Genomic DNA, 461,373 nt, shown 5'->3' on the forward strand with positions numbered 1-461,373 from the left:
CAACTACTGGACTTGTTCCTGTTACCTCATATACTTCATCACTTCCTAAACTTGGAGCCGTAATATCAATTGTTCCTGTTGGTACTGTACAAGTAGGTTGTACTGTAACACTTGCCGTTGGGGCACTTGGATCGGATGGGACAGCATTGATCGTTAAACTAACTACTGTACTCTCACAACCCGTTACTGTATTAAGTACCGTTACCGCATAATCTCCTGGTGCTAAGCCTGTAAAATCACCAGTGGTATTGGTTACCGCCGCAACTACTGGACTTGTTCCTGTTACCTCATATACTTCATCACTTCCTAAACTTGGAGCCGTAATATCAATTGTTCCTGTTGGTACTGTACAAGTAGGTTGTACTGTAACACTTGCCGTTGGGGCACTTGGATCGGATGGGACAGCATTGATCGTTAAACTAACTACTGTACTCTCACAACCCGTTACTGTATTAAGTACCGTTACCGCATAATCTCCTGGTGCTAAGCCTGTAAAATCACCAGTGGTATTGGTTACCGCCGCAACTACTGGACTTGTTCCTGTTACCTCATATACTTCATCACTTCCTAAACTTGGAGCCGTAATATCAATTGTTCCTGTTGGTACTGTACAAGTAGGTTGTACTGTAACACTTGCCGTTGGGGCACTTGGATCGGATGGGACAGCATTGATCGTTAAACTAACTACTGTACTCTCACAACCCGTTACTGTATTAAGTACCGTTACCGCATAATCTCCTGGTGCTAAGCCTGTAAAATCACCAGTGGTATTGGTTACCGCCGCAACTACTGGACTTGTTCCTGTTACCTCATATACTTCATCACTTCCTAAACTTGGAGCCGTAATATCAATTGTTCCTGTTGGTACTGTACAAGTAGGTTGTACTGTAACACTTGCCGTTGGGGCACTTGGATCGGATGGGACAGCATTGATCGTTAAACTAACTACTGTACTCTCACAACCCGTTACTGTATTAAGTACCGTTACCGCATAATCTCCTGGTGCTAAGCCTGTAAAATCACCAGTGGTATTGGTTACCGCTGCAACTACTGGACTTGTTCCTGTTACCTCATATACTTCATCACTTCCTAAACTTGGAGCCGTAATATCAATTGTTCCTGTTGGTACTGTACAAGTAGGTTGTACTGTAACACTTGCCGTTGGGGCACTTGGATCGGATGGGACAGCATTGATCGTTAAACTAACTACTGTACTCTCACAACCCGTTACTGTATTAAGTACCGTTACCGCATAATCTCCTGGTGCTAAGCCTGTAAAATCACCAGTGGTATTGGTTACCGCTGCAACTACTGGACTTGTTCCTGTTACCTCATATACTTCATCACTTCCTAAACTTGGAGCCGTAATATCAATTGTTCCTGTTGGTACTGTACAAGTAGGTTGTACTGTAACACTTGCCGTTGGGGCACTTGGATCGGATGGGACAGCATTGATCGTTAAACTAACTACTGTACTCTCACAACCCGTTACTGTATTAAGTACCGTTACCGCATAATCTCCTGGTGCTAAGCCTGTAAAATCACCAGTGGTATTGGTTACCGCCGCAACTACTGGACTTGTTCCTGTTACCTCATATACTTCATCACTTCCTAAACTTGGAGCCGTAATATCAATTGTTCCTGTTGGTACTGTACAAGTAGGTTGTACTGTAACACTTGCCGTTGGGGCACTTGGATCGGATGGGACAGCATTGATCGTTAAACTAACTACTGTACTCTCACAACCCGTTACTGTATTAAGTACCGTTACCGCATAATCTCCTGGTGCTAAGCCTGTAAAATCACCAGTGGTATTGGTTACCGCCGCAACTACTGGACTTGTTCCTGTTACCTCATATACTTCATCACTTCCTAAACTTGGAGCCGTAATATCAATTGTTCCTGTTGGTACTGTACAAGTAGGTTGTACTGTAACACTTGCCGTTGGGGCACTTGGATCGGATGGGACAGCATTGATCGTTAAACTAACTACTGTACTCTCACAACCCGTTACTGTATTAAGTACCGTTACCGCATAATCTCCTGGTGCTAAGCCTGTAAAATCACCAGTGGTATTGGTTACCGCCGCAACTACTGGACTTGTTCCTGTTACCTCATATACTTCATCACTTCCTAAACTTGGAGCCGTAATATCAATTGTTCCTGTTGGTACTGTACAAGTAGGTTGTACTGTAACACTTGCCGTTGGGGCACTTGGATCGGATGGGACAGCATTGATCGTTAAACTAACTACTGTACTCTCACAACCCGTTACTGTATTAAGTACCGTTACCGCATAATCTCCTGGTGCTAAGCCTGTAAAATCACCAGTGGTATTGGTTACCGCTGCAACTACTGGACTTGTTCCTGTTACCTCATATACTTCATCACTTCCTAAACTTGGAGCCGTAATATCAATTGTTCCTGTTGGTACTGTACAAGTAGGTTGTACTGTAACACTTGCCGTTGGGGCACTTGGATCGGATGGGACAGCATTGATCGTTAAACTAACTACTGTACTCTCACAACCCGTTACTGTATTAAGTACCGTTACCGCATAATCTCCTGGTGCTAAGCCTGTAAAATCACCAGTGGTATTGGTTACCGCTGCAACTACTGGACTTGTTCCTGTTACCTCATATACTTCATCACTTCCTAAACTTGGAGCCGTAATATCAATTGTTCCTGTTGGTACTGTACAAGTAGGTTGTACTGTAACACTTGCCGTTGGGGCACTTGGATCGGATGGGACAGCATTGATCGTTAAACTAACTACTGTACTCTCACAACCCGTTACTGTATTAAGCACCGTTACCGCATAATCTCCTGGTGCTAAGCCTGTAAAATCACCAGTGGTATTGGTTACCGCTGCAACTACTGGACTTGTTCCTGTTACCTCATATACTTCATCACTTCCTAAACTTGGAGCCGTAATATCAATTGTTCCTGTTGGTACTGTACAAGTAGGTTGTACTGTAACACTTGCCGTTGGGGCACTTGGATCGGATGGGACAGCATTGATCGTTAAACTAACTACTGTACTCTCACAACCCGTTACTGTATTAAGCACCGTTACCGCATAATCTCCTGGTGCTAAGCCTGTAAAATCACCAGTGGTATTGGTTACCGCTGCAACTACTGGACTTGTTCCTGTTACCTCATATACTTCATCACTTCCTAAACTTGGAGCCGTAATATCAATTGTTCCTGTTGGTACTGTACAAGTAGGTTGTACTGTAACACTTGCCGTTGGGGCACTTGGATCGGATGGGACAGCATTGATCGTTAAACTAACTACTGTACTCTCACAACCCGTTACTGTATTAAGCACCGTTACCGCATAATCTCCTGGTGCTAAGCCTGTAAAATCACCAGTGGTATTGGTTACCGCTGCAACTACTGGACTTGTTCCTGTTACCTCATATACTTCATCACTTCCTAAACTTGGAGCCGTAATATCAATTGTTCCTGTTGGTACTGTACAAGTAGGTTGTACTGTAACACTTGCCGTTGGGGCACTTGGATCGGATGGGACAGCATTGATCGTTAAACTAACTACTGTACTCTCACAACCCGTTACTGTATTAAGCACCGTTACCGCATAATCTCCTGGTGCTAAGCCTGTAAAATCACCAGTGGTATTGGTTACCGCCGCAACTACTGGACTTGTTCCTGTTACCTCATATACTTCATCACTTCCTAAACTTGGAGCCGTAATATCAATTGTTCCTGTTGGTACTGTACAAGTAGGTTGTACTGTAACACTTGCCGTTGGGGCACTTGGATCGGATGGGACAGCATTGATCGTTAAACTAACTACTGTACTCTCACAACCCGTTACTGTATTAAGTACCGTTACCGCATAATCTCCTGGTGCTAAGCCTGTAAAATCACCAGTGGTATTGGTTACCGCCGCAACTACTGGACTTGTTCCTGTTACCTCATATACTTCATCACTTCCTAAACTTGGAGCCGTAATATCAATTGTTCCTGTTGGTACTGTACAAGTAGGTTGTACTGTAACACTTGCCGTTGGGGCACTTGGATCGGATGGGACAGCATTGATCGTTAAACTAACTACTGTACTCTCACAACCCGTTACTGTATTAAGTACCGTTACCGCATAATCTCCTGGTGCTAAGCCTGTAAAATCACCAGTGGTATTGGTTACCGCCGCAACTACTGGACTTGTTCCTGTTACCTCATATACTTCATCACTTCCTAAACTTGGAGCCGTAATATCAATTGTTCCTGTTGGTACTGTACAAGTAGGTTGTACTGTAACACTTGCCGTTGGGGCACTTGGATCGGATGGGACAGCATTGATCGTTAAACTAACTACTGTACTCTCACAACCCGTTACTGTATTAAGTACCGTTACCGCATAATCTCCTGGTGCTAAGCCTGTAAAATCACCAGTGGTATTGGTTACCGCTGCAACTACTGGACTTGTTCCTGTTACCTCATATACTTCATCACTTCCTAAACTTGGAGCCGTAATATCAATTGTTCCTGTTGGTACTGTACAAGTAGGTTGTACTGTAACACTTGCCGTTGGGGCACTTGGATCGGATGGGACAGCATTGATCGTTAAACTAACTACTGTACTCTCACAACCCGTTACTGTATTAAGTACCGTTACCGCATAATCTCCTGGTGCTAAGCCTGTAAAATCACCAGTGGTATTGGTTACCGCTGCAACTACTGGACTTGTTCCTGTTACCTCATATACTTCATCACTTCCTAAACTTGGAGCCGTAATATCAATTGTTCCTGTTGGTACTGTACAAGTAGGTTGTACTGTAACACTTGCCGTTGGGGCACTTGGATCGGATGGGACAGCATTGATCGTTAAACTAACTACTGTACTCTCACAACCCGTTACTGTATTAAGCACCGTTACCGCATAATCTCCTGGTGCTAAGCCTGTAAAATCACCAGTGGTATTGGTTACCGCTGCAACTACTGGACTTGTTCCTGTTACCTCATATACTTCATCACTTCCTAAACTTGGAGCCGTAATATCAATTGTTCCTGTTGGTACTGTACAAGTAGGTTGTACTGTAACACTTGCCGTTGGGGCACTTGGATCGGATGGGACAGCATTGATCGTTAAACTAACTACTGTACTCTCACAACCCGTTACTGTATTAAGCACCGTTACCGCATAATCTCCTGGTGCTAAGCCTGTAAAATCACCAGTGGTATTGGTTACCGCCGCAACTACTGGACTTGTTCCTGTTACCTCATATACTTCATCACTTCCTAAACTTGGAGCCGTAATATCAATTGTTCCTGTTGGTACTGTACAAGTAGGTTGTACTGTAACACTTGCCGTTGGGGCGGTTGCTGTCTCATTTACTGTAATATTAATTGTTGAACTATCATCTCCACAGCCTCCAGGCGAAGCGACAGTATAAGTTATTGTAACAGAACCAGCTAAAACACCAGTTACAACTCCTGATGAATTAACTGTAGCAATTGAAGTATTTGAACTACTCCAAACTCCACCACTATCACCTGTTGTTGATATAGTTACAGAAGAAGAAACGCAGACTAAAAGATCTCCACTTAATGTTCCTGCATCAGGAGCATCTGGAGTTATCACATTAATTGTTGTTCCTTGACCTTGATCTCCTCCAATATCAGCTGTACCTCCATTATTAACTAAAACTGGTACTCCATTAGCGTCAACACTTCCTGATATTCTATCATCACCTGTTAATTCAGATTGATTTACATTCTCATCACCTTCAACAGCATCAGGACACCCATCATTATCTGAATCTAAATCTAAGTGGTTTGGTATACCATCTCCATCCGTATCTAGATTACAAAATAAATTCGCAAAAGGTAAATCTTGTCTTGAGATAGTTCCTGGTAATTCATAATCAAGATCTAATGATTCAGCGCCACCATTCTCATAAAAAAGGACTTCTATTTCATGTAATCCTGTAGTCAAAAAGTAAGAATTTGAAACAGTTAACAGAGCATGATCTCCATCATTATCTATTACTTCTGTTCCATTTATATATAATTTAGATCCATCGTCAGAAGCTAAATAAAAATTATAATTACCTGCTGTTACAATATTCAAATAGCCTTTAAATCTTAAACCGTATGAATTATTATCAGCTGGTATTGAAGCAATGATAGCATCTACATCAAAAGAATTAAAAGTTCCTGAAGCATCAGGACTTGAAGTAGGAATATTATCTACAGTTAATCCAGTAGGTACTCCATCATAATATTCATAAGAAATACTTCCTGAACAAGATGCTAACTCTTCTGTATCTAAAATACCATCATTATCATCATCTAAATCTGTTACATCAGGAATTCCATCTCCATCTGAATCTTTTCTTACAAATAAAGTTGCGCTATTTGTAATATCTAGACACGTATTATCTGTATGTGAAACTACTAAGAAATATTCTGTATTATCTAACCCTGTTACATCAACAATATTTAACGTATTAGTATTTTCTCCACTATAATTTGGATCAGAAGCACTTATAATAGTCCCTCCTGAACTCGGATCTCCTATATACCATTGATAATTAATACCCGAATTAGCGTTACCAATAGTTCCATAAACTGGTGTTCCAGAAGTATAACTTGTTGCGCTTGATGCTGTTGCTGAAGTTATTGAAAAAGAAGTACTGGATCCTTCCACAATTGTTTGGTCTACAAAAGCTGTTGCATTTACAGATAATTCAACTGCTATATATTCTCCTCCTCCTGTAGATACCCCATCATAACCTCCTGTTCCTCCTGTAACTAAGCCTGATCCATTAAAACCGGTTCCATCTAATCTACCATCAGCTGGAGAAACATCTATCCCTCCAGACTCTATTGCGTCTGAACAACCATCTCCATCAGAATCTAAATCTAAGTGATTAGGAATTCCATCTCCATCTGTATCAATTGGACAAGTAGGTGCACCTCCTCCTATGTTGGCTGTTTTAACAAATCTTACGTCTAACGCGGTATTTATAATGTGTTCTTCAACTACTAAAACACTTAAAACATCACCTGCATTAAGTGTTAAACCAGTAATTTGAGTACTATAACTACCATCTTGTGCAAATGAAGAATAAGCATTTTGAGCTTGATATTGCTTAACCCCATTTATATAAAGGAAAATATGATCATCTCCATGATCTATATCAAAATTATATATACCTGCTTCTGTTTGATTAATTGTCTTAGAAAATAAAATTGCAGCATCATTATCTAAACCATCATTTGGTATAGTTCCTCCTGAATAATTAGAAACATCACCATCTGTTGAAGTTAATAGATTGTATGGATGCTCAGCAAAATCTATACTAAAACCATTCGGTGTTAAATCAAATTCATCATAATCAAAAGTAGCAAGTTGAGAAAAACCAGTTACTGGAAAAGTTGTTGTACTAGAAAGTACACTCCATGAATTTTGACCTGAAATTCCGTCATAAACCTTAACACTGTATCCTTCTATAATTGCAGTAGCACAAGAACCCGTTTCTTCTTCATCCAATATACCATCATTATCATCATCTAAATCACAACCATCAGGAATAGAATCTGAATCAGCATCAACTGTATCATCAAAACCATTACAAATATCACTTACGTTTGGCACTCCATCTCCATCATCATCACATTGATTATCAACAGTGGATATATCAGTTGAAGTACCTACCGTTTGTCCAGATCCAACAAGAGTTGGAACTCCATTTCCATCTACTCCACTTATAATTCGTCCAGAACCATCTACTTGAGTAAGTGTTAATGCCCCTCCTCCTTCAATTGCATCAAAACAACCATCGCCATCAGAATCTTCATCTAAATAATCTGGAGTACCATCGCCATCTGTATCTTTATCTATAGCTGCACAAAATGAAAAATCTCCAAATGCTAAACCTTGATTACCTGAAGGTGTAGCATTAACATTTCTATATCTTAATTCGAACTGAATTACCCAAGCTTGAATACCATTAAGAACAAAATCAACATCAGTTCCTCCTCCAGTAATTGTATTTCCTGAAACAGTTTGACTTACATCTGCTGTATATTCAGACGGATCTAAGGTATGAGTAGAACCATCTGCTAACGTAATAATAACATCTATTTGATCTGTAAAATTACCCCCTGTATCTACATCAAAAATTGTAAATGCTAAATCAAAAACAGGTTGATCAAATATAAATCTCTGTATAGACTCACCTGTCCCAGGGGTTAACGAACTTTGAAGTAAGGTATAAATACCATCTCCTGCTGGTCCATAAACATCATTAATTCTATATTGTTGGTTAGCAAATGCAGTTGTAACTTCTCTTTGCAAAGTTACCCCTACACCATTAGTACTTGTTAAATTAGGACTTGTTAAAGGATCTTGCCCATTTGTTAAAACAGTTCCTCCAGAACTATCACCAGAAGTATAATATGTACTCCAATCGATAACAACTGTACCTGAACACGTACCTAATTCAACAAAATCTAAGATACCATCATTATCATCATCTGCATCTACTGAGTTATCATAAGCATCTCCATCTGTATTAGGATAAACAGGGTCTGCAGGAGATGGATAAATAGAAGCAACCCACCCTGCCCTTGTTTCAATATTATCTGAAGTAAACACAAAATGTAATTGAGTTCCTATTGAACTTATAAAGCCTGTAGGAGGAGGGAAATCATCACAAAATTGCCCTAATAAAGTACCTGTATTATCACTACCATCGTAAATAGACAATAAATCATAACAGCTACCAAATCCTGTACTCTCAACAGAAAACGAACTAAAATCAACCACAAGTGGACCACCAGTTGTTGAAGTAAATGTGATTGAATGATTTTCGTTATTTGTGTAATTAGCACCAGCTCCACCTGTATCTGTAAATGTTATAGTACCAGACACATTTTGATCTGCATCCGCTATAGTTACTTGTGAAAAAACTTGTGAAAAAGACACAAAAAACAATAAAGCAAAGAACAACCTCACTTTTGGGGATTTAAAAGGGTAAAAGTTTCTCATTATGATAACTTCTGATTTGAAAACTTACTTAACTATACTCTTAATCAGCTATCAAATATTAAAAAAATGTAAAAAAATCTTATATATGAAAATATGTAGAGAAGTAAAAAATATTTCCCTCCGTATAATTATCTCAAAGTAAAGACCCTTATTACAAGTTATTAAACTTGAAAGCGGGGGGAACATATTTCGTATGCAAATATATAATTAAAAAATATATTACCTACTATTTTTTTTAGAAACTTTTATTTTAAAAAAGTCACTTTTTAAAACAAAAAAATAATTCATTTAAGGCATCAATCAAAAATCAATCAGAAAACTCAACAATAAGTTAAAGTATTTTTAAAGAAATAAAAATTCAATCATAGTGAAATAACTAAAAACTATTTAAAAAATAATTCGAATCATAAAAAACTATAAAAGAAAATTAAAATTAGACCTTTTAAGAGGTTTAAAAAAAACACCAACCCACTCGTAAAACATCTCTTAAAAAAACAGCAGAAATCTAAGATATTAACCTTTTTAGTTTTTCAACAATAAAATCCACCTCTTCTTTAGTAGAAAACTTACTAAAAGAAAAACGAACAGATGATTTTTGAATTTCCTCTTCATTTAGGATTTCAACAAGTACATGTGATTTTTTTGAGGCTCCACTTTGACACGCACTTCCCCCAGAAGCAAAAACACCGTTCAAATCTAAATTGAATAATAACATTTTATTTTCAACAGGAAATCTTACATTTAAAATTGTAGATGATGACTTTTCTAAATCTTGCGAAACCCCATTGAATAAAACGTTTGGAATTTCATTTCCCAATTCAGAAATAAAGTGTTGTTTTAACATTTTAATCTTTATCATATCACTATCTAAATCAGACAACGAAATCTCTAATGCCTTTTGCATACCTAAAATTGAATGTAAATTTTCTGTCCCAGATCGCTTTCCTTTTTCCTGACCTCCACCAAAAAACATCGATTTAAAAGAAAGATTCTTCCTTACATAAAGAAAACCAACACCTTTAGGTCCATGAAACTTATGTGCACTAGCCACTAAAAAATCAATATTCAACTTCTTTAAATCAATATGAAAATGACCGACAGCCTGAACAGCATCGGTATGAAAAAAAGCATTATTTTCTCTACACAGCTCGCCCACCTTTTCAACAGGTAAAATATTACCAAGCTCATTATTCACCCACATTAAACTAACTAAAGTTAATCTTTCACCTTTAGTTAATTTTGTTTTTAAATCTTCTAGATCAACTTCTCCTTTATCATTAAGTTCAACATACTCTATTTCAAAATCATACGTTTTATTCAACTCTAACAAAACATCCAAAACAGCATGATGCTCTATCTTTGAAGTAATAACACGTTTTACATTAAGGTTTTCTATAGCATTTCGTAACACCAAATTATTAGCTTCAGTTCCTCCTGAAGTAAACACAATTTCAGCAGAAGAAACATTTAAAAAACCTGCTATTTTTTTTCTAGCAGTTTCTAAAACAACCTTAGCCTTTCTTCCCATTTCATGAATAGAAGAAGGATTACCATAGTTATTATTCATTGACTCCATCATCACATCTACCACTTCTTTCAGCATTGGTGTAGTAGCAGCATTATCAAAATAGACTTTTTTCATACCTTATATATAATGTACAAAAATACAGATTTATTGATTCTGATACACATAAACCTCCGTTGCTCCTAATCCATATTTTTGATAAGACGCATCATAAAACTTAACAGGATACCTATTTAATAAATAATGTAGCTCAGATTTTAAAACACCTTCACCAACCCCATGAATAAAAATAATTTTAGAAATCTTCTTTTGAATACAATATTCTATTTTTCGTTTAGCCGTATCAATTTGAACAGAAAGTATATCATAATTATCCATTCCTTTCCTAGACTTTACTAATTTTTCTATATGCAAATCGACCTCCATTACAACTTCATTTTTATTTTTAATGAATGAAGTTTTCTTTTTATTACCAGCATCTACAGTTTCTTTTTGCCTTAAAAATCGATTATCATTTTTAGAATATCCAGATATTTTATTTTGCTCTACACCTATCTTCACTAAATCTGAAGAAACAAACCACATTTCCATTCCATCGTCTGTCCTAATAAGAACTTCATCTTTATTAATTTTAACCACAACACCTTTAATAACATCATCTAAAACAGCTACTTTATTACCAATTCCTAAACACATAGTTAACTTTAAATTAAAAAAAAGATACAGATCTCTTTATTACTTTTGTACTTAATAAATAATAGCAAAAATACACTTATAGTCCCCTTAAAACACTATTAAAATAATGATAAAAACTACTAATTTCGAAACTAAAGTTTTTTTTGAAGACTCCAAGAAAGATTTAATTGTTTCAGAAGAGAGGAAAGATTTATTGTATTCAATCGCAGACAAGATTGCAGAAGAATTAGAGGACAGAGACAAAATCAACCTAAATTTTATTTGCACACATAATTCTAGAAGGAGTCAAATGGCACAAGTTTGGTCTTTTTTCGCTATAGAATATTTTAAACTTAACAACATTTTTGCTTATTCAGGCGGAACTGAAACCACTGCTTTTCATAGAAACACAGTAAAATGCTTACAAAAAACAAGTTTTGATTTTAGCGTTGAAGATTTTTCTCATCAAAATCCTTTATATTTAATTTCATTTAAAGGATCTAAAAAATCTATTAAGGGCTTTTCTAAAACTTACGACAATCAAAATAATGATTACCCATATTTAGCTATAACTACCTGTGATGATGCCGATGAAAACTGCCCTTTTATTCCAGATGCAATTCATCGATTTCATTTACCATATACAGACCCTAAAATAGCTGACAATACAGATATTCAAAACGAAAAATATTTAGAAACTAGCAAAAAAATTGCTGGTGAATTATTTTTAGTTTTTGAAGAAGTAAAAAGATTACTTTCTTAAAAGTAATCTTTTTTATCATTTTTTAAATCTCAGTATTTTTATCATAAGGAATACTATCTAGGATATGTTCTATACATTCTATTCTAGCTTCTGTTTTCCTATTAGCTCTTATGATTTTCCATGGCGATAATTCTGTATTCGTTTTTTTAAACATTTTCTTTTTATACACCGTATAATTATCCCAAAGTTCTTGAGCTCTTTCATCTACACGAGTCATCTTCCATTGCTTAAGAGGATCATTTTTAATATCATCAAAACGTTTTTGTTGTTCCTTTTTAGAAATAGACATATAAATTTTCACTAAACGAATTCCTGATTGTAAAATCATTTTTTCAAATCCGTTTACCTGCTTCATAAAAACTTTATATTCCTGTTCTGAACAAAAACCGTTTACCGGTTCAACTACTGCCCTATTATACCAACTTCTATCAAACAACACCAACTCTCCAGCTTTTGGAAATTGTTCTACATAACGCTGAAAATACCATTGTGTTTTTTGCTCTTCGGTCGGCTTTGGTAAAGCCACAATTCTCATATGACGTGGATTTATCCTTTCTGTTATTCTTCTAATCGCACCGCCTTTTCCAGCTGCATCTCTACCTTCAAATAAAATTATAATCCTTTCGTTATGCTCAATTGCCCAAGTTTGCAACCTAATTAACTCAACCTGTAATTCTTCAAGTTTATGCAGATAATTAACATATCTTAATGCTTTATCTATATTATATGGTTCTCTTGAAAGTATAGCTTTAAGCCCATCTTTTGAACTTAAATTTTCCACATCCCTTTCTGATAGATTCATTTTAGAATTCCTTTTACTTTCCATAAAATTTTAATCGTTTTGAACAACAGACCTATAATACCTCATTACAATATTTGGATCTGGATTTAAATATGTCATCGCATCTTCTTTCCCATCATAATCGAACTTAGATAACACATGACGAATCGCTTCTAATCTGGCAGTTTTCTTACTATTTGTTTTAATAATAGTCCAAGGACAATAAGTAGTATGAGTATTGGTGAACATTTCTCCTTTATAATAAGTATATCTATCCCATAACTCTTGACCTTTTTTATCTACAGGACTAAATTTCCAATGCTTTAACGGATTATCCATTCTAGCTTCAAATCTTTTTAATTGTTCCTTTTTAGTAATCGACAACCAGAACTTAATTACCACAACTCCATCTTCATACAACATATGCTCAAACTCTGGAACCTGAACCAAGAATTTCCTATACTGAGCCTCAGTACAAAATCCCATAACAGGCTCTACCACTGCTCTATTATACCAACTTCTATCAAAAAAAACAATTTCTCCTGGATTTGGCAACTCTTTTATGTAACGCTGAAAATACCATTGCCCCATTTCTACTTCTGTAGGTTTATTCAAAGCAACCAATCGAGAAGACCTAGGATTTAAATGTTCCATAAACCTTCTTATGTTACCTCCTTTTCCTGCCGCATCTCTACCTTCAAAAATAACCGCAACCCTTTTATTATTCTTTGCTATCCATTGCTGGAGTTTCACTAATTCTATCTGTAATTTTTTAAGCTCTTTTTCATAAGCTAAATCTTTTTCTACAGATTTAAACGGAATATTATTCTCATCAATAAAAGCTAACAGCTCTTCATTTGTTTTAATCCTCAAAAAATCTTGTTCAGTAATTTTTACTTTATTATCCATACTCAATAAAACTTCAACTAAATTAAAAATTCTTCATTAGAAAACTATCATGTTTTTTTGTTATTTTCGTCTAGTGAAAAAAACATTTTTATTACTCTTTCTTGTTATTAGTTGCTATGGTCAGGAAAAATTTTCAAAACAATTCAGTTTTGTTAACGACAATGATTTATACATATCATTCTATCAGGACAGGTACTATACTAACGGTGCTTTTTTAAACTACTCTTACTTAAGCACAAAGAAATCAGATAAAATTCAAAAAAAGATTTATAATTTTCAGATTGGACAAAAACTATACTCTCCTTTTAAAGCAAATGTTCAATTTTTAAGCGAACATGATAGACCTTTTGCTGGTTATTTATTTGGTGGATTCGGCATTAGTTATTTCTTTAAAAAGAATTCTTTTCTAAGAATTAATAGCGAAGTTGGAGTGATTGGCCCTTCAGCTTTTGGTGAAGAATCTATGAATTTTGTTCATGATATTTATGGTTTTGAACCTGCTACAGGATGGAAATATCAAATACAAGATGCTTTTGCTTTAAATTTCAGTGTAGAATTCACAAAACAACTCGCAACATCAAAATATATTGACTTCAATTGGATGAATATAGCTAATGTAGGAACTGTATTTTCTGATATTTCTACTGGTTTTTTATCTAGAATTGGAATTAAACCACTACAAAATATTGCCAACAGTACAGCTTTTAACAGCAACCTAAATAATAAAATCACTGATTTCAACAACGAAATTGAAGTTCTTTTCTATGTGAATCCTATGCTTCGATATGCAATTTATGACGCCACAATACAAGGAAGCTTTTTAAATACAAACAATCCAATCACATACGAACTTAAACCTATTGTATTAACTACAGAATTAGGCTTTAAATTCACAGCCAACAGATTTAATTTTAAGTATGCTATTATTCATCATACCAAGAAATTAAAAAGCGTTAAAGTTCCTAGTGGAAACATATATGGAAGTATTGGTATTAATTATCTTTTCAACTAATCAACAATAAGAACAACAATGTTGATAAAATAATTTTTAAAATAAACGGAATAGAATATCTTTGTACATCAAATTCTTTAGAAAAAAACAATGAAATTTATTGTATCTAGTTCACATTTACTAAAACAACTACAAATTTTAGGTGGAGTAATCAACAGCAATAACACCTTGCCTATTTTAGACAACTTTTTATTTGAACTTTCAGAAAACCAACTAAAAGCCTCTGCTTCGGATCTTGAAACAACTATGAGCGCTGTTGTAAATGTAGAAAGTACAGATACAGGTTCAATTGCAATTAATGCTCGTTTACTTTTAGATACATTAAAAACTTTCCCTGATCAACCTTTAACATTCAAAACTGAAGGAGAAAATACAATTGAAATTAATTCAGAACAAGGAAAATATGACATGGCTTACTATGATGGAGAAGAATTCCCGAAAGCGATAGAATTACCTTCTCCAAGCAGCACAGATGTTCCTTCACATGTTTTATCTACAGCAATTTCTAAAACCATTTTTGCAGCAGGTAATGATGATTTAAGACCTGTAATGAGTGGCGTGTTTTTTCAGTTTAACTCTAAAGAATTAACTTTTGTAGCTACTGATGCTCACAAATTAGTAAAGTACACTAGAACTGATGTTTCTGCAGATAAGTCTGCTGAATTTATTATGCCTAAGAAACCTTTAAATATTTTAAAAGGTATACTTGGAGGTTCTGAAGAAAATGTAACTATTGAATACAATGACACTAACGCAAAATTTACTTTTGATAATGTAGTATTAGTTTGTCGTTTAATTGATGGTAAATACCCAAATTACGAAGCTGTAATTCCAAAGGAAAACCCAAATAAATTAACAGTAGACAGAGCTTCTTTCTTAAACTCTGTAAAACGTGTTTCTATTTTCTCTAGCAAAACAACTCATCAAATCCGTTTAAAAATGGCTGGTACTGAGTTAAATATTTCTGCAGAAGATTTAGACTACGCAAACAAAGCTGATGAGCGTTTAAATTGTGATTATCAGGGTGATGATATGCAAATTGGTTTTAACTCTCGTTTTTTAAGCGAAATGTTAAACAATTTGAATGCTAATGATGTTCAATTAGAAATGAGCTTACCAAATAGAGCTGGAATTTTAACTCCAATTGACGGTACTGAAGAAGGAGAACACGTTACTATGTTAGTTATGCCAGTAATGTTAAACGGATAATTATTTTCAATTTGATATAAAATAAAAAAGTCCTGGTGAAATTTCATCAGGACTTTTTTTTTTGCTAAACAATTATTACTAAAACTTAATAGAATAATGTTCTTGTTCTTGTTATTCCATTCCAAGTTGCTTGATGTCTAGTCATTCCATCTAAAGGAACGTAAACATTTGGAGCTGCTGGAAAACCAACAGACCAATTATAAATTCTTTGATGTTGGTTACAATTCGTACATCCACTACTTCCTGATGCATTTAAAAATACAGGTGGGAAACCAAATGTTGAATTTACTCTGTATGATAATTCAAACTGTAAACTATTATTTGCTCTGATATTTTTCCACCAAGACCACCATAAAAATCTTCTGCGCTGCTCTACTAAAGTTTTAGCCCCAATAGAACTGTAAAACACCCAATATCCATGAAATTGTCTTGACTTCATTCTATGGTTATTATTGAAATTATCAAAACCTGTTTGATTTCTAGCTACAAGATTCTCTCTACCATCTTTAATAGCATTATCATGTTTGTAAACAGTTAATCCTTTACTGAATTCAATTGTTTGACCATTTTCCATTTTAATACCTCCTCCATTATATTTTTCAAGAAAAGTATCAATTTCATCACCTCCACCTTCTACATAAGTATATACAAAATCTTCATCGATTCTAAAGATTTTATCTTCTATACCTATTTCTCCATCTTGGTTTAACATCAATAATAACATATCATCATCAGAAGCAACAGTAGGGATATTTTTTTCTTCAATTCCTAATTCTTTTGCTTCTTCAGCCTCTAAGTTATACACCATCAATAAAGGATTGTAAATTCCTTTATCAGAAAAGGCTCTTGCCTCATCTAATAAATCTGACTTAGATTCAACTCGTTCAGCTACAAAAGCTTCCAATTCTCTTACAGAACCAAACCTTAGCATTCCTACTTCTCTTCCTTTACTAGAAATAGCAGCTAACTTTTCTGTTTCATTTGACTCTTTAATAATTTCTTCATCTTTACATCCTATAACCATGATTGCCATCATGATTAAAAAAAACATTTTTTTCATTATAAATTTTATTTAATTAGTTTTTCACCTACTCATGCGCTTTTCGGCTTCCGCGATTTTAAGGTTGATCACTCCTTTAAAACAATTGTTTTTTTAAGTTGATTGATAAAAACAACACTGCAAACATAGTTTCAAGATGAATTTCACATAGCATGTTAAATCCTATTTTAAATAGTGAAAACCCCCTCAAAAAAAACAGTGAAGAAATCCTTAAACCACTATTATTTTTTTTGTTAATATTTTAGTATTTATTAAGTCATAAATAATTGTATTTTTACGTTCGGTAAATACATGAGAAGTATGAGTAAAATCATTGCAATAGCAAATCAAAAAGGAGGAGTTGGAAAAACTACAACTTCTGTAAACTTAGCCGCGGCTTTAGGCGTATTAGAAAAAAAAGTTTTACTTATTGATGCAGATCCCCAAGCAAACGCAACTTCTGGGTTAGGCATTGATGTAGATAGTGTTGATATTGGAACTTATCAAGTTTTAGAACATACTGCCACCGTAAAAGAAGCTATAGTAAAAACAGAATCTCCTAATGTTGATTTAGTGCCTGCTCATATTGACCTAGTTGCTATTGAGATTGAACTTGTTGACAAAATTGAGCGTGAATATATGCTTAAGAAATCATTAAAAGAATTAGAAAACGATTACGATTATATTTTAATCGATTGTGCTCCTTCATTAGGATTGATAACACTTAATTCTTTAGTAGCTTCTAATGCTGTAATTATACCTATTCAATGTGAATACTTTGCTTTAGAAGGATTAGGGAAATTATTAAACACGATTAAAAGTGTTCAAAAAATACATAATAAAGAACTAGAAATCGAAGGTTTACTATTAACTATGTATGATGCTAGATTACGTTTATCTAATCAGGTAGTAGATGAAGTAAGAAAGCATTTTAACTCTATGGTTTTTGAAACAATAGTTCACAGAAATATACGTTTAAGTGAAGCTCCGAGTTACGGAGAAAGTATAATTTCATATGATGCCACAAGTAAAGGTGCTGTAAATTATATTAACTTAGCAAATGAAATTATAAATAAGAACTCATAAAATGGCAAAAGCAACAAAGAAGCAAGCATTAGGAAGAGGATTATCAGCTTTGTTAAAAGAAACTGCAGAAGTTAATTCTGCTTCAGATAAAAACGCAGATAAAGTTGTTGGTAGTATTATTGAAATTGATTTAAATTTAATTGAAGTAAATCCTTTTCAACCAAGAACTTATTTTGATGAAGATGCACTTCAAGAATTAGCAAATTCTATCAGGGAACTTGGTGTCATTCAACCTATTACTGTTAGAAAATTAGCTGAAGACAAATTTCAATTAGTTTCTGGAGAAAGACGTTTTAGAGCTTCTAAATTAGTTGGTAACACTACTGTACCTGCTTATATTCGTATAGCTAACGACCAAGAAATGCTAGAAATGGCGTTAGTGGAAAACATTCAAAGGAAAAATTTAGATCCAATTGAAGTTGCTTTGTCTTACCAAAGGTTAATAGACGAAATCAAATTAACTCAAGAACAATTAAGTATTCGAGTTGGTAAAAAAAGATCTACAGTAACTAACTATTTACGTTTATTAAAGTTAGATCCTATTATCCAAACAGGAATGAGAGATGCATTCATTTCTATGGGACATGGTAGAGCTTTAATTAATGTTGAAAATCCGTCGGATCAACTTAAAATTTATGAAAAAATCTTGCGAGATAAATTATCTGTTAGACAAACAGAAGATTTAGTAAGAGCATTAAAATCAGGAAATTTAGCAAAAGCTAGTAAGAAAAAAACTTTACCATCTTCTATAACAAATAGTATTCAAGATTTTAATCAATTTTTTGATGCTAAAATTAACGTTACTGTAGGAAATAATGGAAAAGGAAAAATTTCTATTCCTTTTACATCCATAGAAGACTTTAATAGAATAAAAGATTTGCTAAAATAGAATTGAAAAAACTTTATTACATAATACTATTTTTAGTGTGTACTAATTTGTATGCACAAAAAGATTCTACTCAGGTACAAGAAGTTTCACAATTACAACTGAAGTCGCCTAAAGTACAATACAATCCTTTATCACCTTCAAAAGCGGCTTTTTACTCCGCTATAATTCCTGGAGCTGGCCAAATATATAATAATCGATATTGGTGGCAATTACCTCTTATTTATGGAGGAATGGCAACTAGTATTTATTTCTTTATAGATAATAGTAATGAATACGACCGATTTAGGACAGCTTTTAGACAAAGAAGTGCAGGATTACCAGATGAATTTACTTTAGCAGACGGAACTGAAATTATTTCAACAGCTGGGTTAGAAAGTGCACAACGCCAGTTAAGACAAAATAGAGATTTATCACTACTAACAACAGTACTTATTTATGTTTTGCAAATAGTTGAAGCCAGTGTTACAGCTCATTTAATTCAATTTGACGACAGTGATGATTTATCTTTAAGTCCAGCTGCAATACCTAGTAGAGATGCTTACGACACTACACCAAAACTAGGTTTAACTTTAAAATATACTTTTTAAGATGAAAATAGCCTTATTAGGTTACGGAAGAATGGGTAAAGAAATAGAAAAAATTGCCCAACAAAGAGGTCATGAAATCGTAATTAGAGATAATGGAGAAGAAAGTTACGATATTACAACAGCAGATGTAGCTATAGACTTCAGTATTCCTAGCGCAGCTTACAACAATATCACAAATTGTTTTAAAAATAATGTTCCTGTAGTTTCAGGAACTACTGGATGGTTAGACAAATATGATGATGCTTTAGCTGTATGTAAAGAAAATAATGGAGGATTTATTTATGCTTCAAACTTTAGCTTAGGCGTTAATATATTTTTTGAATTAAATAATCAATTAGCTAAAATGATGGCTTCTTTAGATCAATACAAAGTTGATATTGAAGAAATTCATCATACTAAAAAACTCGACGCACCAAGTGGTACTGCAATTACTTTAGCTGAAGGAATAATAGATCATACCAACAGAAAATCTTGGGAGTTAGATGGAGAAGCTTCTGAAGAAGTTATTCCAATTACAGCAGTGAGAACTCCTGATGTACCTGGTACACATACAATTAATTACAACTCTGTAGTTGATTCCATTGAAATAAAGCACACAGCTCATAACAGACAAGGTTTCGCTTTAGGAGCTGTTATTGCTGCAGAATGGTTAAAAAACAAACAAGGAGTATTCACCATGAAAGATGTGTTAAACATTGGTTAAAGTAGACTAGCTATTTTAACGAAAAAATGTAGATTGCGTCTTTATATTGATAAAAAACTAAACTAGAGAAATTATGTCATTTACAGGATGGTTTATTTTATTTTTAATTATCCAATTCATCCACTTTTTAGGAACTTGGAAATTATATGTTAAAGCAGGAAGAAAAGCTTGGGAAGCTGCCGTACCTGTATATAACGCTATAGTTTTATTAGGTATTTTAAAAAGACCTAAATGGTGGGTAATTTTATTATTTATACCAACAGTAAACCTTATTATGTTTCCTGTAATTTGGATAGAAACTTGCCGTAGCTTTGGATTTAAATCTACAAAAGATTCGATTTTAGCTATAATTACTTTAGGATTTTACATTTTCTACATTTCATATTTTAATGATTCACAATATGATCAAAAAAGAGCCTTAAAAGCTCCTACAACTGCGGGTGAATGGGTTAGTTCTATAGCTTTTGCTATTATCGCAGCAACCATAGTACACAACTATTTTATTAGACCTTATGTAATTCCTTCTTCTTCTCTTGAAAAAACTTTATTAATAGGTGATTACTTATTCGTTAGTAAATTTCATTATGGATCTAGAGTTCCTATGACTACAGTTTCATTACCTATGATTCACGATAGTATTCCTGGTTTAGGAACTAAATCTTATATGTTTAGCGATGATTATGAGAACCGAAATAACTCTTTAATAAATAAACTACAGTTGCCTTACATGAGGCTACCTGGTTTAAAGAAAATCAAACGAAATGATATTGTAGTTTTTGGTCAGCCTGCAGATACGTTAAGAAACATGAATATCCTTACTTCTGACAGAAATTATTACAAACCAATCGACAAAAAAACAAACTTAGTTAAGCGTTGTGTCGGTATTGCTGGTGATAGTTTAGAGATTAAGGATGGTTATATTTATATCAACGGTAAGAGAACTATACTTCCTAAAAGTGCTAAGCCACAGTGGAACTTTATTGTAGACACTAATGGAGAACAATTATCTGCTGGTGATTTTAAACGTTATAACATTAGGGAAGCTAAAATATTTAATGATGGAAGGTATTATTTAACGTTAACAGATGCTGAAGCAGCTGCTTTTAAGAAAAATCCTAAAGTTAAGAGTATTGAAAAAACAAATACTCCAAAAGGATATTATGATGATAGTATTTTTCCTCACAACCCTAAATATCCTTGGTCTGGAGACAATTTTGGACCTATTTACATTCCTAAAAAAGGGGCAACAGTAGCTTTAAATGCTGAAAGTATTCCTTTTTATAAAAGAATAATTCAAGAATACGAGAAAAATGAATTAACTTATTTCGGTGACGATATTTATATCAACGGAAAAAAAGCAGATTCATATACTTTTAAACAAGATTATTACTGGATGATGGGAGACAACAGGCAAAACTCTTTAGATGCAAGAGCTTGGGGCTATGTTCCTTTCGATCATGTTATTGGTACTCCTGTAATGGTTTGGTTTAGTTATGATAAAGACACTGGAAAAATTCGTTGGGATAGAATGTTTACAACAGTAACTAACGGAGAATCTAAATCATATTTTTGGTTTGGTATAGCTGCAGCTTTAGGAATTTTAGCTTTTGTATTTATGCCAAAAAAGAAAAAAGCATAAGAATTTTGAGTCTTTTTATACCTACATATTTTTCACCTATTAGCCAGTACGCGGCAATTTTAAAATCAGACAAAGTAGTTTTTGAACAGGAAGATAACTTTCAGAAACAAACTTATAGAAACAGATGTTACATTTATGGGGCCAACGGAAAACTTTCTTTAAATATTCCTGTAAAACACCTTAAAAATACTTCTGGCAGAAAAAAAACTAAGGATACTTTGATAGAAAATGACTTTCCATGGCAAAGTCAACACTTTAAATCTATTAAAACAGCATATCAATCATCTCCTTACTTTGAGTTTTTTGAACATGATATTTTTAGAATTTTCAACAAAAATTATGTATATTTAATTGATTTAAATATAGATACGTTTTTATTTATTACCGATGCCTTGCAAATTTCTCAAGAATTTTCGAAAACAAAAACGTATGAAATGACACCGTTACTAAACGATTATAGGGAATTAGCAATCGCAAAGAATGGTGTTTTTGTGGAAACTAAAGAATATGTCCAAATGTTTGATCACAAACATGGATATATATCTAATTTATCAATTTTGGATCTTCTTTTTATGGAAGGACCAAATGCTTTGACGTATTTAGAGGATACGAAGATTTAAACATTAACCCCAATATAACTTCAATTTTTAACACATGATGGAAATTGATTTGATTACATCTTTGTTAAGATCGTATGTAAATGATCTTTCTGATGAAGCTATTGCATTATTTTCTAGCTTTATATCTTTAAAAGAGTATCCTAAAGATTATGTTATCATTAAAAATAAAACTAGAGTAAAGAAATTTTACATTATAAAATCTGGCATCATAGGAAGTTTTGCCCAAGATAAATTAAGTGAAAAAGAATATATAAGAGCAATTCATGACGACAAAACAATTTTCACTAATATCTCATCTTTAAATAAAAATCAAGATAGAAATGTAAATTACTATAAATGCTTATCTAAATGCATTGTATATCAAGGTAGTTATTTAGAATTTATAAAACAAACACATTTAAATCATGAACTATCTATTCTATACAATAGAATTTTAGAACACGCGCTTTTAAAATCACAAAAAAGAATAGATGAACTATCGTTTATGGATGCTACTCAAAGGTACCTAGCTTTAAAAAATAACATCCCTAATATAGAAAATTTAATCGCTCAATATCAGATAGCAAGTTATTTAAGCGTTACTCCTGTACAATTAAGTAGAATTAGAAAAAAAATGTACTCTCAGTAAAATGAATGACAACTTTATTTTTGATTTCTGTAAGATTTATATGAAAGATATTTCTAACGAAACTATACAGGAATTTAACAATTTACTTCAAAAAGAAGAATTAAAAGCTGGTGATCTTATAAAAGCAGATGATACACCTTTTAAAAAATTCCATATTATATTTAATGGAATTGTAGCAAATTATTCTCAAGATCAAAATGCAAATAAAGAATATATTAGAGCTATTTTATTTGAAAAAAATGTTTTTGTTAATTTATCTGATTTAAAACTAACAGAACGTATTTCTATAGATTATTTTAAGTGCTTAACTAATACTATAATTTTTACAGGTAATTTAGATCAGCTTTTAAAAATAGCACAAAAGAATAATGAGTTATTCTTATTTATAGACAGACTGAATCAAGCTGCAATTTATTATTTACAAAATAGATTAGATAGGCTTTCTCTATTGGATGCTACAAACAGATATAAAATGCTGAAGAAAAGAATTCCTAATATTGAAAACTTAATTCCACAATATCAAATTGCGAGTTATTTAAATATTACACCAGTACAATTAAGTAGAATTAGAAAAAAACTATACTCTAGTTAAATTATAAACCTATGTTTATCAATAAAATGTGATTTTAGCCATACTTTTGTAATCAAATAATTCCCTATAATTAGTAACAAAGAAAAGACTTGCTTTCCCCCATGGATTCGATTGCAGGTCTTTCTTATTATTTAACTACTTTATCTTTAACTTTTCTTACTAAGAAATTAAGTTGATCTGAAATCTTAAGTTTTAATACTATAAACAAGTACAATCCTGTTATTAAAATACTCTTTATAATAATATTTATTAAATTATGTATTGGTAATTTACTAATATAAATTTCTGGCGTTGTAAAATTCCAGAAATAAAATAAACCAAAGAATCCGATAATAATAATAAATATTTTAGTTGTTTCTTTTGTATAGGGGTTCATATCAAACTTTGCTTTTACAAACCATAATTTCACGGAATTAAAAACTAGCAACGTGATTAATGTAGCCAAGGCTAAACCATTAGTTCCGAAATCCATTTCATAATAAAATAATTTATTTAAAAAATAAACCGACAATGCCATTCCTAACCCGATTGGAAGAATCATTCTATAAAATTTCGAGTTATTTATAATATCTCTATTATTCCCAAGAGACATTGTATACATTTTAGCAAAAGAAATCATTAAAACAACTAACTCACCTCCTGCATAACCCTCTGGCATCATTTTAAATAATTCAGAAATACTACAATTCACTAAAAGAAAAAATAATCCACTAATGACTAATAAATTTATAGAACTCTTTTTATATAAACTCTCTACTTCATTTACATTATTTTCGTTTAAAGATTTAGAAGTTAAAGGTTGTAAAATTTGTGCTAAAGCCCTTCCTGGAGCTTCTATAAATGACCCAATATATACTGCTACTGTATAATAACTTGCTACTTTAATTGCTTCTTTACCAGGTATCATCAATTTATCTATATCAATAATAACAGCTCCTGCACTTCCTGCTAAAAAAACATAAGCAGAATATTTTAAAATCTCTTTAATATTTACAGGGAGTTTAAAATTGAACTTTGGTGAATATGTTTTAAAGGCAAAGAACATCATTATTAATGTTCTAAAAATATAAAAACCAGTTAGTGTATATATAAACTCTGATTTATTAATAAAACCTAAGAAAACAGCTATTAATAAAACAAACACCACTGCCCTATTATAAAATTCTTTTAATATATTTCCTAAAACTGTTTGCAAGTGTACTTTCGACCAAGAATAGAAAACTTCAAAATAAGCGCAACTTACTGCTACAATATAAATAACTAAAGTATAATCTTCTACTTTACCATCGTTTTTAGGACTTAAACGTGAAATTATAAACTCATGAAAAGCATCCCAGAAAAACCCTATTGGCAACGCAATAAATAATGGAAAAATAATTATTGAAGATAAAAATCGATCTTTCTCTTCTTTAGTTTTATATGAAGTGAAGAACTTTACAATCGTATTATGAATACCAAAAGCAATTAATGGCATTATTAAATTAGATGCTGATAACAAAAAAGTTACTAAACCATGATATTCTTCTTTTAGGATATTAGGATAAAAAGCTATAGCGTTTACTGCCCCGATAATAAAACCAAAGTAAATGACTATGGTATTCCTGAAAGATTGTTTAAAAATTATTCCCAAAATTAGTTTTGAATTAAATCTTTAATAATAACAGATAGTTTTTCAGTTAATTTTCTTCTATGAAAACTATCTATTCCTTTTGATGTTGACTCTAAATTTCCTTTTTTAAAGTTTGAATATAAATTTAAAATTGATTTTTTAGCCAGCTCTTTATTTCTAAAATCAACAGCCACACCTGAATTTGTATTAGATAAAATTTCTGCTAAATCACCGCCTTCTGGTGCAAAGCCTAAAATTGGTCGATTTGCTTGTAAATATTCGAAAGTTTTACCTGGAATCATCTCTTTTGCACTCGGATAATCATTTACAACAATTAAAAGTACTTGAGATTTTCTTTGATATAATTTAGCTTCTAAATGTGGTACATAACTAACTCTTTTAACATCTTTAAATCCTCTTGATTCAATTTCATTTTCCCAAACTGAATCATCAACTTTACCTATAAATTTAAGTTCCAGATCATCAGTAAATTCAGAATTCTCTTCACTAATTTCAGATAAAGCTTCCCAAAAGGCTTTCGGATTTCTTTCTGAATTCATTGTTCCAATGTGAGTAATACTGAATTTTTTATCCAACTCAATCTTTACCTCTTCTAAACCCTTTTCGGTATCAAAACCATTAGTGATAACATCAATATTTTCATTAAAGTCTTCATACTTTTTTTTAGCATTACTACTTACCATAATCACACGATCAGCAGCTCTCACAACTTCTTCCTCTAATCTAAAATGTTTTTTTCTTGCTGAATTTGTTAAAGGTAATAAATGAAAATAATCAATACTTGTCCAAGGATCTCTAAAATCTGCAATCCACTTTATTCCTGTAACTTCTTTTAGTTTTTTTCCAATGAGATGTAAACTATGAGGTGGTCCAGTAGTAATTACTGCATCTACTGAATTTTCAGAAAGATATTTTATAAGCATTTTTACTGCTGGTTTTACCCAAAATTTTCTAGCATCTGGAATAAAATAATTCGCCCTTATATACAAAAGAAACTTTGATATTAAAGAAGGATTAGGGTCTAAAAAACCTGCACTTCTTTGAGTTTCATTCTTCTTGAATTTAGCTACAATATTATTCGGTTCGAAAATCGGACATTTAACAATCTTTATTCCATCTGGAACATCTTGTATTAAAGTTTCATCTACTGTTGGATAAAAAGGATTTTCTGCAGTAAAAACAACTGGTTCTATTCCGAAATCTCTCAAGTATTTTACAAACTTTAACCAACGTTGAACTCCTGGTCCGCCTCCTGGTGGCCAATAATATGTTATAACTAATACTTTCAATTTAAATTTTTGTATAAATCTATTAATTCTCCAGAAGTTTTATCCCATGTAAAATAATTTCTAACAAAACTTTGACCATTTTTCCCTAGTTTTTCTCTTAAACTAGAATCATAATACAATTTCAGTAACTGTTCTGTAAAATCATTAACATCTTTAGCTTTATGAATTAATCCTGCTTCTGTTTCTTTCATTAAAGCTTCTTGTGCTAAAACGTCACTAATTAATAGAGGTTTTCCAATACTCATATATTGAAATATCTTATTTGCATATGTAGTATCGTGATGGATATTTTTATGCAGAGGAGAAACACAAACATCAGATTCTCTAATCCAGTTTGGAAAAGTAGTATCATATTGCCAACCAAATAACTTAACTTGATCCGAAATGTTATGATCTGAAACCATTCTTTCTAAATACGGACTAGTTTTTCCTACTACTACAAACTTTATGTTTTTTATTCCTTTCTCATCTCTTAGTTTTACTAAAGATGATACTACTGTTCTTAAACCTCTACGTTCACCTGTATCTCCAAGGTAAAGTAATGTCAGATCTTCTTTTTGGTTCTTAAACGGAATTTCTAAATCATTTTTTTCTTTATAAAAAGATGATCTAATCGTATTAGGAACCACTGCAACTTTACTTTTTAGAATTTGAGTTCTATCGACCAATTCTTTTTTTGCATGTTTTGTTACAACAATAACTTTACTCGCTTTTTTTACAAATGCTTCCTCTTTTTTAATCCATTTTTTTATTGAGATTAATAATTTCCCATAAAGCTTTTGCATATGAGGATAAAACCTCATTATTTCTGGTCTGTTTTCGTGTAAATCTAAAACAGTTGGTAAGTTAAATTTTTTGTTAGCTAAAAAAGCAGCTCCTGCAATTCGTATGTCATGAATATGGATGACTTGAACTGAAGTGTTTTTAATAAAATCTTTTATTTTAGAACTCATTAAAATGTTGTAAAAAGGAAAAGTATATGCTAAAGCAGATAACTTATATTCTAAAGTATTACTAGTATACCTTCTGACTTTAATTTCATTAATTTCCTCTTTTACTTTTTCATTCTTATCGTAAGAAAGACAAAACAAGTAAACCTCATGTCCTTCTTTAATAAGTTCTATCGCTTCATTTTCAACTCTAGGATCTGGTGGATAAACATTATCCAATATCATACCTATTTTCATAACTACTTTTTTCGTTCTGCATAAACAGCATAATACCTAGGTGTAAATTTTCGTAACAAAGGTCTTATTCCTATTTTATTCGTTGGATTAGTCCATTTATCTCTTTCTTTAATCATCCAACCTGTTTTTTCTAATAACCAATCAAATTGCCAATCTTCAAATTCATGATAATGTCTATCCCACATATCTGTTTTACTTCTGTAAGCAGTAGAAAACCATAAACGTAAAGGAACTGTTGTTATTAATTTATCACACTCTATAGCTTTCAATACTGTAAAAGGAGACAATAAATGTTCAAAAATTTCAAAAGAAGTAACTGCATCTACTTTATAGTTTTTAACAAGGTCTGGGATTAAATCTAAATCTTCTCCATTAGTATTAAAAACAGTATACCCATTCTCTTCCATAATTTCACTGAATGGATTTCTTACTCCTAAATCTAAAACTGTAGCTGGTGCAGGTAGTACTTTTTTCAGTAAACTTAATGTTTTATTGTATCTGTTTTTGGGTAACTTTTTGTACATTTTAAAAACATAATCTTTAACAAAACAAATCTATTGATTATAAATAGAACTTTACCTAAAAGTTATAAAATAAAAAAAGGAGTTACATAACTCCTTAAGAAAATTCTCATATCGCCATTTTCCCTGTATCAAATTTCTTTTACTTTTCAGGCTTACGAAATTAATTCTATTAAGAATATTTAAAAAGTTTTATATTGCACTTTTTATAAAATGTATATAAACTTCTTAGCTAAAAGAAGAAAAAACAACTAAATAATCCGCTGTAAATTGAAAGAAAAAATACTCTTTTTATTCTTTTTCATCTATAGTTTTTGCTATGCTCAAATCGACTCAAAAGAAGATTTAAACGCAAAATTAGATCAATTTAAAAATTCAAATTTAGATAGTTTATATTACTATGCTAATATAAATGCAACATCAAAAAATTTATGCACTAATTTAAGTTCTAAAAATGCAATAATATATTATTACTACAAGCTTAAAAATTATAAAAAAGTAAAAAAATTAACTAAAAAATCACTTATATATTTAGATTCCCTATCTGTTAAAGAGCAGACAAATGTTTGTGCTATTAAAATGAAGATATCAATTTTTAACAGACTATTTTGGGTGTATAAAAACACAGAAGAATTTGAAAAAGCATATAATGAATTAATCAAGTTTTCAAATTATATGAAATCTATCGATGATGAAAAAATTGATAAATTTCATTATTTGACTACCATTGAAATGTCTAAAGCTTTAATTAAAAATGAATTGAAATTAGAGGATGATTCTAAAAATATTTTACTAAAGTTAATTAAAGTTGTTAATCAGAAAAACCAAGACAACTTAGACACAGTTAACTTTAATTATTTAATTTCAAAAAAAACTAACATTAATAATTTATTAGGAAAGACTTATCTTCTTTTAAGTAAAAATAAAAGAAAACCAGAACTCTTAGACTCTACAGTTCATTATTATAACAAAGCTTATAAATACGCGAAACTTTTTATCCCTCCACATTCTGACACTGAATTAATGTATGCTTTTAAAATGACCGAAATTTACATTACTAAAGGAAAATTTAAAAAAGCATTAGAACTAGTAAATTCATATTCTAAAATTAGTAATGGCCATGAATATCGTCAGGAAGCTTTTTTAAATAAAGCTATATGTTTTGAAAACTTAAAGAAGATAGATTCAGCTATTTTTTATGCTCATAAATTAATTAGAATTCCAAATATCAGAAAGAGTTCATTAATTACTGGCTATAATATTTTATCGGATCAATATTTTAAAAACAAAAAACTTGATAGTGCTTACAAATATTCTGAATTAACTATTAAAGAAATTGATGAAACTAGAGCACGTAAAGACAAAACTTATCAATTGTTATACGATAACGATATCGAAAAAGTTAAAGAGCTTAATAAATCCATAATAAAAAGTGAGAAGAATAAATACACGAATATCATTTTAGTCTGTATTTTCATTTTATTAATCACTTCTGGATTCTTTCTTTACAAAAGAAAAAAATACAAAAAAGAAATTGTTGGTATTCAGAATAAAGAAGAGGAAAAAGAAGATATTAAAATTGAAATTCCAAAAGAGAAAGAACCTCAAAAAGTTGAATATAATATAGACGAAGAACTTGAGAAGAAAATTTTAGCTAAAATTGACACTCTAGACAATGAGCTTAGCTTTTTGAAATCAGATTTCACAATAAACACTTTAGCTAAAGCACTAGAAACAAATTCTACTTACATTTCGTTTGTTTTCAATAAAAATAAAAACGAAACATTTAAACAATATTACAGTAAAAAAAAGATAGATTATATTGTAGAAAAGCTAAACAATGATAAAGTATATCGTAATTATTCTGTACAAGCATTAGCAGAAGAAGTTGGATATACAAACGCTTCTGCTTTTACTAGAGTTTTTAAAAAATATATGAATATTACTCCTTCAGTTTACATTAAGAATCTAAAGGAGTAGTTTTCTTTCTTTCTAAATAATACCATCCGATACAAACCAAAACAAATAAAGCTAAGAAGATTAAAGATATTTTACTTCCTGTTTGAATTACTTTTGGCTCAAATTTAAACTCGATTTTATGTTCTCCTTTAGGAAGGTTCATACCTCTTAGAACATAATTTACTTGATAGTGTGGTTCTAATTTACCATCAACATAAGCATTCCAACCGTCTTTATAATAGATTTCAGAAAAAACTGCAAACTGTTCATTCCTAGATTTACTTTTATATGTTAAATGATTGGGTTCATACTTTTCAAGACGAATAAACGATAAGGAGTCTTTAGCGTAAGTAGCTGTACCTGAATAATCACTTTTTCTAATAACAGCTTCTTCTTTAGTATTAATCGATTTTAAAGCTTTCATTTCATCATTCGCTGAATCTACTATATCTAATTTAGAAACAAACCATGCATTTCCATTAGCTTTATCATTTAGTTGAATGTCTGTTTCACTACCTATGAAGTATTTCGTATTTAACATATTCAACATTTCCAAATTATTCTGAGCGATTTGATATTCGAATAGCTCTTGATAACGCATCATTTTAGCTGCATGATACCCTCCAATTGAGTTATGAAAATAAGAAGTTCTACCTTCATTCATTAAGTTGGTAGAAAAGTTGGCTACTCTGAAACGAGTTTTGTCTTGTAATATTTTTTTATCAGCTTCATTTGCAATAAAAGGTCTTTCTACATTTCTAGCTGAAGTAAAATCGTCTTTGTTAACATATCTTAAATCTACACTTAGTAAATCAAAAAGTAATAAAACACTAACGGTAATAATTACTGGTGTTAACTTTACTTTGTCTTTTAAAAACAACCATAAAACTCCTCCTGAAAATATTACTAAGATTAAAGATCTTAACGTATCAGTAAATAACATGGATTTTCTATCAGCTATTAAAGATTCAATTAATGCTGGTAATTGTTTATACTGCTCATCTCTTATTCCTTCAAAGGTAGAAGACATGTGCGCAAAAATTAACCCTGCAATAATAACTCCACCTGTAGTTAACACTGCATTTATTAATCTTTTTGTTTTTTCTTCTGCAGTTTGTTTGCTATTAAAGAATTCTTTGAGACCTAAAACACCTAATAAAGGCACACATAATTCGGCAATTACTTGTATTGAAGAAACTGCTCTGAATTTATTGTAAAGTGGTACATAATCGATAAATAAATTAGTTAAGATCGAGAAGTTTTTACCCCAACTAAGTAATAAAGAAAAAATCGTAGCACTAACTAACCAATATTTCAGTTTTCCTCTTACAAAGAAAATCCCAAGGAAAAATAAAAACCAAACTACTGCTCCAATATATGCAGGCGCTTCTACTATTGGTTGTTCGCCCCAATAAGTTAATACTTGTTCTGAATAATCTTTAGCAACAGCTTTACCTGCGTTTTTTTCTAAAGTTTTATAAAATTCAGAATCTTCGCCTAATTTTTCAACTGTTCCTCCTCCCATATAACGAGGAATAATTAGATTGAAAGTTTCTAAAATACCATAACTATATTCTGTAATATAAGCTTTATCTAAACCTTTTGTTTTCTTTTTAGGAGATCCATCTGGATTTATAGTTAATTCAGATTTTCCTCTTGTACTATAGTTAGCATACTCTTTAGTTGATAATAAGCGAGTGGAATTCATTCCAACACCAATAATAAAAGCTATTAGTAAAACACCGACTTGTTTAGCAAAAGTTGGTAATTCTTTATTCTTAAAAGCATCTATCGCTTCTACAATTCCTAAAATCAGAATACAAAAACCTAAATAGTAAGTCATCTGTATATGATTAGCTACTATCTCTAAAGCCATGGCCAAAGAAGTAACTATAAAACCTAATAAGTATCTTTTCTGAAAAACATACAATACTCCCGCAATTACAGCTGGCATGTATGCTATTGTATGTGCTTTAGCATTATGTCCTGCACCAAAAATTATAATCAAATACGTTGAAAAACCAAAAGCCAAACTTCCTAAAACAGAAAGTTTCCAGTCTACTTTTAAAGCATTTAATAATAAAAAGAAACCTAAGAAATATAAAAATAAATAATCAGCTGGTCTCGGTAGAAAGCGTAAAAAATAATCTAACTCTTTAACAAAATCGTTTGGAAACTTTGCCCCTACTTGATATGAAGGCATTCCACTGAAAGCATTACCAATCCAATAAGGTTCTTTATTTTCTTCTGCTCTAAAATCATTCATCTCTTTAGCCATACCAATATACTGAGTGATATCGCTTTGTTTGATTTGTTTTCCTCCTAAAACAGGGTTAAAATATAATAAAGAAGCAACTACAAATAATATAATTGCTCCTACGTGAGGTAAATACTTCGTAAGTTTCATGGTTAATCTATTTCTTCAAAATCAATATATTCACCTACTGATTTATCGCTTTGTTTATTTGAATTTGGCTTTTTATCGATTATTGTTTCTCCAACTTTAATATCGTTTGCAGTACTCTGGCGATTCTGATTTCTCATTTTCTCTTCCATTTTACTCATAGCTTTTTTCATTAAATAAGGAGCAAATAATTTTGCTAAAAATTTGAATGAATAGTATATTATACCAATTATAAGAAGTGTTTTAATTAAACCCATATAATTTATATTATAGTATCTTGTTAATAGTTTTTCTAAAAATCATTCAAAAATAACAATTTGAGCCAAAACCTTGCGTTAATAGTTTGGTAAACTTAATGGATTGATATTTTTACTGTATGTTTGTAACTGTTGTAAATTGTACGTGTTGATTATGATGAAAAGACTTTTTTATTTACTCTCCCTATTTGTTGCATTTCCTTTATTTGCACAATATACCGATGTCATAAATTCAAATAGACCAGGATTTTCTGAAAGTCCATACAGTGTTGGTATTGGTGTTTATCAACTTGAAACTAGTATCTTTCATAGGCAATTTGAAGCTCAAAATCCTACTTTTAGTAATCCAAGAGCTACAGGTTTAGATTTACATTTTAGAATGGGAGCTATAGATGAAAAGTTAGAATTTAGTCTTACAACTGCTTTACAAAGCAATCAATTTGCTTTTACAAATGTATTTCAATCTACTAGATCACAATTTGGTCTAGGACGATTAACTATTGGAGCTAAGTATTTAGTTTTTAAACCTGAATACCAAGATAAATCTAAAGAAATAAGAAGTTGGAAAAAAAGACATTCTTTTGACTGGAAAAGATGGATTCCTCATGTTGCGGTATATGGCGGGCTTAACTTTGGTTCACTTTTAAATGATTTTCATGCAAGAGGTGGTATTACTCCTAAATTTGGGGTTTTACTACAAAACGAATTTTCTCATAAACTTAATGTAGTAACTAATATACACTACAATTATATAGGAGGATATTTACCTGAATTATCTTACGTTGTTACAGGCACATACAATTTCAATCAAAAATGGTCTGGGTTTGCAGAACATCAAGCTTTATTTAACAAACAAGAAAACCAAAGTAATTTAGGAGCTGGCGCAGCATATTTATTTAATAAAAATTTACAAATAAATTCATCTCTTAGAGCAACATTTCAAGAAGAAACTGTTGGTTTCTACGGAAGTATTGGAGTTTCTTATAGATTAGATAGACATGTTGATCAGTTTGAAGAACTTGATGAATTTGGAAATAAAATAGAAGACGATGAAGTTCAAACCTATAACAAAGGTTTCTTTGGAAGAATGTTTGATAAGATTAAAGGCATCTTTAAAAAGAAAGACAAAACAGAACCTCAACTAGAAGAAGGTAAAACTACAGAAGATATTAATGAAAAACCAAGAGGTAGAACTCGTCAAAAGTCAATTTTAGATGACTTAACTAAAAAAGACGAAAAGGCTAAAAAGAAAACTACCAAGGAAAAGAAAAAAGCAGCTAAAAAGAAGAAAAAATCCGAAGAAAAAGCACTTAGAAAAGCTCAAAGAGAAAAAGAGAAAGAAGAAAAACGAAAGAAAAAAGAACAAGAAAAACTAGAAAAAGAAATTAAAAAATTAGAAGAAGAGCTCAAAAAAGAAGAGGAAGAAGAAAAAAAGAAAGAGGAAAAGAAAAAGAAAAAAGAAAAAGACAAAGAAGAACAAAAAGAAGAACAATAGAAATCATACATTTGTTTTATGATTCAACTAAAGGAAATAAAAACAAGAAAGGAAATAAAACAATTTGTTTTATTTCCTTTTTCTTTATACAAAGACAATAAATACTGGGTCCCTCCTATTATTAATGATGAAATAAATAATTTCGATAGTAATATTAATCCTGTTTTCGAACATGCTGATGCTAGGCTTTTTGTCGCTATTAGAAATAAAAAAGTAGTTGGTCGTATTGCTGTTATAATTAATAACTACGAAGTTGAAAAACAAGGAATAAAAAAAATACGATTTGGTTGGTTTGAAGTTATTAATGATATTGAAGTAACCAAGGCTTTAATAAATAAAGCAAAGGAAATAGGAAAAGAAAAAAGATTAGAATATTTAGAAGGTCCTGTAGGTTTTAATAATTTAGATAAGACAGGGGTTTTAATCGAAGGATTTGATCATATTGGAACTATGATTACTTGGTACAATCTTCCTTATTACAAAGATCATTTAGAAAAGTTAGGCTTTGTTAAAGAAAAAGAATATTTAGAGAACAAATTTGAATTTAAAAATGTAAATGCAAAGAAATACGAGAAAGCAGGAAACTTAATTCAAAAGAGATATAACTTAAAAGAGGTTACGTTTACAAAAACCAAAGATATTATGCCTTATGTAGATGAAATGTTTGAGTTATTTAGTAAAACTTACTCAAAGCTATCTACTTATGTTCCAATTTCTAATGCCCAAATAGAGTTTTTCAAGAAAAAATACATTTCATTTATCAATCCTGAATACATTAAATTTGTTGTAGATAGTGAAAATAAAATGGTCGCATTTTCTATAGTTATGCCTTCTTTCTCTAAAGCTTTACAAAAGGCTAAAGGAAAATTATTTCCATTTGGTTTATTTCATTTATTAAAAGCAAGAAAATACGCTAAAGACATTACTTTCTATTTAATTGGTGTACATCCAGATTATCAAAACAAAGGAGTAACTGCAATCATTTTTAGAGAAAATATCAGAACATTTACAGCTAAAGGAATTCAAAATTGTATTAGAACTCCTGAATTAGAAGATAATACTGCCATTTTCAAAATTTGGAAAGATTTTCAACCAGTTACACATAAAAGAAGACGAACTTATCGATTAAACCTATAATGCAACTATTTTTTAATCCAGAAATAACAAAGGAAACTAAAGAAATCATCTTTAATAAAGAAGAAAGTCGTCACATTATTAAAGTACTTCGAAAAGACAGTGACGATAAACTCATTATAACCAATGGTAAAGGAACAGTTTTTACTGCTATTATAACAATACCTAGTGATAAAAAATGTATTGCTAAAATAGTAGGTTTTGAGCAAAGAACTAAAGAATGGAATTATCATCTTCATGTAGCTATAGCGCCAACTAAAAATATGGATCGTTTAGAATGGTTTATTGAAAAGGCTACTGAAATTGGTATCGATGAAATAACTCCAATCATTTGCCATAATTCTGAAAGAAAAATTGTAAAAACACAACGGTTACAAAAAATAATGTTAGCCGCTATGAAACAATCATTAAAATTCAATGCGGTTATTATTAATGAACCTATAAAATTTTCGGAATTTATTAAACAAGATAATTCTGGAGATAAATTTATCGCTCATTGTTATCCTTCAGAAAAAATAAGTTTGAATACAATTTCTAAATTCAACTCCAACATTACAATTTTAATTGGTCCTGAAGGAGATTTTTCTGAAGAAGAAGTAAACATAGCTTCAATAACAAATTTCAAACCTATATCTCTTGGAAAAAGTCGTTTAAGAACAGAAACTGCTGCATTAACAGCTGTACAGCATATTAGTTTTTTACATTTTTAGTATATAAACTACAAATTAGGAGGAAAGTACCCAGAATATAAATTTTATAAAAAGATTTATTTTATTAAATTTATATCCCCCTAACCCCAACCAAAGATCAATTTATGCTACCAGCATTTAACATAACGGATGTTTTCAATGTATTTTTATTAGGAAGTGCTTTACTAGGTTTTTGCCTAAGTTTTTTCATGTTTTTTTCTAAATACGGAAAGAATAAAAGCTTACTGTTCTTAAACTTAATGATATTAACTATTGCTCTTAACAATTTTCAATCTTGGGCTTTAGCTTTAAACTTATTTCAGCATAAATTCATGCTAAGTTACATTCAAATTCCTTGGCATTTTTTAAGTGGTCCTTTCTTTTATGCTTTTTTAGTTAATTATTTAGACATAGTAAATCATCAAAAAAAGATACTTAAATATTTTATTTTTGTTTTTCTACTAATGTGCATAGCGCAAATTAGCTTTGTTATATTTTCGTCTACTGGTGGAGCAACTGAGGAAGAACTAAATTATATTTACGAACGTTATACGTCTTTTGAGGAACTTATTAGTTTTATTAGTTCTATTAGTATTTTTGTTTATTCTTATTACGTTCTTCGAAATAAAGAACAGCTTTTTCAAAAAATACTTTCTTTTGATAACTTAAAATGGATTTATAACTTTTTTAAACTCACAGGTATTGTTTATTTACTATGGGTTTTTGCATTAGTTATTAAATTCAGTTTAAACTTCTCTGGTTTTATTTATTCTTACTATCCTTTACGAATATCTACAACTGTAATTATTTTCATTTTAGGATATCAGGGAATTAAATATTTGAGAATATTAAAAGAAAGAAAACATATTAGAGAGGAAAGTGAAAACGAAACTATAGCTGAAATTCAAGAGGAAAAAGAGCTCTCTACCAAATATGAAGAACACTTTTTAAATGTTGATTCTTATGTAAAGACAAATAAAAAATTTTTGCAACCAAAATACACTCTTCAAAATCTATCTAAGGATGTAAGCATAGGAACAAGTACTTTATCGGCTATAATAAATAATAATGCTAAAAAAAGTTTTGTTGATTATATTAATGAGATGAGAGTTGAACAAGCAAAAAAATTTTTACTTAATCCTAAATATGAAAGCTATACTATTGCTTCTATTGGCTTAGAATCTGGTTTCAACTCAAAATCTGCATTTTATGATGTTTTCAAGAAACACGCTGGATGTACTCCTTTAGCCTTTAAAAACTCAAATTGTTAATTTTTTTTATCCTTAATTAGTCCGAAAACATCCAAATCATAAGTTTTAGGACTTTGATTTGTCTTCTCAATTTTATATTTGAATGTATACTTAATAAAGTAAGAATTATGCAATAACTTATTTTATTAAGTTTTTACAACGAATTATAGAGAGGAAACTCTCTATGAAGAGGGAAAAGCCGAAACACTGTTTAACAACAGTGTTTTTTTATTTATAAAGTTGTCCTAAAACATCCAAAACATACGTTTTAGGAGTCTAATAACGAATAACTTAACTATATTTGAAATGAAAACTTACATAAACCAGTAAATATATTTAGGGATTAATATTTACTACTTTCTTCACAAAAAAAACACCATAAGAAGGGAATGGTGTTTTTTTTTATTTATATCTTGGTTATCGCTTATCAAGATCAAATGAAAAACATACTATATATTTTAATATTTATTATATCTTTTAATACGAGTGCACAACAAATTGGTATTCTAAAATACGGTGGTGGTGGAGATTGGTATGCAAATCCAACATCTTTACCTAACTTAATTAATTTTAGTAACAGGAATACCAAAACATCTATAGATTACAATATAGCAACTGTAACACCAGATAGTGAAGATATTTTTAGTTTACCAATTGTTTTTTTAACTGGACACGGAAACGTTTATTTTGATGATGCTTCTGTAGAGAACTTAAGAAAGTATCTTATATCTGGTGGTTTTATTCATATTTCAGATAATTATGGATTAGATAAATATATTCGTCGTGAAATGAAAAAAGTATTTCCTAAACTTAATTTTCAAGAAATACCTACATCTCATCCTATTTATCATCAGACATTTGATTTTCCAAAAGGACTACCAAAGATTCACGAACACGATAAAAAAGCTCCTCAAGGATTTGGTTTATTTTATGAAGGTAGATTAATTGCTTTTTACGATTATGAAAGTGATTTAAGTGACGGATGGGAAGATGAATCAATTCATAATAATCCTAAAGAAACCAGAGAAAAAGCATTACGAATGGGAGCTAATATTATTGAATTTGCCTTTAAGAACTAAAACTATAACTCCTTTCCGTAATAGTTCAAATCAATTAATTCTCCATTAGTAGTTCGATAGTCTTTCGTAATTATACCTTCTAAACGAAAACCACATCTTTCAGCTAACGCAATGCTCCTAACATTTTGTTGAGATATTCTACAGAAAAGTTTTTTAAAACCATGCGTTTTAACCACACTTTCCAATAACGTTGTAAAACTTTTAGTAATAATGCCTTTCCCTTCAAAATTAACATCTATAAAAGCTCCTAATTCTGCTTTTGGTATAGACCAATCTATATTTTTAAAATCAATAAAACCAATCAGTTTTTCATTATTAAAAATAAGATAGGGATAGTATGTCCTTAGTTTTATTTTATCTTCTATCGTTCTGCAATAATTTAAAGTACTTTCTTTAGTTTGGGTATATTTTATTGTTCCTGCAAAAAAATCTTCTAATCTACTTTTATTGTTTTGAATTAACTCAAAGAAAATCTCAGCATCTTTTATAGCTAATAATTGTATAGTAAAATTATCCATTCCATTAAATTTAATACCTCAAAGAAACGAACAAGAGAAAATATAAATATTGACTGAAGTCACGTTTTTTTAATTCTACTTAATGTTTCAGAAGCCATCCTTAAATAACTTGCAATATGTTTATGAGGAATTTCTTGAAAAAGTTCTGGATTTCGATGTAATACTTTCTGATACCTTTCTTCTGGAGAAGTTAGTAATAAATCTTTTTCTCTTTCAAATTGATGTAATATAATTTCTTGTAATATTTCATTCCACAATTTTAAATACTCGGTATTCGTATCTAAAAAATTGTAAAACTCTTGTTTGGAAAGATAAAAAACAACAGTTTTTTTTAGTGCTTTTATTTCAAGATCACTAATTGAATTAGATAAAAAGGAATCTATTGCAGTGATAATTGAGTTTTTATACCCGAAATACATTACATGCTCTTCTGTATTATTGGTAAAGAAAACTTTTAAACTACCAGATATTATAAAATAGATATTAGTATCCTTAGATCCTTTAACTTTTATGAACTCATCTCTTTTGAAGGTTTTCTGTTTTGTTAAAATACCTTCTTGTAGAATTTTGTTTTTTAATAGTTGATAATTCTTCAAAACAGTTGAATTACTATTTAATTCACAATAGCGTCTTGAATAACCTTCTGAATTTTAGTTCTTATATTACTTTTAACTAATTTTCTATTATCCATAGTCGGATAAACTCTATTCGATAAAAAGACATATAGAATTCCTGTGTCTGGATCTGCCCAAGTATAGGTTCCTGTAAAACCACTATGACCAAAACTATTTTCAGAAACACAACCACATGTTGGCTTTTCTCTAGGATTTATTTGTGGTTTATCGAAACCTAAACCTCTTCTATTTCTTACTTGAGGATAATACCTTGTATTAAACTTCTCAATAGTTTCTGGTCTAAAATATTTTACACCTCCATAAGTTCCTCCTTGCAAATACATTTGCATAATTTTTGCTACATCGTTTGCATTCGCAAATAAACCAGCATGACCTCCTACTCCACCTTGCATTGCAGCTCCCATATCATGAACATAACCTCTTAATAATTGTTCTCTATAATAATCATCTTTTTCTGTAGGAACAACTTCTTTCCAATTAAATTTTTCAAGAGGTAAATATGAAGTTCTATTTAAACCTAGAGATGCATAAAACTCATCTTCTACAACTTTATCTAAACGTTTTTTATACTTTTTCTCTACAACCTCTTTAAGTATATAATATCCTAAATCACTATACTTATATCCTACTCTTTCTCGTAAATCAGAGTCTTTAATTCTAGTGTAAATAGAATCCTTGTAATCTTTATTTAAATATAAATCTTTAGCTACTTTTATCGGAAACTGCTTCGATTTTTTAGTTCTATAATATTCTTTTGATACTTTACCAGTTATAGAATCAATTGTTCTTGTATAAAATGGAATCCACGATTTCAATCGAGCATAATGTGATAAGATTTGTTTGATATTTAAGTGCTCTTTATTACTGTCTTTATAAGCTGGAAGTAAATCAACTAAATCAGATTGAAGTGATAATTTTCTATCTTCTTCTAATTTCATTACAGCTGGTAAAGTAGATAAAATTTTAGTTAAAGACGCTAAATCGTAAACATCAGTTTTTTTTACTTTTCTTCGTTTAGCATCAGTTTGATAACCAAAAGTTTTATGATAAATTACTTTTCCGTGTCTCGCAATTAAAATCTGACCTCCCGGAGCCATTTTCTGCTGTAAAATAGTATCAATATAACGATCTACATATTTTAATGTATCTCTTGATAAATTTACAGCTTCTGGTATGGTATATTCAAAGCGATTTAATGGAGATATAATCATTCCATTTCCTGTTTGAAATTCATTTCTAATACTTATCGGAAGTCTTCCTGAAATCTCAAAAGCTCCAAAAATTGCTTGAGCAGAAAGTTCTTGTGCTAACTTACTATTTTGATAAGAAACAATAATATTATCAATATTCGTAAATGTTTTAACTTGTAATAAGCTATAAGGATTTGCAAAAACATCAAGTATAACACGTTTGTTTCTTGATATTTCTTGTAACCAAACTAAATCTTGATTAGAGAACTTATACGATTTCCAAGGATTTTTATTCGATTTATGAAAACCTATAATTACTAAATTATAGTCTTCTAATTTTTTAGTTAGTATATCTAAATGCTTTGCTGAAATTACATCTACTTTAGTATAATTCTGAAGCATTTTAACAAAATCATCTCCTTTATCGTCTCCTAAAGCAACATAAGCTATATTTTTTAACTCTAACTTTTTTATTGGTAATGTTTCTCTTGTATTTTTTAGAACAGTTAATGATTTTTTAATTAAATCTCGATGCAGTAATTCATCTTTAGCAGTATTTAAGTCTACAAGTAAACTATCCGTTTTAATCGTATCAAACTTTTGTAAACCGACTAAATATTTTGCTTTTAAAATTTTTCTTACCGACTTATTAATTCTTTCCTCATTTAATTCTCCTTTCTCTAAAGCTTTTTTAAAAGCTTTTACTGTATTCGGAATATCTTGAGGAATTAACAAAATGTCATTTCCTGCTAAGAAAGTAGCCAAATTAATTTCGGCAGCTGTAGCATAATTTGCTGCTCCTTTCATGTTTAATCCGTCAGTTAAAACTAAACCTTGAAAACCTAATTTATCCTGTAATAAATCGGTAACTACATTTTTAGATAATGAAGATGGTAAATTAATATTCGATTCTAAAGAAGGAATACTTAAATGTGCTGTCATTACACTTGCTACACCTGCATCAAATTGTCTTTTGAATGGATATAATTCGATTGAATCTAATCGTTGTAATGTAAAATTTATAGACGGTAATGTTAAATGTGAATCTGTAGCTGTATCTCCATGCCCTGGAAAATGTTTTGCATTTGCTAATACACCTGCATTTTGCATTCCTTTTGTAAAAGCTACTGATTTTTCTGCAACATTTTCTTTCTTTTCTCCAAAAGAACGATTTCCAATAATTGGATTGTCTGGATTTGTATTAATATCTACAACCGGAGCAAAATTAATATGAATTCCTACTCGTTTGCATTGTTCTCCAATTCTTTCCCCTAACTTTTCAATTAACTTATTATCTCGAATGGCTCCTAAAGTCATATTCCAAGGAAAACGATATGTATTTTTTAATCGCATATCTAATCCCCATTCTCCGTCGAAACCAATTAATAACGGAACTTTTTTAGTTAAGTTTTGATACTTATTAGTAAGTGCTACTTGTTTTTCTGGTGTTCCTTTCATAAAAATTAAATTTCCAACATGATGTTTTGTAATCAAATCAGAAATAAATTTTTCGTGTTTAGCATCTTTATTAGAATATGCTTGCACCATAAACAACTGTCCTATTTTTTCTTCAATAGACATTGAATCGATAATACTATCTACCCATTCTTGTTGTAAAATGTACTGTTTTGCTCGTAACGGATCTAACTGCTGAGCATTAATAACACTTGTAAAAATTACAGCTAATAATAGTATCTTTTTCTTCATATAAATCGTTCACACGTTAATTTAACGAGTTTTTAAATTTCCTTATAAAACATCGGGGATTACTTTACTTTAAACAATTCTTATACCAAAAATCGGCTATGCCAGCTTTTGTCTGCTGTAACTTCCCATTTGGTTTCAAAATCTTCTTTAGTGTTTACCATATTATTAAAAACAACTGTAGCAGCAGTTATTTTCTGTTGTTTAGCAAACTCTTGAAAATCTGAAAGTTTTACGACATTGATATTATCATTGTCTTTAAATGAAATGTTCATTTTATCCATTAAATCTACATTGAACTCTTCTTCTATAGATTTAACAAAACGTACTGAAGCATCAATAGAGCAACCAGAAGCTGAATTAAAGTTTTCATCTATTGCTAAAATTATAAACTGATTATATTTTATAGCAAAAGATCCTTTTAAATCTTCACCATGTCTGGTCCATTGATCAATAAATAACAAGGCTCTTGCAGAAATTACTTCTATTTCTTCTTGAGTAAATGTTCTATCAGCTTGATACACCCAAACTCTTGCAGAGTTCGGTAATTCGTTATAAGGTATGTACATTGTTATCTTAAATTAAATTTTTGTTGTAACGCTTTTAACTTTTCTTCATCTGTCATTTCAGGCGTTTCAGGCGAACTCATTCGTTCTTTTATTTGGCGCAATACTTTTTTAGTATATAATGGAAAGTCTGCTTGTTGAATCCATGAATTGTATCCAGGATTTTCTTTTAAAACATCTTCTACTTTTCTTCCTTTATATTTTCCAAAAGCAAATATCTCATCTTCATCTTCATCAAATAATATGAATCCTGCGAAATCAGCTCGTTTTGTATGTGAAGAAAATTCACTTAACGCTTCTACTGAATTCTCTATATCTTCATATTTATCTAATTGTGCTTTTAAGATTTCATAAGTTGCTAATGTATCTGCTTCAGCAGAGTGTGCATCTTCTAAATCTTTACCACAGTAAAACTTATAACCTGCACTTAAAGTTCGTTGTTCTTTTTTATGGAAAATTACTTGTACATCGATGGCTTTTCTTTCTTCCATATCAAAATCGATTCCAGCTCTTAGCAATTCTTCAGCTAAAAGCGGAATATCAAATCTATTTGAATTAAATCCAGCAAGATCTGAATCGAATATCATCTCGTTTATTTTAGATGCTAATTCTTTAAATGTTGGTTCTGTAACAACTTTTTCATTCGTAATTCCATGAACATCTATAGCTTGTTGCGGTATTTCTATTTCAGGGTTTACCAACCATGTTTTACTTTCTTGTGTTCCGTTAGGGAATATTTTAAGTATAGAAATTTCTACAATTCTGTCAGTGGCTATATTAATTCCAGTTGTTTCTAAATCGAAAAAAACGATAGGTTTTTTCAGGTTTAACTCCATATAGTTATTAAAAAATTTTTAATGGTAGTGTTTTACTTATTTAAAATGTACAAAGATGTCAATAATAACGCTATTATTCGTTATTTAATTCTTCTTTAAACTCGTTAATTTTATCTAAAAGTTTTTTATCTAAAGTAGGTTCTTTAAAATTATACTTTTCAAAAACTTCTAAAATAGTTTGTGCTACTATAAAACGAGCTGTTGGTTTATCATCTGCGGGTACTATATACCAAGGCGCATGATCTGTTGATGTTCTGTTTATAGCATCTTCATAACAAAACTGATATTCGTTCCAAAGTTTTCTTTCTTTTAAATCTCCAGCTGAAAACTTCCAATTCTTCTCAGGAATATCTAAACGACGTAATAACCTATTTTTTTGTTCTTCTTTAGATAGATGTAAGAAGAACTTTAAAATAATAGTTCCGTTCGCTGCTATATGTTTTTCAAATTGATTGATACGATCCATTCTATCATGATAGAATTCATCATTTAAGTCTTCCAAACTTTTCACTGTAGGAATATTTTCTGAAAACACATATTCTGGATGTACTCTCGTAACTAGTACATTTTCGTAATGCGTTCTATTGAAAACACCAACTTTACCTTTGGATGGTAGTGCAATGTAATGTCTCCATAAAAAATCATGTTTTAATTCTAATTCAGTAGGAACTTTAAAACTATGTACTTCTACTCCTCTAACATTAAATTGTTTAAACACTTCTCTTACTAAGCTGTCTTTACCTGCAGTATCCATACCTTGTAAACAAATTAAGGCACTATATTTACCTTCTGCATACATTGTATTTTGTAAGTCGGCTATTTTTTTTCTTACTTTTTTTAATTTCTTTTCAGCATCTTCAATATACTCTAAAGTTTTCTTCTTCTTTAATTTTACTTCTCCATTAACCTTATATTTCTCTATATTCATCTTCATTCTATTATTGATTTTATAAATGTAAAAAAAATATAGTAGGTCTTAAAGCGATAGTGTAAGTCTTTTGTTAAAAAAACTACTAATTTGAAAATTAAATTATTCTTTATGCATTATCGACTCATTTTTATCTTTTTTATTTCTTTTTTTAGTTTAAATGGACAAGAAAAACCTGTAGTTGTTTTAGAATTGTTTACGTCACAAGGATGCTCTAGTTGTCCACCTGCAGACAAACTTCTAGAAGAAATTAAAAACAACAATAATAGTGATAAAATAATTCCTTTAGCTTACCATGTTGATTATTGGGATTATATCGGTTGGAAAGATCCTTTTGCTTCTAAAGATTATACTAACAAACAACGAGACTATGCTGAAAAATTTTTAAGTAGTTCTATTTACACCCCTCAATTAGTTATAAATGGTGATGAACATTTTGTTGGTTCTGATAAAGTGAGAATAGAAAGAAGAATTAAACAAATTTTACACAGAGGATCTAATTCTAACACTATAGAAATAACAGACTTAAAAATTAAAAACAAAAAAGTAAATTTTTCTTATAAAGTGGATGGAAAAACAAAAAAGCATAACATTCACTTTCTTTTAACCATTGATAAACGTGTTACACCTGTAAAAAGAGGAGAAAACAGGAATAGAACTTTAACAAATACTAATATTGTTGTTCTTGAAAAAATAGTTTCTCTAATTGAAAAAGAAGGAAAAATAACACTTTTTATCCCCGATATTATTAAACCAAAAGACGAGCTAAAATTAATTGCAATAACTAAAGACAAAGACTTATTAGTTACTTTTGGTGTTCAAATAAAACTATAACACAAAGATTTTTAAACTCCTTTATTTTTCAATTGTTTTTTTCTTGAGTATCATCAGAATTAGCAATCAATCTAAAAAAACAAATACTTGTATTCTGAGTAAATTTCCTAAAAAATTATAACAATGAATACAACAGTAATTATTAAAGCTAGTTCCAAAAAAAATGGAAACACAAAAAAAATAATAGAGTTATTAAACCGAGATTCGAATTTTGATATTATTGATTTATTAGATTATAATATTGGGCATTTTGATTACGATTTCAAAAATGCAAATGATGATTTTCTTCCATTGCTACAAAAAATTACAGAAAAATATGACACTATCATTTTTGCTACTCCAGTATATTGGTACACAATGAGTGGAATTTTAAAAGTATTTTTCGATAGATTATCAGATCTATTGCATTATCAGAAAGAATTAGGAAGAAAACTAAGAGGCAAAAATATGGCCATGGTTAGCAATTCTGGAGAAAATGACAGAAGACAAGGTTTTGAAATGCCTTTTATAGAAAGTGCTAAATATTTAGGAATGAATTACCTTGGAGACATACATGTTTGGTTCTCTAAAGATGGAAGTAAAATTGATGATATAGCTGAAAACCAAATAAAAAAGTTTATAAAAACTTTATAAATCTATTTTTTTCTTTTTTACTAGTTTATTTTATCGTAATATTGCAATATACAATTAAAGTATGGGATTAACTAAATCTGAAATATTTTCCAAAAATCAAAATGATATAGCTCAAATAGCTAAAGTATTAGGGCATCCTGCAAGAATAGCTATTTTAGAACATATATCTAAAGTAAAAACCTGTATTTGTGGTGATTTAGTCAATGAAATTGGTTTAGCACAACCTACTATATCTCAACATTTAAAAGAATTAAAAAGTATTGGAATCTTAAAAGGAAATATCGAAGGAACAAGTATTTGTTACTGTATTAATAATGAAAAGTGGGAAGAAATCAGAACTATTTTAAATCAATTTTTAGAAATATTCTCTACATCCATCAACAAATGCTGCTAAAAAAATTTGAATATATTAATCGTAATATTACAATGAATACGGATTTAATTAAAACAATAGAAAAAATTTCTTCTCTGGAAATTACTAATGAAAGAAAAGAAAAATTAAAACCATTAATAACTTACATTAAAGAAAAAAGAACTAAAAAAGAAGATATACGCATTAACTTTATTTGCACTCACAACTCTAGAAGAAGTCATTTAGGCCAGATATGGATGCAAACTTTAGCGAATCATTTTAACATCAAAAATATCATAACCTATTCTGGTGGTACAGAAGCCACTGCTTTAGCACATCCAATTGCAGAAACATTGAAAAATCAAGGTTTTGAAATAAGCATTATTAGTGAAAATACAAATCCCGTTTACGCAATTAAATATGATGAAGTTTCTCATCCTATTATTGGTTTTTCTAAACGTTATGACGATTCCTTTAACCCAAGTTCAAAGTTTGCTGCAGTGATGACTTGCTCGCAAGCTGATGAAGGATGTCCGTTCGTGTCTGGTACAGATAAAAGAATTGCTATCACTTATGAAGACCCAAAAATTTCTGACAATACCGACAAACAAATTCAAACATATTTAGAAAGAAGCAATCAAATTGCGTCTGAAATGTATTTTGTTTTATCTCAATTAAATTAAACGATTATGAAACTTACCGAAATAAAAAAACACTTAAAAGAATTAAACACTATAGCTTTTCAATTGCCAGATGGCAATTTGGTTCCTGAACATTTTCATGTAACAGAAGTTGGAAAAATTACCAAGCATTTTATTGATTGTGGAGGAGTACTCCGTAAAGAAGAAAAAATAAATTTTCAATTATGGAATGCTAATGATTATAATCATAGGTTACATCCTGAAAAATTAATTCATATTATAGAACTTTCTGAAAAGACTTTAAACCTTAAGGATGTAGAAATAGAAGTTGAATACCAAGGAACAACTATCGGTAAATATGATTTAGATTTCGATGGAAAAAATTTCCTACTAGTGAATACAGCTACAGCTTGTTTAGCCGAAGACCAATGCGGTATTTCACCAAAACAAAAACCTAAATTAAAATTATCAGAAATTCAAAGTCAAGGTTTTAGTTGTGATCCAAATTCTGGTTGTTGTTAACAATCAAAAACTTCTTTTAATTTTAAAAATATTATATTCGCAAAATATAACCCCAAAATATACTGATTAATGAAATTATTAAAAAGATTTTATTCCTTTTTCTTAATTTTAATTTTAACTTTTAACTTCACTTCTTGCTCAGATTGTAAAAACGAAAACCCAAGAGCTCGCATTACAAACATGGGAACTGAAGAAGTAAGTGTTCAAATTAAAACTTCAGGAGGTAATACAGAAAATCTTAACAATGTAGAATCTGGTAAATCTTCAGAGTTCAGAAGTTACGATTCTGGAACAATAACTTTTACTATTGTAATAAAGAACGATATAGAAGTTGTAGAAACTGTTGAAATGGATTTTTGCTCCGAATACGAGATCATTGTTAATGAAGACAATTCTATTTCTACGATTTCAACAGGAGTCGAATAAATAAGTTTAAAACAAAACTAAAAATCCCAAGTTAATTACTTGGGATTTTTTTTATTTATCACTCTCAAATGAGTATTTATTTTTTTGCTTAAACGGACGGATAATTAGTCTTGTTTCTCTATCGAAACGTATGTAATTATACATCCAATTTAAAAACACTACTGCCTTATTTCGAAAACCGATTAGTGAAAATAAGTGAACTATCATCCAAACGAACCAAGCAAAAACTCCTTGGAATTTCCATTTAGGTAAATCTACTACAGCTTTATTTCTACCGATTGTAGCCATAGACCCTTTATCATTATAAACAAAAGGCTTCATGCTTTTTCCATTTTGAAGCGCTAATATATTCTTAGCTAATAATTTTCCTTGTTGAATTGCTGGTTGCGCCATCATTGGATGTCCATAAGGAAAAGCTTCTGTATTCATACACGCAACATCACCAATAGCAAAAATATTATCAACAGAAACTACCCTACTAAATTCATCTACTTTATATCTTGCTGCTCTTTCAACAACACATTCAGCATGCAACCCATCTATAGAAGCTCCTTTAACTCCTGCTGCCCAAATTACAGTACTTGCTTTAAAATGATCTTCTCCGTTGGTAGTTACTGTATCTCCATCATAATTCTGAACTCTTAGATTTTTCCATACATCAACACCTAACTTGATTAAAAAATCTTCTGCTTTCTCTGAAGCTTGTGAACTCATACCTTTCAAAAGACAATCTGCACCTTGAATCAAATTGATTTTCATCAAACGGATATCTAAATCTGGATAATCCTTTGGTAAAATTTCCTTTTTCATTTCCGCTAATGCCCCAGCCAATTCAACTCCTGTAGGTCCACCACCGACAATCACAAAATTCATTAACTTTTTTCGTTCTTCTAAATCAGAAGTCAATAAAGCTTCTTCAAAATTCTCTAGAATTAGACTTCTAATATTTAAAGACTGAGGAATCGTCTTCATTTCCATGGTATGTTTTTCAATATTTTTATTACCAAAGAAATTAGTTGTAGAACCAGTAGCAATAACTAAATAATCATAGCTTAAACTACCTATTGAAGTTTTTACTTTTTTATTTTCAGAATCAATCCTTGAAACTTCAGCCAATCGAAAATAAAAGTTCTCGATATCATTAAATCTTTTTCTTAAAGGGAAAGCAATACTATCTGGCTCTAAACCTCCCGTAGCAACTTGATATAATAAAGGTTGAAATGTGTGGTAATTATGTTTATCTAAAAGAACAACTTGTAACTCTTTATCTTCTAAACCTCTTGCAACGGCTAATCCTGCAAAACCTCCACCAATAATAACTACTCTGGGAAAGCTAGTTTGAGGTATATTCATACTTTAATGTTTAAAATCTGTGTAAATTCTAATAGCAAATTTAATTAAAAGTAACAGTATTAACTTACTATTAATAAACTAAAAAATATCTATTAAAAATTACTTCTTTTATACAGTTTATACTCTATTTATTTTATAGTTTTGTTCTAGTAGAAAAATCATAAATTAATTTTATGTTTACTATTTTTAAGAAGAAGAAACAAAAATACTTTATTATAAACTGTAATACAGACAGTATATTAGTTAATGGAACTCCACTTACTTTTCCTACTGAATTTAAAAATTTAGTCGAAATTTTTGGTGAACCTTCAAGAACAATCAACTCAAGCAATAAATATATTATCTGGGATGATTTTGGAATATCAAGTAGTTTAAAAGACGATAACAAAGTAGTCTCTATTAATGTTTACCAAAATATTAATACCAGTGAATATGTTCCAAAAAAACCATATAAAGGAACACTCTTTTTCGAAGAAGAAGATATTACCTTTAACGAATTTAGTAAAATAGGACTTGGTAAAATAGCTATTCACAGATTAGGAAGCGAAAATGAAACTAGGTTTGGTTTTAGTTTAGGAATTAATAATGATTATAAAGCTTAACCTCGATTTTTAAGCTTCAATAATTCTTTCTCTAAGAATAGTAGTTTATTTTCAACCTCATCACCTATTTCAGGCAAACGCTTTATAAAAGTATACTTTGCTTGCCATAACTCTTTTATATCTGTTTTCGAAAAAATTTTTTCTTCAATATTTTTGTGTTCTGCTTTAAAAACCACTTTGTCAGAAATAAAGTAAATTTTTCTTAGTATAATTTCTTTCTCTAAAACAGCAATAACTACCTCTCCATTTCCATAATTTTCAAAATCTTCTTCTGCAATTTTTTCTGCAATAACAATATCTTTAGGATACAAACCTTTGTCATGATCTGTCATTTCTAAATTTGTAACTGTAAATGCTCGTAAAATTTTATCAATTTCTATTGGTAAACTAATTATTGACAAGTCATTTAAAAAAGAAGGATTGTTATAATGCTTACAATAATTCTCAACATTTTTTTCAGAAACATAAGGTATATTAACAAAACTTTCCTTTTCGTGTACATTATTATCAAGAATTAAATCCTCTTTAAAACGCAATAATTCATTCACTGTTAAATCAGAAGTTAGCATACTATCAATTGAAATGCTAAAATAATTAGCAATCTTAATTATCGTTTCTATTTTAGGCTCACTTCTACCTTCTTCATACGCTCCTAATGTAGCTCGCTTTAAATCAAACAATTCCGCAAAAGATTTCTGACTCAATCCTTTTACTCCTCTAATTTTTTTTATGTTTCTTCCAAAAAAAGACATGTTTTGCTAATTTTATTTGCAAATATTAAAATATTTAGTATCTTTACACTAACAATATTAGCTAATAAAAACGAAAATTGCTAATTTTTCTAGAAAAAAAAGGTCACTTAACTATTAACTATTTTATTATGATTCTATTAACTTTACATTTTGCAGTATTTATGGTATCTATTATTTTACCTTAAAAGAAAATCAATATATAAACTATCTAATTATAACCAATTGCTAATGAACATTCACTTTAATAAAACGAAAAACTTTTTATTAGAATTAAACTTTACAATTAGTAAAGAGATCGAATCTGATGGGATTTTTGTTATTGAAAAAGAGAATTTTGGAATAAAAAACTTAATTATTGGTGTTGCTTATCCTATACTAGTCATGGAACAATTTATTTTTAAAGCAACACAACCAAACGAAGCTATGTTTAAAGCATTACTTCAAAAAAATAGAGATATAATTCATGGAGCTTTTGTGCTTGATGAAACAGGTGAACGTGTCATTTTTAGAGACACATTACAATTAGAAAACTTAGATATTAATGAATTAGAAGCCAGTTTAAATTCTTTAAGTTTGTTACTTAGTGAATACTCTGAGCAAATCATTAATTTCTCAAAATATTAGAAATTATGAATTTTTTTAAACGACTTTTTAAAATAGGACAAGCAGAAGCCAATGCTGCAATAGACAATATGGAAGATCCTATTAAAATGACGGAACAAGGTATTCGCGATTTGCGTGTTGATCTTGAAAAATCTCTCGAATCTTTAGCACAAGTTAAAGCTCTTGCTATTAGAGCTAAAAATGACATTGAAGAATTTACAGCTAAAGCCAATGATTACGAACAAAAAGCCATGTTAGTACTTACTAAGGCTAAAAATGGTGAATTAGAGTTCAATGAAGCAGATGATTTAGCTAAACAAGCCTTACTAAAGAAACAAGAAATACATTTGCAAATAGAAAATGCAAAAAATGAAGCCACTAGCTTTGACAATTCTGTTGCTCAATTAGAAGGAAATGTTCAAGAAATTAAAGGAACAATAAGTAAATGGGAAAATGAATTAAAAACTCTTAAAGCTCGTGTTAAAGTTTCTAAAGCAACAAAAAACTTGAATAAGCAAATGGCTGAAATGGATAGTTCTGGAACGGTTGCTATGCTAGAGCGCATGAAAGAAAAAGTACAACAAGAAGAAGCTTTAGCTGAGGCCTATGGAGATTTGTCTAAATCATCGAAAACTGTAGATCAAAAGTTAAACGAGCTTACTGATACTAAAAATAAAACCGCTGAAGATAATTTGGCTCAATTAAAAAAACAATTAGGTTTTGAAGATTAAATTCTTCTACCACAAACTAAAAACTATGAAAACGAAAATTATATTAATTACCATTCTTTCTTTATTAAATTTTACTTCTTATGGTCAAAATACTGAAGAGAAAAAATCTAAGTCTGCTACTACAAACTTTGAACTAAAGACATCTAGTATAGAAAAGTTACAAACTTTTAATTGGAACACTTTAAAAGAAATGTTTAAAGAGAATGACGATGATCAAGAAATTACAATTGCATTTATTTATGAAAATAAAGCTCAAATAGACGATTCAAAAGTTAAAATTGATAATTTTGAAATCAAATTATCAGGTAAAACTTCTGATTTAGATAAAATGACAAAAAGATTAAAGAAATCATTTGATAATTTAGAGGAATTGAAAAACAAAAACTAGAATTTATAGAATAAAAAACTAACACATATTACTAACTAGCTATGACATTAACCGATATTGTATTTTCTAATGTAAACATCACATTAACCATTCTTTTAATTCTACTTTTGACTTATTGGCTTATTACCATGATCTCAGGTGTAGACTTCGATTTAGATGTTGATGTAGACGTAGATATCGATGTCGATGTAGATGCTGATATTGATGTAGACTTAGATTCTAATATAGGTACTGGTATCGAAGGAAGCGATATCGACTTTCATGATGTAGCTAATACAGAAGTTAATCAAGAAGATATTGTAGGCAAAAGAAGAAAACCTTTAAAATGGTGGCAAGTACTATTAATCTACTTCAACTTTGTTGGTTTACCATTTATGTTCACATTTACATCTTGGATTTTCATATGGTGGCTTATAACTACTTTAGGTACAACAATTACTCATAGCTACAATAGTACTTTTGGCTTCATTATAATGTTAGGAAGTTTTTTCCCTTCACTATTTGTCACAAAAATCTTCACTACTCCTTTTAAAGCATTTTTTAAAAATCTTAATCAGGATGGAGATGCACCAGCAGAAATTATTGGACGAAAAGGAACAAGTTTATCTAAAATATCTGATAAAAAGTTAGGAAGGGCTGAAATTAAAGTAGATGGAAATACACTTAATATCAATATAAAATCTTTAGATGGAAAAGAAATAAGTTATAATTCTCAGATACTAATTATCAAACAAAGCAACGATAAACTATTCTATTATGCACAAGAATATAAATCAGGTAGCATAGATATAAACTTTTAAAAATTAAATTTAAAACAAATAAAAATCACTAAAACTAATTAATTACTATGACAGATTCAATTATTCAACTTTTAAGTGTTGGCCTTGGTATAATTCTATTCATTATTATAGTATACTTTGCAATTATTGCAATGTTTTACAAGAAAGTACCACAAGGAGAAGCCTTAGTTCGTACTGGATTTAAAGGAACAAAAGTCGCAACCGATAGAGGTATGTATGTAGTTCCTGTTTTTCACCGTGTTGAAATCATGGATATTTCTGTAAAGAAAATTCAAATTGAACGAATTGGAGACGACGGACTTGTTTGTAAAGACAATATGCGTGCAGATATTAAAGTAGCTTTCTTTGTTCGTGTTAACAATGAAGTAGATTTTATTAAAATGGTGGCTCAGACTATTGGTTGTGAAAGAGCTTCTGATATAGAAACTTTGGAAGAATTATTTGAAGCAAAATTCTCTGAAGCCTTAAAAACTGTAGGTAAAAAGTTTGATTTCACCGAATTATACGAAGCTAGACGTGAATTTAGAGATGAAATTGTTGATATTATTGGTACAGATTTAAACGGATATACTTTAGAAGATTGTGCTATTGATTATTTAGAACAAACTCCTGTTAGTTTTTTGAAACCTGATAATATTTTAGATGCAGAAGGTATTAAGAAAATTACTGAATTAACAGCAGCACAAAATATCCAAGCGAACTTAATTAAAAGAGACGAAGAAAAAGTAATTCGTAAACAAGATGTGGAAGCTCGCGAAGCAATCTTAGAATTAGACAAGCAATTAGCGGAAAAAGAAGAACAACAAAAACGTGAAATTGCAAATATTAAAGCTCGTGAAGAAGCAGAAACTTTAAAAGTAGCTGAGGAAGAGCGTTTAAAATCTGAAAGTGCAAGAATAGCAACTGAAGAAAAACTACAAGTAGCAGAAGAAAACAAACAACGTCAAGTTATCGTTGCTGAGAAAAACAAATTACGAACAGATGCAGTAGAAGCTGAAAGAGTAGAAAAAGACAGAATGTTAGAAGCTACAGAGAGAGAGCGTATTGTAACTTTAGCACAAATTGAAAAAGAGAAAGTCGTTGAAGTAGAAAAGAAAAACATTCAAGATGTGATACGTGATCGCGTAATGTTAGAGAAAGGTGTAGTTGAAGAGCAAGAAAACATGAAAGATATCGAAGCTTTCAAAACTGCAGATCGTGAGAAACAAGTTAAAATTACTATTGCTGAAGCTAATGCAGAAGAAGCATTAATTAAAACTATTAAAGAAGCTGAAGCACAAAAAGAAGCTGCTAAACAAAAAGCTGAGGAAATTAATATTGAAGCTCAAGCTCAAAAAGAAGCAAGTGAAAAAGAAGCAGAAGCTCGTAAAACATTAGCAGAAGCAAAAGCTAAAGAAGAAGCTACAATTGGTATGTCTGAAGCACAAGTGATGCATGCAAAAGCAGATGCTAATGAACGTCAAGGATTAGTAGAAGCTACAATTATTGAGAAAAAAGCGAAAGCTGAAGCTGCTGGAATTTTAGCTAAAGCTGAAGCTATTAAAGAAGAAGGTTTAGCTGAAGCGCAAGTAATTAAAGAAAAAGCAATTGCAGATGCTGCTGGTATCGAAGAGAAAGCTGAAGCAATGAAGAAATTAGACGGTGTTGGTAAAGAGCACGAAGAGTTCAAGTTACGCTTAGAGAAAGAATTGCAAGTAGACTTAGCTCAAATTCAAATCCAGAAAGATATCGCAGATGCACAAGCACAAGTTATTGGTGATGCTTTAAGAGCTGCCAATATTGATATCGTTGGTGGAGAAACAATGTTCTTCGATCAAATTATCGGACAAATTACTAAGGCTAAAGGAATCGATAGATTAGTTCAACATAGTGATAATATTCAAGATGTAAAAGATGCTATTTTAGGTAGTGATGATGTTAAAGGAAACTTATTAGAAAAAGTAAAAGATTTCGCCAACAAATACGGAATCTCTTCTGAAGACATCAAAAACTTAACTGTAGCAAATCTTTTAATGGACTTAAAAGATAGAGCTAACACTTCTGATGAAGAAGGATTATTCAGTAACCTTTTTAACCTTGCTAAAGGATTAGGATTATCTGACAAGAAGTTGTCTTAATATAAAAATATAAATGTCAGTTCGAGTGATTTTATAGAGTGATAACGAAATAAAATTGTATCGAGAACAATTCAACTAACGAAAACTTCTCGATAAAAAATTATTCTTCATTTCATTCCGAATAATTTCACTCGAAGTGACAATAAAAGTTCAAAAAAGTTATGACAGTTTACTATGTTTATATTTTGCAATGTTCTGATAAAACATATTACACTGGAGTAACTTCAAATCTTAATCAAAGACTTTTAGAACATAAAAAAGGATTACATAAAGGTAGTTATACTTATTTTAGAAGACCAATACAACTAGTTTACTATTGTGAATTCACGAATATTGAAATAGCAATAGAAAAAGAAAAACAAATTAAGAAATGGTCTAAAGCCAAAAAAGAAGCTTTAATAAATAATCAATATGAATTACTACCTAATTTAGCAAAAAAGAAATTTGATTAAAATACCAAATGTCAGTTCGAGTGATTTTTACGAAGTGATAACGAAGTAAAATCGTATCGAGAACAATTCAACTAACGAAAACTTCTCGATAAAAAATTATACTCCTTTTCATTACGAATAATTTCACTCGAAGCGACAATAAAGTTCAAAACAAAAATGTTGATTCAAGTGATTCTTACGAAGTGATAACGAAGTAAAATCGTATCGAGAACAATTCAACTAACGAAAACTTCTCGAAACTAAATTATTCTTCTTTTTCACTCAAATAATTTCACTCGAAGTGACAATAAAGTTCAAAACAAAAATGTTGATTCAAGTGATTCTTACGAAGTGATAACGAAGTAAAATCGTATCGAGAACAATTCAACTAACGAAAACTTCTCGATAAAAAATTATACTCCTTTTCATTACGAATAATTTCACTCGAAGTGACAATAAAGTTCAAAACAAAAATGTTGATTCAGGTGATTTTTACGAAGTGATAACGAAGTAAAATCGTATCGAGATTAATTCAACTAACGAAAACTTCTCGAAACTAAATTATTCTTCTTTTTCACTCAAATAATTTCACTCGAAGTGACATCAAAGAATTGACACAAAAAAATACATGGAAAACCAAAACAATCAACAATTAGACGGAGGAACATATGAAATCATTCAAGGTAGATTGCAAAAACAAAAGCAAGAACTACAAGATCGATTACATAAGCTAAATGATGCAAGAAAACATGTTTTTGGTAATATAGAAACCAAATTAATTGCTAACGATAGAATAAACACTGAAAATAACTGTATCGCAAGAGATATTGTTTCTTTTGGAAACACTTCAATTTTTGGATATAACGTACATTTTGGTTTACGTACAGATATTAAACTTTCAGATGTATTTAGTATTTATGAGTTTAAAGAAAATCATTTTCATTTACAGTCTTTAGACATGATTCATGATGAAACTTTCATCAGTGATTTTACCAACTTATATAAATACTATAGAAATACCATTTTCTCAAAATTTGCCATCATTGGAAACTATTTACACATGGTTTTTCAATTAAGCGAAAACACAAAGGATATTAAAACCTTTAAATGGTTAATTAACGATAATCAACTTCAGTATATAGATAATCGTAGTGAACATGAATACAAATTTCCTACGCAACATGAATTCAAATGGCAAGAAGTAACTCGTGATATGCATCGCTATGGAACGCATTCTCACATTTCTGTTCTTGACAAAGTTTTTGTGGAAACCATTGGTGGTGATTTAACCATAAAAATTGAAGACAATACAGACGACGGAAAAGGAATTCTTTCTGAGCCTGTTGAACATATAGATCAAACCTTAGATGACGGTCAGTTTCGCTATGGTGATTTAGGAAACTTAATCACTTTAGAAATCAAACCTTTCCAGGAAGATCCTCGTTACTTCGTGTACAATCATAAACTACAAGAAGTACAACGTATCGAAAGTATTAAAGATACAGCTGTTCAATTACCAGACGGACATGGTATTATTTTCCCTAACGGATATTATTTACAAACTGGAGAGTATAAAATTTTCGAAAGTGATGTAAAAGAAGTAAAATTTCAAAAGAAAGTAAGTTCACCAAACGGTGAAGATTTCTTGTATGTTTTTTACGCAACAATTCGTGGATTATACGTCTTAATGTCTTACAATATTATTGAGCAAGAAGTTAAAACTCCAATTATTTGTAACGGATTTACCTTACTTGAAAACGGTGAATTATGTTATTTTAAAACTGAAAACGAGCAAACCAAACATCATGTAGTTCAAATTTGGCAAACTCCATATTTAAAAGGAGATTTTATGCCTTCGCAACATACAGATAGTTTACTGTTTAAAATTGGAAATAAAGATATTGTTCGTGCCATGGCAGAATGTCACGAATTAATCAATCTTTTAAACAAAGAAGATAATTATACTGGTTTATATAATGATATTGCTAAAATATCCAAAGATATTAACGATACATATTATTGGTTACCAGAAGCAGATACACACCAATTAAATGAACCTATTCTTCAAATTAATGAAGCAGCAAATGCCGCAATTGAAGAGTTTGAAAAAGTAGTTCAATTAAAAAAACAAGCTTCAAAAGAAACCACAGCAATCAACAAGAAATCAGATGAACTTTTTAGTAAAATAAAAAGTACTTCATTTAAATCTATTGATGATTTTGTTGGATTATTAAGCCAATTAAGAACCTTACGTGGCGAAGTAATCAGTTTACACGATGTTCGCTATATTCAAAAAGAACATTTAGAAGCTTTAGAAGAACAAGTTGCTGAGCAAAACACATTAATTTCTAAACGTTGTGTACAGTTTTTATTGAACGATAAAGCATTAGCTCCGTATCATAAACGTGTCGCAGAAAAAGAAACTTCGTTACCAGAAATTAAGAAAGTAGTTGAAGCGAAAGCTTTAGAAAAAGAAGTCAACCAAATTACTGCTGATTTAGAAATGCTGATTGATATTGTTTCTAATCTTGAAATAGAAGACACTTCGCAATCAACGAAAATTATAGACAATATCTCTTTAATTTTTGCAACGTTAAATCAATTAAAAGCAGGAATTAAAAACAGTATAAAAAGCCTAGGAAGTTCCGAAGCTAAAGCAGATTTTGTTGCACAGTTAAAATTAATTGATCAAAGTATTATCAATTATATTGACATGGCTACTACGCCTGAAAAGTGTGATGAATTTTTAACAAAAACTGCCATTCAGCTTGAAGAATTAGAAGGGAAATTTGCCGATTTTGAAGAGTTTATTACGCAAATTATAGAAAAACGTGAAGAAATTCATGCCGCTTTCGATACACGTAAAAACAACCTTATTGAAAAACGTAACAAGAAAGCAGTGGCATTACAAACTGCTTCTGAACGTATTTTAAAAGGAGTTGAGAAAAAAGCGCAAAGTTTCGATACTATTGAAGATATCAATGGATATTTTGCTGCGGATTTAATGATTAATAAAGTTAGAGATATTATTAATCAGTTACGTGAGTTAGACGACGCCGGAAAAGCGGAAGCTATCGAAACGAAATTAAAAGTTGCTAAAGAAGATGCGCTTCGTAAACTTAAAGATAAGCAAGAGTTATACGAAGATGGTGAAAATATTATTAAACTTGGTAAACATAAATTCGGAGTTAACAAACAAGTTTTAGATTTAACGATTGTATATAAAAACGAAGAATTATATTATCACTTAACAGGTACCGATTTTTACGATACTATTGAAAATGATATTTTATTACAATCTAAAAAATATTGGAATCAAGAATTAGTTTCTGAGAATAACGAAATATATCGTGCTGCTTATTTGGCGTACAAGATTTTCAAAAATATTCCAGAAACTGAATTAATCAATAAAACACAAGAAGAATTATTAACTGTTGTTCAACAAGAAAGTAGTAATTTATATTCTGAAGGTTATGTAAAAGGAGTTCATGATAGTGATGCGAGTCAGATTTTACACACATTAGTTCATAAACATCATGAATTAGGACTACTCACCTATTCTCCTAACACCAGAGCCTACGCACAATACTTTTGGAATTCTCTTTCGGAAGAAGCTCAAACTTTATTAAACACCAATATTAAAGCTTCTGGTGAAGTATTAAGTGTTTTTCCAAATAGTGATTCATTTGCTTTTATTATTGAAAATTTAAGTACTAAAATCACTGAATTCGCTCAGCAAAGTAAATTGTTTTCTGAATCAGAAAGTGAGCAGATTGCAAATTATCTTTTCGAGGAATTGAAACAAAATAATTCATTCCAAATTAGTACAGATGCGTTTGGTTTGAAAGATGAGTTTGTAAAAACATTAAAGAAACAAGATGCTTATCATAAATTCAGAAACGGAGTTGATAAATCAAATGAATATACTGATAAAATTCATTTAACAAAACAATGGGTAAGTTCGTTCTTGTCTTCAGCAGAAAATTCAAAGCAAAATTATATAGATGAAATTGTTGCTATTTTATTATTTGAACACGAATCAACTTCTGAAGTTAAAGCAGTTCATCCGATAGAAGAAATAAAAGATTTAAGAGGAGATCACAGTACAATTACTGAAGGAACTTTTGTCTTTAACTATCATGATTTCATTTCGAATTTAGCACAATTCACTACTGTAGAAGTTCCGAATTTCATTAGATATAAAGAAGCTAAGCAAGAAGTAACTGAACAACTAAAAGAGGATTTAAAACTAGAAGAATTTAAACCGAGAGTTTTATCATCTTTTGTAAGAAATAAATTAATTGATCAGGTATATTTCCCATTAATTGGAGACAATTTAGCGAAACAATTGGGAACAGTTGGTGACAATAAACGTACTGATAGAATGGGTATGTTATTATTAATTTCTCCTCCTGGTTATGGTAAAACTACCTTAATGGAATACATATCGAATCGTTTAGGTTTGGTATTTATGAAAATTAACGGTCCGGCTATTGGACATGAAGTGACTTCTGTTGATCCTATGTCCGCTAACAATTCTGCATCTAGAGAAGAATTAAAAAAGCTGAATTTAGCTTTTGAAATGGGTGATAACGTGATGTTATATTTAGATGATATTCAGCACTGTAATCCAGAGTTTTTACAGAAGTTTATTTCACTTTCCGATGGAACTCGTAAGATCGAAGGGGTTTTTAACGGGAAATCAAAAACGTATGATTTACGTGGAAAGAAATTTTGTGTAATTATGGCTGGTAACCCATATACAGAAAGTGGAGATCGTTTTCAGATTCCTGACATGTTAGCTAACCGTGCTGATATTTACAATTTAGGAGATATTATTGGAGACACAGCGCATTTATTCAAGTTGAGTTTAATAGAAAACTCATTAACATCGAATCCTGTTTTACACCAATTGAGTAGTAAATATTTCGAAGATGTGTATGCTTTAATTGATAAAGTGGAAAATAATACCGCTGATGTTGATTTAAAAGGAAATCATACCAAACAAGAAATTCAGGATTACACTTCTGTTTTAGAAAAAGTAATTACAGTTAGAGACACCGTTTTAAAGGTAAATCAGGCTTATATTCAATCGGCTGCCATGGAAGATCAATACCGAACAGAACCTTCTTTTAAATTACAAGGATCGTATCGTGATATGAATAAACTGGTGGCAAAAGTGGTTCCTATTATGAATGATAGCGAATTACAACGCTTGTTATTATCGCATTATGAAAGTGAATCACAGACCTTGACTTCTGCTGCAGAAGGAAACCTTTTAAAGTATAAAGAGTTAATCGATCAACTTTCTGATGAAGAGTTAACAAGATGGACGAGCATTAAAGAAATCTTTTTGAAAAATAATAAACTGAAAGGTTTTGGAGATAAAAATGAAATGGCTCAAATTTTAAGTCAGATGATGGCGTTCTCTGAGAATTTAGAAGGAATTAAAGAAGCTTTACAAAAAGGATTGGAGAAGAGTTAAAACATATACAAACCTCATTTATACAGTTATTAAATGAGGTTTTTAATTTAAAAATGATGAAAAAAATTATACTCTTATTGGTCTTATTATCAGGAATCTCATGTCAGAAAAAAGAAAAAGATCAATTTGAATTTAAAATAGAAGGAGAAGTAGAAAATGGTAACAATCTAGAGTTAACCTTATTAATCCCAAACGACTCAACTCAAAACCAGATTAATACAAAAATTAAAAATGGAAAATTTTCATTTACTGGAAGTTCTAGAGTAATTCAATATGGAGAAATTAGGTTTAAACATGATTTAGACGCTAATAAAACTAATTACTTATTTATCCCTGTATTTTTAGAACCCGGAAAAACAAAAATATCTTTTGATATAATTAAATCAACATCAGATATTTTTAAAGATATTGTTAAAATTAAGGCTTCACAAGGAAATAATACCATGCTTTATTACAATGAGTTTTTTAAAAAACCAACACTCACTGATCATTTCTCCTTTATCAACGATTATGAAAAGAAAAAAGATAGTATGCATAAAAATGTATATCCAATAGAAAAAAAGATTTTCTTTGAAAAATTTGACAATGTTTATCAGACTACAAAATCTATTGCATATTTGAAATTTCTTAGTTTGTATTTACAAGGAAACTTCCCTCCTTTTGATCCAGATTATTTTTCAAGAGAAGATGAATTAAAACTGAAGAAAATCTTAGAAAAAACAGATAGTAAATTACTAAATTCTAATGTTTACAAGGAATTTAATTTTATATTAAAATCTTTATTTGATAATACAAAAAGCTTAAAATATTCAAATTTTACTCTAGTTGACCTTCAGAATAAACAAGTAGAATTAAAAAAAATTATCAAAAAAAATAAGTATACTGTACTCAATTTTTGGTGGACTGGTTGCTCTCCTTGTAGAAAATTTAATCAAGAAGGGAATACAATTTATAATACACTTAAAGAAAACAAGATAGAAATAATCGGAGTAAATGTTGATTTAGATCCTAGTGCTTGGAAAAAAAGTAGTTCAATGGATAAAATTAACTGGATTAACTTGTATGCTGGACCAAATTCCCAAGTTCAAATTAATTATCAAGTAAATAGTTTCCCTTCTAAAATTATCTTTAATGATAAATTTCAAATCATCGATTTTAAATTTGAAAAAGCAGAAGAATTAATAAGCCTGATAACTGATTAGGCATATTCGTTTTTTGAATAAATATGGTAAAGAAAATAAAGCAGTTAAAGATTATGTAAATAACTTTAATATTGCTTCAGATTTTGGACCAACAATGATTAGTCAAGTGATTATGAATTATGAAGCTTTTCAAATTGAAGATATCAAATCTAAATTATTAATTGCTATTCATTACTTAACATTGAATGATCAACATTGGAGGGAGGAAAAGTACTAGAAACCTCATTATTAATTCATTCCGAATTTAACTCAATATTTCAGAATCTAACTCTAATAATAAACAACATATGTAAGATGAGAATCTGAAACAAGTTCAGATTGACGCTATTATATGTTTATTCACAACCGGTAACTAAAAAAATTATATTTTAACATAAAGAAGTTTTCAACTCTAATAGAACTGACATAGAGTTAAAATGTTAACTACCAAAAACTGTTAACACCAATTTTCTACGTCCACCATAATTTCGATGTTCACCCAAATAAATTCCTTGCCAAGTTCCTAAATTTAATTTTCCATTTGTAATTGGAATCTGTACTTGACAACCTAACATCGAGCTTTTTATATGTGCTGGCATATCATCAGCTCCTTCGTAATCGTGCTTGTAATATGGCATATTTTCAGGAATCATTTTATTGATATGCGTTTCGAAATCCATACGAACTGTTGAATCTGCATTTTCATTAATCGTTAAACTGGCAGAAGTATGTTTTATAAATACTTGCAACTGTCCTATTTTGATTTCTTTTAACTCAGGTATTTCATTAATTACGATATCTGTAATTAAATGATAACCTCTTTCAAAAGCAGGTAAACTAATTTCTTGTTGATAAAATTTCATTGAATTTCAAGTTAGGATAATTCTAATTTAATTTCTCGAAGTGATTTATTAGATGTTAATATTTGTTTTATGATTTTCTCTTGTAAAACCTCAACTTCTTCTTCATGATATTGCATCCATTTGGTATTTTTAAACACCTCTTCTACTTCCTTTTTCTTTTTAAAAACAACAGTTAAATTAAATAACTGATCTTTTCTTTCAGGTTTGTATACTTCTACTTTTTTAGTTTCAAAATCAATTTTTAATCCAAATAGTTTTGCTTCTGAAGTTAAGCTATAAAAATCAGTCCATTTTGCATATCCCACATAATAATTCTGATTCTGATATTTAGTAATACCATTTAATTTCCATCGACAATTTGCTACTCTTCCCCAGTGATTTGAATATCTATATACACCATTCTCAGTGTATACATAAGAACTTCCCGATTTACTCTTAAAATGAATATTTTCTTCTTGTAAAACACTTAATTCTTTGTATTCAAATTGACAATATGTGTGCTTAAAAAAATTAGTTTTATCGTACTTACGCATAAATTACTACATCAATTTAAACACAAACCTAAAACATTTATCAGTATAAATAAAAAAGCCTGAAAAGTTTTGATTTTACTTTCCAGGCTTGAGCAATTAGAATATTGAAAATATGATAAAAAACACCAAGGAGTACATTAATAACAATAGTATTTCTAGTTTATATTTTTCGATTTTATTCATCATTACCTTTTAATAATCCTTCTAGAAGCTACACGTCCCTCTGAATTTGTCACTTTAAGTATATAAATTCCGTTCACTAAACTAGATAGATTCATCTTTCTCTCTTTTGTTTCTAACACCTTTTTCCCCACTATACTATATAAAACAACTTTCTTTATATCGTAACCTGTTGTTACTTCAATATTTAAAATATCTGAAGTTGGTACTGGATAAATTTTTACTTCTTTATCGAATTCTTCATCAACAACACTAGCTGTAACTGCACTAAACATTGCAGTAATTGTTTTATCTGCATTCATTGTAATTGTTAATGGATTTGTAGTTCCTGTTGCATCACCACTCCATCCATCAAATTGATAACCTGCAGCTGGTGTAGCTATCAAAGTAACCGAAGTACCATCATCATACTTTCCTCCAGTTGGATTTGGATTTGTACTCACAGAGCCATTTGTAGCATTTATAGTTAATGTTCGTTGAATTTTACTGAACATTGCTGTAACTGTTTTATCAGCATCCATGACAATAGTTAACGGATTTGTTGTTCCCGTTGCATCACCACTCCAACCATCAAATTGATAACCTGTAGCTGGTGTAGCTGTTAATTCAACGGAAGTTCCATCATCGTAAGTCCCTCCTGTTGAATTTGGGTTTGTACTTACCGAACCATTTGTAGCATTGATAGTTAAGGTATGTTGAATTTTACTAAACATTGCCGTAACTGTTTTATCAGCATCCATGACAATAGTTAACGGATTTGTTGTCCCTGTAGCATCGCCACTCCATCCATCGAATTGATAACCTGCAGCTGGTGTAGCTGTTAATACAACGGAAGTTCCATCATCGTAAGTTCCTCCTGTTGAATTTGGATTTGTACTAACCGAACCATTTGTAGCATTTATAGTTAATGTACGTTGAATAGGACTAAACATTGCTGTAACTGTTTTATCAGCATCCATTACAACTGTTAATGGATTTGTTGTCCCTGTAGCATCGCCGCTCCATCCATCAAATTGATATCCTGAATCAGGTATAGCTGTCAATACAACTGAAGTTCCATCATCGTAAGCTCCGCCTGGTGGATTTGGATTTTTACTAACCCAACCATTTGTAGCATTAATAGTTAAGGTACGTTGAATTTTACTAAACATTGCTGTAACTGTTTTATCAGCATCCATGACAATAGTTAATGGATTTGTAGTTCCTGTCGCATCTCCACTCCATCCATCGAATTGATAACCTGCAGCTGGTGTAGCTGTTAATTCAACTGATGTTCCATCTACATAAAGTCCATCTGCCGAACTAGGACTTATAGTTACCGAACCATTGGTAGCAGTTACATTTAATGCCTTTTTTATCACTGGAGCAGCTGGTCCGAATTCATACGCTCCCATATCAACAGTAGTATTAAATATTCGTTGATTACCAAATAAATCAGTTGATATGCCAGAAGGTATTCTACTATTGTCACCAGTATCTTTTGCTGGCGAATTGGTTTGTATTGTAAAATCTCCATTAGCCGCATCAGTAAACAAAGGGTCACTATTACTCGTATTTGAAGCTAAAAATGAAATGTTAGAAAAATTATCCTCATCTATACTGTTCAAGGCTGCTAAATTATTAGTAAAATTAGTCCCTCCTCCTTTTCCAACAGCTAAAGCCACATTTCCATTATTGTTTTTATTTCCCCAGAAAATATTATTTGCTACAAAACTATTTCCATAACTACCTGTATTTCTACTTAGAGCAACTGTTGCAAAATCTGAATTTGCATCTGTTCCTTCATTAAGATTATTAACAAATGTATTATTTATAATGTTCGTAGAAATTATAGTTCCCGTATAATATGCTCTAACCCAAACCATTCCTCCTTTAGCTTTTCTAGAACCATCATCTGTCGTTCTGTTATTTTTAAATAATGAATTTGTTAATATAAAATAGGTTGCATTAGTTCCTTCTCTTGGAATAACATACATTGCTGTGCCTGAATTAGAACTTAAATTATTATCAAAAACACAAGCATCTACTGATATAACTACCGATCCTGATTTATCTGCTGATAAATTTAATCCTGCCGCCCAATAAGCAACATTATCCTTAACTGTTGTGTTTTTAATTGTGAAGTTACTTATATTAGGACTCAGAGATAACCCTGCTCCAAATCTACCATCTCCAGAAGTTGCATCTGCATAACCACCAGAAATTGTAATTCCATCAATGACTATATTGTTTCCAGCAACATTAATAACTCTTAAGCTATTATCACTTCTTGTAGTATTATTAAAAGTGACATTGGCATCATCATTTCTCAACAAATCTCCACTTAAGATTGTTTTATTACTTAAATAATCTCTTTGATTTAAGTTTGTTTCATTTCCAGCAAAACCACCATAGATTAATAATCCATCAACATTAAATTCAAATCTTGCGTTTCTATTATTTGATGAAGGCGTATATGTTCCTCTTGCTATCCAAACTTCTGTTTTACCATTTAAATTATTTGCTAATGCAGTTTCTAAACTTGTGTAAGCATTTGCCCATGACCCTCCTGTATTACTTCCTGTAGCAAATTGACTTACATACACACGTGTAGTTTGAGTATAAGTTATTTTTTGGTATTCAGAAGGGGCACTAAATCTGTTATCACAGTTTGTTCTTACATAGACATCATATTCTTGACCATTTACTAATCCTGTTAAAGATGTAGTTGTTCCAGAAATATTTTGAATTGTTGTTCCTGAACTTATAGGTTGTCCAGCATCAACATATGTCAACTCATACGAATCAACAAATTCTGCAACTGGATCCCATGTTATGTCAGCTGTTGTTGCTCCAGTTAATATTCCTCTAAGATTATTAGGCTTATTACAAGATTTTGCAACATAAACCACTTTAACATTATCCGACGTTGCTGTTAATGCACCTGTACAATTTGTTTTAATATAAATATCATAGCTAGTTCCTGGAACAAAATTATTAATCTGTACCGAAGTTCCTGAGATATTTTGAATAGTTGTACCACTACTAATTGACTGTCCAGTTTCTACATATGTTAACTCGTATGAATCTACTGAATTCGCTGGAGCCGTCCAACTTACATCTGCAGTAGTTTCATCTACAAAACTTACCTGAGGAGCTGTTGGTGCTTTACATACAGGAACAATGTTGGGATCAGTATACTTATAAACTCCACCTCCGTTTGCTACAGAAGCAGGTGATAAAACATATATATCTTGATCAATAATATCTAATGTTCTTCCGTAAGGGATTGTTCCTCCTACGTTTTGAACACTTCCTCCATTTACTGAAATTCTTCTAATTCCACCATTTAAACCTGCATCAATAAAATAAAGATATCCTTGTGCATGTCTTATTCCCCAAGGTTCTGATAAACCAGATTTGAATACTTGCGCACTAGGAGAACTAGCAGATAAATCAACTCTATAAATTCTTCCTTCTGAATATGACGTATAATATAAATTATCCCCAACAACCACAGCATCATAAACGCTATTCCAAGCAGTAGGTAAAGTTGCAACTACAGTTGTATTTGTTCCTCCTGTGTATCTTTTAATTTCTATATTAGAAAACGAACCTCTTTTTGATAAAAAATAAAGACCTCCGTTGTAAACAAACAATACATTTGCGGTAAGCCCATTAATTGCAGTGATAGATTTTGAACCACTTGGATATGCATAAGCAAATTTTTGTACTCCACCTCCTGGTATAATGAAAGCATTTCCTTCCCTATATAGCATTGTTCCTTGAAACGCTATACTATTAGCTGGTCTATTATCATAACCACTAGACACAACTTGTTCCGTTGGATTTGCTTGGGTAAGTGATACACTTTTTAGCTCTGAGCCAACCATTGTGTACGCATTATCATTTATTACAGCAATTCCCCTACCTGCTGGGAAACCACTATAAACTCTTGTTTGCGCCCTCAGTCCGACACAAAGTAGCATGACTACTATTAAAAGTATTTTTTTAAGCATAACTTTTATGATTATATAATTTATGACACAAAAAAACACTCCTGTTTTTAAAGGATTAGCTTTTTATTTCCGAATGAACATTTTTTATTTCCAAAGTTAATTTACGAAGTAAAAGAAGCTTCAAAAGATTCTTTATAACCTTTACTTACTGGTATTAATTTCTCTAGGCTTAACTTTAATTGTCGTTCTCTTTTTGAATAAATAATTACATGATCTGTATTTACAATCCAAGATCGATGAACTCTTGTAAAAGAAACTTCATTTTCAAATAAATTCTCGTAGTAATTCAATTTTTTTGATGCTATATATTCTTTATTTTGAATTGTATAAATTATAGAATACATTCGATCTGCTTGAATACAAATAATATCTTTTGTATCGATAATTGCATAATCGTTTTTATAGGGAATTGCTATTTTCTTTAACTTTTTTTTGTTTTCTTTTAATACTGAAATTCTAGTATCAGATTTTTTTTGTTTTATAAATTTTTCCGCTTTTTTTACAGCATTTTGTAACAAGCTTACCTCAACAGGTTTCAATAAATAATCTATTGCAGCTACTTGAAAAGCTTTTATCGCGTATTGATCGTAAGCTGTTATGAAAATAACTTGAAAATTAATTTCCTCGAACTCATTAAAGATTTGAAAACCATTTTTCTCTGGCATTTCTATATCTAAAAACACTAAATCTGGAATTTCTTTTTCTATTAGAATAACTGCATCATCAATATTTGAAGCTTCTCCAACTATTTCAACTTCTCTACAAAAATCCCCTAATAAATATCTTAAATTTTCTCTAGCGTTTAATTCGTCGTCTACCAATATTGCTTTTAATTTATTCATTTTCATTTATAAAAGATATTTTAATAATTACTTTTGTTCCTTCTTTTACTTTTTCATAGTTAAAACCAATATTCAATTTATAATAATCTTTTAACAACATTAATCTTTCCTCTATCAATTTAGTAGATAATGAAGTAGATTTTTCTCCATTTCTTTGCTTTATTCTTTCTGACTCTGAAACACCAACACCATTATCAATAATAGTACAATGTAGAACTTCTTTTAATTCAAACTTTAAAATTATTTTTTTTACTCCTTCTGTTTTATGTAACAACCCGTGTTTTATTGCATTTTCTACAAATGGCTGAATTATCATAGAAGGAATTTTAATATTATATAAGTTTTCTCCCCCATTTATGCTGTATTCAAAGTTTGTACGAAATCTGAGCTTCTCTAATTCTAAATATTTCTCTAATAAAAGTAATTCTTCATCAAAGAAAATAAAACTTTTCTCACTCATGTTTAAGTTTTCTCTTATTAAAGCAGCAAACTTGGTTAAATAATCGTAAGCTTTATGTTTATCTCCTTTCAATACTAAATTTTGAATTGAATTCATCGCGTTAAACATAAAATGTGGATTCATCTGTGCTTTTAACGATTTCAATTGTAAATGAGCAAATTCATTTTTCCTTTTTTCTTCTAATTCAACATAAGCTTTTTTTAGTTTCTCCTCGTTTGAATCATTTAAATTTTTAAAAAAATTCACTACTAGAAATAAAATCACAAATAAGAATATCTTTTCTTCCGGAACGAAGTTCTCTATATTTCTTTTTTTTGTCACATAATAAGGTATAAAAAACAAACCAACTGATATTAGTAAAGTTACATAATGCACCCATTTTTTATCAAAAAAGAACAAAGCTAAAATTGGAAGTGCTAAGTAATTATATTCTGTATTTTCATATTCAAATAAAATATGAGTTAAACCTACAACTGCTATAATATAAGAACACAAAAACAATACTTTAGCTGTTATATAATATCTTGTTTTTTGTAATGTATAAACGATAATAAACAATATTAAAAAAGCAGTATAAAAATATGCTATCTCAGATGTTAGTGTTTTTTCAAAAAATCGTTTAATTGAAAAAAACAAAATATCAAACCCCATCATTAAGCAGCAAAAATTTAGAATTGTAATTCTTTTTGCTTCTAATCCTTGTAGCGCTAAATCTTGATTGTAAATATATCTTTCTAGAAATCTTTTCATTTAACTCTACAAATACTAACATAAATATGAGAGTTAGAAAATTTACTTTCTTAACAATATAAAAAAGCTTCCGAACAGCTAGAATTTGAAATAAATTAAGATAAATATGGAATTTTAATAACAACCATAGTACCTTCTTTAACTTCTGGATACTCTACTCCAATATCAGTTTTGTAGTAATCTCTGAGGAATAGTAATCGTTCTTGAATTGATTTTGTTGAAAATGATTTTCTTTTCACTCCATTTGCTTTTTGAATTTCTTTTGATCTTTTTATACCAATTCCGTTATCATAAATTTTACTGACCAAAACGCCTTCACTAATGTAAAACTCTATTTTTATTCTTTTAACCCCTTCTTTTTTATGAAGTAAACCATGCTTTATTGCATTTTCTACATAAGGTTGAATAATCATAGTAGGTATTTTAACCTCTTCAACATCTTCACCAAGTATAATTTGATATATAAAATTATCTTTAAATCTAAGTTTTTCTAATTCTAAATATCGATTAATTAGAGACAACTCTTGTTCAAAAACAACAAAATTTTGTGTACTTAAATGTAGGTTTTCACGAATTAAAGATGAAAACTTTGTTAAATAGTTATACGCCTCTTGTTTATCATTCTTTAAAATTAAATTTTGTATTGAATTTAACGCATTGAATGTAAAATGTGGATTCATTTGAGAACGTAGTGTTTCTAATTTTGTAGAAACCAATTCTTTCTGTAATCGTGCTTTCTCTAAAGCTACTTCTTGCCTGGTATTAACTCTTTTAAGACGAATATTAAAACGATACCAAATAAACAAAACACCTAATAAAAAAACAGAAATTACAAACCACCATTCTTTATAAAACGGCAAAGCAATAGTAAATTTAATTACTCTTTCAAACTCCTGATTATCATCATTTAAATCTGTAGCTTTAAGAGTAAAAACATAATCTCCTGCAGCTAAACTATTAAATGTAATTTGATTAATGTTTTTATCTAATTTATTCCAATTTTCTTTATTTTTTGATGTTGAAAGTTTATAAGAATATTTAACGTTTTCTTGAGCTAAAAAACCATTACAATGAAAGTTAAATTGTAACTTATTTTCGTCATAACGTAATTTATAAACTTTCTTTTTAGCAACTTTTTCATTATTAATAAGTATATCTGTAAAGTAAAAATTTAATATACTTTTTCTTTTGAAAATTTTTTCTTTATCTAATACAAAAACCCCTTTATTTGAACTAAAAATCAATTCATCATTCAAAGTAATAATATCTGAAATATTATATGAATTAATTCCATCTTTTCTAGTTAAATTTTTTATTTCATTTGTTTTTGTATTTAACACCTGTATCCCTTTATTAGTAGAAATCCATAAATTATCTCCATCTCCTTTTATCTCTCTTGTTAAATCAGACAACAATCCATTACCTGTATTATAATTAATTATTACACTGTCTTTATCTAATCCATAAATTCCATTTTTGAAAGTAGATAACCATACAATACCATTTGCTGTTTCATCAATATCTACAGCAAACACATTTCTTTCGTTATGTAAAATTTCGCTTTCAGTAAAATTTTCATCATACATTCTTACTCCATCAACATAACCTACATACTTATTATTATATTTTTCACTATAAAAAGTAGTGTATGATCTTATATTACCTAGAGTTCTAACAGTTTGTTTTTCTCCTTTAAAATTTAATTCTATTGCTCCATTATATAAAGCAATTAACAATTTATTATTTTCTATAAGTGAAAAATCTTTAACTCCAGCAAATAGGTTATTAGTTATATCTTGACTTGTGAAGTTTTCTATATCTAAAAGAACTGTATGTGCTTTGTAACTTACAATTACCTTTTTATCATTAAACATTACTAATCCAAAAATCTTTTCTTTAAATGGTGAATTAATCTTACTTTTTTTATTATTTTTTATATCTATTAAAAGAAGCTCTCCATCATAAGATCCTATAAGAATTTTGTTTTCATCTATTTTAATTATAGCTGTAATATTTTTCTCTTCAGTTTCTAAATCGAACTCTCTAAGAAAAATATTTGGTACTATAAAAATTCCATTATTTAATGTAGTATACCAATAATTATCATTACGATCTTTTATAATTTTTGATACTTCTTGTCCTTTTAAAAAATGCTGTTTTATAGTAATTTTTCTATCTTTATATTCGCAAGAAAAAACTCCATTTTCGGTAGCTAACCATAACAAATTCTGATATTTGTAATAATTTATAATAGGTGTATATTTAATAATATCAGGTAAGTTTACATTTATAAAGCGATCATTTTCTACAACTAATACTCTATTATTTGTCTTATCAACTTTACCTCCTAACTTTTCTACTCCTAGAAAAAATTTTTCTTCTTTAAAAGACAAGTAATACCAAGACATATATGGAAATTCGGAGTATAATTCATTTTCATATTCTTTAACTATTGAAAAGTTTTCTGCATCTTTAGAATAAAATTTATTTTTCCCTAAATGGTAAAATAAACTATCATGATCAACATAAACAGACCTTACCAAGTCATCATATGCTTTAATTTTCATTTTCATAGGATTATTAATATTAACAAATATTATCCCCCTATAATTATATACAATTAACTTATTTTTATAGAAAATAAAATTAGTAAGTTTCCCTTTTGTTTCTTCTTTTAAATCTTTAAATAGTATTAATTTATCTTTATTTACATAAAAAAATTGCCCAGATACATTATTACACCATACCTTCCCTTGAGAATCTAACTTTAGTCCAAATACCGATAACCCTCTTTTATCTGGGTGTGAATAATTTTTAAATTCTTTACCGTCATATCGAAACAAACCTTTATCAGCAGCTAACCATATAAAACCTTCTCTGTCTTCTACAACATCATAAAACTCTACATCTGGTAAACCACTCTTCTCTGTAAGCTGAGTAAATACTGGATATTGAGCAATAACAACAACAGAAAAAAGTAAGAGCAACAGATTTAATATCTTTTTTGAAGTATGCATTACATCATTTTGTGTTGACACAAAATAAATAAACTGAATTCAATAAAAAAATATTCTCCCTTATTCACTTCCAAATTGAATCAAAAAATTTCCATAACAAAAAAGCCAGATTTACTTTTGTAAACCTGGCTTTTAAATTTATTAAGGTATTGTGAATTACTTCACCTCTTCAAAATCTACATCTTCTACATTATCATTGCTGTCTGCTTGTGCATTTGCTCCAGCATCAGCTTGAGGTCCGCCTGCAGCCCCACCAGCTTGTTGCTGTGCAGCATACATTTCTTCAGATGCAACTTTCCATGCTTCATTAATTTTCTCCATAGCAGCATCAATTTGTGCTAAATCTTTACTCTCATGAGCTTTCTTCAACTCTTCTAAAGCTGACTCAATTGGAGCTTTTTTATCTGCTGATAACTTATCACCAAACTCTTTTAATTGCTTTTCTGTTTGGAAAATCATAGAGTCTGCTCCGTTAATTTTATCTGCAGTTTCTTTAGCTTTAGCATCTGCTTCTGCATTTGCTTCAGCATCAGCTTTCATTTTTTGGATTTCTTCATCAGTTAATCCAGAAGAAGCTTCAATACGAATATCTTGCTTTTTTCCAGTAGCTTTATCAGCAGCAGAAACATTAATAATTCCATTCGCATCAATATCAAATGTTACTTCGATTTGAGGAACTCCTCTTGGTGCTGGAGGAATATCAGCTAATTGGAAACGTCCAATTGTTTTATTATCAGCTGCCATTGCTCTCTCTCCTTGTAATACATGAATATCTACAGAAGGTTGATTATCTACAGCTGTAGAAAATACTTGTGATTTCTTAGTTGGAATAGTTGTATTCGCTTCAATTAACTTCGTGAATACATTACCCATTGTTTCAATTCCTAATGATAAAGGTGTAACGTCTAATAATAATACATCTTTTACATCTCCTGTTAAAACTCCTCCTTGAATTGCAGCTCCTAAAGAAACTACCTCATCTGGATTTACTCCCTTACTTGGAGCTTTTCCGAAGAATTTCTCAACAGCTTCTTGAATAGCAGGAATACGAGTAGAACCTCCTACTAAGATTACTTCATCAATATCAGAAGTACTTAAATCTGCATTTCTTAAAGCAGTTTGACATGGCTCTATAGTTCTCTTTACTAAATCGTCGATTAACTGCTCAAATTTTGCTCTACTTAATGTACGAACTAAGTGTTTAGGTCCACTTGCAGTAGCTGTGATATATGGTAAGTTGATCTCTGTAGATGTAGTACTAGATAATTCTATTTTTGCCTTTTCAGAAGCTTCTTTTAAACGCTGCAAAGCCATAGGATCCTTTCGTAAATCCATATTCTCTTCAGCTTTAAATTCCTCTGCTAACCAGTTAATGATTTTTTCATCAACATCATCACCTCCTAAGTGAGTATCACCATCAGTAGCTAACACTTCAAATACTCCATCTCCTAATTCTAAAATAGAAACATCATGTGTACCTCCACCAAAGTCAAAAACGACAATTTTTTTATCAGAGTCAGCTTTATCTAAACCATAAGCTAAAGCAGCAGCCGTAGGTTCGTTAATAATACGACGAACTTTTAATCCAGCAATTTCTCCTGCTTCTTTTGTTGCTTGACGCTGAGCATCGTTAAAGTAAGCTGGAACAGTAATTACAGCTTCGGCAACATCTTGACCTAAGTAATCTTCAGCTGTTTTCTTCATCTTTTGTAACACCATCGCCGAAATTTCTTGTGGTGTATATAAACGATCGTCAATTTTTACACGAGGTGTATCATTATCTCCTTTTACAACTTCGTAAGGCACTCTTTCTGCTTCTTGTAAACTTTCAGAATATTTATTTCCCATAAAACGTTTAATAGAATAAACCGTTTTAGTTGGGTTAGTTACTGCCTGACGTTTTGCTGGGTCACCAACCTTACGCTCTCCTCCTTCTACGAAAGCAACAACTGAAGGTGTAGTCCTTTTTCCTTCTGAATTAGGAATTACTACTGGCTCATTTCCTTCCATTACAGAAACGCATGAGTTGGTAGTACCTAAATCTATTCCTATAATTTTACTCATAACTTTATAATCGATTTTATTTTTAATCTAAATTTTACGAGTAGAAATAGTCAAAGGTTATGCCATTAGAAAAAATCTATTGTTTTGACAGTAATTAGCAAATTCAAATGACAGTATGACAGTATTTAGTTTTGAAGTTTGTAGTGTTTGTCTAGAACACTTCTAACATTGGCATATGTATTCTGCAAAGCCGCTTTTACTTGAGTAGAGTTTTTAAATTTAACTTTTTTGATTCCTTCTTCAAATAAAGGTGTTAGTTTACCTGAATAATTAGAATACATTAAATACCAATAAATTTTCTTTAACCTTAGTTTTCTTTCGTGATAATAAAAATGATAAGTGTTTAATAAAAATTTTTTAATCTCTACATCACTTATTCCACATTCTTCTTCTACTTCTCTTATAGCTGTTTCTTTTACATCTTCATTTCCATGAACTCGTCCTTTAGGTAAATCCCATTTTCTTGCCCGATAAATAAATAACAATTCATTATTATCGTTATATACGAGCCCCCCTCCTGCATTAATCATATTATAACTATCACAGAATTGTTCCCAATCTCTTTCTAAATTTTCAGAGTATAGGTATATTCCTTTTAACTTACCTGTTTTTACCTGTTTTATAATATTACTTATAACAATATCTTTGATTTTTAATAAAGAATAATTTTCTTCATTTTTTAGAGAAGAAGTAAATATTATAGGCCGATCATTCACAAAAACTTTATACATTTGCGCTATGATTTTAAACAAAGATACTGCAAAAAAAACTGCTGAACTTCTTTTGCAAATAAAAGCTATTAAACTAAGTCCAAACGAGCCTTTTACATGGGCTTCTGGTTGGAAATCTCCTATTTATTGTGATAATAGAGTAACGCTTTCTTTTCCATCTGTTAGAAATTTTTTAAAAGAAAAAATAGCCAAACTAGTTGAAGAAAAGTACGGTAAACCAGATGTAATTGCAGGTGTGGCAACTGGAGCAATTGCTATTGGAGTATTAGTTGCTCAAGAATTAGGTGTTCCTTTTGTTTATGTTAGACCAGAACCGAAAAAACACGGTCGTAAAAATCAAATTGAAGGTTTTTTAGAAAGCGGACAAAATGTTGTTGTTGTAGAAGATTTAATAAGCACAGGAAAAAGTAGTTTAAATGCAATAAAAGCTTTAAAAGAAGCTAATGCTACTGTTAAAGGTATGGTTGCTATATTTTCTTATGGATTTTCTATTGCTGAAGAGACCTTTAATAAACATAATTTAGATTTCTGTACACTTAGTAATTATGAAAGCTTATTAGAACAAGCTTTGGATAGCAACTACATTACTCAACAAGAATTACAAACCCTAGAAAATTGGAGATTAAATCCAAGTGAATGGGAACAATAATTATATATTGATCATTTAAATCTACCATAAAAAATGAATATTGAAGGAAATAACGTTAATGTAAATAAATCACAAAAAGATTTATACGAATTTTTAATTCAGTTAGAAAACTTTAAAGTTTTAATGCCAGAGAATACTGAAAAGTTTGAAGTAGACGGTGAATCTTTTATTTTTGGTTTAAAAGGAATGCCTGAGATTAGATTAGTAATGAAAGAAAAAACTGAATATTCAAATGTTACTTTAGGTGCTGCTAGTAGTAAATTACCTTTTACATTATCTGCCGACATACAAGAAGTATCTGATAATGAAAGTAACGTTCAGTTAAAATTTGAAAGTAGTTTTAACCCTATGATGGCTATGATGGTTAAAAAACCTTTAACCAACTTCATTAATACACTTACAGAAAATTTAGAAAAACTATAATTATTGTATTATTGAAACCTCTTTAAGATGGAAAGATCTTATAGTTTCATCTACAAGTTCAATTAAAAGTTTTCCATTAGAGGTATCAACTTCTAATATTTTACCCATAAAAACAACATCTTTATCATCTTTAAACATGCTAGGGATGTTTTTTTTATGTAAAACATTATGATACTCTTTCTTTAAAATACCGTACTGCTTCGTTATTAGTAAATGAATTTTATCTTCAATTTTTCTTACAACCCTATTTAAAACTTCATCTACTTTAATTGATTTTCCGATAATATTTTTTATTGAAGTAGCATTAGGGATTTCTTTAGGGTAATTTTCTTGATTGACATTTATACCAATCCCTACAATTGAAGCATCTATCATATTTCCTTTCAGAATATTTTCAATCAAAATACCGCAAACCTTCTTCTTCCCTGACAGAATGTCGTTTGGCCATTTAATATCTAAATTTGGCAGTTTAAAACTAGATAAAGCTTCATGTATTGCTATTGCAATAGCAAAATTAAGATATACTTGTTTATGAATTGGGAAGTCTGAAAATGTAATATACACACTACATAATAGATTTTTATATGGCTCAGAAATCCATTTGGTATTCATTTGCCCCCTACCTAAAGTTTGTTTATCTGTTATAACAACTGTATAGTTTGAAAGATTTGAATTTACTGACAATTCTTTCAAAAAAGAGTTGGTAGATTCAGTGGCATCAAGTTTGATTATATTCATACACAATTAATAATAGTGAACTCGTTTCAATAATACGTAAATTAGTCACAAAAAAGTAATAACTTTGCTAAAAATTAAAAATATTTAATGACAAAAACTCAAGCAAGTACAGACGATTTAATCGCTACAATAATCAAAGGGATAGACGATGTAAAAGGAGAAGATATACAGTTACTAGACTTAAGAGATATCGAGAATACAGTATGTGATTATTTTGTAATTTGCACAGGAAATTCTAATACTCAAGTAAATGCTATATCAGGTTCGGTACAAAAAGTAGTTAGTAAAGAACTCAAAGACAAACCTTTTAATGTTGAAGGTCAAGGAAACTCAGAATGGGTTTTAATGGATTATGTTAATGTTGTTGTTCATATTTTCCAGAAACACGTTAGAGATTATTACGACATAGAAAGTCTTTGGGGGGATGCTAAAATTACCGAGATTAACCCCGCATAATTCTATAATTTTTCACCTACACTTATGAGCGAAAAGAAAAAAAACACTTCAAACTTTAATCTGGGCTCGAACTGGATTTATATAATATTAATTTTATTCTTAGTAGGAATGACTCTTTTTGGTAGATCTAGTGGGTTTACCGAAGGAAAAGATTTATCTTCTATTGCTTTTAATGAAATATTAAATGACAATGATATTGATAAAGTTCTTATTTTAAACAATTCTAGAGCTGAAATTTATATCAAAGAAGAAGCTATAAAAACTAAAGAAAAATACAGTAAAATTGTAAAAAATCCATTTTACAGAAAAGGTAGTCCGCTTTACGAATATAACTTTGGTGATCTTCAAAATTTCGAAAATAAAATAGAACGAGCTAAAGAAAAAAATAATTTATCTTTAGATTATCAGTACAAAGAAAGAACAAGTATATTAGATACAATTCTTGGTTTTTTACCTTTCATTTTATTAATTGCTATCTGGTTATTCTTTATGAGAAGAATGTCTGGTGGTGGTAGTGGCGCTGGTGGAGGCGGACAGATTTTCAATATTGGAAAATCTAGAGCTAAATTATTTGATGAAAATACTAAAGTAAAAACTACATTTAAAAATGTTGCTGGTTTAGAAGGTGCTAAAGAAGAAGTACAAGAAATTGTAGATTTCTTAAAGAACCCTGATAAATACACTAAATTAGGAGGAAAAATCCCAAAAGGAGCTTTATTAGTAGGACCTCCAGGAACAGGTAAAACTTTATTAGCAAAAGCAGTAGCTGGTGAGGCTGGAGTACCTTTCTTCTCACTATCTGGATCAGATTTTGTTGAAATGTTTGTTGGTGTTGGTGCTTCACGTGTACGTGACTTATTTAAACAAGCTACTCAAAAATCTCCTTCTATAATTTTTATTGATGAGATTGACGCTATCGGGCGTGCTCGTGGAAAAAACAGCATGACAGGTAGTAACGATGAACGTGAAAACACATTAAACCAGTTATTAACCGAAATGGATGGTTTTGGAACTGACACTAATGTTATTGTATTAGCTGCTACAAACCGTGCCGAAATTCTTGATAAAGCTTTAATGCGTGCTGGTCGTTTCGATCGTCAGATATATGTTGATTTACCAGATCTTCACGAACGTAAAGAAATTTTTGATGTTCATATAAAGCCTTTAAAACTTGCTGATGATGTAAAATTAGATTTCTTGGCACAACAAACTCCTGGTTTTTCAGGTGCAGATATCGCTAACTTATGTAATGAAGCCGCTTTAATTGCTGCCAGAAATAATAAATCTGCAATTCATCATCAAGATTTCATGGATGCAGTAGATAGAATCGTTGGTGGTTTAGAAAAGAAAAACAAAGTAATAACTCCTAAAGAAAAGAAAGTTATTGCTTACCATGAGGCGGGGCATGCAACTGTAAGCTGGATGTTGAAATATGCTGCTCCATTAGTTAAGGTTACAATCGTTCCTAGAGGACAATCTTTAGGGGCTGCATGGTACTTACCTGAAGAACGTAAAATTGTACAAACAGAGCAAATGCTTGATGAAATGTGTGCTACAATGGGTGGTAGAGCTGCTGAAAAGTTAATTTTTGATAAAATATCTACTGGGGCTTTAAGTGATTTAGAAAAAGTTACAAAACAAGCACGTGCTATGGTAACTGTTTACGGTTTAAATGATGAAGTCGGAAATGTAACTTATTATGATTCTTCAGGAAATGATTCGTTTGTAAAACCATATAGTGAAGAAACTGCTAAAACTATTGATAAAGAGATTTCTAAAATTATTGAAGGACAATATCAAAGAGCAATAGAAATCTTAGATCAGCATAAAGACAAATTAGATATTTTAGCACAAAAACTTCTAGAGAAAGAAGTGATTTTTAAAGATGATTTATTAGAAATTTTCGGTAAGAGACCTTTTGAAAAAGATGAAAAAATATCTGATGAATTAAGCTCTTCTGAAGACATAGTATAACTAATAACTTTTAAATGAATTTTTTAAGAAAGTTATTTAATATAGATAAAGCTTCGTCTAATGATAAATTGATCAAAAAACAACCTGTCAATTTATCATTGGACGATTCTTTTGTACATTATTTTATTAATAAAGGCGGTAAATTTTTATATAGTACTAAAATTGAAGAAGTAATTCATAATTTAAAGCATATTATAGCTGAAAATAGATGGAGTGAAATTTCTTGCAATGATATAGACCTATTAAAACTAACTACCAATATTCCTGTAACTACAAACGAAAAGTTAACGAATACACTGCCTATTCTTACGAGTTGTGAGCATTTAATTGCTAATTCTGGAGAAATTTTATTCTCTTCGAATCAATTAGGTAGTCAAAAATTAGCACAACTCTCGAATGATTTCATTGTTTATGCTACTACTAGTCAATTAGTAAAAAACATTGGGGAAGGTCTTACAGGAATTAAGATGAATTTTAAAGGAAACATCCCTACAAATATAAGTTCAATAAAAAATTACTCTATAACAGATTCTAAAGATGATATCTTAGAATTCAATCGTAATTCAAAAAATTTATATTTATTATTATTTGAAGACTTGTAATTATGAGTAATTTCTTAACTAGAATTATTTCAGCAATTGTTTATGCTGTCCTTTTTATTTCCTGTATTATTTTTTCTAAAGAAAGTTATATACTATTAATAACAATCTTTGGTTCTATATGTATTTGGGAATTTTCTAAAATAATTAATACAAGAGAAATTTTAGGATTTATCCCTGTACTTTCTGGTATTGTATATTTAAAATACATAGATTATTTATCTGAAGATTTAAGTTTATATTTTTTAATTATTTCAGTAATTTATTTATTATACTTAACAGTAGATTTATATAATCAAAAAAACAAGACTAGAGGATTTTTAAACAGAATCTTTTTAACTCTTAACTATTTAATCATACCTTTTTTATTCTTGGCTTTTTTACCTTTTGAAGAAGATACTTATAAACCACAATTAATAGTTTTTGTTATTTTAATAATTTGGGCTAATGATAGTTTTGCTTATCTAATAGGAAAAAACTTCGGCAAAAGAAAACTATTTGAACGTATATCTCCAAAAAAAACAATTGAAGGTTTTTTCGGAGGTTTTCTTTTTTCTATTTTCACAGGTTTATTAATAGGTAAGTATACACAACTATTAAATTTAGCTAATTGGACTATAATAGCTGTTTTGGTTTCAATTTTTGGGACTTATGGTGATTTAGTAGAAAGTAAATTTAAAAGATTAGCAAACGTGAAAGACAGTGGTACAATTATGCCTGGACACGGTGGGCTTTTAGATCGTTTAGACAGCTTGTTTTTCCTTACTCCATTCGTATATTTGTATATACATTATTGTATATAATATGGCTTCTGATTTAGATAAACTTTTTGCTGATGCTTTTTCTAGAGCAAATAATACTCAAAAAAAATTTGCCCCAGATGTGCAATTGCGTCTATATGCCTATTATAAACAAGCTACAAAAGGTGATAATTTTTCTTTTAATAATGAAGAACACAATTTAAGAAATGCTTTTAAATTTAATGCTTGGATTCAATTAAAAGGAATGGATGAAAATGAAGCTAAGAGAAACTATATTAAATTAGTTAATTCAATTTTAAAATAAATTATAATTATTTTGAAATTAAATTTCATAAAATAAATAGTATTAATTTAACGCTTAATATAAAAATAAATCCAGAATGAATAAATTCCTAACCATTGTAAGTGTAGTTGCTCTTTCTTTACAACTTACATCTTGTAAATCTGAAACTAAAAAAGAAGAAAGTAAAGAAATTCCTGCTCCTATAGAAAAAACTGCTCCTTTTGCAATTAAAAACGCAGAAAACAGCATTAATTTCACAGCTTATAAAACTACAGACAAAGTTCCTGTAAAAGGGATGTTTAAGAAAATAGAAGTACTTAAAGGAGGAGAAGGTAATTCTGTTAAAGAAGCTATTAATGGAGCTGAATTTGAAATTCCAATTAGCAGTATAGAAACTAAAGATAACGGAAGAAATATTAAAATTAGAAAATTTTTCTTTGGAGTTATGGCTAACACTATTTCTTTAACTGGAAAATTATCTATTGAAAATGATAGTATCGGTAGTGCAGAATTCACAATGAATAATGTAACTGAAAAATTACCATTTACTTATACTATAAAAGATAAAGTTTTCTCAATGTCTGCAATTATGGATATTGAAAAATGGAATGCAAAGAACGCTGTAGATTCATTAAATATAGCCTGTAAAGATTTACACAAAGGAGCTGATGGAGTTTCTAAAACATGGAGCGAAGTAGCAATTAATGTAACATCTACATTCAAATAAGCTATTATAGCCACTACTGTACAATATAAAAGCCTCAAAAATCTGAGGCTTTTTTTATGCTAATATTTTATTTACTAACTCTTGTTTTTTAGTTTCATTATCTCCAAACAACCATTGTAAAACATTACATTGCCACATTTGATCTCTATCTTCTTCTGAAATAATTTCTCTATCTATTGCCAAATCTAAAATCTTACCTGGATAAGAAGATTGTTTATCACTTTCCATTTCTCCAAGTGGATAAGGATCATCTAAACCTATTAACACTTGATTAACACCCTGATTTTTAATTAATAACTCTAAAGAACCAGTATCATGAACTAAAGTGTCAAAGAAAATATTTTTATGCCCTACAGCCTTTCTTGGATGTTGTTTCCCTTCAAACAAATCTGGTCTACCATCAAAACCTTGTATTCTTCTTCCTAGATTCATTTGAGCTAACTGACCTCCATGAGCAAAACATATTCTCATATTGGGATATTTTTCATAATAACCATTTAAGGTTAAAAAGTGATATGCATCTGCACACTGAGCTAACATCCAAATTAAATGAAAGCGCCAACTCGTATTTTCTAACTTAATAAACTTTTCTCCATCATAAGGATGTATCTCTACAGCTAAATTATATTTATCAGCCAATTCGAATATTGGTTCATTTTCATCGTCAAAAATACAACGCCAAGTTCCAATCGTATCCATATAGTGAGTTGGCAAACATAATAGGTTCATTCCTAACTGTTCTACACAGCGTTCTATTTCCCAACAAGCTCCCCTTACGAAACCAGGATGAACAACAAATCCACAAGTAAACTTACTAGGATGATCTTGTTGTACTTTTGCATTAAAATCATTTTGAAAACGTAAAGCTTGTTTCATTTCTTCTAATCGTAAACCATTTCCATATAACTGAGATAGATTTAAAACTACAGCATGATCTATTTTAAAATGATCCATCCATGCTAATTTTTCGTTCAGAAAGAAACTAGAATCAGTTACTGGTCGCTTCCAGTTTTTTTGGAGCATGAATTTTTTATCTTTATCTACCCAAAAAATCCCTTTGTCTTTCATAAATTGAGGAATTTCTTCAGGGTAAGGAAGCAAATGAGAGTGTCCGTTAATTCTTAGTTTTCGTTTAGCTTGCATTAAATTCTTTTAAAGTTTCTATTTTTTCTCTTAGTAATTAACCTTTTTTCTTTGGTGCTTCCATTACAGTTCCACAATTAGAACAAGTACATTTTTCTTTATCTGAATAATACTTATCGAATATAATTGGCATATCTGTTTCAATATTATCTAAAGCAAATTCTTCTCTATATAGTGGTGTACTACAATTTTCACAATACCATTCTAAAGCATCTAACATCCCTTCAGATCTTGGATATTCAATAACTAAACCTACAGTGTTCTCTTTACGTTGAGGAGAATGTGGAACTTTAGCAGGTAATAAATAAATGTCTCCTTCTTTAATTTCAACATCTACCATTTCTCCTTTATCATCGATAATTTTTAGCACCATATCTCCTTCTACTTGATAGAAAAATTCTGGTGTTTCATTATAATGATAATCTTTTCTATTGTTTGGTCCTCCAACTACCATTACAATATACTCTCCATTATCCCAAACCTGCTTATTTCCTACAGGTGGTTTTAGCAAATGACGATGTTCATCAATCCATTTTTTAAAATTTAAGGGCTGTACTAAGTTCATTTTGTTTTGTATTGAGTTATAAATTTAAATAAAAAGTAATAAGAAATTAGATAAAGAAATAAAATCAACTTTTAGCTATAAAACAATAAAGTTCAATTTTAAACTTTACAGATTATAATGATTTTGTTCTTCCACCATCCACAGGAATGTTGACTCCATTAATATAACTAGCCCGATCACTTGCTAAAAAAACGATTGCATTTGCAACTTCTTCAGGTTGGGCAAAGCGTTTAGCAGGTGCTGCATTTTTCATTGTTTCTATAACCTCATCTATAGATTTACCAGTTTTCTTCGCTTTATTATTTATAATTTCGTTTAATCGTTCTGTTGCTGTAGCTCCAGGTAACACATTGTTTACTGTGATTCCAAACTGACCTAATTCATTAGCCATAGTTTTCGACCAATTTGCTACAGCTCCACGGATGGTATTAGAAACCCCCAAGCCATCTAAAGGTTGTTTTACAGAAGTAGAGATCACATTAATCACTCTTCCGTAACCTTGTTCTTTCATAAAAGGAACTACAGCTTGAACTAACACATGATTACACTTTAAATGCATTGTAAATGCGCGTTCAAACTCATCGATCTGTGCATTAAAAACTGGTCCGCCTGCAGGTCCACCTGTGTTGTTAATTAGAATATGAAAATTTAAAGATGAAGCTTCTATTTTCTCTTTTAATTCTTGTGGATTTGAAAAATCAGCTACAATATAATTATGCTGCAACTCTTGATTTGGTAGTTCTGCTAAAACTTTTTTTAGTTTCTCTTCATTACGTGCTACTAAAGTTACACTAACACCTTCTTCGGCTAAAGCAACCGCAGATGCTTTTCCAATTCCTTGAGTACTACCACAAACTAAGGCGTTTTTATTTTGAATTCTTAAATCCATTTTAGTTATTTAATATTTTATACATATGTTTTTGGGTTCGGTAAAAAAACGTAATGCTTCAAAACCTCCTTCTCTCCCTACTCCACTTGCTTTTGCACCTCCAAACGGAGTTCTTAGATCACGAAGTAACCAAGTATTTACCCAAACAATTCCTGCTTGTAATTCTTGAGTCATTCGCATCGTTCTATTTAAATTATTTGTCCATAATGTAGCAGATAAACCGTAACTTACGTCATTTGCATATTCTAATACTTCTTCCTCTGATTTGAAAGACATAATTGTAACTACGGGACCAAATATTTCTTCTTGATTTAATTTACATGAGTTATCCTGAATTTCAATTACAGTAGGTTGTAAATAATATCCATTTTCACTGCCTTTTACAGTTACTGTTTCTCCTCCAAATAAAATCTTTCCACCTTCTTCTTCGGTAATATCTATATACGATTTTACTTTTTCTAAATGTGGCTTAGAAACTAAAGCTCCGAGATTTGTATCAGCATCAAACGGATTACCAACTTTGAGTTTTGAAACTTTATCTATAAAATCCTTTTTAAACTTTTCATAGATCTTTTCTTCTACAAAAATTCTACTTCCACATAGACAAATCTGACCTTGATTGGCAAAAGATGACTTTACTGTTGTCGTTAACATTTCATCATAATCAGCATCTGCAAAAATGATATTTGGATTTTTCCCTCCTAACTCTAACGACAATTTCTTAAACATTGGTGCTGCTGTTCTTGCAATGTGAGCTCCTGTTGTAGTTCCTCCTGTAAAAGAAATTGCTTTAATATTCTTATGTTCAACAATAGCCTGACCAGTAGTTTGTCCTAATCCATGTACAATATTTAACACACCTTTTGGCAAACCTGCTTCATTACAAATTTCACCTAATAAATAAGCAGTCATTGGTGTAACTTCACTTGGTTTGGCAACCACACAATTTCCAGCAGCAATTGCAGGAGCAATTTTCCAGGTAAATAAGTACAAAGGTAAATTCCATGGAGAAATACAACCTACTACTCCGATTGGATGGCGTAACGTAAAATTCATTGCATTTAAACCAACACTTTCATGAGCTTCAGAAGGAAACTGTGTTATAGCATTAGCAAAAAAACGAAAATTAGATGATGCTCTTGGAATATCAATAGCCTTAGCCAAACTCAGTGGTTTCCCATTATCTTTAGCTTCTGCTTCTGCTAAAAAATCGAGCTTTTCAGTTATTAAATCTGCTATTTTAAGTAATACACAACTTCGTTCTTCTAAAGTAGTTTTAGACCAATTAGGAAAAGCTTCTTTAGCTGCTTTATAAGCTAATTCAATATCTTCTTTAGAAGAATTTGGTATTTGTCCATATACTTCTCCAACAGAAGGATTAAAATTATCAATATAATTTCCATCAACTGGATTTATAAATTCTCCGTTTATGTAGTTTTTTATATACATTATCTTATCAAACTTTCTTCTAAAGATTTTAAAGATCTACCTTTTATATCTTTCCAACTTTGAGGACCACTTCTACTAGTTCCTGCTACAAGAGCTGCTGCATAAGACGGTGAACTTAAAACTATATCTTTAGTTAAAATTAGTTTATCTTTCATTTCAACTAACAAACTATCATCGATATACTTCTTTCTAAGTTCTTTAATCTTACCAGGAATACTTTGGGTTGTTTTTAATGAAACTTCAGAATCTTTAATTAAAATAAAACCTTCATCACTTAATTTGCCAAATGCTTTCAATTCATTAACATTAAAATATAGTTTTTTACCTATTAAAGTATCTAAATCTTCTTTTACATCATACTTTAAGCTAGAATTATTTATTGGTTCCAAAAACTTATGCCCTAAAGTACCTAAGACAATTTTAGTATTGTAAATAAATTCTTCCATAGCATCTTTATCTGCTCGAGGCAATGATGATTCTACTGGATTATTTCCATTTTCTAAACTATATCTATCAGCTTCTTTAACTAAAATACTTATTCTAGATTCTAAATATTTGATATGAGATTTTGTGAGGTTTTCATCTTTACTTGTCAAAATAACAACTTCATTCCAGAACTCTTTTTTTCTATCATGATCGATAAGTCTTTTAAAAACATTCTCAGACTCACCAATATAAACTCTATTGCTTTCATCTGACGAATCTTTTTCAATTAACAAATAAACACCTGGTCTTTGTGATTCATTCCATTGTTTCAATTCAGAAAACCTACTTCTCGGACAAGCAATGGCTTGTCCAGACCAATTTGCTATTTCTACATGTCTTAAACCTGTAGGAGATCCATCTGATAAATATATTCTAATACTTTTCCCAAACATATTAATTAACTTCTCAAATATGCTGTTACTTTAATTTCTACTACTAAATCTGGATGTGGTAATTGATGAACAGCAACTGTAGTTCTTGTTGGTCCGGTTTGCTTATCGAAAAACTCTCCATAGGCTTTATTATAACCTGCAAAATCATTCATACTTACTAAGAAAGTAGTGACATCTACAACATCTTTTAAACTTGCTCCAACCGTTTGTAAGTTTCTATCAATATTTTTTAAAACTTCTCTAGTTTGAACTTCAATATCTATTTTTTTAGTATTCATTTCGTCAATAAGTTCAACTCCAGCAATTGTATTGTCTGGTCTTCTAGAACTTGTTCCTGAAACAAATATAAAATCTCCTACTACTTTTACATGTGGATATGCTCCTCTTGGCGTTACTTTTTTTTCCATTTTTTATTTCTTCATTATGAGATTCTGAAATACCGAAAATATATTCAACTCTGGTTAATTCAGAATAACATTTAATTAATCTCTTTTGCTAATGTTAATAGCTTTAAGGTTGTTTTTAAATTCCTTGTGGTTGCTATTACATTCAGTTTCTTTTCAAACAAATTATTCGTCAATTTTGTTTTTCCATAACCTCCGACTGCATTTACATATGTGACATCATCAATTACTTCATAAGTATCAGCTTTCGCATCAATAGCAAAACTTTTAATTTCAGGAATTGCCGATAAAAATGTAAAATATTGTTGTTTTTCTTCTACTTCTGAATACGGATTATTAGCTATTGCTTTTTCCCATTGAGAAACTGTTTTAGCTAACACCGGAACATCGTAACCGAATGTTTTTGCTATTCCTTCTTTGATTGTATTTTCGACTTCTAAAGTTTCTTTCGAAGATTTTAAAACAATATTTCCGCTTTGGATATACGTTTTTACTTCAGAAAATTCTAAACCTTCAAGCATAACTCGTAATTCTTGCATAGGAAGTTTATTTTTTCCTGAAACGTTTATTCCTCTGAGTATAATAATGTATGTTTTCATTTATTCTTTGTCAGGTCGAGCGCAGTCGAGACCTATTATTTCAAATTGTATTTTGAATGAGTTGCATTTCTACATTCTGATAAGATTTTTAACATATCAAAATCTCCATTAGCTAAAGCTAACTTTTTCTTTGAACTCCATTTCTTTATTTTCTTTTCAAAAAATATAGCCTGTTCAACATCATTAAAAACTTGGTTAAAAATTAATTCAACTGGTCTTTTTTTATAGGTAAAACAGTTTTTATTAATGCCGTTTTCATGTTCTTCAAATCTTCTTTGAATATTATTCTTTAAACCTACGTATAATAAGCTGTCTGAACATTTTAACATATAAACATAATATTTTTTCATAATAACCTCTCGACTTACTTCGTAAGCTATCTTCGTTTAAAAGATTTTAACTCAATAATGCTCGAGGTGACATTTAGTTTATTTTTACTATATATCTGGAACTACTATTTCAATCCAGCAATTTTATCTTCAGCAAGAATCTCTTTTGTTTCGTGATTTACTTTATTCAATACGATTTCTAATTCTTGTGTAGACATATTTTCTGAAGTTGAAACCTCAGCATCAGCAATTAAATTTAATAACGCTTTATCTTGTGCTCGTCCTTTTTTCATTGCTTCGTTGTAACCAATATCTTCATTAAAAGTTACCATAGAATATTTTGAATAATACGATTCTGGAAACTTTTCTTCTAAATCCATCTCTAATTTACGTTTTTGTTTGAATAATGGATTTGCAACATGATCTCGCATTTCGTAGTAATTGTCGACAGCCAAATCAGCAATTGCATCAGTATCTCTTTTACGTTCTTGTTGATACGTTTTAAACACTTGCTCCCAATCACCTTCGAATCGTTCTAAAACACCATCAAAAACAGCCACATCTTCAAAAGAAGCATTCATTCCTTGTCCGTAAAAAGGCACAATTGCATGAGCTGCATCACCGATTAATAATGTTTTGTTCTTATACATCCAAGGTGAACATTTTACTGTTCCTAGAGATCCTGTTGGATTATTGAAAAATTCGTCTTTTATGTTTGGAATTAAAGCTAATGCATCTGGGAATTGAGTTTCAAAGAAATGTGTAACTTCTTCTTCTGTAGTTAAGTTTTCGAAATTAAACTTTCCTTCTTCATAACTTAAAAACAAGGTTACTGTAAAACTTCCATCTAAATTTGGCAACGCAATTAGCATATATTCACCTCTTGGCCAAATATGTAAATGATCTTTACTGATTTGATGATTGCCTAATTTATCTGCTGGAATTTCTAACTCTTTATATCCATGTGTTAAATAATCTTGACTATAACTGAATAGAAATTTACGTTCTAAATAATAACTTTTTCGAAGTATTGATCCTGCTCCATCTGCTCCAAAAATAATATCTGGATTAACAGAAAATTCTTCATCAGTTTCATAACTTTTGAAATGAGCTACAGTATTTTCTATATCTATTCCTGTACACTTAGCATTGAAATGTATGTTTACATTTTCGTGTTTTTCTGCTTCATCAAGTAATAAAGCATTTAAATCTTGACGCGAAACTGAGTTTATATATTCTCCTGCTCTTCCTGAATAGTTAGAGGCAAAAGTATTTCCTTCAATATCATGAATTAAACGCCCATACATTGGAATACATAATGCTTTCGCCTGTTCTTCAACACCAGCTAATCGTAATGATTTTAATCCTCTATCAGATAAAGCTAAGTTAATTGATCGGCCTGCAGAAATATCTACTTTTCGTAAATCTGGTCTGCTTTCGTATACTTCTATTTTATATCCTCGTTGCGCTAAACGTAAAGCTAATAAACTTCCACATAAACCAGCTCCAACGATTAATATTTTGTCTTGTTTCGTCATGAGTAATTAATTTTTAACGAATCTGTATTTTTTTAAAAAACCTTTTCTTCAAGATATAATTGACTATTTAAAATTGATTCATAATACATATGAAAGGCTACATAAATACTTAATAACTCTTTATCTTCTTTTAACATTCTTGTAATTAAATCTTCATGTAATAAACTTTTAGCAACAATTGCACTTGAAATGTTTACCTCTTTATCATTTAACACTATAAAAAAGTCTTTAAATATTTCTGTTTTAGCTACACTTTCTAGACAAGAAAGATAATTTCCTTTTGCAATTTCATAATCTTCCTGTTTTAGTATTAATTGATCTGTTTTATTAATAGTCCAAAAGCTATCTATCTTATTTAATTTTCTCAATTTATCTATAAATTGCACCGCTTTAGCATTAGATTCTAACATTACTAAACTATCTGATGCAATTGTTAAATCTTCAAGATATACTTTATAGTTTTGCGCTAAATTCTTTTTTGAATAAAATTTCACTAAAGCTTCCTCAAAAATTATTTTCCCTTCATATAGAAGTTCTACTTCATTTTCATCTAAACATTGTTTCAAGTTTTCTTTACTTTTATTTGAACAACTAAATAGAAAAATTAAGATTGTAATACATATAAGACGCTCCATTTTACAATAAGCTTTTTAAAATCTCGACCATTCTAAATACATCTTCAAAACTGTTATACATTGGCACTGGTGCACAACGAATAACATCTGGCTCTCTCCAATCGGTGATAATATGATGATCTGTTAATTTTTGATGTAAACTTTTATCTGCATGTTGTACTTGAATTGATAATTGACAACCTCTTTCTTTTGGATTAGAAGGTGTTATGATTTTAATTCTATCAGTATCAATTTGATTAATCAAATACTCAAAATATCCGGTAAGCTTTTCTGACTTTTCTCGTAGTGCATCCATTCCTACAGTATCAAATAAATCTAAAGACGAACGAATTGCTGCCATTGATAAAATTGGCGGATTTGATAATTGCCAACCTTCTGCACCAGACATTACATCAAACGGTTGGCGCATATTGAAACGTGTATCCTTATTATGATTCCACCAACCTGCGAATCTTGGTAAATCTCTGTTATGCGCATGTTTTTCATGAACAAATAATCCTGATAAACTTCCTGGTCCAGAATTTAGATATTTATAAGTACACCAAGCGGCAAAATCTACTCCGCTATCATGTAAATTAGGTTGAACATTTCCTGCTCCATGAGCCAAATCGATTCCAACAATACAGTTCTTAGCATGACCAATTTCTGCAATACGTTTAATATCTAAATATTGACCTGTATAATAATTTACGCCGCCGATTAATAGTAACGCAATTTCATCTCCTTGTTCTTCAACTATAGTTTCTAAATCTTCTATTCTCAATAACTCTTCACCAGCTCTTGGTTTCCATTCTACCAATCCGTTTTCAATATCGAAACCATGAAATTTTAATTGTGATTGTACTGCATATCTATCAGAAGGAAAAGCATCACTTTCAATGACAATCTTATACTTTTGCTTGGTTGGTTGATAAAACGAAACCATTAACAAGTGTAAGTTTGTTGTTAACGTATTCATAACTACAACTTCCAATGGTTTAGCACCAACAATCTTTGCCATTTTTTCTGTTAGAAACTCATGATAAGGCAACCATGGCGTTTCTCCTTCAAAATGGCCCTCTACTCCATATTTTGCCCAATCATCTAATTCCTGCTGAATGTATTTTTGTGTTTGTTTTGGTTGTAATCCTAGTGAGTTTCCTGTAAAGTATAACCAGTCATTTCCTTTATCATCTTTAGGAATATGGAACTGGTTTCTTAAATATGAAAGTTCATCTTCTTTATCTTGTTGTATAGCGTATTCTAACGTGTTTTTATACATATTTAATTTCTTTTTACACTTATAAAAAAAGTTTTAAGAACATCTTTTTATTTGAATAATTAAAAAATAAGTGTTTCACTAAATAAAACGGTGTTTTATAAATTTAACACTTTTTTATTATTTTAGCAAATGAATAAAAATTACTTTCTTTTGAATAATCAGAATAATGATAAAAAATTAAATCAATCTATCATTAAAGCATTTGTTTTACTTGATGCATTCTCTCATGAAAAACACACATGGGGAGTTAGAGAATTAGCACAAAAAACTGGTTACAACAAGAGTACAGTTTATAGATTACTACATACTCTTAATTCTTTAAATATTGTTTATCAGAATTCTAATGAAAAATATAGTTTAGGAAGTAAACTATTTGAGCTAGGCAATCGTGTATCTTTATATAAAACATTAATTAAATTAACCAATACAGCTATTAAGAAAGTAGCATTAGATATTCAAGAAACTGTTTTATTAAGTATAATTAAAGAATATCAAGTTTTTCATATAAATAAAGCTGATAGTTTACATGGTTTAAAAATTAATACTTCTATTGGTTCTTATCAACCTATTCATGCTACAGCCTCCGGAAAACTTTTACTTGCATATTTACCTGTAAATGAACAAGAAGAAATATTAAGTAATATCGATTTAAAACCTCATAACGATAATACCATAACCAACATAAGTAATTTTAAAAAAGAATTAAAGCTTATTAAAAATCAAGGATATTCTTTAGACATGGAAGAACTTGAATTTGGACTTGTATGTATTGCTATTCCCATTAAAAATAAAACAGGAACTGTTATAGCTTCATTAAGTGCTTCAGGACCTTTAAGTAGATTTAAAGTTGAAAATATTACTCAATATATTAACATTTTACAAAAAGGAGTTCTTGAAATTGAAAACGAATTAAGTGACTTTAACGATTTATAGAATATAACTAAACTTTATATTTTTCAGTTTTATTTTGAATTTTACTATAAATTTAAAATATTAACTACTCCTATTTCATTAAAAACAAACATACTTCATAGCTTAAAACTACACTTTCATACCTTTCTTTTATATTCTTAAGCTTTTTATAATAGCTTCAAATTGCTTTTTCAATAACTTTAAAACCATTATAAACTAACTAATATTAAATAATTATGAAGCTTCTTAAATTAATTTTCACTTTTTTAATTGGTGTATTATCAATTATATCCTGTAAAAAAGAAAAAAAAGAAATAAAGAAAATTGAAAAAGAGATAGTAACGTACATTAAAAACGAAATTGAAGATTTATGTACAGCAAAATCATCGTGGTTTACTATTGATCCAACTACAGGAAAAAGAAAAACCAAAGCTCCAGAAGAAGGGCAATCTAGTGTTTTTGGTAACAATAAAACGGTTTCAAATTGTGATTTTCATCAATGGTCTTGGCAAAAATTTCTTTGGTTAACAAATGACATCAACGGAAAACCCTTGTTTATGAGAGAATTAACTCAAGTTGATAGTCATAATGTACCTGTAACTCAACCTGAAGGTCAGGATAAAATTATTCTTACAGCTCAAGAAAACCTTCAAGCAACAGGCGATATTCTTAAATCAAATAAGGCTTTTAGTACAGACAACACAAGTTATGATGTTTATTATTCTATTCATGTAAATGATACATTATACAAAAACATTGAACATTATGCTAAAATGGAAGCCAGTAAGTATGTTGATGCAACTTTCCCTGTAAGCTCATTAGAATTAAAGGTTGCTTGGGTTGATGCAAAAGCTATTAAAGATACAAGTTCTTATTTCTTAACAGATGCTGTAATTAATGGTAACGATACACAAATAGCTTTGTTAGGTATGCATGTAGTTGGTGTTGTATACAATCACCCAGAATTTATTTGGGCTACTTTTGAACATGATGATTTAGCACCTTATTATGATTGGAAAGCAACCACTACATCTGATGTACCAGTTACATCTGCCACGAATAAATTATTTTTCAACAAAGATGCAACAGGAACAATTGATAATCTTGCTAGTCATTTTAATGACCCTTCCAAAGATAATCCAAATGTTTTTGCAGTTAACAAATATGGAGTACCTCGTCAAGCAGGAAATACTTTTTTAGCTACAAGTCAAGATGGAAAACAAAACTTTGATAATATTGAAATTATTAATGAAAGCGTAAAACTTCAATTAAAAGATGTTTGGAATAATTATTTTTATAATGGTTCAATTTGGATTGATACCGAAGGATACAAATACCCTACTGAACAAGCTAAATTATTAAATACTTTAGGAAATAATTTAAGTAATTCTGCTCCTGGCAAATTAACTCGTGGATCGGTTGCAGCATATAATATTACAATGGAAACATATGAGCAATTAGGCTTTGTTCCACCAAAAGCTATACACGAACAATCTGTTAAGACAATGGGGAATTGTTTTTCTTGTCATAGTAGTAATGGATCTAGCGGTTCTCCTTTAAATATAAGTCATATTTTTAATGGTGCTGTTGATCGTAACAACAAGTTATCTAAAAAACAAACAAAACAAAAACACTTAAATGAAATACTAAATATTGTCAAGAAAATGAAATAATTTTCAATTAAAAAGTTTAACCAAACTTTATATTTACTACTACTAAAACCTTGTTGATAAATGCTTCAACAAGGTTTATTTTTTTTTAAAACTCTTATTATACAAAAACACTCTTTGATGAATCTTTTAACTACACTTGTGCATTTTTATATCAAAAGTAAATAAAGCATTTGTAATTTTAATGTAATAAATAACCAACAAAATCGAGTCATGAAATCAATAAAACTAATCACTTTAATTACTTGTATGATTGTATTTGTATCATGCAATAATGAAAAAAAGAAAGAAGAAAAGAAATACACAAAAGTTTCTAATAACTATGGATATCCAATGGACTCTATAACTATTAATAAATGGATTACTTCTAATGATCTTAAAGCTATGTATAAACATAGTTGGTATATTTGGAAACATTTAACTACGAGTGTAGAGGATAATAAATTAAGATATCAAACGTGGTCTAGTCCTTCTCAAATTGTTGACAAACTAAATAGTTCATCTAAAAAAAATAAAACTGAAACTCTCTTTGAAAAACCTCATCAATTTACACACCATAACCCTGAATTTGTTACCGATGATTTAAGCATTGTTGTTACCGTAGGTTATAACGAGGCTTCTGAAAAATTTGCTCTTGATAATAAAATATTTTATTTATCTAGTTTACAAAAAATGCAAAAAGATCCTTATAGTAAAATTCCAGATTTTCCTTCGGATGCAATAAACATTAAACCTGTATATAAAATTATAACGGAAGATAAAATATACGATGGTATGTATACAATGTCAGCATGGAATGGTCCAAAATCATATGATGATGGTTATCCTCAAAGTAAATGGAAATCTTGTATTCACATAAATTTAAACGAAAAGAAAAACAATCCAAATGGCCGTTTAGACTACAACTGTAACAATATTAATGAAAACAACACATTTTACTTAGATGATTTTATACATTTTAAAATTTCAAAAAAACAAGCAGAATCTTATAATCAACAAATAAACAATGCTGATATAAAAGCTAAAGAAGGAGATATTGCTCTTTTAGTGGCAATGCATGTTACTACAAAAGAAATTAAACGTTGGACATGGCAAACCTATTGGTGGTCACCTACACCTTTAAATCCAAGAAATCCTAGCTCTAATGCAATTGCTTCTTCTAAAAAAGGAATTAAACTTAAAGGTGCAGCTACGCATTACGCTATGGCTGTTGCTTATTCTATGATAACACCTAGCCAACCATACATTAATGGTAAAAATGAAGGAAACCCTTTAATTGCTTTCAATCCATACCTAGAATCTCATTTTGGGAGATTTGGATCTGACAGTTATGTTATAAATAATGGCAATAAAATAAACACGAATTTAGGTGTACATTCTAACTGTATGTCATGCCATATGGTTGCAGCTATCGACACCAAAAAAGGCTCAAGCTTTAACGGACCTAGTTACCAAGGAGACAAATACACAAGTTATAAAGATCCAGTATTAAAAAATAGATTAATGCTAGACTTTGCTTGGTCTATTCAAGGGAATTTACAAAAATCTAAATAACAATTATTCTATTACAATTAAAAAGCCTTGTTAAAAACAAGGCTTTCGTTTTTTAAATTTATTTCTATCCATTAATCTTGTGAATTAAAACTCCATATTAATTCCAATTTTCATATCGCTTATTCCATTTTTTTCATACCTCTTAAAGTAGAACAGTAAATTTAATACATAAGAAATACTTATCATTAAAGCTTTTATTATGAAAACTGACACCACAATTTCAAAGTACGCATTAGCGTATTCAAATTATCATGATTTATTAAATAATACATTATTAGCTGAGTCTCCAAACTATTGGCAAGCTGGTTGTATTTTTGATACTGTTTTAGATTTCCTTGCTCTTTCTATTGCCAATTCTTTAGATAACACTGAAGATATTAATATTACTAAAACAGAAGCTCAAAAAGCTGTATCTGATGTTTTAGCAAAATACAATTGTGATATTATTTTTAACCAAAATGGAACACAACAAGTACCTGCTAATGTTTACTACAACGGAACAAGTACAATTCCAGGAACTGCTCAGTGTGCAAATTGGTATGACGATGCTGGTTGGTGGGGTATTGCCTGTTCTAAAGCTTATGATCCTTTTTATGAAAAATTATTTACTCCTGAAACTAAGGTAAAGGCTCAAAATATAGCTAAAGCGTGCTGGATCGCAATGGAAACAGGTACATATACACAATATGGTGGGGCTCCAAATGTATACCTAACTGCTATAAACCAAAACAGCCCTTATATTAACAAAACTGCACCTAGATACGAAGGAGGAGTTTGGCAAGCTAATTTTGGTGATCCCTTAACTGCAAAACTCGGTCCTTTTCAAGATAGTGTAGTAAATGGGTTATGGTTCACTTTATCTACTCGATTATATAAAATATCTGAAGATTTTGAATTACAAAAACGTATTTCTCCATACATTGATTCTTTTGTATCTTTTTTTAAACAATGGATAACTGATTCTGAATACAGTATTTTATTCAAAACTGGAGAGCAATCAGGACTAATTAGAGAACGATATCCTGCCTATAACAATAGTGTTCAAAATTATGGAGGAAGTACTCTAGTAAATCCTAATTCTTGGTATGAAGCAAATACATGTTGGGCAGGAGATCAAGGATTATATCTAGGTGGATTTTATGAATATTCAACGATAATCTTATCTGAAGAAAGTTTTGCTAATGAAACGATGAATGTAATTTTAAGTGGAATCCCTAATATGACTACCACTAATCCAATTACTCCCATTCAAAATAATATTATAGCTCCTTGGTTCCCTTACACTCCTAATAACGGACTTAAAGTTACTGATTCTGGTGATTATGCTTCTGGATCAGGTATCTGTATGCGTTATTTATTATATGGGTATTTAAAAGGTAGTAACCCAATCTCTGAAAAACTTTCTAACACTTCCGACCCTTTATACTCACTTATTCAAACTTCAGCAGAAGCATGTTTAAATAAAACCTATCCTCAATTTGGAAATATATCATTTGATAAATTTAATAGCCTTTCTATTTTAACTCTCTCTTTAGCTTTACAAATGAAGAAGTAATAATCAATAAGTCGTCCTAAAATAGGTTGAAAGATTTATCTTAACCTATTTTAGGACGACTCAAAAAAGCTGTAAATAATGTATTAATACAATACTCTAAAACGTATTGTTCCTTCAACATTCTTTAATTCTTGAATTACATCTTGATTATAATCTTTATCTACATCTGTAATAACATATCCTACTTTAGGATCTGTAGATAAATATTGCCCAACAATATTTAATCCGTATTCCGCAACAACTTTATTAATTTTAGCCATTACACCAGATACATTTTTATGCATATGCAAAAAACGGTGTGAATTTTGTTGTTTTGGTAAACGAATATTTGGAAAATTTACAGCATCAACAGTATTTCCTGAATTAACATATGCCATAATTTTTCCGGGTACAAAATCTGCTATATCTCTTTGAGCTTCTTCTGTACTTCCACCAACGTGAGGTGTTAAAATAACATTTGGTAATCCCTTTAACTCTGTATAAAACTCTCCATTTTTCCTAGGTTCTTCAGGATAAACATCTACTGCAGCACCAGCTAACTTACCAGATTTTAATGCTTCTGTTAAAGCAGGAATATCTACAACAAAACCTCTTGATAAATTTACTAAATGAGCTCCGTCTTTCATTTGTGAAATTTCTTTAGCACCAATGTAATTTCTATTTAAAGAGTTATCATCTACATGTAAAGTTACTACATCAGAAACAGCTAGCAAATCTACTAAAGAGTTCATTTTAGTAGCATTACCTAAAGCTAACTTATCTTCAACATCATAATAATACACATCCATCCCTAGGGCTTCAGCTAAAACAGATAATTGTTTTCCGATATTCCCATATCCTACAATACCCAACTTCTTTCCTCTTACCTCTTTTGAGCCTTGTGCAGTTTTATTCCATTCACCGTTATGAATCTCTGTGCTACGCTGAAAAACACTACGCATTAACATAATTATTTCTCCTATGGCTAACTCTACAACTGATCTGGTATTACTATATGGTGCATTAAAAACAACTATTCCATTTTCTTTACACGCATCTAAGTCAATCTGTTTAGTTCCAATACAAAACGCTCCTACAGCTAATAACTTTGGAGCATTTTTAATTACTTTTTCAGTAATTTGTGTTTTAGATCGGATTCCTATTACGTGTACATCTTGTAGCTTCTCAATTAACTCTTCTTCTGAAAGACTTCTACTTACAGTTTCTACTGTAAAACCATCATTTGTAAATTTCTTATACGCATCTGCATGTATATTTTCTAATAATAGCATTTTGATACGATTTTTCGGATATGATATATTTCTTGGCAAATCGTTTATAAATAAAAATTCATCTAAATTTGGTGTAATATAATCTGCGTTTTTAATTGTTTTTTCACGCTGAACATTTTCTGTATAAGCAAAAAATTTATCGGCTACTCCTGCTTCTTTAGTTATATAATCACTATAACCATCGCCAATTACCTGAATTTCTCCATCTAATTGTAAGCCTTGTAAGCAAGCTATTTTTCCATTGTGCACAGAAAGAACATTGTCTCTGTCAAATCCTATAATTTCATCATTTTCACTAAACTCGAAAGTATTAGCAAATACTCTTTCTGCTGGAATGTTGTATTCTGCAACTATAGGAATGATAAATTCTTTGAATCCTGCTGAAATTACATAAATATTTTCTGAATACGATTCAAAAAATTCTTTATTTCTTTCAATAGAACTGGACACTCTTTTCTTTAATTCTTGAATTAACAGATTTAAATCGGATCGCTTTGCATTAAGTAATTTTATTCTACGTTCTAACGACTGGGTAAAGGAGATTTCCCCATCAATCCCTAGGTTTGTGATTTTGATAATTTCATTAATTACCTCTTCTTTTTTTGGATTGCTTGCTAATGTTATTTCAGCTAAAACATCCAACGCTTCTACTTTTGTAAGCGTACTGTCGAAATCGAAAATATAATATTTACTCATGGCTTTTAATTATCCATTCAAGTCTGAAAATTACAATCTATTTAGTAGACATAAAACACAAATTTTGAGAAATATAATATTTTTATCAGTCTGATAATAAATATCATATATTTTATGAATATGTTAAAACTCTAATCCATAAAAAAAGATAAATTAATAAAAATTCACCTTTTAAATTTATACTTAATTTTTTCATCTTATAATTCACAGAATTGTAAATTATAGTTATTATCTATTATTATTTAATTTGTTTAAATATTAGTTTACAAATAGATTTACAAAACTTAAAGAATAAATGTATTAATAAAGATATTTTAAACATTAAAAAAGCTCACCATTTAGGTGAGCTTCAGAGATTATCTAATTAATTTTTTATACTTAATACGTTTAGGCATAATATCTCCACCCAATCGTTTCTTTTTATTTTCTTCATATTCAGAGAAAGATCCTTCGAAGAAATACACTTGAGAATCTCCTTCAAAAGCAAGAATATGTGTACAAATTCTATCTAAGAACCAACGGTCGTGAGATATGACTACTGCACATCCTGCAAAGTTTTCTAATCCTTCTTCTAAAGCTCGAAGTGTATTTACATCTAAATCGTTGGTAGGCTCATCTAATAATAGTACGTTTCCTTCTTCTTTAAGCGTCATGGCTAAATGTAAACGGTTACGCTCACCACCAGATAAAGTATTTACCTTCTTATTTTGCTCACTACCAGAAAAATTAAATCGACTTAAATATGCACGAGAATTTACTTGCTTCCCTCCCATCATTACTAAATCTTGACCATCTGAAAAGTTCTCCCAAATAGATTTATTAGGATTGATATTAGCATGGTTTTGATCTACATATGCAATTTTAGCAGTTTCTCCAACTGAGAAAGTTCCAGCATCTGGATTCTCTTCTCCCATGATCATTCTAAAAATTGTTGTTTTACCGGCACCGTTTGGTCCAATAATACCAACAATTCCTGCTTGAGGTAAATTAAACTCTAAATTCTCATATAATAACTTTTCACCAAAAGCTTTAGAAACACCAGCAGCTTCGATTACATTAGTTCCTAAACGTGGACCATTAGGGATGTAAATCTCAAGCTTCTCTTCTGTTTGCTTTTGATCTTGATTCATTAACTTATCGTAGTTCTTTAAACGAGCTTTTGATTTTGCTTGACGCCCTTTTGGTGCCATACGAACCCATTCTAACTCTCGTTCTAAAGTTTTCTGACGCTTAGAAGCAGATTTACTTTCTTGTTCTAAACGTTTTGCTTTTTGATCTAACCAAGAAGAATAATTTCCTTTCCAAGGAATACCTTCACCTCTATCCAACTCTAAAATCCAACCTGCTACATTATCTAAGAAATAACGGTCGTGAGTTACGGCAATTACGGTTCCTTTATATTGTGCTAAATGATGCTCTAACCAATGTACAGATTCAGCATCTAAGTGGTTGGTAGGCTCATCTAATAATAATATTTCAGGTTCTTGAAGTAATAATCTACAAAGTGCAACTCTTCTTCTTTCTCCTCCTGATAAAACACCTATTTTTTTATCAGGATCTGGAGTACGAAGTGCATCCATTGCAATTTCTAATTTGGTATCTAATTCCCAAGCGTTAGTTGCATCGATTTTATCTTGCAATTCTGCTTGACGATCCATTAATTTTTGCATTTTATCAGCATCAGAATACACTTCTTCTAAACCAAACATATCGTTGATTTTATTGTATTCATCTAACACTTCTACAACTTCGGCAACTCCTTCTTTTACGATTTCAAGTACAGTTTTGTCTTCATCAAGTTGAGGTTCTTGCTCTAGATATCCTACTTTATACCCAGGAGAAAAAACAACATCTCCTTGATAATTTTTTTCTACTCCGGCTATAATTTTAAGTAAGGTAGATTTACCCGATCCATTTAAACCTAAAATTCCAATTTTTGCTCCGTAAAAAAAACTTAAATATATATCTTTTAAAACTTGTTTTCCAGTTGATTGATAGGTTTTAGAAACCCTGTTCATGGAAAATATGACTTTTTTATCGTCTGACATTTATGTAGCGGTTAATTTTGTTTATAAAATTTATTTGAGAAGTAATTATTTGTTTTATACACGGCCTTTTAAAGCATTAAAAACCCAAGCTATGGCAAAGAATCCTAAACCTATTGCCGCAAAACCCCAGCCTATGTCTTCGTATCTGTATGCTCCTAATCCTATTAATAAAAATCCAATAAAAATCATTAAAAGTGTGGCGTAAGCCAACACTGTGTTTTTGTTCATTGCCATATATCTATCTTTTAATGCGCTTCCACAAATCTGGTTTATACTAAGCCTATCATTCTCTTGAGATAAACATATAAATGCCTTAGTATTTTACGCAAAATGAAATACAAATATCGAGAAATATTTATATTATTCAAGAATAAATTAACGGTTCTATATAATTGAGTTATTTATTTTCGTGCAAGTTTTCTTAGTGCAACCCATTGTTTCATCATTTCTCTTGACTCACAAGCTGGATATCCTACAACAGTTTTTCCTGCAGCAACATCTGAAATAACACCTGATCCTGCACCTACGGTAGCACCAGAATGTATAGTCGTATGATCTTTTATAGATGCACTACCTCCAATTACAACTCCATCTCCTAAAGTAACAGAACCTGCTAAACCACTATTTCCGGCCATGATACAGAATCTTCCTAAAACAGAATTGTGACCTATTTGTACTAAATTATCTATTTTACAACCGTCTCCTAATATTGTTGAGCTAAATTTGCCTCTATCTACACATGAATTTGCCCCAATTTCTACGTTATTTCCTATGATAACATTTCCAATATGAGGAATTTTTGTTAATCCTTGTTCACTTGGTCTATACCCAAATCCATCGGCTCCAATACTCACATTAGTATGAAAGATACAATTATTACCTATTTCACTTCGCTCACGAATCACTGTTCCAGACCAAACGATTGTATTAGCTCCAATCGTTGTATCATCAAAGATTGATACATTCGGATATATTATTACATTATCTCCTAAAACAACATTTTCTCCTATAAAAGAATTTGCACCAACCTTACAATTGTCACCTAATTTTGCTGTCTCACTTATTACAGCTGTAGCATGAATATCTGTAGAAAAAAATGGTAATTCAGCTTGAAAAAGTTCTAATACTTTTGCCATTGCTAAATCTGCATTTTTAACTTTAACAAAAGCTCTACCTTCTCCTGGTTCTATTGTTATTTTCTCATCTACTATGGCTGTCTTAGCTTCTGATTTCTCCCATAAACGTGCATACTTACTATTTCCTATAAAAGTGATATGATTTTTAGTTGCTTTTTCTATTTGTTCTGGAGCATGTATTTTTTCAGTACAATTACCTATTAAATCTCCTTTTAGAAAAGTAGCGATTTCGTTTATTAGATATGATTTCATGAGCGTATTATAATTCTAGTTTTTCTTGATTTTCCTTTGAAGGAAGAGTGATTCTTTATAGTTTTTTATAATTGAGAAGCTAATCTACTTCCTTGATCTATAGCACGCTTAGCATCTAATTCAGCAGCTACATCTGCACCTCCAATTACATGAACTTTAACTCCTTTAGATTGTAATGGTTGTAGTAATTCTTTAAATGGTAATTGACCTGCACAAATAATTACATTATCTACCTCTAAAACTTTCTGTTCTTCATTTTGAGTGTAATGTAAACCTTGATCATCTATTTTATCATATTGTACTTCATTAATAAATTGTACATTCTTTTTCTTTAGGTTTGCTCTATGAATCCATCCTGTAGTTTTCCCTAAATTACCTCCAAACTTTCCTTTACTTCTCTTGAACATAAAGATTTCTCTTGGAGAAGGATGTACATGTTTTTCTACACCTTCAATACCACTTCTAGCTGCTAAACTTTTATCAATTCCCCATTCATTTAACCATGCATCTATATTTTGAGAAGTACTTTCTCCTTCATGTGATAAATATTCAGATAAATCGAATCCAATTCCTCCAGCTCCAATTACAGCGACTCTTTTACCAACTTCTTTTTTAAGTTTTAAAACATCTATGTAATTCAATACTTTTTCATGATCTACTCCCGGAATTCTTGGTGTTCTAGGTGTAATTCCTGTAGCTAAAATTACTTCATCAAAATCTCCTTGTGCTAAATCTTCAGCATTTACTCTAGTATTCAACTTCAAATTAACATTGTGAAGTTCTATTTGTTTACCGAAATATCGAATCGTTTCATAAAACTCTTCTTTACCTGGAATTTGTTTAGCTATATTAAACTGTCCTCCAATTTCACTTTCACTATCAAACAAAGTAACTTCGTGTCCTCTTTGCGCTGCAACTGTAGAAGCAGCCAAACCAGCCGGACCAGCACCTACAACTGCTATTTTCTTCTTTTTATCTGTTGGTAAATAGTTTAATTCTGTTTCGTGGCAAGCTCTTGGATTTACTAAACAACTTGCTACTTTTTGTTCAAAAACATGATCTAAACAAGCTTGATTACAGCCTATGCAGGTATTAATTTCGTCGTCTTTTTCTTGTTCTGCTTTATTCACCCATTCTGGATCAGCTAAAAATGGACGAGCCATAGAAATCATATCTGCATGACCTTCTGCTAGAACTTTTTCAGCAGTTTCTGGCATATTAATTCTATTCGAAGTAATTAAAGGAATAGAAACTTCACTTTTCATCTTTTTAGTCACCCAAGTAAAAGCTGCTCTTGGTACCGAAGTTGCTATTGTAGGAATTCTAGCTTCGTGCCAACCAATTCCTGTATTGATAATTGTTGCTCCTGCTTTTTCTATTTCCTTTCCTAACATTACGATTTCATCCCAAGAACTTCCGTTCTCTACTAAATCCAACATAGAAAGTCTGTAAATAATAATAAAATTTTCACCTACTTTCTCTCTAGTTTGTTTAACTAATTCAATAGGTAAACGCATACGGTTTTCGTAGCTTCCTCCCCAATCATCGTTTCTTTTATTAGTTCTTTTTGCAATAAACTGATTAATTAAATACCCTTCAGATCCCATAATTTCGACTCCATCATAACCTGCTTCTTTTGCTAAAACAGCAGACTTAACAAAATCTTTAATTGTCCTTTTAATACCAGATTCTCTAAGTTTAAATGGTTTAAAAGGTGTTATTGGCGATTTAATTGCAGATGGAGCTACATTAAGTGGATGATAACCATACCTACCTGCATGTAAAATTTGCATACATATTTTTCCTCCAGCCGCATGAACAGCTTCTGTAATTACTTTATGTTTTTCTGCATGTTTTTTTGTACTCATTCTAGCAGAAAAAGGACCTGTCCATCCTTGAATATTTGGAGCAATTCCTCCAGTAACGATTAATCCTACTCCTCCTTTTGCTCTTTCGGCATAAAATCTGGCTATTTTATCGTATCCATTTTTCTCTTCTTCTAAACCAGTATGCATAGATCCCATAAGGATTCTATTTTTAATTGTTGTAAAACCTAAATCTAACGGCTCAAAAATATTCTTGTACTTAGTCATTCAGTCTGATTTTAAATTTTATTATGCATGCATAATAACTGCAAGATACTTTTATTTTTCGAATTTGTAAACCTTAACTTTCTTTTAATCTTATTTTTTTATGTTATAAATTAATGAAAACATAAATTTGCTAACCTTTTTATAACTAAAAAATAAATGATAAAATTTTTATTAACTCTTTTAATTTTTACTTGTACTTGTAGTTATTCTCAATCTACTTCAATTCGTATTGATGGAAATTTTGATGATTGGACTTCTGAATTAACAACCTTTACTGATACAAATGAATCTCTTGATGGTATTGATTTATTAGAATTTCAAGTAACGAACGATGCTGAATATTTATATATTAAAGTTAAAGCAAATAAAGAATTCGATTTAACAGATGGAAATATAATTCCACATAATTTTTTCATGTACTTAGACACTGATAATAATTCTAGTACAGGATTTAGAGTACGAGATGACTATGGCGCTGAACTAGGTATTCAATTTGGAGAACGTGTATTATTCAATAATTTTGTGAACACTCCAAAAACACAAGTTAATTTTTCTGAAGTAGGTTTAAGAGCTGCACCAACAGTAACATCAAAAGAATTTGAAATTGCAATTCCTAGAGCAAGTATACCTGATGGAATTAATCCATTATTTCCTTCTTCTTCGGTAAAAATCCTAATTCGTAATAGAGCTAACTTTGATTGGTTACCTAATTTAAATAGTGTATTCACTTACACCTTTGATGAAACCCCTACAACTCCTTATCAACCTATTGATATTAATAAGTCTGATAATTCTTACATAAGAATTGTAGCGTATAACACAAAATTAAATTCGTTATTAGACACCAATAAATTAGATGAATACGAACGATTAATAAAAGTTATTCAACCAGATATTATTGGTTTTGTAGAAAGTGCAGACACGACTACAGAATACATTAAATCTTTATTTGATTCGTGGATTCCTTTAGAAACTTCTAATGGATGGTATGTTAAAAAACATGGTGGAGAAGTAACTGTTTCTCGTTGGAAAATTACTCAAGAATGGGATTTAGATCGTCAATTCCCAGTACTTATAAATTTACCTGAAAAATATGGAACAGATTTATTATACACCAATGCACACTTAAATTGTTGTGGAGCTGATGACAGAAGACAAAGGCAAGTTGATGAATATGCTGCTTTTGTTTTAGATGCAAAATCTCCAGGCGGACAAATTACTTTACCAAAAAATACTCCAATTGTATATTCTGGTGATTTAAACTTAGTTGGACTTTCAGATCAATTAGCAACTTTATTAACTGGACAAATTAAAAATGTAAGTACTTATGGTTCTGGTGCACCTTTAGATTGGGATGATACAGATTTTAAACACGATAATGCTTTACAAACAGATATTCCTATGGCTTACACATGGAGATCTGATGGTTCTAATTTTCCTCCAGGTAAACTAGATTTTATTATTTACTCTGATTATGTTTTAAAAGCGGAAAAGACCTTTGTAATTCAAACTGAAGAAATGCCTAGTGAACGATTAAATTTATTTGGGTTACAAGAATTTGATACTAGCACAGCTTCTGATCATTTTCCAGTAATAGCAGATTTTTCTATTAATAGAAATACATTGAATACTGATGAAAATTTTGCTTTCATAAATAAGATTTTTCCAAACCCGGCAACTAATAAAATTAATATTCAACTTAATGTTTTTGACACATATAATATTCGTTTATACAATGCCGTTGGAAATTTAATTTTAACTACTGAAGAAGAAACAAACTCGATAGAATTAGATATTAATACTATATCTGTAGGACTTTATCATTTAGCAATTACGAATTCAAAAGGAGAACGAAAGTTTATAAAAGTCCTTAAAAAATAAAAATTAAACTTTTAATTATAAAAAAGACTGTCTAAAATTACTTAGACAGTCTTTTTTGGTTTTACTAAAACTCTATAACGATTACATCTATTATCATTCCATTAGCACATCTAATGATAATAATAATAATTATCTTTTTCCCGTGAATCGTTTTTCCTTCAAGTTTATAAACAGGCTCTCTTTCGAATCTATGCGGTACGTTAATCACATTACCATCTTCCATTCTATGCTCTGCTAAACCAACTCCTGAGAATTCATCTTTTACAATTCTGTAATCCAGTAACTCTTCCTTTTTAATATCAGATTTTTCTAAAAAGTCTTCTAAAGTAGGCTCTGCTTGTATTCCTTTTGGATTCATTGGGTATTCATGAGCTTTAACAACTCCATACTTTTCATGATAATCCAATCGTAATTTCTCTTTAGTACCTTCTCTTTGTACTAAAATAGTTTCCGTTTCTTCATTCATATCGTTTATCTCGTTTTTTTCACAAGATGTCATCATTAACGATACAATAAAAATAATTGCGATGCTTTTAAAAATTTTCATATTATTAATTTTAATCGGTTAATACGTTACAAATCTAAAACACGATAACACACTAACTAACAATAATTTAACTATTTTTAAAATCATATATCCTCCTTTTTTATGAGGAAAAACACTTTATTAAAGACACAAATTATTCAACAAAAAATCTTAATAAAAAAGCTCTTGATAAATCAAGAGCTTTAATCACAAACAAATAATTAAATTTTTAAGCCATTACAGTACCATTATTATTAGATGGACCAGTGATTACTGGGATAAAAAATGCTTCTTCATATTCATATTTACAAGAAGTCTTATAATCTATCATATCTTGTACAGTTACATTGTTAAATGTTCCTGTAGGCTCTAATTTATCACTCGTATTACTTGGTTGAACTTTATTGTTAGTTATCGTTTGGAAATCTGCCCAATATTTATCAATAAACGCATGATGCATCCAGAAAATAGGATCATTAGGAGAACCACTTGTCGCCATATCTCCTCCAATATATACATGAATTCTATCATGAATTGGAGTTTCAAATGTTCTTTGAAAACCTGCCCAATCTGGGTTGTCTACATTAGATTTCCAATGTGTTTCGATTTCAGATTTATCATTAAATCTTCCAAAGAATCTACCATTTCCTTCAGGAGTTGTGTCTCCTCCAACATTTCTAGTTACATTCCAATTTGTTAAATCTGTTGCAACTGAAATCTCTGATGGTACGCTTTGATCATTATACCAATCCCAATATGGTAAAGGAATACCTCCTTCAGCAATTAACTCATCTTCAAAAAGACATAAATATGCTCTATGCCATGCTAAAAAATTACTTAATCCTTGGTGATTTAGCATTAATCCATGAGCTCTTACAATTGCCATATTAGCCATTGTCATTGCATCTTGATGAATTTTCACAAAGTCTTGATACCTATTTTCTGTAGCAGTCACAGGATCTCCATTCGCATTTTGTTTATTTTTTAATGCTGTAATTGCGTTTGTAAATTGAGTCCATTCAGCTGAAGTAAGATTTCTATGAGATTTTCTCAATTTAATTCCAGCACCTACAGTAGTGGTTCTGTGATTACTAGCGTTTTTAAATAACTCATCAAAATTATTAGGAGCTATTAAAGGAATTAATACTCCATTATTTCCATTACTAGCTAATAAAATTTCAGAGCTAGAACCATCAGGATTGGTTGTTTTTGCTTGTAATGAATTGAATGCTCCAGAGCCTAATAAACTAGAACTCTTTTCCATAATATCATTTACATTTTCATTAGAACCAGTTTCTTTACTCATTCCTTTTAAAATAGCATCTGTTACTTCCTTCGCTTTATCATCTGATATTGTTCCTGATTTTTTCATTTCATCAACCTTCTTCATTTGCTCTAAACCTTGTAGTACTTTACTTGATGATTTTCCAGAATTAAAAGATTTTATAGCTTCTTCTGTTAAAGATTTTGCTTTATCATGATCTAACATCTTATTCTCTTTCGCTTTCTTAATTGCTTCAAGTTGTGCTCCAAGCGCAGCCATATCACCTGCTTTAGTTCCAAATGCTTGTGCTGTAGATAAAGACGCTTTTAAAGCTTCTAATGCATTTTTCTGATTTTGCTCTAATCCTGTAATATCTTTAAACGATTGTTTACCTAATAAATCTTGAAGTGCAGCTATTCCTGTTGGATTTGGTGCATCTGGTGCATTTTGAATATTTACAATTGGATTAGGGAAACTAGTTGGTGTTGTATTTAACGGTTCACTACGTCTACTATCCGTATTAATAGTACCTATCGCTGTAGGTGAATCTGGTATTGGATGCTCTTCCCATTTCCAGAACCTATCTTCCTCTTTAATTTCACAACTATTACATTTACCCATAACGGCTTCTGCAAATACTCCTTTAGTTGGAATACTTACATTAATTGGTTCTAATGGTGTTAATGGCTGGTATAATGAAAGTAAATCGATATCTCTTCCTCTGGTATTTGGGTCTAATCTGAAACCTGGTGCTACTGGCATTACTAAATTATTTCCTACAATACCAATAACTCTGTTTTCTACCACAGAAGCTACACTTCTAATAATCCCTCCAGGATAATTAGTTGTATCAGAATAATCTGTAACTTGAATACCATCTAAGAACATAAATCTACGTTCATCACTCATTGTCATCCAAATTACTTTATGATATTGCTCTAAATTATCATTTAAATGATCTTGTAATGCGTTAGCTAATTCTAAATCTTCGTTACGAGGATTTCTCATTTCAGCTCTATTTAAAGGAGTAGCAATTCTTACTTTTTCTGAATCGTCATTATAACCATAACCTACCAAATCATCTAAAATTCTAGACTTTCTGAACAAAGTACCAGAGAAATGCTCTGTTCGGTAACGCATATTACCTGAAGTAATTGTTATTTTGGTATTTCCTGGCAAAGTATCTGCTAAACTTTGACCACCACTTAAAGTAACATTTGCTGCTTTAGTTATGTTTATTGCTTTAATACTTTCTCTAGAAATTCCGTCTAATTGATCGTTTTGACGTAATGTTACATAATGTGATCTTCCATTCTGGAAACGAGTAATTAAAGAAGTATCTACAGGTAATTGAACTGTTGTTTCATTACCATCATTTCCTGTTTGAATTACCGCTTCAATCTTAAGATTTTCTACAAAAGCAGCCGCTAATTCCGGAGCTATATAATTATAAAAAATTTCATTTCTTTTATTTGCTTCTGCTGCAAAAACCCTATCTATATGCGCATCAATATTTCCAAGTAAAGGTAAAATTGGTGCTAAAGCTTGTTTTATTTTATCTCTAGTTTCTAAGAGTGTTAAATCGGATGGACTAGGAATATCGAACTTTATATTTAAACCTCCTTCAATAAAATTTAAATTCTCTTCAGCAAAAGTTCCTTCTGGTAAATCACTTCCTTCATAATCATTATCAATTCTTTCAATAGCATCAAAACCTCTTCTTAACCTTCTACTAAATACAAATCGACTTAAAGCTTCTCGCCATCTTAAAATTTTCTGACTATCAAATGGCGTCATAATTAATGGAATAAATAAACACTCTTGAACAGAAGATAAACGCTGTTGGATTTTTAAGTGACGTAACACTTCAAAATATTGCATCGTCATAGAGTGACAATGATTATAATTTGCTACTACTTCTGACTCTACCGTGAAACGTTCTCCTTGAGCAGCTGTTTGAATTACAGTTCCTCTTTGACTTCTTACAGAATTTGCAGACTGTACAGTCTTATCTCTTAGTTGTTGTAAATCATTTAAAGCTGTTGTTCTTGAAGAATTTTGCCAAGCACTAGAACTTGCTTTACTTGAACCTCCGGCTACTCCTAATAAAGCTCCAATTCCTTTAAAAATTCCTCCTATACCTAAACCAGCTCCAAATGCAGAGTTTTTAGCTGTTGAACCGCCTCGTACATTTTCTTGTAAAGAACCTCTTACAATCTCATTAATATCTCTATCTCTACTTAATGAGTTATATAAACTTTCTTGGTAATCTAAAGCTTCTGTTCTTGATGCAGATTCTCTTCTTTCCCAATCGTAAACTACAATTTGTTTCTTTTGTCCTGGAGCTAATGGTAAACTATATAATAAATCTCCCATTCCATAACCATCATTTACCCATTCTTGTTTAAATTGTAGTAAATGTCCATGCGACAATGTTATTGCTTGATAAATTGTTGGTTCTTCATCCCAATCGATAGCTGTATTTATATCTAACACATGACGACCTACAGCTTTAATTTGTTTTTGAGGTAATATTTTTCCTCTAAGTTTTTTAGCATTACTTTCATTTAATGCTTTTGTTAGTGTTGTAAATGTTACTCCCTTTTTATCATTTAGATACTTTAAAAGAATATTTTTACTAATCTTTTGCTGTCTGAAATCTGCAGTTATACTTGAGTTTTTAGATGATTCTACTTCTAAAGAAGGAATTATATTAATTACATCTTGAACAGACATATCTCCATCTTCTTCTAAAGTATACCCTTTAATGTCTGGTTCAGTAGTTCTAACAACAGTATAGAATGAAAACTCATCTACTACTCGTTTGTATGAATGGAAATCTAAAGAACCACAATCGTTACAATCGCAATCTTCTTCATCTTCTTCTGGAGTATCTACAACTAAAATTACATTTGCAGGAAAAAATAATTTCTCAACAATCTCTACATCTCCATCATCAACAGTTACAACTTTATCTCGTTCTAATCTTATAGTTACATCTATAGATTGTGCTTCATTATGACCTTTTTTTGGAATACCAACTTTAGCAAAAGCTTCAGTATAATATCCTACTGGTGTATCTATTACAAAATAACCTTCAGCTTCTGTAGTGGCAATTACAATAGGTCTGAAATCTTCTTCTTCAGGATTTTCCTTTGTTGCAGCATAAATAATTACTTGAACATCATTAAATTTTTTATCTCCTTTTGCATCTATAACTCTTCCTGATGTTTTTTTAGGACGTTCTGGTAAAGTTTCAATTCCATCTACTCCTGCTAATTGCTTAGGTGGAACTTTTACTTCAACCTCATTATTAGCATCAATATCTTGAATAGTTATGGTACGTTTTCCTATTACTTCACCACTTGGAGCTTTTACTTGCAACTCCATTTTATCAATAATTCCGTAATAATCTAAATCTACTTTAGCCTGTCCTAAAGCATTTATTACAAATACTTTTTCAATTCTTTTTACAAAATCTAAGGTGTTAGAATCTTTTATATCATAACTTAGTACTAAACGATGATCTAAATATGGATTGTTTAATTCATCTGGATCTACAACTAATTGAATTGTATAAGCTAATTCACTAGGTTTTGGTAAATTAATAGTTAATGATTTAATTCCTCCAACTTCATTGATATCTGACCAATCATATTTTTCTTCTAAAATCTTAACTCCAGTAGCTGCAAAAGCTTCAAAAGTAAGTTCTTCTACTTCACCAAAATTATCGAAAGATATATCTAAACTACTTTGAGAATTTATGTCGAATGTTTGAGATTGAGTTTGAATTCCAGAGACTCCTCTATTCGTTTTTGAAGTAACTTTTAGTTTATAACCTTCATAGTTTACACCTTGTTCTTTTTTTAAATTGACTTTTAAATCTTGTTCCAAAAAAACAGGTAAACCTATTTCTACTTCTCCTGCTTCATCTATTTGAAAAGTAGAATCGTAGATTGCCTTTCCTTCATCATCTAAAATCAATAAATTAAAATTATCTTCTAAAAAACTCGCAGATAGAAAAGGTTTAACCAAGCTTACATTAACAATTGGAGTATTTCCAATATTAAATGTTTTGCTTTTTTCTACATAATTTGTTTTTCCTCCACCTATATAGTTTCCTACTCGATAACCTACAACCAGTTTATATCCTACTAAGCTAGGTAATTTTTCATCATTAATACCTTCTAGCTTCACCTTAAACTTATATGATTCAAATACTGGAAAAGGTAATGGTTGCAATGGTAGCGTTGGATTTGCTGGTAGAATTGGATCTGGTGCTATTACAATAGGAGGTGTTGTTGGTAAACCTGGAATTTTAGGATTACTGGGGACTGCAATATCATCAAAAACTAAAGCCTCTGCTAAAGCTTCATCATAATTTTTACGAACTGCTCCTACTTTTTTTACTTCTTCAAAAGAATTCAAAACTCCGCCTGAATCTCTGAATTTAACGATCTTTTCGGCTGCTGATTTTCCTATACCCGGAATTTTCACTAGCTCCTCTTTACTTGCTTTGTTAATGTTTATTTTCTTCATTTCGATTTGATTAAACGTTATCAAACCTAATTTTAAAAACACAAAAAAACCACATGTAAACAACTAATAAACAGACATGTAAAACACTAAAAAAGAAAAAATATTTCTCCCTAAAAACAGGAGAAAAATCCCCCCAATTAATTTTAACGAATAATTATTTTATAGAAAAAATCAACCTAAAAACTAGGTTGATTTTTATTTCTAAATTTTATTAAAAATTAAAATACCATAGGTACTTCTATAAATAATAATTCTGAAGTTGTTTTTGCTTTAGTTTTGAACGAAGAAGTTTCGGAAATTCCAACAGCATCTCTATCTGAAAATACTTCATCACTAATACTTATTTCTCCTGAAATATTCATAACATAAACTCCATTATTTTCTGAAGATAATTTATAAATAAACTCATTATTTTCATCTAAATCTATTCTTGATAGTTTAGCATTTTGATGCACTTTTAAACCATCGAAATTATCATCATCGATAGAACTGACCAAAACTTGAAGTTTATTCTTTCTATCTTCAACTTTAAAGTCCTTTTGATTATACCTTGGTGAAACTCCTTCTTGATTAGGAATAATCCAGATTTGAAATAAACTTAAATATTTATCAGTAGTACCGTTCATTTCAGAATGATAAATACCTGTTCCGGCAGACATAACTTGAACTTCATTAGGATGTACATACAACCATTCATTAGAAGTATTGTCTTTATGTTTTAGTACGCCACTTAATGGGATTGTAATAATCTCCATATTTTGATGTGGGTGCGTACTAAATCCCATACTTGGAGCAATTAAATCGTCGTTTAAAACGCGTAATGCTCCAAAATTTGTTCTTTTAGGATCATAAAAATTCGCAAAACTAAAAGAGTAATTCGCTTGCAACCAACCATGGTTTACAAAACCACGAGTTTTTGCTGGAAACTTTTCTACTCGCATAATTATTTATCTTATTTTGTCTAATAAATCACTTAATAATTCAGCCTCGTCTTCAGTAAGTCGATCTAAAGGATTTAATGTATCTATTTCCTTATCTATTTCGGTTAATAACAATAAACCTTCATCTGAAATAGCCACGTATACTTCTCTTCGATCTACTTCTCCTTTGGATCTATGAATTAAATTTTTATCGACCAACTTATCCATTAAACGTGTGGCATTAGGAGCTCTTTCTACCATTCGATCTTTTACAACTTGAACTTTAATTTTATCTGCTGCTCCTCTTAAAATTCTAAGAATATTATACTGCTGTGGCGAAATACCATACGATTTAAAAAACTCTACCTCTTTAGTATTAATCCAATTTGCTGTGTATTTAATATTGATAAAAGCTTTAACTCGATGGTTATCGAAGGTCGAATGAATATCCTTACTAATATCTCCCATTTCTTACAATGCTGACTCTAAATTTTTAACTGCTTCTGATAATTGATTTAATAAATCTGAATCTACAATTTTATCTTCTTTGAAATTATCATTGAAAGAAGGTAAACTAAAGCTTCCTTTAATATCTGCTCCAAAATGAGGAAAACTATTTAAAGCTGTATTTAATACAGTTGCGCCTCCTCTACCACCTGGAGAAGTTGCTAAAACTAAAACAGGCTTATTCTTAAAAACAGTTTTATCTTTTCTAGATACCCAATCTAAAAGATTTTTAAATGCCGCCGTATAACTTCCATTATGTTCTGCTAATGAAATTATAACTGCATCACTTTCTGCTAATTCATTATTAAATTTTATTGCTGCTTCAGGGAATTCATTTTCCACTTCTACATCAATACTGTATAATGGAAGTTCATAATCATTAAGATCTAAAACTTTAAACTCATTACTTTCTAATAAACTTGCTGCAAATGTTGCTAACTTCTTGTTTATTGAATTTTTACTATTACTTCCTGCAAAAGCTATTACTTTTCCCATCTTTTTTTATTAAAATTATATGAAATTAATACTAAAACGAAACCTATTGCTGCTGCCATTTGTTCTCCATCTTTAATCATTATATGTGCAAAAAACGCTAATAAAGTATTGAAGAAAAAACCGGCATAGGCCCATTCTTTTAACGATCTGTTATTAATGAACCAAATTGTAACTAAGCCTAAAAGTTTAGCTATTGCTAAAGGATAAATAATATAAGTAGGATATCCCATACTCTCAAATGCTTTTACAATATATTCATGATTAAAAAAATACATCCCAGCAGAAAACAACATTAACAATGTTAATAATCCTGTAGATGCATAAAAAATAATTTGATTTGTTTTCATTTTAAAAATTTTACACTACAAAGATACAAAATATTTTCCATGGAAAATAAATTTTGATATTTATTTCTTTTATATTGTAATATGAAAAATTTATATATTTGCATAAGTACTTATATATTTAAATATATTAATATGGATGCTTTACAAGGAATTGGTGAAATTGGTATAGGTTCTCGACTAAAGAGATTAAGTGAATACATGATGAAAGATACTCAAGTAGTTTACGATCATTTTGGTTTTGACTTTGATCCGTATTTGTTTCCTACATTTAAAATTATTCTTCATAAAGAAGAAGTGACAAACACAGAAATAAATCAGAGTTTAAAAACCTCTCAACCAGCAACTACACAAGTTATTAATAAACTTGATAAAAAAGGATTGATTGTCCTTAAAGAACATCCTAATGATAAACGTAAAAAGTTAATTGCTCTTTCTGAGAAAGGAAAAAAATTAGCAGAGCAAATTCAACCATTATGGAAAAGTATAGAGTACACTATTAAAGACTATACAAGAATTACATCAGACTCTTTAATTGAACATATTAATAAACTAGAAAAGAAATTTATTCAAAAAAAATTTAGTGATGCTATTATGGAACATTACATTGCAAACAACAAAAAGCAACTAGAAATTATAAACTTCTCTGAGGAGTTTGCCTCTAGTTTTTACGATTTAAATATTGAATGGTTGCAGACTTATTTTTATGTAGAACCTTTCGATGAAGAAGTTTTAGGAAAACCAAAACAATATATTATTGATAAAGGTGGACACATATTTTTTGCAAAATTAAACGGCGAAATTGTAGGAACCGTAGCATTAATGCCTCTTGATGAAAACGGAACTTTTGAACTTACTAAAATGGCTGTTTCTCCTGAACATAGAGGTCTTAAAATTGGGCAAAAATTAATTACTAAATGTATAGAATTTGCTAAGCAAGAACAATTCAATAAGCTCCTACTCTACTCAAATACTTTGTTAGAAAATGCTATATATATTTACAGAAAATATGGTTTTGTAGAAGTTCCTTTAGAGGCTAATTCACCTTACAAGCGTAGCGATATAAAAATGGTATATAAAGGACTTTAAATTACGATAACGCTTGTGTGATTTAATTTTAAAACTTTAAAAAATTAAGGTCTAAATCATACATTATAACTAGTTTTGCAGCCTGAAAAGCAAAATTTACAGGAATTATGTGGATGTATTTAGGCCTTTTAGCTGCCTTATTTTTAGGTTTACACAACTTATGCAAAAAACACGCAGTAAAAAATAATGAAGTCTATCCTGTATTACTGGGGACTTTAATTAGCGGACTTTTAATTTTACTACCTTTTTATATTGGAACTCATTTTTTTCCAGAAGCAACATTAAAAGCTGGTTTTCTAATCCAGGATATTCCTTTAGAAAAACATGGTTACATTTTTATAAAATCTATGATTATGTGTTCTTCATGGATTTTAGCTTATCAAGCACTTAAACATTTACCTTTAACAATTGTTGCTCCAATTCGCTCTGGTGGACCATTTTTTACTTTTTTAGGAGCTATATTTTTATATCAAGAACGCCCAAATTTATATCAATGGATTGGTTTTTTCTTAATTATTTTTTCTGTGTATTTATATTCTCAAGTAGGAAAAAAAGAAGGAATAATTTTTAAAAGTAACAAATGGATTTATGCTATAATCGGCGCCACTTTTTTAGGAGCTTCTAGTGGATTATACGATAAGTTTTTAATTCAAAAAATTCATTTGAATCCGCAAACTTTACAATTCTGGTTCTGTTTTTATTGTATACTTATTCTCTTCATTATTTTAAGTATTATTTGGTTTCCTAAAATTGAAAAACGTAAGGCTTTTAAATGGCGTTGGTCGATTCCTGCAGTTGGAATTTTATTGCAAACTGCCGATTATTTTTACTTTAAAGCATTACAAGATCCTGAAGCCTTAATTATGTTGTTATCGGCTATTAAAAGAAGTCAATTAATTATAGCTGTAGTTTTGGGTGGAATTTTATTTAAAGAAAAGAATAAACGTAAAAAATTACTACCATTGGCAGGAATTATGATTGGTGTTGCCTTAATTTTATATTCTAATTAGAACTTATAGACTTGTGGTAAAAATTTATTTTAAAGTTCTGCTCATTAAAATATTCTAAGGGTTTTCTTTTTACCATAGTTTTAAAATCTTTGATGAAATGACTTTGATCAAAATAACCGCTATCATATATCGTATTTAAATAATTCTTATCATTATTCAATAATCCTTTTTTTACAATGTTTTGCATTCTTGCTAGTTGTTGAAATTTCTTAGGAGTAACTCCAAATTGACTTTTAAAGTTTCTTTGAAATTGACGAACACTTAATTGTAGTTTATTAGAAAGATCTGCTAGGTTAATAGCATTAGATTGATAATACAATTCATCAATAATTGGATTCCATTTTTCATCATCTGAATTGTAATTTTCATTGAACATTTTCAATAAAAATATATTGATATATTTAATTTTATCTTCAACAGATTTGAGGTTTTTCAATTCTGTGACCAATTCACTTCCAGTATTTCCCCAGAGTTTTTCTACTGAAATAAACTGATTATTTAAATCTAAAAAACTCCATTTAGTAAAATGTCGAAACCTTCCACTTTTAAAACGAACTGATAAAAAAGAAGCTTTATCTGTTTTATCGAAAGAAAAACTTTCTCTTGGGCAGATCGTATGAGCTTGAGGTAATATAATATTGTTTATAGATAACGCTGTTTCTAAATGAAAAACCAACTCTAAACCTGTACCTGGTAAAATCTTTGGTAACTGAAATAAATCGTTATCCTCTTTTTCAAAAAGATAATAACGATCTATATATTTTTCTAATGGTTTTCCTGGTAAATAAGATGTATTAGAATACATTAATAAATATCTATTACAGGTTCTTTAGCTAAAATAGGCATAACAAAATTGATATACTTTTTATAATGGTCACTTTCTTTATGATCATCAAAAGCTTTATTATTTTCATAAACTTCATAAATCATAAATTTATTTTCTGAATAACAATTTTCTAAAATATTATATTCTAAACATCCTTTTTCTTCTCTACTTTTTGATGTTAATGAAAAAGTTTCTTTTATGAAGGTCTCTCTACTTTCTTGTTTAATTTCTAAATGAATTATAATTACTTTTTTCATTGTTTTTGTTTTTATATCACAAATATGAATCGAAAAAATAATGTTCAATAGTAAAAAAACGACATCAATATAGTATGCTCTCAAAATTACTTTAAGGTTTTATAAAACTCTTTCTTGTAATAATTCTCTTTTGCTTTTCTTTTATAAAAGAGCTTTAAAATTTCATCCTTTTCATCTTCTGAAAGTTTTATTTCTGGTGGATTATATCTTGGAGGAACTTCTTTATCGACATTAGCTATAAAATTAATCACATAATCTGAAAGCATAGCTCCAGAACCTTCACAGCCGTACTGAAAAAACACAAATGTTAGCGTGTCGTTTAATGATCGTTTAAATAAAGGATACTTTTTTACTTTTGGATTGTACATTAATCCTTCATAAGCAATGGCTTTTGCAGTTCCATCTGGATAATCTAATAAACTATACAACTCACTTGATGTAGCATTTTTTAATATCCATTTTTGTCTATAAAATTGTTGCGGTGTTCTTCCTGCATAACCTACTGCACTCCCTGTAATTGTTCCATAAGTATCTAAAGCGATAATTGAATCTTTGATTTCATTTCTAATTCCTTTCCATTTAAAATTCCATTTTGGAGTATAATAAATAGAAAAAGAAAACATGGAACAAACAAATACAAAAGTTATAATTGGCAAAAAATGATTCATTTTTTGCCTAGGGCACTTTCTTTTTTTCATGGCTAAATTTTAAAAATCTTCACCACAAAAAACATTCCAGAAATAAATACAGTTTATTTCTATTTATCTGTAAGAAAATGTGATAGAGAAATAATGCTACTAACGCTCGACTCTGTCGAATGACTAAACCTTGTTAGTTACAAAAATCCAATACTGTCTATTGCTAAAACAGTATGATCTTCTTGAAAATTTCTAGCACTAGAATATTTCCAATCTTCTGGATGTACTACCAAACCGCTTTCTACTGGATTATTATGAATATAATCTATTTTTTGCTGAATAACTTTTGCACTCCACAATTCTATAGGTTTATTATGATGTTGCCAAAATTGATATTTATTTACATTTCCTTGTTTATTTCCAGCTCTTTTAAACATCCACAATAACCACTCTTTTCTACTTTCTTGTGAATGATCTTGAATCGTTTCAATCATTTTTTTTGATGTGTACCGCTTAAAATCTCTTAATAATTCCATAGGTTGTTCGTTTGTAGATCTGAATATAAAATGTACATGATTTGGCATAAAACAATAGCAATAAAGCTCCAAACCTTTGTGTTCTCTACAATACTTTATACTATCTGCTAATACATCGAAATAAATTTGTCTTGTAAATACATCTATCCAATATACAGTAGCAAAAGACACAAAATAAATACCTGATCCGTTATGGAATTTATATTTTCTACTCATAGCTTTACTAAAATATAAAAATTGAACTAAACAAAAAACCATAACATTCACTGTTATGGTTTTATATATTTAGTTATTTTTCTTGCTTACTCTTGCTTGGCACCCGAAAGGATTCGAGCGCTAGCGGTTTTTTTTAAGCTAAATCAAGTATAACCTTTAGAACTTCTTATCTAACCTGATATTCCTATTATTAACTCCTTATATAAGTTTTTTACTTGTTTCGCTGTCGCTCGACTCTGTCGAGTGATTATAAACTTATCTAATAAATACAATAACAAAACCACAACACTTCTAAAAATGTTGTGGTTAGTATATTTAATTACTGTTCTTGCTTACCTTGTTTGGCACCCGAAAGGATTCGGGCGCTAGCGGGGCATACCGTGTTCAAATTCTTCAAAATTTAAAGCTTTTTTAAGCTAAATCAAATATAACTTTTGGAACTTCTTATCTAACCTGATATTCCTATTATTAACTCCTTATATAAGTTTTTTACTTGTTTCGCTGTCGCTCGACTCTGTCGAGTGATTATAAACTTATCTAATAAACACAATAACAAAACCACAACACTTCTAAAAATGTTGTGGTTAATATATTTAATTATAGTTCTTGCTTACTCTCATACTTGGCACCCGAAAGGATTCGGGCGCTAGCGGGGGACGTTATGAAAGCAAAGGCGCTAAACCTTCTAGTGAAGTATTATCGAAGATAGCTAGTACACTCGGTGTTACTTCTGACTTCTTAATAAGTGGCTCTAATGAAGAACAAGCAGAAGCTTTTTTAAATGATCGTGAGTTATTAAAACAATTTAAAAGAGTAGAACAGCTACCTGAAGACAAAAAAAATATAGTTAAAGAGCTATTAGATTCTTTTTTACTTAAATACGACCTTCAAAAACGTATAACATAAAAAAACCACAACACTCATTTAAAATGTTGTGGTTATTATATTTAATTACTGTTCTTGCTTACTCTTACTCGGCACGGATTGTAAATCCGCGCGATCGGGTGTAGAGATTGCCCGGCAGTTTGATACCCGCTCCTGTAAGCCGATATCGGTAGACCTACTACCATCTTATTTTTAGTTACGAGAATCTTTCGATTCTCTCATAGCACACCCCGCGCCAGCTGGGGGCCTCGCACCACATCAATTATCTAGTGGAAATATATTATCTAAATCTTCTAATTTAGGTTTTTTGTAGGCTCCTCCTATTTGGCAATTATTTTTTTCAACCCACTCTATAATATGACTCATCAATTCATTTGCTTTTTTTACATCAATAAATTCTCCCTTTTCATTTTCTAGGACAAATTGAAACAACCAAGTTTCTGATTTATTTTTGTTTTCTTCCATCTTTTTATTATTTAAAAACCTGCTTCTTCCATAATATCTTTGGCTATTTGCTTTATAGTATGTTTTGAATGTGGACTATGAGGTATCGTAGTTACCAATTTACCATTTTCATTATGAACTAATTTATGCTTACCACCGTTAGTTACTGTTAATTTTGCTTTTTTTGCCATCTTTTGCAATAATGCAGATGCTTGTTTTGCTTTTGATCCAGCAGCCTTATTGCCTAATTTTGCTAGTTCATTATATATCTTACTCCCTTTTGCTCCAATACTTCTAACTATAGGAAATAAAGTTTTTGAAGTCCCTATTCTTAAAGCACTTCTAGTAGCGACTTTAGAAATCCCTCTTATTAATAAGTTTGTTGCTAAACCTGAACCAGGAACTGGAGCTATAGCTAAAGCAACTTCTGTAATAACCATTGCAGCTTGACCTGTAGCTTGATGCATACTAAATATTAATTCATCAGTTTCTTGTTTATATACTTGACTAAAATCTATTTGATCTAATAATAATTTATCTCCAAACTGATTATACATTGCATCTTCTCCAGTAGCTCCTTCTGGTGCACTTGTTGTTCCAGCATCTAAATCAACATCATCTAATATAGTAGTATGGTTATCTTCACTATCTCTATAATCATTAAAAATATCATCATCAGGACATGCTATTTGATTTCCGTTTGCGTCTAAACAGTATCCTCCATCTGGATCAAACGATACTACTGGATTATTTCCCATAGCTACATAAGGGCTATCAAATTGTTCATAAGGATCTGTTGTCACAAATCTACCAAGAGCAGCATCATAATGTCTCAACTCAAATTCATGCATATTATAACCAAGACTTTGGTTATTCTCTTGTCCCTGATAATCGTATTTCTGTGCCGTACTATTTCCGTGGGCTGACACTACATTATTATACCCTTTGTGTTTGAGTCCAAATGGATAATAATTCGATTCTTCTATAATTTCACTATTGGCATTTACTTTAGAGATTCGTAAATCATCAAACCAACTTGTTACTTTAGCACCATTAGTATAGGTACCTATGCGTAAGTTTAACTTCTTGATATTTGCTGGTACACTAACCGTTTTTTCTACATACACCCATTTTCCTGATGTTCTTACTTTTCCAGCATCTGCTATTTGGGTAAAATAATTGGTTTCTCCATTTTTATGCATATAAAGAATGAGGCGTGCATAACCGCCTTCGGCTGGAGCATCCATATATACCCAACCTGAAAAATGATATTGTGTAGCAGAACTATTATTAATGGGAATCCATACATTACTATGCGCAAAAACATCTCCATTTCCTTCTAACCTTGCTGATTTTGTGCCAGAAATAGATTTACTTGTATCTATAGTAGCTGAACCACCATATAATGCTCCTTGGCTATCCCATCCTTGTGTATTTTCAAGATCATCGAAGAAAAGAGTGGTACTTGGTCTACTGATTACACCATCGTTATTATTGTCAGTGTATGATAGTCTTACATTTCCTAAGTGATCCTTATATTGGTATACATAATTCATCTCGACTCCGCTCGATGTGACATCAGCTTTTACATAACCCTCTGGGTGGTTAAAGAATTGTAATACTCCGTTTTCGTAAATGTGGTTGCCAGCATAATCTGTAGTAATATTTTCTACAACTTTTTTTAACTTCATACCTGCTGCATCATAAGTATAATCTATGTCTTTACCTCCAATAGTTACTTTAGTTGGTAAGTTTAAGTGATTATAGGTAATATTTGTAATACCTTTATGTCCATCAAAAATCATATTTCCATTAGCATCGTAACCATAATCGTCAGCATTCTCTACATACTTAAACCCATGATCTTTGTCTCCGTCATCTAAGATATTTATTAATTGGTTACCTTCATATTGATATATTAATTCATCCATAGTACTAAAAACTGTAGCACTATCATTTATATACCCTTCTCTTATTAAAAATGTAATATTTCCATTTTTATCATATTCAACTTCAGAAAGATTATATTTTTGATCTGGAGTGTAAACTGCTGCTGTAATTCTATTCAACGCGTCATAAGAGTAACCATAAGTTTTTGTGGTTTTATCTACATTCTCTGTTTGCCAACGAGTTTGGGCGATATTTCCATTATATAAACGTTTGCTTAGCTCCACATCTGAATCGTTATACTTTATGCTAAAGTTAAACAAATCATTGTCATTATGCACGTCTTCGTTAATATTTGTTAACCATCCGCGTACATTGTATTTATAATCAACCTTTTGTAATCCTTTGCTGTTATCAACTATTTTAAAATCTTTGATTTTTGCACCAGTATGAAACATAGAAATATCTCCTAATAAAGAACCTGATGATGTTTTTTCTGAAATATAAAATGTTACTCCATTTTTCTTATAGTGAATTCTATTACCTATACGTTCGATTCTGAAAATATCATTAACAGAGTAATTTCCAAAATATCCTCTATGGGCTTTAGATTCATAGACTGATATAACACTATTACTTCTTAAATAGATAGCATATTCAATAGACGAATAACTTGCATTAGGATTTGACGATGATAAACCTATCATCTGGTTTTTGTCTATGGTTAAAGATTGAAACTCAACATAACCATCTCCATTTATACTTCCTTGAGTTGCAAGTCCATGATACCATCCTCCTGAACCTGTTTTTGTAATTGTATTATCTACAATAGATAATCCACTTGTAACATCTTTATAACCAGTTTTAGTTCCGTTTCCTACAAGCTTACTTTCTAACTGTCCTAAATCATCGTAATTATTCTTTACAATACGTTCTGAAGTTTGATTGTTTATCTGTTGGTTTTGACTCACTAAACGATCCATATGATCGTATTCAAAACGATCGATAGTTACAATTGGATCTTTTCCTGTTTTGATATGTGTTGTTTTCGTTTCTAAAACTTTACCCGTAAAATCATCTAATTTACTTTCTACAATATCAATGGTGTTTAAATAATCATTCTTACTATACACATAAATCGGACGTGCTTTTTCATCATAATAACTTATTGTAGTAATCCAGATATTAACACCTAATACTCTTGTTTTGGTAATTGTAGCTAATCCTTTGACATTTACTGTTACACTTTGTTCATATACACTTGTTGGTACTGTAAATCCTGATGGTAAAGCAACATAGTCATCATAGTAGTTTACAGTATGTGTTTCAAGACCAACATTAGGATAATTTATATTATCATAATAAGACCCATAATAATCTGTTTCAGAAGAAACTCTACTTACATATTGTTCTTTTTTTGTGTCATTTATTGTATTTACTCTTGATTGCATTTGAATTCTTGACAAACTCTCTGTTGTATGAATACCTGTGAAAACAACTCTTCCTAACTTGTCATACTTTGTAAATAACCATTTATTTTGTGCCTTTAAATTCGCATCTTGAGTTAGTACAGGACGATCTAACTTATCATAAACAATATACTCCCAACCTTTACCTGGTATTTTCTTCTCTACTAAGCGGTTTCTATTATCATATTTGTATTGATAACATAATTCACTTAACTGTATTGCTGTTGGTTTTGCAACTGTTCCTTCTGCTTTTGGTGGAATTACATAAGTTAAATTTCCATAATCATCATATACATAATATGTGTCATGTGACTGATTATTATTGTAAGTACGCTTTAATACAACCTGACCTTGCTTGTTCTTAAACTCTTCGGTAGTATGATCTTTTGCGTGTACTTGACCTGATGTCCAATTCTCATCTTTAGTAATTGTTTTGTACAACTCTCCTGCATTATAATAACCACTGTTATTGGATGTGTTTAATTGAATTGTAGGCGTATAAGTATTATTGGCAAAAGTAGTGGTAACGTAATACAATCTTACATCTCTATTTCCATTAGTTTGGTAATCAAATCGTATTTCATGATTATTCCCTAATTTCCAATCCGTTCCCGGTGCCGCTTGTTTTATAACTCTGTTTAATGGAGAACCATCAAAACTCTTATTTGAATACGAATTGATTTCTCCCGGAACATTAACACCTGCAAAATCTTTAGCGTATTTCTGACCATAATATGTTTGTGTAGCTAATCCAACATCTCCTGTACGAATATTCGCATTATTCGAATCATTTGTAAAGGGTAAATATTCTTTTTTCTGTCTACCTAAACTATCATAAGTAACATGAGTAACAATATCCTTTATTTTCTCTTCGCCTACTAAGGTTGATGATCGGTTTACAATATCATTTAAAGAAGCTTCGCTTCCATCGATCTCTTGAAATAATGGACTCCAAAAGTATTGACGAACACTGGTATCTGTGCTGTAATATAAATAATTGCGTAAGCGTATACTTGTTTCTGTCTTACTCCACTTAAACTCAACTCCGTCTAAAACTTTATTTCCATTAGTATCATATAAACCACTTTCTCCTGTATCTCCTCCAGTATATGTATCTGGATGGATTACTCCAACCATTAAATACCATTTATTAGCTTCGGGTAAAAATCCATTCCAAAAGTAAGGATTAGTATTAGGCGTTCCACTTAAGTTATTTACATTGTTTGCTCCATGATAAGTTCTACCTGTTCCCGATCCTACTTTATTCTTCTTTACCCAAACACTGTAACGATAGGTTTTCGTATTATCTATCGTGAAATATCTTGTGTTCCAACCACCATCAAAGTTATATGCAGCATCTGGTATACACTCCCATAATAAATCTGTTCCGCCAAATGGCGTGGCTCCTGAAATAATTCTATTCTCTGAAGTAGTACCTGCTGTATAAAAATTAGTAGGACCTGTGTTTCCTGATGTCCAATCTAAAGGAATCGCATTACTAGAAATTGTATTCCCTCCCGCTTCTAATCCAATACTTTGTTTTAAACGACCTAAACCGTCAAAATACTGAATATTGGTCATTACTTTATTCTTATCATGTCCTTCTAATGGCGTTGTTCTTGCTTCCTTGTATGTTTTAGTAACAACATAGTTCTCATTTGCACTCTGGGAGAATACAAACATAGGCACTACCAAACCTAGTATATATAATAACTTTTTCATCTTCTTTTTAGTTTTTGTAGTTGTATTGGTGTTCTGTAACGATATGACCATCTGAATTTTTAATCAATTTTAAACGATTAAACTCATCATATTCGTAATAAACCGTTTCGCCTCTTGGATCAGTAATACTCGTAACCCCAACTAATGGATCGTAAGTAAATGTTGTTACTTGAGCTTTAGCCAATACTGATGATTCTCTTAATCTTTGTAACGCATTTCTTAAATACCCTTCTTTTCCATTAAACCCTAAAGTTCTATCATCATCTTGATTTGATAAATTTTGAATTTTTAATAAAGAATTAAAATTGATATCAGATAATGAAGTTATTGCTGTAGTCACTTCTGCTTCAGTAGCGCCTTCTATCTTAGCTATTGGCTTGGTTTGGTTATATCCCCAAATATAAACCACTGAAGTTCCCTCTGCTTTACTAACCTCTGTCGGATTTCCTTTGTTATCATAACTGTGATAAACTATTCGATCCTCTAAAGCTTGAGTTCCTTTACTTGTTTGTACTTTTTCTGGTAAATACAATCCGCTTCCAAAGTCTTTATAAATCGTATTTTGTTTGCTTAAAGGAATGATATTTCCTTCTATTGTCTTCTTTGTTTCTGTTTCTACAGGTTCATTAACTCGATTATCTAAAATTAAATCAGAGTTACCTACATCATTTGCATACTTTATATTAGTAGTTAAAATATCACCCTTACTATTAACCGTATAAGATTCTTTTAAATTACCTGTGTGAGTATCATAGTTGTAATTTGTAGTAGTAGTAACTCCTTGTGAAATATTTTTTGTTGATGCTAATTGGTAAAACTCTGGGTAGTTTTTATAGTCAGAAAATATAAACCATGAAGTTGTAGTGTCGTTACTTCCAAAAGAAAATTGTGATATTGCTAAACCTTGTGAATCTACATAAGGTGTTGTTGATGGTATGGGTACACTCCTATAATTATTTTCAATAGTTTTTATTGGTTCTAAAGAATCATTACTAACTTTAGAGTAAACTTCTTCTCTTTTTAATAATCCTTTCTTCCAGTCTTTTAAATTTTTCGGTGGAAAAGGATCTTTAATTTCTGGATTCTCTTCAAAAGTAAAATATTTAACTATTTTTCCATTATTTGTAGTTCCGTTTTGATAAATTTCTACACGTGGATAAAGGACAGGTGCACCTTCAAAACTAGCCAATGGTATTTTACTTTTAGAACCATGTACTCGATAAAAACATTTAGCACCACTACCTCCATTTATATGAATATCATTATAATAAACTGGTTTTGATAAAAGTTTACCACTAGAAAAACCAGTATCTTCTACATAATTATAATCCTTAGAAATACAATTCCCTTCTCCATCACAATCTTTTGTAGAAACTACTCTTATTCCCCCAACAGGGATACTCTGTCTAATTTTATTATACTTTAAGATCACATTTGCAGATCCGGAAGCATTTGATGTACAGATATCCAAAAATGCCTCAAGATGCAAAGGAGTATTAATTGGAACTTCTTTAAAGTAACCAAAATTATTTGGGTTTGGTGTAGTATTACTTTGTTGATCATATTCATTACTTGCTGCTACATTTAATCCAAAATTATAAGGTTCTTTAATTGGGTTATAATAACTAAAAGAAGCTCTTGCTTCGCAGATTCCTGATACTCCTGTTTGCGCACTTGCTATAACACTTACTGTTTGTTCAAAAGGTAAATATATATCTTTTGATGGAGGATTTGGATTTGATTTTGTAGCTAAAATTTCAACAGTAGTGTCAAAGGAATATTCAATACCAATATCTCCCCATTCTTTTGGAACTTCATATACTTTATTTTGTTCATAATTTATCTCGGAATAACCTCCTGTAGGATATGTAATACGTTTTAAAGCTCCTAATTGTGATGTATTAAAGTTTACAGCTTTTCTTTTTAATAATCTGTTTCCTAAATTACTATTTAAAGAAGCTGTACTGTAATACCCCCAAACATCCTGATTATCAGGGTCTATAATAATTGGAGGTGTACCATAATAATCTAATTTATATTCTTTATATTGTGAATCATTATTTCCATAAATCTCAATTTTTTTTAATAACTTGAGATTTGATTTTACATTATCATAAACAAATACATAAGATTTGATTTTCTTCTTATTATTATCATATAAACTAATACTATTCAAATAAGTATTCGTTGAATTCAGTGATCCTATAGGTGCTTGGGCATTACGAATATCAAAATGCAACTCTCCGTTTGGAAAAGTAATTTTAGAAATTTGATTTTTTGAAAAAACAGTTGTTTTTATGTAACTAGTTTTCACTGGCTGATTACTTGAACAAGTAGTAGAAACTCCTGAATTAGAGGCACTACCTACTAATAATTCACGATAAGATTTTGAACGTCCAAGTTTATGATAATCATTTCCTTTATCATACTCAAAATTTATACTTTTTTGATTTGTTGGAAAACTAATCTTTGATAAGCCCCAAGCTGATTTATATGTCATTATAGGAGCTACTTGCTCATTATTAGTAATTGGTTCAGAAATAGTTGTTTCTGGATAACCAAAGTCATAAATAATTCCATTGTCATCTATAATTTCATAACTATCAATATTAGGTTTATTAACTAAATAATTTTTATGAGGATTAAATACAACATCTCCTCTCTCATTGTGAAAAAAGTTACCTGAAAGGCTTCCTGCTTTAATTATGAATTTATCTGGCTGAGTATCCATCCTTTTGTCTGATACTTTTCTAAAGAAATTATTTAAATGCACCTCTCTTTCTTCTGTAGTCATATTACTAAAACCATGATTTACAAAAGGTACGACATAATCTTTTCCAATGTTTCCTGAAACATATCCCCAAAGATCTTCATCTGGTCTACCTCTCATTTGACGAATTAACATTCCACCTGCATTTAAAGTCCAACCAAACCCAACCATACTTGCCTCTTCTTCAGCCAATAACCCTCCGTTATTATAACTTAAAGATATAGGTAATTTATAGCCATCTACATTAATTGTAAATATCGGAATAGTGTAATTTATCCTACCTGAAGCTAAATTTACTGGTAAATCACCATATTTACCTAAACTCGCTGCTTCAGGTGAAACTGGAGCTACATCTGGTAACTCTAAACTACTCAATAAACTTGAACTTGGTTCTTGTCCATAACCAAATAAGGACAATAGCAGCATTATAATGCTGATTGAAATTTTTCTCATAAATAAATGATTTTTAGCAATTAATTAATCCTAACAATTTTTAAAATTAACTTTGCAAATTTATACATTTTTTTGTTTTTAACATGTTACATAATCAAAAAAATGTTACCCAAAAAATTGAATAAAGTTTTAAAAATTTAATCTGAAAGAACTCTCTTAAATAGAATTTCTAAATTTAGATACTCTTTTCTTCTCGAATAATCTTTTTTCTTTATAAAGCTGTAAGATTTAATTTCTCCTAATCCTTCTTTTTCGAAAAAGTTTAAAAATTGTAATAGAGAATTATAATCTCCTCGAATTGTAATCGGATAAATTTGACATTTGATACCATTATCTGATACTTGAACATAGTTATTAAATTCTACGATTTCAACTTTATTTTTTTGTTTATAAGAATTAATTTTTTTTAGGAGAATTTGCTGAAAAGAATTATTAAGTAAAATATTTTCACTTTTCAAGATAGAATCTATATATTTTTCTTCTTGTTTTAGCATCATTAAATTTGTACTAATATTATCTGCGGATTCTTTCTCTTTTATTAAGTTTTTATATTTTTCTTTTAATTCAAAAGTATTGCTAAAACTAATAAAATATAATAACGGCAGTGATAATACAAAACCAATTAATAATAGTAAATTTTTCTTTTTAAAATTCATTACTCAATTAAAATTAGAATATGAAAATTAGAGTTATTTTTTCTTTTATCTTTTTCCGTAGTTAACTCTAAAAGTTCTTTTACCCAAGCTTTCCTTTCAAGATTATCTATCCAACTTGTAAATTCTATATAATTATTAAAAGTCCCTTTAACCTCAATTTCTTTTAGATTAAAATTAGTTTCTTTATCTTTTTTAAGCACTTTATTTAAAGATTGATATGACAACACTTTTAAAACAACAGACTTTGGAATTCCATATACAATTTGATCTGGATACTTAGCAATAGAGAAAGAGGTGGAACTCTGTAATTCTGAAAGTAATTTTCTTTTCTTTTTTACCTTTTCTTTTAGGTTTAGTAATTTTCGTTTATCATTTTTTTTTAACTCTAATTGCTCAGTAAATTTATTTACTTCTGAACTATAGGAATTAAAATAAATAAAATTCATTAAAACCAATAAAAAAAGTATTCCTAGAACTAATTTATAACCTAAATTAAATTTCTTTTTCTCAATATATTCCTTGTATTGATCACTCTTATAATTAACAGTTTTATTCAAGTAACAATTTACAATAGCACTTAAACTTAACACATGTTGATTACTAATACGCAATCCATTAATTTCATAATCACAATCAACAAATCTTTTACTGTTAATAGAAACCATTTTTCCGCTATCTATTAGTAACTCAGTATTTGAAGTGAAAATATTTTCATAACTAATAATGGAAAGTAACGAAGAAATTGAAGTAGTTCCTAATAAAACATCTAAAACTGTTATTTTTTTGCTAGTAAATTCTTTTATTAATGATTTCACATAATTTTCTCTTACTACAGATAAAAATGTGCCTTCATTTAATGGTAAAGATTCTTGGTAAAAATCATTTATATTTAAAGAAGAAAAAGCTCTTTTAAAAACAACAGCATCGTTATCATTTTTAATATCTATTGATTTAGATAAAACATGTTTGTTATTTATAACTAGTACAACATGTTCTTGGCTTGTTTTATTTATAAAATCAAATAATTCATTTTTTTCAACGAATTTTTTAGATTCTTTTACCTCTAATTCTAGCTTTTTTCTTTCTAATTGCAAATAAAGAAAAACTTCATTACCCTCTTGATCAAAAGAATACTCAACAGCAGATAATGTATTTCCAAAAAATAAACGATCTTTCATCGTTATTTGATTATAGTTGGTTTAATTAATACAGATAGTTTTTTCTTGGAGTCAATTCTCGTTTTTTTACTAAAAAGCCATTTTATTACAGGAATTCTAGCTAAAAGAGGAACACCAGAACCAGAATCATTTTTTAAATTTTCTTCTAATCCTCCTAAAATAACAATATCTTGGTCTTTTACTCTAATGATAGAAGTGAATTCTCTTGAGTTAATTCCTGGAGGTGCTTCTGCATCAATTCTATTACTTTCGTTAAAACTAGATTGTAATACATTAATACTTAATGTAATTTGATTATCTCCTGCAACCATTGGTTTAATAGAAATTGATAAATCAGCATCAATTGGAACATAATTTCTAATTTCTGTAGTTTGTGGATTTTGAGTTCCAATGATATCTCTTCTTACAACTGCATAATAAGATCTTGCCCCATTAGACAAAACAGCTTCATGTCCATTTAAAGTTGCTAGTTTTGGTGTGGATCTTACTTTAATGTTACCATTACTTTCCATAGCTTGTATTTTAGCGTAAAAATTTGGCACTACTCTTCCTACATTTAAAGAACCAAAACCATTAAACCCTCCTATAATTTTATTTAAAGTCTTAGCTCCTAAAGTTACTTCAGAAGAAGGAAATAATTGACCACTATCATTTACAGGAGTATCTGCTAAACCAAGTTCTACACCTGCATTAACAGTAGATGATTTATTCACTTCTAAAATCATAACTTCAATAAGAATCACTGGAATAGGTTTATCTATCTTCTTTATAAAACGTCTAAACTTATCAATCTTTTGAGTATCACCAGCTACAATAAAACTATTTAACTCTTTATCAATTTTAACATCTAAATCTGTTAATAATCCTTTAGGTACGATATTTAATAACGCATCTACTTTATTATTATAATTACTAGAAGACTCTTGATTTCTTTGATTTATCTGTCTTCTATTTTGATTAAAACCTTGAGATCTAGTATTAGGGTTTCCAAACGAATTTGGAGAATTAAAAGAGTTATTTCCATTTATTATTCCTCCTTGATTCCCATAACTTCCTTGATTCCCCGAAAATGAATTATAGTTATTTCTACTAGTTAACAGAGTTGACATTATTTCTATGGAACGATGCATTAATGGAATCGTAACATAGCTTTTTACTGATTCTTTCTTACTTCCAGAAAAGTAATAAATATTATCATCTTTCTTAAAAGTCAAACTAGTATTATCTTCAAGAATTCTTGTTAATAACTGATCGTAAGTAATTTCTTTTGCTTTAAATGTAACTTTAGACAAACCTGTTAAAGTTGTATCTGTATACATATCTATATTTAATTGATGTCCGATATCTTTTATGATAGATCCGATATCAATATTTTCAAAATCAACTTCTAAAACTTGTTTAATAGAATCTTTTACTTGGAAATAAAAGTTAGAACTTCTATATTTTCTTGGTCTTTGAATTTGCTGTTGATTTTTTCCTCTCCCTCCACTTAAGTTTCCCGCTTGAGGAATATTTAAAGATTCAAATAAATAATAACCATCTTTTGTTTTTGTTACACTTAAATTATTTGTGTAAGCAATTTTATCTATGGCTCCTTCCAATGGTTTATTCTTAATATAAGCTGTAATTAAACTTGATTCAGAACCAATTCCATATAACATGTTTTTCCCAGTAACTTCTGTAATTCTTCTTAACGCAAGAGGTAAACTATCTTTTTTTAAGTCTATAGAAAATAAATCTTCATTAGCATTGTATTCAATAGGAATTATGCGTTCTGACACTACAATTTTTTTCTTATATTCTCTTATTGATATAATATTCCCAATTGTATCTATAGTGAGCGCATATTCTCTACATAAATGCAGCAAAACATTTTTTATTGTTACATTAACAAAATTGTTAGAAACACTATAATTATTTAAACTTGTACTAATACTAAAATTTATTTTCTTTTTCTCTGCAATTGTATTTAATAATGTTGGCAAATCAACATCATTTACATTGTACTCTACTGTTTCAGCTAATGCCGGTATAACTTTAGCTAAACTATCTAACTTATTTTCTAATATTTTAATTCTATCATTTTTAACCTGAGCAAAAAATGAAATACTAATTAAAGTTATTAGAATAAAAATTGTACTCTTTTTCAATTTCAATTATCTTATTGTTAAAAAATTAATTTTCTCTAAACTTTCATACTCTGAATTTCTTCCTATTACAGACCATTCATAGCTTCCTTGTATTAAATTTTCGGCAAATGATCTTTGGGTAATAATTGTATCTAACACTATTTGATTAGCATTTAAAAAATTAGGTTTTGCGATTTTTAAGTGATATTCATCGGCTCCTTCTAGTTCGTTCCAAGAAAATGTTATTGAACCTGTATCTATTGTTACTCCTGTTTTGGGAGCTAAAACTTCAACTGTTTTATTGCTAATATTTTCAACAAAAATTGCTTCGCAACTAAACAATATCGCTGAAATTATGATAATTACTAATATCTTTTTCATAAGTTTTTTTTATTAAAATCGGATGTAAAAGTATAAAATAATTTCTTTTTTATAATTTTGTCTTTATTAAAAAATAGTATTGATATGAAATTGATTTTTTTAAACAAAAAAACTGATGCTTTTAACTTGCAAGAGTTATTAGTTGTAATGGTAATTATTGGTATTTTAGTATTAATAGCTATGCCTAACTTAATGATACAAGTTAACAGAGCTAAAAGTACAGAAGCCAAAATGCAATTATCTCACTTATATGGTTTACAAAGAGATTATTACTATATAAACTCTAAATATTCTAATAATTTCAATGATATTGATTTTGAGCCACCTACAGCAAATAGTTCTGGAAATAATGTATACTATAACTATGAAATCATTGAAGCTTCTAAAAATTCATTTAAAGCAAGAGCTACTGCTATTGATGATTTTGACGGTGATGGTATTAAAAATGTTTGGGAAATAGATCAAGACAAAAACTTAAAAGAAGTTATTAAAGATTAACTTATAACAGTACTTAGATTAAACATTGGAATGTACATGGCTACTAATATCGTTGCTATTACTGCTCCTAAAAACAAGATAATTACCGGCTCTAAAACAGAACTTAACATTTTAGATCGGTATTCTATATCTTTTGTGTACTGCTCCGTAAGTCGTTGAAAAATCACATGATTCTGATTAGTTTCTTCTGCCACCTTTATTAGAGCTCCCATTTTACTATCGAATATACTATGTTTATTAATACTTTCAGACAAGGATTTACCCAATAGAATGTCTTTTTCAATTTTTTTTAAAGCCTCTTGTAATGGGTAAAAAACAATCATTTTTTGAGTTAATTGAATTCCATTTAACAAAGGTACTTTTGCTCCTATTAATAACGTTATTGCTTGTGTAAATTGAGCAATTTTCACTTTTCTGAAAAATTCTCCTACAAAAGGTGTTTTTAAAATAAAAAGTGCTGAAAATTTCCTGTACCATATTTTGCCAGAAAAGATTCTTCTAAAAATTAAAAGACCAATAAGGAGGACTAGTATCACCCAATAATAATCTCTAAAGAAATTTGATGCGTTTATAATTTGACTTGTAATCCAAGGTAATTCTACTTTATTCTGTTTAAAAATATCAGCAAACATAGGCACTACAAATTGCATCATAAATAGCACTGCAAAAAAAGCAGTTATTAATATAATTAAAGGGTATGAAAGAGCATTAATTACATTACGTCTTTGTTCATTTCTCTGTTTATAAAATATACTTAACTCTTCTATTACTCTATTTAAGGTTCCTGTTTTCTCACCTATCTGTACTGAATAATATTCATAATCTGAAAATACATTTCTTGCTCTTAATGCTTCAGAAAAATTCTTCCCTAAAATTAAATCATTAATAATATTTTGAAATAAATTGACATCAAATTCTTTCTTTTGTTCTTTTAAAATTAAATCTAACGCATCTTTTAGCTCTAAACCTGCTTGTAATAAAACATACAGTTCAGTATAAAATGCTTCTCTTTTTTTATTAGAAAACGCACTTCCAAATAAAGTAATCTCTTTTTTTAATAGGCTATCAATATCAAAACTTTTATCTTCTTTTTCTTGTTTAGCTTTTTTTATTTCAAATCCCATAATACTACTTATTTAAGTAAAAAGTTGCATCCTTTTGTAAAAAAACAAAAGTAGGTCTATTTTTTAACTCTTTTATTTCAAAACGCATTCCATCTACAGCACCTTGCTTTACTTTATTTCCGTCTAAAAACAACGTAGTGTTCTTTAAACTTAACTGAAATGAATCTTTATTTCTTAAAACAAAAGTTTGCTCTATTTCATAAGTCACAGAATCTAAAGCATTTTTAAATTTTAAATATGAGTTTTGTTTTTCTATATTTCTGAAAGTATTAAAATCTTTCATAAGCACTTTTTCTAGACGTGTTAATTCTTCTTTAATATAAATCCGTTTTTCTATATTTCTAATTTGCCTCTTCACCATTGACAAAGCCATAAAAGCTAGTGAAACCACAATAGTAGATATCACCATAACTACAATTAATTCAGTAAGTGTAAAAGCATTAATCTTCTTCATTTACTATAATTTTTTTTACTAAAATTTTATTATTTCTTTTCGATGTTATTTCAAAATTCATCCAGTTTACACCATCTTCTTCCTCTGAAAAAACAACGTAAGTAAATTTACTATCATTTATATTATAAGGAACAATAATTTTTTCATTCTGATACTGATAAATTAGTTCATTCAATAAAGCATTATGCTCATGAGTTTCTTTTGTTGCTAAGTTTTTCATTAAATTGGTTAGTATCATCATAGCAATACCAAAAACTAGAATTATAATTACTGTTGCAACAAGTACTTCATTTAACGATGATGCTTTTATTTTTTTTAGTATAACCATTTAGCAATCGATTTTTCCTTTGTTTGAACACCTAAACCAACATATTGATCTACTAAATTATTAGTATTTATATTACCATTATATATATGATTGATATACTTACTTCCTGATTGTAATGCTACGAAATTATCTGTATACACCTCTCCAGTTACATTTCCTAAGAGCTCAATATTTCCTTCACAATATATTTCTCCTATTATTTGAACTTTATCTTTAATCTTTATTTGAGGCCAAAAACTCTTTTCCTTCAAATCACTTTTTAAAAACACAATTACACCTTTTACATCACTTTTAGTATCAATAAAAATCCCATCTTCATTTTCTATTTTTTGATTTTTATATGTCATAATTAAAGCTGAAGGATATTTAAGCTTAACACTCTCTTCAATATGAATACGTTTTGTTGAAAAAGCCTGAACATTTCCTTTAAAACCAGACTGTATTTCTATTTCTGGAGCTATTAAAATAACATCTTCTAAAACTGCTGTTTTTTTTACAATAATTTTTGTATCTGAAGTAATTACTATATTTCCTTTTAATGAAATTTCTTCAAGTTGAATTGTTTGATAATCCCTATAATATAATGTTTCATTATAAAATGATTGCACTATTTTCAATTCACTATTCAACTCTAAATTTGGTTCTATTTCTTTATTGATAAAAAATCTTTCAGATATTTTTTTCAATCGTTCATTTTTGGGCAAGTTTGTGCTACTTCTTCTTGTTTCTCCTTGAATTAAACTTGTACCATAAAAAGAATGCCCTGCGATATTACCTGACTTAACTCCTCGATGAGATAAATAAGAGGTTCCTACTATTTTAGAATTCCCTACTAAAACCAAAGATGTATTATTATCAACCAGATAAATTGCTTTTCTGTTCTTCACTTCATTCCCTAATAAAGCTACTTTTTTAATTATCTCTTTGTTTACTTTAGAAGTAACAATAACTCTATCGAAAATCCCCCAATATTTTTGTTCTATAACAACCTCTTCTTGTTCATTTTCTGAAAACTTAACTTTTTCAACAGTATTTTCTTTTATATTTTTTATACTTAAATAACGAAATCCATTATCAGCCTGAAGTATAGCTTTTTGATACAAACTTTTTTTAACACTTAATTTCTGTTGTAAACTTACCAACTGTATAAAAGCAAATAAAATAATAAAAATAATAATTGCTATGACCAATACATACTGTAATGCTCCTGCCTTTACTTTTTTATTTAAATATTTAGTCATTATTTTTTGAATGTTTTATATTTTCCTTTATATAAAACTTTGATTTCTTTTTTAGTTCCTGAAATCAATTGTACATCTTCTTTTTTTGATCTTAAACGCATGATATATTGATTCCCATTTACAACAAGAATAAACGAAGTGTTTTCTTCACTAGCAATCATTCCTTTGTATTTTATAATTGGAAATACAAAAGGTTCATTTTTACTTATTTTTTTCTTTTTTACTATATTATTTTTAGAAGTTTTATGCAAAGTTCCTAAAAATGGGTCTCTTTCATGAACTGATACTTTATAAACCTCTCTTTTAGCAACAGTTTTAGTTTTAAATTTTTTATAACTAATTACTGGTATTTCTTCTTCTTGCTGTTGTGAATACTTAAAAAACTGAATACCTACAACACTCCATACAACAACAACTATAACTAATAATATATATGTTTTTTGTTTTTTTTTCATAAGCTAAGATATTAACAACGAATATACTTCATCTATAGATGTCACACCTTCTTTAACTAAATTTAAGGCATTCACTTTTAACGTGCTAATGTTATTATCTATCAAATAATCTTCTATTTCAGACTGTTCTTTTTTAATGGCTTTTTCAATAGGTTTTGTTACTGGAATAATTTCATAAATTGCTTTCCTACCTTTATATCCAGTTTGATAACAATGCTCACATCCAACCGCTTTAAAATGCGTTTTTAAAAGTTCGCTTTCTACTATTTCTTCTGGAACATCTTCTTCGTTTACATCAATTCTCTCTTTACAGTTATCACATAATTTCCTTACTAATCGTTGTGCTATACTTACATTCAATGTACTTGCTATTAGAAATGAAGGAACTCCCATATCTATTAATCTTGAAATTGTTCCCCATGCAGAATTCGTATGTATAGTAGACAATACTAAATGACCAGTTAAAGCTGCTCTAATTGCCATATTTGCTGTGGCTACATCTCTTATTTCTCCAACCATAATAACATCAGGATCTTGACGTAAAAAAGTTTTTAATGTACTTGCAAAATCTAAACCAATATCTTCTTTTAACTGTACTTGATTAACACCTTCTAATGTGTATTCTATAGGATCTTCAATTGTTAAAATATTAGTATCTTCCTTATTTAATTCTTTTAAAGTAGCGTACAGTGTAGTCGTTTTCCCCGAACCTGTTGGTCCAGATATTAATATAATTCCATTAGGTTTTTTTACTGCCTTTTTGTACGAGTGTAACTCTTCTTTTGTGAATCCTAATTTATCTAATTGAATTGCTACGTTATTCTTAGATAAAATACGAAGTACTAACTTTTCTCCATGTAAAGTTGGTAATGATGAAACACGAATATCAAAATCTTCATATGCAGTTGTAATGTTTATTCTACCGTCTTGTGGCAAACGTTTTTCAGAAATATCCATTCCTGACATAATCTTTAATCGGTTCACTATTTTTGGATATTCATCAAGCGAGATTAAATATTTCTCTATTAGTTTACCATCAATTCTAAAACGGACTTTATTTTGTTCTTCAAATGCCTCAAAATGAATATCGCTACTTCCTATTTCTTTAGCTTCATGAATTATATTTAATAAAAAATCATCTGTATAATTTAAAGTAGATGTTCCTTTATTTCTCTTTCTGTAATTGTTCAGTAAAAATTTATTAATTATTTCTTTTTCTTCTTTTTCTAAACTTACTACGCTACCTAATATAACTTCTAACTCGTTTTTAAGATCAACTAAATCTTCTTTATCTGTTAAAAAAGTTATTTTTAAATCTGTTTTTATTTTTGGTATAATTCTATACTCATAAGCCAATTCAGATGAGATTAACTGTACTAAATCGGTAGACAAATCGAATTTTTTCTCTTTCATTTAAATAGTATATAGGTTCACTATATTAAATGCCAAATTTAACAATAAAATTAAAAATAAAAATAAAGATTGAAATCCTGCTAAAGGCACAGTTTTGTATTTCATTTTAGATTTCATAATCAAAAACAAAAGCAAAGAAAATAATTGTGAACTCACGAACAAAATTAGAAAGTTAGAAGTAGGAAACGAAACTGCTAAACCAAGAAAAAATAATAAATCTCCTAAACCTATCGCTAAAAAGAAAGATGATTTTAATTTAAACTTTATGTAAATCCATAAACATAAATTTAAAAATAACAGGAATGAAAGGTTAATTACAATTGATAATAGGTAAATTTCTTTAAAAGTTTTTTGGTAGAATAATACACTTCCTAAAATTATAAACACAAACAACAATAGAACATGTACTTTTCTTTCTTTTACATCTTCAAAAAAAATAATAATTAAAATTAGTAAATACAAGTATAACAATATGACAAAGTTTTATAAGCCTGTAAACTTAATATTTATTTTTTGACTTCATAAATTTATAAAAAACAATATCTTATATATTGAATGAGATTACTTTTTCACAATAAAAAACTTATTACATAATATTATTGTATGTATTCTACACCTTTAACTCGCTATTTTATTTTTTTATAGGAGAAATTAAATACACTATAAACAAAAAGTTTATTACTCCGTTTTCGATTCTTTTCCTAAAGCTTTTATAGAATCAATTTGCTTTTGTAATTTTTGTATTTGTAGTTTATTTTCTAATTCATTTAGTTTTGTACTCATAGAGTCTAATACTACTGACTTTTCTTTTTCGAAAAGTGCTGAGTTAATCTTAAAATAATCGTTAGATGTTTCACTCTCTTTCCATGCTTCTCCTAATTGTTCGAAAACATTTTCGTCCCATTTACTTGGGTGTTTAGCATCAATCCAAACTACATCTCTGTATTCACTATCAATTAACGCTAAATCTGGAGTTGCTGAACCATCAAAATTACTAGATTTATCACGAATTGCAGAAATTGTTCCTAAGAAAAACATACGCTTTCTTCCTGCAATATTTTTAATATATGGTCTAAATTCCACAGGTTTATTTACAGACCAATCAAACTCTTTTCTCGACTCAATAACTTTTAAAGGCATTGCTGAAACTCCTGCATATCCTTGTTTTTTTGCTGCATGATCGTAGTAATATAATTTATCTGTTCCATCGGCAGGAATGAACACACTAAAACTTAAACTTGTTCGCTCATCACCAACAGGTTCTAATCCAAACCAATGATATAATCCACTATACGCATCTAAACTAGTATCAGAAAAATCAAAATCTGTTACAAATGGTTGTTGATTTTGATCATCTTCTAAATCTGGAATTTTAACTGCTGTTTTCATATTCCATGGTAAAGGATCGCTAAATCCGCCTAAAAATTTTAAAGATTCTGCTTGTAAACGAGAAACTTTTTCTGCTAAAGTGTTTTGACGTGTTAAAAATGGATATTTCTTCATGTCTTTTGGTGCTATAAAAGTTCCTTTTCCAAAGAAAATACGTTCTACATAATCATTAAAATCATGTGCTCCATTATCAATAATCATTACACCACCAAAAGTAGGATATGGAAAAAAGAAACCTTTCCATTTTATTAAACTTACTACTTGAACCCAAGCTCCTTTATCGTTTTTCATATAATAGGTATCACTTGGTTCCATCGTGAATAACTGAAAAATATTGAAACGTTGAACAACAGCATTGTATGTGTTTCTACTAAATTTTAAAGATTCACCAATTGAAAAAGTAACTGGAATTCTGTTTTCACTAGAAAACCTTGGAAAAGGTGTTGTACTAGATACTGCAAAAACTTCTTCAGTGTTATCCGTCATTCCTTGCCAAGCGTATTTCTCTGTAGGCTGAATTGCCATCGTCCATTTATTTACAGAATCTATACGAACTAAATGAGGTAATGATACATCTTTTGTTTCTCCTACAGACTCATTTGCCATAGAAAAAATATTCATTAAAGGCTGTATACGTTCATTCTGAGTTAAAGGTAATTCACTGATTTCATATTTATTTAAATCGTTGAATACATTATATGTTTTAATATAATCGTACATTTTGTATTGCCATCCAACGAAATATAATATTCCAAAAAACACAATCATTCCGAATAAAGAAACTATTCTACCTCCAGCTCCTGCTGTTCTTCGGAATTTTCTGATTCCTAAAAACAATACAGTAAATGATAATAGAATTATAAAAATATATTTCCTAAGAAAAAGTAAAGCTGGCTGAAAATCGTCTCTTAATATAAATAAAGCTAATAAAATAACTAAAGTCCAAAATATGACAACGAACTTTTGTTTGCTTCCTTTATTCCAATATCTTTTGATCATTTTGTTAGATGTATTTGATTTTGATTTCGATTGAAGTCGATCTCAAATTATATTATGTAGTACTAAATTTTAAACTTATTCTGTTTAAATTATAAATAACCTTTGTCTTTTAAACGCTCTCTAGCGCTTTTCTTTTCTTCTTTAGGTTCTTCTTCTTTTTTTACCTCTTCTTTAACTTCTTCTTTAGAGTCTGACTTTAAATCTTCGATAAAATCTTTTCCTTTTTCTATAGTATTTTGAACTAAATCTTCTAACGAATCTGAATGTTCATCTATCACTTCAGCTGATTTAAATACTCCACCTGCAACATAAGTTCCTATTAAAGTTCCAACAATCATAGAAGCAAAAGCAGATATTGTAGCAATGTCAATTGGTATTAAAAATCTTACTACTAGAATTCCTATTAGGAAAAGTACAGAAACAAACACTAAACGCAGTAAAAAAGGCTGTCTATAAACAAATCCTTTTGTTTCAGTTGCTTTCATTTGTAATTCTTTTGAATTCATTAATTTATTAAAAAATCGATAAATTCCATTTCCTTTTGATTCTTTCCAATACCATACAATTCCGAATAAAATTGCAGCTACAAAAAGTATAATTTCTAGTGTTAGCATATGCTGTTACAAGTTTAGTGTTTGAAATAAGTTATTATTTAAAAAACTCTTATCATCAAACTTAGTTAATTATTTGTTTTTATGATGCAATGCTTCCTTGTAATTGAAACATTCCTGTTAGTTTCATTCCTACATGTAATTCAGAGAATCGCATATTTTCTTTTGCCACGTACATATCAATAGTAAAAAAGTCTTTCACATCATGATTTGTAATTAACCTAACATTCAATAAATAGCCTTTACTACTTTTATCATTCAAGAGATAACTCTCTTTAAAACTCTCTAATTCTCCTATAAAATCGAAACACCCATAGTTTGGTAGATCATTACTAGGCATATACATCGTAAAATCTTTACTATATTTTACTTCACTGTTTGAAGTATCATTATTATGAATATCTAGGACGAACACAATTCCACTTAAATTAATATTGAGCTTCTTTTGAGTTAAATATATTGCTCTGTTTTCTGCATAATCTGTAGCGAAATACCATAGTCCAAAAGTATCTCTACCTCTTCCTGAAACAATAGCTTCAAGATTATCTATATTTTCCCATTCAACAATTTCTTTTGTTTCAAAATCTAATTGATATTCTGTTTTTACTACTGGTAAAATCGTTTTAGGTTCACCTTGATGAGTTATTGCTTTAAAATTAACATCATCAAATTCTACTTCAGATATTGATAAATTATCTCTTTTTAATTTAGGTTCTTTGGTTAATGCAAAAGCGAAATATTCATGTAATATTTTACTTCCTTCTTCTGTTCTATATGTTTCAAAACCAAAAACACCTCCCCATGTATTACTTAAACTTAATGTATTTGCTTTTTTAACAATTATTCCTGATTCATTTTCAAAACTTGGTGCTGTGATTTCTATTTTATCTTCAAAATAATTTTTACCTTCAAATAGATTCGCCTTTAAAATATCATTATTCTCATTTGAAGTAAATTCTACAAATTCTCCATAATTAATTTTATCCTTATCAAAAACATAAGGTAAGCCAATTGTTCCTTTATGATGATTACTAAAGTTGTATGTGATAGAAATTGCTTTTAACTCTTCGTCTATATTTGCTATTTTATGATTCTTATCGTTGTTAAATTGAGAATGATAAAAAATGGTATATGAAACAATTTTGTTTTGTTTTAACAACTGTTCAAAACGTTCTTCCATTTTTAGTATTGCCATATCAGCAGACAATACATAAGAGCTATCATCTCCAACAGTATATAAGAAACCTACAATTTCTCCATCATTATTTTCATAAGCAGATATGGGCGCGTAGTTTCCTTGAAGTTGCATATTCATAAATAACTTTATATACTCGCTATACTTTTGCATTGAAAGAAAAAAATCACTTTTCTCAACCTTATTTTCTTTTGATTCTTTTTTCGATGAATCGTTTTTTTTATTGTTTAAAAAATCAAATAATCCCATACCAATTTTGCTTTTTCTTTTCTTGAATTAAATATTATTTTTAATTGTATGTATAACCCAATCTTTCATTGAATCACTCCAGTTTTTATATCGTTTGTAAAATTCTTCTTTATCGTACCAGTATAAAAATAAAATATCTTTTGGAGAAATACTTACTAATAATTTCCAAATTAAATCCTGTTCATTAGGTTTTAATGAAGAATGTGGACTATGTAAAGCTATGTAAACTTCCTCATCTACAATATCTTTAATCTTCACAAAAGTTCCTGTATTTTTTTTCTCTAAATATCGATCCACACTCATTACTTTTTTTCGAGCACTAATATCTATCTTATTTAAGTAACTTTTAAATAACATTGGATCTTCTAAAATATCTTTTATTTCGTGAGTTGTATTTTCTAGATGTTTAGAAAGTAAAAACTTTTTCACTCGTTCGTGTCTTCTTTTGGTAATTTCAGAATTAAGATCGAATTCAATAATTAAATGTGATTGTAATTTTTCAATCAACTCATTGTGACCAATATGATACATTAATACGTCGTGACTTGTATCTTTAATTGCTTCTTTATAAGCATCAATATCTTGAAATACTAAAATTGGAGATAAAAAACTTTTAATTACGAAGATTCCTCCAAATGCTTCTGTAAAAAACGAATCTACATTAAATGTAATATCTTTAATATCAATAATTCTTTCTCTTAAATCGCCATAGGTATTTGCAGAGTTTAATAGTTTTTGATGAATTTCTTCATCTACAAAATTATTATCTTTATTAAACAACTCGATTAATTCTAATTGTTCTTTTTGTGCTTTATCTAAATTATCTACCAGATGAAAACGTATGATAATATCTTTATATTTCAATACGTCTAAAGGTTCATAAAACACATCTATTTTTTGGTCAAAATCAACACAAATTGCCGAATCTCTAGTTATGTTTTCTATATTCGCTTGATGTGTTTTAAAAACATATTTCATTAACTCTCTATCGAATGAATGAAATGGATTATACACTGGTAATCCTTTTTGAAGCGGTGTAATAATAATACAATGAGGGTTGGCTTCTCCATTGTTTAAGTAATGAATTTCTCCTTTTTCTTCAGCAACTTCAGGACTCCACCCTATTCCATCAATAAAAAAAGATTCTAGTTTAGTAGCTGTAAAACCTAATTTTATTAAACACTTATTATAACGTTCTACTAATTTACCACTAATAGGAATTAATTCTCCTTTATATAAATCTGCTTCTTTTAATTTCTGCATTATTAAATATTTAAACTTGAAACTTGATGATAATGTTTCTGAGTTTCTTCAATTAATTCATTCCATTTTTTAATAGTAATAGCCTCTATATTACTTTCAATTAGAAGTTGTACGGCACTATCAATCGCTGTTTTAATTTTCTCGTAATTTGGAAAGTGCAATCGTTTATACTTTTTAATTGTTAACATATTACTATTCCATGTATATTCTTTTCTATTTATTTGGTTCAATCTTTCAAAAACATAGCCTGGAATGAAGCTATTTTTTTGTTTAGGATTAAACACTATTTGTATTTCAACCCATTGCTGTGGATGATCTTTCACAGGGAAAATTATAATATGATAACCTTTATAATTCCCTTCTATAAAAGTTTGATTATTACTAAATTTGTTTTTAAATATAAATTCTTGAAAAACCTTTTTTTTTAATAAAATCTTAGAATTTTTATTTTTTAATCTATCTCCGTATTTGTAACTTATCAAGCCAATTATAAACGTAAAAAAAATTGTTACAAAAAATAACATTATTACAAAAGGTGCAACTTCATTAGGATTATAGTTATTAAATAAACTAATACTAGATGGAATTACTACTAAAGGTAAAACAAGAAAAAATGCTGGTAAATAATGTCTTTTTAAAACTTCCTTCATTTTTTATCTTTTACTTTCAATGTTCTATTATATAAATTAATTAAAAAAGCTTTAATTCTTTTTAGTATTTTATAAATCAATTTAAAAAAACCATAAATAATAATCTCAAAAACAACTTCAATAAAAACAGTTCTTACAAATCCTATAAATAGTTCTAATAATAATATCATCTAAAAAAATTAGCTTCTTTCAAACTGTTCTCTAGCTTCCAGTTCAATATTCATCTGACTAATACGAGCATCTACTTTTCTCTTGAAGTCAGTATCTGCAATAGTTGCCACATTGTCTAAATAACGTACCACTTCTTGACGTCTAATTTCAGAAAAATCTAAACCTTTCATATTCGTTTTCATTAACTCTTTTAACATATTGAATTTCGTTTCATAATCCTTTCTAAAATATACTTCTGGATTATCGAACCAATCTTGTTCTAAATCAAAATCTGTTAAACGTAATGAAATTGCTGATTGTATATTTCTTACATCTCTTGAAGAGAAAAATGGAAATACTTTTTGAATTTCTTTATATAAACTTGCAAAAAACATATGTTGATTTGTACCATACTGTTTTTCAACACGATCATAAACCTCATGAACACGCTCCTCTGTAGGTTTTTCTATACTATTTAAAACATCTCCCATAGTTTTTACAAATCCTTGATCTCTCAAATATTCATAACCAGAAGGATCAGTCATGTTTACAAACTCTGGCATTGTTTTCTCGAATTTTCTCCACCAAATATGATCTTGATCTAAAAAATCATTTTCTGTTCTTGCACCATCAATTTTAAATCGACCTTGTACACGAGAAATTACAGCTTTATCTAACATTTCTGGTAAATTCGTAAACAATCCGATTGAACTATTCCCGTAATTTACTGCATAAGCTCCTTCTGTGTAACGTAAGAAAACCCCGATAACTTCTTTTACACCAGCTGAAACACCTTGTGCAGTTCGCTCTTGTAAATTATTTTCAGCATCATCAATAGGTGCAAAAATTAATTTCGTTGGATCTTGCATTGGTTTCATCCATTCTACCATTTTCTCTGCTGACCCTCCTTGAAAAGTAGAAATCAGTGTATCTGGCATTGGATGGAATAGAAATGGAATTTCTAAATTATCTGAATGTTCTTTTAATCGAGTAGCAATTGCTGCAATTAACATACTTTTTCCGGTACCAGGAATTCCGTATCCCATAAATACAGGCATAAAACCACCCAACTCTTGAAATGGATTTTTCTGAGCATCAAAATCGTAACTTAACATACGTTCTGTTAAACGACGTGCAAAATGCTTTGCATCTTTATTTCCTACGATTTGCTCAAACTGAATTTTATTAAACTCAACACTCTTTGCTGTTTCGCTAAATGTATTTTCCCATCCTGAAACTGCAAAGTCTGAATTTTCTAATTTATAGGTTCTATCCGTAATCGTTTCTGTATATTCTAAACTACTTTTTCTTAAATTGATTTCATCAATTAAAGCTTCAAAATACACAACAGTGAAATCTATTACATCTTTATCTGACTTAATGATGTCTGGATGTGATAAATATTTTTCATAATAAAACAAACAACATGAAATTCCTTTTAATGGTGTTAAAAAAGACACCTCTGGAATTCCAGCAAACTTCTGCTTCATCACAGACAAATCATCTGAAGCGTGTTCTTTTAAGTCGTGCAGTATTTTATATGATGTAGCAAATAACTGAAAAGCTGTAGCGGTTTGCATTTTACTTTCAAACTCTCTTCTTCCATTTGCATCTAATGCAGATTTTCTTTCAGATAAACTTGATAAACCTGATGCATCTGTAAAACTATCTTTAATCCAAATTCCTAAAGTTAATCCTTCTTGAACTGCAAATAAAGTTTGATTTAAATACACAGGAATAGCAATTGAATCTGGCAATAATCTTTTCTTTAATGCTAATATAGTTTTAGAAACAGATGTAATTTCTGAACTTCCACTTCCTCCTTTTGCCTTAGATAAAAACAATAAAATTGATTCATCTTTAGCATCTTTATCTTTATTTTTTGCTCGTTGACTTTGTTCCCATTGAATACTTTTTAAATATCCACTTGCTTCATCGCGAAGCACATCTAATTCATTTTGTTTTATAGGGAAAGTTGAGTTGTGTTCCATTTTTCTTTAGTTGATTATTTTATTTTCTTTTTCTCTAGAATTTAATTCTTTCTTTATTTCCTTTATATTTTTGGAATCTTTGTAAATCATTGAAATGTATAGCATAGTAATTACAAACAAGGGTAAAAACACATTTCCTTTTAAATAGAAATAGACATAACCAAAACCTATATAAGAGATTATTAAAAGACCTAATTGAATTTTATAAGTCATTTTTCTATTTTTTAAAAGAGAACCTAATTCTTCAGTAGGTTTATCTGTAAGATCTTCTTTATTCATTTTTAAATCTTTTTCAAGTAGATTATAATTACATACTTATTTTTAAATCTGAAGTTTGAATCGGTTCTTTTGCCAACTTATTTAAGACCTCTGGTGTTTTACTATGTAATAATTGAATGATTCTGTGTGGTGCAAAGACGTATTTTCTACGATCAACTTCATTCCATTTTTGATAGGTTTGTTTTGAGAAAAAACCGCCTTCAGTAAATGTACTACCAGAAAAAACCTCATCAGTTTTAAATGATAAAGCGTACGATTCTAATGGAATCTGTTTTTTAGCAATTCCTTCTAATATTGCATGTGTTATCTTATTTTCATCTTTAGCAAACACATTATGAAGTGGACCTAAATCTAATCGCTTGATATATTTCGGATGAATATCACCAAGTTTTCTATCGATATTATGCGCCATCATATCTAACGCCATTTTTCTATCTGCAGTTTCTTTTAATACTTTATATAAAGGCTCTTTAAAGTCGTTAGATTTTCTTCCTCCATAATCAAAATACATAAAACAGATATAAGGTCTATTGTCAGAAACATCATAAAAACTCCAACTAGTAATATATTTAGCAGGACTATTTTCTGGTGCATTAATTACCTTTCCCTGTACAAACTTCTTAAAAATATACTTTGGATTAACAGAATTATAATACACTATAGATGCAGCTTGAAACAATCTTCTTCTTTTAATTGGCTCTTTTTTACGCAATAGTGTATCTAAAAATTCTTCTTTAATATCATCTACATTCTCAAGTTTACTAATGTATTCATTTCTTAAATCTAAATCATTGTAGAGATACCTAAATTCTAAATAATTAGGAAAACCAGATTCTGTAAGATCTATTTTCATATTCTCTTCTTCATCATACATATATTTAATACGCATGGCTTCAATGGAATACAAGAATAAATCTGAATATTGTTTAAATATGGTTAATTCTTGATGACTACATAAATTCTGCCTCTGAATATTCACCAATAATTCTTTTAGAATAAAGTCCAACATTTTATGGTAAAAAACATATTGTTCTTTCGAATCTAGTGTTGCAGAATCTAAAGGAGTTACAATCATATTTTATTATATATTTCTAAAAAATCTTATAAAAATTTTGATAAAAAAAGCGGTAAAAGATTACCGCTTATATATATGTTACGATAATAAATCGTCATCACTTGTTTCTGGTTCTGGATCATTTGAAGGCTCATCTCCTCCTCCAGTTGGAGCAGTTCCGTCAGCTTTATAATAATCTTCAAATAATTCTTTCATGTCAATTCCGTAACGATCTGCAAAGTTCTTTTGAATCTCAGAATCTTTCTCTCTAATTTCTTGTAATGCTTCTGCATAAGAACTATATACACCTTGCATTACTTTTTCATGTACCGGAATATTATCCATCATTTCTTGACGAGCTTTAGCACTTGCTGTATGCATAGCTGCTAAAGTTTCACCAATATGCTCATCTGTTTTTACACCTAAATGCTCTAAAATAGCAGCAAACTCTTGATCTGTTCTTGCCTTTAAAGCTACGATATAACCATCATAATATTTTAAACGCTCTTCAGTATCTGATTTTAATTTTGCTCTATGAGTTTGTAAATTACTGCGTAAAGATGTTAATACTTTAATTGTTAAGTTATGCTTGTGCACAAAACTATCTTTACTTGCTGCTAAAGTAGTATAAGCACTTTTTAACCCTTCTAATTCTTCTACTTTTTGCTCTAAAGATGTTACTTTACCAATAGCTTCAGAATATTCAGTTGATTGTTTATCTGCAATCTCTTCTAATTCTTGACGCGCTTGTTTTAATAAAGCATACTGCTCTTCTAACTGAGCTTCTACTTCTTTTTTCTTCTCTAAAGCTTTTGTATGGTTTTTAGAAGCTTCTACTATCGCTGTTTGTAATTTTTCTTCAACCTCTTTGATTTCAATTTCACGATTTTTCAAACGTGTAACTGCCGCTTGAGATTTATATGATAATTCACTTAATAATGTTTGAACATCTGCACTTTCAATACGTTCTTGAAACTTAGCTTTAGCTTTATTATCTGCGCTACTTCTAGTTTTCTCAGCCTGCTTCAAAGCTTCTTCAGCTTTTTGAATTTTACTCTTTCTTCCCCAAAGGTTATTCCACCAAGTATCTGGTTTATTTTGAGCATCTTCTAATTCAATTCTAGCTCTTTCTAATGCTTTTTGAGCATCATCTATAATTTTTTGTTCTTCTGCATTTAATGAAGAAAATTTTTCAAAAATAATACCTACTTCGTCTTGATAATCTGTTAAATCCTTAATCGCATCTAATAAAGTAGTTCTATCTTTTTCCGCCATATTCACAACATCATCTAATGTTGCATTTAATATTTTTTGACGTGTTTGTGGATCGTCTTCTTGAGCAAGCTTAGATTTCATAGTATCTATAGCCTTACCCCAGTTCACATCTACTTTTTCAGTTCTCTCATTAGAATTTGTTTCTAGTAAATCAAAATCATCAGACATTTCGTGTAAGTTTTTTAGTTGTACAATTTTTAAAGTTAGCAATTTCGTTAAAAAATATTATTTCAAAAAATAAATATTCAACAATTATAAGTATCCTTTTTACCTAAAATGTTACAATAAATTATTTAAAAAAGAAAAGCCACCTAGAAATCAGGCAGCTTTTCACTTCAAACTAGAAATTTATGTAAACAAACAACTCTCTAAAACTCACAAAAAGTTTCAGTATTAATTTTAAATATTTACTGAAGTTTCTTCCAAAACTGCTTCAGTACTTTTCACTTCAAATTGATTTGATGTATTCTTTTCTCCTCCTGCTTTAAGCGCATTATCTCCTGAGAAGAATGTTTTATGGTCGTCACCTAAATCAGAACCTGCCATTCTTTGGTGCTTCACACAAGAAACTCCTTTTCTAATTTCTTGTCTTTGTACTCCTTTTACATATGCTAACATTCCTTCTTCACCGAAGTAACCTTCAGTTAAATCATTCATATGTAAAGCGGTTGTATGATATGTTGGCAACGTAATTAAATGATGGAAGATTCCAGCTTCTCTAGAACTATCTTGTTGGAAAGTTCTAATTTTTTCATCTGCACGATTAGACAACTCTGTTCCATCATAAGCCACATCCATTAAATTAGCTCTATCGTAAGCAGAAACATCTTCTCCAGCTTCAACCATAGCATCGTAAACTTGCGTACGGAAGTTTAATGTCCAGTTAAATGAAGGTGAATTGTTATATACTAATTTTGCATTTGGAATTACTTCTCTAACTCTATTTACCATTGCAGCAATCTGACCTACATGTGGAGTTGGAGTTTCAATCCATAATAAATCTGCTCCATTTTGTAAACTTGTAATACAATCTAAAACAACTCTATCAATGTTAGTTCCTTCTCTGAACTTATATAATCCGTTCGCTAATCTTACAGGACGAACTAATTTTCCATCTCTTTTTAATAATACTTCGTTGTTAGAAACCTCATCGATAGAAACCTCTTCACATTCTACGAAATCTAAATATTGAGAAGCTAAATCTCCTGGCTCTTGACTTACTGGTAATTTTTGAGTTAAACCAGCTCCTTCAGAATCTGTTCTTGCTACGATAACTCCATCTTCAACTCCTAATTCTAAAAACGCATAACGAACAGCATTTAATTTCGCTACGAAATCTTCATGAGGTACAGTTACTTTTCCATCTTGGTGACCACATTGTTTTGCGTCAGAAACTTGGTTTTCGATCTGAATAGCACATGCACCAGCCTGAATCATTTTCTTAGCTAATAAGTAAGTAGCTTCTTCGTTTCCGAAACCAGCATCAATATCAGCAATAATTGGCACTACATGAGTTTCAAAATTATCGATTTGATTTTGTACATCTTCTCCAGCTTCTAATCTTCTGAATAAATCGTTTAATTCGATTGCATCTGCCTGACGTAAGAAATCATAAATCTCTTCGATTAATCCAGGTACAGCTGTTTTTTCGTGCATTGACTGATCAGGTAACGGTCCGAATTCAGAACGTAATGCAGCGACCATCCAACCAGATAAGTATAAATATCTTTTACTTGTAGTTTTGTAATGTTTCTTTACTGAAATCATTTTTTGCTGAGCTACAAATCCATGCCAGCACCCTAACGATTGTGTGTAATTAGCAGGATCAGCATCATAAGCTTCCATATCTTCTCTCATGATAGAAGCAGTGTACTTAGCAATATCTAAACCAGTTTTAAAACGATTTTGAGTTGCCATTCTTGCTGCATTTTCAGGACTAATAGCACTCCATGAATTCCCGAATTTTTCCTTTAAAGTTCTTACAGTTTCTAAAGCTGAACTATAACTTCCTTGTGCTAAATTTTTCATAATATTGTATCCGCTATTGAGTTATTTTATTTATTAATGACTCGCCCTTTAAATGTTGCCGCATTTTTAGGGCTTTTTTTATTTTTAATTATATGTATTGATACGCTGGTAAGGTTAAAAACTCTTCAAAGTCTTCAGATAACACTAAGTCATCAAACAATTGAATCGCTAATTCAAATCTTCTAGACTCAAAAGCTGCTTCACCAACTAATTCTTTAATTTTTTCTATCTCTTGAGCTTTAAACTCATTGTACATTTCTATATCAAAAATTCTTTCATCTTCTAATCGAACTCCTTTGTGTAGCCATTGCCAGATTTGTGTTCTAGAAATTTCTGCCGTTGCTGCATCTTCCATTAAGTTATATAATGCTGCTGCTCCATTTCCTGACAACCAACTTTCGATATATAAAATACCCACATTGATATTTTCACGAATTCCTTTTTCAGTTACAGTTCCTGTTGGCAATTCCACTAACTCCTCTTCTGTAACCACTAAATCTTCACGTTTGTTATCAACTTGATTTGGAGTTGGCATGTGCTCATTAAAAACATCCATTGCTACTTTAACTAAAGCTGGATGAGCAACCCAAGTTCCATCGTGACCATTTTTTACTTCTTGAAGTTTATCACGTTCTACTTTTGCATAAGCTGCTTTGTTTGCTTCCTCATTATTTTTAACAGGAATTTGCGCTGCCATTCCACCCATTGCATGAACTCTTCTTACATGACAACGTTGAACTACGCGTTGAGAATATGCTTTCATAAATGGCGAGCTCATTGTTACCTGAGCACGATCTGGAACTAAAAACCCTTCATGATTTCTAAACTTCTTTATATAAGAGAAGATGTAATCCCATCGACCACAATTAAGCCCAGCCATATGATCTTTTAATTCGTATATAATTTCATCTAATTGAAAACTTGCTGTAATTGTTTCAACAAGAACTGTAGCTTTAATAGTATCTTGAGCAATACCTAAATAATCTTGCGCAAAAACAAATACTTCATTCCACCAACGAGCTTCTAAGTAATGTTCTAATTTTGGTAAATAAAAATATGTTGCTGAACCTTGTTCTTGTAATACTTTAATATTATGAAAGAAGTACAATCCGAAATCTACTAAAGAACCCGACATTTCTTCTCCATCCACTACAAAATGTCTTTCATTTAAATGTAAACCTCTTGGTCTTACCAATAATAAAGCTGTTTCTTCATTCAACTGATACGTTTTATCTTTCTTTTCATTGTAAAACGAAATCGTTTTCGTATTTGCGTCAAATAAATTTTGTTGACCATTTAGTATATTAGAAATTGTTGGAGCATTACTATCTTCAAAATCTGCCATAAAAGTTTTAGCACCAGAATTTAAAGCATTAATCATCATTTTTCTATCAACCGGACCTGTAATCTCAACCCTTCTATCTAATAAATCTTGAGGCAAAGGTTTACAAACCCAATCTGAATTTCTTATTGAAACTGTTTCTTCTGGAAACGAAGGAAAATTCCCTTCATCAAAATACACTTGCATCTTGACTCTTTCCTTTAGCAACTCCAATCTTTTAGCATTAAACCTATTGTGTAACTCGACTAAAAAAACTTTAGCTTCTGGAGTTAAAATTGATTGATAAGACTGTTCTTCAAATCCCTTGAATTGAATCTCATTTAACATTGCTTTTGTTTCCATTTTTCTTCTTTTTAAAAAACTACACCACAATGATATAAAATATTTTCGGTCTCCACAAGCGAACGTTCGCTAAATTTTAAAAAAAATTAATTTTTATAAGTTCGCTTTATTCTTTACATTTGATTTTATGATCATAGAAGACGAATATATTCGCCTAATTTTTGGGCTAAAACTGAAGCAAATACGAACAGAGAAAAACCTTTCATTATTTGGCTTGGCTAAACTTACTGGTTTATCTAAATCGTATTTAAATGAAATAGAGAAAGGAAAAAAATATCCTAAAACAGATAAGATTGCAATTCTTTCGGATAGTTTAGAAGTTCCTTATGATCATTTGGTTTCTTTAAAGCTTGATAAAAACCTAGCTCCTATTGGAGAAATTTTACAATCTAAAATTCTAAAGGAAATTCCGTTAGACTTATTCGGTATTCAAGAAAATAACTTGATAGATATTGTTGCTAATGCTCCTGCTAAAGTGAATGCTTTTATTAGTACAATAATTAAAATATCACAGAATTATAATTTAACTCGAGAAAGTTTCTTCTTAGCATCTTTACGTTCTTACCAGGAAGCACACAACAATTATTTTGAAGACATTGAAGATAATGTTGAAAAGTTTGCAAAGTCGTATCATATAGATTTAACTAAAGAAATTACTTCTGCAGATTTAGAAGAAGTTTTAAAAGAAGAATTCAATTATAAAATAGATACCGAAGAATTATCTAAACATAAAAACTTAACAGATTTACGAAATATATATATCCCAAAAAAGAATACACTTTTATTAACTAATGAAATTTCTGAAGCTCAAAAAACTTTTATTCTTGCCAAAGAAATTGCCTACAACTTTTTAAAAATAGAAGATCGTTTGTATACTTTTCCTTGGATAAAGTTTGAAAGTTTCGATCAGGTTTTAAATAATTTTATTGCTTCTTATTTCGCTGGAGCATTAATTATTCCAAAGAAAAAATTAATCCAGCAGTTGAAAGAACTATTCGATAAAGAAGATTGGAATCCGCTACGACTACATAAAATCATTAAAAGTTATAATTGTTCAGACGAGACTTTTTATCAGCGTTTAACTAATATTTTACCAAAAGCTTTTAACATTAAAAACCTGTTCTTTTTACGATTCACTTATAAAAAAGATGCACCAAAATATCGATTAAGCAAAGAGTTACATATCACACAACAACAATCGCCACACGCAAATAGAAATCAAGAGCACTATTGTAGAAGATGGGTTTCATTAAAAACAATACAAAATTTTATTGCTTCTGATCAAAAAAAATCAGCATCAGGAATTCAAATTTCTTCATATCAAAATTCAAACAACGAATACTTAGTGCTATCATCAGCAAATAAAGACCCTTTCAAAAAAGATATATATAGAAGTATCAGTATAGGCATGCTTCTATCTCCACATTTAAAAAGAAAAGTAAACTTTTTAAAAGAAGACACTTTTGAGAAACAATTGGTAGGTGTCACCTGTGAATCTTGTTCTGTAAAAAACTGTGAAGAACGCGTATCTGAACCATGGATTTTAGAGAAAAGAGCACGATACAAAGAAATAGAGAATACAGTTAATAATATTATAAAATCCTATACTTAAGAGCTAAAAAAATCTGCATTGATTTTGTTATTTTAGCAATCACAAAACAAACAAACTACTTTATGGATATTAACTTCAATAAAAACGAAGATCATAATAAACTATTAGCATCGGATTTAAGACAACGATTAGCTAAAGTTAAATTAGGTGGTGGTGAAAAAAGAATTCAAAAACACCACGAAAAAGGAAAGTTAACTGCCCGTGAACGAATTGAATATTTATTAGACAACGATACAGACAGCATAGAAATCGGTGCTTTTGCTGGAGAAGGTATGTATACCGAACACGGTGGATGTCCTTCTGGAGGTGTAGTTATCAAAATTGGTTATGTAAAAGGTAAACAATGTATCGTTGTAGCAAACGATGCGACTGTAAAGGCAGGAGCTTGGTTCCCTATTACAGGGAAGAAAAATTTAAGAGCTCAAGAAATTGCAATAGAAAATAGATTACCAATTATTTACTTAGTGGATTCTGCTGGTGTGTATTTACCAATGCAAGATGAGATTTTTCCAGACAAAGAACATTTCGGAAGAATTTTTAGAAATAATGCCGTAATGAGTAGCATGGGAATTACTCAAATTGCTGCAGTTATGGGAAGCTGTGTTGCTGGTGGCGCTTATTTACCAATTATGAGTGATGAAGCTTTAATCGTAGATAAAACAGGAAGTATTTTCTTAGCAGGAAGTTATTTAGTGAAAGCCGCTATTGGTGAAGCTATTGATAACGAAACTTTAGGTGGAGCAACTACGCATTGTGAGATTTCTGGAGTTACTGATTATAAAGCTAAAGATGATAAAGATGCTTTAGATAGGATCAAAAATGTGATGGACAAAATCGGTGACTTTGACAAAGCTGGATACAATAGAATTGAAAGCAAAGCACCTGCAAAAGATGAAAATGAAATCTTCGGAATTTTACCAAAAGCTCGTCATGAACAATATGATATGATGGAAATTATTGAACGTTTAGTTGATGATTCTGAATTTGATGAATATAAAGCTGGTTACGGACAAACGATAATTACGGGTTACGCAAGAATTGATGGTTGGGCTGTTGGAATTGTAGCGAATCAACGAAAGATTGTAAAGTCAAAAGGCGCTAAAACTAAACCTAGTGAAATGCAATTTGGAGGAGTTATTTACTCTGATTCTGCGGATAAAGCTACTCGTTTTATAGCCAACTGTAATCAAAAGAAAATTCCTTTAGTTTTCTTACAAGATGTAACTGGATTTATGGTAGGAAGTAAATCTGAACATGGAGGAATTATTAAAGACGGAGCAAAAATGGTAAATGCTGTAAGTAATTCGGTAGTTCCTAAATTTACTATTGTAATAGGAAACTCTTATGGTGCTGGAAACTATGCCATGTGTGGAAAAGCTTACGATCCAAGATTAATTGCAGCTTGGCCAAGTGCTGAGTTAGCTGTGATGAGTGGAGCTTCAGCTGCAAAAGTTTTATTACAAATAGAAACAGCTGCTTTAAAGAAAAAAGGTGAAGAAATCACAAAAGAAAAAGAAGCAGAATTATTCAATAAAATAAAATCTAGATACGACGAGCAAATCTCTCCATATTATGCAGCAGCAAGAATTTGGACAGATGGAGTTATTAACCCATTAGACACAAGAAAATGGGTTTCAATGGGAATAGAAGCAGCTAATCATGCTCCAATTGAAAAACCTTTTAACTTAGGTGTAATTCAGGTGTAAGTTTACTTAAATTATAATCACCAAGACATAAAAATTTAATTAAACACCATTAATTGTTAATGGTGTTTATTTTTTATAAATACTTTGATTTTTTTACATTTGCTAACATTAAATTAATCATAGTAAAAAATGGGAAGAGCATTTGAATTTAGAAAAGCACGAAAAATGAAACGTTGGTCAGCAATGGCGAAAACTTTTACTAGAATTGGTAAAGATATCGTAATGGCTGTTAAAGAAGGTGGACCTAATCCAGAAACCAATTCTCGTTTACGTGTTGTTATTCAAAATGCAAAGGCAGCTAATATGCCTAAAGACAATGTAGCACGTGCTATAAAAAAAGCCTCAGACAAAGATACTGCAAACTATAAGGAGGTTTTATTTGAAGGGTATGCACCTCACGGTATTGCTATTATAGTTGAAACAGCTACAAACAACAATAACAGAACTGTTGCCAATGTAAGAGCTGCTTTTAATAAGTATAATGGTAACTTAGGAACTTCAGGATCAGTTGTTTTTATGTTTGATCATGTAGTAAACTTTAAAGTAAAAGAAGAATCTTTAGGTATGGATCTTGAAGAATTTGAAATGGAAATGATCGATTTTGAAGTTGAAGAAGTTTTTACTGACGAAGAAGATAATAGCGTAATGCTATATGCTCCATTTGGACAATTTGGTGCTATTCAAGGATATTTAGAAGAAAATAACATTGAAATTGTTTCTTCTGAGTTTGAAAGAATCCCAACTACAACTACTCAACTTACCACAGAACAACAAGAAGATGTAGAAAAATTATTAGAACGCTTGGAAGAAGATGATGATGTAAACCAAGTGTATCACAGCATGGAAATTCAATAATTATATATTACACACTATGAAAAAGTTTTTATACTTAGCCATTTGCCTTATAATTCTATCTGCTTGCGGGCCATCTGAAAATGGAAATATCGACAGAACCCCTCTAGTAAATAGAGTTATATCTACAAGTTATGACAGCAATGATGTATTAATCTCTAGAAAAGTTTCTGATTATTTTTACAACTCTAATAATATGGTTAGTAAAATAAACATTAAAGTAGATGATTTTCAAAATCCTGAAAGAAGTTCAGAATACACAATTCGTATCAATTTAAAAGATAATAATAGTGATTATGATACTTACAATTATGTTTTAAAAAGAGAAAATATTAATAATATTGAACAAATAGATTATAACTATGAAGGTAATCTAGTTACCTCAACAACTTCAACTTATGATAATAATGAACAAGTAGATCAGTTTTATACATATAATACAAGAGATTTAGTTGTTGAATCTAAAAGAAACAACGTCACTTACAGATTTGAGTATGATGATCAAGATCAATTAATTGAGCGAACTTTCACCATACATTATCCTGATGGAACAGTTAGATTGTCGAGAACAATGAAATACTTATATTCAGACATTAAAAATCCTTTTTACAACCACACAGCTATTGCATATAAAAGAATACAGAATTCTCCTCAATTCATAAGATATAGAGATGATGAAACACTGGTTCATGTTGAAAAAAATGATTTTAACCAACCCGTTAACATTACCTTTTTAAACAACAACAACAGTAGAAAAGAAGTAAATTATCAATATTAAAAAAACACCGCTTAATGCGGTGTTTTTCTTTGTTAATTGGCACTTATATGAGCTTTAACCAATCGAACAAATTCACCCCTAAAACCTTCTTCATCCTTACCTTTTCCTTTCTTAGCAAGTTGAATAACATCTTCTATTTTCGAATCTCCTTTATATTTAGAACCTCTTAAATGCATTCCGAATAAAGCAACTGCTGATGTAAAGTTCATATCATCTGTAGCTACAGTAGTTTTATCTTTTACCGTTTTTATTAACTCTATACTTTTTTCTCCTTTTGGTTTTTTATATCTAAACTTTACCGTTAACAACTCATCATTATAATCATTCACTATAGCTTTTGTATACTTTAAATCTGGAATTGTTTTTAAATATTCGCTATTTACATCAACAGGAATAACTTCATACAAAGCTGTTACACTATGATTACTTCCTAATTCACCTGCATCTTTAGTATCATCTACGAAGTCTTCGTCATTTAACAATCTATTTTCATAACCTATTAAACGATATGCTTGAACTTTTTTAGGATTAAATTCAACCTGAATCTTTACATCTTTAGCAATTGTATACAAAGTACCTCCAAATTCTTTTCCAAACACTTTTTGAGCTTCTTGCATCGTATCTATATAAGCATGATTTCCATTTCCTTTATCTGCTAAAGTTTCCAACTTACTGTCTTTATAATTTCCATAACCAAAACCTAAAACCGATAAAAATACTCCTGATTTTCTTTTCTCTTCTATTAATGTTTTCATTGCTTTATCTGATGATGCACCAACATTAAAATCTCCATCAGTTGCTAGAATCACTCTATTATTTCCATTTCTCTTAAAGTTTTTCTCTGCAAGTTTGTATGCTAAATTAATTCCCTCTCCTCCTGCTGTTGAACCTCCAGCTCTAAGGTTATTTAATGCTTTTAAAATCTTTTCTTTATTATTTCCTGATGTAGGCTCTAACACAACTCCAGCCGCTCCTGCATAAACAACTATGGAAACTTTATCTTTCGCTCGTAATTGATTTACTAATAATTTAAATGCTTTTTTTAATAATGGCAATTTATTAAATCCTCGCATAGAGCCAGAAACATCTATTAAAAAAGTAAGATTAGAAGCTGGTAATTCATCTTGCTCATATTTTTTCCCTTGCAAACCTATACGAACTAATTTTGTAACATCATTCCATGGTGTATTAGTAACCTCTGTAGTAATTGAAAATGGATGTTTATCTTTTGGTTGCGGATATTGATATTCGAAATAATTAATCATTTCTTCTATTTTAACAGCATCTGCAGGAATTGAATTTCCTTTATTAATCATTCTTCTAATATTACTATACGATGCTTTATCTACATCAATTGAAAATGTAGATAAAGGAGATAATGTTACCCTTTCAAAATGATTCTCGTTTATCTCTTTATAACTTTCTTCATTTTCTATTTGATAATCTCCTTTTTTGGTTGTTATAATTACACAACCATTTCTACCTGAAGTTCCATATATAGCTGTTGCATTTTTAGGTTTTATAACATTAACACTTTTTATTTTTTCTGGATCAATATTCTGAAGTGTCTTATTTAAATTCTTTTTAACAGGAATTCCATCAATTATGAAAAGAGGATCTTTTGTACCTTCTAAACTAGAAGTCCCTCTAATTTTTAACTCTTTAGTTGGTGAAGAAATAAAACCTCTGTAATATAAATTTGCAGACATGTTATTTCGCCTTACTCTTCCTCTTTTAGTTTTTTCTTTTTTAGGCGCTGGAATCACTTTATTATATTGAACTGACTCTTCTGCATCATCTTCTACAGCTTCAATTACTTCGTTTATTATAACAATTTCTTCTAATTCAACTTTTTCAGCTTTCATAGAAACAGAAATTACGGAAGAAGTTTTCACCTTTCTTTCTTCTTTTTTAAATCCTATTAGTGAAAAAACCAAAATATCTCCTTTAGATGCTTTTATAACATACTTTCCATTAATGTCTGTCGTAGTTCCTTTCTTCGTGTTTTTTATTAAAACATTTACAAAAGGCAGTACATTATTCTGTTCATCGGATACTACACCTGTGATTGTTTTCTCTTGCGCGAATGAACAAGGAATGTATAGTATTAAAACAAGTAATTGAATTATTTTTTTCATAACTACAAAATTTATAGCATCAAAGCTATTTATAGTTATGAGTTTTTAAAACATAGAATTAGCGAAATGCTTATTTGAATGAGTAAACAGATTTTTATTTTTTAGATTTTATAAAAAATAAAAAGGCCAGTAGCTATGTAATACTGACCTTTTCTTCAACTAACTAAACACTAAAATTAGAAAGTTATGTTTCCAATTTCAATTTCATCATCTTTATTACTTAAACGAATAACTTTCACTTCTTTTACCTCATTTACTTTTCCGTAGTTCTTATATATTGTTACTTTTAAAGTAGTGGGACCTGATATTTTTTGTTCAGAACTTGAATAATAATCAACTTCAAAAGTATACTTTCCTTTTATCACTTTTTTAAGCATAAAAGCTTCAGGACCGAAACCTTCTAACATATCATTGGTTATGTAACCTCCTATTTTAGTTTTCCTATGTTTATACGAACATTTTTCACCATTTGGATCTGTAACCCATAAATCGATATCTGTATCATTATGATTCCAATCTATAGTAACAACTAAATCTAAGGCTACATCTTTTACGAATCTTTTATCGAAATGATTGGTTTTAAGTTTCTCTTTATACTTTCTTCTAATTTTATTCAATTCAAATAACGCTACAGTTTCAATCCCTTCATATCTTCTATCTTCATCTTTATCAACAAACTCACCATTTACAATTTGATATAATAGATCTATAGCTTTTTGATATTCTCCTATATCTTCGTAAACTAAAGCTAAATCACGATATGACTGAATATCTTCTGGCCTTAACTCTACAATCTGTTTATACATATGAATAGCTGAACTATACATTTTATACTCTTCAAATTTATAAGCTAATGATCGTAGTAACTCATAATTATCTAATTCTATTTCTGCTACATTAGACAATACTTGAATCGCTTTTTCTTCTTGATTTCTTTCTTTGAAGAAGTCTGCTACATCTATATAAAAAGATGGAGCATTACTATAATTAATTTGTAACTCTAAATACTTACTATAAGCTTCATCATTATTCTGGATTTTTTTAAGCTCTTTTAAATATGGTGTATCAGGATTCCAACCTTTTAATTCTATTTTACCTTCTACCATAGCTTCAAAAGCTTCTATATTTTTTTCATCTTCACTTTTAGCCTCATGTGTTGTAATAACAATCACTCCATTAGCCGCTCTATTTCCATAAATTTTTTGTCCATCTTCATCTTTAATCACATACATCGAAGCAATTTCACTTGGACTTAATTTCGGGTTTCCAGCTACTAATTTTCCATTAACAACATACAATGGTTTTGTACTTGATGAAATTGAACTTACACCTCTGATTGATATATTTGAATTTTCATTTTCTTGTACATTTATTCCTGAGACTTCTCCTTTCAAAACAGCAGAAACACTTGCTGAATGCGTGTTTTGTCTTTCTATCCCATATGCAATAACCACTACTTCCTCTAATACGTTGTCTTCTTCTAACCTTATATTATGAACAGAACTATTTGCTATTACTCTTTCTTCTGTTTTCATTCCTACAAAACTATATACTAACACATCTCCTGTTTGAACTGAAATAGAAAAATTCCCATCAAAATCTGTTTCTGTTCCTGTTCTAGTTCCTTTTATATAAACTTGTACTCCTGGTAAAGGCGCTGTTTCATCACTTACTGTTCCTTTTACTAAAAATGTCTCACCTTCTCCTGTTCTTACATTAGCTTGATTTGTTTGAGAATTCTCTTCGTTTGAAGTATTATTTCGATCACTTTCAACAGTTGTGTTGTTTGTTTCAACTCTTTCTACCGTAGCATTCACAGTCATATCTGTTTGTGCTACAAATTTTAGAGCTACATCATTTCTTGGTATTTCTTTATAGTCTTTGCTATACCATTCTAAAATTTCATCATAATCATCGAATAAATCATTTTGTAAACGCGCAATTCTTTCTTTTTTATCATTTACTTTTATGCTTAATAACTTATTGTATTCTTCAAGTAATTCATTGGGTGGTGTAATTTCATGAGTTACATAATCCTCTATTCTGTCTAAAACTAGCAGAGAGGTAAATGGACTTATAATTTGATACTCTTTACTTAGTTTTACTATAGCTCTTCTATTTTCTTCTTTTTGCACACTTAAATAATCAAGTTTTTTTTGTGCCCAAATTTTAGAGATGTAATTATTTTTTCTCTTGCTTTTCTTTAGCTTAAAACGTAATATTTTTAAAGTGTCTTTTCCTTTTCCTAAATAGACATTTATAATATCTTTTTTTCTAAATCCTTTTCCTAATAAGGCGAAGTTTGTTCCTATTCTACTACCTATCTCTGGGTAAGTCTCTATATTTTCATTTAAATCAGTTCCTAAAAATTGTAATTTATTCTGTTGAAACTTTTGAAATGCTTTTTTTATAGATTCATTCTTTAAATTGATATAATCTCCACCTGATTTTACAGCTGAATACTTTAATACATTATGATCTGCACTTCGTAGACTATTGACTACAAATGTCTTTTTATTAAAATTTATTTTACTTTCATCTAACGTATTTAATCCGTTGGTAAAAAAGATATGTAAGTTATTACTGTCTTGGTATGACTTTAAAAAATCAAAAGACGTTCCTCCATCAAAAGCAGTTGCTTTTAATTCTTCTTTTAATGATTTCCAAACTCCATTCGAAACTGAATATGTTAATTCGGTATGTTTCTTCAGATTAAACTTGACTAATTTTACTGATACATTTTTTACTTTTTGAAAATACGTTTCTAATAATTCTAATTCAGCATCTAGCTTTTTGCTTTCTTGAGATAAAGATGTATCCCAAAAAATAGTAATGCTGTTTTCTAACTTATTATTTGTTGATACATTTTCTAAAACCTTAGCGCAGTAAAAATATTCATTTGTTACAATTACTTTTTCTTTTGAAGTATTCAAAGGAATTTTAACCAATACTGGTTCTTTCACTTTAATACTTTTTCCATGATATTTACTTTGAAACTCGTCTTTTTCAGTATTATATTTAAAACTTGATAATAATCCTTTTTTAACTTTAGGGTTTCCTTTTTGATTTAAAACCTTGATATCTAAAGTATATTCCTCCATTTTATTTTTAAACTGAAAAGGAAGTTCATAGTAATAATTCTTATTGTTTAAAATCAATTGTTGCTGAACGCCTATTACAATTCTTTTATAACCTTTAGCCGGAATTGGATAAATTCTACTTTTGTAGTTATTTCCTTTTGTTTTCTCTAATAAGGCTGGATCTATTTTTTGTCGTATCGTACTTTCAAAAGCAACTCTTGCTTTTTCTTTTTCTACAATAACTGCTTCTCTTAAACTCCCATTAATATCTAAAGCATATCGAATTACAGACTGATTTTCTCCTAAAGGGAACAATAACTCTCCTTCTAAAACTCTATCATTCGGGTTATAAAAAGACATATCATAAGTAGTAAACGCTATATCTCCAATAATTGAAGTTTCTATTTTCAATTTCTTTACAGAGATTTCTTTTTCATCTATTTTTATCACAGGAACTTCCTGAGCATTAAGCTGACTCATGAAAGTAAGTGCAAGTATAAAAAGGGTAAATTTTAATTTCATACAATTTGATTTTCGATAAATGTATGAGAATTTACACTATAAAAAAGTGATGAATGAGTTACAACCTATTTTTGGTTAGTGAAAATGTATTTTTAGAAAGTTAGCGGTAATTTCCTATTTTAAGCTCTCGAAAAGATTAATTTGAATTATAATTTGAGTTTTTCGAGCGTTTTTTTACGCTGAATTTTTTGAGTTTCTGTTTCTATAAAATTAGGTAAAAAATGTACTTCTTTTGGAATTTCATATTTTGATAAACCTTTTACACTAGATAGCGAAAGATCATATTTTTCTCCTTCTACAATAAGAATTAACTTTTCTCCTAAAGTTTCATCTGGAAGACCAATTACAAAGAATCTACCATGAATTATTTGTGATAATTTTTCTTCTATTTTTTCTGGGCTTAGCTTTACTCCTCCAGAATTAATAATATTATCAAACCTACCCAACCATTCAAATTGATTATCTGAAATTAACCGAACCACATCATTTGTCACCACCAATTCATCTGATACTTTTGGAGCCTTAATAACCAAACAATTTCGATGATCTATACCGATTTCTACATTAGGTAAACTTTGGTAAAAAACTGGTTTTTCATTAAAATCATTCAATTTTTTTACAGCAATATGTGTAATGGTTTCTGTCATTCCATAAGTTGCAAAAATCTGAGTTTGATTATCCTGAATTTTATTTATTAATGCATTAGAAACTACTCCACCACCAACAATTATTTTTTTTATACGATGTAAATGCTGTAAAGAATTTTGCAATTGCATTGGAACCATTGCTGAAAAATCATAATCTTCTTTTGTCTTTGAAAGTGGATTAGAATCTACACTTACAACATCAAGCGACCAACCTAATGTTAATGCTCTAACCAACATCATTTTGCCAGCAATATAATCTGCAGAAAGACATAATAATGCTTTTGTACCTTCTTTTACATTGAAAAAGTTTCCAGTAGCTATTGCAGAGTTTTTCATAAACTCTTTCTTCAAAGAAATTGGTTTAGGTTTTCCTGTAGAACCAGAAGTTGTTACTACTAAATAATCTTCTTGATTGAACCAATCTACAAAGAAAGAATATATACTCTTTGAAATTGTTTTTGAATATGCTATTAATTCCTCTTCAGACTGAAAAGAAATTCCATTCAATTTAAAATTAAGATGCATTTTCCTCTACACCTTTTATGTCAATAATATTTTCTTGTGCAACAGGAACAGTAATATTTCCGAATAGTTTATCTTTCATATTTGTCCAACCATATTTTTTCGACAAAAAGAAAATTACAGCTGGATATATTACAAATACTGGTAAAAACATTTCTATACCAACAGAAGGTTCTGAATGATCTACATACAAGGCTTCTGTTTGAAAAACAGTCCAATTCGCTGTTACAAATACTGCAGCTATAATATTATTCGCTGCATGAAATCCTAGAGCAAGCTCTGTTCCTTCATCTAAAAGTGTTAACATTCCAAAAAACAAACCTGTTCCGATATAAAAAACCATACTGATGTATCCTAGTTTTTCAACTTCTGGGTTAGCTCCATGTAATAATCCAAAAACCACAGATGTTATGATAAGCGGCACCCATCTATTTTTAAAAAGAACTCCAAATCCTTGTAATAAATATCCTCTAAACAGTAACTCTTCGAAACTAGTTTGAAAAGGTAAAAACAGAAAAGAAACTAATACTAATGTAAAAAAAGGTACTGGTTTAAAATTCCATGTATAATTTTCTGGAGAGATTAAAATTCCTACAGCGGTAATAACAATTGCTACAACTGCCCAAATTACAAATGCGAACCAAAAGCGTTTCCAATCTATTTTTTTTCTTGAAGTAACTAAGGTTGTGAACTTTCTTTTGTGTATATATTTTATACAAACAATTAATGCGAGTAATCCAAAAATAAACATTAAAATCATTAGGAAGAGGTATAAATTACTATCGATACCTATTCCTAAAAAATTATTTTCAGCAGCTTTAGCAAAATCTCCCATATCATCAGAGAAAATTGCGGCTGAAATTAATAATGGAATTCCACCTATAATTTGCCAACCGAATAAAACTAAGAAAATACTAATTAGGTATAAATACCATTCGTTTCTTCCTTTAAATGCTTGCTGAATGTAATTCATTGTATTTTATTTTAAATTAAAATTCCAATCCAAAGTTGTATTGTATTGTAATTTCCCATTTTTCACCTCTAATGGACTATCGAAATTATTTGTAAATAAGCTTCCAGTTCCTAAGCCTTGAGGCATTTTATTTTTTAAAGTATATGTCCACTGTGCAATGGCATTTAAACCAATATTACTTTCTAAAGCAGAAGTAATCCACCAGTCGATATTATTATGTTCTGCAATATCAATCCATTCTTGACTTCCTTTAAATCCACCAACTAAAGTAGGTTTTAAAATAATGTATTGCGGATTAATATTTTGAATAAGCTTTTTCTTTTCTTCAGTAGAAAAAACACCAATCAATTCTTCATCTAAGGCAATTGGTAAAGGAGTTTTCTCACACAGTTTTGCCATTTCTTCATATTGACCTTGTTTTATCGGTTGTTCTATAGAATGTAATTCTAACTCAGACAAACGCCTTAATTTCCCTAATGCTTCATTTGGTGCAAAAGCTCCATTCGCATCTACGCGCAATTCAATTTCTTTCGAAGAAAATTCTTTTCTAATACTTTTTAATAATGCTAATTCTTCTTCAAAATTAATTGCACCAATTTTCATTTTTATACAAGAAAAGCCTTCATTTAATTTGTCTTGAATTTGAGATTTCATAAAATCTGCATCACCCATCCAAATTAATCCATTAATTGAAATTGGATCTTTCTTTTGTGTGAAATCAGAAGGAAATAATTCAAACTTATCTTGAGAATTTAGTGATAAAAAAGCTTGTTCAACACCAATTTGAATGGAAGGAAATTCGATAAGTTCTTCTAATAATTTCTCTAAACCTAAATTAATATTATTACAAGTCCAAATTAACTTGTCTTCATAATCTGGTCTATCATCAGCACTTAAACCTTTAAACACTCCACATTCTCCAATTCCTTGCTTCTCACCTTCATTTAAAAGAAGTAAATACGTTTCTTTTACTCTTAAAACACCTCTTGAAGTACCACTCGGACGTTTAAACTCTAAAGTATATTTTTGAAATTTAGCTTGAATCAATCTCTTAGTTTTTTTCTATGAAAGCTTTAAAATTATTTAAGTATTCTTGATCGATACTTTGTAATTTTCCTTTAAAATAAGGAAACAGACAACTTAAAATATAAGAACCACCGATACATCTCGAACTATTTTGAATTGTAGTATTTCCATCAGTAAAACTAAAAACGTAATCATCCGTTTTTAACATTGTTGGCGATTTAAATCGTAAAGTCACTTTCTCGTTAGGTACAAAAGCAATTACTTTTTCTTCTAAAGCAATTTCTTCACCATTATTATTCTTTACAACCATTTTATAAGTACTTCCTGTTTTCTCAGGTTTTTCATCAATAGCTTCTATTGATTGTACATCTGGAATCCAGTTTTTTATTTTAGAAGTATCATTAAACAATGAAAAAACTTCATCTATTGGTTTATTTACTGTGATCTGAGTTGTGTAAGTTGTTTCTTTAAAGAAAAGTCCTGTTGCAAAAAATACAATGGTTAAAGCTACAATTACTCCTAAAATTATTTTAATTCTTTTCATATTAGATTGTTATTGAAGCTCCGATTTCTATAATACTTAATTCTTTTCCTGCATCTGAAAATTGTTGTTTAGCATTATCTACATCAATTTCAATTGGTGGAAAAGTATTGAAATGACATCCAATTACTGAATTACACTCAACTAAATCACTTGCTATAATCGCATCTGTAATTCCCATTGTAAAATTATCTCCGATTGGAAAAACTGAAGCTGTTAATTTAGTCGTCATCGGAATTAATTTCATGTCCATTGTTACCGCTGTATCACCAGCAATATATAACGATTTATCTCCTGCAGTAATTACAAAACCACCTGGCTGACCACCGTAAGAACCATCTGCAAATGAAGATGTATGAATAGCATTTACATATTTAGCTGAAAAATGCTCTGTTTTAAAAGTTCCTCCATGATTTACTGGATGTCCTTTTAACTCTTTTGCTCCATAATACATTACGATTTCGTAATTAGAAACAATAGTAGCTCCAGTTCTCTCTGCTAAAACCTCTACATCTAAAACATGATCTTGATGAGCATGTGTTACTAAAATATAATCTGCTTTAATTGAATTTATATCGATGTCTTTTGCTAAAGGATTTCCGGTAATAAACGGGTCAACTATAATGTTAGTCCCGTTAATTTCTATTCCGAAACAAGCATGACCGTAAAATGTAATCTTCATATTTTTTAAATTGTTGTTTGTTTTTGTAGCGTAAGTAAAATTACAAAACGTTACCTAGACCAAAAAGAATCGCAAATAAAAAAGTACTTAATGCTACTTTCTTTAACTCTCCGTCTAATAAAGGTTCATTCTCGTTCTTATACACAAATAGTAAATGCTTAGTTAAAGGAATGTAAGCTACTAAAAATAAGAACTGCCATGGTGTTCTATAGTGAATTCCTATATATAAGAAAGAGAATAAAAACGATGAAACTATAAGGTAGTAATGATAATATTTAGCGAACTCTGCTCCTATTTTTACTACAATAGTATTTTTCCCTGATTTTTCATCATTAATACGATCTCTCATATTATTTAAATTAAGTACAGCTGTACTTAATAACCCAACAGAAAACGCTGGGAGAAAAATGGTAAAATTGATTTCTTTGGTATATAAAAAATAGGTTCCAACAACCGCTAGCAAACCAAAGAAAAGAAAAACGAATATATCACCAAACCCACTGTAACCATACGCAGATTTACCTACTGTGTATTTAATAGCCGCTACAATTGATGTAATTCCTAAACCGAAAAACAGCAAAGAATACATAAAATTATCTTTTCCAAATGCTACATAAATTAAGGTAACAGCAACAATTAAAGTAATAATAGCAGTTACGATCATAGCTCTTTTCATTTGTTCTGGTGTTATTGCTCCAGATGCAACCATACGTGCTTCTCCTTCTCTATTTTTATCAGTTCCTTTTATTCCATCTCCATAATCGTTTGCAAAATTGGATAATACTTGAAAACCTATTGTGGTTAGAATAGCTAAAAGAAAAATACTTAAAGAAGAATAAATATCGATATGACGCACTACAAATGTAGTCTCATCTGAGCTACTCAACAGACTAACTTTAGTATGCAAAGGTTGCCAAATTCCTAAAAAACTTCCAACTATAATTCCTGAGATTGAAAGTGGTAATGTTCGTAATCTTGCTGCTTTTATATAACTTTTTACATCCATTCTTTTGTACTCGTTTCTACTTTATATAAAATATGATTATACAATTCATTTGCTCTTTCCATAGTAATGCTTGGAATCTTTATTTTTCCAGAAGCAGTTTGTAAAATTATATCGGTTATTTTTCTTCTTCTTTGAAAAATTGTTTGTTTCATTTTCACATTTTGAACCTTAAATAATTCTAAATATGTTTCGCTAGTTTCTATTATTCCTCCTCCTACTAAAATTAATTTGTCTGTTGCCTTGAAAAATGTCTTTTTTACTCTTTTAAATATCATTAATCCTAAAATTGGGATTAATAACAGATTCAAATATATTTGATTTATACCGTCGAAAATAAAGTAATGAAACGTATTAAAAAACGCTAAAAAAAGAAAGTTTCTTAATATAATTCGATATGTAAAATACCAATGTGGTTTCTCTTTAAGAACATCATTAAAATCAAAAGATGAAAAAAGAGTCGTTTTTATTTTGTCTAAATGTTCCTCTTTACAGCCAACAATCTTAATTTGCTTATCTGTTTTTTTTACTTTACCACTAATCGCTTGTTTAAAAACCACATAAGAAATACCCATCATTCTTTTTAATGGGTTTGTTGTAATTTTTATGTGTTGAACTTTATCTCTTTTTAGAATGATCGCTTTTTTATTAACCAATCCTTGTTTAATTTCAAAAGCCTGATTTTTTATAGAAAAACTCAAGTTAAAATGACGTAAAAACACACGAATAAAAGAAGTAATTACAGCAACTATAGATAAAAGAATTAAGACTATAATTAATAATAAGAAACTACCTAATAAAATATCTTTTCCTTTACTTAAATAGTTTTTTAAAATTTCTTCACCTATAAAGTTCTTGAAAACATCTTCGACTTGCTGATAAAAACCAAACAAAAAAGCAATGAGTAATAATAAACTTTGAAAATGATTTTCAGAGATACTAACTTTCAATAAACTTTTAACATCAATAGTTAATAATGGTTTTTCTTTCTCTGTTTCTTCTACAACAATTTCTTCGTTTCCTATACTTCTTCCTGAAGTAATCTTTTGTCGTAATGCTTTCGCATCAGACAATGATAACGCTTTAATTGAAATTTCAGTTTTATCTGATCCTGCTGTTTCTAAATCAACTTGATAAACATTAATTAACTGATGAATTAAGTTTTGAGAAAAATTTACATTCTGAATTCTATCAAAAGCAATAGCTGTATTCTTTTTTGCAATTATTCCGTTTTTTAAAACAAAATAATCTCCATCGATTTTAAATTTAAAATTTCTGTAAACTAAATAAGACCTTATTACAACAAAAAGTAACAGAAGAACTATCATTGCATAAAAATAAATAGCGTCGATAGATGATATTTTTGAGGCTTTTGTTATAAAAACAAGAAAAACAACCCAAGTTCCTTTTAGTAATTGAAAAAGAAATTTTCCTGAGATTATTAAAACTCCTTTAAGAGATTGTCTGCTGAATTCCGAAAAGTTTATTTCATTACTCATTAATCTTACTACTAATAAACTCTTTGATTTGAATTGCTTTTTCTTTTGTTAAACCTTTTATTTCAAGATCATCACTACTATCACCTGCAGTATAAACACTTAGTGTAGCTAACTTAAATAAACGAGAAAACATTCCTTCATCTATCTCTACATGTTGAATTCTTGAAAAAGGAACTGTAACCATTTTTCTAGTTAAAAAACCACTTTTATAAGTAAGATCTTTGTCTCTTACTACATATTGTCGTTTTGGGAAACCTAAAATTAGATTCAACATATAAACAACAATAATTAGCAAAATTAGCATGTATAAATAGAACGGAAAATCTGGCTCTTTTTTTCGTATTACTTTCTCTAAAAACAAGATTAGAACTGGAACTATTACTAAGAAATACGAAAAAACACTTAGTAATGCTACTTTAAAATACGATTTCTCGATTCTTGTAAAAGTTACACTTGAAATATCTGGAAAGTTATTGACTTCATTATTTTGAAATTGATCTTCCATACTTTAAGCTTTATAAAAACTCTACTTTAGATACTTTCTTTCTAACAATGTATTCTTGTAATTTTGGTGAAAAATACTCTATGTCTTCATAAAATATTTTTACTTTTTTCCCTTTTGATTTCTTTCCTAGCTCTATAAGCTCATCTGATCCTTCGAAATTATTTAACCATAAGAACTTCTGAGTTTTCCCTAAGGTATCCTTAATTTCTATGACATATAATTCTTCACCAGAAATTTTCTTTATCTCTCCTTCTAAAAAAGAAAGTTCAGAAAAATTATCTTCATCTTTTTCTTCTTTTCCATCTTCTTCATTTGCTAAAGCTATTAAGACATCAGGACAAAAGTTTACCATATTCATTCCTATTTTTTTTCCAAATTCAGCACCTCCTTCTTTTCCTCTAGAAAAATCAACTACAATTCCTTCTTCTTTTAAATCCTCTTTATATTTACTATAAAGTTTTACCATATACAATCCCAACTCGGTACTTTTTTGATTACCAGAAAGATTCATATTGTTGATTTTGGTAAGATACTCACAAGTCTCTTTGGATATTTTATCTAAAGCACTTTCTTGTGCATTTGTAATAAGTGTAAGGAATAAAACACCTAACAGTAAAATTTTCTTTTTCATAACGATTTTATAAATTTTATAGATTATTTGCTTCTGCAATAAGCTCAGCGATATCTTTTACAACAATTTGATCTTCTTTCAAATGAAACTTTACACCATCAGTCATCATTGTATTACAATACGGACAACCTGTTGCTATAATTTCAGGATTAGTTTCTAAAGCATCTTTTGTACGAAGAATATTAATATCCATATCACCTTTTTCTGGTTCTTTGAACATTTGTGCTCCTCCTGCTCCACAACATAAAGCTGTTGACTTGTGACGTTTCATTTCTGTAGATTTTACACCTAACTGACGAATTAAATCACGTGGAGTTTCATACACATCATTAGCACGACCTAAATAGCAAGGATCGTGGTATGTTAATCTTTTATTTTTTAAGTTTTCACTTCCAATAGATAACCTACCTTCTGCTACTAATTTATTAATGTATTGTGTATGATGATATACTTCGTATTTTCCTCCTAAACTAGGATATTCATTTTTTAATGTATTGAAAGAGTGAGGATCACAAGTTACTATTGTTTTTACTTCGTAAGCATTTAAAATTTCAATATTTGTCATTGCTTGCATTTGAAATAAAAACTCATTTCCTGCTCTTTTTGCTGCATCACCAGTAGAACTTTCTTCAGTACCTAATACCGCGAAATCAACATTAGCTTGCTGTAAAATTTTCACAAAAGATTTTGTGATTTTTTTAGCTCTATCATCATAACTTCCAGCTGCTCCAACCCAAAACAACACTTCTGGTTGTTTTCCTTGAGCCATCATATCTGCCATTGTTGGTACGTTCATAATATTGTATTGTTTAATAAAGTTGATGTGTAATTTTAATAATCTCGATAAACAGACATTTGTCTATTCATCTTTCCAGTTTAATCTATCCATTTGACTATACTGCCATGGCGCTCCGTTGTTTTCGATGTTTGTCATCATCATATTTAACTCTTGTGGAGCAGCAGATTCTTCCATTACCAAATATCTTCTCATATCCATGATAATTGATAAAGGATCGATATTTACTGGACATTCTTGTACACATGCATTACAACTTGTACAAGCCCAAAGCTCTTCTCTTGTGATATAATCATCTAATAACTGTTTTCCATCTGGTTTAAACTCACCATTATTAGCATCAATATTTTTTCCTACTTCCTCTAAACGATCACGAGTATCCATCATAATCTTACGAGGTGATAATTTTTTACCAGTTAAGTTTGCTGGACAAGATGATGTACAACGACCACATTCTGTACATGTATATGCATTCATTAATTGAACCCAGTTTAAATCTGCAACATCAGATGCGCCGAATTTCTCTGGCACTTCTTCCTCTGTTCCATCTTCTGGCATTGCGTAAGGATCTGCGCTAGGATCCATCATCATTTTAACTTCGTTAGTTACAGATTCTAAATTAGTAAACTCTCCTTTTGGTTTTAAGTTTGCAAAAAATGTATTTGGGAAAGCTAACAGAATATGTAAATGCTTAGAATAATACAAGTAGTTTAAGAAAATTAAAATACCTACGATGTGTAACCACCAAGCAGTTTTCTCAATTGTATGTAAAGTTTCGTGAGAAAAATCATGAAACCATGGTGCTATAAATTGAGAAATTATATTACCTGCTCCAGCTTCTTGAAAAGGAATATCTGTAGCATTCATTACTAAAAACAATGACATTAATACGATTTCAAAATATAAAATAATATTACCATCATTCTTTGGCCAACCTTGCATTTCTGCACTCCAAAAACGTTTAATTCTTTCTATATTTCTTCTGAACCAGAATACAATTACTGCAACTAATACTAGTACAGATAAAACTTCAAAAGTTCCGATTAAGAATCCATAAATCCCATTACCCAATAAAGGTTGAAATACACGATGTGTTCCAAATAAACCATCGATAACAATTTCGAGAACTTCAATATTAATGAGTATAAAACCTAAATAAACTACAATGTGAAGAATTCCTGATAATGGTCTGCGAACCATTTTATATTGTCCTAAGGCTATTTTAGCCATGTTTTTCCAACGTTCAGGTTTCCTATCCGTTCGATCTATATCCTTTCCTAATTTAATGTTACGAATTAACTTTCGAACATTCATCACAAAATACCCTATACCTGCGATTAAAATAAATGCAAAAAAAATGTTTGGTACGTATTTCTCCATTTCCTTATTTGTTAGTTATTGATGTTTCCAATTGTCTTCTTGAGAACTATTAGGTGATAAACCTAAAATATCTCCTTCAGTAGTTACTCCTAATCCTAAAACAGTTCTGTTTGCGTAATTAAAATAGCTTACTACTTGATTTATTTCTAAAATTTCTCCATCTGAAATTTTATTTTCTTTAAGTTTTTGAATATCTACTTTTTCAAGTGAAAAAGGTTTTAAGGTAAGCTTTTCTGCATATTTTAAACCTTCTGTATAAGCTGTAGTTAGTCCTTCAAAGGTGTTATTTATCAAACCCTTTTTGATTTGATTAGCCTTTTCATCATTTTGCATTAATTTTTTAAGTCCTTCAAAATGATGATCTATACAATAATTACAATGATTTAACATACTCACATAAACCCCTATAGTTTCTAAATACCATTTAGGCAATGTGTTTTCACTATGATGCAAAACTTTTTTGTAAATAGCCATATGCCCTTCCATAGTGTTAGGTCTTAAACTATGAACAAGCATTATATTATCTACATTGTTATTTGGGCCAGTTACACGTTCATATAAACGTTTAAGTTTTCCTTGTGCTTTATCAAAAGGAATAATATCAATCCAACTCATTAATTATTTATCGTTACTCACGTTATTGTTGTTATTCTCTTCATTATAAGGCTTTGCTTTTTTACCAAACAACGAAAAGTGAACAAAACGTTTAGGGTTTAATTTCATTTCCCTTAGCAACTCTTCCATTTCTTTTGTAGCATTAGTTAAATTAGTATATAATTTATCATCGGAAACTAATTTACCTAATGTTCCATTACCCTTTTTCATTCCAGTTAATAAACCATTAACATTATCAATAGTTCCTTCAAGTTTTTTTATAGTTTTTCCTAATTCAGCTTTAGCTAAATCTTCGGTAATTTTAGATACATCTTCTGTAATTTTCTTTGTATTATCAAGAGTTACATTAACTTTAACTTTATTATCTTCAAGAAGTTGATTTACAGAACGCATTGTCTTATTAAGATTATATACAGTTCCTTCAAAACCTATAATACTTCTGTTTAAGCTTTGTCTAGCTTTTTTATCTAAAGTTTGATTAATACCCATAACTAAAGAATCAACATGTACTAAAACATTTTCTAATTTAGATTGAATTGGATTAAATTTTTCTCCAACTGCAGAAAATAAATCTGACTTTATCTCTCCTTTTAAGAAATCTCCAGATAGTGCTTTAGAACCAGTATAATCTGGAATGATAGCTAAATTTTGCCCACCCATTAATCCAGCTGGATAAATTTTAGCAACACTATTTTTAGAAAACTCAAAACTATTTTCGAGAGAAAATCTCACTAATAAAGTTCCTTTTTTTTCTGGATCTGTATTAAATGTTATTTGATCTACTTTCCCTACTTGTAACCCATTAATTGTTACAACGCTTGCCTCGCTTAATCCGTTAATATTATCATATTCTACGAAAAAATGACGAGCGCCACTTTGAAAAACATCTTGTCTTTTTAAAAAATTATATCCCCAAATACCTAGAGCGATAATTGATAAGGCTATTATACCTGTTTTAAGTTCTTTTGACATAAGCAAAAATTACTATGGACGAAATTACTAATTATTTTTGGTAGAATAGAATAGATTTTTTCTAAATTACTGTTTCTTTAATGCTTCTTTCACAGAAATCTTCTTTCCGTTTTTAAAAGCTACGATAAAACAATCTTTATGACCTGCTTTTTTTGCTATTGTATAATTTTTCTTAACTTGTTTAAAACTCTCAGTACTACCAAAGTAATATTTGTAATATTCATCTATAACTAAAACTTCAACATCTTCAAGACCTCTGAAATTAAAATTATCGTCAGTTAAATATTCTCTTGACGCAGCAATTTGAACTTTAAACTCTATTATTGAAGGCTCCTCTTTCTTAGGTTGTTCTATTTCTTTTCGAGAAGTTTCTATTTTATTAGCAGTATTTTCTATTACTTTTTCCTGTTTCTCTATAATATTTTCTTTAGCTTTTTCAGGCTTTATTTTAACTAAAATTGTTTTCTCTTTAGAGTTAGTTGCTACAGTTATTGGTTCTTTCTCTCTTGCTTTTAAAGGGATTTCTTTTTTAGTTATTGTATTTCCTTTCGTATATATTTTTTTTCTTTCAACTGTATTAGTAACCTTATCTGTAGTTTTTTTGTTTTGAGTTATAACTTGAACTTCTTCACCAACTGTATTCATTTTAAGTTGCTGTATATATCTTTCTATTGCATCTGATATAGATTTTGCCATTCTGGCTTGCCCTACTTGAGAATTTAAAAAACGTCCTTCTGCTTTATTTGTTAAAAAACCTAATTCAATTAACACACTTGGCATTACTGTTTCTCTAAGTACCAAAAAGTTATTTTGCTTTACACTTCTATCAAAACGTTTTGCATTTAAAAAATTATTTTGAACCAATTGTGCAAAAGCCAAACTTTCATCTAAATTTTCTTCTTGTTGAATTGATAAATTTATAACCGCTTCAGGAGAATCTGGATTATAATCATAATTTTGCTTATAATTATCCTCTAATTTAATTACAGCATTCTCTCTTTTTGCTATCTCTAAATTTTGTCTATTCCCACTCAACCCTAAAACAAAAGTTCCTGCACCAAATGCTTTTGAACTTCGATAAGAATCACAATGAATAGATACAAATAAATCTGCTTTGTTTTCATTAGCTATTTTGGCTCTATTGTGTAATTCAACAAAAACATCTTTATTTCTAGTATATATAACATTAATGTCTTTATTTTTCTTTTCGAGAGCTTTACCCACTAATAAAACAACTTTTAATGCTATTTTAGATTCTTTATAACCATTTCCTAAATTCCCTGGATCTTTACCTCCATGTCCCGCATCTAAAACTACAGTATATTTTTTTTGTGAATAAGAAACCGTTATACTTCCTACAAAAAGCAGCAAAAAGAATATTATATTTATATTAATATGATATTTGGTGAATTTTAAGAATTGCATCAATAAAATTTAACTATTTTTGGCTCCTGTTATTTGGCACTCCAAATATTGAGCCATACTTTTATTAAACACAAAAATAGCATTTATCGGATTGAAAGCAAATTCATTGTACATACTTTTAATTTTATCTTTTTTTTGTTTTGAAAATAGCTTGGCTCAAGAACTAAGAAAAGACAATATACCCAACCGACCTATAGTTAAAAAAGATTCAGCTAAAATTCTAGTAAAAAAATCTAATCTTTTAAAAAAAGATACAGTTCCAAAGGTTAAATCGGATTCAATTAAAAAGGATTCAATAATTAAACCTAAAGAGGTTATTGATTATATCATTACACATGATGCTGAAGACTACACTATTCAAAATGCAAAAAACAAAACTGTAACTCTTTATAATAATGCACATTTAGTTTATGGAGACATTGACTTAAAAGCTGGGAAAATTATTATCAATTACAAAAACAATACAGTTTATGCTACTGGGATTAAAGACAGTACAGGTTATGCCCAACGACCAGTTTTTAAACAAGGTGGTCAAGAATCTGAGCAAGATTCTATTTTGTTTAACTTCAAAACAAAGAAAGCATTAGTATATGGTGTAAAAACCGTACAAGGTGAAATTATAACCTATGGTGAAAAAACTAAAAAGGTAAATGATTCTACCATTTATATGAGTAAACTCCGTTTTACTACTTCTAAAAAAGATAGACCAGATTACCATATCGCTACAAACAAAGCAAAATTAGTTCCTGGTAAAAAAATTATTGTTGGCGGTAGTAATTTAGTTATTGCTGATGTTCCTACACCTTTATACCTACCTTTTGCTTATTTCCCTTTAACTGATAAAAGATCTTCAGGTTTTATTATTCCATCTTGGGGAGAAAACAATCAACAAGGTTTCTTTTTACAAAATGGTGGATACTATTTTGCTATTAATGATTATTTCGATTTAGAACTTACTAGTGATATTTATTCCAATGGAAGTTGGGCTGTAAATGCCAGTTCTAATTATAATTTACGTTATAAATTTTCTGGAGGGTTAAGTATTCGTTTTCAAAACTTAACCAATAGTATTAGAGGTTTCAGCGATTTCTCTAAAGCTTCTAATTTTAACATTACTTGGAATCATCAACAAGATCCAAAATCGAGTCCGAACTCTAACTTAAGAGCTCGAGTAAATGTGAGTAGTAGTAGTCAATTTTTTAGACAATCGTTGAATCAAATTGATCAGAATCAAAACTTAAGAAACTCATTTGACTCCTCTATAAGTTACTACAAAAAATTTGTTGGAACTCCATTCAATATGAATGTGACATTAACTCATAGTCAAAATTCAAATAATAATATTGTAAATCTTACCTTACCTAGTTTACAAGTAAATATGGATCGTATTTACCCATTTGCAGCAAATGGAGTTAAGAAAAACGCACTTCAAAAAATAGGGGTAAATTACACTTTACAAGGTAGATATAGTATTAGTACACAAGAGGACAATTTCTTTACATCAAAAATGTTTGAAGATGCTAAAGCTGGAGTACAGCATGAAATTAGAGCAAACACGAATATAAAAGCATTTAAATATTTCACTTTATCTCCAAACTTTAATTATACAGATGTATGGAATTTTGCTACAATTAAAAAAAGATTTGATCCTGAGGTTGGTGCTGCAGTTAATGATACAATTAATGGATTTAAACGTTTTAACAGGTATAACTTTGGAGTTGGTTTAACAACTAACATTTATGGGGATTTTAAATTTAAAGGAAAAATAAAAGCAATTCGCCATACAATTCGCCCAACTATTTCATGGAGTTATGCTCCAAATTTCGCAGCTCCTTTTCAAGAACGAGTTAGAGATCGTTCAGGGATTAGAACTTATACTCCATTTGATGATGGTATTGGAATTTTTGGTGCACCAAGTAGTGGCGTTTCAAATCTTTTAAGTTTCGCTTTAAATAATGTCCTTGAAGCTAAAGTAAAACCTGGGGAAGATGATGATTCCGAAGAAGATAAAAAAATTACCATTTTAAATAACTTGAATTTTAATACAAGTTATAATATGGCTGCAGATAGTTTACGATGGAGTAATGTAAATTTCTCCGCTGGTACTCAACTTTTCAAAAATAAAATGTCTGTAAATTTAGCAGGTAGTTTAGATCCATACCAAGTTACTCCCGAAGGTGTTAAAATTGATAAATTTAATGCATCTTTATTCAGATTAAGTAATGCTACACTAACAGCAAACTATAGTTTTTCTAGTAGCGATTTTGACAAGAGTAAGAAAGACGATAAGAATAAAAACAATAATCCGAATAATCCACCAGATGTATTTGGTATTAATGATAATCAAGCTATAAACGGATTTGCAACTCAGCAACCTTCAAGACCAGGAGAAGTGAAAGAAAAAACAGCTGATCTTTATCGCTCTAAAATCCCTTGGAATTTAAGTTTTATTTATTCAGCTAGCTACTCTAACAATGGATTTAACAGAGCTGGTATTCAAAGCCATACTGTTGGATTTAATGGAAGTATTGACTTAACACCAAAATGGAAAGTAAACTTTAGATCTTCTTACGATATTTTTAATGGTGCTTTCTCTTACACTACTTTGAATTTCTCTAGAGATTTAGATAGCTGGCGTTTCAACTTTAACTGGGTTCCATTTGGAAACTTTACTTCGTATAACTTTTTTATTGGAGTTAAATCATCAATGTTAAGTGATTTAAAATGGGATAAGCGTCAACCACCAGATAGAAGATTATTTTAATAAATATAAATCAACTTTATTCTAATGAAAAAAATTATAAACACAAAAAATGCTCCTGCTCCGATAGGTCCATACAATCAAGCTGTTTTAACTGGAAATACACTATATACTTCTGGACAAATAGCAATTAATCCAGAAACCGGAGAATTAGTTTTAGATGATATTAAAACAGAGACTAAACAAGTTCTAGAAAATATGAAAGCTGTTTTAACTGAAGCAGAAATGACATTTGAAGACGTAGTTAAAACTTCAATTTTTATTTCTGATATGAATAACTTTTCTGCAATAAATGAAGTATATGGCTCTTACTTTAATGAGGATACAGCTCCGGCAAGAGAAACAGTTGAAGTAGCAAACCTTCCAAAGTTTGTTAACGTAGAAATTAGTATGATTGCAATTAAATCATAATTTTTTCTCCCCCGATGTTAACCTTTTAAGTTTATGTTACACTAACAAACAGGAACATATAATTTAACATAAAATGAAAACATCATTATTCAAGTTACTAATTGTGCCAGTTTTAATAATTTCGTGCTCAAACAATAGTGAATTAGAAACTTTACAAGCAGAAAACCTGGAATTTAGCGAAACAACAATCTTTAAAAGAAATGAAGAACCCAATCATGACAATACTTATTATGAAGAGGATTTGCATATTTTTTATTTAGAAAACAAAATCGCTAAACAACACAAAACTAAAGAAGAATTATTATTAAAAATCGAGGAAGGTGAAGAAGATCTTATTGAAGAATTGGAAAAACTTCAAAGGGATATTGAGACAAATGAAAAAGCTTTAAAATTTTTAGAAGTTAGCCCAAGAGTACCTAGTTTACCTCCACCGCCTGTACCTTGCCCAAAAAAAATAACAAGCTGTAGATTACCTTTAAATAGTTACAATTTTATCTTATTAAATAAAGATATTAAAGAGTTTTCTGTTCAAATTAAAACTGAAGAAGGAGAAATTATTAGTGATAACAAAGAGTTATTTCCTGCTGAAAATTTTGAAGGATTACCTGCTGCTCAACTAGATAAAAAAGATTTTTCAGGTAATGTTTTATTAAGCATTACTAAATTTTCTCCTTTACATGAAAGAGTAATTTCTTATGAAATTAATGCTATCATAGATTAATAAATTACTTTATTCTTTAAATAATTAGTAGTTTAGCTACATACCAAATTGGATTATGAGAGCTAAACTACTTTTTTTATTCCTCCTACTCTATTTTTTTTCTAACGCACAAAACGATTCTGTTAAGACTAAACAGTTTGAAAAACACACAGCAAATGCTTATAAACACATATATACAAATCAAGACAGTGCTTATTTATTTTTCAACAAGGCATTAAAATTAACAGAAGAACAAAATTGGCATGATAGTAAAGCTAGTATTTTGTCTTATATTATTTATGTAAGCGACTATCATTATAATTTACCTGTATTAAAACATAACTTAAATAATCTTGAACAATTATTAGTAAAAAACAAAGACTCTTTAACCCCAAATAGTTACAACAACTTACTTCCTCTTTTTCTTTTAAATAAAGCGAATTATTATTTTAAATTAGAAGATTACAAAAGAGCCAAACCTCTTTTTTTAGAATTATACAAATCCTTAAAAGCTAAAACAGATTCTAAAGAAAATATAACGAATCTTAGTAGTGTTTATTCTTTTTTAACCAATATATACACAAGTGAAGGGAAATATAATTCAGCTATTAATTTTCATGATAAAGCTGCTATACTTTTAAATAAACACCCTCATTTTTTTGAAGATATTGAATCTAGAAAAATGCTTTTGAAAAGCTACATGGCAAAAATTTATAATTCACAAAAACAATACAGAAAAGGCATCAGTTTACTTGAAGAAATTGTAGAATTTTATAAACAAAAAAACTACAAAAACTCATTAATAACCTCATATCAAGCATTAATAAACTCTTACATACTCTCTAACAACACAGAAAAAGCGCTTATACTTTTATCTAATTCAGAAAAGATATATAGAAAAAATGACCCTTTTTATAAAATTCTTCTTGAACTATATGGAGATGTTTACGCAAAAAAAGAAGATCATTTAAAAGCTATAAATTACTATCAAGAATCATTGACTTTATTCAAAAATTATCGTAATCATGAAAAGCATATTGATATTGCATTAATTGAGAAAAAAATAGCAGAAAGTTATTTCAACTCTAAACAAAACGAAAAATCTTTAACCCATATAAACCTATCAATCAACAACCTAACCTTACTAGAAAGCAAAATAAAAGACATTACTACAAACAATATACTTACAAATGATAAAACCATTGAAATTTTACATTTGAAGTCTAAAATACTGACCAAAATTTATACTTCAAATAATGATTTAGAATATTTAAAAGAAGCCTTACAAACGAGTTTACTTAGTATAGAAATTTTAGATGTAATTAAACCTACTTTAGAAAACAAAAACGATAAACAATTCTTAATAAATAATGTTTATCCTATTTTTGAAACAGCTCTTAATGAATGCTTCTTATTATTCAACCAAACACAAGATAATTCTCTTCTGAGTAAAGCTTTTTATATACTAGAAAAAAGTAAATCGACTCAATTATTAGAAGTTTTAAATCTTACCAAAGCTGTAAAATTTAATAACATACCACAACAATTAATAGACAAAGAACAACAATTGTTAGATGATATTTCGAAAATAGAAACTGACATTTACACTTCCGAGACTTCTTCCGAAAAACAAAAAGAATTAATCACAGCAAGGGAAATATATAACTCATTTCTTGACTCTATTAAGATTACACAACCCAAATACCACAATTTAAAATATAACTATGAAGTTATTTCTTTAGATAATGTAACACAAAAAATATCTGAAACTGAAGGAAACCTTTCTTTTCTTTATGGTAAAAATCATGTTTATCAATTAGCGATTACAAAAAACAAGATCGAATTACTTCGATTTGAAAGCACTAATAGTTTTAAGAAAAAACTGATAGATTTCTACCAAACAGTTTCTAACTTTAAAAGTAAATACGATAATAAAAAAGCTTATCAACTTTTTAACACACTAATACCTGAAGTATTAAAAAATAAAACAAATATTACCATTTTACCTGATGGTTTTTTACATTACATACCTTTTGAAGCATTATCTATTTCATCTTCTAAAACTAAATACGCAATAGAATCGTTCGCTATTAGTTATGGAAATTCTTTCACTTTATTGGATCAAATGAATCAAATTGAATATGATGATATACAAAAGAAAAAGATTCTAGCAGTTGCTCCTGAGTTTTACAATACAAAAAACACAAATGAAAGAGCAGATTTTAGTCCATTAATCTTCAACAAAAAAGAAGTCCAAAATATTGCTAATTATTTTAAAACGGATACTATTATTGGTAAAAAAGCTACATTAAAAAATATTGAAAAAGATCTAGCTCACTATCAGGTTTTACATTTTGCTACTCATGCTTCCGCTAATGATGAATACCCTGATTTTTCTTATTTAGCTTTCACTCCTACCAAAAATGAAAGTAATTTATGGTACATTAAAGATATTTACAACACCAAACTTAATGCTGATTTAGTTGCTTTAAGTGCTTGTCAAACAGGAATTGGAAAATTAGAAAATGGAGAAGGTAGTATCAGCTTAGCCAGAGCTTTCACATATGCAGGAGCGAAATCTCTAGTAAAAAGCTTATGGAAAGTGAACGACAAATCTTCTGCTGAGATTATGAGTTCTTTTTACAATAAATTAAATGATGGTAAAAATAAAAAACAAGCCTTACAATATGCTAAAAAAGATTATTTAGAAAAGAGTATTAAAGAATTAAAACATCCTTTCTTTTGGGCTGGTTTCGTTATTAATGGTAATACAGAACCTATTGCGAATTCTTATAATTTCTATTGGATTCTATATGTAGTTTTACCATTATTACTTCTTGTCTTAGCAAGGAAAAAGTTATTTTATTTTTTTAAGTAATAATTCTGCCTCTTGTTTCTTAAACTTATGAGGCCCAATTGCAATTTGTTGTAAATATTTTTTTGATTCAACTGTTTTATTCAATACTAAGTAAGATAATGCGATATACCATTGAGCCTGTACTTTGTATTTAGAATTTAATTGCAAATACTTCAACAGAATTGATTGCCCTTTTTCATATTGATCTGAAGCCAACAAAGAGATTCCTAAATAAAGTAATAAATCCGATTCTTGCGTTTCTTCAAAAGCATTTAATAACATAAAAGCCGCGACATTAAACTCTTTGTTTTCATAAGCTAAAAAAGCTTCTTTTTTTAAATTATTTTCATCTTCTCCTCTATTCATAGCATAAATCACATTATCAAAAGTTGTAAAATATGAAGCATATAATCTTTTATGATCTATTTTATTGAAATTAAAAAGTTCAGAGAAATTAACTATAGCAAATAGTAATGTTATAGAAGCTATAAGTTTTAGATAAAAAAAACTTGTTTTTTCTTTATAGAAATTTGTTTTCTCTATTTCTCGTAAGTATTTCTTTAAACTTCTTCTTTCTAAAATTTCTAAAGCTACTTTAACATCTTTTTGAAATCTAAATTCTATAGCAAATTCATTATCACTTATTAATAATTCATTAAAAATTATTTCTTCTTTTCTTGATAAGATATTTTGAAAATATTTATCAATCAGGGAGGACTTATTCATTTATACTAAATTTAAAAGACTCTAGATGAAACATGAACTCTTTCATCTAGAAACTTGACTTACTCTATATCAAATCATTATTCTAAATATTTAATGTTTTAAAAAAGAAAAAGTAAACAGATTCATCTAATTTCTTTTTAATTCATCTTTTTTTTTAAAAAAATTTCCAAAAATGTTTACCTCTAAAATTTTCATCCACTAAGTAATGTAAAACAACAAATAACAAGATGAAAAATTTAACATTTACTATTTTATTTATGATCGTTTCAACAGCAATGTTTTCACAAACAAAAGTTGGACTTCAAGCTGCTTATGGAACAAATTCAGAGATTGGAATCGGAGCTAAAGCTTCATTTAGAATTTCAGATAAATTTCGTGCTTCACCTTCTTTCAATTATTTCTTTGGAGAAAGTGTTCAGGGAGCAAGTTCTTCTGTTATTGGTATCAATGCAGATGCTCACTATATTTTATCTGATAAAGATGGACTTTCTTTTTATCCTTTAGCTGGTTTAAACTTAACTCGATCTAGTGCCACTGTTTTAGGTATTAGCGCTTCTGTAACTGAAATCGGGTTTAATGTTGGTGGTGGATTAAACTACGATTTATCTTCTTCTTTAACAGGTGTATTTGAAACTAAATACATTTTGAGTGCCTTTGACCAAGCTGTATTCAGTGTTGGGTTATTATATAACTTCTAAAAAAAATAGAAACATTTTAAAATATAAAAACATGAAAAATTTAAGAAATCTAATCGCAATTTTAGGGCTAATCATTTTATCTGCTTGTAGTGATAGTAATGAAAAAATCATAGACGAATTTGAAGACAAAGAATTATCTGAAGTAATGGAAGGTTTCCAAACTAAAATTTCAGAAATTAAAATTCCTACAGCATTAAGTGATAATTCAAACTCTAATGCACAAACCACAGCTACATACTTTAATGTTGTTAAAAGTTACGGACAAATTTTTTCTGCTTTCTTTAATGTTCCTGAAAACGCTACATCTCAAAGGTTAAATTTAGCAGGAAGAAATAGCGCTACTGGAAATACACAAACTTATACTTGGTCCGATGGAAATTCTACAATTAATTATAGCGTTACGGAGTTAGTAGATCGCTTCACATTTACCTATGAAATTCAGAGTCCTAATTATTCAGGTAAAGTAATGGACGGATACAGTTTAAAAGATGAAAGTAGAGCTGAGTTAAATATGTATGATAGTTCTACTGGCGGAAGTGTACTTTCTTTAAAATGGACTTTTATAAATAATACTGCAACATTAGATATTAAAAGTAATGATGGTAGCCAATTCATTTTAACTGCTAATCCAGACAATTCTGGAAATCTTGAAATTTACGAAAATAACAGTCTTAGTGTTAAATGTACTTGGACAGCAAGTGGTAATGGCACTTTGATCAATTATGAAACTGGAGAAACATTTACATGGTAAAAGCCCATTTATTTTCATATTAATTATTTAATTAAAAAAGACTCATTTGACATTAAAATGAGTCTTATTTTTTTGTAATCTTTATTAAACAAAAAAACACCTAAATTGGTGCTTTTTTTTCATTTCAAATTATCTATAAATTATAATGAAGCAGCATGCTCTAATAAGTCTACAATCTTAGTAGCATAACCATACTCATTATCATACCATGAAATTACTTTAAAGAAATTCTCATTTAATTCAATACTAGCACCTTCATCGATAATAGATGTTCTTGGATCAGACACAAAATCTTGAGAAACAACTTCATCATTTGTATATCCAATAACACCTTCTAATTCTCCTTTAGAGGCCTCTTCTAACTTAGCTAAAATTTCTTTTAAAGACGTTTTCTTTTTTGTTCTAAACGTTAAATCAACTAAAGAAACATCTGCTGTTGGAACACGAACAGCCATTCCTGTTAATTTTCCTTCTAAAGCTGGAATTACTTTAGTTACAGCTACAGCTGCTCCTGTAGAAGTTGGTATCATATTTCGTAATACAGAACGCCCTCTTCTCCATTTAGAATTTGGTCCATCCACTGCATCTTGGCCTGAAGTTGCAGAGTGAATTGTTGTCATTAAACCTTCTTCTAAACCAAAATTATCATCTATTACTTTAGCTAAAGGAGCCAAACAATTCGTTGTACAAGAAGCATTAGATATTATTGTTTCATCAGCAGTTAATGTATTATGATTTACTCCCATCACATACATTTTTGCATCTTTAGAAGGTGCAGATATAATTACTTTTTTTGCTCCTCCTTTAATATGCAAATTAGCTTTATCTTTTGTTAAGAAAAAACCTGTTGATTCTATAACATACTCAGCTCCAACCTCATCCCATTTTAGATTTTCTGGATTTCTATCAGCTGTAATTCTGATTGTTTGACCATTTACAACTAAATTTCCATCTTTTACTTCTACAGTTCCATTAAAACGACCATGTACAGAATCATATCTTAATAAATAAGCTAAGTAATCTACATCTAATAAATCGTTTATTGCTACTACTTGAATATTGTCTCTTTGGATTGCAGAACGGAAAGCTAATCTTCCAATTCTACCAAAACCATTAATTCCTATTTTAATCATTTTATTGTTTATTTTTACATGATTTATGTCGTCATAATATCCGACACTCTTAATAACTCTTTATCTATTGAATTTTGACCTTTAATAGCTTTTTCCAAATCAGTTGAAGCTACTTCATTATCCTTCAATCCTACCATTAAATTAGATTCTCCATCTATTAATAATTCAACTGCTCTTACACCTAACCTAGAAGCTAACACTCTATCAAAACATGTTGGAGAACCTCCTCTTTGCATATGACCTAAAACTGAAACTCTAACTTCATATTCTGGCATATTCTCTTCAACATAATCAGCTAATTGATATACATTTTTACCTGATTTATCACCTTCAGCTACAACTACTATACTAGATGATTTACCTGATCTTCTACTTTTCTTTAAAGATTCTAACATGCGTTCTAATCCTAAATCTTCTTCAGGAATTAAAATTTCTTCAGCTCCTGCTCCAACTCCAGTATTTAAAGCAATAAAACCAGCATCTCTCCCCATAACTTCTACGAAGAATAATCGATTATGAGAAGAAGCAGTATCTCTAATTTTATCTATAGCTTCCATTGCTGTATTCAATGCAGTATCATAACCTAAAGTATGTGAAGTACCATAAATATCATTATCTATAGTTCCTGGTATACCGATTACAGGAAAATTATACTCACTATTAAAAACAACTCCTCCTGTAAAAGAACCATCACCTCCAATAATTACCAAGCCTTCTATACCTTCTTCTTTAAGATTTTCGTAAGCTTTTGCTCTTCCTTCTTTAGTCATAAATTCTTTAGAACGAGCCGATTTTAAAATCGTTCCTCCTTTATGAATTATGTTATTTACACTTCGAGCAGACATTGGAGTGAAATCTCCTTCTATCATTCCTTGATATCCTCTATATATTCCGATACATTCTGTTCGATAATATGCTGCTGTCCTTACAACAGATCTTATTGCTGCATTCATACCTGGAGAATCTCCTCCAGAAGTCATAACTGCTATTTTTTTTACTTTTTGTCCCATAAATATTGATACCAAAGTTACTTATATTTTGCTGTTTTTTGAGATAAAAATGCGAAATCGTTTTCGATTTTCATTGTATTTTATCCCTTTTTAAAATAATTATTTACATTAGCATAAACTTACTGAAATGAAGCTAACCACACTAGATTATTCAATAATTATAATTTTCTTTTTATTATCACTTTACATCGGAGTAAGAGCATCAAAATCAGCCAAAAAGAGTAGTGCCGATTTTTTTCTTTCTGGCAGAAACATGCCTTGGTGGCTTTTAGGAATCTCTATGGTTGCTACTACATTTGCAGCAGATACACCTGGATTAGTAACTGAACTCGTAAGAACTCATGGCGTATCTGGAAATTGGGTTTGGTGGGCTTTATTACTAACAGGTATGCTAACCGTTTTTTTTTATGCTAAACTTTGGAGAAAATCAGGAATTACAACAGATTTAGAATTTTACGAATTAAGATATTCTGGTAAAACTGCTGGATTTTTAAGAGGATTTAGAGCAATCTATTTAGGAGTCGTTTTCAATGTAATAACTATGGCTGGAGTTTGTTTAGCAGGATCTAAAATAGCTAACATTTTATTAGGTTTATCACAAACTGAGACTCTATTGTATTCTTCTATAATAATTGTTATTTATTCATCTTTAGGTGGTTTAAAAGGTGTTTTATTAACAGATTTTGTTCAGTTTATAATTGCGATGATAGGTTCTATTTGGGCCACAATTTACATAGTGAACCTACCTGAAATAGGTGGAATTCAAGAACTACTAACACACTCCTCTGTTGAAAGTAAATTAAATTTACTACCAGATTTTTCAAATACTGAAACTTTAATCACTTTGTTTATTATTCCTTTTGCAGTGCAATGGTGGAGTACTTGGTACCCTGGAGCCGAACCTGGTGGCGGAGGATATATAGCACAAAGAATGCTAGCTGCTAAAGACGAAAAAAATGCAACTTGGGCTACTTTATTTTTTAACTTTGCTCATTATGCTATTAGACCCTGGCCTTGGATTTTAGTTGGTTTAGCATCATTAATTGTATTCCCAGACTTAGTTAGCATTAATAATACTTTTCCTAATTTAACTAAGGAAATGAGAGGTGATGATGTCGCTTATGCTGCAATGATGACATATTTACCAGCAGGTTTATTAGGCTTAGTACTCACATCGTTAATTGCGGCATTTATGAGTACAATTTCAACACAATTAAACTGGGGAAGTTCCTATATAGTAAATGATTTTTATAGTCGTTTTATAAATAATAAAGCTTCAGAAAATCAGAAAGTAATTGTTGGTAGAGTTTCTACAGTTGTATTAATGATCATGGCTGCCTCCTTTTCTTTCTTTCTACAATCTGCTAAGGATGTTTTTGATTTATTACTACAAATAGGAGCAGGTACTGGGTTATTATTCATTTTGAGATGGTTTTGGTATAGAGTTAACCCTTATAGTGAAATTGCAGCTATGATAGTTTCATTCTTAATTGCTATTTTCTTTTTTATAAATAATAAAATGGTTGAACCTATTTTAGATATTAAAGGTTATTGGCAATTAATAATTGGAGTTTTTGTAACCACAGTAGTATGGATAATTGTAACTTTAAATACTAAACCTACAGACAAAAACACTCTTGATCAATTTAATCAATTAATTTTTGGTAACGAAAGTAAATTTAAAAACATAGGGTCAAAAATAGTAGCTTTCTTTTGTAGTATTATAGGTATTTATGGGTTCTTATTCGCTACTGGAAATTGGATATATGGAAGAACAAGCACTGCATTAACTCTATCTATTTTAACAATAATTTCAGGTATAATCATTCAGCAACTTTGGAAGAAAAAACTATTAGAGTAAGCTAAACTTAGCTATAAAATTTTGAGTGTCTTGATCTTTATATATTGTAGGAAACAAATCCTTTATCAACTCATGGTGCTCAAAATCGATCTCTAATGCTTTCTTTAAATGGCTAAAAGCGTAATCATCTTCATGATTTATTTTAAACAGACCAAATAGGCGATATTCAATTTCAGCAAAATTGTTATAAACTTTTTTAGCTTTTAATAAAATACTTAATGCATTTTCAAATTCACCTATAAAAAGTAAAACATCTGCAAGAGCAATATAAATTTCAACATCAATATCTCCAAGGTTTACACACATTTGAAAAGCCTTTACAGCTTCTTCATAAAAATTAAGTTTAATATTTATTTCAGCATATTTCCTCCAATACATTGGATTAGAATCATCAATTTGTAGAGCTTTATTAATATAATAAACAGCCTTATTATAATTCTCAACATCATAATAAATGTCTGTCAATAACAACCAACCTCTATCAAGTAAAGGATCCTCATAAACAGCTTTTTTAAAATATTTTATTGCTGTCTCTTTTATATTTAATTTATTATAACATTCTCCGATTCTTATATAAACATAAGCTGTTGGATCATCCAATTCTAATGTAATTAAATAGTTTTCTATAGCTTCTTCATGGCGTTGTAAATTCTCTAATGTTTTTGCTTTTTCTAAATAACCTCCAATAAAAGCATCATCTACTAATACTGCGTATTCAAAAGCTTTTAAAGCATCTTCAAACATATTTAACTCATAGTATTGCTTTCCTAATTGATGCCAGGCTACCTCGCTATATGGATTCTTTTCTAAATATTTTTTTAAAAAATCGATTGATTCTTCATAGTTTTCTTCCATTTCAAAACAATAAATAATATTGTACAAGGAAGAATAATCTTCAAAATCTACATCTATACATTTTGCAAAATTAAATCTTGCATTTTCATAATCATCTAAATACAAATACTCCATTCCTATCATAGCCCAAACATCCACAGGGTCTTCAACGAACTCTAATGATTCTTTTAAAATTTCAATAGCTTCTTTATGTTTTTTATCTTTTGATAAAATTGTAGCTCTTTGTATAAAAACCTCATCGTTATGAGGCTCTATAGCTTCTATATCTGCTAATAAGCTAATTGCAGTCTCTATTTCATTATCAAATACAAGAACCTCTACTTTTAATAATTTTAAATTAATAGATTCTGGATGTTGCTCTAACCCCAATTGCAATGCTTTCTTTGCTAAAGAATGCTTTCCTACATTTAAATAATGCTCTACTATATTTTCAAACTCAGAAGTATCGAAAAAATATACTTCATTGGTTTTTAACATAGATTCAAATTTTGATAAAGACATTTACTGTAGAATTTGATTTATTATAAATCTACTACAAGAAGTCTTTTTTTCTAACAGCAACACTGTTTATTTTTCAACAAAATAATTAACAAATTAACAAGCATAAAACTTAATCAAAAAATGAAAGATTTTGATACTGAAAATCAATTTGATTTACCTAATTATTTTTCTATATTTGAAAAGATGTTGAAAAACAAAATAACTAATATTAAAAAATTATGAGCAAATTTGACGAAAAAGTGGAGCTGTACAAAAACTTTATGAATGACAAAAATTTAAGTTTTGATGCAGATTTATTAACCGCTGTTACTAAAGGTTTAGGACCTTCTATCTACAAAAGAGATGCTGAAACTGTTTCTGGTTCCGACCCTAAAGAACTTGAAACTGTGAAGAAAAATTTCTTAATCAAAAAATTAGGTTTAACTGATGGTTCTGAATTAGATGATGCAATCGCTGAGGTTGTTGAGCAAATTGGCAAGTCAGAAAGAAATAAATATCGTGCAGTAGTTTACTATCTTTTAGCTAAAAAATTTGGTAAAGAATCTGTATACGGAATGTAATTTTTTCCGTTTTTTAAACTTATAGAAGAACCTGTATTGAAATTCAATACAGGTTCTTTATTTTTGTTAATACAAACAACTGAAACTTATGTCACAATTCATTAGTGTTTTTGATATGCTAAAAGTAGGTGTTGGCCCTTCTAGCTCACACACTTTAGGCCCTTGGAGAGCAGCTCAACAATGGATTCAAAAAATCAAAGAACAAAATTTATTCGATAGTATTAACACTATAAAGGTAGATTTATATGGTTCTTTATCTTTAACAGGAAAAGGTCATGCAACCGATCTAGCTATTTTATTAGGATTAAGTGGAACCGATCCTGAGTTTATTCCTGTAGAATCAATAAACTCAATAATCAGTAAGATAAAAGATACTAATACTCTTTTTTTTAATCTTGAAAAAGAAATCGATTTCGTAAATGACGATATTGAATTTCACCGAGAATTTTTACCTTTTCACTCTAATGGATTAACGTTTAAAGCTTTTAATCTAAAAAAAGAACTAATTTCATTTGAAACTTATTATTCTATTGGAGGTGGATTTGTAATACAGGAAGAAAATAATGAAAACACTTCTAATAATACAGACATTACCTTTCCTTACCCTATCAACAAAGCAATAGATTTAGATAGTTATTGTAAAGAGCACGGAAAAAACATCTCTGAAATTGTTTTTGCTAACGAAAATATGTTACGTTCTGAAAACGAAATTTATGCAAAGTTGGATAATGTTTGGAACACAATGTTAGAGTGTATGTATATCGGATGTCATACAGAAGGTATTTTACCTGGCGGATTAAATGTTAAAAGAAGAGCATTTTCTACTCATCAAAAGTTAATTAAAGGTAGTAAATACAATAATAAGGAAGAGTGGGTTTCAGCTATTAGAAGCACAGAAGTAAAGTTTAGAGAAATATTAAAATGGGTAAGTTGTTTAGCTTTATCTGTAAATGAAGTTAATGCTTCTTTGGGGCGAGTAGTTACTGCGCCTACAAATGGAAGTGCTGGAGTAATTCCTGCTGTACTTATGTATTATATGGTTATTGAAAATCATAATGCTACTATAGAGCATGTTCGTAAATTTTTATTAGTAGCTGGAGAAATTGGTAGTATTTTTAAGAAAAATGCAACAATTTCAGCTGCAATGGGAGGTTGTCAAGCGGAGATTGGGGTTTCATCAGCTATGGCGGCGGCGGCATTAACAGAGCTACTTGGAGGAACACCTTCTCAATGTTTAGAAGCTTCTGAAATAGCAATGGAACATCATTTAGGGTTAACTTGTGACCCTATAGGTGGTTTAGTTCAGATCCCTTGTATCGAAAGAAATGCTATGGGAGCCATTAAAGCTATAAATGCTGCTGAATTAGCACTAGAAGGTAACCCAGAAGACGCTATAGTACCTTTAGATAAAGTTATAGAAACTATGTGGGAAACCGCAAAAGACATGAATAAAAATTATAAAGAAACTTCCGAAGGAGGATTGGCTATTACCGTAGGTTTAGCAGATTGTTAAAATATAAAAAGGTGTTATTTATATTATTAATAACACCTTTTTATTTAATTACTATCTTGTAAATACTAATTCATTTTCTTTAGACATTTCTTCTGAAAACCTATACCCTTCTACATCAAACCCCTTTAAACCATCTAAGTTTTCTATGTTATTATCTATTATATATCGCACCATTAGTCCTCTGGCTTTTTTGGCAAATGTCATAATGGTTTTATATTGCCCATTTTTAAAATCTTTAAAAACAGGTGTAATCATAGGTACTTTTAATAATTTTTTGGGTAATACTTTAAAATATTCTGCACTTGCTAGGTTTACTAACAACTCATCATCTTTAAGTTCTTGATTTAATGAATTTACTAAAATATCTCCCCAAAATTGATACAAATTTTCATTTCTCCCCACTTTTAATTTTGTTCCCATTTCTAATCTGTAAGGTTGAATTAAATCTAAAGGCTTTAATACTCCGTATAATCCCGATAAAATTCTGAGTTTTTCCTGTAATTTAGAAATTTTTTCTACCTCTAAAGAATATACATCTATACCTCTATACACTTCTCCAGTAAAACTAAACACTGCTTGTTTGGCATTATCTAAATTAAATGGTAAACTCCATTTTTGATTTCTATCATAATTTAAAGCACTTAAATCGTCAGAAATTTTCATTAACTCAGATAGTTTCTTTCTTGATAATGTTTTTAATTTTTTATTCAGTTTCTCAGAGTGGTTTAAAAAACTAGAAATAGAAAAATCTTCCGTAGTTGCCTTAGTATCAAAATCCAATGATTTTGCAGGAGAAATGATTATTTTCATGGTCACTTTTATTTATTGAAAAGTAAAAATACGACCCTTTTATCTATAAAACAATTGACTCTTATATATTAGGCTTTGTTTATTTTTTATTTACTTTCCTGCAAGTAATATAAAAATGTATATATTTGCCCATCAATTATTTAATTTTTTAAAAACTTAAATTATGAGGGGGATATTTTATGTTTTTACACCTACATTATTATCTATTATTAGATATAAAAAAATAGAGATATATCTTAACTTCACGAAAAAATTAGAAGTACTCAGCTTAGAGTGACATCAAATGTTTTTAATTAACTATAAATCTTAACCAAATTTCTTTTTATAAAGACACTATTCTACTTATAACTTTTTTATAAATGAATATGAATTTAAAATTCAAATAATTCCAAAAACAACAATTATGAGAAACTTATTATGCATTTTTATCTTGTCTTTATCTTTATTATACTCTTGTAATAAAAATGATGAAAGTATTAACAACATTGAAAACCAAGAATTAACTTATGGATATGATTTTTTAATGAACTTATTAAATCAAAATAATTTATCAAATAAGACTCCTATACTTGTAAAATCTCCTTTCACTTTGTGGTCTGCTGATTTAATTGCTGGACAGAACGAAATAATTGGTTCTGTAACTTTAAGTTTTGATAGAACCAATATGTATGTAACCTACACAGCAAATGATAATTGGACTATAAAAGCTACGCATTTATATTTAGGTGATTGTGATTTAATACCTACAACTCGTAAAGGAAATCCTAAAATAGGTAAATTCCCTTATAAAATGAATCATAATAATATTAACGAATTTACTTATACTATTCCAAATTCATCTTTAAGAGGTATTAATTGTTTATGTATTGCCACTCATGCTGAAGTAAGTAATGGATCTTCTAATGAAACTGCCTGGGGTAAAGGTGTTCGATTTGATGGTAAAAGCTGGGCTATGTACTCACCCCTTTGTAATAACGGAGGTGGAGAAGGTGGAGGACCTACCACTAATTAGAAAACTAAATAGTTTAATAAACACATTAAATTCTAAGAGTCATTAATGATTATAATAATGACTCTTATTTTATTATAAAAAATTATATTTATAAATATTATTAAATCAATACAATATGAGAAAAGTTAAAAATTTATGCTTTGTAATTTGTCTAACTTTACTTTTTTCTAACTACACTACTACTAATAATACCTATAATAAAAATATTTTCTCAAATTCAAATCCTTTGATTAAGAAAGAGAAAGTTTTTTTTAGTTCTAAACTCATAGGAGAAAATACTGAAGTTGGTACTTTAACAATAAGCTACAAAAACAAAACCAACCTCTACGTTACTTTTACAATTAAAAAAGGATGGAATTTAAACAAGACTAAACTATTTGTTGGTGATTATAACGACATTCCTTTAAAAAACAATGGTTGTCCTAATTTAAAAGAAGTAGAAAATCAAAAAAAACATGAAGCTGGTGTTCAAAAGCATTCATATAGTATATCTGTTCATAAATTTAAAAAAACAGATTGTACGACTATTATTTCAAAAGCTGTAGTAACCCAAGGAAATAAAACAATAAACGCATGGAGTCAAGGTGAAAGCTTTTCATGTGATAGTACAATTACATACTCTCAGTTTTGTCCATCAAAAATTAAGAAGAAAAACTTCAAATCAAGTAAAAAAGAAATATTAACAAATTAATAAAAAAAGGCTTTTTACAAAAGCCTTTTTTTATTTTACAGTTTCAATAGTAAACCACCATAAAATCGGTATTGCTTCTACCCAAAAAGAAGCGTAATATTTAGATTGTTTTACTTTTGACTTTTGTAAAAAAAGTAATAAAACAAAAAATACAATTGTATATATAAGTTTAAAGTTAAAATTTGGTGTTATAAAAAACTCTATTAGAATAGTTATTAATAATAAAATAACTCCGAATTTTTTTGCTCTTTCTACTCCTATCACTTGAGGTATAGTTTGTAAATATTTTCTATCATAATTCATATCCCTAATATCAAAAGGTAAAGTAAGTACAACTACAAATAGTAAACGTTGTATAATGTAATAGACTTCAATAATTCCTATTTCACTTTGATTTAATAATGGGATAAAAGATGTTACTCCAGCCCAAACTATGGCTATAATAAAAATCTTTATTGTACTTATATTCCTTAAGCTCGTTGTTAAACCTTTAAAAATAGGAATTGTATAAAAAAGTGTAAGCAAAACAAAAGGACAAAAATATAGAAGTACTTTAGAGTCTAATAGTGTTAGATAATAAGACATTAATACAAAAGACAAAAAAGAAAAAATTTGAATTAACCTTAAGTTTTTGGTTAAACTCATATGATGTAACTTAGCAATACTTGCATATTTAACAAAATTATATCCAGTAATAGTACCGTAAAAAATAAAATAACTTAACTCTTCATTATAAGATAAATTAAAATAATACTCTGTAACCCTTACTAATGCATAAACCGAAAATGCAACATGTAAACTCGAGTTAATATAAAATTCAAAAATTGCCTTCAAATATTTCACGGTATAAAAGTAATTATTTGTTTAGAACTATTATGGATAGTTAAAAACTTGTTAGCTAAGATTTAAAAGATTTTCAATATTTAGTTATTTTTGCTCATCAAAATAAACAACGCGACAACAATGAATACAAATTTATTTCAATTAAGACATATTGGGCCTAGAGATAATGAAAAGGATATTATGTTGAAAACAATTGGTGTAGATAGTATTGACCAATTAATTTACGAAACTATACCAGACGATATTCGTTTACAAAATGAATTAGATTTGCCTGAAGCATTAAGTGAGTATGAATACTTACAACATATTAATGAATTGGGGGCTAAAAATAAAATATTCAAAAGTTATATTGGTCTAGGATATCATGAAGCAATTACTCCTAGTGTAATTCAAAGAAATATTTTAGAAAATCCCGGATGGTATACTGCTTATACTCCTTACCAAGCAGAAATTGCTCAAGGTAGATTAGAAGCCTTGTTAAACTACCAAACTATGGTTTGTGATTTAACAGGAATGGAGTTAGCTAATGCCTCTTTATTAGATGAAGGAACAGCTGCAGCGGAAGCAATGGCTTTATTATTTGATGTTAGAGAAAGAGCTAAAAAGAAAGCTGGAGCTAACAAATTCTTTGTTTCTGAGGAAATTTTACCGCAAACGTTATCGGTATTAAAAACTCGTGCTATTCCTATTGGAATAGAGTTAGTAATAGGTAATCATGAAAAATTTGATTTTGCTGATGATTACTTTGGTGCTATTCTTCAGTACCCTGGAAAAAACGGTAATGTTATAGATTATTCTGAATTTGTATCAAAAGCAAACGACAACAATATAAAAGTTGCTGTAGCTGCTGATATTTTATCTCTTGCTGTTTTGAAAGCTCCAGGTGAATTTGGTGTTGATGTTGTAGTAGGAACTACACAAAGATTCGGAATTCCATTAGGTTACGGTGGGCCACATGCAGGGTATTTTGCAACTAAAGAAGCGTACAAACGAAGTATTCCAGGTCGTATTATTGGAGTTACTAAAGATAAAGATGGCGGACCTGCCTTAAGAATGGCTCTACAAACCAGAGAGCAACACATAAAACGTGAAAGAGCTACCTCTAATATTTGTACAGCTCAAGTTCTATTAGCTGTTATGGCTGGAATGTATGCTGTTTATCATGGTAAAGAAGGAATTCAATTTATTGCCAACAGAGTTCATAGTGCTTCACAAACATTAGCAGTAGCATTAAATCGTTTAGGGTTTAAACAAAAGAACACTGCATATTTCGACACTATTTTAGTTGAAGTTGAAGCTGAAAAATTAAGATCTACGGCAGAAGCTAACCAGATTAACTTTAATTATGTTGATAAAAATCATGTTGCTATTTCTTTAAATGAAACTGTAGGTTTAAAAGAAATTAATGCTATAGTTGATTGTTTTGAGCAAGCTTTTAATATTCAAGATATTACAATAACTGAATTTGTTTCAGAGGATATAATTCCAGAAAATATAAAAAGAAACACATCTTTCTTAGATCACGAAGTATTCAACACATATCATTCAGAAACTGATATGATGCGTTACATCAAGAAATTAGAAAGAAAAGATTTAGCTTTAAATCACTCAATGATTTCTTTAGGTTCATGTACAATGAAACTTAATGCAGCTTCTGAAATGTTACCTTTAAGTAACCCACAATGGGGAAATATTCACCCTTTTGTTCCTTTAAATCAAGCTGAAGGTTATCAAACTGTATTAAAAAATTTAGAACAACAATTAAATGTTGTTACTGGTTTTGCTGGAACTTCATTACAACCAAATTCTGGAGCACAAGGTGAATTTGCTGGACTAATGGTTATTAGAGCTTATCATGAAGCTAACGGAGATACACACAGAAACATCTGTTTAATACCATCTTCTGCACACGGTACAAATCCTGCTTCCGCTGTTATGGCAGGAATGAAAGTCGTTGTAACAAAAACAGATGAAAAAGGAAATATAGATGTAGAAGATTTAAGAGCTAAAGCTGAGTTACATAAAGACAACTTAGCGGCTTTAATGGTTACTTACCCTTCTACTCATGGAGTATTTGAAAAAGCAATTAAAGAAATTACTTCTATCATTCACGATAATGGTGGACAAGTATATATGGATGGTGCAAATATGAATGCACAGGTAGGATTAACAAACCCTGCAACTATTGGTGCTGATGTTTGTCACTTAAACTTACATAAAACATTTGCTATTCCACATGGTGGTGGTGGACCTGGAGTTGGACCAATTTGTGTTGCTCCACAATTAGTCCCTTTCTTACCTACTAACCCTGTAGTTACAACTGGAGGTGAAAATCCTATTACAGCGATTTCTGCTGCTCCATGGGGTTCTGCACTTGCTTGTTTAATTTCTTATGGATACATTACAATGTTAGGAGCAGATGGTTTAACTAACTCAACAAAAATAGCTATCCTAAACGCAAACTATATGAAAGAGCGTTTACAAGAACATTTCCAAACTTTGTATACTGGAGAAATGGGACGTGCTGCTCACGAAATGATTTTAGATTGTAGAGAGTTTAAACAAAACGGAATCGAAGTAGTTGATATCGCTAAACGTTTAATGGATTATGGATTCCATGCTCCTACTGTATCTTTCCCAGTAGCAGGTACTATTATGGTAGAGCCAACTGAAAGTGAAAGTTTAAGTGAGTTAGATCGTTTTTGTGATGCTTTAATTTCTATCAGAAAAGAAATTGATACTGTTACTAAAGAAGATCAAAACAATGTATTGAAGAATGCTCCCCATACTTTAGCAATGTTAACTAATGATAGTTGGGATTTTCCTTATTCTAGACAAGAAGCTGCTTATCCTTTAGAATATATCATGGATAATAAGTTCTGGCCATCAGTTAGAAGAGTTGATGATGCTTATGGAGACAGAAATTTAATTTGCTCTTGTAATCCTATAGAAGATTACATGGAAGCTGAAGCATAAAAAAAATGCCTTGCTATAACAAATAGCAAGGCTTTTTTTATTCTTTTATATAAACACTAATTAATATACTTTCTTTATTACAATGAATAATATCCTTATCGATATTCAACATTACTCCTTCAGAAATATATTCTTCACCTATTCTTATACTACCTTTAGCAACATATACTAAACTTTCTTTTTTTGATATATACAAATCGTCTTGTGATAAATAAATTACATCTATCTGTGTAGAATTTTTATCTCTTAGTCCGTATACATTTGTTATTAAACCTTTTTCTGCTCTATGAACTCTAAAACTTGATTTCTGTTCTATTTGTTCTGGTAGTAACCAAAGTTGTAACATTCTTGTTGTAGTAGTTCCTTTATTTATTTCATTATGTAAAAAACCTTCCTTACCGGATTTTTGCACTTGAAAATCTAATGCTTTTAAACTAATTCCATGCTTAAGAGAACCTTCATGATCTAACTTCCCTTCTACTACAAAAGTTAATACATCTATATACTGATGTGGGTGTAATCCAGTCTCAACTCCTTCTCCAAACCAACTATCAGCAAAATACACTAGGTTTCCAATACCCTCCCAAGTTCCTTTCTTTACTCCAGATTTAGGCCCAAATTTGGAATTAACAACCAATCTCTTCTGCACGATACCATGAAAACCTCCCGTTTCAATAGTATTCCTATCTAATAACTGTAATATATTTCCCATAAGTAAAACTAATCTTGTTTATATAGTCTAAACTATAAGCGATAAATTACATTCATACATGTTAAAATAAAAATAAGAAACCGCAACTCAGAAGCATAAGTTTATTGAGTTGCGGCAAAAATTGAATTAAAAAGTTATAACGCTTTGATTTACCCCAAAATGATTAGCGTTACAAGAAGTTTTCAATTTTTTAGCTAAGTAATTTAAAGATTCAAACAAACCCTTAACATTTAAATCTTAATAGCTTTATAATCGTTTATTGTAAATAAACACAAACTGTATAATAATAAAATGAAAGCTAATAGCAATTACATTCATAGCTAAAGTAAATATATGCATTAGAATTAAAACAACTTGTTAATACAATATTAAAATTTGTAAAAAAAGAAAATGATTCCTTAAAACCATTTTCTTTTCTCAAGTGTTAATAATCCTGTAATAATCCCCAACTAATATACTAAGAGAAAAACCTCTATCAACTTGTATACAGACGAATGAATATTAAAACACAGATGAAATTAACATATGTTAAGTCGAATGGTTTGTTATTTATAGTGTGTATCTAAAAAAATAATAAATAAAATATCAAGAATAGTTTAGTATATTTAAATTATAAATTGCTTCAATGAATAAATTAAGAAACACAATCACTAACGAAGATTTTCAAGAATTAAAAAATGCTAAACAGTTACTAGAAAATTCAGGAATAGCCATTAAATTAAGTAATATCATTGGTAACCCTATACAAAAAGGCATAGAAGCACTTCCTAAAAATTGGAATGAAAAACTAAATGATATTACTAAATCATCATTATTAAAAGCTGCTGATGCTGCTATTTTTACTATGAAAGAAGAAAAGTTTGAAAAGTCTAGTAATCTAATTCATAAAATAGCAGTTGGCGCCACTGGCACTATAGGTGGTATATTCGGCTTAACTGGTTTAGCGTTTGAACTACCTTTAACTACTACTATTATATTAAGATCTATTGCAGATATAGCTCGATCTCATGGTGAACCTATAAAAGAAATTGACACAAAACTTGCTTGTTTAGAAGTATTCGCTTTAGGTGGAAACAGTATTGAAGATGATAATTTAGAATCTAGTTACTATGCTACAAGAGCGTTTCTTTCAAATTCTATAGTACAAACGAATAAATTTGTTACAGAACATGGTGTTTTTCACGAGGGAACAACTTTATTCTTAAATGTAATTGGTAAAATAGCCGAACGGTTTGGAATTCAAGTAACTGAAAAAACAATTGCCCAATCTGTTCCTATAATAGGAGCAGCTGGAGGAGCACTAATAAACACACTCTTTATTAATCATTTTCAAGAAATGGCTAAGGGGCATTTTACTGTAAGAAAACTTGAACGTAAATACGGAAAAAAATATATAAAAGAACTTTACGAAGTTTCATTTTAGTTTTGTTAAATTTTTAATTCTTAATATAAATTAAGAAAAATATACAAGTCATTATTGTTTTTTATAATGGCAATAACTTTAAATTAACAGTTCTTTAATAGAAATACATTTGATACGAGAATAGTTTTGTTTCTATAAAAACCAATTAAATTTATTTATGATAAAACTATTATTCTTTGAATCCCTCTTTTGCATTTTTGCTATGAATGCATATAATAATGAGGGGAAATTTGTTATTAAAAAGATTTGAAAATTTCATCTTCTGCAAATCAAAAAACCCAATAAATGTATTTATTGGGTTTCTTTTTAATTCAAATAATTTTCTTCTTTTCAAGCTACACTAATAATTCTTTATAATGGCATTAAATTATTTTTTAGAGTTACAGATATGTTTGTAATTCACTATACTGTAGTTTCTACTCTCTTATATTCATTTTTATCTATGATGACAATTTTTACTTCGTGTTATTCAATACTTATAATTAGTAATAATATAATCAATTAAAAGCTTCTGTTAACTTAATCTTTTTTCCTTAAAACTTTCGTTTTTAGATAACTTAAAATACTTTATTTATCTCTTTTTATATTTTGCGTGTAATTCCTAACTTTATGTAGAAAGAAAATAAATTTAATTGATATGTATAATATTTTACTCGTTTTTGCAATATAAGATTAATATTTTATTTTTTCGCAACATAATAGTCTCAAAAAAACTCTATGCCTAACAAAATAAATTGTTTTTTTTCAATAAAAATTACATTTTACTATTAATACACCTAAATTTAATTTTTAATTATTTTCAGTAATAAAATAAGAAGGAAGTTTTTTAAAAACATAATATTATTTCAAATCTATTATTGCTATTAACAATAGTAACCTCAGTAAAAAGCTTTTTTAAATGTACTTTATAATTCAAATGTTTATTAGCCACCAAAACAAAATGACCATTGTCTTTTAAACAGTCTTTAACTTGAGAAAACAACTCTAAACTAACTTCTATATTATTCTCATATTCAAAATGAAAAGGAGGATTACTCACAGCCAAATCAAAGTTGTTTTTCTTTAATGTAAGTAAATTATTATCACAAATAAATGTTGACTTATTTTCAGGTAGATTTAATTTCGATGATGCTATGGCTAAATTAAAATCATCGACAAGTGTAGGCTCACAATTCTCATTTAACTTTAATAATTCACGGGCTATTATTCCATTACCTGAAGCTACATCTAAAACCTTAACTTCATCTTTTGTAATTTTTATATTCTCTAGCAAAAACTGTGTTCCTATATCAACACTTTTAGACGAAAAAACACCATAATATTGATGCAATACATCTTCTTTCCAAGAAATTTTATTGATAAACTTTTTTTCATTTATCAATTCTTTTTTAGGATTTTTTAAAATTAATAATCTAGCTTTTTTCCATGCTTTAGTTTGCTGAATGTCGCTAAAATAATTTTCAGCAATTTTAAGATAAGAAGTACTAAAATACTTAGTCATAAAACAACATACAACCTCTGTGTTTTCTTCAGATGCTTTATGAATCTTAGCTAAGAAAAGTTCAAACAGTTCCAGAGATTTAGGTATTTTTACCAAAGCACAATCTATAGTTCCATATTCATCTAATGGATGAATAAATGATGAGTCAACTATATCAATTTTATTTAACTTTAAATTCTTTTGAACAGCTTTTTTCTGACTAGCATAAGTCCAAACCGTTTTTACAGGTTTATCTTTCAATACACAATTCCAAACCCCGAAACGATCATTAAAAATATGATAATGACTAAATTTTTTATCCTCTAAATAATTTAAGGCTAAGATTTCTGCATTACTCCAAGCTTTTAAAGAATTATCTTTTGTTTCTGGATATCTTTCTAAATGATATACTGTATTTTTAAATTCTAAAGTTGTTTCCAAAAATATGTTTGTAATGACTAGTTTTCTGAAAAATAAATTTGTTCTAAAGAGCTTAAATCACCTGCTTTATTTCTTCTAAAAACATCTTTAGCCGAGATATCATTAATAGAAGATTTTCCCATAGCAGAAACTAACTCCTTTAATGCTAAAATGGTTTTAGCATGATAATTTCTGACTCTAACGTTTTTATCTTCTACTACTAAAGCTTCTACTAAATCTTCATCTTGAGTTGCTACACCAACAGGACAAGTATCTAAGTTACATTCACGAGCTTGAATACAACCTAAACTCAACATAAAACTTCTAGCCATTCCAATAGCATCGGCTCCTAAAGCTTTAAACTTTACAATATCGAAAGCATCAATAGCTTTTCCGCTAGCTATAATTTTAATTTGATCTTTCAGCTTATATTTAATCAGCATTTTGTTTACAAAAGCAAGTCCTTCTAACAGAGGTGTTCCAACATAATTAGAAAACTCTAATGGTGCAGAACCAGTACCTCCTTCTCCTCCATCAACAGCAATAAAATCTGGATAATTATTTGCATCAGCAAAGGCTTTTATCATTTGTTCTATTTCTTCATTGTTACCAACACAAAATTTAATTCCAATAGGTTTTCCATTGCTCAACTCACGTACTTTTTGTAAAAAAGCAATCATTTCATTAAAATTAGAAAATGAAGAATGTGAAGGTGGAGAATCTACTCTAGTAAAAGGTTTTACTGAACGTATTTTTGCAATTTCCTCTGTATTCTTTTTGGCTGGTAAAATTCCACCGTGACCAGGTTTTGCACCTTGAGATAATTTAATCTCAATCATTTTAACTTCTGGTCTTATTGCATTTTCTTTAAATATTTCATCATCAAAGTAGCGTTTACCATCTATTGTTTTTCCTGCTCCAAAATAACCTGTACCAACTTGAAAAATTAGATCTCCTCCTTGTAAATGATAAGGAGAAACTCCACCTTCTCCTGTATTATGTGCAAACGATCCCATTTTAGCTCCCTGATTTAAAGCTTTAATTGCATTCTTACTTAAAGAACCAAATGACATTGCAGAAATATTTATAATAGAGCTTTCATATTTTTGAGAACATTTATCTGAACCAAAAACAATATTTTCTCCTTTTACTTTGTGATGATCTGTAGGAAACAAAGAATGTTTTACAAATTCATATCCTTTTTCATAAACATTATGTTGAGTTCCGAACGGTACTGTTTCAACCTCCTTTTTTGCTCTTTGATAAACAATACTTCTTTTCTCTCTATTAATTGGTGTACCATTTAAATCATCCTCTATGAAATATTGTTGAATTTTTTCTCTTTCTTCTTCAAAAAACCAACGCAATCTCGCTATAATTGGAAATGCTCTCATTAATGAGTGATTTTTCTGAATAAAAGCATCGTAAAAAGCTAATAAAGTAAAGGCTGAAGCAATAGTTAATAAAATGTAATTACCTAAATCTGGAATAAAGTAAACCAATACTCCACATAAAAGATTAATTAAGATTACTACCGCTAAAATGGTGTCTCTCATTTTCTTGAATTTTTGTTAGTTTACAGGCTAAGATACAAGATTTATACAATAAAAAAGCACTAACAATGTTAGTGCTTTTTATATTTCTATATTTGAAAAGTTTATTTCTTAAACTTTGCGTATTTGTTCTTGAACTTGTCGATACGTCCTGCAGTATCTACTAATTTAGACTTACCTGTGTAGAATGGGTGAGATGTTCTAGAAATTTCTAATTTAACTAATGGATACTCTACTCCTTCTACTTCAAGAGTTTCTTTTGTGTTAGCAGTAGACCTTGTTATAAATACATCTCCGTTCGACATATCTTTGAAAGCCACCATTCTATAATTTTCTGGGTGTATACCTTTTTTCATCTTTAAAACTTTTAATTTAGTGTGAATTTGTTTAAAATTGGTAAGGTTTTAAACGCCTTCAAGTAAAATCAAAAACCTGCAATGGCTATTTGAGGGTGCAAATTTAACCCTTTTTTTTAAATTCCAAACAAATAAATTGTTTTATTTGTAGTATAATTAAAGAACTAATACATTCAACTCAACCTTATATGAAAATTTCATGTTTTTCTGGTATTTTAATCGCTTTAGCTTTTACCCTAACCTCTTGTAATGAAAACAACTACAAATTTAAATTACAAAATAAGAAAAAGGTAGCTTTAGGAGAAAAAGTTCAGATAGATTTAAATGAATTAAACGGTAAAAAAGCAGATAGTATTCAATTATATTTTGGGAAAAAACAGTTAACCATAAATGAAAATAAAACAACTATTAATATTTCTGATTTCGGAATAGGAAAACATGATATTACTGCACTTGCTTTTATTCCTGGCAAAGTAAAAAAGATTCGTTCTTCAATAGAAGTTTATTCTAATGTAACTCCTAAAATATATAGCTATAAAATTGTAAATACCTATCCGCATGATAAAAATGCATATACACAAGGATTAGAATATTACAATGGTTATTTATATGAAACTACTGGTAGAAGAGGTAAATCTTCATTAAGAAAAGTAGAAATTAAAACAGGGGAAGTTATACAAAAATATGATCTTAGTGACAAATATTTCGGAGAAGGTATGACTATTTTTAATAATGAAATCTTCTGGCTAACTTGGCAGGCAAGAAAAGGTTTTATATTTGATTTAGATACATTTGTCCTAAAAAAAGAATTCCCTTATGGAAATAGTGTTGAAGGATGGGGATTAACACATTCAGATTCTGAATTAATTAAAACTGACGGAACTAATAAAATCTGGTTTCTAGATCCAGCTACCCAAAAGGAAAAAAGAAATATTCAAGTTTATGCCTTAAAAAAGCCTATTGATAAACTTAATGAAATAGAATATGTTGATGGTAAAATTTACTCAAATTACTGGAAGACTGGTAAAGAAATAAAACCTACAATTGCAATAATTGATGCTAATAGTGGAATTGTTGAAGCTTTAATTGATATGAAAAGTTTAAGGCAAACCATTTTAAGAGAGCAAAAATTAGAAACAGATGATGTATTAAATGGTATAGCTTACGATACTAAAAACAACCGCTTATTCGTTACAGGTAAACACTGGAGTAAATTATTTGAAATTGAAATCATAAAAGAATAAAACTATGACCAAGCTAATACAGACTGTTTTAATAATCGCACTTATAACTATTGTTAGTTCTTGCAGAAAAGATTTCAGCACTGTTCCTAGCTTTGGTAATTTAGAATTCTCTAGAGATACAGTTTTTTTAGATACTATTTTCACAAATATAGGATCTGCTACCTATAACTTAAGAGTATATAACAGAAGCGATAAAGCTATCACTGTTCCTGAAATTCGATTAGAAAACGGAACCTCTTCTAATTATCGTTTAAATGTTGATGGAGTTCCTGGGAAAATGTTTCAGGATGTAGAAATATTAGCTAAAGACAGTATTTTTGTTTTTGTAGAAACTACAATCGATTTTAGTGCCATTCCAGATCCACTTTATACAGATAAAATTCTTTTTGATACAGGTACAAATCAACAAGATGTTGATTTAGTTACTTTAGTTCAAGATGCCACTTTTATTTTTCCTGATAGAGATCCTATATCTATGGAAATAGACAACCTTTCCTTAGATGGAGAATTAACATCTATTCAAGGGCGTTTTTTAGAAGATAGCGAACTTACTTTCACCAAAGACAAACCTTATGTTATATACGGTTACGCAGCTGTACCTGCAAACAAAACTTTAACTATTGAAGCTGGAGCAAGAATCCATTTTCATGATAATTCTGGTTTAATCATAGACAAAGATGCAACTTTAAAAGTTAATGGTACATTAGATGAAAAAGTTGTTTTTGAAGGAGATCGTTTAGAAAATTCTTTCAGTAGAGTTTCTGGTCAATGGGGTACAATCTGGATGCGATCTGGAAGTATAAACAATGAAATAAACCATGCACAGATTAAAAATGGTATTGTAGGAATATTAGTAGATAATCAAGGAACAAACTCCTCTCCTACTCTCCGCTTAACAAATACAGAAATTTATAATCAAACTAGTTTTGGCCTTTTAGGTAGACAAGCAAATATCTCTGGAGAAAATGTTGTTATAGGTAATGCAGGACAAGCTTCTTTTGCTGGTACTATTGGTGGAACTTATAACTTTACACATTCTACTTTTGCTAATTACTGGAATAAAAGCTTACGTTCTTTGCCAGCTGTTTTAATAAATAACTTTTTATCTTTTAAAGATGAGAACGGACAAGATGTTATAGAAACAAGAGATTTAAATGCTGCAAATTTCACCAATTGTATAATTACAGGAAATAATAATATAGAATTCGTTATAGATCGTGTACAAAATGGTGATAGTTTTAACTATATGGTTCAAAACTGTTTAATTCATTTTGATGATTTCAACAATAATTTTCAAAATAATAATGAATTAAATTTCAACGATACTTCTCATTATTTAAATGTTATACTAAATGGTAATGAAGATTTTAAAGATAACAGCAAAGAAGAATTTATTATTGGTAGCAACAGTGCTGCTGTGGGTAATGCATTACCCTCTTCAATTAGCATAGATATCTTAGGTGTTGCTAGAAATCCTAATCCTGATATAGGTGCTTATCAGCATATTACTTTTAACTAAAGTACTTTTCTTATTAAACTAAGGAAAGTCTACCATTCATCGAAATACAATCAAATCATTAAAGCTTTGTTCTATCTTTAATGTAAAGTTTGTTTCATTATAATTATTTATAGTAGTTAATTTGGTTTGTTAAAAAGAACTATTTATTACTGAAAAGAAAATGAATAGTTCTTTTTCTTTAAAAAAGAAGATTATAAAAAAATATAGTAGGTTTACAGTTTCGGGGGGAATATGTAAACAAAATAAAAGAAGCCTAAATGGCTTCTTTTATTTTTATATTAAGGCATTAACTCTTTTTATAAAATTATTTTTATCATCAATAATAAAAGCTAAATGATCTGTTTTTTTATCAGTTCCATAAAAGTAATTATAACTGATTTCTTCCTTAAATTCAATAATCATATTTGCTCCTGTTAAACTTCCTAAAAAAGAGATGTGATTTAACTTTTCACTATCATTAATACTTCTTATAGCTTTAATATTTTCTATATCTATTTCTGCTTTGCCTAAAAAACCAAATCTTAAATATATTTTTTGTTTATCATTATCAAAAAAAATTGGTCTACTTCTCATTGATTTTATTAAGGCAATAACCTGTACTAAGGTGTAAATACTTAATCCGCTAATTATCCATGCTAAAACCAAATTCCTTTCAGCTATCAACATGTGTAAAACGAAAGTTTCTATTAAAATAACTAACAGAATTCCTATACAAATACCTGTATAAGTACCTTCTTTATGATATGTAAATTCATTATTCTTTATATCTGTAGATTTCCATTTAAAAAAAGCGTAGTAAAAAACGGTAATCTCTGTCGCTAGAAAAGAAGCTATTTTACTGGGAAAAATTTCTAAACTAGCAGCTTGAATTGTCTCAAAAAAATCATAATTCTTTACATTATTCTTTTTATATCCTTGATATAATTTTCTAGTTTTTATTAATATAGTAGAAAAAATCACTAACTCAAGAATTGGAATTATGTATGATTTCACCAACTTTAATGTCCCTTGATTTTCAGTCGGAATTAAAAAACTAGAAAGTAAAACACCTAACACAAAGACAGAAACCACAGTAAACTTATGAATATCTTTTTTTCTAATTAGTAAAAAATATACTAGAGGAATAGTGAATAAGAAATCTATAATTAAATATGGAGCTAAATTAGAATTTGATTGAAAATTAAGGCTTAATAATGTTAGTGATACTAGAAGTAACAACGGTATTAAGATAAAATTATATCTACTTAAAAATGGAGTCATTTTAATCATAACTAAGTAATTTTTAATTTCAATTTATAAGTCTATTTCAACTAGAAAAAGTTACATAATTTTAGATGAATTTATTCTATAAAAAAAAGACTCTTACAAAAATGTAAAAGTCTTTTTTCAAATTAAATCATTTATCTATTACTTTTTATAAACTTCACCATTTTTCATTACAAAAACTACATTTTCAATTGTTTTCACATTCTTTAATGGATTATCAGTAACAGCTATAATATCTGCAAAAAAACCTTTTTTTACCTGACCTATTTCACTTTCCATTTTTAAAATTTTTGCATTTGTTATTGTAGCAGATTGAATTGCTTCAATTTCAGGCATTCCTGCCTCAACCATATAACCAAACTCCTTTGCATTTTTACCATGCTTAAATACGCCAGCATCGGTTCCAAAAGCTATTCCTACTCCTCTTTTATATGCTTTAGCAAAAGTTCCTTGAATTTGTGGTCCCACGGCTAATGCTTTAGGAACAACAATTGCAGGATAATATCCTTTAACCTTAGCTTTTTCTTCTACTTCTTTTCCAGCTGTTATTGTAGGTACTAAATATGCGTTATATTTTTTCATTAAATCCATAGTTGCTTCACTCATATAAGTTCCATGTTCAATAGTTTTTACACCTCCAATAATAGCTCGTTGCATTCCTTCGTCTCCATGGGCATGAGCTGCAACATGCATTCCATAATCTTTGGCAGTTTTGCAAATAGCTTTAACTTCTTCTATTGTAAACTGTGGATTATCTCCGCTTTTCGCAACACTTAATACACCACCTGTAGCTGTAATTTTTATACAATCTGCTCCATTTTTATAACGTTGTCGTACTGCTTTTTTTGCATCTTCTACACTATTTACCACACCTTCTTTCGGTCCTGGATTCCCCACTAAAATCCTTCTACTTCCATTCGTTGGGTCTGCATGTCCACCAGTAGAAGCTATCGATTTTCCTGCTGTAATTACTCTAGGACCAGGAATTTTCCCTTTATCAATAGCTTTACGAATAGAAATATTAACTCCAGTTCCTCCTAAATCTCTTACCGTTGTAAATCCTTTAAGTAAGGTTGTTTTAGCAAAACCAACAGAATTAAAAGCAATATCAGCTTCATCTAAAATATACCTATCTAAACGAGTAGTAGGTCCAAATTCATTCTCAATATGAACATGCATATCTATTAATCCAGGAAGCACGTATTTATCTTTTAAATCAATTGTTTTATCACTATTTTTTTTGGGGGTTACATAACCTGAAACAACATCAATAATCTTATTTTTTTCAATAATAATAGTTTGTTTCGACTGTATTTTACCAGATTCAGTATCTAAAAGATTTCCACAATAGATATAAGTGTTTTGGGCAAAAGCTACGCTTTGAATGAATATAAAAAGATATAACAATATATATTTTCTCATTAGTAAATAGTTTTTTTGGAGTTAAAGAATCAAATTTAAAGTAAATATTCAAAAGTTGTATACTTTAAAATAATATTGCATTTTTACGTTTATTATACAAGTTTCTATGGATTTTCTTAATCGTTTACAATCAGAAAAAAAGCGTTTTACATATTTTGGAAAAGGTGGTGAATTTGCCATTATTTTCTTTAAAAATCTATTCTTAACTATTATTAGTTTTGGTTTATACTATCCTTGGGCTAAAGTTGAGCGTTTAAAATATCACTATCAATCAACAGAATTAGATAAAGCTAGGTTCGCTTTTCATGGAACAGGAAAAGAAGTTTTTAAAGGTTTTATTAAAGTATATGTTTTCTTACTTCTACTTTATTTTTTCTTGATCTATGGAGTTGTAAGTAATAATCCTACAACATTTGGTATCTCTATTGGGGTATTTTATCTTTTTATTATTTTATTGATTCCTTTTGCAATTCATGGTGCAATGCGATATCGTACTTCTAGAAGTTCTTGGAAAGGTATTTATTTTAAATATTTAGGTGATCGAATGGAATTATTCTGGAAATGTTTAATTGGCATGTTATTAACCATTTTAACTTTAGGAATTTACTCACCTTGGTTTGCTGTAGATATTCGTAAATATATTTTTAGTCATTTACGATTTGGAAATTTATCATTTGACTTCAAAGGTGAAGGAAGTACTTTATTTTGGATAAACCTTAAATTCTTTTTCTTATTCTATTTAACATTAGGTATATACACTTTCTGGTATTACAAAGAATTATTAGCTTTTTACGCAAATAATACAGAGATTACTCAAAACGGCAGAAAAGTTAAGTTCTCTTTAGATATGAAAGCCGGTGATGTTTTTGAACTTGTAATTGTAAACTTTTTACTAATCACATTTACTTTTGGAATCGCTACACCATGGGTTATTGTTAGAACTCATAAATTTATGTTCCGTTTTTTACAAATAGAAGAAGGTTTAGATACCAATAGTATTAAACAAGTGCAATATGATGATTATAATAATGCTGCTGGTGATGATTTCTTAGATTTTTTAGATATTGATTTAATATAAAATGCAATTTTCTGCGACTTACTTTGATGGAATATCTTCTGCTTCTCATGAAGTAAATATTTGCCCTAATCCCCATGAATGGAAAATCAGTATTGCAGATCAAAATAAATTGAATGAATTTTCTAAAATTATTCTTTGGAAAACAAATTCTATCAAAAAATCAGAAGTTTACACAAAAGACATAGTTGCTTTCACCTATGGAAATAATTTTCCTTTTCAAAGAATTGAAAGTTCAGATAAAGAATTCATAAAATATATAAATAACAAAAAAGAATTCAGTAATCAACTTGATGTAAAACTACATAAGTCAATAGGAAAATCGATTGCGCTTTTACTTTCTGGAATCTTAAGTTTATCCTTAATCTTATACTTTTGGATTTTTCCTTTTGTAGCAGTAAACTTTGCTAAAAACTTAGCTAAAGAAAATGTAATAATCTTTGGCGATTATGTATATAACAATTTAGCTAACACATTACATATAAACGAAGAACAATCAGAAAAACTACAAGATTTTGTAAATACTTTACACATAAAATCTGAGTTCCCAATCCAAGTAAAAGTATCAACAAGTAATCAATTAAACGCATTCGCTATTTCTGGAGGCATCATTGTAATTTACTCTGGTTTATTAGAAAAAATAGAAAGTGAACATCAATTAACGGCCTTAATTGGTCATGAAGTTTCGCATATTGAAAAACGTCATATTTTAAAGAACCTAGCTCGTGATATTTCAGGTTCTATATTTTTCTCAATAATTTTTGGAGACGCAAATGGAGTTACTAATATTTTTAAAGATAACGCTCATCGCTTTTCTCAATTGTCGTTTTCAAGAAGTTTAGAAAAAGAAGCTGATCTTTTTGGACTAGAATTAATGAAAAACAACCACCTCAACTTAAACGGAATGCATGAATTATTCGAAATTTTGAAAGAAGAAACTTCTGCATACACACCGAAATACTTAAGTTCGCATCCAATATTAGATGATCGAATTAAATATTCGAAGGAAATAGCTGACAAAGAAAATAACATCGTAAATAACTCTTTGTTAAAAGAAAAGTGGGATATATTAAAGCATTAGTTTAGATTAAAATACAAAATACATGAGTAAACATATTGTTATAACAGGAACTAGTAGAGGAATTGGCTATGAATTAGCATTACAATTTGCTAATAACGGACATAAAGTTTTAGCCTTATCAAGAAATTCAAATTCTTTAGATAAAGTAAATCATGAAAATATAACTACAATTTCTACTGACCTTTCTAAAGAAAATGACATTATAAATGCGGCTAATTTTGTAGAAAAAGAATGGAACTCTGTTGATATTTTAATCAATAATGCCGGTATGCTAATTAATAAACCTTTTAGCGAATTAACTACCGATGATTTCATAAAAGTGTATCAAGTAAATGTTTTTGGGGTTGCATCTCTTACAAAAAATTTACTCCCTTTTATGAAATCTGGAAGTCATGTTGTAACAGTAAGTAGCATGGGAGGAATACAAGGCAGCATGAAATTCCCTGGTTTAGCAGCATATAGTTCTGCAAAAGGAGCTGTTATTACATTATCTGAATTACTAGCAGAAGAATACAAAGAACAACAAATCGCTTTTAATGTTTTAGCTCTTGGAGCTGTACAAACTGAAATGTTAGAAGAAGCCTTTCCTGGTTATCAAGCTCCCTTAAAAGCTATAGAAATGGCTGATTATATTTTTAATTTTGCTTTAACTGGAAATAAATTTTATAACGGAAAAGTACTTCAAGTTTCAAGTTCTACTCCATAACTTGTATTCAAAACATATTTAACATTTAATTACCAGCTTTTTCCAGTTTCAAAACATATTATTGTATTGAATTATTTACAATTCTATGAATTACACAGCTTTCTGGAAATATTATGTTGATGTAAACTTTTTAAACTTTGTATTTTCTTTAGTACTTTTTTTATCAAGTAGTTTATTTTGGGCTATTATCAACTTCTCTACTTTTGGAGTGTTAATTGGATACTGGGGATTTCATCTTTTTAAAGAAAATGAATACTACATGTATTACAATTTAGGATTTACAAAAAGAAAATTACTTTCCAATGTTTTCCTGTTCAATTGGATCTTTATTCTTCCTGTTTTATTAATACTTTTAGTTATTAAATAATGAAGTTAGACGTTTCAAAAATTAATCTCTCTTTTGGTAACAAAAAGATTTTGAATAATATTAGTTTTGAATGTAGTACAGGAGATATTATTGGTGTTTTTGGAAGAAATGGATCTGGTAAATCTTCATTACTAAAAACTATATTTGGCACTATTAAAGCCAACGAGATTTTAATTAAAATAGATTATAAAAGTATCCCAAAAGAAAAGGTTATATCAGATAAACTTATAGCTTACTTACCTCAAAATACATTTTTACCGAAAGAGAAAAAAGTAAGAGATATTATACCTTTATTTTTTTCCAAATCTAAAGATCAAGAAAAAATCTTTTATGATACCAAAATAGCTTCTTTTGAAAAACAAAAAATAGGAACTCTCTCTATAGGTGAATTAAGATATCTAGAAATTTTATTGATTGGAAATTTAAATCACCCCTTTTTACTATTAGATGAACCTTTTTCTATGGTAGAACCAAATTATATAAAGATTATTTCTGACTTACTTTTAAAACTCAAACAAGAAAAAGGGATTATCATTACAGATCACTACTATAACGACGTATTAAAAATTACTAACTTAAACTTCATATTAAAAGATGGAGAAAAATTCCCAATTCAAAGTAAATCTGATTTAATGAAGTACAATTACTTATCTAAAAAATAAAATTTAATTATAACTCATAGGAAAAACACCTTACTCATTTCAGTGAAAAGCATTTGAAAAAAAATCTGCTGTAATACTATTTTTGAGTGTCTATAATTTTTAAATGTAACTGTTTATTTAATTAAACACTACAGCAAAAATTTAAATAAGTTTTTTCATTTTAATAGCCTAAAACTAGTATAAAGTTAATTTTTATCATAGTTTTAGGTTTTTCTTTTACAAAAGAATCAAACTTATAACTTTTTCTTATTTAAGATTTTAACACAATTGAAAGCAACACTTTTAGCATACATTCCAGAACAATCTGTTCCTTTGACAGAATATCTAATTAAAAAATATGCTATAAATCTTAAAATTGTAAATGAACGACAAACCAAACATGGCGATTTTAGAACATTTGCAGATGGTAGAACTCAAATTACAGTTAATAACAATTTAAATAAATACCAATTCTTATTAACTTTAATTCATGAGATAGCACATCATGTTACCTATAAAAAATTTGGTAGAGTTCAACCACATGGTAAAGAATGGAAAACAGTCTTTCAACATTTAATGCTTCCGTTCTTACGACCAGATATTTATCCAAATCATATACTTCCTCTATTAGCTAACCACTTTAAAAACCCAAAAGCTAGCACAGATTCTGATCCTAAATTAGCCCTAGCTTTAAAAGGAAATATGGCAAAATCAGGAAAGAACTTTGTCTTTGAAATTCCAGAAGGTAGTATTTTTGTGTATAAAAAAAACACATATAAAAAAGGAAAAAAGAGAAGAACTCGATTTGAATGCTTAAATTTAAAGAACAATAAAGTTTATCTCTTTAATCAAAATATAGAAGTTTCAATTGTTGGATTGACATAAAACACACCCATTATGACTAAAAATTATTACGCTATAATTATGGCCGGAGGAGTTGGCTCTCGATTTTGGCCAGTAAGTACTCAAAAGTTTCCTAAACAATTTCATGACATGTTGGGAACTGGTCAATCTCTTATTCAAAGGACTTTTGAACGTATTAATGAACTTGTACCTACTAATAATATTTTAATTGCCACAAATACGAGTTATGAAAAACTAGTATTGCAACAGCTGCCTCAACTAAGTAATCGACAATTACTTTTAGAGCCTGTAATGCGTAATACAGCTCCATGTATTTTATATGCTGCTTTAAAAATCTATAGACAAAATCCAAACGCGGTTATGTTAGTAGCTCCTTCCGATCATTGGATTAAAGATGAAGGTGAATTTTTAAGGAATATTAAAACTTCTTTTGAAGCTTGTTCTAAAGAAGATATTTTAATGACTCTAGGTATTCAACCAGATCATCCAAATACTGGATACGGTTATATTCGATACGAACAAAATTCAACAGAAATAAAAAAAGTAACTCGATTTACTGAAAAACCAGATTTAGAAACGGCTCAACAATTTTTAAAAAGCGGTGATTATTTATGGAATGCTGGAATTTTTGTTTGGTCTGCGAAAAGTATCATAGAAGCATTTAAAGTCTACCTACCCGAAATGGTTGATGTTCTTGACGATGGAAGCAATGTATACAATACAGATTTTGAAGATGACTTTATAAAAAATAACTACGGAAAATGTGAGAATATTTCTATTGATTTTGCCATTATGGAAAGAGCAAATAACGTACATGTTTTACCTGTTGATTTTGGATGGAATGATTTAGGTACTTGGGGATCTCTTTATGGTAAGCTAAAGAAAGATGAACAAGAAAATGCTGTTGTTGGTGCTAGTGTTATTTTTAGAGACGCTAAAGGAAATATGATTCGTACACAAAACGGAAAGCGTGTTGTTATTCAAGGATTACAAGATTTCATCGTAGTTGAAAAGAAAGATGTAATTATGATTTGTCCAAGAAAAGATGATCAAGACATTAAACAAATCATGGCTGAAGCAAGAGAGTCTTTTGGCAAAAAACATGTATAATTAAACACTGAATTATATTAAAAAATGTCATTTTAAATTATATTAAAATGGCATTTTTTTATTTGTTTTGACTTACAATTTCTTCAAAGAAAGTATAATAATACTCAGGTAAATAAGCCCCATTTTTTCTCCCTAAAACCTCTCCTTTTGAATTAATTAAAATTATCGTTGGAAAAGAACTTTGATCGTATCTGTGACTTAGTTCTTTATTAATTTTTCTATTCTCTTTAGTAACTAAATCTCTATTCCTAGGAAAATCAGCTGTATACAACACTAAATTTTCAGCGGCAAATTTTTCGAACTTTTCTGTATGAAATAAAGTATTATCTAGATTGATACAAGGCCCACACCAATCAGAACCTGTAAAATAAATTAAAATGGGTTTATTTTCTGCAGTAGCTTTCTTTATAGCTTCTTTCATTGTAGGTAACCAAATGTTTTTCTCAACTTCCGTTTTCATTTGATTTTCTTGTTGAGCTTGTAAACCAATAGTTACAGAAAAAACTAATAATAAAGTGTAAACTATTCTTCCCATTATATTCTTTTTTACAGGTGAAGGGGAGCAAAAACAATGCCAATATACAAATTTAACTTTTTATAAAACCTGTAATATCAGATACAAAAAGCTTTTCATCTGCTAAGAACTTTGTTTCTATAGCAATATATATTAAGTTAGAAATTCTGCCATTCAACCTCATGAAATCTTTTTCTGTAGTTAGAATCATTTTTTTTTCAGAAGAAATAGCATTAAAAGTCTTTTCAATTTTAGAAATATCTGAATTAGAAAAATTATGGTGATCAGGAAAATTAATATGGGTAAAATTTAAATTATTTTCTTTTAAGTACGCTAATAAAGAATCTGGATTTGCTATACCTGTAACTAAAACTAAATCATAACCTTTTAATTCCTTTACTGATATTTTTTTACTTCCTTTCAAGTTTTCATTGTAATCAATAGTAGAAAAGTACAACTTTTGTTTTTTATTAATATTTAATTTCTTTCGAAGAATATTCATTTCACTTACAGAAAGATTTCCAGGACATTTCGTTACAATAATAACATCTGCTCTTTTACTTCCTCTCCTACTCTCTCTTAAATTACCAGTTGGTAAAATAAAATCATCACAATACAAATCATTAAATTTAGTAAGTAAAATATAATAACCTGCTTTTACTTTTCTATGCTGAAAAGCATCATCTAATAAAATTACATCTGGATTAACCTTCGATATTAACTGTTGTACTCCTTCTGTTCTGTTTGCATTAACAGCAACATGAATATCTTCATTAAACTTTGAGAAAAATTGTAAAGGTTCATCTCCAACATCTTCAGCAATATGATTCTCATTTAATATAATAAAACCTTTTGTCTTCCTTTTATAACCTCTACTTAAAACAGCAACTTTATAATCATTTTTTAATAAACGAATTAAATATTCAATTTGAGGTGACTTCCCTGTACCACCTGTACTTAAATTTCCAACAGCAATAACTGGTAATTGAAACTCTGTAGATGAAAATACTCCTTTATCATAAAAAAAGTTTCTAATCGTAGTTATTAAATCATAAATAATCGCAAAAGGAAATAATAAATATCTAATAGCTTTCATTGCAGCGAAAATACATTAAAAATATTAACTTTACCTTTAGCTAAATAGATACTATGATCGTAAAAGATATTACAAACTATATAGAAAAACTAGCTCCTTTATCTTATGCTGAAGACTTTGATAATGTAGGTTTGTTAGTTGGCAATTATAATACAAAAGTAACAGGAGTTCTTGTTACCTTAGATACATTAGAAAAAACCGTTGACGAAGCTATTGAGAAAAAATGCAATTTAATTGTAAGTTTCCATCCTATTATTTTTAGTGGCTTAAAGAAATTAAACGGAAATAATTATGTAGAACGTGTAGTTTTAAAAGCAATTAAAAACGATATTGCAATATATGCTACACATACCGCTTTAGATAATTCAAACAACGGTGTTTCTGCAAAAATGTGTAAAGTATTAGGTTTACAAAACACAAAGGTTTTAATCCCAAAAAAGAAACAAATCAAAAAACTAACCACCTATGTTCCTTACAGTGATGCTAATGATTTAAGAAAATCTTTATTTAATGCTGGAGCTGGAAACATAGGAAATTACGATCAATGTTCCTTTAATGTTGAAGGTAAAGGCAGTTATAGAGGAAAAGAAAACTCGAATCCAACTATTGGTAAAAAAGGAGAGTTACATTTTGAAGAGGAAACATGTATAACTGTAACTTTTGAAAACCATTTAGAAGGAAAAATTTTACAAGCATTACAAAAAAATCATCCGTATGAAGAAGTGGCTTATGAAATTATCACTTTAGATAATAAAAATCAATTAGTAGGAATGGGTATGATTGGGGAATTTAGTTCTCCTATGGAAGAAATAGATTTTTTACAATTTGTAAAATCAACTTTTAAAACTGGATGTGTTCGACATTCTGAATTAATAGGAAAACCTATACAAAAAGTAGCAGTTTTAGGAGGTTCTGGAAGTTTTGCGATTTCTAACGCAATACGAGGAAAAGCAGACGCATATATAAGTGCAGATTTTAAGTATCATGAATTTTATAAAGCAGAAAACAAGATTTTACTTACAGATATTGGACATTATGAAAGTGAACAGTATACAAAAAATCTTTTAGTTGATTATCTTACAAAAAAATTTACTAATTTTGCAATTATTTTAAGCGAAGAAAATACAAATCCAATACATTATATTTAAAGATGGCAAAAAAAGAAGTAACGGTAGAACAAAAGTTAAGAGCCTTATACGACTTACAATTAATCGATTCTCGAATTGATGAAATTAGAAATGTTCGCGGAGAATTACCTTTAGAAGTAGAAGATTTAGAAGATGATGTTGCCGGATTAAATACTAGACTTTCGAACTTAGCGCAAGATATTTCTAATTTAGATACTGATATTAGTAACAAAAAGTTAGTTATTGAAGAGGCTAAAGCTTTAATTAAAAAGTACCAAGAACAACAAAAGAATGTTCGTAACAATAGAGAGTTTGATTCTTTAAGTAAAGAAACTGAATATCAAGAATTAGAAATTCAATTAGCTGAAAAAAGAATTAAGGAATTTAAAGCTAAAATTGCACAAAAGAAACAAGTAGTTGAAAACACTAAAGAAAAATTAGCACAACAAGAAGGACACTTAAATGCTAAAAAATCTGAGTTAGACGCTATTTTACAAGAAACTGAAAAAGAAGAGAAGTTATTACAAGAGAAATCTATTGAGTTTTCTGAATCTATTGATAAGCACTTATTAACTGCTTACAAAAGAATTCGTAATAAAGTAAAAAACGGATTAGCTGTTGTATCTATTGAGCGTGGAGCTGCTGGAGGTTCTTTCTTTACTATTCCACCACAAGTACAGTTAGAAATAGCTAACAGAAAAAAGATTACAATTGATGAGCACAGTGGTAGAATCTTAGTTGATGCTGCCTTAGCTGCTGAAGAGAAACATAAAATTGATAATTTATTCTCTTAATCAATCATAAAAATATAAAACAAGAAACCTCGAAATAATTCGAGGTTTTTTTATTTCTAATTCCTATTAGTTTTTTTTAATCGAAAAAAAAACAACCATTTTAACAGTATATTTTAAGTGATAACTATACTAAAATAGTTATGAAACTTATTTAAACAACCAAACATGTTATCAGAGAATTGCAAGCTCAAGCACTTTTTGTTCTTCTGAATCTCAAAATTTCATTGCTACACCAGTTCCAGAACCAGCACCAAAAAATCAAGGGTCTAGTTTCCATAGATATACGGATTAAACACGAAAGCCCAGATATTTATCTGGGCTTTTGTAATTTCATAAAACTAGATTATTAGTAATCTAACTTTCTTAAATAATCTAACTTCATCTGCCAAATATCTAACTCGTCTTTAAATCCTTGAATTCCTTTTCTTACATTCTTCACTAATGGATTATCTTCTGTAGCATTAGATATAAAACTTAAGTTATTCTCTAGCTGTTGCATTTCTCTTACAGTTTCTGTAATCTTTTTACGGATAAAGAATTGCTCACTATCTAATTTTCTATAATCTTCTTGAGCTAAATAACCATCAACTACATTCTTAAACTTCATTAACTCTATCTCTTCTCTGCCTAAATTTAATTTTGCTAAACTTGCATCTACAGCTTTGTTAAATTTACCATCTAAATGACGCGCATTTCTTGGTAAAGAACCTAAAGCTCTCCATTTTTGAATGTACTCTTGTACTTGTTCTACAGTTAGGCCTTCTAATGCTTTAAAATCTTCTAAAAACTTCTTCTTTTCTACAACAATAGCTTCTTGTTCTTGACTTACACCGTCTCTATGAGCATTTAAACGGTCGAAAAAAGCATTACAAGCAGCTTTGAATCGATTCCATATTTCATCTGAATATTTACGAGGTACATGCCCAATCTTTTTCCAATCAGACTGTATACGCTTCATCGTATTAGTTGTAGTTTCCCAATCTTCACTATCTTTTAAACTTTCTGCTAATTCTACTAACTCCATTTTCTTCTTCAAATTATCTGTTTGAGAAGATTTTTCTTGTTTATAAAAAGTATTTTTTGCTGTATTAAAACGTTTAGTAGCTTCTTTTAATTTTTGCCAAACAGTTTCACTTTTATTATATGGCAATTTACCAGCATTAAAATATTCTTTGCGTAAAGCTTCTACCTCGCGAATACTTTTCTGCCAATCTTTATGTGTTTGGTTTTTAGAAAAATCGTAATTACTGATCTTTTCAACTATTATCAATTTAGCATCGATAATTTCTTGGTGTTTAGATCGTAAATCTTTGTAGTAATCGTGACGTTTATCATGTAATTTTTTAGTTATATCACTAAAACGATTCCAAACATCTTCACGAAGTTCTCTATTTACAGGTCCAACATCTTCTTTCCAAATTCTATGTAATTCCTGTAATTCTTTAAAAGCAACATTTACATCTTCAACTTCTAATAAAGATTCTGCTCTTGCGATTAACTTTTGTTTCTCTTCTAAATTATGTTTAAAATCTAACTCTCTAAAATCTTTATTTAAATGTAATAAATCATAAAAACGCTCTACATGATGATGGTAAATTTTCCATGTATCATTGTAACGATCTCTAGGAACTGCACCAACTCCTTTCCAACGCTCTTGAATTTTTTGAAATTCATTATACATTGTTCTAGGATCTGCATTTTCTATCAACGATTTTAATTCATCAATAATAATATTACGTTTCTCTAAATTATCTTTAAGTTGATTTTCTATTTGTGTATAGTAAGCATCTCTCTTTTCTTTATACTCTCGTAAAAGTCCGTTATATTCAACTTTTACAGGACTAGAAAACTGAAAATCGATAGAATTACCTCCTTCAGCTAAAAACTCTTCCTTCTTTTGAGATAAAAGTTTACCAAACTTTACATTAAACGCATTTTTAATTTCATCTGCATTATTCTTGATAAGCTGTACGGGATGATTTTTTAATAGTTTCTTTAATTCTACTACTAATTGTTCCAATTCCATTGCATTATAGTCTAGCATTGGAATTTCTTCTTTTTTCTCATCTTTTTCAGAATTCTCGGCTACCATATTCTCCACTTCATTAACTGCAGATTGTGTAGCTTCAGAAACCGTTTCTTTGTTTGTTATAGCTTCAGTAGAATTCTCGTTTGTACTTTTATCTTTATTTTCTAACATATTAAAAATGTTTATAGTTCCATTTGATTTCGAACATAAAGATAAGGAATATTGAATATATCTTGATTCTAAATAAGCGAATCCTTCTTTTTGTAGAAAAAAAAATATTAGTTCCAGATTTCCCAAGCCTTTTCAGCTTGTAATTCTAGCATTTGCAAACCATTTTTAATAGTTGCTCCATTTTCTTTTCCTGACTTTAAAAAAGCAGATTCTGCCGGATTATAAATTAAGTCGTAAAGAATATGATGTTCTCCAATGTATTGATAAGGAATATTTGGCTTTTGTGTAATATTTGGTGAAGTTCCTAAAGGTGTACAATTTATAATTACTAAATGATCTTCTACAACTGTTTTATTTAAATCATTATAACTAAACATAGCTTCATTTTTAGCTTTTCGAGAAACAAAAGCATATTCTATGTTTAACTTTTTTAATGCATAAGCAATCGCTTTAGAAGCACCACCTGTTCCTAAAATTAATGCTTTCTTATGTTTTTCTTTCAATAATGGTTTTAATGAATTTTTAAAACCATAATAATCGGTATTATACCCCTTAAGTTTTCCTTTCTTGCTTATTTTTATAGTATTTACTGCTCCTATTTTTTTAGCTTTTTTATCAACTTTATCTAAAAAAGGAATGATTTCTTCTTTATACGGTATTGTTACATTCATACCTTTTAAACTAGAATTATACTCTTTTAAAACATCGTCTAACTCGTTGATAACTGTAAGGTCGAAATTTACATATTCATGATCATGTAAATCTAACATTTCGAACTTTTCAGCAAAATATCCTCTAGAAAATGAATAGGAAATATTTTTACCTATTAATCCGAATAATTTCTTACTTCTTTTTTCTTCCATAAAAATCGATTATTAAAATAAGTGCTATTCCTGTTATTATAAAACCAATTGTAATCCAAGTTTCTGTTAATTGAAAATCTGGAATAAATCGTTCGTAATTTTCTACAATTTTGTTTCCTTTACTATCAAACAAAAACTGACTATTTTCTTGTTTGTAAATGGTTTTTTTCCAAGGCCAAACAATTCCTAAAGAACCACTAATAAAACCAATAATAACAGCTGTAACTATATTTTTATAATGTTTTAACACATATCCTAAAACATGAGAAATAGACACTAAACCAAAAGCTGAACCTAAGGTAAAAACAGATATAATTTTCAGATATCTAACTTTAACAGCATCTTTAAATCCTGAAAAATCACCAGAAAACATATTAGCAATTACTACTCCTAGTACATTGACACTATCTACTAGTAATAAAACGTAATTTCCTAAAAGAATAAGAATAAAAGAACCTGATAAACCTGGTAAAGTCATTCCTGAGACACCAATAATTCCACAAAGAAAAACAAACCATAAATTATCGTTCTCTTTTGCTGGTGTCATAAAACTGATTGCCAAACCTATACTCACACCTATAAGTAATGAAATTACACTTTTAAAATTCCAATTTCCAAAATCTTTAGAAATGTAATAAATGGAACCTATAATCATTCCAAAGAACCAAGCCCAAACATAAAGTTCATAATTCTTAAGGAAATAATCGAGTACTAGAGAAACACTAAAGTAACTAAATGTACTTCCTAACATTACCCAAACTAAAAATTGAAAATTGGTATATCTGGCGAAGCTTTTAAACTTTCCACTAAACAATAACTTAAAAGCTGTTTTATTTATGCGTTGAAAAGTAAAAATTAATTCTTCATAAAATCCCATAACAAAAGCAACCATTCCTCCAGAAACCCCAGGAACTTTATTAGCTCCTCCCATGGTTAAACCTTTTAAAAAAAGATTTAGTTTCTCTAAGAATGTTCGTTCCTTGTGCATAAGGCCTAATTTACCAATAATTACTTTTTAACGGCTAATTTTTCTAAAAGAATAATTAAACTAAAACCAACTATTGATAAAATTATTGCATAAAGTAATTGCGGATCTCCTTCGTATGAAAATGGAGAAATAGACAATTCATTAAAGGCTTCTTTTTCTCCGTGAGAGTTTATTCTGTAGGTTAATACTTTCTTCCAAGGCCAAATTTTATTTAAAGAACCTATTATGAAACCTGTTAATGCAGCTAATGTGTAATTTTTATAATTAGCAAATAACCATTTTAAAACTCTAGAGAACGATAATAATCCAACTATCGACCCTAAAGCCACAAAAAAAACAGTTACAAAATCTCTTGAACTTACTGCGTTTAATATTGGTTTATAAGCCCCTAATAAAACTAAGATGAAAGACCCCGAAATTCCAGGTAAAATCATAGCACAAATTGCTATTGCTCCAGATAAAAACAAAAATAAATTTGAAGAACTTTCTGATACTAGTGGCGGTAATGTTGTTATTATATATGCTGCAACTGCGGCAGAAACTAATAATACAAAAGACAAAACACTCCATTTCTTAATTTGTTTTCCTATATAAATAACACTCGCCAAAACTAAACCGAAGAAAAAAGACCAAACTAAAATTGGTTGTGTTTCTAGTAACCAAGAAATTATTTTAGCTAACGACAAAACACTTATAAAAATTCCTGTGAAAAGTGCTAATAGAAAATTCCCATTTAATTGCTTCCAAGCTGTTTTGAAACCTTCTTCTTTTAAAGTCTTAAATAAACTTAAGTTTATATTACTGATTGATTGTAATAACTCTTCATAAATTCCAGAAATAAATGCTATTGTTCCACCTGATACTCCAGGAACTACATCTGCTGCTCCCATCGCCATTCCTTTTAAAGCTAAAACTATGTAGTTTTTAGTTGTTCGGATCATTGTTTAATTTTTGTAGTGTCTTGTTTCTTTTTGAAGTTTATTAACTTACTTTTTTTTACAATAATACTATCTTTTTTTACTTCTTTTTTCTTTTTCTTCTTCTTTTTCTTTATACCTAATTTCTCACCTAATTCACCTAATGAATTGAAATTAACTTGATACGATAATCCTAAACCTTGAGTATAACCTTCATTATCTATATCAAACTGAATATCATTAGGCTTATTAAAAAACATTCCTCTTAAAGTTCCTTCTTCATTTAATAAAACCTCTACTTTAACATCTACAACACTAGTTTGAGCACTTGCTCCAATAGGTACACCTAAAGCTCCGTTCACTAAGACTCTGTCTGAAATTTGAGTTGAAAACGATAAATCAACTTGATCGTCTATATTATTTTGAAGTTGCTCTACATTTGTTCTATCTCCTTGTGTATACTGCACTCCAAATTTAAATTTACTATCTTCTTTATTTATAACACTTGATAATATATTAGACGCAACTTGAGCTGCTGTACCTGTTATACCATTAGATGCGCTATTTCCTATATTTTCTTCATTAAAAAAAGTACCAAATGCCATTAAAAATGTGAAATGTTGCATTTTGGTATTAATATCGTTTTCATTCAATTTAAATTCTAGTTCAGAAGCTACTGTTGAATTTGCATTTGGTATCTTTATATCAAACTCTTGTTTAGAATCAAATAAACCTCCTGTGATATGCGTATACAAATCGATAGGGATTTTTCTAGTTGAATTAATATTATCTAATAATTGAGCTGGATTGGCCTTAGTTCTATAAATTGCCGTAAGATTTAACTGTGCTTTTAAAGGGTCTCCTGACCAAGAAATCGTACCTCCTCTTTGTACTTGAAAAGGCTTACTTATAATACCTCCATATTTAAAATTATAAAACCCGTTATCGATAGTAATTGCACCATCCATAATAAACTTACCTCGTGTATCAATTTCTATATGTAAATTTCCGTTTCCGCTTCCTTTTAAATCACTTCCTGACACTTTATCAATTACTACTTGGGCTATTGCATCTTTAGTTACCTCTAAATCAAAATCAAGATTTACACCTTTAATTTTTTCAATATTAATTTCTTTTTCGTTTACCTCCTCATTAGTTTTAAAACGTATCAACTTATAATTATCGATAGTAGTTACATCATTTAAAGGAATAACAAATAAAGTTCCTTCTTCTGTTTTTCCATTTACTTTAATACTTAAATTACTGGTTAAACCTCTTATTCTAGCATTTCCTCTAATAAATCCTTTCCCATAATAAGGAATTTCTTCAGCTTCTTTAGTATCTAACACTAATAAATTAGGAGTATCTAAATCAAGTTTTAAATACCATTGTTCAAAATTACTATGTGTAATACTTCCATTTAAATACCCTTTAGTATCATATTTAGTGTCTTTTATTATAATATTATTGATAAAGAAAGTTTGATCAACTAGTTTAATTTTAGTGTTTTCAATAAGATCAAAGTCTATATTTAAATAAGGAAATGTTAAACCTCCTTCATCTAACTTTAACTCTCCTTTAAAAATAGGATTATACGCTAATCCTTTCGCTGTAAAGTCTCCAGATAAACGACCTCTAATATTGGAAAGTACTTCTCCTCCCAAATCAGTAAAACCATTTAATTCGTATTGATTAAAATTAACTTTAAGATCTACTTGAGGTTTTTTATTATTTGTAAAATCTAAACCTCCTATGATTTTAATATTATCGAAATTATAATCTCGTAAAGAGACATCAACTTTAAATTTATTTAAAGAGTTTTCTCCTTCTATTTTAGCTTTTAAAGTACCTTGCGAAAAATCATTTACGATAACATCATTAATAATAATATTTGCTTTGGGCTCAATTTTTCCTTCTTCTTCTTTAAGTGCCAGATTACCATTTAATAAACCTTCTAAAAACAACCCTTCTATTTCAGGCAAAAAGCTTTGCAATTGTACTTTCTTAAAACTTGCTTTAATATCTTTTTGATTATCACCTATTACACTTCCCTCAAAATCAATATTTTGCTCATCAGATATCAATTTAAAAGGACTGAATTTGTAACTTTTATCTTTAACGTTAAAAGCTAATTTATTTTTTTTATCTGATTTTGGATTGATAATCCAATCGAATCCATTATGATTAAAAGTTGATTTTTGTAATCCAAGTACAGATTCGTGTAACTCATTTATTGTATAGAAAAAATTTAAATCGAAGTTTTCTTTTTCCTTTTTCCCCCCTTTAAATGTAGATTTAAAAAACAAAGTATCATTTGCCGTTCTATTTACCAGATTTAACTTGCTTATATGATAATATTTATTGGCTATTTTTTGTGCTGTAAAGTGTGTGTTATAAAGTTTATTTTTATTATCAACTCTCAATATTACATCTTTAATATCATTTTCATACGCGTTAATATTAGGCGAAGAAAAAGTCAATTTCACTAAATTTTTATCAGAGTTAATTCGTCCTCTAATTCTTGTGTTTTTTCCTATAGAGATTTTAGGTAAAAAAACATCTACAATTTGATTATAAATTGTGAAATCAAAATTTAAAAATTGATGTTTTTCAATTGGCAAGGCTTCATAATTAGTATATACACTTCCTAAAGCATTTTGAAAAACTGGTATTATATCGTTAAAATAAAATTTACCTTCTAATTTACCTTTGACAATATCTGTAGAATTTACTTCGATAGTTTTAATACTATCTTTTACAGAAGATTTAATATTGAAGTTTTTAAATGAAAACGTTTTATTTTCATTTTTATAAATAAGGTTTTGAAAGGTTGCTTTACCAACAATATCATCAAACGTATTACCTACAACATCTAATTGGATTTTTCCTTTTAATTCTGAGATACTGTCTCTATTGAAAAAGTTAGTCTTTTTTAAATCCAACTTATCAATATCTGCTACAAAATCAAATTTATGTGTTTCAGAAGAAAAATCTGCTAGCCCTTTAAAATCTAGTTTAAAATTTTCATCCCTTGATTGTAGGTACCCATCAAATTTTCTGTTTTGAAATTGCCCGTTCACATTTAGATCTTTGTAAGAATATCCTCTAAAATCTAAACGAGTTACTTTACCTATAATAGAAGAGTTGATATTTTCAACATTAAAACCACTTCCATGAACGTCTGCTTTTAATGACACTTTATGCAAATCATTATTTTCTGCAAACTTTCCTAAATCAAAATCAATAAACTCTATAACACCATCATAAGTTGCATTATCTATCTCGTCGATATTTGTGAATAATAAATCAGAAACAGTGCTACCTAACTCAGAATCTAAATTTAATGTAGCATCCATTTGATCTGGTGTTAAACTTAATAAACCTGATAAAGAAAAATTGCCAATTCTTTTAAAATTACTAGGTAATGTTTTCCCTAAAACATTCGGTAGGATGTTTTTCAATTGATTGTAGTTAGAGGCTACATTTTCAATATCAGCATCAAATAAGAACCCTCTCTCAGAATTAAATGCATTAACAAATCCCATATCTCCACGGATAATCATTCCGTTTTTTGAATACATGTTTATATTATTTGCATTGAAATTATTTAATGTACCTGTAGCGGAACCCGTAAAGATTAATTTATCATTTCCTCTTAACTCTCCATAAAATTTATTCACATCTTTAACTGCGAGTGTGCTTTTTTTAAAGTCAGCTTTTATATTAACTTTATCTGTAAAACTTGCTAAATCTTTCCTCTTGTAATTAAATACAATATCAGTTTTTAAAAATGAACCATTGTCGGTTTTAATAGTAGTATTATTAAAATCCATTTTAGTTTTACTGTAGAAGAAATCAGTAGTTACATTCGTTACATTTATACCTCTATTATCTATTAAATATAACCCTCTAATATTTGCATAAACATCTGGGCCAACAACTTTAAAATCCTGTATATTTCCCCCAGCATTATAAGCTGCATATTGTGTTTGTTCTTTATTATTTTCATCTGAAACCTTAAAATTCAGGTTTTCTAAATAAATATTTTTTGCTTTTAGAGTAAATGGATTTTCACTCTTTACTTGATCATCATCTTCTTCAAAACTTTCAATAAAAACTGCTAAATTATCTTCTTCTTCTCCTTTATATTTTTTCATATAAAAATAAGCTCCAGACAAACTAACATCACTTAAATCCACCTTATTATCGACAATCTTTTTTGCATTTTGAAGTGAAGTTTTAAGGTTTTTTACAAAGATTAAAGTATCATTATGATGATCTCTAATTTCTATATCTTTTAGTTGAACATTACCTAAAAGAGATAAATCAATTCTTTTTATAACAATATTTGTTTTAAAATCATCATTAATTCGCTTTGTCGCAATTTTTGCCAACTTACTTTGAACAGCGGGAATAGACAAAACTATTACGAGAAGTAATAAAAGTATTGCTAAGATTCCTACAATTCTAACCGCTATTTTCCTAACTCTTCTAATGATATTGACCTCCTAATTTTTCAGAAAGAAACTACAAAAATTCTGCCTTATTGCAAAGAAACGCCAATTTTAACGAATATCTAACGTATTATGAATATTTTTGCACTGATAAATCCAAACAGTTTTGAGCGAAAAATCTATTTATATTTTAGGTATAGAAAGTTCTTGTGACGATACTAGTGCAGCTGTAATTCACAACGGTAAAGTTTTAAGTAATGTTGTAGCAAACCAAGAAGTTCATGCTAAATATGGTGGTGTAGTTCCTGAATTAGCTTCTAGAGCTCATCAACAACATATTGTTCCGGTGATTCAACAGGCAATAGCACAAGCTGGGATTACAAAATCTGATTTAAGTGGGATTGCTTTTACAAGAGGTCCTGGTTTAATGGGATCACTTCTTGTAGGAACATCTTTCGCCAAATCTTTAGCACTAGGTTTAAACATTCCTTTGTTAGATGTAAACCATATGCAAGGTCATGTTTTAGCACATTTTATAGAAGAAGAAGGTAGTAAAATCCCTCCTTTCCCTTTTATTTGTTTAACCATTAGTGGTGGACATACACAGATTGTAAAAATTTCGAATCATTTTGAAATGGAAGTGCTTGGTGAAACTATAGATGACGCTGTTGGAGAAGCCTTTGATAAATCTGCAAAAATTCTAGGTTTACCTTATCCTGGCGGACCTTTAATTGATAAATATGCAAAAGAAGGAAACCCTAAAGCATTCGCCTTTACACAACCAAAAGTTGGTGATTTAGAGTTTAGTTTTAGTGGTTTAAAAACTCAAATTTTATATTTTGTTCAGAAAAATGTAAAAGAGAATCCGAATTTTATAGACGAAAATTTAGTTGATATTTGTGCTTCTATACAACATACGATTGTAGAAATATTAATGAAGAAATTAAAAAACACTGTAAAACAAACGGGCATAAAACATATTGCTATTGCTGGAGGTGTTTCAGCAAATTCTGAAATTAGAAAACGACTACAATTAGCAGAGAAGCATTGGAGATGGACAACTTATATTCCAAAATTTCAATATACAACTGATAATGCTGCTATGATTGCTATAGTTGGCTATTTAAAATATTTAAACAATGATTTTACAGATTTTTCTGTTTCTGCAAAAGCTCGTTTAAAAGTAACAGAAAAGTAAAACTTAAAAATCACACAAAATGTGTGATTTTTAAGTTTATTCTTTATCCAAAAACTTATTTTTTTGTTTTAATAGAACATCCGATAGCTTTAGTCTGAACTTTAGTAGGCATAACTCCTTCAAGCAAATCATTAATTGCAATTTCTGCATATCGTTCAGATACATTATTAGCATCACGTGCATTATTATCAATTGCACCGATATAAGATAACACAAAATCTTTTTTATCATTCTTTAAAATGAAAACATGAGGAGTTTTTGTCGCTCCAAATTTTGGATAAACTTTCTGTCCTGCATCAAATAAATAAGGAAAAGTAAATCCTTTTTCTTTAGCTCTAACTTTCATTGACTCATAATCATCTCCTTGAGAAACTTCAGGGTCATTTGGATTAATAGCTACCACAGGAAAACCTAAACCTTTATACTTCTTATCTAGAGCTATAATTCTGTCTTCATACATTTTAGAATACGGACAATGGTTACAAGTAAAAACAACCACAACTCCTTTAGCATCTTTATAATCGCTTAAAGACACCATTTTTCCATCTATATTTTTTAGTGTAAAGTTATCCACTTTATCTCCTATTTTATAAGCTCCTTTATCTTTTGTTGTAAAGGCTACACTAGCTAAAAGTACTAATAAGGCAAATACTGTTTTAAAAGTTTTCATAATATTTAATTTAAAAATTGTTGTAATTCTTGTTGAAGTAAATTATAACTAAACGATTGCTCGTAAAAAGCTCTTTTATTATTTTTATAAATAATAGTAGCAGGAATTGCTCCAGACCATTCTGTAGAAATTCCGTTAATCCATTTATCTTGATCTGGATCGTCTAAAACCACAACTTCTGGTTTTAATTGGTGCTCTTTTATAAATGGTAATAACTCACTCTCAATTTGATTAGGAAAATCTAAGCTTACAAGCAAAAGCTCTACATTTTTATCTTTATATTCTTCATTCAACCTTTCAAAGGCTGGTAATTCTTCAACACAAGGTTTACACCATGTCGCCCAAAAATTGATAACATGAATTTTGTCATCTTTTTTTTCTAGCATTGGTTTTAGTTGATCGTAGTTTAAAACTTTTACAACTTCATTCGCAGCTTTTAATTTTGTTGAAACGGATTTTTTATTTTTGGTATTACAAGAGAATATAAAAAATGAACTAAATAATAATATTAATATTGATTTCATCACATTAAATTTAATTAAAGTATAACATATCATTGAATTATTAACGCTTTTTTAACTAAAAAAGCCTCTTAAAAAGAGACTTTTAATTATTTATAAATATTTTAAGAGAATATTTCATTTAACAGTTTAGCTAAACGTAAACCTCCTTTTTGTAATTGCTCTCTTACAACAGGAAAAAATTCATACGAATACTTATATCTTAACTTATCTCCAGACTCGGCAGAGTTATATATTCTTTTTGTTAATTTATGAGAATCTTTTACCCAATCTAAAACACTTCCTTTTTGAATATAATTAATTTGTTCTTTAGTTAAATCTTTAGCATTTTCAGCTAATTCAACGTAACTCATATCCCATTTAGCAATAATATCTTCATCCCAAACTCTATGCAAATTAGAACCTCTTCCATGCCATTGAACTTGTATAGAATTTCCTCCTTTATCTTCTTTTCTACCAATATGTAAAGGTTGATGTAAATCTCCTATTAAATGTACTAGCATTTTTAAACAAAAACGTTTATCTGCTAAACTAGAAGTTTTATCTTTTAAGATTTTAATACAGTGATTGATTCCAGTTACAAGATCTCCTTTAGGATTTTTCTTAGACGATTCATAATCTCCATCTAAGGGCATATTTACATAATGCCAAGCACTATATTTTCTGTAATTTCTATCCGATTTTATCTCATCTGCATAAGTAGAAACAAATGCCAGGCTTTCACCTTGCAAGAGTTTTTCTATTTTTCTTTTAGCTTTTTTAGTTAAATGTTTTTCTGCAATTTTTCCAGTCACTCTATGACCTGTAGGTCCCCAAGTATCGTCTGATCCAAAAGCAAACGACACGTTAAATAATAGTATAGTAACTACTAATAATCTTAGTTTCATTTTTTATGTTTTAAGCAAAAATACAATATAATTCATTCTCAATATTTGCGTAATTCAAAAAATATTTTATATCTTTATGATATCAAAATAATATCATTTCAAATTAAAACTTATGAAATCAGAAAAAATTATTAAACCAGCCAGTGGATACTTAATGTTAATCGTATTCTTTATTTTATTTATTGGAAGTATTCTTGCTATGATAAAATTAGAGAATCCAATTTTTGTTATTTCTCTAATAGCATCAATAATTATGTTATTCGGATTCATTCTAGTAAACCCTAACACATCAAAAGTTGTCTTGCTATTTGGAAAATACATGGGTACCATTAAACAAAATGGATTGTATTGGGCTAATCCTTTTTACACTAAAAAGAAAATCTCTTTACGAGCTAGTAACTTTGATAGTGAACGATTAAAAGTTAATGATAAATTAGGTAATCCTGTTATGATTAGTACCATTCTAGTTTGGAGAGTTACAGACACATACAAAGCTGCATTTGATGTAGATAATTATGAAAACTTTGTTCGTGTACAAACTGATGCAGCTGTACGAAAATTAGCCAGTATGTATCCTTACGATAATTTTGCTGATGAAGGCCATGAAGAAGATATTACATTACGTTCGAGCGTAAATGAAGTAAGTGAGACTTTAGAGAAAGAGCTTGAAGAACGTTTATCAATTGCTGGTATTGAAGTTTTAGAAGCTCGAATTGGATACTTAGCTTATGCACAAGAAATTGCCAATGCCATGTTGAAAAGACAACAAGCAACTGCCATTGTAGCTGCAAGACATAAAATTGTTGAAGGTGCTGTAAGTATGGTAGAAATGGCTCTTGAAGAATTAAATAAAAAAGAAATTGTTGAGCTAGATGAAGAACGTAAAGCTGCTATGGTTAGTAATTTAATGATCGTTCTTTGTGGGGATAAAGATGCTTCTCCAGTAGTAAATACGGGAACATTAAATCATTAAAAAGTAAAATCATGAAAGAATATAAAGTTGTTAGACCAAAACTAGGCTTAAATAATAGATATCAAAAAATGGAAGATTTATTGAATCAATATGCACGAGAAGGTTGGATTGTAAAACATATCGCTGAAAGTTGGATTCATATAATCTTAGAAAGAGATAAAAACAGATAGTTATGAGAATATTTAAAGAAGAGCAACGTTTTACACAACAATGGTTAATTGCACTTTTAGTAATTGGTCTTATTGTTCCTATCATCATACTTTCTAAAGCATATGCTGAAGAAAAAATGGGATTAAACGATTTCATTTTTGCCATGTGCTTAATCATCATACCTACAAGTGCAATACTCTTTTTTAAATTAAAAACTCGAATTGACGAACATGGAATTCATTATCGTTTTATTCCTTTTCATTTTAAAAATCAAACTATTCATTGGAGTGATATTGAAAATATTTACATCCGAAAATATGATGCAATTACTGAATATGGAGGATGGGGAATGAAAGGTGGTTTGTTTTGGAAGAAAAAAAACGGAACAGCTTATAATGTATCAGGTGATATTGGAATTCAAATCGAATTAAAAAACGGAAAACGTATTTTAATTGGCACACAATTACAAGAGCAAGTTAACACAACAATTAATCATTATAACAATCAAGAGATATGATACGCTTATTATTACTTTTACTATTGTATTTCATTACAATTTTTTGGTCTTTTGTACTTATATAAAAATTGTTGAAAAATTAATAATTTAAAATTCTTATGGCTAAAAAGAAAGCATTTGCGTTACGAATAAATGAAGACATGCTTAAGGCTGTTGAAAAGTGGGCTGCAGATGAGTTTCGTTCTACAAACGGACAAATAGAATGGATGCTTATGAAAGCCTTGAAAGAAGCAAAAAGAGAACCTAAAAAAAAAGAAGAGGAGTAAATTACTCCTCTTCTTCTATTTTTTTACTGGCACTATAATTTTACTAGGATACTTCTTGTTATGAAATAACTTAATTATTGCTGTTTTAGCTTTTTCTGCTATTTGTGACGCTGGATCTTCTTTGTAATTATAATTCTTTTGAACATTCGGGTTGTCAATAGTTGAAAAAATTAAACGTAACCTACTTCCTTTTTTCACAACTCTACTAAACATATTTTCTCCTTCAAAAAGGTATTTATTAATTGTATTTCTTTTTGGAAAATCAACTTTTTCTAGTCCATTTCTATAACGTGCTCTTAGTTGATCAGTTTGTAAAAAAATCGATTCATTATTTTTAGTAATTTCATATACTGAAACTTCAAAATCTGTATCATCTACATTTAATTCAATATAAGCTTCAAAAGCAATTTTTCCATTAATATTTAAATCTTCTTGTAATGGTGCAGAATGATATATTAAAACTTCTTTATCATTCACATAACTCTGATCTTTATAAAAATCTTTGTTATCACTAGTGTAACTCGTATTATTAATTCCGTTATTCGCTAAAGGATTATAAACAATTTCATCTGGGTTTTTATCTGAATCCTCAGGTGAATCTATCAATTTACCAGAATTAAATACACTTTTAGCATCTGTATTTTTAGAACTTAAATAGAATTCTTTCTTTGCGTTCGCAATATTTTTAAAATCAGAAGTGTAATTCCAAACGTTTTTACCCATGGTATAATACGCTACTCTATTTTTTAAAAACTCTGGTTTCTTTCCTTTCTTTAACGTCCAATCAAACCAATTTAAATGCAAAGTATTCATATTTAAAACTGCATTTTCTTTAAACTGTAAACCACCTAGTTCTTTTTTAGGTCTTCTAGTTCCTCCATGACTCCAAGGCCCAATAATTAAATAATGATTTAATCTTGCTTGATTATTTCCATATTTCATATGATCTGTATAATACTTCATTGCGCCAGGTTGATCAGAATCAAAATGACCAGTAATACTTAAAATCGGAATATTTATTTGCTTAGACTCCTCTGGTTTAAAATAATATTGTTGCCAAAATTCATCGTGACTTGGATGAGAAATCCAGTTTTGAAAAACTTCTTTCGGATATCCAACAATATCATCATAAGTATTGAACTTTGCATTTTTCTTATATAATTCCTCCTGTTTATGTGTCCAAAAATCAGCTCCAAATAATTTCTGATTGATAGTTTTCTCACTCGTTAACATTAACCAACGCATCACATATGGATAGAAAATATTATTGTATTTCGGAAAATCTAAACCTGGTCCAACTGAAGCGGTTGGAATAATAGTTTTTAAATACTTTGGAAATTCTTTTAACACAAACCATTGATTCATCCCTCTGTAAGAACCTCCCATCATTCCAACTTTTCCATTACTCCATGGTTGCTCACCAATCCAATTAACTACTTCTGCCCCATCTTTAGCATCATCTTGAAAAGGAATAAATTTCCCTTCAGAATTACCTCTACCTCTACAATCTACTGTAATAAATACATAACCATTACGAGAAAAAAACAAACCTCTTTCGTGATTTTCATCTGAAACATAAGGCGTAATTACAAGAATTGTTGGATACTTTTTTTGGTTGTTATAATCTTCAGGAAGATAAATGTTTGATGATAATTTAGTTCCATCTGAAAGTTTTATTTTTTGATAAAACTTAATTTTAATATTCAAAGAATCTGAGGAATTTTCAGCTCTCATATCTGTACCATAAAAAAGTACACATAGCAATAATAGATATTTAATATATTTCATAGTTTATCTGATTTAAATCAAAAGTAATTTTCCTTTTTTAGTGAAACAAAACTATACAAAGTCATTAACAGTTTTTTAAGAAATTACAAATCATTAAGCTGTATTTTTAGCTTTCTTAATCAACTAATTCATTTTTCGATGAAAAAAATTATTATACCTCTACTTTTATTCATCTCATGTTTTGTTACCGCACAGGAGCTTTCTATGGATGTTCTAAAGAATATGAAACCAAGAAATATTGGTCCTGGTGGAATGAGTGGAAGAGTTACATCTATTGATGTCGTACATAAAAACCCAGATGTTATGTATGTGGGAACTGCCTCTGGTGGTTTATGGAAATCTACTTCTGGTGGAATTAAATGGGAACCTATTTTTGAAAAAGAAGTTACTGCATCTATTGGTGCTGTTGCTATTCAACAATCAAACCCAAGTGTAATTTGGGTTGGAACTGGAGAAGGAAATCCAAGAAATAGTTTAAATGGTGGATATGGAATTTACAAATCTTTAGATGGTGGTAAAACATGGAAATCTATGGGATTAGAAAATACTCGTCACATTCACAGAGTAATTGTTGATCCTACAAATCCTAATATTGTTTATGCTGCCGCTATTGGATCTCCTTGGGGAGAACATCCAGAAAGAGGAGTTTTTAAAACTATAGATGGTGGTAAAACTTGGAAAAAAGTTTTATACAGTAATAACAAAACTGGTGCTGCTGATTTAGTTATGGATCCTTCGAATCCGAACAAATTAATTGCTGCGATGTGGGAACACAAACGTGATCCTTGGTTTTTTAAATCTGGAGGAAAAGGAAGTGGACTATACATTACCTATGATGGTGGTGAAAATTGGAAAAAAGTAACCGATAAAGAAGGGTTTCCAAAGGGAGATTTAGGAAGAATTGGAGTTGCTATTTCTAGAAGTAATCCGAATACAATTTATGCTTTAGTAGAATCTAAAAAGAATGCTTTATATAAAAGTGAAGATGGTGGATTTAAATGGAAAAAAATAAATCACAAACCAGGAATTGGTAACCGTCCTTTCTATTATTCAGAAATTTATGCTGATCCTCAGAACGAAAATAGATTATATTCAATTTTCACTTATGTAAATGTTTCTCAAGATGGAGGAAAAAGTTTCAAGCAATTAATGCCTGCATATGGAGCAAATAATGGTGTACACCCGGATCATCACGCTTGGTGGATTCATCCAGAGAATGGAAAATTCATGATCGATGGAAATGATGGTGGTTTAAATATTACCCGTGATGGTGGTAAAACTTGGCGTTTTATAGGAAACTTACCTGTAGCACAATTTTACCATATTAATGTAGATAATGAATATCCGTACAATGTTTATGGAGGAATGCAAGACAACGGTTCTTGGAGAGGACCAGCTTATGTATGGAAAGCTCAAGGAATTCGTAATTCATATTGGCAAGAAATTAGTTTTGGAGACGGTTTTGATGTTGTTCCAGATAGAGATGATTCTCGTTACGGATGGTCTATGAGTCAGCAAGGTTTTGTTTCTCGTTACGATTACAAAACTGGAAACAATTATACTGTAAAACCAACACATCCTGATCCAGAAGTAAAATTACGTTTCAACTGGAATTCAGCAATTAACATTGATCCTTTTGATAATTCAACAATTTACTTCGGAAGTCAATTTGTACATAAATCAACAGATAAAGGTTTAACTTGGGAAGTAATTTCTCCAGATTTAACTACTGATGATAAAAGTAAACAAAAACAACATGAAAGTGGTGGATTAACAATTGATGCTACTGGTGCAGAAAATCACTGTACTGTTTTAGTTATTGAGCCTTCTCCTGTTGAAAAAAATATGCTTTGGACTGCTACAGATGATGGACGAGTTCACGTAACTCAAAACGGTGGTTCAACGTGGACAGATGTTTCTAAAAACATTAAAGGTTTACCAGCAAATAGTTGGATTGTTCAAGTTAAGGCTTCTAACAAAAATAAAGGAGAGGCTTTATTAGTAGCTAACGATTATCGTCGTTTTAACTACACACCTTATGCATATAGAACTAAAAACTACGGAAAAACTTGGGAACGAATTGTAGATGAAAATGATGTAAAAAGTTATGCATTAAGTATTGTTGAAGACCCTTTAGAGTCTAACTTATTATTCTTAGGTACAGATGATGGGCTATATGTTTCTTTAGACGCTGGTAAAAAATGGACAAAATGGACAGCGGGATTCCCTACTGTTTCTGTAAAAGATTTAGTTATACATCCAAGAGAACACGATTTAGTGATTGGTACTTTTGGTAGAGCTGCTTGGGTATTAGATGATATTCGTCCTTTACGTGCTATTGCTTCGAATAAAAATATCTTAACTAAAAAATTCGATTTATTTACACCACCAACTGCATATCAAGCGAGTTACCAACAACCAACAGGAAGTCGTTTTGGTGCAGATGCATTATATAATGGTGAAAACAGACCTTTTGGAGCTCGAATCAAGTTTTATATGAACAAGCCTAAAATGACAAAAAAACCAGTAAAGAAATCTAAAGAAGACCTTAAGAAAAAAGACGAAGACAAGAAGAAAATTAAATGGGACTCTATTAAGTTTGAAATTTATGATGGAACTCGTTTAATAAGAACTTTAAAGAGAAAAGCACCAAAAGAAAATGGAATTCATACTCAAACTTGGTTTATGAATGAAAAAGGTGTAGCTCGTCCTTCAAGAAGAATTAGAAAATCTAAATCTGAACCAAGTGGAGTTCCTGTTAAACCTGGAACTTATAAAATTAAAGCAACGTTTGGTGATCAAACTGCAGAAACAAATATCACTGTAAAATACGATCCGAGATTAGAAATATCTCAAGCTGCTATTGATGAGAAATACAACACTTCTAAAACACTTCAAAAACATCAAAAAGTTATGGCAGATGCTGTGAAACAATTGGTAGAAAGTAAAAAAATAGCAGAAGGTTATCAAAAAGAATTATCTACTAAAGATAAAAAGAAGTACGAAGCTCAAATAAAATCTTCAAAAGAGATTATCAAAAAGATTGATACTTTATTAAATACATTCTTAGGAAAAGTTGATAAACGTCAAGGAATTATTAGAAGCCCAGAAGTAAATGTAGTTCAACGTTTAGGAACAGCTAACTGGTATTCTAGCAGCAGATTTGGTAAACAAACTGCAACTGAAAAAAGGTTAATAGAACAGTTTAAAACATCATTAAATAAAGTTTTAACTGAAACCAATACATTCTTTAATAATGAATGGCCAACTTACAAAAATGAAGTAGAGAAAATTACTATTTCTCCTTTTAAGGAAACAAAAGTATTTTCTTTAAACTAGAAACATCTTCTACATTAAAATCCGTTTATTCTTATTTGAATGAACGGATTTTTTTATTCAAAAAAACATGATAAGAATAAACAATATTAAAAACTGTATTTTTATCACTTTATTCAAAATAAACAACCTGTAAATTTAATATGAAAAAATATATTCTATTAGCCATTATAATTTGGAATTCAAATATAAGTGCCCAAACAACATTACCTAATCCAGTAGAAGAATTAGGAGTTTGGTATATGTATAATGGTTCACACCGAGTATCAGAAAAATTCAGTATTAAATCTATGGCACATTTCCGTTTTTTCGAATTTGGTGAAGATATGCAACAGTTTATCGGTCGTTTTGGAGCCAATTATAAAATAAATAAAACCTTTGGTGCTACTTTAGGATATGCGTATTTAAATACAGATACATCTTACGAAGTAGATGGAGGAACTTTTGGAGATCATAGAATTTATGAAGATTTATTAGCAAATCATAACATGGGTCCTTTAAAGTTTGCACATCGCTTACGTGCTGAGCAACGATTTTTCAGATCACAAACAGGACATTTTATTCGTTATCAATTAGGGTTAAGCTATCCTTTAAGTAATAAATGGTCTACATATTTATATGATGAAGTTTTCTTTGATTTTACAGGACAATCATACAACCAAAATTGGTTAGGTGCTGGAGTAAAATATCAATTATCTAAAGTTGTAAAATTACAATTAGGTTATATGAGTATTAACACAGATGTAGGTCAGAATTTCGATCGAATTCAAATGGGAATTTCTATTAGTACAGATCATAGAAAAAAGAGCGGTAAATAAAATTTACCTTTAAATTTTACTAAATTCAAATCAAATTCCATGGAAAGTCAACCTTTATTTACAAACGATGCTATAGTATTTGGAATTTTAATGATTTCTCTTGGTTTTGTTTTTTACACAGAAAGTATTAAACAAGGCTTTTGGAAGAAGTTTTATAAAATTGTACCCGGTGTATTAATGTGTTATTTAATTCCTGCTATTTTTAATTCATTTGGAATCATTTCAGCAGACACATCTAAAACTTATTATATAGCAAGTCGTTTTTTATTACCCGCTGCATTAGTTTTAATGACTTTGAGCATCGATTTAAAAGCTGTTTTTAATCTTGGTCCAAAAGCTTTAATTATTTTCTTTACTGGAACTATAGGTATAGTAATTGGCGGACCTTTAGCAATACTATTAATTTCTATTTTTTCTCCTGAAACAGTTGGAGGACTTGGTTTTGATGCCGTATGGAGAGGATTATCTACATTAGCTGGAAGTTGGATTGGTGGTAGTGCAAACCAAGCAGCTATGTTAGAAATTTACCAATATAATCCAGAAAAATATGGAGGAATGGTTTTAGTTGATATAGTTGTAGCAAACGTATGGATGGCCATACTTTTAATTGGTATTGGTAAAACTGAAAAAATTGACAAATGGTTAAAAGCAGATAATTCGGCCATAGAAAACTTAAAACAAAAAGTAAGTTCATTTTCTGAAAGTGTAACAAAAAATCCAACTTTAACAGATTTAATGATAATTCTAGCTTTAGCTTTTGGTACTGTTGGGATTGCTCATTTTGGCGCTGAAAATATTTCTTCATTTTTAAAAAATAATTTTGAAATAGTAGCAGATAAAACTTCAGCACTATCTTCATTCTCTTCTAAATTCTTTTGGATGGTAACTATAGCAACTGTAGTTGGGATTATTCTTTCTTTTACTAAAGCAAAAAATTACGAAGGTGCTGGTGCTAGTAAGATTGGTAGTGTTTTTATATACATATTAGTAGCAACAATAGGAATGAAAATGGATTTATCTGGAATTTTAGAAAAGCCTGGACTAATTGCTATTGGTTTTGTTTGGATGGCTATTCATGCAGGGCTTTTAATTTTAGTTGCTAAATTGATTAGAGCTCCATATTTCTTCTTAGCTGTAGGAAGCCAAGCCAATGTTGGAGGTGCTGCAAGTGCACCTGTTGTTGCCGCTGCTTTTCATCCATCTTTAGCCTCAGTTGGTGTTTTATTAGCTGTGTTTGGTTATGTTGTAGGAACCTACGGAGCTATATTATGTACAATTTTAATGGAAATAGCCTCTAAAGTTTCATAGAATTCTGCATATTTGCAATCGAAAATAAAGATCCAATGAAAAAAATTATCATAGTTTGTATTGTTTCTCTAATCGCTTTTTCTTGTAATGGTAAGAAAAAAGGAAACATGGTAGTGAAAGGTGAAATAAAAGGTTTAAAAAAAGGAACCTTATACTTACAGAAAATGGCTGATACAATTTTAGTTACTTCTGACTCTATTCAATTATTTGGAGATAATAAGTTTGAACTTTCTGATAATGTTGATTCTCCAGTAATGTATTATTTAACTTTTAAAAGTGGTGATAATGAACCTAAAAAATTAATGTTTTTTGGAGAAAAAGGAGAAATTACTATTGAAGATAATATAGAACAATTTGGTTTTAAACCAACAATAACAGGTTCAGAAAATCAGAAAGTAATGGATGATTTTAATCAAATCAACCAACAATTTAAAATGAAACGTTTAGATTTTATTGCTAAAGATATTGAAGCTAGAGCTAAAAAAGATTCTTCTGCAATAGATAGTCTTGAAAAAGCGTATAAAAAAATGGTTCGTAGACGTTTTTTATATACAACAAATTTTGCTGTCTCACATGGAGATTCTGAAGCTGCTCCTTATATAGCTTTATCTGAATTATTTGATGCGAATTTATATTTATTAGATACTATAAATAACAGTTTAACCGACAAAATAAAAACATCTAATTACGGAAAACGATTACAAAAGTTTTTAGATGATATTAAAAAATCTGAAAACAAAACTCAGAAAAAATAAAAAAATCCCGCTTAGCAGCGGGATTTTTTATTGTCGATTATAATTAAATACTTTCTAAGACCTTTCTTATTTCAGAAATCTCTGCTCTTTTCGTATAATCTTCTTTTCCAAAAGCATACTGAATTACATTATTATTATCTATCACATAAGTAGCTGCCATTGGTAATTCTGCTGTAGTATTTTGATTATGCTTTTCTAAATCGATTTTAAATTCGTTACTATAGATTTCTTCTAATTCTTTATCCAATTTAAAAACTAGTCCGAGTTCTTTTCCTAATTTATTATCTATATCACTTAAAACCTCAAAAGTTAATCCATTTTTTTCTTCTGTAGTTAATGAACTATTAGGTGTTTCAGGTGAAATTGCGACTAAATTTGCTCCTAAACTTTTAAACTCTGGTAATACTTGTTGAAGTGCTTGTAACTCTAAATTACAATACGGACACCAACCACCTCTATAAAAAGAAATCACTGTAGCCTTCTCTCCTTTTACCCTATTTAAATTAACTTCTTCTGACTTTACATTAAGTAATTCAAAAGAAGGAAAAGTATCTCCCACTTTAAACGCTTGAGCTGATATTTCTTGTGTAATTAAATCGTTTGTAGTTTTATCCATCACCTCTAAAATAGATGTTGGTATTTTCTTTCTTCCTAAAGCTACTCGTGCTTCTAAGGCTTCTGTTAAACTCATATTATTTAGACTTATCATATAGTTTTATAGTCTGAAAATTTTAAAAATGATTACAAAAAAAACCGTTGAGAAAACTCAACGGCATTTAGTTTTATGTATAGTATGAATTATTTTTCTGAAGAAATATATTTATCAACTAAGTTTTCTAAAACATTTAATGGCAATGGACCATTTGTTAATACTACGTCGTGGAATTTTCTAATATCAAATTTATCACCTAAAGCCTTTTTAGCTTTTTCACGTAACTCGATAATTTTTATCATTCCTATTTTATAAGCCGTAGCTTGACTAGGCATTACAATATGACGTTCCACCATTTTAACAGCATCTGCTTCTGCATTTGGAGTATTATCTGTATAATATTTGATTCCTTCTTCACGAGTCCATTTTTTGGCATGAATTCCTGTATCTACCACTAAACGACAAGCTCTCCATAACTCCATTGCTAAACGACCAAAATCTGAATATGGATCTGAATAGAATCCCATTTCTTTAGGGATAAACTCAGAGTATAATCCCCAACCTTCAACATAAGCCGTATAACGACCTAATTTTCTAAACATAGGAACATTTTTTAATTCTTGAGCGATAGCAATTTGCATATGATGTCCAGGAATTCCTTCATGGTATGCTAATGCTTCCATTTGATAAGAAGGCATACTTGCCATATCGTACATATTTGCATAATATGTTCCTGGTCGAGAACCATCTAAAGCAGGTTGCTGATAAAACGCTTTTCCAGCAGATTTCTCTCTAAAAGCTTCTACAGCTTTCACCTGTAAATCAGCTTTTGGTTTTGTAATAAATAATTCATCTAAACGAGTTTTCATGCTATCGATGATAAACTCGGCTTTATCCATGTATTCTTTTCTACCTTTATCACTATCTGCATAGTAGAACTGTTTATCTGTTTTCATGAATTTAAAAAAGTCTTGTAAACTTCCTTTAAAACCAACTTTTTCTTTAATAGCATTCATTTCACCATGAATTCTGGCAACCTCTTTTAATCCGATTTCATGAATTTCATTTGCTGTTAAATTCGTTGTAGTTGTTCTTTTTAAAGCATTATTATAGAAAGTATCTCCGTTAGGAAATTTCCATGCTCCATCGTCTGTACTTGCAACTTTTTCTTGTGCTTCTAATGTTTTTATTAGATTTGTATACCCTGCAAAAACATTCTCTTTTAATGCTTTTTTTGCTTCTGTAATTAAAGTTGATTTTTCAGCTGCATCAATTTCTAATTTAGATACTTTATTTTCAAAATCATTTAATAAAGTACTTTTCTCGTTAGAAGTATCGAAAGGCTGACCTTTAATTAAATTTTTTGAATCATCTAAAACACGAGCAAAAACAAACTTAGGAATCATAATTCCTGCTTCTTGTCTTTTCTTTAATCCTTTAACCAATTCAGCAAACATTGGCTCAATTCCTTTTAATCTACTGATATAGTTTTCTGCATCTTTCTTAGACCTAATTTGATGCATATTAATTAAAAATGCTGGAATTTCTGCCTGAGAACCATGCATTTGATTTATAGGATAAGAATATAATCTATATTTATCATCTTCAATTGTTTCCTCTAAACTTTGTTTAAAAAGGTCATAGCTTAATTTAGTAGCTTCATCTAATGCTTTTACGTTTACAGAATCATTAATCCATTGTAAAGCTTGTTTTGTGAACTCTAATTCTTTGTCTTGAAATTCATCAGAAATATCATCCCATTTATCAGCATCTTTATTCATTCCCAAATACGTTTGATACATTGGGTGGCGATCTAATGTTGCTGTAAATTGTTGTTGAAAGAAATTATTTACTTTTTTTGATTCTTGTTGAATAGTATCTTGAGAAATTGGTTCTTCTTTTTTGGCTTCAGTTGTACAAGCCCCTAAAACATATAAAGAACAAATTAACATTGTACTTTTACTAAAATTTAATTTCATTACAGTTTTGAATTGATTATTGTAGTAAATATAGTTAATAATAAAAAAACGCTTCTAAAAAGAAGCGTTTTCAAGTTATCATACATGTATTTATTGATTACTCGAGGTGATATTTTTCCCACCTCTAACTATATAAAAATACGATCTTCTATTTCGTTGGTGTTGTTCTTCTGTACATTTATTCTGATTCGCATCGTTACAATTATTTAATAATTGATCTTCTCCATACCCAACTGCACTGTCAATTCTAGAAGGTGCTATCCCTCTAGAGATTAAATAATCTTTGGTTGCTTTAGCTCTATTACTAGATAAATTTCTATTATACTCTTTTGTTCCTCTACTATCTGTATGTGACTCTATTCGAATAACCATATCTGGATTATTTTTCATCACTGAAATAATATTTTCTAATTCATATTTAGAATCTTGACGAATATTATATAAATCAAAATCGAAATAAATTGGATGAATTACAATTTGAGATTCTTGGCCTTCCTTATCTACAATTAAAGATTCTAAAGTTAAATTTGTTGTAATTACTTTTTTATCGACATTAAGCGTAGCAGTTTTTTTCTGATCGTTTCTATAATCATCTTTTGAAGCTGCTATAGTAAAATCTTTTTTACAATCGATACTTTTAAAACTATAACTTCCATCTGCTTTTGTTACTTGTTTAGAAAGAGGTTCTCCATTTTCATCAATTAATCGAACTAATGCTCCAGAAATAGGATCTCCTGACTTTAAATCAGTAACAATTCCTTCAATATCTTCTTTACATCTATTAATAGTAAAACTGTAAATATCATCATCTCCTTTACCTCCTCTACGATTAGAAGAAAAGAATCCATTAGTTCTCTCAACGTTAATTACAAAAGCAAAATCATCTCTAGAACTATTTACTGGTTTCTCTAGATTTACAGGCTTAGTATATTCATTGTTTTCTATTTTAGATTCAAACACATCTAAAGCACCTAAACCTAAATGACCATCTGAAGAAAAATATAGTGTTTTATCACTTCCAACAAATGGAAACATTTCTCTTCCTTCAGTATTAATCTCTCTTCCAAGATTAACTGGTTTACCATAAACATCTTCTTCGTAAATATTAACTTTATAAATATCAGTCTCTCCATAACCATAAGGCATATCTGAAACAAAATACAAAGTTTTTTCATCTGGGCTTAACGCTGGATGTCCAATAGAATAATCATCACTATTAAAAGGTAATTCCTTAATATTTTTCCACTCATTACCTTCCTTTTTAGCTTTATAGATTTTTAAATGAGAAATATTCTTTTTATCACCTTTCAGAGAACTTCCATTGAAATTATCTCTAGTAAAAAACATTGTTCTTCCGTCTTTAGTAATTACTGCATTAGATTCGTGATATCTTGTACTAATTGAATTCAATCTAATTGGATTTTCAACTTCTAAAGTTTTTTTATCGGACTTTACTAAATACGTTTTATACACATTTAAAAAAGGTTGATCATTCCATTTATAAATATCATTCTTTTTTAATTTATCTTCTGCAACTGCTGGTTTTGTTGATGAAAAATAAAATACATCATCATATATAAACCCTCCAAAATCTGAATATTTCGTATTAGAAGATATATTATGTACATTTAAAAATGCGTTATTTGTTTTTGAGTATTCACTGAAATAATCAGAATTTTTTTCTAAAGCTTTAGGTCGGCTATCATCTCGTTGCACATCTTCAATTTTTAAAAGCCAAGAATCTGATTCATTTATATCTCCAGTACTTCTTAACGACTGTGCGAATCTGAAAATATGAGTAACTGATACTTCTTTTGGATAATTTTTCATGAGTTTTTTATACCAAGGCACAGCTTTTTCAAATTCACTATTAAAATAATAAGAGTCGGCAAGTCTACTCAATACTAAATAAGAATTATCTCCTTTTTTATTAATATCGAGGTACATATCTGCTGTTTTTTTATATGCAAACTCTTTAAAGTAACGATCAGCAGTTCTTAACTGTGCGAAACTAACAGCTATGCTAAAAATGGATAGTATAAATAGTACTTTTCTCATCAGTATAAATTTTAATGATTAGAAGAATCTTGGCGATTTCGTTGTTATCTTAGGTGAACCTTCCCAACGTAACATTAATTCGTAAGTTCCTGAATTATAATTACTATAATTAGATGTAGTGAGATCATAAGCAAAACCTAAATTAAAGTTTTTTGCAAATCTAAAACCTAGAAGTGTACTTATAGAATCATCCCATCTCCATGCTACACCTGCATTAAATTTTTCATTAAAAAGAAAATTAGCAGAAAGATCAAGTGATAAAGGCGCACCTTTTACCACTTTTACTAATGTTGCAGGTTTAAATTTCACTGATTCACTTAAATCAAAAACGTAACCACCAATTAAGAAAAAGTGTAAACGTTCTGTTGCTACATTTCCTCCATTAAAAGTATCATCATAATGTTCAGTTCGTAAAATATTTGGTACAGCAGCACCTAAATACCATTTGGGTTTATAATAAAATACTCCAGCTCCAATTGTAGGCAATAAACGATCTAAAACTCCTAATAACTGATCGGATTGTGCTTCTGGATTTCCTCTTCTAGGATCTACATTTAAACTTCGTCCTCCTAGTTTTAAACCAAATGACAAATTTGCATCTTCACTTAATTTAACGCCATAAGAAATATTTGCATCTAAAGACAACTCTCTTGCTGGTCCAATTTCATCATTAATTAAATTAATACCTAAGCCTACTCCACTTGTTCCAAGTGAAGTATCGAAGCTTAGTGTTTGTGAATCTGGAGCACCATTTACTCCAACCCATTGTGTTCTGGCAATAGCTGTAATAATAGTATGTCCGTTTGTACCAACATAGGCTGGGTTAACACTCATTGTATTATACATATATTGTGTAAACTGTGGGTCTTGTTGCGCATTTATTGCATTAGTTACAAATAGTAATAAGGCAACTGTATACTTTATGATGTTTTTCATTGTATAATGATTTTCTCTTTTCATTAATTATTTACTTTTAATGTATAACCATCCTGTCATTGGTTCTGAACCATCTCCTAAATCTATCACATAGAAATAAGTTCCTGTAGGTAATTTATCATCTTCCACAACAGTTGCTCTACCATTTGATATACCTCTAAACGCTTTATCTGCATTATTATAACCTTGTATTTTGTATACAGTATTACCCCAACGATTGAATATTTCTACAGTATTATTTCTGTATCTATCATTATTAATACCTTGGATATTAAAGAAACTATTATCTGAATCTCCATTAAGTGTTAATATGTTGAATACTTCAATATCGTCGTCACTTGTATCTAAATAATCTGGTATACCATCTCCATCTGTATCAATAGCGTCTACAGGGTTACCATTAGAATCTGGATCTGGATTTTCATCGCTAGTATTTTTTCCATCACCGTCATCATCTTCGTCTAGATAATCTGGAACTCCATCTCCATCTGTATCTTGCGCATCAGTTGGGTCACCGTCTCCATCTGCATCTGGATTCTCTTCAGCAGTTAATACACCATCTCCATCATCATCTTGATCTAAATAATCTGGTGTACCATCTCCATCTGTATCCACATCCGTAGGATCACCTGTTGGGTTACCAAACTCGTCTAAATCTTCTTCTCCTGTTGCTACACCATCATTATCATCATCTGTATCTCTGAAATCAGGAATATTATCATCATCTGAATTTTGTGTATCACTTGCTCCATTATCTAGATTATCGTTAGCATCGAAACCATCATCTAAATTAGTTCCTTCAAATGCATCATCTAATCCATCTCCATCTGTATCAACTCTATCAGGATCGATATCAGCTACTCCATCTCCATCAAAGTCAAATGCTTCAACTATATCAGGAACTCCATCTCCATCTGAATCTTCATCTAGATAATCTGGAATACTATCTCCATCTGTATCCACAGGCGTTCCAATTGGAGTACCTCCGTTATCTGGATCATATGCATCATCTAATCCATCTCCATCTGTATCATTTCCTGTAGGTGGAACATAACCTTCTGTTGGTTGAACTTCTACATTATCTGGAATACCATCATCATCTGAATCTATATCTAAATGATTTGCTATTCCATCTCCATCTGTATCAAAACCTTCCTCAGGTAAATTATCGTTATTTCCAACTGTTGGATCATTATCATCATCATCTAAATACAATGGAACTCCATCTCCATCTGCATCTGTATCTGGATCAACTCCACCAGGCGTTTCATCTACATCTAAAATTCCATCATTATCGTCATCAATATCATTTGCATTAGAAATACCATCACTATCATTTTCATCAGATACTGTTATAGTAACTATGGCTGTATCACAAACTGGTGTACCAGACTCATTATTACAAACTTCATATTCAACAGTTACAGTTTGACCTGCTTCACCTGCTAATGGAGTGTACAATAAAGTACCAGTTCCTGGATCGAATATTATAGTACCTTGCGCAGTTCCATTACCTGTATTTACAATACTTGTAGTGCCTAAGTTATTTGGATCTGAATTATTAAGATAATCATCATTTCCTAAAATATCTATTAACGTAGATTCTCCTAACTCTGCTAAACTTGTATCATCTTGAGCTGTTGGATCATTTGGATTTGGATCTGTAGCGTCAGAATGACCGTCGTTATCTGAATCTGCATCTAAAGGATCTGTTGTTACTCCGTCTGGATCTAATGTAGTATCTGGATCATCAACTCCTGTTAATTCCTCTCCATTATTTAATCCATCTCCATCACAATCAAGTTCACTCCAAGCTGCATCAACTAAAGCTGTGTCTTGACTAGAACCCTGATAATCACATGGATCATTTGGATTTGTTCCATCTACTGCTTCTTGACCATCTGTAACTCCATCTCCGTCTGAATCTGAATCTTGTGGATCTGTTGTTACTCCATTCGGATCGGCTGGTGTGCTTGGGTCATCAACTCCTGTTAATTCTTCAGCATTTGTTAACCCATCATTATCACAATCTGCAGCATTCCATCCAGCTTCAATATTCGCTACTACTTGACTTGAAGCATTATAATCACATATATCATTTGGATTTGTACCGTCTATTGCTTCCTGACTATCTGTAACACCATCTCCATCTGTATCTGAATCTTGTGGATCTGTTGTTGCTCCATTTGGATCGGCTGGTGTACTTGGATCATCAACTCCTGTTACTTCCTCTTCATTATTCAACCCATCTCCATCACAATCTGCATCGTTCCATGACGCTTCAACATTTGCTAATACTTGACTAGCAGCTTCATAATCACAAACATCATTTGGATTTGTTCCATCTATTGCTTCTTGACCATCTGTAACTCCATCTCCGTCTGAATCTGAATCTTGTGGATCTGTTGTTACTCCATTCGGATCGGCTGGTGTATTTGGATCATCAACTCCTGTTAATTCTTCAGCATTTGTTAATCCATCATTATCACAATCAGCTGTATTCCATCCAGCTTCAATATTTGCTACTACTTGACTTGAAGCATTATAATCACATATGTCATTTGGATTCGTTCCATCTATTGCTTCTTGACTATCGCTAACTCCATCTCCATCTGTATCTGAATCTTGAGGATCTGTTGTTACTCCATTTGGATCGGCTGGTGTACTTGGATCATCAACTCCTGTTACTTCCTCTTCGTTATTCAATCCATCTCCATCACAATCTGCATCGTTCCATGACGCTTCAACATTTGCTAACACTTGACTAGCAGCTTCATAATCACAAACATCATTTGGATTTGTTCCATCTATTGCTTCTTGACCATCTGTAACTCCATCTCCGTCTGAATCTGAATCTTGTGGATCTGTTGTTACTCCATTTGGATTTCCTGGCGTACTTGGGTCATCAGTTCCTGTAGTTTCTTCAGCATTTGTTAAACCATCTCCATCACAATCAGAAGAACTCCAGGTAGCTTCAACATTTGCTAATACTTGGCTAGATGCATTATAATCACAAGGATCGTTTGGATTTGTTCCATCAATTGCTTCCTGACCATCTGTAACACCATCTCCATCTGTATCTGAATCAGTTGGATCTGTTGTTGCTCCATTTGGATCTGCTGGTGTACTTGGATCATCATTTCCTGTAGTTTCTTCACCATTTGTTAAACCATCTCCATCACAATCAGCAGTATTCCATGTTGCACCAACATTAGCAATTACCTGATTTGTTGCATTATAATCACAAGGATCGTTTGGATTTGTTCCATCTATTGCTTCCTGACCATCTGTAACTCCATCATCATCAGAATCTGAATCATTTGGATCTGTTGTTACCCCATTTGGATTTCCTGGTGTACTTGGGTCATCAACTCCTGTTGTTTCTTCAGCATTTGTTAACCCATCATTATCACAATCAGCAGTATTCCAAGAAGCTTCAACATTCGCTAATACTTGACTAGAAGTATTATAGTCGCAAGGATCATTTGGATTTGTTCCATCTATAGCCTCCTGCCCATCGGTAACTCCATCTCCATCTGTATCTGAATCAGTTGGATCTGTTGTTGCTCCATTTGGATCAGCTGGTGTACTTGGATCATCATTTCCTGTAGTTTCTTCACCATTTGTTAAACCATCTCCATCACAATCGGCAGTATTCCATGTTGCGCCAACATTAGCAATTACCTGATTTGTTGCATTATAATCACAAGGATCGTTTGGATTTGTTCCATCTATTGCTTCCTGACCATCTGTAACTCCATCATCATCAGAATCTGAATCATTTGGATCTGTTGTTTGTCCATTTGGATCAGCTGGTGTACTTGGATCATCAACTCCTGTTGTCTCTTCAGCATTTGTTAATCCATCATTATCACAATCAGCAGTATTCCAAGAAGCTTCAACATTCGCTAATACTTGACTAGAAGTATTATAGTCGCAAGGATCATTTGGATTTGTTCCATCTATAGCCTCCTGCCCATCGGTAACTCCATCTCCATCTGTATCTGAATCTTGTGGATCTGTTGTTTCTCCATTTGGATCAGCTGGTGTACTTGGATCATCTACCCCTGTAACTTCCTCTTCATTATTTAGTCCATCTCCATCACAATCTGAATCATTCCAAGTTGCATCAACATTTGTTAAGACTTGACTAGATGCCTCATAATCACAAACATCATTTGGATTTGTTCCATCAATTGCTTCTTGACCATCTGTAACTCCATCTCCATCTGTATCTGAATCTTGTGGATCTGTTGTTTGTCCATTTGGATCAGCTGGTGTACTTGGATCATCAATTCCAGTTGTCTCTTCAGCGTTAGTTAATCCATCATTATCACAATCGGCTGTATTCCATGTAGCTTCTACATTTGCTATTACCTGACTAGATGCATTATAATCACAAGGATCATTTGGATTTGTTCCATCAATTGCCTCCTGTCCATCGGTAACTCCATCTCCATCCGTATCTGGATCATTTGGATCTGAAATTCCTCCATTTGGATCAGCTGGCGTAGTTGGATCATCTATTCCTGTAGTCTCTTCAGCATTAGTTAATCCATCACTATCACAATCGGCAGTATTCCAAGAAGTACCAACATTTGCTATAACTTGATTTGTTGGATTATAACTACAAGCATCATTTGGATTTGTGCTATCGATAACTTCTTGTCCATTAGTCACTCCATCCTCATCACAATCTGCGGCATTCCAAGCCGATGTTACATTCGCTATCACCTGACTAGCTGCATTATAACTACAAACATCGTTAGGATCTGTCATATCTGTAACTTCTTGTCCGTTCGTAACACCATCGCCATCACAATCTGCAGCATTCCATGCTCCTGTAACACTTGCTATTACTTGGCTTGCTACATTATATGAACAAGGATCTACTGGATCTGTTCCATCTGAAATCTCTTGGCCATTGTTAACTCCATCACCATCACAATCTAATACTGACCATGTTGCATAAGCTGGGTCTGTTACTATAGGTGCTGTTGTATAACTACAAGGATCAGCACAATCTGTTCCATTTATTTTTTCTTCACCATTAGTTTCTCCATCTCCATCACAATCTGCTGCTGCCCAAACTGCATAATTTGGATCTGTTGACACAGGTATTGTTACTGTAGTTACGCTACATGGGTTTAATGGATCAGTTGAATTTCCTAATTCTACTCCATTCGTTTCTCCATCTCCATCACAATCTAATCCATTCCAAGTTGCCGTTACATTTGCTATTACTTGATTTGCAACATCATATTCACATGGATTAGTCGGATCTGTTCCATCTGTAACTTCTTGCCCATTAGTTACACCATCTCCATCACAGTCTGCAGCTAAATAAGCTCCGCTTTGAGTTAATGTTACTGCTGAAGGATTAAACGAACAAGGATCATTTGGATCAGTTCCACTTGGCCCTGCAATTCCATCTCCATTTGGATCTAATTCAACTCCATTAATTACTCCATCTCCGTCACAATCTGCTGTATACCAATTAGAAGTTGTATCATTTAAGTTAACTGAATTTACATTTCCTCCTGAACAAGGATCTAATGGATCAGTTGAATTTCCTAATTCTACTCCATTTGTCTCTCCATCACCATCACAATCTAATGCACTCCAAGCACCTGATACTGAACCTGCAACTTGATTAGCTACATTATAAGTACATCCATCGTTAGGATCTGTTCCATCAATTACTTCTTGTCCATTAGTTACTCCGTCTCCATCACAGTCTAATGCATTCCATGACGCTGAAACATTAGCTATGACTTGGTTAGATATATTATAAGAACAAGCATCATTCGGATCAGTTCCATCAGTAATTTCTTGTGTATCTAACACTCCATCACCATCATCATCTGTGTCACAAGCTGTAGAAATACCATCTCCATCTGTATCTGGACCTGCTGTTGTTACATCTGAATTTGTTCCTGTACTATAATCTGCAGCGGTTACGGTTCCATCTGAATTTACTTCACCCGCACCTAAAGTTAATGGATCTCCTGTGCCATATTGAGCACCATCTCCACCATCAGCATTTGAATTAGCGAATGCTTCGTTAGCATCATTACAGCCATCTCCATCACTATCAGTATCTAAGAAATCTGGACTGTTTGGATCAGTGCCACTATCACTATCTGTTGGGCTAGCAACTCCTGTACCTGCTGAATTTGGAATACCATTATTGTTTGTTGTATCTGCATCAGTATCATCTGCAGTTCCATCTCCGTCTGCATCTGTTCCGCCTGTTTCTACAACATCATAAATACCATCATTATCACTATCTAAGTCTAAGTGGTTGGCAATACCGTCTCCATCGGCATCGTAGTTGTCATTTACTCCATCTGAGTTTGCATCTACAAAACCTGCTAAGTCTGCATCTAAATAGTTTGGAACCCCATCATTATCGGCATCCGCACTTGGGTCTGGTTGACCATTAGCTTCTGCGGTATCTAAAATTCCATCGTTATCATCATCTAAATCTTGTGCATCAACTACACCATCTCCGTCACTATCGGTTCCTGTAACGGTAATTGTTAAAGTAGCTGTTTGACAAATCGGTGCGTTTACCCCATCATCACTACAAACTTCGTAGATAATCGTAACATCTGTTCCTGCTTCTGATGAAGTCGGAGTATAGGTTATATCTCCTGTGTTTGGATCAATAGTTACTGTACCTGAAGCTGTTCCACCACTTTGAGTTAAAGTAGTCGTAGTTCCTGCTAGTTTTGCTGGATCTGTATCACCTACATAATCATCATTGGCTAAAACATTAGTCGTGACTGGTGTACCTGAAGCTACTGTAGCTGTATCATCTGAAGCTGTTGCTCCATTTGGGGTTGGATCTGTAGTATCTGGATTTCCATCGCCATCATCATCTAAATCACAAACCGCAGCAATACCATCTCCATCTGAATCTGGACCTGCTGTTGTTACATCTGAATTACTTCCTGTGCTATAATCCGCAGCGGTTACTGTACCATCGGCATCAACTCCTGAACCTAAAGTAAGCGTTCCGCTTCCGTATGTTCCATTGTCGTCTGCATCTGCCGTAGCATCTGCGAAAGCCTCATCTGCATCATTACAGCCATCTCCATCACTATCAGTATCTAAGAAATCTGGACTGTTTGGATCAGTGCCACTATCACTATCTGTTGGGCTAGCAACTCCTGTACCTGCTGTACTTGGAATACCATTATTGTTTGTTGCATCTCCATCAGTATCATCTGCAGTTCCATTTCCGTCTGCATCTGTTCCGCCTGTTTCTACAACATCATAAATACCATCATTATCACTATCTAAGTCTAAGTGGTTTGCAATACCATCTCCATCGGCATCGTAGTTGTCATTTACTCCATCTGAGTTTGCATCTACAAAACCAGCTAAGTCTGCATCTAAATAGTTTGGAACCCCATCATTATCGGCATCCGCACTTGGGTCTGGTTGACCATTAGCTTCTGCGGTATCTAAAATTCCATCGTTATCATCATCTAAATCTTGTGCATCAACTACACCATCTCCGTCACTATCGGTTCCTGTAACGGTAATTGTTAAAGTAGCTGTTTGACAAATCGGTGCGTTTACACCATCATCACTACAAACTTCGTAGATGATCGTAACATCTGTTCCTGCTTCTGATGAAGTCGGAGTATAGGTTATATCTCCTGTGTTTGGATCAATAGTTACTGTACCTGAGGCTGTTCCACCACTTTGAGTTAAAGTAGTCGTAGTTCCTGCTAGTTTTGCTGGATCTGTATCACCTACATAATCATCATTAGCTAAAACATTAGTCGTGACTGGTGTACCTGAAGCTACTGTAGCTGTATCATCTGAAACTGTTGCTCCATTTGGGGTTGGATCTGTAGTATCTGGATTTCCATCGCCATCATCATCTAAATCACAAACCGCAGCAATACCATCTCCATCTGAATCTGGACCTGCTGTTGTTACATCTGAATTACTTCCTGTGCTATAATCCGCAGCGGTTACTGTACCATCGGCATCAACTCCTGATCCTAAAGTAAGCGTTCCGCTTCCGTATGTTCCATTGTCGTCTGCATCTGCTGTAGCATCTGCGAAAGCCTCATCTGCATCATTACAGCCATCTCCATCACTATCAGTATCTAAGAAATCTGGACTGTTTGGATCAGTACCACTATCACTATCTGTTGGGCTAGCAACTCCTGTACCTGCTGTACTTGGAATACCATTATTGTTTGTTGTATCTCCATCAGTATCATCTGCAGTTCCATTTCCGTCTGCATCTGTTCCGCCTGTTTCTACAACATCATAAATACCATCATTATCACTATCTAAGTCTAAGTGGTTTGCAATACCGTCTCCATCGGCATCGTAGTTGTCATTTACTCCATCTGAGTTTGCATCTACAAAACCTGCTAAGTCTGCATCTAAATAGTTTGGAACACCATCATTATCGGCATCCGCACTTGGGTCTGGTTGACCATTAGCTTCTGCGGTATCTAAAATTCCATCGTTATCATCATCTAAATCTTGTGCATCAACTACACCATCTCCGTCACTATCGGTTCCTGTAACGGTAATTGTTAAAGTAGCTGTTTGACAAATCGGTGCGTTTACACCATCATCACTACAAACTTCGTAGATGATCGTAACATCTGTTCCTGCTTCTGATGAAGTCGGAGTATAGGTTATATCTCCTGTGTTTGGATCAATAGTTACTGTACCTGAGGCTGTTCCACCACTTTGAGTTAAAGTAGTCGTAGTTCCTGCTAGTTTTGCTGGATCTGTATCACCTACATAATCATCATTAGCTAAAACATTAGTCGTGACTGGTGTACCTGAAGCTACTGTAGCTGTATCATCTGAAACTGTTGCTCCATTTGGGGTTGGATCTGTAGTATCTGGATTTCCATCGCCATCATCATCTAAATCACAAACCGCAGCAATACCATCTCCATCTGAATCTGGACCTGCTGTTGTTACATCTGAATTACTTCCTGTGCTATAATCCGCAGCAGTTACTGTACCATCGGCATCAACTCCTGAACCTAAAGTAAGCGTTCCGCTTCCGTATGTTCCATTGTCGTCTGCATCTGCTGTAGCAACTCCGAAAGCCTCATCTGCATCATTACAGCCATCTCCATCACTATCAGTATCTAAGAAATCTGGACTGTTTGGATCAGTGCCACTATCACTATCTGTTGGGCTAGCAACTCCTGTACCTGCTGTACTTGGAATACCATTATTGTTTGTTGTATCTCCATCAGTATCATCTGCAGTTCCATTTCCGTCTGCATCTGTTCCGCCTGTTTCTACAACATCATAAATACCATCATTATCACTATCTAAGTCTAAGTGGTTGGCAATACCGTCTCCATCAGCATCGTAGTTGTCATTTACTCCATCTGAGTTTGCATCTACAAAACCTGCTAAGTCTGCATCTAAATAGTTTGGAACCCCATCATTATCAGCATCCGCACTTGGGTCTGGTTGACCATTAGCTTCTGCTGTATCTAAAATTCCATCGTTATCATCATCTAAATCTTGTGCATCAACTACACCATCTCCGTCACTATCGGTTCCTGTAACGGTAATTGTTAAAGTAGCTGTTTGACAAATCGGTGCGTTTACTCCATCATCACTACAAACTTCGTAAATAATCGTAACATCTGTTCCTGCTTCTGATGAAGTCGGAGTATAGGTTATATCTCCTGTATTTGGATCAATAGTTACTGTACCTGACGCTGTTCCACCACTTTGAGTTAAAGTAGTCGTAGTTCCTGCTAGTTTTGCTGGATCTGTATCGCCTACATAATCATCATTAGCTAAAACATTAGTCGTGACTGGTGTACCTGAAGCTACTGTAGCTGTATCATCTGAAACTGTAGTAGTTGTTGGATTTGGATCTGTAGTATCTGGATTTCCATCGCCATCATCATCTAAATCACAAACCGCAGTAATACCATCTCCATCTGAATCTGGACCTGCTGTTGTTACATCTGAATTACTTCCTGTGCTATAATCCGCAGCAGTTACTGTACCATCGGCATCAACTCCTGAACCTAAAGTAAGCGTTCCGCTTCCGTATGTTCCATTGTCGTCTGCATCTGCTGTAGCAACTCCGAAAGCCTCATCTGCATCATTACAGCCATCTCCATCACTATCAGTATCTAAGAAATCTGGACTGTTTGGATCAGTGCCACTATCACTATCTGTTGGGCTAGCAACTCCTGTACCTGCTGTACTTGGAATACCATTATTGTTTGTTGTATCTCCATCAGTATCATCTGCAGTTCCATTTCCGTCTGCATCTGTTCCGCCTGTTTCTACAACATCATAAATACCATCATTATCACTATCTAAATCTAAGTGGTTGGCAATACCGTCTCCATCGGCATCGTAGTTGTCATTTACTCCATCTGAGTTTGCATCTACAAAACCTGCTAAGTCTGCATCTAAATAATTTGGAACCCCATCATTATCGGCATCCGCACTTGGGTCTGGTTGACCATTAGCTTCTGCTGTATCTAAAATTCCATCGTTATCATCATCTAAATCTTGTGCATCAACTACGCCATCTCCGTCACTATCAGTTCCTGTAACGGTAATTGTTAAAGTAGCTGTTTGACAAATCGGTGCGTTTACCCCATCATCACTACAAACTTCGTAGATAATCGTAACATCTGTTCCTGCTTCTGATGAAGTCGGAGTATAGGTTATATCTCCTGTGTTTGGATCAATAGTTACTGTACCTGACGCTGTTCCACCACTTTGAGTTAAAGTAGTTGTAGTTCCTGCTAGTTTTGCTGGATCTGTATCACCTACATAATCATCATTAGCTAAAACATTAGTCGTGACTGGTGTACCTGAAGCTACTGTAGCTGTATCATCTGAAACTGTAGTAGTTGTTGGATTTGGATCTGTAGTATCTGGATTTCCATCGCCATCATCATCTAAATCACAAACCGCAGCAATACCATCTCCATCTGAATCTGGACCTGCTGTTGTTACATCTGAATTACTTCCTGTGCTATAATCCGCAGCAGTTACTGTACCATCGGCATCAACTCCTGAACCTAAAGTAAGCGTTCCGCTTCCGTATGTTCCATTGTCGTCTGCATCTGCTGTAGCAACTCCGAAAGCCTCATCTGCATCATTACAGCCATCTCCATCACTATCAGTATCTAAGAAATCTGGACTGTTTGGATCAGTGCCACTATCACTATCTGTTGGGCTAGCAACTCCTGTACCTGCTGTACTTGGAATACCATTATTGTTTGTTGTATCTCCATCAGTATCATCTGCAGTTCCATTTCCGTCTGCATCTGTTCCGCCTGTTTCTACAACATCATAAATACCATCATTATCACTATCTAAATCTAAGTGGTTTGCAATACCATCTCCATCAGCATCGTAGTTGTCATTTACTCCATCTGAATTTGCATCTACAAAACCTGCTAAGTCTGCATCTAAATAGTTTGGAACCCCATCATTATCGGCATCCGCACTTGGGTCTGGTTGACCATTAGCTTCTGCGGTATCTAAAATTCCATCGTTATCATCATCTAAATCTTGTGCATCAACTACACCATCTCCGTCACTATCGGTTCCTGTAACGGTAATTGTTAAAGTAGCTGTTTGACAAATCGGTGCGTTTACCCCATCATCACTACAAACTTCGTAGATAATCGTAACATCTGTTCCTGCTTCTGATGAAGTCGGAGTATAGGTTATATCTCCTGTATTTGGATCAATAGTTACTGTACCTGACGCTGTTCCACCACTTTGAGTTAAAGTAGTCGTAGTTCCTGCTAGTTTTGCTGGATCTGTATCGCCTACATAATCATCATTAGCTAAAACATTAGTCGTGACTGGTGTACCTGAAGCTACTGTAGCTGTATCATCTGAAACTGTAGTAGTTGTTGGATTTGGATCTGTAGTATCTGGATTTCCATCGCCATCATCATCTAAATCACAAACCGCAGCAATACCATCTCCATCTGAATCTGGACCTGCTGTTGTTACATCTGAATTACTTCCTGTGCTATAATCCGCAGCGGTTACTGTACCATTTGAATTTATTGTTCCACCTGAAACTGTTAAAGTTCCGCTTCCGTATGTTCCATTGTCGTCTGCATCTGCTGTAGCAACTCCGAAAGCCTCATCTGCATCATTACAGCCATCTCCATCACTATCAGTATCTAAGAAATCTGGACTGTTTGGATCAGTGCCACTATCACTATCTGTTGGGCTAGCAACTCCTGTACCTGCTGAATTTGGAATACCATTATTGTTTGTTGTATCTCCATCAGTATCATCTGCAGTTCCATTTCCATCTGCATCTGTTCCGCCTGTTTCTACAACATCATAAATACCATCATTATCACTATCTAAGTCTAAGTGGTTGGCAATACCGTCTCCATCAGCATCGTAGTTGTCATTTACTCCATCTGAGTTTGCATCTACAAAACCTGCTAAGTCTGCATCTAAATAGTTTGGAACCCCATCATTATCGGCATCCGCACTTGGGTCTGGTTGACCATTAGCTTCTGCGGTATCTAAAATTCCATCGTTATCATCATCTAAATCTTGTGCATCAACTACACCATCACCATCACTATCGGTTCCTGTAACGGTAATTGTTAAAGTAGCTGTTTGACAAATCGGTGCGTTTACCCCATCATCACTACAAACTTCGTAGATGATCGTAACATCTGTTCCTGCTTCTGATGAAGTCGGAGTATAGGTTATATCTCCTGTATTTGGATCAATAGTTACTGTACCTGAAGCTGTTCCACCACTTTGAGTTAAAGTAGTCGTAGTTCCTGCTAGTTTTGCTGGATCTGTATCACCTACATAATCATCATTGGCTAAAACATTAGTCGTGACTGGTGTACCTGAAGCTACTATAGCTGTATCATCTGAAACTGTAGTAGTTGTTGGATTTGGATCTGTAGTATCTGGATTTCCATCGCCATCATCATCTAAATCACAAACCGCAGCAATACCATCTCCATCTGAATCTGGACCTGCTGTTGTTACATCTGAATTACTTCCTGTGCTATAATCCGCAGCAGTTACTGTACCATCGGCATCAACTCCTGAACCTAAAGTAAGCGTTCCGCTTCCGTATGTTCCATTGTCGTCTGCATCTGCTGTAGCAACTCCGAAAGCCTCATCTGCATCATTACAGCCATCTCCATCACTATCAGTATCTAAGAAATCTGGACTGTTTGGATCAGTGCCACTATCACTATCTGTTGGGCTAGCAACTCCTGTACCTGCTGTACTTGGAATACCATTATTGTTTGTTGTATCTCCATCAGTATCATCTGCAGTTCCATTTCCGTCTGCATCTGTTCCGCCTGTTTCTACAACATCATAAATACCATCATTATCACTATCTAAATCTAAGTGGTTTGCAATACCATCTCCATCAGCATCGTAGTTGTCATTTACTCCATCTGAATTTGCATCTACAAAACCTGCTAAGTCTGCATCTAAATAGTTTGGAACCCCATCATTATCGGCATCCGCACTTGGGTCTGGTTGACCATTAGCTTCTGCGGTATCTAAAATTCCATCGTTATCATCATCTAAATCTTGTGCATCAACTACACCATCTCCGTCACTATCGGTTCCTGTAACGGTAATTGTTAAAGTAGCTGTTTGACAAATCGGTGCGTTTACTCCATCATCACTACAAACTTCGTAGATAATCGTAACATCTGTTCCTGCTTCTGATGAAGTCGGAGTATAGGTTATATCTCCTGTGTTTGGATCAATAGTTACTGTACCTGAAGCTGTTCCACCACTTTGAGTTAAAGTAGTCGTAGTTCCTGCTAGTTTTGCTGGATCTGTATCACCTACATAATCATCATTAGCTAAAACATTAGTCGTGACTGGTGTACCTGAAGCTACTGTAGCTGTATCATCTGAAACTGTAGTAGTTGTTGGATTTGGATCTGTAGTATCTGGATTTCCATCGCCATCATCATCTAAATCACAAACCGCAGCAATACCATCTCCATCTGAATCTGGACCTGCTGTTGTTACATCTGAATTACTTCCTGTGCTATAATCCGCAGCAGTTACTGTACCATCGGCATCAACTCCTGAACCTAAAGTAAGCGTTCCGCTTCCGTATGTTCCATTGTCGTCTGCATCTGCCGTAGCAACTCCGAAAGCCTCATCTGCATCATTACAGCCATCTCCATCACTATCAGTATCTAAGAAATCTGGACTGTTTGGATCAGTGCCACTATCACTATCTGTTGGGCTAGCAACTCCTGTACCTGCTGTACTTGGAATACCATTATTGTTTGTTGTATCTCCATCAGTATCATCTGCAGTTCCATTTCCGTCTGCATCTGTTCCGCCTGTTTCTACAACATCATAAATACCATCATTATCACTATCTAAGTCTAAGTGGTTGGCAATACCGTCTCCATCGGCATCGTAGTTGTCATTTACTCCATCTGAGTTTGCATCTACAAAACCAGCTAAGTCTGCATCTAAATAGTTTGGAACCCCATCATTATCGGCATCCGCACTTGGGTCTGGTTGACCATTAGCTTCTGCGGTATCTAAAATTCCATCGTTATCATCATCTAAATCTTGTGCATCAACTACACCATCACCATCACTATCGGTTCCTGTAACGGTAATTGTTAAAGTAGCTGTTTGACAAATCGGTGCGTTTACCCCATCATCACTACAAACTTCGTAGATGATCGTAACATCTGTTCCTGCTTCTGATGAAGTCGGAGTATAGGTTATATCTCCTGTGTTTGGATCAATAGTTACTGTACCTGACGCTGTTCCACCACTTTGAGTTAAAGTAGTCGTAGTTCCTGCTAGTTTTGCTGGATCTGTATCACCTACATAATCATCATTAGCTAAAACATTAGTCGTGACTGGTGTACCTGAAGCTACTGTAGCTGTATCATCTGAAACTGTAGTAGCTGTTGGATTTGGATCTGTAGTATCTGGATTTCCATCGCCATCATCATCTAAATCACAAACCGCAGCAATACCATCTCCATCTGAATCTGGACCTGCTGTTGTTACATCTGAATTACTTCCTGTACTATAATCTGCAGCAGTTACTGTACCATCGGCATCAACTCCTGATCCTAAAGTAAGCGTTCCGCTTCCGTATGTTCCATTGTCATCTGCATCTGCTGTAGCAACTCCGAAAGCCTCATCTGCATCATTACAGCCATCTCCATCACTATCAGTATCTAAGAAATCTGGACTGTTTGGATCAGTGCCACTATCACTATCTGTTGGGCTAGCAACTCCTGTACCTGCTGTACTTGGAATACCATTATTGTTTGTTGTATCTCCATCAGTATCATCTGCAGTTCCATTTCCGTCTGCATCTGTTCCGCCTGTTTCTACAACATCATAAATACCATCATTATCACTATCTAAGTCTAAGTGGTTGGCAATACCGTCTCCATCGGCATCGTAGTTGTCATTTACTCCATCTGAGTTTGCATCTACAAAACCTGCTAAGTCTGCATCTAAATAGTTTGGAACCCCATCATTATCAGCATCCGCACTTGGGTCTGGTTGACCATTAGCTTCTGCGGTATCTAAAATTCCATCGTTATCATCATCTAAATCTTGTGCATCAACTACACCATCTCCGTCACTATCGGTTCCTGTAACGGTAATTGTTAAAGTAGCTGTTTGACAAATCGGTGCGTTTACCCCATCATCACTACAAACTTCGTAGATAATCGTAACATCTGTTCCTGCTTCTGATGAAGTCGGAGTATAGGTTATATCTCCTGTATTTGGATCAATAGTTACTGTACCTGACGCTGTTCCACCACTTTGAGTTAAAGTAGTCGTAGTTCCTGCTAGTTTTGCTGGATCTGTATCGCCTACATAATCATCATTAGCTAAAACATTAGTCGTGACTGGTGTACCTGAAGCTACTGTAGCTGTATCATCTGAAACTGTAGTAGTTGTTGGATTTGGATCTGTAGTATCTGGATTTCCATCGCCATCATCATCTAAATCACAAACCGCAGCAATACCATCTCCATCTGAATCTGGACCTGCTGTTGTTACATCTGAATTACTTCCTGTACTATAATCTGCAGCAGTTACTGTACCATCGGCATCAACTCCTGATCCTAAAGTAAGCGTTCCGCTTCCGTATGTTCCATTGTCATCTGCATCTGCTGTAGCAACTCCGAAAGCCTCATCTGCATCATTACAGCCATCTCCATCACTATCAGTATCTAAGAAATCTGGACTGTTTGGATCAGTGCCACTATCACTATCTGTTGGGCTAGCAACTCCTGTACCTGCTGTACTTGGAATACCATTATTGTTTGTTGTATCTCCATCAGTATCATCTGCAGTTCCATTTCCGTCTGCATCTGTTCCGCCTGTTTCTACAACATCATAAATACCATCATTATCACTATCTAAGTCTAAGTGGTTGGCAATACCGTCTCCATCAGCATCGTAGTTGTCATTTACTCCATCTGAGTTTGCATCTACAAAACCTGCTAAGTCTGCATCTAAATAGTTTGGAACCCCATCATTATCAGCATCCGCACTTGGGTCTGGTTGACCATTAGCTTCTGCTGTATCTAAAATTCCATCGTTATCATCATCTAAATCTTGTGCATCAACTACACCATCTCCGTCACTATCGGTTCCTGTAACGGTAATTGTTAAAGTAGCTGTTTGACAAATCGGTGCGTTTACCCCATCATCACTACAAACTTCGTAGATAATCGTAACATCTGTTCCTGCTTCTGATGAAGTCGGAGTATAGGTTATATCTCCTGTATTTGGATCAATAGTTACTGTACCTGACGCTGTTCCACCACTTTGAGTTAAAGTAGTCGTAGTTCCTGCTAGTTTTGCTGGATCTGTATCACCTACATAATCATCATTAGCTAAAACATTAGTCGTGACTGGTGTACCTGAAGCTACTGTAGCTGTATCATCTGAAACTGTAGTAGTTGTTGGATTTGGATCTGTAGTATCTGGATTTCCATCGCCATCATCATCTAAATCACAAGTATTAGCTAAACCATCCCCATCTATATTAGGTAGTGGTACTCCTGCAGACCCTTCTAAATAATCTGCAGTACTATTAGTATCTGTATCTGCTGCTGTGTTTGGATACGATGCTGCAATTACAGTACCATTTGCATTAGACGGTGCAGGGTCTGTTACACCATTTCCATATTGTCCTCCACCTCCATCAGCATTAGCATCATTATAATATTCATTAGAATCTGAACACCCATCATCATCGGAATCCAAATCATAAGGATTTCCTCCATCTGGACTTCCATCAGTATTTGGAACTGTTAAACCTGTGCCTGCTGATGATGGAATACCAGTTGTAGTGTTTGCAACACCATCTGCTAAACCATCATTATTTGCATCAGTCCCATTAGCTTCAACTACATCATAAATACCATCGTTATCCGAATCTAAATCTAAATGATTCGCTATACTATCATTATCTGTATCATAATTATCATTAACTCCATCTGAATTTGCATCTACAAAACCTGCCAAATCTGCGTCTAAATAATTTTGTATTCCATCACTATCAGCATCAGCACTTGGATCTGGTTGACCATTGGCTTCATCAACATCTAAAATACCATCATTATCATCATCTTGATCACAAAAATCAGGTACTCCATCTGAATCTACATCAGCATTATCATCTCCTCCTGGACAAATATCTAAAGAATCTGTAACACCGTCTCCATCTGTATCCGGTAAACCTGCTATTTCTACGGTTAATGTAGCTATAGATGTATTACAATTAATTATCTTATAATCAAAAATATATGTTCCATTACTTAATCCAGTTGTATCTAAGGTTCCATCACCTTGATCGAAATTTGTTCCTGGTGCATCTGAACCTGTATTTAAGCTCCAAGTCCCTCCTGAATCTGGAGTTCCTCCTAAATTTGTAAACAAATTAATTATTCCATCTGCACTTGTAGCGGATATTGTATTATTTGTTCCTGCATTTGGAGCAGCTTGTACTTGAACTGTAACAGAAGTTACAGCATCTACAGTACAAGGAACAATTGCAGTTTCTGTAAAATCAAATGTATAAACACCTCCTGTAGTAGGGTTATAGGTTCCAGCTCCCGCATTAAAATCTGCTCCAGGGTTATCTGTTGAAGCTCCTGATACAGACCATGTTCCTGATCCTGCTCCTGAAATAAGTGTATTTAAATCTATTATTGCATCACCTGCACATGCATACTCATCTGTTGCTGTTCCTGCAACTGGTGCATCAGTTACAGTTATTTGCATAATATCTTCTGTAGAACAACCTAAACCGTTATCCATTTGAATTCTATACCATGTAGTTACTGTTGGTGAAACTGTTGGTGAAGTAGATACATTTTCAAATGGACCACTCCAAGGACCTGTTGGTCCCACAGTACTAAAAGACCATTCATATCCACCTATACTTTTTACTCCAACACCAACATTTGGATTGATAGTAATAGAATTATCTGTTTGTACAGTAGGAGCATCAAAAGGCACTTCATATATAGAAGCTGTACCCGGTGTACAAGAATTATCGTTTATTGCGACACTAATACTACCACTAGTATAAGTTCTTATATCTCCAGCACCATCATTAAAAACAATTGTTGCTCCTGTTAATGTACCAAAATCTTGATCTTCACAATCATATATTTGAACTTTCCACCCTCCTTGACCTGCATCTTCACCAATAAGTGGAGTAACATCTATATTTACTGGACCAACCAATGCTGGTGCATAATCTGTATAATATTGGTTGTAAGTTCCAGTTAAAGGAGTAGCAGCCGTACAAAGATTGAAAGGAGAAGCTCCTCCTGAAAAATCATTTGTAAACGTTAAAGTAGATACATTATCTCCGCTATTACAGGCATTTCCTGGTTCATTTAAAGCTAAAGGTATACTAGTTGCTCCATCGGGTGAAACTAAATAAAAAGCTAAATCTGAAACATAAGTATGTGTTGCATCAAATGTTACAGAAAATATTGTACTTCCATCAATTTTAAAAGGTCTTTTTACTGGATCATAGTATGTAAATGTTGGATTAAGAACTGTACCAGTACCATTAATCATAATACTATCTCCGTTACAAATAGCTAAATCTCCACCTGCACTAGCATCTAAACTAGAATTCCAAACCCATGCCCTTCCTTCTGTTTTTGTACCAGCATCATCTCTTACTACTAAATATCCTCCATCTGGAAGATTTGTTTGAGTTGGTGTAGAATTTAATGCGTAATCGTCGTAAGAATTTGTTGTAGCATTATACACATACCAGTCATAAGTTGCTCCAACAGCTGTATCACAAGATAACACACCTGCATTACCCGGGCTATCAAATATAAAAATTGGATCATCGGATCCTGCTGAATTTGTAGCATCTGTATATTCTGTCATTACAAAAGCACAGGAAGTTGAAGAAGACATTTCCAATTCATTTCCATCTAAAACAATTAGTACAACAGTTGTAAAAGCATTGTTACAAGGTGCAGTTCCAGCAACCTCATACCTAAATGTATATGACCCAACATTAATTGAAGGAGAAGTTATATCTACAACACTTCCTGTTAAAGCTCCAGTGGCATCTACATCTACCCATGTACCTCCAGCGTCCTGTGAACCATCTAATGCAGTTGCTAAATCAGCTGAAGTATCTGTACTAAACACTACCAAAGGCCCTGTTGAATTACCCGAATTAGAAGCTTGCGTTAAAGTTATAGTTGCAGTTGCAACAATTGAAGAATTCCCATAAGGATCATACATTACAACTTCTACTATTCTTGGTGTAGCTGTTTCTGGTGATGCTGCAGTATTTCTATAGTATAATTCGTCTATAATTTCATCATAATCATCGAAATCATTTGAACTAGGATTGTTATTAAGAGCAATTATTGAATTTGTTCCATTTCCTGATATTACAATATCAGGTTTAGTTATAACTACAGACAACTCTTCTTCTCCTACATTTTGTTCATTTAACAAGTTAAATTCAACTCTCTGAATTCCATGAGGAGCATTTATTAACAAATCTGTTCCGTCTAATGGTTCAGAACCTGAAGTACAAGATGTTGCATTAATATTTATACCTCCAGCTCCTGTAGAGTTATCATTATCTAATCTTACAAATGGTTTAGGAGCCAAACTTACTGTGAATGGTTCACCTGAAGCTGCTTCAGCACCATCGGTCACATAATATTCTATAGAAAAAGTAGTTATAGGAATATTACTTTCTACTGTCCAATATGTACCTGGAGTTACCAACGCATTGGAAGAACCTATATGTACCTCTCCCGTATTATTGTTATTAATAAAATGACCAGCCTGACCATTAATCAGTTTTCCTGTAAATAAAACACCTGCATCTGGACTAGAAACTTTAATGTTTTCTGTACCAACCAACTGACTATGCTCTTGAGAACTTAAAATAAGATGAACAGGTTCACTAAAGGTAAATGTATATGTATTACCTGATACTCCTACTCTAGCTCTTGTATTATTGAAACTATTTGTTAAAATATTTGCTGGTGGAAATGTTACTGCATTTGCTCCCCCTCCTACAGTAGCCGATCCTGTTAATGCAATATTTGCATTAACAACAGAAGTACCATCTCCTACTGAAGACAAGACATTTGTAGGATAACCAGTTGTAGGCAAAGACGAAATCCCTCCCCAATTGGTTACTACTTGAGCATTTACACTATAAGATGTAATTAATAAGAATAATGAAACACATAGATATTTCAAACTGTTATTAAGTAAAAAAGGGGTGAATTCTTTTTTCTTTACAACTCTATTTAACAAATTATAAAAGTAATTTAAAACTTGAGCAAAACCCTTAGAGTTAATATAATTTTCACTAACTTGCGAGGCTTCGAGTTTTTGTGAAAAATCTATTATTTCTACAGATGATTTCGCTTTTATTTTTTTAAGAAATATGCCACATATTCTTAAAAAAATAACCTGAAGACATTTTAGCATAATGATCAGTTTATTAATTGATTGTTATATTCATGCCCTACTCTTGTTTCCGCTCGCCAAAGTGTAACAATTGTGGGGTTTTTTATTTTTACGTCATATACTTTTAAACCATACATTATCTATAAATAGACAGTATGAAAAGTTTTTTTTCAAAAATGAATAGTAATTTATGGTTGGTTAGTTATACCTTTTTTACAGTAAAAACTTACATAACTTATAACTATAAGAAAAGGTTAATGAAGTTTGTTTTCTAAAAGTATTTTTTTGCATAGACCGGGGGTGTTACGATTTAAAAATTTATACTAAAATAATCACTTATTTTTTTTTAACAAATTTTAACACATTAAAATTAAATAAAAAAACTTAAGGAACTTACATCTATTAAGCATTTACCATACTTAAGATGATATATATCAAAATTATATAATTGTTTTTAGGGGAGCTATTTTATTATTGTCAAATATTATTTTTACTTATTGACATTACTAATATAGTATTTTTTTTAACATACGTTAACTTTTTTCTGAAAAAAAACTAAAAAATTAACACTCTTTTTTTTATTATTGATTGGTTGAAACATTCTTACCTCCTTTAACTATATAAAAATATGATCTTCTATTTTTTTGATGCTCTGCTTCAGAACATTTTCTTTGATTCACATCATTACAATGATTTAATAATTGATCTTCACCATAACCAATTGCACTTTGAATTCTATTTGAAGCTATTCCTCTAGATATCAAATAAGCTTTTGTTGACTTTGCTCTATTAGTTGATAAAGTTCTATTATATGCTTTTGTTCCTCTACTGTCTGTGTGAGATTCTATTTTAATCACCATATCAGGGTGATTATTCATCACAGACACAATATGCTCTAACTCATATTCCGCATCTTCTCTTATGTTATATAAATCAAAATCAAAGTAAATAGGGTTGATTACAATTTGTGAATCTACCTCAGGTTCGTCAACTATTAACGATTCTAAAACTAAATCTGCTTGAATTGCTTTCTTATCTATATCTTCAGTTATAGCATTCTTTTTATCATTCCTGTAATCTTCTTTAGATGCTGTTACTGTATAATTATTTTCACAAGTAATATCTTTAAATAAATATCTACCGTCATTACTAGTTATTTGTTGTTTAATCGGTTCTCCTTTTTCGTCTATTAATCTAACCTTAGCTCCTGAAATAGGTTCACCTGTTCTAGAATCAGTTACAATTCCTGTAATTTCTTCTTTACATCTGTATATCACAAAACTATAAATATCGTCATCACCTTTCCCTCCTTCTCTGTTAGAAGAAAAATAACCATAAGATTTATCTTCACTTATAACAAAACTAAAATCATCTAAGGGACTATTAACTTGTGTTCCTAAATTTATTGGAGTTGTAAACGATCCATTTGTATCTGTTTTAGATTCAAAAATATCTAAAGCTCCAATTCCTAAAAGACCATCTGAAGAAAAATACATTGTGTTTTCTTTATCTACATAAGGAAACATTTCTCTACCTTCTGTATTTATAGTTCTTCCTAAATTTATTGGAGTTCCGTAAGTATTATTATCTTGAATTTCTACAGAATAAATATCGGTTGCTCCAATTCCTCCAGGCATATCTGAAACAAAATATAAGGTTTTACCATCTGCGCTTAACGCGGGATGACCACAAGAATATAAATCACTATTAAATGGAAGTTCTGTAAAGTTTTTCCATTCATTATTTATCTTCTCAGCTTTATAGATTTTTAAATGCGTTATTTTTTGTTTGTCACCTCTTAACTTTTTTCCATCAAAATTATCTCGTGTAAAGTATACAGTATTTCCATCATTAGTAAAAATGACATTTGACTCGTGATAACGGGTACTTATTTCATTAAATTGCTTAAGGTTTCCTAATTCTAAACCTTCAGCTATATCACTAAATTGTTCTTCTGCTATATATACATTTAAAAATGGTTGATTATTCCATTTATATCTTCTTCTATCATATTTATTTCCTGTGGGTTTTGTTGATGCGTAGTATAATTTACCATCATATATATATCCACCAAAATCTGAATATTTAGTGTTGATAGATAAATTTTTAATATTAACAAAGGTTTTCTTTCTATTAGAATACTCAACAAAGTAATTACGATTCTTTGCTAGTTCTAAAGCTCTTGAATCATTAATATCAATCTCTTTCAATTTTTCCAACCAAAGATCTGATTCTTTAACTTTTCCATTACTCTTTAAAGTTTGAGCATATCTAAATAAATATTCTGGTGAAACTTTATCAGCATACTTTTCCATTAAGAGTTTGTACCATTTTTCAGCTTCTATAGATTCTGTATTGTAGTAATGAGAATCTCCTAGTCTACTTATTACCAACTTAGATTCATCTCCTTTATCGTATAAAGCTTTATATAACTCAGCTGATTTTTTATATGCGAATTCATTAAAATAACGATCAGCTGCATATCTTCGCTGTGAATAACCAATTGAAGTTATTAATAATAAATAAATTAAAATAAATTTCTTCATTCAATACTTTAGTTTAATTTTAAAAGTTTTAAACTTCTAAAGTTACTATCTATTCTTCCTAAAAAGGTCTTATTAATATGTATTATAAATTCAAACAATTTATTCTATTTGATTAGAATATAGTTGTTTTTTACATCTTCAAATTATAGTTTGTAAAATATATACATTTTTAATTTTCTCATTTTTTTTGGGGATAGAATATTAAAAATAAAGTAGTATTAGTTTGGTTTGTTAAGAATTTAAATATATTAACTTTTTTTGTTAATATTTAAACTTCTATAGAACAAATATAATTTTTTTACCTAAAATGAAAAAATAATATAAACTTTTAATTTTTTTTTGATTTATGTAAATTAAAAAAATGTTGTAAGAGCCTCTTATATTGAAAATTATTCTAGAATGTTTTATAAAATAAAAAAATCGAGAAATATCTCGATTTAATTTATATTTTAAGCTTCACCTGTTGTTCCTCCAAAATTCATAGGAATAGGCGGTTGCTCATACTCTTTAATTTCACCATGAGCTTGTTCAAATTTTCTAACATTATCAGCTAAAGCTTTGGTTAAACGTTTAGCGTGTTGTGGTGTTAAAATAATTCTCGATTTAACTTTAGCTTTAGGAACTCCTGGCATAATATTTATAAAATCTACTATAAATTCAGAAACTGAATGGTTAATTATAGCTAAATTACTGTATGTTCCTTCTGCCACATCTTGATCTAATTCAATATTAATTTGTGGATCTTTTGTATTTTCTTCCATTATATATTAAAATCAAAAAAGACCTCTTAAATTAAGAGGCCTTTAAGTTTGTACTATAAACTTTGTTGGATTTCATCTTTTGGTCCAACTATTACTTGCTCATAATGTCTAAGACCTGTACCTGCTGGTATACGTTTACCTACAATTACATTCTCTTTTAATCCTTCAAGAGTATCTATCTTACCATTAACAGCTGCTTCATTTAACACTTTCGTTGTTTCCTGGAACGATGCTGCTGAGATAAATGATTTCGTTTGTAACGAAGCTCTAGTAATACCTTGAAGTACTTGTTCTGCTGTTGCAGGTTGAGCATCTCTCGCTATTACTAATTCTTTGTCTGCTCTACGTAAAAGAGAATTCTCGTCTCTTAATTCACGTGCTGTTATTAATTGACCTTCTCTTAAATTCTCAGAATCTCCGGCATTTTCAATTACTTTCATACCATAGATTTTATCATTTTCTTCGATAAAATCGTTCTTGTGAGCTAATTGATTCTCTAAGAATAATGTATCTCCAGAATCAATAATCTTAACTTTACGCATCATTTGACGTACTACAACTTCAAAGTGCTTATCGTTAATTTTCACCCCTTGTAAACGGTATACATCTTGTATTTCATTTACTAAGTATTCTTGAACTGCTGAAGGCCCTTTAATTCTTAAGATATCAGCTGGTGTTGTAGCTCCATCAGATAATGGCATACCAGCTTTAATAAAGTCATTTTCTTGAACTAATATTTGATTCGATAACTTTACTAAATACTTCTTAATATCTCCTGTTTTTGACTCTACAATAATTTCACGATTACCACGCTTAATTTTTCCAAAAGATACAACTCCATCAATTTCAGCAACTACTGCTGGGTTTGAAGGATTACGTGCTTCGAATAATTCCGTTACACGTGGTAAACCTCCTGTAATATCTCCCGCTTTACCAGACTTACGTGGAATTTTAACTAAAGTTTTACCTTCTTCTACATCATCTCCATTCTCTACAATTAAATGAGCTCCTACAGGTAAACTATACGAACGTAAAGCATTACCATCTGCATCTTCAATAATTAAAGAAGGAATAATTTTTTTATTCTTAGAGTCAGTAATTACTTTCTCTTGGAATCCTGTTTGTTCATCAACTTCTACAGAGTAATTAATACCTTGCTCTAAGTTGTCAAACTTAACTTTACCTCCAAATTCTGAAACAATAACTCCGTTAAATGGATCCCATTGACATACTGCATCTCCTTTTTTAATCGTCTTTCTTTCTTTATCAAAAATTACCGATCCGTAAGGGATGTTATTGGTACTTAATGTAATTCCAGTTTTCTTATCAATAATTTTAATTTCAGCTGTACGAGAGATAACAATTTCTACAGGTTCTCCATTACTATCCTTTCCATTAACTGTTCGTAAATCTTCAATTTTTACGTTACCGTCGAATTTAGAAATTAATTTATTTTCTTCTGAAATATTTCCTGCTACTCCTCCAACGTGGAATGTACGAAGTGTTAACTGTGTACCTGGTTCTCCAATAGATTGTGCAGCAATTACACCAACTGCTTCACCTCTTTGTACTTTCTTCGCTGTAGATAAACTCTTACCGTAACACTGAGCACAAATACCACTCTTAGACTCACAAGTTAGAGGAGAACGTACTTCTACTCTATCGATACCTGTAGCTTGAATTGCTTTAGCTAAAGGTTCAGTAATAAGTTGACCTGCACTTACTAAAATATCATCTGAATTAGGACTATAAACATCATGTAAAGAAACTCTACCCTCAATTCTATCTGCTAAAGATTCAACGATTTCATCATTTTTCTTTAATGGCATAATCTCTAATCCACGTAATGTACCACAGTCTACTTCATTTACTATTACATCTTGAGATACATCTACTAAACGACGCGTTAAATATCCAGCATCGGCAGTTTTTAATGCGGTATCAGCTAATCCTTTACGAGCACCGTGCGTAGAGATAAAGTATTCTAAAATTGAAAGACCTTCTTTAAAGTTAGAAAGAATTGGGTTTTCAATAATCTCTCCACCACCAGCAGTCGATTTTTTAGGTTTTGCCATTAATCCACGCATACCTGTTAACTGACGAATCTGCTCTTTAGAACCACGAGCTCCAGAATCTAACATCATAAATACAGAGTTAAACCCTTGTTGATCCTCACGTAAACGCTTCATAGATAATTCAGTTAGTCTGTTGTTTGTAGAACCCCAAACATCAATTACCTGATTATAACGTTCTTTTTGAGTTAACATACCCATGTTATAATTCATTACGATTCCATCCACCTCTTTGTTAGCTTCAGCAATCATAGTGTGCTTTTCTTCTGGAATAATGATATCACCTAATGAGAATGATAAACCACCTTGGAAAGCAAATTTATATCCCATATTTTTGATTTCATCTAAGAATTTACCAACAGCAGGAATATCTGTAACTTTTAATATATCACCAATAATTCCTCTTAAAGATTTCTTAGTTAAAACTTGGTTTACATAACCAGCAGCTTCTGGTACAACTTCGTTAAATAAAACTCTACCTACAGTAGTTTCTATAATTTTGGTAACTACTTGACCATCCTCTACATCTTGAGTTCTTACTTTAATACCAGCATTTAAGTCTACTCTCTTTTCATTGTAAGCAATAGTAACTTCTTCTGGAGAATAGAATGTTAAACCTTCTCCTTTGATTACCAAATCTGGAGTAGATTTACGCTCTTTAGTCATGTAGTATAATCCTAATACCATATCCTGAGATGGTACAGTAATTGGAGCACCATTTGCAGGGTTTAAAATATTGTGAGAAGCTAGCATTAACAACTGAGCTTCTAAGATAGCTTCTGGTCCTAAAGGTAAGTGAACCGCCATTTGATCTCCATCGAAATCGGCGTTGAAGGCCGTACATACTAATGGGTGTAAACGGATTGCTTTACCTTCTATTAATTTAGGTTGGAATGCCTGGATACCTAAACGGTGTAACGTTGGAGCACGGTTTAATAAAACTGGGTGACCTTTAATTACGTTTTCAAGAATATCCCAAACTACTGGCTCTTTTCTATCGATTATTTTCTTTGCAGATTTTACTGTCTTAACAATACCTCTTTCTATTAACTTACGAATTACGAAAGGCTTGTATAATTCAGCTGCCATATCTTTTGGCAATCCACATTCATATAGCTTTAATTCTGGTCCAACAACAATTACAGAACGTGCAGAGTAATCAACACGCTTACCTAATAAGTTCTGACGGAAACGACCTTGTTTACCTTTTAAACTATCAGATAAAGACTTTAATGGTCTATTAGATTCTGTTTTAACTGCTGATGATTTACGTGTATTATCAAATAATGAATCTACAGATTCTTGTAACATACGTTTCTCATTTCTTAAGATTACTTCAGGAGCTTTGATCTCCATTAATCTCTTTAAACGATTGTTACGAATAATTACACGACGATATAAATCATTTAAATCTGAAGTAGCGAAACGACCACCATCTAATGGCACTAATGGACGTAACTCTGGTGGAATTACAGGAACAACTTTCATGATCATCCACTCTGGCTTATTCTCTCTATTCTTTTGAGAATCTCTAAAAGCCTCTACTACATTTAACCTCTTTAAAGCTTCATTTTTACGCTGTTTAGAAGTCTCAGTATTCGCTTTGTGTCTTAATTGGTAAGATAACTCATCTAAATCGATACGAGCTAATAACTCAATTAAACACTCAGCTCCCATTTTAGCTATAAATTTATTAGGATCTGTATCTTCTAAATACTGATTATCTTGTGGTAAAGAATCAGCTATATCTAAATATTCTTCTTCTGTTAAGAAGTCTAGTTTTTGTAATGGTTCTCCTTCTGCATTTTTAGCAATACCTGGTTGGATTACTACATAACGCTCGTAATAGATGATCATATCTAACTTCTTAGATGGTAAACCTAATAAGTATCCCATTTTGTTAGGTAATGATCTAAAGTACCAAATATGAGCAACTGGTACTACCAAATTGATGTGACCTACTCTATCTCTACGAACTTTCTTCTCAGTTACTTCAACTCCACATCGATCACAAACGATTCCTTTGTATCGGATTCTTTTGTATTTACCACAAGCACATTCATAATCTTTAACAGGACCAAAAATTCTTTCACAGAAAAGCCCATCTCTTTCTGGTTTGTGCGTACGGTAATTTATTGTTTCTGGCTTTAAAACCTCTCCTTTAGATGCTTCTAAAATAGATTCAGGAGAAGCTAAACCAATTGAAATTTTGTTAAATTTCTTAACAGTGTATTTTTCGTTCTTTCTTGCCATAATAGTTTGCAAAATGCTTTAAGCTATAATGCTTAAATTATAATTATATAAACACTGAAACCAAGATTGCTATATAACAATCTTGATTATCTTTTTTACTCTTCTAATTTAACGTCTAACCCTAAACCTTTAAGCTCATGCATTAATACGTTAAATGATTCTGGTAATCCAGGTTCTGGCATTGCTTCACCTTTAACTATACTTTCGTATGCTTTAGCTCTACCTAATACATCATCCGATTTTACAGTTAAGATTTCGCGTAAGATACTAGATGCTCCATATGCTTCAAGAGCCCATACCTCCATTTCTCCAAAACGTTGACCTCCAAACTGAGCTTTACCTCCTAATGGTTGTTGCGTAATTAAAGAGTATGGTCCGATAGAACGTGCGTGCATCTTATCTTCAATCATGTGACCTAACTTAATCATATAAATTACCCCAACTGTTGCTGGTTGATCGAAACGTTGTCCTGTACCTCCATCATATAAATATGTATGACCAAATCTAGGAATTCCTGCCTCATCTGTTAATTTATTGATTTCATCTAAAGAAGCACCATCGAAAATTGGAGTTGCATATTTCTGACCTAATTTTTGACCTGCCCATCCTAGAACAGTTTCATAAATCTGACCAATATTCATACGAGATGGTACCCCTAATGGATTTAATACAATATCTACTGGTGTTCCATCTTCTAAGAAAGGCATATCTTCTTGACGTACAATACGAGCAACAATACCTTTGTTACCGTGACGTCCTGCCATCTTATCCCCTACTTTTAACTTACGCTTTTTAGCAATATAAATTTTAGCTAACTTTAAAATACCAGCAGGTAATTCATCTCCAACAGAAATTGTAAACTTCTCACGACGAAGAACTCCTTGTAAATCGTTAACTTTAATCTTATAGTTGTGAATTAACTCTACAACTAAAGCGTTTAATTCTTTATCTGTAGTCCAAACCCCATTTAAGTGTGTAAAATCATCAACAGAGTTTAACATTTTTTGAGTGAATTTTTTACCTTTTGGTAAAACTTCTTCACCCAAATCGTTAAATATACCTTGAGATGTTTTTCCAGTAATTAAATGAAATAATTTTTCGATTAATTGATCTTTTAAATCTTCGAACTTAGACACAAAAGAAGCTTCTAAAGTTGCTACTGCTTCTTTATCTCTTGCTCTTTTGTTTTTATCTTTTACAGCTCTCTTAAATAATTTCTTATTAATTACAACACCTTTTAATGATGGAGAAGCTTTTAAAGAAGCATCTTTTACATCTCCAGCTTTATCACCAAAAATTGCTCTTAATAATTTTTCTTCTGGAGTTGGATCACTTTCTCCTTTAGGAGTAATTTTACCAATTAAAATATCTCCAGGCTTCACTTCTGCTCCTATACGGATCATTCCATTTTCATCAAGATCTTTAGTAGCCTCTTCTGAAACGTTTGGAATATCGTTTGTTAATTCTTCAGCTCCTAATTTTGTATCACGAACATCTAAAGAATATTCATCAATATGGATAGAAGTAAATATATCTTCACGAACTACTTTTTCAGAAATTACAATCGCATCCTCAAAGTTATATCCTTTCCAAGGCATGAAGGCAACCTTCATATTTCTACCTAAAGCTAACTCTCCTTGCTGCGTTGCATAACCTTCACAAAGAACTTGTCCTTTTTCTACTCTATCACCTTTTCTTACGATAGGCTTTAAGTTAATATTAGTTCCTTGGTTAGTTTTTCTGAACTTAATTAAATCGTATGATTTATCATCTGAATCAAAACTTACTAAACGCTCTTCATCAGTTCTATCATACTTGATCGTAACTGTATTTGCATCAACATACTCTACAACTCCATCTCCTTCTGCGTTTATTAAGATTCTAGAATCTTTTGCTACTCTCCTCTCTAATCCAGTTCCTACAATTGGTGCATCAGGTCTTAATAAAGGTACAGCCTGACGCATCATGTTAGATCCCATTAATGCACGGTTCGCATCATCATGTTCTAAGAATGGAATTAATGAAGCTGATATAGAAGCGATTTGGTTAGGAGCAACGTCCATATAATTAACAACCTCAGGTGTAACTACAGGGAAATCTCCTTCCTCTCTTGCAATTACTTTATCTCTATCAATAGATCCGTCATCAGTAACTTCAATATTAGATTGAGCGAACTTCATTCCTTCTTCTTCTTCAGCACTCAAATAAATAGGCCCCTCGTCTAATACCTTACCTTCATTTACCTTTTTATATGGTGTTTCGATGAATCCCATTGGGTTTACTTTAGCATAAACCGCTAAAGATGAAATCAGACCAATGTTTGGACCTTCAGGAGTTTCAATTGGACATAAACGACCGTAGTGAGTATAGTGAACATCACGAACCTCGAAACCAGCTCTTTCCCTAGATAAACCTCCAGGTCCTAATGCAGATAAACGACGTTTATGTGTAATCTCAGCAAGTGGATTCGTCTGATCCATAAACTGAGATAACTGATTCGTTCCAAAGAACGAATTAATTACAGAAGATAATGTCTTTGCATTAATTAAATCAATTGGAGTAAACACCTCATTGTCACGCACATTCATTCTCTCACGAATTGTACGAGCCATACGAGCTAAACCAACACCAAATTGACCTGCTAATTGCTCACCTACTGTACGTACACGACGATTAGATAAGTGGTCAATATCATCTACTTCTGCCTTAGAATTAATTAATTCTATTAAGTATTTAACGATAGTAATAATATCATTCTTCGTTAATACTTTTTGATCAATATCTTCATTTAATTGAAGTTTAGTATTCATTCTGAAACGACCAACTTCTCCTAAATTATATCTTTGCTCAGAGAAAAATAATTTGTCTATAATACCTCTTGCTGTTTCCTCATCTGGTGGTTCAGCATTACGTAATTGACGGTAAATATGCTCTACTGCTTCTTTTTCAGAGTTAGTAGGGTCTTTTTGTAATGTATTATGAATAATAGCATAATCTGCCATATCATTATCTTCTTTGTGTAATAATATGGTTTTTGCTCCTGCTTCAATTATTTCATCTACATGTTCTTTTTCTAAAATAGTATCACGGTCGAAAATGATTTCATTACGTTCAATAGAAACTACTTCTCCTGTATCTTCATCCACGAAATCTTCATGCCAAGTTTTTAATACCCTAGCTGCTAATTTTCTACCTAATACTTTTTTTAACCCAGCTTTAGAAACTTTTACTTCCTCAGCTAAATCAAAAATTTCAAGTATGTCTTTATCTCTTTCGTAACCAATTGCTCTGAATAATGTTGTTACAGGTAACTTTTTCTTTCTATCAATGTAGGCATACATTACCTGATTAATATCTGTAGCAAATTCAATCCAGGAACCTTTAAAAGGAATTACCCTTGCAGAATATAATTTTGTTCCATTTGCATGGAAAGACTGACCAAAGAAAACTCCAGGAGATCTATGCAATTGAGATACAACAACTCTCTCTGCTCCATTTATAATAAATGTTCCAGATCCACTCATATAAGGTATAGTTCCTAAATACACATCTTGAACAATGGTTTCAAAATCTTCATGTTCAGGGTCTGTACAATATAACTTTAACCTTGCTTTAAGAGGTACACTATAAGTTAAACCTCTTTCAATACATTCTTGTATACTGTATCGTGGTGGGTCTACAAAGTAATCTAAAAATTCTAAAACGAATTGATTTCTTGTATCTGTAATTGGGAAGTTATCCATGAAGGTTTTATATAAACCCTCTTCTCCTCTTTCTTCAGCTTTTGTTTGTAATTGGAAAAAATCTTGGAAAGATTTAATTTGAATATCCAGAAAATCTGGATAATCTGCTCCAATGCGTGAAGATGCGAAGTTGATTCTTTCAGTAGTTTTTATCGTTGCCAAAAGAGAAACTATTTTTGAATTAAAAATATCTTATTAAACTAATAAAGTTTTTTTTTCTAACACTTTACAACTAAATTAAAAATTAACTATTTGATAATCATTAATTAAAAGTTGCAAAAACACAAACTATATTGAATGTGATTTTAAGAACAAATATATACACAAAATGGTTTAGGCCTAAAACTTTTTGTTTTAGAACCTAAACCTGTATTTTGTTATCCCACTTTATTGTGGGGAGTAAGCTTACTTTAACTCTACTTCAGCTCCTGCTTCTTCTAAAGACTTCTTAAGACCTTCTGCCTCATCTTTAGATACTCCTTCTTTTACTGGAGCTGGTGCGCTATCAACGATTCCTTTAGCTTCTTTTAATCCTAAACCAGTTAATTCCTTAACTAATTTTACTACTGCTAATTTAGAACCTCCTGCTGCCTTTAAGATTACGTCGAACTCAGTTTTCTCTTCAGCTGCATCTCCTCCTCCTGCTGGTCCAGCTGCTACTGCTACTGCTGCTGCTGCAGGCTCGATACCATACTCATCCTTTAAGATATCTGCTAATTCATTAACTTCTTTTACTGTTAAGTTAACTAATTGTTCTGCGAATTCTTTTAAATCTGCCATTTTAATTGTTTTAATTTTTTATTATTAGTTTATTAGTGCGCTTAATTATTTATCTGATAATGTCTTTAAGATACCAGATAACTTACTACCTCCTGATTGTAATGCTGAAACAACATTCTTAGCAGGCGATTGTAATAATGTGATAATATCACCGATAAGTTCTTCTCTAGATTTGATATTTACAAGAGCGTCTAACTGATCGTCTCCAATGTAAACAGCTTCTTCTACAAAAGCACCTTTTAATAAAGGTCTATCTTTAGACTTTTTTCTAAACTCCTTGATAACTTTTGCAGGTGCGTTTGCAGCCTCTGCAATCATCAATGAAGTATTTCCCTTTAAAACTTCTGGTAAATCTCCAAAATCTTTATCTGAAGCTTCCATTGCTTTTTCAAGCAATGTGTTTTTTACAACAGCCAATGTAACGTTAGCTTTAAAACAAGCTCTACGTAAGTTAGATGTAGTTGTAGCATCTAAACCAGAAATATCTGCTAAATAGATTGTACTTGTATCTGCTAATTGCGCTGTTAAATCTTGTATTACTTGTGATTTTTCCTCTCTAGTCATGATATATAGATTTTAACTGCCTATGAAACAGATTTCACATCTACAGGAACACTAGGACTCATAGTTGAAGACATAAAGATACTCTTAATATAAGTTCCTTTTGCTGCTGTTGGCTTTAATTTTAAAAGTGTTTGAACTAATTCGTTAGCATTTTCGGCAATTTTATCTGCATCGAAAGATGCTTTACCGATTGCAGCGTGAACAATACCTGTTTTATCAACTTTAAAGTCAATTTTACCAGCTTTTACTTCAGCAACTGCTTTTGCAACATCCATAGTAACTGTACCTGTCTTTGGGTTTGGCATTAAACCTCTTGGCCCTAAAACACGTCCTAAAGGTCCTAATTTACCCATTACACTAGGCATAGTAATGATAACATCTACGTCTGTCCAACCTCCTTTAATTTTTTGAAGGTATTCGTCTAATCCAACATAATCAGCTCCTGCTGCTTGAGCTTCAGCTTCTTTATCTGGAGTAACTAATGCTAAAACTTTTACATCTTTACCAGTTCCATGAGGTAATGTTACAACTCCACGTACCATTTGATTAGCTTTACGAGGATCTACCCCTAAACGTACTGCTAAATCAACAGATGCATCAAACTTTACGTTTGTAATATCTTTAATCAATGCTGATGCTGCCTTTAAGTCATAAACCTTAGAGTAGTCAATCTTAGCACGAGCTTCTTTTTGCTTTTTTGTTAATCTTGCCATTTTAATTCTCTTTTAGTTTAAGCAGGTGCATCACCTGTTACTGTTAATCCCATAGAGCGAGCAGTTCCTGCGATCATTCTCATTGCTGATTCAATTTCGAAAGCATTTAAATCTGCCATCTTATCTTCTGCAATAGTTCTAACTTGATCCCAAGTAACACTTGCTACTTTCTTTCTATTTGGTTCTCCAGAACCTTTCTTAATTTTGGCCGCTTCTAGTAATTGTACTGCAGCTGGTGGAGTTTTAACAACAAATTCGAATGATTTATCAGTATATACTGTAATCACTACTGGTAATACTTTACCTTGTTTGTCCTGTGTACGAGCATTAAACTGTTTACAGAACTCCATGATGTTAACTCCGGCAGCACCTAAAGCGGGTCCAACTGGTGGCGATGGATTCGCAGCACCTCCCCTTACTTGTAGTTTAACTAATTTACTTACTTCTTTTGCCATTGTTTAAGTTTTAACGATGCATTAATTTTGGAAGCTAACACATCTTAATAAAATATATATGTAACAGTTATATTTTCTCTACTTGCATGTAGCTTAATTCTAATGGTGTTTTTCTTCCGAAAATTTTAACCATTACTTCAAGCTTACGTTTTTCTTCATTAACATTCTCAACTATACCATCAAAACCATTAAAAGGTCCATCTACAACCTTTACAGTTTCTCCTACTGTATATGGTATAGCAACATTTTCTTCATTAACGGATAACTCGTCAACTTTACCTAACATTCTGTTAACTTCTGATTTACGCATAGGAACTGGATCACCTCCTTTTGTTTCACCTAAAAAACCTATTACACCAGTAACAGATTTAATTACATGAGGAACCTCACCAGCTAAATTTGCTTCAACCATGATATAACCTGGAAAATAAACCCTTTCACGATTCATTTTCTTACCATTTCTTATTTGAACAACTTTTTCTGTAGGAACGATAACTTGATTAACATAATCAGATAATCCATGTCTAGCTATCTCTGTTTCGATGTAAGACTTGACTTTATTCTCCTGCCCACCTATCGCTCTCACGACATACCATTTCATTACTGAATCAGCCATCCTTAAAATAAATTAAAAAATTTATCTAAACTAGATTGAAAAACTTTATCAATAAACGCTACAGCTAAAGCAAAAACAATTGTAAAAACTGCAACTACTACTGTAGATTTCTGTGCTTCTTCACGAGAAATCCAAGTCATGTTAGTACTTAATTCTTCAAAAGAATCTTTAATATATTGTATAAAGTTGTTCATCACTTATAAAATTTGCACGGGTTGAGAGGCTCGAACTCCCGACACCTGGTTTTGGAGACCAGTGCTCTACCAACTGAGCTAAACCCGTATTATAAAGACGTCCCGGCTGGGACGCCTCTAGTCTTTATTACTAATTAATTATTAGTCTAAAATTTCAGTTACCTGACCAGCACCTACTGTTCTACCTCCTTCACGGATAGCAAACTGTAAACCGATATTTAATGCAATTGGTTGGATTAAATCAACTGTAATAGTTAAGTTATCACCTGGCATTACCATTTCTACACCATCAGGTAAAGCAATATTACCAGTAACATCAGTAGTACGCACATAGAACTGTGGACGGTAATTATTGTGGAAAGGAGTGTGACGACCACCTTCTTCTTTCTTTAAGATATAAACCTCAGCTTTAAACTTAGCGTGTGGAGTTACAGAACCTGGCTTAACAATTACCATTCCTCTTTTGATATCATTCTTATCAATACCTCTTAATAAGATACCAGCATTATCTCCTGCTTCACCTCTATCTAAAATCTGACGGAACATTTCGATTCCTGTTACAGTAGAAGTTAACTTTTCAGTTCCCATTCCAATAATCTCTACAGGATCTCCAGAATTGATGATACCAGTTTCAATACGACCAGTAGCAACAGTACCACGACCTGTAATAGAGAACACATCTTCAATTGGCATTAAGAAATCTTTTTCAGTATCTCTTGGCGGCTCTTCAATCCAAGTATCAACAGCTTCCATTAACTCTAATACTGTATCAACCCATTTTTGCTCTCCATTTAAAGCTCCTAAAGCAGATCCTTGAACTACAGGACTATTATCTCCATCATATTCATAGAAAGATAATAATTCTCTAACTTCCATTTCAACTAACTCTAATAACTCCTCATCATCAACCATATCAACTTTGTTTAAGAAAACAACGATACGTGGAATCCCTACCTGACGACCTAATAAGATATGCTCACGAGTTTGTGGCATTGGACCATCTGTAGCCGCAACTACTAAGATAGCACCATCCATTTGAGCAGCACCAGTTACCATGTTCTTTACATAATCGGCGTGACCTGGACAGTCAACGTGTGCGTAGTGACGGTTTGCAGTTGCATACTCTACGTGAGAAGAGTTAATTGTAATACCTCTTTCCTTCTCTTCCGGAGCGTTATCGATTTGATCAAAATCTCTTTTCTCTGAATATCCTGCGTCTGCTAATACTTTTGTAATAGCAGCTGTTAATGTAGTCTTACCGTGATCTACGTGACCGATAGTTCCAACATTTAAGTGTGGCTTTGAACGATCGTAAGTTGCTTTTGCCATGATTATTAATTTTAATTCTTAGTTAAATATATTTAGTGTTATCTTAAACTCTTTTTTTTATTGAGCCAATGACGGGACTTGAACCCGTGACCTCATCCCTACCAAGGATGCGCTCTACCAGCTGAGCTACACCGGCATCACATTTACAATTTACTGTTTTAGTTTTCTTTCAATCAAATTTCAAAAAAAACAAAATCGCAAATGATTTTGAGCGGGAGACCGGGTTCGAACCGGCGACATTCAGCTTGGAAGGCTGACGCTCTACCAACTGAGCTACTCCCGCAAAAAAACAAGATTTTGTGGGGAGAGCAGGATTCGAACCTGCGAAGTCGAAAGACAACGGAGTTACAGTCCGTCCCATTTGGCCGCTCTGGAATCTCCCCTTTAAATCTTAAATAATATTTTAATGAACTTTTGTTTCTTTTTGAGCCGATAGAGGGACTCGAACCCACGACCTGCTGATTACAAATCAGCTGCTCTAGCCAGCTGAGCTATATCGGCTTTTTGTTTAAAAAAACAATCCGTTATTTCTAACGGACTGCAAATTTAAAAAGTAATTTTGAATTTATAAAACTTTTTGCATTTTTTTTATAAACTTTTTATAGTTCCAAAGATACTCTTTTTTTTTCTTTTGACTTTCTTAATTGTCTTTTTAATGACTCAACACCAAGACTGACACCTTCTTCAAAGGTTTTATTCATCTTTTTTACGATTAATTCGTTACCTGGAATATTTATTTTAATCTCTGTAAATTTATTTTCTTTATCACTAGTTTTTTGAACTTTCAAGAAAACTTCCGCATCAACTATCTTATCGTGGAACTTTTCTAAACCTCCCACTTTCTTCTGAATGAAATTAATTAAATCTCCATCTACTTTAAAATTTACGGATTGTGTGAATACCTTCATAATCTTCAGTCTTTTTTTTTGCTCCTAGGATGAGCTTTGTTAAACACTTGTTTTAATTGTTCCAAGTTATTATGAGTATAAACTTGGGTTGAGGCTAAACTAGAATGTCCTAGTAATTCTTTAACCGAATTCAAATCCGCACCTTGATTGAGTAATTGAGTAGCAAAAGTGTGCCTTAGAATATGCGGACTCTTTTTAGTCTTTGTCGAGACCTTACTAAAGTAGCGATTTATTACTCGATAAACAAGAGTTTCATAAATTTTATTTCCTTTTTCAGTAAGTAATAAATGTTCATTATTTGCATTTATTTCTTCTCTCTTAATTAAATATTTTCTCAAGGTTTGAATTACAGTAGTTAATAAAGGAATTATTCTTTCTTTATTTCTTTTTCCTAAAATTTTAACCGTATTAAAATCGAAATTAATATCACAAATTTTAACATTAATTAATTCAATTCTTCTCATTCCTGTTGAATAAAATAGTTCTACTATTAATTTATCCCTAAGAGAAACAAAATCTTTATCGTTTAATTCTTCAAAGACACTTTCCATTTCTTTAACAGAAAACGGAATCTCATTTTTCTTCTGTACTTTTAATGATTTATGTTTAGAAAGAGGATTAGCTGTTATTACCTCTATTTTTTGAAGAAATTTATAGAATGTTTTTAAACTACTTATTTTCCTATTTACGGTTCTATTTGAAACACCTTCATCGATCAAAGAAACAATCCAACTCCTAATTTGATTATAATGAATAGTTTCTAAATCTACTTGATCAAATTCTATTTCGCAAAAATCTTTAAATCCAAGTAAATCTGTTTTATATGCTAAAACAGTATGAGATGAATATTTTTTCTCAAAAGACAGATAATCTAAAAAAGCATTAATAAACATAAAACAAACTCAATTTTAAATAATATTGACTAGTCCTAAATAACCGTTACAGTTATTTATTGATTAAATATATTAAACATCATCTAAAGCTATAGCTTTAGATGATGTTTTTTTTCGATATGATTTTATCTTCATTTTATTTTGTTGATGTGCCTGGTTAGGAGTTTTAAAATGACATGACCAATGCGGTCTTTTAGAGTTATAAATAGTTATTGATTGCTTTACTATTTTCTTCATTATCTTAATATCTAGATTTGTGGTAGCAATAAAGAACTCTTGTTTTAAGATTCCATTAACCCGTTCAGCTATCGCATTTTGATATGGATCGTATGATTCTGTCATACTACATTTAATATTATGTTTTGATAAAATATTTTGATAGATGTTACTACAGTACTGCAATCCTCTATCTGAATGATGGATAAGTTCCTTCTCTGGATATACTCTATTTTTCATAGCTATCTCCAAGGCTTTTACCGTTGAGCTTACTTCTAAAGTTTTATCCAAATGATATCCTATGATTTTCTTAGAATATGCATCTGTAATTAATGATAAATACATAGGGTTCTTACGATTGCCTAAATATGTAATATCTGCTACCCATACTTGTTCTGGTCTATTTATTTCCAGATTTTCAATAAGATTAGTATGTTTTCTAAAACGATGATGAGAGTTGGTTGTAATGTGATAACTCTTTTGTCGTTTTATCAATAGTTTATTAGCTCGTAAAATATCAAATAATCGATCTCTTCCAACAGCTAAACTGCTTAATTCCTCCGAAAGAAGATAATACAGTTTTCTTGTCCCAATCCTTGGTTGTTCCATTCTTACACGCTTAACCAATTCAACAACCTTATTGGCTATTGATTGAGATTTCTTAACTCTATAGTTAGCTTGATAATAGACCTGTCTGCTAAACCCAAGTAATTTACAGGTAGAAGAAATACTTTCTTTCTTTTGTAAAACAAACATATCAATTACTCGGTTTTGGAGTTTTTTCTAATAGGAATATTATACTCTTTCTCAGCTAAATCAATCATCATATCAAACAGTATCGCTTTCTTCTCTGATGCTGCTGCTTGAGCTTTTAAACGATTGTTTTGCTTTTCTAATTGACGTAATTTTTGCTCTAACTCTAATAATTTTTGTTCTGGTGATTTTGGCATATTAGATGGTGTTTGATCAGTCCAATCAAAGTTACCATATTTTCTCAACCATACTAAAACAGTACTTCTTCCTTGAATCCCATATTTAAGTTGAGCTTGTTTGTAGGTTAATTCGCCTTTTTCTACTTCCGATACAACCGAAAGTTTAAAACTCATCGTATAATCTTTCTGAGTACGTTTGCGGTAAATGTTGTCGTTCATAAGGTTACAAATTTGTGTAACGCTATTTCAGGACGAGACATTTTAATAAAAAAATAAGCCCACACAAAATGTATGGGCTTAAATTTTTATAGTAAAAATTGGCTTAACCAATTTCTTCTTGCGTTCTTAACCTTTGGATGTAAGAAGCTTTAATTTTTTGAGCTCTTTTAGCAACAGATGGTTTTGTATATTGCTTACGCTCACGTAAGTTTCTCATTGTTTTCGTACGATCGAATTTACGTTTGTAACGTTTTAAAGCTCTATCGATATTCTCACCTTCTTTAACTGGAATAATTAACATGTTTTTGCACCTCCTCTCATACGTCTCTTTTATATTTTTAATTAAAAATCAGTCGCTTAACTAATTTTTATAGTTATATTCTTATTTTTTCGGACTGCAAAGATACATAATATATTATATATTCCAATTAATCAGTCATTTATTTTGGTGACCAAACAGTATAACTTTTAGGCGGGGCTTGTATCCTAACCCATTTTCCTCCTTGAGTGACTGGTTCCCAACTTGAGTGACCTGTATAATCTTTAATTCTTGTATTAGACCAATTAGTTTCTATCCATCTTTCTTTCCAAGAATCGGAATTATTTATATAAACTACTAAACCTGCATTATTATAACCATTTCTTCTCGCTATATATTCATCGTTATCTACATGAAGAATAGATGTATTACCTCCAGCAAGATTATTATGAATCCAAATTAAATTATTTAATTTGGATTTATTTAACCATTCTTCATAATCTCTATAAAAAATAGTAGGATATCCTTCGTGTGTTAAAATGTAAGCATAAGCTAAAAGTTTACCGTTATATATTTCATCTGTATCATGATTAGCCACAAACGTTACTGCTTTACTAGAATTTCTTTTCCAAAGCATATCATCATTTAATCTATTTAAATTATTTCCTTGAAATGCATCTCTCATTCTGTAATAACAAGCAAAATCGAAAGCAGATACTTGAGCTTCACTAGACCACCAGTCTAAAGTCCCTGCATTTCCATCCCAATATTCACCAACAGAAAAACCTCCAACAGCATTTTTCCATTCTCTTACTACCCAAGGTTCAAAACCTTTTACATAATCGAATCTCCAACCATCAAATCCCATAACATTTTTATAATATTTCGCCACACTATTAGATCTTTTCCATAACCAATCTTGCACATAAGGCTGACAATGACTTAAATCTGGAAAGCCGCCAAATACTCCTGAATCACTATTACAATTTGCATTAGGATGAAAATCACTGTTACTCCTGAAAAATTTCCCAGATTTTGGATTAAAATCTGTATAATAAGGCGTACCTGTATATGGATTATCTTCTAATTCTCCTCCACTATTATGGTTAATTACAATATCTGCTATTACACTTAATTTTGCATTATGTGCTTCACTGATTAAACTTTGAAGTTCTGACTTCGATCCAAACCGTGTTTCTATACTTCCCATTTGATCATATTCTCCGAAATCGTAATAATCAAAAGGATCATATCCCATAGAAAAAGCTCCGTTTTGAGCTTTAGACACAGGAGGTAACCAGATAGCATCTATTCCAGCATTACTCCAACTTTGAACTTTACTTTCTACTTTTTCCCACCAAGTCCCTCCTGCTGGAACATCCCAATAGAAAGCTTGCATCATTACTCCTGTTCCAATTGGTTTCAATCCTTGTCGGGCTGAAATATTATTATCTGTATCATTTAACTTTGAAGTTTCATCTTCAATCGGTGTTACTTCTGCTTGATTATCTGAACAAGAAAAATTGATAAACAATAGAATTAACAAAAGTTTTAAAAGGGTTTTCATTTTTACTAGGTTTATTTGTTTGCTTCAATTTATTTAATGAAATTCAGATTACGAAATCGGTTTAGAAACGAAATCGATTTCGTGTTAATAAATTCAATAATTAACAATACACAAACCTTTAAAAAACAATTTCAGCAAAAAATAAACACAAAAAAAAGGATGCATAAACATCCTCTTTTATATTTTAAAACAACAAAAATTATGTTGCTGGTTTATATTCTTTTTTATCAATAATCATTTTAGCTATTATTTCTTTTAATATTTCAGAAGTACCACCTCCTATAGGTCCTAATCTACTATCTCTAAACATTCTAGCAAGAGGATAATCTTCCATATAACCATAACCTCCTAACAACTGTAAAGCATCATAAATTACTTCATCTGCAAATTTTGTTGATAGTAATTTACTCATACTTGCTTCTTTTACTACATAAGTTCCATCGTTTAATCTTTTAGTAATTGAGTAATTATATTCTTTACACATATCAACTTTAGATGCCATTTCTGCAACTTTATGTCTTAATGCCTGAAATTCGTTGATTTTTTTACCAAAAGCTTCACGTTCGTTCATATACTCTAACACATATTCTAAAGCATAATCTGCTCTTGCATGTGCGTTAACTCCCATAATTAATCGTTCTAATGCAAAATGCTGCATGATATAAGGAAAACCTTTTCCTTCTTCACCCATTAAGTTTTCTTTTGGAATAACTACATTATCGAAAGCTATTTCACCAGTATCTGATGCTCTCCAACCTAATTTATTTAGTTTCGTAGATGAAACTCCTTTTGTATCTCTATCTACAAGGAAAATACTCATTCCTTTATATTTGTCTTCAGGATTAGTTTTAGCTGCAACTATAAGATAATCTGAATAAACCCCATTAGTGATAAATGTTTTAGAACCATTTAACACATAATTATCACCATCTTTAACTGCAGTAGTTCTCATACCTGCAACATCACTTCCTCCAAAAGGTTCTGTGATACATAAACAACCTATTTTCTTTCCCTCAATACTTGGAGCTAAATATTCTGTTTTAATTCTATGATCTCCTTCTTTTTTAAGATGTGTCATTGCCAAATAAGCATGAGCCCACATAGCAGCAGCAAAACCACCAGAATTAATTCTTTGTAATTCTTCTAAAAATATAATTGTATAAAATAAATCAAGATCTAATCCACCATATTCTTCAGGTTGATATAAACCGAAATATCCCATTTCACCAAATTTTTCCCAAATAAAGCGATCTATAGTACCGGTTTCCTCCCATTTCTCGATATGAGGAACTACTTCTTTCTGTAAAAAATCTCTGAAACTTTTACGAAATGATTCATGTTCTTCAGTAAAGTACATACTGTAAATAAGTTTTAATTAAGTTTGTTGTTTGTTATTTTGCTTTCAAATATAAGACTATTCTGTCGTATTTGTTTTGAGGAAAATCTTTAATATTTCTTAATTCTTTTATATCTTGGAGTTCAGCAACTTCATCTCGATAATCAAAAATTTTCTTACATAAGTTATAATCTATATAAGGTAAATTAAGTATTTCCTTGAATGATGCAGTGTTAACATTGATTTTCTCAATGTTAGGTTTTTCTTGAATTACAAAAGCTTTTAATATTTCATCAGCAAGTTCTTTTTCTAAACCCCAAACTTCATAAAGTTGATCTTTAAAACTAAATCCTTTTAATTTAGAACGATACTTAATAATTCTTGTAGAAATTACTTCTCCTACCCCATCTACAATAGTAAAATCATTTACACTAGCTTTATTGATATCATTTGTAGAAATCTCTTTCTTAGTAGTCTGATTATCTTCTACAATAACAGGTGTAGTTAAAGTTTGTTTTAATTTATGTTTTTGCTTTTTAACAACCCAATCTGGAAATTTAAAATATGGCGAAATTACATTTAATAGACTATCAGAAACTTTAGTAACATTTTGAAATTCTGATGCAGAATTCACAAACTTATTCTGTTTACGAAATGCATGTAATCTATCAATCTCTTCTAAAGACATACCCAATTTCTCCCCTTTAAAATCTGAAATATAATTTGGATTAAACGGATATATTTTATTTAGCTTTTCTTCTTTTTCTTTTCTTAAACTATCTATTTCTGACTGCAACATTACTATCTCTTCTGTATTTATTGGAAGTTCTGATTCAGGAGAAACATCAATAAAAAAATATAATAATTGAAATAATATGATTAATAAAGCCAAAAATAAAATCCCATTTCTTTGGCTTTTAGAATACCAGAAATGGGATTTGAAATTTTTCATATGATAATTTTATTCACTATCCTTTGATAGCGTCTAAATATCTTTTTAATTGTTTCTTAACAACAGGCATTAAGAAATATAATCCTACCATATTAGGGAATACCATAGCAAAGATCATTGCATCTGAGAATGCCCAAATAGACCCCATACTTGCAGCTGCTCCAATTACCACGAAAGTTAAGAATAAAATCTTGTATGTTAAATCAGCTTTCTTTCCTCTACCAAATAAGAATTTCCAAGATTGTAATCCATAATAAGACCAAGAAATCATAGTTGATACAGCAAATAATACTACTGCGATAGTTAAGAACCAATCAGAGAATGGAATATATTTAGCAAAAGCCGAAGCTGTAATACCGGCACCTTCTACTCTAACTCCGTCAATTAAAACTCCACCTGTTCCGTCTCCTCCATAAGAAAACTCTCCTCCAAAGTTGAAAATAATAATAACTAACGCAGTCATTGTACAAATTACAACCGTATCAATAAATGGCTCTAATAATGCTACTAAACCTTCAGATGCAGAATACTTAGTTTTCACAGCAGAGTGAGCAATGGATGCTGAACCTGCTCCCGCTTCATTAGAGAAAGCCGCTCTTTTGAATCCTACGAGTAAAACTCCAATAACACCTCCAACTCCAATAGCTGTTGGATTAAAAGCCTCTCTAAAAATTAAACTTATAGCATCATCAACTAAACTAAAATTAGCTCCTAAAATATACAAACATGCTAATAAGTAAAGTAAAGCCATAAATGGTACTACTTTTTCAGTTACAGTTGCAATACGTTTAATACCTCCAATAATAATGATACCAACTACTAAAGCTAATACTAAACCAATAATTGCTCCAGCACTTGAACTTTCTAAATTCATTAATTTTTTAATAACTACTGTTGCTTGATTCGATTGTGCAGCATTACCTCCACCAAAAGAACCTCCAATACAGAAAATTGCAAATAATACAGCAGTAATTTTACCTAATGTTTCAAACCCTTTTTCTTTTAGACCTTTAGATAAGTAATACATTGGTCCTCCGTATACAGTTCCTTCTTCATCTACATCTCTGTACTGTACACCTAAAGTACATTCAACAAACTTTGTTGACATTCCTAATAAACCACAAACGATCATCCAGAATGTAGCACCTGGACCACCCAAAGCGATTGCTAAAGCAACACCTGCAATATTTCCATTACCTACAGTTCCTGATACTGCAGTTGCTAGAGCTTGGAAGTGAGTTACCTCTCCTTCTTTACTTTCATCTCTAATCGTTTCTATAGAATCTCCTCCTGGAGTTGAATCACCATAAGCTTCTTCTACTACAGCCTTATCAACATCATCATACTTTCCTCTAACAACATTAATTGCTGTAAAAAAGTGACGTATATTAGGAAAACCAAAATAAATTGTAAAAAATGCAGCACTAAAAACAAGTAATATTAAAACAAAAGGTGTCCCTGCAATATCGAAAAAGATAATATCACTAAAGAAATTAGAAATTGGTTGAAACGCCTCATCTATTTTTTGGTCTAAACCTTTCTCCTGGGCGAAAGTTAGCATCGGCATCAACCCCAATAGTAATGCCGTTAGTTTTTTATTCATCATGTGTAAATATATAGTTTTGTTGAATTAGTAGGTCGCAATATCTTAAAAAACTGATCTTTTAACAAGTTTTTCTCGTTAAAACTATTTTTATTGTTTCAAGTAAAAAGAAATAATGATTTTTTATTGATTAAAACAACTCCCTTAATTTATTGATTTGTTCAGGTCTTCCTAATACTATTAAATTTCCGTCTGTTTCTAATTTTAAAGAAGCGTCTGGATTAATTATGTATTCATTATTTAAAGTTTTATAGCCTATTACAGTACAACCTGTTTTTTTTCTAAGATCTAAATCTAAAATTGTTTTATTTAAATATTCTTTAGGCAAATCGTTAATTGCTATTTCTTCTAAATTAGCAGTTGTGTCTCCTTCAATAGTTAATCTATCTACAAACTCAATAACATCAGGAGTTACAACTAATGAAGCCATATGTGCACCACCTAACTTATCTGGCATTATAACATTATGAGCTCCAGCAATTTTTAATTTACTGTACGTTGTTTCTTTAGATGCTCTACTTATAATTTTACATTCTTTATTAAGCTGACTAGCTGTTAAAACCACAAACAAATTGTCTGCATCAGAAGGTAATGCTGTGATTAAATATTTTGCTTTTTTAATTCCAGCTTTAAGTAAAGTTTCATCTGAAGTCGCATCTCCTTCTACATTTAAAACACGATTTTCATCTAAATGCTTAATAAGCTCTTTATCTTTTTCTATTATTACAACTTTTCTGTTATAGCTTTTTAATTTGACTAAAGCCTGTTTCCCATTTCTTCCAAAACCACATACAATAGTATGTCCTTCTAATTGTTCAATCTGTTTTTGCACTCTTTTTATTTTAAGTCGTTGAAAAAAGTCTCCACTTATTAAATATTCAGAAAAAGAAGACACTGCATATCCAAAAGTAAATAAGCTTGATAAAATTAAAAATGTAGTAAATAATTTCTCTTCTGTAGAAAAAGGATGAACCTCTCCAAAGCCAACAGTTGTTATTGTTATTACTGTCATATAAAATGCATCAACAAAAGAATAATCAAATAAAAACAAATAACTTAAAACTCCAATAGCGAAAATTAATCCTGTAAAGAAGAAAGCTTTATAAAGACGAGATTTTAAAACAAATCGTATCATAAATCGAATACTGAAGTTCTTTTAGTATAAATTTTATCTTTCAATTTTAGAATAAAAGCTAACACCAAATACAAACCAAAAGATAAACCAACTGTTACAAATGAAAAGTAAATAAAAAACAAACGAACATTTACTACTCGCATTCCTAGCCTATCTCCTAACCTAGAAGACACATCAAAACCATATCGTTCAAAAAAATGTCGTATTGAATCAACCATTACATTTATTATTTAACGCAAGATACATCGAATTTTATTTGTTATCAATATCAATTTAAAAATCAGTTTGTATTCAGTAAATTTGCTTTTTGTCAAATATATTACTTTGAAAGAACAAGAATTCATTGAAGTTTACGGAGCCAGAGCTCATAACTTAAAGAATATAGATATTAAAATTCCTCGTGAAAAACTAGTTGTAATTACTGGTTTGAGCGGTAGCGGAAAATCTTCACTAGCTTTTGATACTATATATGCTGAAGGACAGCGTAGATATATTGAAACTTTTTCTGCTTATGCACGACAATTTTTAGGTGGATTAGAACGACCTGATGTTGATAAAATTGACGGATTATCTCCTGTAATTTCAATAGAACAAAAAACAACAAATAAAAGTCCGCGTTCTACTGTAGGAACAATTACAGAAATCTATGATTTTCTCCGACTTTTGTTTTCGAGAGCTTCTGATGCTTACTCTTATAACACAGGAGAGAAAATGGTTAGTTATTCTGATGATCAAATTAAGGAATTAATTCTAAACGATTTTGAGAATAAACGAATTGCTATTCTTGCTCCTTTAATTAAATCTAGAAAAGGACATTATCGTGAATTATTTGAACAAATATCTAAACAAGGTTTTGTTCGAGTTCGTGTTGATGGAGAAATCAAAGAAATAGAAAAGGGCATGAAACTCGATCGTTATAAAACTCACGATATAGAAGTAGTTATAGATCGACTTGTTGTAAACAATGAAGCTGATAAAAGATTAGAAGAAACCATTAAAACTGCCCTTTACACAGGAAATAATATTTTAATGGTTATTGATGTTGATGATGTAAAACCTCGATACTTCAGTAGAGAACTCATGTGTCCTACTACTGGAATTGCATATCCAAATCCAGAACCAAATACTTTTTCATTTAACTCTCCGAAAGGAGCTTGCGAAAAATGTAATGGTCTTGGAATTAACAATGAAGTTAATCTTAAAAAAGTAATACCTGACGATTCTATTTCCATTAAAAATGGAGGAATTGTTCCACTAGGTGAACAAAAAAATAGCTGGATTTTCAAACAACTTCAGAATATAGCAGAGCGCTACAAGTTTAAACTGACAGATCCTATCAATAAAATTCCTGAAGAAGCAGTATATGTTATTTTAAATGGAGGGAAAGAGAGTTTTAAAATTCAATCTAAAACAGCTGGAGTTACACGTAGTTACGATATCGACTTTGAAGGAATCATTTCATTCATTACCAATCAATATAAAAACTCCGACAGTTCATCTATCAAAAGATGGGCGAAAGGATTTATGGATGAAGTAAAATGTACAAGTTGTGAAGGCAAACGATTAAAAAAAGAAGCTTTAAACTTTAAAATCACAGACAAAAACATTAGTAATTTAGCACAAATGGATGTTAGCGAGTTAGCTAATTGGTTCACCAATATTGAAGATAAATTAAGTGCTAAGCAATTAAAAATCGCTTCAGAGATTTTAAAAGAAATTCGTACTCGAATTCAGTTTTTATTAGATGTTGGTTTAGATTATTTAACCTTAGATCGAACTTCAAAATCTTTATCTGGTGGCGAAGCGCAACGTATTCGTTTAGCAACTCAAATCGGGTCTCAATTAGTCGGTGTACTTTATATTTTAGATGAACCAAGTATTGGTTTACATCAACGTGACAATCAGAAATTAATTGATTCTTTAATAAAACTTAGAGATGTTGGTAATTCAGTTTTAGTTGTAGAACATGATGAAGACATGATAAAACATGCCGATTATGTTTTAGATATTGGTCCTGGCGCAGGAAGACATGGAGGTGAAATTGTAAGTAAAGGATCATTTGAAGATTTAACTAAACAACAAACTTTAACTGCAGATTATATAGCAAAACGAAAAAGTATTGAAGTTCCTAAAGAACGAAGAAAAGGAAATGGAAATAAAATAAAATTAACTGGTGCTTCTGGAAACAACTTAAAAGATGTATCAGTAGAATTTCCTCTGGGAAAAATGATTTGTGTTACTGGTGTTTCTGGAAGTGGAAAATCTACTTTAATTAACGAAACTCTATACCCTATTTTAAATGCTCATATTTATAGAGGTGTAAAAAAACCAATGCCTTATAAAAGTATTAAAGGATTAGAGCATGTGGATAAAGTAATTGATATTGATCAATCTCCAATTGGTAGAACGCCACGTTCAAATCCTGCCACCTATACAGGAGTATTTAGTGAAATCCGTAGTTTATTTGCTAAAACACCTGAAGCTTCTATTCGAGGTTATAAACCAGGGCGTTTCAGTTTTAATGTAAAAGGTGGACGATGTGAAACTTGTCAAGGTGGTGGTTTACGAGTAATTGAAATGAATTTTTTACCCGACGTTCATGTAGAATGTGAAACTTGTCAAGGAAAACGTTTCAACAGAGAAACTTTAGAAATTCGTTATAAAGGAAAATCAATTTCCGATGTATTAGAAATGACCATTAACGAAGCTGTTGCATTTTTTGAACACATTCCTAAAATTTATAGAAAATTAAAAACCATTCAAGATGTTGGTTTAGGTTATATAACACTTGGGCAACAATCTACTACTTTATCTGGAGGAGAAGCTCAACGTATTAAACTAGCATCTGAACTTTCTAAACGAGATACTGGAAATACCTTTTATATTTTAGATGAACCTACAACTGGTTTACACTTTGAAGATATTCGTGTTTTAATGGAAGTTTTAAATAAACTTGTAGAAAAAGGAAATACTGTTTTAATTATTGAACACAACCTAGATGTTATAAAATTGGCTGATCATATTATAGATGTTGGTATGGAAGGCGGAAAAGGAGGCGGACAAATTCTTGTCACCGGAACTCCAGAAAAAGTAGCAAAACATAAAGAAAGTTACACCGCTAAATTTTTAAAGAAAGAACTTTAATATTATTACCATTTAATAAAAAGTTTTAACCCCATTAGTGATAAATAATAACACTTTTGGGGTTTATCATTATCCTGACAATAAATAGTACTTTAATTTTTTTTTATTATATTCACAGTGAATATTTTCATTTACAAATTGCTTGAATCTAATAGCTATGAATTTAGTTTCAAATTACATCTTAAAGATTGCTGAATTAAAATAAAAATATTTATCGCGAAAATAGACATGAACCTTGAGTGTCTTAAAATATTCGAGGATTTAATTATTTTTAATTTTAATATTATGAAAAAATCAATTTTAAATCTAGGTAAAGCTTTAAACAAAGTAGAACAAAAAACTATTAACGGTGGTTTCGGACCAATTAGATATTGTAAAAATATAGGTGGGTACTGTGATCCAATGCATATTTGTGAATCAAGAGGTGCTGGGCTTCCTGGTGTTTGTGTTAGTATAGAATTAGAATAACATATATATTCTTATTATTATCAGAGCCAAAATGAATTCGTTTTGGCTCTTTTTTATTTTTCTTCATCAGAAAATACTATTTCATAATTTTTCAAGTTATCAATAAGAGAAAAATTAGATTGCAATTAATCTACTAATTTAACAGTACACTAAAATGCAATTTAATACTACTTTCAAAGGAGAAACTATACATAAAAAAGGAGAGTTTAAAACTCTCCTTTTTTTACATTTTATCTAAAATATCTTCGGCTTCTTTTGCTTTATATAATTTCTCTTTCGTTATTTTCTTGAATACTTTCTTAGCTTCTTTTTTATTATTCGATTTTAAATACAACAAACCTAAATACCATTGTCCTTTTTCCGCATCTATTAAATCACTATTAATTAATGTTTTTAAAGTATTTTTGGCTTCATCGAACTTTTTCAATTCAATTTCAGAAAGTGCTTTATAAATAAAAACAGCGCTCTTTTTATTTTCTTCTAATTCAATAGAAAAAATTGCTAGAGCATCTTCATATCGTTTCGCTTTAAACAATATCTCTGCATCAATTAATTTTGCATTCTCAGTTTCGCTTCTAGTAACAAATGATGGTAATTTTTCTAGTTGAATATGATTAGCATATAAAGTTTCTGCATCTACGGTTTCTTTAAGAAAAATATTTGATGCTAAAATGAAAATAATTGCAGCAGCAAAACCAGAAACTAATGCTATAACTTTACTTCTATTATTTGTCGTTTTCGTTTTAGCAACTCCTTTAATTGCTTCTCTAATCGCTTTTACTTCTGCACTATTGTATAATTCTTCATACTCTTTAACTTCAGCATCATCAACATTATCAATAAAACTCCAACTTTCTTCATTTAAAGATTCGAACAATTGTTTTTCTAGAAGATAATGCTCTTTAAAATTGAGATCATCTTCTAAACGTTTTAAGAAACTCAACTTTTCTTCTTCTGAAAGCTCATTTCTTAAAAAACGTTCTATTAATATATCGTCTTCTAAATTCATAATTCTTGTAACGTGAGATATCTTTTATCTCCTTTAATTAGGTCGGTTAATTTCTTTTTGCATTTAAATACTCGCTGTCTTACTACTGTTTCAGAATTGTATTCTGTACTTTCAACAATCTCAGCATAGGGTACTTTAGCAAAGAAAAGTGATAGTATTTTCTTACAATTATCTGAAATCAGATTTAGTTTTTCTAAAAACAACTCGTGTCGTTTTTGTTCCACTAAAGCGTTTGCATTATCTTTAGCTTCACTTACTAGTTCAATTACCTCCTGATTTGTTACCCTATTTTTTTTACTATTTAATTCTCTTCGCCATAAATTTTTACAAACAGTAAACAAATAAGCATCGAAACTACTATTAATTTCTATGCCTTCTTTTTTATGACGAACTGCAATTTGCAATAACGCTTTTTGGAAAACATCTTCAGCATCTTCTACTCCTCCTCTATTTTGAAGTATAAATCGTTTTACTTGGGTAAAATTAGTACTATAAATTTTTGAGATAATTCTTGAATCTCCTTCAACAAGCGCATTTAAATATAAACTACTATCCATTTTTACAATCTGATACGCAAAAATAAAATTTTATACTTTTGCGCGGGTAACATTTTAAAGTTTTATAAACAAGGGGACAACGAATATATACAAAAACAAAATATTATGAAATAATCACAATAAGTTAATTGAACAATTTTAGCTTTATTAGTGTTTGCTTGTTTTTAGTTTTACGAGTAGTATTGATAACAACAATACAGACAGCTACAAGAGCATAAAAAATATTAAAAGTACTGTAACTTATGAATTTTGTGTTGAAATAAATTATTATACACCTGAAAAAGCTACAGAATCAATTCAACATTATTTAAAATCTAATAACTTAATATTAATTAAAACTCTTTATCGATATTATAATAAAGCTGGTATTAAAGTTAGGAAGAGAATACATGGTACTGAAAACGCTACGACTTTAGATGAAGACCTAGATATACCAAACACTGAAGTAGCTATTAGTTTTTCTTATTATGTAAAAAATATAGAATGCTCTAACGATGATGGAAACTTCGATTATGTACCTAGTATTTTCGGAATTTAAAAAACTTATTTTAAAAAAATCATATAAGATCAAAATCTCAATTTTGATCTTATTTTTAATATTCACTAATTTTAAGATTTTTTCTCAATTCAATTCTGCTAAGGATATTTTTGAATACAACAAACACTATAGTCTTAATGTTAAAAAAACAGATAGTATTTTATCAAATAATTATAAATCTGAAGAAATAAAAGCTTTAAAAACCTCTCTCTTTAGTCGTTTTTTTTATCGTATTAAAGATTTAAAATCTGCAATAAACTATTCAGAAAAAAGTGTAAAATTATTTGAAAAAAACAACATAAAAAGTAAGGAATATCATAACTCATTATATCTTTTAGGCCTATTCAAACTATATAATAATGAAGTAGATAACGCAATAATACATTTTAAAAAAGCTTCTAATCTAAATTTATACATCAAAAAAAAGGGACAAGCTCTTTGTCAGTTAGGGACATGTTATCAGTATCTTGGTGATCTAAAAAAATCAATTGATTATTTTGAAAAGGGAATAAAAATATTAAAAAAGGAAGGCAAAAAATCAAGTATTGTAGCCCAGTGTATAAACATGTCCGCTTCAAGTAACTTCATTGATGAAAAATCAAAAATTAAAATTGGAATAAGATATCTTATTTATGCAGATAGTTTAATAAAAGCTAATCCTAAAAAGATAAAAAGAAGTCTAATAAATAATATTTATACAAATTTAGCTAACTTATATGCTAAACCACAAATATCTAATTATAATAAAGCTAAATTTTATTATTCTTTAGCTATTAAAAAGGCTATACTAAATAGAAATAATTTCTTTATTTATTTAAACTACATGAATTATGGAGAGTTTTTATTAAAAAACAATAAAGATAGTTCTAAATATTATTTAATTAAAAGTATAAATAAAAACCCTTCACTTTCAGCTTACGACACAATTGTTAAAGCTGAAAGTCACAGAAACTTATCTGAATTTTATTTAATAGAGGAAAACTATAATGAGAGTTTAAAAAACATTAATAACTCTTTAAGTTTAAGCTTTAATACTCATAATGCTATTCCTGAAAAGATCAAACTTATTAAAACCAATAGAAGATCTAATATTTTAAAGGCTTTATATACAAAAATTAAGATTTTAAATCGATTGTATTTAGAAAACAAAGATTCAAGATACTTAACACAAATTATTGAAACGGTTAATATTAGTGATCAGCTTATAGAAATCATCTTAGAAGACAGTACAGAAGCTAGCACTCAATTTTCTTGGCGTAATGATGTATCAAAAATTTATAATTATGGTATATATGCGGCAAAATTATTAGGTGATGATAATTTACAGTTTCAATACTTAGAGAAAAATAAAGCCTTTTTACTTACCCAAAGTATAAATGACAATAACTATTCTTTAAACTTACCTAATCATATTGTTAATGAAGAATTACACTATAAAAAGCAAATTTTACAGTTAGAAAATCAAGTTTCAAACACTGAAACAAAACAACTAAAAGATTCTTTGTTTGATCTAAAATTCGCTTATCAAAACTTTAAAGATTCTATACAAAAAGTTTATCCACAACATTTTGAAAGTAAGGCTAAAGTAAAACTAACTTCTTTACAAAATGTTCGACAACAAATAAATGATAAAACTGTAATTGTTTCTTATGCTATTCAAAATAACGAAACCACAGCTATTAATATTTCTTCTGGTTTACTCATCGCAAAAGATAAAACTATTCCTTTTTCTATTCCAAATATCAAGAAATTAAAAGAGGATTTACATCTTTACCGTCAACTTATTTCTAAACCTTTAAATAGCAAAAAAGAAGTTCAACAATACAATACGATTGGAAATTCTTTGTACAATAGTTTATTCCCAAGTGAAGAAATCAAGAATTTAATTCAAAATAAGAAAGTTGTTATTATCCCAGATGATAATCTTCAGAATATTCCTTTTGAAGCTTTTGTTACTGATACGACTTCAAATAGATTTTTAATAGAAGATACTGATGTTAGCTACGCTTATTCTATGTCATTCTTAAATGTAAACAATAATATCTCTAGAGTTTCTGAAAAAGATTTTGCTGGCTTTGCTCCTATTGAATTCCAGAATAAAAACCTTGCTACATTACAATATTCCGCAGAAGAAATTAATTCGATTAATGATAATTTAAACGGAACAATCTTTACAGGTGCAGATGTTACTAAAGATAGTTTTTTCACCAATGCTTCTAATGCTAAAATTATTCATTTAGCAACTCATGCAGATGTTTCCAAAAAACCTGTAATTCATTTTAGCAAAGATTCTTTGAATCTACATGAATTATACACTTATAAAAACAATGCGGATTTAGTTGTTTTAAGTGCTTGTGAAACCAATGTTGGAGAGCTAAAAAAAGGAGAAGGTATTTTAAACTTAGCTCGTAGTTTCTTTTATTCTGGTTCTAAATCGGTGGTTTCCTCTTTATGGAAAGTTAATGATGCGGCCACTACAGAGTTAATGACAAACTTTTACAGTAACTTAAAAGATCATCAATCCAAATCAGAAGCGTTAAACAATGCCAAAAGAAAGTATTTAAAAACTCATTCACTTTCAGAAAAATCTCCTTATTACTGGGCATCTTTTATTTTAATTGGAGACACTGCTCCTACTTTTGAAAATAATAACTTCATATATTGGGTTTTCCTAGGATTTGTAAGTTTATTTCTTCTTGTTTTTATTTCTAAAAAACTAATAAATAGAGGGAAATAAAATTTTTATACTTTTGCGCGGGTAACAATTTTATGTTTTTTAAACAAAGGGGAAATATATAAAAACAAAAACACTATGAAATTATTTAATTATTTAAAGTTAGCCGTAATATTTTCTATCTTAATATTAGCTTTTAGCTGTAATGATAATGAAAATTTAGACGAAATTATTGAACCAGAACTTGAGTTAGTGGGTAGAGAAAATAGTTTTACAACTGATGGGATTATTTCAGAAGATCAAAGTGACAAGAATACACTACTAATTTATAACTGTGTAAAATTCTGTTTTAAAAAAGGTTTATCTAATCTTCAAAAATATAAAGCAGTTGACAATTTTTACGATTCAAAACCTGAAATTAAGTCAAAGATCCAAGGTGCTCTCATAAAAATTTCTAGAAATTGCTCCGATTGTGAAATATGGTCTTATGGTAGACCAGCTGGACCAAACGATGATGATGATAATGATGATAAAAACAATGATGATGATGAATTAATTTTAGATCTAGTTGGAAAACAAAATATTATTTTACCACGATCTTTCAATGATTCTTTTATCGTATCTTATTCTTTATCATATGATTGCCAATTTACTGAAAATTATGACCAAGAGTGTAATGATAATGATAATGATAATGATAATGATAAAAACATTGATGTCATCGTCAAATAATAAAAAGCATTTAATTTTATTTATATTTTTTATTGTTCTTCTACCTTTTTGTGTAGAAGGACAAGTTTCTACTAAAAATGATAGTACTTTTTTTAATGAAAAAAAAGCTGATAGTATTCTTTTTACATTAAGAAAAGATAGCACCCAATTAATAAAGACTTCTTCTATTATTTTTAAATATTTTTATAAGAAAAATAACATTTCTTTAGCTATAAAATACGCTACTGTTCAGTACAAACTAATAAATAAAAGACATAAATCTTATCATTTATTATTAATGCAATTGGGGTATTTTCATATTAAAAACAATAATTTAGAAAATGCCATAAAACTCTTCAGTGAGGCTTCTCTTTTAAATTATGACAAAAAAAGAAAGGGACAAGCTTTTTGTTATCTAGGCAGGTGTTTTTATCTGCAAGGAGACTATAGCAAATCAATCAATTATTATGAAAAAGGGATTAATATTTTACTTAAATGTAGTACCCCCACTAATATTGTTAAACATTGCTTTAATGCTTCTCAAAATTCTAACTTCACCTTAAATATTAACCATATTAAAAAATCTATTATCTTTTTAAAAATTGCTGACAGCATTATTGAAAAAAACAATAAAATAAAAGATAAAAAAACAAGGGTAAACTTATATTTTGGAAATGTGTACTCTAAAAAAATAATGGACAGTTTTTTAAAAGCTAACTTTTATTATAATGAAGCTTTAAAAGAAGCAAAACTCTACAATGACATAAGCTTTATTTCTACTATAATTAGAAATCAAGGTCAACATTATATTACCCATAAAAAAGATAGTGCTATCTACTTTCTGGAAAAAAGTCTAGAATATTGTAAGAAATTAAGTTATGATGATTCAAGGTTAACTAAAGCAAACGCATATTTAAATTTAAGTGAATTTTATTACAACAAAAAAAAATACATAAAAGCTTTAGAAAACTCGTACTTAGCTTTTGATTTTTTTTACACTTCAAACAATAAACAGTTTAAGAAAATATATCCAGATGTTTTACATCAAAAAAACAACAGAAAAAATAGTTCTTTAATCACTTATAAATTCAATTTAAAAACATTAATAGCTCTAATAGAACAATCAAATCAAAAAGAAAAATATATTAATGATGCTATTATCTCTATCAAAAACTTTGATAATTTAATTTCTGTTATACTTGATAATGATACGAATACAGAATCTCAGTTTCAATGGAGAAAAGATGCTTCTGAAATTTATAATTACGCAGCTTATATTTATTATTTAAAACAAGATTATCAATCTGCTTTTAGCTATTTAGAAAAAAACAAGGCTTTTTTATTAGCTCAAAATATAGATCATAACAATGTAAACAAAGAGCTTCCTAAAGTAATTTTAGATAAAGACAAAAGCTTTAAAAAAGATATATTAAACTTAGAATATAAACTTGTTGATAAAGAAATTCAATCCACAAAAGATTCTCTATTTGATCTTAGGTTTTCTTACCAACAATTTAAAGATTCAATCCGAACTGTTTTTCCTAAGTATTTTCAATTAAAAAGTAAAACGGACTTAATTTCTCTTCAAGAGGTTCAAAAAAATTTAGACGATAATACTGTTATTATTTCTTATTCTATTCAAAATAATATTGAAGAAAATTCTGTAGATACTTCTATTGGTTTATGTATCAGCAAAAACAATAGTATTCCTTTTTCTTTAAAAAGTAGTGCTATCAAAAACAAACTACAAACATTCTCTAAACTTATTTCAAAACCTTTAAATAGCAAAAAAGAGATTCAACAATACAATACGATTGCAAATTCTTTGTACAATAGTTTATTCCCAAGTGAAGAAATCAAAAATTTAATTCAAAATAAAAAAGTTGTTATTATTCCAGATGATAATCTTCAGAATATTCCTTTTGAAGCTTTTATTACTGATACAACTTCAAATAAATTTTTAATAGAAGATACTGATATTAGCTACGCTTATTCTATGTCATTCTTAAATGTGAATAATAACATCTCTAGAGTTTCTGAAAAAGATTTTGCTGGGTTTGCTCCTATTGAATTCCAGAATAAAAATCTAACTACGTTACAATATTCAGCAGAAGAAATCAATTCGATTAATAATAATTTAAACGGAACAATCTTTACAGGTGCAGACGTTACAAAAGATAGTTTTTTTACCAATGCTTCTAATGCTAAAATTATTCATTTAGCAACTCATGCAGATGTTTCCCAAAAACCTGTAATTCATTTTAGCAAAGATTCTTTGAATCTACATGAATTATACACTTATAAAAACAATGCGGATTTAGTTGTTTTAAGTGCTTGTGAAACCAATGTTGGAGAGCTAAAAAAAGGAGAAGGTATTTTAAACTTAGCTCGTGGTTTCTTTTATTCTGGTTCTAAATCGGTGGTTTCCTCTTTATGGAAAGTTAATGATGCTGCCACTACAGAGTTAATGACAAACTTTTACAGTAACTTAAAAGATCATCAATCCAAATCAGAAGCGTTAAACAATGCCAAAAGAAAGTATTTAAAAACTCATTCACTTTCAGAAAAATCTCCTTATTACTGGGCATCTTTTATTTTAATTGGAGACACTGCTCCTACTTTTGAAGTGAATTATACAATACACTATATCATAGCTTTTTCCATATTACTTATACTTTTTTTTATTTTTTTTAAAAAAAGAGGGTAACAATTTCAAACAAGATGAACATAAGGGTGTAATAACAAATTTCAAGAGTTATTTCTCATAACATATACATTTTGTTTGGTTTAATCATAATTGCTAGAAAAAGAACATAAATTGTTATGAATGTTATTCGCGGAAATTACGATGGAAAAAAGTTATGAAAAGGAAAACGTAAAAAAGTTAGTATTGAAAAAGAAGTCTTTTTTACAAAACACAAGGGGAAACAAATGTTTCCTCTTTGTTTGTTTTTAAAGAAATTCCCATTCCTCGAAATCAAAAACTACTTACTCATTAATACCTCATTAAACTCAAAAAAATATTATTCTATTTTTTTCTTCTTTTTGTAAAAAAAATGGGTAACAATTTTCCTTAAACAGAACGTATAGGTGTAAATAACAAATTTCAAGAGTTATTTCTCATAATAATGTTTGTTTGGTTTAATCATTATTGCTAGAAAAAGAAAACAAAATTGCTGTGAAACGTCTTACGGGGAAATTGCGAAGGGAAAAGTTATGAAAAGGGAAATGTAAAAAAGTTAGTAATGAAAAAGAAATCTTTTTTACAAAAACAAAAGGAGAAACAAATGTTTCTCCTTTGTTTGTTTAAAAGCATTTTTTATCTAAAAAAAAGCACTAAATTAGCAAGTCCTTTAAAAATTGATAAAATGACAAACGACGATAGAAAAATCCGTGAGAAACTTCAACAAAAAACATGGAATGAGATAAAAACAAACGATTCTTGGGCTATTTTTAAAATTATGGCTGAGTTTGTAGATGGATATGAAAGATTAAGTAAAATTGGACCATGCGTTTCTATTTTTGGATCTGCAAGAACAAAACCAGATCATAAATACTATAAGTTAGCTGAAGAAGTTGCTTACCAACTTACACAAAGTGGATTTGGAGTAATTACTGGTGGTGGACCAGGTATTATGGAAGCAGGTAATAAAGGAGCAAATAGAGGAAAAGGAACTTCTGTAGGTTTAAATATTGAATTACCTTTTGAACAACATGATAATCCTTGGATTGACCCAGGTAAAAGTTTAGACTTTGATTATTTCTTTGTTCGTAAAGTAATGTTTGTAAAATATTCTCAAGGTTTTGTTGTAATGCCTGGAGGTTTTGGAACAATGGATGAACTTTTTGAAGCAATCACATTAATTCAAACACATAAAATTGGTCGTTTTCCAATTGTTTTAGTTGGTAAAAAATTCTGGAGTGGTTTATTAGATTGGATTGAAAATACACTTTTAGAAGAAGGAAATATTAGTCCAGATGATTTAAAACTATTTAGAGTTGTAGATACAGCTGAAGAAGCTGTTGAACATTTTAATAAATTCTACGCTAAATACCAATTAAAACCTAATTTCTAATCTTTTTTGGGTAAAAAAAGTAGAACTGAATTTTAATTAAAAAATAAACTTTATCTTCAACTCGTTGTTTAAAACAACGAGTTTTTTTATTTAAATGTAAGTGATAAAAAAAATACTACATATTACCTCTATCTTATTCTGTTTCTATACTATAGCACAAGAAAACTCTTCTCATATTACTGCTAGTTTAGATACTTTAAAACATACACTTATCATTCAACAAAAATTAACTTACATAAACACCTCAAACCAACCTTTAGAAGAAATTTATTTACATAATTGGGGGAATAGTTTCAAAGATAATAGCACTCCGCTAGGAAAAAGATTAATTAAAGATTATAAGAAAGATTATTATTTTTCAGAAGAAAGCGAACGTGGTTATTCTAAAGTACATAGTATTACTTCTAACAATTTAGAATTAGATTTTCAAGAAGTTCGCGAAACAAATGATATTATTCAAATTCAATTAAATAATGCACTTGCAATTAAAGATAGTATTACTTTAACAGCTAAATACACGTTAAAAATCCCAAAAGCTCGTTATACAGGTTATGGTAGAACTAATGATGGTTATCATTTGCGATTTTGGTATTTAGTTCCTGCTATTTATGAAAATGGATGGCAGTTAATGAGTAATTTAAATATGGACGATCTTTATGAAGATGTTACTGATTACACTTTAGAAATTGATATTCCTAAAACATTAAATCTAGAAAGTAATTTATATCAATATAAAACGGAAAAGGAAAATTTTAATCATTACTACCTTGTTGGTAAGAAAAAGAAAGACATTATACTAAGTATTAGTAACCGTAAAAAATTTAGAGTTTTTAAAACTAAAAACACTCAAATAAAAACAGATATTTTCGATAAACGCATTGAATTAATACAAGCAAATGAAATTGTAAATAAGCAAATAGCTTTTATAGAAGATTTTATTGGTTCTCATCCACATACAGAGATTTTAGTAGATGGAAATACAGTAAACAAAAACTCTTTAAAAGATATTTATGGTATTCCTAATTGGTTACGCCCTTATCCAGAAAACTTTAAATGGGAAATCCGATTTTTTAAAGCTCTAACTAGTAAATACATTGACGATGTTCTTTTATTGAATAATCGAAAAGATTATTGGCTTTGCGATGGTATTGAAACATTTTTAATGATGGAATACATCAATAAATATTATCCAGACGTAACTGTTTTCGGACGATTTTCTAAGATTTGGGGGTTTAAAAATTATAATCTTGCTAAACTAAAGCAAAATGATAAACAAGCATTCTTTTATCAATTTAGCGCAAGACGTTTCTTTGATCAATCTTTAACAACACCTGCAGATTCTCTATCTAATTTTAATAGAAAAATCGTAAGTCCATACAAAGCTGGATTAGGCTTTAAATATTTACAAGATTTTTTAGGTGATGATGTTCTAAAAAAATCATTCCAAGAATTTTATAAAAATCAATCATTACGAATAACAAATTCAGAAAGTTTTAAAGAGATTTTACAACGAAATACTGACAGAAATTTAGATTGGTTTTTTGGTGATTATGTAAAAACCACTAAAAAAATTGACTATAAAATTAAAAAAGTAAAACAAATAAAATTTGAAGATTCCTTAGAAGTTACCATAAAAAACAAACGTAATATCACTGCTCCTGTTTCATTGTACGGAATTAAAGATGATTCTATAAAATTTAAAACTTGGGTTACAAATGTTGACAGTATAAAAACGATTAAAATTAAAGCAGGTGATTTTGATAAGTTAGCTTTAAATTATGAACAAATTTACCCAGAATACAACTTCTTAAACAATTACAAGAAAACGAATAATGCTATAATTAGCAAACCTATCCAATTTCGATTTTTAAAAGACATTGAAGATCCAAACTTCAATCAAGTTTTCTTTAATCCGAATGTGAAATTTAATTTATATGATGGAATGATCTTAGGAGTTAACTTTAATAACAGAGCTATTATTCGACATAATTTCGATTTTAGTATTACTCCGAATTACGCTTTTAGAAGTGAAAATTTAACGGGTTCTTTTTCTTTAGGATATGATCACTTTTTCGAAAAATCTAAAATCTATAAAATTCGTTACGGAATTAGTGGTAGCAACTTTCATTACGCTCCAGAATTAAGTTATAATACAATCTCTCCATTTGTAAACATTCAATTCAGAAGAAATACACTTAGAGATGTTGGAACCAAATTTTTATTATCAAGAATTGTTTATGTCGATCGAGAAATTAACCCAACAGATACAGAAATTGAAAGCGACAAATATCAAATTGTAAACTTTAGATATATATACAGCAAACCAGATGTTGTAAAAAGATTTCAATATGCCATTAATGGAGAATTTGCCGACAATTTCACTAAGTTCTCAACAGACATTCGCTATTTAAGATTCTTTTCTGAAAAACAGAGTTTTAATTTAAGATTTTTTGGAGGTTTCTTTTTATATAACCATTCTCAAGGAGATTTCTTTAGTTTCGGTTTAAACAGAAGTTCAGATTATTTATTTGAACAAAATTTATTTGGAAGATCTGAACGCTCGGGATTATTTAGTCAACAGTTTGTAGTTTCTGATGGAGGTTTTAAATCTTTCTACAAAGAACATTCTTTTGCAAATCAATTAATGCTTTCTGGGAATACAAGCGTTAGTGTATGGAGATGGGCAGAAATTTATAACGATTTTGCCATGTTAAAGAGTAAAAATACGAAAGCTCGATTTTTCTATGAAAACGGAATTCGTTTAAATTTTGTTCCAAACATCTTCGAATTTTACTTCCCTATTTATACAAACGAAGGATTTCAAATTAATCAACCAGAATATCCAAGTAAGATACGTTTTGTGATTACAACAAGTTTAGATCGTGTTTATAACTTTTTACGACGCGGGTTATTGTAGATAACTCAACAAAACACCACTTTTTTTGCTTTTTTTACGATTTATTCAAACTCTAAGGCAGATTTTTAAATTTCATTTAAAAAACCTATCTTTGCAGCAATAGCCAAAACAAAACTTTTTATTTATGACTGTAAAAGTAGCTGTACCAAACTCACAACAGATATCATTCGAAGATTTTAAAAAAGAAGTATTAAATGATTATCGAATCGCCAAAATGAGTCGAGAATGCAGTTTACTCGGTCGACGAGAAGTATTAACCGGAAAAGCTAAATTCGGAATTTTTGGTGATGGTAAGGAGGTACCTCAATTAGCTTTAGCTAAAGCTTTTAAAAATGGAGATTTTAGATCGGGGTATTATCGTGATCAAACTTTCATGATGGCCATTGGTGAGTTAACTGCTCAACAATTCTTTGCTGGTTTATACGCACACACAGATATTGTACAAGAACCAATGTCTGCTGGTCGTCAAATGGGTGGACACTTTGCAACACATTCTATAGATGAAAATGGAAAGTGGAAAAACTTAACACAACAAAAAAACTCATCTTCTGATATTTCTCCTACAGCAGGACAAATGCCTAGATTATTAGGTTTAGCTCAAGCCTCAAAAATATATAGAAATGTAAAAGGACTTGAAGGATTTACTAATTTTTCAAATGAAGGAAATGAAGTTGCTTGGGGAACAATAGGTAATGCAAGTACTAGTGAAGGTTTATTTTTTGAAGCAATTAATGCTGCTGGAGTTTTACAAGTACCTATGGTAATGAGTGTTTGGGATGATGAATATGGTATTTCTGTTCACGCAAGGCATCAAACAACAAAAGAGAGTATTTCTGAAATATTAAAAGGTTTCCAAAGAGAAAATGAAAGCAACGGTTATGAAATTTTCGTTGTTAATGGTTGGGATTATGTGAAATTAGTTGATGTATATAATAAAGCTGGAGAAATTGCAAGGGAAAAACATATTCCTGTTTTAATTCATGTTAAAGAATTAACACAACCACAAGGACATTCTACTTCTGGTTCTCACGAAAGATATAAATCTAAAGAGCGTTTACAATGGGAACAAGAATTCGATTGTATTGCTAAAATGAGAGCTTGGATTATAGATTTTGAACTTACAGATGAATCTGGTAATACCTTACGTTTCATTGAAAGTGAAGAAGAACTTACTACTATAGATAAAGAAATTAAAAGAGAAGTAAGCGCTGCTAAACGTAATGCATGGAATGCTTTTTTAAATGAAATAAAGGCTGAATTAAATAGTGCTACTAAAATTTTAGATCGTGTAGCTTCAAAAAGTAAAAATGGTTCTTTTATCACTAAATACAAGAATGATTTAGAAGCTTTAGTTGAGCCAATTAGAAAAGATATTTTAGTTGCTTGTAGAAAAACACTACAATTAATTGTTGACGAAAAGTTCCCAGAAAAAATAGAGTTACAAAACTTTATAAAAGAAAGAATTGTTGATGCAGCAAATAAATATTCTACGCATTTATATAGCGAAACTGAAAAATCTACATTTAGAGTTCAAGAAGTTAAACCAACTTACGATACTGAGAAAAAAATGGTAGACGCACGTATTGTTATGCGTGATAATTTCGAAGCTATTTTTAACAAATATCCAGAAACTTTAATTTTCGGTGAAGACTCTGGTTACATCGGAGATGTAAATCAAGGTTTAGAAGGTTTACAAGAAAAATTCGGAGAATTAAGAGTATCAGATACTGGAATTAGAGAAGCAACTATTTTAGGGCAAGGAATTGGAATGGCAATGCGTGGATTACGTCCGATTGCTGAAATTCAATACTTAGATTATTTATTATATGCTTTACAAATAATGAGTGACGATTTAGCAACACTTCGTTACAGAACTTATGGAAAGCAAAAAGCTCCTTTAATTATTAGAACTCGTGGTCATCGTTTAGAAGGTATTTGGCATGCAGGTTCTCCAATGGGAGGAATTATTAATAATGTTCGTGGAATTCATGTTTTAGTTCCAAGAAACATGACAAAAGCTGCTGGTTTTTACAATACTGCTTTAGAAGGAGATGATCCTACTTTAATTATAGAGTGTTTAAATGGATATCGTTTAAAAGAACAGTTACCAAATAACTTAGGTGAGTTTAAAACTCCAATTGGTGTTGTGGAAACAATTAAAGAAGGAACAGATATGACTGTTATTTCTTATGGTTCTACTTTAAGATTGGTGGAAGAAGCTGCTAAAGATTTAGCTCAAGTTGGAATTAGCATTGAAATTATTGATGCACAAAGTTTACTTCCTTTTGATATTAACCACGATACTGTAAAATCTTTAGCGAAAACAAATCGTTTATTAGTTGTAGATGAAGATGTTCCTGGTGGTGCTTCTGCTTATTTATTACAAGAAATTGTAGAAAACCAAAATGGATATGTACACTTAGATAGTAAACCTCAAACGCTAACTGCAAAAGCACATAGACCTGCTTATGGTACTGATGGAGATTATTTCTCTAAACCTTCAGTAGAAGATATATTCGAAAAGGTTTATGAAATTATGCATGAAGCAAACCCAACAAAATTTAAAAGTTTATACTAGTAAATTTTATATATAAGATTTAAAAACCGATGAAATTTCATCGGTTTTTTTGTTTTCCTATTTTAACTTAACAGTAACTAACTATTTCATATGTTTTTAATAATTTAGTTGGTTTATTAACCAATACTAAATATGCGACGACTACTATTACTTTTACTTGTAATCTGTATAAATATACCTTATCAATCAGAAGCACAAAAAAGAAAATCTAAAAAAGACGACAAAAAAGAAGTTACTAAAAAATCTCCAAAAAAGAAAAAACCTAAATACTCAGATTTTGTAACTAAAAAAACAAAAACAGACGATGGGTTATTCAAAGTTCATGAAACTAACGGAAAATATTATTATGAAATTCCTAAATCATTATTAGGAAAAGAAATGTTATTAGTTAGCAGAATTAAAGCTCTACCTTCTGGCTTTGGAGGAGGTTATATGAATGCTGGTTCTAAAACTAATGAACAAGTAGTTGTTTGGGAACATTATAAAAAGAAAGTTTTATTAAAAATAAAATCTTACCAAGCAATTGCTCACGACTCATTACCAATATACAAATCTGTAAAATCAAATAACTTAGAACCAATAATTCATGCTTTCGATATTAAAGTTCAGAATAATGATTCTACTGCAGTTCTTATTGATGTTTCTAAATTTTTCACTTCAGATATTAAAGCAATAAGCGGTATTGGAGCCAGAGCACGAAAACAATATAAAGTTAGAAGATTAGATCCTAAACGTAGTTTTATTAATTCTATTAAAAGTTACCCAAAAAACATAGAAGTTGTTCAAGATTTTACTTACGATGCAGCTACTCCTCCATCACAAAGAGCCGCTGGAAGTATTAGCATTAGAATGAATCAATCAATGATTATACTTCCTGAAAAACCTATGATGCCTAGAGTTTTTGACAAGCGCGTAGGTTATTTTCCTATTGGAACTGTAGACTATAGTTCTGAAGCTTTAAAAGCGGACTACAAAATGTATATTAGAAGATGGAGATTAGAACCTAAAGATAAGGCTGCGTATAACAGAGGAGAATTAGTAGAGCCAATTAAACCTATTGTATATTATTTAGATCCTGCTACTCCAAAAAAATTAAGAAAATACATTAAACAAGGAGTTGAAGATTGGCAAAAAGCTTTTGAAACAGCTGGTTTTAAAAATGCAATTATTGCAAAGTATCCACCAACTAAAGAAGAAGATCCTGAGTTTAGTATGGAAGACATCCGTTATTCATCTATCCGATATGTAGCAAGCACAACCAGAAATGCTATGGGACCAAGTGTTTCTGATCCACGTTCAGGTGAGATTATTGAAAGTGATATTGTATGGTATCATAACCACTTACGTTCATACAGAAATAGATATTTATTAGAAACCGGAGCTGCTAATCCTTCTGCTAGAACTTTAAATACTCCAGACGAAGAAATTGGAGAAATGATGCGAATGGTAATTGCTCATGAAATTGGTCATGCATTAGGATTACCTCATAATATGGCTGCTAGTTATGCTTACCCTGTAGATTCATTACGTTCAGGAAAATTCACTCAAAAGTATGGTATTGCTGCTACAATAATGGATTACGCTCGTTACAATTATGTAGCACAACCTGGTGATAAAAATATTCGTTTTATTCGTCAAATTGGCCCTTACGATCATTATTCTATTAATTGGGGATATCGTTATTTACCTTTTGCTGGTAAACCTGAAGATGAAATAAAAACTTTAGATAAATGGATTACTGATAAAGCTAAAGATCCTATTTACAAATTCGGAATTCAGCGTTTTAATGGTTTTGATCCGGCTTCTCAAACTGAAGGCATTGGAAATGATCAAGTAAAAGCTAGTACTTATGGAATTAAAAACTTAAAAATAGTTGCTAAAAACTTACAAAAATGGACTTCTGATCAAACTAATAATTATGATGATTTAAATGAATTATATCGAGAATTACTTGGTGTTTGGAGCAGATATTCTGGTCATGTTGTTGGTAATGTAGGTGGTGTTTTTGAAGATAATAAAAAACCTGAACAAACAGGAAATGTATACACTGTACTTTCAAAAGCAAAACAGAAAGAGTCTTTAAACTGGCTACTTAAAAATGTATTTACTACTCAAAATTGGTTATTAGACAAAAATATTCTAGCTAAAATTAACCATACAGAATATACCAATAGAATGCTATCACTACAAAACAGACAGCTTTCAGGTTTATTAAATACAAGTAGATTAGAACGAATGATTAACTCTGAAGTTATAAGTTCTGATTTCTACAGTGTTTCAGAATTTATAAGAGATTTAAGAAAAGGATTGTTTTCTGAAACTAATGCTTTAAGAAATGTAGATGTTTACCGAAGAAATTTACAGAAGAGTTTTATAGGTAGAATGGAAAAGTTATTAAAGAACGATAAAATTACTAACACTGACATTCCGTCTATTGTAAGAGGAGAATTAACATCTTTAAAAAGTCAGTTAAACATAGCTAGTAAAAGAGCTACAAATAGAATTACAAAATATCATTATAAAGACTGTTTAGAAAGAATTAATTCAATTCTAAATCCAAAAAACTAACAATAAAAAATCCCGATGAAATTCATCGGGATTTTTTATTGTTAGTTCAATTTAAGAATACTATTCCTCTACTTTTACATCTTGTACATCTACTGGTACATTTTTAGATTCGTAATCTTTAATTTTTTCATTAATTAAATTAATAAAAATCGATTCAGAAAAATCACTGTTCTCTACAATTTCTTGTAAAGCTTTAATTCTTTCTGTCATTGTTGGTTTCGTCATTGCAATACTAGCATATTTTGCAGTTGCAATATCCACAGATTTATCTGAAATATTGTTTGATTTTACCCAAACTTCTTCAATATATTTCCCAGTTGTTCTTTTTCCTTTTACTTGAATCCAATCGTCTTGATTTCCAATAACTGCAATAATATCCATTGGACTAAATTCATTCTCAGTCTTAGTTAATAAATCTGGTCTTTTGTATACACTTGCATTTTTAACCATTACTCCTACTTTACCATTAACTGCTAAAAACGGTGCTCTAGACCAACCTTCTTTACCATCAATTAATTTTACTTTAAAGTAATCTTTCTTAGATACAGAATCAATGTATTTTTCTCCTGTAAAATACACTTTTTCACCTAAACTCATAGAAGTAATCCACTTACCTTTTCCAGAAGGAGTTTCTCTAACAGATAACTTATCTAATAAACAAATTGCATCTCCAGATCCATCATCTACAGAAGAGGTCTTTTCTGTTTCAGAATTGTTATTTGTTTCTACAGAAGTACTTTTTGAAGTTCCGTTTTCAGTTTTACACCCAATCACTAATAAAGAAATTGAAATTACAGCAATAAATATTTTTTTCATTTTATTTAATTTTAACTACAAATATATAATTATAACTAACATTATCTTTTTTAAGTTATTGTAAACACAATTAAAACCATTTTTACTAGCGTTTTTTATTTTTTTGATAAGATTGAATTTCCAATTCTACAAGACAAACATTTTTTCTCATTACAATAATTTGTTTTTAGTTGGAGTAAAGCTTGACTCTCTAAAGCATTTTTTGAGCTAATTTTTAACGATTCAAACTTTTGAATAATAGTATTTTTCTCTGGCTGAATATTTTCTAGTAATTTAAAAAAGGGAGCTTCATCAAATTCGTCTCTGTGTTTTAAATACACAAACTTTAATGGTAAAATAGTATTGATTAAAAGTAAATCTATAAATGATTTTGTTAATCGTTTTTTATTCTTCTTTGATGTTTTCATAAACGTATAATGCTCTTCCCAAAATTCATTTACACCAGTGGAAATTAATTCATAAAAACCATGTATATTTTCTAAATGAATTAGTTTAGAAAATAAACTTCTGTAACTTGAATACAAAGTAGCTATTTGCGCTAATCGTATAGTTGGAAAATTATTAGGTCGCATTCTAAAAAATTGAAATTCATTTTTATCTAATGAACTCAGCTGGTATTTATGCTTTAAATATTCATATTCTTTTTTAAGTTTATTTTGATATTCACTTTCCTCTATTTCATTTAAAAATCCTGCTTGACCAAATAACAAAGCTGACAATTGAAATTCATTAGCTCCAATTTTTCGAACCAAAGAAAAATCGAATGAAGTTGCTAATTTTAGAAAAGAATCTCCATTAACTTTAAGCCCGAAATTTTTGACTAACAATTGAAACAATACGGCTTCAAAGTCATAATTTGTATTTTCTAGTAAAGTGAAAATAAACTTAGATTTACTTTCTAATCGCTCTAAATACAGCCGTTCTGTAAAGTTTTGATATATAAAACTATTAATCGTGTGAATTTCTTTTTCACAAGAAATCCAATTTGTTTGTTGTTGAAATATTGATGCATATTTTTCTACAATAGAATTATCGATAAATTCTTTTAACTCTAAAGTTGGAATTTGTTTGTTTCCTTTCATGTAAATATCTACATCATGTTCGTAAACAACATGTAAAATTACGGCATCGTAATTTTTATCTTCCTCGTGTTTATGCTGATACCAATCTGATGATTTCACATGAATTTCCACATGACCATACCATAAAATTTCATCAATAATTGCTTTGGCATTGAAAAAATCTGGACCAGAATTTTTATTAGATAATCCAGAATGTAATATTTGAAGTGTTTCTCCTGATGTCAGTTTTAAGTTGAGTGTGTTAAATAACTTGTACTGCCATACATAATGAAGGAAATTTTCTTTCATAGTTTGTAATTTCTTTTTCTTTTTTCGACAATAAATTTATGAAAAATCTACTTAAGTCAATTTTTATAAGTGTATTACCCGTTTTTGCTTTAATCATTTTTGTAAAAACACTTATACAATTCGATAGTAATCTTACTAATGTTGGACTTTTACTTAACACATTACCAATTATAATTTTCTTTAGCTCTTTATTTATAAAACCTGTAGCAAGAACAAGTACAACATTAACTTCTTTTACTGTTCCTGTAATAATTGGAACAGCTGTAACTTTTTTTACATTAAATTTAAATGCAATCGTAATTAGTATAGCATTAGCTTTAGGATGGTTTTTATATTTGACTTGGTATTCTAAATTTGAAAAGAGAGAGCAAAAGATTATCCAAGTTGGAAAAAAATTACCTCCACTAACTTTCGAAAATATTCAGAAACAAAAAGTGAATCTTTCAGAATTTGATAGTAATTATAAAGTTTTGCTTTTTTTCAGAGGAAATTGGTGTCCACTTTGTATGGCACAAATCAAGGAAATAGCAAATCAATATCAAGAACTTTCCAAGAGAAATACTGATGTATTTTTAATTAGTTCACAACCTCATGAATTTACTGAAAATTTAGCTAAAAAACATAATGTTCCTTTTCATTATTTAACTGATAAAAACAACGAAAATGCAAGAAATTTAAATATTCTTCATGAAAATGGATTGCCTATGGGATTTCAAGTTTTTGGATATGAATCTGATGTTGTAATGCCTACTGTAATTATTACCAATAAAGAAAATGAAGTTATTTTTGCAGACCTTACAGATAACTATAGAGTTAGACCAGAACCAGCTACTTTCCTGAAAATCATTGATAAAAATTCACTATAAAATTCCTCATTTTCACTATAGTTTTTTTCAATATTCATTTTCATTTTCAAGTAAAAGTTAATTGTAATTTTGCAATGCATTTATAAAACAAAGCAATGAGTACAACTATTGAAAGTTTAAAATGGCGCTATGCTGTAAAGAAATTTGACGATAATAAATACATATCTGATGAGCAGATACAAACTATAAAAGAAGCTTTTAATTTAACTGCAACATCTTACGGTTTACAACCAGTAACTTTAGTAGTAATTAAAAATAAAGAATTACAAAAACAGTTAGTGGAACATTCTTGGAACCAACAACAAGTAGCACAAGCTTCACATGTTTTAGTTTTATGTGTACCTAAAAAACAAACAACAAAAGATGTTGAAAATTACTTCAAATTAGTAAAAAACATCAGAAATACATCAGATGAAATTTTAAATCCTTTCAAAGATTTTTTAATAGATTCTTTTTCAAAAAAAACTCAAGAAGAATTACTAACCTGGAACAAAAACCAAGCCTACATTACTCTTGGTAATTTACTAACTGTTTGTGCTTTAGAAAAAATAGATTCATGTCCTATGGAAGGTTTTATTCCTGAAAAATATGATGAAATTTTAAAACTAAATGAAAAAAACTTACAATCTGTATTAGTTTTACCGTTAGGTTTTAGAGCTGAAGACGACTATATGAAAGATTTAAAGAAGGTCCGCAAAAATATTGACCAAGTAACCTTGGACTTCAACTAACTAAAAAAATTTTAATTGGGGACTATTTTTTAAAAGTGCTGGCAATTTTATAATTGTTGGCACTTTTTATTTATTCCTATCTTAGTCTTCTAATAAATTTAAAGTAATGCAACCAATACATATTGTACTCTTAATTGTATCCTATTTTAGTGTACTTATACTAATTGCCTATTTAACAGGGAAATCCGCAAACAATCAAACCTTTTTTAAAGCAAATAACTCCTCTCCTTGGTATTTAGTTGCCTTCGGAATGATTGGAGCTTCTTTATCTGGTGTGACATTTATTTCTGTTCCTGGTTGGGTAGAAAATCAACAAATGGGATATATGCAAATGGTTTTGGGCTATATATTAGGGTATGCTATAATAGGCCTTATTTTATTACCTCTATACTATAAACTCAATTTAACTTCTATTTATACTTATTTAGAAGAACGTTTTGGAAAAATGAGTTATAAAACAGGAGCTTCATTTTTTTTAATATCTAGAACTATAGGAGCTGCTTTCCGATTATTTTTAGTTGCTAATGTTTTACAATTAATTTTATTTGATGCTTATGGAATTCCTTTCTGGGTAACTGTTACCATTACCATTTTATTAATTTGGTTGTACACTTTTAAAGGAGGAATAAAAACTATTGTTTGGACAGATACTTTACAGACCTTATTTATGTTGATTGCTGTTGGTGTGTGTATTATTGCAATAAAAGACGCTTTACAAATTGAAAGTTTATTAAGTTATGTAAATGAGAATAAACTCTCTAAAATTTTCTTTTTCGATGATGTAAAAGCTGGAAATTACTTTTGGAAACAATTCTTTTCTGGAGCTTTTATTGCTGTTGTAATGACTGGTCTTGATCAAGACATGATGCAAAAAAATCTTACTTGTAGAAGTTTAAAAGATGCTCAAAAAAACATGTTTTGGTTTACTTTGGTTTTAGTTATTGTTAACTTCTTTTTCCTTGCCTTAGGAATTTTACTTACAGATTTTGCAGCTCAAAATGGTATCGATGCTCATAAAGATCAGTTATTTCCAACTATTGCAATGAGTGGTGAATTAGGAATTGCTGCTTCTTTATTCTTTCTATTAGGTTTAATTGCCGCAGCATATTCTAGTGCCGATAGTGCTTTAACTTCCTTAACTACATCATTTAGTATTGATATTTTAGAAATCGATAAAAAAGAAGATGAAGCTGAAAAAGAAAAAACTAGAAAAAAAATTCATGTATTATTTTCTTTTATTCTGGTGATTACTATTTTAATTTTCAAATATTTTATTGCAGATGAAAGTGTAATTGCGAAAATATTTCAGTTTGCTGGCTATACATATGGTCCGCTTTTAGGATTGTATGCTTTTGGGTTATTCACTAAATTTAATGTAAAAGATGAATTAGTTCCATATATCTGTATTTTATCTCCATTTTTAACCTTTGGAATTAGTTATTACACGAAACATAATTTAGATTTTGATTTTGGATTTTTCATTCTAATTTTAAACGGATTATTAACTTTCTTAGGATTATTAGCAATAAAAAACAGACACCATGCCTAAAAAAGGAAAAGCTAAAAACACAGTAAATAAGGCTAAACATAGTCGATTGATGAAGCAAAAAGAAAACAAGCTTCGACTAGAAAAACAAAAAACTAAAGAACGCTTAAAAGCAATTATAAAAAAAGCAAACGAAGCTAAAGCAGAAGAAAACAATGACAGCACAACAGATAGTTAATAAATTTGATCTTACACAACATCCTGAAGGTGGATATTTTAAAGAAACTTATAGAAGTAACGGAATTATAAAAAATGAGAATTTATCAGAGAATTTTATAGGTGACAGAAATCACAGCACTGGTATCTATTTTCTATTGACTTCAGAGAGTTTTTCTGCATTTCATAAAATAAATCAAGATGAAATGTGGCACTTTTATTTAGGAACATCCTTAAAATTACATATGATTTCTCCTGAAGGTGAATATTCTTTCGTACTTATTGGGAATGATATTGTAAATAACGAGATTCCGCAATTTGTAGTTCCTGCTCAATATTGGTTTGCTGCTGAAGTTGTAGATGAAAACAGTTTTTCATTTACAGGATGCACCGTTGCTCCTGGTTTTGACTTTAATGATTTTGTATTGCCTGAACGAAAGGTATTAATAGAATTATTTCCACAACACGAGGAAATTATTACACGACTTACACATCATTAAAATGAAAAAATTAATTCTTTTTCTATTTATTATTATCTTCTTCACCAACTGTTCTAGAAGTATTGAAAAAAAAGATGAAATTCTAAATAGTATTGAAATTAAATTAGAAAGAGGAGCTTTTCATTACGATACTTTTATTCTAAAAGATACATTACTTACTTTTTACCCAGAAAAACTAAGTAATAATGCTCTTGGAAATGAATCTGAATTAGCTAAATATTATCAAAAGTCTGAGCAATATATTTCCAAAGCACAATTGATGAGTTTAATTCAAAAAATTGAAACTAGTAATATTTGGAAACTCAATGAGAATTATTCTTGCGATCGATCTTGCAAGAGTAACTTAAAAATTACAATCCAACTAGGTGGAAAGAAAAAAATTATCTCTTGTGATGATTATAAATGCGGATGTCCAGAAATACTTCAATATTTAGAAAATGAATTGATAATACTCCATGGAAAAGATTTAAAAAGAATTCATTTACCTGGATGATATATTTAATACGCAACCTTTTTAATTTTTAATATCTATAGAGTATAAACTTTATATGAATATGAAAAAACAAATTAAAACTATTCTATCAATTACATTTTTCACGCTTTTAATAAGTCTTACAAGTTGTTCTAAAGATGAAGAAAATAATATTGAACTTCATAATATAGATGGAAACTGGAAAGTTGCTTACTATATGGAAAACGGTAATAAAATAACAAAAAATGAAAAACCAACTTGGCCTGATTTTAATAATGGAGAAATTACACTAAAACTCACTAAAATTAATGAAGAAGGTAAAAGATTTGTCTCTGGTCATACAGTTACCAATCTTTTTAATGGCGAATATGAAGTAACTAAAAATAAAAATATTTCATTCTCTGTTATTTCAACACTTATATCTGAACCAGAATGGACTCAATTATTTTCTATTAATAAAATAAATCGTTATGATGTTATTGAAGGGAATTTGATTTTATTTTATGATAAAGTTTCTATAGTATTAGAAAGAGATTAATTCACAAAAAGTTATAAGCGTTAAGCTATAATTAACGGGTGTAAATCTTATTGTTAACGGTCTTATATGTGAAAAGTAGCGGATTTTTAAGCACTAGCTTTTTGGTTAATAACTGACCTTAAGTTTATAAAATTAAATTTTGTTAAAGTACCTAAATCGCTATTTTTTGTATACGTTATTATCCACTGGCTTTTTCGTTCAGTTTGTCAACAGAGCTGACTTGAAAACTCTTTTAGTTATTGAGGCACTATAAAAGCAAATGTGCTTGAAAACAGCAAGGAGATTTAATTAATTCATTTGTTTAATTCAAAAAACATTTTTAAATTTGCATACTATAATTAGCGAAAAAAATGTTCTACTATTACGGAAGAAAAAAACAAATATCAAAATATTACCCTGCTCCTCAATTTGATACAATAGTAGAGCCGTTCGCTGGTGCTGCCGCATATTCTGCTTATAAAGATAATTGGAAGAAAAATGTAATATTAATAGAAAAAGACGAAAAAGTTTCCAATATCTGGAATTGGTTAATTAACGAAGCTACTGAGCAAGAAATTCTAAATTTACCTGAATTAAAAATTGGTGAAAAAAGTTCAGATTTTCTTCATATAATTCACGCAGCAACTAAAATGGCTTTTCATTTTAAAACAATCAAAGTTACTGCTGTTCTTGAACGAAATTGGGAAATAAGTAAGAGAATTATGTCTCAAAATTTGTATAAAGTTAAACACTGGCAAATATTAAATGATGATTATTCAAATGCACCAGATATAGAAGCTACCTGGTTTATTGATCCACCTTATAAAGGTGAAGCAGGTTTAGGTTACAGACATAGCAGTAAATTATTGGACTATGATAAATTAGCAGAATGGGCATTAAATAGAAAAGGCGAAGTAATATTTTGTGAAGGTAAAGAAGGTGATTACTTACCTTTTAAACCGTTAGTTGATTTAAAAGGTGTAGCTGGTAAAGTAAATAAAGAAATGATTTATTACAGATCTAATGTTTAGTTCCCGAACAAACTACCTTGTTCTCCAATATCAATGTTTAGTAATTTTGAATACCTGTTAACGTACTCTTTGTTGTCATAAAGTAGAATCCAACCTTCACCCATTTTGATTTTTCCACTTTTACGCATACCTGTAACTTTAGTATTTCTTCCAGTTGTTCCAGATATTTCACCCCAATCGTCAGGTGTTAATGTATCTGAAAAGAAAGCACCAGTTATTGCAGGGAAATTAAAACCATTTTTATCGTTTACAAAATCCCAAACTACACCAAGTAAATAATTAACCTCGCGATGATGTGCTTGCCAAGTTATACCGCTTATTTTTGATACCCTAACTTCTCCCGCCCTCAAATTTGAGCCAGTTTTTAAATTCCCTATTGTTCCTTTAATTTCTATACCTTCAGGATAATTTCTTAAGATTTCTTCTGACGAACCTAAGCCTGAAGTAGGTATAATATCTGGATGCCCTTTTTCTATTGGATTAACTACTGAATCTTGTATATTCTCCACTAATTTAGTGCAGAATACAGCTCCAATCAAAGCACCTGTTGTCTTAAAATCTATGCTACGATATAAATTTGGAGGTAAAGTTTCTAAAAATAAATTTAGGCTATTAACTGATTCTAAAATTTCATTATGTGAAACCTGAAACCCTAAATTTCTATTGAAAGTTTTGTTTATCTTGTAGATCATTGAATAAATCTTTAATACTTATTTCTAAAGCATTGGCAATTTTTTCAATATTTAATAGTGTTATATTTTTTTCTGCTCTTTCAATCATACCAATGTAAGTCCTGTGTAAATCAGCTTTATGCGCTAATTCTTCCTGAGAAAAACCTTTCTGTTTTCGGATTTCTCGAACTCTTTTTCCAAATTTTATTAGTATGCTTTGCTTTGAATCCATTGCTAATTAAAGTATGTAAATTTAACTTTGGTATTCAGCTCAAACAACAGACTATAATTAGCATTATCAGTCAGAGGTAAGAAAAAATCAATGTGTGCAATAGCACTCTTTGCTTTTGTACGGCTGGTTTTTCAGTTGTGTGCAACTTATTAATATTCCCAATGCTCTATTTCAACTTCGTATTTATCTAATTTTGCTCCCCAAATATTTAATCTTTTTTTCTGTTTCACTAACGCTTTACTTGCCTTTCCTCCAGGAATTAAAAGCATAAATCGCTTCATATTTGGTAATTTAAATAAACTTTCTGGTAGCAATCCGAAATCATCCATATTCATCATCTGTATACTTTTCAACTCTTTTAAATTTTCTAAATCAGGTGGAAAAGCTTTCAATCCGCAACCATAACAACCAAAATATTCTAACTTTTTAAGATTAAAAAATGATTTAGGTAAATATCCTAATCCTCCTTTTACATAACCAAAACTAATAGATTTAAGATTCGATAAACTCCCTATAGATTCTGGAATTTTATTGATCGGAGTAGCTCCGCAACCACCACCATCAAACTGTAACTTTGTTAAGTTTTTTAACTCAATTATCTCTTCGGGAATTTCATTGAATTCAGCACATGAAAGATTTAATATTTTTAACTTTTTCAGTTTTAAAATTGCTTTTGGAAATTGTTTAAGCTTTGTTCTATATAATTCTAATAACTCTAAATTCTGAAGATTTGAAATATCAGCAGAAATATCTCTTTCTATGATTGATTCGAATACTAATCCTTTTAATTTTTTAAGTTTAAATACTCCTTTAGGAATATTAGTAATTGGCCCTTTTGAAAAACCAAACCAAGAATATCTAAAATAGGTTAACTCTTGATATTCTGAGATTTCCTTTGGAATAGATTTGTATTTACAACCATCAATTATTAAAGCAACTAAGTTTTCTTTTGAAATTTTAAAAAAATCCTTTGGAAATTCTGTTGATTGATCATCAAGTAATGTTAATGAAACTTTTTTTCCTTTTTCAATTTCAAAAACAGCCTCAGGAATTGACCTCACAGCAACAGGTTTCTGAGCTTTAACGCTTATATCCCAAATAAATAATAGTAAACAAAAATAAGTAGCTTTCATTGTTTTTCATTTTTCACACTTCGAAAAGTACAACTTTTAAATTGAAAAACAGAAGGTATTAAATAACAAAAACACTATTGTAATTTTAAAACTTAATCTCGATTTATATCTACTTTCAAACAACTTAACCAATTAATTAATATTGTATGCATTTTGAATAATATCGTGCATAAAAAAGCTATCCTTTTTAAATAATTTTACCCCGATTAATTCTCTTTAAAACAGATAATTAACCTAAAAAACTTATCTGTTACGCAACACAAAATTAAGTAAAAACTTAAACTATTCTAATTGTGTAAAGGTGTTCAAATTAATAGAATTCAATTAAAAATTTAATCATAATCACATATAAAACAACACTATGCAATAAAATTCATCAATACTAAAAAGTAATATCTTTTTTAAAAACTATTAAATAATTTATATAATGAAAAATAAGTTTACACTCCTAATAGCGACTTTATTAATGTTGCATACTGGGTATTCTCAGACAAATAATTTCTGGAAAAAAAATACTGATAAAACAATCAAGATTCATCAACAAAATACTCCCTTTAACTCCTATTATTTGGATTTTGATAAACTAAAAAAAATTCTTTCTCAATCTCCTAAACAAGGCGAAATTTTAATAAAACCTGAAACAATTGTTACTTTCCCTAATAAATCTGGAGTATTAAAAGAATATAAAATGATTGAAAAATCAAATTTGAACCCAGATTTAGCAAAAAAATTCCCTAGCATTAAATCTTATTCTGGAATTGCGACAGATGGAAGTAGACATACTATTCATATCAACTTAAATTTTAATCAACTTAATGGAGTTATCACAAAACCAGATAACACCCAAGAAACATTTGGCAAGCAATCTAATTCAAATAAAAACCTCTATTCAATAACTTCTATTACTGAAGAGAAAACAAATGATACTTTTAAATGCGGTGTACACAATGAACGCAACTTATCTTCTATTAAAGGAAAATTAAAGAAAGTAACTTCTAATTTTAAAAATAGAAATGCTAATGATGGTATATTAAGAACTTACCGGTTTGCTTTAGCTACAACGGCAGAATTTTCTCAATTTTATATAAATAGAGCTAATGTTATTAATGGTACTAATCAACAAAAAAAAGCAGCAGTACTTGCAGGATTAAATGAAATAATGACTAATATAAACGCTGTTTATGAAAGAGATTTAAGTGTTAGATTTCAATTAGTAGCAAATAATGATGCTATTATTTTTCTTAACTCAAATACTGATGGATTAACAAGTGGTAGCAGTAGTACTTTAATAAATGAAGCTCATGATGTTATTACAAATAGTATTGGTAATAACAGTTTTGATCTTGGTCATGTTTTAGATTTATCTAATACAGGTGGTTTTGGGGGTTTGGGTGTAATATGTGATAATTCAAGAAAAGGAAAAGGAGTTTCTACAGCCAATGATCCTACCGGTAATTTTTTTTATGGATTATTCCTTCATGAAATTGGCCATCAACTAGGAGCTAATCATACTTTTAATAATTACTGTAATGGAAATAGGGTTAACACAAACGCTATTGAACCTGGTAGTGGATCAAGTATAATGTCGTATTCTGGTGTTTGTGCTCCTAATGTAATTAATGATAGAGACACTTATTTTCATGCAAAAAGTATTGAGGAAATGTGGAATATTATTTCAAACACAAACTGTGAAACAAGAATAAATACAGGAAATTCTTCACCAACTGCAAACGCAGGAAAAGATTATGTTATACCAAAATCAACTCCTTTTGTTTTAAAGGGATCTAGTAGTGATGTTAATAATTCTCAAAACAACCTTACCTACACTTGGGAACAAATGGATATAGGTATAGAAGCAATTTCTCCTTATGCAATATCTGGTCCAGCTTTTAGATCTTTACCTCCTTCGTCTACTTCTGAAAGGTACTTTCCAGCTATATCAGGTGTTTCCAGCGGATTCGTTTCTCAATGGGAAAGTCTTCCTGCCGTATCAAGAGAAATGAATTTTAGATTTACAGTTAGAGATAATAACAACGGTGGAGCAAGTACTAATTCAGACAACACAAAAATTACTATTAATGATAATGCTGGTCCTTTTGTTGTAACTTTTCCTAATAGCGATCAAATTATTTGGACACCTGGAACAAATCAAAATATCACATGGAATGTTGCAGGAACAAATAGCAACGATATTAATGCTGCCTTCGTAGATATATTACTATCAACGGATGGCGGAATTACTTTTAATACCACATTAGCTTCTAATGTTCCTAACGATGGTTTACATCAAATTACAGTTCCAAACATTACAGGTAATTTAAACAGAATTATGGTTAGAGGCACAAATCATATTTTTTATGATATATCGAATAAAAACTTTTTTATTTCTGATGGTTCAGATACTACCGCTCCTAGTACTCCTACAGGGTTAGTTGCTACCAATCCTGACAATAATTCTCATATTTCTGCAAATTTAAATTGGACAGCTTCTACGGATAATGTAGGTGTGGCTGGTTATATTATAGTACAAAATGGAGAAGAAATATTTACATGGAATAGTCAAAACACTTCAATTACAATGCGTGGTTTAGATGATGGTACTGAATATACATTTCAGATAATCGCATTCGATGCTGCTGGAAATAGGTCTAACATTAGTACATCTGCAACAATAAAAACTACTGGAAATGCACCTACTGCTCCTAAAAATGTAATAGCAACAAATGTAACTAAAACTGGAGTAACTTTAAATTGGGATCCTTCTACCAGCTCTGGTACTAATATTGATGGATATAGCGTTTTTGTAAATGGTGTATTTACTCTATATACAAAAAACGAAACCCCTAATAATTTAACTTTTGCTCAATTAACAACTCTAGATCCTGATAGAACATACAGCATTACAGTAGGAGCTGTAGATGGTAATAACATAAGATCTAGAAGAAATTCTGTTCCAATAGAAATTAAAACATTAGAAGATAACACCCCTCCTTCTACTCCAACAAATTTAACCGCTACAGTTCCACAATCTCAAAATGAAAATCCGCAAACTGCTGTAGATTTAACTTGGACAGCTTCTACTGATGATACTCGTATTGGAGGATATATTATCGTACAAAACGATGAGGAGGTATTCACTTGGAATAACCAAAGTACAGCAATAACCATGCGATCTCTAACTCCAGGGACTCAATATACTTTTCAAATAATCGCTTTTGACGCTGCTGGAAATAGATCTAGCATTAGTAATTCTGCTTCAATTACTACGGAAGGATCTCAACCAAATGACACTACTCCTCCATCTAATGTTACTAACTTACAAGTTACCGATATTACACAAACAACAGCTAATTTAAATTGGACTATTGCTACAGATAATGTAGGTGTAACTGGTTATGATATTTTTAGAAATAATGAAACCACTCCTTTTCAAACTTCAACAACCAATAGCTTTCTATTAACTAACTTAACTCCTAACACAACAACAACTTACTTTGTAAAAGCTAAAGATGCTGCCGGAAACTCATCAATTAATAATAGTAACACTGTAACAGTAAAAACGTTGCCTCCTACAAATACTTCTTATTGCGAAGCTGGTAATAGAGGAACTAATTATATAGCACAAGTTACATTGGGTAGCATTAATAATTCTAGTGGTAATAATGCATATAGTGATTATACAACTACACAAAGTACAACTGTATCGAAAGGGCAGTCTATAACACTTACTATTACTCCTGGAATTAGTAGTAGTAATTGGAATAATAATGTAGTAGCGGCATGGATAGATTGGAATCAAAATAATTCTTTTGATGATCCTAATGAAAGAGTGCTCTTAAAAACAAGAGGAATTGGAGGTGAAACTAAAAATATAACTGTTCCTAATGATGCTTTAAGTGGTGCTACTAGATTAAGAGTACGTTACAAATGGTATAGTAATCCTAATCCATGTGGAACTTCTTCAACTGATGGTGACGAAGTAGAAGATTATACTATTAATGTTATTGATTCAAATACAGACACTACTCCTCCATCTAATGTTACTAACTTACAAGTTACCGATATTACACAAACAACAGCTAATTTAAATTGGACTATTGCTACAGATAATGTAGGTGTAACTGGTTATGATATTTTTAGAAATAATGAAACCACCCCTTTTCAAACTTCAACAACCAATAGCTTTCTATTAACTAACTTAACTCCTAACACAACAACAACTTACTTTGTAAAAGCTAAAGATGCTGCCGGAAACTCATCAATTAATAATAGTAACACTGTAACAGTAAAAACGTTGCCTCCTACAAATACTTCTTATTGCGAAGCTGGTAATAAAGGAACTAATTATATAGCACAAGTTACATTGGGCAGCATTAATAATTCTAGTGGTAATAATGCATATAGTGATTATACAACTACACAAACTACAACTGTATCGAAAGGACAGTCTATAACACTTACTATTACTCCTGGAATTAGTAGTAGTAATTGGAATAATAATGTAGTAGCGGCATGGATAGATTGGAATCAAAATAATTCTTTTGATGATCCTAATGAAAGAGTGCTCCTAAAAACAAGAGGTATTGGAGGTGAAACTAAAAATATAACTGTTCCTAATGATGCTTTAAGTGGTGCTACTAGATTAAGAGTACGTTACAAATGGTATAGTAATCCTAATCCATGTGGAACTTCTTCAACTGATGGTGACGAAGTAGAAGATTATACTATTAATGTTATTGATTCAAATACTAACTTTGACGTATTTAACAGTAAAAAAAACAGATCAACCTTATTTCCAAACCCTTTTAACGAAAGTTTTATTTTGGATGTAACTCATTTTAATAAAACTAAATTTGAAATTAGTATTTATGATATTGTAGGAAGAATAATTTATCATAAAAAATATAATGAAAATCAAAATAAAATAGAAAACCTAGGATCTCATATTAATGTACCGGGAAATTATTTCTTAAGAATTCATTCAAATCAAAAAACAGAAATTTTAAAAATTATTAAAAAATAAAAGAGTTTTTTTTCAAATTAAAACACCTTTTCAACTTTATGAAAGGGTGTTTTTTTTGTACTAAATTTCAAAAATTATAGTTAACCTACTCACCTAAAAAAAAAAAAAAAATAACAAACTGATTATCAGATTAAAAAACAAAAAAACGAATAATATAGTGTACATATATATTAAAATAGTATAATCAACAAACAAGGGTTTAAAATAATTTTATAGACATAACAAATAAACCCTTTATAATGAAAACATTAACCTTTAAAAAATTAATATTCATTTTATTGATTTTACACTCAATCAATTTAATAACACAACAACAAAATTGTTCTTTTGACGAAATAAATCAAGAATATTACCAAAACAATCCTAAAGAATTAAAAAAGATAATCGCTTTTGAAAAAAAAGTTCGACAAAAACAAAGATCATTAAAAAACAGCTCAAATAGAAAAAACTCTAAATACATTATTCCTGTTGTTTTTCATATCTATGGAAGTGAATTTCCAGATTTAAGTGACGGAACGAAAGTTAACGTAAATGAAGAAGTTGTAACTCAAGCCTTAAAAGACATTAATGAAGATTTTAAAGGATTTAATGATTTTGTAGATCCAGCTTTTGCGAATCTTGAAGGTGGTATGAACATTGAATTTAAACTAGCGCAAATTGATCCGGATGGAAATACTACAAACGGAATTATTTGGCATGAAACAAAAGAAGGTTTTGGTTTAAATGGTATTAATGATACAGAAATTGCAAAATTCGCTTGGGATAATTATAAATACATGAATGTACACATTCAACTAATTCTTAAATCTGGAAGTAGAACTAATTCTGGTATTGCTTGGTTTCCTGCAGAAAACATGTCAGATAAAGGAACTGCAAGAGTTGTATATAATGGTAGATACATGCTTTACACTCCTCCAGCATCTTCACTTACTCATGAATTTGGACACTGGTTAGGATTACACCATACATTTAATGGTGGATGTGTAGCTGATGTTTTTGAAAATGGAGAAGTTACTAGTGGAGATAAAGTAGCAGACACACCTCCTTGTACTTCTGGTTTGGCTTCGGAAGCTGGCGGAAAATCATGTAAAACGGGAGTTAGAAATTGCTTTAATCAATTAATAAACTATCAAAACCACATGGACTATAACCCTTGCGAATCTATGTTTACTAAGGGACAAATTACACGTATGATTTCATTCTTAGATCATCCTGCAAGAAAAACTATTTGGGCAGAAACAAATTTAATCTCTACAGGTACAAAAGTTAACTTAGGACCTAGAATTCTATTTAATTATCAAAAAAAAGAAGATGATGAAATTGATAAAGCTTTAACTTTCTTAGAAGACTTCACAAATAATGGAACAATTCAAAACAAAAAAAGATTAAAAGCTATTGATGGAGCTACATTTGCTGCTACTGGAAAATTACAATTAGGTGTTCATTTTACAACAGAAGGAGTTCCAAATGGTTTAACTCCAATTATTAATGTAATTGACACTACTAATGCCATTATTTCTTTCTCAGGTAATGCTAAAAACCACAATGAAAATGACAATGCTACTATAAAAATTACCTTATTAGATTCTGCCATTTCGGGAGGTGTTTCTTCATTATTTTCAACAACAGGTACCTTTAAAATAAATTTTATAAATCCCTATCAAACATATTACGAAGCCTATTCTCCTTTTATTCATATAGGGTATTCAGGAACCAATTTTGCTTCAGATGTAAACTCTAGTTTTAATTCCTTAATTATTGGAGGTAAATTTAGAACTAAACTAAGGGTGTATAATGGTAATACTATTACTTTAGATAATATTTCTCAAAACTTTCAAATTTTATGTAATACAAATACTAATAATATTAAATACCTTTCTGAAGGAATTAATATTAATGATGGTATCTCTGGTACATGGACTAGTAAGCCAGAAGGAGTAAATTCTCCCCCTATATTAACCAGTAGTTCATATACTAATTGGCGTAATAAAACTGGATATATTGCTATTAGAATAAACACTTTGACTGCAGGATTTGTATACGGATGGCTTAGAACCAAAGTTTCTTCAAATGGAGAAGAAGCTTCTATAATGAATTTAGGTCTCAATCCAGAACCTGAACAAGCAATTATAACGCAATTTCTAAGGCCTCATTTATTATATGATAATGACAGATTTATAGAAAAAAGCCAAAATGACAATACCATACAGAATGAAATCATAGTTAATCTTAAAAATGCAACTTTTGCTAAAATTGGTGCTTTAAAAAGAGGGATACATTATTCTGTAGAAAATGTTCCTTCTGGTTTAACTTTTAAAGTAAATTCTATCAATTCTAATCAAGTTAAATTAAAAATGGAAGGAATTATAGATGGCGTAAATGGTCGAAGTGACTGGTTAGTATCTAGAAACATTAACTTTAAATTTTTGAACGAAGCTTTTATTACAAATCAACAAGTAGAAATGAAAGCGTTTAAATTTAGTGTTGAAAGAGTTGGAAAATCTTTTATTGGAACTAATATTAACAAACCTATTTTTAATAGCGGTAATACTACAGGAGGACAATTTACATTAATAAATGCATATGATTTAATTCCCTTAATTAGTTCTACATTTCAAATTCAAGAATACCCTGCTTCAAATACAGCCAACAAATATCCTGGTATCAAATTAATTACTTGGAGAAAAGATGCTATAGCAAATAATAATTATGAATTAACTCCATTAACTAAAGGAACAATTATTGGTCCTAATAGTTCTTGGCAAAATGGTCAAGAACCTCACATTGGTAGAGGACAACATATGATAGTTTCCGACTCTTATAAAGCTTGGCATGGTAGATCTGCATATTTTGGAGTACGAATCAGAAGATCTGGAAGAATGTATTATGGTTGGGGTAAAATGCGAGTAAGTTCAAACGGTACCCAAATTACTATGGAAGAATACGGTATAAATGGGATTCCAAATGCAAGTATTCGAGCTGGAGAATTATTCTCTGATGATGTTAACAATTATTGTGATGCTTCTGCTACCCATGAACCAGATCACATTAAGAGAGTGACATTTGCAAATCTAGATCATTCAACAACAAGATCAAATAACGGATATAGCAATCAAACAGGATTTACTGCAAAACTAGTAAAAGGTAAAAGTTATAACCTAAAAACAATAATTACGGGAAACAGTACAAATGAAGTTTACGCTTGGTTTGACTGGAATCAAGATAAGGATTTTAACGATTCTAATGAAAAAGTTCAACTCAGTGTTGATAATAATGGAAATGCCACTGCTACCATTAATGTTCCAACTAATGCAATTATCGGTGGATCAAGAATGCGATTAAGAGTTTCAAGAAACAATAATAATAACCCCTGTGGAAAAGACACAGGAAGTGGTGAAGTTGAAGATTATACTATTTTTGTTTCAAATACGGAAATAGCTACTTGTAATGATGGTATTAAAAATGGAGATGAAGAAAAAATAGATTGTGGTGGGTCTTGTAAACCCTGTGAAGTATTTACCAATATTTGTGATGCACAAACAAACGATATAAACAATACTTTAAATATCACTAATGTTAATTTTGGAGAGATTAATAACACCAGTACTTCCCACAATCCTTACAACAACTTTACGAATAAAATTACTACTCTTAAAAAAGGACAATCAACTGAATTAACAGTTACATTAAATAATAACTGGGATCTTAATAAAGTTCAAGTTTGGATAGATTGGTTTAATGATAATGATTTTTTCAATACCGAAGATGTTATTATGAAAATTTCTGGTAAAGGACCTTACACAATTAACGTTACTCCACCTAATAATTCAGTTATTAACACAAACTTAAGAATGAGAGTTCGAGCAGGTTATTCACATTTTAAAACACCTTGTGGAACAGATACTGGAATAGGTGAAGTAGAAGATTATACTATTATTGTTGAAAACACAAATACAGACAATACTCCTCCATCTAATGTTACTAACTTACAAGTTACTGATATTACACAAACAACAGCTAATTTAAATTGGACTATTGCTACAGATAATGTAGGTGTAACTGGTTATGATATTTTTAGAAATAATGAAACCACTCCTTTTCAAACTTCAACAACCAATAGCTTTCTATTAACTAACTTAACTCCTAACACAACAACAACTTACTTTGTAAAAGCTAAAGATGCTGCCGGAAACTCATCAATTAATAATAGTAACACTGTAACAGTAAAAACGTTGCCTCCTACAAATACTTCTTATTGCGAAGCTGGTAATAGAGGAACTAATTATATAGCACAAGTTACCTTCGGTAATATTAATAATTCTAGTGGTAATAATGCATATAGTGATTATACAACTACACAAACTACAACTGTATCGAAAGGACAGTCTATAACACTTACTATTACTCCTGGAATTAGTAGTAGTAATTGGAATAATAATGTAGTAGCGGCATGGATAGATTGGAATCAAAATAATTCTTTTGATGATCCTAATGAAAGAGTGCTCCTAAAAACAAGAGGTATTGGAGGTGAAACTAAAAATATAACTGTTCCTAATGATGCTTTAATTGGTGCTACTAGACTAAGAGTACGTTACAAATGGTATAGTAATCCTAATCCATGTGGAACTTCTTCAACTGATGGTGACGAAGTAGAAGATTATACTATTAATGTTATTGATTCAAATACAGACACTACTCCTCCATCTAATGTTACTAACTTACAAGTTACCGATATTACACAAACAACAGCTAATTTAAATTGGACTATTGCTACAGATAATGTAGGTGTAACTGGTTATGATATTTTTAGAAATAATGAAACCACTCCTTTTCAAACTTCAACAACCAATAGCTTTCTATTAACTAACTTAACTCCTAACACAACAACAACTTACTTTGTAAAAGCTAAAGATGCTGCCGGAAACTCATCAATTAATAATAGTAACACTGTAACAGTAAAAACGTTGCCTCCTACAAATACTTCTTATTGCGAAGCTGGTAATAGAGGAACTAATTATATAGCACAAGTTACCTTCGGTAATATTAATAATTCTAGTGGTAATAATGCATATAGTGATTATACAACTACACAAACTACAACTGTATCGAAAGGGCAGTCTATAACACTTACTATTACTCCTGGAATTAGTAGTAGTAATTGGAATAATAATGTAGTAGCGGCATGGATAGATTGGAATCAAAATAATTCTTTTGATGATCCTAATGAAAGAGTGCTCCTAAAAACAAGAGGTATTGGAGGTGAAACTAAAAATATAACTGTTCCTAATGATGCTTTAATTGGTGCTACTAGATTAAGAGTACGTTACAAATGGTATAGTAATCCTAATCCATGTGGAACTTCTTCAACTGATGGTGACGAAGTAGAAGATTATACTATTAATGTTATTGATTCAAATACTAACTTTGACGTATTTAACAGTAAAAAAAACAGATCAACCTTATTTCCAAACCCTTTTAACGAAAGTTTTATTTTGGATGTAACTCATTTTAATAAAACTAAGTTTGAAATTAGTATTTATGATATTGTAGGAAGAATAATTTATCATAAAAAATATAATGAAAATCAAAATAAAATAGAAAACCTAGGATCTCATATTAATGTACCGGGAAATTATTTCTTAAGAATTCATTCAAATCAAAAAACAGAAATTTTAAAACTATTAAAAGTTAATCAATAACTATAATTACTCATTTTTATTTGTCTATTGAACCAAGAACTCTTTTCATAAAGTTATTTAAAGCTTCTTTCTTTGGGGTTCCTTCTTTTATCATTTTATCAACTTCAATTGCTCCATACATATTAGAGATTAACTCTCCAATAACATCTAATTCTTCATCTTTTAATGATGGAACTTCAGTTAAAGCTTCTAAAGTTTCGATAGTTTCAATAATATAATCCTGATCATTTTCTTCGATAAACGAAGTTAAATGCTTAATTACTGGTAATTTCATAACTATAATACTTCTTCTACTAATTCTTTAAGAACATCAAACTTATTTGTTTGAACTTGATTTACAAATTTACCATCAACAAAGGTTGCAAAAGTAGGTAAGTTATCTACAGTAGCTAATTGTCTACTTTCAGGAAATTTCTCAGCATCAGCAATTACAAAAGAAACATTTTCATTCTCGTTTGCTAATTTTTTGAACTTTGGTTTCATTATTCTGCAGTTACCACACCAAGTTGCAGAGTATTGTACTACTACAGTTTTATTTTCTGAAACGATATTCGTTAAATTATCGCTATTTAATTCTTGTACCATTTTTGTATTCTTTTAAAAAAAGAGAGTTCAGAAAACCTGAAACTCTCCTTTGATATATTATTATAATATTAGTTTACAGCTAAGTATTCAGCAGTAGCTTTTGCATTTGGTTGCATAGCTGCTTTTCCTTCTTCCCAGTTAGCTGGACAAACCTCTCCTTTTTCTTGTACGTGAGTATAAGCATCGATTAAACGTAAATATTCGTTTACATTTCTACCGATTGGCATGTGGTTTACACCTTCGTGTACAACAGTTCCTTCCTCATCAATAATATATGTAGCTCTGTAAGTTACGTTATCACCTTCTACTTGTACAGTTCCTGTAGCTTCGTCATATACTTCATTAGTAATATCTAAAATTCCTAATATAGAAGATAAGTTACGGTTACTATCAGCTAATAATGGGTAAGTAACACCTTCAATTCCTCCGTTATCTTTAGATTGGTTTAACCAAGCGAAGTGTACTTCAGGAGTATCACAAGAAGCTCCAATTACTATAGTATTTCTTTTCTCAAACTCTGGTAAAGCAGCTTGGAAAGCGTGTAATTCAGTAGGACATACAAAAGTGAAGTCTTTTGGGTACCAAAATAATACTACTTTCTTCTTGTTATTTACTGCTTCTTCTAAAACGTTTAATTTGAACGTGTCTCCCATTTCGTTCATTGCATCTACGTTTAAGTTTGGGAACTTTTTTCCAACTAATGTTGCCATTCTATTATTTTTAAAATTGAATTATTATTTACATTGTTTTTCAAAAACAGGTGCAAAATTACATTCTTATTGGCCCGAAACAAATCAAATTCTAAATGAAAATCTTATTTAATCATAAGAAAATTCAATACTAACCAAATCGCTTTTATTGTATCTTTATAAAACACTAAAAAACAAATAAATAAATCATGAAATAGCTAAAATTTATTTTAATATAAAATTTATAGATAAAAATAATACATGCTTTTATTGTAATTTTGAATTCGAACTAACTTAAAAAAAGTCTTATAATAATGAACGATAGTAACAAACACTCTGGAGACATTTCAAAATGCCCTTTTCATAGCGCTCAAAAAAAGCCTGCTGGTGGAGGAACAACCAATAGAGATTGGTGGCCAAATGAATTAAAATTAAACATTTTACGTCAAAATGCTACAAAGTCTAATCCTATGGGAGAAGATTTCGATTATGCTGAAGCGTTTAACAGTATAGATTATGCTGCATTAAAACAAGATGTTATTAATTTAATGACAGATTCTCAAGATTGGTGGCCAGCAGATTATGGACATTATGGAGGATTTATGATTCGTATGGCTTGGCATAGTGCTGGTACATATCGTGTTGGTGACGGAAGAGGTGGCGCAGGAACTGGTACACATCGTTTTGCTCCATTAAATAGCTGGCCAGATAATGGAAATTTAGATAAAGCTCGTTTATTACTTTGGCCTGTAAAAAAGAAATATGGGAATAAAATTTCTTGGGCAGATTTAATGATTTTAGCTGGAAACTGTGCTTTAGAATCTATGGGGTTCAAAACCTTTGGATTTGCGGGAGGAAGAGAAGATGTTTGGGAACCAGAACAAGATATATACTGGGGAAGCGAAAACCAATGGCTAGGCAACGACGAACGTTACGATACTAGCGATGGTGAATTAGAAGGACACTTAGGAGCTGTACACATGGGATTAATTTATGTAAATCCTGAAGGACCAAATGGAGAACCAGACCCTTTAAAATCTGCTCACGATATTAAAATCACTTTTGGTCGTATGGCGATGAATGATGAAGAAACTGTTGCTTTAGTCGCTGGTGGTCATACTTTTGGAAAAGCACATGGTGCTGCTGATCCTGATAAATACGTTGGTGTAGAACCACACGGAGCTCCAATTGATCAAATGAGTACAGGTTGGAAAAATTCGTATGGAACTGGAGTATTAGACGATACAATTACAAGCGGTTTAGAAGGTGCTTGGACTCCAAACCCAATTCAATGGGATCATGATTATTTTGATGTTTTATTAAATTACGAATGGGAATTAACTAAGAGTCCGGCAGGAGCTCATCAATGGACACCAACTGCCGCTTCTAATGCTAGAATGGCACCAAAAGCTGGAAATCCGAATGAGAAACAAGCTTTAATGATGTCTACAGCTGATATGGCTTTAAAAATAGATCCTGTTTATAGAGAGATCTCAGAACGTTTTCATAAAGATCATGCTGCTTTTGAAGATGCATTTGCTCGTGCTTGGTTTAAATTAACACACCGTGATATGGGACCAATCGATCGTTATTTAGGTCCTGAAGTTCCTTCTGAAGAATTAATTTGGCAAGATCCAATTCCTAAAGTTGATTATACATTAACTGGAGAAGATATCGCATCTTTAAAGAAAATGATTTTAGCTTCAGGATTATCAATTTCTGAACTAGTAAAAACAGCTTGGGCTTCTGCTTCAACATATAGAGGTTCAGATAAACGTGGTGGGGCTAACGGAGCAAGAATTCGTTTAGAGCCTCAAAGAAATTGGGAAGTAAACAATCCAGAAGAATTAAATAAAGTTTTATCAGTTTTAGAAGGAATTCAAAAAGAATTTAATGGAACAATTTCAATTGCCGATTTAATTGTTTTAGCTGGTAATACAGGTGTGGAAGAAGCTGCTAAGAATGCAGGGCACGATGTTAGTGTTCCTTTTTCTCAAGGAAGAGGTGACGCTACTCAAGAACAAACAGATTTAGAATCTTTCAGCCATTTAGAACCTTTAGCAGACGGATTTAGAAATTATATCAATCCGAAACTAAAAAACGTTGCAGATGAAGATTTACTTGTAGATCGTGCTAATTTGTTAACGCTTTCTATTCCTGAAATGACAGTGTTAGTTGGAGGTTTACGTGTATTAGGAGCAAATTACGATAACTCAAAACATGGAGTATTTACTGATAATGTAGGAAGTTTAACTAACGATTTCTTTACTAATATTTTAGATTTTGCTCTAACTTGGAAAGCTACCTCATCTGATGATAAAAAATTTGCTGGTAGTGATCGTAGAACTGGCGCTACTAAATTCACTGGAACTAGAGCCGATTTAATTTTTGGTTCGAACACAGAATTAAGAGCAGTTTGTGAAGTTTACGGTGCTAATGATGGACAAGAAAAATTCGTTAACGATTTTGTAAAAGCATGGACTAAAGTCATGAATTTAGATAGATTTGATTTATAATCTTTTTTAATATTGACTAGTCTTAAATAACTACCACAGTTATTTAAGACTAGTCATCACTTATACTTAACTCCATAAATATCAAAACACTATCATATTTCCTTCAAAAAAGTGTTTAAATTTCTACTCTAGAATTTTCAAATTAGTTACTTTTTTAAATAAAATAAATTCAACAGGTTAAAAATACCCTAACCCTTTTATTAACTTATAGTTTCATAGTAATAAAACCTTTTATGTATTTTAAAAAATAAACTAGGAATATAATCACCCCATAAAAAACATCTAATTACTTTTTTCTAAATACCCTTTAACATAAATCTCTTTTACAAGAAACAACAGTATTGCCATAACTGGCGTAGCTAGTATTAAACCTAAATAGCCAGTGAATATTCCTAAAACTATTTGAGCAATTAAAATTAAAGCCATTGGAAAAGATATAGCTTCTCTTTGTATTAACGGTGTGATTATATTACTCTCTAAAATTTGTATTCCTGTATATAATACAAAAACGTATAATACATATTCTTCACCTTTTACAAATGCTATTAGTAATGCTGGAACTAATGCAACTATCGGTCCAATATTAGGAATAAAAGCTGATAAAGTAGCTATTATAGCTAACGATAAAGCCAATGGTATTTTTAATAAATACAAACCAATTCCTGTAAAAACACCTACTATTAACATTGACAAAATTTTACCTACCAACCATCTTTGTAAAATAGTCCCTATTCTTCTTATATGTTTAGAGACTATACTCCTTTTTTCCACTGGAAACAATACTGTCATTCCTTTAACATATACCGAAGGTTCCATAGAAAAAAATAGTCCTAAAATAATTATGATGTAAAAATCACCAACGAATCCAAAAATAGAATTAAAGAAAAACTTTATATTTTTTGTAAAATCTTTATTCTTGGTAGTTTGATTAATTGTATCAGCTATAAAACTTAAAGCTTCATTGGACTTTACTTTTTCTTTTACTTGATTTATAGCTTGTGGCAATTCTATTTTTAAATCTAAAATTTGTTCTGCAACTCTAGGATAAAGTAAATACAGTAAAAAACTAATTGAAATAAAACTTACGATAATTACCATTGATGTAATAATTGATTTTTTAACTCTTGGTATATGTTTTTTTATTCCATTACTAATACCATTAAATATTAACGCTATTAATACACCACCTAAAATCAAAAGCAAAATCCTAAAAGAAAAAATTAGAAACAATACTAGTAATAATATTAATACTATAATACTTGTTATTTTTATTGTCTTAGATAAAGGATTGGAATACATATATAAATCGATTAATTGTCATTCAAAAGTAATCTCTCGAATTAAAATAGTTTATCCCTAATCATTTTTTGATTAACTCATTTAAAAATAGTTATTGAGTTAATGTTAACATGTATTGAGTTAAGAATAAACATATTCTGGTTATAATTTTGTGATCGTAATTATTAACATTAAAAACAATTAACATGAGTAACAACAATAATATTTTAGGAGTACTTTTAGGTGTCGCAGCTGGAGCTGGCTTAGGTATTTTATTTGCTCCTGATAAAGGAAGTAAAACAAGAAAAAAAATAACTGATAGCGCTATAGCTACTAAAGACACGATTATCGATGAAGCTAATTCTATAAGCAACGAATTAAGTAATAAAGTAGAAAGTTTATCTAATAACATTTCTGATTCAATTCATTCGAAAAAGAGTAGTTTAGAAGATAAAATAGAGGAAATCATAGAAGATACTAGTTATAAAACTGATGAAATTATCACGAACTTAGAAGAAAAATTAAAAGTTTTAAAAGCTAAGAACAAAAAACTACAATCAAAGTAATGTCTATTTTAAAATCTATAGATACTACATCAGAAAAAGCTGTTCATAAAACCGAAGAGTTTTTAAATCATTCAAAAAAATATTATGAGTTAAAGATTTTTCAAATACTAACTTCATCTATTAGCCTAATTTTCAGATTTGCCATTGTAGGAATTTTCTTACTTATCGCTTTTATTTTTTTAGCAGTCTTCGCATCTTCTGCTATTGGAAACTATTTTGATAGTGAAATTTTAGGATATATAATTGTAGCTATTATTTTTATTCTTTTTGCTTTTGTAGGATATCTAGCAAAGAATTATATCGAGAATAAAGTAATAGAAAGTTTATCTAAAAAATATTTTGACGATGAAGAAATCTTATAGTAATCAGAAAGAAATAACAAAAGAACTAAGAAAATTAAAATTACAACGCAAAATAGCTTTTGAAGAAATAAAATTAATTAAGCATGAATTTAAAGAAGATATATCTATAAATAATTGGATAACTACAGTCATAAAAACAATTACTAGAATAGGAATATATAATCTAGCAAAAAAGTTAGTACGATAATTTTCTTAAAATTATCATAAACAAAAAAAGAAGAGTTAAAACTCTTCTTTTTTTGTGTTACCATGTATTTTAGAATTTTAAAATCTTCGTAATAATTATAAAAATTCTTCAATATATCTTTTGTTATTTACTTGCAAACAATTTAATATCATTTGCTGACACTGTTTTTTCTCCTAAAATAATTAAACGTTCAACTACATTTCGTAACTCACGAATATTACCAGTCCAATCGTATTCTTGTAATAATTTAATCGCTTCTTTAGCAAACTCTTTCTTAGGTGTACCTTGTTCATTTGCTATTTTATTTGCAAAAAACTCTACTAATGAAGGAATATCTTCTCTCCTATCGTTTAATGCTGGAACTTTGATTAAAATTACAGCTAATCGATGATATAAATCTTCTCGAAAACGTCCTTCTGCTATTTCTTTTTTCAAGTCTTTGTTTGTTGCTGCTAAAACACGAACATTAACTTTAATATCTTTATCTGAACCAACTCTTGAAATTCTGTTTTCTTGTAGAGCTCTTAATACTTTCGCTTGAGCTGATAAACTCATATCTCCGATCTCGTCTAAGAAAATTGTTCCTCCATTAGCTGCTTCGAATTTTCCTGCTCTATCTTTATTTGCTCCTGTAAAGCTTCCTTTTACATGACCAAATAATTCACTTTCTATTAATTCTGAAGGAATAGCTGCACAATTAACTTCAACCATCGGTGCTTTAACTCTATCTGATTTTTCATGTAGCCAATGTGCCACTAATTCTTTTCCTGTTCCATTAGGACCAGTAATTAAAACACGTGCATCTGTTGCTGCTACTTTTTCAATAATATCTTTAATGTGAGTAATTGCATCACTTTCCCCAATCATTTCATAATTCTTACTCACCTTTTTCTTTAAACGTTTGTTTTCTACAACAAGTTCTTTTCTATCTAGAGCATTACGAACTGTATTTAACAAACGATTTAAATCTGGTGGTTTTGATATATAATCGAAAGCTCCTAAACGCATCGTATTTACGGCTGTATCTAAATCTCCATGACCAGAGATCATTACCATTGGAATTTCTGGTTTAATCTTTTTTGCTTTCTCTAACACCTCTACTCCATCCATCTTTGGCATTTTAATGTCACAAAGTACAAGATCATAATCATTGTTCTTAATTAGCTCAATTCCTGCTAATCCATCTTCTGCTTCTTCTACTTGATAACTATCGTTTTCTTCTGAAATAATTTTTTTCAGTACACGACGAATAGCAGCTTCGTCTTCTATAATTAATATTTTAGACATATAGTATGTTTTTATTCAACACGTTTAAAATCTCTGTTTTATTTTCTTGAAAATACGATTCTTCATACTTAACAAAAAGAAATTTATCATTTTTCTTTGTAAACCTAATCAAAGACTGTTCCTCAATTAATGTATAAGCTTTAAAATCTTCCCAAAGATAATCTTCAAAATAATTTCCTTTAGTAACTAAACCTTTCTTCGTAAAATAAAAAATGTGTTTATCATTTATTAACAAACTAATAAGGTAAGTTGAAAAAATTATATAGTATGCGAAATAGTGGGATGTAGAATCAAAAAAGAAATTAATAAAAGTATTAGTTTTAAACTCTAGTAAATAGTCATATCTTACAATTAAATACAACAGAACTACTGTTATCATAGAAATTAAGTAATCCCAAAATTTTGATCTAAACAATTCAATTTTACCTAATAATTTTCTATTGTAACTCCCCAAAAAAATCATGAGTAATTCATACAATTTAACTACTACTAAAGCAATAATAAAAAATAAAATAATTTCTACAGATACTTTAAAATCAATTATACCGAACAAAAAAAATAATCCAAAGCAAACAAATAATAATGTTTTTAAAACTTTTCTTATTTTCATTTTAGTCTTTTCTACCAATAATATGAATATCTCGTTGAGGAAAAGGAATACTAATTTGATGCTCTCTGAATAATTCATCTATTCGAAAACGCAAATCACTTTGTATAATTGGTAATTGGAAACTATTATGAATTGTAAAAATCAATTCAAAATCTAGTGAACTATTTCCAAAATTTTTAAACAAAACTATTGGTTCTGGAGTTTTAAGAATTTGTCTATGTTCATCGGCTGTTTGAAGTAATATTTTTTTTACCAGTTGAACATCTGTACCATAAGCAACTCCTACCTCAACAGTACTTTTAGTTTTACTTCCATTTTGTGTCCAATTATATAAACTGTTTTTTAAATACATGTGATTAGGAATCACAAGGACTTTATTTTCGATGGTTACAGCTCTTGTTGTTCTTAATTTTATTTCAACAACTCTACCTACCTTGCCATCAATTTCTATATAATCTCCAACATGAACACTCTGATCCATAATAATGAAGATTCCAGAGATTATATCTTGAAAAAAAGTCTGGAGCGCCAAACCAACACCAATTAATAAAGCAGTAGATGCTGCAAAAACTGCTGTAATTTGAACTCCAGAACTTTGTAATGTTATTAAGAAAATAATAATGTATAACAACCATTTTCCAAAAGAAAAAACAGTGTCAAATTTATTTTTATCCTGATCTTGTAATTTTCCATTTATATATCTTTTAAATAATTTTAAAAGAAATGACGCTAGCATAATTACAGCTATTAGTATTAGTAATGACTTTACACTTATACTAATATGATCATTGTAATGAAAAGTATAGTTTAATACTTTATTAATTTCTTTCATTATTTTTTATTATGAACTATAACGAATCCATTTCCATAGATCTTTATAGTTTGGTTTTTTTCCATACATTAAAATACCAACTCTATATATTTTTGCTGCAACCCATACTGCACTCATAAAAGTAAGAATTAATATTAATAACGAAATTAAAATTTCCCACCAAGCTACACCAAATGGTATACGCATTAACATTACAATAGGTGAAGTAAATGGAATATAAGAAAATATAACTGAAATTGGCCCGTGAGGATCATTTATTACCGTAAAGAAACCTACATAAACTCCTAATATTAAAGGTAACATTATTGGTGTCATAAACTGTTGTGAATCTGTTTCATTATCTACCGCTGCACCAATGGCTGCGAATAAAGAACTATATAACATATATCCTCCAAAGAAATAGAAGATAAATAATATAAACATTTTAAGTAATGGTAAATCTAAAACTCCTTGAATTATCTTTTCAAACTTACTCATATCTGCTGCTTGTTTAATAGTTTCCATTTGTTCTGCAGAAACTTGAGCTGTTTGCATTTCTGTAAAACTAACACCAAAAATTGCTGGTAACACTACACTCAAGACCAACAATATAAGTCCCCAAATAAAAAACTGTAATAATCCTGCAGAAGCATTACCTATAATTTTTCCTAGCATTAACTGGAAAGGTTTCACGGAAGAAACAATGACTTCTATAATCCTACTTGTTTTTTCTTCGATAACACTACGCATTACAGATGTTCCGTAAATTAAAACGAACATAAACAATAAATATCCAGCAGCACCACCAGCAATAATACTAGCAACATTTTTAGCTTTTGATGATTCTTCTCCTGAAAAATTATACATTTTAACATCTGAAGAAATTTTAGATGCTTTAATTTTTTCTAAATCTATACCAAAATCTGTTAATTTAAGGTTACGCAAACGCGCATCCACCTTTCTTTCAATATTATCCATTATAGTTAATCCAGGAGAATCTTTTGAGTAAAATTCTATTGATTTCGCTAAAACTTCTAAACTATCTTTTTTTGGAATATATAACGCTCCATAATAATCACCTTCTTCTACTTTTTTCTTAGTTTCTTCTATACCTAACTTTGTATAATCTTCAAATTGTAACGTTTTTGAATCTTTAAATACATCTTTAGAAAAAATTCCTGACTCATCAACAAAAACTATTTTTTTAACTTTTTCTTCATTTTTCTTGGTCAAGAAAAATACTAAAGCTCCCATTCCTACCATTAATAATGGACTTAAAAAAGTCATAATTATAAATGATCTATTTTTAACCTTTGCAATAAACTCGCGTTGTATAATTAACTTTAACTTGTTCATCTTAAATTGTTTTGTTTATTGTTTGAATAAAAATATCGTTTGCACTAGGTACTAATTCTACAAAATGGTTTACTTGACCATTTGAAGTTAAAAACGATAACAAATCATTAGCCTTATTTTCTCCTGTTAGTTTTACATTTAATTTTAACCCTTCATTTAAAGATTTAAAATCCGCTGGAGAAACTTCAAAATTCTGACTCAACTTTTGTTTTACTTCCTCAGGTGAATCAGTTTTTAAACCTACCTCAAAAACATTAGTTCTGTATTGACGCTTGATATCATCTAACTTACCGTCTAAAATTTTATTAGATTTATTTATTAATGCAATGTAGTCACACATTTCCTCTACACTTTCCATTCTATGTGTAGAGAAAATAATAGTCGCTCCTTCATCTCTTAATTGTAAAATTTCTTTAGCTATCAATTGAGCATTAATTGGATCGAAACCAGAGAATGGCTCATCGAAAATTAATAATTTAGGTTGATGAAGTACCGTTACAATAAATTGTACTTTTTGAGCCATCCCTTTAGATAATTCTTCTATCTTTTTATTCCACCAAGCTGTAATTTCAAACTTTTCAAACCAGTACTTTAATCTTTTTTTGGCTTCAGATTTACTCATACCTTTTAATTGAGCTAGGTATAAAGCTTGGTCTCCTACTTTCATAGATTTATACAACCCTCTTTCTTCTGGCAAATAGCCTATTTGTTCTATATGATGAGGAGCAAGTTTTTCTCCATCTAAAATTACTTCTCCATTATCAGGCATTGTAATTTGATTAATTATTCTAATTAATGATGTTTTCCCAGCACCATTAGGACCAAGAAGTCCAAAAACACTTCCTTTAGGAATGTGCATCGATACATTGTTTAATGCAGTATAGTCACCATAGCTCTTTACTACATTATTAATTTCTAATAAATTATTCATTGATTTTTGGTTGTTTGATTATAGCTTGATCAAGTTTTATCACAAACTTACACACTTTTAAGAGTATTAGTAATATTATATTAAAATATGTTACAAAAAATTATTCTTTTCAAAAACTTAATCTTTAATAAAAAAGCTTTAAAAACGAATTCAACACCAATTCACAATCTAAAAGAATCAATCATTTAATTTTTTTGTTTTGCTTAAAAAAATGATAATCTATTAAAAATATTAAAGTTACAATCCCATAATCTCAACACTTACCTATAAATAATCGTTAAATTTTATTATGCATGCATAATTTTTTATCAATTTACTATGCATGCATAATAAAATTTTATATCTTTGAAAATGTTATATGGATAAAAGTAAATCAATAGATCACCAATTAAGAGCTACATGGCAAGCTGTAGCTAAGATGTATAATGAACAAGCATCAAAACACGATAGTACTATGGCTATGGCTTTTGTACTATTAAATATTGATTACGAGAACGGAACACCTTCTACTTCTTTAGGTCCTTTAATGGGAATGGAGCCGACAAGTCTTTCTAGAATTTTAAAATCTATGGAAGATAAAGGTTTAATCCTAAGAGAGAAAAATCCTGAGGATGGTAGAAGTGTAATAATTAAACTTACAGAATTTGGTAAAGAAAAGCGTGAAATTTCCAAAGGTCATGTTTACCAATTTAATAATAAAGTTCGAGAACGTTTAACGGATAAAGAAATTCAAAATTTCTTTAAAGTAACAGAAATTATAAACAAGCTTATAGCTGAAAAAAAGATATACGGAGATATATCTTCTCAAGCTGTATAAAAATTCAAACCTATATAAGTAATGAGCAAAAGAAGAATTAAAAAGGTAGCGATTATTGGATCAGGTATTATGGGATCTGGTATCGCTTGTCACTTTGCTAACATCGGTGTTGATGTATTACTTTTGGACATTGTACCAAGAGAACTAACAGACAAAGAGAAAGCAAAAGGATTAACTCTAGAAGACAAAGTTGTTCGTAATCGTTTAGTAAACGATGCTTTAACGGCTTCTTTAAAATCTAAACCGTCCCCTATCTACAACAAAAAGTTTGCTGATAGAATTACTACAGGTAATATTGATGATGATTTACACCTAATTAAAGATGTTGATTGGGTAATGGAAGTTGTTGTTGAACGTTTAGATATTAAACAAAGTGTTTTTGAAAAAGTAGAAAAATATCGTACTCCTGGTACTATAATTTCTTCTAATACTTCTGGTATTCCTATCAAATTTATGAATGAAGGAAGAAGCGAAGACTTCAGAAAACATTTTGCTGTAACTCACTTCTTTAACCCACCTCGTTACTTAAAATTATTCGAAGTTGTTCCTGGACCAGACTGTAAACAAGAAGTTACTGACTTCTTAATGGAATATGGAGATAAGTTCTTAGGAAAAACTTCAGTATTAGCTAAAGATACACCAGCTTTTATAGGAAACCGTATTGGTATTTTCGGAATTCAATCACTTTTCCACCAAGTAAAAGAATTAGGTTTAACAGTTGAAGAAGTTGATAAATTAACTGGACCAGTAATTGGTCGTCCTAAATCAGCTACTTTCCGTACTGTAGATGTTGTAGGTTTGGATACATTAGTACATGTAGCTAATGGAATTTACGATAATTGTCCAGACGACGAAGCTCACGACTTATTTAAATTACCAGATTTCATCAACACAATGATGGAAAATAAATGGTTAGGTAGTAAAACAAAACAAGGTTTCTATAAGAAGTCGGTAAATGCTGAAGGAAAAAAAGAAATCTTAACATTAGATTTAGACACGATGGAATATCGTTCTAAGAAAAGAGCTTCTTTCGCTACTTTAGAATTGACGAAAACTATAGATAAGCCAATTGATCGCTTTAAAGTATTAGTTGGTGGTAAAGATAAAGCTGGAGAATTCTACCGTAAGAACTTTGCTTCAATGTTTGCTTATGTTCAAAATAGAATTCCAGAAATTTCTGACGAATTATATAGAATTGATGATGCCATGAAAGCTGGTTTCGGTTGGGAAAATGGACCATTCGAAATTTGGGATGCTGTTGGAGTTGAAAAAGGTATCGAATTAATGAAAGCTGAAGGAAAAGAGCCTGCTGCTTGGGTTACTGAAATGGTAGCTAAAGGAGAAACTGCTTTCTATACCGTTAAAGATGGAGCTACATATTACTATGATGTAAATGAAAAATCTCAGGTTAAAAAGCCTGGTCAAGATGCATTTATCATCTTAGATAACATTAGAAAATCTAAAGAGGTATTCAAAAACTCTGGGGTTGTAATTGAAGATTTAGGAGACGGTATCTTAAACTGTGAATTCCAATCTAAAATGAACACAATCGGTGGAGACGTTTTAGCTGGATTAAACAAAGCTGTTGACCTAGCTGAAAAAGACTTCGAAGGATTAGTTGTTGGTAACCAAGGAGCAAACTTCTCTGTAGGTGCAAACATCGGAATGATCTTTATGATGGCTGTTGAGCAAGAATACGATGAGTTAAACATGGCTATTAAGTATTTCCAAGATACTATGATGCGTATGCGTTATTCATCTATTCCAGTTATTGCTGCGCCTCATGGAATGGCTTTAGGTGGAGGATGTGAATTGTCATTACACGCAGATAAAGTTGTTGCTGCTGCTGAAACTTATATGGGATTAGTGGAGTTTGGTGTTGGAGTTATCCCTGGTGGTGGTGGATCTAAAGAAATGGCTTTAAGAGCATCTGATACTTTCCGTACTGGAGATGTTCAATTAAATGTTTTACAAGAGTATTTCTTAACTATCGGTATGGCTAAAGTATCTACTTCTGCTTACGAAGCATTTGATTTAGGTTTATTACAAAAAGGTAAAGATGTTGTTGTAGTAAATAGAGATCGTCAAATCGCTGAAGCTAAAAAACATGCATTATTATTAGCTGATGCAGGATATACACAACCAGTACACCGTAACGATGTATTAGTTCTTGGTAAACAAGCATTAGGTGCATTTATGGTAGCTACTGATTCTATGCAAGCAAGTAACTTTATTTCAGAACACGATCAAAAGATTGCAAACAAACTAGCTTATGTAATGGCTGGTGGAGATTTATCAGAACCAACAAAAGTTTCTGAACAGTATTTATTAGACATCGAACGTGAAGCGTTCTTAAGTCTAACTACAGAACGTAAAACATTAGAGCGTATTCAGCACATGTTAAAAACTGGTAAACCATTAAGAAACTAAACAATGAAAACAGCATATATAGTAAAAGGATATAGAACTGCCGTAGGAAAGTCAAAAAGAGGTGGTTTTAGATTTAAGAGAGCAGATGAGTTAGCTGCTGAGACAATTCAATACATGATGGGAAAACTTCCTGAGTTTGACGTAAAACGTATTGATGATGTAATTGTAGGAAATGCTATGCCAGAAGGATCTCAAGGATTAAACATGGCTCGTATCATTTCATTAATAGGATTGAACTCTGTTGATGTTCCTGGTGTTACTGTTAACCGTTTCTGTTCTTCAGGATTAGAAACAATTGGAATGGCTGTGGCAAAAATTCAATCAGGAATGGCTGAATGTATTATTGCCGGTGGTGCTGAAAGTATGACTTCTGTTCCTATGACAGGTTTCAAACCAGAATTAAACTACAACATTGTGAATGCTGGTCATGAAGATTATTACTGGGGAATGGGAAATACTGCTGAAGCTGTAGCTCAAGAGTATAAAATTTCTCGTGAAGATCAAGATGAGTTTGCTTTAAATTCTCATTTAAAAGCATTAAAAGCACAATCAGAAGATCGTTTCCAAGATCAAATCGTTCCTATCGAAGTTGAGGAAACATACATCGATAGTAAAGGAAAGAAAGCGACTCGTAAATTTACTGTAACTAAGGATGAAGGACCTCGTAAAGGTTCTACTATTGAAGGTTTACAAAGATTACGTCCAGTATTTGCTGCTAACGGATCTGTTACTGCTGGTAACTCTTCTCAAACAAGTGATGGAGCTGCTTTCGTAATGGTTATGAGTGAAGATATGGTGAAAGAATTAAACCTTGAACCAATTGCTCGCATGGTAAGTTATGCTGCCGCTGGTGTTCCTCCAAGAATTATGGGAATCGGACCTGTTGCTGCTATTCCAAAGGCATTAAAACAAGCTGGTTTACAACAAAACGATATTGACTTAATTGAGTTAAATGAAGCGTTTGCTTCTCAATCATTAGCTGTAATTAGAGAATTAGGATTAAATCCAGATATAATCAACGTAAATGGTGGAGCTATTGCTTTAGGTCATCCGTTAGGATGTACAGGAGCGAAGTTATCTGTTCAATTATTCGATGAAATGCGTAAGCGTGAGATGAAGAATAAATACGGAATGGTAACTATGTGTGTAGGTACTGGACAGGGAGCTGCTGGTATTTTTGAATTCTTAAACTAACGTAACAAAAAATTATAATACAAAAAGATGGCTGAAACATTAAATAAAGACATTTTACGAGGAGGACAATTCTTAGTAAAAGAAACTAATTGCGAAGATATATTTACTCCTGAAGATTTTACTGAGGAGCAAACAATGATGAGAGACGCGGTTATCGAATTTAACGATCGTGAAATTATTCCTCATAAAACTCGTTTCGAGGCTAAAGATTATGCATTAACTGAAGAAACAATGCGCAAAGCAGGAGAATTAGGTTTCTTAGGCGTTGCTGTTCCTGAAGCATATGGAGGATTAGGAATGGGATTTGTTTCTACAATGTTAACTTGTGATTACATTTCTAGTGGAACAGGTTCTTTCAGTACTGCTTTTGGTGCACATACAGGTATTGGTACTATGCCAATTACTTTATATGGTACTGAAGAACAAAAGAAAAAATATGTACCAGCTTTAGCTATGGGTGAGCGTTTTGGAGCTTACTGTTTAACTGAGCCAGGTGCAGGATCTGATGCTAACTCTGGTAAAACTACTGCTGAGTTAACTGAAGACGGAAAGCATTATAAAATTAACGGACAAAAAATGTGGATCTCTAATGCAGGATTCGCTGAGATTTTCATCGTTTTTGCTCGTATCGAAGATGATAAAAATATTACTGGATTTATCTTAGAATACGATAAAGACAATCCTAATGGAGTAACTTTAGGTGAAGAAGAGCACAAATTAGGTATTAGAGCTTCTTCTACACGTCAGGTTTTCTTTAACGACACATTAGTTCCTGTTGAAAACATGTTATCTGAGCGTGGTGGTGGATTTAAAATTGCGATGAACGCATTAAACGTTGGTCGTATCAAATTAGCTGCTGCTTGTTTAGATTCTCAAAGAAGAGTTATTACTGAAGCAGTAAAATATGCTAACGAGCGTAAGCAATTTAAAACTCCAATTTCTGAATTTGGAGCTATCAAGTCTAAGTTAGCTGAAATGGCTACTAACGCTTACGTTGGTGAATCTGCTTCTTATAGAGCTGCTAAAAACATTGAAGATAGAATCGCTATTCGTGAATCTGAAGGAAATACGCATCAAGAAGCTGAATTAAAAGGTGTTGAAGAATATGCAATCGAATGCTCTATCTTAAAAGTTGCTGTTTCTGAAGATATTCAAAACTGTGCAGACGAAGGAATCCAAATTTTTGGTGGTATGGGATTCTCTGAAGAAACTCCAATGGAATCAGCTTGGAGAGATGCTCGTATTGCACGTATTTACGAAGGTACTAACGAAATTAACAGATTACTTTCTGTAGGAATGTTAGTTAAGAAAGCAATGAAAGGCCATGTTGATTTATTAGGACCAGCAACTGCTGTTGGAAATGAATTAATGGGTATTCCTTCTTTCGATGTTCCAGATTTTTCTGAGCTATTCTCTGAAGAAAAAGATCTTATCGGAAGATTAAAGAAAGTATTCTTAATGGTTGCTGGAGCTGCATTACAAAAGTTCGGTCCAGATTTAGAAAAGCACCAACAGTTATTAACTGCTGCTTCTAACATCTTAATCGAAATTTACATGGCTGAATCTGGTATTTTAAGAACAGAGAAAAACGTTAAGCGTTTTGGTGAAGATGCTCAAAAGGAGAAAATCGCTATGGCTAAATTATATTTATATAACGCTGTAGAAATTATTACTCAAAGTGCTAGAGAAGGTATTGTTTCTTTCGCTGAAGGTGATGAGCAACGTATGATGTTAATGGGACTTAAGCGTTTCACTAAATATACAAACTACCCTAACGTAATTGAGTTACGCAATACTATTGCTGAAAAATTAAAAGCAGAAAATAAATACTGCTTCTAACAATATTAGCCTTCGGGCTTAACAATTTCTTCAACTTTTATAGGTTTTAGAATTTAGTTGTTTGTTTAAAGATCACTAATTTTACTTAGTGATCTTTTTTTATGTTTAAAATATGTTAAAAATAAAACTTGTTATATTCTTAATTATTGAAATATTACTAAATAGTAATACTACTATATATTCTCAAAATAATATTGATTCTTTATCTAAACTTAATTACGAAGATTTAAAAGTTAGTTTTCAAAAAACACGAATAGATTCTACGATTGCTTTTAATCATGCCGAAGCTTATCTATTAAAAGCAAAAAAAGAGAAAGATACTTTAAAAATATGCAATGGTTACTATTTCCTTTCTCGACTTCACTCTAATGAAAAAGAAATAGGAATAGCTTATTCTGATAGTATTTTAAATATTAGTAAAAAGATAAAAAATCATCCTAAATATCCTGCAATTGCCTACGAGCATATCGGTATAATTTATCATACTTTTGGTGAATTTAATGATGCATTAGAATTTTATCTGAAAGCTTTACAATTTTCTTTACCCAATACTTTTGAACGTGCGAGTATAAAATTTGATATCGCTGCTTTAAAATACAGGCTAGGCTTTCGTGAAGAAGCCAAAGAGTTGTTCAAAAAACATATAGACGATATAAAAAAACTTCAAATCCCAAGAAAGAAATACTACTATTACAGAGGTTTGTATGCATATTGCGACGCTTTAATTTACACCAAAAAACATGATTCTGCACAGATAATTATTAATCAAGGTATTGCAGGAATGAAAAATAGCAAGGATGATATGGTCAGAATTCGATTTGTTATGAACTCTGGTATAAACAATTATTATTTGAAGAATTATGACAAAGCTTTAAGTTTACTTTTAAAAAGTAAAGAAATTATAAAAAATCAGCATGATCACTTAACCACAGCTATTAATAATTCTTATATAGGTAAAACTTATTATGCGTTAGGAGAAAAAGAAAAAGGAATTAAATACTTAAAAGAATCTCATGAATTTCTTTTAGAGACTAATGATGTAGCTCTAGAAATTTTAGAAGGCTATGATTTTATTATTGATTATTATAAAAATAAAGAAGATTATAAAAATCAACTCTTTTACATTAATGCTCTAATGAATTTTGACTCTGTTTATAATGAAAAATATAGAACAGTTTCTAAACAAATTACCAAAGGTTATGAGATTCCTAACTTAATCAAAGAAAAAGAAAATATTATCTCTAGTTTAAAAGATAATCAGAAAAAAAATTCAGTTTTCAAAGGAGTTTTTATATCTGTAATTTCTATCCTTACATTAGTTACTTTATTTTTAATAAAACGCAATAGAGATTATAAAAAAAGATTTGAAGATATTCTGAATTCTGAAGAAAATACCAAACCCGAAATAATTCAGAAAAAAACTTCAGGAATATCGGAAGAATTAGCCAAAGAAATCCTTCAAAAATTAAATGACTATGAAAACACTAAATTTTATTTAAATAAAAGAGCTACACTTAGTTCATTAGCCAAAAAATTAAATACTAACAGTTCTTATTTATCTAAAGTTATCAACTCAAAGAAAGGAACAAACTTTTCTACTTACCTTAATAATTTAAGAATCGATTATGCTATAAAAAAACTAAAAAAAGATTCTCAATTTAGAGCATATACAATAAAGTCGATAGCCTTAGAATGTGGCTTTAATAATCAAGAAACATTCTCTTTAGCTTTCCAAAAGAAAACAAAATTATACCCTTCTTATTTCATTAAAGAACTTCAAAAAAAGGACAAAAACACAACTTTATATTAATACTTTTACAGCTAATTAAAACAAACAAATTGCAAGATTTCTTCCTATTTATAGTTTATTCCGGAATCACATTAAATCTTTTATTGATTCTTCTTGTTATAAACAGATTTAAAAAGCAATTTTCAAATCAGATATTAGCATACATATTAGTATGTTTACTTGTTTTGTTTTTAACTTATGCTTCTTCATATATCCAAAGTGATGCTATTAGTGCTATAATACTACCACTGGGGTCAATTATTTATATGGCTTTAGGTCCATTATTATTAAATTATGTACAAGCTATTTATAGTAAAATCACTATCCAAAAAGTAATTAAGGATTTAATCCCTTTCTTTATTGGGTTACTAACGTTTACGTTGCCTAGTTATATTCTTAAAATTCCAACAAATGAACAAGGATTTAATTATAGTACTCTAATCTACATTATTCCATTTTTAGGTTCTATTTACTTTATTTACTGTTTGTACAATTGCTATAGAACTTTAAAAAAATATAGAACTACCCTTAAAAAGAATTACTCTTTTACAAAAAACATCGATTTAAAATGGTTTTCGATATGGGTAAATGGATTGATTTCTTTGTTAATAATTGATATAATTTGCGGTGGAATCTTATTCGCATACCCTTCTCTTCAATTGGTACTTTTTATTAATCTCTTATACTTAACAGGGTTAATCTGGTATATGGGATATTATGGATTAAATCAATCTCAAGTTTTTTTGATAACTCAAGAAATAGAAAAAAAAGGCACTAAACTATATGTCGAATCTCCTACTCTAATTCATTCTGATGAGTTTATAGAATTAGAGAAAAAAATGAAAGAATTATTTGAAAACAGACGGTTATTTAAACAACAAAATTTAACATTAAGAGAAACAGCGGATGCTCTTGAGGTTTCAGATAAAAAACTTTCTAATTTCATCAATCAGTATTTGAAAACTAACTTTTATGATTATGTAAATTCATATCGAATTCAAAATTTTAAAGAAAGTATTCAAAAAGGTGATTCCAATCAACTAACCTTACTTGCCATTGCATTCGATTCTGGATTCAATTCCAAAGCAACCTTTAATAGAGTATTTAAAAATAGTGAAGGCATTACACCTCTTCAATATAAAAAAAGCATAGAAAAAGGTATCATTGCTTCCAATGAGTCGATTTGATTCTTGTTTATCAGTTGATTTGCTCAAAATTTAAAATGAGTATCAACTATGAACACTACAATTCAGACAAAAACAAAACAAAAATCAGACCTAAAAAAGTCTTTAAATTACATTCTTTTAATTCTTATTATTTCTTGGGCAATTGGTTTTACTACATATAATTTATTAGATACGTCAACAAGTATTATTGTTAGAGCTGTATCAGAATTATTGTTAGCAATTATGCCTGCTTTATTAGCCATAATAATTAATAAACGAGAAGGTGGTAATTGGAAATCATTAAACTTTTACAAGCCATCTGCAAAAGGAATATTTCTAGCAATATTAATACCTTTAGTTTATGTAAGTATTGATTTCTTTATTCAAATTTCACTAGGATTTCGAACTAATCCTGATTGGTCTATTTTAGGAACTTTCCCTAAAAATGCTGCACTTTTATTATTTGGTTATTTAGCTATGACGATATTAGTAATGGGTGAAGAAATTGGCTGGAGAGGTTATTTACAAGACAAACTTTTTAATTCATACGGAAAATTCAAAGGTGTTTTTATACTCGGGTTTGTATGGGGAATTTGGCATTTACCCGCAGCTTTACAAGGATACAATTTTCAACATTATCCTTATATAGAAGCTTTTATAACGTATCCTCTTATTTGTATTGCTTCATCTATAATTATTGCCTACATCGGTTTCAACAAAAATTCAATATTTATTGCTGCTTTTTTTCACGCCGCTAACAATCACTTTAAGGTTACTGTATTATCAACCACAGAAGTAATCGATAACTTTAATTACATGTTAATAAGTAACTTTATTTGTATTGATTTAATTTTAATCTTCGGTTTTCTGTATTGGAAAAAATTAAAAAACTCGAACTAATATAAAAAGCAAAATTAGTTAAAATGAAACCACATAACTTTAACTTCAAAGATTAAAACAAAAAGCAAAAAACCACTCACTAAAACACTAATAAACGTGTTTTTTAACTAGAAAACAACCAATAAAACACACCCGATTAATCTAAAGATCATTAAGAATACTTAATGATCTTTTTTTCAAAAATAAAAACATAAGTTATAATGAATACTTTGTTGATTCCTTAAAAGAATCTAATACGAAAGAACTATGTATTATTGAAATACCTTCCACTACCGATAATTTTTCATTAATAAATACCTGAAAACTATTCATATCATTTACCACTATTTTTATCAGAAAATCGAAATTACCAGAAACATGATGACACTCCATAACTTCATATAAATCGAGCATCTTTTTTTTAAACTCATCAATCAAACTTTTTTGATGTTTGAACAATGTAATTTGACAATAAGCTATGATTTGTTTCCCGATGATTTCACGATCAATTAAAGCCACATACTTCTTAATAGTACCATTTTTCTCCAACCTTTTTATTCTTTCATAAGTTGGAGTAACTGACAATCCTATTTTAGCTGCAATTTGCTTTGTATTTTGCTTTGCATTATTCTGTAATTCATTTAGTATTTTTTTATCTACAGCATCCATAATCAGAAGATATTTCTAAAAATTAGACATTAATATATTTCAAAAAGAAATAAAGTTTACTTAAAAATTTAAAAATAGATTTTTTATCTAATTTAACAGGTAAAATAGTTTAATATTCTTCATATACATATATTTGAAGACAATTTTATTCACAACAACTAATGAAGATTGATAACTCTTTAAATGACCGTTTAAGTAATTTATTAGATAAGGTAAAAAATGCTAGAGATTCGTTTTTAGGATATCCTGTATCAAAAGATTTTGATTACTCAACTTTATATGATTTCTTAAAATATCCTATAAATAATTTAGGAGATCCTTTTGAAGACAGCACATACAAAGTACATACCCATGAAATTGAGCGTGAAGTTGTAGATTTCTTTGCTAAATTATTTAGAGCAAACCCAAAAGATTATTGGGGATATGTCACAAATGGAGGATCTGAAAGTAATTTATATGGATTATATATAGCTAGAGAAATGTATCCTAAAGCCATGGTATATTACTCTGAATCTACACATTATAGCGTTAAAAAAAACATTCATTTACTAAACATCCCTAGTATCGTTATTCGATCTCAAGAAAATGGTGAAATAGATTATGAAGATTTAGAAGAAACTTTAAAATTTAACAGACATAAGCCTGCAATCATTTTAGCAACTCACGGAACTACCATGAAAGAAGCTAAAGATGATGTTTCTAAAATAAAACTAATATTAAAAAAATTAGCAATACAAGATCATTACATCCATTGTGATGGTGCTTTATCAGGAACATTTGGTGCTTTTGCAGAACCTCGAAGCCCTTTTGATTTCATAGACGGAGCAGATAGTATTTCTATAAGCGGGCATAAATTTATTGGTTCACCAATACCTGCTGGAGTAATTATTACAAAGAAATCTTTAAGAGATCGTGTATCTAAAGGAATTTCATATATCGGCTCTTTAGACACCACAATCACAGGTTCTAGAAATGGTCATAGTCCATTATTTTTATGGTATGCAATTCAAAAAATGGGAGTCGAAGGGCTAAAAACCAGATATAAACATAGTATTGAAACTGCAAATTATTGTAGACAACAACTACAAAATATAGGAATTAATGCTTGGAGTAATCCGGGATCTATAACTATAGTTTTCCCAAAAATATCTGACAATTTAAAAAACAAGTGGCAATTAGCTACAGAAGATGATATAACCCATATTATTTGTATGCCAAACGTAACCAAAGAACAAATAGATTTATTTATTCAAGATGTAAAAAACGAAATGGAAACAAAGCCTTTCGTTAAAGAACTAGAATATTGTTAAATATCTATTAATAAAAGATAATTGTATACACGCTTGTTTATAATTGAAAAATAAAATTACTGTAACAAATTATATTTTTAATTGTTATTATAATAATCTACTCTTTTATAAAATTAAGATATGCATATACAATTATCTTTTTTCGATTTATCTGTGTTAATCGGAATTACAACAGGAATAGTTTGTAGTATTATATTATTAAAAAAATCAACTCTTAAAAAATCTAATAAATTTCTCGCTTTAGGTATTTTAGCTTTTGTTTGGTTAAATACAAAAATGTTATTGTTATCTTTAAATCTTTGGGAAATTCATGGTTTCGGATATTTCCCTAATAGTGTAGAGTTAGCAATACCTCCACTATTTTATTTCTATTTTTTATCAATCAAAAATGTCGATTTTAAATTTAGAAAAAAAGATTGGCTCCATTTTGTTCCATTTCTAATTTCTCAATCATACTCAATAATAATGTATATCGCAGCAATGCAAACTCGCATTTTTTCAGAAAAAAGAAAGATAACAAATGCAATGTACTTTAATGAAGCTAAAAATATAGATGAATACCTTTTACTAATTATGAGTTTTTGTTATTTATACTTAGTGGGAATTGAATTAAAAAGTTTTAATAAAAATTTTTCTAAAGTTAATATTTCACAAAATTCTGAAAGAAAATTTTTAAACACCTTATTTGCTTTACTAAGCACCGTATCAATACTTCATATTATTAACCTCTCTTTGAATTCAGTTTTAGATTCTTCTTTTAATTGGCGCTGGGATTTACATCATTCACTTATAGCTATTATAGTGTATTATATGGCCATAAATGGTTTTAAGAATATTGATGTTATTTTAACTCTTAAAAACACTAAAAAAAACAACAATATAGATCTTACTATTATTCAGCAACTAAACAAAGCTATTACTTCAGATAAGGTTTTTTTAGATCCAAAATTGACTTTAAATTCTTTGGCTAAAAAACTAGAAATTAACGACACTATACTCTCCTGTACAATAAACGCTTATTATAAAAAAAACTTTAGATCGTTAATTAATGAAGCTCGGGTTGAAGAAGTAAAAAAACGATTACTCAACGGAGAGCTAAACAACTTATCTCTTTTAGGAATTGCCAAAGAATGTGGTTTTAACTCTGAAGCCAGTTTTTATAGAATTTTTAAATCCGAAACTCAAATCACACCTAAAAAATTCATCAGTAACAACATAGAATTTTCTAGTTCTATTTGATAAGACAATAAACAAAAAAGATCACTGAAAAAGTGATCTTTTTTCTATTAGTTAGAACGAATAATTACATCGCCATTATAATTTTTGAATAATATTTCTGGACCTCCACCATTAATTGCTCCTTCTATCCATTTTTCTATTTTTACTTTATAACCATTACCAGTTCTTTCACTTTTAGAAGTTTTACTTTTAACAGGCTTCGATTTTAAATCGTAATCGGTAAAAATATCGCCTCGTTCAGATTTAATTCTTACATCTGCTTTTAAACTTTTTGGAAAAGTAATATCTATATCTCCATTTAAACTACTAAAAGCCATAGGTGTATTTGGAGTAACTTTAATAAAATTAACTGTAATATCTTTATTTAAAGCATCTGCACTAACAGCTCCGCTAATATCTTTTAATGTGATTTTTCCGTTCGCATTACTTACATCCATAATACCATTTACAGTTTCTACATAAATTTCTCCACTATTATAGGTTGATAGTTTTAAAGAAAAGTTTTTTGGCACCTCTATTTCAAAATCTGTAATACCATTTCTATCAGAATCTACATCAATTGCATTATTATATTCTTTCACACTGAAATCCAATCCCACATTAGAAATCTGTTTTAAACCTTGTAAATCTTTTCGATTTTTCTTTTTCCTACTTCTGTATTTATTTCCTTCTCTTACGGAAGCTTTTATAATTACTTCTTTAGTATTAGAACCTTTTACTTTTATAGAACCATTAAGAATCTTCACTTTCAAAAACCCTGGTTTAGATGGGTCTGTTAATGGTACTTTTACAGTTTCTTGAGCTGAAAGTTGAAAAACAACTAAGAAAACAATGCTAATTATTATTTTAATAAATCTCATACTTCTTTTATTTTTTTACAATGGCATCTCCATTCAACTGATCAAAATGAAAAGGAATTTTACCATTTCCTATTTTAAAATTCTTTCTTTTATTAAGTTTATATTTCACTCCTCTTTTTGAATTCTGTTTTATTTTGAAAACTTGTGGCTCTGTTTTCTCAACATCAAAATTTGTATAAAAGTTTCCATTCATTGTTTTGTAACTAATTTCTGCATTTAATCCATTTTTAAATAACACATTAATATCTCCGTTTAGTGATTTAAACCAGCTTTCTTTAGTTGGATTTTTAGCATAGGTTATATTAATATCTTTATTCAAAGCATTTACATCTGTTTGTCCAGAAACATTGGTCATATCAATTGCTCCATTCACATTATGCACGATTAATAATTTTCCATGAACATTATCTACCGTAATGTTTCCTTTATTAATTGCTTTAACATCTATACTAACATTTTTAGGAACTTTCACCTTAAAATCTAAACGATATTTGTACATTCTTTTCTTACGATGCTTGTAATTCCTTCTACTTCCGAAATTAAACTCATGATGTTCAAAATTTCCTGTTTCTAAATCAAACTTAGAATACGGTGAATCCATATAGATATAAACTGCATCTCCTTTTTTTGCAGATTTTACTCCGATTTCTTGCAAACCTTCAGCAACATCTTGTTTTGTATCTGCTGAAACCTTCTTTACCACTTCAATTTTGATTGTTTTTCCGTTGTAACCTTCCACATCTATAGAACCGTAAACATTATCGATTACCACAATATTGTCTGGTGATTGTTCTAAAAATTGATATTCTTCTTTTATTGTTTCAACTTGATTGTATTTTTTTTCTCCTTTAAGATATTGTGCATTTGCATATAGGATATTGAAAAATAGTATTAGTAAACTGATTTTAATTGTTTTCATGTTTTTTGGTTTTGATGAATGACTATGTGTATCTCTGTAAAAAGCGACCTAGGATTTGCCATTTACATCAAATTCTTTTAGTATATATTAGATATACTTTCTTCTATTTTTTGTTTTGCGCTAGAATTTATTCCTTCTTGATCTATTAATTCTTTAAATGGTTTTACGGCTTCTTTCTCCTGTAATAAAACCATCACATCTGCTAATTCTATTTGTACTAATGGTGATTTCTGATGTACTATCGAAGCAACCAATCCTTCTCTTACAATAGGCATGTCTGTGTATTTTTTTAAAGATTCTATTGCTGATAAACGAACATTTACATTTTCATCATTATTTAACGTTGCGAATAATGCCTTTATAATTGTCTCTGTTACTTCATTTAATTTACTCACCTCATTAACAGCCTGTAATCTTTGATTTGCAGAAGGTTGATCTAATAATGTCAATACCAACTGAGATCGTACTTGTTCTGTTTCTTTTTGAGCTACTCTTACCTCCTCAGGAATATGTATTTCTTTTACATTATTCATTTCTTTTCCTAAAAAGAAACCAATAGTTAAAATACCAAATGCATAAAACACTTTTCTAAATGGTAATACTTCTATACGTTTTACAAATCGTACTAATGATGAATCTTTTTGTTCTTCCTTTACTTCTTCATTCAGCATTTCATAAAACTTTCTATCCATTTCCATAGTAGGTTCTGGAATTTCTATATTTTCTGCTTCCCAGAAAAAACTCATTTCTAAAAATTCTTCTTTTAAAACTGGATCTTTCTCCAATTGTATTTCAAAACTTCTTTCTTCTGTTTCAGATAAATTACCTGACAAGTAATCTATCATCTTTGCTTTAACATCTAAATTTCCCATACTATCTCTTGTCTAATGTTAAATAAATCTTTTTTAAATCATGTAATGCCCTATGAACTCTAATTCTAGCATTACCTTCAGAACATCCTATGATTTCTCCCAACTCTTTATATTTCAATTCTTTCATTTTACTTAGAATAATTAACTCTTTTTTTGCTTCAGGTAATTGATTTATCGCTTTCTTTAAAAGCATTATTCTTTCTGTCTCCTCTATTGTATTTTCCGCATTTTCGAAAGAACAAACATCATATTGTTCTTCTATATGATAGGTTTTATTTTTGTTTTTCCCTTTGAAATGATCGTAATACACATTTCTTGCGATTTTAAAAATCCATGATAAAAAATTACTTTCCTCTGTATATGTGTGTTTATATTTAATAACTCGTATAAATACGTTTTGTACTAAATCTTCACATAAACTAGTATCTTTACTCATCTGAAAGAAAAAACCAAACAATCGTTTTTTATAACGCTCATATAGAAGTCCCAACGTATGACTTTCACCTGATTTTACTTTCAGCATTAATGCACTATCTGATAATGAATCCAAATTTTTAAAATAATGTTAGTTAGTTGTTTGATAGGAAGAACTGTAATTTTTTAAAAACGTTACATTTTTTATTCTTTTAATCTAAAAATAGTTCATAAATGGTTAAAAACCATTAGTTGCTCTCATTTATAATCATCAAAAAAAATATTTTATTTAATCGGTTTAAAATAACACTAGTTTTTCCCTTTTAACGAAACTACAAAAGCATTTCATCCTTTTAAAAAAACTATACAACTACAGAAAACCAACTTTTTACCTCAACAAAATAATTGGAAACCACTTTTTTTTTGTAATTTAATGGATGCAACTTCAAACCCATATTTTATGAAAAGAATATTAGTCCCCGTAGATTTTTCTATCCAATCTGAGAATGCATTAAAAACAGCCGCTTATTATGGTAAAACTTTCAATTATGAAATAGTAGCTGTGCATATGTTAGAATTATCTACTGCAATGATGAATAATTCAAACACCACAAAAGAAACAGTACTCTATCTCAAACTAGCTGAAAACAAGTTTAATGAATTTCTAGATAAAGATTACTTAGATGGTATTAAAGTAACTCCTATATTAAAACACTATAAAGTATTTGCTGAATTAAACAATCTTTACAAAGAAGAAAAGATAGATTTAGTAATGATGGGGTCAAAAGGTGCTACAGGGTTTAAAGAACTTATAATTGGTTCTAACGCCCAAAAAGTAATAAGGCATTCTAATGTTCCTGTTTTAGTAATCAAAGACGAACCTATAGACAAAGGATTTAAGAAGGCTATTTTTGCTTGTGATTTCACAGAAGACTCAATAGGCCCGTACAAAAGAATTAAACAATTTTGTGACTTTATTGGTTTAAAAACAAAAATGATTTATGTGAATACACCCGGTAAATCTTTTTCTAGCTCTTCAGAAATGAGAACTACAGTTAAAAAATTCTTAGATAAAGCAAATAATAATTCCGATTATTTAGAAGATGTCGCTTACATTTCAGACTACACTATTGAAAGCGGAATTATCAACTACGCAAAGAGTTACGATGCAGATATTATAATTATGACTACACATGGTAGAAGTAGTTTCTCTCAAATCTTCGATCACAGTATTACTGAAGACATCGTAAATCATGTAGACATCCCCGTTATTTCTTTTAAAATTCTTCCAAAATCAGAGAGAAAATAATTTTTTTAAAAAAAGTTTGTCAGTTTCAAAAAACGTTATATATTTGCCACGCTTTTAAAGGCAACAGCCGATATAGCTCAGCTGGCTAGAGCAGCTGATTTGTAATCAGCAGGTCGTGGGTTCGAGTCCCTCTATCGGCTCAGAATTAAAAAGACATCTTAAAAGATGTCTTTTTTTATGCCCTATTTTTTCTAAATTTGCTTATATTTTTAACTACAAATGAAAAACATTTTTATCATAGGAATTGCTGGAGGAACAGGAAGTGGAAAAACTACTGTAGTAAACCAAATAATTAACGAGTTACCACCTGATGAAGTTTGTGTAATTTCTCAAGACTCTTATTACAACGCTACAGATAACTTAACCTATGACCAGCGATCAAAAATTAATTTTGATCACCCAAGAGCTATCGATTTCGAATTATTGGTTAACCACTTAACTGAGCTAAAAGACAACAAAGTTATTGAACAACCTGTATATTCATTTGTAACACATAACAGAACTAAAGACACAATTAAAACACACCCACGTAAAGTCATTATTGTTGAAGGCATTTTAATTTTTAACAATAAAGCCCTTCGTGATTTATGTGATATTAAAATATTTGTACACGCAGATGCTGATGAACGCTTAATAAGAAGAGTTCGTAGAGACATTACAGAAAGAGGCAGAGATATTAACGAAGTATTATCTCGCTACCAAGACACCTTAAAACCTATGCATCAAGAGTTTATTGAACCAACTAAAACTTACGCTGATATTATTATACCTAATGATAGATACAACACTGTAGCTATCGATATTGTAAGAACCGTAATTAGCGAACGTTTATAACATGAAATTCAACAAAAAAATAAAAACACTAGGTATTACCATAGGAATAACCTATACTTTAATACTTACTTTATTTGTAGGTTGGATGCTTTTTTTCGACGAAAACTCTTATCTAAGACACAAAGAGTTTAACAACGAAATAAAAGAACTAGAAACATGGATAGAATATCACGAGAAAAAAATTGCAAAAGATAAAGAAACTATAAAAAAACTTCAAGACTCGATTGAGCTCGAAAGATTTGCTAGAGAAAAATATTTAATGAAAAAGAAAAACGAAGATATTTATATAATTGAATTTGATACTATAAAAAAATAATGGATAAGTTTTTATTTGATGAATTTGAAGGAGTTTCTGAAAAAGCTTGGAAACAAAAAATACATGTAGATTTAAAAGGGCTTGACTATAATGAAACTCTACTTTGGTACACTAACGAAGGGATAACTGTTAAACCTTTTTATACTAAAGAAGATCAAACTCATCAAAAAATAAAACTTCCAACTACAAATTTTTCTATTTGTGAAACCATTTTTATTGATGATGTAAACATTGCCAACAAACTAGCTTTAGACGCACTAAAAAGGGGAGCTAACGCTATTGAGTTTATTGTAAATTCTGAATTTGACATTAAAAAATTACTAAATAAACTTGAGTTAAGTTCTAATGTGAAAATTTATTTCAAATTTAATTTTATTGATGCTCTTTTCACAAAAAAAATATCCAATTTCATTAAAAATCAAAACGTTTATTACAATAATGACATTATTGGAAATTTAGCAAAAACCGGAAACTGGTTTTCTAACCTACAATCAGATCATAAACAGTTAGAAAAACTAAGCTCTATAAATAACAGTATTGCTGTAAACGCATCAATTTATCAAAATGCTGGTGCAAATTGCACTCAACAATTAGCATATGCATTAGCACATGCTAACGAATACTTAAATCATTTCGGAAGCGGAATTACAAATAAAATTCATTTCAATTTTTCTTTAGGAAGCAATTACTTTTTTGAAATTTCTAAACTTAGAGCTTTCCGTATTTTGTGGAGTTCGTTGTTAAAAGAATATGGCGTTGAAAGTACTGAAACCCACATTTTCACTCAACCTTCACTTCGTAATAAAACATTATACGATTATAATGTAAATATGTTAAGGACAACTTCAGAAAGTATGAGTGCTGTTCTTGGTGGAGCAAATACTATCTCTAATATTGCTTATGATGAAATTTTTCACAAGTCAAATGAATTTGGTGAACGAATTTCTAGAAATCAACTTTTAATACTAAAAGAAGAAAGTGGATTTGAAGATGCACAACATTTTGCTGACGGAAGTTATTATATTGAAGCTATCACTGAGCAATTAGCTGAAAACGCTTTAGAAATTTTCAAATTAATTGAACAAGGTGGTGGATTTTTAAAACAGTTAAAAGAAGGTGTAATTCAAAGAAAAATAGAAGAATCAGCTCAAAAAGAACAAGAGCTTTTTGACAACGGAGATCTAGTTTTATTAGGAACTAATAAAATCCAGAACGACAAAGATCAAATGAAAAATGATTTAGAATTGTTTCCGTTTGTAAAAAAACGTTCAGAAAAAACTTTAATCCAGCCAATCATTCAAAAACGATTAGCAGAAAAACTTGAGCAACAACGATTAGAAGATGAGTAAATTCTTACATATATTATTTTTTGTATTTATTACTCAAATAACTTACTCACAAATAATCAATCCTAAAAGAGATTCATTCTCTTCCAGAAAAAGTCGTTTAATAGATAACATGGTTGATCATTTTGAAGATATTATTTGTAAAAAATACCGAATAGATAAAAATCATGCTCACAATGCATTTAAAAAATATATAATTGCTTTAAATAATAACTTTCATTTTATAACTCAAGATTCAAAGCAAAAGAAAACAATCGACAGCACTTTTGTTACTAAAAAATCTATCAAACTACTTTTAAATTCACACCGAATATTAATAGACTATATTTGGATAAAAGAAAAAGAAAATAGAACTCGACAAGGATTTAAAAGTTTATCAGAGCTTGACTCTGAAACTATAAATAAAATGAGTCCAACTACTTTAAAGTGGTTCAAGGAACAAGAAAAAAGGAACGACATATTAGTTATAAATTATTTTGACTCTTTTTCTGAAAAAATAATGACTGAAGCAAACAATAAAGATTTGACTGATTTAATTACCTCCTTTAGAGAAACTTCAGGTTACTCACCTCAAATAACAGCATCTGCTTTATTAAATTTAAAAGAAGAAGATTACAAAAACCTAGCTATAAAAACCTTTATAGCTTTTCAATTATATTACGCTTACCTAAACTCACATGTAACTTATGAGTAGAAAAGATATTTCCAATATAAAAATAGATAACAGTTCAACTTCTGAAAAAAAGAGTTTCGAACATGAAAAGTTTGTAGCTGGTATTGCTCCGAATTTACGAGGACCATATTCTACGATGTATGTTAGAAGACCTTGGACTATTCGTCAATATGCAGGTTTTTCTACTGCTGAAGAAAGTAATGCTTTTTATAGAAGAAACTTAGCAGCAGGACAAAAAGGTTTATCTGTAGCTTTCGATTTAGCAACACACAGAGGTTACGATTCAGATCACGAAAGAGTTCAAGGTGATGTTGGAAAAGCTGGTGTTGCCATAGATTCTGTTGAAGACATGAAGGTATTATTTGATCAAATACCTCTAGATAAAATGTCGGTTTCTATGACAATGAACGGAGCCGTATTACCTATTCTTGCTTTTTATATTATTGCTGCTGAAGAACAAGGTGTGAAACCAGAACAATTAGCAGGAACTATTCAAAATGATATTTTAAAGGAGTTCATGGTTAGAAATACTTATATCTACCCTCCTACTCCTTCAATGAAAATTATTGCAGATATTTTCGAATATACTAGTAATAATATGCCAAAATTCAATTCAATTTCTATTTCTGGTTATCATATGCAAGAAGCCGGAGCAACTCCTGAAATTGAATTAGCTTACACATTAGCTGATGGATTGGAATATATTAAGACTGGTTTAGCTGCTGGAATGGATATTGACGCTTTTGCTCCAAGATTATCTTTTTTCTGGGCTATTGGAATGAATCATTTTACTGAAATCGCAAAAATGCGTGCTGGTAGAATGTTGTGGGCTAAATTGGTAAAACAATTTAACCCTAAGAATCCAAAATCTTTAGCATTAAGAACACACTGTCAAACAAGTGGTTGGAGTTTAACAGAACAAGATCCTTTTAATAACGTAGCGAGAACTGCAATTGAAGCAATGGCTGCTGCTTTTGGAGGAACACAAAGTTTACACACCAATGCTCTAGACGAAGCGATTGCATTACCTACAGATTTCTCTGCTCGTATAGCAAGAAATACTCAGATTTATTTACAACAAGAAACTTATATTACAAAAACTGTTGATCCTTGGGCTGGAAGTTATCACCTAGAACAACTTACTGAAGAAATAACTAACAAAGCTTGGAAATTAATTCAAGAAGTTGATGAATTAGGAGGAATGACCAAAGCTATCGAAAAAGGAATTCCTAAAATGAGAATTGAAGAAGCTGCAGCAATTAAACAAGCTCGAATTGATAGCGGTCAGGATGTGATTGTTGGTATGAATAAATATCAACTAGAACAAGAAGATCCTTTACATATTTTAGAGGTAGACAACGAAGCCGTTCGTAAATCTCAAATTGATCGTTTAGACGATTTGAAAGCAAAAAGAAATCAAGCTGAAGTTGATCAATGTCTTGCAGATTTAACAAAATGTGCAGAAACTGGTAACGGAAATTTATTAGACTTAGCTGTTAAAGCTGCTAGAAAAAGAGCTACATTAGGCGAAATTTCAGATGCTTTAGAATCTATTTTTGGTAGACATAAAGCAGTACATAAAACCATATCTGGCGTGTATAGTAAAGAAATAAAAGACGATTCGTTATTCAAAAAAGCTAGTGAATTAGCCGATAATTTTGCTGAACTTGAAGGTAGAAGACCAAGAATAATGATCGCTAAATTAGGACAAGATGGTCATGATCGTGGCGCAAAAGTTGTTGCTACTGGTTATGCTGACTTAGGATTTGATGTAGATGTTGGACCACTTTTCCAAACACCAAAAGAAGCTGCCAAACAAGCTATTGAGAATGATGTTCATATTCTAGGAATCTCATCATTAGCTGCGGGACACAAAACATTAGTTCCTCAAGTAATTGGAGAATTAAAAAATTATGGTCGTGAAGATATTATGGTAATTGTTGGCGGTGTAATTCCTGCTCAAGATTATCAATTTTTATTCGATGCTGGTGCTGTTGGAGTTTTCGGACCAGGAACAAAAATTGCACAAGCTGCAATTGACATGTTAGAAATTTTAATTGATAGCGTAGAAGAATAATCATGCAAATAAAATTCATCAATAGAAAAACAGGCAAAACAGAAATCGAAACTCCTCCTGGAGAAGGTTTTTTAAAACTTTTATATAACAATCCATTTGGAAAAATGTTATTTCTTCCTTTAGTAAAACGTAAGTTTTTATCTGAATGGTACGGAAGAAAAATGAATAAAAAGTCTTCTACAAAAAAAATAGAAGGTTTTATTTCCGATCTAAATATTGATATTTCTGAAGCTAAAAAATCTATTGATGAGTTCACATCTTTTAACGACTTTTTCTATCGTGAATTAAAACCTGAAGCTAGACCTATAGAAAACGGATTCATATCTCCTGGTGATGGAAAATTATTAGCATTTGAGAATATCGAAGATGTACACAACTTTTTCGTTAAAGGAAGAAAATTTACTTTAAATGAATTTTTAAATAACAAAGCATTAGCAGAAAAATATAAAAATGCTTCTTTATTAATTTTACGATTAGCTCCAAATGATTATCACAGATATCATTTTCCGTATGAAGGAATTCCATCTTCTTCAATAAAAATAAAAGGAGATTATTTGTCTGTTTCACCTTACGCCTTAGCATCTAACTTTACAACTGTATTTTGCGAAAACAAACGTGAGTATTGTATTTTAAAAACTGAAGATAAAGGTGATATTTTATTAGCTCCTGTTGGAGCTACAATGGTAGGAAGTATTTTAGAAACTTACACAGCAAACACTCCTGTTAACAAAGGTGATGAAATGGGGTATTTTGCTTTTGGTGGATCTACAATTGTAATCTTAGTTGATAAAGATAAAATTCAAATTGATCATGATATTTTAGAAAACACTAAAAATCAGATTGAAACCTTTGTCAAAATGGGTGAAAAAATTGGACTTTAAATTGTTATAATTTTAACTAATTCTAAACATTAAAAATCACATCAGCTTACAAGCTAATTCCTATAACTTTCCGTAACTTTGCGCAGTTTTATCTACGCAACTTACAATGAAGAAAATCTTAAATATATTATATTCTACTCGTTTAATGGCTGTCTTATTTTTTGTTTTTGCAGCCGCAATGGGGATTGCTACATTTATAGAAAACGACTTTGGAACTCAAACAGCAAAAAAACTAGTATACAACACCTGGTGGTTTGAGGTTATTATGTTGTTCTTTATCATTAATTTCTTTGGAAATATTTTCAGATATAAATTATTAAGAAAAGAAAAATGGACCGTTTTTATGTTTCACATTGCTTTCTTATTCATAATAATTGGAGCTGGAATTACAAGATATATCGGGTATGAAGGAATGATGATTATTGATGAAGGAGAATCTACCAACATTTTCTTGTCAGATGTAAATTATCTAAATGCTACCATTGATGATAATACCTCTCAAAAAACATATGACGAAAAATTATTATTATCAGCTTGGGGTAAAAACAGCAAAGATTTCACTTTTAAATTTCAACCAGATAAGAGTAAACCAGCTAATGAAGTTAACTTTAAACTCGTTGATTATATTCCTTGGTCTGAGAAAAAATTAGTTTTAGATGAAAATGGAGTAGAACATTTATTCTTTGTAGAAAGTTCTAGTGGTAGTCGTCATGAACATTACATCAAAAGAGGAACTATTCAAAATATTCACAATATTTTAGTTGGTTTTGATGCTCCAAATAAAAATGCCAATATCAACTTTTTTTATGAAGGAGATAATTTAAAAATCTTGTCTAAAGCAGACGGGAACTGGCTACGAATGGCTGATCAAAAACGTGGACAAATTGTTAAAGATAGTGTACAAAATTTCCAATTTTTAACTTTAAACACTATAGAAGGATTACAATTCGTAGTTCCTCGTCCTGCAGAAAAAGGTGAGATGAAAATTATTAGAGGAAAAAAAGATGATAAAAAATTCGACACTGTAGTTTTCGATATTTCATGCAATGGAGAAACTCAACAAGTTGAATTTACCGGAGGACAATTTAATACAAGTAATAAAAAAGATTTAACCATTGGAGGTTTAAATATTAGAGCTTGGTACGGAGCTAAATTACTACAAACACCATTTAAGGTTAAACTTAACGATTTTCAATTAGAGAAGTATCCAGGCTCTGAAAGCGCATCATCTTTTGCAAGTGAAGTTACAGTGATTGACAATGAAGATACTTTTGATTACAGAATTTACATGAATCACATTTTAGATTATAGAGGCTATAAATTCTTTCAAGCAAGTTATAGAAATGAAGGAGAAGCCATTGAACAAACTCACCTTTCTGTAAACCATGATTTCTGGGGAACATTTGTTACTTACTTAGGATATTCTCTTTTATATATTGGTTTGATTTCTATGCTATTCTCAAAACACACACGATTTGACAGCTTAAAAAAGCAATTAAAAAAAGTTCAAGAAAAAAGAACTATAGTTTTGTTTCCTATTTTATTTTCTTTTGGATTAACTTTTGGTCAACACGAAACTCATAAAAATCTCTTATCTGAAGAAAAAATAGATAGTCTTCTTCAAGTTAATATTGTAGACGGCAAACATGCAGATGAATTCAGTAAATTAGTAATTCAAGATGCTGGAGGTAGAATGAAACCTGCACATACTTTCGCTTCAGAATTAGTAAGAAAAGTATCTCATGCAGAAAACTTCAAAGGCATGACTCCAAGTCAGATATTACTTTCAATGACAGAATATCCAAGATTCTGGTTTCAAGTTCCATTTATATACCTTGAAAAAGGGAATTATAAAATTAGAGAAGTATTAGGCTTACCTAAAAGTGCAACTCATGCTCGTTTTATTGATTTTTATGACACAAAAGGAAACTCAAAAATCAATAAATTAATAGATCAAGCTCAAAAGAAAAAAATTCAAAATAAGTTTGAGCAAGATGTTATTAAAATTGAAAAACGTTTGTGGCTTTTAAACCAAGCAATTGGTGGAGGAATTTTAAAAATTTACCCTATTCCTAACGACGAAAATAACAAATGGGTATCTCAACCTGAAACTTTTCAAGTACCTTTTAAGGGTACAGACTCTGTTTTTGTAAAACAATCTTTACCTGTTTACTTACAATTACTTCAGGAAGCAAAACAATCTAAAAATTATGAAGAAGCAGGAAAGGTATTAGATGGCATAAAAAAATTCCAAAAGAAATACGGTAGCGAAGTACTGCCTTCGGAAAGAAAAATAAATACCGAAATTCTTTACAATAAAGCTAAAATATTCCCAAAACTTGCTAAATATTATGGCTTAGTAAGTGTACTTTTAATTCTATTTGTAATTCTTCAAATCTTTTATACCAAGAAAATATTCAAGCTAATATCAAAGATTTTAATTTACTCTATAATTGGATTATTTCTAATTCAAACTTCAGGATTAATTATTAGATGGTATATTTCAGGTCATGCACCTTGGAGTAATGCATATGAAAGTGTAATTTATGTTGCATGGGCAACAATGTTATTTGGTTTAACTTTAGGTAGAAAATCATCACTAACAATTGGTGCTGCTACATTTGTTTCAGCCATAATACTTGCTTTTGCAAATCAATATTGGATAGATCCAGAAATAGCCAACTTGCAGCCTGTTTTGAATTCTTGGTGGGTTTTAGTACATGTTTCTATTATTGTTGCTAGTTACGGTCCCTTCTCTTTGAGTATGATTTTAGGTGTTTTAGCATTAATATTATTAATATTTAAAAACAATAAAAATTATAAAAAAATAGATCAGAATGTTAAAGAAGTTACTATAATTAATGAAATGTCTTTAACTGTTGGTGTAGTAATGCTTACTGTTGGAAATTTCTTAGGCGGTATGTGGGCTAATGAAAGTTGGGGGCGTTATTGGGGTTGGGATCCTAAGGAAACTTGGGCTTTAATCTCCATAATGGTTTGTGCTTTTGTCTTACACATGCGTTTAATACCAGGACTTAGAGGGAAAATAGCCTTCAATTTTATGTCTGCTTTATCTTATTTATCTATTATGATGACTTTCTTTGGTGTTAACTTTTATTTATCAGGGTTACACTCTTATGCTAGCGGTGATAGAGTAGTAACTCCTAAAGAAGCATATATTTATACTTTTGTACTTATTTTTATAACTATTATAGCATGGCTTAGAAACAAAAAGTTTTCTAAGAAGTAATCCCTTTTTATGTTAGGAAAAATGTACATTTGTCGCAAAATAAGAAAGAATTAATATGTTTAATAAGAATATAAAATTAGCTCTAGCCGTAATAACTTTTGCTTGGGCTGTATATGAATTTACTCAAGGTCATATCGGAAATGGAATTTCAATCTTACTTTTAACAGGAATTTTCATCTTATTTTATTTCAAAAATGAATTTATTCTACTTGCTTTTTTAAAGTTAAGAACTCAAGATTTTGACGGTGCTAAAAAGTGGTTGGCATACATAAAAAAACCAGAAACTGCACTTACTTTAAAACAACAAGGTTATTATAATTATCTACATGGTACTATGCTTTCCCAAACGAATTTAACTCAGGCCGAGAAATTCTTAAAAAAAGCTGTAAAACTTGGATTATCTATGGATCATGATATGGCTATGGCTAAATTACAATTGGCAAGTATTGCGATGTCTAAAAGAAGAAAAAGGGAAGCAACTGTTTTAATGAACGAAGCTAAAAAATTAGATAAACACGGAATGCTTAAAGAACAAATTCAGATGTTAAAACAACAGATGAAGAGAATTTAATATCTGATTCTGATATTATTTAATTAATTGTATCTTTACTCGAATTCATTCTAGATCGATGATTAGAAATTTTCTTTTAAAAGCTCTTAACAAGCATGCTTCACATTGGGTTGTGCTTTTTATAGATACTATTTTAGTTGCCTTATCTTTTATATTGGCGTACACTATAAGATTTGCATCTTTAGATTTTAATGTATCTAATTTAACCTATCAAATACCTTTTGTTTCTTTAATTTCATTGATTAGCTTTTGGTTGGTTGGATCCAATAAAGGAATAATAAGACATACAGGAACCAGAGATGCTTTTAATGTTTTTATAGGGGTCACAATAGCTTCTATGGGAATAGTCTTTTTTGTTGCAACAAATAATGTTTTTAAGTTTTTCCCATGGTTTACAATACCTAAAACTATTGTTTTAATTCATTATTTTATCACAATTTTTGTACTTGTAGTTTGTAGATTTATCTTCAAAGCTTTTTATGAAATTATATCTTCCGAATTAAAAGATATTACTAATGTAATGATATATGGTGCTGGAGATTCTGGTTTAATTACATATGGAGCACTTAATAGAGATACAAGAAACAACTATGAAGTTGTAGGTTTTATCGATGATGATAAAAACAAAGTTGGAAAAAAAATAGATAGAGTAAAAATTTACAGTAGATCTCAAATAACTAAGAAATTTGTTGACGATAAAGAAATCCACGAAATTATCTTTTCTATTCAAAATATAAAATCTGAGAGACTTCTATATCTTACAGATAAACTTTTACAACTCAATGTAAAACCTAAAATTGTTCCACCATTTGCTAAGTGGATTGGAGGTGACTTCGAAGCAAATCAAATTAAGCAAGTAAAGATTGAAGATTTGTTAGATAGAAAACCTATTTCTATTGACAATCCAATAGTTAAAAGAGATGTTAACGATAAAGTTATATTGGTAACTGGAGCTGCTGGTTCAATAGGTAGTGAAATATCTAGACAGATTTGTAAATATAATCATAAACATTTAGTTCTTATCGATCAAGCAGAATCTCCATTATATGAAATTCAACAAGAACTATTAAGAACCGGAATTAAAAACTTTACCTCTATTGTTGCAGATGTAAGGGATCATGTAAGAATGGAAGCTGTATTTAAGGAATTTAAACCCGATAAAGTATATCATGCAGCAGCATACAAACATGTTCCTTTAATGGAAGATAGTCCTTATGAAGCTATTAAAATAAATATTAAGGGCACAAAAAACATAGCAGACTTATCAATAAAATATGGTGTAGATAGATTTGTTATGGTATCTACAGATAAAGCTGTAAATCCAACAAATGTAATGGGAGCGACAAAAAGAGTTGCTGAAATGTATATTAGTTGCTTGAGTAACACTAGTAAAACAACTAAATTTACTACTACACGTTTTGGAAATGTGTTAGGATCTAATGGCTCAGTAATTCCTTTATTTAAAAAACAAATAGAAAACGGTGGCCCTTTGACTGTTACTCATAAAGATATAACTCGTTACTTCATGACAATTCCTGAAGCTTGTCAGTTAGTAATTGAAGCTGGAACAATGGGTGAAGGTGGTGAAATTTATATTTTTGACATGGGTAAATCTGTAAAAATATTTGATATTGCTAAAAGAATGATTCATTTATCTGGATTGAAGTATCCAGAGGACATTGACATTAAAATAACTGGATTAAGACCTGGTGAAAAACTTTATGAAGAATTATTAGCAAATGGTGAAAACACAACACCAACCTATCATGAAAAAATTATGATTGCCAAAACACAAGATTTAAATGTTAACGACGTTAAAAAGAAAATAGAAAATCTTTGTGTGGAAAATATTAAATATGAAAACAATAAATCTGTAAAATTAATTAAAGAGATTGTACCTGAATTTAAATCTAATAATTCTATCTATGAAAAACTAGATAAAAAGATTTTAAATTAATTTTATTACTTTCGCCAAAAAATTTGACAAATGCAAAAAGCTTATAAAGTTGTTTTTTTTATACTTTTTTTAAGTGTTACATTAACATCTTGTGTCTCTAAAAAAGATATTACTTATTTTCAAAACGATCAAATAGATCAAAATAAAGTTTCAAACTCATACAAAACTATATTTAAGCCTGATGATTTACTTCAAATAACAGTTTCTGCTCTTGATTTTGAATCTGTAAAAACTTTTAATTTACCTGCTGTTAACTTTGCAACTACAACAAATAGAGCAATAGGTACCCCTCAACAACAAACATATCTTATAGACAATAATGGTTATATTGATTTTCCTGTAATTGGTAAATTAAAAATAGGAGGACTAACTCGAGATGAAGTAATTAAAATGTTAAAGGAAAAACTGGATCCTGACTATGTAAAAAACCCAACAATAAACATAAGAATAGCTAATTATAGTGTAACTGTATTAGGAGATGTAAGAAGACCTGGCACTTACACTATTCCAAATGAAAGAATTACTATTCTTGAAGCGATAGGATTAGCAGGTGATTTAAATATTACAGGAAAAAGAAATACTATAAAAGTATTTAGAGAAATTAATGGTAAAAAATTACAATTTGATATTGATATCAGATCTAATGATATTTTTACTTCTCCTGTTTATTATTTACAACAAAATGATCTAGTTTATGTAGATCAAAATAAAGCTTCTTCACAAGACGCCGCATTCAACAGAAACACAGGGCTAATGGTTTCTGTAGGATCTATAGTAATATCATTAATAACACTTATAACAAGATTCTAGAAAATGAGTAGTAATATAAATGTAAACACTCATGAAATTAATGATCATGAAACTATAAATATACGTGCTGAAATTGAAAAATATTTAATCCATTGGAAATGGTTTGTTATAGGTACTATTCTTAGTATTACTTTTGCCTTTTTATATTTAAGATATTCTACACCAAAGTATTCGGCTAGTACAACTATAATGATAAAAGACAATAAAAAGTCTGGAATCTCAGCTGAATTAGCTGCTTTCGAAGATTTAGGTATTATAGGTGGTGGCTCAAGTAATAATCCTGATAACGAAATTGAAATTTTAAAATCTCGTAAAATCTTAGGTGATGTTGTTAACAAATTGAATTTAACAACTAAATATATTTCTGAAGGTAGAGTTAAAAATTCTGAGACATATAAAAATACCCCGATTACTTTATCTGTTACTGATAGTCTATTTTTCGATAAAATTGAAAAAACAACTTCATTTTTTATCAAATTAAAATCTAAAGATTCTTTTCAGATTTACGACAGAAAGAATGATTTAACTCATGACAATTTAAATTTTAATGAAACATTTAAAATTGAAGAATTAGGAGATTTTTCTATTTCCAAAACCTCTTTTTTTGAAGAAGAACACATCAATAAAAAAATCGTAATTGTATTATATCCAAAAGATAAAATTATAGATCAGCTTATAAAAAGTGTTTCAATTTCTCCAATTAACAAAAACTCTAGTGTTCTTAAGCTTTCATTACAATCAGCAGTTCTTCAAAAAGCAGAAGATATTTTAAACGCTATTGTAAGTCAATACAATTTAGATGCTATAAAAGATAAAACAGAAGTTTCTACAAAAACTGTTGAGTTTATAGATGAACGTTTAGATGAAGTTGGTAAAGAATTAGCTATTGTTGAAGATAAGGTAAAAGATTTTAAAAAAGATTATAACGTTACGAATATTGAATCTGAAGCAAAGTTAGTTTTAGAATCAAGTACTAATAATCGTCAGAAAATAATACAATCTAATGTTGAATTAAACATTATTAAATCTCTTCAAAAAGAGCTTGAAAAAAGCGAAGGAACATTACCTCCTAACCTAGGTTTACAAGACATTAATATTGGAAAAGCTATTAATGAATACAACCAACTATTATTAAGAAAAAACAACCTATTAAAAAGTGCAGGGTTAAAAAACTTAGCTGTAGTAGAGATTCAGCGTAATATTGATGACTTAAGAAAATCAATAAAAATAGGGTTAATTAATCAAGAAAAAGCTGTACAATTTAAACTAGATAATTTAAATAGGGAAGCTCAAATTATGGGCTCTAAAATATCGTCTATCCCTGTTAAGGAAAGAAAGTTTTTAGATATAGCTAGACAACAAGAGATTATTGCAACTTTATATTCTTATTTATTACGCAAGAGAGAAGAAACAGCAATTTCACTAGCTGTTACTGTAGATAATGCAAAAATAATAGATAAAGCATATGGTTCTGATATTCCTGTTTCTCCTAAAAAGAAGATTATCTTTTTAGCTGCATTATTACTTGGAGTCATTGTACCTTTTATTATAATTTACTTGAGAGATCTTTTAGATACCAAAGTGCATACTAAAAGAGATATTCAAGAGCTTACTTCAGTTCCTTTCATTGGAGATGTTCCTCATAATGAAACTGGACAAAAAATTATAGTTAATTCTGATGCTAGATCTAGCACTGCTGAAGCATTTAGATTGATTAGAACTAACTTAGATTTTATGTTATCTAATACTAAATCTGAAAAAGGAAAGACAATATTTGTTACTTCTACTACAAGTGGAGAAGGAAAATCTTTTATTTCAATTAATCTTGCTTCCACTTTAGCTTTATCTGGTAAAAAAGTAGTTCTCGTGGGTATGGATCTTCGTGCTCCTAAGGTAACTGAATATTTAGGAATCCCTGATAGAAAAGGTGTAACCAACTATATAACAAATAATAACATTACTTTAAACGATTTAAAATTTAGAGTTCCAGAATTAAAAGATTTAGACATTATTGCCTCTGGTGTTATCCCTCCTAATCCTGCCGAATTATTAATGTCTGGTAGAGTTCAAGAATTATTTGATGAATTAACAACGGATTACGATTATGTATTGGTAGATACAGCTCCTGTAAACTTAGTAACAGATACACTTTTAATTGCCAAACACGCTAATGTTTTCTTGTACATAACAAGAGCTAACTATCTAGATAAAAGACTACTAACTGTACCTGACACTTTATATAAAGAAGAAAAATTACCTAATATGGCTATTGTATTAAATGATACCGATATGACTAGAGGTTATGGATATGGTTATGGATATGGTTATGGATACGGATATGGAAACGTAGATGATACAAAAAAACCTTGGTATAAAAGGATATTTAATAAGTAAATAAAAAAGGATGAATTTTAAAATTCATCCTTTTTTTATATTAAAAATTTAGTATTATTCTTTAATAAATTTTCAATTTTTTTATAATTTTTCTTTGTGCCTATTTTTTTCAGTAATCTTAAATGATTCTCGTGATGAGTATCTGTACCTACAAAGTCATATAAGTTCTCTTTTATTAACTTTTCAGCTGTATTCTTTACTCCTTTACCATATTGTTCAGTTAATGATAATAGGTTTAATTGAAATAAACAACCTGATTTTTTTAGTTTATAATAATTTTGAAAATCATTATGATAAAAAATATAACGCTCGGGATGAGCTAAAACAGGTTTATATCCCTTTAATTGAATCTCAAATAAAACTTCATATAAATTATATGGTGCATTAAAATAAGACATCTCAACTAAGACAAAATTTTCTTTTAAAGTGAGTATATCATTTTTCTCTAAAAGTTCTGAGAATTTTTCATCCATCATATATTCTGCTGCTGCATTAATATTTATATCATTATATCCGGATTTATTTAATACATCTCTTACAACTTCTAATTTTTCATTAATAATTATAGAAGTATTTGGATACACATCACCTAAAACGTGTGGCGTTGTAATGAAATTTTTTATCCCATAAGATTTCATTTTAGAAATTAAAGATATTGTGTGCTCGATATTCTTTGCTCCGTCATCAATTCCAGGTAGTAAATGCGAATGTATGTCTACAAAACTATCATTGAAAAATGTAGTTAATGGTACACTCTTTTCTTTTAAAAAAAACATAACATATATTAAATCTCTGTAAAATTAAAGTATTTAATCAAAAATTCAACTTTTATTTCGACGAAAACGTTTGAAATTAATTTACCTATTGTATATCCAGATTCTAAAATATATATTTGATTTAAACATCAACTAAAACAATGATTTTAATAGCAGACGGAGGATCTACTAAAGCAGATTGGATTGCTTTAGACAATAATAAGAATGAAATATTTAGAGTGCGTACTTTAGGGTTAAATCCTGCAGTTGTTCAAGAAGAAGAACTGAGAAATCGTATTGTAAATATGTTTCAGTTAATAAATATTAAAGATGAAGTTAGCGCAATTCATTTTTATGGTGCTGGCTGTGGTACACCTAAACCTGTAGAAGTTCTTCATAAGGTTATGAAAGAAATATTCACAAATGCAACGATTAATATTGCTGAAGATATGTTAGCTGCTGTTTATGCAGCTTCTGGAAAAGAGCCTGCTATTGTTTGCATTTTAGGAACTGGATCGAATAGTTGTTATTTTAATGGTAATGAATTAGAAATGATAGCTCCTTCATTAGGTTATACAATTATGGATGAAGCAAGTGGTAATTATTTTGGTAAAAAACTTATACGAGATTACTATTATAACCAAATGCCAAAAAAAATTGCTCAAAAATTTTCAAATGAATTCAATTTAGATGCTGATCATATAAAACATAACTTATATAAACAGCCAAATCCTAATATGTTTTTAGCTACGTTTGCTAAATTTATGTTTGAATTTAAAGAAGAAAAATACATAAAGAAAACTATAAAAAAAGGCTTTGAGGAATTCTTTAAATATAGAGTTTTACCCTATAAAAAAGATAGCTCAACTCCTATTTACTTTATAGGTTCTATTGCATATTACTTTGGTGATATTTTGGGAAAAATAGCAAAAAAATATGATTTAAAAATTACTGGAGTAATACAAAGACCTATTGATAAACTTCTAGAGTATCATAAAGCTAATATTTAACCTAATAACTCTATAACTCTTTCTAGAGCCATTCCTCTAGAACCTTTAATTAGAATATTACAATTTCTTATATCGTGTTGTTTTAAATAATTTTTGAAGTTTTCAAAATTTGAAAACTTCAAATTTTTTGAATCAATTTCAGTTTGAAAAAAATGTTCACCAATAAAAAAAACTTTATCGAACGATAACTCATTTGATAGATTAGCTATTTCTTGATGCTCTTCTTCACTTTTTTCACCTAACTCAAACATATCACCAAGTATAACAATCTTTTTATTATCTGTGATTGTTTGATAAAAACTTTCAAGAGCAGCCTTCATACTTGTTGGATTAGCATTATAAGCATCTAAAATAACCTCATTACTTCCCATTTTAAGCACTTGAGAACGATTATTATTGGAAATATAACTCTCTACAGCATTTTTTATTAGTTCATCTGATACACCAAAATATTTTCCTATAGTTATAGCGCATGCTATGTTATCATAATTGTATCTCCCAATTAAATTTGTTCTAATGTTTGTATTATTAAATAGTACTGTAACTGTTGGATTAGAACTTATAAATGAAATCGTATCATCTAAATAAATTACATTAGCATTTTTAGTTTTTTCTAATTGAATAGGGTCATTTTGATTAACAAATATCTTTTTATTATTACGAATTAAAAACTCATACAATTCAGATTTTGCTTCTATAACACCTTGTACAGAACCAAATCCTTCTAAATGAGCCTTTCCAAAGTTCGTTATATAACCATAATCTGGTTCAGCTATACTTGATAAAAAAGCAATCTCTTTATGATGATTTGCTCCCATCTCAACGATACCAATTTCTGTTTCAGTAGTCATAGACAATAAAGTTAATGGAACACCTATATGATTATTTAGATTTCCTTTAGTTGCATTAGTTACAAACTTTTTATTTAAAACTACATCAATTAATTCTTTAGTTGTTGTTTTACCATTACTGCCCGTTAAAGATATTATAGGTATATTTAACTCTTTTCTATGATAATTAGCTAATTTTTGAAGAGTTTTTAATACATTATCTACTACTATAATATTAGGATTAGTTTTGTACTTTTTTTCATCAACAATACTATATAAAGCACCTTTATTTAAAGCCTCTTCAGCAAATTTATTTCCATTAAAATTTTCTCCTTTTAATGCGAAAAAAATTGTGTTTTTTCTAATTTTTCTTGTGTCTGTGTCAACCAAATAATATTGGCTATATAAATTATAAATATCTTCTATATTCATAATGTAAAAATAAAAAAACCTCACTTAAAAAGTGAGGCTTTAATTTATGTTTTACAAGATAAATGTTTAATTTCTTGAATAACTATATCTTGGTGTTGCCGTCTTTTTTTGATCTCTAACCATTGGACCTACCTTATCTGTAGCACATCTGAATCCAATAAAGTTAGTAGAAATATATTCTGGGAAATATCTTCTTTGAGCTGGATCTAACCAGTATTCTCTGTCTGCCCAAGAACCTCCTTTATATACTCTTGTTTTATTACTGATAAGAGTTGTTCTTCTTTTCTTATCGTACTCTAAACTAGAAATTACATTTCCTAAAGTATCTCTTTCAGCTTGAGGTCTTATAGGAGAATCATACATTCTAGGAACTCTTTGATCTTCATCAGCATCGAAATTTTTTGTAGATTTTTTATCTCCATCATTTAAATCTGAGTTATCTGCAAAAGAATAATTCCTTCTCATGTAAGTATCATCTTTAGTAATAGGGATATATTTAATTGTTCCTGGTAAAGCTTTTGGTACAATATTACCATTTACTAAGGTATCATTTTCAACCTCACTATCATCTACAATCACTACTTTACCATTTGCGTCAATTAACTTTTTTGTGTAAATATTTCCTCTAAAATAATTAAAGTCATTTGCCTCTGAATCTACTAAAGGTCTATATACATCTGAAACCCATTCAGCCACATTACCCGACATATCATATAACCCAAACGCATTTGGAGGATAACTTCTAACTGCATTAGGAATATCTGCTCCATCACTACTCCAACCAGCAATACCACTATAATTTCCTTTTCCTTGTTTAAAGTTAGCTAATTGATCGCCTCTTCTAGATCTTGATCTGTTTCTTGTATATTTACCACCCCAAGCATATTTTTTTCTACCTCGGATATTGTTATATTCTCTATTTTCAAAAATAGCTTTAGCAGCATATTCCCATTCTGTTTCTGTAGGTAACCTAAATTTTTGTGAAAGAATACCATCAGAAGATGTTACTTGTCTACCAGTAAAAGCTCCTTTCTCTGGTTTAGGATCTCCTTTTTTTCTAGGTACTGGAATCCCTTTTTTATAAATTGTTGAGTCTCCATCAAATAACACGTAAGGATCTGTTAAATACACATCCGTATCGAAATTATTTCTTCCTCTAAACTCTAAGGAATCTTCTTTAAATATATTAGTGATAACTCCTTTATCCATTAAAATTTTAAGATTCACCGCATTTGTTCTCCATTTACAATATTGATTTGCTTGAATCCAAGTAACTCCAACCACTGGATAATCTGAGTAAGCTGGGTGTCTTAAATAACTTTCTGAAAGTAAGTTTGTATTTCCTAAACCTTTTCTCCAAACTAGAGTATCTGGTAAAATCGAAGGATAAATATGTTTAAATTGAGGATCTGAAGGAGGAAATACATCTTTAGTATATTGCATGAATAAACTATACTCAGAATTTGTCACCTCTGCTTCATCCATATAAAAAGAACGAACATGCATTTGTTTTGGTGTAGTATTCCAATCAAACATAACATCATCCTGAACTAGTCCCATAGTAAAAGTTCCACCTTCAATATGAACCATACCAGGAGGAGTATTTCCATCTTTAAAATCTCCTTTAACATAATTACCATAGTTAGGATCATTAAAATTCCATCCTGTAAGAGAAGATTTACCAGAGCTTCTTCTTGAACTATTACAAGAAAAAATGATTGTGGAGATAACTAGTAAACCTAATAATTTTAACGTACTTCTCATGTATTAATTTCTTTTTTTAGGGTCTGCCAATTTACAACATTTAAAATTCATATTAATATATAAATATAATAATTTTGAATCATTAATGAATACTAAATCTTAACGATTGTTTTTTCACTTTATTATATTAATCTTGTAAAATGAATACTAACCTACAAAAGGTCTCGTTATATTAGAACATTTCATGAAAAAAAAGTCACTTTTAATTCTAATCTTCTATTCTGTTTGTCTTTTTAGTCAAACAAGAAACTCTGCTCTTGCAAATGGAGAATGGTATAAATTTTCAATAGACGTTTCTGGCGTATTCAAAATAGATGCTAACTTTTTATCTAGCCTAGGAATTAATATAAATTCTTTAAAGCCCAAAAATATTAAAATATATGGGAATGGAGGAAAATTATTACCTGAATTAGCTTCAGATTTTCGACATCAAGATTTACAAGAAAACTCAATTTTTGTAAAAGGTGAAGAAGATGGACAATTCAATGATAATGATTACATACTATTTTATGGTGTTGGGCCTCATAGTTGGAATATCGATATTAACAATGAAACTGCAAATCATATTCAAAATATATATTCTAATAAAGCATATTACTTTATAAATATATCAGATAACCCAGGAAAAAGAATCACTAATAATCAACCTATTACAAATAATGCTACTTTAAACATTAGTGAATTTGACGACTTCATATTTCATGAAAAAGAAGAAACAAATATTTTAGCTGTTGGTAGATTGTGGTTTGGTGAAAACTTTAGTATTAATTCTAATCAGGATTTCAATTTATCTTTTGAAAACGCTGTTACTGGTTCCGATCTTTTAGTTAGGGTAACAGCCGTTACCCAATCTACAACTACTTCAAACATGAATATTACTGTAAATGGAAATAATATTCCAACTATAAGTTTCCCCCCAGTTTCCAACTCTACATCTTCAGGACTAGCAAGATACGGTGTTAGTTCAGGAAATATAAATGCTGCTAATGATATTTCCATTAACATTAATTACAACAATAACGGGAATCCATCTGCTAATGCTTTCTTAGATTATATTGAAATAATAGGAAAAAAACAATTAATTGCTGGAGATAAACAATTTAATTTCAGAAGTTTTGACCAAGCTAAAAACACAAATATTGTATCTTATCAAGTTCAAAATTCAAATAGTATTTCTCAATTATGGGATATAACAGACCCTTTAAATCCTTCAATAATTATAAATGAAACTCCAGATTCTAACATCTTTTCTTTTAAAGCCTTAGGCGGAAATTTAAAAGAATATGTAGTTTTAAATGAAAACGATTATTTTTCTCCAGAAAAAATCGCTGTTTCTGTAGTTAAAAATCAAAACTTACAAAGTTTAACTGATATTGAATATTTAGTAATAACTAATGATGAATTAAAGAACCAAGCACAACGTTTAGCAGATTATCATCAAAAAAATTCAAATTTAAACACTAAAGTTGTAAATGTTTCAGACATATACAATGAATTTTCTTCAGGCTCACCTGATATAGTTGGAATACGTGATTTTATTAAATATTTACATGATACTAGCTCCCAAAAATTAAAGTATGTATGTTTTTTTGGTGACTCTTCTTATGATTTTAAAAATAGACTTACTGGTAATAACAATATAGTTCCAACTTTTCATGCTGAAGAAAGTTTTGATTTAGTTGCTTCTTATGTTACTGATGATTTTTATGTAATGGTAGATGATAATGATGGTCGCATGTTAGCAACTGATGACATAGACATTGTTTCTGGTAGAATTCCTGTTACTACTGTTCAAGAAGCTAGTAATGTTATTGATAAAATACTAAGTTACTATAAAACTGATGCTTTTGGTGATTGGAGAAATAATATTGCCTTAATAGCCGACGATATAGATGAAAATTCAGATCGAACTCTTCAGTCTGGATTAGAAGAAGTTGCTGATAGTATAAAAAAATATAAACCCGTTTTAAATATTAATAAAATTTATGCAGATGCTTTTAAACAAGAAAACTCTTCTGGAGGTGAGCGTTATCCTGATGTAAAAAACGCTATTACAAATGCAATGGAAAAAGGAGTACTTGCTTTTGATTATTTTGGTCATGGTGGTGAAGATGGACTAGCTTTAGAACGTATTTTAGAAGTACCACAAATTCAAGGATTCAATAACCTTAACACCTTACCCTTATTTATAACAGTTACTTGCGAGTTTTCAAGATTTGACAACCCACTAAGAGATACAGCAGGTGAGCAGTTATTCTTAAATCCTAACGGAGGAGCTGTTAGTATGATAACAACAACAAGAGATGTTTTTATTTTTTTAGGAGAGGCATTTAATAAAGAATTAGCTAAATATGTTTTTGATTTTGATAATTCTGATGACAGTATTGCTGCTAATCTTATAAAAACTAAAAATGAAACCTCAAGTAATCAACGCTTTTTCATATTCTTTTTTGGAGATCCAGCTATGAAATTAGCAATTCCAAAACCAGATGTAAGAATCACAAAAGTAAATGATGTTGATATTTCTCAACCGATTGATACATTAAAAGCTTTATCTAAAATTAAACTAGAAGGTATCGTTAGTGATAATGTAGGAAATCCTTTAACCGATTTTAATGGTGTCGTATTTACTACAATTTTTGATAAACCAATTGATAAAACTACATTAGATAATGATGGCTTTGGTATTATTAATACTTTCGATTCTCAGGATAGTAAAATTTTCAGAGGTAAATCTTCTGTTGAAAATGGTCGTTTCGAATTTGAATTTATAGTTCCTAAAGATATAAAAATCGCTAATGGTAAAGGAAAAATTAGCTTGTATGCTCAAAATGAAAATGAAGATAAAGGTGGAGTTAATTTCGACATAACAGTAGGCGGAATAAATGAAAATGCAACCGAAGACAATACTGGCCCTGAGTTAAAAGCTTTTATGAACGATGAATCATTTATAGATGGAGGAACAACAAACTCATCTCCAAATTTAATTATAAAATTATCTGATATTAGTGGAATTAACACTTCCATAACTGCTGTAGATCATGATATTGTTGCTATTCTTGATGGAAATGAATCTGAACCATTTATTTTAAATGATTTCTATGAAACTGAACTAAATGATTTTACCAAAGGAGAAGTAAACTTTAAATTTAGAAATTTATCTATAGGCACACACACTTTAAAAATAAAAGCTTGGGATACTTATAATAATTCATCAGAAATCACGTTAACTTTTGAAGTTATAAGTGACACTAAACTCTCATTAGAAAATGTATTAAACTACCCTAATCCATTTACCAATTACACTGAATTTTGGTTTAACCACAACAAACCCAATGAACCATTAGAAGTTCAGATACAAATCTTTACAGTTTCAGGTAAGATAGTAAAAACGATTAATCAAACTGTACAAACGAATGGAGCGTTATCTAGATCTATAAATTGGAATGGTTTAGATGATTTTGGTAATAAAATAGGTAAAGGTGTTTATATATATAAAATTAAAGTAACTTCATCTGTTAATAATTTATCATCAGAGAAGTATGAGAAATTAGTTATCCTATAATAAAATCATATATTTGTCAAAATAATGTTAAAATCAAAATGAAAAAAATACTATTACTAACCTTAGCTATTTCTATTACAGGTATTAAGCTAAATGCTCAGCTAGACGCTAAAGCACTTACTACCGCAGTTCCATTTTTACAGATAAACTCCGATGCAAGAGCTGGAGGTATGGGAGACATTGGTGTAGCAACTTCATCCGATGCATTCTCTTTATATCATAACCCTGCAAAAATTGCTTTTAACAGTAACAAACTAAGTATTGGAGCTAGTTATGTTCCTTGGTTAAGAAACTTAACAGATGATATTTTCGCAGGAAATCTATCTGTAATTAATAGATTTAGCGAGAATAGTGCTTGGGGAGCAGACTTAAAATTATTCTCTTTAGGTAGAATCGATTTAACTAGTACTGATGGTTCAAGTAACGGAAGTATTAACCCAACTGAACTAGCTATCTCAGGATATTATTCTTTAAAATTAAGTGAGAAGCTATCTATGGCTGTTGGTTTAAAATATATTAACTCTAATTTAGATGTAGACAGTACTTTAGAAGCAGTAAATTCATTTGCTGTTGATGTTGCCGCTTACTATCAATCTGATGAACAAAATTATGGCACTTTTAATGGACGATACAGAATCGGATTAAATGTAGCCAATATTGGACCTAAAGTTGAATATACCCCAGGAAATGAAGACTTTATTCCAACTATTGCTAAATTAGGTGGTGGTTTCGATTTCATTTTTGATGATTACAACACATTAGGTCTTAATGTAGAATTTAGAAAATTATTAGTTCCTTCTAGTGGATCTAGATCAGAAAGAGGTTGGTTTGAAGGAATGTTTACATCTTTGGTAGATCGTAGTTTTAGCGAAGAATTACAGGAAGTAAATTGGTCATTAGGTGCCGAATATTTATACAATAACGCTTTTGCAGTAAGGGCTGGATACTTTAATGAAAGTGAAGAAAAGGGAAATAGAAAATTTTTCACTTTAGGTGCTGGTTTTACAGCTAATGCTTTTAACGTAGATTTATCTTATTTAGTGAACGTTTCAGATGTGAACAATCCTTTAGAAAATACACTACGCTTTTCAATATCATTTGATTTAGGAGAAATTTACGAAGATTATTAGTATCTTTCCATTATAAAACATTAAAAAAGCAGTCTTACGACTGCTTTTTTTAGCTAGCATAGAACCATATTCATGAAAAAAATCAATATTTCTTCTGAAGCAATTATTTATGATAATTTTTCAGAATTAAACATAGAAGATCAAAAACTTATAGAGGAAGCCAACATAGCTAAAAGTAAATCTTATGCTCCCTATTCAAAATTTAATGTAGGAGCTGCATTATTACTAGAAAATGGTGTTGTAATTCATGGTAATAATCAAGAAAATGCAGCCTATCCATCCGGCATGTGTGCAGAACGAGTTGCCATATGGAAAGCTGGTTCTGAATACCCTAACATGAAAATAAAAAAACTGGCTATAGTAGCATCTTCTGAAAATACAAAAGTAGATCAACCTGTTGGCCCTTGTGGAGCATGTAGACAAACTTTACTTGAATACGAAATCAATCAAAAAGCTCCATATGAAGTTATATTTATGGGTGAAATAGGAAAAATAGTTAAAACAGAATCTTTAGTCTCTTTACTTCCTTTTTCTTTTGACAGTTCATACTTGTGATTTTTTGTTAACTTAGGTTAAGTTTTTATTGTTTTCATAATAAAAAATAAAAAAAACAAAAAAATCAACAAAAAAACCTTTATTAAATATTCACTTATATATCAATCAAATTATCATATTTAAAAAATAATAGATTTATAATAAGAATCTAACAAAAATAAATATTCATTTTAAAATAAAATAGGTTTACAAGAGCAAAACCTGTTTATTTGTTATCTCCCTAAATATATTTTTACAATGAAGGCAGTAATAACAGGTACAGGATGCTATATTCCAAAAGTAAAAAAAGAGAATAATAAATTTATTTCCAATAAATTCTTAAATTCAGATGGCACCGCTTTTAATTCCTTTAATACAGAAATCATTGAAAAATTCAAATCAATAACTGGAATTGTAGAAAGAAGATATGCTAAAAATGATTACACTGCATCTGATTTAGGTTATTTTGCTAGTAAAAAAGCAATAGAAAATGCAAGAATAAACGCAGAAAGTATAGATTACATTATTGTAGCTCATAATTTTGGAGATGTAAAAAAAACTGGAATACAAAGTGATATTATCCCTAGTTTAGCTACCAGAATAAAACATTTGCTACAAATTAAAAATCCAAATTGTGTTGCTTATGATATTTTATTTGGATGTCCTGGTTGGGTAGAAGGTGTCATACAAGCTCAAGCTTTTATTAAAGCTAATATCGCAAAAAAAGTATTAGTGATTGGAACAGAAACTTTATCAAGAGTTATTGACAAACATGATAGAGATTCTATGATATACAGTGATGGTGCTGGCGCTTGTATTGTAGAAAGCGTAGAAACTGATATAGAAACTGGAATTTTAGGTCATGCAACTCAAACATTTTCTAAAGACGAAGCTTATCATTTATTTTTTGGTAATTCTTATAATAAAAATGAAGATGAAAATGTACGATACATTAAAATGCATGGAAGAAAAATTTATGAATTTGCTTTAACGAACGTTCCTCAAGCGATGAAAGTTGCTTTAGATAAAAGTAATATAGATATTGATGAAGTGAAAAAAGTTTTTATCCATCAAGCAAATGAAAAAATGGATGAGGCTATTATCAAACGTTTTTATCGACTTTATAAAAAACCTGTTCCAAAAGATATTATGCCAATGAGTATCCACAAACTTGGTAATAGTTCAGTAGCTACAGTTCCTACATTACTAGATTTAGTTCTTAAAGGAAAAATTGAGGGACATAACTTACAAAAAGGAGATATTTTCATTTTAGCTTCTGTTGGTGCGGGTATGAATATCAATGCAATAGTATATCGTTATTAAAAAGTGAAAAATTCATGCAAAAATAAAAATCAAACTATTATTTTTGCGGATGCAACAACACAACGTATTAATATTAGATTTTGGTTCGCAATACACTCAGTTAATTGCGCGTAGAGTAAGAGAGTTGAATATTTACTGTGAAATTCATCCTTACAATAAAATTCCACAAAACTTAAACGATTTTAAAGCTGTAATCTTATCAGGAAGTCCTTCTTCTGTTCGTTCAGATGAAGCACCACATCCAGATTTATCAGAAATTAGAGGTAAAAAACCTTTATTAGCTGTATGCTATGGCGCACAGTATTTAGCTCATTTTTCTGGTGGTTTAGTCGCTCCATCAAATACAAGAGAGTATGGTAGAGCAAATTTATCATTCATAAAAAATGAAGAGCAATTTTTAAACGGTATTTCTGAAGGAAGCCAAGTTTGGATGAGTCATTCTGACACCATTAAGGAATTACCTGAAAACGCTGTTTTATTAGCAAGTACTAAAGACGTAGAAAATGCTGCCTATAAAATTGAAGGTGAAACTACATTTGCTATTCAATTTCACCCAGAAGTATACCATTCGACAGATGGTACATTATTATTAAAAAATTTCTTGGTTGATATTGCTAACATTGAACAAAATTGGACGCCAAACTCTTTTGTTGAATCAACAGTTTCTGATTTGAAAGAGAAAATTGGAAATGATAAAGTAATATTAGGACTATCTGGAGGTGTAGATTCTACAGTTGCGGGAGTTTTATTACATAAAGCAATTGGTGATAATTTACACTGTATTTTCGTAAATAATGGATTATTAAGAAAAGATGAGTTTAAAAGTGTACTTCAGCAATACGAAGGCATGGGATTAAACGTTAAAGGTGTAGATGCTTCTGAAAGATTTTTAAATGCCTTAGCGGGAATTAGTGATCCTGAAACTAAAAGAAAAACAATTGGTAGAGTATTTATTGAAGTTTTTGATGACGAAGCAGCTAAAGTTGAAAATGCAAAATGGCTTGCACAAGGAACTATTTATCCAGATGTGATCGAATCTGTTTCTGTAAATGGAGGTCCTTCAGCAACAATAAAAAGTCATCATAATGTTGGTGGATTACCAGATTTTATGAAATTACAAGTTGTTGAGCCTTTACGAATGATTTTTAAAGATGAAGTTAGACGTGTTGGAGCTTCTATGGGAATTGATAAAGAACTATTAGGAAGACATCCTTTCCCAGGACCAGGCTTAGCTATTAGAATCTTAGGAGATATTACTTCAGAAAAAGTTCGTATTTTGCAAGATGTTGATGCCATTTTTATAAATGGATTAAAAGAGTATGGATTATATGATAAGGTTTGGCAAGCTGGTGCAATCTTATTACCAGTTAACTCTGTTGGAGTAATGGGAGATGAAAGAACTTATGAAAAAGTAGTAGCCTTAAGAGCTGTTGAAAGTACTGATGGTATGACAGCAGATTGGGTAAATTTACCTTATGAGTTCTTACAAAATATATCGAATAAAATAATTAATAATGTTAAAGGTGTAAATAGAGTTGTTTACGATATTAGTTCTAAACCACCTGCAACAATAGAATGGGAATAATCATACTAAGCAGTAATTGAATTATATGAATAAGATTAAAATTTGGTCTTTTACTTTAATAGTAACTATACTAGTATCTTCTTGTAGTCAACAAAAAAGATATATCTCTTATAAAGTAAAAGAAGGGGAAACTATGCGAGATATCGCAAATCGTATCGATGTTAAAACGGAAGATTTAGTTCGTTTAAACCCAGATGTAGGTGAAACCCCATCGACAAATAGTGTTATTATTATACCTAATCCAGAGTATAAAAAATCAATTCCTTTAATACAAGAACCAAAAGGTGACAAACAGTCTGAGGAAAATAAAGATGAAAACACTGATGAATCTTCTTCTGAAAATGAAGTTACTACTGAAGATAAAAATAATACTGTAAAACAACCTGATTCTACTCAAATTGTTAGAACTGTTATTGAATATAAAAAACATACGGTAAAACCAGGAGAAACTGTTTACAGAATTACAAAAGATTATAACATTTCAAAAGATGAATTAATTAATCTTAACCCGCAATACCCAAGATTAAAAGAAAATTACTTGGATGTTGGTCAGGTACTAAAAGTTAAAATAGAACAAAAGAAAATAGTTTATTTATCTAGAGAAGATGATTTAAAAAATCATATAACTCATACGGTAAAATCAAAAGAAACTGTTTATAGTTTAACAAGATTCTATAATATTACTAAAGAAGATTTAATGAATTTGAATCCTGAATACCCAGAGATTGAGGATAATAATTTACAAGTTGGTCAGGTATTAAGAATTCGAAATATTGCTGATAATATAGAAAGATATTCTTCCGAAATGTTTATTGACAGTATTGCTGAAATAAATGAAAACATAAAACTAGCTTTACTTTTACCATTTAGAGCGAAAGAATACGACAGTATTTCATATGAAAATATTTTCGATACTTCTAAAGGAAAAAGAGGAAGTGCAAATCTTGCTAACTTAGTTACAGATTTTTATATGGGTTCTGAAATCGCTATCGATTCCATTAAGAGTTTAGGAATAAAAGTAGATGTTTCTGTATTTGATACTGGAAATAGAGGAAAAAATATAAAAGGTATTTTAGAGAAAAAACTTTTGAATAATATGAATGCTATTATTGGCCCATTTTATTCAGACAAAGTTAAGGAAGTTGCTAAAGCATCAGATGCCCCTGTAATTTTTCCTCATTTCTCAAGAAATCAAGATCAATTTTCTTCTTCAAAAATTGTAAAATCTGCTCCAGATAAAATCACTAGAAGTCAAACTTTAGGAAATTACTTAAGTAAGATTTATAATGGAGAAAATATTTTTATTGTTTCAGACGGAACAGGATCTTCAGATTCTCAAGCTAAGGAAATAACAAAAATATTAAAAAGTAATGACTCTATTAAAAATGTTTTTGTATTAAAACCAGAAAATAATTTTATTAAAAAAGAACGTTTTACAGATAAAATGAAGCCTAATTCTCATAATTGGCTAATAATAGCTTCTGATCAAACTGCAGTGGTAGCTAATGCTATTAATAGCATGATTGTATTACCTGAAGGTATTTCTGCTCAAGTATTTGCAATTGAGAAAAATGGTAGATCTTATGAAAATGTAGATAATAATACTTTAGCTAGAATTGGTTTCACTTATGTAACTGATAGTTATGCTAACTATGAAGATCTGCACTTACAAAGATTTATAAATAGTTATAAAAATAAAAATAACGATATACCTACAGAATATGCTGTTCGAGGTTTCGACATCACTTTTGATACTTTAATGCGTTTAGCTTCAGGAGAGAAACTTTTAGACACTTATAAACAAGGAGCTTCAATTCGTTTAGAAAATAAATTTGAGTTTGACAAAAAACTTTTTGGAAGTATATATAACAAAGGGTTATTCATTGTAAAATACAATTCAGATTTAACTTTAGAAAGAATTAAATAAATAATTTAACTAAGTTTGACTAGTCCTAAATAACCGTTACAGTTATTTATTGATTAAATATATTAAACATCATCTAAAGCTATAGCTTTAGATGATGTTTTTTTTCGATATGATTTTATCTTCATTTTATTTTGTTGATGTGCCTGGTTAGGAGTTTTAAAATGACATGACCAATGCGGTCTTTTAGAGTTATAAATAGTTATTGATTGCTTTACTATTTTCTTCATTATCTTAATATCTAGATTTGTGGTAGCAATAAAGAACTCTTGTTTTAAGATTCCATTAACCCGTTCAGCTATCGCATTTTGATATGGATCGTATGATTCTGTCATACTACATTTAATATTATGTTTTGATAAAATATTTTGATAGATGTTACTACAGTACTGCAATCCTCTATCTGAATGATGGATAAGTTCCTTCTCTGGATATACTCTATTTTTCATAGCTATCTCCAAGGCTTTTACCGTTGAGCTTACTTCTAAAGTTTTATCCAAATGATATCCTATGATTTTCTTAGAATATGCATCTGTAATTAATGATAAATACATAGGGTTCTTACGATTGCCTAAATATGTAATATCTGCTACCCATACTTGTTCTGGTCTATTTATTTCCAGATTTTCAATAAGATTAGTATGTTTTCTAAAACGATGATGAGAGTTGGTTGTAATGTGATAACTCTTTTGTCGTTTTATCAATAGTTTATTAGCTCGTAAAATATCAAATAATCGATCTCTTCCAACAGCTAAACTGCTTAATTCCTCCGAAAGAAGATAATACAGTTTTCTTGTCCCAATACTTGGTTGTTCCATTCTTACACGCTTAACCAATTCAACAACCTTATTGGCTATTGATTGAGATTTCTTAACTCTATAGTTAGCTCGATAATAGACCTGTCTGCTAAACCCAAGTAATTTACAGGTAGAAGAAATACTTTCTTTCTTTTGTAAAACAAACATATCAATTACTCGGTTTTGGAGTTTTTTCTAATAGGAATATTATACTCTTTCTCAGCTAAATCAATCATCATATCAAACAGTATCGCTTTCTTCTCTGATGCTGCTGCTTGAGCTTTTAAACGATTGTTTTGCTTTTCTAATTGACGTAATTTTTGCTCTAACTCTAATAATTTTTGTTCTGGTGATTTTGGCATATTAGATGGTGTTTGATCAGTCCAATCAAAGTTACCATATTTTCTCAACCATACTAAAACAGTACTTCTTCCTTGAATCCCATATTTAAGTTGAGCTTGTTTGTAGGTTAATTCGCCTTTTTCTACTTCCGATACAACCGAAAGTTTAAAACTCATCGTATAATCTTTCTGAGTACGTTTGCGGTAAATGTTGTCGTTCATAAGGTTACAAATTTGTGTAACGCTATTTCAGGACGAGACAGTTACTATAAATAAAAAAGGTGTCTAATTTAGACACCTTTTTTATTTATAGTAACTTAAGTACTGACTCCTTAATTCTTTCTCTGTCTTTATCTGACAAATTTGAACCAGATGGAAGACATAAACCATTATCGAATAAAATTTCTGATACATTATTACCATAAAATTTACAATTTTTAAAAATCGGTTGTAAATGCATTGGTTTCCATAATGGCCTAGATTCTATATTATCCTCTAACATTGCAAGTCTTAAATCTTCTCGAGAAAATCCAACTTTGTTTTGATCAATTAATATTGATGACAACCAATGATTAGAAAAATAATCTGATGTAGGTTCAATGAAAAGATCTATACCGTCTATATTTTTAAATAATTCTCTATAAAAAGAATTATTATTTCTTCTGAGCTGAATATGTTTGTCTAAGACCTCCATTTGACCTCTACCTATTCCTGCAGTTATATTACTCATTCTATAATTATAACCAATTTCAGAATGCTGATAATGGGGAGCATTATCTCTTGCTTGTGTTGCTAAAAAAATCGCTTTTTGTTTATTCTCTTCAGTCTTACAAACCAAAGCCCCTCCTCCAGAAGTAGTTATAATTTTGTTTCCATTAAAAGAAAGCACACCAAAATCTCCAAAAGTACCACATTTTTGACCTTTAAAAGTTGAACCAAGAGCTTCAGCTGCATCTTCTATTAATTTTATATCGTAGTGATTTGCTATCTCTTTTATTTTATCAATTTTAGCTGGCATTCCATATAAATGCACTACAATAATTGCTTTTGGCTTTTTTCCTTTAGCGATTCTATCTTCTATGGCCTTTTTTAAAGCATCAGGACACATATTCCAAGTTTCCTTTTCGCTATCTACAAAAATAGGAACCCCTCCTTGATATACAATTGGATTAGCAGAAGCTGAAAATGTCATACTTTGACAAATAACTTCATCACCATATGATACTCCTGCTAAAATTAATGCTAAATGTAAAGCAGAAGTACCAGATGCTAAACAGGCTACTTTAGTATTTTCTTTAATATAATTTTCTAAATCATTCTCAAAGCCATTTACATTAGGACCTAAAGGTGCAACCCAATTAGTATCAAATGCTTCTTGAACATACTTTTGTTCTCCACCTCCCATATGAGGAGATGATAACCAGATTTTTTCTTCCATGTTTTTAAGCTCTATATAATGGGAAAAATGAACTATTATCAGTCGAAACACCTTTTTCTCTAACTAGTTCATCATATTTTTCTTTATTAACTATATACTTCCATATTTTAAATTGGAAATTCTCTTTAGAAAATCCAGATTTAAATCTAAATAATGGATCTTCATCGCTACCTCCTACTCCACCTCCTAAGTGTAAAAATTCAGCATTTAAATCATTTCCTAATAACCTAGCTTCATCTAGTATTAACTTCATTGGTGTGTCTCTTGCAAAAGCTTGTTTAGTTCCTGCTAAATGATATTGAATAATTTTATTAGTAATTGTAAAAATTGCTCCTGCTGTAATTTCTCCTTCTTTTTTTGCTAGTAACAGTTTTGTTTCAAAACAATTATTATTTAAAAACTGATAGAAATATTCTTTTGGAAAAAAGTAATAATCATTTGCTTCTACTTTTTTCATTGTCTCATAATAAATTTCAATAAATTCATCTTGTTCTTCTTTTGTAGTTGCTTCAACAACTTCAAAATTATTCTTCTTTAATTTATTTATTTCGTATTTATTAGATTTTCTATATTGTCTTCTTTGTTCTTCGGGGCTAATTGTTAAATTAACCGCAATTGTTTTATTTAAACTAACTATTTCTCCAAGTCCTTCTACTATTTTGTCATTTTCTAAAATAGGATGTAATCTTGAAAATACAGATATTATTTTCTTCTCAGCAAAAAATTCATTTAGCTTATTTTGAAAAGTAATTTTTAACTTTTCGGAAATTGTATTAATATCGAGATTAGATATAGCACCTGCATAACCATAAACTGAAGTACAATCAAATAAATCTGTATCTGGTATTTCTCTAATAATTAATGGTAAAGCTATAAAATTATTATCTTCTTGATATACAAACAATATTGGCTCACCTTCTTTTTCTAGTTTATTATAAGATGAAGTATGGTAAAAATCATGAACAAATGATTCGTTAACATACTCTTTCCAAGATTCTTCTGTTGGTCTTATAATTTTTGTTTCTGACATTCTTGAATTGAATTTTTTAATACTGTGGTTATGTAAATAATATCTTCTTTGGAATATCGATAATCTGTATGTAAAAACAGAAATCTATTTTGATACCTAATATCACTATCTTCTTTCTGGTTTGGCCATAAAATAGCAGGATAGATACTGGACTTTATTAATTTGTTTCGAACAAAATCTCTTTGAATATTTGAGTCAAAAAAAAGTAATAATCCTAATGAATTTTCATCTACGCTAAAAACATAATTTAAATAATCTTTAAGATACTTTAAAGCCAATTTAATATTAGATTCTTTCTTTTTTAAAATCTCTTGAATATTTAATTTTTCTAAAATATTTTCTGCTAAAACAGGTAATTTATAATCTTTATAAAGTTTGGTTAATTGTTCTTCAGCCTTAGAATAATAACTTCTATATAAATCTTTGTTTGAAAATCTATTTTGTAAGTATTCTTTTTTTAAAAACATTCCTAATGTTTTGTTCTCTGCTGCTTGATCTGCTATAATACTTTCCTTACCTTTTGGAAGCTGAAATTTATTCGGAGAATATAAAAAACCTCCTAAAGGTATTGGTAATTGTTTTCTTAATGATCCGAAAACATAATTTGCATTACTTTTTTTTATCGCATTAATATTATGTGTTAAATCATCAATCACTACAATTTTTTTGAATAATTGAGTATTAAAATCTCTTACACCAAAATAATTTACATTTATAAAAACATTGGTTACTTCATCTTCAAAAAATTCATAATCCAATATCAAATTATTTGGATTAGACTGAAATACTATAACTTGAATATTTAAATCTGATAAATTTTCAATTACATCTTGGCAATAATATGATGGGATATAAACTTTATTCCATCCATTATTTTTTATCCCTTGTTGAAGTAATGCATATAAAGCAGATCTTCCTGATAGAAAAAAAGAAAAGTTTTCATCTTCGAAAAAATTTTTCTGATTTTTATCTAAAAAAAACTCTTGATTACAAGAATGAAAATCTGAACCAAACTCTTTATTTATCATTTTTTTTCTCGGGATTAAAATAGTTTTTACTTAATCCTTTACTTATACCTATATCGTCTACTTCAGACATTGGTCTACCAAGCTGAATATCACTAGATTTAAAAACTTTTAAAAAGGTACCCCATAATATTTTTATATCAAGAAATAATGATTGTTTCTTTACATATTCTACATCTAAATTAAATCTTTCGCTAAATTTCAAGTTATTCCTTCCTGATACTTGTGCTAATCCTGTGATACCTGGTTTTACGTTGTGTCTTTGAATATGATAATCATTATAATAAGGTAAATACTCTATCAAAAGTGGCCTTGGTCCTACAAAGCTCATATCTCCTTTTATAACATTAAAAACCTGAGGTAATTCATCTAATGAAGCTTTTCTTATAAACTTACCAAAAGGGGTTAATCTTTCAGTGTCTTTTAACAATACCCCATCCTTTCCTTTTTTATCATTCATCGACTTAAATTTTATCAGTTTAAAAATTTTATTATTAAGCCCTACTCTTTTTTGAGTGAAAAAAGGTTTACCAGAATTTAAAAATGTAAGTACTATTGTTATTATAATATAGAAAGGTAATAGTATGATTAATACAAAAAATGCTAGAAACAGATCTAATAACCTTTTTAAAAATATTTTGTACATTGATTGTATTTATAAGTTTTTAGCAAATTTAGCAGGATTTCCCATTATTACCTGATTATCTTCAATACTTTTTATCACATTACTTCCCATAGCAACCATAATATTGTCTCCAACTTCAATTTTATTATTTAAAGAAGAGTTTAATCCCATAAAAATGTAACTTCCCATTTTTATATTACTTCCTATTAAACTATGAGCTGCAAAAAAATTATGATCTCCCATTATTGTATCATGACCAAATAAACACATTGAATTAAATGTATTATGGTTTCCCATTACTGTATTAGAGCTTATTACTGAGCCAGCTTGAATTACGTTTCCATAACCCATTTTAAAACTTCTACATACAGTTACGGTAGGATGGATAAAGTTACCATATCTTTCTAAAGGAATTTTAAATTGAGGTAACCATGAAGCTCTTTCCTTTAACTTATCTGGTCTGTATAATTGATAAATAAAAAACACATCATCGTATTTTTCATATTTATCATACACTTCTCTTGTTTTACTTAATATAGGAAAACCATTTATTTCTTTACCAAACGATTCATCATCAAAAGCAAAACCAATAAACTCATCTTCATAATCATAATTATCAACTGCATCTTGTATTTGTTCTGCTATGTTAACCGCAGTACCAATACCTCCAATAATAATTATCTTTTTACCCATTATTTTGCTCTATTTTAAGTTGCTTATTTAAGATTCTTTTAGCTTTAGCTACAAAAGGAGGCCCAACAAATTTCCCTTTCATAATTGCTACACCTTGATTATTTTCCCTAGCTTCTTTATCTAATTTCAGTATTTCTCTAGAATGTATTAATTCTTCTTCCGATGGAGAATAATATTTATGAACTAAATCTAATTCAATTGGATTTAATACTAACATTCCTTCAAATCCTAAGTTTTTAGATACTTTTAAATTTACTTCTAAATCTTCTAAATCTTTAACCCTTACATGTACTGTATCTATAGGAATAATATCATGAGCTCTAGCAGCCATTGCAATCATTGCTCTTGGAGTAAATAAACTTTGATGTTCCTCATCGTGAATTCCTTGTAAATCCGTGATAAAATCTTCAGACCCATAAGCTATTGCTACAACTCTTTTTGAAGCGCTACATATTTCTTGAACATTCATTACGGCTGAAGCAGTTTCTATTAAAGGAATTATTTTAAAAGTACCTATTTCATATCCCTTTTCAAATTCAATTGTTTCCAATAATTTATCGAAAAAATATATATCCTCTCCTCTTTTTGCTTTAGGATACATAAAACCATCAACTTCTGGAACTGTTAATTGTAAAACATCCTTCAGTAACTGACCGCTCTCTCTATCATTTATCCTAGGAAATATGGTTCGTCCTTCATATTTCTTTTCTTTAATCTTTTCTAATAGTTTGTCTCTAGCTATTTGTTTATTTCTTTCAGGTTGAACAGAATCTTCTATATCAAATAATAGAACATCAGCTTTTACTTTCGACGCACTTTCTAATAGTTTATCTGAGTGAGCTGGAACGAACATCAAGCTTCTCATTAAATAATCTTTCATGAAATTTTATTTCTTTGGTATTAAGACTTTTCTTCTAAAACTTAAAACTGGATTGTTTTTTTGGTTGTAAGCAACAGTTTCAACATAAACTATGCCTCTATCATTTTTTGACTTTGACTCTCTTTTATCTAATACAGTAGTTTTAGCTGATATAGTATCATTCACAAAAACTGGCCCTAAATGATTAACACTTTCGTATTCTAAATTTGCTATAGCTTTACCGCTAATATCAGGAACTGTCATTCCTACTACCAAACTAAAAACTAAAGTTCCTACAACAAGTATTTGTCCATGTTGATGATCTTTAACATGTTCTAAACTCAAATGTACTGGATGATGATTCATCGTTAGTAAACTAAAAAAGTTATTATCACTTTCGAAGATAGTTTTTGTTAAAGAGTGTTGAATTGTTTCTCCTACATTAAAATCTTCAAAATAATTCCCCAAATTACTTGCTTTCATAATATCTTAAAATTTTATTCATTTTTTTTAAATGTGGTCTTTCTATAATTTGTCCATCAATAACAGTTGGAGAAAATTCTTTTTCATTTAAAACCTTATTTAATTCTTCTTTTATTTTCCTTGCCCAAAGAAACTCTTTTTCAGAATAAAGATTGAGTTCTTTCAACATAGATATTTGCCATGGGTGTATATAAAATTTTGCATCATAACCTTTTCTTACTCCATCTAAAATTTCATTTTTAAATTCGCTTTCATTTTTCAACTCCATAGAGGCTATATCTATAGCTAGAACATCTATTGATCTAGCATAAAGTAATAATTGTTGTCTTAAAAACTCTAAATTCTGTAAATCATGTACACCTCCTATTTCTCCCATTAAATCATGACTTCCAATACTTATACCAGTGAAAAAGTCTTTATACTTAAAAAGTATATCTTTCACATCAATAAAGAGATTTGAAGTTTCAATTAAAAGAATAATTTGTATTTGATTACTATTTAAATCTTTTATAATTTTCTTAAAATCTTTTTTATTCTCTATTTTAGGAAAAATAAACTTAGAGAAACCAGAAAGGATGAGTTTATTTAATAATGTTAAATCTAATTTTTCTTTATCATCATATAATGGAACTCTAACGTAAAACTGTTTTAAAGATTCATCTTTAATCAACTCTTCAAGTAAAACTAATCTTTCAGAAAACTTTACTGCGTCTTCCAAATCAATAATGATTTCTGAAACACCAAGTTTAATTACATCTTTAATTTTATGTAAACGTGTACCTGGAACAAAAAAATAACTTTCCAATTTAATTTATTTTAGAAACAACATTAGCAAATTTAGCACACAAAATACTTTTATCGTACTCATTTTCTGCTAATTTTCTAGAACTCTCTCCCATTAACTTCAATTTTTCTAAATCATTTTGAAGTTCTTTTATAATAACAACTAACTCATTAGGATCTTTTGGATTAGCATAATACCCACATTCATATTTCTCTACCAAATCTTTAGTCCAACCAGCTGAGTTTACTATTAAAGGTTTCCCAGCAGATAACGAGTCGAATAATTTATTAGGTGAATTTGTATATAAAATAGGTAAATCTAAAAAACTAACTATTGATACATCACAAAAATTAACTATCTCTGATGTTTCTTGCATTGCATATCTACCTAGAAAATGCACATTTGTAAGTCCATTTTTTTCACACTTATTTTTCATAGCTTCTTCAGTAGAACCTCCTCCTATAAAAATAAACTCTATTGAATCATCATCTTTTAATAAAGTAGCTGATTCTATTATAGTATCGATTCCATTTGCGATACCTAAGGCTCCAAAATGTATTAATTTAAACGAGTCTTTTTTTAGCCCTAACTTTTCAACTAGTTCTATATTTTTAGGTCTTGGAAAGAAAGCATCTATTTTTGCCATATTGGGAATCATCGATACTTTTTCTTGTTTTTCAAACTTTAAAACTCCATTCTCCATTCCTGGTGAAAGCGCTACAATATGTTTTGCATTTTTATAAATCGTTTTTTCGAACCAAATTGCTAAGTTTCTAACAACTTTATTCTTTAAAGCTCCCATTTGAATAGGTACTTCTGGCCATAAATCTCTAACTTCAAAAAGATATGGTATTCTTTTAAGTTTCTTTAATACTAAAGCTGGAAAACCAATCGTTAAAGGAGTGGATGTTGCTATGACCAAATCTACGTTTTTCTCTCTTAATGAATAGTATGAAGACTTCATCATAAAACTAAAGAAAGAGATCAATCTTTGAAAAATAGACATTTTCTGATTATATGGTACCCTTAAATAAATAACATTTATACCATCAATTATTTTTCTTTCTATCTTATTTTCTATGGTACTACTAGTAGTTAACATAGTTACTGAATGACCTTCTTTTATCAATTCTTGTGCTATCCAATAAGATCTAGTTCCTCCTGGTTCCAGAGGAGTTCTAAAGTATTGATGTATGTATAATATCTTCATTCTTTTTTTTATATATTTTATTACTTAAAATTAGCAAGAGTGTAAAAACTAATAATAATCTATTATCATTAAAATCTCCACTTACCATAGAGTTCAACAAATAAAAAAACCAAATTGCTGCCGCTAATTGACGATTATCTGCACCTCTTTTTTTACCTATTAAAACTGATTTAACAATTCTTAAACATTTTATAAAAATTATAACAAACAACAAAAGTATTAATATACCATGCTCTAACCATATTTCTACAAACAAATTATGTGGGTAACCTGATAATCCGTTAATCTTTTTAAAGTCACTGTAAACAGAATAATTTCCTAAACCGTATCCAAAAGGATTTGCGAATATAGATTCTATTGCATCATTTAATAATTTTAGTCTTGCAGATGTAGAAGAACCTCCTGTATAACTTGCTGAATCACCTATTCCAAAAACTCTTTTTATTATTGGATAATCATCGATCTTACCTAATAGATAGTTTGCATTAAATAAAGCGATTATGAAAATAACAAAAAAACTAAAGATAATTTTTCTGTTCTTAATACCTACTAATATAATTAGTAATAATAAAAACGATATTGGGCCTTTACTTCCTGAAGAAAGCATTAATAAAACACACAAAATCATTATGGGTATTTTTATTATATTTTTAAATTTTGATTGAAAAAATAGAATCAGAAACAAATACCCCATCCATCTACTAAATACTATGGGGCCACCACCTAAAACAGCTAAACGATCTTGACCAAAACCATTTCTCAAAAGTGTTATTAAACCTAAAAGAAACAGAAAGAAAGGCACCACTGCTATTTGATTCAAAAATATATTTATTTGTTCTTGACTTTTAAGACTACTTACATAAACTCCTACTGAAAAGGTTAGAAAAGTGAAAGTTATGAATTTACTAACTGAATAATCATTATGTTCATTTATCCCCCAAAAAATTGAATTTATAGCAGCTACTACAATAATAAAAGTAGAAAAACTTAACCAACTTAAAAACATTGTTTTATTTAATCCTTTTCTTAGAGAAAGTAATACTCCTAGGAAAAACAAAAAAGACAATAAAATTGTAAGATTAAAATTTCCAATAGCCAATCTACTATCATAAAAGCTACCTATTACAAAAATTGGGACTATTAAAAAGCCCATTAAGTTTTCTCTTCTGAACATTATCTAATCAACTTTATTAACTTATTCATAAAATATATATTCACCAGTACTATTCCAAAAACCATAATTGACAAAGGGTAAAGTAAATTTGAAAAAAAGTCAAAAGTAAATACAAATGAGATAAACGAAGTGATAATTATTGAGGTTAAGATTGAAATAACATATCTTTTTGAATAAAAAAATTGAGTATTTCTTTTTTCAGAAAAAACTCTTTGAAAAAGTAAATTTAATAATCCATTAAAAAATACTAGAATAAATATAACTATTAAATAATAATGAATATTATTTACATCAACTTCTGAAAATTTCTTATTTAAATTAAAAACAATATCTATTATTGGTCGGGCTAAAAATATTATTGCTAATAAAGAAGCTAAACCAATCATTGTTATTTTTTTCAAAACATTAATTAAGTTAATCGTACTATTAACTGATCGTTCTAAAATATATAAAGATAAAGACTTTATTATTACTCCATCAAATGCTAAAGAAAGAATAAATCCATATGTAAGATAAATTATTTCTTTTCCAGGAAAGAAAGAATATAAAACCCTAAAAAGAGTGTATAATAGAAAAATATTATTATTAGTTAAGAAAATCCAAATATTAAAATCTAAAGCTGATAATTTTAACTTAGATTTCCTTTCCTTATTTTTTTCTATTTTATTAATAATCAACCAAGTGTTAAAATATTGAGTTAACACAGAAAATAATCTATCTAAAACTGCTCCTAAAATATTAAAGACAAAAATTAAAGGATATAATAACACTAAGTAAGTAAATGACCTAAAGAAAGTTGATCTATATAAATATTTGTATTCTGCTTTAGAAACTAAAACAATTTGACCTATGTTAAAAAAGAAAACTATACCAGATGTTATTGCACAAAGAAGAATGATTAAATTAAAATCATAATCTGATTTAATAATATATTTTTGGGCTAAAAACTGAATTATTAAAACAGCAGCGAATATAATAAATGAAAGATACAATCCCTGTTTCTTAATTTCTTTAAAAGAGTAATCCCTTTTATTTATTATGGAAAATTTCCTCATTAAATTCGCACTTAACCCTCCTTCAGAATAAAAGATAGAAATAATCTGACTGTAGCTCATTAATTTCAAATAATCTGCAAAAATAACAGAACTACCAAAAAAATTAGCCATAATTATCTCTCTTAAAATTCCAAAAATTTTAGACGTAACTTGGACTAAAATTAAACCTAAAGCTTTATTCTTTAATAATGACATCTTTATTTTTATTAATAAGCTTTATTTAAAATTGTTTTTACATAAAACTGATTACTTCTAATCGCTTTAATTTTATGTAATTTCTGTTGTGAATATTCTTCTATTTTATTTATCCTCATAAATTTTCCCTCTTTCTCTATTGCATGAATATTATTTGAATAATTACTATCATTTTATTCTTTTTAAATAACTCCCATATCCACTTTTACATAAGGGTTCAGCAATTTCATTTAATTGTTCTTTGGTAATATATCCCATTCTATAAGCTACTTCTTCAATTACACCTATCTTTAATCCTTGTCTTTCTTCAATAACTTGAACAAATTGACCTGCTTGCATTAACGAAGTGAAAGTTCCTGTATCTAACCAGGCTGTTCCTCTGTCGAACACTCCTACTTTTAACTTGTCTCTCTTTAAATACTCTTTATTAATATCTGTAATTTCATATTCACCTCGAGCTGAAGGCATTATATTCTTTGCTATTTCTACTACATCATTATCATAAAAATACAATCCTGGAACTGCATAATTCGATTTCGGATTCTCTGGTTTCTCTTCAATCGAAATCACATTATTATCATCATCAAATTCTACCACTCCATATCTTTCAGGATCATGAACTTGATATGCAAAAATAACACCTCCTTTTTCTTTTGTAGAATTCTGAAGTAATTTAGACATTCCACTTCCATAAAAAATATTATCGCCTAATATCAAAGCTACTTTATCATCACCTATAAACTCTTCGCCAATAACAAATGCTTGAGCTAAACCATTTGGTTTTTCTTGAACTGCATATGAAAATTTACATCCTATTTTACTACCATCTCCTAATAATCTTTCAAAATGAGGTAGATCATGTGGCGTTGAAATTATTAAAATCTCTTTAATTCCTGCCAACATTAATGTAGACAAAGGATAATATATCATGGGTTTGTCATAAATAGGCATTAACTGTTTGCTTATAACTAAAGTTAAAGGGTGAAGCCTTGTTCCTGAACCTCCTGCTAAAATTATTCCTTTCATTTTATATGTTTTTATTAAGCATTTTTCTCAAACTATCACCCCAGTTTGGTATTTCAATATCAAATGTTTCTTTAATTTTGTTTTTGTTTAATAAAGAAAAACTAGGACGCTTAGCTTTAGCTGGGAAATCTTTAGTTAAAATCTTATTCACTTTACAATCGAATTTCATAATTTTCTGTATTTCAACAGCAAAATCATACCAAGATATTTGTCCTTCATTAGAATAATTATAAATTCCTGACTTCCATTTTTTAAATGCTATAATTTGTAAAATAATTTCAGCTAAATCTTTTGCATATGTCGAACTTCCTATTTGATCTGAAACTACAGAAATTTCATCTCTACTCTCCATAAGTTTGCACATTGTTTTTACAAAATTATTCCCATAACGAGAATAAACCCAAGATGTTCTAAAAATCATATACTCATTACAGTTCTGTATTACCTTTTTCTCTCCTGCTAGTTTTGAAGCTCCATAAGTATTAATTGGGTTTGTTATATCGTCTTCCTTGACTGGCAAACTGCTTGTCCCATCAAAAACATAATCTGTTGAAATATGAATTAATCGAGATTTATTTAATGCACACCACTTACTAATAGTATCTACAGCTTTATCATTTATTAAAAACGCAATCTCTTTTTCATCTTCAGCTTTGTCAACTGCTGTGTAAGCTGCAGCGTTAATTATGTAGTTTGGCTTTTCTTTACTTAACACCTTCAATACTGAATATGAATCATTTAGAGGCATTAAACTTCTATTTACAAATACAAATTCAAAGTTATTAAACTCTTTCTCTAAATCTCTCAATTCTGAACCTAACTGTCCATTACTACCCGTTACAAGTATTTTATTTTCTGAAGATCTCATTAAAATTAGGCAAAATTAAATCTTTGTCTGATACCTTTATATTTTCTTTGTTTACCCCCCAATTAATATTTAAAAAAGGATCATCATATCTAACACCTTGCTCAGATTCTTTGTTATAATAATTATCACATTTATAAAAAAACACTGCCTCTTCAGAAAGAACAGAAAACCCGTGCAAAAAGCCTCTAGGAACAAAAAGTTGCAAATTATTTTCTGCAGATAATTTAACTGCTACATGTTGACCAAAAGTTGAAGAATTTGGTCTAGCATCAACTGCTACATCAATTACTTCTCCTTTCAAAACCCTTACTAATTTTGCTTGAGCGTTTTCTCCTTTCTGTGCATGTAATCCTCTTACTACTCCTTTATATGAAAAGGATTGATTGTCTTGAACAAAATTAACATCTAGGTTAGTTACATCTTTAAATATTTTATTGTTAAAACTTTCAAAAAAATAACCTCTATCATCTTCAAACTTTTTGGGTTCTATTATATAACAACCTTTCAAGTGAGTTTCCTCTATCTTCATAGTATTTATTTTCTATATTGAGCTTTATAATATTCTTGGTAATCTCCAGATGTAATATTATTTAACCATTGTTGATTATCCATATACCATGCAATAGTTTTGGCCAAACCTTCTTTAAAAGTAACTGATGGTTTCCAACCTAATTCTTTATTTATTTTTGAAGCATCTATAGCATACCTTAAATCATGTCCTGGTCTGTCTTTAACAAATGTTATTAATTTCTCACTTTCTCCTTCATCTCTTCCTAGAACTTCATCCATTTGCTTACACAATTCTTTTACAAGATCGATATTTTTCCATTCATTAAAACCTCCTATATTATATGTTTCAGCATTTTTTCCTTCATGAAAAACTAAATCTATAGCTCTTGCATGATCAATTACATATAACCAATCTCTAGTAAATTTTCCATCTCCATAAATAGGTAAACTTTTTTTATTGATAATATTATTAATACATAGTGGTATTAATTTTTCAGGAAAATGATTAGGCCCATAATTATTAGAACAATTAGTGATTACAAATGGTAATTTATAAGTTTCTCCATAAGCTCTTACGAAATGATCTGAACTTGCTTTTGATGCTGAATATGGAGAATTTGGGCTATATGAAGTTTCTTCCGTAAAAAAACCTTCATCGCCTAAAGCCCCATAAACTTCGTCTGTACTTATATGGTAAAATCTTTTACCTACAAAATCTGCTTGATGAGTATTTTTAAAAGCATTAAGTAAATTTAATGTTCCTAAAATATTAGTTTTTGCAAAAGATAAAGGATCAAGAATAGAGCGATCTACATGTGATTCTGCAGCTAAATGAATTACTCCATCAAATTCATACAATTTAAAGAGTTCATTTATAGCATTCTCATTTATTAAATTCTCTTTTATAAAAGTATAATTAGGTTTATCTTCTATATCTTTTAAATTCTCTAAATTACCAGCATAAGTTAGTGCATCAAGATTGAAAATATGATAATTTTCATATTTATTAACTAACAACCTCACTACATGAGAACCAATAAAACCTGCCCCTCCTGTAATTAATACTTTTTTCATTTTCTGGTTGTTTTGAAACGAATTACTTCCCTATTCTAAAATACTCAAAGCCTTTTTCTTCTAGATTATAAGCCATATACTGATTTCTTCCATCAAAAATAATTGGCTGATTTAATTCTTTTTTTATTTCCTCAAAATCAGGAGATCTAAACTCTTTCCATTCAGTTAATAAAATTAAAGATTCAGCATTATTTAAAACATCATATTTTTTATCAAAATACTCAACATTTTCCACCCCTTTTAAGTAAAAATGCTGAGCTTCTTCCATTGCTTTAGGATCGTAAGTTTTAACCTTAGCTCCTCTTTTCACTAATTCTTTTATCACGTATATTGAAGGAGCTTCACGCATATCGTCTGTTCCCGGTTTAAAAGAAAGTCCCCATATAGCAAACGTTTTTCCTGTTAAATCTTCTCCGTGACGCTTTACAATTTTTTCAGCTATAACAAACTTTTGCCTATTATTAACTTCCTCAACAGACTCTATAAGTTGAGCTCTATAATTGTGTTCTTCTGCTATTTTCTTTAACGCCTTTACATCTTTAGGAAAACAAGACCCTCCATAACCGCAACCTGGGTAAATAAAACTATATCCGATTCTAGAATCTGATCCTATACCTAATCTAACATTATCAACATCAGCACCTACTCTTTCACAAATATTTGCCATTTCATTCATAAATGAAATCTTAGTTGCCAACATTGCATTCGCTGCATACTTTGTCATTTCAGCAGAGCGAACATCCATAGTTACAAAACGATCATGTGTTCTAAAAAAAGGACTATACAATTCCTTCATTTTCTTAAAGGCTTTATCCGATTCTGCCCCTATAACAACACGATCTGGTTTCATAAAATCATTGATCGCATCTCCTTCTTTTAAGAATTCTGGATTTGAAACGACATCGAAACTTATATCTAAACCTCTTTTATCTAACTCTTTTACTATCGTTTCTTTAACCTTATCAGCAGTACCAACAGGAACTGTAGATTTATCAACTACAATAAGAGATTTTGTCATTTTCTCTCCTATTTCTTTTGCTACTGACAAAACATATTGTAAATCGGCAGAACCATCATCTCCCATTGGAGTACCAACAGCAATAAAAACCACTTCTGCATCTTTAATTGACTCCTCTAAATTTGTAGTAAAGAACAGTGTCTTTTTATCTACGTTTTTAAGAACCATTTTTTCTAAACCTGGTTCGTAAATTGGTATTATACCTTTATGAAGGTTATTAATTTTATTTTGATCTATATCTACACAGGTAACCTTGTTACCCATTTCAGAAAAACAGGTTCCAGAAACTAATCCAACATAACCTGTACCTATAACAGCAATATTCATATATTATTTATCCTTAGCTTTTAAACTCTCCTTTTCAGCCACTTCTTTTCTTAAGCCACTACTAGAAAATCTATGCTCTCTTTTATTAAAATATAATTTAATTCCTTTTTTTTCACAATAATCTCTTCCCGTAAACATTTTACTTGCATATTCATCTCCTATAATTCGAACATCAATATGAAAAGACCTTAAAACATCTTCTAAATCTTGTTCTGTAGCATAAGGTACAATCTCATCTACATATTTACACCCTCTTAATTGAATATACCTCTCTACTACAGATTGTACAGGTTTATTTTTCTCAGGTCTATCTAATGTAGGATCTGTTTGAAGTCCACAGATTAGGTAATCGCACTGACGTTTAGCTTCTTCTAACATTTTTATATGACCTGCATGTAGCAAATCAAAGGCACTAAAAGTTATACCTACTTTCATAATTTCTGTTTCTTTTAATAAACAAATATATTAAGTTAATTTATTTTGAAAAGCCTTTTTGCTCTTAATTAACGATTAATTCATCTATAAGCAAATAATTTAAAGTGTTTTATCTTTTAAATGTACCCCTAAAGTATTTTTTACATCATAAACAACTGCTTTATCTTTCTTTAAAATACTTAAATCAACATTCATAAATTCCTTATGAGCTACTGCTAAGATTATAGCATCATATTTTTCTTTTGGAATTTCTTGCGTTGATTTTAATCCATATTCTAAAAACACTTCTTCTTCATTTGCCCAAGGATCATAAATATCTACATTTAACCCATATTCTTTTAAAGCACGAACTACATCTACCACTTTAGTATTTCTAACGTCTGGACAGTTTTCTTTAAACGTAACTCCTAGAATTAAAACTTTAGCATCTTTAATTCTTAAATCGTTACCAATCATTAGTTTTATAACCTCTGACGCTACATACTGCCCCATGCTATCATTTAATCTTCTTCCTGCCAAAATAATCTCAGGATGATAACCAAATTCTTGTGCCTTTTGCGCTAAATAATATGGATCTACACCAATGCAATGCCCTCCTACTAACCCAGGTTTAAAAGGTAAAAAATTCCACTTTGTCCCTGCAGCTTCTAGTACATCATGAGTGTTTATCCCCATTAAATTAAAGATTTTAGCCAACTCATTAACAAAAGCAATATTTATATCCCTTTGAGAATTCTCTATTACCTTTGCTGCTTCTGCTACTTTAATTGTTGGAGCTAAATGTGTTCCAGCAGAAATTACTGATTTATAAAGATCATCTACTACTTTTCCAATTTCAGGAGTTGATCCAGAAGTTACTTTTAAAATCTTATCTACCGTATGTAATTTATCCCCAGGATTTATTCTTTCAGGTGAATATCCAACAAAGAAATCTTGATTGAATTTCATACCGGAAACTTTCTCTAAAACAGGCACACAATCTTCCTCTGTAGCTCCTGGATAAACTGTAGACTCATAAATTACTATATCGTCTTTCTTTAAAACTCCACCAACTGTTTCACTAGCTTTTATTAAAGGTGTTAAAACTGGACGATTATTTTTATCTGTTGGTGTAGGTACTGTTACAACAAAAATGGTACAATCTTTTAAATCATTTATATCAAAAGAACAATACAAACCTTTTGAACTAGTATTCTCATCAACTATAACAGAATTCAACACCTCGTTATCGACTTCTAAAGTTGAATCCACACCCGATTTTAATTCCGCTATTCTTTCTTTATTTATATCAAATCCAACAACTGAATATTTAGTAGCGAATAACCTAGCCAAAGGTAAACCTACATATCCTAATCCTATAATTCCTATTTTTGGTTGACTCATTACTTTATAAATTTTCCCAATACCATTTTACAGATTCTTTTAACCCCTCTTGAAGCGAGAATTTTGGATCATAACCTAACAACTCTCTACCTTTATCTATATTTGCCAAAGAATGAGGAATATCTCCTTGTCTGTTAGGACCATGTTTTACTTCTATCTTCTCAATTGACTTATCAAAAACTGACAAATATTCTTTTAAATACCCAACAAGATCAAGTAATGTATTTCTTTCTCCAAAGGCTACATTATAAACTGTATTTACAGCTTCTTCTTTATTTGCAACTAGAGATAAAAGATTTGCTTCTATGACGTTATCAATATAAGTAAAATCTCTAGAGTAAGTACCATCACCATTAATAACTGGAGACTCATTATCCATCAATAATTTAACAAACTTAGGAATTACAGCAGCATAAGCCCCATTAGGATCTTGCCTTCTTCCGAAGACATTAAAGTACCTTAACCCAATAGTTTCTATACCATATGTTTTTGAAAAAACATCAGCATACAATTCATTCACATATTTTGTGATCGCATAAGGAGATAATGGTTTACCAATTTTATCTTCAACTTTAGGCAAAGCTTCAGAATCACCGTAAGTGGATGAACTAGCTGCATAAACAAAACGCTTAACACCTGCATCTCTAGAAGCTACTAACATATTCAAAAAACCTCCAACATTCACATCATTAGAAGTAATAGGATCTTTTATCGATCTTGGAACCGAACCTAAAGCCGCTTGATGTAAAACATAATCAACTCCTTTTACAGCTTTATTACAATCTTCTAAATTTCGAATATCTCCTTCTATGAGCGTAAATTTAGGATGATTTAATAAGTGCTCTATATTACTTTTTTTACCTGTTGCAAAATTATCTAGACAAACCACTTCGTTATCTAATTGAATAAGTTTATCACATAAGTTAGAACCTATAAAACCTGCTCCGCCAGTAACTAATATTTTTTTATTTTGAATTGTACTTGAATTTATTTCCAAAACTATATTAATTTAATTCTCTTTATTTACACAAATAAGGATGTTTAAATCCTTTATTTATAATTTTCGTATTTCTGATATTATAAACGGTTTCTATTGAAGCTCTAGCTTCTTGTAAAGAAAATCCTTTCCCGCTTAAAATCTCCTGATATGTTTTAGTATGAAGATCTGTAAATCCATCACTAAACTCAAGTTCCTCTCCATCAACTACAATGGACCTATAAGTTCTCTTCCCTGATGTAATGATTTCATTTGGCAAATCACATTCATCAATAGACAAAAACCATCTTACCCTTGCATTTTCGAGTTCCAAATAACCACTAGCTTTATTAAACTCTCTTAAATACACATCACTTTCTTGCTCTTTACCAAAAATCCAAGTTAACATATCAAAAAAATGTATTCCGATATTGGTAATTATCCCTCCTGATTTACTTTCATCTCCTTTCCAAGAAATTCCATACCAATTTCCTCTAGAAGTTATATAAGTTAGATCTATTTCGTATTTACTCGTCTTTTTTTGACTTATAATTTTATCCTTAAGCGCTATTACACTCGAATGTAATCTTAATTGCAAAACAGCATTAATACTATTCTCACCCTCAGCCTCAATAGCCTCTAAAGCATCAATATTCCAAGGGTTTAATACCAAAGGTTTTTCACATATAGCATCTGCTCCTCTTCTCAAAGCCATTCTAATATGCGAATCATGAAGATAATTCGGAGTACAAACACTCACATAATCCAACTGAACGTTTTCTTGTCTCTTTAACTTTTCTATGTAACGATCAAACCTTTCAAACTCAACAAAAAAACTTGATTTAGGAAAATAACTATCTAAAATACCGACACTATCATTTTTATCTAATGACGCTATTAGATTATTTCCTGTATCTTTAATTGCTCTTAAATGCCTTTCTGCAATATAACCAGCAACACCTATAACTGCAAAGTTTTTCATTTAGCTTCTATTCGCAAATATTAATTTACCTTCTCGACATTTTCATTAATCAATCTATACAATTGACCACTTTCTTTACAAACAGCCATACCTTCATTATTAAAATTTAACTTATGGCCATATTCACTTACCCAACCTGTCTGAACCGAAGGATTACCTATAACCAAAGCAAAAGGTTTTATATTTTTTGTTACAACGGTTCCAGCACCAACAAATGCATATTCTCCTATAGTGTTTCCACAAATTATTGTAGCATTCGCACCAATTGTCGCTCCTTTTTTGACTAACGTTTTTTTAAACTCTAATTTTCTATTTATTGAACTCCTTGGGTTAATCACATTTGTAAAAACCATGGAAGGCCCTAGAAAAACATCATCTTCACAAACAACACCTGTATATATAGAAACGTTATTTTGAACTTTTACATTATTTCCTAGAATCACTTTTGGTGAAACAACTACATTTTGCCCTAAATTACAAAACTCTCCGATTTTACTATCAGACATAATATGTGAGAAATGCCAAATCTTAGTCCCCTTTCCTATCTGAGAACCCTGATCAATTACAGCAGTTTCATGAGCAAAATAATTTATTGGATTTTTCAAAAAATTAAAACCGTTTGTTTGAATTAACAAACCTACAAAAAGCATATTTAATTCAGGGTAAGAAAACAAAAAACCTCAATCTATATAGATTGAGGTTTTGTTTGTGGGCGAAGAGGGATTCGAACCCCCGACCCCTTGGGTGTAAACCAAGTGCTCTGAACCAACTGAGCTATTCGCCCTAATAACTTTTAAGTTTTGTGGGCGCGAAGGGATTCGAACCCCTGACCCCTTGGGTGTAAACCAAGTGCTCTGAACCAACTGAGCTACGCGCCCTAAATCGTTATTGCGGGTGCAAATATAACACTGTTTTTCATAATAGCAATATTTTTTTTCATTTTTTTACTATAAAATTTCTGCCACAGTAAAAGTACTTCCGCCTACATATATCAAATCTTTAACTGAAGACAAAATAAGAGACTCATTGTAAGCCTTTTGAACAGAATCAAAAACATTTCCTTCTAAATTATATTTTTTTGCTTCTTCACTTAATTTTTTTTCTGAAAGTCCTCTTGGAATATTTGGTTTACAAAAATAATATGTTGCTTGAGTAGGAAACATTGGTAAAATCTCTTCTAAATTTTTATCTGAAACAACTCCTAAAACAATATGTAATGTTTCATAATCTTCTTCTTGAAGTTGTTTTAACACATATTGAAGACCTTCTTTATTATGTGCAGTATCACAAATTACTTTTGGAGATTCTTGTAAAATCTGCCATCTTCCTTTTAGATTTGTGTTACAAACTACATTACTTAACCCTTTTTGTATATGTTCTTCATTTACTCTAAAACTAGAAAGTTTAGTAATTGCTGTAACTGCTGTTTTTATATTTTTCTGTTGATATGACCCTAGTAAATCGGTTTCAAAACTAATTCCTTTATTATCTGAAGCAAATACAATTTCAGAAGATAACTCTTGTGCTTTATTTTTAAAAATGCTTTCTGTATCTTCATCTCGCTCTCCAATAACTACAGGAATTCCTTTTTTAATGATTCCTGCTTTCTCTACAGCTATTTTCTGAACTGTATCTCCTAAAATCTGTACATGATCTAATCCTATATTGGTGATTACAGAAACTTCAGGAGTTATGATATTTGTAGAATCTAAACGTCCACCTAGCCCAACTTCAATAACAGCGATATCAACATTTTCTTTAGAAAAATATTCGAAAGCCATTCCTACTGTCATTTCAAAAAAAGACAAGTGATTTTCTTCAAAAAAACTTTTGTTCTTTGTTATAAAATCGACAACATTATCTTCTTGAATCTCTTTCCCATTAATTCTAATTCTTTCAGTAAAACTTTTTAAATGAGGAGAAGTGTATAATCCAACTTTATAACCCGCTTCCTGTAAAATTGAAGCAATCATATGACTCGTAGAGCCTTTTCCATTAGTTCCTCCTACATGAATCGACTTAAACTTATTTTCTGGATTACCTAAATGATTAGACAATTTAATAATGTTAGATAAATCTTCTTTGTAGGCAGTTTTTCCCTGACTCTGATACATCGGTAATTGGTTAAACATCCAATTAACCGTTTCTTGATATGTCATATTAATTATAGACTACTTTGATAATGAGAATTTGTAAATAATGGTTCCTCTTTGTTTATTTGGAGCATTCCCATCAGGGTTCCATTTAGTTTTTAACGCTGCTTCTTTAGCCGCTTTAAATAAACATGGAGCAGAATTAGTTGTTCCTCTTGCTCCAGGTGAAGCTTTAATTACACTTCCATCTTTATTAACCTCTATACTTACCACTACAGTACCTTCTTCTTCACAATCTGGTTTTTGCACGGGTTTAGACAAAGCTTTTCTTCCTGCTAAATTATAATTACCTCCAGAACCTCCTCCAGCTTCTCCATAATATTTATTAGAATCAGGATCACCTTTTTTATCACCTTTTACTCCAGTTTGAGCATCATCCCCTTCTCCTTTTTTCACTTCTCCATCTGGTGAACTTCCTTTTAATAAACTATTTAAAGCATCTGTTGCAGCTTTAGATGGTTTTGGTTTTGGCTTCTCTTTAGGTTTTTCTTCTTTAACCTCCTTAACTTCTTTAACAGGTTCCTTTTTTTCTTCATTTTTTTCTACAACAGGAACGTCTTCTTTAGTTGTATCATCTGTTATTACCTCTTCAGCGACTTCTTCTTTAGGTTGCTCTTCAACTTTTTCGATTTGCTCTTCAACCTCTTCCTCTTGAACTTCTTCGGCTTTAGGTTGCGTAGCTTTTACTTTTTCAACAAGTTCTCCACTTCCAACCTTAGAATCTCCATAATTAATAGAAACTCCATATTCAACAGGAGGATCCATATAGCGCATACCAAAACCATACATCATTAGAAGTATTAATAGTAAAAGTATTGCTGTAATTATAGCAGACTTTCTTTTATGTATTGTATCAAATACTTGCATTTATCTTCCTTTAACAGCTAAGATCATCTTCAATTTATTCCTGTTTGCAATATCAATTACCTGCATTACATTTTTATATGGAACATTTTGATCTCCTCTGATTACAACTGTTTTTTCTTTATTTACACCTACTTTATTTAACAATTCTTGCTCCAAACTGTTTGAAGAAACTTTTGATTTATCTATATAAAAATCTGAATCTTTTGTAATGGTAACTGCTACTGAAGTTTGGTTCTCTGTTTTTCCACCTGCTTTTGGCAATAATACATCTATAGCACTTACAGTTACTAATGTAGACGTTAACATAAAAAATATTAACAGTAGAAAAACTATGTCTGTCATTGAAGACATATTAAAGTTCGGATTTACTTTATTTCTCCCTCTTAAATTCATTACACTGGCTCATTTAATAAATCTAAAAACTCTACAGACTTAGCCTCCATTTGGTACACCACTTTATCTGTTCTTACAACCAAATGATTATATGCTATATAAGCCACAATACCAACTATTAAACCTGCTACTGTAGTTGTCATGGCTGTATATAAACCATCTGATAACATTTTAATGTCTATCTGACCTCCTGAATTTGCAATCTCGTGAATCGCTACAATCATCCCTATTACAGTTCCTAAAAAACCTATCATAGGTGCTGCACCAGCAATTGTTGCTAATACAGATACATTTTTTTCTAATTTATATACTTCTAACTTACCTGCATTTTCTATTGCTGTATTGATATCATCTAAAGGTTTTCCTATTCTAGAAATTCCTTTCCCAACCAATCTAGAAGATGGCGTGTTTGTACTTTCGCATAATGCTTTAGCAGAATCTAGATTCCCATTTAAAACAAAATCTCTAATCTGATTCATGAAATTACTATCTTCTTTAGAAGCAGATTTTATAGCAAAAAAACGTTCAAAATAAATGTAAAGTGCAACTCCTAACAAGACAAAAAGAATAGCGATTATAATCTGACCTCCTAATCCTCCATCTTTTATTAACTGAATAATTGATAATGTTTTTTCTTGTGATGCTTCTTCTAATACTTGCTCAGCAGTTTCCTGAATAAATAATAACATATACTATTCTTACTTTTAAATATTTAAACGAATTGTTTGCTTGAAAATTTCAACATAGGATTTTAAAATTAAACGTATTATCTTTTTTTTAACTTTTTAAAAGAAAAATAACAACAACGTTACACTTCCAAAATCCACTTTATTTAAGTCATACCACCTTATGTACAACATAAACAAATATATTCATTATAGATTGAATAATAAGTTGTCTTTTACAATGAAATTAAAAATTTAACGGCTAAACCATTTCGTTGTATAGTTAGATACAATTCCGTTATCGAAATGGATATGAAGAAACTTCTTCTTAAAAAAATTCGAGTTATTAATCTTATACACCCAAGTATTACCAAAGTGATTTTTATAACATGAACCCATAATATTTTCAACGGTTTTCTTACTCAGACTTAGTAAATCATCAAAATTATTAAAAAAAGAAAATGATTGGTATTCAGAGGAATTTTTAAAATTATCTAAAATTTTCTCATATAAAACATCACCTCTAGTTTCTTCGGAAGAAACACCACCAAACGTTCTTGAATTAAATGTTGTTTCTACTTCATGATTTATTACTACCTCTTCTTTAACATCTTTATTTCTTACTAAAATTTCACTAGCTAACTGTAAATAACATTGCGCTCCAACACAAGCAACATCAAATTCAATAACACTTTGACCAAAACTTGGCGCTTGAGTAATTTTAGAATTACGCTCTATCAACGTATTAAAAACAAGATCTTTAAAATAACTACGCACATAATCAACAACTTTATTAGAAAGATTTAATCGTTTATCATACATTGTAAGTAGAAAACCTTCTACATGTAACTTTTCATTCATTTTCTTTTGTACAAAACGTACAGTTTTCAAAAACTTGTGTAAACCTTCTAATGCATAATAATCACATTGAACAGGAATAAGAACAGCATCTGAAGCAGCTAATATTTCTAAATTTTTCGCTTTAAAAAAAGGAACACAATCAATTAGAATATAATCATAAGAATATTTTATTTTATGTAATGCTTTTTGAAATTTTGATACTACGGAAGGCTTCTCAAAAAAATTTAAATCTTCGAAAAAAGGAAATAAACAAACATTTGGAGCATTTGTTTTTATGATGTTATTTTTAATAACTGATGTAAAATCCATATACTCGAGAGCTGAATTATTAAGTTGATCTGCTCCAAAACCAAAAGATACAGAAGCATTAGCTTGAGGATCTGTGTCAATTATCAGAACTTTCTTTTCTAAGACACCAAGTGCCGCAGACAAATTAACACAAGTTGTAGTTTTCCCTACGCCTCCTTTTTGGTTACAAATAGAAATTATTTTTCCCATGTTGAGTTCTTGATCTAAAAAAACTAAGCTAAAAAGAAATAGAATTTTATATAGCATTCAACAAAATGAGATTTTCTACATCAGTTTTGAAGAGTTAAAAAGGGAAGCACTTTATAAAACAAAACCTACCATCACTCATAAAAAAAATAACAGTAAACAATTCATTTTTAACTAAAAACGTATTTAAAGGATTATATCTTATAAAGCTAAAAAAAATCCTGAATTTTAAAAATTCAGGATTTTCTATAAAGAATACTATATTTTCTTACAGCATAACTTTTACTAAAACATAACCTAATACACCTAAAACAATAGTATAAGGAAGTGCCATTTTCACCATCTTCCCGTAAGATAAATTAATCAACGGCGCTAAAGAAGATGTTAATAAGAATAAGAAAGCTGCTTGTCCGTTTGGAGTAGCTACACTTGGTAAATTTGTTCCTGTATTAATTGCTACAGCTAATTTTTCAAAATGTTCTCTAGTGATTGCACCACTTTTAAAGGCATTTTCTACTTCTCCAATATATACTGTTGCTACGAAAACATTATCACTAATTGCAGATAAAAACCCATTAGCAATGTAAAATAATCCTGGTTGAGATGCAGGATCTTGCTTAAGAGCCCAAGCAATAATAGGACTAAATAAATGCTGATCGTGAATCATTGCTACAATTACAAAGAATACCACCAATAAACCTGTAAAAGGTAAAGCTTCTTCAAAAGCATGTCCTAATTTATGCTCATCAATAATACCCATAAAGGCAGTTTGAACAATAATTAATGCTAAACCAATAAAACCTACTGGCGCAATATGTAAAGCCAAACCTGCTATTAACAAAATTGCAGAAACTCCTTGTACAATTAAACCGTACTTTTCGCCATCAGTTCTTTTATTATCTTCTTCTATAGTATAATTTTCAATAATTTCGGCAGCTACTTCTGGTAATTTAGCTCCAAAACCAAACCAACCTGTGGTTTCAAGTACAACTGTAGTTAATAAGCCTGCTAGTAATACAGGAATTGTTATAGGTGCCATTTGTAAGAAAAAATCTATAAAATCCCATCCTAATCTTTCCCCTATTAATAAATTTTGAGGCTCACCAACTAAAGTACAAACCCCACCAAGAGCTGTACCAACAACCCCATGCATAATTAAACTTCTTAGGAAACTTCTAAATTGCTCTAATGTATCTCCACTTAATTCTTTACGATCTAAAATTCCATCTTTATCATGATCTGCAGAACTTGATGATATTCTATGATAAACACCATAAAAACCTACTGCCACACTTATTAAAACAGCAGTAACTGTCAATGCATCTAAAAACGCAGATAATACTGCTGCTAGGAAAACAAATAAAAGTGATAGAATAAGTTTTGATTTAATTTTAGTAAACACTTTACTAAAAATATACATTAATAAAGGTTTCATAAAATAAATCCCAGCTACCATAAACACTAAAAGTAGAACTACCTCTAAATTTTGATCTACTTCATGGTAAGCATTTTTAGGTGTTGTTAACCCCAACGCTATAGCTTCTATAGCTAACAAACCTCCTGATTGTAGAGGATAACATTTTAATGCCATTGCTAATGTAAAAATAAACTCACCTATAAATAACCAAGCTGTGATTGTTTTACCAAGAACGAAATAGGAAAAGATATTAAAAACTATAAAACCAATCATGGTCATTTTAAACCATTTTGGACTATTTCCTAAAAAGTATTTTAACATAATTGTACTTATTTGATTAAATTAATTCCTTTAGGGCGATTTCAAACGCCGTTTCGCTAATATTTGTTTTAGAGGGATTATTAGCATGTGCTTTTACTAAAGCATTTTTTATAATTTCTGATGTATCATTAAAAATTGATTCATCATTCATTGCAACTCTTTTTTCCATAAAGTAAGCAAACACTCTTGCCATTCCACAGTTTGAAATAAAATCTGGAATTAAACTTACTTTTTTATCTGTATTCTCCATTATTGGTCCGAAGAAAATTTCTTTATCTGCAAACGGAACATTTGCACCACATGAAATAACTTCTAAACCAGTATTAATCATTTGATCAATTTGTTTTTGAGTAATTAATCTTGAAGCAGCACAAGGAGCAAAAATCTCACAAGGTAAATTCCACACTCTAGCATTCATTTCTTCAAATGGAATCATATTTTCAGCTACTAAAGTATTTCCATCTTTATTCAAGAATAACTCTTTAATTTCTTCAAACGTAAACCCTTCTTCATTAATTACTCCACCAACTCTATCAATAATACCTACTACTTTAGCTCCCATTTGGGCTAAATAATATGCAGCAGCAGATCCAACGTTACCAAATCCTTGAACTACTGCTCTTTTCCCCTTTACATCTCCACCATAAATATCATAGTAATGCTTAACTGCTTCAGCAACACCGTAACCTGTAATCATATCAGCCACCGTATATTTCTTAGTTATATTAGGAGAAAAATCTTCGCTCTCTATAACTTTAATTACACCGTGACGTAGTTGACCTATTCTATTTATTTTATCCGCTTCTGTTGGTTTAAAATGCCCGTTGAAAACTCCTTCTTGTGGATGCCAAACACCACAATCTTCAGTAATTGGAATTACCTCGTGAATTTCATCTACATTTAAATCTCCTCCTGTTCCATAATAATTCTTTAATAAGGGTGCTACAGCTTTGTACCATCTTCTTAACACACCTTCTTTTCTAGGATCTCTAGGATCGAAGTTTATACCAGATTTTGCTCCTCCAATAGAAGGACCAGAAACCGTAAATTTCACTTCCATAGTTTTAGCAAGTGACATCACTTCGTATTTATCTAATCCTTGTCGCATTCTAGTACCTCCACCAGCTGCTCCTCCTCTTAAAGAGTTTATTACCGTCCATCCTTCTGCTTCTGTTTCTGGATCTTTCCAATTAAAAACTACTTCTGGTTGCTTTTCTTCGTATTTTTTTAATAATTCTTTCATGATTTAAATAATTAATAAGATTGTTGTTTGTTGAAATTTCTTTTGTTTTTATTATTAAATCATGTAAGCTAAAGTTGTGTCATTGTATTCTTTTTAAAAAATTAGTTTAACTTATCTCGCAAACTTACCAAAAAAATAGATTTTTTATAGCACAAATACCCACACATTATTTATAAAAATCTTCTAGTTATTAACACTTTCTATAAAATATATAATGGTATTTGAAGATCGTAGCAATTTAGCAAAGAAACTTTTGATACAAAAAAAGTTTCCGTAGTTTCTTTTTCTTTTAACATTTTTTTTAGAGTGTAAAAAGTTTACTCATTTTTGTAAATAACGCCTGACGAATGATCTCTATTAGCACCAGTTACTGATTTTAAACAATTTACTTCTCCGTTTAACTTTAATAAACCTAAAAAAGCAAAAATGAGTGCCTCCTTATATTCAATCAAGTTTTTTGAAACTAAATGAATTTTTGTTTGTGTGATATTTTCAATTTCTTGAATTAGAAAAGTATTGTAAACACCTCCGCCTGTTATCAACACTCTTTTAGAATTCTTAATAACTTTACTTATTTGCATCGCACTATGTCTTACAAATGTTTTTAAAATTGTAGGAATATCTTTTTCTAAATCATTGATTAGCGGAAAAACTTTTTCTTGAACCCATTCTAAACCTAAAGATTTTGGTGGTACTTTTTTATAAAAATCTAGAGCATTTAGTTTATTCAATAAATCTAAGTTTATATTACCTTTAGATGCAATTATACCATTATCATCATACTCGAAACCTAATTTTCTTACATAAAAATTAAGCACGATATTAACAGGACAAATATCAAAAGCTATTCTTTCTTTATCATTCTCAAAAGAAACATTTGCAAAACCACCTAAGTTCACACAAAAATCATATTCCTCAAATAGTAATTTATCTCCAATAGGAACTAAAGGAGCACCTTGTCCTCCTAGATTAACATCTTGTGTTCTAAAATCATAAACGACCTGTTTATTAGTTTCTTCGGCTATTTTTTCACCATTACCAATCTGTAATGTTATCCCCTTATCTGGTTGATGAAAAACTGTATGACCGTGAGAAGCTATAAAATCTACAGTTTCAATATTAAACTTTTCTATAAAATCATTTACACATTTCCCTAAATAAACTCCATAATCATCATTAACTTCTTGGAGTTCATCTTTATTTAATGTTATAGCATTTGACAAAATAGATTTCAAATTAGTATTGTATGCCTTAGTTTCAGCATGTATAATTTTAAAATCTTTGTAGTCGAAGTTGTTGAATTTCACGTAAACTAAATCCAAACCGTCTAAGGAAGTCCCCGACATTAATCCTATTGCGTATCTAAACTCATTCTGCATAAGGTAAAAATATAAAAGCTATTGAAAAAATAATATTAAAAAGGTATCTTTGGGCTCGTTTTATACAAATTTAATATAACTATAACGATTTAGTATGGATTTTAATCTTACAGAGGAGCATTTAATGATTCGAGACGCAGCTCGTGATTTTGCTCAAAATGAATTATTACCAGGTGTTATTGAAAGAGATGAAAAACAACAATTTCCTGATGAACTAGTGAGAAAAATGGGTGAACTTGGCTTTATGGGAGTAATGGTTGATCCAAAATACGGAGGTAGTGGAATGGATACTATTTCTTATGTATTAATTATGGAAGAATTATCTAAAATAGATGCTTCTGCTTCTGTAATGGTTTCTGTTAATAATTCACTTGTTTGTTATGGTTTAGAAGCTTACGGTACTGAAGAACAAAAACAAAAATACTTAACAAAACTAGCAACTGGTGAACAAATCGGTGCTTTTTGTTTAAGTGAACCTGAAGCAGGATCTGATGCAACTTCACAAGCAACAACTGCTGAAGACAAAGGTGATTATTATTTATTAAATGGGACTAAAAACTGGATTACTAATGGTGGACGTTCTGATGTATATTTAGTAATTGCTCAAACAGATAGGGCAAAAGGACACAGAGGTATTAATGCTTTTATCGTTGAAAAAGGGATGGAAGGATTCCATATTGGTCCCAAAGAAGACAAACTAGGAATCCGTGGTTCTGATACTCATACATTACAATTTAACGATGTTAAAGTTCCAAAGGAAAATAGAATCGGTGAAGATGGTTTTGGTTTTAAATTTGCTATGAAAACATTATCTGGTGGTCGTATCGGAATTGCTTCTCAAGCATTAGGTATTGCTGCTGGAGCTTATGAACTAGCTTTAAAGTATTCTAAAGAACGTAAAGCTTTTGGTACTGAAATTTGCAACCATCAAGCTATTGCTTTTAAATTAGCTGATATGTATACTGAAATTACAGCTGCACGTCATTTAGTAATGCAAGCTGCTTGTGATAAAGATAACGGAAACGATTATACTCGCTCTGGAGCTATGGCTAAATTATATGCTTCTAAAGTTGCCATGGAGCAAACTGTTGAAGCTGTACAAATTCATGGTGGAAATGGATTTGTAAAAGAATATCACGTTGAACGTTTAATGCGTGATGCAAAAATTACTCAGATTTACGAAGGAACTTCTGAAATTCAAAAGATTGTAATATCTAGAAGTTTAATCAAAGAATAATATTTCTACATAAATTTACCTGAAAAAACCTGTTCAAAATGAACAGGTTTTTTTTATTTTAGATAATAAAACGATCTCAAATGAAGTTAACCCCAAATTGGAATGGTCGAATAATTTTTGATATTGAAAAACAAGATAATTTTAGATATAAGAATAGAGAATCTAAAGAATTTAAGAGAGGATATCAAATAGAAATTCAACAAAATGATTTGAATAAATTTGAAGTTTATTACCCGAACTCAATTTTAAATCAAATAAAACTATTTAATGAATATGAAGATTATATAAAAAGTGATTCCAGTGCTAATACTAAAACAATTTTTTATGAAGTAGATAAAAACTATGCTTTTGAAAATGTTATTAATAGAGATGAAATAATTAATTCTATAAAAAAAGATGGTAATCTACTCGTAAAACAAATTCCGAATGAAGAAGATCAAGAAGACTTTACTTATACTATAAAACTAATTTGTGAATCTGATAATAGATTTTACAAATACATTTTAGATGACATAATAAAAGTTCATTTTAATTATGGTCTTCATATAGAATCTGGTTATTATTTTAACCTCGGTAAAACGTCTATTTCCAAAAAGGTTTTAAAGAAAATATTTTCAAAATCAAAATATGTTTTACATAAAGAACACTTTATGCGTCATGAAATAACCAATGAATTTATTATTGTAGAATTTTTAAAAATTTCTGAAAACTTTTCTTCCGATAATCATGCTAATTGGAAGCAAATTGAAAATAATTTTGCTAATGGTGAGTTTTGCCCTAAAAAATGTAACAACTTAACATTTACTCATGAAATTTTCTTTTATAATTTAGAAGATAAAATTCTTGATTCATACAGTAAAACAGAAGTTATCGACACAAAAGATATGCGTAAAGAAATCCTTCACAAAATAAATAATATTTACTCTTAAGGTAATTCTATTTTAATTTTCTATGAATTCATTTTAGGTATTGAAAATGTAAACCGAACACCTTGTTTGTTATCTTTCCTTTTACTTAAATTAATAGTACCATTTAACCTAGTTATTATTGATTTTATCGTAGCTAAACCAATTCCTGTATTTTTAAAATTAGTTTCTCCTAAAGTTTCGAACATTAAAAAAACTTTATTATAGTATTTTTCAGGAATCCCAGGTCCGTTATCTTCATAAACAAACTCTAAAATATTATCTTTTTTATTATAACTCAAAAACACTTCACACATCTCTTTATCATTAAACTTGTATGAATTCGTTAATAAATTTTGAAAAATTTGAATAAAGCAAATTTTAGAGTGATAAATTTCTTCATCTAATTCTTCTAAATTAACTGTCAATTTATTTTGAAGATCACAATTTTTTATAACATCATTTAAAAGTATTTTTAAATTAAATTTTTCTAAATAAACATCTGTATTTGTAACCTTAGAATAAAGTAATAATTGATTAATCATAGATTCCATATACGTTGCTCTGGAAGAGATAAGATCTAAAAACTCTATCGTTTTTAAGTTTTCTTTTGAATCTTTTATATCTTCTTTTATAAATAGAGCTAATGAATTAATACCACGAACGGGAGTTTTTAAATCATGCGTTAATCTATGTGTAAATTGGTTTAATTCGTTATTTAACCTTGAAATTTCATTATTTGCTTCTTGTAATTTTAAATTTTGCTTTCTTAATTCTAACAAACTCATTACTTGTTGAGATAATGCTTTTAAAGATTCTTTTTGTCCTTCTGTGAGTGACATTCGAGGCTCACTATCTATAACACATAAAGTTCCAAGGGCAAAGCCGTCTTTTGTTTTTAAAGGAGCACCTGCATAAAATACTACATTAGGCTCACTAAGTGTTAACGGGTTATCTCTAAAACGTATATCTTTTGTAGCATCGGGTACAATAAACAATTCATCAGGATCTAGAATCGTATGAGAACAAAATGCATATTCTCTTGGAGTTTCTGTAGCATCAATACCATATGCTGATTTAAACCATTGTCTTTCTGGATCAACTAAAGAAACTAAAGCTATAGGAGTATTACAAATTTCTGCAGCTATTTTAGTTATATTATCGTAATCTTCTTCTGGAAGCGTATCTAGAATACTATAGCTTTTTAACCTCTGTATTCTTTCTTCTTCATTCTTAGGAATACTTGCTGTTTGCATAAAGTAAATTTAACGGGGGTAAATAATGATACATTTATCATATTTAAATTAATAGATTTTATAAATCTTTATTTACTCCTAAGGCCATACACCTTAAATATAACATAATAATTTCAAAAATAAAAGTGAAGAATATAATATTCAGTGTTTTACCCTTGATTCAAACTATAAAATTTTTGTTATTAATTCAAACCTAAATACATCTGTAATTTGATGTAGAATTTGTTCTATAGATGAATTGTCTTTTTTATTTTTACTTAATGATAGAAAAGAAAAAATTTAAAAATCCAGTTTGGTCTGCTTTAGAAGAAACACATAAAGAATATCTCATCAATTATAAAAATGCAAAGTTTTATCATCCAGATTATTGTCCGTTTGGAAGCTTCAACGATTCTAAAGATATTGTAAAAGCCATGAAATCTTATGCTGAGCTAACTTCTGATTTTTTTATTGTTTGTCAAGAAGCTCCAACATATCCAAAAAGTTTAACCTTAAAAGGAGAATATCGTTGTTTACAAATGATATTATCTCAAGAAGATTTTAAAATTCCAAAATATACTTCAACTATAGTGAAATTAACAAAGGCTCACGAACAGCAACTTTATAATTTAATAATGCTTGTTATGCCTGGGACTTATCGTAAAAAATCTTTCGATATTGGCGATTATTATGGAATTTTTGATGGTGATGAGTTAGTAGCTGCTACAGGCGAACGTATTCAAGGTGATGAATTTATTGAAGTTAGTGGTGTTGTTACTCATCCTGATCACGTTAGAAAAGGATATGCAAAACAATTAGTTGCTTATACTTCTGAGGAAGTTTTACGAAAAGGGAAAAAACCAATTTTACATGTCCTAGAAATTAATGAAGGCGCAATTCAACTTTACAAAAAATTAGGTTACACTACTTTAGATTTTATGTATTGGAGACATTATATAAAAAATTAGCACTACTTAAAGTTTACTTCATGCAAATGTAAACCAGAAGCCGGCGCAATAGTTTTAAGAAATTCAAGATTAGAACTTTCATCTAAACTTTGTTTAATAAAATCCAAATCATAATTTCCTTTACCTAACTCGGCTAATGCCCCCATAATTAATCGGATTTGATTTCTTAAAAAACCTTGTCCTTTTATAATTAAAACATAACTCTTTTCAGGAAAAAAAGAAGCTGTTAATTCTGTATTCTCAATAATCTCACAAGAGTCAATACTACGTTCGACTTTTGTTTCTTCTGAAGGTTTTGTACAATAATGTTTGAAATTATGAAATCCTTCAAATAATTTGGCTCCTTTTATCATTAAATCAATATTCAAATGATCTAAATAACCAACAAGAAAAGGTGCACAATACGGATGATTTTTCTCTCCAAATGAAAAATAATAACGATATTCTTTTTGTTTTGGATGTTGAATTATATTAAAACTTTCGTCTTCTATTCTTTCAATTTTTGCTACCCTAATGTCAGAAGGAGAGTTTATATTAAAAGTTTCTATAAAAACATCTTCATCTAACTTTTCATCTATGAATAATTGATACGCATAATTTGTAGAAGAAACTTTAGCATCTGTTCTCCCCACTCCTATTGTTTTACAACGAATTCCTTTACAAACAAACTTTAGAGTTTTATCTAAAGCCCAGTGTACAGTTTTCAAATTTGGCTGTTTTTGCCATCCATGAAATCGAAATCCTAAATATTGAAAACGTACTAAATACGCGTAATTATAATTCATACGCCAAAGTTACTATTTTTAAAATGTTGAACATATTAATACATATACTCTTTGCTTGTATTTATCTTTAAAATATTTTTATTTTATTTATATAACAATATATATACTCTCATTTTAACTAAAATGAAAAACACAAACTTGTTTTATATAAAATTCGTAAAATTTTTCATTCTTTCTTACAGCTTAAAACTATTATGTAACTTACAACGAAATCGTTGTAATTACTATATCATTTTTTCATGAAAAATAGAAAACTATTAATGATACCAGGACCAATCGAAATAGATCCTGCAGTATTAAGAGCTATGGGAGAAGTGACTACCAGTCATATTGCTCCTAATTTTATAGAAAGTTTTGGAAACTCACTAGAGTTAATGCGTAAAATTTGGTTAGCTCCAAAAGGTCAGCCATTTATTATTGCTGGTAGCGGAACTTTAGCTATGGATATGGCTGTAAGTAATCTTATCGAATCTGGTGATAATGCATTAGTAATTTCAACAGGATATTTTGGAGAACGTTATAAAAATATTTTAGCAACATATGGTGCAAACGTAACTGTACTTCAGGCTGAAATTGGTGAAACGATTTCTTTAGATAAAATTGAAGCAGAATTATCTTCCAAAGATTACAAATTATTAACTATTACTCATGTTGATACCTCAACCGGAGTTTTAACAGATCCCAAAGCGATTGCTGCATTAGCTCAAAAATATAATACATTAAGCATTGTAGATGGAGTTTGTGCAACAGCTGGAGAAGAAACACAACAAGAAACTTGGGGAATCGATGTAGTATTAACTGGTTCCCAAAAAGCTATTGGAGTTCCTCCTGGTTTGGCTTTATTAGTTGCTTCTGAAAAAGCAATGAACGTTTGGAAAAATAGAACAACTCCAGTACAAAACTATTATGGAAGTTTTACAAATTGGTTGCCAATTATGCAAGCTTACGAAGAAAGGAAACCTTCTTATTTTGGTACACCTCCGGTAAATTTAATTCGTGCTTTAGAAGTAAGTTTAGATTTAATCAACAAAGAAGGAATAGAAAATAGAGTAGCAACGCATATTACATATGCAAAAGCATTTAGAAAAGCTGTGCAAGCTATCGGTTTACAGTTAGTTCCTAAAACTAATGATATTGCCGCTAATACAATGACTGCTATTTATTACCCTAAAGGAATTGATGGAAATTTATTTAGAAAAGATATTTCTGAATACGGAGTAGTTTTAGCTGGTGGTTTACATACTGAAATTAAAACCAAATACTTTAGAATTGGTCATATGGGCGCTATTACTAAAAGCGATATTGTTGCCACATTGAGCGCTATAGAATCTGCTTTACAAAAACAAAACTACAACTTTGAGTTTGGTAAAAGTGTTGGAATATTTTTATCGAGCTTAGCTTAAAATAATATAAACCCTTGTGTTCTTTTACAAGGGTTTTAAAATTTTATATTCACTCTCTTTTTGCGGTAAGTGTTCAATTACAGAATTCTGAATCAGTAATTTTAACTCTGATAATAATTTCTTTTTTACAAAAAACTTATGCGTAACTAAACCTACTTTTCGAACAGGAATCGGTTTATCAAATTCAACCAATCTTTGTTTTATATCAGGAGACAAATCTGTAGTTGCTAAATATGGGAGAATTGTCATTCCTTTTCTGGCTCTTGTTATTCTCAATAAGCTATCCATAGAACCAGATTCAAACTCAAAGTTTTCATCTCGATTTGTATACTGATCAGACAAATCACAAATTCGTTGTACTTGTGTTCTTAAACAGTGTCCTTCTTGTAAAAGGCAAAGCTTAGAATAATCAATATCATTCACAGAAATCTTATTTGTAATATCTCCTTCACTACAATCATATAAAACAAAAGGTTCAGAATATAAATCTACTTCATTCAGCATATCATCTTCTAAAGGAAGCGCTAAAACTCCAACATCTATACTTCTTATTTTTAAAGCTTTTTGAATTTCACTTGTTGTCATTTCACGAACGATAATTTTTACTTTAGGAAAAGCTTCAGCAAAATTTGTTAAAAATAAGGGAAGTAAATACGGAGCAACAGTTGGAATAATTCCAATCTTTAATTCTCCAATCATTTCACCTTTTAATTCCTGAATTAAATTATTTAAAGCATCAACTTCACTTGCTAAAATTCGTAATCGTTTTATAATTTCTTCTCCTTCTACTGTAATCGAAACAGGTTTAGTTTTTCTATTAAAAATCTTAATTCCGATTTCCTTTTCAAACCTTCCAATCATGGTACTCAACGTAGATTGAGTTACAAAACATTTCTCCGCTGCGGCTTCAAAATTTTTTAAATCGACCACAGCTAATACATACTGAAATTGTTGTATATTCATAATGAAGCAAATATAACACAATATTTACATTGTAGATATTATATACACAAATATCGTTTTTATAAATAAAAATGATCCTCTTACTTTGTAACCTCTTAATTAATCGAGTAAATATGAAACTACATTTTTTTACAGGAATGTTCCTTATGTTTTTAGTCTCTTGTAATACAGCTAACGACAATAAAGAAACAACTAAAGAAGGCGGAAGTTGTCCTTTCGGATTTGGTAAAACTCCATCCACAGGCATAACCATTAAAGGAGAAGGAAAAACAACCAAAGATTGGTGGCGAAACAATTTAGACTTAACTGTTTTAAGACAAAATTCTTCATTATCAAATCCATTAGGAGACTTTGATTATAAAAAAGAATTTGAAAGCTTAGATTACTTCGCTTTAAAAGAAGACATTGCTAAAACTTTAAAAGATTCTAAAGATTGGTGGCCGGCAGATTATGGTACATACGGTGGTTTATTCATTCGTATGGCTTGGCATAGTGCTGGTACTTACAGAACTGGTGATGGAAGAGGTGGAACAAGAGAAGGTAGACAACGTTTTGCTCCACAAAACAGTTGGCCAGACAATGCTAACTTAGATAAAGCAAGAAGATTACTTTGGCCAGTAAAACAAAAATACGGTCAGAAAATTTCTTGGGCAGATTTAATGATTTTAGCAGGAAATGTTGCTTTAGAAAAATCTGGATTTAGAACTATTGGTTTTGCTGGTGGTAGAGAAGATACTTGGGAACCTCAAACAAATGTGTATTTTGGTTCTGAAACAGAATGGTTAGCTAATGATGAACGTTATAAAGACGGAGAATTAGAAAAACCTTTAGCAGCTGTTCAAATGGGATTAATTTATGTGAATCCTGAAGGACCAAATGGAAATCCAGATCCGATTGCTTCTGCAAAAGATATTCGTGTTACTTTCGGAAGAATGGGAATGAACGATGAAGAAACTGTAGCTTTAATAGCTGGTGGACATACATTAGGTAAAACTCACGGACAAGCTGGTGGTGATCATTTAGCTGCTTCTCCAGAAGGTGCAGGGATTGAAGAACAAGGTTTAGGCTGGAAAAGTAATTATAAATCTGGAAAAGGTAAAGATGCCATTACATCTGGATTAGAGGTGATTTGGACTGTAACACCAGATAAATGGAGTCAAGGATATTTCAAAACATTATTTGAAAACGAATGGGTGTTATCTAAAAGTCCAGGTGGAGCACATCAGTTTGAAGCAAAGAATTCTGTAATTAAATTTCCAGATGCATTTGATAAAACTAAATTCCACAATCCAACAATGTTAGTTACAGATGTTGCTTTAATTAAAGATCCTGTTTACGAAAAAATCTCTCGTCGTTTTTATGAAAATCCAAAGGAATTTGATGAGGCTTTTGCTCGTGCTTGGTTTAAATTAACACACAGAGATATGGGACCAAAATCAACATATTTAGGTCCGGAAATTCCAAAAGAAGATTTTGTATGGCAAGATCCTATTTCAACTGAAAATTCTTCAACGATCACAACTGCTGACCTTAACAATTTAAAATCTAAAATTGAAGCTTCTGGATTAACAACTGGCGAATTAGTTTCTACTGCTTGGGCTTCTGCTTCAACTTATAGAAATTCTGATAGACGTGGTGGTGCAAACGGAGCAAGAATTCGTTTAGAACCACAAGTTAACTGGGAATCTAATAATCCTGCTCAATTAAAAAGAGTATTAGGAGTTTATGAGAAAATTCAACAAGAATTTAATAAAGGAAATAAAAAAGTTTCTATTGCAGATTTAATTGTATTAGGTGGTAATGTTGCCATTGAAAATGCAGCAAAAAAAGCAGGAGTTACTATTAAAGTTCCTTTTACACCAGGAAGAGCTGACGCAACACAAGAGCAAACTAATGTTGAAGGAATGGCTGTTTTAGAACCAATGGCTGATGGATTTAGAAATTATCAGAAAACAGATTATACTTTATCTGCTGAACAATTATTAGTAGACAAAGCACAACTATTAACTTTATCTGCTCCAGAAATGACCGTTTTATTAGGAGGAATGAGAGCTTTAAATGCAAATTATAATGGTTCTAATATTGGAATTATGACCTCAACTCCTGGAACATTAACTAATGAATTCTTTGTGAATTTATTAAGTATGCAATACAAATGGGAAGCTACTTCAGACAAAAAAGATCTTTTCAATATTAAAGATAGAGCTACAAACGAAGTAAAGTGGACTGCCACTAGAGCTGATTTAATCTTCGGATCAAATTCAGAATTAAGAGCGATCTCTGAAGTTTATGCTAGTGAAGATGTAAAAGAGAAATTTGTAAAAGACTTTGTGAAAGCTTGGAATAAAGTAATGAATCTAGATCGATTTGACATTTAAAAAGTCTTTTTAAACGTTCATAAATAGGTGGTTTTTTAAATTATTTAAAACCACCTATTTCTTTTTAATTTTTTATAAAAAACATATCTATAGTAATTTTCAAAGAAAAGTTTAAGGATAATTAATTTCTCCTAAATCAATTATAATAAGTGTTGGCTCACTTAAATTATCTTTTCCTGAAAACCTTAACTGATCATATGATACTTTTTTTATAAACCTCTCCTCTTTACCTTTTTCGTTAATAGAAATAATTAAAATTGGAATAAAATCTCTACTCTTTTTATATAATTCAATTAATTTTTTTGATGTATATAATGATCCTAAATGAGAAATGATTGTAAAATCTATTTTCTCGTTTTTAATCGTGAAAAAATTAAAACTCCAATATTCTTCCACATTAATCTTCTCACTATATGCATGATAGAAAAATGTATTCGGCAATTTTATTTTAATTTTTGAGGTCTCTTTCGATTTGATTTTACCTACATATTTCAATTTATAAACTCCACAAGCTTGACTTTTTATTGTTTGTATTAAGCATATGATGAAAATGAAACTTAAAATATTTTTTAGCATAAAAATACTTTCTTTTTATTTTGTTTGTAATTGTTTTAAAAACTGCTGTTCTTTAATAACGTATTTCACAATAATAATTATGACAACAGTAAGAGAAAAAATACCAGAAATTAAAATGTAATTATAAAAAGCACTAGAAAATTTTTGCTTAAAGTATGGTAATAATAAATAAAAACCGAATATATATACTGCAATACAAATAGGCGTTACGATATAGTTTACTAACAATCTAGTTTTATAATACTTTTTCAAATAAATATAATATGATTTTTGAGGCATTGAAATCAATTGTTTTTCTTTACGATATAGCGAGAAAAACTCTAAAACAACTCGAAAGATAAGACTACCTATCATGAGAACTAAACCTAAATTAAAAGTATTCCATTGATAAAATGCATAATAAAAAGCGTAGGTTATTAATACTATAACCGTTAAAGACATTACTGTAATGTTAATGTATTGTCCGTTACGTTGTTTTTTTGCTTTTGCTATTATATTTTGAGGAGTAATATTTGAGCTATTATCAGCTTGAACCTCCCATAATTTATCTAAGTTATCATTTTCCATTTTTGATACATTTTAAAAGTGATTTTCTAATACGGCTCAGACGTGTTCGTAATGTTCCGTGAGCTAAACCTACAGTTTCTGCAATTGTAGCTTGTGGTATATTTTCGAGTTCTAACAATATTAGTGCTCTATTTTGTTCATTGAGTAAATCAATACAATGATACATTTGTTTAATATGTTTTTCAGTATTATTAGTGTTATCATCGTTGGTATGATCAGATAATACGTTTTCATTTATAGGAATATTTTTATTGATTTTTCGCAAATCTCCTAAACATACATTTACTGCAATGCGATATATCCAAGTATCAATAGAAGATTTACCTTTAAATGTTTTTCTATATTTCCAAACCTTTATAAAAGTTTCTTGCAACCACTCATTTGCAAGTCCTTTATTACCTGAAGCATAGCCCAAGCATAACCGATGTACTTTCGGAGCGAATTCATTATAGGTTTTGGTAAACTCTTGTTCTGTATTCATTTATTTAGATGATAAAATCATTTGTACTTGTTCTAAAAACCAAGATGGCTGATCTAGCATTATAAAATGGGCGCTATTTTCAGCTAAAATAAAATTATAGCTTTTTAATTTTTTATATTGATTCTTATACGTTTGCTTCACCATTTCTGCGCCATAAGGTTTTGAAGCTGCTATTATAGAAACCGGTATTGAAATGTTTTTTAAATCTTCTCTAAGATCTAGTTTAAGATAATCAGTATATCCGTATACATAAGTTTTTCGGTCTGCTTGTAAAATCCAATTCTTAATTTGTTCTTGAGCTGAAATTTTAAGACTCATTCCTTTTGACATTCCAGCAGCTAATTGTGCAAAAGCAGTATCGTCCATTGATAATTGCTGTTTATTATATGGGCTCTCGTACACTAAGTTTTCAGGATTAAAATTAGGAATCATTAGTGCGCCAGAAGCAGGAAGTGCATCAACAATTATAATTTTAGAAAGTTTTATTTCTTTTTGTGCAGCAAGCCAAGTAGCAATTGTACCACCTAAACTATGACCAATTATAGTCGTATTTTGTAAATCATTTTTGACTATATAATTTTTAAGCGATTGATTAACTTTTGGTAACCAAGGAAATTCAATAGGCGCTTTTCCTCCAAAACCAGCTAACGTTACAGTATGACATTCATAATTATTTTCTAGCTTGGTCACTAAAGAATTCCAAATATCTCCCGGAACTGTAAAACCAGGGATCAATATAATAGGATTCCCTTTTCCTGTGACTTTTACATGTATAGGTTTATGCTGTGCAAAAATTGATACAGAAAACACGAATGTAATACATAATAAAATAACATTTTTCATTTTTAAAAATTTTTGATTTCCCTTTAGATACAGGAATAAAAAAATGTTACATATTATTCTTGAAGTAAAATAAAAAAAGCTGTTTAACCTAGATATAATCATTAAACAGCCTTTCCATTATGAAGAATTTCTAATTTTAGCGCAAACTCTTTTTCGAATTAACAAAAAGATTTATTTAGTTACTGCTATAGGTAAAATAACTTCTATTGGTTATTTCAAAATAAAAAGATTATTAAATTATTTTAAAATTAATTTAGATATCTTTTTTTTGGAATTTTCAAAATTCACTTTGACAAAATATAACCCAGTTCCATAACTTGATAAATCAATTTGCATATCAACGTTATTATCAATCTTTTTGTAATATATTTCTTGCCCTAAAGAATTATACAAATGAATAGATTTAACTTTTTCAGGTGTATTAGATTTTATATTTACAAAATCTTTAGTTGGATTAGGATATATCGAGATATTATTTTTAAAATCAAACTCATTTGAACTTAATGTATTATCAGACATCCTATAATTATAAGTCTCTGAATATATTTTATTCCCATTGTTAGTAGCAACTAATCTATAATAATATGTTTGATTTGGTAACGGGTTATCAACAACTCCTTTTATCGAATTTGTCCTATTTCCTAAAACATAATTTGGTGATCCATCTACTGTTTCCCCAAAACTATCGGTAAGACCATATTCAAAATAAATATCTGTTAAATAGGCACCTCTACTGTTTATTAAACCTTTTAATTCTAATGAATTTGTTTGTGTTTCTTCTATTGAACCACTAACCATGATTATATCTCCTGAAAAATTAAAAACTTTTTCTTCACTGTAAATAGTTTCTCCGTTATGAGTAGCTTTTAATCTGTAATAGTAATTTAAACTTGAATCTAAATCGGTTATAGTAGTATTAATCAATGAATACCTAAAAGCATTAATTTCTGATGGATTAGCTTCAATACTATTTTCATAATCAATAGTTCCATATTCAAATACAATATCTTCTATACTTTCATTATAAGATAATAAATGTGCAGAAAATGTAACGTTTGTTCCATCTATATATGCATCATAAAGATTTATGATATATTCTGGATAGGTTGTAAAAGATTTTATTTCTCCATAAATATTTTCACCTTCATGTTGAGCTTTAATTCTGTAAAAATATTTTGTTAATGGTTGCAGATTAACTAAACTTCCAGTTATAGTTTCACTTGTCTTTCCTTTTACTGAATCTGGTATTCCAACTACTGTATTAGTTAAGTCATCAGAACTTAAACCATATTCAAATACTATATTGGTAATATCATGCTCATTAGATACTATATTACTAGATACTTCTGCTGAAACTGCAGAATAACTATCAGGAAAATTAGTATTTATTTCATAGTCGGGCAGCGTTGTAAAACTTAAAGTTTGACTATAACTAATATTTGAATTTTGTACTCCTGATAAGTTAAAATAATAAGTAGTATTAGATTTTAATTCTGATAAATCAATAGCAACATTTAAAGATTCATTAGAATTAATATTAGCTGGTGTTACTGGAATAACATTTGTATTAGAACTATTAGAGTAATATTCAAATTGAATATTAGAAACTGGTGCTCCATTAGAAGTAATATTACCTGTTAATTTAACAGAAGAATTTGAAACATTTTCAATAGAATTTATAATTAAAATAATTGTTTCATATTCAATATCACTCCTATAAATTTTACCATTGGTTCCTGCTGTATAAATTTTATCATTAACAACTTCTATCGAATTGATTTTATATTGATTTGTTACATATTCCCAACTAATCCCTCCATTCTGAGTTTTATATAATAACCCATCTTCATCTGCTACATAACCAATATTCTTTGAATAAAATTTAACTTGAGTATACCATTCATATGGAATTTTCAATTTTTCCCAATTAGTTCCTCCATCATTCGTCTTATAAATTAAACCTTGATCCCCTACAAAATAGCCATTATTTTCATCAACAAAATGAAAGTCATTGATGTCTTCTCCTTCTAGCTCAACACTTATTCTCCATGTATTACCTCCATCAATAGTTTTATATATAGCTCCGTAAGAATTGCCTTTTCTATTTCCATAACCAACTAAATCACTTGTAAACTGAATATTACCAAACAACTGATCTGAAACTTGACTCCATGTGTTACCTCCATTAGTCGTTTTCATTACTTTCTTTTGATTAAATCCTCCTGATATAAATCCTACATTATTATTTATAAAAAAGATAGACCTTAACCCTTCGTCAACATTAATATCTAATTTATCCCATGACACTCCACCATCAGTAGTTTTGAAAACATCTCCTATGCCTCCACCAATTGAATACCCTAAATTTTCACTAACAAAATATGAACCACTACAATAACTAAAATGATTAACTGAAGATATATAAGACCAATTGTCTCCAAAATCAGTTGTTTTATAGTAGTTACCACCTGACCTAACAAACCCAGTTCCACTATCAAATATTTTTAAATCACTAAAACTATTGTAATTTTCAGAATGAGAACTCCATGTGTTACCTCCATCAGTAGTTTTAATAATTCTACCTCTTTCCCCAGTTGCATAACCTATGTTATTGTCTTGAAAATAGATACTATACATTGAAGTACCTTCAAAAAATCCACTTTGAAAAAAGATTTGGTTCCATGAATTACCTCCATCATTTGTTTTGTATGTTGCACCATATTCACCAGTGGCAAAACCATTATTCTCATCTAAAAAATGAAAATCAAAAATAGTTTGGGTTCTTGTAGACATTTCTATCCAAGTTTCTCCTGCATCAGTTGTTTTGTAAATATCATCATGAGCTTGCGTTACAAAACCTACATTCTCATTTACAAAATCAATAGTATAAAAATTAGAAGGCATGGTATTACTATCATCTTTTGTAGCATACCAGTTTTGTCCTCCATCTATTGTTTTAAGAATAAAACCATTATTTGTAATAGCATGTCCAATTAAATGACTTGTAAAGAAAGTTTTATTAACTGAAGAGTTAGGAATACTAAAATTTTTCCATGTAACTCCTCCATCATCAGTACTTAATATACTATTTGATGTTGATAAGATAATATTATTATTATCGATAATACTAACAGCATTAAAATTACCATAAACTCCTGTAGATATTTCACTCCAAGATGCTCCATTATCATTAGATTTTAATACATATCCGCCACTACCAACAATATACCCTATTCCATTGTAGAAACTCATATCATTTCCACTAGAAATATTCTGTTTCTTCAACCAAGTATTTCCTGCATCTGTAGTTTCTAACAGCTCATTAGCAGTAATAATGAATCCTATATCAGGAGTTACGAACTCAACAACTTTTCCTCTATTTACTGTAGGCTTAGGATTTAACAACTCCCAATTTGTTTGAGATTGAATTTTAGAAAAACACAAAATAGTGCATAATAGAAAAAGTACTTTTTCTCTCATTTTCATAGTTTTAAAATTTATTTTTCACTTTTAAATATTGCATAGCTAATTTACATACAAGTTATATTTAACACAAATAAACTCAATGAAAAAGCTATGTTAAAATTGATTTATCAAACTCTATAAATCATTTACAATTCATACGATTGCTTCGCTATTTCAACTTCTTCATTTGTAGGAATTACTAATAATTTCACTTTAGAATTATCAGTATGAATTTCAGTAAGTTTTTTAGCTCTGATATTATTCTTCTCTGTGTCTATTTGTATTCCGAAGAACTCTAAGTCAGTACAAACTTTTTCTCTAATTAATGAAGAATTCTCTCCAATTCCTGCTGTAAATACAATAGCATCAACGCCATTCATTGCAGCAATGTATGAGCCGATGTATTTTTTAATACGATAAGTATTAATCTCTAATGCTAGTTGACAAGCTATATTTCCTTTTTCAGCTTCAGCTTCAATATCACGCAAATCACTATAACCTGTTAAACCGAACATTCCACTTTCTTTCTGTAACAAAGTATTTACTTCGTTTATATCGTAACCTAAAGTATTTACCAAATAGAAAATTAAAGTATGATCAATATCTCCACTTCGTGTTCCCATGACTAAACCTGTAACCGGACCAAAACCTAAACTATGATCGATACTTTTTCCGTTTTCTACTGCAGAAATACTACAACCATTTCCTAAATGAACTGTGATTAATTTAGAATTTGATGTTTGTAAATATGCATTAGCTTTTTCTGAAACATATTTATGACTTGTTCCATGAAAACCATACAAACGAATTTTATTGTCTGTTAAAAACTGCTTTGGAATTGCATACGTGAATGCTTTTTCTGGAATAGTTTGATGAAAAGCTGTATCAAAAACTGCAACTTGTTTTGCTTTCGTAAAAATTGCTTCAGCAACATTAATTCCTTCTAGATTTGCAGGATTATGCTGAGGAGCTAAAGAAAATAAGTTTTCTATTTCTTTTTTTACTTCTAGAGTTACTTCAGTAGTTTTAGTAAAGGAACTTCCTCCATGTACAACTCTATGACCAACAACTTCAATTTCATCTGTAGAAGAAATCACACCTACGTTAGCATCTAGCAATAACGAAACTACTTTCTCTAAACCAACTTTATGATTTTCAATTTTTATCGTTTCTTTAATTGAATTCTCTTCAGATTCGTAATGAACTGCTCCTTCTTCTAATCCTATTCTTTCAATTAATCCTGAACAAATTACTTTTTCTTCCGGCATATCAAAAAGTTGATACTTAATTGATGAACTTCCTGAATTGATAACTAATACTTTCATGTGCTGTTTTTAATCTATTCTTGAGCTTGTATCGCTGTTAGGATAATTGTGTTATAAATATCTTCGATTGTACATCCTCTACTTAAATCGTTAACTGGTTTATTTAAACCCTGTAACATTGGTCCGATTGCCAAAGCTCCAGTTTCACGTTGGACTGCTTTGTATGTATTATTTCCTGTATTTAAATCTGGAAAAATTAGTACGTTTGCTTGTCCCGCTACTTCAGAATTTGGTAATTTCTTCTTTCCAACGGTAGGATCTACAGCTGCATCATATTGAATTGGACCTTCTACTTTTAAATCTGGTCGCTTACGCTTTACAATTTCTGTAGCCTCTCTAACGGTATCAACATCTTCTCCTTTTCCTGAACTTCCTGAAGAATATGAAAGCATTGCTATTTTCGGGTCAATTCCAAAAGCTATACTTGAATCTGCTGATGAAATTGCTATTTCTGCTAACTGTTCTGAAGTTGGATTCGGATTAATAGCACAGTCTCCAAATACAGAAACACGATCTTCTAAACACATAAAGAAAATTGAAGATACTACAGAAAAACCTGGTTTAGTTTTTACGAACTGTAACGATGGTTTAATTGTATGCTGTGTCGTGTGAGCAGCTCCAGAAACCATTCCGTCTGCTAAACCTTTATACACCATCATTGTTCCGAAATAAGAAACATCAGCCATTAAATCTTCTGCCATAGCCGGACTTAAGCCTTTGTGTTTTCTTAATTCGTATAGTGTACTTGCAAAATCATCGAAATATTCTGAAGTACTTGGATTTATAATTTGTGTTTTATCAAAATCAAAAGAAAGTTGTAAACGCTTTACAGCTGCTTCTACATTAACTCGTTTTCCTAAAATGGTTAAATCAACAATATCTAATTTTTGTAACTGTGCAGCTGCTGTTAAAATTCTATCATCATTTCCTTCTGGTAAAACAATATGTTTTTTAACTTGCTTAGCTCTTTTGAATAAATTGTATTGGAACATTCTTGGTGTTAATACATTTGTTCCTTTGTAAGTGATTAATTTATCACTTAATGCTTCTACATCAACATACTTTTCAAAAGTATTAATCGATAATTTAATCTTGTTTTTATTTTCTGCATAGATGTGAGAACGAACTGCTCCTAATCTAGATGCAATTCCAAAAGTTCCTCCTTTTACTTTCAAAATCGGAACAATTCTCTCTAAACCTGTAATTAATTCTATTACTGATGGACTTAATTCTATATCTCCTGTAAGAATAATTCCTGAGATTGACGGATATCTATTTGAAATATTTGCTTGTAATGTACCTAATAAAATATCGGAACGATCTGAAGGTGTAATTACAACACATTCATCTGTTAAGTGATTTAAAAAGTGAGCCAATTGCATTGCTCCTACTTTTATTTCACCAGTTGTAGCATCTAACAATTCTTCACCGAAAACAACTTCTGCATCTAATGCTTTTGAAATTTCGTAAATCGTTGGATTATTTAATTTACTATTGATTGGAATCGCGTTAATTAATAACGATTTAGGTAAGTTTTCTCCTATTCCTTCAATAATTAAATCTACATTTTTCTCTTGAACTTTATTAGCAATTACTGCAATTACTTCTACTTCTTTATTACTGAAAGAATCGTAAGTTAATCGTAAACCTTGAATAAATTCTTCTAGTGATTTATCTATTCCACCAGAAACTATGATTACAGGAATTCCTAGGTTTTTAGCGATTAATACATTTAAATCCATTTCTATTATCGCACCGTGATCTGAAAAATCAGTTCCTTCTACAATAACGAAGTCATTTTTTTCTTCTAGTTTTTTATACTTGCGAAGAATTAAATTAATGACTTCATCTTCTTTATCATCATTTAATAAATCTAATAACTCAGATCTTGTGAAAGCGTAGGTATCTTCATAATCACATTTTAAATTGAAATAATTAACAATTGTATTTACATGATTATCTTTTTTACCATCGACAGGATTATCAATTATCGGACGAAAATATCCGACCTTAGGTTTATTGCGCAACAACAGTTGCATTAAACCTAAACTTAGCATCGATTTTCCTGAATTCGCTCCACTTGCAGCGATATAAATAGCTTTATTCATATTCTAATTTTGGGCAAAATTAGTCTAAATTTAATAAAGCAAGCTGTTAAATGTCAGCTTTTATCCTTCGATATGTATTTCAGCAAAGTTCTTTGGAATCATTAATGTATTTGGTTTTGTTTTACTCAATACCTTTTTCAAATCTATATCTACATTATCGATTTCTACTTCTTTAATTTCAAAAGGTAAACCAATAATTTCGAACTCCATAGTTTCATATTCCGTAACAAAAGTTCCATCTACATGCTGTTGAATAATTACTTCATTCTCTTTACCTGTAAATGTAAATGTTCGTAAACTATAACGCCCTTTAGTGTAATCGTAACCATCTTGAGCATCTTCGTAAACTTTAGAAACTTCTTTTTCTCCTAGTTTAAAATACACTTCAAGTTTTAGTTCATCTATAGTTTTTTCACCAACATATTGTTGCACTGGATATTTTGGAATTATAGCGCCTTCTTTGATAAAAATTGGAATAATATCTAAATCGGCATCAACCCATTTTTCTAATCCACCAGTAACATATTCTCTAGTCCAGTAATTATACCAATGCCCACGAGGAATATACATTCTTCTTCCCTTAGCATTTGGCTCTTGAATAGGACAAACTAAAATTTGATTTCCAAAAACGAATTCATCAGTTCTATAATGTGTCTGTGGATCATACTGATCGAATAACACCAATGACTTTAACATTGGAATTCCGAACTCAGCATACTCCCAAAACATAGTATATAAATATGGTAATAGTTGGTATCGTAATTCTACATATTTACGAGTAACATCAATCACTTCTTCACCAAAAGTCCAAGGTTCTTGATTTCCATGGTCTCCTGAAGAGTGTGTTCTACAAAACGGATGGAAAACTCCTAATTGAATCCAACGTGCATATAATTCTCCTGTTGGATGCTCAGCAAAACCACCAATATCACTTCCTGTGAACGACATACCACTCATACTCATTCGTTGTGCTTGAATATTGGCAATCCATAAATGTTCCCAAGTAGCGATATTATCTCCTGTCCAAGAAGAAGTAAAACGTTGTGCACCAGAATAAGCAGAACGTGTTATGATAAACGGACGTTTTGGATATGCATATTTTTTTACACCTTCGTAGGTTGCTCGAGCCATTTGTGTTCCGTAAATATTGTGTGCTTTTCTATGGCTACAATGATTTCCATCGTAATTATGACGAACATCATTCGGGAATGTTTTTCCTGGAACTTCCATTACTGCTGGTTCGTTCATATCATTCCAAACACCTTTTACTCCGATTTCATCAATTAATTCTTTAAAAAGTCCTGCCCACCAAGTTCTTACTTTCGGATTTGTAAAATCTGGAAAGAAACATTCTCCTGGCCAAACTTTACCTCGCATATAAGGACCATCTGCTCGTTTACAGAAATAATCATTTTTCATGGCCTCTTTATATACCCAATAATCGTCATCAATTTTAATTCCTGGATCTATAATTACAATCGTTTTAAATCCGTCTTCTGCAAGTTCAGTAACCATACGTTTCGGATCTGGAAAATATTCTCTGTTCCAAGTAAAACATCTGAAACCATCCATATAATCGATATCTAAATAAATACCATCACATGGAATTCTTAACTCTCTGAATTTACTAGTAACTTCTTTAACTTTTGCTTCTGGATAATAACTCCATTTACATTGATGATATCCTAAAGCCCATAAGGGTGGTAATTCTGGTTTTCCTGTTAAATCTGTATAACGAGTAATGACATCTTGCATATCTGGTCCATAAAAGAAATAATAATTCATTTCTCCTCCATGTGCCCAAAAGCTAGTTACATTTCTACGTTCGTGACAAAAGTCAAAAAATGTTTTGAACGTGTTGTCGAAGAAAATTCCATACGCCCTTTCTTCGTACATTCCTAAATAAAAAGGAACACTTTTGTATAGCGGATCTTGGTCTTTACCAAAAGCATATTGATCTGTTGCCCAATTTTCAATTCTTTTTCCTTTCAAGTTTAAATGCATGGGTTTATCTCCTAAACCATAATAACATTCTCCTTGTGGAGCAGATTTACTCATTTTTACAATATTTCCACCATACTCATAGCTTTGTTCCCAATGGAAACCCCAATCATCTTTACAGATTACGTTTCCATGAATATCGTATATTGATGTATTTAAACTTTCTTTATCTATCTGAATAATTACCTTGATGGTAATAATTTTATAACAAGTATCGTGTTCTTCAACTTCTAATTTACTGTAACCTCTAACCGCATCTTCACTAATTGCATAAGAGAAATCATTCTCGAAATTATTATCTGTAGCATATCTAAACCGAATTACACTTCCACGAATTACGGTAACTTGAAGTATTACTCCGTTTTCTGTTTTGAAGTAGATTTTGTCTACATCTTGAGAGAATGAATTTATTTTTCCGGGGAAAAGATTTCCTTTGTTTTCTAATTCTGTATTAATAATCATAATACTTCAATTTTGATGGGTTGTACTTGTATTCTGTTATAAAAAAACGACTTATACCTGAATTAAAGAACTTATCGTATTACTTTTTTCACGAAATCGATTGATTAAAATTAGGCTTCAATTTTAAAAATTACAGTCGCTAATGGAGGAACTGTAATTTCGCAAGAATGCTCTCTGCTATTCCAATTTAATTGCTCGATTTTTATACTTTTTTTGTTGGAAATACCACTACCTCCATATTTTTTATAATCACTATTAAAAACTTGAACTAGTTTTCCTTTTTTAGGTAATCCAATTCTATAATTTTCTCTAGGAATAGGAGTCATATTACATACTGTAATTAAAATATCCTCAGCTGACTTTCCTTTTCTGATATAACTTAAAACTGAATTTTCGTGATCGTCGTGTGCTATCCATTCAAAGCCATCATGTTCAAACTGCTTTTCATGTAAAGCCGGATATTTTTTATATAGAATATTTAAATCTCGAACTAAATCTTGCGCTCCTTTATGAAAATCGTATTCTAATATATACCAATCTAAACTTCCTTCGAAATTCCATTCTGTATGCTGACCAAATTCTCCACCCATAAATAACAATTTACTTCCTGGATGTGTGTACATGTAACTATACAGTAATCTTAGATTTGCAAACTTTTGCCATTCATCACCTGGCATTCTACCAATTATACTTTGTTTTCCATAAACAACTTCATCGTGAGACAATGGCAACATAAAGTTTTCAGTAAAAGCATAAGTCATACTAAACGTTAAATCGTTTTGATGATGTTTTCTATAGATTGGTTCTTTTTTGAAATATTTAAGTGAATCGTGCATCCATCCCATCATCCATTTCATACCAAAACCTAATCCGCCAAGATATGTTGGTCTTGATATTTTTGGAAATGCGGTAGATTCTTCAGCAATCGTTTGTACATCTGGAAAACTAGCATAAACTTCTTCATTCAATTCTTTTAAAAAATCTATGGCTTCTAAATATTCGTTTCCACCAAACATATTAGGTTCCCATTCTCCATAATTTCTAGAATAATCTAAGAAAATCATAGAGGCAACAGCATCTACGCGTAAACCATCTACATGGTATTGATCTAACCAAAAGATAGCATTACTAATCAAGAAACTTTTGACTTCGTTTCTTCCGTAATTGAAAATTAAACTTTTCCAATCAGGGTGATATCCTTTTCTTCGATCTGGATGTTCATATAAATGAGAACCATCGAAAAAACCTAATCCGTGATCATCTTCTGGAAAATGCGAAGGAACCCAATCTAAAATTACACCAATATCATTCTGATGAAATTTATCTATTAGAAACTTAAAATCTTCTGGATAACCGAATCGTGAAGTTGGCGCAAAATATCCAGTGATTTGATATCCCCATGAAGGATCGTATGGATATTCCATAACAGGCATTAACTCGACATGCGTAAATTGCATTTCTTTCACGTAGTTTACTAATTCATCGGCCAATTCTACATAAGATAATGATCTATTATTATCGTTAAACTTTTTTTTCCAAGAACCTAAATGAACTTCATAAACAGAATATGGAGCGTTGACTGCGTTATGCTTTTTTCTTTTCTTCATCCATTTGGTATCCTCCCATGTATAAGGATTATCCCAAACTACTGAAGCGGTTTTAGGTGGATGTTCGCATCTTCTAGCATAAGGATCTGCTTTCTCTGTAACAATTCCATCGTTATGAGAATGGATTTTATACTTATATAAATTCCCTTTTCCAACTTTAGGTATAAAACCTTCCCAAATACCAGAAGCATCCCAACGAACATTTAAAACATATTCTTGATCTGTCCAGTAATTAAAATCTCCAACTACTGAAACAGATTTAGCCGATGGAGCCCAAACAGCAAAATATGTTCCTTCTACTCCATCTACTTCGATAATATGAGAACCTAATTTCTCATACAATCGGAAATGTTTACCTACTTTAAATAAATTGATATCAAAATCTGAAAATAAACTATACGCTATAACTTTACTCATAAAATATGATGTCCTAAAACTTATTATAATTTAAATCCGTGAGGGATTACAGCTCTTCTACGAATCACTACAATTCCATCTTTAATTACATAAGCATCTTCTGTTACATCTTTAAGATGTTTTCCTCCTTTTATTACTACGTTATTTCCAATTCTAGCATCTTTATCAATAATTGCATTTTCAATTGTACAATTATCACCTACTCCAATGTATGGAATACCTTCTTTTTTATCTTTCTCTATTTCTTCAATATCTTGATAAAGGTTAGCTCCAATCATATAGGTATTATTAATTTCACTTCCTTTTCCTATTCTTGAACGGATTCCTATTACAGAATTTTCAATTGTATTTGCGTTAATAATACAACCATCAGCAATCATGGCTTTATTCAATCTGGTTCCATAAATTTTAGACGGTGGTAATATTCTCGGGCGAGTTAATACGTTTTTTGAAGTATTAAATAAATCAAATTTTGGAACTTCATCTGTAAGTCCAATATTCGCTTCAAAGAAAGAAGCAATCGTTCCAATATCTGTCCAATATCCTTTATATTGATATGCTAATACTGTATTTTTTCCTATTGAGTCTGGAATAATTTCTTTTCCAAAATCAATTGTATCTTGATTAGACATTAACTCTACTAATAAATCTCTATTGAAAATATAAATTCCCATAGAAGCTAAATAATATCTGTCTTCATTCTTCATTTCTTCATCTACTTCAGATTCCCAACCTGGAAGTGCATCTGCTGAAGGTTTCTCTACGAATGAAGTTATATAATCTTCTTCATCTGTTTTTAAGATACCAAAACCAGTAGCATCTTTAGCATTAACAGGTAAAGTTGCTATACTAATTTCTGCTTTCTTACTGATATGTTTTTCTAACATATCATCGAAATCCATTTGATATAATTGATCTCCAGATAAAATTAATACATATTCAAATTCATGATTTAAAATATGATGCATTGATTGACGTACAGCATCTGCTGTACCTTGGAACCAAGTTTTATTTTCTGGAGTTTGCTCTGCAGCCATTATATCAACAAAAGCCTCGCTAAAAGTGCTAAAAGTATAAGTGTTTTTAATATGTCTGTTTAATGAAGCAGAATTAAACTGAGTAAGAACAAACATTCTCTTAATATCACAATGTAGGCAATTGGATATTGGAATATCTACTAATCTATATTTTCCAGCTATTGATACTGCTGGTTTTGAACGTCTGTCTGTAAGAGGAGATAATCTGGTTCCTTGTCCTCCTCCTAAAATAATTGCGAGAACTTTTTTGTTAATCATGTAGGTAGGTTAAATTGATTTATAAAGATCTAAATACTCTTGAGCAGATTTAGTCCAAGAATGATCTATTTTCATTATTTGTTTCTGAATTTTTCTGAATGTTTTAGTGTCGTTGAACAATTCTACTGCTCTTTTGATAGAATAACATATATCCCATACTGAAGCTTGATCATGACAAATTCCAAAACCACCATCTCCAATATCAATTACTGTATCTTTTAATCCACCAGTTCTTCTTACTATTGGAATGGTTCCATATCTCAAGGAATACATTTGATTTAATCCACAAGGTTCAACTCTAGAAGGCATTAATAAGAAATCTGAACCTGCATAAACCAAATGAGATAATTCTTCGTCATATCCTATATGAGCATTAAAATTACCTTTATAAAATTCTTTTAACTCTATTAATTCTTGTTCTATGTGTTCGTGACCTGAGCCTAAAACGAAAATATTAATATCTCCATGTTCTTCAATAGCCTCATTTATTACTTGCGGAAGTAAATCTGCTGATTTCTCTCCAACGAGTCTTCCTATAAAGCCAAATAGAGGTAAATTGATATCAAATCCGTATTTATCACAAATCTCTTTTTTATTAGCTTTTTTTCCAGAAACAGCATTTGTAGATTTATAATTCTTCTTTAATATTTTGTCAGTTTCAGGATTCCATATTTCAGTGTCTATTCCATTTAAAATCCCAACACACTTTTCACTTTCACTTCTTAATAGACCTTCTAATCCATTTGCTTGTTCTTTAAGCTCCTCCATATAAGATGGTGATACAGTATTTACTCTTGAAGCACATTTAATGCCTGCCGCTAATGGGTTAACTGATCCATACCAATCTAATAAACCAACATTAGAAAAATCAAATTCAGGGAAAAGATTTAATCTATCATGGGAAAAGCTACCTTGATATTGCGCATTATGAATAGTTAATACTGTAGGAATTTTTTCTAATGATTTAAAACTATTACAATAATTAATAAAAAAAGGAATTAAAGAAGTATGATGATCATGGCAATGAATAACATCAAATTCTAATTCTTTATTTATAATCCAATCTAATAATGCTAATTGAAACCCAATATATCTTTGAGTTTCATCTTGATATCCATAAACAGCTTCAGTATCTAACAGGTTATCAATTTGAATAACATACAACTCAAAAACTATTTCCTTAGAACTAAACTTTAGTATGCTATAATCATAACTTTTATCGTTAAGCTCTATTTTACCATTACTAATTTCTTTTAACTTTTGCTTTTGTACGAAAGAATTCTTGTAATACGGCATGGCAACAATAGAATCAGCTTTAAGATCTCTCTGATATTTAGGCAGAGCTCCAACTACATCTGCAAGACCACCTACTTTAGCTATTGGATAACATTCAAAACTTGTATGAAGTATTTTCATTATGGAGGCATTAAAAGTTCACTTATAAAGTTAGTGAATAGCTCAAAAAAAAGAATGAAATTAATATTAAAAAAAAGCTATTAAAATTATCAATTTAACAATACGAATACGATTATTAACCTTGAATATTAAAAATAAGGTAATATAACGATTTCGTTAAATTACTGTTTATAAAGCCTTCAGGTAAGTAATTAATTTAAAAGGATAATATCTATTTTAATATTTATAATAAATATTAAAAAACAAAAAATCCGATTAGTAAAAAACTAATCGGATTTTTGTTTAAAAGAAAGGCGACGACCTACTCTCCCACCAGTGGCAGTACCATCGGCGCTAATGGGCTTAACTTCTCTGTTCGGAATGGTAAGAGGTGAGCCCCATTGCTATAATCACCTTAAGTTGTTTCAGTATATTTCAACTGTATAAGTTAACATATTAGTAAAATGGTATTTTAAATAATCAAAAGAGTTGTCTTCCCCTCATTAAGAGGGGAAGTACGTACATAAGCCTATGGGTTATTAGTACTACTCAGCTACATACATTACTGCACTTACACTTATAGCCTATCAACGTTGTCATCTTCAACGACCCTTTAAAGAAATCTCATCTTGTGGTGGGTTTCGCGCTTATATGCTTTCAGCGCTTATCCCTTCCGAACGTAGCTACTCTGCAGTGCCCCTGGCGAGACAACAGATACACTAGAGGTTCGTCCAACTCGGTCCTCTCGTACTAAAGTCAGATCCACTCAAATTTCTAACGCCCACAGCAGATAGAGACCGAACTGTCTCACGACGTTCTGAACCCAGCTCGCGTGCCACTTTAATGGGCGAACAGCCCAACCCTTGGGACCTTCTCCAGCCCCAGGATGTGACGAGCCGACATCGAGGTGCCAAACCCCCCCGTCGATGTGAGCTCTTGGGGGAGATCAGCCTGTTATCCCCGGAGTACCTTTTATCCTTTGAGCGATGGCCCTTCCATGCGGAACCACCGGATCACTATGCTCTACTTTCGTACCTGATCGACCTGTATGTCTCTCAGTCAAGCTCCCTTATGCCATTGCACTCTACGCACGGTTACCAAGCGTGCTGAGGGAACCTTTAGAAGCCTCCGTTACTCTTTTGGAGGCGACCACCCCAGTCAAACTACCCACCACGCACTGTTCTCATCGCTGAGTTAGGCTCTAGATAAGCAAAGGGTCGTATTTCAAGGTTGACTCCACAGCGCCTAGCGACACTGCTTCAAAGTCTCCGACCTATCCTACACATTACTTATCCAAAGTCAATACGAAGCTATAGTAAAGGTTCACGGGGTCTTTTCGTCCCGCTGCGGGTAATCGGCATCTTCACCGATACTACAATTTCACCGAGCTCATGGCTGAGACAGTATCCAGATCGTTGCACCATTCGTGCAGGTCGGAACTTACCCGACAAGGAATTTCGCTACCTTAGGACCGTTATAGTTACGGCCGCCGTTTACTGGGGCTTCATTTTAGATCTTCGCCGAAGCTAAACCCTCCACTTAACCTTCCAGCACCGGGCAGGTGTCAGGCCTTATACATCATCTTTCAATTTAGCAAAGCCCTGTGTTTTTGATAAACAGTCGCCTGGATCTTTTCACTGCGGCCTACCGAAGTAGGCGACCTTTCTCCCGAAGTTACAGGTCGATTTTGCCTAGTTCCTTAGCCATGAATCTCTCGAGCACCTTAGAATTCTCATCCCAACTACCTGTGTCGGTTTACGGTACGGGCTGCTTCACTCGCTTTTCTTGGAACCTCTTACTTGCTTTCGCTTTAGCCGAAGCCTAGGCTCAACGGGGACTTCCGTCACCCCGTAAGCACCTGGGAGATCCGTCACTTTTAATGTGAGCAGGTACAGGAATATTAACCTGTTGTCCATCGACTACCCCTTTCGGGTTCGCCTTAGGTCCCGACTAACCCTCAGCTGATTAGCATCGCTGAGGAAACCTTAGTCTTTCGGTGAGGGGGTTTCTCGCCCCCTTTATCGTTACTTATGCCTACATTTTCTTTTCTATACGTTCCAGCATGCCTCACAGCACACCTTCAACACATATAGAATGCTCCCCTACCACTCTCGTCCATAGCTTCGGTAGTATACTTATGCCCGATTATTATCCATGCAAAACCGCTCGACTAGTGAGCTGTTACGCACTCTTTAAATGAATGGCTGCTTCCAAGCCAACATCCTAGCTGTCTAAGCAGTTTCACCTCGTTTATTCAACTTAGTATACATTTGGGGACCTTAGCTGATGGTCTGGGTTCTTTCCCTCTCGGACATGGACCTTAGCACCCATGCCCTCACTGCTGAGAAACATTTTATAGCATTCGGAGTTTGTCAGGAATTGGTAGGCGGTGAAGCCCCCGCATCCAATCAGTAGCTCTACCTCTATAAAACTTTTACTCAACGCTGCACCTAAATGCATTTCGGGGAGTACGAGCTATTTCCGAGTTTGATTGGCCTTTCACCCCTATCCACAGGTCATCCAAAGACTTTTCAACGTCAACTGGTTCGGTCCTCCACTATGTGTTACCACAGCTTCAACCTGCCCATGGATAGATCACTCGGTTTCGCGTCTACTACTACTAACTATACGCCCTATTCAGACTCGCTTTCGCTTCGGCTCCGGACCTTAAATCCTTAACCTTGCTAGCAACAGTAACTCGTAGGCTCATTATGCAAAAGGCACGCCGTCACCCAGTTAATGGGCTCCGACCGCTTGTAGGCGTACGGTTTCAGGTTCTATTTCACTCCCTTACTTAGGGTTCTTTTCACCTTTCCCTCACGGTACTAGTTCACTATCGGTCTTTCAGGAGTATTTAGCCTTACCGGATGGTCCCGGTAGATTCATACAGGATTACACGTGTCCCGCACTACTCAGGGTACTGCTATATCATCTTCGCTTACCTATACGAGACTATCACTCTCTATGGTTCGTCTTTCCAAACGATTCTAGTTCACTAAGATTCTAATGTCGCAGCCCTACAACCCCAATATTGCCGTAACAACATTGGTTTGGGCTAATCCGCGTTCGCTCGCCACTACTAACGGAATCACTATTGTTTTCTCTTCCTCCGGTTACTTAGATGTTTCAGTTCACCGGGTTTGCCCCTTTCGGTACTATACCTTCAGTATAGTGGGTTGCCCCATTCGGAAATCTACGGATTATAAGGTATGTGCCCCTCCCCGTAGCTTATCGCAGCTTATCACGTCCTTCATCGCCTCTGAAAGCCTAGGCATCCGCCATACGCCCTTATTTAGCTTATTGTACTTTTTGCTTTGACTTGCGTCAAAACGAGCTCTTTATAATTCTTTATAAAAATATTTTTGTTAGAGTATAACCTCTAACTCTCTATCTTGATTCTTTACGATATCATTTTACCAATATGTCAATGAACTTGTTATGAGTCATCACAGGAAACTAAACCTATATAACTCTTTGTGGAGAATACCGGAGTCGAACCGGTGACCTCTTGCGTGCAAGGCAAGCGCTCTAGCCAGCTGAGCTAATCCCCCATATACTAGTAGTTAGTACATAGCAGTTAGTAGTTTCTAACAACTACATCCTCAACTTCTAGAATTTCCTAATCTTTAAATAGTAGTCTCGGGCAGACTCGAACTGCCGACCTCTACATTATCAGTGTAGCGCTCTAACCAGCTGAGCTACGAGACTATTTTAAGATCTTAGTCTTTAGTATAAAATTAACAGCAGAGTAGTAAAATAACACACAATTACTCTTGTAACTCACCATCTTTCTCTAGAAAGGAGGTGTTCCAGCCGCACCTTCCGGTACGGCTACCTTGTTACGACTTAGCCCTAGTTACCAGTTTTACCCTAGGCAGCTCCTTGCGGTCACCGACTTCAGGCACCCCCAGCTTCCATGGCTTGACGGGCGGTGTGTACAAGGCCCGGGAACGTATTCACCGGATCATGGCTGATATCCGATTACTAGCGATTCCAGCTTCACGGAGTCGAGTTGCAGACTCCGATCCGAACTGTGATATGGTTTATAGATTCGCTCCTATTCGCATAGTGGCTGCTCATTGTCCATACCATTGTAGCACGTGTGTAGCCCAGGACGTAAGGGCCGTGATGATTTGACGTCATCCCCACCTTCCTCACGGTTTGCACCGGCAGTCTCGCTAGAGTCCTCAGCATTACCTGCTAGCAACTAACGATAGGGGTTGCGCTCGTTATAGGACTTAACCTGACACCTCACGGCACGAGCTGACGACAACCATGCAGCACCTTGTAAAGTGTCCGAAGAAAAATCTATCTCTAGACCTGTCACTCTACATTTAAGCCCTGGTAAGGTTCCTCGCGTATCATCGAATTAAACCACATGCTCCACCGCTTGTGCGGGCCCCCGTCAATTCCTTTGAGTTTCAATCTTGCGATCGTACTCCCCAGGTGGGACACTTATTACTTTCGCTTAGTCACTGAAATAATCCAACAACTAGTGTCCATCGTTTACGGCGTGGACTACCAGGGTATCTAATCCTGTTCGCTCCCCACGCTTTCGTCCATGAGCGTCAGTATACACGTAGTAGGCTGCCTTCGCAATCGGTATTCTAAGTAATATCTATGCATTTCACCGCTACACTACTTATTCTACCTACTTCCGTATAACTCAAGTCAACCAGTATCAAAGGCAGTTCTACAGTTAAGCTGTAGGATTTCACCTCTGACTTAATTAACCGCCTGCGGACCCTTTAAACCCAATGATTCCGGATAACGCTTGCACCCTCCGTATTACCGCGGCTGCTGGCACGGAGTTAGCCGGTGCTTATTCTTATGGTACCGTCAAGCCTCTACACGTAGAGGGGTTTCTTCCCATATAAAAGTAGTTTACAACCCATAGGGCAGTCTTCCTACACGCGGCATGGCTGGTTCAGGCTTGCGCCCATTGACCAATATTCCTCACTGCTGCCTCCCGTAGGAGTCTGGTCCGTGTCTCAGTACCAGTGTGGGGGATAATCCTCTCAGACCCCCTACCTATCGTAGCCATGGTAAGCCGTTACCTTACCATCTAGCTAATAGGACGCATAGTCATCTTGTACCGATAAATCTTTAACTAATAAGCGATGCCACTCACCAGTATTATGGAGTATTAATCTTCATTTCTAAAGGCTATCCTCCTGTACAAGGCAGATTCTATACGCGTTACGCACCCGTGCGCCGGTCGCCATCCAATTGCAAGCAATTGATGCTGCCCCTCGACTTGCATGTGTTAAGCCTGCCGCTAGCGTTCATCCTGAGCCAGGATCAAACTCTTCATTGTATAATCTTTAATATTATTTATGAATAAGTTTCAAAAGAATTTAACTTTGTTAAAGCTATGTTACTTTACTCTCTATATTTACGCTGTCAATTTCAATATTATCAATGAACTTAATTAATCTCAGCACTCAATCTGTTTCAACCGAAACTTCAACTAATCTAATCTTTGTAAAGACACCAGAATCGAACTGATTAACACTATTATTTGTTATTCCAAAATCTCTGTGATCGTTGCTTTCATTTCCGAAAGCGGATGCAAAACTATAACCTTTTTTTAATCTGACAAAACTTTTTTTGAAATTTTTTTCGATTAATTTTAAACCTAATCTTGCACCAAAAAATCAATGAACTCACGCCTCAAAAACGGACTGCAAATATAGAAACTTTAATTCTAATTCCGCAAGTAAAATTTTAATTATTTTTTAACCTTAATTTTACTCTTTATTTACAATCTGTTTATGAACTTCTGCAAACTTCTAAACTGCGTTTCTCCGTTTGCGGGGGCAAAACTACACACTCTTTTTAATCTACACAAACTTTTAAACCAAAAAAATTACACTTTTTTGAAAGTTTTCTATAAAAAGTAAATAATCAATCATTTGTGATTTTGACTTTTTCACCTCTTAATCAATGTTTGAAAAAACACAAACAATAACATACTATATATTGTATTAAAAATCGATTTACAATATATTTGCGCATTAAGATTTTCACTTGTAGGAAAATCATAACATAATATTAAATAAAAATGATAAAAATCACATTACCTGACGGAAGTATTAGGGAGTACAAACAAAACACAACTCCTATTGAAGTTGCTAAGAGCATTAGTGAAGGGTTGGCTAGAAATATTATTTCAGCTAGCTTTAATAACAATACTATTGAAACTACCACACCTTTAACAACCGATGGTAATCTTACACTATATACTTTTGACTCTCCTGAGGGTAAAAAAGCATTTTGGCATTCATCTGCCCACGTTTTAGCTC

General features: G+C 30.2%; 358 protein-coding genes, 10 tRNA genes and 3 rRNA genes (2 of these 371 cut by a window edge). 147 read left to right on the top strand and 224 right to left on the bottom strand.

What is annotated here, in order from left to right:
* The 3 genes from ACSIGC_RS04455 to ACSIGC_RS04465 form a co-directional block, all read right to left on the bottom strand.
* Positions 1-9,022, bottom strand: partial view of a cadherin-like domain-containing protein gene (locus ACSIGC_RS04455; protein ID WP_442266954.1) — the 5' portion only. Its footprint begins 18,530 nt before the window's first position; only the first 9,022 of its 27,552 coding nucleotides appear in the window; the start codon lies at positions 9,020-9,022; the stop codon falls past the left edge of the window.
* Positions 9,023-9,527: 505 nt separating this feature from the next.
* Positions 9,528-10,664 (bottom strand): cysteine desulfurase family protein, encoded by a 1,137-nt coding sequence (locus tag ACSIGC_RS04460; RefSeq protein WP_442266955.1) that lies wholly within the window; start codon positions 10,662-10,664, stop codon positions 9,528-9,530.
* 30 nt (positions 10,665-10,694) lie between these two features.
* Positions 10,695-11,243, bottom strand: a complete 549-nt coding sequence (locus ACSIGC_RS04465; RefSeq protein ID WP_442266956.1) for a Smr/MutS family protein — start codon at positions 11,241-11,243, stop codon at positions 10,695-10,697.
* Between the two features lie 106 nt (positions 11,244-11,349).
* On the opposite strand from ACSIGC_RS04465, the gene ACSIGC_RS04470 reads away from it, so the two are divergent.
* Positions 11,350-11,985 carry a hypothetical protein gene (locus tag ACSIGC_RS04470; protein ID WP_442266957.1) on the top strand — a complete coding sequence of 212 codons (636 nt, stop codon included), beginning with the start codon at positions 11,350-11,352 and terminating at the stop codon, positions 11,983-11,985.
* Positions 11,986-12,007: 22 nt separating this feature from the next.
* Here ACSIGC_RS04470 and ppk2 (ACSIGC_RS04475) read toward each other — a convergent pair whose 3' ends face one another.
* Together ppk2 (ACSIGC_RS04475) and ppk2 (ACSIGC_RS04480) are read right to left on the bottom strand one after the other, a co-directional pair.
* Positions 12,008-12,787, bottom strand: coding sequence for a polyphosphate kinase 2 (gene ppk2 / locus ACSIGC_RS04475; protein ID WP_442266958.1), 780 nt, complete (start codon positions 12,785-12,787; stop codon positions 12,008-12,010).
* Positions 12,788-12,817: 30 nt separating this feature from the next.
* Entirely contained in the window at positions 12,818-13,675 is an 858-nt protein-coding gene (ppk2, locus tag ACSIGC_RS04480) for a polyphosphate kinase 2 (RefSeq protein ID WP_442266959.1), read from the bottom strand.
* A gap of 73 nt (positions 13,676-13,748) precedes the next feature.
* Here ppk2 (ACSIGC_RS04480) and ACSIGC_RS04485 point away from each other — a divergent pair, with 73 nt between their 5' ends.
* Together ACSIGC_RS04485 and dnaN are read left to right on the top strand one after the other, a co-directional pair.
* On the top strand, positions 13,749-14,687 hold the full coding sequence (locus ACSIGC_RS04485; RefSeq protein ID WP_442266960.1) for a lipid A deacylase LpxR family protein: 939 nt from the start codon (positions 13,749-13,751) through the stop codon (positions 14,685-14,687).
* A gap of 90 nt (positions 14,688-14,777) precedes the next feature.
* On the top strand, positions 14,778-15,896 hold the full coding sequence (gene dnaN, locus ACSIGC_RS04490; RefSeq protein ID WP_442266961.1) for a DNA polymerase III subunit beta: 1,119 nt from the start codon (positions 14,778-14,780) through the stop codon (positions 15,894-15,896).
* 85 nt (positions 15,897-15,981) lie between these two features.
* Here dnaN and ACSIGC_RS04495 read toward each other — a convergent pair whose 3' ends face one another.
* Positions 15,982-16,956, bottom strand: a complete 975-nt coding sequence (locus tag ACSIGC_RS04495) for a hypothetical protein (protein WP_442266962.1) — start codon at positions 16,954-16,956, stop codon at positions 15,982-15,984.
* A 300-nt stretch (positions 16,957-17,256) separates the two neighbouring features.
* On the opposite strand from ACSIGC_RS04495, the gene ACSIGC_RS04500 reads away from it, so the two are divergent.
* The 8 genes from ACSIGC_RS04500 (at position 17,257) to ACSIGC_RS04535 (ending at position 23,679) form a co-directional block, all read left to right on the top strand.
* Positions 17,257-18,021: a ParA family protein gene (locus ACSIGC_RS04500; protein WP_442266963.1), complete on the top strand. Its 765-nt coding sequence runs from the start codon at positions 17,257-17,259 to the stop codon at positions 18,019-18,021.
* Position 18,022: 1 nt separating this feature from the next.
* Entirely contained in the window at positions 18,023-18,910 is an 888-nt protein-coding gene (locus ACSIGC_RS04505; RefSeq protein ID WP_442266964.1) for a ParB/RepB/Spo0J family partition protein, read from the top strand.
* 35 nt (positions 18,911-18,945) lie between these two features.
* On the top strand, positions 18,946-19,497 hold the full coding sequence (locus ACSIGC_RS04510; protein WP_442266965.1) for a DUF5683 domain-containing protein: 552 nt from the start codon (positions 18,946-18,948) through the stop codon (positions 19,495-19,497).
* A gap of 1 nt (position 19,498) precedes the next feature.
* Positions 19,499-20,200, top strand: a complete 702-nt coding sequence (dapB, locus tag ACSIGC_RS04515; RefSeq protein WP_442266966.1) for a 4-hydroxy-tetrahydrodipicolinate reductase — start codon at positions 19,499-19,501, stop codon at positions 20,198-20,200.
* A gap of 73 nt (positions 20,201-20,273) precedes the next feature.
* Positions 20,274-21,839 carry a signal peptidase I gene (gene lepB, locus ACSIGC_RS04520; protein WP_442266967.1) on the top strand — a complete coding sequence of 522 codons (1,566 nt, stop codon included), beginning with the start codon at positions 20,274-20,276 and terminating at the stop codon, positions 21,837-21,839.
* Between the two features lie 5 nt (positions 21,840-21,844).
* A complete protein-coding gene (locus ACSIGC_RS04525; protein WP_442266968.1) occupies positions 21,845-22,459 on the top strand; it encodes a WbqC family protein in 615 nt (204 codons plus the stop codon).
* A gap of 34 nt (positions 22,460-22,493) precedes the next feature.
* Positions 22,494-23,087: a Crp/Fnr family transcriptional regulator gene (locus ACSIGC_RS04530; RefSeq protein WP_442266969.1), complete on the top strand. Its 594-nt coding sequence runs from the start codon at positions 22,494-22,496 to the stop codon at positions 23,085-23,087.
* Position 23,088: 1 nt separating this feature from the next.
* On the top strand, positions 23,089-23,679 hold the full coding sequence (locus ACSIGC_RS04535) for a Crp/Fnr family transcriptional regulator (protein WP_442266970.1): 591 nt from the start codon (positions 23,089-23,091) through the stop codon (positions 23,677-23,679).
* Between the two features lie 127 nt (positions 23,680-23,806).
* Here the strand turns inward: ACSIGC_RS04535 and ACSIGC_RS04540 are convergent, their stop codons facing one another.
* From ACSIGC_RS04540 to ACSIGC_RS04555, 4 genes are read right to left on the bottom strand one after another with little or no spacing between them, the layout of a single operon-like run.
* A complete protein-coding gene (locus ACSIGC_RS04540) occupies positions 23,807-25,309 on the bottom strand; it encodes a lipopolysaccharide biosynthesis protein (protein WP_442266971.1) in 1,503 nt (500 codons plus the stop codon).
* A gap of 2 nt (positions 25,310-25,311) precedes the next feature.
* The gene (locus ACSIGC_RS04545) at positions 25,312-26,598 is read right to left on the bottom strand and encodes a glycosyltransferase family 4 protein (RefSeq protein ID WP_442266972.1); all 1,287 of its coding nucleotides are present in this window, start codon (positions 26,596-26,598) and stop codon (positions 25,312-25,314) included.
* Positions 26,595-27,785 carry a glycosyltransferase family 4 protein gene (locus ACSIGC_RS04550; RefSeq protein ID WP_442266973.1) on the bottom strand — a complete coding sequence of 397 codons (1,191 nt, stop codon included), beginning with the start codon at positions 27,783-27,785 and terminating at the stop codon, positions 26,595-26,597. The genes ACSIGC_RS04545 and ACSIGC_RS04550 overlap by 4 nt, the downstream gene beginning before the upstream one ends.
* A 2-nt stretch (positions 27,786-27,787) precedes the next feature.
* Entirely contained in the window at positions 27,788-28,309 is a 522-nt protein-coding gene (locus ACSIGC_RS04555; RefSeq protein ID WP_442266974.1) for a methyltransferase, read from the bottom strand.
* A 267-nt stretch (positions 28,310-28,576) separates the two neighbouring features.
* Between ACSIGC_RS04555 and ACSIGC_RS04560 the strand changes: the two genes are divergently transcribed.
* Entirely contained in the window at positions 28,577-30,286 is a 1,710-nt protein-coding gene (locus tag ACSIGC_RS04560; protein ID WP_442266975.1) for a helix-turn-helix domain-containing protein, read from the top strand.
* Here the strand turns inward: ACSIGC_RS04560 and ACSIGC_RS04565 are convergent.
* Positions 30,267-32,672: a YfhO family protein gene (locus ACSIGC_RS04565; RefSeq protein WP_442266976.1), complete on the bottom strand. Its 2,406-nt coding sequence runs from the start codon at positions 32,670-32,672 to the stop codon at positions 30,267-30,269. The genes ACSIGC_RS04560 and ACSIGC_RS04565 overlap by 20 nt on opposite strands.
* Before the next feature lie 2 nt (positions 32,673-32,674).
* The gene (locus tag ACSIGC_RS04570) at positions 32,675-32,926 is read right to left on the bottom strand and encodes a DUF4834 family protein (protein WP_442266977.1); all 252 of its coding nucleotides are present in this window, start codon (positions 32,924-32,926) and stop codon (positions 32,675-32,677) included.
* A 154-nt stretch (positions 32,927-33,080) separates the two neighbouring features.
* Between ACSIGC_RS04570 and ACSIGC_RS04575 the strand changes: the two genes are divergently transcribed.
* The 5 genes from ACSIGC_RS04575 (at position 33,081) to ACSIGC_RS04595 (ending at position 38,573) form a co-directional block, all read left to right on the top strand.
* Positions 33,081-34,421 carry a transporter gene (locus ACSIGC_RS04575; protein ID WP_442266978.1) on the top strand — a complete coding sequence of 447 codons (1,341 nt, stop codon included), beginning with the start codon at positions 33,081-33,083 and terminating at the stop codon, positions 34,419-34,421.
* Positions 34,422-34,439: 18 nt separating this feature from the next.
* Positions 34,440-35,558, top strand: a complete 1,119-nt coding sequence (locus ACSIGC_RS04580; RefSeq protein ID WP_442266979.1) for a GTP cyclohydrolase — start codon at positions 34,440-34,442, stop codon at positions 35,556-35,558.
* Positions 35,558-36,265, top strand: coding sequence for a 16S rRNA (uracil(1498)-N(3))-methyltransferase (locus ACSIGC_RS04585; RefSeq protein WP_442266980.1), 708 nt, complete (start codon positions 35,558-35,560; stop codon positions 36,263-36,265). Before ACSIGC_RS04580 ends, ACSIGC_RS04585 begins: the two co-directional genes overlap by 1 nt.
* 104 nt (positions 36,266-36,369) lie before the next feature.
* On the top strand, positions 36,370-37,515 hold the full coding sequence (locus ACSIGC_RS04590; protein WP_442266981.1) for a helix-turn-helix domain-containing protein: 1,146 nt from the start codon (positions 36,370-36,372) through the stop codon (positions 37,513-37,515).
* 416 nt (positions 37,516-37,931) lie between these two features.
* Entirely contained in the window at positions 37,932-38,573 is a 642-nt protein-coding gene (locus ACSIGC_RS04595; RefSeq protein WP_442266982.1) for a DUF4159 domain-containing protein, read from the top strand.
* A gap of 2 nt (positions 38,574-38,575) precedes the next feature.
* Here the strand turns inward: ACSIGC_RS04595 and ACSIGC_RS04600 are convergent, their stop codons facing one another.
* The 6 genes from ACSIGC_RS04600 to ACSIGC_RS04625 all read right to left on the bottom strand — a co-directional run bounded on the left by ACSIGC_RS04600 (position 38,576) and on the right by ACSIGC_RS04625 (position 44,950).
* Positions 38,576-39,091 (bottom strand): GNAT family N-acetyltransferase, encoded by a 516-nt coding sequence (locus ACSIGC_RS04600; protein WP_442266983.1) that lies wholly within the window; start codon positions 39,089-39,091, stop codon positions 38,576-38,578.
* Positions 39,092-39,150: 59 nt separating this feature from the next.
* Entirely contained in the window at positions 39,151-39,687 is a 537-nt protein-coding gene (locus ACSIGC_RS04605) for a Crp/Fnr family transcriptional regulator (protein ID WP_442266984.1), read from the bottom strand.
* Positions 39,688-39,704: 17 nt separating this feature from the next.
* Positions 39,705-42,623, bottom strand: coding sequence for a glycoside hydrolase family 3 N-terminal domain-containing protein (locus tag ACSIGC_RS04610; protein WP_442266985.1), 2,919 nt, complete (start codon positions 42,621-42,623; stop codon positions 39,705-39,707).
* 80 nt (positions 42,624-42,703) lie between these two features.
* Positions 42,704-43,189: an ABC transporter ATPase gene (locus ACSIGC_RS04615; RefSeq protein ID WP_442266986.1), complete on the bottom strand. Its 486-nt coding sequence runs from the start codon at positions 43,187-43,189 to the stop codon at positions 42,704-42,706.
* A gap of 2 nt (positions 43,190-43,191) precedes the next feature.
* Positions 43,192-44,022, bottom strand: coding sequence for an exonuclease domain-containing protein (locus tag ACSIGC_RS04620; RefSeq protein ID WP_442266987.1), 831 nt, complete (start codon positions 44,020-44,022; stop codon positions 43,192-43,194).
* Positions 44,023-44,095: 73 nt separating this feature from the next.
* Positions 44,096-44,950 carry a PPK2 family polyphosphate kinase gene (locus tag ACSIGC_RS04625; RefSeq protein WP_442267743.1) on the bottom strand — a complete coding sequence of 285 codons (855 nt, stop codon included), beginning with the start codon at positions 44,948-44,950 and terminating at the stop codon, positions 44,096-44,098.
* 90 nt (positions 44,951-45,040) lie between these two features.
* Between ACSIGC_RS04625 and ACSIGC_RS04630 the strand changes: the two genes are divergently transcribed.
* From ACSIGC_RS04630 to ACSIGC_RS04655, 6 genes are all read left to right on the top strand, one after another.
* Positions 45,041-45,784, top strand: a complete 744-nt coding sequence (locus tag ACSIGC_RS04630; RefSeq protein ID WP_442266988.1) for a DUF1223 domain-containing protein — start codon at positions 45,041-45,043, stop codon at positions 45,782-45,784.
* A 123-nt stretch (positions 45,785-45,907) separates the two neighbouring features.
* Positions 45,908-46,417 (top strand): flavodoxin family protein, encoded by a 510-nt coding sequence (locus ACSIGC_RS04635; protein WP_442266989.1) that lies wholly within the window; start codon positions 45,908-45,910, stop codon positions 46,415-46,417.
* Between the two features lie 61 nt (positions 46,418-46,478).
* On the top strand, positions 46,479-46,811 hold the full coding sequence (locus tag ACSIGC_RS04640) for an ArsR/SmtB family transcription factor (protein ID WP_442266990.1): 333 nt from the start codon (positions 46,479-46,481) through the stop codon (positions 46,809-46,811).
* A gap of 32 nt (positions 46,812-46,843) precedes the next feature.
* Entirely contained in the window at positions 46,844-47,452 is a 609-nt protein-coding gene (locus tag ACSIGC_RS04645; RefSeq protein WP_442266991.1) for an arsenate-mycothiol transferase ArsC, read from the top strand.
* A 6-nt stretch (positions 47,453-47,458) separates the two neighbouring features.
* The gene (locus ACSIGC_RS04650) at positions 47,459-47,932 is read left to right on the top strand and encodes a DUF6428 family protein (protein ID WP_442266992.1); all 474 of its coding nucleotides are present in this window, start codon (positions 47,459-47,461) and stop codon (positions 47,930-47,932) included.
* Between the two features lie 69 nt (positions 47,933-48,001).
* Positions 48,002-48,358: a hypothetical protein gene (locus tag ACSIGC_RS04655; protein WP_442266993.1), complete on the top strand. Its 357-nt coding sequence runs from the start codon at positions 48,002-48,004 to the stop codon at positions 48,356-48,358.
* A 51-nt stretch (positions 48,359-48,409) separates the two neighbouring features.
* On the opposite strand, the gene ACSIGC_RS04660 is transcribed toward ACSIGC_RS04655, so the two are convergent.
* On the bottom strand, positions 48,410-49,711 hold the full coding sequence (locus ACSIGC_RS04660) for an NAD(P)/FAD-dependent oxidoreductase (RefSeq protein WP_442266994.1): 1,302 nt from the start codon (positions 49,709-49,711) through the stop codon (positions 48,410-48,412).
* Between the two features lie 173 nt (positions 49,712-49,884).
* Between ACSIGC_RS04660 and ACSIGC_RS04665 the strand changes: the two genes are divergently transcribed.
* A complete protein-coding gene (locus tag ACSIGC_RS04665; protein ID WP_442266995.1) occupies positions 49,885-50,313 on the top strand; it encodes a DUF7738 domain-containing protein in 429 nt (142 codons plus the stop codon).
* Here the strand turns inward: ACSIGC_RS04665 and ACSIGC_RS04670 are convergent.
* Complete coding sequence (locus tag ACSIGC_RS04670; protein ID WP_442266996.1) at positions 50,310-51,065, bottom strand: helix-turn-helix domain-containing protein; 756 nt, start codon at positions 51,063-51,065, stop codon at positions 50,310-50,312. The two genes, ACSIGC_RS04665 and ACSIGC_RS04670, sit on opposite strands and share 4 nt — an antisense overlap.
* A 228-nt stretch (positions 51,066-51,293) precedes the next feature.
* Here ACSIGC_RS04670 and ACSIGC_RS04675 point away from each other — a divergent pair, with 228 nt between their 5' ends.
* The 9 genes from ACSIGC_RS04675 to ACSIGC_RS04715 all read left to right on the top strand — a co-directional run bounded on the left by ACSIGC_RS04675 (position 51,294) and on the right by ACSIGC_RS04715 (position 63,039).
* The gene (locus ACSIGC_RS04675; RefSeq protein WP_299680882.1) at positions 51,294-51,689 is read left to right on the top strand and encodes a molecular chaperone Tir; all 396 of its coding nucleotides are present in this window, start codon (positions 51,294-51,296) and stop codon (positions 51,687-51,689) included.
* A 5-nt stretch (positions 51,690-51,694) separates the two neighbouring features.
* Positions 51,695-52,399 (top strand): PspA/IM30 family protein, encoded by a 705-nt coding sequence (locus ACSIGC_RS04680; RefSeq protein ID WP_442266997.1) that lies wholly within the window; start codon positions 51,695-51,697, stop codon positions 52,397-52,399.
* 25 nt (positions 52,400-52,424) lie between these two features.
* Positions 52,425-52,787 (top strand): hypothetical protein, encoded by a 363-nt coding sequence (locus ACSIGC_RS04685; protein WP_442266998.1) that lies wholly within the window; start codon positions 52,425-52,427, stop codon positions 52,785-52,787.
* Between the two features lie 41 nt (positions 52,788-52,828).
* Positions 52,829-53,587, top strand: a complete 759-nt coding sequence (locus ACSIGC_RS04690; RefSeq protein WP_442266999.1) for a hypothetical protein — start codon at positions 52,829-52,831, stop codon at positions 53,585-53,587.
* Positions 53,588-53,634: 47 nt separating this feature from the next.
* Positions 53,635-55,704: a flotillin family protein gene (locus ACSIGC_RS04695; RefSeq protein WP_442267000.1), complete on the top strand. Its 2,070-nt coding sequence runs from the start codon at positions 53,635-53,637 to the stop codon at positions 55,702-55,704.
* Positions 55,705-55,865: 161 nt separating this feature from the next.
* Positions 55,866-56,156 (top strand): GIY-YIG nuclease family protein, encoded by a 291-nt coding sequence (locus tag ACSIGC_RS04700; RefSeq protein WP_442267001.1) that lies wholly within the window; start codon positions 55,866-55,868, stop codon positions 56,154-56,156.
* 607 nt (positions 56,157-56,763) lie between these two features.
* Positions 56,764-61,620 (top strand): DNA repair ATPase, encoded by a 4,857-nt coding sequence (locus tag ACSIGC_RS04705; protein WP_442267002.1) that lies wholly within the window; start codon positions 56,764-56,766, stop codon positions 61,618-61,620.
* Between the two features lie 53 nt (positions 61,621-61,673).
* Positions 61,674-62,822, top strand: a complete 1,149-nt coding sequence (locus tag ACSIGC_RS04710) for a thioredoxin-like domain-containing protein (RefSeq protein ID WP_442267003.1) — start codon at positions 61,674-61,676, stop codon at positions 62,820-62,822.
* Positions 62,823-62,835: 13 nt separating this feature from the next.
* Complete coding sequence (locus ACSIGC_RS04715) at positions 62,836-63,039, top strand: hypothetical protein (RefSeq protein ID WP_442267004.1); 204 nt, start codon at positions 62,836-62,838, stop codon at positions 63,037-63,039.
* A gap of 202 nt (positions 63,040-63,241) precedes the next feature.
* Here ACSIGC_RS04715 and ACSIGC_RS04720 read toward each other — a convergent pair whose 3' ends face one another.
* From ACSIGC_RS04720 to ACSIGC_RS04755, 8 genes are all read right to left on the bottom strand, one after another.
* Positions 63,242-63,664, bottom strand: coding sequence for a secondary thiamine-phosphate synthase enzyme YjbQ (locus tag ACSIGC_RS04720; protein ID WP_442267005.1), 423 nt, complete (start codon positions 63,662-63,664; stop codon positions 63,242-63,244).
* Between the two features lie 11 nt (positions 63,665-63,675).
* Positions 63,676-64,197, bottom strand: coding sequence for a hypothetical protein (locus tag ACSIGC_RS04725; protein WP_442267006.1), 522 nt, complete (start codon positions 64,195-64,197; stop codon positions 63,676-63,678).
* Between the two features lie 185 nt (positions 64,198-64,382).
* Complete coding sequence (locus ACSIGC_RS04730) at positions 64,383-68,375, bottom strand: InlB B-repeat-containing protein (protein WP_442267007.1); 3,993 nt, start codon at positions 68,373-68,375, stop codon at positions 64,383-64,385.
* A 101-nt stretch (positions 68,376-68,476) separates the two neighbouring features.
* Positions 68,477-69,223: a LytR/AlgR family response regulator transcription factor gene (locus ACSIGC_RS04735; RefSeq protein WP_442267008.1), complete on the bottom strand. Its 747-nt coding sequence runs from the start codon at positions 69,221-69,223 to the stop codon at positions 68,477-68,479.
* Complete coding sequence (locus ACSIGC_RS04740; RefSeq protein ID WP_442267009.1) at positions 69,210-70,427, bottom strand: sensor histidine kinase; 1,218 nt, start codon at positions 70,425-70,427, stop codon at positions 69,210-69,212. Before ACSIGC_RS04740 ends, ACSIGC_RS04735 begins: the two co-directional genes overlap by 14 nt.
* Positions 70,428-70,522: 95 nt before the next feature.
* The gene (locus ACSIGC_RS04745) at positions 70,523-73,444 is read right to left on the bottom strand and encodes a histidine kinase (protein ID WP_442267010.1); all 2,922 of its coding nucleotides are present in this window, start codon (positions 73,442-73,444) and stop codon (positions 70,523-70,525) included.
* Positions 73,445-73,600: 156 nt separating this feature from the next.
* A complete protein-coding gene (gene dnaK, locus ACSIGC_RS04750; RefSeq protein ID WP_442267011.1) occupies positions 73,601-75,508 on the bottom strand; it encodes a molecular chaperone DnaK in 1,908 nt (635 codons plus the stop codon).
* 125 nt (positions 75,509-75,633) lie between these two features.
* Positions 75,634-76,239, bottom strand: a complete 606-nt coding sequence (locus tag ACSIGC_RS04755) for an NUDIX hydrolase (protein WP_442267012.1) — start codon at positions 76,237-76,239, stop codon at positions 75,634-75,636.
* Positions 76,240-76,246: 7 nt separating this feature from the next.
* Between ACSIGC_RS04755 and pyrE the strand changes: the two genes are divergently transcribed.
* Both pyrE and ACSIGC_RS04765 read left to right on the top strand, forming a co-directional pair.
* A complete protein-coding gene (pyrE, locus tag ACSIGC_RS04760) occupies positions 76,247-76,888 on the top strand; it encodes an orotate phosphoribosyltransferase (protein ID WP_442267013.1) in 642 nt (213 codons plus the stop codon).
* Between the two features lie 33 nt (positions 76,889-76,921).
* Positions 76,922-77,311, top strand: a complete 390-nt coding sequence (locus ACSIGC_RS04765; RefSeq protein ID WP_442267014.1) for an SRPBCC family protein — start codon at positions 76,922-76,924, stop codon at positions 77,309-77,311.
* On the opposite strand, the gene ACSIGC_RS04770 is transcribed toward ACSIGC_RS04765, so the two are convergent.
* On the bottom strand, positions 77,312-78,049 hold the full coding sequence (locus ACSIGC_RS04770; RefSeq protein WP_442267015.1) for a biotin--[acetyl-CoA-carboxylase] ligase: 738 nt from the start codon (positions 78,047-78,049) through the stop codon (positions 77,312-77,314). It abuts the gene before it with no gap.
* Between the two features lie 87 nt (positions 78,050-78,136).
* Between ACSIGC_RS04770 and rsfS the strand changes: the two genes are divergently transcribed.
* The 6 genes from rsfS (at position 78,137) to ACSIGC_RS04800 (ending at position 82,849) form a co-directional block, all read left to right on the top strand.
* Positions 78,137-78,505: a ribosome silencing factor gene (gene rsfS, locus ACSIGC_RS04775; RefSeq protein ID WP_095070708.1), complete on the top strand. Its 369-nt coding sequence runs from the start codon at positions 78,137-78,139 to the stop codon at positions 78,503-78,505.
* A 24-nt stretch (positions 78,506-78,529) separates the two neighbouring features.
* Complete coding sequence (ftsH, locus tag ACSIGC_RS04780; protein WP_442267016.1) at positions 78,530-80,479, top strand: ATP-dependent zinc metalloprotease FtsH; 1,950 nt, start codon at positions 78,530-78,532, stop codon at positions 80,477-80,479.
* 14 nt (positions 80,480-80,493) lie between these two features.
* The gene (locus ACSIGC_RS04785; protein ID WP_442267017.1) at positions 80,494-81,081 is read left to right on the top strand and encodes a hypothetical protein; all 588 of its coding nucleotides are present in this window, start codon (positions 80,494-80,496) and stop codon (positions 81,079-81,081) included.
* Positions 81,082-81,083: 2 nt separating this feature from the next.
* Positions 81,084-81,881, top strand: a complete 798-nt coding sequence (locus ACSIGC_RS04790; protein ID WP_442267018.1) for a phosphatidate cytidylyltransferase — start codon at positions 81,084-81,086, stop codon at positions 81,879-81,881.
* A gap of 1 nt (position 81,882) precedes the next feature.
* Positions 81,883-82,143, top strand: coding sequence for an acyl-CoA-binding protein (locus ACSIGC_RS04795; RefSeq protein ID WP_442267019.1), 261 nt, complete (start codon positions 81,883-81,885; stop codon positions 82,141-82,143).
* Between the two features lie 76 nt (positions 82,144-82,219).
* Positions 82,220-82,849 (top strand): YceI family protein, encoded by a 630-nt coding sequence (locus tag ACSIGC_RS04800; protein ID WP_442267020.1) that lies wholly within the window; start codon positions 82,220-82,222, stop codon positions 82,847-82,849.
* Between the two features lie 54 nt (positions 82,850-82,903).
* Here ACSIGC_RS04800 and ACSIGC_RS04805 read toward each other — a convergent pair whose 3' ends face one another.
* The 11 genes from ACSIGC_RS04805 to kynU all read right to left on the bottom strand — a co-directional run bounded on the left by ACSIGC_RS04805 (position 82,904) and on the right by kynU (position 92,539).
* Positions 82,904-83,992, bottom strand: coding sequence for an amidohydrolase family protein (locus ACSIGC_RS04805; RefSeq protein ID WP_442267021.1), 1,089 nt, complete (start codon positions 83,990-83,992; stop codon positions 82,904-82,906).
* Between the two features lie 37 nt (positions 83,993-84,029).
* Positions 84,030-84,557 carry a 3-hydroxyanthranilate 3,4-dioxygenase gene (locus ACSIGC_RS04810; protein WP_442267022.1) on the bottom strand — a complete coding sequence of 176 codons (528 nt, stop codon included), beginning with the start codon at positions 84,555-84,557 and terminating at the stop codon, positions 84,030-84,032.
* Positions 84,558-84,669: 112 nt separating this feature from the next.
* On the bottom strand, positions 84,670-85,446 hold the full coding sequence (locus tag ACSIGC_RS04815; RefSeq protein WP_442267023.1) for an SDR family oxidoreductase: 777 nt from the start codon (positions 85,444-85,446) through the stop codon (positions 84,670-84,672).
* 9 nt (positions 85,447-85,455) lie between these two features.
* Positions 85,456-86,895: an aldehyde dehydrogenase gene (locus tag ACSIGC_RS04820; protein WP_442267024.1), complete on the bottom strand. Its 1,440-nt coding sequence runs from the start codon at positions 86,893-86,895 to the stop codon at positions 85,456-85,458.
* On the bottom strand, positions 86,895-87,773 hold the full coding sequence (locus ACSIGC_RS04825; protein WP_442267025.1) for a GIY-YIG nuclease family protein: 879 nt from the start codon (positions 87,771-87,773) through the stop codon (positions 86,895-86,897). Before ACSIGC_RS04825 ends, ACSIGC_RS04820 begins: the two co-directional genes overlap by 1 nt.
* A 5-nt stretch (positions 87,774-87,778) precedes the next feature.
* Positions 87,779-88,180, bottom strand: coding sequence for a RidA family protein (locus ACSIGC_RS04830; RefSeq protein ID WP_442267026.1), 402 nt, complete (start codon positions 88,178-88,180; stop codon positions 87,779-87,781).
* 71 nt (positions 88,181-88,251) lie between these two features.
* Positions 88,252-88,776 carry a DUF1697 domain-containing protein gene (locus ACSIGC_RS04835; RefSeq protein ID WP_442267027.1) on the bottom strand — a complete coding sequence of 175 codons (525 nt, stop codon included), beginning with the start codon at positions 88,774-88,776 and terminating at the stop codon, positions 88,252-88,254.
* A gap of 35 nt (positions 88,777-88,811) precedes the next feature.
* Entirely contained in the window at positions 88,812-89,126 is a 315-nt protein-coding gene (locus ACSIGC_RS04840) for a GIY-YIG nuclease family protein (RefSeq protein WP_442267028.1), read from the bottom strand.
* A gap of 104 nt (positions 89,127-89,230) precedes the next feature.
* Positions 89,231-90,643 (bottom strand): FAD-dependent monooxygenase, encoded by a 1,413-nt coding sequence (locus ACSIGC_RS04845; protein WP_442267029.1) that lies wholly within the window; start codon positions 90,641-90,643, stop codon positions 89,231-89,233.
* A gap of 32 nt (positions 90,644-90,675) precedes the next feature.
* Entirely contained in the window at positions 90,676-91,209 is a 534-nt protein-coding gene (locus ACSIGC_RS04850) for a hypothetical protein (RefSeq protein ID WP_442267030.1), read from the bottom strand.
* A gap of 70 nt (positions 91,210-91,279) precedes the next feature.
* Positions 91,280-92,539 carry a kynureninase gene (gene kynU, locus ACSIGC_RS04855; protein ID WP_442267031.1) on the bottom strand — a complete coding sequence of 420 codons (1,260 nt, stop codon included), beginning with the start codon at positions 92,537-92,539 and terminating at the stop codon, positions 91,280-91,282.
* Positions 92,540-92,689: 150 nt separating this feature from the next.
* On the opposite strand from kynU, the gene ACSIGC_RS04860 reads away from it, so the two are divergent.
* From ACSIGC_RS04860 to ACSIGC_RS04875, 4 genes are all read left to right on the top strand, one after another.
* A complete protein-coding gene (locus ACSIGC_RS04860) occupies positions 92,690-93,472 on the top strand; it encodes an IclR family transcriptional regulator (protein ID WP_442267032.1) in 783 nt (260 codons plus the stop codon).
* Positions 93,473-93,687: 215 nt separating this feature from the next.
* Complete coding sequence (locus ACSIGC_RS04865; RefSeq protein WP_442267033.1) at positions 93,688-95,124, top strand: hypothetical protein; 1,437 nt, start codon at positions 93,688-93,690, stop codon at positions 95,122-95,124.
* A 210-nt stretch (positions 95,125-95,334) separates the two neighbouring features.
* Positions 95,335-96,675, top strand: coding sequence for a hypothetical protein (locus ACSIGC_RS04870; protein WP_442267034.1), 1,341 nt, complete (start codon positions 95,335-95,337; stop codon positions 96,673-96,675).
* Positions 96,676-96,874: 199 nt separating this feature from the next.
* Positions 96,875-98,230 (top strand): hypothetical protein, encoded by a 1,356-nt coding sequence (locus tag ACSIGC_RS04875; RefSeq protein WP_442267035.1) that lies wholly within the window; start codon positions 96,875-96,877, stop codon positions 98,228-98,230.
* An 83-nt stretch (positions 98,231-98,313) separates the two neighbouring features.
* Here ACSIGC_RS04875 and serA read toward each other — a convergent pair whose 3' ends face one another.
* The 5 genes from serA to ACSIGC_RS04900 all read right to left on the bottom strand — a co-directional run bounded on the left by serA (position 98,314) and on the right by ACSIGC_RS04900 (position 105,726).
* Entirely contained in the window at positions 98,314-100,197 is a 1,884-nt protein-coding gene (serA, locus tag ACSIGC_RS04880) for a phosphoglycerate dehydrogenase (protein ID WP_442267036.1), read from the bottom strand.
* Positions 100,198-100,553: 356 nt separating this feature from the next.
* On the bottom strand, positions 100,554-102,245 hold the full coding sequence (gene ettA / locus ACSIGC_RS04885; RefSeq protein ID WP_442267037.1) for an energy-dependent translational throttle protein EttA: 1,692 nt from the start codon (positions 102,243-102,245) through the stop codon (positions 100,554-100,556).
* Between the two features lie 54 nt (positions 102,246-102,299).
* Positions 102,300-102,479: a CAL67264 family membrane protein gene (locus ACSIGC_RS04890; protein ID WP_442267038.1), complete on the bottom strand. Its 180-nt coding sequence runs from the start codon at positions 102,477-102,479 to the stop codon at positions 102,300-102,302.
* Positions 102,480-102,646: 167 nt separating this feature from the next.
* Entirely contained in the window at positions 102,647-103,633 is a 987-nt protein-coding gene (gene lpxD / locus ACSIGC_RS04895) for a UDP-3-O-(3-hydroxymyristoyl)glucosamine N-acyltransferase (protein WP_442267039.1), read from the bottom strand.
* A gap of 65 nt (positions 103,634-103,698) precedes the next feature.
* The gene (locus ACSIGC_RS04900) at positions 103,699-105,726 is read right to left on the bottom strand and encodes an oxidoreductase (RefSeq protein ID WP_442267040.1); all 2,028 of its coding nucleotides are present in this window, start codon (positions 105,724-105,726) and stop codon (positions 103,699-103,701) included.
* 156 nt (positions 105,727-105,882) lie between these two features.
* On the opposite strand from ACSIGC_RS04900, the gene ACSIGC_RS04905 reads away from it, so the two are divergent.
* Positions 105,883-107,607 carry a T9SS type A sorting domain-containing protein gene (locus ACSIGC_RS04905; RefSeq protein ID WP_442267041.1) on the top strand — a complete coding sequence of 575 codons (1,725 nt, stop codon included), beginning with the start codon at positions 105,883-105,885 and terminating at the stop codon, positions 107,605-107,607.
* A 64-nt stretch (positions 107,608-107,671) separates the two neighbouring features.
* Here ACSIGC_RS04905 and ACSIGC_RS04910 read toward each other — a convergent pair whose 3' ends face one another.
* From ACSIGC_RS04910 to ACSIGC_RS04935, 6 genes are all read right to left on the bottom strand, one after another.
* On the bottom strand, positions 107,672-108,154 hold the full coding sequence (locus tag ACSIGC_RS04910; protein ID WP_442267042.1) for a hypothetical protein: 483 nt from the start codon (positions 108,152-108,154) through the stop codon (positions 107,672-107,674).
* Between the two features lie 208 nt (positions 108,155-108,362).
* On the bottom strand, positions 108,363-113,936 hold the full coding sequence (locus ACSIGC_RS04915) for a tyrosinase family protein (RefSeq protein ID WP_442267043.1): 5,574 nt from the start codon (positions 113,934-113,936) through the stop codon (positions 108,363-108,365).
* A 218-nt stretch (positions 113,937-114,154) separates the two neighbouring features.
* Positions 114,155-114,877 (bottom strand): pirin family protein, encoded by a 723-nt coding sequence (locus tag ACSIGC_RS04920; RefSeq protein ID WP_442267044.1) that lies wholly within the window; start codon positions 114,875-114,877, stop codon positions 114,155-114,157.
* 6 nt (positions 114,878-114,883) lie between these two features.
* Positions 114,884-115,324: a MarR family winged helix-turn-helix transcriptional regulator gene (locus tag ACSIGC_RS04925; protein ID WP_442267045.1), complete on the bottom strand. Its 441-nt coding sequence runs from the start codon at positions 115,322-115,324 to the stop codon at positions 114,884-114,886.
* A 3-nt stretch (positions 115,325-115,327) separates the two neighbouring features.
* Positions 115,328-115,858, bottom strand: coding sequence for an NADPH-dependent FMN reductase (locus ACSIGC_RS04930; protein WP_442267046.1), 531 nt, complete (start codon positions 115,856-115,858; stop codon positions 115,328-115,330).
* Positions 115,846-116,205, bottom strand: a complete 360-nt coding sequence (locus ACSIGC_RS04935) for a DoxX family protein (protein ID WP_299681813.1) — start codon at positions 116,203-116,205, stop codon at positions 115,846-115,848. The genes ACSIGC_RS04930 and ACSIGC_RS04935 overlap by 13 nt, the downstream gene beginning before the upstream one ends.
* A 132-nt stretch (positions 116,206-116,337) precedes the next feature.
* On the opposite strand from ACSIGC_RS04935, the gene ACSIGC_RS04940 reads away from it, so the two are divergent.
* Positions 116,338-117,291, top strand: a complete 954-nt coding sequence (locus ACSIGC_RS04940) for a bifunctional helix-turn-helix transcriptional regulator/GNAT family N-acetyltransferase (protein WP_442267047.1) — start codon at positions 116,338-116,340, stop codon at positions 117,289-117,291.
* A 107-nt stretch (positions 117,292-117,398) separates the two neighbouring features.
* The gene (locus ACSIGC_RS04945; RefSeq protein ID WP_442267048.1) at positions 117,399-118,301 is read left to right on the top strand and encodes an EamA family transporter; all 903 of its coding nucleotides are present in this window, start codon (positions 117,399-117,401) and stop codon (positions 118,299-118,301) included.
* On the opposite strand, the gene ACSIGC_RS04950 is transcribed toward ACSIGC_RS04945, so the two are convergent.
* From ACSIGC_RS04950 to ACSIGC_RS04965, 4 genes are all read right to left on the bottom strand, one after another.
* Positions 118,294-119,106: a helix-turn-helix domain-containing protein gene (locus ACSIGC_RS04950; protein WP_442267049.1), complete on the bottom strand. Its 813-nt coding sequence runs from the start codon at positions 119,104-119,106 to the stop codon at positions 118,294-118,296. The two genes, ACSIGC_RS04945 and ACSIGC_RS04950, sit on opposite strands and share 8 nt — an antisense overlap.
* Positions 119,106-119,384, bottom strand: coding sequence for a putative quinol monooxygenase (locus ACSIGC_RS04955; RefSeq protein ID WP_442267050.1), 279 nt, complete (start codon positions 119,382-119,384; stop codon positions 119,106-119,108). The genes ACSIGC_RS04950 and ACSIGC_RS04955 overlap by 1 nt, the downstream gene beginning before the upstream one ends.
* Before the next feature lie 86 nt (positions 119,385-119,470).
* Positions 119,471-120,082 (bottom strand): hypothetical protein, encoded by a 612-nt coding sequence (locus tag ACSIGC_RS04960; protein WP_442267051.1) that lies wholly within the window; start codon positions 120,080-120,082, stop codon positions 119,471-119,473.
* Between the two features lie 137 nt (positions 120,083-120,219).
* On the bottom strand, positions 120,220-120,774 hold the full coding sequence (locus ACSIGC_RS04965) for an REP-associated tyrosine transposase (RefSeq protein ID WP_442267052.1): 555 nt from the start codon (positions 120,772-120,774) through the stop codon (positions 120,220-120,222).
* 606 nt (positions 120,775-121,380) lie between these two features.
* On the opposite strand from ACSIGC_RS04965, the gene ACSIGC_RS04970 reads away from it, so the two are divergent.
* Complete coding sequence (locus ACSIGC_RS04970; RefSeq protein WP_442267053.1) at positions 121,381-121,680, top strand: helix-turn-helix domain-containing protein; 300 nt, start codon at positions 121,381-121,383, stop codon at positions 121,678-121,680.
* Between the two features lie 237 nt (positions 121,681-121,917).
* On the opposite strand, the gene ACSIGC_RS04975 is transcribed toward ACSIGC_RS04970, so the two are convergent.
* From ACSIGC_RS04975 to ACSIGC_RS05005, 7 genes are all read right to left on the bottom strand, one after another.
* Positions 121,918-122,124, bottom strand: a complete 207-nt coding sequence (locus ACSIGC_RS04975) for a hypothetical protein (protein ID WP_442267054.1) — start codon at positions 122,122-122,124, stop codon at positions 121,918-121,920.
* 11 nt (positions 122,125-122,135) lie between these two features.
* Positions 122,136-127,181 (bottom strand): DUF6443 domain-containing protein, encoded by a 5,046-nt coding sequence (locus tag ACSIGC_RS04980; protein WP_442267055.1) that lies wholly within the window; start codon positions 127,179-127,181, stop codon positions 122,136-122,138.
* 7 nt (positions 127,182-127,188) lie between these two features.
* On the bottom strand, positions 127,189-130,404 hold the full coding sequence (locus ACSIGC_RS04985) for a hypothetical protein (protein WP_442267056.1): 3,216 nt from the start codon (positions 130,402-130,404) through the stop codon (positions 127,189-127,191).
* 137 nt (positions 130,405-130,541) lie between these two features.
* Positions 130,542-131,060: a hypothetical protein gene (locus tag ACSIGC_RS04990; RefSeq protein WP_442267057.1), complete on the bottom strand. Its 519-nt coding sequence runs from the start codon at positions 131,058-131,060 to the stop codon at positions 130,542-130,544.
* A complete protein-coding gene (locus tag ACSIGC_RS04995) occupies positions 131,060-132,238 on the bottom strand; it encodes a hypothetical protein (protein ID WP_442267058.1) in 1,179 nt (392 codons plus the stop codon). Before ACSIGC_RS04995 ends, ACSIGC_RS04990 begins: the two co-directional genes overlap by 1 nt.
* Before the next feature lie 2 nt (positions 132,239-132,240).
* Positions 132,241-134,388 carry a type II secretion system protein GspD gene (locus ACSIGC_RS05000; protein WP_442267059.1) on the bottom strand — a complete coding sequence of 716 codons (2,148 nt, stop codon included), beginning with the start codon at positions 134,386-134,388 and terminating at the stop codon, positions 132,241-132,243.
* A 6-nt stretch (positions 134,389-134,394) separates the two neighbouring features.
* Positions 134,395-134,748: a hypothetical protein gene (locus tag ACSIGC_RS05005; protein WP_442267060.1), complete on the bottom strand. Its 354-nt coding sequence runs from the start codon at positions 134,746-134,748 to the stop codon at positions 134,395-134,397.
* An 84-nt stretch (positions 134,749-134,832) separates the two neighbouring features.
* Between ACSIGC_RS05005 and ACSIGC_RS05010 the strand changes: the two genes are divergently transcribed.
* A complete protein-coding gene (locus tag ACSIGC_RS05010) occupies positions 134,833-135,246 on the top strand; it encodes a type IV pilin protein (protein WP_442267061.1) in 414 nt (137 codons plus the stop codon).
* Here the strand turns inward: ACSIGC_RS05010 and ACSIGC_RS05015 are convergent.
* From ACSIGC_RS05015 to ACSIGC_RS05040, 6 genes are read right to left on the bottom strand one after another with little or no spacing between them, the layout of a single operon-like run.
* Positions 135,243-136,370, bottom strand: coding sequence for a type II secretion system F family protein (locus tag ACSIGC_RS05015; RefSeq protein WP_442267062.1), 1,128 nt, complete (start codon positions 136,368-136,370; stop codon positions 135,243-135,245). The genes ACSIGC_RS05010 and ACSIGC_RS05015 overlap by 4 nt on opposite strands.
* Positions 136,371-136,374: 4 nt before the next feature.
* Positions 136,375-136,824 carry a PulJ/GspJ family protein gene (locus ACSIGC_RS05020; protein ID WP_442267063.1) on the bottom strand — a complete coding sequence of 150 codons (450 nt, stop codon included), beginning with the start codon at positions 136,822-136,824 and terminating at the stop codon, positions 136,375-136,377.
* Positions 136,811-137,152 carry a hypothetical protein gene (locus ACSIGC_RS05025; protein ID WP_442267064.1) on the bottom strand — a complete coding sequence of 114 codons (342 nt, stop codon included), beginning with the start codon at positions 137,150-137,152 and terminating at the stop codon, positions 136,811-136,813. The genes ACSIGC_RS05020 and ACSIGC_RS05025 overlap by 14 nt, the downstream gene beginning before the upstream one ends.
* Positions 137,140-138,393 (bottom strand): hypothetical protein, encoded by a 1,254-nt coding sequence (locus tag ACSIGC_RS05030; RefSeq protein WP_442267065.1) that lies wholly within the window; start codon positions 138,391-138,393, stop codon positions 137,140-137,142. Before ACSIGC_RS05030 ends, ACSIGC_RS05025 begins: the two co-directional genes overlap by 13 nt.
* On the bottom strand, positions 138,393-138,848 hold the full coding sequence (locus ACSIGC_RS05035) for a hypothetical protein (RefSeq protein ID WP_442267066.1): 456 nt from the start codon (positions 138,846-138,848) through the stop codon (positions 138,393-138,395). The genes ACSIGC_RS05030 and ACSIGC_RS05035 overlap by 1 nt, the downstream gene beginning before the upstream one ends.
* A gap of 3 nt (positions 138,849-138,851) precedes the next feature.
* Complete coding sequence (locus ACSIGC_RS05040) at positions 138,852-140,261, bottom strand: GspE/PulE family protein (protein ID WP_442267067.1); 1,410 nt, start codon at positions 140,259-140,261, stop codon at positions 138,852-138,854.
* A 94-nt stretch (positions 140,262-140,355) separates the two neighbouring features.
* Between ACSIGC_RS05040 and ACSIGC_RS05045 the strand changes: the two genes are divergently transcribed.
* Positions 140,356-140,532 (top strand): hypothetical protein, encoded by a 177-nt coding sequence (locus ACSIGC_RS05045; protein WP_442267068.1) that lies wholly within the window; start codon positions 140,356-140,358, stop codon positions 140,530-140,532.
* A 407-nt stretch (positions 140,533-140,939) separates the two neighbouring features.
* Here the strand turns inward: ACSIGC_RS05045 and ACSIGC_RS05050 are convergent, their stop codons facing one another.
* The 11 genes from ACSIGC_RS05050 to aceB form a co-directional block, all read right to left on the bottom strand.
* Entirely contained in the window at positions 140,940-142,649 is a 1,710-nt protein-coding gene (locus tag ACSIGC_RS05050; RefSeq protein ID WP_442267069.1) for a hypothetical protein, read from the bottom strand.
* A gap of 89 nt (positions 142,650-142,738) precedes the next feature.
* Positions 142,739-143,263 (bottom strand): hypothetical protein, encoded by a 525-nt coding sequence (locus ACSIGC_RS05055; protein WP_442267070.1) that lies wholly within the window; start codon positions 143,261-143,263, stop codon positions 142,739-142,741.
* A gap of 79 nt (positions 143,264-143,342) precedes the next feature.
* A complete protein-coding gene (locus ACSIGC_RS05060; protein WP_442267071.1) occupies positions 143,343-144,704 on the bottom strand; it encodes a hypothetical protein in 1,362 nt (453 codons plus the stop codon).
* A gap of 27 nt (positions 144,705-144,731) precedes the next feature.
* Positions 144,732-145,967: a DUF6638 family protein gene (locus tag ACSIGC_RS05065; RefSeq protein ID WP_442267072.1), complete on the bottom strand. Its 1,236-nt coding sequence runs from the start codon at positions 145,965-145,967 to the stop codon at positions 144,732-144,734.
* A 2-nt stretch (positions 145,968-145,969) separates the two neighbouring features.
* Positions 145,970-146,617, bottom strand: a complete 648-nt coding sequence (locus ACSIGC_RS05070; RefSeq protein ID WP_442267073.1) for a hypothetical protein — start codon at positions 146,615-146,617, stop codon at positions 145,970-145,972.
* 179 nt (positions 146,618-146,796) lie between these two features.
* Entirely contained in the window at positions 146,797-148,758 is a 1,962-nt protein-coding gene (locus ACSIGC_RS05075) for an AAA family ATPase (RefSeq protein ID WP_442267074.1), read from the bottom strand.
* 6 nt (positions 148,759-148,764) lie between these two features.
* Positions 148,765-149,037 carry a hypothetical protein gene (locus tag ACSIGC_RS05080; RefSeq protein WP_442267075.1) on the bottom strand — a complete coding sequence of 91 codons (273 nt, stop codon included), beginning with the start codon at positions 149,035-149,037 and terminating at the stop codon, positions 148,765-148,767.
* 28 nt (positions 149,038-149,065) lie between these two features.
* Positions 149,066-150,112: a hypothetical protein gene (locus tag ACSIGC_RS05085; protein ID WP_442267076.1), complete on the bottom strand. Its 1,047-nt coding sequence runs from the start codon at positions 150,110-150,112 to the stop codon at positions 149,066-149,068.
* 78 nt (positions 150,113-150,190) lie between these two features.
* Complete coding sequence (locus ACSIGC_RS05090) at positions 150,191-151,534, bottom strand: microtubule-binding protein (RefSeq protein WP_442267077.1); 1,344 nt, start codon at positions 151,532-151,534, stop codon at positions 150,191-150,193.
* 231 nt (positions 151,535-151,765) lie between these two features.
* Entirely contained in the window at positions 151,766-153,394 is a 1,629-nt protein-coding gene (locus tag ACSIGC_RS05095) for an isocitrate lyase (RefSeq protein ID WP_442267078.1), read from the bottom strand.
* An 88-nt stretch (positions 153,395-153,482) separates the two neighbouring features.
* Positions 153,483-155,078 carry a malate synthase A gene (gene aceB / locus ACSIGC_RS05100; protein WP_442267079.1) on the bottom strand — a complete coding sequence of 532 codons (1,596 nt, stop codon included), beginning with the start codon at positions 155,076-155,078 and terminating at the stop codon, positions 153,483-153,485.
* A gap of 127 nt (positions 155,079-155,205) precedes the next feature.
* Between aceB and ACSIGC_RS05105 the strand changes: the two genes are divergently transcribed.
* From ACSIGC_RS05105 to ACSIGC_RS05120, 4 genes are all read left to right on the top strand, one after another.
* Positions 155,206-156,690 carry a helix-turn-helix domain-containing protein gene (locus ACSIGC_RS05105; RefSeq protein ID WP_442267080.1) on the top strand — a complete coding sequence of 495 codons (1,485 nt, stop codon included), beginning with the start codon at positions 155,206-155,208 and terminating at the stop codon, positions 156,688-156,690.
* A 62-nt stretch (positions 156,691-156,752) separates the two neighbouring features.
* Positions 156,753-158,396 carry an acyl-CoA carboxylase subunit beta gene (locus ACSIGC_RS05110; RefSeq protein WP_442267081.1) on the top strand — a complete coding sequence of 548 codons (1,644 nt, stop codon included), beginning with the start codon at positions 156,753-156,755 and terminating at the stop codon, positions 158,394-158,396.
* A 129-nt stretch (positions 158,397-158,525) separates the two neighbouring features.
* Positions 158,526-159,251, top strand: a complete 726-nt coding sequence (locus ACSIGC_RS05115; protein ID WP_442267082.1) for a YebC/PmpR family DNA-binding transcriptional regulator — start codon at positions 158,526-158,528, stop codon at positions 159,249-159,251.
* Positions 159,252-159,267: 16 nt separating this feature from the next.
* Positions 159,268-160,026, top strand: a complete 759-nt coding sequence (locus ACSIGC_RS05120; protein WP_442267083.1) for a hypothetical protein — start codon at positions 159,268-159,270, stop codon at positions 160,024-160,026.
* A gap of 32 nt (positions 160,027-160,058) precedes the next feature.
* Here ACSIGC_RS05120 and ACSIGC_RS05125 read toward each other — a convergent pair whose 3' ends face one another.
* The 16 genes from ACSIGC_RS05125 to ACSIGC_RS05200 form a co-directional block, all read right to left on the bottom strand.
* Positions 160,059-162,164, bottom strand: coding sequence for a YfbK domain-containing protein (locus tag ACSIGC_RS05125; RefSeq protein ID WP_442267084.1), 2,106 nt, complete (start codon positions 162,162-162,164; stop codon positions 160,059-160,061).
* Between the two features lie 176 nt (positions 162,165-162,340).
* Positions 162,341-165,766 (bottom strand): VIT domain-containing protein, encoded by a 3,426-nt coding sequence (locus tag ACSIGC_RS05130; protein ID WP_442267085.1) that lies wholly within the window; start codon positions 165,764-165,766, stop codon positions 162,341-162,343.
* 146 nt (positions 165,767-165,912) lie between these two features.
* Positions 165,913-166,938: an AMP-binding protein gene (locus ACSIGC_RS05135; protein WP_442267086.1), complete on the bottom strand. Its 1,026-nt coding sequence runs from the start codon at positions 166,936-166,938 to the stop codon at positions 165,913-165,915.
* Entirely contained in the window at positions 166,928-167,908 is a 981-nt protein-coding gene (locus ACSIGC_RS05140) for a CPBP family intramembrane glutamic endopeptidase (protein ID WP_442267087.1), read from the bottom strand. The genes ACSIGC_RS05135 and ACSIGC_RS05140 overlap by 11 nt, the downstream gene beginning before the upstream one ends.
* 6 nt (positions 167,909-167,914) lie before the next feature.
* The gene (locus ACSIGC_RS05145; protein ID WP_442267088.1) at positions 167,915-168,955 is read right to left on the bottom strand and encodes an o-succinylbenzoate synthase; all 1,041 of its coding nucleotides are present in this window, start codon (positions 168,953-168,955) and stop codon (positions 167,915-167,917) included.
* A gap of 4 nt (positions 168,956-168,959) precedes the next feature.
* A complete protein-coding gene (locus tag ACSIGC_RS05150; protein ID WP_442267089.1) occupies positions 168,960-169,478 on the bottom strand; it encodes an SRPBCC family protein in 519 nt (172 codons plus the stop codon).
* Position 169,479: 1 nt separating this feature from the next.
* Positions 169,480-170,157 carry a metal-dependent hydrolase gene (locus tag ACSIGC_RS05155; protein ID WP_442267090.1) on the bottom strand — a complete coding sequence of 226 codons (678 nt, stop codon included), beginning with the start codon at positions 170,155-170,157 and terminating at the stop codon, positions 169,480-169,482.
* Between the two features lie 40 nt (positions 170,158-170,197).
* The gene (gene menA, locus ACSIGC_RS05160; RefSeq protein ID WP_442267091.1) at positions 170,198-171,163 is read right to left on the bottom strand and encodes a 1,4-dihydroxy-2-naphthoate octaprenyltransferase; all 966 of its coding nucleotides are present in this window, start codon (positions 171,161-171,163) and stop codon (positions 170,198-170,200) included.
* Positions 171,154-172,659, bottom strand: coding sequence for a PH domain-containing protein (locus ACSIGC_RS05165; RefSeq protein ID WP_442267092.1), 1,506 nt, complete (start codon positions 172,657-172,659; stop codon positions 171,154-171,156). Before ACSIGC_RS05165 ends, menA begins: the two co-directional genes overlap by 10 nt.
* Complete coding sequence (locus tag ACSIGC_RS05170) at positions 172,652-173,164, bottom strand: PH domain-containing protein (RefSeq protein WP_442267093.1); 513 nt, start codon at positions 173,162-173,164, stop codon at positions 172,652-172,654. Before ACSIGC_RS05170 ends, ACSIGC_RS05165 begins: the two co-directional genes overlap by 8 nt.
* Positions 173,165-173,174: 10 nt before the next feature.
* Complete coding sequence (locus ACSIGC_RS05175; RefSeq protein ID WP_442267094.1) at positions 173,175-173,795, bottom strand: hypothetical protein; 621 nt, start codon at positions 173,793-173,795, stop codon at positions 173,175-173,177.
* A 16-nt stretch (positions 173,796-173,811) separates the two neighbouring features.
* Positions 173,812-174,591: a (Fe-S)-binding protein gene (locus tag ACSIGC_RS05180; protein WP_442267095.1), complete on the bottom strand. Its 780-nt coding sequence runs from the start codon at positions 174,589-174,591 to the stop codon at positions 173,812-173,814.
* Positions 174,592-174,654: 63 nt separating this feature from the next.
* Positions 174,655-175,971: a 4Fe-4S dicluster domain-containing protein gene (locus ACSIGC_RS05185; RefSeq protein WP_442267096.1), complete on the bottom strand. Its 1,317-nt coding sequence runs from the start codon at positions 175,969-175,971 to the stop codon at positions 174,655-174,657.
* Between the two features lie 15 nt (positions 175,972-175,986).
* Positions 175,987-176,586 (bottom strand): carboxymuconolactone decarboxylase family protein, encoded by a 600-nt coding sequence (locus ACSIGC_RS05190; RefSeq protein WP_442267097.1) that lies wholly within the window; start codon positions 176,584-176,586, stop codon positions 175,987-175,989.
* Positions 176,587-176,589: 3 nt separating this feature from the next.
* Complete coding sequence (locus ACSIGC_RS05195) at positions 176,590-177,558, bottom strand: MlaD family protein (protein WP_442267098.1); 969 nt, start codon at positions 177,556-177,558, stop codon at positions 176,590-176,592.
* Between the two features lie 66 nt (positions 177,559-177,624).
* Positions 177,625-178,983, bottom strand: coding sequence for an N-acetylmuramoyl-L-alanine amidase family protein (locus tag ACSIGC_RS05200; RefSeq protein WP_442267099.1), 1,359 nt, complete (start codon positions 178,981-178,983; stop codon positions 177,625-177,627).
* A 151-nt stretch (positions 178,984-179,134) separates the two neighbouring features.
* Between ACSIGC_RS05200 and ACSIGC_RS05205 the strand changes: the two genes are divergently transcribed.
* The 4 genes from ACSIGC_RS05205 to ACSIGC_RS05220 all read left to right on the top strand — a co-directional run bounded on the left by ACSIGC_RS05205 (position 179,135) and on the right by ACSIGC_RS05220 (position 185,733).
* Positions 179,135-181,747 carry a putative LPS assembly protein LptD gene (locus ACSIGC_RS05205; RefSeq protein WP_442267100.1) on the top strand — a complete coding sequence of 871 codons (2,613 nt, stop codon included), beginning with the start codon at positions 179,135-179,137 and terminating at the stop codon, positions 181,745-181,747.
* A gap of 24 nt (positions 181,748-181,771) precedes the next feature.
* A complete protein-coding gene (locus ACSIGC_RS05210; RefSeq protein ID WP_442267101.1) occupies positions 181,772-182,155 on the top strand; it encodes a RidA family protein in 384 nt (127 codons plus the stop codon).
* Positions 182,156-182,228: 73 nt separating this feature from the next.
* Positions 182,229-182,876 carry a hypothetical protein gene (locus ACSIGC_RS05215; RefSeq protein WP_442267102.1) on the top strand — a complete coding sequence of 216 codons (648 nt, stop codon included), beginning with the start codon at positions 182,229-182,231 and terminating at the stop codon, positions 182,874-182,876.
* A 55-nt stretch (positions 182,877-182,931) separates the two neighbouring features.
* Complete coding sequence (locus ACSIGC_RS05220; RefSeq protein ID WP_442267103.1) at positions 182,932-185,733, top strand: CHAT domain-containing protein; 2,802 nt, start codon at positions 182,932-182,934, stop codon at positions 185,731-185,733.
* Here ACSIGC_RS05220 and ACSIGC_RS05225 read toward each other — a convergent pair.
* Positions 185,713-186,438: a hypothetical protein gene (locus tag ACSIGC_RS05225; RefSeq protein ID WP_442267104.1), complete on the bottom strand. Its 726-nt coding sequence runs from the start codon at positions 186,436-186,438 to the stop codon at positions 185,713-185,715. The genes ACSIGC_RS05220 and ACSIGC_RS05225 overlap by 21 nt on opposite strands.
* A gap of 227 nt (positions 186,439-186,665) precedes the next feature.
* On the opposite strand from ACSIGC_RS05225, the gene ACSIGC_RS05230 reads away from it, so the two are divergent.
* Both ACSIGC_RS05230 and ACSIGC_RS05235 read left to right on the top strand, forming a co-directional pair.
* A complete protein-coding gene (locus tag ACSIGC_RS05230; RefSeq protein WP_299681928.1) occupies positions 186,666-187,136 on the top strand; it encodes an outer membrane beta-barrel protein in 471 nt (156 codons plus the stop codon).
* A gap of 31 nt (positions 187,137-187,167) precedes the next feature.
* On the top strand, positions 187,168-187,887 hold the full coding sequence (locus ACSIGC_RS05235) for a hypothetical protein (protein ID WP_442267105.1): 720 nt from the start codon (positions 187,168-187,170) through the stop codon (positions 187,885-187,887).
* A gap of 140 nt (positions 187,888-188,027) precedes the next feature.
* On the opposite strand, the gene gap is transcribed toward ACSIGC_RS05235, so the two are convergent.
* The gene (gene gap / locus ACSIGC_RS05240; protein ID WP_442267106.1) at positions 188,028-189,020 is read right to left on the bottom strand and encodes a type I glyceraldehyde-3-phosphate dehydrogenase; all 993 of its coding nucleotides are present in this window, start codon (positions 189,018-189,020) and stop codon (positions 188,028-188,030) included.
* 23 nt (positions 189,021-189,043) lie between these two features.
* The gene (gene pfkA, locus ACSIGC_RS05245) at positions 189,044-190,030 is read right to left on the bottom strand and encodes a 6-phosphofructokinase (protein ID WP_442267744.1); all 987 of its coding nucleotides are present in this window, start codon (positions 190,028-190,030) and stop codon (positions 189,044-189,046) included.
* A gap of 127 nt (positions 190,031-190,157) precedes the next feature.
* On the opposite strand from pfkA, the gene ACSIGC_RS05250 reads away from it, so the two are divergent.
* Positions 190,158-191,891, top strand: coding sequence for a sodium:solute symporter family protein (locus ACSIGC_RS05250; RefSeq protein ID WP_442267107.1), 1,734 nt, complete (start codon positions 190,158-190,160; stop codon positions 191,889-191,891).
* Here the strand turns inward: ACSIGC_RS05250 and ACSIGC_RS05255 are convergent.
* On the bottom strand, positions 191,883-193,247 hold the full coding sequence (locus tag ACSIGC_RS05255; protein ID WP_442267108.1) for a tetratricopeptide repeat protein: 1,365 nt from the start codon (positions 193,245-193,247) through the stop codon (positions 191,883-191,885). The genes ACSIGC_RS05250 and ACSIGC_RS05255 overlap by 9 nt on opposite strands.
* Before the next feature lie 218 nt (positions 193,248-193,465).
* On the opposite strand from ACSIGC_RS05255, the gene ACSIGC_RS05260 reads away from it, so the two are divergent.
* The gene (locus ACSIGC_RS05260; RefSeq protein ID WP_442267109.1) at positions 193,466-193,807 is read left to right on the top strand and encodes a DUF2853 family protein; all 342 of its coding nucleotides are present in this window, start codon (positions 193,466-193,468) and stop codon (positions 193,805-193,807) included.
* 88 nt (positions 193,808-193,895) lie between these two features.
* Positions 193,896-195,320, top strand: coding sequence for an L-serine ammonia-lyase (locus ACSIGC_RS05265; RefSeq protein WP_442267110.1), 1,425 nt, complete (start codon positions 193,896-193,898; stop codon positions 195,318-195,320).
* A 51-nt stretch (positions 195,321-195,371) separates the two neighbouring features.
* Here the strand turns inward: ACSIGC_RS05265 and yaaA are convergent, their stop codons facing one another.
* Positions 195,372-196,130, bottom strand: coding sequence for a peroxide stress protein YaaA (gene yaaA, locus ACSIGC_RS05270; protein ID WP_442267111.1), 759 nt, complete (start codon positions 196,128-196,130; stop codon positions 195,372-195,374).
* 403 nt (positions 196,131-196,533) lie between these two features.
* Here yaaA and ACSIGC_RS05275 point away from each other — a divergent pair, with 403 nt between their 5' ends.
* Entirely contained in the window at positions 196,534-197,142 is a 609-nt protein-coding gene (locus ACSIGC_RS05275; protein WP_442267112.1) for a hypothetical protein, read from the top strand.
* Between the two features lie 115 nt (positions 197,143-197,257).
* The gene (locus tag ACSIGC_RS05280; RefSeq protein WP_442267113.1) at positions 197,258-197,833 is read left to right on the top strand and encodes a hypothetical protein; all 576 of its coding nucleotides are present in this window, start codon (positions 197,258-197,260) and stop codon (positions 197,831-197,833) included.
* 30 nt (positions 197,834-197,863) lie between these two features.
* On the opposite strand, the gene ACSIGC_RS05285 is transcribed toward ACSIGC_RS05280, so the two are convergent.
* The gene (locus tag ACSIGC_RS05285; RefSeq protein ID WP_442267114.1) at positions 197,864-198,676 is read right to left on the bottom strand and encodes a hypothetical protein; all 813 of its coding nucleotides are present in this window, start codon (positions 198,674-198,676) and stop codon (positions 197,864-197,866) included.
* A gap of 120 nt (positions 198,677-198,796) precedes the next feature.
* Here ACSIGC_RS05285 and gcvP point away from each other — a divergent pair, with 120 nt between their 5' ends.
* Positions 198,797-201,652 carry an aminomethyl-transferring glycine dehydrogenase gene (gene gcvP / locus ACSIGC_RS05290; RefSeq protein WP_442267115.1) on the top strand — a complete coding sequence of 952 codons (2,856 nt, stop codon included), beginning with the start codon at positions 198,797-198,799 and terminating at the stop codon, positions 201,650-201,652.
* 37 nt (positions 201,653-201,689) lie between these two features.
* Here gcvP and ACSIGC_RS05295 read toward each other — a convergent pair whose 3' ends face one another.
* Positions 201,690-202,364 (bottom strand): pirin family protein, encoded by a 675-nt coding sequence (locus tag ACSIGC_RS05295; protein ID WP_442267116.1) that lies wholly within the window; start codon positions 202,362-202,364, stop codon positions 201,690-201,692.
* A 625-nt stretch (positions 202,365-202,989) separates the two neighbouring features.
* On the opposite strand from ACSIGC_RS05295, the gene ACSIGC_RS05300 reads away from it, so the two are divergent.
* Positions 202,990-203,787 (top strand): EcsC family protein, encoded by a 798-nt coding sequence (locus ACSIGC_RS05300; RefSeq protein WP_442267117.1) that lies wholly within the window; start codon positions 202,990-202,992, stop codon positions 203,785-203,787.
* A gap of 826 nt (positions 203,788-204,613) precedes the next feature.
* On the opposite strand, the gene ACSIGC_RS05305 is transcribed toward ACSIGC_RS05300, so the two are convergent.
* The 3 genes from ACSIGC_RS05305 to ACSIGC_RS05315 form a co-directional block, all read right to left on the bottom strand.
* Entirely contained in the window at positions 204,614-205,708 is a 1,095-nt protein-coding gene (locus ACSIGC_RS05305) for a methyltransferase (protein ID WP_442267118.1), read from the bottom strand.
* Positions 205,709-205,725: 17 nt separating this feature from the next.
* A complete protein-coding gene (locus ACSIGC_RS05310; protein ID WP_442267119.1) occupies positions 205,726-207,243 on the bottom strand; it encodes an FMN-binding glutamate synthase family protein in 1,518 nt (505 codons plus the stop codon).
* A gap of 101 nt (positions 207,244-207,344) precedes the next feature.
* A complete protein-coding gene (locus tag ACSIGC_RS05315; protein WP_442267120.1) occupies positions 207,345-207,596 on the bottom strand; it encodes a type B 50S ribosomal protein L31 in 252 nt (83 codons plus the stop codon).
* Between the two features lie 188 nt (positions 207,597-207,784).
* Between ACSIGC_RS05315 and ACSIGC_RS05320 the strand changes: the two genes are divergently transcribed.
* Entirely contained in the window at positions 207,785-208,840 is a 1,056-nt protein-coding gene (locus ACSIGC_RS05320; RefSeq protein WP_442267121.1) for a glutaminyl-peptide cyclotransferase, read from the top strand.
* 4 nt (positions 208,841-208,844) lie between these two features.
* Positions 208,845-210,359: a hypothetical protein gene (locus ACSIGC_RS05325; protein ID WP_442267122.1), complete on the top strand. Its 1,515-nt coding sequence runs from the start codon at positions 208,845-208,847 to the stop codon at positions 210,357-210,359.
* 273 nt (positions 210,360-210,632) lie between these two features.
* Here the strand turns inward: ACSIGC_RS05325 and ACSIGC_RS05330 are convergent, their stop codons facing one another.
* Both ACSIGC_RS05330 and ACSIGC_RS05335 read right to left on the bottom strand, forming a co-directional pair.
* On the bottom strand, positions 210,633-211,628 hold the full coding sequence (locus ACSIGC_RS05330; RefSeq protein WP_442267123.1) for a hypothetical protein: 996 nt from the start codon (positions 211,626-211,628) through the stop codon (positions 210,633-210,635).
* Between the two features lie 138 nt (positions 211,629-211,766).
* On the bottom strand, positions 211,767-213,047 hold the full coding sequence (locus tag ACSIGC_RS05335) for an amidohydrolase family protein (RefSeq protein ID WP_442267124.1): 1,281 nt from the start codon (positions 213,045-213,047) through the stop codon (positions 211,767-211,769).
* A 106-nt stretch (positions 213,048-213,153) separates the two neighbouring features.
* Here ACSIGC_RS05335 and ACSIGC_RS05340 point away from each other — a divergent pair, with 106 nt between their 5' ends.
* From ACSIGC_RS05340 to ACSIGC_RS05370, 7 genes are all read left to right on the top strand, one after another.
* Positions 213,154-214,125, top strand: coding sequence for a YjgN family protein (locus tag ACSIGC_RS05340; protein WP_442267125.1), 972 nt, complete (start codon positions 213,154-213,156; stop codon positions 214,123-214,125).
* A 1-nt stretch (position 214,126) separates the two neighbouring features.
* The gene (locus ACSIGC_RS05345) at positions 214,127-215,203 is read left to right on the top strand and encodes a M48 family metallopeptidase (RefSeq protein ID WP_442267126.1); all 1,077 of its coding nucleotides are present in this window, start codon (positions 214,127-214,129) and stop codon (positions 215,201-215,203) included.
* 22 nt (positions 215,204-215,225) lie between these two features.
* Positions 215,226-215,909 (top strand): SDR family NAD(P)-dependent oxidoreductase, encoded by a 684-nt coding sequence (locus ACSIGC_RS05350; protein ID WP_442267127.1) that lies wholly within the window; start codon positions 215,226-215,228, stop codon positions 215,907-215,909.
* Positions 215,910-215,994: 85 nt separating this feature from the next.
* Complete coding sequence (locus tag ACSIGC_RS05355) at positions 215,995-216,276, top strand: hypothetical protein (RefSeq protein WP_442267128.1); 282 nt, start codon at positions 215,995-215,997, stop codon at positions 216,274-216,276.
* On the top strand, positions 216,276-216,938 hold the full coding sequence (locus ACSIGC_RS05360; protein ID WP_442267129.1) for an ATP-binding cassette domain-containing protein: 663 nt from the start codon (positions 216,276-216,278) through the stop codon (positions 216,936-216,938). Before ACSIGC_RS05355 ends, ACSIGC_RS05360 begins: the two co-directional genes overlap by 1 nt.
* A 267-nt stretch (positions 216,939-217,205) precedes the next feature.
* The gene (locus ACSIGC_RS05365) at positions 217,206-217,802 is read left to right on the top strand and encodes a SprT-like domain-containing protein (RefSeq protein ID WP_442267130.1); all 597 of its coding nucleotides are present in this window, start codon (positions 217,206-217,208) and stop codon (positions 217,800-217,802) included.
* A 12-nt stretch (positions 217,803-217,814) separates the two neighbouring features.
* On the top strand, positions 217,815-218,891 hold the full coding sequence (locus ACSIGC_RS05370) for a mannose-1-phosphate guanylyltransferase (protein ID WP_442267131.1): 1,077 nt from the start codon (positions 217,815-217,817) through the stop codon (positions 218,889-218,891).
* Positions 218,892-218,949: 58 nt separating this feature from the next.
* Here ACSIGC_RS05370 and ACSIGC_RS05375 read toward each other — a convergent pair whose 3' ends face one another.
* Positions 218,950-219,426, bottom strand: a complete 477-nt coding sequence (locus ACSIGC_RS05375) for a thioredoxin family protein (RefSeq protein ID WP_442267132.1) — start codon at positions 219,424-219,426, stop codon at positions 218,950-218,952.
* A gap of 52 nt (positions 219,427-219,478) precedes the next feature.
* Positions 219,479-220,501 (bottom strand): tetraacyldisaccharide 4'-kinase, encoded by a 1,023-nt coding sequence (gene lpxK, locus ACSIGC_RS05380; RefSeq protein WP_442267133.1) that lies wholly within the window; start codon positions 220,499-220,501, stop codon positions 219,479-219,481.
* A 53-nt stretch (positions 220,502-220,554) separates the two neighbouring features.
* On the opposite strand from lpxK, the gene ACSIGC_RS05385 reads away from it, so the two are divergent.
* Positions 220,555-221,649: a Nif3-like dinuclear metal center hexameric protein gene (locus ACSIGC_RS05385; protein ID WP_442267134.1), complete on the top strand. Its 1,095-nt coding sequence runs from the start codon at positions 220,555-220,557 to the stop codon at positions 221,647-221,649.
* 2 nt (positions 221,650-221,651) lie between these two features.
* Positions 221,652-222,422 carry a zinc ribbon domain-containing protein gene (locus tag ACSIGC_RS05390; protein ID WP_442267135.1) on the top strand — a complete coding sequence of 257 codons (771 nt, stop codon included), beginning with the start codon at positions 221,652-221,654 and terminating at the stop codon, positions 222,420-222,422.
* A gap of 346 nt (positions 222,423-222,768) precedes the next feature.
* On the opposite strand, the gene ACSIGC_RS05395 is transcribed toward ACSIGC_RS05390, so the two are convergent.
* The 5 genes from ACSIGC_RS05395 to ACSIGC_RS05415 all read right to left on the bottom strand — a co-directional run bounded on the left by ACSIGC_RS05395 (position 222,769) and on the right by ACSIGC_RS05415 (position 231,784).
* Positions 222,769-224,622: a DUF349 domain-containing protein gene (locus ACSIGC_RS05395; RefSeq protein WP_442267136.1), complete on the bottom strand. Its 1,854-nt coding sequence runs from the start codon at positions 224,620-224,622 to the stop codon at positions 222,769-222,771.
* Between the two features lie 107 nt (positions 224,623-224,729).
* Complete coding sequence (locus tag ACSIGC_RS05400; protein ID WP_442267137.1) at positions 224,730-225,485, bottom strand: shikimate dehydrogenase family protein; 756 nt, start codon at positions 225,483-225,485, stop codon at positions 224,730-224,732.
* Positions 225,466-226,473: a DUF368 domain-containing protein gene (locus ACSIGC_RS05405; protein WP_442267138.1), complete on the bottom strand. Its 1,008-nt coding sequence runs from the start codon at positions 226,471-226,473 to the stop codon at positions 225,466-225,468. Before ACSIGC_RS05405 ends, ACSIGC_RS05400 begins: the two co-directional genes overlap by 20 nt.
* Positions 226,474-226,493: 20 nt before the next feature.
* Positions 226,494-227,414, bottom strand: a complete 921-nt coding sequence (locus ACSIGC_RS05410; RefSeq protein WP_442267139.1) for a DUF368 domain-containing protein — start codon at positions 227,412-227,414, stop codon at positions 226,494-226,496.
* The gene (locus ACSIGC_RS05415; protein ID WP_442267140.1) at positions 227,411-231,784 is read right to left on the bottom strand and encodes a translocation/assembly module TamB domain-containing protein; all 4,374 of its coding nucleotides are present in this window, start codon (positions 231,782-231,784) and stop codon (positions 227,411-227,413) included. The genes ACSIGC_RS05410 and ACSIGC_RS05415 overlap by 4 nt, the downstream gene beginning before the upstream one ends.
* 226 nt (positions 231,785-232,010) lie before the next feature.
* Here ACSIGC_RS05415 and tsaD point away from each other — a divergent pair, with 226 nt between their 5' ends.
* On the top strand, positions 232,011-233,042 hold the full coding sequence (tsaD, locus tag ACSIGC_RS05420) for a tRNA (adenosine(37)-N6)-threonylcarbamoyltransferase complex transferase subunit TsaD (protein ID WP_442267141.1): 1,032 nt from the start codon (positions 232,011-232,013) through the stop codon (positions 233,040-233,042).
* A gap of 55 nt (positions 233,043-233,097) precedes the next feature.
* Here the strand turns inward: tsaD and ACSIGC_RS05425 are convergent, their stop codons facing one another.
* The 3 genes from ACSIGC_RS05425 to ACSIGC_RS05435 all read right to left on the bottom strand — a co-directional run bounded on the left by ACSIGC_RS05425 (position 233,098) and on the right by ACSIGC_RS05435 (position 235,120).
* On the bottom strand, positions 233,098-233,712 hold the full coding sequence (locus ACSIGC_RS05425; protein WP_442267142.1) for a thioredoxin family protein: 615 nt from the start codon (positions 233,710-233,712) through the stop codon (positions 233,098-233,100).
* 5 nt (positions 233,713-233,717) lie between these two features.
* Positions 233,718-234,236 carry a TlpA disulfide reductase family protein gene (locus tag ACSIGC_RS05430; RefSeq protein WP_442267143.1) on the bottom strand — a complete coding sequence of 173 codons (519 nt, stop codon included), beginning with the start codon at positions 234,234-234,236 and terminating at the stop codon, positions 233,718-233,720.
* A gap of 101 nt (positions 234,237-234,337) precedes the next feature.
* Positions 234,338-235,120 carry a S1/P1 nuclease gene (locus ACSIGC_RS05435; RefSeq protein WP_442267144.1) on the bottom strand — a complete coding sequence of 261 codons (783 nt, stop codon included), beginning with the start codon at positions 235,118-235,120 and terminating at the stop codon, positions 234,338-234,340.
* A gap of 112 nt (positions 235,121-235,232) precedes the next feature.
* Between ACSIGC_RS05435 and ACSIGC_RS05440 the strand changes: the two genes are divergently transcribed.
* From ACSIGC_RS05440 to ACSIGC_RS05455, 4 genes are all read left to right on the top strand, one after another.
* Positions 235,233-236,093, top strand: a complete 861-nt coding sequence (locus tag ACSIGC_RS05440) for an SPFH domain-containing protein (RefSeq protein WP_442267145.1) — start codon at positions 235,233-235,235, stop codon at positions 236,091-236,093.
* 11 nt (positions 236,094-236,104) lie between these two features.
* Positions 236,105-236,263, top strand: a complete 159-nt coding sequence (locus ACSIGC_RS05445; protein WP_442267146.1) for a DUF4177 domain-containing protein — start codon at positions 236,105-236,107, stop codon at positions 236,261-236,263.
* Between the two features lie 2 nt (positions 236,264-236,265).
* Entirely contained in the window at positions 236,266-236,760 is a 495-nt protein-coding gene (locus ACSIGC_RS05450; RefSeq protein WP_442267147.1) for a hypothetical protein, read from the top strand.
* 98 nt (positions 236,761-236,858) lie between these two features.
* Positions 236,859-237,026: an Arc family DNA binding domain-containing protein gene (locus tag ACSIGC_RS05455; protein WP_095070432.1), complete on the top strand. Its 168-nt coding sequence runs from the start codon at positions 236,859-236,861 to the stop codon at positions 237,024-237,026.
* 15 nt (positions 237,027-237,041) lie between these two features.
* Here ACSIGC_RS05455 and ACSIGC_RS05460 read toward each other — a convergent pair whose 3' ends face one another.
* Complete coding sequence (locus tag ACSIGC_RS05460; protein ID WP_442267148.1) at positions 237,042-238,814, bottom strand: CocE/NonD family hydrolase; 1,773 nt, start codon at positions 238,812-238,814, stop codon at positions 237,042-237,044.
* A 138-nt stretch (positions 238,815-238,952) separates the two neighbouring features.
* Between ACSIGC_RS05460 and ACSIGC_RS05465 the strand changes: the two genes are divergently transcribed.
* From ACSIGC_RS05465 to ACSIGC_RS05480, 4 genes are all read left to right on the top strand, one after another.
* Positions 238,953-242,153, top strand: coding sequence for a VPS10 domain-containing protein (locus tag ACSIGC_RS05465; RefSeq protein WP_442267149.1), 3,201 nt, complete (start codon positions 238,953-238,955; stop codon positions 242,151-242,153).
* A 140-nt stretch (positions 242,154-242,293) separates the two neighbouring features.
* A complete protein-coding gene (locus ACSIGC_RS05470) occupies positions 242,294-242,968 on the top strand; it encodes a DUF2490 domain-containing protein (protein ID WP_442267150.1) in 675 nt (224 codons plus the stop codon).
* 39 nt (positions 242,969-243,007) lie between these two features.
* Positions 243,008-244,276, top strand: coding sequence for a DUF819 family protein (locus ACSIGC_RS05475; RefSeq protein ID WP_442267151.1), 1,269 nt, complete (start codon positions 243,008-243,010; stop codon positions 244,274-244,276).
* Positions 244,277-244,311: 35 nt separating this feature from the next.
* Positions 244,312-245,031 (top strand): DUF4369 domain-containing protein, encoded by a 720-nt coding sequence (locus ACSIGC_RS05480; RefSeq protein WP_442267152.1) that lies wholly within the window; start codon positions 244,312-244,314, stop codon positions 245,029-245,031.
* A 43-nt stretch (positions 245,032-245,074) separates the two neighbouring features.
* On the opposite strand, the gene ACSIGC_RS05485 is transcribed toward ACSIGC_RS05480, so the two are convergent.
* From ACSIGC_RS05485 to ACSIGC_RS05635, 31 genes are all read right to left on the bottom strand, one after another.
* The gene (locus ACSIGC_RS05485; RefSeq protein ID WP_442267153.1) at positions 245,075-245,722 is read right to left on the bottom strand and encodes a peroxiredoxin-like family protein; all 648 of its coding nucleotides are present in this window, start codon (positions 245,720-245,722) and stop codon (positions 245,075-245,077) included.
* 107 nt (positions 245,723-245,829) lie between these two features.
* Positions 245,830-247,662 (bottom strand): DUF885 domain-containing protein, encoded by a 1,833-nt coding sequence (locus ACSIGC_RS05490; RefSeq protein ID WP_442267154.1) that lies wholly within the window; start codon positions 247,660-247,662, stop codon positions 245,830-245,832.
* Positions 247,663-247,752: 90 nt separating this feature from the next.
* Positions 247,753-249,720 (bottom strand): OmpA family protein, encoded by a 1,968-nt coding sequence (locus ACSIGC_RS05495; protein ID WP_442267155.1) that lies wholly within the window; start codon positions 249,718-249,720, stop codon positions 247,753-247,755.
* Between the two features lie 18 nt (positions 249,721-249,738).
* Entirely contained in the window at positions 249,739-250,656 is a 918-nt protein-coding gene (locus ACSIGC_RS05500) for a PorP/SprF family type IX secretion system membrane protein (RefSeq protein ID WP_442267156.1), read from the bottom strand.
* A gap of 27 nt (positions 250,657-250,683) precedes the next feature.
* On the bottom strand, positions 250,684-271,443 hold the full coding sequence (locus ACSIGC_RS05505) for a gliding motility-associated C-terminal domain-containing protein (protein WP_442267157.1): 20,760 nt from the start codon (positions 271,441-271,443) through the stop codon (positions 250,684-250,686).
* 794 nt (positions 271,444-272,237) lie between these two features.
* On the bottom strand, positions 272,238-274,202 hold the full coding sequence (locus tag ACSIGC_RS05510; RefSeq protein WP_442267158.1) for an OmpA family protein: 1,965 nt from the start codon (positions 274,200-274,202) through the stop codon (positions 272,238-272,240).
* A 449-nt stretch (positions 274,203-274,651) separates the two neighbouring features.
* A complete protein-coding gene (locus tag ACSIGC_RS05515; RefSeq protein WP_442267159.1) occupies positions 274,652-274,963 on the bottom strand; it encodes a DUF3467 domain-containing protein in 312 nt (103 codons plus the stop codon).
* A 53-nt stretch (positions 274,964-275,016) separates the two neighbouring features.
* Positions 275,017-279,288: a DNA-directed RNA polymerase subunit beta' gene (rpoC, locus tag ACSIGC_RS05520; protein WP_442267160.1), complete on the bottom strand. Its 4,272-nt coding sequence runs from the start codon at positions 279,286-279,288 to the stop codon at positions 275,017-275,019.
* Between the two features lie 95 nt (positions 279,289-279,383).
* A complete protein-coding gene (gene rpoB / locus ACSIGC_RS05525) occupies positions 279,384-283,193 on the bottom strand; it encodes a DNA-directed RNA polymerase subunit beta (protein WP_442267161.1) in 3,810 nt (1,269 codons plus the stop codon).
* Positions 283,194-283,436: 243 nt separating this feature from the next.
* Positions 283,437-283,811, bottom strand: coding sequence for a 50S ribosomal protein L7/L12 (gene rplL, locus ACSIGC_RS05530; RefSeq protein WP_299674759.1), 375 nt, complete (start codon positions 283,809-283,811; stop codon positions 283,437-283,439).
* Positions 283,812-283,856: 45 nt separating this feature from the next.
* Positions 283,857-284,375, bottom strand: a complete 519-nt coding sequence (gene rplJ / locus ACSIGC_RS05535) for a 50S ribosomal protein L10 (RefSeq protein ID WP_442267162.1) — start codon at positions 284,373-284,375, stop codon at positions 283,857-283,859.
* A gap of 20 nt (positions 284,376-284,395) precedes the next feature.
* On the bottom strand, positions 284,396-285,088 hold the full coding sequence (rplA, locus tag ACSIGC_RS05540; protein ID WP_442267163.1) for a 50S ribosomal protein L1: 693 nt from the start codon (positions 285,086-285,088) through the stop codon (positions 284,396-284,398).
* A 17-nt stretch (positions 285,089-285,105) separates the two neighbouring features.
* Complete coding sequence (gene rplK, locus ACSIGC_RS05545; RefSeq protein WP_299674768.1) at positions 285,106-285,543, bottom strand: 50S ribosomal protein L11; 438 nt, start codon at positions 285,541-285,543, stop codon at positions 285,106-285,108.
* Between the two features lie 67 nt (positions 285,544-285,610).
* Positions 285,611-286,159, bottom strand: a complete 549-nt coding sequence (gene nusG / locus ACSIGC_RS05550) for a transcription termination/antitermination protein NusG (protein ID WP_442267164.1) — start codon at positions 286,157-286,159, stop codon at positions 285,611-285,613.
* Positions 286,160-286,161: 2 nt separating this feature from the next.
* Positions 286,162-286,353 (bottom strand): preprotein translocase subunit SecE, encoded by a 192-nt coding sequence (gene secE / locus ACSIGC_RS05555; protein ID WP_299625778.1) that lies wholly within the window; start codon positions 286,351-286,353, stop codon positions 286,162-286,164.
* 15 nt (positions 286,354-286,368) lie between these two features.
* A tRNA-Trp gene (locus tag ACSIGC_RS05560) sits at positions 286,369-286,441 on the bottom strand.
* Positions 286,442-286,494: 53 nt separating this feature from the next.
* Complete coding sequence (gene tuf, locus ACSIGC_RS05565) at positions 286,495-287,682, bottom strand: elongation factor Tu (protein ID WP_442267165.1); 1,188 nt, start codon at positions 287,680-287,682, stop codon at positions 286,495-286,497.
* Between the two features lie 63 nt (positions 287,683-287,745).
* Positions 287,746-287,818 (bottom strand) — tRNA-Thr (locus tag ACSIGC_RS05570).
* Positions 287,819-287,892: 74 nt separating this feature from the next.
* Positions 287,893-287,965, bottom strand: a tRNA-Gly gene (locus ACSIGC_RS05575).
* 17 nt (positions 287,966-287,982) lie between these two features.
* Positions 287,983-288,065 (bottom strand) — tRNA-Tyr (locus ACSIGC_RS05580).
* A gap of 44 nt (positions 288,066-288,109) precedes the next feature.
* Positions 288,110-288,183, bottom strand: a tRNA-Thr gene (locus ACSIGC_RS05585).
* 98 nt (positions 288,184-288,281) lie between these two features.
* Complete coding sequence (locus ACSIGC_RS05590) at positions 288,282-288,590, bottom strand: HPF/RaiA family ribosome-associated protein (RefSeq protein WP_442267166.1); 309 nt, start codon at positions 288,588-288,590, stop codon at positions 288,282-288,284.
* 5 nt (positions 288,591-288,595) lie between these two features.
* Positions 288,596-289,483 (bottom strand): tyrosine-type recombinase/integrase, encoded by an 888-nt coding sequence (locus tag ACSIGC_RS05595; RefSeq protein WP_442267167.1) that lies wholly within the window; start codon positions 289,481-289,483, stop codon positions 288,596-288,598.
* Between the two features lie 72 nt (positions 289,484-289,555).
* Positions 289,556-290,850, bottom strand: a protein-coding gene (locus tag ACSIGC_RS05600; protein ID WP_442266462.1) for an IS3 family transposase whose coding sequence is annotated in 2 segments (ribosomal slippage) — positions 289,556-290,484 and positions 290,484-290,850 — 1,296 coding nt in all. Because the reading frame shifts where the segments join, the coding sequence is not laid out codon by codon here.
* A 103-nt stretch (positions 290,851-290,953) separates the two neighbouring features.
* Positions 290,954-291,151 (bottom strand): 30S ribosomal protein S21, encoded by a 198-nt coding sequence (gene rpsU / locus ACSIGC_RS05605; protein WP_442267168.1) that lies wholly within the window; start codon positions 291,149-291,151, stop codon positions 290,954-290,956.
* A gap of 139 nt (positions 291,152-291,290) precedes the next feature.
* Entirely contained in the window at positions 291,291-292,676 is a 1,386-nt protein-coding gene (locus tag ACSIGC_RS05610; RefSeq protein WP_442267169.1) for an alpha-amylase, read from the bottom strand.
* A gap of 199 nt (positions 292,677-292,875) precedes the next feature.
* The gene (locus ACSIGC_RS05615) at positions 292,876-294,033 is read right to left on the bottom strand and encodes an acyl-CoA dehydrogenase family protein (protein WP_442267170.1); all 1,158 of its coding nucleotides are present in this window, start codon (positions 294,031-294,033) and stop codon (positions 292,876-292,878) included.
* 34 nt (positions 294,034-294,067) lie between these two features.
* Positions 294,068-294,964 (bottom strand): ComEA family DNA-binding protein, encoded by an 897-nt coding sequence (locus ACSIGC_RS05620; protein WP_442267171.1) that lies wholly within the window; start codon positions 294,962-294,964, stop codon positions 294,068-294,070.
* 16 nt (positions 294,965-294,980) lie between these two features.
* Positions 294,981-296,567, bottom strand: a complete 1,587-nt coding sequence (locus ACSIGC_RS05625) for an alanine/glycine:cation symporter family protein (RefSeq protein ID WP_442267745.1) — start codon at positions 296,565-296,567, stop codon at positions 294,981-294,983.
* A gap of 130 nt (positions 296,568-296,697) precedes the next feature.
* Positions 296,698-297,702: a potassium channel family protein gene (locus tag ACSIGC_RS05630; RefSeq protein ID WP_442267172.1), complete on the bottom strand. Its 1,005-nt coding sequence runs from the start codon at positions 297,700-297,702 to the stop codon at positions 296,698-296,700.
* Positions 297,699-297,920: a PspC domain-containing protein gene (locus tag ACSIGC_RS05635; protein ID WP_442267173.1), complete on the bottom strand. Its 222-nt coding sequence runs from the start codon at positions 297,918-297,920 to the stop codon at positions 297,699-297,701. The genes ACSIGC_RS05630 and ACSIGC_RS05635 overlap by 4 nt, the downstream gene beginning before the upstream one ends.
* Before the next feature lie 106 nt (positions 297,921-298,026).
* Here ACSIGC_RS05635 and uvrA point away from each other — a divergent pair, with 106 nt between their 5' ends.
* Both uvrA and ACSIGC_RS05645 read left to right on the top strand, forming a co-directional pair.
* Complete coding sequence (gene uvrA, locus ACSIGC_RS05640; RefSeq protein ID WP_442267174.1) at positions 298,027-300,846, top strand: excinuclease ABC subunit UvrA; 2,820 nt, start codon at positions 298,027-298,029, stop codon at positions 300,844-300,846.
* Positions 300,847-301,131: 285 nt separating this feature from the next.
* A complete protein-coding gene (locus ACSIGC_RS05645) occupies positions 301,132-301,314 on the top strand; it encodes a hypothetical protein (protein ID WP_442267175.1) in 183 nt (60 codons plus the stop codon).
* Between the two features lie 223 nt (positions 301,315-301,537).
* On the opposite strand, the gene ACSIGC_RS05650 is transcribed toward ACSIGC_RS05645, so the two are convergent.
* Together ACSIGC_RS05650 and ACSIGC_RS05655 are read right to left on the bottom strand one after the other, a co-directional pair.
* A complete protein-coding gene (locus tag ACSIGC_RS05650; protein ID WP_442267176.1) occupies positions 301,538-302,323 on the bottom strand; it encodes a tetratricopeptide repeat protein in 786 nt (261 codons plus the stop codon).
* Positions 302,320-302,880, bottom strand: a complete 561-nt coding sequence (locus ACSIGC_RS05655; RefSeq protein WP_442267177.1) for an RNA polymerase sigma factor — start codon at positions 302,878-302,880, stop codon at positions 302,320-302,322. Before ACSIGC_RS05655 ends, ACSIGC_RS05650 begins: the two co-directional genes overlap by 4 nt.
* A 154-nt stretch (positions 302,881-303,034) precedes the next feature.
* Between ACSIGC_RS05655 and ACSIGC_RS05660 the strand changes: the two genes are divergently transcribed.
* The 8 genes from ACSIGC_RS05660 (at position 303,035) to ACSIGC_RS05695 (ending at position 318,942) form a co-directional block, all read left to right on the top strand.
* On the top strand, positions 303,035-303,418 hold the full coding sequence (locus ACSIGC_RS05660) for a hypothetical protein (RefSeq protein WP_442267178.1): 384 nt from the start codon (positions 303,035-303,037) through the stop codon (positions 303,416-303,418).
* 43 nt (positions 303,419-303,461) lie between these two features.
* Positions 303,462-306,155: a CHAT domain-containing protein gene (locus ACSIGC_RS05665; protein ID WP_442267179.1), complete on the top strand. Its 2,694-nt coding sequence runs from the start codon at positions 303,462-303,464 to the stop codon at positions 306,153-306,155.
* A 75-nt stretch (positions 306,156-306,230) separates the two neighbouring features.
* Entirely contained in the window at positions 306,231-306,824 is a 594-nt protein-coding gene (locus ACSIGC_RS05670; protein WP_442267180.1) for a hypothetical protein, read from the top strand.
* Positions 306,808-309,510 (top strand): CHAT domain-containing protein, encoded by a 2,703-nt coding sequence (locus ACSIGC_RS05675; RefSeq protein ID WP_442267181.1) that lies wholly within the window; start codon positions 306,808-306,810, stop codon positions 309,508-309,510. The genes ACSIGC_RS05670 and ACSIGC_RS05675 overlap by 17 nt, the downstream gene beginning before the upstream one ends.
* Positions 309,511-310,171: 661 nt before the next feature.
* On the top strand, positions 310,172-310,879 hold the full coding sequence (locus tag ACSIGC_RS05680; RefSeq protein ID WP_442267182.1) for a TIGR00730 family Rossman fold protein: 708 nt from the start codon (positions 310,172-310,174) through the stop codon (positions 310,877-310,879).
* Between the two features lie 100 nt (positions 310,880-310,979).
* A complete protein-coding gene (locus ACSIGC_RS05685) occupies positions 310,980-313,796 on the top strand; it encodes an aminopeptidase (protein WP_442267183.1) in 2,817 nt (938 codons plus the stop codon).
* 124 nt (positions 313,797-313,920) lie between these two features.
* A complete protein-coding gene (locus ACSIGC_RS05690; protein WP_442267184.1) occupies positions 313,921-316,374 on the top strand; it encodes an alpha-ketoacid dehydrogenase subunit alpha/beta in 2,454 nt (817 codons plus the stop codon).
* 132 nt (positions 316,375-316,506) lie between these two features.
* Positions 316,507-318,942 (top strand): zinc-dependent metalloprotease, encoded by a 2,436-nt coding sequence (locus ACSIGC_RS05695; RefSeq protein WP_442267185.1) that lies wholly within the window; start codon positions 316,507-316,509, stop codon positions 318,940-318,942.
* A gap of 60 nt (positions 318,943-319,002) precedes the next feature.
* Here the strand turns inward: ACSIGC_RS05695 and ACSIGC_RS05700 are convergent, their stop codons facing one another.
* On the bottom strand, positions 319,003-319,758 hold the full coding sequence (locus tag ACSIGC_RS05700; protein ID WP_442267186.1) for an SH3 domain-containing protein: 756 nt from the start codon (positions 319,756-319,758) through the stop codon (positions 319,003-319,005).
* 95 nt (positions 319,759-319,853) lie between these two features.
* Positions 319,854-321,128 (bottom strand): DUF2851 family protein, encoded by a 1,275-nt coding sequence (locus ACSIGC_RS05705; protein ID WP_442267187.1) that lies wholly within the window; start codon positions 321,126-321,128, stop codon positions 319,854-319,856.
* A 38-nt stretch (positions 321,129-321,166) separates the two neighbouring features.
* Between ACSIGC_RS05705 and ACSIGC_RS05710 the strand changes: the two genes are divergently transcribed.
* The 8 genes from ACSIGC_RS05710 to ACSIGC_RS05745 all read left to right on the top strand — a co-directional run bounded on the left by ACSIGC_RS05710 (position 321,167) and on the right by ACSIGC_RS05745 (position 326,947).
* Positions 321,167-321,994, top strand: a complete 828-nt coding sequence (locus ACSIGC_RS05710; protein WP_442267188.1) for a redoxin domain-containing protein — start codon at positions 321,167-321,169, stop codon at positions 321,992-321,994.
* Positions 321,995-322,089: 95 nt separating this feature from the next.
* Positions 322,090-322,725, top strand: coding sequence for an NAD(P)H-dependent oxidoreductase (locus tag ACSIGC_RS05715; RefSeq protein ID WP_442267189.1), 636 nt, complete (start codon positions 322,090-322,092; stop codon positions 322,723-322,725).
* Between the two features lie 106 nt (positions 322,726-322,831).
* Positions 322,832-324,274 carry a sodium:solute symporter gene (locus ACSIGC_RS05720; protein ID WP_442267190.1) on the top strand — a complete coding sequence of 481 codons (1,443 nt, stop codon included), beginning with the start codon at positions 322,832-322,834 and terminating at the stop codon, positions 324,272-324,274.
* Positions 324,267-324,449 carry a hypothetical protein gene (locus ACSIGC_RS05725; protein ID WP_442267191.1) on the top strand — a complete coding sequence of 61 codons (183 nt, stop codon included), beginning with the start codon at positions 324,267-324,269 and terminating at the stop codon, positions 324,447-324,449. Before ACSIGC_RS05720 ends, ACSIGC_RS05725 begins: the two co-directional genes overlap by 8 nt.
* Entirely contained in the window at positions 324,427-324,927 is a 501-nt protein-coding gene (locus tag ACSIGC_RS05730; RefSeq protein WP_442267192.1) for a cupin domain-containing protein, read from the top strand. The genes ACSIGC_RS05725 and ACSIGC_RS05730 overlap by 23 nt, the downstream gene beginning before the upstream one ends.
* A 1-nt stretch (position 324,928) precedes the next feature.
* Positions 324,929-325,420: a hypothetical protein gene (locus tag ACSIGC_RS05735; RefSeq protein WP_442267193.1), complete on the top strand. Its 492-nt coding sequence runs from the start codon at positions 324,929-324,931 to the stop codon at positions 325,418-325,420.
* Positions 325,421-325,481: 61 nt separating this feature from the next.
* Positions 325,482-325,937 (top strand): hypothetical protein, encoded by a 456-nt coding sequence (locus ACSIGC_RS05740; RefSeq protein WP_442267194.1) that lies wholly within the window; start codon positions 325,482-325,484, stop codon positions 325,935-325,937.
* Positions 325,938-326,287: 350 nt separating this feature from the next.
* Complete coding sequence (locus ACSIGC_RS05745) at positions 326,288-326,947, top strand: hypothetical protein (RefSeq protein ID WP_442267195.1); 660 nt, start codon at positions 326,288-326,290, stop codon at positions 326,945-326,947.
* Here the strand turns inward: ACSIGC_RS05745 and ACSIGC_RS05750 are convergent.
* The 3 genes from ACSIGC_RS05750 to ACSIGC_RS05760 all read right to left on the bottom strand — a co-directional run bounded on the left by ACSIGC_RS05750 (position 326,944) and on the right by ACSIGC_RS05760 (position 328,983).
* Positions 326,944-327,639, bottom strand: coding sequence for a hypothetical protein (locus ACSIGC_RS05750; RefSeq protein ID WP_442267196.1), 696 nt, complete (start codon positions 327,637-327,639; stop codon positions 326,944-326,946). The genes ACSIGC_RS05745 and ACSIGC_RS05750 overlap by 4 nt on opposite strands.
* On the bottom strand, positions 327,608-327,850 hold the full coding sequence (locus ACSIGC_RS05755; protein ID WP_442267197.1) for a helix-turn-helix domain-containing protein: 243 nt from the start codon (positions 327,848-327,850) through the stop codon (positions 327,608-327,610). The genes ACSIGC_RS05750 and ACSIGC_RS05755 overlap by 32 nt, the downstream gene beginning before the upstream one ends.
* Before the next feature lie 149 nt (positions 327,851-327,999).
* Complete coding sequence (locus ACSIGC_RS05760) at positions 328,000-328,983, bottom strand: leucine-rich repeat domain-containing protein (protein ID WP_442267198.1); 984 nt, start codon at positions 328,981-328,983, stop codon at positions 328,000-328,002.
* 427 nt (positions 328,984-329,410) lie between these two features.
* Here ACSIGC_RS05760 and ACSIGC_RS05765 point away from each other — a divergent pair, with 427 nt between their 5' ends.
* Together ACSIGC_RS05765 and ACSIGC_RS05770 are read left to right on the top strand one after the other, a co-directional pair.
* On the top strand, positions 329,411-334,006 hold the full coding sequence (locus tag ACSIGC_RS05765) for a fibronectin type III domain-containing protein (protein ID WP_442267199.1): 4,596 nt from the start codon (positions 329,411-329,413) through the stop codon (positions 334,004-334,006).
* A gap of 239 nt (positions 334,007-334,245) precedes the next feature.
* On the top strand, positions 334,246-339,705 hold the full coding sequence (locus ACSIGC_RS05770) for a GEVED domain-containing protein (protein ID WP_442267200.1): 5,460 nt from the start codon (positions 334,246-334,248) through the stop codon (positions 339,703-339,705).
* 16 nt (positions 339,706-339,721) lie between these two features.
* Here ACSIGC_RS05770 and ACSIGC_RS05775 read toward each other — a convergent pair whose 3' ends face one another.
* The 3 genes from ACSIGC_RS05775 to ACSIGC_RS05785 form a co-directional block, all read right to left on the bottom strand.
* A complete protein-coding gene (locus tag ACSIGC_RS05775; RefSeq protein ID WP_299674909.1) occupies positions 339,722-339,979 on the bottom strand; it encodes a DUF6952 family protein in 258 nt (85 codons plus the stop codon).
* Between the two features lie 2 nt (positions 339,980-339,981).
* Complete coding sequence (locus ACSIGC_RS05780; RefSeq protein WP_442267201.1) at positions 339,982-340,290, bottom strand: thioredoxin family protein; 309 nt, start codon at positions 340,288-340,290, stop codon at positions 339,982-339,984.
* Positions 340,291-340,358: 68 nt separating this feature from the next.
* Positions 340,359-341,000 carry a peroxiredoxin gene (locus tag ACSIGC_RS05785; protein ID WP_299625898.1) on the bottom strand — a complete coding sequence of 214 codons (642 nt, stop codon included), beginning with the start codon at positions 340,998-341,000 and terminating at the stop codon, positions 340,359-340,361.
* 293 nt (positions 341,001-341,293) lie between these two features.
* Here ACSIGC_RS05785 and katG (ACSIGC_RS05790) point away from each other — a divergent pair, with 293 nt between their 5' ends.
* Positions 341,294-343,495: a catalase/peroxidase HPI gene (gene katG / locus ACSIGC_RS05790; protein WP_442267202.1), complete on the top strand. Its 2,202-nt coding sequence runs from the start codon at positions 341,294-341,296 to the stop codon at positions 343,493-343,495.
* 282 nt (positions 343,496-343,777) lie between these two features.
* Here the strand turns inward: katG (ACSIGC_RS05790) and ACSIGC_RS05795 are convergent, their stop codons facing one another.
* The gene (locus ACSIGC_RS05795) at positions 343,778-344,794 is read right to left on the bottom strand and encodes an AI-2E family transporter (RefSeq protein ID WP_442267203.1); all 1,017 of its coding nucleotides are present in this window, start codon (positions 344,792-344,794) and stop codon (positions 343,778-343,780) included.
* 185 nt (positions 344,795-344,979) lie between these two features.
* Between ACSIGC_RS05795 and ACSIGC_RS05800 the strand changes: the two genes are divergently transcribed.
* Genes ACSIGC_RS05800 through ACSIGC_RS05810 form a run of 3 tightly spaced genes read left to right on the top strand, consistent with a single transcriptional unit; the run spans position 344,980 to position 345,888 of the window.
* The gene (locus tag ACSIGC_RS05800; RefSeq protein WP_442267204.1) at positions 344,980-345,339 is read left to right on the top strand and encodes a YtxH domain-containing protein; all 360 of its coding nucleotides are present in this window, start codon (positions 344,980-344,982) and stop codon (positions 345,337-345,339) included.
* Complete coding sequence (locus ACSIGC_RS05805) at positions 345,339-345,701, top strand: hypothetical protein (protein ID WP_442267205.1); 363 nt, start codon at positions 345,339-345,341, stop codon at positions 345,699-345,701. The genes ACSIGC_RS05800 and ACSIGC_RS05805 overlap by 1 nt, the downstream gene beginning before the upstream one ends.
* Positions 345,685-345,888 (top strand): hypothetical protein, encoded by a 204-nt coding sequence (locus ACSIGC_RS05810; protein WP_442267206.1) that lies wholly within the window; start codon positions 345,685-345,687, stop codon positions 345,886-345,888. Before ACSIGC_RS05805 ends, ACSIGC_RS05810 begins: the two co-directional genes overlap by 17 nt.
* A gap of 123 nt (positions 345,889-346,011) precedes the next feature.
* On the opposite strand, the gene ACSIGC_RS05815 is transcribed toward ACSIGC_RS05810, so the two are convergent.
* Genes ACSIGC_RS05815 through ACSIGC_RS05835 form a run of 5 tightly spaced genes read right to left on the bottom strand, consistent with a single transcriptional unit; the run spans position 346,012 to position 350,883 of the window.
* The gene (locus ACSIGC_RS05815) at positions 346,012-347,175 is read right to left on the bottom strand and encodes a sigma-54-dependent transcriptional regulator (protein ID WP_442267207.1); all 1,164 of its coding nucleotides are present in this window, start codon (positions 347,173-347,175) and stop codon (positions 346,012-346,014) included.
* Positions 347,168-347,785 (bottom strand): hypothetical protein, encoded by a 618-nt coding sequence (locus ACSIGC_RS05820; protein WP_442267208.1) that lies wholly within the window; start codon positions 347,783-347,785, stop codon positions 347,168-347,170. The genes ACSIGC_RS05815 and ACSIGC_RS05820 overlap by 8 nt, the downstream gene beginning before the upstream one ends.
* A 1-nt stretch (position 347,786) precedes the next feature.
* Entirely contained in the window at positions 347,787-348,617 is an 831-nt protein-coding gene (locus ACSIGC_RS05825) for a mechanosensitive ion channel family protein (protein ID WP_442267209.1), read from the bottom strand.
* Between the two features lie 9 nt (positions 348,618-348,626).
* Entirely contained in the window at positions 348,627-349,952 is a 1,326-nt protein-coding gene (locus ACSIGC_RS05830) for an ABC transporter permease (RefSeq protein WP_442267210.1), read from the bottom strand.
* A 1-nt stretch (position 349,953) separates the two neighbouring features.
* A complete protein-coding gene (locus ACSIGC_RS05835; protein ID WP_442267211.1) occupies positions 349,954-350,883 on the bottom strand; it encodes an ABC transporter ATP-binding protein in 930 nt (309 codons plus the stop codon).
* A gap of 358 nt (positions 350,884-351,241) precedes the next feature.
* Here ACSIGC_RS05835 and ACSIGC_RS05840 point away from each other — a divergent pair, with 358 nt between their 5' ends.
* From ACSIGC_RS05840 to ACSIGC_RS05870, 7 genes are all read left to right on the top strand, one after another.
* Positions 351,242-351,700, top strand: coding sequence for a MarR family winged helix-turn-helix transcriptional regulator (locus ACSIGC_RS05840; RefSeq protein ID WP_442267212.1), 459 nt, complete (start codon positions 351,242-351,244; stop codon positions 351,698-351,700).
* Positions 351,701-351,721: 21 nt separating this feature from the next.
* The gene (locus tag ACSIGC_RS05845) at positions 351,722-354,130 is read left to right on the top strand and encodes a 3-hydroxyacyl-CoA dehydrogenase NAD-binding domain-containing protein (protein WP_442267213.1); all 2,409 of its coding nucleotides are present in this window, start codon (positions 351,722-351,724) and stop codon (positions 354,128-354,130) included.
* Positions 354,131-354,133: 3 nt separating this feature from the next.
* A complete protein-coding gene (locus ACSIGC_RS05850; protein ID WP_442267214.1) occupies positions 354,134-355,324 on the top strand; it encodes an acetyl-CoA C-acyltransferase in 1,191 nt (396 codons plus the stop codon).
* Positions 355,325-355,351: 27 nt separating this feature from the next.
* A complete protein-coding gene (locus ACSIGC_RS05855) occupies positions 355,352-357,163 on the top strand; it encodes an acyl-CoA dehydrogenase family protein (protein WP_442267215.1) in 1,812 nt (603 codons plus the stop codon).
* A gap of 112 nt (positions 357,164-357,275) precedes the next feature.
* Positions 357,276-358,973, top strand: coding sequence for a helix-turn-helix domain-containing protein (locus ACSIGC_RS05860; protein WP_442267216.1), 1,698 nt, complete (start codon positions 357,276-357,278; stop codon positions 358,971-358,973).
* Between the two features lie 29 nt (positions 358,974-359,002).
* Complete coding sequence (locus ACSIGC_RS05865) at positions 359,003-360,139, top strand: helix-turn-helix domain-containing protein (protein WP_442267217.1); 1,137 nt, start codon at positions 359,003-359,005, stop codon at positions 360,137-360,139.
* Positions 360,140-360,187: 48 nt separating this feature from the next.
* Entirely contained in the window at positions 360,188-361,018 is an 831-nt protein-coding gene (locus tag ACSIGC_RS05870; protein ID WP_442267218.1) for a CPBP family intramembrane glutamic endopeptidase, read from the top strand.
* Positions 361,019-361,213: 195 nt separating this feature from the next.
* Here the strand turns inward: ACSIGC_RS05870 and ACSIGC_RS05875 are convergent, their stop codons facing one another.
* On the bottom strand, positions 361,214-361,666 hold the full coding sequence (locus ACSIGC_RS05875) for an Lrp/AsnC family transcriptional regulator (protein ID WP_442267219.1): 453 nt from the start codon (positions 361,664-361,666) through the stop codon (positions 361,214-361,216).
* Positions 361,667-361,827: 161 nt separating this feature from the next.
* Here ACSIGC_RS05875 and ACSIGC_RS05880 point away from each other — a divergent pair, with 161 nt between their 5' ends.
* Both ACSIGC_RS05880 and ACSIGC_RS05885 read left to right on the top strand, forming a co-directional pair.
* A complete protein-coding gene (locus ACSIGC_RS05880) occupies positions 361,828-362,976 on the top strand; it encodes a histidine decarboxylase (RefSeq protein ID WP_442267220.1) in 1,149 nt (382 codons plus the stop codon).
* A 120-nt stretch (positions 362,977-363,096) separates the two neighbouring features.
* Positions 363,097-364,215, top strand: a complete 1,119-nt coding sequence (locus tag ACSIGC_RS05885; protein WP_442267221.1) for a helix-turn-helix domain-containing protein — start codon at positions 363,097-363,099, stop codon at positions 364,213-364,215.
* Positions 364,216-364,262: 47 nt separating this feature from the next.
* Here the strand turns inward: ACSIGC_RS05885 and ACSIGC_RS05890 are convergent, their stop codons facing one another.
* From ACSIGC_RS05890 to ACSIGC_RS05905, 4 genes are all read right to left on the bottom strand, one after another.
* Positions 364,263-365,075: a DUF4097 family beta strand repeat-containing protein gene (locus ACSIGC_RS05890; RefSeq protein ID WP_442267222.1), complete on the bottom strand. Its 813-nt coding sequence runs from the start codon at positions 365,073-365,075 to the stop codon at positions 364,263-364,265.
* A 7-nt stretch (positions 365,076-365,082) separates the two neighbouring features.
* Positions 365,083-365,994, bottom strand: coding sequence for a DUF4097 family beta strand repeat-containing protein (locus ACSIGC_RS05895; protein ID WP_442267223.1), 912 nt, complete (start codon positions 365,992-365,994; stop codon positions 365,083-365,085).
* 77 nt (positions 365,995-366,071) lie between these two features.
* On the bottom strand, positions 366,072-366,866 hold the full coding sequence (locus ACSIGC_RS05900; RefSeq protein ID WP_442267224.1) for a HEAT repeat domain-containing protein: 795 nt from the start codon (positions 366,864-366,866) through the stop codon (positions 366,072-366,074).
* A 1-nt stretch (position 366,867) separates the two neighbouring features.
* Entirely contained in the window at positions 366,868-367,416 is a 549-nt protein-coding gene (locus ACSIGC_RS05905) for an RNA polymerase sigma factor (RefSeq protein ID WP_442267225.1), read from the bottom strand.
* A 324-nt stretch (positions 367,417-367,740) separates the two neighbouring features.
* Between ACSIGC_RS05905 and ACSIGC_RS05910 the strand changes: the two genes are divergently transcribed.
* The 13 genes from ACSIGC_RS05910 to ACSIGC_RS05970 all read left to right on the top strand — a co-directional run bounded on the left by ACSIGC_RS05910 (position 367,741) and on the right by ACSIGC_RS05970 (position 383,698).
* Complete coding sequence (locus ACSIGC_RS05910) at positions 367,741-368,589, top strand: universal stress protein (protein WP_442267226.1); 849 nt, start codon at positions 367,741-367,743, stop codon at positions 368,587-368,589.
* Between the two features lie 66 nt (positions 368,590-368,655).
* Positions 368,656-368,729, top strand: a tRNA-Thr gene (locus ACSIGC_RS05915).
* A gap of 88 nt (positions 368,730-368,817) precedes the next feature.
* The gene (gene udk, locus ACSIGC_RS05920) at positions 368,818-369,423 is read left to right on the top strand and encodes a uridine kinase (protein WP_442267746.1); all 606 of its coding nucleotides are present in this window, start codon (positions 368,818-368,820) and stop codon (positions 369,421-369,423) included.
* Position 369,424: 1 nt separating this feature from the next.
* Positions 369,425-369,739, top strand: a complete 315-nt coding sequence (locus ACSIGC_RS05925; protein ID WP_442267227.1) for an FtsB family cell division protein — start codon at positions 369,425-369,427, stop codon at positions 369,737-369,739.
* Positions 369,739-371,088, top strand: coding sequence for a methylmalonyl-CoA mutase subunit beta (locus ACSIGC_RS05930; RefSeq protein ID WP_442267228.1), 1,350 nt, complete (start codon positions 369,739-369,741; stop codon positions 371,086-371,088). The genes ACSIGC_RS05925 and ACSIGC_RS05930 overlap by 1 nt, the downstream gene beginning before the upstream one ends.
* On the top strand, positions 371,081-371,779 hold the full coding sequence (locus tag ACSIGC_RS05935; protein ID WP_299714562.1) for a hypothetical protein: 699 nt from the start codon (positions 371,081-371,083) through the stop codon (positions 371,777-371,779). Before ACSIGC_RS05930 ends, ACSIGC_RS05935 begins: the two co-directional genes overlap by 8 nt.
* A complete protein-coding gene (gene scpA / locus ACSIGC_RS05940; RefSeq protein ID WP_442267229.1) occupies positions 371,772-373,835 on the top strand; it encodes a methylmalonyl-CoA mutase in 2,064 nt (687 codons plus the stop codon). The genes ACSIGC_RS05935 and scpA overlap by 8 nt, the downstream gene beginning before the upstream one ends.
* Positions 373,836-373,837: 2 nt before the next feature.
* Positions 373,838-374,716: a phosphatidylserine decarboxylase gene (locus ACSIGC_RS05945; RefSeq protein ID WP_442267230.1), complete on the top strand. Its 879-nt coding sequence runs from the start codon at positions 373,838-373,840 to the stop codon at positions 374,714-374,716.
* Positions 374,717-374,822: 106 nt separating this feature from the next.
* Positions 374,823-377,966: a cytochrome c biogenesis protein CcsA gene (gene ccsA / locus ACSIGC_RS05950; protein WP_442267231.1), complete on the top strand. Its 3,144-nt coding sequence runs from the start codon at positions 374,823-374,825 to the stop codon at positions 377,964-377,966.
* A 55-nt stretch (positions 377,967-378,021) separates the two neighbouring features.
* Positions 378,022-378,537 carry a DUF2892 domain-containing protein gene (locus tag ACSIGC_RS05955; RefSeq protein WP_442267232.1) on the top strand — a complete coding sequence of 172 codons (516 nt, stop codon included), beginning with the start codon at positions 378,022-378,024 and terminating at the stop codon, positions 378,535-378,537.
* Positions 378,538-378,595: 58 nt separating this feature from the next.
* On the top strand, positions 378,596-380,494 hold the full coding sequence (locus tag ACSIGC_RS05960; RefSeq protein ID WP_442267233.1) for a polysaccharide biosynthesis protein: 1,899 nt from the start codon (positions 378,596-378,598) through the stop codon (positions 380,492-380,494).
* Positions 380,495-380,524: 30 nt separating this feature from the next.
* Complete coding sequence (locus tag ACSIGC_RS05965) at positions 380,525-381,304, top strand: polysaccharide biosynthesis/export family protein (protein WP_442267234.1); 780 nt, start codon at positions 380,525-380,527, stop codon at positions 381,302-381,304.
* A gap of 3 nt (positions 381,305-381,307) precedes the next feature.
* Positions 381,308-383,698 (top strand): GumC family protein, encoded by a 2,391-nt coding sequence (locus ACSIGC_RS05970; RefSeq protein ID WP_442267235.1) that lies wholly within the window; start codon positions 381,308-381,310, stop codon positions 383,696-383,698.
* A 35-nt stretch (positions 383,699-383,733) separates the two neighbouring features.
* On the opposite strand, the gene ACSIGC_RS05975 is transcribed toward ACSIGC_RS05970, so the two are convergent.
* Positions 383,734-384,474 carry a tyrosine-protein phosphatase gene (locus tag ACSIGC_RS05975; RefSeq protein ID WP_442267236.1) on the bottom strand — a complete coding sequence of 247 codons (741 nt, stop codon included), beginning with the start codon at positions 384,472-384,474 and terminating at the stop codon, positions 383,734-383,736.
* A gap of 140 nt (positions 384,475-384,614) precedes the next feature.
* On the opposite strand from ACSIGC_RS05975, the gene ACSIGC_RS05980 reads away from it, so the two are divergent.
* Complete coding sequence (locus ACSIGC_RS05980) at positions 384,615-385,463, top strand: N-acetylglucosamine kinase (RefSeq protein WP_442267237.1); 849 nt, start codon at positions 384,615-384,617, stop codon at positions 385,461-385,463.
* Here the strand turns inward: ACSIGC_RS05980 and ACSIGC_RS05985 are convergent.
* Complete coding sequence (locus tag ACSIGC_RS05985; RefSeq protein WP_442267238.1) at positions 385,460-386,725, bottom strand: UDP-N-acetylmuramoyl-tripeptide--D-alanyl-D-alanine ligase; 1,266 nt, start codon at positions 386,723-386,725, stop codon at positions 385,460-385,462. The genes ACSIGC_RS05980 and ACSIGC_RS05985 overlap by 4 nt on opposite strands.
* A 66-nt stretch (positions 386,726-386,791) precedes the next feature.
* Positions 386,792-388,489 (bottom strand): gliding motility lipoprotein GldJ, encoded by a 1,698-nt coding sequence (gene gldJ / locus ACSIGC_RS05990; RefSeq protein ID WP_442267239.1) that lies wholly within the window; start codon positions 388,487-388,489, stop codon positions 386,792-386,794.
* A gap of 184 nt (positions 388,490-388,673) precedes the next feature.
* On the opposite strand from gldJ, the gene porU reads away from it, so the two are divergent.
* The 6 genes from porU to ACSIGC_RS06020 all read left to right on the top strand — a co-directional run bounded on the left by porU (position 388,674) and on the right by ACSIGC_RS06020 (position 398,553).
* Positions 388,674-392,054, top strand: a complete 3,381-nt coding sequence (gene porU, locus ACSIGC_RS05995; RefSeq protein WP_442267240.1) for a type IX secretion system sortase PorU — start codon at positions 388,674-388,676, stop codon at positions 392,052-392,054.
* Positions 392,055-392,092: 38 nt separating this feature from the next.
* Positions 392,093-393,184, top strand: a complete 1,092-nt coding sequence (porV, locus tag ACSIGC_RS06000) for a type IX secretion system outer membrane channel protein PorV (RefSeq protein ID WP_442267241.1) — start codon at positions 392,093-392,095, stop codon at positions 393,182-393,184.
* A gap of 72 nt (positions 393,185-393,256) precedes the next feature.
* Complete coding sequence (gene cdd, locus ACSIGC_RS06005; RefSeq protein ID WP_442267242.1) at positions 393,257-393,739, top strand: cytidine deaminase; 483 nt, start codon at positions 393,257-393,259, stop codon at positions 393,737-393,739.
* Between the two features lie 237 nt (positions 393,740-393,976).
* Complete coding sequence (locus ACSIGC_RS06010; RefSeq protein ID WP_442267243.1) at positions 393,977-395,041, top strand: 3-oxoacyl-ACP synthase III family protein; 1,065 nt, start codon at positions 393,977-393,979, stop codon at positions 395,039-395,041.
* A gap of 49 nt (positions 395,042-395,090) precedes the next feature.
* Positions 395,091-396,626, top strand: a complete 1,536-nt coding sequence (gene guaA / locus ACSIGC_RS06015; RefSeq protein WP_442267244.1) for a glutamine-hydrolyzing GMP synthase — start codon at positions 395,091-395,093, stop codon at positions 396,624-396,626.
* Between the two features lie 25 nt (positions 396,627-396,651).
* Entirely contained in the window at positions 396,652-398,553 is a 1,902-nt protein-coding gene (locus ACSIGC_RS06020) for an amino acid ABC transporter substrate-binding protein (protein ID WP_442267245.1), read from the top strand.
* A gap of 62 nt (positions 398,554-398,615) precedes the next feature.
* On the opposite strand, the gene ACSIGC_RS06025 is transcribed toward ACSIGC_RS06020, so the two are convergent.
* The 32 genes from ACSIGC_RS06025 to ACSIGC_RS06180 all read right to left on the bottom strand — a co-directional run bounded on the left by ACSIGC_RS06025 (position 398,616) and on the right by ACSIGC_RS06180 (position 428,652).
* Positions 398,616-399,910 (bottom strand): IS3 family transposase gene (locus ACSIGC_RS06025; protein WP_442265571.1). Its coding sequence is split into 2 segments (ribosomal slippage): positions 398,616-399,544 and positions 399,544-399,910, totalling 1,296 coding nucleotides; the frame shifts between segments, so codons are not numbered across the junction.
* Positions 399,911-399,995: 85 nt separating this feature from the next.
* Positions 399,996-401,126: an aminotransferase class I/II-fold pyridoxal phosphate-dependent enzyme gene (locus ACSIGC_RS06030; RefSeq protein WP_442267246.1), complete on the bottom strand. Its 1,131-nt coding sequence runs from the start codon at positions 401,124-401,126 to the stop codon at positions 399,996-399,998.
* 4 nt (positions 401,127-401,130) lie between these two features.
* On the bottom strand, positions 401,131-402,156 hold the full coding sequence (locus tag ACSIGC_RS06035) for a GNAT family N-acetyltransferase (protein WP_442267247.1): 1,026 nt from the start codon (positions 402,154-402,156) through the stop codon (positions 401,131-401,133).
* The gene (locus ACSIGC_RS06040) at positions 402,135-403,184 is read right to left on the bottom strand and encodes a hypothetical protein (RefSeq protein WP_442267248.1); all 1,050 of its coding nucleotides are present in this window, start codon (positions 403,182-403,184) and stop codon (positions 402,135-402,137) included. Before ACSIGC_RS06040 ends, ACSIGC_RS06035 begins: the two co-directional genes overlap by 22 nt.
* Positions 403,174-403,827: a sugar transferase gene (locus tag ACSIGC_RS06045; RefSeq protein ID WP_442267249.1), complete on the bottom strand. Its 654-nt coding sequence runs from the start codon at positions 403,825-403,827 to the stop codon at positions 403,174-403,176. Before ACSIGC_RS06045 ends, ACSIGC_RS06040 begins: the two co-directional genes overlap by 11 nt.
* A gap of 9 nt (positions 403,828-403,836) precedes the next feature.
* A complete protein-coding gene (locus tag ACSIGC_RS06050; protein WP_442267250.1) occupies positions 403,837-404,499 on the bottom strand; it encodes a hypothetical protein in 663 nt (220 codons plus the stop codon).
* A complete protein-coding gene (locus ACSIGC_RS06055) occupies positions 404,492-405,379 on the bottom strand; it encodes an HpcH/HpaI aldolase/citrate lyase family protein (protein ID WP_442267251.1) in 888 nt (295 codons plus the stop codon). Before ACSIGC_RS06055 ends, ACSIGC_RS06050 begins: the two co-directional genes overlap by 8 nt.
* A gap of 6 nt (positions 405,380-405,385) precedes the next feature.
* Positions 405,386-405,841 carry a MaoC family dehydratase gene (locus ACSIGC_RS06060; protein ID WP_442267252.1) on the bottom strand — a complete coding sequence of 152 codons (456 nt, stop codon included), beginning with the start codon at positions 405,839-405,841 and terminating at the stop codon, positions 405,386-405,388.
* Positions 405,828-406,646: an aldolase/citrate lyase family protein gene (locus tag ACSIGC_RS06065; protein WP_442267253.1), complete on the bottom strand. Its 819-nt coding sequence runs from the start codon at positions 406,644-406,646 to the stop codon at positions 405,828-405,830. Before ACSIGC_RS06065 ends, ACSIGC_RS06060 begins: the two co-directional genes overlap by 14 nt.
* Before the next feature lies 1 nt (position 406,647).
* On the bottom strand, positions 406,648-407,835 hold the full coding sequence (locus ACSIGC_RS06070; protein WP_442267254.1) for a glycosyltransferase family 4 protein: 1,188 nt from the start codon (positions 407,833-407,835) through the stop codon (positions 406,648-406,650).
* Complete coding sequence (locus ACSIGC_RS06075; protein ID WP_442267255.1) at positions 407,804-409,009, bottom strand: O-antigen ligase family protein; 1,206 nt, start codon at positions 409,007-409,009, stop codon at positions 407,804-407,806. The genes ACSIGC_RS06070 and ACSIGC_RS06075 overlap by 32 nt, the downstream gene beginning before the upstream one ends.
* A complete protein-coding gene (locus ACSIGC_RS06080) occupies positions 409,009-410,259 on the bottom strand; it encodes a hypothetical protein (RefSeq protein WP_442267256.1) in 1,251 nt (416 codons plus the stop codon). The genes ACSIGC_RS06075 and ACSIGC_RS06080 overlap by 1 nt, the downstream gene beginning before the upstream one ends.
* A gap of 168 nt (positions 410,260-410,427) precedes the next feature.
* Complete coding sequence (gene rfbA, locus ACSIGC_RS06085; protein WP_442267257.1) at positions 410,428-411,285, bottom strand: glucose-1-phosphate thymidylyltransferase RfbA; 858 nt, start codon at positions 411,283-411,285, stop codon at positions 410,428-410,430.
* Between the two features lies 1 nt (position 411,286).
* Positions 411,287-412,153 (bottom strand): dTDP-4-dehydrorhamnose reductase, encoded by an 867-nt coding sequence (gene rfbD / locus ACSIGC_RS06090; RefSeq protein ID WP_442267258.1) that lies wholly within the window; start codon positions 412,151-412,153, stop codon positions 411,287-411,289.
* A complete protein-coding gene (gene rfbC / locus ACSIGC_RS06095) occupies positions 412,134-412,682 on the bottom strand; it encodes a dTDP-4-dehydrorhamnose 3,5-epimerase (RefSeq protein WP_442267259.1) in 549 nt (182 codons plus the stop codon). The genes rfbD and rfbC overlap by 20 nt, the downstream gene beginning before the upstream one ends.
* Before the next feature lie 5 nt (positions 412,683-412,687).
* Entirely contained in the window at positions 412,688-413,737 is a 1,050-nt protein-coding gene (gene rfbB / locus ACSIGC_RS06100; protein ID WP_442267260.1) for a dTDP-glucose 4,6-dehydratase, read from the bottom strand.
* Between the two features lie 22 nt (positions 413,738-413,759).
* The gene (locus tag ACSIGC_RS06105) at positions 413,760-415,082 is read right to left on the bottom strand and encodes a UDP-glucose dehydrogenase family protein (RefSeq protein ID WP_442267261.1); all 1,323 of its coding nucleotides are present in this window, start codon (positions 415,080-415,082) and stop codon (positions 413,760-413,762) included.
* Between the two features lie 3 nt (positions 415,083-415,085).
* Complete coding sequence (locus ACSIGC_RS06110) at positions 415,086-415,517, bottom strand: adenylyltransferase/cytidyltransferase family protein (RefSeq protein WP_299714660.1); 432 nt, start codon at positions 415,515-415,517, stop codon at positions 415,086-415,088.
* Between the two features lie 99 nt (positions 415,518-415,616).
* Positions 415,617-416,900 carry a nucleotide sugar dehydrogenase gene (locus ACSIGC_RS06115; RefSeq protein WP_442267262.1) on the bottom strand — a complete coding sequence of 428 codons (1,284 nt, stop codon included), beginning with the start codon at positions 416,898-416,900 and terminating at the stop codon, positions 415,617-415,619.
* Positions 416,901-416,904: 4 nt separating this feature from the next.
* Positions 416,905-417,897, bottom strand: coding sequence for an SDR family oxidoreductase (locus ACSIGC_RS06120; protein ID WP_442267263.1), 993 nt, complete (start codon positions 417,895-417,897; stop codon positions 416,905-416,907).
* A gap of 22 nt (positions 417,898-417,919) precedes the next feature.
* A complete protein-coding gene (locus tag ACSIGC_RS06125; RefSeq protein ID WP_442267264.1) occupies positions 417,920-418,858 on the bottom strand; it encodes a Gfo/Idh/MocA family oxidoreductase in 939 nt (312 codons plus the stop codon).
* 20 nt (positions 418,859-418,878) lie between these two features.
* Positions 418,879-419,463, bottom strand: a complete 585-nt coding sequence (locus tag ACSIGC_RS06130) for an acyltransferase (RefSeq protein ID WP_442267265.1) — start codon at positions 419,461-419,463, stop codon at positions 418,879-418,881.
* Between the two features lie 104 nt (positions 419,464-419,567).
* A tRNA-Val gene (locus ACSIGC_RS06135) sits at positions 419,568-419,642 on the bottom strand.
* A 19-nt stretch (positions 419,643-419,661) separates the two neighbouring features.
* Positions 419,662-419,736, bottom strand: a tRNA-Val gene (locus ACSIGC_RS06140).
* A gap of 69 nt (positions 419,737-419,805) precedes the next feature.
* The gene (locus ACSIGC_RS06145; protein ID WP_442267266.1) at positions 419,806-421,017 is read right to left on the bottom strand and encodes a bifunctional folylpolyglutamate synthase/dihydrofolate synthase; all 1,212 of its coding nucleotides are present in this window, start codon (positions 421,015-421,017) and stop codon (positions 419,806-419,808) included.
* Positions 421,018-421,029: 12 nt separating this feature from the next.
* On the bottom strand, positions 421,030-421,878 hold the full coding sequence (locus ACSIGC_RS06150) for an energy transducer TonB family protein (protein ID WP_442267267.1): 849 nt from the start codon (positions 421,876-421,878) through the stop codon (positions 421,030-421,032).
* Positions 421,879-422,271 carry an ExbD/TolR family protein gene (locus ACSIGC_RS06155; protein ID WP_299675134.1) on the bottom strand — a complete coding sequence of 131 codons (393 nt, stop codon included), beginning with the start codon at positions 422,269-422,271 and terminating at the stop codon, positions 421,879-421,881. It abuts the gene before it with no gap.
* Positions 422,271-422,960: a MotA/TolQ/ExbB proton channel family protein gene (locus tag ACSIGC_RS06160; protein WP_442267268.1), complete on the bottom strand. Its 690-nt coding sequence runs from the start codon at positions 422,958-422,960 to the stop codon at positions 422,271-422,273. The genes ACSIGC_RS06155 and ACSIGC_RS06160 overlap by 1 nt, the downstream gene beginning before the upstream one ends.
* A 231-nt stretch (positions 422,961-423,191) precedes the next feature.
* A complete protein-coding gene (locus ACSIGC_RS06165) occupies positions 423,192-424,295 on the bottom strand; it encodes a ParA family protein (RefSeq protein ID WP_442267269.1) in 1,104 nt (367 codons plus the stop codon).
* 265 nt (positions 424,296-424,560) lie between these two features.
* Complete coding sequence (nhaB, locus tag ACSIGC_RS06170) at positions 424,561-426,030, bottom strand: sodium/proton antiporter NhaB (RefSeq protein ID WP_442267270.1); 1,470 nt, start codon at positions 426,028-426,030, stop codon at positions 424,561-424,563.
* A 16-nt stretch (positions 426,031-426,046) separates the two neighbouring features.
* Positions 426,047-427,273: a Glu/Leu/Phe/Val dehydrogenase dimerization domain-containing protein gene (locus ACSIGC_RS06175; protein WP_442267271.1), complete on the bottom strand. Its 1,227-nt coding sequence runs from the start codon at positions 427,271-427,273 to the stop codon at positions 426,047-426,049.
* Between the two features lie 317 nt (positions 427,274-427,590).
* Positions 427,591-428,652 carry an anhydro-N-acetylmuramic acid kinase gene (locus ACSIGC_RS06180; RefSeq protein WP_442267272.1) on the bottom strand — a complete coding sequence of 354 codons (1,062 nt, stop codon included), beginning with the start codon at positions 428,650-428,652 and terminating at the stop codon, positions 427,591-427,593.
* Between the two features lie 94 nt (positions 428,653-428,746).
* On the opposite strand from ACSIGC_RS06180, the gene ACSIGC_RS06185 reads away from it, so the two are divergent.
* A complete protein-coding gene (locus ACSIGC_RS06185) occupies positions 428,747-429,889 on the top strand; it encodes an acyl-CoA dehydrogenase (RefSeq protein WP_442267273.1) in 1,143 nt (380 codons plus the stop codon).
* Between the two features lie 80 nt (positions 429,890-429,969).
* Positions 429,970-430,818, top strand: a complete 849-nt coding sequence (locus tag ACSIGC_RS06190) for a hypothetical protein (protein ID WP_442267274.1) — start codon at positions 429,970-429,972, stop codon at positions 430,816-430,818.
* 20 nt (positions 430,819-430,838) lie between these two features.
* Here ACSIGC_RS06190 and ACSIGC_RS06195 read toward each other — a convergent pair whose 3' ends face one another.
* Positions 430,839-432,050, bottom strand: coding sequence for a sensor histidine kinase (locus ACSIGC_RS06195; protein ID WP_442267275.1), 1,212 nt, complete (start codon positions 432,048-432,050; stop codon positions 430,839-430,841).
* Between the two features lie 260 nt (positions 432,051-432,310).
* Here ACSIGC_RS06195 and ACSIGC_RS06200 point away from each other — a divergent pair, with 260 nt between their 5' ends.
* Complete coding sequence (locus ACSIGC_RS06200) at positions 432,311-432,997, top strand: GNAT family N-acetyltransferase (RefSeq protein WP_442267276.1); 687 nt, start codon at positions 432,311-432,313, stop codon at positions 432,995-432,997.
* Between the two features lie 2 nt (positions 432,998-432,999).
* On the opposite strand, the gene ACSIGC_RS06205 is transcribed toward ACSIGC_RS06200, so the two are convergent.
* On the bottom strand, positions 433,000-433,782 hold the full coding sequence (locus ACSIGC_RS06205) for a tRNA pseudouridine synthase A (RefSeq protein ID WP_442267277.1): 783 nt from the start codon (positions 433,780-433,782) through the stop codon (positions 433,000-433,002).
* Positions 433,783-434,021: 239 nt separating this feature from the next.
* Between ACSIGC_RS06205 and ACSIGC_RS06210 the strand changes: the two genes are divergently transcribed.
* Complete coding sequence (locus ACSIGC_RS06210; protein ID WP_442267278.1) at positions 434,022-435,185, top strand: pyridoxal-phosphate-dependent aminotransferase family protein; 1,164 nt, start codon at positions 434,022-434,024, stop codon at positions 435,183-435,185.
* A gap of 24 nt (positions 435,186-435,209) precedes the next feature.
* Here the strand turns inward: ACSIGC_RS06210 and ACSIGC_RS06215 are convergent, their stop codons facing one another.
* On the bottom strand, positions 435,210-436,148 hold the full coding sequence (locus ACSIGC_RS06215) for a LysR substrate-binding domain-containing protein (protein ID WP_442267279.1): 939 nt from the start codon (positions 436,146-436,148) through the stop codon (positions 435,210-435,212).
* 113 nt (positions 436,149-436,261) lie between these two features.
* On the opposite strand from ACSIGC_RS06215, the gene katG (ACSIGC_RS06220) reads away from it, so the two are divergent.
* Positions 436,262-438,526, top strand: coding sequence for a catalase/peroxidase HPI (gene katG, locus ACSIGC_RS06220; protein WP_442267280.1), 2,265 nt, complete (start codon positions 436,262-436,264; stop codon positions 438,524-438,526).
* Between the two features lie 111 nt (positions 438,527-438,637).
* Here the strand turns inward: katG (ACSIGC_RS06220) and ACSIGC_RS06225 are convergent, their stop codons facing one another.
* From ACSIGC_RS06225 to ACSIGC_RS06300, 16 genes are all read right to left on the bottom strand, one after another.
* Positions 438,638-439,102, bottom strand: coding sequence for a hypothetical protein (locus ACSIGC_RS06225; RefSeq protein WP_442267281.1), 465 nt, complete (start codon positions 439,100-439,102; stop codon positions 438,638-438,640).
* 15 nt (positions 439,103-439,117) lie between these two features.
* Entirely contained in the window at positions 439,118-439,669 is a 552-nt protein-coding gene (locus ACSIGC_RS06230) for a hypothetical protein (RefSeq protein ID WP_442267282.1), read from the bottom strand.
* On the bottom strand, positions 439,659-440,150 hold the full coding sequence (locus ACSIGC_RS06235) for an RNA polymerase sigma factor (protein WP_442267283.1): 492 nt from the start codon (positions 440,148-440,150) through the stop codon (positions 439,659-439,661). Before ACSIGC_RS06235 ends, ACSIGC_RS06230 begins: the two co-directional genes overlap by 11 nt.
* The gene (locus tag ACSIGC_RS06240) at positions 440,151-440,993 is read right to left on the bottom strand and encodes an alpha/beta fold hydrolase (protein ID WP_442267284.1); all 843 of its coding nucleotides are present in this window, start codon (positions 440,991-440,993) and stop codon (positions 440,151-440,153) included.
* Positions 440,994-441,230: 237 nt separating this feature from the next.
* Complete coding sequence (locus tag ACSIGC_RS06245; protein WP_442267285.1) at positions 441,231-444,473, bottom strand: YCF48-related protein; 3,243 nt, start codon at positions 444,471-444,473, stop codon at positions 441,231-441,233.
* Positions 444,474-444,604: 131 nt separating this feature from the next.
* The gene (locus ACSIGC_RS06250; protein WP_442267286.1) at positions 444,605-445,783 is read right to left on the bottom strand and encodes an acetate/propionate family kinase; all 1,179 of its coding nucleotides are present in this window, start codon (positions 445,781-445,783) and stop codon (positions 444,605-444,607) included.
* 14 nt (positions 445,784-445,797) lie between these two features.
* Positions 445,798-447,891 carry a phosphate acetyltransferase gene (gene pta, locus ACSIGC_RS06255; protein ID WP_442267287.1) on the bottom strand — a complete coding sequence of 698 codons (2,094 nt, stop codon included), beginning with the start codon at positions 447,889-447,891 and terminating at the stop codon, positions 445,798-445,800.
* Positions 447,892-447,951: 60 nt separating this feature from the next.
* Positions 447,952-450,354 (bottom strand): glycoside hydrolase family 31 protein, encoded by a 2,403-nt coding sequence (locus ACSIGC_RS06260; protein WP_442267288.1) that lies wholly within the window; start codon positions 450,352-450,354, stop codon positions 447,952-447,954.
* Between the two features lie 110 nt (positions 450,355-450,464).
* Positions 450,465-452,378 (bottom strand): 1,4-alpha-glucan branching protein GlgB, encoded by a 1,914-nt coding sequence (gene glgB / locus ACSIGC_RS06265; protein WP_442267289.1) that lies wholly within the window; start codon positions 452,376-452,378, stop codon positions 450,465-450,467.
* A 23-nt stretch (positions 452,379-452,401) separates the two neighbouring features.
* On the bottom strand, positions 452,402-453,673 hold the full coding sequence (locus ACSIGC_RS06270; protein WP_442267290.1) for a glucose-1-phosphate adenylyltransferase: 1,272 nt from the start codon (positions 453,671-453,673) through the stop codon (positions 452,402-452,404).
* A 9-nt stretch (positions 453,674-453,682) separates the two neighbouring features.
* A complete protein-coding gene (locus tag ACSIGC_RS06275; RefSeq protein WP_442267291.1) occupies positions 453,683-455,089 on the bottom strand; it encodes a glycogen synthase in 1,407 nt (468 codons plus the stop codon).
* A gap of 288 nt (positions 455,090-455,377) precedes the next feature.
* A 5S ribosomal RNA gene (gene rrf / locus ACSIGC_RS06280) occupies positions 455,378-455,486 on the bottom strand.
* A 101-nt stretch (positions 455,487-455,587) separates the two neighbouring features.
* Positions 455,588-458,371 (bottom strand): 23S ribosomal RNA (locus tag ACSIGC_RS06285).
* Positions 458,372-458,545: 174 nt separating this feature from the next.
* Positions 458,546-458,619 (bottom strand) — tRNA-Ala (locus tag ACSIGC_RS06290).
* An 83-nt stretch (positions 458,620-458,702) separates the two neighbouring features.
* Positions 458,703-458,776, bottom strand: a tRNA-Ile gene (locus ACSIGC_RS06295).
* Between the two features lie 89 nt (positions 458,777-458,865).
* Positions 458,866-460,385: ribosomal RNA gene (locus ACSIGC_RS06300) — 16S ribosomal RNA — on the bottom strand.
* Together the 16S, 23S and 5S rRNA genes with 2 tRNA genes alongside form the textbook arrangement of a ribosomal RNA operon.
* Positions 460,386-461,132: 747 nt before the next feature.
* Between ACSIGC_RS06300 and thrS the strand changes: the two genes are divergently transcribed.
* On the top strand, positions 461,133-461,373 hold the 5' portion of the coding sequence (thrS, locus tag ACSIGC_RS06305) for a threonine--tRNA ligase (protein WP_442267292.1). 1,712 nt of this gene lie beyond the right edge of the window; only the first 241 of its 1,953 coding nucleotides appear in the window; it begins with the start codon at positions 461,133-461,135; the stop codon falls past the right edge of the window.

The organism is Tenacibaculum aquaeponti (genome assembly GCF_052084715.1).
GTDB lineage: Bacteria > Bacteroidota > Bacteroidia > Flavobacteriales > Flavobacteriaceae > Polaribacter.

Bases quoted from the DNA above. Each gene is read 5' to 3' on its own strand.
- ACSIGC_RS04460 (WP_442266955.1), bottom strand. From the start codon at position 10,664: ATGAAAAAAGTCTATTTTGATAATGCTGCTACTACACCAATGCTGAAA.
- ACSIGC_RS04465 (WP_442266956.1), bottom strand. From the start codon at position 11,243: ATGTGTTTAGGAATTGGTAATAAAGTAGCTGTTTTAGATGATGTTATT.
- ACSIGC_RS04470 (WP_442266957.1), top strand. From the start codon at position 11,350: ATGATAAAAACTACTAATTTCGAAACTAAAGTTTTTTTTGAAGACTCC.
- ppk2 (WP_442266958.1), bottom strand. From the start codon at position 12,787: ATGAATCTATCAGAAAGGGATGTGGAAAATTTAAGTTCAAAAGATGGG.
- ppk2 (WP_442266959.1), bottom strand. From the start codon at position 13,675: ATGGATAATAAAGTAAAAATTACTGAACAAGATTTTTTGAGGATTAAA.
- dnaN (WP_442266961.1), top strand. From the start codon at position 14,778: ATGAAATTTATTGTATCTAGTTCACATTTACTAAAACAACTACAAATT.
- ACSIGC_RS04495 (WP_442266962.1), bottom strand. From the start codon at position 16,956: ATGAAAAAAATGTTTTTTTTAATCATGATGGCAATCATGGTTATAGGA.
- ACSIGC_RS04500 (WP_442266963.1), top strand. From the start codon at position 17,257: ATGAGTAAAATCATTGCAATAGCAAATCAAAAAGGAGGAGTTGGAAAA.
- ACSIGC_RS04505 (WP_442266964.1), top strand. From the start codon at position 18,023: ATGGCAAAAGCAACAAAGAAGCAAGCATTAGGAAGAGGATTATCAGCT.
- dapB (WP_442266966.1), top strand. From the start codon at position 19,499: ATGAAAATAGCCTTATTAGGTTACGGAAGAATGGGTAAAGAAATAGAA.
- lepB (WP_442266967.1), top strand. From the start codon at position 20,274: ATGTCATTTACAGGATGGTTTATTTTATTTTTAATTATCCAATTCATC.
- ACSIGC_RS04530 (WP_442266969.1), top strand. From the start codon at position 22,494: ATGATGGAAATTGATTTGATTACATCTTTGTTAAGATCGTATGTAAAT.
- ACSIGC_RS04535 (WP_442266970.1), top strand. From the start codon at position 23,089: ATGAATGACAACTTTATTTTTGATTTCTGTAAGATTTATATGAAAGAT.
- ACSIGC_RS04550 (WP_442266973.1), bottom strand. From the start codon at position 27,785: ATGAAAATAGGTATGATATTGGATAATGTTTATCCACCAGATCCTAGA.
- ACSIGC_RS04555 (WP_442266974.1), bottom strand. From the start codon at position 28,309: ATGTACAAAAAGTTACCCAAAAACAGATACAATAAAACATTAAGTTTA.
- ACSIGC_RS04565 (WP_442266976.1), bottom strand. From the start codon at position 32,672: ATGAAACTTACGAAGTATTTACCTCACGTAGGAGCAATTATATTATTT.
- ACSIGC_RS04570 (WP_442266977.1), bottom strand. From the start codon at position 32,926: ATGGGTTTAATTAAAACACTTCTTATAATTGGTATAATATACTATTCA.
- ACSIGC_RS04575 (WP_442266978.1), top strand. From the start codon at position 33,081: ATGATGAAAAGACTTTTTTATTTACTCTCCCTATTTGTTGCATTTCCT.
- ACSIGC_RS04580 (WP_442266979.1), top strand. From the start codon at position 34,440: ATGATTCAACTAAAGGAAATAAAAACAAGAAAGGAAATAAAACAATTT.
- ACSIGC_RS04585 (WP_442266980.1), top strand. From the start codon at position 35,558: ATGCAACTATTTTTTAATCCAGAAATAACAAAGGAAACTAAAGAAATC.
- ACSIGC_RS04590 (WP_442266981.1), top strand. From the start codon at position 36,370: ATGCTACCAGCATTTAACATAACGGATGTTTTCAATGTATTTTTATTA.
- ACSIGC_RS04595 (WP_442266982.1), top strand. From the start codon at position 37,932: ATGAAAAACATACTATATATTTTAATATTTATTATATCTTTTAATACG.
- ACSIGC_RS04600 (WP_442266983.1), bottom strand. From the start codon at position 39,091: ATGGATAATTTTACTATACAATTATTAGCTATAAAAGATGCTGAGATT.
- ACSIGC_RS04610 (WP_442266985.1), bottom strand. From the start codon at position 42,623: ATGAAGAAAAAGATACTATTATTAGCTGTAATTTTTACAAGTGTTATT.
- ACSIGC_RS04615 (WP_442266986.1), bottom strand. From the start codon at position 43,189: ATGTACATACCTTATAACGAATTACCGAACTCTGCAAGAGTTTGGGTG.
- ACSIGC_RS04620 (WP_442266987.1), bottom strand. From the start codon at position 44,022: ATGGAGTTAAACCTGAAAAAACCTATCGTTTTTTTCGATTTAGAAACA.
- ACSIGC_RS04625 (WP_442267743.1), bottom strand. From the start codon at position 44,950: ATGAATATAGAGAAATATAAGGTTAATGGAGAAGTAAAATTAAAGAAG.
- ACSIGC_RS04635 (WP_442266989.1), top strand. From the start codon at position 45,908: ATGAATACAACAGTAATTATTAAAGCTAGTTCCAAAAAAAATGGAAAC.
- ACSIGC_RS04640 (WP_442266990.1), top strand. From the start codon at position 46,479: ATGGGATTAACTAAATCTGAAATATTTTCCAAAAATCAAAATGATATA.
- ACSIGC_RS04645 (WP_442266991.1), top strand. From the start codon at position 46,844: ATGAATACGGATTTAATTAAAACAATAGAAAAAATTTCTTCTCTGGAA.
- ACSIGC_RS04650 (WP_442266992.1), top strand. From the start codon at position 47,459: ATGAAACTTACCGAAATAAAAAAACACTTAAAAGAATTAAACACTATA.
- ACSIGC_RS04655 (WP_442266993.1), top strand. From the start codon at position 48,002: ATGAAATTATTAAAAAGATTTTATTCCTTTTTCTTAATTTTAATTTTA.
- ACSIGC_RS04660 (WP_442266994.1), bottom strand. From the start codon at position 49,711: ATGAATATACCTCAAACTAGCTTTCCCAGAGTAGTTATTATTGGTGGA.
- ACSIGC_RS04665 (WP_442266995.1), top strand. From the start codon at position 49,885: ATGTTTACTATTTTTAAGAAGAAGAAACAAAAATACTTTATTATAAAC.
- ACSIGC_RS04670 (WP_442266996.1), bottom strand. From the start codon at position 51,065: ATGTCTTTTTTTGGAAGAAACATAAAAAAAATTAGAGGAGTAAAAGGA.
- ACSIGC_RS04675 (WP_299680882.1), top strand. From the start codon at position 51,294: ATGAACATTCACTTTAATAAAACGAAAAACTTTTTATTAGAATTAAAC.
- ACSIGC_RS04680 (WP_442266997.1), top strand. From the start codon at position 51,695: ATGAATTTTTTTAAACGACTTTTTAAAATAGGACAAGCAGAAGCCAAT.
- ACSIGC_RS04685 (WP_442266998.1), top strand. From the start codon at position 52,425: ATGAAAACGAAAATTATATTAATTACCATTCTTTCTTTATTAAATTTT.
- ACSIGC_RS04690 (WP_442266999.1), top strand. From the start codon at position 52,829: ATGACATTAACCGATATTGTATTTTCTAATGTAAACATCACATTAACC.
- ACSIGC_RS04695 (WP_442267000.1), top strand. From the start codon at position 53,635: ATGACAGATTCAATTATTCAACTTTTAAGTGTTGGCCTTGGTATAATT.
- ACSIGC_RS04700 (WP_442267001.1), top strand. From the start codon at position 55,866: ATGACAGTTTACTATGTTTATATTTTGCAATGTTCTGATAAAACATAT.
- ACSIGC_RS04705 (WP_442267002.1), top strand. From the start codon at position 56,764: ATGGAAAACCAAAACAATCAACAATTAGACGGAGGAACATATGAAATC.
- ACSIGC_RS04710 (WP_442267003.1), top strand. From the start codon at position 61,674: ATGATGAAAAAAATTATACTCTTATTGGTCTTATTATCAGGAATCTCA.
- ACSIGC_RS04720 (WP_442267005.1), bottom strand. From the start codon at position 63,664: ATGAAATTTTATCAACAAGAAATTAGTTTACCTGCTTTTGAAAGAGGT.
- ACSIGC_RS04725 (WP_442267006.1), bottom strand. From the start codon at position 64,197: ATGCGTAAGTACGATAAAACTAATTTTTTTAAGCACACATATTGTCAA.
- ACSIGC_RS04730 (WP_442267007.1), bottom strand. From the start codon at position 68,375: ATGCTTAAAAAAATACTTTTAATAGTAGTCATGCTACTTTGTGTCGGA.
- ACSIGC_RS04735 (WP_442267008.1), bottom strand. From the start codon at position 69,223: ATGAAAATGAATAAATTAAAAGCAATATTGGTAGACGACGAATTAAAC.
- ACSIGC_RS04740 (WP_442267009.1), bottom strand. From the start codon at position 70,427: ATGAAAAGATTTCTAGAAAGATATATTTACAATCAAGATTTAGCGCTA.
- ACSIGC_RS04745 (WP_442267010.1), bottom strand. From the start codon at position 73,444: ATGCATACTTCAAAAAAGATATTAAATCTGTTGCTCTTACTTTTTTCT.
- dnaK (WP_442267011.1), bottom strand. From the start codon at position 75,508: ATGAGTAAAATTATAGGAATAGATTTAGGTACTACCAACTCATGCGTT.
- ACSIGC_RS04755 (WP_442267012.1), bottom strand. From the start codon at position 76,239: ATGTATAAAGTTTTTGTGAATGATCGGCCTATAATATTTACTTCTTCT.
- pyrE (WP_442267013.1), top strand. From the start codon at position 76,247: ATGATTTTAAACAAAGATACTGCAAAAAAAACTGCTGAACTTCTTTTG.
- ACSIGC_RS04765 (WP_442267014.1), top strand. From the start codon at position 76,922: ATGAATATTGAAGGAAATAACGTTAATGTAAATAAATCACAAAAAGAT.
- ACSIGC_RS04770 (WP_442267015.1), bottom strand. From the start codon at position 78,049: ATGAATATAATCAAACTTGATGCCACTGAATCTACCAACTCTTTTTTG.
- rsfS (WP_095070708.1), top strand. From the start codon at position 78,137: ATGACAAAAACTCAAGCAAGTACAGACGATTTAATCGCTACAATAATC.
- ftsH (WP_442267016.1), top strand. From the start codon at position 78,530: ATGAGCGAAAAGAAAAAAAACACTTCAAACTTTAATCTGGGCTCGAAC.
- ACSIGC_RS04785 (WP_442267017.1), top strand. From the start codon at position 80,494: ATGAATTTTTTAAGAAAGTTATTTAATATAGATAAAGCTTCGTCTAAT.
- ACSIGC_RS04790 (WP_442267018.1), top strand. From the start codon at position 81,084: ATGAGTAATTTCTTAACTAGAATTATTTCAGCAATTGTTTATGCTGTC.
- ACSIGC_RS04795 (WP_442267019.1), top strand. From the start codon at position 81,883: ATGGCTTCTGATTTAGATAAACTTTTTGCTGATGCTTTTTCTAGAGCA.
- ACSIGC_RS04800 (WP_442267020.1), top strand. From the start codon at position 82,220: ATGAATAAATTCCTAACCATTGTAAGTGTAGTTGCTCTTTCTTTACAA.
- ACSIGC_RS04805 (WP_442267021.1), bottom strand. From the start codon at position 83,992: ATGCAAGCTAAACGAAAACTAAGAATTAACGGACACTCTCATTTGCTT.
- ACSIGC_RS04810 (WP_442267022.1), bottom strand. From the start codon at position 84,557: ATGAACTTAGTACAGCCCTTAAATTTTAAAAAATGGATTGATGAACAT.
- ACSIGC_RS04815 (WP_442267023.1), bottom strand. From the start codon at position 85,446: ATGGATTTAAGAATTCAAAATAAAAACGCCTTAGTTTGTGGTAGTACT.
- ACSIGC_RS04820 (WP_442267024.1), bottom strand. From the start codon at position 86,895: ATGTATATAAAAAACTACATAAACGGAGAATTTATAAATCCAGTTGAT.
- ACSIGC_RS04825 (WP_442267025.1), bottom strand. From the start codon at position 87,773: ATGTTTGGGAAAAGTATTAGAATATATTTATCAGATGGATCTCCTACA.
- ACSIGC_RS04830 (WP_442267026.1), bottom strand. From the start codon at position 88,180: ATGGAAAAAAAAGTAACGCCAAGAGGAGCATATCCACATGTAAAAGTA.
- ACSIGC_RS04835 (WP_442267027.1), bottom strand. From the start codon at position 88,776: ATGAAAACATACATTATTATACTCAGAGGAATAAACGTTTCAGGAAAA.
- ACSIGC_RS04840 (WP_442267028.1), bottom strand. From the start codon at position 89,126: ATGAAAAAATATTATGTTTATATGTTAAAATGTTCAGACAGCTTATTA.
- ACSIGC_RS04845 (WP_442267029.1), bottom strand. From the start codon at position 90,643: ATGACGAAACAAGACAAAATATTAATCGTTGGAGCTGGTTTATGTGGA.
- kynU (WP_442267031.1), bottom strand. From the start codon at position 92,539: ATGTATAAAAACACGTTAGAATACGCTATACAACAAGATAAAGAAGAT.
- ACSIGC_RS04865 (WP_442267033.1), top strand. From the start codon at position 93,688: ATGAAGCTTCTTAAATTAATTTTCACTTTTTTAATTGGTGTATTATCA.
- ACSIGC_RS04870 (WP_442267034.1), top strand. From the start codon at position 95,335: ATGAAATCAATAAAACTAATCACTTTAATTACTTGTATGATTGTATTT.
- ACSIGC_RS04875 (WP_442267035.1), top strand. From the start codon at position 96,875: ATGAAAACTGACACCACAATTTCAAAGTACGCATTAGCGTATTCAAAT.
- serA (WP_442267036.1), bottom strand. From the start codon at position 100,197: ATGAGTAAATATTATATTTTCGATTTCGACAGTACGCTTACAAAAGTA.
- ettA (WP_442267037.1), bottom strand. From the start codon at position 102,245: ATGTCAGACGATAAAAAAGTCATATTTTCCATGAACAGGGTTTCTAAA.
- ACSIGC_RS04890 (WP_442267038.1), bottom strand. From the start codon at position 102,479: ATGGCAATGAACAAAAACACAGTGTTGGCTTACGCCACACTTTTAATG.
- lpxD (WP_442267039.1), bottom strand. From the start codon at position 103,633: ATGAAATCATATCTAATAAACGAAATCGCTACTTTTCTAAAAGGAGAT.
- ACSIGC_RS04900 (WP_442267040.1), bottom strand. From the start codon at position 105,726: ATGACTAAGTACAAGAATATTTTTGAGCCGTTAGATTTAGGTTTTACA.
- ACSIGC_RS04905 (WP_442267041.1), top strand. From the start codon at position 105,883: ATGATAAAATTTTTATTAACTCTTTTAATTTTTACTTGTACTTGTAGT.
- ACSIGC_RS04910 (WP_442267042.1), bottom strand. From the start codon at position 108,154: ATGAAAATTTTTAAAAGCATCGCAATTATTTTTATTGTATCGTTAATG.
- ACSIGC_RS04915 (WP_442267043.1), bottom strand. From the start codon at position 113,936: ATGAAGAAAATAAACATTAACAAAGCAAGTAAAGAGGAGCTAGTGAAA.
- ACSIGC_RS04920 (WP_442267044.1), bottom strand. From the start codon at position 114,877: ATGCGAGTAGAAAAGTTTCCAGCAAAAACTCGTGGTTTTGTAAACCAT.
- ACSIGC_RS04925 (WP_442267045.1), bottom strand. From the start codon at position 115,324: ATGGGAGATATTAGTAAGGATATTCATTCGACCTTCGATAACCATCGA.
- ACSIGC_RS04930 (WP_442267046.1), bottom strand. From the start codon at position 115,858: ATGGGAAAAGTAATAGCTTTTGCAGGAAGTAATAGTAAAAATTCAATA.
- ACSIGC_RS04935 (WP_299681813.1), bottom strand. From the start codon at position 116,205: ATGAAAACAAATCAAATTATTTTTTATGCATCTACAGGATTATTAACA.
- ACSIGC_RS04940 (WP_442267047.1), top strand. From the start codon at position 116,338: ATGGATGCTTTACAAGGAATTGGTGAAATTGGTATAGGTTCTCGACTA.
- ACSIGC_RS04945 (WP_442267048.1), top strand. From the start codon at position 117,399: ATGTGGATGTATTTAGGCCTTTTAGCTGCCTTATTTTTAGGTTTACAC.
- ACSIGC_RS04950 (WP_442267049.1), bottom strand. From the start codon at position 119,106: ATGTATTCTAATACATCTTATTTACCAGGAAAACCATTAGAAAAATAT.
- ACSIGC_RS04955 (WP_442267050.1), bottom strand. From the start codon at position 119,384: ATGAAAAAAGTAATTATAATTCATTTAGAAATTAAACAAGAAAGTAGA.
- ACSIGC_RS04960 (WP_442267051.1), bottom strand. From the start codon at position 120,082: ATGAAAAAAAGAAAGTGCCCTAGGCAAAAAATGAATCATTTTTTGCCA.
- ACSIGC_RS04965 (WP_442267052.1), bottom strand. From the start codon at position 120,774: ATGAGTAGAAAATATAAATTCCATAACGGATCAGGTATTTATTTTGTG.
- ACSIGC_RS04975 (WP_442267054.1), bottom strand. From the start codon at position 122,124: ATGGAAGAAAACAAAAATAAATCAGAAACTTGGTTGTTTCAATTTGTC.
- ACSIGC_RS04980 (WP_442267055.1), bottom strand. From the start codon at position 127,181: ATGAAAAAGTTATTATATATACTAGGTTTGGTAGTGCCTATGTTTGTA.
- ACSIGC_RS04985 (WP_442267056.1), bottom strand. From the start codon at position 130,404: ATGAGAAAAATTTCAATCAGCATTATAATGCTGCTATTGTCCTTATTT.
- ACSIGC_RS04990 (WP_442267057.1), bottom strand. From the start codon at position 131,060: ATGAATTTTAAAAAGAAAAATTTACTATTATTAATTGGTTTTGTATTA.
- ACSIGC_RS04995 (WP_442267058.1), bottom strand. From the start codon at position 132,238: ATGAAAGATCGTTTATTTTTTGGAAATACATTATCTGCTGTTGAGTAT.
- ACSIGC_RS05005 (WP_442267060.1), bottom strand. From the start codon at position 134,748: ATGAAAAAGATATTAGTAATTATCATAATTTCAGCGATATTGTTTAGT.
- ACSIGC_RS05010 (WP_442267061.1), top strand. From the start codon at position 134,833: ATGAAATTGATTTTTTTAAACAAAAAAACTGATGCTTTTAACTTGCAA.
- ACSIGC_RS05015 (WP_442267062.1), bottom strand. From the start codon at position 136,370: ATGGGATTTGAAATAAAAAAAGCTAAACAAGAAAAAGAAGATAAAAGT.
- ACSIGC_RS05020 (WP_442267063.1), bottom strand. From the start codon at position 136,824: ATGAAGAAGATTAATGCTTTTACACTTACTGAATTAATTGTAGTTATG.
- ACSIGC_RS05025 (WP_442267064.1), bottom strand. From the start codon at position 137,152: ATGGTTATACTAAAAAAAATAAAAGCATCATCGTTAAATGAAGTACTT.
- ACSIGC_RS05030 (WP_442267065.1), bottom strand. From the start codon at position 138,393: ATGACTAAATATTTAAATAAAAAAGTAAAGGCAGGAGCATTACAGTAT.
- ACSIGC_RS05035 (WP_442267066.1), bottom strand. From the start codon at position 138,848: ATGAAAAAAAAACAAAAAACATATATATTATTAGTTATAGTTGTTGTT.
- ACSIGC_RS05040 (WP_442267067.1), bottom strand. From the start codon at position 140,261: ATGAAAGAGAAAAAATTCGATTTGTCTACCGATTTAGTACAGTTAATC.
- ACSIGC_RS05050 (WP_442267069.1), bottom strand. From the start codon at position 142,649: ATGATCAAAAGATATTGGAATAAAGGAAGCAAACAAAAGTTCGTTGTC.
- ACSIGC_RS05055 (WP_442267070.1), bottom strand. From the start codon at position 143,263: ATGCTAACACTAGAAATTATACTTTTTGTAGCTGCAATTTTATTCGGA.
- ACSIGC_RS05060 (WP_442267071.1), bottom strand. From the start codon at position 144,704: ATGGGATTATTTGATTTTTTAAACAATAAAAAAAACGATTCATCGAAA.
- ACSIGC_RS05065 (WP_442267072.1), bottom strand. From the start codon at position 145,967: ATGCAGAAATTAAAAGAAGCAGATTTATATAAAGGAGAATTAATTCCT.
- ACSIGC_RS05070 (WP_442267073.1), bottom strand. From the start codon at position 146,617: ATGAAGGAAGTTTTAAAAAGACATTATTTACCAGCATTTTTTCTTGTT.
- ACSIGC_RS05075 (WP_442267074.1), bottom strand. From the start codon at position 148,758: ATGGAACACAACTCAACTTTCCCTATAAAACAAAATGAATTAGATGTG.
- ACSIGC_RS05080 (WP_442267075.1), bottom strand. From the start codon at position 149,037: ATGAATAAAGAAGATCTTACAGATAAACCTACTGAAGAATTAGGTTCT.
- ACSIGC_RS05085 (WP_442267076.1), bottom strand. From the start codon at position 150,112: ATGATTGTAACTCCTTTAGATTCTGCAACACTAGATTCGAAAGAACAA.
- ACSIGC_RS05090 (WP_442267077.1), bottom strand. From the start codon at position 151,534: ATGTCTGATGATTTTGATTTACTAGAAACAAATTCTAATGAGAGAACT.
- ACSIGC_RS05095 (WP_442267078.1), bottom strand. From the start codon at position 153,394: ATGAAAAATTTAGCACAAGGAAGTTATAGTTCAGCTTTAGAAACTGTA.
- aceB (WP_442267079.1), bottom strand. From the start codon at position 155,078: ATGGAAACAAAAGCAATGTTAAATGAGATTCAATTCAAGGGATTTGAA.
- ACSIGC_RS05105 (WP_442267080.1), top strand. From the start codon at position 155,206: ATGATCATAGAAGACGAATATATTCGCCTAATTTTTGGGCTAAAACTG.
- ACSIGC_RS05110 (WP_442267081.1), top strand. From the start codon at position 156,753: ATGGATATTAACTTCAATAAAAACGAAGATCATAATAAACTATTAGCA.
- ACSIGC_RS05115 (WP_442267082.1), top strand. From the start codon at position 158,526: ATGGGAAGAGCATTTGAATTTAGAAAAGCACGAAAAATGAAACGTTGG.
- ACSIGC_RS05120 (WP_442267083.1), top strand. From the start codon at position 159,268: ATGAAAAAGTTTTTATACTTAGCCATTTGCCTTATAATTCTATCTGCT.
- ACSIGC_RS05125 (WP_442267084.1), bottom strand. From the start codon at position 162,164: ATGAAAAAAATAATTCAATTACTTGTTTTAATACTATACATTCCTTGT.
- ACSIGC_RS05130 (WP_442267085.1), bottom strand. From the start codon at position 165,766: ATGAAATTAAAATTTACCCTTTTTATACTTGCACTTACTTTCATGAGT.
- ACSIGC_RS05135 (WP_442267086.1), bottom strand. From the start codon at position 166,938: ATGCATCTTAATTTTAAATTGAATGGAATTTCTTTTCAGTCTGAAGAG.
- ACSIGC_RS05140 (WP_442267087.1), bottom strand. From the start codon at position 167,908: ATGAATTACATTCAGCAAGCATTTAAAGGAAGAAACGAATGGTATTTA.
- ACSIGC_RS05150 (WP_442267089.1), bottom strand. From the start codon at position 169,478: ATGAAAAGAATTAAAATAATTTTAGGAGTAATTGTAGCTTTAACCATT.
- ACSIGC_RS05155 (WP_442267090.1), bottom strand. From the start codon at position 170,157: ATGAAGATTACATTTTACGGTCATGCTTGTTTCGGAATAGAAATTAAC.
- menA (WP_442267091.1), bottom strand. From the start codon at position 171,163: ATGGATGTAAAAAGTTATATAAAAGCAGCAAGATTACGAACATTACCA.
- ACSIGC_RS05165 (WP_442267092.1), bottom strand. From the start codon at position 172,659: ATGAGTAATGAAATAAACTTTTCGGAATTCAGCAGACAATCTCTTAAA.
- ACSIGC_RS05170 (WP_442267093.1), bottom strand. From the start codon at position 173,164: ATGGAAGATCAATTTCAAAATAATGAAGTCAATAACTTTCCAGATATT.
- ACSIGC_RS05175 (WP_442267094.1), bottom strand. From the start codon at position 173,795: ATGAAAAAGAAAATTTTACTGTTAGGTGTTTTATTCCTTACACTTATT.
- ACSIGC_RS05180 (WP_442267095.1), bottom strand. From the start codon at position 174,591: ATGAACGTACCAACAATGGCAGATATGATGGCTCAAGGAAAACAACCA.
- ACSIGC_RS05185 (WP_442267096.1), bottom strand. From the start codon at position 175,971: ATGGAGAAATACGTACCAAACATTTTTTTTGCATTTATTTTAATCGCA.
- ACSIGC_RS05190 (WP_442267097.1), bottom strand. From the start codon at position 176,586: ATGAGTTGGATTGATATTATTCCTTTTGATAAAGCACAAGGAAAACTT.
- ACSIGC_RS05195 (WP_442267098.1), bottom strand. From the start codon at position 177,558: ATGTCAAAAGAACTTAAAACAGGTATAATAGCCTTATCAATTATCGCT.
- ACSIGC_RS05200 (WP_442267099.1), bottom strand. From the start codon at position 178,983: ATGCAATTCTTAAAATTCACCAAATATCATATTAATATAAATATAATA.
- ACSIGC_RS05210 (WP_442267101.1), top strand. From the start codon at position 181,772: ATGAAAAAAATTATAAACACAAAAAATGCTCCTGCTCCGATAGGTCCA.
- ACSIGC_RS05215 (WP_442267102.1), top strand. From the start codon at position 182,229: ATGAAAACATCATTATTCAAGTTACTAATTGTGCCAGTTTTAATAATT.
- ACSIGC_RS05220 (WP_442267103.1), top strand. From the start codon at position 182,932: ATGAGAGCTAAACTACTTTTTTTATTCCTCCTACTCTATTTTTTTTCT.
- ACSIGC_RS05225 (WP_442267104.1), bottom strand. From the start codon at position 186,438: ATGAATAAGTCCTCCCTGATTGATAAATATTTTCAAAATATCTTATCA.
- ACSIGC_RS05230 (WP_299681928.1), top strand. From the start codon at position 186,666: ATGAAAAATTTAACATTTACTATTTTATTTATGATCGTTTCAACAGCA.
- ACSIGC_RS05235 (WP_442267105.1), top strand. From the start codon at position 187,168: ATGAAAAATTTAAGAAATCTAATCGCAATTTTAGGGCTAATCATTTTA.
- gap (WP_442267106.1), bottom strand. From the start codon at position 189,020: ATGATTAAAATAGGAATTAATGGTTTTGGTAGAATTGGAAGATTAGCT.
- pfkA (WP_442267744.1), bottom strand. From the start codon at position 190,030: ATGGGACAAAAAGTAAAAAAAATAGCAGTTATGACTTCTGGAGGAGAT.
- ACSIGC_RS05250 (WP_442267107.1), top strand. From the start codon at position 190,158: ATGAAGCTAACCACACTAGATTATTCAATAATTATAATTTTCTTTTTA.
- ACSIGC_RS05255 (WP_442267108.1), bottom strand. From the start codon at position 193,247: ATGTCTTTATCAAAATTTGAATCTATGTTAAAAACCAATGAAGTATAT.
- ACSIGC_RS05260 (WP_442267109.1), top strand. From the start codon at position 193,466: ATGAGCAAATTTGACGAAAAAGTGGAGCTGTACAAAAACTTTATGAAT.
- ACSIGC_RS05265 (WP_442267110.1), top strand. From the start codon at position 193,896: ATGTCACAATTCATTAGTGTTTTTGATATGCTAAAAGTAGGTGTTGGC.
- yaaA (WP_442267111.1), bottom strand. From the start codon at position 196,130: ATGAAAATAATCATTTCTCCTGCAAAATCATTGGATTTTGATACTAAG.
- ACSIGC_RS05275 (WP_442267112.1), top strand. From the start codon at position 196,534: ATGAGAAACTTATTATGCATTTTTATCTTGTCTTTATCTTTATTATAC.
- ACSIGC_RS05280 (WP_442267113.1), top strand. From the start codon at position 197,258: ATGAGAAAAGTTAAAAATTTATGCTTTGTAATTTGTCTAACTTTACTT.
- gcvP (WP_442267115.1), top strand. From the start codon at position 198,797: ATGAATACAAATTTATTTCAATTAAGACATATTGGGCCTAGAGATAAT.
- ACSIGC_RS05295 (WP_442267116.1), bottom strand. From the start codon at position 202,364: ATGGGAAATATATTACAGTTATTAGATAGGAATACTATTGAAACGGGA.
- ACSIGC_RS05300 (WP_442267117.1), top strand. From the start codon at position 202,990: ATGAATAAATTAAGAAACACAATCACTAACGAAGATTTTCAAGAATTA.
- ACSIGC_RS05310 (WP_442267119.1), bottom strand. From the start codon at position 207,243: ATGAGAGACACCATTTTAGCGGTAGTAATCTTAATTAATCTTTTATGT.
- ACSIGC_RS05315 (WP_442267120.1), bottom strand. From the start codon at position 207,596: ATGAAAAAAGGTATACACCCAGAAAATTATAGAATGGTGGCTTTCAAA.
- ACSIGC_RS05320 (WP_442267121.1), top strand. From the start codon at position 207,785: ATGAAAATTTCATGTTTTTCTGGTATTTTAATCGCTTTAGCTTTTACC.
- ACSIGC_RS05325 (WP_442267122.1), top strand. From the start codon at position 208,845: ATGACCAAGCTAATACAGACTGTTTTAATAATCGCACTTATAACTATT.
- ACSIGC_RS05330 (WP_442267123.1), bottom strand. From the start codon at position 211,628: ATGATTAAAATGACTCCATTTTTAAGTAGATATAATTTTATCTTAATA.
- ACSIGC_RS05335 (WP_442267124.1), bottom strand. From the start codon at position 213,047: ATGAGAAAATATATATTGTTATATCTTTTTATATTCATTCAAAGCGTA.
- ACSIGC_RS05340 (WP_442267125.1), top strand. From the start codon at position 213,154: ATGGATTTTCTTAATCGTTTACAATCAGAAAAAAAGCGTTTTACATAT.
- ACSIGC_RS05345 (WP_442267126.1), top strand. From the start codon at position 214,127: ATGCAATTTTCTGCGACTTACTTTGATGGAATATCTTCTGCTTCTCAT.
- ACSIGC_RS05350 (WP_442267127.1), top strand. From the start codon at position 215,226: ATGAGTAAACATATTGTTATAACAGGAACTAGTAGAGGAATTGGCTAT.
- ACSIGC_RS05355 (WP_442267128.1), top strand. From the start codon at position 215,995: ATGAATTACACAGCTTTCTGGAAATATTATGTTGATGTAAACTTTTTA.
- ACSIGC_RS05360 (WP_442267129.1), top strand. From the start codon at position 216,276: ATGAAGTTAGACGTTTCAAAAATTAATCTCTCTTTTGGTAACAAAAAG.
- ACSIGC_RS05370 (WP_442267131.1), top strand. From the start codon at position 217,815: ATGACTAAAAATTATTACGCTATAATTATGGCCGGAGGAGTTGGCTCT.
- ACSIGC_RS05375 (WP_442267132.1), bottom strand. From the start codon at position 219,426: ATGGGAAGAATAGTTTACACTTTATTATTAGTTTTTTCTGTAACTATT.
- lpxK (WP_442267133.1), bottom strand. From the start codon at position 220,501: ATGAAAGCTATTAGATATTTATTATTTCCTTTTGCGATTATTTATGAT.
- ACSIGC_RS05385 (WP_442267134.1), top strand. From the start codon at position 220,555: ATGATCGTAAAAGATATTACAAACTATATAGAAAAACTAGCTCCTTTA.
- ACSIGC_RS05390 (WP_442267135.1), top strand. From the start codon at position 221,652: ATGGCAAAAAAAGAAGTAACGGTAGAACAAAAGTTAAGAGCCTTATAC.
- ACSIGC_RS05395 (WP_442267136.1), bottom strand. From the start codon at position 224,622: ATGTTAGAAAATAAAGATAAAAGTACAAACGAGAATTCTACTGAAGCT.
- ACSIGC_RS05400 (WP_442267137.1), bottom strand. From the start codon at position 225,485: ATGGAAGAAAAAAGAAGTAAGAAATTATTCGGATTAATAGGTAAAAAT.
- ACSIGC_RS05405 (WP_442267138.1), bottom strand. From the start codon at position 226,473: ATGCACAAGGAACGAACATTCTTAGAGAAACTAAATCTTTTTTTAAAA.
- ACSIGC_RS05410 (WP_442267139.1), bottom strand. From the start codon at position 227,414: ATGATCCGAACAACTAAAAACTACATAGTTTTAGCTTTAAAAGGAATG.
- ACSIGC_RS05425 (WP_442267142.1), bottom strand. From the start codon at position 233,712: ATGAAAACTTTTAAAACAGTATTTGCCTTATTAGTACTTTTAGCTAGT.
- ACSIGC_RS05430 (WP_442267143.1), bottom strand. From the start codon at position 234,236: ATGAAATCAATATTAATATTATTATTTAGTTCATTTTTTATATTCTCT.
- ACSIGC_RS05435 (WP_442267144.1), bottom strand. From the start codon at position 235,120: ATGAAACTAAGATTATTAGTAGTTACTATACTATTATTTAACGTGTCG.
- ACSIGC_RS05440 (WP_442267145.1), top strand. From the start codon at position 235,233: ATGAAATCAGAAAAAATTATTAAACCAGCCAGTGGATACTTAATGTTA.
- ACSIGC_RS05445 (WP_442267146.1), top strand. From the start codon at position 236,105: ATGAAAGAATATAAAGTTGTTAGACCAAAACTAGGCTTAAATAATAGA.
- ACSIGC_RS05450 (WP_442267147.1), top strand. From the start codon at position 236,266: ATGAGAATATTTAAAGAAGAGCAACGTTTTACACAACAATGGTTAATT.
- ACSIGC_RS05455 (WP_095070432.1), top strand. From the start codon at position 236,859: ATGGCTAAAAAGAAAGCATTTGCGTTACGAATAAATGAAGACATGCTT.
- ACSIGC_RS05460 (WP_442267148.1), bottom strand. From the start codon at position 238,814: ATGAAATATATTAAATATCTATTATTGCTATGTGTACTTTTTTATGGT.
- ACSIGC_RS05465 (WP_442267149.1), top strand. From the start codon at position 238,953: ATGAAAAAAATTATTATACCTCTACTTTTATTCATCTCATGTTTTGTT.
- ACSIGC_RS05470 (WP_442267150.1), top strand. From the start codon at position 242,294: ATGAAAAAATATATTCTATTAGCCATTATAATTTGGAATTCAAATATA.
- ACSIGC_RS05475 (WP_442267151.1), top strand. From the start codon at position 243,008: ATGGAAAGTCAACCTTTATTTACAAACGATGCTATAGTATTTGGAATT.
- ACSIGC_RS05480 (WP_442267152.1), top strand. From the start codon at position 244,312: ATGAAAAAAATTATCATAGTTTGTATTGTTTCTCTAATCGCTTTTTCT.
- ACSIGC_RS05485 (WP_442267153.1), bottom strand. From the start codon at position 245,722: ATGAGTTTAACAGAAGCCTTAGAAGCACGAGTAGCTTTAGGAAGAAAG.
- ACSIGC_RS05490 (WP_442267154.1), bottom strand. From the start codon at position 247,662: ATGAAATTAAATTTTAGTAAAAGTACAATGTTAATTTGTTCTTTATAT.
- ACSIGC_RS05495 (WP_442267155.1), bottom strand. From the start codon at position 249,720: ATGAGAAAAGTACTATTTATACTATCCATTTTTAGCATAGCTGTTAGT.
- ACSIGC_RS05500 (WP_442267156.1), bottom strand. From the start codon at position 250,656: ATGAAAAACATCATAAAGTATACAGTTGCCTTATTACTATTTGTAACT.
- ACSIGC_RS05510 (WP_442267158.1), bottom strand. From the start codon at position 274,202: ATGAAGAAATTTATTTTAATTTATTTATTATTAATAACTTCAATTGGT.
- ACSIGC_RS05515 (WP_442267159.1), bottom strand. From the start codon at position 274,963: ATGGAAGAAAATACAAAAGATCCACAAATTAATATTGAATTAGATCAA.
- rpoC (WP_442267160.1), bottom strand. From the start codon at position 279,288: ATGGCAAGAAAGAACGAAAAATACACTGTTAAGAAATTTAACAAAATT.
- rplL (WP_299674759.1), bottom strand. From the start codon at position 283,811: ATGGCAGATTTAAAAGAATTCGCAGAACAATTAGTTAACTTAACAGTA.
- rplJ (WP_442267162.1), bottom strand. From the start codon at position 284,375: ATGACTAGAGAGGAAAAATCACAAGTAATACAAGATTTAACAGCGCAA.
- rplA (WP_442267163.1), bottom strand. From the start codon at position 285,088: ATGGCAAGATTAACAAAAAAGCAAAAAGAAGCTCGTGCTAAGATTGAC.
- rplK (WP_299674768.1), bottom strand. From the start codon at position 285,543: ATGGCAAAAGAAGTAAGTAAATTAGTTAAACTACAAGTAAGGGGAGGT.
- nusG (WP_442267164.1), bottom strand. From the start codon at position 286,159: ATGGCTGATTCAGTAATGAAATGGTATGTCGTGAGAGCGATAGGTGGG.
- secE (WP_299625778.1), bottom strand. From the start codon at position 286,353: ATGAACAACTTTATACAATATATTAAAGATTCTTTTGAAGAATTAAGT.
- tuf (WP_442267165.1), bottom strand. From the start codon at position 287,682: ATGGCAAAAGCAACTTACGATCGTTCAAAGCCACACTTAAATGTTGGA.
- ACSIGC_RS05590 (WP_442267166.1), bottom strand. From the start codon at position 288,590: ATGAAGGTATTCACACAATCCGTAAATTTTAAAGTAGATGGAGATTTA.
- ACSIGC_RS05595 (WP_442267167.1), bottom strand. From the start codon at position 289,483: ATGTTTATTAATGCTTTTTTAGATTATCTGTCTTTTGAGAAAAAATAT.
- rpsU (WP_442267168.1), bottom strand. From the start codon at position 291,151: ATGTTAATTATTCCAGTTAAAGAAGGTGAGAATATCGATAGAGCTTTA.
- ACSIGC_RS05610 (WP_442267169.1), bottom strand. From the start codon at position 292,676: ATGAAAACCCTTTTAAAACTTTTGTTAATTCTATTGTTTATCAATTTT.
- ACSIGC_RS05615 (WP_442267170.1), bottom strand. From the start codon at position 294,033: ATGTACTTTACTGAAGAACATGAATCATTTCGTAAAAGTTTCAGAGAT.
- ACSIGC_RS05620 (WP_442267171.1), bottom strand. From the start codon at position 294,964: ATGAAAAATTTCAAATCCCATTTCTGGTATTCTAAAAGCCAAAGAAAT.
- ACSIGC_RS05625 (WP_442267745.1), bottom strand. From the start codon at position 296,567: ATGAATAAAAAACTAACGGCATTACTATTGGGGTTGATGCCGATGCTA.
- ACSIGC_RS05630 (WP_442267172.1), bottom strand. From the start codon at position 297,702: ATGATACGATTTGTTTTAAAATCTCGTCTTTATAAAGCTTTCTTCTTT.
- ACSIGC_RS05635 (WP_442267173.1), bottom strand. From the start codon at position 297,920: ATGGTTGATTCAATACGACATTTTTTTGAACGATATGGTTTTGATGTG.
- ACSIGC_RS05645 (WP_442267175.1), top strand. From the start codon at position 301,132: ATGAAAAAATCAATTTTAAATCTAGGTAAAGCTTTAAACAAAGTAGAA.
- ACSIGC_RS05650 (WP_442267176.1), bottom strand. From the start codon at position 302,323: ATGAATTTAGAAGACGATATATTAATAGAACGTTTTTTAAGAAATGAG.
- ACSIGC_RS05655 (WP_442267177.1), bottom strand. From the start codon at position 302,880: ATGGATAGTAGTTTATATTTAAATGCGCTTGTTGAAGGAGATTCAAGA.
- ACSIGC_RS05670 (WP_442267180.1), top strand. From the start codon at position 306,231: ATGAAATTATTTAATTATTTAAAGTTAGCCGTAATATTTTCTATCTTA.
- ACSIGC_RS05675 (WP_442267181.1), top strand. From the start codon at position 306,808: ATGTCATCGTCAAATAATAAAAAGCATTTAATTTTATTTATATTTTTT.
- ACSIGC_RS05680 (WP_442267182.1), top strand. From the start codon at position 310,172: ATGACAAACGACGATAGAAAAATCCGTGAGAAACTTCAACAAAAAACA.
- ACSIGC_RS05690 (WP_442267184.1), top strand. From the start codon at position 313,921: ATGACTGTAAAAGTAGCTGTACCAAACTCACAACAGATATCATTCGAA.
- ACSIGC_RS05695 (WP_442267185.1), top strand. From the start codon at position 316,507: ATGCGACGACTACTATTACTTTTACTTGTAATCTGTATAAATATACCT.
- ACSIGC_RS05700 (WP_442267186.1), bottom strand. From the start codon at position 319,758: ATGAAAAAAATATTTATTGCTGTAATTTCAATTTCTTTATTAGTGATT.
- ACSIGC_RS05705 (WP_442267187.1), bottom strand. From the start codon at position 321,128: ATGAAAGAAAATTTCCTTCATTATGTATGGCAGTACAAGTTATTTAAC.
- ACSIGC_RS05710 (WP_442267188.1), top strand. From the start codon at position 321,167: ATGAAAAATCTACTTAAGTCAATTTTTATAAGTGTATTACCCGTTTTT.
- ACSIGC_RS05715 (WP_442267189.1), top strand. From the start codon at position 322,090: ATGAGTACAACTATTGAAAGTTTAAAATGGCGCTATGCTGTAAAGAAA.
- ACSIGC_RS05720 (WP_442267190.1), top strand. From the start codon at position 322,832: ATGCAACCAATACATATTGTACTCTTAATTGTATCCTATTTTAGTGTA.
- ACSIGC_RS05725 (WP_442267191.1), top strand. From the start codon at position 324,267: ATGCCTAAAAAAGGAAAAGCTAAAAACACAGTAAATAAGGCTAAACAT.
- ACSIGC_RS05730 (WP_442267192.1), top strand. From the start codon at position 324,427: ATGACAGCACAACAGATAGTTAATAAATTTGATCTTACACAACATCCT.
- ACSIGC_RS05735 (WP_442267193.1), top strand. From the start codon at position 324,929: ATGAAAAAATTAATTCTTTTTCTATTTATTATTATCTTCTTCACCAAC.
- ACSIGC_RS05740 (WP_442267194.1), top strand. From the start codon at position 325,482: ATGAAAAAACAAATTAAAACTATTCTATCAATTACATTTTTCACGCTT.
- ACSIGC_RS05745 (WP_442267195.1), top strand. From the start codon at position 326,288: ATGTTCTACTATTACGGAAGAAAAAAACAAATATCAAAATATTACCCT.
- ACSIGC_RS05750 (WP_442267196.1), bottom strand. From the start codon at position 327,639: ATGATCTACAAGATAAACAAAACTTTCAATAGAAATTTAGGGTTTCAG.
- ACSIGC_RS05755 (WP_442267197.1), bottom strand. From the start codon at position 327,850: ATGGATTCAAAGCAAAGCATACTAATAAAATTTGGAAAAAGAGTTCGA.
- ACSIGC_RS05760 (WP_442267198.1), bottom strand. From the start codon at position 328,983: ATGAAAGCTACTTATTTTTGTTTACTATTATTTATTTGGGATATAAGC.
- ACSIGC_RS05765 (WP_442267199.1), top strand. From the start codon at position 329,411: ATGAAAAATAAGTTTACACTCCTAATAGCGACTTTATTAATGTTGCAT.
- ACSIGC_RS05770 (WP_442267200.1), top strand. From the start codon at position 334,246: ATGAAAACATTAACCTTTAAAAAATTAATATTCATTTTATTGATTTTA.
- ACSIGC_RS05775 (WP_299674909.1), bottom strand. From the start codon at position 339,979: ATGAAATTACCAGTAATTAAGCATTTAACTTCGTTTATCGAAGAAAAT.
- ACSIGC_RS05780 (WP_442267201.1), bottom strand. From the start codon at position 340,290: ATGGTACAAGAATTAAATAGCGATAATTTAACGAATATCGTTTCAGAA.
- ACSIGC_RS05785 (WP_299625898.1), bottom strand. From the start codon at position 341,000: ATGGCAACATTAGTTGGAAAAAAGTTCCCAAACTTAAACGTAGATGCA.
- katG (WP_442267202.1), top strand. From the start codon at position 341,294: ATGAACGATAGTAACAAACACTCTGGAGACATTTCAAAATGCCCTTTT.
- ACSIGC_RS05795 (WP_442267203.1), bottom strand. From the start codon at position 344,794: ATGTATTCCAATCCTTTATCTAAGACAATAAAAATAACAAGTATTATA.
- ACSIGC_RS05800 (WP_442267204.1), top strand. From the start codon at position 344,980: ATGAGTAACAACAATAATATTTTAGGAGTACTTTTAGGTGTCGCAGCT.
- ACSIGC_RS05805 (WP_442267205.1), top strand. From the start codon at position 345,339: ATGTCTATTTTAAAATCTATAGATACTACATCAGAAAAAGCTGTTCAT.
- ACSIGC_RS05810 (WP_442267206.1), top strand. From the start codon at position 345,685: ATGAAGAAATCTTATAGTAATCAGAAAGAAATAACAAAAGAACTAAGA.
- ACSIGC_RS05815 (WP_442267207.1), bottom strand. From the start codon at position 347,175: ATGTCTAAAATATTAATTATAGAAGACGAAGCTGCTATTCGTCGTGTA.
- ACSIGC_RS05820 (WP_442267208.1), bottom strand. From the start codon at position 347,785: ATGAAAATAAGAAAAGTTTTAAAAACATTATTATTTGTTTGCTTTGGA.
- ACSIGC_RS05825 (WP_442267209.1), bottom strand. From the start codon at position 348,617: ATGAAAGAAATTAATAAAGTATTAAACTATACTTTTCATTACAATGAT.
- ACSIGC_RS05830 (WP_442267210.1), bottom strand. From the start codon at position 349,952: ATGAACAAGTTAAAGTTAATTATACAACGCGAGTTTATTGCAAAGGTT.
- ACSIGC_RS05835 (WP_442267211.1), bottom strand. From the start codon at position 350,883: ATGAATAATTTATTAGAAATTAATAATGTAGTAAAGAGCTATGGTGAC.
- ACSIGC_RS05840 (WP_442267212.1), top strand. From the start codon at position 351,242: ATGGATAAAAGTAAATCAATAGATCACCAATTAAGAGCTACATGGCAA.
- ACSIGC_RS05845 (WP_442267213.1), top strand. From the start codon at position 351,722: ATGAGCAAAAGAAGAATTAAAAAGGTAGCGATTATTGGATCAGGTATT.
- ACSIGC_RS05850 (WP_442267214.1), top strand. From the start codon at position 354,134: ATGAAAACAGCATATATAGTAAAAGGATATAGAACTGCCGTAGGAAAG.
- ACSIGC_RS05855 (WP_442267215.1), top strand. From the start codon at position 355,352: ATGGCTGAAACATTAAATAAAGACATTTTACGAGGAGGACAATTCTTA.
- ACSIGC_RS05860 (WP_442267216.1), top strand. From the start codon at position 357,276: ATGTTAAAAATAAAACTTGTTATATTCTTAATTATTGAAATATTACTA.
- ACSIGC_RS05870 (WP_442267218.1), top strand. From the start codon at position 360,188: ATGAACACTACAATTCAGACAAAAACAAAACAAAAATCAGACCTAAAA.
- ACSIGC_RS05875 (WP_442267219.1), bottom strand. From the start codon at position 361,666: ATGGATGCTGTAGATAAAAAAATACTAAATGAATTACAGAATAATGCA.
- ACSIGC_RS05880 (WP_442267220.1), top strand. From the start codon at position 361,828: ATGAAGATTGATAACTCTTTAAATGACCGTTTAAGTAATTTATTAGAT.
- ACSIGC_RS05885 (WP_442267221.1), top strand. From the start codon at position 363,097: ATGCATATACAATTATCTTTTTTCGATTTATCTGTGTTAATCGGAATT.
- ACSIGC_RS05890 (WP_442267222.1), bottom strand. From the start codon at position 365,075: ATGAGATTTATTAAAATAATAATTAGCATTGTTTTCTTAGTTGTTTTT.
- ACSIGC_RS05895 (WP_442267223.1), bottom strand. From the start codon at position 365,994: ATGAAAACAATTAAAATCAGTTTACTAATACTATTTTTCAATATCCTA.
- ACSIGC_RS05900 (WP_442267224.1), bottom strand. From the start codon at position 366,866: ATGGGAAATTTAGATGTTAAAGCAAAGATGATAGATTACTTGTCAGGT.
- ACSIGC_RS05910 (WP_442267226.1), top strand. From the start codon at position 367,741: ATGAAAAGAATATTAGTCCCCGTAGATTTTTCTATCCAATCTGAGAAT.
- ACSIGC_RS05925 (WP_442267227.1), top strand. From the start codon at position 369,425: ATGAAATTCAACAAAAAAATAAAAACACTAGGTATTACCATAGGAATA.
- ACSIGC_RS05930 (WP_442267228.1), top strand. From the start codon at position 369,739: ATGGATAAGTTTTTATTTGATGAATTTGAAGGAGTTTCTGAAAAAGCT.
- ACSIGC_RS05935 (WP_299714562.1), top strand. From the start codon at position 371,081: ATGAGTAAATTCTTACATATATTATTTTTTGTATTTATTACTCAAATA.
- scpA (WP_442267229.1), top strand. From the start codon at position 371,772: ATGAGTAGAAAAGATATTTCCAATATAAAAATAGATAACAGTTCAACT.
- ACSIGC_RS05945 (WP_442267230.1), top strand. From the start codon at position 373,838: ATGCAAATAAAATTCATCAATAGAAAAACAGGCAAAACAGAAATCGAA.
- ccsA (WP_442267231.1), top strand. From the start codon at position 374,823: ATGAAGAAAATCTTAAATATATTATATTCTACTCGTTTAATGGCTGTC.
- ACSIGC_RS05955 (WP_442267232.1), top strand. From the start codon at position 378,022: ATGTTTAATAAGAATATAAAATTAGCTCTAGCCGTAATAACTTTTGCT.
- ACSIGC_RS05960 (WP_442267233.1), top strand. From the start codon at position 378,596: ATGATTAGAAATTTTCTTTTAAAAGCTCTTAACAAGCATGCTTCACAT.
- ACSIGC_RS05965 (WP_442267234.1), top strand. From the start codon at position 380,525: ATGCAAAAAGCTTATAAAGTTGTTTTTTTTATACTTTTTTTAAGTGTT.
- ACSIGC_RS05970 (WP_442267235.1), top strand. From the start codon at position 381,308: ATGAGTAGTAATATAAATGTAAACACTCATGAAATTAATGATCATGAA.
- ACSIGC_RS05975 (WP_442267236.1), bottom strand. From the start codon at position 384,474: ATGTTTTTTTTAAAAGAAAAGAGTGTACCATTAACTACATTTTTCAAT.
- ACSIGC_RS05980 (WP_442267237.1), top strand. From the start codon at position 384,615: ATGATTTTAATAGCAGACGGAGGATCTACTAAAGCAGATTGGATTGCT.
- ACSIGC_RS05985 (WP_442267238.1), bottom strand. From the start codon at position 386,725: ATGAATATAGAAGATATTTATAATTTATATAGCCAATATTATTTGGTT.
- gldJ (WP_442267239.1), bottom strand. From the start codon at position 388,489: ATGAGAAGTACGTTAAAATTATTAGGTTTACTAGTTATCTCCACAATC.
- porU (WP_442267240.1), top strand. From the start codon at position 388,674: ATGAAAAAAAAGTCACTTTTAATTCTAATCTTCTATTCTGTTTGTCTT.
- porV (WP_442267241.1), top strand. From the start codon at position 392,093: ATGAAAAAAATACTATTACTAACCTTAGCTATTTCTATTACAGGTATT.
- cdd (WP_442267242.1), top strand. From the start codon at position 393,257: ATGAAAAAAATCAATATTTCTTCTGAAGCAATTATTTATGATAATTTT.
- ACSIGC_RS06010 (WP_442267243.1), top strand. From the start codon at position 393,977: ATGAAGGCAGTAATAACAGGTACAGGATGCTATATTCCAAAAGTAAAA.
- guaA (WP_442267244.1), top strand. From the start codon at position 395,091: ATGCAACAACACAACGTATTAATATTAGATTTTGGTTCGCAATACACT.
- ACSIGC_RS06020 (WP_442267245.1), top strand. From the start codon at position 396,652: ATGAATAAGATTAAAATTTGGTCTTTTACTTTAATAGTAACTATACTA.
- ACSIGC_RS06030 (WP_442267246.1), bottom strand. From the start codon at position 401,126: ATGGAAGAAAAAATCTGGTTATCATCTCCTCATATGGGAGGTGGAGAA.
- ACSIGC_RS06035 (WP_442267247.1), bottom strand. From the start codon at position 402,156: ATGTCAGAAACAAAAATTATAAGACCAACAGAAGAATCTTGGAAAGAG.
- ACSIGC_RS06040 (WP_442267248.1), bottom strand. From the start codon at position 403,184: ATGATAAATAAAGAGTTTGGTTCAGATTTTCATTCTTGTAATCAAGAG.
- ACSIGC_RS06045 (WP_442267249.1), bottom strand. From the start codon at position 403,827: ATGTACAAAATATTTTTAAAAAGGTTATTAGATCTGTTTCTAGCATTT.
- ACSIGC_RS06050 (WP_442267250.1), bottom strand. From the start codon at position 404,499: ATGGGTAAAAAGATAATTATTATTGGAGGTATTGGTACTGCGGTTAAC.
- ACSIGC_RS06055 (WP_442267251.1), bottom strand. From the start codon at position 405,379: ATGAAAGATTATTTAATGAGAAGCTTGATGTTCGTTCCAGCTCACTCA.
- ACSIGC_RS06060 (WP_442267252.1), bottom strand. From the start codon at position 405,841: ATGAAAGCAAGTAATTTGGGGAATTATTTTGAAGATTTTAATGTAGGA.
- ACSIGC_RS06070 (WP_442267254.1), bottom strand. From the start codon at position 407,835: ATGAAGATATTATACATACATCAATACTTTAGAACTCCTCTGGAACCA.
- ACSIGC_RS06075 (WP_442267255.1), bottom strand. From the start codon at position 409,009: ATGTTCAGAAGAGAAAACTTAATGGGCTTTTTAATAGTCCCAATTTTT.
- ACSIGC_RS06080 (WP_442267256.1), bottom strand. From the start codon at position 410,259: ATGTCATTATTAAAGAATAAAGCTTTAGGTTTAATTTTAGTCCAAGTT.
- rfbA (WP_442267257.1), bottom strand. From the start codon at position 411,285: ATGAAAGGAATAATTTTAGCAGGAGGTTCAGGAACAAGGCTTCACCCT.
- rfbD (WP_442267258.1), bottom strand. From the start codon at position 412,153: ATGAGATCTTCAGAAAATAAAATACTTGTAACGGGTAGTAATGGACAG.
- rfbC (WP_442267259.1), bottom strand. From the start codon at position 412,682: ATGAAGATAGAGGAAACTCACTTGAAAGGTTGTTATATAATAGAACCC.
- rfbB (WP_442267260.1), bottom strand. From the start codon at position 413,737: ATGAAAAAAGTATTAATTACAGGAGGGGCAGGTTTTATTGGTTCTCAT.
- ACSIGC_RS06105 (WP_442267261.1), bottom strand. From the start codon at position 415,082: ATGAATATTGCTGTTATAGGTACAGGTTATGTTGGATTAGTTTCTGGA.
- ACSIGC_RS06110 (WP_299714660.1), bottom strand. From the start codon at position 415,517: ATGAAAGTAGGTATAACTTTTAGTGCCTTTGATTTGCTACATGCAGGT.
- ACSIGC_RS06115 (WP_442267262.1), bottom strand. From the start codon at position 416,900: ATGAGTCAACCAAAAATAGGAATTATAGGATTAGGATATGTAGGTTTA.
- ACSIGC_RS06125 (WP_442267264.1), bottom strand. From the start codon at position 418,858: ATGAAAAACTTTGCAGTTATAGGTGTTGCTGGTTATATTGCAGAAAGG.
- ACSIGC_RS06145 (WP_442267266.1), bottom strand. From the start codon at position 421,017: ATGACATATCAAGAAACGGTTAATTGGATGTTTAACCAATTACCGATG.
- ACSIGC_RS06150 (WP_442267267.1), bottom strand. From the start codon at position 421,878: ATGCAAGTATTTGATACAATACATAAAAGAAAGTCTGCTATAATTACA.
- ACSIGC_RS06155 (WP_299675134.1), bottom strand. From the start codon at position 422,271: ATGAATTTAAGAGGGAGAAATAAAGTAAATCCGAACTTTAATATGTCT.
- ACSIGC_RS06160 (WP_442267268.1), bottom strand. From the start codon at position 422,960: ATGTTATTATTTATTCAGGAAACTGCTGAGCAAGTATTAGAAGAAGCA.
- ACSIGC_RS06165 (WP_442267269.1), bottom strand. From the start codon at position 424,295: ATGGGAAAAATAATTTCTATTTGTAACCAAAAAGGAGGCGTAGGGAAA.
- nhaB (WP_442267270.1), bottom strand. From the start codon at position 426,030: ATGTTAAAATACTTTTTAGGAAATAGTCCAAAATGGTTTAAAATGACC.
- ACSIGC_RS06175 (WP_442267271.1), bottom strand. From the start codon at position 427,273: ATGAAAGAATTATTAAAAAAATACGAAGAAAAGCAACCAGAAGTAGTT.
- ACSIGC_RS06180 (WP_442267272.1), bottom strand. From the start codon at position 428,652: ATGCAGAATGAGTTTAGATACGCAATAGGATTAATGTCGGGGACTTCC.
- ACSIGC_RS06185 (WP_442267273.1), top strand. From the start codon at position 428,747: ATGGATTTTAATCTTACAGAGGAGCATTTAATGATTCGAGACGCAGCT.
- ACSIGC_RS06190 (WP_442267274.1), top strand. From the start codon at position 429,970: ATGAAGTTAACCCCAAATTGGAATGGTCGAATAATTTTTGATATTGAA.
- ACSIGC_RS06195 (WP_442267275.1), bottom strand. From the start codon at position 432,050: ATGCAAACAGCAAGTATTCCTAAGAATGAAGAAGAAAGAATACAGAGG.
- ACSIGC_RS06200 (WP_442267276.1), top strand. From the start codon at position 432,311: ATGATAGAAAAGAAAAAATTTAAAAATCCAGTTTGGTCTGCTTTAGAA.
- ACSIGC_RS06205 (WP_442267277.1), bottom strand. From the start codon at position 433,782: ATGAATTATAATTACGCGTATTTAGTACGTTTTCAATATTTAGGATTT.
- ACSIGC_RS06210 (WP_442267278.1), top strand. From the start codon at position 434,022: ATGAAAAATAGAAAACTATTAATGATACCAGGACCAATCGAAATAGAT.
- ACSIGC_RS06215 (WP_442267279.1), bottom strand. From the start codon at position 436,148: ATGAATATACAACAATTTCAGTATGTATTAGCTGTGGTCGATTTAAAA.
- katG (WP_442267280.1), top strand. From the start codon at position 436,262: ATGAAACTACATTTTTTTACAGGAATGTTCCTTATGTTTTTAGTCTCT.
- ACSIGC_RS06225 (WP_442267281.1), bottom strand. From the start codon at position 439,102: ATGCTAAAAAATATTTTAAGTTTCATTTTCATCATATGCTTAATACAA.
- ACSIGC_RS06230 (WP_442267282.1), bottom strand. From the start codon at position 439,669: ATGGAAAATGATAACTTAGATAAATTATGGGAGGTTCAAGCTGATAAT.
- ACSIGC_RS06235 (WP_442267283.1), bottom strand. From the start codon at position 440,150: ATGAATACAGAACAAGAGTTTACCAAAACCTATAATGAATTCGCTCCG.
- ACSIGC_RS06240 (WP_442267284.1), bottom strand. From the start codon at position 440,993: ATGAAAAATGTTATTTTATTATGTATTACATTCGTGTTTTCTGTATCA.
- ACSIGC_RS06245 (WP_442267285.1), bottom strand. From the start codon at position 444,473: ATGAGAGAAAAAGTACTTTTTCTATTATGCACTATTTTGTGTTTTTCT.
- ACSIGC_RS06250 (WP_442267286.1), bottom strand. From the start codon at position 445,783: ATGAAAGTATTAGTTATCAATTCAGGAAGTTCATCAATTAAGTATCAA.
- pta (WP_442267287.1), bottom strand. From the start codon at position 447,891: ATGAATAAAGCTATTTATATCGCTGCAAGTGGAGCGAATTCAGGAAAA.
- ACSIGC_RS06260 (WP_442267288.1), bottom strand. From the start codon at position 450,354: ATGATTATTAATACAGAATTAGAAAACAAAGGAAATCTTTTCCCCGGA.
- glgB (WP_442267289.1), bottom strand. From the start codon at position 452,378: ATGAGTAAAGTTATAGCGTATAGTTTATTTTCAGATTTTGATATCAAT.
- ACSIGC_RS06270 (WP_442267290.1), bottom strand. From the start codon at position 453,673: ATGATTAACAAAAAAGTTCTCGCAATTATTTTAGGAGGAGGACAAGGA.
- ACSIGC_RS06275 (WP_442267291.1), bottom strand. From the start codon at position 455,089: ATGAAAATACTTCATACAAGTTTTGAATGTTATCCAATAGCTAAAGTA.